This is a genomic window from Conexibacter arvalis, from assembly GCF_014199525.1.
GTDB classification, from domain to species: Bacteria; Actinomycetota; Thermoleophilia; order Solirubrobacterales; family Solirubrobacteraceae; genus Conexibacter; species Conexibacter arvalis.
In genome coordinates this window covers 440,124-807,559 of record NZ_JACHNU010000002.1, presented here as the reverse complement: position 1 = coordinate 807,559, position 367,436 = coordinate 440,124, and the positions used below count along the sequence as shown (strand labels likewise).

Annotated in this window: 332 protein-coding genes, 2 tRNA genes and 2 riboswitches (1 of these 336 only partly in view); of the genes, 209 read left to right on the top strand and 125 right to left on the bottom strand. The window is 73.5% G+C overall.

Annotated elements, in window-relative coordinates:
- Window positions 1-438: 438 nt before the first annotated feature.
- Genes BDZ31_RS12300 through BDZ31_RS12290 form a run of 3 tightly spaced genes read left to right on the top strand, consistent with a single transcriptional unit; the run spans window position 439 to window position 1,391 of the window.
- Window positions 439-849: a hypothetical protein gene (locus BDZ31_RS12300; protein ID WP_183342408.1), complete on the top strand. Its 411-nt coding sequence runs from the start codon at window positions 439-441 to the stop codon at window positions 847-849.
- 3 nt (window positions 850-852) lie between these two features.
- On the top strand, window positions 853-1,146 hold the full coding sequence (locus BDZ31_RS12295) for a helix-turn-helix domain-containing protein (RefSeq protein ID WP_183342407.1): 294 nt from the start codon (window positions 853-855) through the stop codon (window positions 1,144-1,146).
- Entirely contained in the window at window positions 1,143-1,391 is a 249-nt protein-coding gene (locus BDZ31_RS12290; RefSeq protein WP_183342406.1) for a hypothetical protein, read from the top strand. Before BDZ31_RS12295 ends, BDZ31_RS12290 begins: the two co-directional genes overlap by 4 nt.
- A 316-nt stretch (window positions 1,392-1,707) precedes the next feature.
- Here BDZ31_RS12290 and BDZ31_RS25985 read toward each other — a convergent pair whose 3' ends face one another.
- The 7 genes from BDZ31_RS25985 to BDZ31_RS12255 form a co-directional block, all read right to left on the bottom strand.
- Window positions 1,708-2,868 carry a GIY-YIG nuclease family protein gene (locus BDZ31_RS25985; RefSeq protein ID WP_183342405.1) on the bottom strand — a complete coding sequence of 387 codons (1,161 nt, stop codon included), beginning with the start codon at window positions 2,866-2,868 and terminating at the stop codon, window positions 1,708-1,710.
- A 1-nt stretch (window position 2,869) separates the two neighbouring features.
- Window positions 2,870-4,786, bottom strand: coding sequence for a DEAD/DEAH box helicase (locus tag BDZ31_RS12280; protein WP_183342404.1), 1,917 nt, complete (start codon window positions 4,784-4,786; stop codon window positions 2,870-2,872).
- A gap of 4 nt (window positions 4,787-4,790) precedes the next feature.
- Entirely contained in the window at window positions 4,791-7,466 is a 2,676-nt protein-coding gene (locus BDZ31_RS12275; RefSeq protein WP_183342403.1) for a class I SAM-dependent DNA methyltransferase, read from the bottom strand.
- A 189-nt stretch (window positions 7,467-7,655) separates the two neighbouring features.
- Entirely contained in the window at window positions 7,656-7,859 is a 204-nt protein-coding gene (locus tag BDZ31_RS12270) for a hypothetical protein (RefSeq protein ID WP_183342401.1), read from the bottom strand.
- A gap of 68 nt (window positions 7,860-7,927) precedes the next feature.
- Window positions 7,928-8,173: a helix-turn-helix domain-containing protein gene (locus BDZ31_RS12265; protein ID WP_183342400.1), complete on the bottom strand. Its 246-nt coding sequence runs from the start codon at window positions 8,171-8,173 to the stop codon at window positions 7,928-7,930.
- Window positions 8,174-8,392: 219 nt separating this feature from the next.
- A complete protein-coding gene (locus tag BDZ31_RS12260; protein WP_183342399.1) occupies window positions 8,393-8,701 on the bottom strand; it encodes a hypothetical protein in 309 nt (102 codons plus the stop codon).
- Window positions 8,698-9,270, bottom strand: coding sequence for a hypothetical protein (locus tag BDZ31_RS12255; RefSeq protein WP_183342398.1), 573 nt, complete (start codon window positions 9,268-9,270; stop codon window positions 8,698-8,700). The genes BDZ31_RS12260 and BDZ31_RS12255 overlap by 4 nt, the downstream gene beginning before the upstream one ends.
- A 524-nt stretch (window positions 9,271-9,794) precedes the next feature.
- Here BDZ31_RS12255 and BDZ31_RS12250 point away from each other — a divergent pair.
- From BDZ31_RS12250 to uppS, 5 genes are read left to right on the top strand one after another with little or no spacing between them, the layout of a single operon-like run.
- Window positions 9,795-10,301: a helix-turn-helix transcriptional regulator gene (locus BDZ31_RS12250; RefSeq protein WP_183342397.1), complete on the top strand. Its 507-nt coding sequence runs from the start codon at window positions 9,795-9,797 to the stop codon at window positions 10,299-10,301.
- A gap of 5 nt (window positions 10,302-10,306) precedes the next feature.
- Entirely contained in the window at window positions 10,307-11,035 is a 729-nt protein-coding gene (locus tag BDZ31_RS12245; protein WP_183342396.1) for an ATP-binding cassette domain-containing protein, read from the top strand.
- On the top strand, window positions 11,035-11,754 hold the full coding sequence (locus BDZ31_RS12240; RefSeq protein WP_183342395.1) for an ATP-binding cassette domain-containing protein: 720 nt from the start codon (window positions 11,035-11,037) through the stop codon (window positions 11,752-11,754). Before BDZ31_RS12245 ends, BDZ31_RS12240 begins: the two co-directional genes overlap by 1 nt.
- On the top strand, window positions 11,751-14,327 hold the full coding sequence (locus BDZ31_RS12235; RefSeq protein ID WP_183342393.1) for an FtsX-like permease family protein: 2,577 nt from the start codon (window positions 11,751-11,753) through the stop codon (window positions 14,325-14,327). Before BDZ31_RS12240 ends, BDZ31_RS12235 begins: the two co-directional genes overlap by 4 nt.
- A 6-nt stretch (window positions 14,328-14,333) precedes the next feature.
- Window positions 14,334-15,053: a polyprenyl diphosphate synthase gene (gene uppS, locus BDZ31_RS12230; RefSeq protein ID WP_183342391.1), complete on the top strand. Its 720-nt coding sequence runs from the start codon at window positions 14,334-14,336 to the stop codon at window positions 15,051-15,053.
- Here the strand turns inward: uppS and BDZ31_RS12225 are convergent.
- Window positions 14,962-16,050: a DUF2600 family protein gene (locus BDZ31_RS12225; protein WP_183342389.1), complete on the bottom strand. Its 1,089-nt coding sequence runs from the start codon at window positions 16,048-16,050 to the stop codon at window positions 14,962-14,964. The genes uppS and BDZ31_RS12225 overlap by 92 nt on opposite strands.
- A gap of 163 nt (window positions 16,051-16,213) precedes the next feature.
- Window positions 16,214-16,423, bottom strand: coding sequence for a hypothetical protein (locus tag BDZ31_RS26215; protein ID WP_425492727.1), 210 nt, complete (start codon window positions 16,421-16,423; stop codon window positions 16,214-16,216).
- Here BDZ31_RS26215 and BDZ31_RS24970 point away from each other — a divergent pair.
- The 9 genes from BDZ31_RS24970 to BDZ31_RS12180 all read left to right on the top strand — a co-directional run bounded on the left by BDZ31_RS24970 (window position 16,358) and on the right by BDZ31_RS12180 (window position 32,937).
- Window positions 16,358-16,636 carry a hypothetical protein gene (locus BDZ31_RS24970; RefSeq protein WP_246344919.1) on the top strand — a complete coding sequence of 93 codons (279 nt, stop codon included), beginning with the start codon at window positions 16,358-16,360 and terminating at the stop codon, window positions 16,634-16,636. The two genes, BDZ31_RS26215 and BDZ31_RS24970, sit on opposite strands and share 66 nt — an antisense overlap.
- 502 nt (window positions 16,637-17,138) lie before the next feature.
- Entirely contained in the window at window positions 17,139-20,108 is a 2,970-nt protein-coding gene (locus BDZ31_RS12215; RefSeq protein ID WP_183342386.1) for a COG1361 S-layer family protein, read from the top strand.
- 320 nt (window positions 20,109-20,428) lie between these two features.
- Complete coding sequence (locus BDZ31_RS12210) at window positions 20,429-24,211, top strand: SdrD B-like domain-containing protein (RefSeq protein WP_183342384.1); 3,783 nt, start codon at window positions 20,429-20,431, stop codon at window positions 24,209-24,211.
- A gap of 269 nt (window positions 24,212-24,480) precedes the next feature.
- Entirely contained in the window at window positions 24,481-25,692 is a 1,212-nt protein-coding gene (locus BDZ31_RS12205) for a substrate-binding domain-containing protein (RefSeq protein WP_183342382.1), read from the top strand.
- Window positions 25,685-27,271, top strand: a complete 1,587-nt coding sequence (locus BDZ31_RS12200) for a sugar ABC transporter ATP-binding protein (protein WP_183342380.1) — start codon at window positions 25,685-25,687, stop codon at window positions 27,269-27,271. Before BDZ31_RS12205 ends, BDZ31_RS12200 begins: the two co-directional genes overlap by 8 nt.
- Complete coding sequence (locus BDZ31_RS12195) at window positions 27,268-28,335, top strand: ABC transporter permease subunit (protein WP_183342378.1); 1,068 nt, start codon at window positions 27,268-27,270, stop codon at window positions 28,333-28,335. The genes BDZ31_RS12200 and BDZ31_RS12195 overlap by 4 nt, the downstream gene beginning before the upstream one ends.
- Window positions 28,332-29,198: an NmrA family NAD(P)-binding protein gene (locus tag BDZ31_RS12190; protein WP_183342376.1), complete on the top strand. Its 867-nt coding sequence runs from the start codon at window positions 28,332-28,334 to the stop codon at window positions 29,196-29,198. Before BDZ31_RS12195 ends, BDZ31_RS12190 begins: the two co-directional genes overlap by 4 nt.
- A gap of 54 nt (window positions 29,199-29,252) precedes the next feature.
- On the top strand, window positions 29,253-31,460 hold the full coding sequence (locus tag BDZ31_RS12185; RefSeq protein ID WP_183342374.1) for a helix-turn-helix domain-containing protein: 2,208 nt from the start codon (window positions 29,253-29,255) through the stop codon (window positions 31,458-31,460).
- A 34-nt stretch (window positions 31,461-31,494) separates the two neighbouring features.
- The gene (locus BDZ31_RS12180; protein WP_183342372.1) at window positions 31,495-32,937 is read left to right on the top strand and encodes an amidohydrolase family protein; all 1,443 of its coding nucleotides are present in this window, start codon (window positions 31,495-31,497) and stop codon (window positions 32,935-32,937) included.
- Here the strand turns inward: BDZ31_RS12180 and BDZ31_RS12175 are convergent.
- On the bottom strand, window positions 32,934-33,938 hold the full coding sequence (locus BDZ31_RS12175; protein WP_183342371.1) for a fumarylacetoacetate hydrolase family protein: 1,005 nt from the start codon (window positions 33,936-33,938) through the stop codon (window positions 32,934-32,936). The genes BDZ31_RS12180 and BDZ31_RS12175 overlap by 4 nt on opposite strands.
- A 228-nt stretch (window positions 33,939-34,166) precedes the next feature.
- Here BDZ31_RS12175 and BDZ31_RS12170 point away from each other — a divergent pair, with 228 nt between their 5' ends.
- The 6 genes from BDZ31_RS12170 to BDZ31_RS12145 all read left to right on the top strand — a co-directional run bounded on the left by BDZ31_RS12170 (window position 34,167) and on the right by BDZ31_RS12145 (window position 41,233).
- Window positions 34,167-34,961 carry a cyclase family protein gene (locus BDZ31_RS12170; protein ID WP_183342369.1) on the top strand — a complete coding sequence of 265 codons (795 nt, stop codon included), beginning with the start codon at window positions 34,167-34,169 and terminating at the stop codon, window positions 34,959-34,961.
- Window positions 34,958-36,544: an AMP-binding protein gene (locus BDZ31_RS12165; RefSeq protein WP_183342367.1), complete on the top strand. Its 1,587-nt coding sequence runs from the start codon at window positions 34,958-34,960 to the stop codon at window positions 36,542-36,544. The genes BDZ31_RS12170 and BDZ31_RS12165 overlap by 4 nt, the downstream gene beginning before the upstream one ends.
- Window positions 36,541-37,740 carry a CoA transferase gene (locus tag BDZ31_RS12160; RefSeq protein ID WP_183342365.1) on the top strand — a complete coding sequence of 400 codons (1,200 nt, stop codon included), beginning with the start codon at window positions 36,541-36,543 and terminating at the stop codon, window positions 37,738-37,740. Before BDZ31_RS12165 ends, BDZ31_RS12160 begins: the two co-directional genes overlap by 4 nt.
- A gap of 169 nt (window positions 37,741-37,909) precedes the next feature.
- The gene (locus BDZ31_RS12155) at window positions 37,910-38,563 is read left to right on the top strand and encodes a TetR family transcriptional regulator (RefSeq protein WP_221243001.1); all 654 of its coding nucleotides are present in this window, start codon (window positions 37,910-37,912) and stop codon (window positions 38,561-38,563) included.
- Window positions 38,556-40,259, top strand: a complete 1,704-nt coding sequence (locus BDZ31_RS12150; protein WP_183342363.1) for an FAD-binding dehydrogenase — start codon at window positions 38,556-38,558, stop codon at window positions 40,257-40,259. The genes BDZ31_RS12155 and BDZ31_RS12150 overlap by 8 nt, the downstream gene beginning before the upstream one ends.
- A 53-nt stretch (window positions 40,260-40,312) precedes the next feature.
- On the top strand, window positions 40,313-41,233 hold the full coding sequence (locus BDZ31_RS12145; protein WP_183342361.1) for a bile acid:sodium symporter family protein: 921 nt from the start codon (window positions 40,313-40,315) through the stop codon (window positions 41,231-41,233).
- Here BDZ31_RS12145 and BDZ31_RS25980 read toward each other — a convergent pair.
- Window positions 41,212-42,102 (bottom strand): DMT family transporter, encoded by an 891-nt coding sequence (locus BDZ31_RS25980; RefSeq protein ID WP_183342483.1) that lies wholly within the window; start codon window positions 42,100-42,102, stop codon window positions 41,212-41,214. The genes BDZ31_RS12145 and BDZ31_RS25980 overlap by 22 nt on opposite strands.
- Window positions 42,103-42,176: 74 nt before the next feature.
- Here BDZ31_RS25980 and BDZ31_RS12135 point away from each other — a divergent pair, with 74 nt between their 5' ends.
- Window positions 42,177-43,592, top strand: a complete 1,416-nt coding sequence (locus BDZ31_RS12135) for an aminotransferase-like domain-containing protein (RefSeq protein WP_183342359.1) — start codon at window positions 42,177-42,179, stop codon at window positions 43,590-43,592.
- A gap of 15 nt (window positions 43,593-43,607) precedes the next feature.
- Here the strand turns inward: BDZ31_RS12135 and BDZ31_RS12130 are convergent, their stop codons facing one another.
- Complete coding sequence (locus tag BDZ31_RS12130) at window positions 43,608-43,940, bottom strand: DUF1330 domain-containing protein (protein ID WP_183342357.1); 333 nt, start codon at window positions 43,938-43,940, stop codon at window positions 43,608-43,610.
- Window positions 43,941-44,182: 242 nt separating this feature from the next.
- On the opposite strand from BDZ31_RS12130, the gene BDZ31_RS12125 reads away from it, so the two are divergent.
- From BDZ31_RS12125 to BDZ31_RS25525, 7 genes are all read left to right on the top strand, one after another.
- A complete protein-coding gene (locus BDZ31_RS12125) occupies window positions 44,183-44,827 on the top strand; it encodes a choice-of-anchor M domain-containing protein (RefSeq protein ID WP_183342355.1) in 645 nt (214 codons plus the stop codon).
- A 28-nt stretch (window positions 44,828-44,855) separates the two neighbouring features.
- Window positions 44,856-46,517 (top strand): anchored repeat ABC transporter, substrate-binding protein, encoded by a 1,662-nt coding sequence (locus tag BDZ31_RS12120; protein ID WP_183342353.1) that lies wholly within the window; start codon window positions 44,856-44,858, stop codon window positions 46,515-46,517.
- Window positions 46,514-47,581 carry a choice-of-anchor M domain-containing protein gene (locus BDZ31_RS12115; protein ID WP_221242999.1) on the top strand — a complete coding sequence of 356 codons (1,068 nt, stop codon included), beginning with the start codon at window positions 46,514-46,516 and terminating at the stop codon, window positions 47,579-47,581. Before BDZ31_RS12120 ends, BDZ31_RS12115 begins: the two co-directional genes overlap by 4 nt.
- The gene (locus BDZ31_RS12110; protein WP_183342351.1) at window positions 47,578-48,330 is read left to right on the top strand and encodes an anchored repeat-type ABC transporter ATP-binding subunit; all 753 of its coding nucleotides are present in this window, start codon (window positions 47,578-47,580) and stop codon (window positions 48,328-48,330) included. Before BDZ31_RS12115 ends, BDZ31_RS12110 begins: the two co-directional genes overlap by 4 nt.
- Complete coding sequence (locus BDZ31_RS12105; RefSeq protein WP_183342349.1) at window positions 48,330-49,184, top strand: anchored repeat-type ABC transporter permease subunit; 855 nt, start codon at window positions 48,330-48,332, stop codon at window positions 49,182-49,184. Before BDZ31_RS12110 ends, BDZ31_RS12105 begins: the two co-directional genes overlap by 1 nt.
- A gap of 110 nt (window positions 49,185-49,294) precedes the next feature.
- Window positions 49,295-50,689 carry a choice-of-anchor M domain-containing protein gene (locus BDZ31_RS12100; RefSeq protein WP_183342347.1) on the top strand — a complete coding sequence of 465 codons (1,395 nt, stop codon included), beginning with the start codon at window positions 49,295-49,297 and terminating at the stop codon, window positions 50,687-50,689.
- 146 nt (window positions 50,690-50,835) lie between these two features.
- Window positions 50,836-52,062 (top strand): choice-of-anchor M domain-containing protein, encoded by a 1,227-nt coding sequence (locus BDZ31_RS25525; RefSeq protein WP_183342345.1) that lies wholly within the window; start codon window positions 50,836-50,838, stop codon window positions 52,060-52,062.
- A 41-nt stretch (window positions 52,063-52,103) separates the two neighbouring features.
- On the opposite strand, the gene BDZ31_RS12090 is transcribed toward BDZ31_RS25525, so the two are convergent.
- On the bottom strand, window positions 52,104-52,928 hold the full coding sequence (locus tag BDZ31_RS12090; protein WP_183342343.1) for an SDR family oxidoreductase: 825 nt from the start codon (window positions 52,926-52,928) through the stop codon (window positions 52,104-52,106).
- A gap of 89 nt (window positions 52,929-53,017) precedes the next feature.
- On the opposite strand from BDZ31_RS12090, the gene BDZ31_RS12085 reads away from it, so the two are divergent.
- Together BDZ31_RS12085 and BDZ31_RS12080 are read left to right on the top strand one after the other, a co-directional pair.
- Window positions 53,018-53,890: a sigma-70 family RNA polymerase sigma factor gene (locus BDZ31_RS12085; RefSeq protein WP_183342341.1), complete on the top strand. Its 873-nt coding sequence runs from the start codon at window positions 53,018-53,020 to the stop codon at window positions 53,888-53,890.
- A gap of 263 nt (window positions 53,891-54,153) precedes the next feature.
- Window positions 54,154-55,323 carry a serine hydrolase domain-containing protein gene (locus BDZ31_RS12080; protein ID WP_183342339.1) on the top strand — a complete coding sequence of 390 codons (1,170 nt, stop codon included), beginning with the start codon at window positions 54,154-54,156 and terminating at the stop codon, window positions 55,321-55,323.
- A gap of 127 nt (window positions 55,324-55,450) precedes the next feature.
- Here BDZ31_RS12080 and BDZ31_RS12075 read toward each other — a convergent pair whose 3' ends face one another.
- Complete coding sequence (locus tag BDZ31_RS12075; RefSeq protein ID WP_183342337.1) at window positions 55,451-56,146, bottom strand: ComEA family DNA-binding protein; 696 nt, start codon at window positions 56,144-56,146, stop codon at window positions 55,451-55,453.
- A 168-nt stretch (window positions 56,147-56,314) separates the two neighbouring features.
- On the opposite strand from BDZ31_RS12075, the gene BDZ31_RS12070 reads away from it, so the two are divergent.
- The 10 genes from BDZ31_RS12070 (at window position 56,315) to BDZ31_RS12025 (ending at window position 71,159) form a co-directional block, all read left to right on the top strand.
- Complete coding sequence (locus BDZ31_RS12070) at window positions 56,315-57,055, top strand: FCD domain-containing protein (RefSeq protein ID WP_183342336.1); 741 nt, start codon at window positions 56,315-56,317, stop codon at window positions 57,053-57,055.
- A 213-nt stretch (window positions 57,056-57,268) separates the two neighbouring features.
- Complete coding sequence (locus BDZ31_RS12065) at window positions 57,269-58,573, top strand: extracellular solute-binding protein (protein ID WP_183342334.1); 1,305 nt, start codon at window positions 57,269-57,271, stop codon at window positions 58,571-58,573.
- 12 nt (window positions 58,574-58,585) lie between these two features.
- A complete protein-coding gene (locus BDZ31_RS12060) occupies window positions 58,586-59,554 on the top strand; it encodes a carbohydrate ABC transporter permease (protein ID WP_183342332.1) in 969 nt (322 codons plus the stop codon).
- Window positions 59,554-60,471 carry a carbohydrate ABC transporter permease gene (locus BDZ31_RS12055; protein ID WP_183342330.1) on the top strand — a complete coding sequence of 306 codons (918 nt, stop codon included), beginning with the start codon at window positions 59,554-59,556 and terminating at the stop codon, window positions 60,469-60,471. The genes BDZ31_RS12060 and BDZ31_RS12055 overlap by 1 nt, the downstream gene beginning before the upstream one ends.
- Window positions 60,468-63,863 carry a hypothetical protein gene (locus tag BDZ31_RS12050; protein WP_183342328.1) on the top strand — a complete coding sequence of 1,132 codons (3,396 nt, stop codon included), beginning with the start codon at window positions 60,468-60,470 and terminating at the stop codon, window positions 63,861-63,863. Before BDZ31_RS12055 ends, BDZ31_RS12050 begins: the two co-directional genes overlap by 4 nt.
- The gene (locus BDZ31_RS12045; protein WP_183342326.1) at window positions 63,860-65,128 is read left to right on the top strand and encodes an enolase C-terminal domain-like protein; all 1,269 of its coding nucleotides are present in this window, start codon (window positions 63,860-63,862) and stop codon (window positions 65,126-65,128) included. The genes BDZ31_RS12050 and BDZ31_RS12045 overlap by 4 nt, the downstream gene beginning before the upstream one ends.
- Window positions 65,129-67,867, top strand: a complete 2,739-nt coding sequence (locus BDZ31_RS12040) for a glycoside hydrolase family 38 N-terminal domain-containing protein (RefSeq protein ID WP_183342324.1) — start codon at window positions 65,129-65,131, stop codon at window positions 67,865-67,867.
- 15 nt (window positions 67,868-67,882) lie between these two features.
- Window positions 67,883-69,085 (top strand): ABC transporter ATP-binding protein, encoded by a 1,203-nt coding sequence (locus tag BDZ31_RS12035; RefSeq protein ID WP_183342322.1) that lies wholly within the window; start codon window positions 67,883-67,885, stop codon window positions 69,083-69,085.
- Entirely contained in the window at window positions 69,082-69,924 is an 843-nt protein-coding gene (locus BDZ31_RS12030; protein ID WP_183342320.1) for an SDR family NAD(P)-dependent oxidoreductase, read from the top strand. The genes BDZ31_RS12035 and BDZ31_RS12030 overlap by 4 nt, the downstream gene beginning before the upstream one ends.
- The gene (locus tag BDZ31_RS12025; protein ID WP_183342318.1) at window positions 69,921-71,159 is read left to right on the top strand and encodes an SMP-30/gluconolactonase/LRE family protein; all 1,239 of its coding nucleotides are present in this window, start codon (window positions 69,921-69,923) and stop codon (window positions 71,157-71,159) included. The genes BDZ31_RS12030 and BDZ31_RS12025 overlap by 4 nt, the downstream gene beginning before the upstream one ends.
- Before the next feature lie 63 nt (window positions 71,160-71,222).
- Here the strand turns inward: BDZ31_RS12025 and BDZ31_RS12020 are convergent, their stop codons facing one another.
- Genes BDZ31_RS12020 through BDZ31_RS12010 form a run of 3 tightly spaced genes read right to left on the bottom strand, consistent with a single transcriptional unit; the run spans window position 71,223 to window position 74,200 of the window.
- Complete coding sequence (locus BDZ31_RS12020) at window positions 71,223-72,434, bottom strand: DUF4432 family protein (RefSeq protein ID WP_183342316.1); 1,212 nt, start codon at window positions 72,432-72,434, stop codon at window positions 71,223-71,225.
- A 3-nt stretch (window positions 72,435-72,437) separates the two neighbouring features.
- Window positions 72,438-73,247: a bifunctional 4-hydroxy-2-oxoglutarate aldolase/2-dehydro-3-deoxy-phosphogluconate aldolase gene (locus BDZ31_RS12015; protein ID WP_183342314.1), complete on the bottom strand. Its 810-nt coding sequence runs from the start codon at window positions 73,245-73,247 to the stop codon at window positions 72,438-72,440.
- Window positions 73,244-74,200 (bottom strand): sugar kinase, encoded by a 957-nt coding sequence (locus tag BDZ31_RS12010; RefSeq protein ID WP_183342312.1) that lies wholly within the window; start codon window positions 74,198-74,200, stop codon window positions 73,244-73,246. The genes BDZ31_RS12015 and BDZ31_RS12010 overlap by 4 nt, the downstream gene beginning before the upstream one ends.
- A gap of 107 nt (window positions 74,201-74,307) precedes the next feature.
- On the opposite strand from BDZ31_RS12010, the gene BDZ31_RS12005 reads away from it, so the two are divergent.
- From BDZ31_RS12005 to BDZ31_RS11990, 4 genes are all read left to right on the top strand, one after another.
- Window positions 74,308-75,108: an IclR family transcriptional regulator gene (locus BDZ31_RS12005; protein ID WP_183342310.1), complete on the top strand. Its 801-nt coding sequence runs from the start codon at window positions 74,308-74,310 to the stop codon at window positions 75,106-75,108.
- 40 nt (window positions 75,109-75,148) lie between these two features.
- Window positions 75,149-75,919 (top strand): SDR family NAD(P)-dependent oxidoreductase, encoded by a 771-nt coding sequence (locus BDZ31_RS12000; protein WP_183342308.1) that lies wholly within the window; start codon window positions 75,149-75,151, stop codon window positions 75,917-75,919.
- 139 nt (window positions 75,920-76,058) lie between these two features.
- Window positions 76,059-77,420 (top strand): hypothetical protein, encoded by a 1,362-nt coding sequence (locus BDZ31_RS11995; protein WP_183342307.1) that lies wholly within the window; start codon window positions 76,059-76,061, stop codon window positions 77,418-77,420.
- A 181-nt stretch (window positions 77,421-77,601) separates the two neighbouring features.
- A complete protein-coding gene (locus tag BDZ31_RS11990) occupies window positions 77,602-79,272 on the top strand; it encodes a vWA domain-containing protein (protein WP_183342305.1) in 1,671 nt (556 codons plus the stop codon).
- A 50-nt stretch (window positions 79,273-79,322) separates the two neighbouring features.
- On the opposite strand, the gene BDZ31_RS11985 is transcribed toward BDZ31_RS11990, so the two are convergent.
- The gene (locus tag BDZ31_RS11985) at window positions 79,323-80,090 is read right to left on the bottom strand and encodes a FadR/GntR family transcriptional regulator (RefSeq protein ID WP_183342304.1); all 768 of its coding nucleotides are present in this window, start codon (window positions 80,088-80,090) and stop codon (window positions 79,323-79,325) included.
- Between the two features lie 130 nt (window positions 80,091-80,220).
- On the opposite strand from BDZ31_RS11985, the gene BDZ31_RS11980 reads away from it, so the two are divergent.
- Genes BDZ31_RS11980 through BDZ31_RS11935 form a run of 10 tightly spaced genes read left to right on the top strand, consistent with a single transcriptional unit; the run spans window position 80,221 to window position 90,366 of the window.
- Window positions 80,221-81,258, top strand: coding sequence for a substrate-binding domain-containing protein (locus BDZ31_RS11980; protein WP_183342301.1), 1,038 nt, complete (start codon window positions 80,221-80,223; stop codon window positions 81,256-81,258).
- Window positions 81,255-82,787 carry an ATP-binding cassette domain-containing protein gene (locus BDZ31_RS25975; RefSeq protein ID WP_183342299.1) on the top strand — a complete coding sequence of 511 codons (1,533 nt, stop codon included), beginning with the start codon at window positions 81,255-81,257 and terminating at the stop codon, window positions 82,785-82,787. The genes BDZ31_RS11980 and BDZ31_RS25975 overlap by 4 nt, the downstream gene beginning before the upstream one ends.
- A gap of 9 nt (window positions 82,788-82,796) precedes the next feature.
- Window positions 82,797-83,831, top strand: coding sequence for an ABC transporter permease (locus tag BDZ31_RS11970; protein WP_183342297.1), 1,035 nt, complete (start codon window positions 82,797-82,799; stop codon window positions 83,829-83,831).
- The gene (locus BDZ31_RS11965; protein ID WP_221242998.1) at window positions 83,828-84,916 is read left to right on the top strand and encodes a zinc-dependent alcohol dehydrogenase family protein; all 1,089 of its coding nucleotides are present in this window, start codon (window positions 83,828-83,830) and stop codon (window positions 84,914-84,916) included. The genes BDZ31_RS11970 and BDZ31_RS11965 overlap by 4 nt, the downstream gene beginning before the upstream one ends.
- Window positions 84,913-85,692: an SDR family oxidoreductase gene (locus tag BDZ31_RS11960; RefSeq protein WP_221242997.1), complete on the top strand. Its 780-nt coding sequence runs from the start codon at window positions 84,913-84,915 to the stop codon at window positions 85,690-85,692. The genes BDZ31_RS11965 and BDZ31_RS11960 overlap by 4 nt, the downstream gene beginning before the upstream one ends.
- Window positions 85,673-86,887, top strand: coding sequence for a galactonate dehydratase (gene dgoD / locus BDZ31_RS11955; protein WP_221242996.1), 1,215 nt, complete (start codon window positions 85,673-85,675; stop codon window positions 86,885-86,887). Before BDZ31_RS11960 ends, dgoD begins: the two co-directional genes overlap by 20 nt.
- Complete coding sequence (locus BDZ31_RS11950) at window positions 86,884-87,912, top strand: DUF4380 domain-containing protein (RefSeq protein WP_221242995.1); 1,029 nt, start codon at window positions 86,884-86,886, stop codon at window positions 87,910-87,912. Before dgoD ends, BDZ31_RS11950 begins: the two co-directional genes overlap by 4 nt.
- Window positions 87,909-88,790: an SMP-30/gluconolactonase/LRE family protein gene (locus BDZ31_RS11945; protein ID WP_183342294.1), complete on the top strand. Its 882-nt coding sequence runs from the start codon at window positions 87,909-87,911 to the stop codon at window positions 88,788-88,790. Before BDZ31_RS11950 ends, BDZ31_RS11945 begins: the two co-directional genes overlap by 4 nt.
- A complete protein-coding gene (locus BDZ31_RS11940) occupies window positions 88,787-89,743 on the top strand; it encodes a sugar kinase (RefSeq protein ID WP_183342292.1) in 957 nt (318 codons plus the stop codon). Before BDZ31_RS11945 ends, BDZ31_RS11940 begins: the two co-directional genes overlap by 4 nt.
- Window positions 89,740-90,366, top strand: a complete 627-nt coding sequence (locus BDZ31_RS11935) for a bifunctional 4-hydroxy-2-oxoglutarate aldolase/2-dehydro-3-deoxy-phosphogluconate aldolase (protein ID WP_183342289.1) — start codon at window positions 89,740-89,742, stop codon at window positions 90,364-90,366. The genes BDZ31_RS11940 and BDZ31_RS11935 overlap by 4 nt, the downstream gene beginning before the upstream one ends.
- 25 nt (window positions 90,367-90,391) lie before the next feature.
- On the opposite strand, the gene BDZ31_RS11930 is transcribed toward BDZ31_RS11935, so the two are convergent.
- Window positions 90,392-92,182: a glycoside hydrolase family 15 protein gene (locus tag BDZ31_RS11930; RefSeq protein ID WP_183342287.1), complete on the bottom strand. Its 1,791-nt coding sequence runs from the start codon at window positions 92,180-92,182 to the stop codon at window positions 90,392-90,394.
- Window positions 92,183-92,363: 181 nt separating this feature from the next.
- On the opposite strand from BDZ31_RS11930, the gene BDZ31_RS11925 reads away from it, so the two are divergent.
- The 3 genes from BDZ31_RS11925 to BDZ31_RS11915 all read left to right on the top strand — a co-directional run bounded on the left by BDZ31_RS11925 (window position 92,364) and on the right by BDZ31_RS11915 (window position 94,992).
- The gene (locus BDZ31_RS11925) at window positions 92,364-92,951 is read left to right on the top strand and encodes a 2-hydroxychromene-2-carboxylate isomerase (protein ID WP_183342285.1); all 588 of its coding nucleotides are present in this window, start codon (window positions 92,364-92,366) and stop codon (window positions 92,949-92,951) included.
- Window positions 92,952-93,063: 112 nt separating this feature from the next.
- Window positions 93,064-94,152, top strand: a complete 1,089-nt coding sequence (locus BDZ31_RS11920; protein WP_183342283.1) for a phosphotransferase — start codon at window positions 93,064-93,066, stop codon at window positions 94,150-94,152.
- A gap of 132 nt (window positions 94,153-94,284) precedes the next feature.
- On the top strand, window positions 94,285-94,992 hold the full coding sequence (locus BDZ31_RS11915; RefSeq protein WP_183342281.1) for a sulfotransferase family protein: 708 nt from the start codon (window positions 94,285-94,287) through the stop codon (window positions 94,990-94,992).
- A 61-nt stretch (window positions 94,993-95,053) separates the two neighbouring features.
- Here the strand turns inward: BDZ31_RS11915 and BDZ31_RS11910 are convergent, their stop codons facing one another.
- A complete protein-coding gene (locus tag BDZ31_RS11910; protein WP_183342279.1) occupies window positions 95,054-95,296 on the bottom strand; it encodes a hypothetical protein in 243 nt (80 codons plus the stop codon).
- A gap of 169 nt (window positions 95,297-95,465) precedes the next feature.
- On the opposite strand from BDZ31_RS11910, the gene BDZ31_RS11905 reads away from it, so the two are divergent.
- Complete coding sequence (locus tag BDZ31_RS11905) at window positions 95,466-96,251, top strand: acylphosphatase (RefSeq protein WP_183342277.1); 786 nt, start codon at window positions 95,466-95,468, stop codon at window positions 96,249-96,251.
- Window positions 96,252-96,362: 111 nt separating this feature from the next.
- Here the strand turns inward: BDZ31_RS11905 and BDZ31_RS11900 are convergent, their stop codons facing one another.
- Both BDZ31_RS11900 and BDZ31_RS11895 read right to left on the bottom strand, forming a co-directional pair.
- Complete coding sequence (locus tag BDZ31_RS11900; RefSeq protein ID WP_183342477.1) at window positions 96,363-96,848, bottom strand: VOC family protein; 486 nt, start codon at window positions 96,846-96,848, stop codon at window positions 96,363-96,365.
- A gap of 119 nt (window positions 96,849-96,967) precedes the next feature.
- Window positions 96,968-99,433: a S8 family serine peptidase gene (locus tag BDZ31_RS11895; protein WP_183342275.1), complete on the bottom strand. Its 2,466-nt coding sequence runs from the start codon at window positions 99,431-99,433 to the stop codon at window positions 96,968-96,970.
- Between the two features lie 208 nt (window positions 99,434-99,641).
- Between BDZ31_RS11895 and BDZ31_RS11890 the strand changes: the two genes are divergently transcribed.
- Complete coding sequence (locus tag BDZ31_RS11890) at window positions 99,642-101,138, top strand: cytochrome P450 (RefSeq protein WP_183342273.1); 1,497 nt, start codon at window positions 99,642-99,644, stop codon at window positions 101,136-101,138.
- Window positions 101,139-101,237: 99 nt separating this feature from the next.
- Here BDZ31_RS11890 and BDZ31_RS11885 read toward each other — a convergent pair whose 3' ends face one another.
- The 5 genes from BDZ31_RS11885 to def form a co-directional block, all read right to left on the bottom strand.
- Window positions 101,238-102,098 (bottom strand): DUF1835 domain-containing protein, encoded by an 861-nt coding sequence (locus BDZ31_RS11885; RefSeq protein WP_183342271.1) that lies wholly within the window; start codon window positions 102,096-102,098, stop codon window positions 101,238-101,240.
- Window positions 102,099-102,158: 60 nt separating this feature from the next.
- Complete coding sequence (locus tag BDZ31_RS11880) at window positions 102,159-103,004, bottom strand: hypothetical protein (protein WP_183342269.1); 846 nt, start codon at window positions 103,002-103,004, stop codon at window positions 102,159-102,161.
- A gap of 100 nt (window positions 103,005-103,104) precedes the next feature.
- A complete protein-coding gene (locus BDZ31_RS11875; RefSeq protein WP_183342267.1) occupies window positions 103,105-104,166 on the bottom strand; it encodes a hypothetical protein in 1,062 nt (353 codons plus the stop codon).
- Window positions 104,167-104,277: 111 nt separating this feature from the next.
- The gene (locus tag BDZ31_RS11870; RefSeq protein ID WP_183342265.1) at window positions 104,278-104,997 is read right to left on the bottom strand and encodes a hypothetical protein; all 720 of its coding nucleotides are present in this window, start codon (window positions 104,995-104,997) and stop codon (window positions 104,278-104,280) included.
- A 106-nt stretch (window positions 104,998-105,103) separates the two neighbouring features.
- A complete protein-coding gene (gene def / locus BDZ31_RS11865) occupies window positions 105,104-105,691 on the bottom strand; it encodes a peptide deformylase (RefSeq protein ID WP_183342264.1) in 588 nt (195 codons plus the stop codon).
- 52 nt (window positions 105,692-105,743) lie between these two features.
- Here def and BDZ31_RS11860 point away from each other — a divergent pair, with 52 nt between their 5' ends.
- A complete protein-coding gene (locus BDZ31_RS11860; protein WP_183342262.1) occupies window positions 105,744-106,262 on the top strand; it encodes a helix-turn-helix domain-containing protein in 519 nt (172 codons plus the stop codon).
- A gap of 21 nt (window positions 106,263-106,283) precedes the next feature.
- Here BDZ31_RS11860 and BDZ31_RS24950 read toward each other — a convergent pair whose 3' ends face one another.
- Together BDZ31_RS24950 and BDZ31_RS11850 are read right to left on the bottom strand one after the other, a co-directional pair.
- Complete coding sequence (locus BDZ31_RS24950; protein WP_183342260.1) at window positions 106,284-106,934, bottom strand: FCD domain-containing protein; 651 nt, start codon at window positions 106,932-106,934, stop codon at window positions 106,284-106,286.
- An 8-nt stretch (window positions 106,935-106,942) separates the two neighbouring features.
- On the bottom strand, window positions 106,943-108,415 hold the full coding sequence (locus BDZ31_RS11850) for a glycosyltransferase (RefSeq protein ID WP_183342258.1): 1,473 nt from the start codon (window positions 108,413-108,415) through the stop codon (window positions 106,943-106,945).
- A gap of 37 nt (window positions 108,416-108,452) precedes the next feature.
- Here BDZ31_RS11850 and BDZ31_RS25970 point away from each other — a divergent pair, with 37 nt between their 5' ends.
- The 3 genes from BDZ31_RS25970 to BDZ31_RS11835 all read left to right on the top strand — a co-directional run bounded on the left by BDZ31_RS25970 (window position 108,453) and on the right by BDZ31_RS11835 (window position 113,343).
- Window positions 108,453-110,348 carry an AAA family ATPase gene (locus BDZ31_RS25970; protein ID WP_183342256.1) on the top strand — a complete coding sequence of 632 codons (1,896 nt, stop codon included), beginning with the start codon at window positions 108,453-108,455 and terminating at the stop codon, window positions 110,346-110,348.
- Between the two features lie 95 nt (window positions 110,349-110,443).
- Entirely contained in the window at window positions 110,444-111,955 is a 1,512-nt protein-coding gene (locus BDZ31_RS11840) for a flavin-containing monooxygenase (RefSeq protein WP_183342254.1), read from the top strand.
- 38 nt (window positions 111,956-111,993) lie between these two features.
- Window positions 111,994-113,343 (top strand): DUF2254 domain-containing protein, encoded by a 1,350-nt coding sequence (locus BDZ31_RS11835; RefSeq protein WP_183342252.1) that lies wholly within the window; start codon window positions 111,994-111,996, stop codon window positions 113,341-113,343.
- 74 nt (window positions 113,344-113,417) lie between these two features.
- Here BDZ31_RS11835 and BDZ31_RS11830 read toward each other — a convergent pair whose 3' ends face one another.
- The 3 genes from BDZ31_RS11830 to BDZ31_RS11820 are packed head-to-tail and all read right to left on the bottom strand — an operon-like array spanning window position 113,418 to window position 115,325.
- Window positions 113,418-113,975 (bottom strand): HhH-GPD-type base excision DNA repair protein, encoded by a 558-nt coding sequence (locus BDZ31_RS11830; RefSeq protein ID WP_183342251.1) that lies wholly within the window; start codon window positions 113,973-113,975, stop codon window positions 113,418-113,420.
- A 41-nt stretch (window positions 113,976-114,016) separates the two neighbouring features.
- Window positions 114,017-114,838, bottom strand: a complete 822-nt coding sequence (locus BDZ31_RS11825; protein WP_183342249.1) for a hypothetical protein — start codon at window positions 114,836-114,838, stop codon at window positions 114,017-114,019.
- Between the two features lie 10 nt (window positions 114,839-114,848).
- The gene (locus BDZ31_RS11820) at window positions 114,849-115,325 is read right to left on the bottom strand and encodes an autotransporter (RefSeq protein WP_183342247.1); all 477 of its coding nucleotides are present in this window, start codon (window positions 115,323-115,325) and stop codon (window positions 114,849-114,851) included.
- A 162-nt stretch (window positions 115,326-115,487) separates the two neighbouring features.
- Between BDZ31_RS11820 and BDZ31_RS11815 the strand changes: the two genes are divergently transcribed.
- Window positions 115,488-117,836, top strand: coding sequence for an Ig-like domain-containing protein (locus tag BDZ31_RS11815; RefSeq protein ID WP_183342245.1), 2,349 nt, complete (start codon window positions 115,488-115,490; stop codon window positions 117,834-117,836).
- A 122-nt stretch (window positions 117,837-117,958) separates the two neighbouring features.
- Here BDZ31_RS11815 and BDZ31_RS11810 read toward each other — a convergent pair whose 3' ends face one another.
- Complete coding sequence (locus BDZ31_RS11810) at window positions 117,959-118,903, bottom strand: AraC family transcriptional regulator (RefSeq protein ID WP_183342243.1); 945 nt, start codon at window positions 118,901-118,903, stop codon at window positions 117,959-117,961.
- An 82-nt stretch (window positions 118,904-118,985) separates the two neighbouring features.
- Here BDZ31_RS11810 and BDZ31_RS11805 point away from each other — a divergent pair, with 82 nt between their 5' ends.
- The 7 genes from BDZ31_RS11805 to BDZ31_RS11775 all read left to right on the top strand — a co-directional run bounded on the left by BDZ31_RS11805 (window position 118,986) and on the right by BDZ31_RS11775 (window position 129,473).
- The gene (locus tag BDZ31_RS11805; protein WP_183342241.1) at window positions 118,986-119,843 is read left to right on the top strand and encodes an NAD(P)H-binding protein; all 858 of its coding nucleotides are present in this window, start codon (window positions 118,986-118,988) and stop codon (window positions 119,841-119,843) included.
- Window positions 119,840-120,325, top strand: coding sequence for an anthrone oxygenase family protein (locus BDZ31_RS11800; RefSeq protein WP_183342239.1), 486 nt, complete (start codon window positions 119,840-119,842; stop codon window positions 120,323-120,325). Before BDZ31_RS11805 ends, BDZ31_RS11800 begins: the two co-directional genes overlap by 4 nt.
- 66 nt (window positions 120,326-120,391) lie before the next feature.
- Complete coding sequence (locus BDZ31_RS11795) at window positions 120,392-121,036, top strand: dihydrofolate reductase family protein (RefSeq protein WP_183342237.1); 645 nt, start codon at window positions 120,392-120,394, stop codon at window positions 121,034-121,036.
- A gap of 3 nt (window positions 121,037-121,039) precedes the next feature.
- A complete protein-coding gene (locus tag BDZ31_RS11790) occupies window positions 121,040-121,828 on the top strand; it encodes an alpha/beta fold hydrolase (RefSeq protein ID WP_183342235.1) in 789 nt (262 codons plus the stop codon).
- Window positions 121,829-122,017: 189 nt separating this feature from the next.
- On the top strand, window positions 122,018-123,442 hold the full coding sequence (locus BDZ31_RS11785; RefSeq protein ID WP_183342233.1) for a DNA glycosylase AlkZ-like family protein: 1,425 nt from the start codon (window positions 122,018-122,020) through the stop codon (window positions 123,440-123,442).
- A gap of 428 nt (window positions 123,443-123,870) precedes the next feature.
- A complete protein-coding gene (locus BDZ31_RS11780; protein WP_183342231.1) occupies window positions 123,871-127,653 on the top strand; it encodes a family 78 glycoside hydrolase catalytic domain in 3,783 nt (1,260 codons plus the stop codon).
- A gap of 140 nt (window positions 127,654-127,793) precedes the next feature.
- The gene (locus BDZ31_RS11775) at window positions 127,794-129,473 is read left to right on the top strand and encodes an NAD(P)/FAD-dependent oxidoreductase (protein WP_183342229.1); all 1,680 of its coding nucleotides are present in this window, start codon (window positions 127,794-127,796) and stop codon (window positions 129,471-129,473) included.
- A gap of 148 nt (window positions 129,474-129,621) precedes the next feature.
- On the opposite strand, the gene BDZ31_RS24935 is transcribed toward BDZ31_RS11775, so the two are convergent.
- Window positions 129,622-129,906, bottom strand: a complete 285-nt coding sequence (locus tag BDZ31_RS24935) for a hypothetical protein (RefSeq protein WP_246344915.1) — start codon at window positions 129,904-129,906, stop codon at window positions 129,622-129,624.
- Window positions 129,907-130,472: 566 nt separating this feature from the next.
- On the opposite strand from BDZ31_RS24935, the gene BDZ31_RS24930 reads away from it, so the two are divergent.
- The 9 genes from BDZ31_RS24930 to BDZ31_RS11730 all read left to right on the top strand — a co-directional run bounded on the left by BDZ31_RS24930 (window position 130,473) and on the right by BDZ31_RS11730 (window position 141,023).
- Entirely contained in the window at window positions 130,473-130,883 is a 411-nt protein-coding gene (locus tag BDZ31_RS24930) for a sensor histidine kinase (protein ID WP_246344913.1), read from the top strand.
- A 75-nt stretch (window positions 130,884-130,958) separates the two neighbouring features.
- Window positions 130,959-132,131: a hypothetical protein gene (locus BDZ31_RS11765; RefSeq protein ID WP_183342227.1), complete on the top strand. Its 1,173-nt coding sequence runs from the start codon at window positions 130,959-130,961 to the stop codon at window positions 132,129-132,131.
- 13 nt (window positions 132,132-132,144) lie between these two features.
- Window positions 132,145-133,404, top strand: coding sequence for a DNA glycosylase AlkZ-like family protein (locus BDZ31_RS11760; RefSeq protein ID WP_183342225.1), 1,260 nt, complete (start codon window positions 132,145-132,147; stop codon window positions 133,402-133,404).
- A gap of 103 nt (window positions 133,405-133,507) precedes the next feature.
- Window positions 133,508-134,257 (top strand): hypothetical protein, encoded by a 750-nt coding sequence (locus BDZ31_RS11755; RefSeq protein WP_183342223.1) that lies wholly within the window; start codon window positions 133,508-133,510, stop codon window positions 134,255-134,257.
- A gap of 140 nt (window positions 134,258-134,397) precedes the next feature.
- Window positions 134,398-135,615, top strand: a complete 1,218-nt coding sequence (locus BDZ31_RS11750) for an acetyl-CoA C-acetyltransferase (protein WP_183342221.1) — start codon at window positions 134,398-134,400, stop codon at window positions 135,613-135,615.
- Window positions 135,615-137,822 (top strand): 3-hydroxyacyl-CoA dehydrogenase NAD-binding domain-containing protein, encoded by a 2,208-nt coding sequence (locus BDZ31_RS11745; RefSeq protein WP_183342219.1) that lies wholly within the window; start codon window positions 135,615-135,617, stop codon window positions 137,820-137,822. Before BDZ31_RS11750 ends, BDZ31_RS11745 begins: the two co-directional genes overlap by 1 nt.
- A 208-nt stretch (window positions 137,823-138,030) precedes the next feature.
- A complete protein-coding gene (locus BDZ31_RS11740; protein WP_343075573.1) occupies window positions 138,031-138,843 on the top strand; it encodes a hypothetical protein in 813 nt (270 codons plus the stop codon).
- A 249-nt stretch (window positions 138,844-139,092) separates the two neighbouring features.
- Window positions 139,093-139,737 (top strand): RNA polymerase sigma factor, encoded by a 645-nt coding sequence (locus BDZ31_RS11735; protein WP_183342217.1) that lies wholly within the window; start codon window positions 139,093-139,095, stop codon window positions 139,735-139,737.
- A complete protein-coding gene (locus BDZ31_RS11730; protein ID WP_183342215.1) occupies window positions 139,734-141,023 on the top strand; it encodes a hypothetical protein in 1,290 nt (429 codons plus the stop codon). The genes BDZ31_RS11735 and BDZ31_RS11730 overlap by 4 nt, the downstream gene beginning before the upstream one ends.
- Before the next feature lie 66 nt (window positions 141,024-141,089).
- Here the strand turns inward: BDZ31_RS11730 and BDZ31_RS11725 are convergent, their stop codons facing one another.
- Window positions 141,090-141,671, bottom strand: a complete 582-nt coding sequence (locus BDZ31_RS11725; RefSeq protein WP_183342213.1) for a helix-turn-helix domain-containing protein — start codon at window positions 141,669-141,671, stop codon at window positions 141,090-141,092.
- An 81-nt stretch (window positions 141,672-141,752) separates the two neighbouring features.
- Complete coding sequence (locus BDZ31_RS11720) at window positions 141,753-142,319, bottom strand: c-type cytochrome (RefSeq protein ID WP_183342211.1); 567 nt, start codon at window positions 142,317-142,319, stop codon at window positions 141,753-141,755.
- A gap of 124 nt (window positions 142,320-142,443) precedes the next feature.
- Here BDZ31_RS11720 and BDZ31_RS11715 point away from each other — a divergent pair, with 124 nt between their 5' ends.
- Both BDZ31_RS11715 and BDZ31_RS11710 read left to right on the top strand, forming a co-directional pair.
- Window positions 142,444-144,228, top strand: coding sequence for an FAD-dependent oxidoreductase (locus BDZ31_RS11715; protein ID WP_183342209.1), 1,785 nt, complete (start codon window positions 142,444-142,446; stop codon window positions 144,226-144,228).
- Between the two features lie 4 nt (window positions 144,229-144,232).
- The gene (locus BDZ31_RS11710) at window positions 144,233-144,904 is read left to right on the top strand and encodes an alpha/beta hydrolase (RefSeq protein ID WP_183342206.1); all 672 of its coding nucleotides are present in this window, start codon (window positions 144,233-144,235) and stop codon (window positions 144,902-144,904) included.
- A 65-nt stretch (window positions 144,905-144,969) separates the two neighbouring features.
- Here BDZ31_RS11710 and nhaA read toward each other — a convergent pair whose 3' ends face one another.
- Together nhaA and BDZ31_RS11700 are read right to left on the bottom strand one after the other, a co-directional pair.
- The gene (nhaA, locus tag BDZ31_RS11705) at window positions 144,970-146,856 is read right to left on the bottom strand and encodes a Na+/H+ antiporter NhaA (protein ID WP_183342204.1); all 1,887 of its coding nucleotides are present in this window, start codon (window positions 146,854-146,856) and stop codon (window positions 144,970-144,972) included.
- 102 nt (window positions 146,857-146,958) lie between these two features.
- Complete coding sequence (locus BDZ31_RS11700; RefSeq protein ID WP_183342202.1) at window positions 146,959-147,444, bottom strand: Lrp/AsnC family transcriptional regulator; 486 nt, start codon at window positions 147,442-147,444, stop codon at window positions 146,959-146,961.
- A 106-nt stretch (window positions 147,445-147,550) separates the two neighbouring features.
- Here BDZ31_RS11700 and BDZ31_RS11695 point away from each other — a divergent pair, with 106 nt between their 5' ends.
- Together BDZ31_RS11695 and BDZ31_RS11690 are read left to right on the top strand one after the other, a co-directional pair.
- Window positions 147,551-149,032 carry an aminobutyraldehyde dehydrogenase gene (locus tag BDZ31_RS11695; RefSeq protein ID WP_183342200.1) on the top strand — a complete coding sequence of 494 codons (1,482 nt, stop codon included), beginning with the start codon at window positions 147,551-147,553 and terminating at the stop codon, window positions 149,030-149,032.
- Window positions 149,033-149,035: 3 nt separating this feature from the next.
- Entirely contained in the window at window positions 149,036-150,427 is a 1,392-nt protein-coding gene (locus BDZ31_RS11690) for an aspartate aminotransferase family protein (protein ID WP_183342198.1), read from the top strand.
- 59 nt (window positions 150,428-150,486) lie between these two features.
- Here the strand turns inward: BDZ31_RS11690 and BDZ31_RS11685 are convergent, their stop codons facing one another.
- Window positions 150,487-150,921: a DUF7144 family membrane protein gene (locus BDZ31_RS11685; protein ID WP_183342196.1), complete on the bottom strand. Its 435-nt coding sequence runs from the start codon at window positions 150,919-150,921 to the stop codon at window positions 150,487-150,489.
- Between the two features lie 126 nt (window positions 150,922-151,047).
- Here BDZ31_RS11685 and BDZ31_RS11680 point away from each other — a divergent pair, with 126 nt between their 5' ends.
- Complete coding sequence (locus tag BDZ31_RS11680; protein WP_183342194.1) at window positions 151,048-152,451, top strand: DUF2252 domain-containing protein; 1,404 nt, start codon at window positions 151,048-151,050, stop codon at window positions 152,449-152,451.
- A 16-nt stretch (window positions 152,452-152,467) separates the two neighbouring features.
- On the opposite strand, the gene BDZ31_RS11675 is transcribed toward BDZ31_RS11680, so the two are convergent.
- Window positions 152,468-153,988 carry an SDR family NAD(P)-dependent oxidoreductase gene (locus BDZ31_RS11675; protein WP_183342192.1) on the bottom strand — a complete coding sequence of 507 codons (1,521 nt, stop codon included), beginning with the start codon at window positions 153,986-153,988 and terminating at the stop codon, window positions 152,468-152,470.
- Window positions 153,989-154,438: 450 nt separating this feature from the next.
- On the bottom strand, window positions 154,439-155,260 hold the full coding sequence (locus BDZ31_RS11670) for a hypothetical protein (RefSeq protein WP_183342190.1): 822 nt from the start codon (window positions 155,258-155,260) through the stop codon (window positions 154,439-154,441).
- A 50-nt stretch (window positions 155,261-155,310) separates the two neighbouring features.
- Here BDZ31_RS11670 and BDZ31_RS11665 point away from each other — a divergent pair, with 50 nt between their 5' ends.
- Together BDZ31_RS11665 and BDZ31_RS11660 are read left to right on the top strand one after the other, a co-directional pair.
- Complete coding sequence (locus tag BDZ31_RS11665; protein ID WP_183342188.1) at window positions 155,311-156,699, top strand: YibE/F family protein; 1,389 nt, start codon at window positions 155,311-155,313, stop codon at window positions 156,697-156,699.
- Between the two features lie 62 nt (window positions 156,700-156,761).
- Window positions 156,762-157,562, top strand: a complete 801-nt coding sequence (locus tag BDZ31_RS11660; RefSeq protein ID WP_183342186.1) for a tyrosine-protein phosphatase — start codon at window positions 156,762-156,764, stop codon at window positions 157,560-157,562.
- A gap of 32 nt (window positions 157,563-157,594) precedes the next feature.
- Here the strand turns inward: BDZ31_RS11660 and BDZ31_RS11655 are convergent, their stop codons facing one another.
- Together BDZ31_RS11655 and BDZ31_RS11650 are read right to left on the bottom strand one after the other, a co-directional pair.
- Window positions 157,595-157,795 carry a hypothetical protein gene (locus BDZ31_RS11655; protein WP_183342184.1) on the bottom strand — a complete coding sequence of 67 codons (201 nt, stop codon included), beginning with the start codon at window positions 157,793-157,795 and terminating at the stop codon, window positions 157,595-157,597.
- Window positions 157,796-157,818: 23 nt separating this feature from the next.
- Window positions 157,819-159,009 (bottom strand): metal ABC transporter substrate-binding protein, encoded by a 1,191-nt coding sequence (locus tag BDZ31_RS11650; protein WP_183342182.1) that lies wholly within the window; start codon window positions 159,007-159,009, stop codon window positions 157,819-157,821.
- 63 nt (window positions 159,010-159,072) lie between these two features.
- On the opposite strand from BDZ31_RS11650, the gene zigA reads away from it, so the two are divergent.
- Window positions 159,073-160,356, top strand: coding sequence for a zinc metallochaperone GTPase ZigA (gene zigA, locus BDZ31_RS11645; protein WP_183342180.1), 1,284 nt, complete (start codon window positions 159,073-159,075; stop codon window positions 160,354-160,356).
- Between the two features lie 72 nt (window positions 160,357-160,428).
- On the opposite strand, the gene BDZ31_RS11640 is transcribed toward zigA, so the two are convergent.
- Genes BDZ31_RS11640 through BDZ31_RS11630 form a run of 3 tightly spaced genes read right to left on the bottom strand, consistent with a single transcriptional unit; the run spans window position 160,429 to window position 163,078 of the window.
- A complete protein-coding gene (locus tag BDZ31_RS11640) occupies window positions 160,429-161,070 on the bottom strand; it encodes an HAD-IA family hydrolase (protein ID WP_183342178.1) in 642 nt (213 codons plus the stop codon).
- On the bottom strand, window positions 161,067-161,990 hold the full coding sequence (locus BDZ31_RS11635) for a dihydrodipicolinate synthase family protein (RefSeq protein ID WP_183342176.1): 924 nt from the start codon (window positions 161,988-161,990) through the stop codon (window positions 161,067-161,069). The genes BDZ31_RS11640 and BDZ31_RS11635 overlap by 4 nt, the downstream gene beginning before the upstream one ends.
- Entirely contained in the window at window positions 161,987-163,078 is a 1,092-nt protein-coding gene (locus BDZ31_RS11630; RefSeq protein WP_183342175.1) for an alcohol dehydrogenase catalytic domain-containing protein, read from the bottom strand. Before BDZ31_RS11630 ends, BDZ31_RS11635 begins: the two co-directional genes overlap by 4 nt.
- A gap of 249 nt (window positions 163,079-163,327) precedes the next feature.
- On the opposite strand from BDZ31_RS11630, the gene BDZ31_RS11625 reads away from it, so the two are divergent.
- Both BDZ31_RS11625 and BDZ31_RS11620 read left to right on the top strand, forming a co-directional pair.
- A tRNA-Leu gene (locus tag BDZ31_RS11625) sits at window positions 163,328-163,544 on the top strand.
- A gap of 201 nt (window positions 163,545-163,745) precedes the next feature.
- Window positions 163,746-165,929, top strand: a complete 2,184-nt coding sequence (locus tag BDZ31_RS11620; protein ID WP_183342173.1) for a class I tRNA ligase family protein — start codon at window positions 163,746-163,748, stop codon at window positions 165,927-165,929.
- A 196-nt stretch (window positions 165,930-166,125) separates the two neighbouring features.
- Here the strand turns inward: BDZ31_RS11620 and BDZ31_RS11615 are convergent, their stop codons facing one another.
- Window positions 166,126-167,475: a globin-coupled sensor protein gene (locus tag BDZ31_RS11615; RefSeq protein ID WP_183342171.1), complete on the bottom strand. Its 1,350-nt coding sequence runs from the start codon at window positions 167,473-167,475 to the stop codon at window positions 166,126-166,128.
- 87 nt (window positions 167,476-167,562) lie between these two features.
- On the opposite strand from BDZ31_RS11615, the gene BDZ31_RS11610 reads away from it, so the two are divergent.
- The 3 genes from BDZ31_RS11610 to BDZ31_RS11600 all read left to right on the top strand — a co-directional run bounded on the left by BDZ31_RS11610 (window position 167,563) and on the right by BDZ31_RS11600 (window position 170,529).
- A complete protein-coding gene (locus tag BDZ31_RS11610) occupies window positions 167,563-168,816 on the top strand; it encodes a PQQ-dependent sugar dehydrogenase (RefSeq protein ID WP_183342169.1) in 1,254 nt (417 codons plus the stop codon).
- 11 nt (window positions 168,817-168,827) lie between these two features.
- Window positions 168,828-169,619, top strand: coding sequence for an MBL fold metallo-hydrolase (locus BDZ31_RS11605; protein ID WP_183342167.1), 792 nt, complete (start codon window positions 168,828-168,830; stop codon window positions 169,617-169,619).
- Between the two features lie 130 nt (window positions 169,620-169,749).
- Entirely contained in the window at window positions 169,750-170,529 is a 780-nt protein-coding gene (locus BDZ31_RS11600) for an SGNH/GDSL hydrolase family protein (protein WP_183342165.1), read from the top strand.
- Here the strand turns inward: BDZ31_RS11600 and BDZ31_RS11595 are convergent.
- The 6 genes from BDZ31_RS11595 to BDZ31_RS11570 all read right to left on the bottom strand — a co-directional run bounded on the left by BDZ31_RS11595 (window position 170,526) and on the right by BDZ31_RS11570 (window position 177,243).
- Window positions 170,526-171,770, bottom strand: coding sequence for a PucR-like N-terminal domain-containing protein (locus tag BDZ31_RS11595; RefSeq protein WP_183342163.1), 1,245 nt, complete (start codon window positions 171,768-171,770; stop codon window positions 170,526-170,528). The two genes, BDZ31_RS11600 and BDZ31_RS11595, sit on opposite strands and share 4 nt — an antisense overlap.
- Before the next feature lie 110 nt (window positions 171,771-171,880).
- The gene (locus BDZ31_RS11590; RefSeq protein ID WP_183342161.1) at window positions 171,881-172,378 is read right to left on the bottom strand and encodes an SRPBCC family protein; all 498 of its coding nucleotides are present in this window, start codon (window positions 172,376-172,378) and stop codon (window positions 171,881-171,883) included.
- On the bottom strand, window positions 172,371-172,688 hold the full coding sequence (locus BDZ31_RS11585; protein WP_183342159.1) for an ArsR/SmtB family transcription factor: 318 nt from the start codon (window positions 172,686-172,688) through the stop codon (window positions 172,371-172,373). The genes BDZ31_RS11590 and BDZ31_RS11585 overlap by 8 nt, the downstream gene beginning before the upstream one ends.
- Window positions 172,689-172,723: 35 nt before the next feature.
- Window positions 172,724-173,803 carry a Glu/Leu/Phe/Val dehydrogenase dimerization domain-containing protein gene (locus tag BDZ31_RS11580; RefSeq protein ID WP_183342158.1) on the bottom strand — a complete coding sequence of 360 codons (1,080 nt, stop codon included), beginning with the start codon at window positions 173,801-173,803 and terminating at the stop codon, window positions 172,724-172,726.
- 157 nt (window positions 173,804-173,960) lie between these two features.
- A complete protein-coding gene (locus BDZ31_RS11575; protein WP_183342156.1) occupies window positions 173,961-175,451 on the bottom strand; it encodes a sigma-70 family RNA polymerase sigma factor in 1,491 nt (496 codons plus the stop codon).
- 352 nt (window positions 175,452-175,803) lie between these two features.
- Window positions 175,804-177,243, bottom strand: coding sequence for a gamma-aminobutyraldehyde dehydrogenase (locus BDZ31_RS11570; protein ID WP_183342154.1), 1,440 nt, complete (start codon window positions 177,241-177,243; stop codon window positions 175,804-175,806).
- Window positions 177,244-177,392: 149 nt separating this feature from the next.
- Here BDZ31_RS11570 and BDZ31_RS11565 point away from each other — a divergent pair, with 149 nt between their 5' ends.
- Both BDZ31_RS11565 and BDZ31_RS11560 read left to right on the top strand, forming a co-directional pair.
- Window positions 177,393-178,136, top strand: coding sequence for a cytochrome c biogenesis CcdA family protein (locus BDZ31_RS11565; protein ID WP_183342152.1), 744 nt, complete (start codon window positions 177,393-177,395; stop codon window positions 178,134-178,136).
- Between the two features lie 73 nt (window positions 178,137-178,209).
- Window positions 178,210-180,150, top strand: coding sequence for a glycoside hydrolase family 15 protein (locus BDZ31_RS11560; protein WP_183342150.1), 1,941 nt, complete (start codon window positions 178,210-178,212; stop codon window positions 180,148-180,150).
- Between the two features lie 58 nt (window positions 180,151-180,208).
- On the opposite strand, the gene BDZ31_RS11555 is transcribed toward BDZ31_RS11560, so the two are convergent.
- From BDZ31_RS11555 to BDZ31_RS11540, 4 genes are read right to left on the bottom strand one after another with little or no spacing between them, the layout of a single operon-like run.
- A complete protein-coding gene (locus tag BDZ31_RS11555) occupies window positions 180,209-181,237 on the bottom strand; it encodes a hypothetical protein (protein WP_183342148.1) in 1,029 nt (342 codons plus the stop codon).
- A gap of 40 nt (window positions 181,238-181,277) precedes the next feature.
- A complete protein-coding gene (locus BDZ31_RS11550) occupies window positions 181,278-182,426 on the bottom strand; it encodes an aldo/keto reductase (RefSeq protein ID WP_183342146.1) in 1,149 nt (382 codons plus the stop codon).
- Between the two features lie 10 nt (window positions 182,427-182,436).
- Window positions 182,437-183,459, bottom strand: coding sequence for an NAD-dependent epimerase/dehydratase family protein (locus tag BDZ31_RS11545; protein WP_183342145.1), 1,023 nt, complete (start codon window positions 183,457-183,459; stop codon window positions 182,437-182,439).
- A gap of 4 nt (window positions 183,460-183,463) precedes the next feature.
- Window positions 183,464-184,129, bottom strand: a complete 666-nt coding sequence (locus BDZ31_RS11540) for an NUDIX hydrolase (RefSeq protein WP_183342144.1) — start codon at window positions 184,127-184,129, stop codon at window positions 183,464-183,466.
- A gap of 53 nt (window positions 184,130-184,182) precedes the next feature.
- Between BDZ31_RS11540 and BDZ31_RS11535 the strand changes: the two genes are divergently transcribed.
- Window positions 184,183-184,365 (top strand): rubredoxin, encoded by a 183-nt coding sequence (locus tag BDZ31_RS11535; RefSeq protein ID WP_183342143.1) that lies wholly within the window; start codon window positions 184,183-184,185, stop codon window positions 184,363-184,365.
- Window position 184,366: 1 nt separating this feature from the next.
- Here BDZ31_RS11535 and bioA read toward each other — a convergent pair whose 3' ends face one another.
- Window positions 184,367-185,746: an adenosylmethionine--8-amino-7-oxononanoate transaminase gene (gene bioA, locus BDZ31_RS11530; RefSeq protein WP_183342142.1), complete on the bottom strand. Its 1,380-nt coding sequence runs from the start codon at window positions 185,744-185,746 to the stop codon at window positions 184,367-184,369.
- A 17-nt stretch (window positions 185,747-185,763) separates the two neighbouring features.
- Between bioA and BDZ31_RS11525 the strand changes: the two genes are divergently transcribed.
- Window positions 185,764-187,275, top strand: coding sequence for a fused MFS/spermidine synthase (locus BDZ31_RS11525; RefSeq protein ID WP_183342141.1), 1,512 nt, complete (start codon window positions 185,764-185,766; stop codon window positions 187,273-187,275).
- Window positions 187,276-187,357: 82 nt separating this feature from the next.
- On the opposite strand, the gene BDZ31_RS11520 is transcribed toward BDZ31_RS11525, so the two are convergent.
- From BDZ31_RS11520 to bioB, 7 genes are all read right to left on the bottom strand, one after another.
- A complete protein-coding gene (locus tag BDZ31_RS11520) occupies window positions 187,358-187,783 on the bottom strand; it encodes a helix-turn-helix transcriptional regulator (protein ID WP_183342140.1) in 426 nt (141 codons plus the stop codon).
- A gap of 246 nt (window positions 187,784-188,029) precedes the next feature.
- The gene (locus BDZ31_RS11515; protein WP_183342139.1) at window positions 188,030-188,794 is read right to left on the bottom strand and encodes a hypothetical protein; all 765 of its coding nucleotides are present in this window, start codon (window positions 188,792-188,794) and stop codon (window positions 188,030-188,032) included.
- A 294-nt stretch (window positions 188,795-189,088) separates the two neighbouring features.
- A complete protein-coding gene (locus BDZ31_RS11510; RefSeq protein ID WP_183342138.1) occupies window positions 189,089-189,685 on the bottom strand; it encodes a TetR-type transcription factor C-terminal domain-containing protein in 597 nt (198 codons plus the stop codon).
- Window positions 189,682-190,491 carry an ABC transporter ATP-binding protein gene (locus tag BDZ31_RS11505; RefSeq protein WP_183342136.1) on the bottom strand — a complete coding sequence of 270 codons (810 nt, stop codon included), beginning with the start codon at window positions 190,489-190,491 and terminating at the stop codon, window positions 189,682-189,684. The genes BDZ31_RS11510 and BDZ31_RS11505 overlap by 4 nt, the downstream gene beginning before the upstream one ends.
- Window positions 190,492-190,799: 308 nt before the next feature.
- Entirely contained in the window at window positions 190,800-191,480 is a 681-nt protein-coding gene (gene bioD / locus BDZ31_RS11500) for a dethiobiotin synthase (RefSeq protein ID WP_183342134.1), read from the bottom strand.
- Between the two features lie 73 nt (window positions 191,481-191,553).
- Window positions 191,554-193,146 carry an 8-amino-7-oxononanoate synthase gene (bioF, locus tag BDZ31_RS11495; protein WP_183342132.1) on the bottom strand — a complete coding sequence of 531 codons (1,593 nt, stop codon included), beginning with the start codon at window positions 193,144-193,146 and terminating at the stop codon, window positions 191,554-191,556.
- Complete coding sequence (gene bioB, locus BDZ31_RS11490; protein WP_183342130.1) at window positions 193,143-194,378, bottom strand: biotin synthase BioB; 1,236 nt, start codon at window positions 194,376-194,378, stop codon at window positions 193,143-193,145. Before bioB ends, bioF begins: the two co-directional genes overlap by 4 nt.
- A gap of 303 nt (window positions 194,379-194,681) precedes the next feature.
- On the opposite strand from bioB, the gene BDZ31_RS11485 reads away from it, so the two are divergent.
- A complete protein-coding gene (locus BDZ31_RS11485; protein WP_183342128.1) occupies window positions 194,682-195,140 on the top strand; it encodes a hypothetical protein in 459 nt (152 codons plus the stop codon).
- A 63-nt stretch (window positions 195,141-195,203) separates the two neighbouring features.
- Here the strand turns inward: BDZ31_RS11485 and BDZ31_RS11480 are convergent, their stop codons facing one another.
- Both BDZ31_RS11480 and BDZ31_RS11475 read right to left on the bottom strand, forming a co-directional pair.
- On the bottom strand, window positions 195,204-196,001 hold the full coding sequence (locus BDZ31_RS11480) for an enoyl-CoA hydratase-related protein (RefSeq protein WP_183342126.1): 798 nt from the start codon (window positions 195,999-196,001) through the stop codon (window positions 195,204-195,206).
- On the bottom strand, window positions 196,001-196,213 hold the full coding sequence (locus BDZ31_RS11475) for a biotin/lipoyl-binding carrier protein (RefSeq protein ID WP_183342124.1): 213 nt from the start codon (window positions 196,211-196,213) through the stop codon (window positions 196,001-196,003). Before BDZ31_RS11475 ends, BDZ31_RS11480 begins: the two co-directional genes overlap by 1 nt.
- A 79-nt stretch (window positions 196,214-196,292) precedes the next feature.
- Between BDZ31_RS11475 and BDZ31_RS11470 the strand changes: the two genes are divergently transcribed.
- Both BDZ31_RS11470 and BDZ31_RS11465 read left to right on the top strand, forming a co-directional pair.
- Window positions 196,293-197,024 carry a glycosyltransferase family 2 protein gene (locus BDZ31_RS11470; protein WP_183342122.1) on the top strand — a complete coding sequence of 244 codons (732 nt, stop codon included), beginning with the start codon at window positions 196,293-196,295 and terminating at the stop codon, window positions 197,022-197,024.
- 73 nt (window positions 197,025-197,097) lie between these two features.
- Entirely contained in the window at window positions 197,098-197,910 is an 813-nt protein-coding gene (locus BDZ31_RS11465) for a lysophospholipid acyltransferase family protein (protein ID WP_183342120.1), read from the top strand.
- Window positions 197,911-197,917: 7 nt separating this feature from the next.
- On the opposite strand, the gene BDZ31_RS11460 is transcribed toward BDZ31_RS11465, so the two are convergent.
- On the bottom strand, window positions 197,918-198,823 hold the full coding sequence (locus BDZ31_RS11460) for an N-acyl homoserine lactonase family protein (RefSeq protein WP_183342118.1): 906 nt from the start codon (window positions 198,821-198,823) through the stop codon (window positions 197,918-197,920).
- A gap of 57 nt (window positions 198,824-198,880) precedes the next feature.
- On the opposite strand from BDZ31_RS11460, the gene BDZ31_RS11455 reads away from it, so the two are divergent.
- The 3 genes from BDZ31_RS11455 (at window position 198,881) to BDZ31_RS11445 (ending at window position 201,246) form a co-directional block, all read left to right on the top strand.
- Entirely contained in the window at window positions 198,881-199,462 is a 582-nt protein-coding gene (locus tag BDZ31_RS11455) for a hypothetical protein (RefSeq protein ID WP_183342116.1), read from the top strand.
- Window positions 199,463-199,604: 142 nt separating this feature from the next.
- The gene (locus BDZ31_RS11450; protein ID WP_183342114.1) at window positions 199,605-200,126 is read left to right on the top strand and encodes an inorganic diphosphatase; all 522 of its coding nucleotides are present in this window, start codon (window positions 199,605-199,607) and stop codon (window positions 200,124-200,126) included.
- A gap of 19 nt (window positions 200,127-200,145) precedes the next feature.
- Window positions 200,146-201,246 carry an aminotransferase class V-fold PLP-dependent enzyme gene (locus BDZ31_RS11445; protein ID WP_183342111.1) on the top strand — a complete coding sequence of 367 codons (1,101 nt, stop codon included), beginning with the start codon at window positions 200,146-200,148 and terminating at the stop codon, window positions 201,244-201,246.
- Between the two features lie 42 nt (window positions 201,247-201,288).
- On the opposite strand, the gene BDZ31_RS11440 is transcribed toward BDZ31_RS11445, so the two are convergent.
- Window positions 201,289-202,116, bottom strand: a complete 828-nt coding sequence (locus tag BDZ31_RS11440) for an SDR family NAD(P)-dependent oxidoreductase (RefSeq protein ID WP_183342109.1) — start codon at window positions 202,114-202,116, stop codon at window positions 201,289-201,291.
- A gap of 202 nt (window positions 202,117-202,318) precedes the next feature.
- Here BDZ31_RS11440 and BDZ31_RS11435 point away from each other — a divergent pair, with 202 nt between their 5' ends.
- Window positions 202,319-203,032 (top strand): c-type cytochrome, encoded by a 714-nt coding sequence (locus tag BDZ31_RS11435; protein ID WP_183342107.1) that lies wholly within the window; start codon window positions 202,319-202,321, stop codon window positions 203,030-203,032.
- Here BDZ31_RS11435 and BDZ31_RS11430 read toward each other — a convergent pair.
- The 4 genes from BDZ31_RS11430 to BDZ31_RS11415 all read right to left on the bottom strand — a co-directional run bounded on the left by BDZ31_RS11430 (window position 203,029) and on the right by BDZ31_RS11415 (window position 206,451).
- On the bottom strand, window positions 203,029-204,231 hold the full coding sequence (locus BDZ31_RS11430) for an acyl-CoA dehydrogenase family protein (RefSeq protein ID WP_183342105.1): 1,203 nt from the start codon (window positions 204,229-204,231) through the stop codon (window positions 203,029-203,031). The two genes, BDZ31_RS11435 and BDZ31_RS11430, sit on opposite strands and share 4 nt — an antisense overlap.
- Window positions 204,228-204,626, bottom strand: coding sequence for a cupin domain-containing protein (locus BDZ31_RS11425; RefSeq protein WP_183342103.1), 399 nt, complete (start codon window positions 204,624-204,626; stop codon window positions 204,228-204,230). The genes BDZ31_RS11430 and BDZ31_RS11425 overlap by 4 nt, the downstream gene beginning before the upstream one ends.
- 10 nt (window positions 204,627-204,636) lie before the next feature.
- A complete protein-coding gene (locus BDZ31_RS11420) occupies window positions 204,637-205,827 on the bottom strand; it encodes an acyl-CoA dehydrogenase family protein (RefSeq protein ID WP_183342101.1) in 1,191 nt (396 codons plus the stop codon).
- A 165-nt stretch (window positions 205,828-205,992) separates the two neighbouring features.
- Window positions 205,993-206,451 (bottom strand): hypothetical protein, encoded by a 459-nt coding sequence (locus BDZ31_RS11415; protein ID WP_183342099.1) that lies wholly within the window; start codon window positions 206,449-206,451, stop codon window positions 205,993-205,995.
- A gap of 286 nt (window positions 206,452-206,737) precedes the next feature.
- On the opposite strand from BDZ31_RS11415, the gene BDZ31_RS11410 reads away from it, so the two are divergent.
- From BDZ31_RS11410 to BDZ31_RS11390, 5 genes are all read left to right on the top strand, one after another.
- Window positions 206,738-207,520 (top strand): enoyl-CoA hydratase-related protein, encoded by a 783-nt coding sequence (locus BDZ31_RS11410; protein WP_183342097.1) that lies wholly within the window; start codon window positions 206,738-206,740, stop codon window positions 207,518-207,520.
- Window positions 207,505-209,082, top strand: a complete 1,578-nt coding sequence (locus BDZ31_RS11405) for a carboxyl transferase domain-containing protein (RefSeq protein ID WP_183342095.1) — start codon at window positions 207,505-207,507, stop codon at window positions 209,080-209,082. Before BDZ31_RS11410 ends, BDZ31_RS11405 begins: the two co-directional genes overlap by 16 nt.
- Complete coding sequence (locus BDZ31_RS11400) at window positions 209,082-210,020, top strand: beta-keto acid cleavage family enzyme (protein ID WP_183342093.1); 939 nt, start codon at window positions 209,082-209,084, stop codon at window positions 210,018-210,020. Before BDZ31_RS11405 ends, BDZ31_RS11400 begins: the two co-directional genes overlap by 1 nt.
- Window positions 210,017-211,270, top strand: coding sequence for a CaiB/BaiF CoA transferase family protein (locus BDZ31_RS11395; protein ID WP_183342091.1), 1,254 nt, complete (start codon window positions 210,017-210,019; stop codon window positions 211,268-211,270). The genes BDZ31_RS11400 and BDZ31_RS11395 overlap by 4 nt, the downstream gene beginning before the upstream one ends.
- 64 nt (window positions 211,271-211,334) lie before the next feature.
- Window positions 211,335-212,027, top strand: coding sequence for a MerR family transcriptional regulator (locus tag BDZ31_RS11390; RefSeq protein ID WP_183342089.1), 693 nt, complete (start codon window positions 211,335-211,337; stop codon window positions 212,025-212,027).
- An 83-nt stretch (window positions 212,028-212,110) separates the two neighbouring features.
- On the opposite strand, the gene BDZ31_RS11385 is transcribed toward BDZ31_RS11390, so the two are convergent.
- Entirely contained in the window at window positions 212,111-213,046 is a 936-nt protein-coding gene (locus BDZ31_RS11385) for a DUF2804 family protein (RefSeq protein WP_183342088.1), read from the bottom strand.
- 73 nt (window positions 213,047-213,119) lie between these two features.
- On the opposite strand from BDZ31_RS11385, the gene BDZ31_RS11380 reads away from it, so the two are divergent.
- From BDZ31_RS11380 to BDZ31_RS11355, 6 genes are read left to right on the top strand one after another with little or no spacing between them, the layout of a single operon-like run.
- Window positions 213,120-213,956 (top strand): nitrilase-related carbon-nitrogen hydrolase, encoded by an 837-nt coding sequence (locus tag BDZ31_RS11380; RefSeq protein WP_183342086.1) that lies wholly within the window; start codon window positions 213,120-213,122, stop codon window positions 213,954-213,956.
- Complete coding sequence (locus BDZ31_RS11375; protein ID WP_183342084.1) at window positions 213,956-214,564, top strand: TetR/AcrR family transcriptional regulator; 609 nt, start codon at window positions 213,956-213,958, stop codon at window positions 214,562-214,564. Before BDZ31_RS11380 ends, BDZ31_RS11375 begins: the two co-directional genes overlap by 1 nt.
- 27 nt (window positions 214,565-214,591) lie before the next feature.
- Window positions 214,592-214,741, top strand: a complete 150-nt coding sequence (locus BDZ31_RS11370; RefSeq protein WP_183342082.1) for a hypothetical protein — start codon at window positions 214,592-214,594, stop codon at window positions 214,739-214,741.
- Window positions 214,738-215,004 (top strand): hypothetical protein, encoded by a 267-nt coding sequence (locus BDZ31_RS11365; protein WP_183342080.1) that lies wholly within the window; start codon window positions 214,738-214,740, stop codon window positions 215,002-215,004. Before BDZ31_RS11370 ends, BDZ31_RS11365 begins: the two co-directional genes overlap by 4 nt.
- Window positions 214,994-215,455, top strand: a complete 462-nt coding sequence (locus BDZ31_RS11360; protein WP_183342078.1) for a phage holin family protein — start codon at window positions 214,994-214,996, stop codon at window positions 215,453-215,455. The genes BDZ31_RS11365 and BDZ31_RS11360 overlap by 11 nt, the downstream gene beginning before the upstream one ends.
- Window positions 215,455-215,700, top strand: coding sequence for a DUF3618 domain-containing protein (locus BDZ31_RS11355; RefSeq protein WP_246344911.1), 246 nt, complete (start codon window positions 215,455-215,457; stop codon window positions 215,698-215,700). Before BDZ31_RS11360 ends, BDZ31_RS11355 begins: the two co-directional genes overlap by 1 nt.
- 16 nt (window positions 215,701-215,716) lie before the next feature.
- On the opposite strand, the gene BDZ31_RS11350 is transcribed toward BDZ31_RS11355, so the two are convergent.
- Entirely contained in the window at window positions 215,717-215,920 is a 204-nt protein-coding gene (locus BDZ31_RS11350; RefSeq protein WP_183342076.1) for a hypothetical protein, read from the bottom strand.
- A 167-nt stretch (window positions 215,921-216,087) separates the two neighbouring features.
- Complete coding sequence (locus tag BDZ31_RS11345; RefSeq protein ID WP_183342074.1) at window positions 216,088-216,945, bottom strand: DegV family protein; 858 nt, start codon at window positions 216,943-216,945, stop codon at window positions 216,088-216,090.
- Between the two features lie 34 nt (window positions 216,946-216,979).
- Here BDZ31_RS11345 and BDZ31_RS11340 point away from each other — a divergent pair, with 34 nt between their 5' ends.
- Window positions 216,980-217,270 carry a glutathione S-transferase N-terminal domain-containing protein gene (locus BDZ31_RS11340; RefSeq protein ID WP_183342072.1) on the top strand — a complete coding sequence of 97 codons (291 nt, stop codon included), beginning with the start codon at window positions 216,980-216,982 and terminating at the stop codon, window positions 217,268-217,270.
- A 38-nt stretch (window positions 217,271-217,308) separates the two neighbouring features.
- Window positions 217,309-219,006, top strand: a complete 1,698-nt coding sequence (locus BDZ31_RS11335) for a hypothetical protein (protein ID WP_183342070.1) — start codon at window positions 217,309-217,311, stop codon at window positions 219,004-219,006.
- Between the two features lie 9 nt (window positions 219,007-219,015).
- Here the strand turns inward: BDZ31_RS11335 and grxD are convergent, their stop codons facing one another.
- Both grxD and BDZ31_RS11325 read right to left on the bottom strand, forming a co-directional pair.
- Window positions 219,016-219,414 carry a Grx4 family monothiol glutaredoxin gene (gene grxD, locus BDZ31_RS11330; RefSeq protein WP_183342068.1) on the bottom strand — a complete coding sequence of 133 codons (399 nt, stop codon included), beginning with the start codon at window positions 219,412-219,414 and terminating at the stop codon, window positions 219,016-219,018.
- Window positions 219,411-219,647, bottom strand: a complete 237-nt coding sequence (locus tag BDZ31_RS11325; RefSeq protein ID WP_183342067.1) for a BolA family protein — start codon at window positions 219,645-219,647, stop codon at window positions 219,411-219,413. The genes grxD and BDZ31_RS11325 overlap by 4 nt, the downstream gene beginning before the upstream one ends.
- Window positions 219,648-219,760: 113 nt before the next feature.
- On the opposite strand from BDZ31_RS11325, the gene BDZ31_RS11320 reads away from it, so the two are divergent.
- Window positions 219,761-220,114 carry a HesB/IscA family protein gene (locus BDZ31_RS11320; protein ID WP_183342065.1) on the top strand — a complete coding sequence of 118 codons (354 nt, stop codon included), beginning with the start codon at window positions 219,761-219,763 and terminating at the stop codon, window positions 220,112-220,114.
- Between the two features lie 165 nt (window positions 220,115-220,279).
- Window positions 220,280-222,673 carry a flippase-like domain-containing protein gene (locus BDZ31_RS11315; RefSeq protein WP_183342062.1) on the top strand — a complete coding sequence of 798 codons (2,394 nt, stop codon included), beginning with the start codon at window positions 220,280-220,282 and terminating at the stop codon, window positions 222,671-222,673.
- A 15-nt stretch (window positions 222,674-222,688) separates the two neighbouring features.
- On the opposite strand, the gene BDZ31_RS11310 is transcribed toward BDZ31_RS11315, so the two are convergent.
- The 6 genes from BDZ31_RS11310 to BDZ31_RS11285 all read right to left on the bottom strand — a co-directional run bounded on the left by BDZ31_RS11310 (window position 222,689) and on the right by BDZ31_RS11285 (window position 232,046).
- Entirely contained in the window at window positions 222,689-226,258 is a 3,570-nt protein-coding gene (locus BDZ31_RS11310) for a methionine synthase (protein ID WP_183342060.1), read from the bottom strand.
- An 82-nt stretch (window positions 226,259-226,340) separates the two neighbouring features.
- Window positions 226,341-227,387: a substrate-binding domain-containing protein gene (locus BDZ31_RS11305; RefSeq protein WP_183342058.1), complete on the bottom strand. Its 1,047-nt coding sequence runs from the start codon at window positions 227,385-227,387 to the stop codon at window positions 226,341-226,343.
- A 30-nt stretch (window positions 227,388-227,417) separates the two neighbouring features.
- Window positions 227,418-228,452, bottom strand: coding sequence for an ABC transporter permease (locus tag BDZ31_RS11300; RefSeq protein ID WP_183342056.1), 1,035 nt, complete (start codon window positions 228,450-228,452; stop codon window positions 227,418-227,420).
- Entirely contained in the window at window positions 228,449-229,963 is a 1,515-nt protein-coding gene (locus BDZ31_RS11295; protein ID WP_183342054.1) for a sugar ABC transporter ATP-binding protein, read from the bottom strand. Before BDZ31_RS11295 ends, BDZ31_RS11300 begins: the two co-directional genes overlap by 4 nt.
- Window positions 229,963-230,886 carry a TIM barrel protein gene (locus tag BDZ31_RS11290; protein WP_183342052.1) on the bottom strand — a complete coding sequence of 308 codons (924 nt, stop codon included), beginning with the start codon at window positions 230,884-230,886 and terminating at the stop codon, window positions 229,963-229,965. Before BDZ31_RS11290 ends, BDZ31_RS11295 begins: the two co-directional genes overlap by 1 nt.
- Window positions 230,883-232,046, bottom strand: a complete 1,164-nt coding sequence (locus tag BDZ31_RS11285; RefSeq protein WP_183342051.1) for a Gfo/Idh/MocA family oxidoreductase — start codon at window positions 232,044-232,046, stop codon at window positions 230,883-230,885. Before BDZ31_RS11285 ends, BDZ31_RS11290 begins: the two co-directional genes overlap by 4 nt.
- Before the next feature lie 128 nt (window positions 232,047-232,174).
- Between BDZ31_RS11285 and BDZ31_RS11280 the strand changes: the two genes are divergently transcribed.
- The gene (locus tag BDZ31_RS11280; RefSeq protein WP_183342049.1) at window positions 232,175-233,389 is read left to right on the top strand and encodes an ROK family protein; all 1,215 of its coding nucleotides are present in this window, start codon (window positions 232,175-232,177) and stop codon (window positions 233,387-233,389) included.
- A gap of 32 nt (window positions 233,390-233,421) precedes the next feature.
- Here BDZ31_RS11280 and BDZ31_RS11275 read toward each other — a convergent pair whose 3' ends face one another.
- Together BDZ31_RS11275 and BDZ31_RS11270 are read right to left on the bottom strand one after the other, a co-directional pair.
- Window positions 233,422-235,575: a glutamine synthetase III family protein gene (locus tag BDZ31_RS11275; protein ID WP_183342047.1), complete on the bottom strand. Its 2,154-nt coding sequence runs from the start codon at window positions 235,573-235,575 to the stop codon at window positions 233,422-233,424.
- A gap of 564 nt (window positions 235,576-236,139) precedes the next feature.
- Entirely contained in the window at window positions 236,140-236,772 is a 633-nt protein-coding gene (locus BDZ31_RS11270; RefSeq protein ID WP_183342045.1) for a hypothetical protein, read from the bottom strand.
- Between the two features lie 279 nt (window positions 236,773-237,051).
- Here BDZ31_RS11270 and BDZ31_RS11265 point away from each other — a divergent pair, with 279 nt between their 5' ends.
- The 14 genes from BDZ31_RS11265 (at window position 237,052) to BDZ31_RS11200 (ending at window position 253,854) form a co-directional block, all read left to right on the top strand.
- Window positions 237,052-237,792, top strand: a complete 741-nt coding sequence (locus tag BDZ31_RS11265) for an MlaE family ABC transporter permease (RefSeq protein WP_183342043.1) — start codon at window positions 237,052-237,054, stop codon at window positions 237,790-237,792.
- Between the two features lie 31 nt (window positions 237,793-237,823).
- A complete protein-coding gene (locus BDZ31_RS24925) occupies window positions 237,824-238,846 on the top strand; it encodes an ATP-binding cassette domain-containing protein (protein WP_183342041.1) in 1,023 nt (340 codons plus the stop codon).
- 118 nt (window positions 238,847-238,964) lie between these two features.
- Window positions 238,965-240,305 (top strand): MlaD family protein, encoded by a 1,341-nt coding sequence (locus BDZ31_RS11255; protein ID WP_183342039.1) that lies wholly within the window; start codon window positions 238,965-238,967, stop codon window positions 240,303-240,305.
- On the top strand, window positions 240,302-241,795 hold the full coding sequence (locus BDZ31_RS11250; RefSeq protein ID WP_183342037.1) for an MlaD family protein: 1,494 nt from the start codon (window positions 240,302-240,304) through the stop codon (window positions 241,793-241,795). The genes BDZ31_RS11255 and BDZ31_RS11250 overlap by 4 nt, the downstream gene beginning before the upstream one ends.
- Entirely contained in the window at window positions 241,792-243,252 is a 1,461-nt protein-coding gene (locus BDZ31_RS11245) for an MlaD family protein (protein WP_183342035.1), read from the top strand. Before BDZ31_RS11250 ends, BDZ31_RS11245 begins: the two co-directional genes overlap by 4 nt.
- Window positions 243,249-244,946 carry an MlaD family protein gene (locus BDZ31_RS11240; RefSeq protein ID WP_183342033.1) on the top strand — a complete coding sequence of 566 codons (1,698 nt, stop codon included), beginning with the start codon at window positions 243,249-243,251 and terminating at the stop codon, window positions 244,944-244,946. Before BDZ31_RS11245 ends, BDZ31_RS11240 begins: the two co-directional genes overlap by 4 nt.
- Complete coding sequence (locus tag BDZ31_RS11235; protein WP_183342031.1) at window positions 244,943-246,292, top strand: MlaD family protein; 1,350 nt, start codon at window positions 244,943-244,945, stop codon at window positions 246,290-246,292. Before BDZ31_RS11240 ends, BDZ31_RS11235 begins: the two co-directional genes overlap by 4 nt.
- A gap of 1 nt (window position 246,293) precedes the next feature.
- Complete coding sequence (locus tag BDZ31_RS11230) at window positions 246,294-247,847, top strand: MlaD family protein (protein WP_183342029.1); 1,554 nt, start codon at window positions 246,294-246,296, stop codon at window positions 247,845-247,847.
- Window positions 247,848-247,929: 82 nt separating this feature from the next.
- On the top strand, window positions 247,930-250,638 hold the full coding sequence (locus BDZ31_RS11225) for an MMPL family transporter (RefSeq protein ID WP_183342027.1): 2,709 nt from the start codon (window positions 247,930-247,932) through the stop codon (window positions 250,636-250,638).
- Window positions 250,635-251,300 (top strand): peroxiredoxin family protein, encoded by a 666-nt coding sequence (locus tag BDZ31_RS11220; RefSeq protein WP_183342026.1) that lies wholly within the window; start codon window positions 250,635-250,637, stop codon window positions 251,298-251,300. Before BDZ31_RS11225 ends, BDZ31_RS11220 begins: the two co-directional genes overlap by 4 nt.
- Window positions 251,297-251,947 carry a hypothetical protein gene (locus tag BDZ31_RS11215; RefSeq protein WP_183342024.1) on the top strand — a complete coding sequence of 217 codons (651 nt, stop codon included), beginning with the start codon at window positions 251,297-251,299 and terminating at the stop codon, window positions 251,945-251,947. Before BDZ31_RS11220 ends, BDZ31_RS11215 begins: the two co-directional genes overlap by 4 nt.
- 342 nt (window positions 251,948-252,289) lie before the next feature.
- Window positions 252,290-252,658 (top strand): hypothetical protein, encoded by a 369-nt coding sequence (locus BDZ31_RS11210; RefSeq protein ID WP_183342022.1) that lies wholly within the window; start codon window positions 252,290-252,292, stop codon window positions 252,656-252,658.
- A 50-nt stretch (window positions 252,659-252,708) separates the two neighbouring features.
- Window positions 252,709-253,221, top strand: a complete 513-nt coding sequence (locus BDZ31_RS11205; protein ID WP_183342020.1) for a hypothetical protein — start codon at window positions 252,709-252,711, stop codon at window positions 253,219-253,221.
- A 180-nt stretch (window positions 253,222-253,401) separates the two neighbouring features.
- Window positions 253,402-253,854: a VOC family protein gene (locus BDZ31_RS11200; RefSeq protein ID WP_221242988.1), complete on the top strand. Its 453-nt coding sequence runs from the start codon at window positions 253,402-253,404 to the stop codon at window positions 253,852-253,854.
- Window positions 253,855-253,963: 109 nt separating this feature from the next.
- Here BDZ31_RS11200 and BDZ31_RS11195 read toward each other — a convergent pair whose 3' ends face one another.
- Entirely contained in the window at window positions 253,964-254,338 is a 375-nt protein-coding gene (locus tag BDZ31_RS11195) for a hypothetical protein (RefSeq protein WP_183342018.1), read from the bottom strand.
- A gap of 411 nt (window positions 254,339-254,749) precedes the next feature.
- A complete protein-coding gene (locus BDZ31_RS11190) occupies window positions 254,750-256,018 on the bottom strand; it encodes an aminotransferase class I/II-fold pyridoxal phosphate-dependent enzyme (RefSeq protein WP_183342016.1) in 1,269 nt (422 codons plus the stop codon).
- A gap of 14 nt (window positions 256,019-256,032) precedes the next feature.
- Here BDZ31_RS11190 and BDZ31_RS11185 point away from each other — a divergent pair, with 14 nt between their 5' ends.
- The 5 genes from BDZ31_RS11185 to BDZ31_RS11165 all read left to right on the top strand — a co-directional run bounded on the left by BDZ31_RS11185 (window position 256,033) and on the right by BDZ31_RS11165 (window position 260,585).
- Window positions 256,033-257,265: a GNAT family N-acetyltransferase gene (locus BDZ31_RS11185; RefSeq protein WP_183342014.1), complete on the top strand. Its 1,233-nt coding sequence runs from the start codon at window positions 256,033-256,035 to the stop codon at window positions 257,263-257,265.
- Between the two features lie 76 nt (window positions 257,266-257,341).
- Window positions 257,342-257,656, top strand: a complete 315-nt coding sequence (locus tag BDZ31_RS11180) for a hypothetical protein (protein WP_183342012.1) — start codon at window positions 257,342-257,344, stop codon at window positions 257,654-257,656.
- Window positions 257,653-258,654, top strand: a complete 1,002-nt coding sequence (locus tag BDZ31_RS11175; protein ID WP_183342010.1) for a DNA-3-methyladenine glycosylase family protein — start codon at window positions 257,653-257,655, stop codon at window positions 258,652-258,654. The genes BDZ31_RS11180 and BDZ31_RS11175 overlap by 4 nt, the downstream gene beginning before the upstream one ends.
- Window positions 258,655-258,783: 129 nt before the next feature.
- A complete protein-coding gene (locus BDZ31_RS11170) occupies window positions 258,784-260,217 on the top strand; it encodes an ammonium transporter (RefSeq protein WP_343075570.1) in 1,434 nt (477 codons plus the stop codon).
- Complete coding sequence (locus BDZ31_RS11165; protein WP_183342008.1) at window positions 260,214-260,585, top strand: P-II family nitrogen regulator; 372 nt, start codon at window positions 260,214-260,216, stop codon at window positions 260,583-260,585. Before BDZ31_RS11170 ends, BDZ31_RS11165 begins: the two co-directional genes overlap by 4 nt.
- Window positions 260,586-260,633: 48 nt before the next feature.
- On the opposite strand, the gene BDZ31_RS11160 is transcribed toward BDZ31_RS11165, so the two are convergent.
- From BDZ31_RS11160 to BDZ31_RS11140, 5 genes are all read right to left on the bottom strand, one after another.
- Window positions 260,634-261,644, bottom strand: coding sequence for an ABC transporter substrate-binding protein (locus tag BDZ31_RS11160; protein WP_183342006.1), 1,011 nt, complete (start codon window positions 261,642-261,644; stop codon window positions 260,634-260,636).
- Complete coding sequence (locus tag BDZ31_RS11155; protein WP_343075569.1) at window positions 261,641-262,423, bottom strand: ABC transporter permease; 783 nt, start codon at window positions 262,421-262,423, stop codon at window positions 261,641-261,643. Before BDZ31_RS11155 ends, BDZ31_RS11160 begins: the two co-directional genes overlap by 4 nt.
- 82 nt (window positions 262,424-262,505) lie before the next feature.
- On the bottom strand, window positions 262,506-263,219 hold the full coding sequence (locus BDZ31_RS11150; protein WP_425492726.1) for an ABC transporter ATP-binding protein: 714 nt from the start codon (window positions 263,217-263,219) through the stop codon (window positions 262,506-262,508).
- 174 nt (window positions 263,220-263,393) lie between these two features.
- Window positions 263,394-264,797, bottom strand: a complete 1,404-nt coding sequence (locus tag BDZ31_RS11145) for a VWA domain-containing protein (RefSeq protein WP_183341999.1) — start codon at window positions 264,795-264,797, stop codon at window positions 263,394-263,396.
- Window positions 264,766-265,677: an AAA family ATPase gene (locus BDZ31_RS11140; RefSeq protein WP_183341997.1), complete on the bottom strand. Its 912-nt coding sequence runs from the start codon at window positions 265,675-265,677 to the stop codon at window positions 264,766-264,768. Before BDZ31_RS11140 ends, BDZ31_RS11145 begins: the two co-directional genes overlap by 32 nt.
- A 62-nt stretch (window positions 265,678-265,739) precedes the next feature.
- On the opposite strand from BDZ31_RS11140, the gene BDZ31_RS11135 reads away from it, so the two are divergent.
- From BDZ31_RS11135 to BDZ31_RS11115, 5 genes are all read left to right on the top strand, one after another.
- A complete protein-coding gene (locus BDZ31_RS11135; RefSeq protein ID WP_183341995.1) occupies window positions 265,740-265,898 on the top strand; it encodes a hypothetical protein in 159 nt (52 codons plus the stop codon).
- A gap of 110 nt (window positions 265,899-266,008) precedes the next feature.
- Entirely contained in the window at window positions 266,009-267,211 is a 1,203-nt protein-coding gene (locus BDZ31_RS11130; protein WP_183341993.1) for a PspC domain-containing protein, read from the top strand.
- Complete coding sequence (locus BDZ31_RS11125) at window positions 267,208-267,396, top strand: hypothetical protein (protein WP_183341991.1); 189 nt, start codon at window positions 267,208-267,210, stop codon at window positions 267,394-267,396. The genes BDZ31_RS11130 and BDZ31_RS11125 overlap by 4 nt, the downstream gene beginning before the upstream one ends.
- A gap of 38 nt (window positions 267,397-267,434) precedes the next feature.
- Window positions 267,435-268,748 (top strand): ATP-binding protein, encoded by a 1,314-nt coding sequence (locus BDZ31_RS11120; RefSeq protein ID WP_221242987.1) that lies wholly within the window; start codon window positions 267,435-267,437, stop codon window positions 268,746-268,748.
- On the top strand, window positions 268,745-269,446 hold the full coding sequence (locus BDZ31_RS11115) for a response regulator (protein ID WP_183341988.1): 702 nt from the start codon (window positions 268,745-268,747) through the stop codon (window positions 269,444-269,446). Before BDZ31_RS11120 ends, BDZ31_RS11115 begins: the two co-directional genes overlap by 4 nt.
- A gap of 24 nt (window positions 269,447-269,470) precedes the next feature.
- On the opposite strand, the gene BDZ31_RS11110 is transcribed toward BDZ31_RS11115, so the two are convergent.
- Together BDZ31_RS11110 and BDZ31_RS11105 are read right to left on the bottom strand one after the other, a co-directional pair.
- Window positions 269,471-270,451 carry a hypothetical protein gene (locus BDZ31_RS11110; RefSeq protein ID WP_183341987.1) on the bottom strand — a complete coding sequence of 327 codons (981 nt, stop codon included), beginning with the start codon at window positions 270,449-270,451 and terminating at the stop codon, window positions 269,471-269,473.
- Window positions 270,452-270,490: 39 nt separating this feature from the next.
- Window positions 270,491-271,906, bottom strand: a complete 1,416-nt coding sequence (locus BDZ31_RS11105; RefSeq protein WP_183341986.1) for a D-glucuronyl C5-epimerase family protein — start codon at window positions 271,904-271,906, stop codon at window positions 270,491-270,493.
- Between the two features lie 147 nt (window positions 271,907-272,053).
- On the opposite strand from BDZ31_RS11105, the gene BDZ31_RS11100 reads away from it, so the two are divergent.
- Window positions 272,054-273,097 carry a LolA-like protein gene (locus tag BDZ31_RS11100; RefSeq protein WP_183341985.1) on the top strand — a complete coding sequence of 348 codons (1,044 nt, stop codon included), beginning with the start codon at window positions 272,054-272,056 and terminating at the stop codon, window positions 273,095-273,097.
- Window positions 273,098-273,229: 132 nt separating this feature from the next.
- The gene (gene cax, locus BDZ31_RS11095; RefSeq protein WP_343075568.1) at window positions 273,230-274,369 is read left to right on the top strand and encodes a calcium/proton exchanger; all 1,140 of its coding nucleotides are present in this window, start codon (window positions 273,230-273,232) and stop codon (window positions 274,367-274,369) included.
- 51 nt (window positions 274,370-274,420) lie between these two features.
- On the opposite strand, the gene BDZ31_RS11090 is transcribed toward cax, so the two are convergent.
- On the bottom strand, window positions 274,421-274,738 hold the full coding sequence (locus tag BDZ31_RS11090) for a hypothetical protein (RefSeq protein WP_183341984.1): 318 nt from the start codon (window positions 274,736-274,738) through the stop codon (window positions 274,421-274,423).
- 277 nt (window positions 274,739-275,015) lie between these two features.
- On the opposite strand from BDZ31_RS11090, the gene BDZ31_RS11085 reads away from it, so the two are divergent.
- A complete protein-coding gene (locus BDZ31_RS11085) occupies window positions 275,016-276,182 on the top strand; it encodes an acyl-CoA dehydrogenase family protein (RefSeq protein WP_183341983.1) in 1,167 nt (388 codons plus the stop codon).
- Window positions 276,183-276,251: 69 nt separating this feature from the next.
- On the opposite strand, the gene BDZ31_RS11080 is transcribed toward BDZ31_RS11085, so the two are convergent.
- Entirely contained in the window at window positions 276,252-277,253 is a 1,002-nt protein-coding gene (locus tag BDZ31_RS11080; RefSeq protein ID WP_183341982.1) for a hypothetical protein, read from the bottom strand.
- 144 nt (window positions 277,254-277,397) lie between these two features.
- Between BDZ31_RS11080 and BDZ31_RS11075 the strand changes: the two genes are divergently transcribed.
- The 3 genes from BDZ31_RS11075 (at window position 277,398) to BDZ31_RS11065 (ending at window position 280,725) form a co-directional block, all read left to right on the top strand.
- Window positions 277,398-277,853: an SRPBCC family protein gene (locus BDZ31_RS11075; protein WP_183341980.1), complete on the top strand. Its 456-nt coding sequence runs from the start codon at window positions 277,398-277,400 to the stop codon at window positions 277,851-277,853.
- Window positions 277,854-277,934: 81 nt separating this feature from the next.
- Window positions 277,935-279,908, top strand: coding sequence for a 3-hydroxyacyl-CoA dehydrogenase/enoyl-CoA hydratase family protein (locus tag BDZ31_RS11070; protein WP_183341978.1), 1,974 nt, complete (start codon window positions 277,935-277,937; stop codon window positions 279,906-279,908).
- A gap of 1 nt (window position 279,909) precedes the next feature.
- Window positions 279,910-280,725, top strand: coding sequence for an SIR2 family NAD-dependent protein deacylase (locus BDZ31_RS11065; protein WP_183341975.1), 816 nt, complete (start codon window positions 279,910-279,912; stop codon window positions 280,723-280,725).
- Here BDZ31_RS11065 and BDZ31_RS11060 read toward each other — a convergent pair.
- A complete protein-coding gene (locus BDZ31_RS11060) occupies window positions 280,722-281,558 on the bottom strand; it encodes a serine/threonine-protein kinase (RefSeq protein WP_183341973.1) in 837 nt (278 codons plus the stop codon). The two genes, BDZ31_RS11065 and BDZ31_RS11060, sit on opposite strands and share 4 nt — an antisense overlap.
- A gap of 73 nt (window positions 281,559-281,631) precedes the next feature.
- The gene (locus BDZ31_RS11055) at window positions 281,632-284,124 is read right to left on the bottom strand and encodes a lytic murein transglycosylase (protein ID WP_221242986.1); all 2,493 of its coding nucleotides are present in this window, start codon (window positions 284,122-284,124) and stop codon (window positions 281,632-281,634) included.
- A 1-nt stretch (window position 284,125) separates the two neighbouring features.
- Between BDZ31_RS11055 and BDZ31_RS24540 the strand changes: the two genes are divergently transcribed.
- Both BDZ31_RS24540 and BDZ31_RS11050 read left to right on the top strand, forming a co-directional pair.
- A complete protein-coding gene (locus BDZ31_RS24540; RefSeq protein ID WP_221242985.1) occupies window positions 284,126-284,413 on the top strand; it encodes a hypothetical protein in 288 nt (95 codons plus the stop codon).
- A gap of 189 nt (window positions 284,414-284,602) precedes the next feature.
- Window positions 284,603-285,109, top strand: coding sequence for a hypothetical protein (locus tag BDZ31_RS11050; protein ID WP_183341969.1), 507 nt, complete (start codon window positions 284,603-284,605; stop codon window positions 285,107-285,109).
- Between the two features lie 3 nt (window positions 285,110-285,112).
- Here the strand turns inward: BDZ31_RS11050 and BDZ31_RS11045 are convergent, their stop codons facing one another.
- Entirely contained in the window at window positions 285,113-285,817 is a 705-nt protein-coding gene (locus BDZ31_RS11045; protein WP_183341967.1) for a phosphorylase family protein, read from the bottom strand.
- Window positions 285,818-285,888: 71 nt separating this feature from the next.
- Here BDZ31_RS11045 and BDZ31_RS11040 point away from each other — a divergent pair, with 71 nt between their 5' ends.
- The 7 genes from BDZ31_RS11040 (at window position 285,889) to folK (ending at window position 292,549) form a co-directional block, all read left to right on the top strand.
- Window positions 285,889-286,317: an SCP2 sterol-binding domain-containing protein gene (locus tag BDZ31_RS11040; RefSeq protein ID WP_183341965.1), complete on the top strand. Its 429-nt coding sequence runs from the start codon at window positions 285,889-285,891 to the stop codon at window positions 286,315-286,317.
- 391 nt (window positions 286,318-286,708) lie between these two features.
- Window positions 286,709-288,028, top strand: a complete 1,320-nt coding sequence (gene tilS, locus BDZ31_RS11035; protein WP_183341963.1) for a tRNA lysidine(34) synthetase TilS — start codon at window positions 286,709-286,711, stop codon at window positions 288,026-288,028.
- Between the two features lie 58 nt (window positions 288,029-288,086).
- Window positions 288,087-288,617: a hypoxanthine phosphoribosyltransferase gene (gene hpt, locus BDZ31_RS11030; RefSeq protein WP_183342468.1), complete on the top strand. Its 531-nt coding sequence runs from the start codon at window positions 288,087-288,089 to the stop codon at window positions 288,615-288,617.
- A 173-nt stretch (window positions 288,618-288,790) separates the two neighbouring features.
- Window positions 288,791-290,764, top strand: a complete 1,974-nt coding sequence (gene ftsH, locus BDZ31_RS11025; RefSeq protein WP_183341961.1) for an ATP-dependent zinc metalloprotease FtsH — start codon at window positions 288,791-288,793, stop codon at window positions 290,762-290,764.
- Window positions 290,765-290,797: 33 nt separating this feature from the next.
- Window positions 290,798-291,604 (top strand): dihydropteroate synthase, encoded by an 807-nt coding sequence (gene folP, locus BDZ31_RS11020; protein ID WP_183341959.1) that lies wholly within the window; start codon window positions 290,798-290,800, stop codon window positions 291,602-291,604.
- The gene (gene folB / locus BDZ31_RS11015; RefSeq protein ID WP_183341957.1) at window positions 291,601-292,023 is read left to right on the top strand and encodes a dihydroneopterin aldolase; all 423 of its coding nucleotides are present in this window, start codon (window positions 291,601-291,603) and stop codon (window positions 292,021-292,023) included. Before folP ends, folB begins: the two co-directional genes overlap by 4 nt.
- Window positions 292,024-292,027: 4 nt before the next feature.
- A complete protein-coding gene (folK, locus tag BDZ31_RS11010; protein WP_183341955.1) occupies window positions 292,028-292,549 on the top strand; it encodes a 2-amino-4-hydroxy-6-hydroxymethyldihydropteridine diphosphokinase in 522 nt (173 codons plus the stop codon).
- A 69-nt stretch (window positions 292,550-292,618) separates the two neighbouring features.
- On the opposite strand, the gene BDZ31_RS11005 is transcribed toward folK, so the two are convergent.
- Window positions 292,619-293,371, bottom strand: coding sequence for a glutathione S-transferase N-terminal domain-containing protein (locus BDZ31_RS11005; RefSeq protein ID WP_183341954.1), 753 nt, complete (start codon window positions 293,369-293,371; stop codon window positions 292,619-292,621).
- Between the two features lie 422 nt (window positions 293,372-293,793).
- Here BDZ31_RS11005 and BDZ31_RS11000 point away from each other — a divergent pair, with 422 nt between their 5' ends.
- Complete coding sequence (locus tag BDZ31_RS11000) at window positions 293,794-294,333, top strand: hypothetical protein (protein WP_183341952.1); 540 nt, start codon at window positions 293,794-293,796, stop codon at window positions 294,331-294,333.
- Between the two features lie 248 nt (window positions 294,334-294,581).
- Window positions 294,582-296,801 (top strand): TolB family protein, encoded by a 2,220-nt coding sequence (locus BDZ31_RS10995; RefSeq protein WP_183341950.1) that lies wholly within the window; start codon window positions 294,582-294,584, stop codon window positions 296,799-296,801.
- A 211-nt stretch (window positions 296,802-297,012) separates the two neighbouring features.
- Here the strand turns inward: BDZ31_RS10995 and BDZ31_RS10990 are convergent, their stop codons facing one another.
- Window positions 297,013-297,198 carry a hypothetical protein gene (locus BDZ31_RS10990; RefSeq protein WP_183341948.1) on the bottom strand — a complete coding sequence of 62 codons (186 nt, stop codon included), beginning with the start codon at window positions 297,196-297,198 and terminating at the stop codon, window positions 297,013-297,015.
- A 544-nt stretch (window positions 297,199-297,742) separates the two neighbouring features.
- Between BDZ31_RS10990 and BDZ31_RS10985 the strand changes: the two genes are divergently transcribed.
- From BDZ31_RS10985 to BDZ31_RS10900, 18 genes are all read left to right on the top strand, one after another.
- Complete coding sequence (locus tag BDZ31_RS10985; protein WP_183341946.1) at window positions 297,743-299,701, top strand: hypothetical protein; 1,959 nt, start codon at window positions 297,743-297,745, stop codon at window positions 299,699-299,701.
- Between the two features lie 151 nt (window positions 299,702-299,852).
- Window positions 299,853-300,617, top strand: a complete 765-nt coding sequence (locus tag BDZ31_RS10980; protein WP_183341944.1) for a type III pantothenate kinase — start codon at window positions 299,853-299,855, stop codon at window positions 300,615-300,617.
- A gap of 25 nt (window positions 300,618-300,642) precedes the next feature.
- On the top strand, window positions 300,643-301,632 hold the full coding sequence (locus BDZ31_RS10975; RefSeq protein ID WP_183341942.1) for a tRNA-dihydrouridine synthase: 990 nt from the start codon (window positions 300,643-300,645) through the stop codon (window positions 301,630-301,632).
- Window positions 301,633-301,779: 147 nt separating this feature from the next.
- The gene (gene greA / locus BDZ31_RS10970) at window positions 301,780-302,259 is read left to right on the top strand and encodes a transcription elongation factor GreA (RefSeq protein ID WP_183341940.1); all 480 of its coding nucleotides are present in this window, start codon (window positions 301,780-301,782) and stop codon (window positions 302,257-302,259) included.
- A 16-nt stretch (window positions 302,260-302,275) separates the two neighbouring features.
- Window positions 302,276-303,763 (top strand): lysine--tRNA ligase, encoded by a 1,488-nt coding sequence (gene lysS, locus BDZ31_RS10965; protein WP_183341938.1) that lies wholly within the window; start codon window positions 302,276-302,278, stop codon window positions 303,761-303,763.
- Between the two features lie 233 nt (window positions 303,764-303,996).
- Complete coding sequence (locus BDZ31_RS10960; protein ID WP_246344904.1) at window positions 303,997-306,594, top strand: ATP-dependent Clp protease ATP-binding subunit; 2,598 nt, start codon at window positions 303,997-303,999, stop codon at window positions 306,592-306,594.
- Window positions 306,595-306,783: 189 nt separating this feature from the next.
- Window positions 306,784-307,014, top strand: coding sequence for a CDGSH iron-sulfur domain-containing protein (locus BDZ31_RS10955; RefSeq protein WP_183341937.1), 231 nt, complete (start codon window positions 306,784-306,786; stop codon window positions 307,012-307,014).
- A complete protein-coding gene (locus BDZ31_RS10950; protein ID WP_183341935.1) occupies window positions 307,007-308,155 on the top strand; it encodes a cystathionine gamma-lyase in 1,149 nt (382 codons plus the stop codon). Before BDZ31_RS10955 ends, BDZ31_RS10950 begins: the two co-directional genes overlap by 8 nt.
- 132 nt (window positions 308,156-308,287) lie before the next feature.
- Entirely contained in the window at window positions 308,288-309,793 is a 1,506-nt protein-coding gene (radA, locus tag BDZ31_RS10945) for a DNA repair protein RadA (RefSeq protein ID WP_183341933.1), read from the top strand.
- 89 nt (window positions 309,794-309,882) lie between these two features.
- Window positions 309,883-311,028, top strand: coding sequence for a DNA integrity scanning diadenylate cyclase DisA (disA, locus tag BDZ31_RS10940; RefSeq protein ID WP_343075567.1), 1,146 nt, complete (start codon window positions 309,883-309,885; stop codon window positions 311,026-311,028).
- Between the two features lie 50 nt (window positions 311,029-311,078).
- Window positions 311,079-311,645, top strand: a complete 567-nt coding sequence (locus tag BDZ31_RS10935; RefSeq protein WP_221242984.1) for a CarD family transcriptional regulator — start codon at window positions 311,079-311,081, stop codon at window positions 311,643-311,645.
- Window positions 311,646-311,666: 21 nt separating this feature from the next.
- Complete coding sequence (gene ispD, locus BDZ31_RS10930; RefSeq protein ID WP_183341929.1) at window positions 311,667-312,332, top strand: 2-C-methyl-D-erythritol 4-phosphate cytidylyltransferase; 666 nt, start codon at window positions 311,667-311,669, stop codon at window positions 312,330-312,332.
- Window positions 312,326-313,165, top strand: a complete 840-nt coding sequence (locus tag BDZ31_RS10925) for a histidinol-phosphatase (protein ID WP_183341927.1) — start codon at window positions 312,326-312,328, stop codon at window positions 313,163-313,165. Before ispD ends, BDZ31_RS10925 begins: the two co-directional genes overlap by 7 nt.
- Complete coding sequence (gene ispF / locus BDZ31_RS10920) at window positions 313,165-313,659, top strand: 2-C-methyl-D-erythritol 2,4-cyclodiphosphate synthase (protein WP_183341925.1); 495 nt, start codon at window positions 313,165-313,167, stop codon at window positions 313,657-313,659. Before BDZ31_RS10925 ends, ispF begins: the two co-directional genes overlap by 1 nt.
- 28 nt (window positions 313,660-313,687) lie before the next feature.
- The gene (gene cysS / locus BDZ31_RS10915; protein WP_246344901.1) at window positions 313,688-315,052 is read left to right on the top strand and encodes a cysteine--tRNA ligase; all 1,365 of its coding nucleotides are present in this window, start codon (window positions 313,688-313,690) and stop codon (window positions 315,050-315,052) included.
- Between the two features lie 305 nt (window positions 315,053-315,357).
- Complete coding sequence (gene rlmB / locus BDZ31_RS10910; protein WP_183341921.1) at window positions 315,358-316,086, top strand: 23S rRNA (guanosine(2251)-2'-O)-methyltransferase RlmB; 729 nt, start codon at window positions 315,358-315,360, stop codon at window positions 316,084-316,086.
- 396 nt (window positions 316,087-316,482) lie between these two features.
- Window positions 316,483-317,133 (top strand): RNA polymerase sporulation sigma factor SigH, encoded by a 651-nt coding sequence (gene sigH / locus BDZ31_RS10905; protein WP_183341919.1) that lies wholly within the window; start codon window positions 316,483-316,485, stop codon window positions 317,131-317,133.
- A gap of 113 nt (window positions 317,134-317,246) precedes the next feature.
- The gene (locus tag BDZ31_RS10900) at window positions 317,247-317,639 is read left to right on the top strand and encodes a hypothetical protein (RefSeq protein WP_183341918.1); all 393 of its coding nucleotides are present in this window, start codon (window positions 317,247-317,249) and stop codon (window positions 317,637-317,639) included.
- A gap of 3 nt (window positions 317,640-317,642) precedes the next feature.
- Here BDZ31_RS10900 and BDZ31_RS10895 read toward each other — a convergent pair whose 3' ends face one another.
- Window positions 317,643-318,545 carry a hypothetical protein gene (locus BDZ31_RS10895; RefSeq protein ID WP_183341916.1) on the bottom strand — a complete coding sequence of 301 codons (903 nt, stop codon included), beginning with the start codon at window positions 318,543-318,545 and terminating at the stop codon, window positions 317,643-317,645.
- Window positions 318,542-319,111, bottom strand: coding sequence for an RNA polymerase sigma factor (locus BDZ31_RS10890; RefSeq protein WP_183341914.1), 570 nt, complete (start codon window positions 319,109-319,111; stop codon window positions 318,542-318,544). The genes BDZ31_RS10895 and BDZ31_RS10890 overlap by 4 nt, the downstream gene beginning before the upstream one ends.
- Before the next feature lie 70 nt (window positions 319,112-319,181).
- Between BDZ31_RS10890 and purU the strand changes: the two genes are divergently transcribed.
- Window positions 319,182-320,075, top strand: a complete 894-nt coding sequence (gene purU, locus BDZ31_RS10885) for a formyltetrahydrofolate deformylase (RefSeq protein WP_183341912.1) — start codon at window positions 319,182-319,184, stop codon at window positions 320,073-320,075.
- Here purU and BDZ31_RS10880 read toward each other — a convergent pair.
- Entirely contained in the window at window positions 320,072-320,881 is an 810-nt protein-coding gene (locus BDZ31_RS10880; protein ID WP_183341910.1) for an MBL fold metallo-hydrolase, read from the bottom strand. The two genes, purU and BDZ31_RS10880, sit on opposite strands and share 4 nt — an antisense overlap.
- A 129-nt stretch (window positions 320,882-321,010) precedes the next feature.
- Between BDZ31_RS10880 and BDZ31_RS10875 the strand changes: the two genes are divergently transcribed.
- Complete coding sequence (locus BDZ31_RS10875; RefSeq protein WP_183341908.1) at window positions 321,011-321,616, top strand: TetR/AcrR family transcriptional regulator; 606 nt, start codon at window positions 321,011-321,013, stop codon at window positions 321,614-321,616.
- A gap of 15 nt (window positions 321,617-321,631) precedes the next feature.
- On the opposite strand, the gene BDZ31_RS10870 is transcribed toward BDZ31_RS10875, so the two are convergent.
- Window positions 321,632-322,027: a YidH family protein gene (locus tag BDZ31_RS10870; protein ID WP_183341906.1), complete on the bottom strand. Its 396-nt coding sequence runs from the start codon at window positions 322,025-322,027 to the stop codon at window positions 321,632-321,634.
- Between the two features lie 114 nt (window positions 322,028-322,141).
- Between BDZ31_RS10870 and BDZ31_RS10865 the strand changes: the two genes are divergently transcribed.
- From BDZ31_RS10865 to BDZ31_RS10835, 7 genes are all read left to right on the top strand, one after another.
- Window positions 322,142-323,077 (top strand): CHAD domain-containing protein, encoded by a 936-nt coding sequence (locus tag BDZ31_RS10865; RefSeq protein WP_183341904.1) that lies wholly within the window; start codon window positions 322,142-322,144, stop codon window positions 323,075-323,077.
- 1 nt (window position 323,078) lies between these two features.
- Window positions 323,079-323,546 (top strand): CYTH domain-containing protein, encoded by a 468-nt coding sequence (locus BDZ31_RS10860; RefSeq protein WP_183341902.1) that lies wholly within the window; start codon window positions 323,079-323,081, stop codon window positions 323,544-323,546.
- Window positions 323,547-323,624: 78 nt separating this feature from the next.
- Window positions 323,625-325,202, top strand: a complete 1,578-nt coding sequence (locus BDZ31_RS10855; RefSeq protein WP_183341900.1) for a VTT domain-containing protein — start codon at window positions 323,625-323,627, stop codon at window positions 325,200-325,202.
- A gap of 31 nt (window positions 325,203-325,233) precedes the next feature.
- Window positions 325,234-325,455 (top strand): hypothetical protein, encoded by a 222-nt coding sequence (locus BDZ31_RS10850; RefSeq protein ID WP_183341898.1) that lies wholly within the window; start codon window positions 325,234-325,236, stop codon window positions 325,453-325,455.
- 100 nt (window positions 325,456-325,555) lie between these two features.
- The gene (locus tag BDZ31_RS10845) at window positions 325,556-325,927 is read left to right on the top strand and encodes a hypothetical protein (protein ID WP_183341896.1); all 372 of its coding nucleotides are present in this window, start codon (window positions 325,556-325,558) and stop codon (window positions 325,925-325,927) included.
- 111 nt (window positions 325,928-326,038) lie between these two features.
- Window positions 326,039-328,786: a helix-turn-helix transcriptional regulator gene (locus BDZ31_RS10840; protein WP_183341894.1), complete on the top strand. Its 2,748-nt coding sequence runs from the start codon at window positions 326,039-326,041 to the stop codon at window positions 328,784-328,786.
- A gap of 170 nt (window positions 328,787-328,956) precedes the next feature.
- A complete protein-coding gene (locus BDZ31_RS10835; protein ID WP_183341892.1) occupies window positions 328,957-329,751 on the top strand; it encodes an ABC transporter permease in 795 nt (264 codons plus the stop codon).
- 141 nt (window positions 329,752-329,892) lie between these two features.
- Here the strand turns inward: BDZ31_RS10835 and BDZ31_RS10830 are convergent, their stop codons facing one another.
- Both BDZ31_RS10830 and BDZ31_RS10825 read right to left on the bottom strand, forming a co-directional pair.
- A complete protein-coding gene (locus BDZ31_RS10830; RefSeq protein WP_246344899.1) occupies window positions 329,893-330,906 on the bottom strand; it encodes a type IV toxin-antitoxin system AbiEi family antitoxin domain-containing protein in 1,014 nt (337 codons plus the stop codon).
- Window positions 330,907-331,224: 318 nt separating this feature from the next.
- Window positions 331,225-332,868 carry a DHA2 family efflux MFS transporter permease subunit gene (locus tag BDZ31_RS10825; protein WP_183341888.1) on the bottom strand — a complete coding sequence of 548 codons (1,644 nt, stop codon included), beginning with the start codon at window positions 332,866-332,868 and terminating at the stop codon, window positions 331,225-331,227.
- 101 nt (window positions 332,869-332,969) lie between these two features.
- Between BDZ31_RS10825 and BDZ31_RS10820 the strand changes: the two genes are divergently transcribed.
- From BDZ31_RS10820 to BDZ31_RS10795, 6 genes are all read left to right on the top strand, one after another.
- Window positions 332,970-333,479 (top strand): MarR family winged helix-turn-helix transcriptional regulator, encoded by a 510-nt coding sequence (locus tag BDZ31_RS10820; RefSeq protein ID WP_183341886.1) that lies wholly within the window; start codon window positions 332,970-332,972, stop codon window positions 333,477-333,479.
- A 64-nt stretch (window positions 333,480-333,543) separates the two neighbouring features.
- Window positions 333,544-336,006: an HAD-IC family P-type ATPase gene (locus tag BDZ31_RS10815; RefSeq protein ID WP_183341884.1), complete on the top strand. Its 2,463-nt coding sequence runs from the start codon at window positions 333,544-333,546 to the stop codon at window positions 336,004-336,006.
- Window positions 336,007-336,057: 51 nt separating this feature from the next.
- Window positions 336,058-337,170 carry an AI-2E family transporter gene (locus tag BDZ31_RS10810; protein ID WP_183341882.1) on the top strand — a complete coding sequence of 371 codons (1,113 nt, stop codon included), beginning with the start codon at window positions 336,058-336,060 and terminating at the stop codon, window positions 337,168-337,170.
- 9 nt (window positions 337,171-337,179) lie between these two features.
- Window positions 337,180-337,410, top strand: coding sequence for a DUF6458 family protein (locus tag BDZ31_RS10805; RefSeq protein ID WP_183341880.1), 231 nt, complete (start codon window positions 337,180-337,182; stop codon window positions 337,408-337,410).
- Window positions 337,411-337,481: 71 nt separating this feature from the next.
- Window positions 337,482-337,709 carry a hypothetical protein gene (locus BDZ31_RS10800; RefSeq protein ID WP_183341878.1) on the top strand — a complete coding sequence of 76 codons (228 nt, stop codon included), beginning with the start codon at window positions 337,482-337,484 and terminating at the stop codon, window positions 337,707-337,709.
- A 50-nt stretch (window positions 337,710-337,759) separates the two neighbouring features.
- Window positions 337,760-337,832 (top strand) — tRNA-Thr (locus BDZ31_RS10795).
- Window positions 337,833-337,907: 75 nt separating this feature from the next.
- On the opposite strand, the gene BDZ31_RS10790 is transcribed toward BDZ31_RS10795, so the two are convergent.
- The gene (locus tag BDZ31_RS10790; protein ID WP_183341876.1) at window positions 337,908-338,468 is read right to left on the bottom strand and encodes a hypothetical protein; all 561 of its coding nucleotides are present in this window, start codon (window positions 338,466-338,468) and stop codon (window positions 337,908-337,910) included.
- A gap of 66 nt (window positions 338,469-338,534) precedes the next feature.
- Here BDZ31_RS10790 and BDZ31_RS10785 point away from each other — a divergent pair, with 66 nt between their 5' ends.
- The 4 genes from BDZ31_RS10785 to BDZ31_RS10770 all read left to right on the top strand — a co-directional run bounded on the left by BDZ31_RS10785 (window position 338,535) and on the right by BDZ31_RS10770 (window position 342,064).
- Window positions 338,535-340,199 carry a 1-acyl-sn-glycerol-3-phosphate acyltransferase gene (locus BDZ31_RS10785; RefSeq protein ID WP_183341874.1) on the top strand — a complete coding sequence of 555 codons (1,665 nt, stop codon included), beginning with the start codon at window positions 338,535-338,537 and terminating at the stop codon, window positions 340,197-340,199.
- 34 nt (window positions 340,200-340,233) lie between these two features.
- Window positions 340,234-340,788 carry a sigma-70 family RNA polymerase sigma factor gene (locus BDZ31_RS10780; protein WP_183341872.1) on the top strand — a complete coding sequence of 185 codons (555 nt, stop codon included), beginning with the start codon at window positions 340,234-340,236 and terminating at the stop codon, window positions 340,786-340,788.
- On the top strand, window positions 340,785-341,132 hold the full coding sequence (locus BDZ31_RS10775; RefSeq protein ID WP_183341870.1) for a hypothetical protein: 348 nt from the start codon (window positions 340,785-340,787) through the stop codon (window positions 341,130-341,132). The genes BDZ31_RS10780 and BDZ31_RS10775 overlap by 4 nt, the downstream gene beginning before the upstream one ends.
- A 107-nt stretch (window positions 341,133-341,239) precedes the next feature.
- Entirely contained in the window at window positions 341,240-342,064 is an 825-nt protein-coding gene (locus BDZ31_RS10770; protein ID WP_183341868.1) for a rhomboid family intramembrane serine protease, read from the top strand.
- Window positions 342,065-342,162: 98 nt separating this feature from the next.
- On the opposite strand, the gene BDZ31_RS10765 is transcribed toward BDZ31_RS10770, so the two are convergent.
- From BDZ31_RS10765 to BDZ31_RS10755, 3 genes are all read right to left on the bottom strand, one after another.
- Window positions 342,163-342,906 (bottom strand): hypothetical protein, encoded by a 744-nt coding sequence (locus BDZ31_RS10765; protein WP_183341866.1) that lies wholly within the window; start codon window positions 342,904-342,906, stop codon window positions 342,163-342,165.
- A 155-nt stretch (window positions 342,907-343,061) separates the two neighbouring features.
- Window positions 343,062-343,814 carry a hypothetical protein gene (locus BDZ31_RS10760; protein ID WP_183341864.1) on the bottom strand — a complete coding sequence of 251 codons (753 nt, stop codon included), beginning with the start codon at window positions 343,812-343,814 and terminating at the stop codon, window positions 343,062-343,064.
- Window positions 343,815-343,937: 123 nt separating this feature from the next.
- Window positions 343,938-344,828 carry a cobalamin-binding protein gene (locus BDZ31_RS10755; RefSeq protein WP_183341862.1) on the bottom strand — a complete coding sequence of 297 codons (891 nt, stop codon included), beginning with the start codon at window positions 344,826-344,828 and terminating at the stop codon, window positions 343,938-343,940.
- A 12-nt stretch (window positions 344,829-344,840) separates the two neighbouring features.
- Between BDZ31_RS10755 and BDZ31_RS10750 the strand changes: the two genes are divergently transcribed.
- On the top strand, window positions 344,841-345,122 hold the full coding sequence (locus BDZ31_RS10750; protein WP_183341861.1) for a 4a-hydroxytetrahydrobiopterin dehydratase: 282 nt from the start codon (window positions 344,841-344,843) through the stop codon (window positions 345,120-345,122).
- A gap of 320 nt (window positions 345,123-345,442) precedes the next feature.
- Here the strand turns inward: BDZ31_RS10750 and BDZ31_RS10745 are convergent, their stop codons facing one another.
- The gene (locus BDZ31_RS10745) at window positions 345,443-346,243 is read right to left on the bottom strand and encodes a 3-hydroxyacyl-CoA dehydrogenase NAD-binding domain-containing protein (protein WP_183341859.1); all 801 of its coding nucleotides are present in this window, start codon (window positions 346,241-346,243) and stop codon (window positions 345,443-345,445) included.
- Between the two features lie 178 nt (window positions 346,244-346,421).
- Here BDZ31_RS10745 and BDZ31_RS10740 point away from each other — a divergent pair, with 178 nt between their 5' ends.
- Window positions 346,422-348,818 (top strand): putative bifunctional diguanylate cyclase/phosphodiesterase, encoded by a 2,397-nt coding sequence (locus BDZ31_RS10740; protein ID WP_183341857.1) that lies wholly within the window; start codon window positions 346,422-346,424, stop codon window positions 348,816-348,818.
- Here BDZ31_RS10740 and BDZ31_RS10735 read toward each other — a convergent pair.
- From BDZ31_RS10735 to BDZ31_RS10705, 7 genes are all read right to left on the bottom strand, one after another.
- Window positions 348,793-349,152 carry a DUF192 domain-containing protein gene (locus BDZ31_RS10735; protein WP_183341855.1) on the bottom strand — a complete coding sequence of 120 codons (360 nt, stop codon included), beginning with the start codon at window positions 349,150-349,152 and terminating at the stop codon, window positions 348,793-348,795. The two genes, BDZ31_RS10740 and BDZ31_RS10735, sit on opposite strands and share 26 nt — an antisense overlap.
- A gap of 105 nt (window positions 349,153-349,257) precedes the next feature.
- On the bottom strand, window positions 349,258-350,316 hold the full coding sequence (locus BDZ31_RS10730; protein ID WP_183341853.1) for an enolase-like domain-containing protein: 1,059 nt from the start codon (window positions 350,314-350,316) through the stop codon (window positions 349,258-349,260).
- Window positions 350,313-350,654: an exodeoxyribonuclease VII small subunit gene (xseB, locus tag BDZ31_RS10725; protein WP_183341851.1), complete on the bottom strand. Its 342-nt coding sequence runs from the start codon at window positions 350,652-350,654 to the stop codon at window positions 350,313-350,315. The genes BDZ31_RS10730 and xseB overlap by 4 nt, the downstream gene beginning before the upstream one ends.
- The gene (xseA, locus tag BDZ31_RS10720) at window positions 350,651-352,024 is read right to left on the bottom strand and encodes an exodeoxyribonuclease VII large subunit (RefSeq protein WP_183341850.1); all 1,374 of its coding nucleotides are present in this window, start codon (window positions 352,022-352,024) and stop codon (window positions 350,651-350,653) included. Before xseA ends, xseB begins: the two co-directional genes overlap by 4 nt.
- On the bottom strand, window positions 352,021-353,073 hold the full coding sequence (locus tag BDZ31_RS10715) for an LLM class F420-dependent oxidoreductase (RefSeq protein ID WP_183341848.1): 1,053 nt from the start codon (window positions 353,071-353,073) through the stop codon (window positions 352,021-352,023). The genes xseA and BDZ31_RS10715 overlap by 4 nt, the downstream gene beginning before the upstream one ends.
- Before the next feature lie 41 nt (window positions 353,074-353,114).
- On the bottom strand, window positions 353,115-353,393 hold the full coding sequence (locus BDZ31_RS10710) for a hypothetical protein (protein ID WP_183341846.1): 279 nt from the start codon (window positions 353,391-353,393) through the stop codon (window positions 353,115-353,117).
- The gene (locus BDZ31_RS10705; protein WP_183341844.1) at window positions 353,390-354,586 is read right to left on the bottom strand and encodes a cell wall-binding repeat-containing protein; all 1,197 of its coding nucleotides are present in this window, start codon (window positions 354,584-354,586) and stop codon (window positions 353,390-353,392) included. Before BDZ31_RS10705 ends, BDZ31_RS10710 begins: the two co-directional genes overlap by 4 nt.
- A gap of 154 nt (window positions 354,587-354,740) precedes the next feature.
- Window positions 354,741-354,887: riboswitch (cyclic di-AMP (ydaO/yuaA leader) on the top strand.
- Between the two features lie 2 nt (window positions 354,888-354,889).
- Here BDZ31_RS10705 and BDZ31_RS10700 point away from each other — a divergent pair.
- The 3 genes from BDZ31_RS10700 to pspAA all read left to right on the top strand — a co-directional run bounded on the left by BDZ31_RS10700 (window position 354,890) and on the right by pspAA (window position 356,829).
- Window positions 354,890-355,597: an NlpC/P60 family protein gene (locus BDZ31_RS10700; protein ID WP_183341842.1), complete on the top strand. Its 708-nt coding sequence runs from the start codon at window positions 354,890-354,892 to the stop codon at window positions 355,595-355,597.
- Window positions 355,598-355,762: 165 nt separating this feature from the next.
- Complete coding sequence (locus BDZ31_RS10695; protein WP_183341840.1) at window positions 355,763-356,554, top strand: PspA/IM30 family protein; 792 nt, start codon at window positions 355,763-355,765, stop codon at window positions 356,552-356,554.
- Window positions 356,551-356,829 (top strand): PspA-associated protein PspAA, encoded by a 279-nt coding sequence (pspAA, locus tag BDZ31_RS10690; RefSeq protein ID WP_183341838.1) that lies wholly within the window; start codon window positions 356,551-356,553, stop codon window positions 356,827-356,829. The genes BDZ31_RS10695 and pspAA overlap by 4 nt, the downstream gene beginning before the upstream one ends.
- A 115-nt stretch (window positions 356,830-356,944) precedes the next feature.
- On the opposite strand, the gene pspAB is transcribed toward pspAA, so the two are convergent.
- From pspAB to BDZ31_RS10675, 3 genes are all read right to left on the bottom strand, one after another.
- Window positions 356,945-357,517, bottom strand: a complete 573-nt coding sequence (pspAB, locus tag BDZ31_RS10685) for a PspA-associated protein PspAB (protein WP_183341836.1) — start codon at window positions 357,515-357,517, stop codon at window positions 356,945-356,947.
- Between the two features lie 3 nt (window positions 357,518-357,520).
- Entirely contained in the window at window positions 357,521-358,414 is an 894-nt protein-coding gene (gene htpX / locus BDZ31_RS10680; protein ID WP_183341834.1) for a zinc metalloprotease HtpX, read from the bottom strand.
- 151 nt (window positions 358,415-358,565) lie between these two features.
- Window positions 358,566-359,318 carry a hypothetical protein gene (locus BDZ31_RS10675; RefSeq protein WP_183341832.1) on the bottom strand — a complete coding sequence of 251 codons (753 nt, stop codon included), beginning with the start codon at window positions 359,316-359,318 and terminating at the stop codon, window positions 358,566-358,568.
- Between the two features lie 115 nt (window positions 359,319-359,433).
- Window positions 359,434-359,553: riboswitch (cyclic di-AMP (ydaO/yuaA leader) on the top strand.
- Between the two features lie 133 nt (window positions 359,554-359,686).
- On the opposite strand from BDZ31_RS10675, the gene BDZ31_RS10670 reads away from it, so the two are divergent.
- Window positions 359,687-360,898: a murein hydrolase activator EnvC family protein gene (locus BDZ31_RS10670; protein ID WP_183341830.1), complete on the top strand. Its 1,212-nt coding sequence runs from the start codon at window positions 359,687-359,689 to the stop codon at window positions 360,896-360,898.
- Window positions 360,899-360,934: 36 nt separating this feature from the next.
- Here the strand turns inward: BDZ31_RS10670 and BDZ31_RS10665 are convergent, their stop codons facing one another.
- Both BDZ31_RS10665 and BDZ31_RS10660 read right to left on the bottom strand, forming a co-directional pair.
- Window positions 360,935-362,287, bottom strand: a complete 1,353-nt coding sequence (locus tag BDZ31_RS10665; RefSeq protein WP_183341828.1) for an FAD-binding oxidoreductase — start codon at window positions 362,285-362,287, stop codon at window positions 360,935-360,937.
- Between the two features lie 107 nt (window positions 362,288-362,394).
- Window positions 362,395-365,190, bottom strand: a complete 2,796-nt coding sequence (locus BDZ31_RS10660) for an AAA family ATPase (RefSeq protein ID WP_183341826.1) — start codon at window positions 365,188-365,190, stop codon at window positions 362,395-362,397.
- A 106-nt stretch (window positions 365,191-365,296) separates the two neighbouring features.
- Between BDZ31_RS10660 and BDZ31_RS10655 the strand changes: the two genes are divergently transcribed.
- Both BDZ31_RS10655 and lysA read left to right on the top strand, forming a co-directional pair.
- On the top strand, window positions 365,297-366,115 hold the full coding sequence (locus tag BDZ31_RS10655; RefSeq protein WP_183341824.1) for a prolipoprotein diacylglyceryl transferase family protein: 819 nt from the start codon (window positions 365,297-365,299) through the stop codon (window positions 366,113-366,115).
- Between the two features lie 84 nt (window positions 366,116-366,199).
- Window positions 366,200-367,436: the 5' portion of a diaminopimelate decarboxylase gene (gene lysA, locus BDZ31_RS10650; RefSeq protein WP_183341822.1), read on the top strand. 35 nt of this gene lie beyond the right edge of the window; the window shows 1,237 of its 1,272 coding nt (coding positions 1-1,237); its start codon is at window positions 366,200-366,202; its stop codon lies beyond the right edge, outside the window.

Below are 367,436 nucleotides of genomic sequence, written 5' to 3'. Positions count from 1 at the left end.
ACTTGTCCTGGCCCGCTGGCCCCGCCGCCGACCACGAGAACCTCACAAATAGAAAGCCCCGCCCGAGGCCGCCGCGCACTTTGCGCGACAGCCTCTAACGCGGGGGTTTTGTCGTTCTGGGAGGCCCCGAAGGATCTAACGAAGGATCTAAGACCTGCATCGGGCATGCAGGAACCGGGCCTCTGGGAGCCGCTCTGGGGTCTTCGCGGAGACGTGCAGGTGCGCACGCTGGCACCGGCATCTTGCACCCGCGCTGCGGTCCACCTAGCTTGCGCGTGCTGCGTTGTGCAGCGTTCTCGTAAAGCGGCCCGGCGGTGCGCCAACACCCCGGGCCCGGCACCGAAGGAGGGACCTTCGATGCAGGACCATTGTTCCCGATCGCCGGAAGGCGGCGGGGAATCTCGTATCCGTGTCGTGCGCGCGCCTGAGCGGCCGCGGATGGATGTGACGATCGGACGGCGCGAGCGTGACGCGCTGTGGGAGCTGACCTTCACGTTGCTGGCGTCGGTCGGCGACATCTTCTCGGCCGTCGACGCTGGGAGGGTGATCGAGGCGCGGGAGCTGCGGCTGCGCTTCTGGGATCTGATGGGGCTGCTGGACGACATCGGCTGGGCGGTCGAGGACCCGGGCGAGGAGTACGCGCTGACGATGGAGCCAGAGGCGCTGATGCGCGCGCTGCTGCACCTGCAGGAGCGCGCGAGCGTGCTGCTGCGCGAGCACGCCGAGGGACGCGGGATCGAACCGGAGTTGTTGCGTACGGCGGCAGCGGGCTGTTCGGCGTGCGGGACGCTGCTCGTGCTGCTCGCCGGCGAGGGCGACCCGGGGGCACCTTGCGAGCGGGTGGGCTGAGGGATGGTCAGCCACACCCCACCGGCGCAGTCGGTCGAGCACGACGTGCTCGGTCGCACGGTCCGTGAGCTGCGTGCCCGGCGGGCGCTTTCCCAGGAGGAGCTGGGCAGCGCGTCGGGGCTGCACCGCAACTACGTCGGCGCGATCGAGCGTGGCGAGATCAACCCGACCTTCAAGGTCCTGCTCAAGCTCAGTGCCGGCCTCTGCGTGCAGCTCTCTGAGCTGTTCGCTCTCTACGAGGAGCGGCGCGCGGAGCCACGACCGGCGCGGAGCCCGCGCCGGCGGGCGTCGTCGTGAGGACCACGACGGTCCGCTTCGATGAGGAGACCTGGGCGGACATCCAGCGCGAATCGCAGCGGCTCGGGATCGCGCACGCGGAGTTCATCCGCGGCGCGGTCCACCGCCGCCTCGGCCGCCTCGCCGAAGCCGACCGCATCACCGAGCTCGAGCAGCGGCTCGACGCCGTCGTTGACCGCCTCGCGCGCGTTGCGCGACTGGTTTCGCGGCTCTCGACCGCGATACGCGCTCGCCGACGCGCATGAGCGGGGGCACCGCCGCTGGCATGCGACTCGCCCGACGAACGACCTCCTGGGTGAGAACCAGCAGCTCACATGCCGCAGAAAGGCCGCATCTGCAGGAAATTCGCGCCGCGCCGGATCGGCTGGTGGGCGCGCGGATTACCGCGGATTCGCGGGGATTGCCGTGGTTTCGGACACTCTTGGGCGCGGGTGCCCGAAACGCTCGAACATTGGCCGTCGATGCTATCCCGGGCGTTACGCTGGCCGTAGGCGCCCGTCGTGACCCCTCACCGAGCACGACCGGCGAGCCAAGGGCGCGAAGCCACACGCTTAGCTCCGGTCAGGCCTTAAGCGCGAGCTTTGCGTTGGCCGGGTCGTACTCGTAGTTCACGATCTGGTTGTTCTCCAGCAGGCCGACGGCCTGGTCGATCACTGCGAAGGGGACGACAAACCACTCGTTGGCGTCGGCCACCGCGCGGCCGTCGCGCTCAAACCAGATGTCGAGGCGCGCCGGGGCGAAGAGGCGGTGGAGGAGACGTTCGATCCTGCCCTCGGCTCCGCGCGGGACGAGGTACTCCTCGACGACTTCGACGGAAGCGCCGAGGAACGTCGTGGTCGTCTCAGCTCCCGTGACACGCTGCCGCGCGGTCCGAGACGTCGAGCCGATCTTGTAGACCCCGGGCAATGCGGTCACCTGCGGATCCTCGCTGAGCGAGCGCAGCACGTAGACGCTGGCCATCTCGGTCTCGGCGGCGAGCGTCAGCCGCTCCTCGACGGCGTCGAGCGCGTCGTCGTCGAGGTCGGTGACCCGCTTGCCGCCCTTGTAGAGGTTGCTGGCCAGTGACTGCAGCAGCAGGCCCGACTCCGTGCCGTTCTCGAAGATGCAGCGGGTTCGTGCGTTCGCCTTCTGGATCTTGTCGTAGCGGCGCTCGCCGACCTCGACCACGTACAGCAGCACTCCGCCCTGAACGAAGAACCGCCCAGGTCTGATCTCGCTCGGGTTCTTGAACGGCAGCAGCTTGCGTCGTCCCGCGCGCAGATCGGCTTGGCAGTCGACGAACAGCCGGCGGAACTGCTCGAAATCCGGTGCGGGCCGGCGCCGTGCGACCTCCGCGGGCATCGTCTGCGACTTGGGCACGTGGCGCAGGGTGAAAATCTCCTCGGCGTTGCCGAGGAGGCCGAGCGGGTCGTCGTCGAAGACCTCCTCGAGGCTGGCAGGCGGCTCGGGCTCAGCGAGCAGGCCCAGCTCATCGACATCCGCCAGCAGCGTGCGCTTCTCCTCGTCCTCCGAGAACGCCTTGAGTCGCATCGCGAGCTTGGATTCGCCGATATCGGCCGCGTTCCTCTGGGGGTTGCGTCCGTGGGTGCGGACGAAGTGGGCGATCTCCTCGTAGGCGGCGATGACCCGGTCCTCCGGGGTGACCGGCGGCGCCTTGACGGGAAGCTCCAGCAGGCCGAACTCGTCCTCGGCCAGCATCCTCAACAACACGTCGCGCTCCACGTCAGACGCTCAGCTCGCGGCGCTGCTTCTGCAGGAACAACAAGGCTTCCGCCATCCGCCGCTCCTGGGGGTCTTCGGAGCGGATGCTCGGGGCTTCGCCACTTGCGCGCACGAAGGCATTGACCTTGGGCCAGAGGATCAGCGCCTCCTCCTCGCTGATGTCGATGCGGGTGCTGTCGATGACGTCCTGAATCACGCGCAGCACCTGCTTGGTGATCGACTTCGACAGGATCTCGAACGCCTTCTGGAACGGATTGACCGTGTCGATCAGGTCGATCGTGATGTCGTTGATATTGACGAACTTGTTCGCCATCAAGACAAAGCGCTTGTCGCCAACGTCCTTGATCTCGCCGTTCTTTATCACCGAGTCGGTGACGACGTACTGGCGGACCTGCTCGACCTCTTCCTCGCTGATGTCGGGATAGCGGGTGCGGATGATCTTGGGGATCAGGACCTTGTTCATGACCTCGGGGTCGATGTTGCCCGGCATCGCCTTGAGCATGGTCTGGTCCTGCAGGATTTGCGCCTTGAGGTCGTTGAGGTCCTCCTCCACGATCGAGCGCACGCGGTCGGTCGAGGGCTCCTTGAAGCCCGCGATCTTCAGCTCGCCCACGTCGGGCAGGTCGTCCTCGTCTCGCTTCGTCTTGAACTTGAAGTTCGGCGCGATCACCTGCTCCATGAGCAGCGAGGCCGTGATCGCCTTGAGCATGTTGTTGACGGCGATCTTCACGTCGTCGTCGCCCGCGTCGGGCTGAGCGATGAGGTTGGTGAACTGGGTGTGCGTCTTGTTGGAGCTGTCGCGAGTGGCGCGGCCGATGATCTGGACGATCTCGGTCAGGGAGCCGCGGTATCCGACGGTCAGTGCGTGCTCGCACCACGGCCAGTCGAAGCCCTCCTTCGCCATGCCCAAGGCGATGATCAGGTCGATGTCGTCGACGCCGGTCATCGTCCGCAGGTACTCGACGATCCTCGCGCGCTCCGCGGGGACGTCGTTAACGAGGTCAGCGACCTTGATCACCTTGCCGTCGCTCGTGCGACGCACGTGGACCACGCCGTACTCGTCCTGGCGGTCGATGGTCCCGATCGCGTCGATGATCTCGTCGACCTCGCGGTGCTTGTCCTTCGTCGACTCGCCGGACTGCACGCTGGGGATGTGCAGGATCGTCTTGCGATCGGTGTCGAGCACCTCGTCGATCGCCTCGGTGTACCGGCCGCGGTAGAAGTGGTAGCCGATCCCCAGCGTCTTCAGGTGCGTGTACCCGTCAAGCTGGTCGTAGTAGTTGTAGGTGACCTTCTTGAACTTCGCCTCATCCTCGGGCAACAGCACCGGAACGGCATCACCGCGGAAGTAGGAACCGGTCATCGCGACGACATGCGCGCTTGTGTGCGCCATGACCGACCGAAGCAGCTCGCCGAGGCGGCTGTTCTCCGACGCCGAGACGTGGTGGAACTCGTCGATCGCGAGCACGACGTCGTCGAACAGCCGCTCATCGACGGCGTCATGGGCGAAGCGCAGCGTCGCATGAGTACAGACGAGCACGGGATCGGAGCCTTCGAGAAACCCCTTGAGCGCCTCGACCTTCGACCGCTCCGACCCAGGAGTGCAGAGGTTGTTGGATGCCGTGACCTCCCAGTCGGCGAAGAAGCCCGACTGCGTCAGCCTCGTGCTGGCGAACGACGCGCCGATCGAGCGCTCCGGCACGGCGACGATCACCTTCTTGAGGCCCTGGTTATAGAGCTTGTCGAGCGCGATGAACATGAGCGCGCGCGACTTGCCCGACGCCGGCGGCGCCTTGATCAGCAGGTACCGGCTGGCACGCGCTGCGAACGCCTTGGCCTGCATCTCACGCATGCCGAGCGCGTCCGTCTTCGTGCTCGCGCCAGTGCGGCGGTAGGTGACGTCAACGAGGTTTGGCATGCGGCTACGCCACCGCCACGGTCTCGGCGGCGATCGCCCCCTCGTACATGTCGAAGAGCACTACGAGGCGCTCCTCGTCGGTCGGTCCGCTGAGGCCGTAGAGCGCGTCGATGGTCTCGTCGAGCGCCTCATGCGCGCGCCGCAGATCGGCGGGCATCTTCTCGGGAAGGTACATGTCACCGAGCGTCATCTCCGCGTGGCGTTCGCGCGCCCCAAGAACCGCAAACGTGTGCTCCGTGAGCCGCGCCTTGTCCGCGTCACCAAGCGGCGGGACCGGGAAGGTGTTGTAACAGAGCGTTGCCGAGTAGCGATAGTCGGTCTTCATCTTGCCTCCGACCGTCCGCACCCACGCTGTGTGGAGTCGGGATTGCAGCAGCGCAAAGAGCCAAGGATCGGCGCCATAGACGGCGCACCCCTGGTCCGAGATGACGGTGCCGGAGTCGGTGAACGCAACAGGGATGACTTCGCGTCGTTCGGAGGATACGCGCGGAATCATGATCGCAGGGTCATCTTTGTGGGCAACCTGGACGAACCGATGCGGAGACGCTGCCGCTTTTCGAGTGCTTTCCGCGCTGCTCGCCGCACGGTATGAGCGTACCCTGGCGAATCGCTCTCGGAGAGGCTCGATCGCACTGGCTTCGTCCGCATCGGCATCCGAGACCCAGATGCAGTACCGGCGTCTGCCTCTAAGAAGCTCTTCCGATCCCATGTAGACCTTTATGAAGGTTCTTGCTTCCGGGTGGCTGGCGATAAGCGCTCGGTGCTCCTCCGGCCCGAGCACGAGGTGTCCGCCGTCGCGCGGCATGCTTCCGAAAGCCATCTTCGGGAATCCATGGACCCGGTCGTCGCGTGCGGTGACGATCGCATCGGCGCCGTCTGGCACGAGGTAGCTGTTGATCGATGCGGCCCTGCGTCGAGTTCCGTCCACGTGGAACCATTTGTCTACCACGGATCCGGACGGAGCAAGTCCGATGACGACGCAGGTCACACCGGCGTTGCCCTTCGCGCTGTTGGACCACCGAAATGGCGCGTGAGCAAAGATGACTTCCACGCCGGTCTCGTGGATGTGGGGCCACAGGAGGCCAACGTGGTTGCCCTGCGAGACGGAGTTCGTCGCCACGAATCCGGCCTTGGCGCCATGCGCAGACACGAACCTCGCACCCTTGATCAGCCAGGCAGACACGTAATCGAGATAGCGATTGATCTGACGGTTCTCGAAGGCATAGACGAGATCCGCCTTCTGCTCGGCCGTCTGCTTTGTGCCGCCCTGGTAGGGAGGGTTGCCCAAGAGGTACGTCTCGCGTCCTTCGTCCGGTGGGCACACCGCCTCCCACGCCATCCGCGTCGCATTCCCGCACTCGACGTGGCCGGACTCCCTGAGCGGGATGAGCGGGATCTCGGCGCCGAAGAGCTCCTTGAACTCAACGTTCATCTGGTGCTTGGCGATCCACAGCGCGAGCATCGCGACCTCGGTGGCGAAGCCGTCGATCTCGATGCCGTAGAAGCTGTCGAGCGAGATCGCCGAGAACGTGAAGAGCTGGGCCGACGAAGGGTCGAGTTCGGTGATCCGCTGCAGCGCCTGATGTTCCAGCCGCCGCAGCTCCTTGTAGGAGATGACGAGGAAGTTGCCTGAGCCGCAGGCGGGGTCGAAGACGCGGATCCGCGACAGTCGTCTGATGAAGGCTCGCAGCTTTGCGGTGGTGTCCGCCGCCGTGAGCGCCGCTTCGAGGTCGTCGAGGAAGAGCGGCCGGATCACCTTCAAGATGTTCTCGACGCTCGTGTAGTGCATTCCAAACGCCTGGCGGTCGCCGGGGTGGACGACCGCCTGCATCATCGAGCCGAAGATGTCGGGGTTGATTCGCGACCAGTCCAGCGTGCCTGAGTCGATGACAATCGAGCGCGCTCTGGCGGAGAAACGCGGGGCGGGCGCGGTGACGTCGAAGAGGCTGCCGTTGACGTAGCCGAACTGGAGGAAGTGTGCTGGCATGCCGGCGCGCTCTTCAACCGGCGTGTTCAGCACGGTAAACAGCGCGTCCAAGAAGGAAGCTGTGTCCTCGCCGGACGGGTTGGTCAACGACGCCACGGCGCCGGTAAAGGAGCCCTTCGGGAAAACCCCCGTGTCCTCGGCAAAAAAGCAGAACAGCAGCCGTGCGAAGAACACGTTGAGGAGATTGATGGCGTCGATGCCGGCGATCGCGTTGGTCTTGACGATCTCGTCGTAGAGCCGCGCCATCCGCTCGGCCGCCTTGACGTCGGCATAGTGGAGGTTCTCGAGCTGCTGCTTCTCTATTCCGGCCCACGGCAGAAAGAACGCCGTGTTGGCCGGCAGCTCGGTGAGAGCGATGTCAAGCGTGTCACGGTTCGCGGTGTCGAGCGCGAGCAGGCGGATCGCGTCGCGGACGATCAGGAAACGTGGACGCTGCTTCGCGATCCGCTCGTCGGCCGCGGCGTCGTCGATCAGAGCGTGCAGGTCGCCACCGCTCGCGTCGACGAAGCGGTCGAAGACTTTCCCCCTCCACAGGGTCTCGCCCGGTCGGTCGGACTTGTTGTAGGAGCCGGCCTGCAGCCGCTTGATCGAAGCTCTCGGCAGCCCATACGCCAGCAGCAGCGAGTGGATAAGCCCAGGCCCCTCGGCCAGGTCCAGCCTGGTGACGGCCTCTTCGATCTCCTGCAGGTTCACGGCGGCAAACTTACCGACACCGGCGGTTGCGGACTTCGTGGCCGGTCTGGGTCTTTCCAAGCCGGACCTTCCGTTGATCCCGGCCAGCGACGGTCGCGTCAAGTTGCGACCTGCGCCAGGGGCCGCGTGACCGTGTCGGCATCGGCTCGCGCACGGAAGACCAGGTTCGTCGACTGCTGCCGGAATAGCTCACGAATCGTCGCCGGCGCCACCAGCCGACTCCCCGGCTCGGGCTGGAGCCGAGCCTCGAACGATCCAAAGCGTGACCGCCGTCACGATGAGCAGCGCGAAAACTCCGAGCAGGACATAGATGGCAATCGAGCGCTCGAAGACCGCAAGTCCGACTGCGAGGACGCAGAGGCCGATCAACACGATACGCAGGCGTTCGTACATATCACCGGACTCTATGTAAGTGCGGTGTGGTGCGACGCAGCACCGTGGACGGTGCCGGTGCATTGCGCTCAACCATCCTCGTGGCCGCTCCGCGCCTTGGCGATGAGTCTCTCGATCGGTATCCGGAGGCCGGTGGAGACGCGCAGTAGCGTGCCGTAGGTGGGGTTGATCTCACCGCGCTCGAGGGCGCCGATGTAGTTGCGGTGCATGCCGGCGTGCCGGGCGGCCTGGTCTTGGGAGAGCCGCAGGGTGTGGCGCCGGACTCGGATTGCGTGGCCGAGCCGGTCGAGTTCGATTGGGTCGACTTCAGGCATGGCGGTCGTGCTCCGGGGTTGCTTGGGTTGGGGGAAATGGGCGCCGGCCGACCTTTGGGGGAGTCGGTCGGCCGGCGCGGTGTGCCGGTGCGGTCGTCGTGCCGACGAGGGGGTGTCGGCCAGGACGATTCGCGTGGCACCTCGGGTCGGCGCGAGGCGTGCCGACGGGCTGTGGAACCGCAGGGCGGGGACGCGGGGCGGGACGATCCGGAGGAGAGGTCATGGTGTGTGGCGGACGTCGTAGCGGGCGCTGCGGCCCAGGCCGATGCGGCAAGTGGCGACCAGCTCTTCGCCGGTGTCGATCCGGACGATCGCGTGCCAGCGCGCGCCGCGGGCGACGACAGGCGTTCCGACGACCGAGACATCGGTGACCGTGTGTCCGAGCCGCTCGAGGTCGTCGTGCAGCGAGGCGATGGTTTGGAGGCGCGCAGCGCCTGCGCGCTCCATCTCGGTCAAGGCGCGTGGGAAGCGGATCCGGCCGGTGGCGACGGTTCGGCGTCGTGTTCGGCGGAAGGCGGTGAGGGTCATCGGCGGTCGCGGTCGGCGGTCGCTTCGATGGCTTCCGCGAGGGCGCTCGTCTGCGCGTCGCTGCAGCGGGACAGCTCGGTCGTGGGATCGAGGCCGGCGAGGGCGGCAACGATGCGGCCCAACTCCACGGTTGCGCCCGCGGGGTTGCTGAGTAGGTCGGTCACGGTGAGGTCGTCCCAGCTGCGGCGTGCGTCGCTGGTCCTCAATGCGTGGGCGATGGCCCGGTAGGCGTCCCGGTAGGGCAAAAGGCGGGCGGCGAACAGCGCCTGCTCGGGAACCGCGATCCCTTGGCGCAGCGCCAGGTCGGCTGCGGAGCAGAGCCGAGCGCGGTCGATCATGAGACGCCTGCCGGGCAAGGCCGAGGCGGTCATCTCGATCTGGCCGGTGAGGTCGACGAGCCGGTCGGCGAGGTCATGCAGCCGCGCGGGATCCACCTCGACCGGTTCGTCGAGCGTGTCGGCGTCGATCTCGCGGACCCCGGCCGGAAGGCCGTCGAGCACCGTGATCGTCTGGCGCGCGAGGAAGGCGATCGTGGCGACCTTCCAGACGGTCTGATCCGTAGCGGGCATCGGGGACAGACCTACCGGAGGAGAGGACGCGTTGGAGCGACGAGCACCGCCGGTCCCGCCTGCGCGGCAGGCGGGACCGGTCGGTTGCCCGTGGGCGTGACGCTCGCGCATGGGCGGCCGTGTTCGCCAGTGGCCGCGATGCGCTGCGGCGCCGCGCTGGCATGCTGAGGGGAGGCAGCAGCTGGCGCGGCAGTGGTCACGCGTGCGTTCCTGCGCAGCGCTTCGGCCCCGGGCGCAGGCTCGCGGTGGGGGTGATCCGCGAGCGGTGCATCGTGTCTGCCGGTGGCTGTGAGCGAATCGCTTCGGAACATCGCGACGCTCATCCTGAGGATCCTGCACGACCGGCGAAAGGGCGCAGCGTAGGCGTTCCGTAGGCGATTCGCCTATCCGCGGTGCATCGGATGCGGCAGACTCCGTTGTCGGTTGCGCGCGTGCGAGCGGCTCGCATACGCTGCGACCGCTGTTGACTGGGGACGGTGGGGTTGCTTGCCGGGAGGAACCGCAAACGGGGGTGCGCTACAGCTGTGGAGTCGAACGTGAAGCTTGCGACGCTGGCGCTGGTGATCGAGCAGCCGGGCCAGGGAATGGACGTCGCCAAGCGCTTCACCGCGCGGTTCGGGAAGGTGATGCGCTCGGGGCCGTCGCACATCTATGCCGCGCTCAAGAGCCTTGAGGAGGACGGCGCGGTCGAGCGACCGACGCTCGGTGCCGGCGAGGAGCAGCAGCGTGCGGCCTACCGGGCGACACGGCGCGGCGTGGAGCGCTGGCGCACCTGGTTGAGCACGCCGACCAGCGGCTACCTCAGTGACGTCGTCGTGAGAATGGCGAGCACCACGGATCCAGCTCTGCTGCTCGGGCTCCTTGACGACTACGAGCGGATCGCTCTCCAGGAGGCGCGCCTGCTGCCGGCCCACTCGCCGCACCTGGGCGAGCAGCTTCTGCTCGATGAGGCGAAGGCGTTCGCCGAGGCGCACGTCGAGTTCGTCAGCCGGGCCCGCGTGCACCTGACCGCCCTGATGAACAGACGTTGATCGCGATGCTGGTGCTCGAGGACGTCACCGTCGGGTTCGCGAACGCGCGCCGCGCTCGTGCTGATCGGCTGGCACTCGATGAGGTCAGCTTGCGGGTGCGCGAGCGCGAGTTGGTCGCGGTACGTGGCGGCCGGCGCTCGGGACGCACCACGCTGCTGCACGTCTGCGCGGGGATGGTTCGCCCAACTGAAGGCCGGGTGCTGTTCGACGGCAGGGAGGTGGCGCGCAGCCAGTTGCTGGGTGCCGCGGGCGGGATCGCCTACGCCGACCGGGACTTCTCGCCGGTGCTCGGCGAGACGGTCGTGCAGCAGGTGGCGGCACCGTTGCTCAACGGGGCGGTGCGGCTGGCGGACGCGGAGGCGAGAGCGGTGCGGCTGCTGCGGGCGGTCGGGGCGAGCGACTGTGCGTACGCGTCGCCGGGCGATCTGAGCCATGACGAGACGATCCGGGTCGCGATCGCACGAGCTCTCGTGACCGGGCCGCGGCTGGTGCTGATCGATGAGCCGACGAACGGGATCGGCGTCAAGGGCGAGGGGCCGCTGCTGGAGCTGGTTCGGAGGCTGGTCGATGAGCGTGAGGTCGCGGTGCTGATGACGGTCGACCACGTCGGCGGGCTGGCCGGCGCCGATCGCGCGATGTCGATCAGCGACGGGCAGGTGCGCGGCGAGCTGGAGCCGCCGCCTCCAGCCGAGGTGGTTCCGCTCGCCCGCCGTCGAGCCGAGCCCTCGGCCTAGTGCTGCGCTTCGAGGACGTGAGCAAGACCTATCGCGCCGGCGACGGCGAGCTGATCTGCGCGGCCGATCGCGTGTCATTGACCGTGGAGGCGGGCGAGATGGTCGCGCTCTACGGGCCGAGCGGTTCGGGAAAGACGACGCTGCTGGAGCTGGCGGCGGCTTTGCTGCGTCCCGACAGCGGCGCCGTGACGGTCGGCGGCTTGGACATCGGGCGGCTCTCGCCGCGCGAAGCGGATGCCTACCGGCTGGCCACGGTCGGCTACGTCTTTCAGGACTCCCACCTGATCCCGGGTGTCTCGGCGGCGGACAACGCGGCGGTCAAGCTGCTCGCGGGCCCGATGCCGCTCGCTCAGGCCCGCAGAACGGCAGCGCCGTGGTTGGAGCGGGTCGGTCTCGGTCACCGCCAGAGCGCGACTCCGCAGCAGCTGTCGGGCGGCGAGCGCCAGCGCGTCGCGATCGCTGCTGCGCTCGCGAACGAGCCGGCGCTGATCTTGGCCGACGAGCCGACCGGGAGCCTCGACTCCAGAACGGCGCGCGGGATCCTTGACCTGCTGGCGTCGATTGCCCACGAGCGCCGTGCGGCGGTGCTGCTCGTCACGCATGACCCGCAGGGCGCCGAGGTTGCCGACCGCGCGCTGCGGCTGCGTGACGGACGGCTGATCGAGGACGACCCGGCACCATCGCCGGGCACGAGCCGCTCTGCGGAGGCGCGGGCGTGATTACCCGAGCGCGCAACCTGCTGGTCTTCTACCGGTGGCGTTTGCGTCGGCAGTGGGCGCAGGAGCTGCTCGCCGGACTCGGGATCGCGGTCGGCGTCGCGCTGGTGTTCGCCGTCCAGGTCGCCAACACCAGCATCTCCGGGTCGCAGCGCGAGGTGATCGAGGGCATAGCCGGCACCGCGACGCTGCAGCTCGTCTCCCGCGACGCGCGCGGGTTCGACCAGGAGCTGCTCGCGCAGACGCGGGCGCTGCCGAGCGTGGCCGAAGCCTCGGCGGTGCTCGAGCAGCGCGCGACGCTCATCAGCGAGGGCGCAGACGGCCGCCGGCACAGGGCAGCCGTCGACCTCGTCGGGATCGACTCGGCGCTTCCCTCGCTCGGCGGCGTCGCGACGCGCAACCTGCGGCTCGGCGGCGAGCTGCTGAGCCCCGGCCTCATCCTGCCGCGGGCGGTCGGCGACGCGCTCGCGCTCCCGAAGCCGACGGTGGGCAGCGAGGAGCCGCCGATCACCGTCAGCACGCGCGGACGTGCGGTCCCGAGCCGCGCCAACGCGGTCGTCGACGCGAGCTTGGTCGGGCCGTTGGAGCACAGCATCCTCGCGATCGGCTCGATCGACTATGTCCAGAGACTCACCGGGTTGAGAGAACGCGCGAACCGAGTGGTCGTGAGCGCGCGGCCCGGAAGACAAGAGGATGCCCGGCGCGAGTTGGAGACGCTCGCCGGCGGTCGCGTCTCGGTCGCCTCCGTCGACAGCGAGTCCGAGATGCTCGACGCCGCGACCGTCCCGATCGATCAGGCGACCGGGTTGTTCGCTGCGATCGCGGGCTTCGTCGGGCTGCTGTTCGCGTTCAACGCGATGCTGCTGACGGTGCCCGAGCGGCGTCGGATGATCGCGATGATGCGCAAGATCGGCTTCAGCCGCGGCAAGGTCGCGGTCCTGCTGATCTCGCAGGCCGTCATCCTCGGCACGGTCGCGTCGCTGGTCGGGCTCGCGCTCGGCTATCTGCTCTCGCAGACCGCCGCGCACAGCTCGCCGAGCTACCTGTCGTTCGCCTTCCCGCTCGGCGTGCATCCGGTGATCGCGGTGTCGAGCGTCGTGATCTCGTTCGCAGGCGGGGTGCTGGTCGCCTGCCTCGCGGCCGCCCAGCCGTTGCTGGACCTGCGCCCGAGCCGGCCCGTCAACGCCGCGCTCACCGAGCGCGGTGAACCCGGGCATTCGCTCAGCCGCGGTGTGCGGCGCTCGCTCGCGACCGCCGCGATCGCCGTCGTCGCCGTGACGACGGTGCTGGTGCTGTGGCGACCATCGTTGACCGTTGCCGGCGTCGCACTGCTCGCGGTCGCGACCGTTCTGATCACCCCGTGGGCCTTCTCGGTGGCGCTGCTGGCCGGCGACCGGGTCTCGCACGGTGGACGGCTCAACGCGCTGCTGCTCGCCGTCTGGTCGCTGCGTGCGACGACCATCCGCTCGCTGGCGCTCGCGGCCACCGGCGCCGTCGCCGTCTTCGGCTCGGTCGCGATCGAGGGCGCCCACCGGAACCTGCTCGACGGGCTCGATCGCAACTTCGCCGAGTACCTGGCCCCGGCGGACGTGTGGGTCACCGCGGGCGGCGACGAGAACAGCCTGACGACGCAGAGCTTCGCCGCCGGCATCCTGCCCCAGCAGCTCGAACGAGTCGAAGGCGTCGATCAGGTTCGCCGCTACTACGGCGGGATGCTCGACCTCGACGACCGTCGCGTGTGGGTCATCGGACGGCCCGCCGCCGACGACCGGCTCGTTCCGCCCAGCCAGATCCGCGACGGAGCGAGCGCGACCGTCCAGCAGCGGCTGCGCGAGGGCGGATGGGTCGCGTTGTCGGACTCGCTCGCCGACAAGTTCGACGCCGAGATCGGCGATCCGGTCGCCATTCCCACGCCCTCCGGGCCGATGCGGCTGCGCCTCGCCGCGCGTCTGACGAACATGGGCTGGAGCCCGGGAGCCGTCGTGATGAACGACCGCGACTACCAAGCCGGCTGGCCGGACGCCGACCCCAGCGCACTCGAGATCGTCACGGCGCCCGGCGCCTCGGCCGACGACGTCGCCGCCGCGATGCGGGAGGTCGTCGACGCAGACGCGCTCAACGTGCAGACGACGCCCGAGCGGCTGATCCAGTTCGAGGCGCTGGCGCGGCAGGGTCTGGACCGGCTGAGCCAGATTTCCTTCCTGCTGCTGATCGCCGCGGCTGGGGCGATGGCGTCGGCGATGGCGGCGGGCATGTGGCAGCGCCGCGTCGAGTTCGCGCAGCAGCGCGCTCGTGGCTTCAGCGTCGGCAACCTCTGGCGCCGGCTCTGCTTCGAGACCGTCCTCGTGCTCCTCACCGGCTGCGCGACCGGCGCGCTCCTCGGGCTCTACGGACATGCCCTCGGCAACCGCTGGCTGCAGCTCTCGACCGGCTACCCGGCCCCGTTCGACGCCACGCCGCTCGCGACACTCGCGACCTGCGGGCTGATCGCGGCCGTCGCCTTCACGATCACGGCGATCGCCGGCTCATGGGTCGCCCGCACGCCGGCCCGCGTCGGATTGAGCACGAGCGGATGAGCCACGATGGCCGAACGGCTCCCGCCCGCTGCCGGACACGTCGCGATCATCACCGACGGCAACGGGCGCTGGGCGAAGCGACGCGGATTACCGCCCGCCGCCGGCCACGATGCCGGCGCGCGCAACGTCCGAGACCGGCTCCTCGACGCTGCCGAGCTCGGAATCCAGCAGCTGACCGTCTACGCCTTCTCGACCGAGAACTGGAGCCGGCCCGACAGCGAAGTCGACGCGCTCATGGAGATCATCGCCCGCTACGTCCAGCGCGAGACGCCGCCGCTGCACGACCGCGGCGTGCGCATCCGCTTCATCGGCCGGCGCACGGCACCGCTCCCGGGGCGCCTGCTCGACCTCATGAGCTGGGCGGAGCGGCTGACCGCCGGCAACGACCGCATCGAGCTCTTCATCCCGCTCAACTACGGCGGCCGCGCGGAGATCATCGACGCCGCCCGCGACTTCACCGGGACGACCGAGGAGGAGTTCCGCGCGCGGCTCTACGCACCCGACATGCTCGATCCCGACGTCGTGATCCGCACCGGCGGCGAGCACCGGCTCTCCAACTACCTGCTCTGGCAGAGCGCGGGCGCCCGGTTTCTCGTGCGCGACGAGCTGTGGCCGGACTTCGACCGCACGGCGCTCATCTCCGCGCTGACGCCGCCGAAGGGCCGACCGGATCTGCACGTCGCGCGCGGTCGCGCAGGTGACGCCGCGCCCGCATCACCGCCATGATCGGCCGCACGACGCCGCCAAGCATCGGCGCTACCCGCTCACGTACGAGCGCGACCCCCTCGACCCGGTCGGAGGCGCCGAGGTAGAAGCCGGCGACCCCGGCGACGATCGCCTCGTTCCGGCGCCGGCGCCGCAGCGGCCGCACGGCAGCCTGCGCCTGCCGCGTGATCGCGGCGAGGCGCTCGGCGACGACCTCGTCGCTCTCGTAGTACGCCATGTAGTTGTGGTTGCCGGTCATGCGGTCCTCATCTCGGTCGATCAAGCTGTCGAAGAGCACCGTCAGCGCTCCGATCGGCGGGTAGTAGGCCGCGTCGACCAGACGCGCGTCACGGTCGGTCGTCGACCGGTCCGCCGCGGCAGCGATCAGCGCATGCACTGCCACCGACGAGCTCGCGCCCGCGGCCACCTCCCACCACGCGAGACCGTCGCCGCGATCGAGCGTTCGCGCCCACGCCGCGAACGGGGCGCGATCGCCCGATCTCGCCGCGTGCGTATAGCTCTGCCCCGCGGCGCAGCGCGCAGCGGCGAGCTGGGCGACGGGGCGGACTCGAGCGAACGACGGGAGCCGCCGCAGCTCGCGCGCGCACGCGCGCATCAGCTCTGCGAGATACCCGCCGTCGTCGCCGACGCCGAAGCCCGCGTAGTAGGCCGTGCCGTCGCTGGGCGGCTGATCGGCGAGCGCATCGCAGATCGCGGCGTGGAGGGTGAGACTCGCCTGCAGCGGATGCTCGGCCAGCTGCTCGCTGAGCGTGTCGACGTAGTCGACCAGCACCTGCATCGCGCACAACGCGCGCACGGCCGCGAAGCGCTGTCGCCAAGGCGCGAGCGTTGCGAAGACCGTCGCGGCCTCCGCGTTCATCCGCTCGGCCGCCAACGTGTCGAGCGCCATCCTGCGCAACGCGGTGTCGGGGACCGACGCGGCTGCTCGTCTCCAACGCTTCAGCTCGCGGCGCGCGACGGGCACGACCGAGAGCCCGTAGGCCGCCAGGGCGGACATGGCCACGCCGACGTCTCGCATCGTCCAGCCGACTCGTAGCAGCGCGCTCATCGCTGCCACGCTCCCACACGGCCGGCGTACGACCGGCTGCTGCGGTCAGTTCGTTCGAGCGGACGCTCACGCTGACGCCATAGATGGCGTCGCTCGGCTGCCGTGCAGTTCGTCACGCACCGTCTGCACCGGCAGCGCGACCCGATCTCCGTCTCGCCTCCCAGATCCCCTCGGCTCGGGCGAACACGAGCGTCGGCGAGACACCAAGTCCTTCGCAGACCTCAAGGAACGTCCCCACTCGGAGGTCGTGCTCGCCATGCTCGATCCCGTGCAGACGGCGCTTGCTGCGGCCCGTGACCTCCTTCCAACCCTCCTGAGTCAGGCCCCGGCGCTCGCGCTCCTCGCGCAGCGCCTCCCCCAGTGCGCGAAGAAAGTCGTCCCGTTCAGATGGCAGCACGAGCGGAACATGACCGCTCCGCCGCACGGGCGCGACGCCATATGTGGCGTCGTGCTCCTGGGTGTGATCTCGCTCGTCCACGCCCTGCGCATAGTCGGCATGGACTGCGCTGTGACCGCGGCTGGTCTCCGCATCTGAGCGGATTTCACGTCACACCCTAACCGGCAGGTCGGCTGGCTTACTGCGCGCGGCCTGTAGCAATGGTCATTTCACCATGTTGAGGTGCACATACTCTCGTGTCGAACGCTTAAGTTTCGATCGCCGAAGCTCCACAGTCCCGTCGCTGATAACGCTCTCTGGTGTGAGCGTGGTTGACTGCCGAGCGCAATGCTCGAAGGAATCGGAGTATTGCCGCGGAGCGCGGCAGCCACTGGGAGAACTGGTCGCGCGCGCGTGACAGCAGGCAGGGCTGTGAAGCACGGGGCGGGTTCTCCTCGCGACTCGTGACGACCCTCCTCCATTCAGTTTGCGGCCGCCGGTCGGTCGCGTGAGTTGGCACGCCCACAAGGAGGCAATTGCCATGAGTGACGGTGCACAGTTGATCGACGATCCGGCTGGTGAGCAGCCGGTGGGCGCTGCACATGCACGCCGAGGTGTCCGCAGGCTCGCGGCGTTGGTGGTCGCAGCGAGCGCGTTGGGGTTGCCGGCCGCGAACGCGGTAGCGGCGCCCGGGACGCCCGGCGTTCCGCAGGCGCCGATCGTCGCCTATGACGAGCCGTTCGAGAACGGGGTCGGGACGACGCCGGTGCTGCTGACGAGCTACACGAGCGCGTCGGGGATCGGCTACACGGCCGACCCGACGTGGCTCAGAGACTGCAACGGCGTCGTGCTCTCGGCGGCCGCTCCGAACGGGCAGCAGCCTGCGAGCGGCTGCGCGACGGCGCTCGACTACGGGAACGTGCGGCAGATGGCGTATGCGCTCGGCGCGCACGGCAGAGCGGCCAATCCGAGCCTCAACCACGCCGTCTCGGCCATGACCGAGGGCAATCCGGGTCTCGACAGAGTGCAGTTCGAGACGACCACGCCGGTGCCGCTCGCGGCGACCGGGCGCTTCCTGACGTTCTCGGTCGACGCGACCGAGACCAACTGCCACGCGAATCACGCGCTGTACAAGTTCTATCTCGTCGACGGCGCGACGGCGATCCCGACGTTCACGAGACCGATCGAGCCGTGCGCCGATCCGAGAGCGGTCCCGGTCGCGGTGCCGGCGATCGACGTCTCGCCCGGGAGAAGCTATCTCACGGGCACGTTCGCGGCCGACAGAGCAGTGCTGTTCAGCGGCTCGGAGCTGGGCATCCGGATGCTCAACGGGCAGCAGAGCGGCACCGGCAACGACGCGGCGTTCGACAACATCCGCGTGCTCGACGTCACGCCGCAGCTCGACAAGTCGTTCTCCCCGACCGTGCTCGACTTCGGCCAGACCTCGACGCTGACGTTCACGATCACCAACACGAGCGAGCTGTCTTCCAAGGAGGGTTGGTCGTTCACCGACAACCTGCCGGCCGGACTGGTCGTCGCCAACCCGGCCGGTGCCAGCACGACGTGCACGAACGGCAGCGTCACCGCGGCGGCCGGGAGCGGGTCGATCGAGGTCAGAGGCGATCTCGAGGCCGGCCAGGCGTCGTGCATCGTCAGAGTGAACGTCACCTCGCAGGCCCCGGGGAGATTCACCAACGGGCCGGGCAACGTGACGGGCACGGGCGTCAACCCGCCGGCGGAGTCGACGGTGCACTTCCGCGGTGCAGACCTGTCGGTCGTCAAGTCTGCGACGTCGAGCCCGGCGATCCCCGGCACGAACATCAGCTACCAGCTGGTGGTGAGAAACGACGGCCCGGACACGGCCGTGAACGCGAGAGTGACCGACGCGCTGCCGGCCGGGCTGACGTTCGTCTCTGCCACCCCCGGCTGCTCGGCGAACGGCCAGGACGTGACTTGCGCGATCGGCGACCTTCCCGCCGGGAACTCGCGGACGTTCACGGTGACGGCCAGCGTCGGCAGCGCTCTTGACGCTGGGATGCTTGAGAACACCGCGACGACCACGAGCGACACGTCTGATCCCAACAGAGACAACAACAGAGACACCGAGAGAGTGCCGGTCGAGCCGCGGGCCGATCTGGAGATCGTGAAGCGCGCGCTGTCGGACAGAGTGGTGCCCGGCCGCCAGATCGCCTACGAGCTGATCGTCGTCAACCACGGGCCGAGCCCGGCGAGAGCAGTGACGGTCTCGGATCCGCTGCCGAGAGGGCTGACGTTTGTCTCCGCCGACAGCGCGTGCAGATTCGCCGAGGGCACGGTCACGTGCGCGGTCGGCGAGGTGGCCTCGGGCAGCTCCGTCACCTACAGAGTCGTGACGAAAGTTGCCACGTCGGTTACCGCCGACAGCATCACCAACACCGCGACTGTCGACAGCACGACGAGAGATCCTGACCCGGGCAACAACAGAGACACCGAGAGAGTGCCGTCGGGTCCTGAGGCCGATCTGTCGATCACGAAGATTCCGTCGGTGGAGACGGTGAAGGTCGGCGGGCAGCTGTTCTACACGCTGCTGGTCAGAAATGACGGGCCGAGCGATGCGCAGCGGGTCGTCGTGACCGACGCCGCGGGTGCGGGTCTGACGTTGTTGTCGGCGCAGAGCAGTCAGGGCGGTTCGTGCACGGTGGCGGCGAGCAGCGTGACGTGCAGCCTCGGCACGCTCGCGGTTGGTGGGAGTGCGCAGGTGCTGGTTTCGGCGCGTGCGGATCTGGTTGGTGAGCTGGTGAACACGGCGCGGGTTGAGAGCCCGACGAAGGATCCGGATCCGAGAAACAACAGAGACGAGAGAAGAGTTCCGAGCGAGCCCGGTCCGCTGCCGGAGCCGGCTGATCTGGAGATCGTCAAGTCGGCGAACAGAAGATCGATCGTCGGCAGTGGCCTGATCACCTACACGCTGAGAGTCCGCAACCTTGGTCCGGGGGCGGCGACCGATGTGCGGGTGATCGATACGCCGAGCCTGCGGCTGCAGGTGCGGTCGGTGAGAAGCAGTGTCGGGAGCTGCACCAAGCGTGCGCCGGTGAGATGCTCGCTGGGCACGCTGAGAAGCGGTGAGAGCGCGACGATTCGGATCGTCGGCCGGCCGCTGGCGGCGGGTGTGCTGCGCAACAGCGCGAGCGTGACCGGCAACGAGCCGGATCCGAATCCGAGAAACAACATCGACGGGACGCGCACGCGCGTGCAGGGGCTGCTGAAGCTCACGAAGACCGCCAGCGCCAAGACGGTGCGTGCGGGTGGGACGGTGACGTACAAGCTCCGGGTGACGAACGCGTCCGGGTTCGCGCTGAGATCGGTGCGGGTCTGCGATCGTCTGCCGTCGGGGCTGGTGTTCGTCTCCTCGACGCCCAAGGCGAAGCTGACGAAGGGTCAGCGTTGCTGGACGTTCAGAGCGCTCGGCGCGAAGAAGTCCAAGACGATCACGCTCAAGGCCCGCGTGCTGAGAGGCGCCGGCGGGCGGAAGGTCAACGTCGCGAAGGCGACCGCTCCGAATGCGCGTGGTGCGCGCAGCAGAGCGGCGACCGGCACGGCCGCGATCCGGGTCCTGCCCGTCGCGGCGCGCGGCGGCGGCGTCACCGGCTGACGCCCACCCTCCACCACGCTGTGACCACATGACGGCCCCGCCCTTGGCGGGGCCGTCGTGCTTCGCGCTCCCCCCGGAGGCGGGTTGCTGCAGAGTCGTCGGCGGAACGCGCCGAGAACCTGTGCAACCTGCTTTCGGCTCCGACCTTCGAGGGACGACCTTTGAGCGTTTGCGAGCCCGACAGGTTGGCGTGAGGGCGTCGATGGCCGATACCTGCCTCCGCATCAACAGTTCCTCACCAAAGGGAGTCCAGGTGCAGTCAGGCACGATGACAGCGCGGCGGGTCGGCTTCGGCGCCCGTCCGGAACGGGAGGGGGCCCATGCGGCCATCGGAGAATAGGCGGCGAGCACGCCGCGCACGCCTGCTCGACGGCGCGGGAGCGCTGCTCGGCGCCCGGCGGCGGGGCATCGTCCCGCTGGCCGCCGCGGCGGCCGTGCTGGCGCTGCCGGGCGCCGCGGCGGCGGCGACGGTCAGCGGCACGGCGTTCGAGGATTTCAACGACAACGGCGTGCGCGACACCGGCGCGCAGGTCGACACCGGGGTCGGCGGGATCACCGTCACCGCCTACGGTCCCGGCGGCGCCGTGCTGGCGAGAGGCACGACGGCCGCCGACGGCAGCTACAGCCTGAACGTCCCCGATCCGGCCGCGCGGGTGCGGTTGGAGTTCACCGATCTTCCGGCCGGCTACCAGCCGGCGCGCCATGGCGCGAGATCGGGCACGACCGTCCAGTTCGTCGACCTCTCGGGCGGCAACGCGACCGGGATCGACGTCGGCGTGCTGCAGCCGGCGAACTACTGCCAGGACAACCCGCTGATCGCTATCGCGTGCGCGCAGTACGGCGCGTTCGACGGCGACTGGGCCGACATGGCCGCGATTCGCCTGGTGCCGGACGACGTCCCGAACGGGACGCTCCCGGACAGAAGAGGCCCGGACAGCACGGTCCCGGGCCAGATCACGGGCGCGACCTTCGAGCAGATCGGCACGGTCTTCGGCGTCGCGCGGCCGAACGGCTCCGACTACCTCTACTCGGCCGCGTACACGAAGCGCCACGCCGGCTACGGCCCGAACGGACCGGGTGCGATCTACCGCACCGACGTCGCGCAGGCGACCGCGGGCACGCCCAACGGCGAGCTGTTCTTCGACGTCAACACCCTGCCGGGCAGACCGGCCGGCGACCCGACCCGCGGCACCGACGATTGGATCCGCGACAGAGACGCCTTCACCGAGGTCGGCAGAAGCGGCCTGGGCAACCTCACCTACGACGGCGACGGCTCGACGCTGTTCACGGTCGGGATGGCGACCGGCGAGCTGATCGCGGTGCCGGTCCCGGCTGACGGCTCCAGACCGACGACCGCGCAGACCTTCCCGATCCCGAGCCCGTGCGCGGAGCCCGGCGACGCGCGCCCGATGGGCACGGGCTTCAACATCAGAGACGGGCTGGTGTACGTCGGCGGCGTCTGCTCGGAGGAGAGCAGAGGGGACCCGCCGCCGAGAGCGGCGAGCGCCGACCTGAGAGTGTTCGTCTACACGTTCGACCCGGCGACGGGCGCGTTCGGCTCCGCGCCGGTGCTGCACGAGTCGCTCGACCCCGATCGGCTCTGCGTCTACCGCGGCAACATTCCGTTCCCGGCGACGCCGTGCACGGCCGCCGACTACTCCGCGGACTGGCATCCGTGGACGACCCGACATCCGAGAGACGTCGCCGACCTCGGCGACTATCCCCAGCCGCTGCTGAGCGACATCGAGTTCGTCGGCGACGACCTCGTGCTCGGGATCCGCGACCGCTGGGCCGACCAGGTGACGAGCGCCTCGGAGTCGCTCGACGGCAGAATCGAGGGCGGTCTCTCGTCCGGCTACACGCTGCGCGCGTGCGTTTCGGGCGCGGGGAGCTACGCGCTGGAGAGCGGCGCGACCTGCGGCGGGCTGACGAACGCGGCCGGGCAGATCACCGACTACGGCCCCGGCGACGGTCTCTTCTACTGGGACCAGGACCACGGGATGCACGACTACACCTCCAACGGCGGCATCCTCTCGATCCCCGGCTCGCGCGACCTGCGGCAGACCGGCTACGACACGATCCACATGGGCCCGCCCAGCTCCGGCGGTCTGCTCTACATGGACAAGGACGCCGGCACGCGCACGAAGGGCTACCACCTCTACGAGGCCGAGCCCGCGCCGCCGCCCGGGACCCCGATGAGCACCTTCGCCAAGTCCAACGGCCTCGGCGACCTGGAGGCGCTCTGCGATGCCGCCCCAATCGAGATCGGCAACTACGTCTGGCTCGACCTCAACAAGGACGGCGTGCAGGATCCCGACGAGACGCCGATCGGCGGCGTCGAGGTGGAGCTGCTGGACGCCGGCGGCAACGTGATCGCGACGACGACCACGGACGCCGACGGCCAGTACTACTTCAACGAGTCCAACGTGCCGGGCGCGATCCAGCCGCACACCGACTACACGGTGCGGATCAGACTGGACCAGGCGCCGCTGCTGCCGTACATCCCGACGAATGACCACACCAGCGACGAGCTGCGCGACTCCAACGGCGTCGTCGACGGCGCGTACGTCGTCGACCCGCTGAGAACGGGTGCGGCCGGTCACAACGACCACACGCACGACTTCGGGTTCCACCCGAGATTCAACGTCTCGATCAGAAAGGCGGTCTCGGCGCCGGTTGTGCCGCTCGGCGAGACGGTGACGTTCACGCTCACGGCGAGAAACCACGGCGCCGGCATCGCCGACGACGTCGTCGTGACCGACGACATGCCCGACACGCTGGAGCTGATCGACGCGAGAACGTCGCTGGGCAGCTGCGCGATCGTCGGCAACGACGTCAGCTGCGAGCTGGGCCGGATGCTGGCCGGTCAGACTGAGACGATCACCGTCACCGCCAGACCGCTGAGCACCGGCAGACACGTCAACAACGCCGAGATCAGATCGCCCGGCGACGAGGACCCCGACGACAACAGAGACAGAAGAGAGATCGAGACGCCGAGACCGAACGTCTCGATCGTCAAGTCCGTCTCCTCGCCGACCGCCAAGCTCGGCGAGAGCGTCACGTTCACGCTGCTGGCGAGAAACCACGGCCCGGGCATCGCCCGTCAGGTCGTGGTGACCGATCGGATGCCCGAGCAGCTCGCGACGACGGGCGTCAGCACCCCGGTCGGCTCCTGCGCGGTCGCCGGCGCGACGATCCGCTGCGAGCTCGGCACGCTGGCCGAGGGCCAGCAGGTGCCGATCACGGTCACCGCGAGAGCGGTCAGATCGGGCAGAGCCGTCAACGACGCAGAGGTCAGATCGCCCGACGACGGCGACGAGAGAGACAACAGAGACAGAAGAGAGGTCGAGATCCCGACCCCGGACGTCTCGATCACCAAGACCGTCTCGGCCAGACGGGTCCGGCTCGGCGGCAACGTGACCTACACGCTGCTGGCGAGAAACAACGGCCCCGGCATCGCCGAGGAGGTCGTCGTCACCGACCGGCTGCCGTCGCGGCTGAAGCTGGGCGCGGTCAGAAGCGAGGTCGGCAGCTGCACCACCGCCGGCAACACGCTGCGGTGCGAGCTGGGCACCCTGGCCGAGGGCCAGCAGGTGAGAATCACCGTCGGCGCCCGTGCGGTCAAGACCGGCAGATCGGTCAACCGCGCGGTGATCGGCGCCCGCGAGGACTCCAACCCCGACAACAACAGAGACGACGTCCCGGTCGTCGTGACGAAGGTCAACCTCGGCCTGACCAAGACGGTCAACCGCAGCGTGCTGCGGGCCGGTCAGCGGGCGACCTTCACGATCAAGGTCCGCAACCCCAGCAGAGCGACGCTGCGCAACGTGCGCACGTGCGACACGCTGCCGGCCGGGCTGGCGTTCGTGAAGGCGACGCCGAAGGCGAAGCTGACGAAGGGCCGCTTCTGCTGGACGGCCAAGACGCTCAAGCCGGGCCAGAGCAAGACCTACAAGATCACCGTGCGGGCGCACCGCTCGACCGGTGGCAAGAAGACCAACGTCGCCACCGCGACGGCGCCTGACGCCAACACCAGACGCGCCAAGCGCGCCGTCCGCGTGATCGGCGGCGGGGTCAGCCCCGCTGGAGGCGTCACCGGGTAGCGCCGCCACCCAGAGGACGATCGCAGCACCGGCCGGCCGGGCTCCCACGAGCCCGGCCGGTCGCGTTCTCGGTCGCCGCGATCTCGCGCTGCCGCCGCCGCTGCCGCGTCGCGCCGGGCCGCCGTGCTCGTCCGGGCCGGCCCAAACACCGCCGCGAGATTCGTCTCGCCCGATGGAGGTCGAGCGTGGGGCGCGCCCCATACGGTTCGGCCCAGGCCGCGTCGTCCTCGGCGCACGGCCGCACACAGAGGTCGCAGAGGAGGAGAGAGATGACCAGCGTCCTGGGTACTGGTGCCCGGACTCGCCGCGCGCTCGGCGTCGGCGTGACTGTTGCGGCGCTCGCGTTCGCCGGTTGCGGCTCGGGCGAGTCGAGCGACAGCGGCGACTCGAGCGGCGCCTCCGGCGCCTCGGGTGAGACGTCGGCGATCGTGAGAGAGGCGATCGCCAACACCGAGCGCAACATGGCCGGCACCGACCGCGAGCTGCCCAGAGAGGGGCCGAGAGCGGTCAGAGGCAAGACCGTGTGGGCGATCGCCTGCAGCGCCCAGGGCGCCGGCTGCGCGCTGCCGGCCAGAGCCGAGGTGGAGGCCGGGAGGCTGCTCGGCTGGAACATGAAGTTCGTCGACGGCAAGCAGGACCCGACCGTCTACAACGCGCAGATCCGCGCGGCCGCCGCTGCGGGAGCCGACGCGGTGATCCTCAACGGGATCGACTGCGCCCAGACCAAGGGCGCGATCGTCGCCGCGCAGAGAGCCGGAACGAGGGTGTACGGCGCCGGCGCGCACGACTGCGACGACCAGTTCGCCGGCGAGGAGCCGCTGTTCGACGGCCGCATCCGCTGGGCCCCGGAGGGCGAGCCCGACGACTACGGGACCTTCCAGCGCGAGATCGTCGGCAAGGCGATCGCCGACTGGGTGATCGCGAGAACCGACGGCAAGGCGAAGGTGATCGAGCTGCGCGAGGACGACTCGGCGGTCACGCGCCACGTCGGCCTCTCCTTCCGCGAGCGGCTCGCCGAGTGCGACAGCTGCGAGCACTGGGAGACCGAGTACACCGGGATGGACCTCGTCACCGGCAAGCTGCAGGGCAAGGCGAGCGCCGCGCTGCAGCAGCGCCCCCAGGCGAACGTGCTGATGTCGCCGCTGGACGCCGCGATCGCGCTCGGCGTCGGCGCGGCCGCCGAGCAGGCGCGCCTCGGCGGACGCGAGCTGCTGCTGACCGGCAACGAGGGCAACCCCTCCAACATCCCGCTCATCAGAAGAGGCACGCAGTCGTTCGCCGTCGGCCGGGCGATGACGTGGACCGGCTGGGCCGCGATCGACGGCCTCAACCGCCTCTTCGCCGGCGAGGAGCAGGTCGACCCGGGCATCGGCATCCAGCCGATGGACGAGGACCACCTCCCGCCCGGCGACATGTACGACGGCAACGCGAGATCGGCCGGCTACCAGGACAACTACAAGCGGATCTGGGGCATTGGCTGAGCGCACCCCCGATACGACGGCCGGCGCGGCGACGCGCCGGCCCGCCGGGGACGCCCCCGGCCTCGCGGTCCGCAACCTGTCGAAGACGTTCCCCGGCATGCGCGCGCTGCGCGACGTCTCCTTCGACGTCGGCCGCGGCGAGATCCACGCGCTGCTCGGCGGCAACGGCTCCGGCAAGTCGACGCTGATCAAGGTGCTCGCCGGCGTCCACCAGGGCGACCCGGGCGGCACCGTCGCGGTCGGCGGGCAGCGCGTCGAGAGCGACGCGATCACGCCGACGTGGGCGCAGGCGGCCGGGATCGCCTTCGTCCACCAGGACCTCGGCCTGTTCGCGCCGCAGACCGTCGCCGAGAACCTCTTCTGCGGCCAGCCGTACCCGCGCCGCCTCGGCCGCATCGACTGGCGCGCGCTGCGCGCCGACGCGCGTGCGACGCTCGAGCGCCTGCACGTCGCGGTCGACCCCGACACGCTCGTCGGCGACCTGCGGCCGGCCGACGCGACGCTCGTCGCGATCGCCCGCGCGCTGCGCGGACGCGACGACGTCCACGGCGGCCTGCTCGTGCTCGACGAGCCGACGGCCCGGCTGCCGCAGGCGCAGGTCGACGAGCTGCTCGCCGCGCTGACGCGCTACGCCGCCGCCGGCCAGAGCATCCTCTACGTCTCTCACCGCCTCGACGAGGTGCTGAGCTTCGCGCACCGCGTCACCGTCCTGCGCGACGGCGAGCTGGTCGAGTCGCGCGCCGTCGCCGGGCTCGAGCAGGCGGCGCTGGCGCGCACGATCGTCGGCCGCGCGATCGCGCAGGCGCCGTCGCGCCCGACGCGCGCGACGGAGGGCGAGGCGCCGGTGCTTGAGCTGCGCGGCGTCGCCGGCGGCCCGCTGGCCGGCGTCGACCTGGCGCTGGCGCCGCGCGAGGTCGTCGGCGTCGCGGGCCTCGTCGGCAGCGGCCGCACGAGCCTGCTGGAGAACGTCTTCGGCGTGCGGCGCCCGACCGCGGGCGAGGTCCTGCTGGAGGGCCGGCCGCTGCCGCCCGGCGACATCGCCGGCGCAATCGCGCGCGGGCTCGCGTACGTGCCCGAGGACCGCGCGCGGGCGAGCGCCTTCGGCAACCTCGGCCTGCCCGAGAACCTGTCGGCCGCCGACCCGGCCGCGTACCAGGTCGGCGGCTGGTTCCGGCAGGCGCGCGAGCGCTCCGACGCCGTCCGCGCGATCGCCGACTACGCGATCCGCACCCCGGCCGTCGACGCGCGCCTCGCGCAGCTCTCCGGCGGCAACCAGCAGAAGGTGATCGTCGCGCGCTGGCTGCGCCGCGAGCCGAAGGCGCTGCTGCTCGACGAGCCGACCCAGGGCGTCGACGTCGGCGCCCGCGCCGAGATCTACGCCCAGATCGACGCGGCCGTCGCCCAGGGCGCCGCGGTGCTGCTCGTCAGCTCCGACCTGGAGGAGCTGCTGCACCTCGCCGACCGCGTCGTCGTGCTGGCGCGCGGGCGCGTCGCGGCGACCGGCACGCGCGAGCAGGTCGACCGCGAATGGCTGATCGACCACGTCTACGAGACATCACAGGAGGAGACCCGATCGTGAACACCACCGACGTCATCGAGCCCGCCGACGCGGGGCGGGCGTCGGCCGGCTCCTTGCCGCCGTCGTCCCAGGCAGGCGACCGCGGCGCGGAGGCCTCGACGGGCAGACGCGTGATCGCCACGCTCGAGCGCTACGCGCTCGTGCTGCTGCTGATCTTGCTGGTGATCGTGTTCTCGGTCCTGCCGGCGACCTCCGACACCTTCCCGACGCTCGCCAACCTGCGCAACATCGCCGCCAACGAGTCGGTCGTCGCGATCGCCGCGCTCGGCGCGCTGGTCCCGCTCGTCGCGCACCAGTTCGACGTCTCGGTCGGCGCGACGCTCGGCCTCGCCGCGATCGCCGCCGCCGAGCTGACGACCAGAGGCGGCTTCGCGCTCGCCCCGGCGCTGCTGGTCGGCGCGCTCGTCGGCCTCGCGATCGGCACCGTCAACGGCACCCTGATCGCCCGCTTCGGAGCGAACTCGCTCGTGATCACGCTCGGCATGGCGACGCTCGTCGGCGGCATCGGCGCGTGGTGGTCGAGAAACGACACGATCCTCGGCGTCCCCGAGTGGCTGACGACCTTCGGCAACACCAACTGGCTCGGCGTGCCGAAGCCGGTCTGGCTGCTGATCGCCGTCGCGCTGCTCGTCACCTACCTGCTGCGCTTCACCGTCTTCGGACGCCAGCTGCTGTCGATCGGCTCCAACCCGGAGGCCGCGAGACTGGTCGGCATGCCGGTCACGCGCTGCGTGCTGATCGCGTTCGCGATCTCGGGCGCGATCGCGGCGGTCGCGGGCCTGCTGCTGCTGGCGCGCACCGGCGGCGCGACCGCCGGCGTCGGCGACGGCTACACGCTGCCGGCGCTGGCGGCCGTCTTCCTCGGCTCGACGACGATCCGGCCCGGCCGCTTCACCGTCGCCGGCACGCTCGTCGGCGTCTTCTTCGTCGCCGTCAGCGTCAACGGGCTGACGCTCGCGGGCGCGGCCGACTGGGTCGAGCCCGTCTTCAACGGCGCCGCCGTCGTGATCGCCGTGACCGCCTCGGCGATCCTCGTGCGCCGGCGCGGCGGGACGCAGTCGTGAGCGCGCCGGCGATCGCCGTCGTCGGCGCCGGCGGCGCGACCGGCGCCGCCGTCGTGCGCGCGCTGGCGCGCCGCGGCGACGTCGCGGTGCGCGGCGTCGTGCGCCGCGCGGAGGCCGAGCAGGCCGCGCGCGAGGCCGGCGCGGCGACGGTCGCGCGCGCCGACCTCGCCGACGCCGACGCGCTGGAGGCCGCGCTCGACGGCGCCGACGCCGTCTACGTCGTGCCGCCGGTCTTCCACCCGCAGGAGGACGCGCTGGTGGCGGGCGCGGTCGCGGCGGCGCGGCGGGCGGGGGTCGGGCGATTCGTCGCCCACTCGGTGCTGCACCCGTTCACGCCGGCGATGCGCCACCACGGGCGCAAGGCGCGCTGGGAGCTGGCCGTGCGCGAGGCGCCGCTGCGCTGGACGATCCTGCAGCCGGCGATGTACGCGCAGACGGTGCTGCGCAGCTTCCGGCGCTCGCCGTCGGCCGACGCGTTCCTCGCGCCCTACTCGCTCGACGCGCGCTTCGACGTCGTCGACCTCGACGACGTCGCCGAGGTCGCCGCGCGCGTCCTCGTCGAGCCCGGGCACGACGCGGCGACCTACGAGCTGGCCGGCCCGCAGCGGCACGCGCTCCGCGAGCTGGTCGACGCGATCGGGCGAGCGCTCGGGCGCCCGCTTGGCGCGCGCGTCGCGGCGCCCGGCGAGGTCCCGGTCCCGGCCGGCTTCTCGCGCTCGCAGACGGCCGATCTGCACGCGATGTACGCCCATTACGACGCCCACGGCCTGACGGGCAACGCGAACGTGCTGCGCTGGCTGCTGGGGCGCGAGCCGACGAGCTTCGAGGAGGTCGCACGCCGTGAGCTGGCCGCCGCTGGATAGCATCGGGCCACGGAGGACGCAGGGCACAACTGGGCACGTGAGGACGCGCTCGCGATGCTGCGAGCGGCACTCGAGCTGACGTCGGCGCTCGGCGGCGGATCGCCGTGCGCGCTCGTCTGGCAGGAGCCGGGCGGCGCGCTCCACCACGTCGGCACCGGCGAGGAGCAGCCGCACGACGACGTGCTGCGCGGCTGGCTGGCGGCGGCGGAGAGGGTCGCGGCGGGCACGGTCGCCGTCGGTGCGGGCGCGGGCGCCGGCGCGGAGGCGGGCGTCGAGGCGGGCGCGGGCGCCGAGGCGGCGGACGCGGAGGCGGGCGCGGGCGCCGAGGCGGGCACGGGGGCGCGGGTCGCGCCGGTGCGCGACGCCGACGGCGCGCTGCTCGGCGCGCTCGTGCTCGGCGACGGCGGGCCCGACGGCGGCGCCGCCGACGCGGCGCTGGAGCGCGTCGCAGGCCCGGTGCAGCGCTTCCTGCGCGTCGCGCTGGAGCGGACGCAGCAGGCCGCCGAGCGCGGCAGCGCCTACGAGGCGCTCGTCGAGATCGGCACCCAGATCCAGGCCGAGGAGGTCCACGCCGACGCCGTCTTCGAGCTGATCGTCGAGCGCGCCCGCGAGCTGTGCGACACCGACGTCGCCTGGCTGGCGCTGGTCGACGAGCACGCCGAGGAGGTGCGCGTCGTCGTCACCGCCGGCGGCACGACCGAGGCGTTCGGCCAGATGGCGGTCCGCCTCGGCACCGGCATCGGCGGCGCCGCCGTCCTGCAGGGGCGCACGATCCAGGTGCGCGACCAGGAGCTGTACGGCAACGAGATGCCGGCCGCCGTCCACAACGCGCTCGCGGGCGAGGGCGTCGTCTCGGTGCTCTGCTCGCCGATGCTGCGGGCGGGCCGGATGGTCGGCGCGCTCTACGTCGGCATGCGCCGCGCCTCCGACTTCGGGCCGGGCGCTCCGGGCCTGCTGTCGGCGCTCGCCTCGCAGGCCGCGATCGCGATCGAGAACGGCCGCCTCTACCGCGCGCTGGCGGAGAAGAACGAGACGCTGGAGCGCTCGTTCGCGATCCACCGCGAGCTGACCGACGCGTCGCTGGCCGGCGAGGGGCTCGACCAGCTCGGGCGCAAGCTCGCGCAGCTCGTCGGCCGCGACGTCGTCGTCGCGCGCGCCGACGGCGCGACCCTGCCGCGCCGCTACCCGTGCGACCCCGACGCCGAGGCGGTCGTCGTCGCGCTCGACGACGACGGCCCGGCGCCGGCCCAGGAGGCGGTCGGCGTGATCGCCGACGAGGCGCGGCTGGGCACGATCCACGCCGCCGGCGACGAGCCGCTGTCGGCGCTGCAGCGCTCGGCGCTGGAGCACGGCGCGACGGTGATCGCGCTGGAGCTGGTCAAGCAGCGCGCCGCGCTCGAGGTCGAGTGGCGGCTGCAGGGCGAGCTGCTGGAGGAGATCCTGCGCAGCGGCGCGACGCCGGGGGAGAGCCTCGTCGCGCGCGCCGCGCACTTCGGCATCGAGCTGGAGCGGCCGCGGCGGGTCGCCGTGCTGGAGCCGGTCGGCGACGTCGAGGAGGGGCGGCTGCTGCAGCTGACGCGGCTGGCGCTCGCGGCCGGCGGCGGCGAGCCGGCGCTCGTCTGCAAGCGCGGCGCGCGCGTCGTCGTCGCGATCCCGGAGGCCGAGCACGACGCGGCGCTGGCGCGCGTCGCCGCGCTCCAGCGCAAGGCCGCACGCGCCGGCGTCGAGCTGCTCGGCGGGCTGAGCGACGGCCGGCTCGACCTCGGCACCTCGCTGCGAGAGGCCGAGGCGGCGCTCGGCCTGGCGCGCTCGGGCGCGCGCGACGGCGGCCGCTCGCTCGTCAGCTGCGAGGCGCTCGGACCGCTGCGGTTCCTGCTCGACGCGCCCGACATGACCGAGATGCGCGCGCTCGTGCGGCGGGTGCTGGGGCCGCTGGCCGAGCACGACGCGCAGAGACCGCGCACCCAGCTGCTGCCGACGCTCGCCGCCTACCTGGAGGCCGACTGCCACCAGCCGACGACGGCGGCCGCCTGCCACATCCACGTCAGCACGCTGAAGTACCGGCTCGCGCGCATATCCGCGGTGCTCGGCTGCAACCCGCGCGAGCCGGCTGCGCGCTTCGAGCTGCAGCTCGCGCTGTCGGTGCTCGACGTGCTGCGCGCGCTCGGCTCCGACCCGCTCGCCGACTCGTCCGGACGCGACGAGACCGCCGCCGGAGAAGCGTCCGGGCGGGACGGGGACCGGCCGCGAGCGCGCCGATAGCGTGGCCGCAAATCCTGACTTCGGAGGTGGAGAGATGTCATCGGAGCGAACGCTGATCCGCGGCGGGCTCGTGCTCGTCGGCGATCCGCGCGACAAGCGCATGGAGCGCGCCGACGTGCTGGTCGAGGAGGGCAGGATCGCCGCGCTGCAGCCGGATCTCCAGGTCGCCGACGCGCGCGTGATCGACGCCGCCGGCAAGTGGGTGCTGCCGGGCTTCGTCGACGCCCACCACCACCTGTGGCAGGCGACGATGCGCGCCGTCTGCGCCGACTGGAACCTGAACGACTACTTCTGGTGCATCCGCCGCAACCACGCGACGGTCCACACGCCCGAGGACGTCTACGCCGGCGTGCTGTCGGCCGGCTACGGGCTGCTGACCTCGGGCGTCACCTGCACGATCGACTTCTGCCACTGCATCGTCACCCCCGAGCACGCCGACGAGGGTCTGCGCGCCTTCCGCGAGCTGGGGATCCGCGGCGTCTGGTGCTACGGCATGTACTCGCCGCCGGTCGAGGAGGGGCCGCTGCTCGACTTCGAGGCGCGCGTCGCCGACCTCCACCGCGTGCGCGAGCGCGAGTTCTCGGCGCAGGACGACCTCGTCCGCCTCGGCATCGCGCCCGCCGAGATGGGCGTCGTCCCGTTCGCCCAGACGAAGGCCGAGTTCGCGCTGGCGCGCGAGCTCGACGTGCTGCTGCACCCGCACACCAACTGCCGCTGGCGCCCCGCCGGCGAGGAGCTGCGCGAGGTCGAGATCTGGCACGAGCACGGGATGCTCCACGCCAACCAGCTCCATTCGCACGCGAACACGTGCAGCGACCACGAGCTGCAGCTGCTGGCCAGATCGGGCGGCGCCGTCTCCGGCACGCCCGACACCGAGCTCGGCATGGGCCTCGGCTTCACGATCTGCGGCCGCGCCGACGCGGCCGGCGTGACGACCGGCATCGGCGCCGACACGCAGTGCAACAACGGCCCCGACCCGTTCGTCGGCATGCGGCTGGTGCTGCAGAGCGAGCGCATCCGCGAGCAGTGGCCGATCCTCACGACCGAGGGCCTGAAGGGCGTCGACAAGCTCAACGTGACGGTCGCCGACGTGCTGCACATGGCGACGCTCGGCAGCGCTCGCGGGATGGGCCTCGGCGACGTCTGCGGCTCGCTCGAGGTCGGCAAGGCCGCCGACGTGCTCGTCTTCGACGCCGACCAGCCCCACCTGCGCCCGGTGATCGACCCGGTCTCGACGATCGTCCTGCACGGCGGCGTCGCCGACCTCACGACGATCATGGTCGGCGGCAGAGTCGTCAAGCAGGACGGCAGACTGGTCGGCTACGACCTGCAGCGCGCCAACCGCCTGATCGACGAGGCCGGCGGCCGGGTCGCCGACGCGGTCGAGGCGCGCGGCGGCTGGTACCCGCCGGTGCAGCCCGACCTCGCCGAGGCGACCGACCGCATGCGCGCGGCGAACCTCGCGGGCGTCTACTAGAGGCCCGCCGCCGGCTCGGGGCCTGCGCCTCTGCGTCCGACGCGGTTGCGCAGGACCCCGATGCCGTCGACCTCCAGCTCGACGACCGAGCCCTCGGCGATCCAGCGGTCGAGCTCCAGGCCGCAGCCGCCGCCGACCGTGCCGCTGCCGAGGTGGTCGCCGGGCAGGAGCGTCTGCTCCTGGGAGACCCACTCGATGATCTCCTCGAAGCTGAAGCGCATCGTGCCCAGCCCGCCGCTCGACCACGTCTCGCCGTCGACCCGCGCCGTCATCCGCGCGGCGTCGCGGTCGAAGGCGTCGGCGGTGACGAGGCACGGCCCGAGCGAGGTCGCGAAGTCCTTGCCCATCGCCGGCCCGAGGCCGACCGTCATCTCGCGCCGCTGGATGTCGCGGGCGCTCCAGTCGTTGTAGATCGTGTACCCGACGATGTGGGTCGGCGCGTCGGCGGCCGCGATCCGCCGGCCGGCCTTCCCGACGACGGCGCAGACCTCCAGCTCGTAGTCGAGCCTGTCGGTGTAGGCCGGCCACGGCACGAGGTCCTCGGGGCCGTAGACGGCGTCGACGTTGCCCTTGTAGTGGACGGGCATCTCGAACCACTCGGGCGGGATCTCACGGCCTCTGCGGGCTCTGCGCACGTGCTCCTCGACGACGAGGAAGTCGCGCAGGCTGTTGGGCCGCGGGACCGGCGCCAGCAGGCGCACGCTGCCGGGCGCGTGGCGCACGACCGCGCCGTCGCCGAGCTGCTCGACGCCCTCGGCGACCGCCGCCTCGACCGCCTCGCGCGCGGCCTCGATCCCGTGCTCGCCGGTGCCCAGCAGCGCGAGCATGTCGACCGGCGTCTCGACGGCGGCGAGCGCGGCGGCGTGCGGCAGGCCGCGGCGCGCGAGCAGCGCGGTGCGCGCCAGCGCCAGGTCGATCACGGCGTCGTCGGCGTCGGACAGCGCGCCGCTGCGGCGGACCCGTCCAAGCGGGGTCGGCAGCTCGTAGGTCACGAGTCGCACAGGTGTCTCCTCCTTGCTGTGCCTGGTCTGGAGCGCCCGACCCTAGCGGCGGCTCGGCGCCGTGACCCGGTCCGCGGAAGCCGAGCGTCGCGGCCGCTATTCGGCTCGCCGAGACGAGGAAGGCCGTCGGCGGCGGGAATAGCGTGAGCGCATCGTGTGAGCTCGCGGGCCGGAGGAGACGTGGCCGCGCGTCGGCGACCGCGAGACAGTGCGACAGACGAGGAGAGCATGAGCAAGCTGCAGTTCGTCGACCTGAGCGTCCCGATCCAGCCGCCCGTCGAGGGCGAGATGGCCGGCGACCTCGCGGTCGCGCTGGCCGCGCGCGTGACCTACCAGGACCACGAGCAGTCGGTCGAGCGGGTCACGAGGACGTTCGGCTGCGACGTCGCCGACCTGCCCGACGGGAAGGGGTGGGCGACCGAGCGGGTCGAGCTGTCGACCCACGCCGGCACGCACGTCGACGCGCCCTGGCACTACTTCCCGACGACCGCCGGCAGACGCGCGCGCACGATCGACGAGCTGCCGCTCGACGCCTTCTTCGGCGACGGCGTCGTGCTCGACCTGACGCGCTTCGGGCCGGGCGAGCGCGTCGGCGTCGACGCCATCCGGGAGGCGGTCGAGGCGACCGGCGCGCCGCTGGCGGAGGGCGAGATCGTGCTGCTGCGCTACGACGGCGACAAGAGCTTCGGCACGGCCGACTACTGGAACCGCTACCCGGGGCTGAGCGCGGAGGCGACGCGCTGGATCGTCGACCAGGGCGTGCGCACGATCGGCACCGACGCGGTCGGCTTCGACCGCGACTTCCCCAGCATCAAGGAGGCGTTCGCCGCGGAGCGCGACCCGGCGCTGCTGTGGGAGGCCCATCGCGTCGGGAAGGACCGCGAGTACTTCCAGATCGAGAAGCTGGCCAACCTGGCGCGGCTGCCGGCCCGCGGGTTCACGGTCGCCTGCTTCCCCGTGAAGGTGGCCGGCGCCAGCGCCGGCTGGGCGCGGGCGGTGGCGATCCTGGGGCTGCCGCGGTGAGCGCGCCGGCCGAGCGGCGGCTGTCGGCGGTCGCCGACCGCACCGTGCTCGACGTGCTCGCCGCCGGCGCGGCGCAGCATCCGCGGCGCGAGCTGCTCGTCTTCGACGAGATCGGCGCCGGCGTGCGCGCGTTCACCTGGGAGGAGGTGCTCGAGCGCTCGCTCGGCGTCGCGCAGTTGCTGGCGGCGCGCGGCGTCGGCCGCGGCGACCGCGTCCACCTGCACATGGGCAACCGGCCCGAGTTCCTCTTCACCTGGTTCGGCTGCGCGGCGCTCGGCGCGGCGATCGTGCCGACCAACACGCTCGCCAGCCCCGCCGAGCTGAGCTTCGCGCTGGAGCACAGCGGCGCGGTCGCGTCGGTCACCGAGGCCGACGGCGAGGCGGCCGTGCGCGAGGCCGCGGCGGCGCTCGCGCGCGCGCCGGAGATCGTGGTGCGCGAGCGCGACGGGCTGCTCGACCCGCCCCCGCTCGACGCCGGCTCGCCGCTGCGCGCGGGCGCGGCCGCCGCGCCAGACCGCGACCTCGGCCTGCTCTACACGTCGGGCACGACGTCGCGGCCGAAGGGCGTGCGGATCACGCACGCCAACTACGTCTACGCGGGCGAGGTCGTCGCGCGCAACCTGCGGCTGTCGCCGGCCGACCGGATCCTCACGGTCCTGCCGCTCTTCCACGCGAACGCGCAGTTCTACACGACGATGGGCGCGCTGGTCTCGCGTGCGACGCTCGTGCTCGTCTCGCGCTTCAGCGCCAGCCGCGTGCTCGGCCAGGCGGTCGCCCACCGCGCCACGGTCGCGAGCCTGTTCGCGGCGCCGATCCGGATGATCCTCGCCCAGCCGCGCGACCCGCGGTGGCGCGAGCACCGCCTGCGCGCGGTCCTGTTCGCGCAGAACCTGACGAGCGCGGAGCTGGCGGCGTGGGAGGAGGCGGTCGGGGCGCCGCTGCTGCAGCTGTACGGCATGACCGAGACGATCGGACCGCCGCTGATGAACCCGCTCGACGACGTGCGGCGGCCGGACGCGATCGGCCGCGTGACGCTCGGCTACACCTGCCGCGTCGTGCGCGAGGACGGCGCGCCGGCGGCGGTCGGCGAGGTCGGCGACCTGCACGTGCACGGCATCCCCGGCCTCTCGCTGATGCGCGGCTACCTCGACGACGAGCAGGCGACGGCGGAGGCGCTCCAGGACGGCTGGCTGCGCACCGGCGACGTCGTGCGCGTCGAGCCGGACGGCTTCCTCGCCTTCGTCGACCGCAGCAAGGACATGATCAAGCGGGCCGGCGAGAACGTCGCCGCCAGCGAGGTCGAGCACGTGCTGCGGGCCCACCCGGGCGTCGCCGACGCCGCCGTCTTCGGGCTCCCGGACCCGCTGCGAGACGAGCAGATCGTCGCCGTCGTCGTCCCGCGCGAGGAGGGCGCGCAGCCCGCGGCGCAGGAGCTGATCGACTGGTGCGCGCAGCGGCTCGCCCGCTTCCGCGTCCCGTCGAGGATCGCGCTCGCGGAGGCGCTGCCGCGCACGTCGGTCGGCAAGATCCAGAAGCACCTGCTGCGCGACGAGTGGCTCGCGGCGGACGGGGGCGAGCGGTGAGCGGACTCGCGCTCGACGGCGTGCGGGTGCTCGCCGTCGAGCAGTTCGGCGCGGGGCCGTGGGCGACGCTGCAGCTCGCCGACCTCGGCGCCGACGTGATCAAGATCGAGGATCCCGGCAGCGGCGGCGACGTCGGCCGCTACGTCCCGCCGGCGCAGGTCGGCGAGGACTCGCTCTACTTCGAGGCGTTCAACCGCGGCAAGCGCAGCGTCTCGCTCGACCTCCGCTCGGAGCGGGGGAGAGCGGCCTTCGCGCGCCTGGTCGCGCAGTCCGACGCCGTCTTCAGCAACCTGCGCGGCGACGTCGCCGAGACGCTCGGGCTGACCTACGACGCGCTGAAGGCGCACAACCCGCGGATCGTCTGCTGCTCGCTGTCGGGCTTCGGGATGACCGGGCCGCGCCGCGCGCAGGGCGCCTACGACCACACGATCCAGGGGCTCGCCGGCTGGCAGGCGATCACCGGGGCGCCCGACGACGAGCCGACCAAGAGCGGCCTCTCGCTCGTCGACTTCTGCGGCGGCCTGACGGCCGCGATCGCGATGCTCGCCGGCATCCTGCACGCGCGCGAGCACGGCGTCGGCTGCGACGCCGACCTGTCGCTGTTCGAGGTCGCGCTCGCGCAGCTCAACTACCTCGGCACCTGGTCGGCGTCGCGCGAGATCGCGACGGCGCGGCGAGCGCGCGGCGCGCACGCCTCGATCGTGCCGTTCCAGAACTTCCGCACCAGGGACGGCTGGATCGTGATCGCCTGCCCCAAGGAGCACTTCTTCCGGCGCCTCTGCGGCGCGCTCGACCTGCCGCAGCTGCTCGACGACCCGCGCTACGCCGACTTCGCCGCCCGCGGCGAGCACCGCGAACCGCTCGTGGCGGCGATCGAGCGGCGGCTGCTGGAGCGGCCGACCGCGGCGTGGATCGAGCTGCTGGAGGCGGCCGGCGTCCCGTGCGGGCCGGTCAACGACGTCGCCGCCGCGCTGCGCGACGAGCAGGCGAGGGCGCGCGGCGTCGTCGGCGCGATCGAGCATCCGACGCTCGGCACGGTCGGCCACGTCAAGAGCCCGCTGCGACTCAGCAGCGGCACCGCCCCGCTGCGGCCGGCGCCGCGGCGCGGCGAGCACACCGACGCCGTGCTGGCCGAGCTCGGCGGCCTGCGCGACGACGAGCTCGCCGCGCTGCGGGCGAGCGGCGTGCGCGGCTGAGCGCGGGCCGTCGCCGCCTGCGGCTGACCCGCGGCGCGGCGCGTCGACGCGAAGCCCGCACTCGCCCCACGAGACCCCCGCCGACGCGGGGGTCTCGTCGTTCTGGCGCACCTCGCGGCGGCGGTTCACGCTCCACGATTCAGTTCTGTATCTGATACGTTTCTGTATCGTGACCGAAGCGCGTCAGCCGCAGTCGTCGATCGCCCGCCCGCCGCGTGTCACGAAGCGGCGCGCGGAGACACGGCAGCGGCTGCTCGACGCGGCGCTGGAGGTGTTCGCCGAGGAGGGGTTCGGGCGCGCGAGCGTCGAGGACGTCTGCACGCGGGCCGGCTACACCCGCGGCGCCTTCTACTCGAACTTCGCCTCGCTCGACGAGCTGTTCCTGGCGATGTGGGAGCAGCGGACCGAGGCGCTGCTGAGGGCCGCGGGGGAGGCGCTCAACGAGGCGGCGCACCGCCCGATCCGCTCGCTGGAGGACGGCATCGACCGCTTCCTGGAGGTCGTCGCCGTCGACGACCGCTGGTATCGGATCGAGGCGGAGTTCACCGCGCACGCGCTGCGCACGCCCGGGCTGCGGGGGGTGATGGCCGAGCGGGAGGCGAGGATCGCTGGGCTGGTCCTGCCCTATCTCGAGCGGGCGCTCGGTCACGTCGGGCGGCGGGTCGTCGACCGCGAGGCGTTCGCGGCCGCGCTCGTCGCCGTGCACGACGGCACGGCCGTGCAGTGTCTCGTCGAACCCGACGCTCCGCTCGCGCACCAGCGGCGTCGGACCCTGTTCCTCGCCGTCGTCGAGTGCTACACGGAGGCAGATCCCGATGCATGACCCTGATGTGATCGTCGTCGGCGCAGGTCTGGCCGGGCTGGTGGCCGCGCATGAGCTGGTGAAGGGCGGGCGCAGCGTCCTCGTCCTCGACCAGGAGAACCGCAACAACCTTGGCGGGCAGGCGTTCTGGTCGCTCGCCGGGCTGTTCTTCGTCGACAGCCCGGAGCAGCGCCGCGCCGGGATCGAGGACTCCTACGAGCTGGCGCTGGCCGACTGGCTCGGCTCGGCGCAGTTCGACCGCGAGCGCGAGGATCGGTGGCCGCGCAGGTGGGCCGAGGCGTACGTGAGATTCGCCGCGACGGAGAAGCGACGGTACCTGCGCGACCTCGGCCTGCGCGTCCTGCCGATGCCGGGCTGGGCCGAGCGCGGCGCCGGCGTCGCGGGCGGCCACGGCAACTCGGTGCCGCGCTTCCACCTGACGTGGGGGACCGGGCCGGAGCTGGTGCGGGTCTTCCAGGAGCCGCTCGAGGAGGCCGAGAAGCGCGGGCTCGTGCGGTTCGCCTTCCGCCACCGGGTCGACCGGCTGATCGTCGAAGAGGGCGCCGTCGTCGGCGTGAGCGGGAGCGTGCTGGAGCCGTGCGACGCGCTCGAGCGCGGCGTCGCCTCGCCGCGCACGGCCGTCGGCGAGTTCGAGCTGCGCGCGAAGGCGGTCGTCGTCTGCTCCGGCGGGCTCGGCCACGACTTCGACCTGATCCGCCGCAACTGGCCGCGGGAGCGGATGGGCGAGCCGCCGCGCGAGATGATCGCCGGCGTCCCCGCCCACGTCGACGGCCGCATGCTCGGGATCAGCGAGGAGGCCGGGGCGAGCATCGTCAACCGCGACCGGATGTGGCACTACCCCGAGGGCCTGCGCAACTGGAACCCGGTCTGGCCCCACCACGCGATCCGCATCATCGCGGGGCCGTCGTCGATGTGGTTCGACGCGCTCGGGCAGCGGCTGGAGGCGCCGTTCTTCCCGGGCTGCGACGCGCTCGGCACGCTGAGACGGATCCTCTCGACCGGCCACGACCACTCGTGGTTCATCCTCAACGAGTCGATCATCGCGCGCGAGTTCGCGCTCTCGGGCTCCGAGCAGAACCCCGACATCACCGGCAAGGACCTGCGCAAGACGGCCCGCAGCCGGCTGAGCTCCTCGACCCCCTCGCCGGTCGCGGCGTTCAGACGCCACGGCGTCGACTTCCTCGTGCGCGACGCGCTGCCGGAGCTGGTCGCGGCGATGAACGAGCTGGTGCCCGAGCCGGCGCTCGACGCCGCCGCGATCGAGCGGCAGATCCGCGCCCGCGACCTCGAGATCGCCAACGCCTACGGCAAGGACGCGCAGGTGATGGCGATCCGCAACGCGCGCAAGTACCGGCCGGAGCGGACGCGGATCGCGAAGCCGCACAGACTGCTCGACCCCGAGCACGGCCCCCTGATCGCGGTGCGCCTCAACGTCTGCACCCGCAAGACGCTCGGCGGGCTGGAGACGAACCTCGACTCGCAGGTGCTGCGCCCCGACGGCGAGCCGTTCCCGGGGCTGTACGCGGCCGGCGAGGTGGCCGGCTTCGGCGGCGGCGGGGTCCACGGCTACAACGCGCTGGAGGGCACGTTCGTCGGCGGCTGCGTCTTCTCCGGCCGCGCCGCCGGGCTCGCGCTCGTGCGCGAGCTGCGGTCGGCAGCCGCCGCGAGGCCGGTCGCCGTCGAGGGGGCGGCGTGAGCCCGCGGCGGGCGGCCTCGGGCGCCGGCGCGATCTCCTGAGGAGGGGGCGACATGGACTCGCCGCTGCTGGCGGAGATCCTGCTGCCGCTCGCGATCGCCGCGATCATGTGCAGCCTCGGCCTGGCGCTGACGCCGGCCGACTTCCGCCGCGTGCTGGTCGCGCCGCGGGGCGTCGCGATCGGGATGGTCAACCTGTCGCTGCTGTCGCCGCTGCTGGCGTTCGCGATGGCCGAGCTGTTCGCGCTCGACCCCGTGCAGGCGGTCGGGCTCGTGCTGCTGGGCGCCTCGCCCGGCGGGATGATGGCGAACATGCTGACGCACCTGTCGCGCGGCGACACGGCGCTGTCGGTGACGATGACGGCGATCAGCAGCGTCGCCTCGGTCGTGACGGTGCCGCTGTTCCTCGGGCTCTCGACCGACCACTTCGGCGCCGGCGACCTCGGCGACGTGAGCATGCCGGGCGTCGTCGCGCTCGTCTTCGCGATCACGATCGTCCCCGTCGCGATCGGCATGACGCTGCGCCAGCTGCGCCCGGCGTGGGTGGCGCGCGTCTACCCGCGCGTGCGGGTCGGCTCGCTGGCGGTCTTCGCGCTCGTCGTCGCCGGCGCGATCGCCAGCGAGCACGACCGCGTGCTGGAGAGTGCGACCGCGGTCTTCGCCGCCGCGCTCTGCCTCAACGTCGCGGCGATGGCGATCAGCTTCACCGTCGCCAAGCTGGCCCGCCTCGACGACCGTCAGTCGACCGCGATCGCGCTCGAGCTCGGCGTCCACAACTCGACGCTCGCGATCGCCGTCGGCGCGTCGCTGGCCGCCGAGACGACGATCCCCGCCGCCGTCTACAGCTGCTTCATGCTGTTCACCGGCGGCGCCTTCGCCTGGGCGATGAACCGCCGCAACGCGCGCGGAGGCGGCGCGGCGGCCGCGGAGCAGACAGCCGCGGCGGAGCCGCTTCAGAGCGGGGCGCGGCGGTAGCGGGGGCGCGGGCGGGCAGCGGCGGCGGGCGCGCCTCGCCGCGCCCGCACCGCGCCGCCCGCGCAGGCGACGACGGCGAGGCCGCCGAGGACGGTCGCCCAGGTCAGCGGCTCGCGCAGCACCAGCGCCGCCCACACGATGCTCAGCACGGGCTGGACGAGCTGCACCTGGCCGACCTGCGCGATCGGGCCGATCGCGAGGCCGCGGTACCAGGCGAAGAAGCCAAGGTACGCACTCACGACGGCGAGGTAGGCGAAGGCCGCCCACTCGACCGGCGCGGCGGCGGGCGGCTGCGCGGCCGCGGAGACGGCGGCCAGCCCCAGCGTCAGCGGCGCGCAGACCACGAGCGCCCACGACACGGTCTGCCAGGCGCCGAGCTCGCGGGCGAGCAGCCCGCCTTCCGCGTAGCCGATCGCGGCGGCGACGACGGCGCCGAACAGGAGCGCGTCGGACCAGTGGAGCCGCCCCAGACCGCCGCCCTCGACGGAGGCGAACGCGACCGCCGCCAGCGCGCCGACCGCGGCGGCGGCCCAGAACGGCGCGGGCGGGCGCTCACGGCAGCGGACGACGGCCATGACGGCGGTCGCGGCCGGCAGCAGCGCGATCACGACGGCGCTGTGGCCGGCCGGCGCCGTCTCGAGCGCGAACGAGGTCAGCAGCGGGAAGCCGAGCACGACGCCGGCGCCGACGACCGCCAGGCGGATCCACTGGCTGCCGCGGGGCAGCCGCTGGCGCGTCAGCGCGAGCGCCGCGACGGCGAGCGCCGCCGCGACGACCGCGCGGGCGGAGCCGATGAACAGCGGCGACAGCCCGCCGACGGCGACGCGCGTGAGCGGGACGGTGAAGGAGAAGGCGACGACGCCGAGCAGCCCCCACCAGAGTCCCTGGCCGGTGGTGGTGGATCGCTGGCCGCGCTGGCTGAGTAGCGCTACTGTTGCCTGACATGAGTATTGATAGCAGTTCGCGGATCGCGGAGCGGCTGGCCGAGTGGATCGCGCAGGCCGCTCCCGGCGCCCGGCTGCCGTCGACCCGCGCGCTGGTCGCCGAGCACGGCGCGAGCCCGGTGACGGTGCAGAAGGCGCTGCGCGCCCTCGCCGCGCAGGGGCTGATCGAGAGCCGGCCCGGCGTCGGGACCTTCGTGCGCGCCGTCCGCACCGCGCGACCGGTCGACTACGGCTGGCAGACCGCGGCCCTGGGCTCGCCGCAGAGCCGCATCCCCGCGCTGTCGACCGCGCTGCGCGACGCGCCCAACGACGTGATCGCGCTCCATTCGGGCTACCCCGACCGCGAGCTGCTGCCGGAGCGCCTCGTGCGCGCGGCGCTGGCGCGCGCCGCGCGCCGGGAGGCAGCGCTGACGCGCGCGCCGGCCGCCGGCCTATCCGAGCTGCAGTCGTGGTTCGCGACCGAGCTGGGCGCCTCGATGCCGCCGGCCGGCGCCGTCCCGCCGACCGCCGGGGACGTGATCGTGCTGCCCGGCAGCCAGAGCGGGCTGAGCTCGATCTTCCGCGCGCTGGTCGCCGACGGTCGGCCGCTGCTGCTGGAGTCGCCGACCTACTGGGGCGCGATCCTCGCCGCGGCGCAGACCGGCGTGCGGGTCGTCCCCGTCCCGAGCGGCCCCGACGGTCCCGATCCGGACGAGCTGGCGCGCGCCTTCGACGAGACCGGCGCGCGCGTCTTCTACGCGCAGCCGAACTACGCCAATCCGACCGGCGCCCAGTGGTCGAGCGCGCTGGCCGGCCAGGTCGTGGAGGTCGTGCGGTCGCGCGGGGCGTTCCTCGTCGAGGACGACTGGGCCCGCGACTTCGGCATCGACACCGTCGCGCAGCCGGTCGCCGCGCGCGACGACGCCGGCCACGTCGTCTACATCCGCTCGCTGACCAAGAGCGTCTCGCCGGCGCTCCGGATCGCCGCCGTCGTCGCACGCGGCCCCGCGCGGGACCGCATCCTCGCCGACCGCGGAGCCGAGTCGATGTACGTCAGCCCGGTCCTCCAGGCCGCGGCGCTCGACGTCGTCACCCAGCCCGCCTGGCGCACCCACCTCCGCGGCCTCCGCGAGCAGCTGCGCGCCCGCCGCGACCTGCTCGTCGCGAGCGTGCGCGAGCAGATCCCGGAGGCGCACGTCGAGCGCGTCCCGCGCGGCGGCCTGAACCTGTGGATCCGCCTGCCCGACGTGACCGACCTCGAGCGGCTCGTGCGCGACTGCGAGGCCGCCGGCGTGCTGATCGCCGCCGGCACCGAATGGTTCCCCGCCGAATCGGCCGGCGCGTACATCCGGCTCAGCTACGCCGGGCCCGATCCCGGCGCCTACCCGCGCGGCGCCGCCGCGATCGGCGAGGCGCTCGCGCGGCAGTCGACCTGACGGCGGCGGCGCCGGCTACGCCTTCGATCTGGCGACGAACGACGCCGCGCGATAGCCGGGCGCGACGCCGTCGACGATGAACGCCCCGCCGGTCGCGTTGCGCGTGCGCAGCGGCAGGATCTGCTGGTAGGCGTCGGACTCGTACCAGGCGGTCGCGCGCTCGCGGTCGGGGAACTCGATCGCGACCAGCATCCCCTCGAACGATCCGTCGACGACGGTCGGCGCCTCGCCGTGGATCAGGAAGCGCCCCTCGAAGGGCTCGAGCGTCGCGTCGATCCGCTCGATGTACTCGACGATCTCGGCGTTGAAGTCGACGGTCTGCAGATGGGCGAAGGCGTAGGTCGGCATCTCCGGCTCCTGTCGTGGTGGGCTGCGATGACAGGCGACACGCTAGGAAACGGGGCGCAGGGCGTCGATTACCTCGGAGGTCGGCGTCGCGGCGCGCCTCGGTGCTTCTTTGGGGAGGTGGGGCGGCCTGCGGCGTGTGCGCTGCGCATGACGGCGAGGCCGGCCTGCGAGGAAGAAATTGATAACGAGTCTCGTTACTATGAGCGCGCGATGCCGACGACCCTCTTCTCCAAGGAGCAGCGATGACCCCGATGACGCCGACCAGCCGCCGGATCCGACGCGCCGCGTCGCTCTGCGCCGGGGCGCTGCTGCTCACGGCTCCCGTCGCCGAGGCCCGCACGACGATCTCCAGCGGACATGTCGACGCCGTCTCCGCGCGCCTCTCCGGCGGCAGGCTGCACAGCGTCGTGAAGGACGGCACGCGCGCCGGCCGCGTCGTCTGGCGCGATCCGGCGAGCGTCGTGATCCGCGTCGTGCCGAAGGCGGCCGTGCGGCTGCCGGCGGGCCTCGGGTTCGTCGGGCCGCGCGGCGCGCGCGTCTGGATGATCCCGCAGGTCCAGCGCGCCGGCGTCGTCTGGGCCGGCTGGAACACCGAGGCGATCGGGCGCGGGCAGCTGCGCGGCGGCGTGCGCTGGACGCTGCGCCGCGTCTCCGGCCCCGGGAAGGTCGTGATCTTCCAGACCGGGTCGTTCGGCAGCTCGTCGGTGCTGTTCAACAGCGGCAGTCGGCTGCCGCAGGCGACGACGATCCCCGTCGGCACGCACGCGCACGGCAACTGGGCCTTCACGCGGCGGGGCACCTACCGGCTGACCTACCGGCTCTCGGCGCGCGCGGCGAACGGTCGGCCGCTGCACGACGACGCGACGCTCACCTTCCGCGTCGGCTGAGCGCGCGCGAGCGGCGGCAACCGGCGGCATGCCCCGTCCCTGTCCGCGCCGGAACGGTGCCGGCCGAGCGCGTGCCGTCGGCCCCGCCGGCGCCGCCCGCGCGGGCGCGGGCGGCGGCCGGACGCGCGACGGCCTCCGTCGCGCGCTCGCGGCCGCCGCGGCGGTGGCGGCGGCCGCCGCGCTCGCCGGCTGCGGCTCCGCGGCCGGGCTGTCGGCCTCCGGCGATCGGCTGCAGGTCGTGACGAGCACGGGCCTGCTGCGCGACCTGGTCGAGAACGTCGGCGGCGAGCGCGTCAACGCGGTCAGCCTCGTGCCCGACGGCGCCGACCCGCACTCGTTCGAGCCGACGCTGCGCGACGTGCGCGACGTCGTCTACGCCGACGTCGCCTTCACCAACTACATGCTGCTGGAGCAGCACAGCATCATCAAGACGCTCGACGCCAATCTCCGCGACGGCGTGCCGAGCGTCTCGCTGGCCGAGGAGTCGGTCAAGTACGCGGCCGAGCTGATCCCGCTCGTCGAGAACGTCAACCTCGACACGATCTGGCTCGGCCTGCGGGCGCGCGGCGACGGCGCCCGGCACGGGGCCGACCGCACCAGCGACGTGCAGCTGTCGGCGACCGCCGCGACCGGGCCGGGCGAGGTCTACGGCTACCTGACCGGGACGTTCGGCGAGACCGAGCTCTACTTCGACTCCAGCGACGGCTTCGACGCCGGCAGCGGCTTCAAGCACGACACCGCGACGCTGCCGGTCGACGCGCACACGCACATGTCGTGGGCGTTCACCGAGCCGGGCGTCTACCGCGTCACCTTCCAGGCGAGCCTGCGGGTCGACGCCACCTCGCGCCCGGTCCCGCTCGGGCGGGCGACCTTCGCCTTCGCCGTCGGCGTCGAGCCGACGCGCGCCGGGCCGCCCGGCGCGACCGTCCTGCGCGAAGGCCATGCCGACCTGACGGTCGACCTCGATCGCGGCGCGATCGTCGCGCTCCACGACCCGGAGGGCGGCGGCGAGCACGCCCAGCGCGAGCACCGCGCCGAGGAGGTCGTGATCGAGGTGCCGGCGAAGGCGCTCACCGAGGTGCCGGGCGACCCGCAGTTCCGCTTCCTCGGCAAGGCCGGCGAGCCGATCCACCAGCTTCCGCAGGCGGTGCTCGGCAAGCACGTCCACGGCGAGATCGACCCGCACCTGTGGCAGGACGTCGGCAACGCGATGGCCTACGTCGAGCTGATCCGCGACACGCTGATCGCGCGCGACCCCAAGGGCGCGGCCGCGTATCGCGCCAACGCCGACCGCTACCTCGCAGAGCTGGAGCGGCTCGACCGCCACGTGCGGCGCGCGATCGCCGCGATCCCCGCGGCGCGGCGCTACCTCGTCACCACGCACGACGCGTTCGCCTACCTCGCCCACGCCTACGGGATCGAGATCGCGGGCTTCGTGACGCCCAACCCGGCGACCGAGCCGTCGCTGGCGGAGCGTCGCAAGCTGGGGGAGACGATCCGCAACCTGCGGGTGCCGGCCGTCTTCCTCGAGCCCAACCTCGCCGCCCGCTCCTCGACGCTGACCGAGGTCGCCTCCGAGCAGGGTGCGCGCGTCTGCCCGATCTACGGCGACGCCTTCGACGGGCGGGTGCGCACCTACGTCCAGATGATGCGGTTCAACGCCGATTCCCTGAAAGGTTGCCTGTCGTGACCCGACGACCGTCTCCCGCGCGTGCGCTGCTGCCCGCGCTGCTCGCCCTGACGCTGATCGGAGGGGCGGCGCCGACGGCGGCCGCCGCGGCGCCGCGCGAGGAGCGCGCGCTCGAGCAGCGGATCGATCGCGCGCAGGGCGTCGCGAGCGGTCGCGCCGTCCTCTCCGAGGGGCACGTCGACATGGGGCCGCGGTTCGTCGACGGCCGCTGGACGCTGATGGTCCACGACGACGCGGCGAGGTCCGGGGAGGGGAGGAGCGTCTGGCGGCCGGTCGAGCGCACGGTGCTGCGGGTCGGCGACACGGCGCTGCGGCGGGCGCCCGACGACCCGGCGTACGCCTTCCTGCGCGCGCGGCCGGGCGACGGCCTGCACGTGATCCCGCAGACGCAGGATCCCGATGTCGTCTGGCTCGGCTGGAACACGCAGGATCCCGAGGCGATGGAGCGGATCGACCGCGGCGTCACGATGACGCTGCTCGGCGTGGAGGGGCCGGGCTCGCTGATCGTCTACCTGCAGTCGGGCGACTTCGGCGCGCCGCAGGTGCTGTGGGACTCGGCCGCGAGACCGAGACCGATCTGGGTCGACGTCAACACGCACACGCACGCCAACTGGGTCTTCTCCGCGCCCGGCGTCTACCTGGCGCGCGTGCGGATCGAGGCCGACCTGGTCGACGGCTCGACCGTGACCGACACGCGCGAGCTGCGCTTCGCGGTCGGCGCGCGCACCAGCGTCGCGCGGGCGTTCGCGGCGAGCTGGAGGGGCGCGGGCGGGGAGGCGGCGGCCGATGTCGGCGCCGGCGCCGCGGCGGGCGACGACGATGCCGGCGCCCCCGGTGCCGCGGCGAGCGCGGGGGAGGCGGGCGGCGGCGCCGGCGCGTTCGTCGCCGTGATCGCGGTCGTCGCCCTCGCCCTCGCCGTCGCGCTCGGCTCCGGCCTCGCGCGCGGCGCGCGTGCGAAGCGGCGCGCTCGCGCCGAGGGCCCGGACGGCGCGGGCGGCGTGCGCGACGCGGCGGGTGCGGCCGGCCCGGGCGGCGACGTGCGCGGCTCCGGGGACCCCCGATGAGCGCGGTCGTGTCGGTCGAGGGGGTCGCCGTGCGGCTCGGCGGCCGGCTCGTGCTGCGCGACGTCGACCTCGACGTCGCGCGCGGCGAGCTGGTCGGGCTGATCGGGCCCAACGGCGCGGGCAAGACGACGCTGCTGCGGACGCTGCTCGGGCTGCTGTCGCCGATGCGCGGCACGGTCACGATCGCTGGGCGCAGAGCCCGCGCCGGGGCGATCCCGATCGGGTACGTCCCCCAGCGCCACGAATTCGCGTGGGAGTTCCCGATCTCGGTCGAGCAGGTCGTGATGACCGGCCTGACCGGCAAGCTCGGCCTCCTGCGGCGGCCCGGCGTCGCCGAGTGGCGCGCGGTCGACGAGGCGCTCGAGCGGGTGCGGATCGCCGACCTGCGCACGCGCCCGGTCGGCGAGCTCTCCGGCGGGCAGCGCCAGCGCGTCGCCGTCGCCCGCGCGCTCGCGCCGCAGCCGGCGGCGCTGCTGCTCGACGAGCCGTTCACCGGCCTCGACATGCCGACCCAGGACCTCCTCTCCGAGCTGTTCGCCTCGCTCGCGCGCGAGGGTCGCGCGGTGCTGATGACCACGCACGACATCGCCGGCGCGATCCACGGCTGCGATCGGCTCGCGCTGCTCGACCGCACGATCGTCGCCGCGGGCAGCCCGCAGCGGCTCGCGCGCGACGCCGGGCTGTGGATGCGGACCTTCGGCGTCGGCGAGCGCAGCCCGCTGCTGCGGATCCTGAAGGCGGCCGCCTGATGTCGCCGGCGGAGTTCGTCGGCGACCTGCTCAACCCCGACCTCGCCTTCCTCCCGAAGGCGCTGCTCGTCGCGGTGATGTCGTCGATCGTCTGCGGCGTCGTCGGCTGCTACGTCGTGCTGCGCGGGATGGCCTTCATCGGCGACGCCGTCGCGCACGCCGTCTTTCCCGGCCTCGCGGTCGCGTTCGTGCTCGGCGGCAGCCTCGTGCTCGGCGGCGTCGTCGCCGGGGTCGCGACGGCCGTGCTGGTCGCCGTCTTCTCGCAGAATCGGCGGCTGCGCGAGGACTCGGTGATCGGCGTCTTCTTCGTCGCCGCCTTCGCGCTCGGGATCGTGGTGATCTCGCGCGCGCCCGGCTACGCCGGCTCGCTGCAGCAGTTCCTGTTCGGCTCGATCACGGGGATCCCGGACGAGGACGTCGCGATCGTCGCCGGGACCGGCGTGGTCGTCCTCGGCGTCGCACTGCTGCTCCACAAGGAGCTGGTGACGGTCTCGCTCGACCGCGAGACGGCGCGGGCGATGGGGCTGCGGGTCTTCGCGTTGGACCTCGTGCTCTACGTGCTCGTCACGCTCGCCGTCGTCATCAGCGTCCAGACGATCGGCAACATCCTCGTGCTCGCGCTGCTGATCACCCCCGCGGCGACCGCGCGCCTGCTGACCGACCGGCTCGGCGCGATGATGGCGCTCGCGCCGGCGATCGGCGGACTCGCCGCGCTCGTCGGCCTGTACGTCTCGTGGTCGTGGGACTACCCGACCGGGGGCACGATCGTGCTCGTCCTGACCGCCTTCTTCCTCGCGGCGTGGTTCCTCGCGCCGCGGCAGGGATTGATCGCCAAGCGATCAAAATGGGATTGATTCTCATTCTTGATAGTGTCGCGACGAATCACGACACGGAAGGGGAGCTGGTGACGATCACCATGCGCCATCGGCCGTCGCGTCCCCGCGGGCGACGCACGGTCACATCGATGCTCGGGCTGTCTGCAGCGCTCGTCGCCGCGCTGGCGCCGGCGAGCGCCTCGGCCGAGCTGCCGACCCAGGACCGGCACGTGCTGTCGGCCGGCCACGTCGACGCGGTCGGCGTCCACCTCGACGACGGCGCGTTGAGGGTGCGCCTCCACGACGACACCGGTGCGGCGCCGGTCGAGCGGGACCCGGGCGACGTGCTGCTGCACGTGAAGCCGCAGGCCGCCTTCACGATCCCGGCCGGGATCCCGCAGATCTACTACGACACGCTGGGGCCGGCCGGCTCGACCGTCTGGATGCTGCCGCAGACGCAGGACCCCGACCTGCTGTGGCCGGGCTGGTCGAGCGAGCAGATCCCGAACGGCGCCGTCGCGGGCGACAGATTCGCGTGGAGACTGCTGTCGGTCGACGGGCCGGCCGCCTTCCAGCTGTACGAGGAGGGGGCGTTCGGGCTCCAGCCGAGCGGGATCCGCTTCAACAGCGCCGACGGCCTGCCGGACACGACCTCGATGCACGCCGGGACGCATGCGCACTTCGCGTGGGCGTTCGGCGCGAGAGGGCTCTACAGACTGCGCTTCGAGGTCAGCGCGACGCCGCTCGGCGGCGCGGAGGTCAGCAGCGGGCCGGTCGAGTACCGCATCTTCGTCGGCGACCTCGCCGACCTGCCGGACGACCCCGACCCCGTCGTGCCCGTGCTCTCGATCGGCGGGCTGAAGGGCCACTACCACCCGGGCGACACGATCACGCTGCACGCCGTCCAGACGCCGGACAGCGGCGAGCACCACTACCACTGGTTCGCGCGCTGCGGCGACGCGACCGAGTTCGCCGAGGTCGGCGGCGGCGCGACCCACGAGCTGGTCGCCGAGCTGCGCCACGACGGCTGCCAGTACCGCGTCACGCTCTACGGCCACGGTCACGACGAGATCGCGACCTCGCCGGCCGTGACGATCCACGTCGAAGACCACCACGGCCACGGGCCGGGGCCGGATCCGGATCCGGCCCCGGTCGATCCGACGCCGCCGACCGAGCCCGGACCGCCGATCCTGCCCGCGCCGCCCGTCCCGCCGGCTCCGGAGCCGCCCGCGCAGCCGCGGCCGGGCGCGCCGGGCGGGAGAGCGGCGGCCCCGCGCCTGACGCTCGGCGCCGCGCGCCTCGACGGCCGCCGCCTGACGTTGCGCCTGCGCGTCGACCGCAGCGCGCGGCTGACCGTCCGCGTCCGCAAGGGCAGACGGCTCGTCGCCGGGGCGAAGCCGCGCGCGGTGCGCGCGAGCGACGGCCGCGTGCGCGTGCGGCTCGGCCGCAAGCTCGCTCCCGGCCGCTACCGCGTCGTCGTCAAGGCGCGCGCGAGGGGCAGAGTCGTGACCAGAACGATCGCGCTGCGCGTGGCGGCGCGATGAGCGCGCGCGTCGCACCGGCGCGCCGGCGCACGGCGCGTGGCGAGATCGATCGCGCCGCGCGTGACGGCGCGATGAGCGTGCGGGTCGCACCGGCGCGTCGGCGGACGGGGCGTGGCGAGATCGGTGGCGCTGCGCGTGTCGGCGCGATGAGCGCGCGCGCCGTGTCGGCGGCGATGGGGGCGGCGCTGGCCGTCTCGATCGCCGTGCCGGCCGCGTCCGGCGCGGCGGTCGTGCTCGACGACGGTCACGTCGACGTCGCCGCGCGCCTCGTCGGCGGCGCGCTGCGCCTGCAGGTCAAGGACGGCACCGCCGGCGCGGGCTCGGTCATCTGGCGCGACCCCGCCGACGTCGTCCTCCACGCCCGGCCCGCGTCGGCGACGACGGTCCCGTCCGCGGCGGCGATGGGCTTCCTGGGGGCGCCCGGCGCGCCGCTGTGGCTGCTGCCGCAGGTCCAGCGCGCCGGCGTGCTGTGGCCCGGCTGGAACACCGAGCAGCTGACCTCCGCGGAGGTCGCCGGCGCGGTGCGGTGGACGCTGACCGGCGTCGAGGGGCCCGGCGCGTTCGCGCTGTTCACGACCGGCGCGTTCGGCACCGTCGACAAGCTGTTCGACACCAGCGACGGACTGCCCGACGCGCGTGCGATCCCGCTCGGGACGCACGCTCACGGCAACTGGGCGTTCGGCGCCGAGGGCCGCTACGTGCTCTCGTTCGAGATCCGTGCGAGACGGCCGTCGGGCGAGACGATCGCCGACGCGCGGACGATCGCGGTCACCGTCGGCGCCGTCGACCCCGCCACCGGCACGCCGCTCGGAGGGGGCGGCGGCTCGGGCGGCGGCGGGAGCGGCGGCGGCGCGGGCGGCGGCGGAGGGAGCGGCGGTGGCGCGGGTGGCGGCACGGGTGGCGGCGGTGCGGGTGGCGGCCCGGGCGGGGGCGGATCGAGCGGGCCGGGCCGGAACGGCTCCGGCGGCGGTGGCGGCGGGTCGAGCCGGACCGGCCAGAACGGCTCGGGCGCCGGACGCGGGACGACAGGTGGCAGAGCGGGCTCCGATGGCCGCGCCGGCGGCCGCCCCGGCGCGCGCACGAGAAGAGCGGCCCGCCTGCGGCTCGCGACGACCGGACGCCCGCGGCTGCGCGGCCGGGTGCTGCGCGTCGGCCTCCGCGTCGGCGCGCGCAGCCGCGTGCGCCTGTCGGTCCGCAGAGGCGGGCGCGTCGTCGCGCGCGGGCCGGTCCGCGTCGTCGGGCCGCGCGCACGCGCCGTGCGCACGCGGCTCGACCGCAGGCTCGGGCCCGGCTCCTACCGCGTGCGCGTCGTCGCCCGCGCCGGCTCCCGCAGCGCGAGCACGACGCTCGCGCTGCGCGTCGGGCGGCGCTGAGCGGGCGGCGGCGCCGCGCGCCGGGCGCGCGCGGCGCCGGGTCAGCCGACCCGCTCGGCGAGGAACTCCTCCCACGTGCGGCGGCCGACCGCGCGATCGAGGGTGAGGTTGGCGCCGGCGCGCATCGCGCGGGCGGCCCCGCCGGGGGGACGGATCGGCACGGTCAGCCGGTGTCTGCCGGTCGCTCGGAGGTAGTCGCGGACGAGCGCGCGCAGCTCGTGGACCCGCGGGCCGCCGACGTCGGGCACGAGACCGGCCGGCTCGCCGAGCGCCAGCTCCGCCAGCCGCTCGGCGACCTCGCCGGCGTCGATCGGCTGGACCTGGAAGCCGGACGGGATCGGCAGCAGCGGCAGCTTCGCCAGCTGCCGCGCGGTCGTGAGGGCGAGGTCGTGGAACTGCGTCGCGCGCAGCGTCGTCCACGGGATCCCGGAGTCGGCGACGAGCCGCTCGGCGGCGAGCTTGGCGGCGTAGTAGCCGAACATCGCGCGGTCGACGCCGCTGCGGACGGGGACGCGGTCGGCGCCGACCACCGAGATGTAGACCAGATGCCGCACGCCGGCGCGCGACGCCGCCTCCACCAGCGTGCGCGCCTTCTCTTCGTCGCCTCTCGCGCTGCCGGCGCAGTGGACGACGACCTCCGCGCCGGCGACCGCCGCCGCGACGCCCTCGCCCGTCGCCAGGTCGCCGCGCGCGAAGCGGATGCCGCCGGCGGCCGGGTGTTCGGCGCGGCTCAGCACCCGCACCTCGCGCCCGGCCGCGCGCAGGCGCGGGACGAGCAGGCGGCCGAGCGTGCCGGTGCCGCCGGTGACGAGGATCGGGCCGCGCGCACGGTCGCGGACGCGCTCGCTCTCCGTCGTGGTGGTCATGCTGCCATCCTCCTTCGGGTGCTCGGTCACATCGGCGTCGTCTCGCCGGTCTCTCTCGGTAGACCGATCACGAGACGGAGATGTGACCGATGCACGACACCGACTGGCTGGCGGAGCGATTCGAGGAGCAGCGGCCGCGGCTGACCGGCGTCGCCCGCCGGATGCTCGGCTCGGCGAGCGAGGCCGACGACGCCGTCCAGGAGGCGTGGCTGCGGCTCAGCCGCACCGACGCGGAGGCGATCGACAACCTCGGCAGCTGGCTGACGACCGTCCTCGCGCGGGTCTGCCTCAACGTCCTGCAGTCGCGGCGGGTGCGCTCGGAGGTGCCGCTCGACGGCGACCTGTCCGAGCCGGCGGCCGATCCCGCCGAGGCGGCCGATCCCGAGCAGGAGGCGCTGCTCGCCGAGTCGGTCGGGCTGGCGCTGCTCGTCGTGCTCGACGCGCTCTCGCCGGCCGAGCGGGTCGCGTTCGTCCTCCACGACATGTTCGGCGTGCCGTTCGAGGAGATCGCGCCGATCGTCGGGCGCAACCAGGCCGCCGCCCGCCAGCTCGCGAGCCGCGCGCGCCGACGCGTCCGCCGCGAGGACGCGAGCGGGGAGGCCGACCGCGTCCGGCAGGCGAAGCTGGTCGAGGCGTTCCTCGCGGCCGCCCGCGACGGCGAGTTCGAGCGGCTGCTCGGCCTGCTCGCGCCCGACGTCGTGCTGACGGCCGACGCGAGCGCCGCCAGGATCGGCGTCGCGCGCGAGCTGCGCGGCGCGGAGGAGGTCGGCGGCTTCTGCCGCTACGCGCGCGGCGCGACGCCGGCGCTGCTCGACGGCGACGCCGCGGTCGTGTGGCTGCGGGCGGGGAGACCGCGGGTCGTCTACCGCTTCACGGCCCGCGATGGGCGGATCGCCGCGATCGAGCTGATCGCCGACCCCGAGCGGCTCGCCGCGCTCGACCTCGTCGTGCTCGGCGGCTGAGGGGCGCGGCTGCCGCAGGCGGCGCGGCCGCCGCGGGCCGCACCGCGTGACGGGCCGCCGGTGGCGCGGCCGCCACAGGCCGCACCGCGTGACGGGCCGCCGGTGGCGCGGCGGCCGCGGGCCGCGCCGCGTGGCGGACACGCCGGCCGGCCGGTGGCGCGGCGGCGCCACGTGGACGTCGGGCGTTGCCGCCGCCGGCGTCATGCGCGAAAGTGGTCGGTCGCGCGACCGAGGCGCGTCCGACCCGCCCCAAGGAGGCCGTCATGAGCCGTTCGCACCGCCGCAGCCGCCGGACATGCACCGCCCCGCGCGTCGCCTGCGCCGCCGCGGCGACGGTCGCGCTGGCGCTGCCGCTCGCGACCTCCGGCACCGCCTCCGGCGCGACGACGAACGCCGAGCTGCGGCGCGGGCTCGAGCGGCTGGTCTCCGCGAGCGGCGGCCCGCCCGGGGCGATCATGACGCTCCACCGCAACGGCCGCACAACGGTGCTGCGCGCCGGCCGCGCGAACGTGCGGCGGCCCGGCGCGCCGCGCGCCGGCGACCACATGCGGATCGCGAGCGTCGCGAAGGCCTACAGCGGCGCGATCGCGCTGCGGCTCGCGCAGGAGGGCCGACTCGGTCTCGACGACGCGATCGGCGAGCGGCTGCCCGGCCTGCCGGCGGCGTGGCACGCGGTGACCGTGCGGCAGCTGCTCGCCCACACGAGCGGCCTGCCCGACTACACGAGATCCGAGGGCTTCGCCGAGCAGGCGGAGAGCGACCCGCGCGGCCACGTCGCGCCGCAGACGATCGTCGACTGGGTGCGGTCGGACGGCCTCGCCTTCCCGCCCGGCACCCGCTACGCCTACTCGAACACCGACAACATCGTCGTCGGCCTGCTCGCGGAGGCGGTGACCGGCAGACCGTACGGCCGGCTGCTCGACGAGCTCGTGCTGCGCCCCGGCAGACTGCGCCAGACGAGCTTCCCCGCGACCGTCACGCTGCCGTCGCCCTTCATCCACGGCTACTTCGTCGGCGCCGGGCCCAGACCGGTCGACGTCAGCACCATCCTGAGCCCGAGCGGCGCCTGGGCCTCCGGCGCGATCGTCTCGACCCCGCGCGAGCTGGCCCGCTTCATCCGCCTCGACCTCGGCCGCGCCTTCTTCGGCGCCGCCCAGCAGCGCGAGCAGCTGAGATTCGTCCGCGGCGCCTCCAGCCCGCCCGGCCCGGGCGCCAACGCCGCCGGCCTGGCGATCTTCCGCTACACGACCCGCTGCGGCGTCGTCTACGGCCACACCGGCAACTTCCCCGGCTACACCCAGTGGGCCGCCGCCACCGCCGACGGCCGCCGCTCCGTCACCACCTCGCTCAACATCCCGGCGCCCGACGGCCCGCTGCTCAGGCGGCTGCGCGCGCTGCAGACGGCCGCGGTCTGCGCGCTGCTGGGCCGCTGACGCCCGACGCCGCGGGGCGCCTTGCGGCCGGCCGCTCAGGCGATCGACGAAGCCGATCCGCGCCGCGTCGCCGCCATACGGGGCGCGCGCGGCCGGCGGGCAGCGGCCCGCGACCCGCGCCGGCGGCTCACGGGTCGATCGCGATCGCGGCGCGCTCGAGGCGGTCGACGACGTCGGGGTCGAGCTCGAGCAGGAAGCCGAGGTCGGCGACGGAGCTGAAGCGGCCGACGTGCTCGCGCGTCGCGACGATGCGGCGCGCCAGCTCGTCGTCGATGCCGGGCAGCGTCGTCAGCAGCTCGTGCGGCGCGTGGTTGACGTCGACGAGGTGGCCGTGGTCGGAGCCGGGCAGGTCGGGCCGGCCGACGCCGCGCTCGAGCGCGGCGAGCGGGTCCTCGCGGGCGAGCTTGCGCGCCCGCTCGCGCAGCTGCTCGCGCTCGGCGTAGACGCGCTCGCGGGCGCGGCGTCTCAGCAGGCTGCGGCGCTGCTCGGACTCCGCGTGCGACTCCAGCGCCTCGACCTCCGCGAGCATCAGCCGCCGGCGGCGGTAGGAGGCCTGGATCGAGGCGGTCGCGGCGACCGCGCCGACCCAGCCGATGATGATCAGCATGCCCGACAGCGAGTTGTCCTCGTCGTCGGGGGTGATCGAGGCGCCGATCAGGCCGGCGAGCGTCACCGCGCAGAGCGCGAGCCCGAGCGCGACCCACGGCCAGCGCCGCGCGCGCACGCCGGCCGCGATCGGCACCCAGGCGCCGAGCCCGAACGGCAGCAGGCAGAGCCACAGCCACAGATGTCGTTCCTTCGCGGGGCGATCTCCGTTCGCCATCGGCCGATCATATGAAGCGGTGTCACATCTGGTGCTCCCGCGCGCTCGAGCCCGATGAGGTGCGAGTTTCGGTCGCTCAGCGACCACAGATCGCACGTCATCGGCAAACGAGGGACGGGACCGAGCCCGCGCTTGACATGTCAGTTCACCAAGTGATTAGATGACCTTGTGAGTGAGGCAACGCCAAGAGCCGGCCGCGCCCCCGCGCGGGCGGTGCAGCCGCGGCCGAGCGGCTCGGACCTGCTGACCGAGCAGGTCGTCGAGCTGATCGACCGCGATCGACTGCAGCCGGGCGACCGGCTGCCGACGGTGCAGGCGCTCGCAGACCGCTTCGCGGTCGCGGCGCCGACGATGCGCGAGGTGCTCCGCCGCCTGCAGGCGATCGGAGTCGTCGAGATGCGCCACGGCTCGGGCGTCTACGTCCGTGACGGCGGTCGCCGCGTCGTGCTGCCGAACCCCTATCCGGGGCGCCTCAAGCACGAGACGATCCTCGACCTGCTGGACGCCCGCATCCTGATCGAGCCCCACCTGGCCCACCTCGCAGCACGGGCCGGCGCGGAGGAGGTCGAGGAGCTGGCGGGTCTGCTCGCGAGAGCGGGCGAGCTGGTCGAGGTCGGCGAGGACGCGGAGCTGAGCGCCACCAACCTCGACTTCCACCGCGGCGTCGCGCGCTGCGGCGGGAACGTGGTGCTGGCGCAGGTGATCGACTCGCTGCTCGACCTCTACGTGGCCGAGCAGATGGAGGTGATGCGGCTGTTCGCCGACCGCCTCCACGACCACGAGGAGCACGTCGCGATCCTGGAGGCGATCCAGGCGGGGGACGGCTCGCTCGCGGCCGAGCGGATGCAGCACCACCTCGCAGGTGTCAGGTCGGTCGTCGCCGAGCGCGTCGACGCCGACGAGTCGTAGAGCAGGTCCCAAATCGCGCACGACCGCGGGGTCGCCGCGGAGAGCCGGGCAAGCCGGTCAGCAGAGCCAACAGGAGAGAGGGCGACGACGTCCCATCGTGCATCCGCCGCCGCGGCGGGTGACGGTCGTGCGTGCGCGGATGGACGGTGCCTCGCTCCCTGAGTTGTCACTCAAAAAGGAGTGACAGCCACACATAAGTGAGGAGAGTGAACGGTGACGAGTGAGATCTCGCGCAAGAAGTTCCTGCAGGTCGGCGGCGGAGCGATCGCCGCCGGCTCGCTGGCGAGCTTCCTGGCCGCCTGCGGCGGTGGATCGAGCAGCTCCGACGGCGGCGGCATGCTCAGATTCAGCAACGACAAGATCAACTGGGAGGAGTGGTTCGTCGAGACCGGCAGACTGGCCCGCGAGGCCGGCGCGGTCGGCTGGAGACCGACCCAGTACTCCGACACGACCACCTACCAGGCGGCGATCAAGACCACCGGCAACACGCCGAAGGTCCCCGACATGTTCTCGTGGTGGTCGGGCTGGCTGATGAAGGAGCTGGTCGACACCTCGATGCTCGCCGACGTCTCCTCGATCTGGGAGAGAGAGGGCAGCGCCTACAGCGACGGCCTCAAGGACGCCTTCACCTTCGACGGCAAGCAGTACGGCGTGCCGCTCAACGTCGCCTACTGGCCGACCTTCTACAACAAGAGAGTCTTCAGAGAGCAGGGGCTCGAGGTTCCCACGACGTGGGACGACTTCATCGCCGTCTGCGAGAGACTCAAGGGCGCGGGCATCACGCCGCTGGGCGCGACGATCGAGGGGCGCTTCCCGTCGTTCGTCTACTTCCAGGAGTTCATCGTCCGCACCTCTCCGCAGCTCTATAGAGACCTGATGGAGGGGAGAGCGAAGTACACCGACCCCGAGATCGTCGACGTCCTGAGACTGTGGGGCGACCTGATCAGAAGAGGGTATTTCAGCGACCCCGCCTCGGTCTCGATCGGCACCGGCGCCAACAACTTCCCGCAGTACTTCAAGCCGGGCAGAATCGCGATGGTGACGTTCGGCGGCTGGCTGGAGCCGACGTTGATGGAGGCCGGCATGAGACCGGGCGAGGACTTCGGCGCCTTCGTCATGCCCAACATCGAGGCTGACGCCGGCAACAACCTGATCTACGAGACCGGCCCGCTGTGCGTCGCCCAGAACGGCCAGCGCCGCGACGACGCGCTGGAGGCGGCCGGCTGGTGGGCCTCCAGAGAGGGCCAGAGCGCGTGGATCGACGCTTCCGGCTTCGCCTCCGCCCGCGCCGACGTCCCGTCGGCCAACCCGGTCGACCAGGAGATAGACAGAACGATCGCCGACGGCAGATTCCAGCTGCTGAACCGCTACTGGGAGGCGACGCCGCACGAGATCGTCGAGGTCGGCGTCGACCAGCTGGCGAAGTTCATGCTCGAGCCCGGCGACCCGAAGCCGATCCTCGACGCGATCCAGAAGCAGGCCGACACCTCCTGGGCCGCGGTCGAAGCCGGCTCCTGACGGAGCGCTGCGATGGCCTCTCCGCTCGCCCGTCCCGCTCCGGCAGGCGCACCGTCGACCGCGACCGCGCGGGAGGCCGGCCTCGTGCCGCCTCCCGCCGGGGCGCGGCGGCGCGCGCTGCGCCGCTGGACGCCGTACCTCTACCTGCTGCCGATGGTGCTGCTGGTCGGGGTCTTCCTGATCTACCCGGCCGTCAAGACCGTCTGGGTCGCCTTCACCGACGCGACCGGCACGAGCGCCGGCAGCTTCGTCGGCCTCGACAACTTCACGCGGCTGGTCGAGGACCCGGCCTTCCGCACCTCGGTCCGCAACACGATCTACTGGGTGATCGGGGCGCTCGTGCTGCAGGTCGGGCTCGGCCTGCTGCTCGCGCTGATCCTGAGCAACATGCGCGCGGGGGACTGGCTCAAGCGGCTGTTCTACCTGCCGGCGACGCTGTCGGGCGCCGCCGTCGGCGTGATCTGGTTCTACGTCTTCAACCCCGACCAGGGGCTGCTGACGAGCTTCATGGGGACGATCGGCCTGGAGTCGCTGACGACCCGCTGGCTCGCCGACCCGCCGGTCAACACCTTCGCGATGATCTTCGCCGCCACCTGGCAGGGGCTGGGCCCGGCGATGATCCTCTTCCTCGTCGGCCTGCAGAACCTGCCGCGCGAGCCGATCGAGGCCGCGCGCGTCGACGGCGCCCGCGGGCTGCGGCTGTTCTGGCACGTGACGCTGCCGCTGCTGCGGCCGATGAGCGCGGTCGTCGTCGCGATCACGCTGATCAACAACTTCAAGGTCTTCGACCTCATCTGGGTGATGACGCAGGGCGGTCCCTACCGCTCCTCCGAGACGCTCGCGGTCTCGATGTACCGCGAGTCGTTCGTGACCTTCTCGGTCGGCTACGGCGCCTCGATCGCCGTCGTGCTGACGCTGATCGTCACGATCCTCAGCGTCTTCTACCTGCGCTCGATGTTCCGCAAGGTGGAGGTGTACTGATGGAGGCCGCCTCCGTCCCGACCCCGCGGCGCGCGCCGGGCTCGGCCGGCGCGCCCGCGCCGCGCCGCTCGCGCAGCGCCGGAGCGATCGCCTTCTCGGCGACGAAGGTCGGCGTGCTCGTGATGGCCGTCGCCTGGATCGTGCCGCTGGCGCTGCTGGCGGTGACGCCGATGAAGTCGTTCGAGGAGTACTCGTCGACCTCGCAGTGGGCGCTGCCGAGCGACCCGCTCCAGCTCTTCGACAACATGAAGCAGGCGTGGGACAGCGCCGGCCTCGGCTCGGCCTTCTTCGCCTCGCTCTCCTACGGGCTGGTCGGCGCGCTCGTCGCGATCCTCTGCGGCGCGCTCGGCGCCTACGCGATCACGCGGCTGCCGCTGAAGGGGCGCTTCTTCTGGTTCCTGCTCGTCTTCAGCGGGACGCTCTTCCCGTTCCAGATGTACCTGATCCCGCTGTTCCAGCTGTACACGGACACGAACCTGTACGACACCTGGATCGGGATGGCGATGTTCTACTCGGCGATCGCCGTGCCGTTCTGCCTGTTCGTGATGCGCGGCTTCTTCTCGACGATCCCGCCGGAGATCGAGGACGCCGCCAAGCTCGACGGCGCCTCCAGCTGGGGGATCCTCTGGCGGGTGCTGATGCCGCTCGCGCGCGGCCCGATCGCGGTGCTGATCCTGTTCCAGTTCACCTGGATCTGGAACGACTTCATGTTCGGCCTGGTCCTGAGCACCTCCGACGGCGTGCGGCCGATCATGCCGGCGCTCGTCGGCCTGCAGGGCGCATCGTCGACCGCCGGCCCGCCGGTCGTGCTGGCCGGCGCGCTGATCGGCTCGCTGCCGACGATCGCGCTGTTCCTGCTGCTCGGCCGCTACCTGCTGAGCGGGCTGACGCTGACCGCGACGGGGAAGGACGAATGAGCGATCCCAGACGGATGACCGCCGCGGAGACCAGCCATGAGCGGCTGCCGCGGGAGGACCTCCTGCGCGGGGTCGACGCGACGCGCCTCGAGCTGCGCGGCGCGCGCGTCGCCGTCGGCGGCCTGCCGCTGCTGCGCGAGCGCGACGGGCGGCTGGAGCAGGCGGTGCGCGTCGCCGCCTGGGCCGAGCCCGAGCACGGCGCGATCGTCGCGACCCTGCGCGACGGCGAGACGGTCGTCGACCGGGTGGAGGTTGTCGACGGCGCGCGTGCGCTGCTGTTCGCGCCCGAGCCGGATGCGCCGCGGACGTACCAGCTGGAGCTGACCAGTCGCGGCGGCCTGCACGAGCGGGTCGAGCTGACGATCGCGCCGCAGCGGCGGTGGGAGATCTCGCTGATCCACCAGTCGCACCTCGACATCGGCTACACCGACCCGCAGCCGCTGGTCCTCCAGCACCAGCTCGACTACCTCGACCTCGCGCTCGACCACGTCGAGGCGACCGACGGCTGGGACGAGCCGGCCCGCTTCCGCTGGAACGTCGAGGCGAACCTGCCGCTGGAGCGGTGGCTGGCGAGCCGGCCGCGGCGCGACCGCGATGCGCTGCTGCGGCGAGTCGCCCAGCGGCGGATCGAGGTCTGTGCGCTGCCGTTCACGATGCACACGGAGGCCTGCTCGCTCGACGAGCTGGCCCGCGTCGTCGCGTCGGTCCAGCGGCTGCGCGACCGCCACGGCATCGAGATCGTCACGGCGATGCAGACCGACGTGCCGGGCGCAACCGTCGGGCTGCTGGAGCTGCTCGCCAGCGCCGAGGTCCGCTACCTGTCGGTCGCCCACAACTACGCCGGCCGCTCGGTCCCGCACCTGCACGGAGGCCAGGAGCTGGCGCGGCCGTTCTGGTGGAAGGCGCCGAGCGGCAAGCGGCTGCTCGTCTGGCATGCCGACTCGCCGCACGGGATCGCCTACATGGAGGGCAACCTGCTCGGCCTCGCCGACGGCTACGAGACGGCGCTGTCGCTGCTGCCCGAGTACCTGCTCGCGCTCGCGACGCGCGGCTACCCGTACGACCCGGCGCTCGGCACGTGGATCACCGGCATCGCGCCCGGCACCGAGCTGACGCGCGCGCCGCAGTCGCACGAGCTGCTGCACCTGCGCGTGCAGTCGGCCTTCGCCGACAACGCCTCGCCCGGCCTCGCGCCCGCGACGGTCGCGCGCGAGTGGAACGAGACGTGGGCGTGGCCGAGGCTGCGCTCGGCCGTCAACCGCGACTTCTTCGAGGTCGCCGAGGAGCGGCTGGGCGACGCGATCCCGACCTTCGAGGGCGACTGGACCGACTGGTGGGCCGACGGCATCGGCTCCGCCGCCCGCGAGCTCGGCCGCGGCCGGCGCGCGCAGGCCGGCGCGCGGACCGCGCAGACCCTGCACGCATGGGCCGACCTGCTCGACGCGGGGGAGAGAGACCCCGGCCCCGATCCCGCCCTCGCCGGCTGGCGCGGCGAGCTGTCGGCCGCCTACGAGGAGATGGCGCTGTTCGACGAGCACACGTGGGGCGCGTCGAACCCGTGGAACGACGCGCTCGAGCACGTCGACGCCGGCGCGCTGCAGTGGCAGTGGAAGGCGTCGAGAGCGCACGGGGCCGACGAGCGCGTCGGGGCGCTGCTCGCCGGGGCCCGCGCCCGGCTCGCCGCGCGCGTCGGGACGCCGCGGGGCGCGCATGCCGGGATCCTCGTCGTCAATCCGAGCGGCGCCGAGCGCACCGACGTCGTCGAGCTGCTGCTGCTCGAGAGCCGCGTGCCCGTCACGCGCGACCTCGCGGTGGTCGACGTCGCCAGCGGCGAGCGGGTCCCGTGCGAGCTGGAGCCCCAGCGCCATCCCGACTTCCGTCCGCGCGGCCAGCGGCTGCGCTTCCTCGCCCGCGACGTCCCGGCCCACGGCTTCGCGCGCTACGCGGTCGTGCCCGACGGCGCCGGCGTGCCGAAGGCCGCCGACGGCGACCCGGCCGCGCTCGACAACGGCCGCGTCCGCGCGGCGCTGAACGTCGTCGAGGGGACGCTCGACTCGCTCCGCTTCGACAGCGCGGGCGAGCTGGTCGACGGCGGCAGCGCCTTCGGCTTCAACCAGTGGGTCCACGACCGCTACGGCACCGCTGACCGCCTCAACCACCTCTCGAGCAGAGTCGTCGAAGGGCGCCCGTGGATGCTCGGCTCGCGCGAGGTCGCGCGCGACGGCGTGCTGCTCGCGCGTACCTCGAGCGCGCTGCAGGAGCGCGCGACGATCCGTCTGCGGGCGCCCGGCGCGGCATCGCTGGAGGTGACCTACCGGCTGCTCCACGGCGGCGACCGGCTCGACATCCTCAACGTCGTCGACAAGACGCCGCTGCACGCGAAGGAGAGCGTCTTCTTCGCCTTCCCGTTCGCCGCCGCCGCGCCCCGCTTCAGCTGGGACGTGACCGGCGGCGTGCAGGCGGAGGACGGCCCGTTCGTCCCCGGCTCGGCCCGTCACATGCGCGCGATCCGCGAGTGGGTCGGGATCGAGGACGCGGGGCGGGACGGCGCCGCCGGCGCGGCCAGCGGGCGCGGCGCGGCCAGCGGGCGCGGCGCAGCCGGCGGGCGCGGCGCGGCCAGCGGGCGCGGCGCGGCCAGCGGGCGCGGCGCGGCCAGCGGGCGCGGCGCGGCCAGCGGGCGCGGCGCAGCCGGCGGGACTCGCCCACGCGCGATCGCGTGGGCGACGCGCGAGGCGCCGCTCGTCCAGCTCGGGACGATCCACCTGCCCTACGCGCCGTTCCCGCCGACCGTCGCCCCGCGCGACGCCGGCCAGGCGGCCCTCTTCTCGTGGGCGATGAACAACGGCTGGGACACGAACTTCCCGGCCGCGCAGGGCGGCGAGGCGACCTTCGCCTACGCGGTCGCCGCCGCGGCCGGCCGGGGAAGCGCCGGCGCGACCGGCGGCCCCGCGGCCGGCGGGCCGGGCGCGGTCGGCGGAGCGCATGACGCCAGCGCCGCCCCCGACCTCCGCGCCCTCGGCGCCGCGACCGCCGCCGGGCTGTCGCGGCCGCTCGTCGGCGTGCTCGGCTCGCCGCGGGCGCAGGACGCCCTGCCGGCGCGCGGACGCCTCGCCGCGATCGACCACCCGCACGTCGAGCTGGTCGCGATCGGGCCAGACCCGCTCGGCGGCGACCGGCTCGTCGCCCACCTGCACTCGCACGCGACCGCGCCCGTCGAGGCGACGGTCGCCTTCCCCGACCTGCCCGCCGCGGCGGTCGGGATCGGCGACTTCCTCGGCCGCGATCGCCCGCTCGACGCCGCCGCCCGCGCCGGCGACGGCGCGCGTGTCGCGATCGCGCCTGGGGAGCTGCTGACCGTCACGTTGGATCTCGATGCTGGAAGGACCGCATGAAAAGCCTGGAAATCGCAGACCTGCGGGCGACGACGGTGACGATGCCGCTCGAAGCCCCGCTGCGGCACAGCAACGGCGCGCACTGGGGGCGGTTCGTCCGCACGATCGTCGAGGTCGAGACGAGCGACGGCCTGATCGGGCTCGGCGAGCTCGGCGGCGGCGGCGAGAGCGCGAGGCTCGCCGTCGAGGGGCTGAGAGCGCAGCTCGTCGGCCACCGCGCCTACGACCTCAGCGCGCTCTGGTTCAAGCTCTGCAACCCGACCGCCTCGCTCTACAACAACCGCGTCCAGATCCACGCGGCGATCGAGTTCGCCTGCCTCGACATCGTCGGCCAGGCGCTTGGCGTCCCGGTCCACGACCTGCTCGGCGGCCGGCTGCGCGACGACGTGCCGTTCGCCAGCTACCTCTTCTTCCGCTACGCGAACGAGCAGACCGGTGCCGGCGAGGTGCGCACGCCCGAGCAGCTCGTCGCCCACGCCCGCGAGCTCAAGCAGCAGCACGGCTTCACCGTCCACAAGCTGAAGGGCGGCGTCTTCCACCCCGACTACGAGCTGGAGTGCTACCAGGCGCTGGCGGAGGCCTTCCCCGACGACGACCTGCGCTTCGATCCCAACGGCGCGCTCGACGTCAAGCAGGCGATCCGCTTCGGCCAGGCGATCGAGCCGCTGCGCAACGACTACTACGAGGACCCGACCTGGGGCGTCAGCGGGCTGGAGGAGGTGCGCGCCGCCGTCGACATGCGGATCGCGACCAACACCGTCGTCACGTCGATGGAGCAGCTCGCCTCCAACGTCCTGCACCGGGCGGTCGACGTCGTCCTGCTCGACACGACCTTCTGGGGCGGGATCCGCCAGACGCTGCGCGCCGCGACCGTCTGCGAGACCTTCCAGCTCGGCGTCGGCGTCCACTCCTCCGGCGAGCTGGGCGTGCAGCTGGCGACGATGCTCCACCTCGGCACGCTGCTGCCCGGCGGCGCCTACGCCGCCGACGCCCACTACCACCACCTCGCCGACGACGTCATCGTCGGCGGCAAGATGACCTACCGCGACGGAGCGATCCCGGTGCCGGACGGACCCGGCCTCGGCGTCAGACTCGACCGCGACAAGCTCGCCGAGTACGCGGAGCTGTACGAGCGGCTCGGCAACTATCCCTACGACCGCGATCCCGGCCGGCCGGGCTGGTTCGCGCTGGTCCCGAACGAGCGCTGGGCCGACCCGAGCGCCGATGGGGCCGTCTCCGTCCAGGCACGAGGAGGAGCCCGCTAGATGCCCGAGATCACGACGCTCTACGTCGCCAACCACACCCACACCGACATCGGCTTCACCGACCATCAGGACGTCTGCTTCCGCCAGCTCGGCGAGTACGTGACGCAGGCGCTCGACGTGATCGAGGCGACCCAGTCGTATCCCAAGGAGGCCCGCTTCCGCTGGACGCTGGAGGTGACCGGCCCGGTCGAGCGCTGGCTGAAGCAGGCCGACCCGGCCGACGTCGAGCGGCTGAAGAAGTGGAACGCCGCCGGCGCGATGGACGTCGCGGCGATGCAGTACAACCTCACGCCGCTGCTGGGAGTCGAGCAGATGATCCGCTCGCTGCTGCCGGTGCGGCGGCTGCGCGACGGCCTCGGCCTCGAGATCCGCAGCGCGATGCAGGACGACGTCAACGGCATCTCGTGGCTGTTCGCCGACCTGCTCCCGGCCGTCGGCGTCGAGACGCTGACGCTGGCGATCAACCAGATGCGCGGCCGAGCGCCCAAGCCGCTGCCGGGCGCCTTCTGGTGGGAGGGGCCGGCCGGCGGCAGGGTGCTCGCCTGGAACGGCCTCCACTACCTGTTCGGCCGCTCGGTCGTCAAGCTGGTCGACGAGCGCTACGTCCAGCGCGACCTCGGCGCACTGCTGAAGCGGGTGGAGGCCGACCCCGACTACCCGTTCGACTTCCTCTACATCGAGTCGACCCATCCGATGCGGGTCGACAACGGCCCGCCGGAGCAGCGCATGTCCGACTTCGTGCGCGACTGGAACGCGGCCGGCCGCACGCCGCGGATCGAGCTGACGACGCCGAGCGCCTTCGGCCGCCTCGTGCGCGAGCGCCACGGCGACCAGCTGCCGACGTGGCGCGGCGACTGGAGCGACTGGTGGTCGGACGGCGCCGCCTCCAGCGCCTACGAGACCGGCCTCAACCGCACCACCCACGAGCTGCTGCTGGCCGCCGAGTCGATCGCCTCCTGGCTCGCCTCCGACGGCGCCGCCGTTGCCGGCGTCGACCCGGCGCGGATCGACGCGCTCTACGAGCAGATGTCGCTCTACGACGAGCACACCTGGGGCGCCTTCGCCTCCGTCGCGCGGCCCGACTCGCTGTTCACCAAGGCGCAGTGGAACAAGAAGTCCGGCTACGCCTACGGCGCCGCGATGGAGACCCACGACGTGCTCGCCCGCGCCGCCTCGACGCTCGCCGCCCGCGAGGCGCGGCCGGGCGCCGAGTCGCGCTTCAATCTCGGCGACCTCGACTACGACGAGGCCTTCCCGGACAGCGGCGCGCGCGAGTGGCTGGTGATCAACACGCTGCCCGAGCCGCGCACCGTGCTCGTCGAGGAGCCCGAGGTGCGCGCCGGCGGCGCGCCGCGCGGCATGCTCGACATGTTCTTCCCGCGCGACGTGCCGTGGGGCGGCGCCAGATCGCTGGAGACGGTGCGCGTCGCGCGCGCCGAGCTGCCCGCCAACGGCTGGGCGTGGGTCGCCTTCGAGGAGGCGGCCGTCGACCGGGCCAAGGATCTGAAGGCGGACGGCGCGACGATCGAGAACGAGCACTACCTCGTCGAGGTCGACCCGGCGACCGGCGGCCTGCTGCGCTGGGTCGACAAGGCGCTGCAGCACGACTTCGCCGGCGAGCAGAACGGCCACCGCGCCGGTCAGTACGTCTACGAGCGGACCGAGGGCGACCGCACGGCGCTGTTCGACGACAACTTCTCCGACTGGGACTTCGGCGTCTGGCCGCGGGACGTGCCGCTGCGCTACGCGACCCCGTCGAAGGTGACGGTCGGAACGCCGCGGATCGGCGGCGGGCGCGTCGCGATCGACGTGACGATCGAGGCCGAAGGCGTCCACGGCGCGACCTGCACCTACGCGCTGACGAGCGGCGAGAAGGCGCTGCACGTCGACTGGGCGCTCGACAAGCAGCCGGTCCACGATCCCGAGTCGGTCTACGTGGCCTTCCCGTTCGCGCTGGGACAGAGCGGTTCCGGCGGGAACGCGGCCGCTGCGGGCGGGACGGTCGCGGACGGCGTGGAACAGATCCGTTCCAGCGGCAACAGCGGTGTCGCAGATGGAACGCTCCAGTTCCGCGTCGACCTCAACGGCGTCGCGTGCACCCCGAACGTCGACCAGCTCAACGGTTCCGTCCGCGACTGGTACCCGCTGCGCCGCTGGGTCGACGTCTCCGACGGCGAGCGCGGCGTCACCGTCGTGCCGCTCGACGCGCCGCTGGCGCAGCTCGGCGGCATCACGACCGGCAAGGCGGCCTACGAGCTGGAGCCGGAGGGCCCGGCGATCTACTCGTGGGCGCTCAACAACCACTGGAGCGTCAACTTCCGCGCCTTCCAGGAGGGCGAGATCCCGCTCCGCTACCGGCTCACCACCCACGCCGGCGGCTGCGACGACGCGGCCGCGACCCGCTTCGCCGCCGCCGTCGCGACGCCGCCGCTGGTGCTGCGCGACTGGATCCGCCGCGACGGCGCGCCCGCGTCGGGGCAGTTCCTCGCGGTCGACGACGACGGCGTCGAGGTCGCGAGCAAGCTGGCCGAGGACGGCGACGGCATCGTCGTGCGTCTCCACGACCAGCGCGGCGCGGCCCGCGACGTGACCGTCCGCTTCACGGCAGCCGTGCCGAGATCGGTCCACCCGACGTCCGTGCTGGAGGAGGACGCCGCCACGCCGCTCGAGCTGCGCGACGGCGCCGTCACCGTCCCGCTCGGCGCCCGCGCGATCCAGTCGCTGCGGGTCCGCTTCTAGAGAAGGAGGCTGACGATGGCATCCGTCACGATCGCCGACGTCGAGAAGGTCTACGCCGACGGCACCCACGCCGTCAAGGACCTCTCGATCGACGTCGCCGACGGCGAGCTGCTCGTGCTCGTCGGCCCTTCCGGCTGCGGCAAGACGACCGCGCTGCGGATGGTCGCCGGGCTGGAGGAGATCAGCGGCGGCACGATCTCGATCGGCGACCAGGTGATCAACCACCTCGACCCGGGCGAGCGCGACATCGCGATGGTCTTCCAGAGCTACGCGCTCTACCCGCACATGTCGATCTACGACAACATCGCCTTCCCGCTGAAGCTGGCGAAGGTGCCGAAGGCCGAGCGCGACGAGAAGGTCCGCCGCATCTCGAAGGTCGTCGGGCTCGACGAGCACCTGGGGCGCAAGCCGCGCCAGCTGTCGGGCGGCCAGCGGCAGCGCGTCGCGATGGCGCGCGCGATCGTGCGCGAGCCGCAGGCCTTCCTGATGGACGAGCCGCTGTCGAACCTCGACGCGAAGCTGCGCGTGCAGATGCGCGCGGGGATCGCCGAGCTGCAGCGCGAGCTCGGCGTCACGACCCTGTACGTCACGCACGACCAGGTCGAGGCGATGACGCTCGGCGACAGGGTCGCGGTGATGCGCAAGGGCTACCTCCAGCAGCTCGCGCCGCCGGAGGAGATCTACCGCCGCCCGGCCAACATGTTCGTCGCCTCCTTCACCGGATCGCCGCCGATGAACCTGATGGCCGGCCGCCTCGGCGACGACGGCGCGACGCTCGCGGTCGGCGACTGCGAGCTGCGGCTCGCCGAGAGCGAGCGGCGGCCGCAGCATGCCCGCTTCGCCGGGCGCGACGTCGTCGTCGGCATACGCCCCGAGCGGACCGCCGACGCCGCGCTCGGCGACGGCGGCGGCGCGGCCGCGGCCGGGCGGACGCTGCGCGGCGTCGTCGCGGTGCGCGAGGCGCTCGGCTCCGACGTGCTCGTCTACTTCCACCTCGACGGCCTCAGAGCGCTGCCGAAGGCGACGTGGGCGCACGCCAACGACGTCGCCCCCGACGAGGTCGAGCGCGAGGTCGGCGAGGAGGAGCTCGACCGCGTCGCCGTCGTCGCGCGTCTCGGCGCCGACAGCCGCGTGCGCGTCGAGGACCGCGTCGAGGTCGTCGTCGAGCCCGGCGCCGTGCAGCTGTTCGACCCCGAGACGGGAGACGCGATCGCATGAGCGCGCCTGCTGCGGACGGGGGCGGGAAGGTCGCCCCGCGCTTCGACGGGCGCGTCGCGCTCGTCGTCGGCGGCTCGCTCGGGATCGGGCTGGCGGCGGCCGAGCGGCTCGCGGCCGAGGGCGCGCGGGTCGTGCTCGGCGGGCACGACGCGGCGTCGGTGGAGGCGGCGGTGGAGACGGTCGCCGCCGCCGCGCCGGGCGGGTCCGGCGCGGTCGCCGGGGTCGCCGGCGACGTGCGCGACGACGGGTTCGCGGAGGCGCTGCTGGCCGCCGCGCGCGAGCGCTTCGGCGGTCTCGACGTCTTCGTCTACTCGGCCGGCGTGCAGCGCTACGGCACGCTCGAGGCGACCGACCGCGAGACGTGGGAGGAGGTCTTCGACGTCAACGTCGGCGGCATCCACCGCGTCGGGCGGCTGGCGCTGCCGGCGCTGCGCGAGCGCGGCGGCGGCGCCGTCGTGCTCGTCTCCTCGGTGCAGGCGACCGCCTCCCAGCAGGGCGTCGCCGCCTACGCCGCCTCCAAGGGCGCGATCAGCACGCTGACGCGGGCGATGGCGCTCGACCACGCCGCCGAGGGGATCCGCGTCAACGCGGTCGCGCCCGGCTCCGTCGACACGCCGATGCTGCGCTGGGCCGCCGACCTCTTCAAGGGCGGCGAGACGGCCGACGCGATGGTCGCCCAGTGGGGCTCGACCCATCCGCTCGGCCGCGTCGCGACGACCGCCGAGGTCGCCGCGGCGATCGCCTACCTCGCCAGCGACGACGCCGCCTTCGTGACCGGCGCCGAGCTGCGCGTCGACGGCGGCCTGCTGGCGAAGGCGGCCGTGGAGCTGCCGCGATGAGCGGGGCGAGCGAGATGAGCGCGGGCGCGGGCGGCGCGGCGCGGGACGTGGGCGCCGCGGGCGCGTCGGCGGGCGTCGGTGGGCCGAGCGCGGCCGCCGGCGGCGTGGGCGGGTCGGCGGGCGTCGGTGGGCCGAGCGCGGCCGCCGGCGCCGCGGGCGCGTCGGCGGGCGTCGGCGCCCCGCTGTTCGACGCCGAGGTCTTCTTCGACGCGACGACCGGGCCGGTGCGGCTCAGCCATCCCGAGTGCGTCGCCTTCGACGCCGACGGGAACGCGTGGTGCGGTGGCGATCGCGGGGAGATCTACCGGATCGCGGCCGACGGCTCGGCGATCGAGCAGGTCGCCTCGACCGGCGGCTTCGTGCTCGGCGTCGCGCTCGACGGGCAGGGCTTCCTCTACGCCTGCGACCTCGCCGAGCGGGCGCTGTTCCGGGTCGAGCTGGCGAGCGGCGCGATCGAGCGGTTCGCCGACGCCGGCGGCGCGATGGCGACGCCGAACTTCGCCGTCGTCGACCCGGGGCGCGGCTGCCTCTACCTCTCCGACAGCCGGGCGATCGCCGAGCCGGGGGTCGCGATCTGGCGGGTCGCGCTCGACGGCGGCGACGCCGAGCCGTGGCATCCCGGGCCGCTCGACTTCGCCAACGGGATGGCGCTGTCGGCCGACGGCGACGCGCTCTACGTCGCCGAGACGTGGGCGCGGCGGATCGTGCGCGTGCCGATCGCCGCCGACGGCTCCGCCGGCGCCGCCGAGCCGGTCGTCGAGACGCCCGGCGCGCTCCCCGACGGCATCGCGCTCGACGCAGACGGGCGGCTGTACATCGCCTGCTACGAGCCGTCGCGCGTCTACCGCCACGACCCGCGCGGCGGTGTCGCCGGCGAGGTGGGCGGCGGCGTGGCGCGGAGCGTGGCCGGCGGCGGCGCGGGCGGCGTGGCGCGGAGCGAGCCCGGCGGCGGCGCGCGCGGTGTGGCGCCGAGCAAGCCCGGCGGCGGCGCGCGCGGCGAGGCGCGGAGCGCGGCCGGCGGCGGCACGGGGCGCGGTGTAGCGCCGAGCGAGCCCGGCGGCGGCGCGGGGCTCGAGCTGCTGCTCGACGACCCGACGGCGCACGTGCTCTGCCACCCGACCAACTGCGCCTTCCGCGGCGAGGAGCTGTTCGTCGCCAACCTCGGCCGCTGGCACCTCTCCCGCGCCGCCGTCGGCGCCGCCGGGCTGGAGCTGCCGGGCCAGCGCAGCGGCTGACGGCGCCCGCGCATTGGCTTTCCGCACGTGCTGATGACGTGCGGAGAGCCAATGCGGCGCCGGTCAGGCGGAGAGCCCGTCCGGCAGGACGGTCGCGCTCCAGGCGAGCGTGCGCTCGGCGCGCGGCGGGAGGCGCAGCGCGGTCTCGTTCGCGACCGCCTCGGCGAGGCCGTTGGTCGGCTGGCTGGAGCAGGGCTCGAGGCCGACGACCCAGGCGTCGCCGAACCACGGCCAGCCGTCGGTCGCACCGAGCTCCTGCCACAGCCACAGCCACGGCAGCGTCGCGCGGTCCCAGTCGAGCCGGAACGCCGGCTTGCCGGGGCGGCCGAGCTCGTACCAGCCCTCCGGCACGTCGAGGTAGAGCATCTCGCTCGGCTCGCCGCGCGGCGGGATGACGGAGAGGTCGAGCGGCTCGCCGGCGGCGGCCGCGCGTGACGCGCCGGGGCCCGGCGGCGCCGCCGGGCGGTCGAGCGGCTCGCCGGCGGCGGCCGCGCGTGACGCGCCGGGGCCCGGCGGCGCCGCCGGGCGGTCGAGCGGCTCACCCGCGCCGTGCGACGCGCCGGCGGCCGGTCGCAGGCGGGCGGCGGCGCGTGCGAGCGGCCAGGCGAAGGGGGCGCCGTCGCCGGGGTCGATGCGGCGGCCGCCGAGGGCGACGTCGTCGGGGTGGGGGAGGACGCGGGTGCCGTCGGGGAGGCGGATCCGCATCCCCGGCTCCAGGAACGGCGCGCCGAAGACGACGTGCCAGCCCCACATCGCGCGCTGCTCGACGGCGCCCTCGTTGACGAGCCGCTCCCGCACCCGCACGACCGGCTCGCCGGCGCGCAGCGTCATCGTCCGCTCCAGCAGCAGCGGGAGCCGGCGCAGGCGGACGCGGAAGCGGACCGCGACCTCGGCCGGCGTGTCGGTCACGATCTCGTGGTCCCATGGCGCGAGGTGGGCCTCGCCGTGCTGGCCGAAGGCGGCGCCGGCATGCGCGGAGGGAGCGCCGGCGCTCGGCAGCACCTCCTGCCAGCCGCCGGGATACCAGTCGAGGTAGGTGGCGACGTCGTCGTGGCCGCTCGGCGGCCGGCGCGCCGGGTTGGCGAGCGGCTGCTCGCGCGCCCAGCAGAGGTCGAGGTCGAGCGGCTTGTAGAGCAGCTCGATCACGTCGGCGCCCTTGCCGGCAAGGACGGTCAGGCGCAGCGGCTCGTTCTCGAGCGTCACGAGCGCCATCCCGTCGACCTCGGCCTCGCTCACGCGCGCGCCGTGGTTGCGGCGAAGGCGGTGGAGCGCCATCGCTCAGGCTCCGTCGGCCGGCTCGGCGCCGTGGGCGCCAGGCAGCGGGTCGGCGGTCGCGGCGCCGTCGCCGCGCCCGCCGCTCGCGGCGGTGGCCGGATCCGTGCTCGCCCCGCCGCCCGCGCCCGCGCTCGCGGTGGTGGCCGAGCCCGTGCCCGCGCCCGACCGCTCCCGCGCCGCCGCCAGCGCGTCGCTCCAGCGGCGGGCGCGGCGCGTCAGCTCGTCGGCGTCGCCGCGCATGATCGCGTCGGCCGGGGCGAGGTCGCCGCCGGCGCCGACGCAGGTCGCGCCGGCCGCCAGCCAGTCGCCGAGGTTGTCGGCGGTGACGCCGCCGGAGGGCATGAAGGCGATCCGCGGGAACGGCGCGCACAGGACCTTCAGCAGGTCGACGCCGCCGATCGTCGCCGGGAACAGCTTCAGCAGCCGGCAGCGCTCGGCCGCGACCGCGACCTCGGTCGGGGTCCAGACACCGGGGATCGCCGGCAGCCCGGCCTCGGCGGCGACGTCGATCGCGGCGTCGCAGCGGTGGGGGCTGACGAGGTAGCGGGCGCCGGCGGCGAGCGCCTCGCGTGCCTGCTCTGCGGTCTCGATCGTGCCGGCGCCGACGAGCAGGCGCGGGTCCTCCGCGAGCGCGGCGATCGCCTCGGCCGCGCGCGGGACGGTGTAGGTGACCTCGATCGCGGTCACGCCGCCGTCGGCGAGCGCCCGGCCGGCGGTGACGACCAGCTCAGGATCGGGGGCGCGCATCACGGCGACGACGCCGCGCTGCTGGAGCGAGGCGATCGTCGCGGTCTCGGTGTCGACGTGGCTCATCGCACGACCTCCTCAGGTCGGCCGAGCCGTGCCAGCTCGGCGCGGGTGGGAAAGGCCTCCCAGTCGCCCCGCCCGGTGCAGGCGAAGGCGCCGCAGGCGGCGGCGGTCGCGAGCCGCTCGGGCAGCGGGCGGCCGGCGAGCAGCTCGGCGAGGTAGCCGGCCGCGAAGGCGTCGCCGGCGCCGACCGGGTCGACCGCCTCGACCGGCACCGGCGGGACCGGCAGCTCGCCGTCGGCGGTCACCGCCAGCGCGCCGTCGGCGCCGAGCTTGACGACGACGATACGCGGCCCGCGCGCCAGCAGCCAGGCGCCGAGCGCGCTCGGGTCGCCGGGCCAGCCGAGCGCAGCCGCCTCGTCGGCGCCGACGAAGAGATGGTCGGCGCGGGCGGCCAGCTCGAGCAGGACCGGCGCCGCGTCGGCCGGGCTCCACAGCTTCGTGCGCAGGTTGACGTCGAAGGAGACGGCGACGCCGGCGTCGCGCGCCAGCTCGATCGCCGCCTCGACGGTCGCGCGCGCCGACGGCGACAGCGCCGGCGTGATGCCGGTGAGGTGGAGGACGCCGGCCTCCGCGATCGCCGCCGCGTCGAGGTCGTCCGGCCGCAGCCGCGCGCCGGGGCCGGTCGCGCGGTAGTAGGAGACCTGCGCCCCGGCGGCGCTCGCGCGCTCCTTCAGCATCAGGCTGGTCGGCGCCTGCGGATCGGCGGTCGCGGCGACGGCGACCTGCTCGGCCCGCAGCGTGCGGGCGATCAGCTCGCCCAGCTCGTCGTCGCCGAGGCGCCCGATCCAGGTCGCCGGCGCACCGAGGCGGCGGACGCCGATCGCGGTGTTCGACTCGGCGCCGCCGACGCTCAGCAGCAGCTCGTGGGCATGGCGCAGGCGGCCGGGCTCGCGCGTCGTCAGCAGCGCGAGGCTCTCGCCGACGGTGACGAGCCCCGGGGTGGTGTCGGCGGTCATGGTCCGGTACTTTAGAACACCGTTCCAAACTGTGCTCGGCGCGCTGCTGCGCCGAGGAATGGCGTTTTGGGGGTGATATGCACCCCCAAAACGCCGCTGCTCCCCCGATGGCGACCACCGACACCACCGACACCCGGCGCACCGGCGAGGCGAAGGCGCTCGTGAAGGGGATCGCGCTGCTCGACGAGCTGCTCGCGCGGCCGGGCGGCGCGACGCTCGCCGACCTCGCCCGTGCGACCGGCCTCTCGAAGCCGACCGCCCACCGGCTGCTCGCGAGCCTGCTCGACGCGCGGCTCGCCCGCCTGCACGACGACGGGAGCTATGCGCTCGGTCCGCACTGCCTCGCGCTCGGCGGCGGCTTCCTCGACGGCGTCGACCTGCGCCGCGAGGCGCTGCCGGTGATGCGCGAGCTGGCGCAGACGACCGGCGAGACCTGCCATCTCGGCGTGCTCGCCGGGATCGGCGGGCGGGCCGGCGCCGAGGTCGTCTACATCGAGAAGGTCGACAGCCGCCACGCGGTGCGGATGCAGTCGCGCGTCGGCGCGACGCAGCCCGCGCTCACCACCGCGCTCGGCCGCGCGATCCTGTCGCGCTCCGACGCCGCCACCGTCGAGGCGGTGCTCGCCGCCGGCGTCGAGCCGCGCACCGTCCGCACGACGACCGACCCGGAGGCGCTGCGGGCGCTCCTCGCACGGACGCGCGAGCGCGGCGTCGCCGTCGACGACGTCGAGAACGAGCCGGGCGTCCGCTGCGTCGGCGCGGCGATCGTCGACCACGCCGGCAGACCGGTCGCCGCGCTGTCGGTCTCCGGCCCCGAGACCCGCATCACCGAGCAGGAGGCCGAGCGGGTCGCGCCGCTCGTGCGCGAGGCCGCCGCGGCGGTGTCGCGCGCGATCGGGGGCGCCTGAGCGCCGGCCCGCCGGCAGATCGACCGAGAGAGGACGAGAGATGACCGCAGCATCCGCACCAGCCGCCGCACCGGCGGCGCCCCGCTTCGCCGACCGCGTCGTGCTCGTGACCGGCGCCGGCTCGGGGATCGGCCGCGAGATGGCGCGGCGGTTCGTCGCGGAGGGGGCGCGCGTCGTCGGCGCCGACCTCGACCCGTCCGGGGTGCCGGAGGGCGCGGAGGGCGTCGCGCTCGACGTGACCGACGGGGCGGCGGTCGAGGCCGCCGTCGCCGGCGCGGTCGCGCGCCACGGCCGCCTCGACGTGCTCTGCAACAACGCCGGTCTCGGCTCGACCACGGACGTGCTCGGCTGCACGTTCGAGGAGTGGGAGCGGGTCTTCGCCGTCAACGTCACCGGCGTCTTCCACGGCGTCAAGGCGGCGCTGCCGCACATGCTCGCGGCGAGACGGGGCGCGATCGTCAACACCGCCTCGGTCGCCGGCATGGTCGGCCTGCGCGACCGCGCCGCGTACTGCGCGAGCAAGGGCGCGGTGATCGCGCTGACCAAGCAGATCGCGGTGCAATACGCCGACACCGGCGTCCGCTGCAACTGCATCTGTCCGGGGACGGTCGACTCCCCGTGGGTCGGGCGGCTGCTCGACGCCGCCGACGACCCGGCCGGCGCGCGCGCCGCGCTCGTCGCGCGCCAGCCGGCCGGCCGGCTCGGCCGCCCCGACGAGATCGCCGAGGCGGCGCTCTACCTCGCCTCCGACGCGGCCGCCTTCGTCACCGGCTCCGAGCTCGTGATCGACGGCGGGCTCACGGCCGGCTGACGGCGCGCCTCACCGCGGCAGAAGCCCGCCGCCGCGCCAGCGCGCGGGCGCCGCCGCGGCGCCCGCGTCCGACGTTCGGCAGAGCCGGCCGCGCCGAACGCACGATGTGGCGCGCGCCGGCCTCCTCCACGCTGGGGCGATGCGACGCACACTGATGGCGGGAGCGGCCGCGCTCGCCGGCGGGCTGGCGCTGAGCGCGCCCGCCGCGGCCGACTCGATCGCCTACCTCAAGAGCAACGACGTCTGGATCGCCAACCCCGACGGCTCGGGCGAGTACCAGGTGACCCGCGACGGCAACGCCGGCCTGCCGTACATCGCGGTCTCGCAGGCCGACGACGGCACGATCGCCGCCTCGCGCGGCAACAGCATCCTGCTGCTGCGCCAGAACGGCTCGGTGATCCGCGAGATCGACCCGCCGACGCTGCGCAACAGCTACTCGCACGCGATCGACGGCAAGCCGATCCAGGTCGCGATCTCGCCGGACGGGAGCCGCATCGCCTACACCTTCGTCTCGTTCGAGGCCGAGGGCGGCGGCGCCGACATGACGCGCCCCGCGACCGGCTTCGTCGACGCCGCGGGCAACAGACTGCCCGGCAACCTCTACAACGCCTTCCCCTCGTGGGTGACGAACACGCGGCTGCTGACCTCCGGCGGCTACCTGTGGCACGTCAACATCCACGACCAGGGCCAGGAGGTCGAGAGAAACTGGCTGACCGACCTCGAGACCGACCTCAGCGATCCGGAGGTCAACCGGCAGGGGACGCGGGTCGTGGCGGTCCGCGGCCACGGCGCCAACAGAACGATCGTCACGTACGACACCGTCGGCGACGTGCTCGCCGGCTGGCCGTCGAGAATCGGCACGACCGCGATCTGCTCGATCGGCGAGCTCGACGGGCTGTCGGGGCCGAGCTGGGGGACGGACGGCAACGCGCTCGCGTGGGGCGCGCCCGACGGCATCTGGACGATGGGGCAGGCGGGCACGTGCGAGGGCGCCCAGCCGCGGCTGACGATCGCCGGCGGCAGCCAGCCCGACTGGGGTCCGGCCGACGTCAACCCCGGGCCGCGCGAGGAGCCGCCGCCGCCCGACCGGCCCGGCCCGCCCGACCAGCCCGGCCCGCCCGACCAGCCGGGACCGCCGCAGAGAAGAGGAGGGCCGAGCGCGGTCAAGCCGCGCCTCGCCGCGAAGGCGAAGGCCGCGGCGCTCGCCAAGCGCGGCCTGACGGTCCGCTACCGCTGCGCCGCGCGCTGCACGGTCAAGGTGACGGTGACGACCGACAAGGCGACCGCCCGCACGCTGAAGCTCGGCCGCGGCGCGCGGCTCGGCAGCGCCTCCAAGAAGGCGCGCAAGGCCGGCGACGTCGCCGTGACGGTGCGCGCCGGCGCGAAGCTCCGCGCGCGGCTCGCGAAGCTGCGCAGAGCGACGCTGACGGTCCGCACCGTCGTGACGCCCCAGGGCGCCAGAGCGCGCAGCTTCACGCAGCGCGTGCGCGTGGTGCGCTGAGGCGGGGGGCGACGATCCGAGCCCGCGCCGCACGGCGCGGGCTCGCGCCGCCGCCCTCGCCGCGCGCTCCCCGGCGCGCGTTGCGCGCTGTCCGCACGGTCGCGCCGTCGGCGCGGGCGCATCGATCCCCGGCGAGGTGCGTCGAAAGACCGGTTCTCTGCGGTAAGGTGCCCGCTTCGCGATGGACCGCGTGCCGGGACATAGCGTCAGGGGACGGCGCCTCCGCGGCGCGCTCGTCGGCATCCTGCTGGCGGCGGCGCTGCCGCTCGCCGGCGGCGGGGCGGCGAGCGCGGCCGCGGTCCCGGTCGGCTGCGTCGCGGCCGGCGACGTCGCGGTGATCGTCGACGACTCCGGCTCGATGGCGCGCAGCGACCCGCTCGGCCTGCGCCGCCGCGCGACCGAGCTGCTGCTGACCAAGCCGACCGGCCAGCAGCGGACGGTCGGGGCGGTCGAGTTCGGCGAGGACGCCGGCTCGCTGTTCGCGCCGGCGCAGGTCGGCGGCGCGCGCGGCTCGATGCTGGCGGCGCTCGGCGCGCTCGACGACGACGGCTGGCTGGGGAGCGGCGGATCGACCGACTACGACGCCGCGTTCGCGGCCGCCGCCGAGCAGCAGCCGGCCGCCGACGCGCGGATCTTCCTCACCGACGGCGGCCACAACGACGGGGCCTACCTCGACGGTCATGTCGGCGGGCCGCGCACCTACGTCGTCGGGCTGGGGATCGGCCCGGCACGCACCGGCTCCGACGCCGCGACGCTCGAGCGGATCGCGCGCGAGACCGGCGGCGCCTACTTCCCGCTCGACCGCACCGGCCGCGACGGCGCGGCGCTGCAGGCGAGCCGCCTGCAGTCGGTCTTCAACGAGATCGACGCGCTGCTCGACTGCACCACCGTCGCCACGCGCCGGACGGTCGCGCTGAGACGGCAGGGCCGCAGCAGCCGGCCGCTGACCTTCTCGTTCGGCGGCCGGGCGGCGATCGAGCTCGTCACCAGCTGGGTCAGCGACCGCGCCACGATCGACGTCGCCTCGATCGTCGTCTGCGACCGGCGCGGGCGCGTGATCGCCGACCTGCGCGGCCGCAAGGCGCGGCGTGGGAGACCGCGCCGGATCAAGCTGACGGTGCGCAAGGTCCGCGGCGGCACCTACGTGACGGTCGTCGTCAGACGGCCGCGGCGCGGCGTCACGGTCAAGGTCCGCGTCAAGGGCACGAGGCTCCCGCGCCGCGAGCGGCCGACGGTGCAGGCGCGGCCGCTCGACGACTTCCCCGCCGCGCCGCCGCCCGCCGCGACGCCCGCGCCCGCCCCCGCCCCGCCGGCCGACCCCGCCCCACCGGCCGCGCCCGAGCCGCCGGCTCCCGAGCCACCGCCCGTGACGCCGCCGAGACCGCCGCGGCGGGTCGACCCGTACGACAACTACGGGCCGGCCAACGCCGGCCGCGCGATCTGCCGCGGCAACCCCGGGCGGCCCGAGTCGATGCCGGGCGGCACCGTCTCGCAGACGTTCGCCGTGCCGGCCGGCGTCGCCTCGATCGACCGGGCCCTGGTCCAGATCGACCCCGACGATCGTGTCACCGCCCACGCCACGCTGCACGTCAACGGCCACCAGCGCGCCGCCGCGACCGCGGCCGCCGCCGGCGACACGACCTTCGCGTTCGCCGCGATCCCGGTGCGCGCGGGCGACACGGCGATGCTGCGGATCGCGTTCACCGCGACCTTCGGCAAGATCGTCACCGTCTACACCGCTGGCGCGCCGGGCGGCACGTTCGTGGCGTCGAACTCCTGCCCCGACGGCGCCCCGAACGTCACCACCGGCGCGACCGGCCTGCGCGCGGTCGTCTCCGGCTGGGATCGCTGAGCGTGACCGTCGGCTCGGTCGGCCGCGCCCGCTGACGCGCGCCGGGCCGCTCAGTCGGCCGCGCGCTCGCTGTCGCGCACGGCGATCGCGAGCAGCGCGCGCATCTCGGCCTCGGCGCGGTCGGCGTCCTGCGCCCGCACCGCGTCGATCACGGCGGCGTGGAGGCGCAGGCCGCGGCTCGTCGGCGAGCGGCTCGCGTGGACGACGACGTCGCGGGCGCGCAGGCCGACGAGCACGACCTCCTGGATCGGCAGCAGCAGCTCGTTGTGGCTGGCGTGCGCGAGCGAGCGGTGGAATGCGATGTCGGCCTCGACGACCGCGCGGGCGTCGCCGGCGTCGTCGGCGCTCGCCATCGTCTCGAAGGCGGCGTCGAGCGCCCGCAGGTCGGCGTCGGTGCGGCGGTCGGCGGCAAGCCGGGCGGTCGCCGGCTCGACGATCCCGCGCACCTCGGCGAGCGCGGCGAACAGCCTCGACGGCCCGGCCGCGAACTCCCATCGCAGCACGTCGGGGTCGAAGAGGTTCCAGTCGGCGCGCGGCCGCACGAAGGTGCCGCGCTTGGGGCGCGCGTCGACGAGCCCTTTGGCCGCCAGCACCTTGAGCGCCTCGCGCAGCACGGTGCGGCTGACGTCGAGGTCGCGCTCGAGCGCGACGAGGTCGAAGGTCTGACCGGCGCTCAGCTCCCCCGCGACGATGCGGTGGCCGAGCGCGTCGACGACCTGGCCGTGGAGTCCGCGCAGCGCGTAGGCGGTCGTCGCGCGCGTCGCGGCGGCGCCGCCGTTCCCTCTCGCTGATTCCCCCGGAGGGGCGCTCGCTCCCATGGCCCGGCACTGTACCACTTGAGATGTAATATGAAAATATCTTGACATCGGGGTCGCCACTCGCCAGAGTGCGCGCCGTTCAACGTCATGCCCGGCCCCCGCCGGGCTTTCGAAGAGGAGGAGCAGGAGGATGAGAATCGGAACCCCCGGCATCCGGCGCACGGCAGCCGCGATCGCCTCGGTTGCGCTGCTGGCCGGCGTCGCCGGCTGCGGGTCCAGCGACGACGGCGGCAGCGCCGGCACGACGTCGGGCGGAGCCCCCGACGAGCTGCGCGTCGGCGCGATGTTCCTCGATTCGCAGGGCTTCTACGGCGGCGTCAAGTACGGCTTCGAGCAGGCGGCCGAGCGCGACGGCGTCAAGCTGAGACTGACGCAGTCCAACGCCGGCGGCGACGCCTCCGCCGAGAGCTCGTTCATCTCGACGCTGGCGTCGTCGAAGCCCGACGCGATCGTCGTGTCGGCCGTCTCGGAGACCGCGTCGGTGCCCGCGATCCGCCTCGCCGCAAGATCCGGGATTCCGGTCATCTGTTACAACACCTGCATCAGAAGAGACGCGCTCGAGGAGCACGTCTTCGCCTACGCCGTCGGCGATCCGGTCGAGTTCGGCGCGATGCTCGGAGAGGCCGCCGCCGACTACTTCGAGCAGGAGAGAAACGACGCGCCGAAGATCGGCGTCGTCAACTGCGAGCAGTTCGAGGTCTGCAAGCTGCGCCGCCAGGGCTTCGAGGAGGCGCTCGGCAGACGGATCCCCGGCGCCGAGATCGTCGCCAACCAGTCCGGCACGACCGAGGACAAGGCGATCTCCGTCGCCCAGAACATGCTCAACGCCAACCGCGACATCGACGCCTTCTTCGGCGAGTCGGGCGGCGCCACCGCCGGCGCCGTCAAGGCCGTCGAGGCGGCCAAGCGCGTCGGCGACGTCGTCGTCTTCGGCAGCGACATGACGACCGAGCTGGCGAGAGAGCTGCTCGACGGCAGAATCCTCAAGGCCGACGTCGACATCTCCGGTCGCACGATGGGCGAGACCGCCTACAGACTGGTGCTCGACGCCGCCTCCGGCAGAGAGCCGGCCGACAAGATCGTCCCCGTGCCGATCCGCGTCTTCCGCGCCGACAGACCGGCGGAGGTCGAGGAGTGGCTGAAGGTCCACGCGAACGGGCTGCCGTGAGCGCGCTCCCGAGCACCACCGACGCGGCGCCGGTCGCGTCGACCCGCGACGTCACCAAGCGCTACGGCGGCGTCACCGCGCTCGAGCGCGTCAGCTTCTCGGTCCGGCCGGGCGAGGTGCGGGCGGTGCTCGGGAAGAACGGCGCCGGCAAGTCGACCCTGATCCGCCTCCTCTCCGGCGTCGAGACGCCGGACGAGGGGACGGTCGAGATCGGCGGCCGGCCGCTCGCCGGCGGCGGCATCCGCGAGAGCGCCGCGCGCGGCGTCGCGACCGTCTACCAGGAGCTGAGCCTCGTGCCGGAGATGTCGGTCGCCGACAACTTCGGCCTCGGCGCCTGGCCGCGCACCCGCCTGCAGGCCGTCGACCACCGGCGCATGCGCCGCGACGCCGCCGAGGCGCTGCGGGCGCTCGGGGTCGAGATCGACCCCGGTGCGGAGGTCGGGGCGCTCACGCTCGCCGAGCAGCAGATGGTCGAGATCGCGCGCGCGATGCGCAGCGATCCGCGGCTGCTGATCCTCGACGAGCCGACGAGCGCGCTCGCCTCGCGCGAGGTCGCGATCGTGCTGGAGGCGGTCAGACGGATCGCCGAGCGCGGCGTCGCGGTGATGTACGTCAGCCATCGCATGGACGAGATCCGGCGGATCGCCGACTCGGCGACCGTCATGCGCGACGGGCGCCTGATCGAGACCGTCGACCTCGGCGCCGCCACGACGCAGGAGATCGTCCGGCTGATGCTCGGCGACGCCGCCGCCGAGGCCTCCGCCGTCGCCGCCGACGTCCGCTCCGGCCACGAGCCGGGCGACGTCGTGCTGTCGCTCCGCAACCTCGCCCTGGCGCCGAAGCTCGAGGACGTCAGCCTCGAGCTGCGGCGCGGCGAGGTGCTCGGGATCGCGGGGCTGCAGGGCGCAGGCCGCACCGAGCTGGTCCGCTGCATCGCCGGCTTCGAGCAGGCCGAGCGCGGCGAGATCGCGATCGACGGCGAGCCGATCGCCCGCCCGACGCCGGCGCGGATGCTCGCGCTCGGCGTCGGCATGACGCCCGAGAACCGCAAGGCCGACGGGATCGTGCCCGAGCTCGGCGTCGACGAGAACATCGTGCTGGCGCGCTTCCCGCGCGCCGGCCGCGGCCCGCTGATCTCGCTCGACGCCGTCCGGCGCGCCGCCGAGGAGCTGCGCGCGCGGCTCGACATCAAGACCGCGCGGATCGACCTCCCGATCGGCAGCCTCTCCGGCGGCAACCAGCAGAAGGCGGTGATCGGCCGCTGGCTCCACGCCGGCAGCCGCATCCTGCTGCTCGACGAGCCGACGCGCGGCGTCGACGTCGAGAGCAAGGCGCAGATCTACCGCCTCGCGCGCGACCTCGCCGCCGAGGGCGCGGCGATCGTCTTCGTCTCCAGCGAGCTGGAGGAGCTTCCGCTCGTCTGCGACCGCGTCCTCGTGCTGCGCGGCGGCCGCGTCGCCGCCGAGCACCGGGCGCCCGACCTCAGTCTCGACGCCATCGTCGCGGACACCATCACCGAACACACGTAGGTGCATCGAATGTCGACCCCTGACACCGTGACCACCGGTCCCGCGCTGTCCCGTCCCGGCGGCGGCAAGACGCGCGGACGCGGTGGGATCGCGACCGGCCAGCGCCTCAACGAGCTGGGGCTGCTCGGCGCGATCGCGATCCTCTTCGCCGTCCTCGGCATGACCGCCGACGGCTTCCTGACCTCCGACAACCAGCTCGGGATCCTGCGCGACGCCGCGACCGTCGGCATCGCCGCGACCGGCGTGACGCTCGTGATCATCGCCGGCGAGATCGACATCAGCATCGGCCCGGCGGTCGCGTTCGCGTCGGTGATCCTCGCGAAGGCGACCTCCGAGTGGGGGCTGTCGGTGCCGCTCGCGGTCGCGCTGACGCTCGCGCTCGGCACGACGCTCGGCGCGCTCGCCGGCGGCCTGCGCGCCTACCTCGCCGTGCCGTCGTTCATCGCGACGCTCGGCCTCTGGAGCGTGCTGCGCGGCCTCGGCCAGCAGATCACCGAGGCGCTGCCGGTCCCGCTGCCGGAGAACGGCTTCTTCGAGACGCTCGGCGGCGACATCGCCGGCATCCCGACGCCGGCGATCATCATGGTCGTCCTGTTCGTCCTCTTCGCCGTGATCGCGAAGCGGACGGCCTACGGCCGCTCGGTCTTCGCGATCGGCGGCAACGCGAACGCGGCCCGCCTCAGCGGCATCGACCTCAAGCGCGTGCGGATCGCGCTGTTCGCGACGACCGGCTTCCTGTCGGCGCTGACCGGCCTGCTGCTCGCCGCGCGGCTGGGCTCCGGCAACGGCGGCGCCGCCGGCGGCCTCGAGTTCGACGTGATCGCCGCCGTCGTCATCGGCGGCACGGCGCTCGCCGGCGGCCGCGGCTCGCTGCTGGGCACCTTCCTCGGCGTCATCTTCATCACGCTGATCGGCAACGGGCTCGTGCTGCTCGGCGTCGACCCGTTCTTCCAGGACGTCGTGCGCGGCGTGATCATCGTCGGCGCGGTCGTGATCAACCTGCTGGTCGCGCGCCGCTCCCCGACGGCGGGGAGGGAGGCATGACCGCCCCCGCGACCGCCCCCGCGACGATGCGCGGCGCCTACCTGCCGGGCGACTCGACCGCGGTCCTCAGAGAGCTGCCGGTGCCGGCGCCGGGCCACGGCCAGCTGCTGCTGCGCGTCGAGGCCTCCGGCATCTGCGGCAGCGACATCGGCTACATCTACCGCGAGCACAAGACCCACAAGGGCGTCGACGGCCCCGCCTACCGCGGCGTCGTCGCCGGCCACGAGCCGGCCGGGACGGTGCTCGCGGCCGGGCCCGGCTGCCGCCGCTTCGGCCCCGGCGACCGCGTGCTCGTCTACCACATCGCCGGGTGCGGGCAGTGCGCGAACTGCCGCGCCGGGCAGATGATCAGCTGCGCCGACGAGCGCCACCGCGAGGCGTACGGCTGGCAGCGCGACGGCGGCCACGCCGGCTTCCTGCTGGCCGAGGAGTCGACGCTGATCCCGCTCCCGGAGGAGCTGTCGTTCGTCGACGGCGCGCTGATCGCCTGCGGCGTCGGCACCGCCTACGAGGGCCTGCTGCGGCTCGCCGTCAGCGGCGCCGACGACCTGCTCGCCGTCGGCCTCGGGCCGGTCGGCCTCGCGGCCGGGATGCTCGGCCGCGGCCTCGGCGCGCGACGGATCGTCGGCGTCGAGCGCAGCCCGCTGCGGCGCGAGTGGGCGCGCTCGCTCGGGCTCTTCGACGCGGTCGTCGACGCCGACGAGGCGCTCGACGCCGTCGCGCGGGAGACCGGCGGCCGCGGCGTCTCGACCGCGATCGACTGCTCCGGCTCGGCGCCCGGCCGCAGGCTCGCGATCGACGCGATCGCCGAGTGGGGCCGGATCTCGCTCGTCGGCGAGGGCGGCACGCTCGAGACCGAGGTCTCCGACGCGCTGCTGCACAAGCAGGTGACGATCCACGCCTCGTGGGTCACGTCGCTGCAGAGAATGGAGCAGCTGACGCGCGACCTCGTGCGCTGGGGCATGCGGCCCGAGCGGATCGTCAGCGACACCTTCTCGCTGGAGGAGATCGACGCGGCCTACCGGCTCGCCGCCGGCGAGAGCCGCGGCAAGGTCGTCGTCGTGCCGGCCGGGGAGGCGCCGTGAGCCTGCCCGGCCTGCGCGACCGCGTCGTCGTCGTGACCGGTGCGGCCGACGGCATCGGCGCCGCGACCGCGCGCCTGCTCGCCGAGCGCGGCGCGCGCGTCGCCGGCCTCGACGTCGACGCCGCGCGGCTGGAGGCGACCGTCGCGCAGCTGCGCGACGCCGGCGCGACCGCGCTCGGCGTCCGCGCCGACGTCGCCGACGAGGGCTCGGTCCGAGACGCGCTCGCGCGCGTCCGCGCCGACCTGGGCCCGATCGGCGCGCTCGTCAACAACGCCGGCGTCAACACCTACTTCGACGCGGGCAGGATGACCGTCGAGGAGTGGGACGGCGCCTTCGCCGTCGACCTGCGCGGCGCATGGCTGTGCCTCAAGCACGCGCTCGCCGACCTGCGCGCGGCCGACGGCGCGAGCGTCGTCAACGTCGCGTCGCTGCACGCGCGCCTGACGACCGCCGGCATGTTCCCGTACGCGGCGGCGAAGTCGGGCCTCGTCGGGCTGACCCGCAGCCTCGCGCTCGACCTCGCGTCCGACGGGATCCGCGTCAACGCGGTCAGCCCCGGCTGGACGCGCACGCGCCTGGTGGAGGAGTGGCTCGCCCGCCAGGACGACGCCGCCGCGGCGGAGGCCGAGGTGCTCTCGGTCCACCCGCTCGGCCGCATCGCCGAGCCCGCCGAGGTGGGAGGGGCGATCGCCTTCCTGCTCTCGGATCTTGCAAGCGCGATCACCGGCGCCGAGCTGCCGGTGGATGGAGGTCTCGGTGCACGATTCGCCGGCTGAACTGCTCGACGGCGAGCTCGCCACCACGAACGTCCGGATCGTCGACGTCGACGCCGTCGTCGTGGGCGCGGAGCTGCGCAACTGGGTGTTCGTGAAGATCACGACGAGCGAGCCCGGCCTCGTCGGCTGGGGCGAGGCGACGCTCGAATGGAAGACGCAGGCGGTCGTCGGCGCCCTGCGCGACCTCGCGCCGCTGCTGCGCGGGAGAGACCCGACGCGGATCGAGCACCTGTGGCAGTCGCAGTACCGCCACCCGTTCTTCAAGGGCGGCGCGGTCACGATGTCGGCGATCAGCGGCATCGACCAGGCGCTGTGGGACATCAAGGGCAAGCTGCTCGGCGTTCCCGTCTGGCAGCTGCTCGGCGGCGCCGTGCGTGACCGCGTGCGGATGTACGACCACCTCGGCGCCGGCGACGCCTCGGTCGTCTACGGCGCCGCGACCGGCGAGGGCTTCGCCGCCGCCGCGCGCAGGAGCGTCGCCGACGGCTTCGACGCGGTCAAGATCCTCGCGGTCCCGGTCGGCGGCCCGCTGCCGACCACCACCCAGCTCGACGACGCCCGCGCGGTGATGGGCGCGGTCCGCGACGCGGTCGGCGACGCGGTCGAGATCATGGTCGACTTCCACGGGCGCACGACGCCGCGCGGCGCGCTGATGTACGCCGACGCGCTCGCCGACCTGCGGCCGTGGTTCATCGAGGAGCCCTGCCAGCCCGAGGACGTCTCCGGCATGGTCGAGGTCGCGCGCCGCTCGCCGGCGCCGGTCGCGACCGGGGAGCGGCTGATCGTGCGCGCGGAGTTCCGCGACCTGCTGGCCGCCCGTGCCGCCGCGGTGATCCAGCCCGACGTCTGCCACGTCGGCGGCATCAGCGGCCTGACGAAGATCGCCAGCCTCGCGGAGACGTGGCAGGTCCCGATCGCGCCGCACAACCCGCTCGGGCCGGTCGCGACGTGGGCCAACCTCCACCTCGACTTCGCGACGCCGAACTTCCTCGTGCAGGAGATCATGCGCGCCGACGTGCCGTGGCGGGCCGACGTCGTCAGCGCCGTGCCGGAGATCGCCGACGGCCACGTGGCGCTGCCGACCGCGCCGGGCCTCGGCGTCGAGGTCGTCGAGGAGGCGGCGCGCGAGCACCCCTACCGGCACGAGCCCCAGCTCGGCACCGTGCTGGCAGACGGATCGGTCGCGGACTGGTGAGCGCGCCCGCGATCGAGATCGACCGCGACGGCTCCGACGAGGTCGTCTGGCTCGACGGCGGCCCGCTGCGGCTCGGCCTCGTGCCGGCGCTCGGCGGGCGGCTGCTGGCGCTGCGCCACGAGGGGCGCGAGCTGCTCTACCGCAACGATCGCCTGATCGACGCGCGGCTCCACCGCCGCCCGGCCGAGGCCGAGCTGCCGCCGCTCGACGGCACGCTCGGCTCGTGGCGCAACTACGGCGGCGACAAGACCTGGCCGGCGCCGCAGGGCTGGAGCGGGCCGGCCGAGTGGGCCGGGCCGCCCGATCCCGTGCTCGACTCCGGCCCCTACGGGTGGAGCTGCGAGCGGCGCGGGGAGGAGGTCGTCGTGACGTTGCGCAGCGCGCCCGACCCGCGCACCGGGCTGCTGCTCGAGCGGCGGGTGACGCTCGCCGCCGGCGCCAGCGGCTTCGCGCTGGAGCTGGCGATGGAGAACGCGAGCGAGCGGCCGGTCCGGTGGGCGTTGTGGAACGTCACGCAGGTGCGCGGCGAGCGCGACCCGGACGGCGGCGCCTGGGTCGGGCTCGACGCCGACGCGGGCCAGGAGGCGGTCGTCGGGCTGGTCGCGGGGACGGGGACGCCGCGGTTCGAGCGCGTCGCGCCGGACCGCGCCCACGTGCCCGACCAGGACGTCGTCGGCAAGCTCGGCTTCCCCGGCGCCTGCGGCTGGCTCGCCTACGTCGCCGGCGACCGCGTGCTGCGCCAGCGGTGGGCGGTCGACCGCGGCGCGCCCCATCCCGATCGCGGCTCGCGCGCCGAGGTCTGGCTCGAGCATCCGCTCGACGCCCCGCTGGACGAGCTTGGCGGGCTGCGGCCGCCCGATCGCGTCGTCGAGTGCGAGGTGGTCGGGCCGCTGACGGAGCTGGCGCCGGGCGCGCGGGCGGAGCTGAGGATCGACTGGGACGTGCTCCCGCGCGAGGGCTGGGAGCCGGCGGCAGAGGCGGCGACGACCGCGGCCGCTCGCGACGGCGCGGAGGCGGGGCGATGAGCGCCGTCGAGCTGCTCCTCGACGCGCGCGCCGAGCTGGCCGAGGGACCGCGCTGGGACGCGCGCGACGGCCGGCTGGTGTGGGTCGACATCCTCGCCGGCCGCGTCCACCGGCTCGACCCCGCCGACGGGCGCGACACGTCGACGGAGGTCGGCGAGCCGGTCGGCGTCGCGACCCCGCGGCGCGGCGGCGGGCTCGTGCTCGCCGTCGAGCACGGCTTCGCGCTGCTCGACGACGGCGCCGCCGCGCCGGTTCCGTTCGCGCCGGCCGACGCGCCCGCCGGCTCGCCGCCGTGGCGCTTCAACGACGGCGCCTGCGACCCGGCCGGGCGCCTCTTCGCCGGGACGATGACCTACGACGTCGTGCCGGGCGCCGCGCGGCTGCACCGGCTCGACCCCGACGGCTCCGTGCGGCCGGTGCTCGACGGGCTGACGATCTCCAACGGGATCGGCTTCTCGCCCGACGGCGCCACCTGCTACCTCGTCGACACCCCGACGCGGCGGATCGACGCCTTCGACTACGACGTCGACACCGCGACGCTGTCGCGGCGGCGGCCGCTGGCCGAGATCGAGCCCGGCGCGGGCGACCCCGACGGGCTCTGCGTCGACGCCGACGGCGCGATCTGGGTCGCGCTGTGGGGCGGGTCGGCCGTCCGCCGCTACGCGCCCGACGGCCGGCTGCTGCGGATGGTCGAGCTGCCGGCGCCGCAGGTCTCCTCGTGCGGCTTCGGCGGCAACGACCTGCGGACGCTGTTCGTCACCACCGCGCGGGTCGGCATGAGCGACGAGCAGCTGGCGGCAGCGCCGCGCTCCGGCGGGCTGTTCGCGCTCGCCGACGCCGGCGTCGCCGGCCTCCCGGTCGCGGAGTTCGCCGGATGAGCGCGCCGGAGATCGTCACCTTCGGCGAGGCGATGGGCCTCTTCCTCGCCGACGCCGGCACGCCGCTCGCGCACGCCCGGCGCTTCACGCGCACGCTCGCCGGCGCGGAGCTGAACACCGCCGTCGCGCTGGCGCGGCTCGGGCACGCGGTCGCGTTCGCCGGGCGGGTCGGCGACGACCCGTTCGGCGACGACGTGCGCGCGACGTTGCGCGCCGAGGGCGTCGACGCCGGCGCGCTGCGCGTCGACCCGAGCGCCCCGACCGGGCTGCTGACGCGCGACCAGCACGGCGAGCGGCGGCTGCGGGTCGTCTACCACCGCGCCGGAGCGGCCGGCTCGCGCCTGACGGCCGGCGACCTCGCCGCGCTGCCGATCGAGCAGGCGCGGGCGCTCCACGTGACGGGCATCACGCCGGCGCTCGGCCCGACCGCGCGGGCGGCGACGCTCGCGGCGGTCGAGCGGGCGCGCGCCGCCGGCGTGCCGGTCTCGTTCGACCCCAACTTCCGCGCGCGGCTGTGGAGCGCCGAGGAGGCCGCCAAGGTGCTGCGCCCGCTCGCGCTCGCGGCCGACCTCGTGCTCGCCGGCGAGGAGGAGGCATGTTGGCTCAGCGGCTGCGACGACGCCGCAGCTGCCGCGACCTGGTTCCTGCGGCGCGGGGCGCGCGCGGTCGCGGTCAAGCGGGGCGCGCGCGGCGCCTGGGTCGCCGACGGCGAGCGGGCGCTGGCGATCGCCGCCCGGCCCGTCGCCCTGCCGGTCGACCCGGTCGGCGCGGGCGACGCCTTCGACGCCGGGTTCCTGTCGGCGTGGCTGCGTGAGCAGCCGCTGGAGCGCTGCGGCGCGGTCGCCGCGGCGGTCGGCGCCGCCTGCGTGCAGAGCGCCGGCGACCTCGCCGGGCTGCCGACGGGCGCGGAGCTGGCGGCGCTGCTTGACGACGAGACGGAGGTGGACCGATGAGCGGGACGTACCGGTGGGAGGCGACGGCGCGGATCGCGCGACGGCGCGTCGTGGCGATCGTGCGGGCGGCGACCGCCGCCGAGGCCGAGGCGGTCGCCGACGCGCTCGTCGACGGCGGGCTCGACGTCGTCGAGGTGTCGCTGACGACCCCCGGGGCGCTCGGCGCGATCGAGCGGCTCGCCGTCCGCCACCCCGACGCGCTGGTCGGCGCCGGCACGGTGCTCGACGCGACGAGCGCTCGGCTGGCGACGCTCGCCGGCGCCCGCTTCCTCGTCGCCCCGTCGCTCGACCGCGAGGTCGTCGCGACCGGCCATCGCTACGGCGCGCCGGTGCTGCCGGGGGTGCAGACTCCGAACGAGATCGTCGCGGCGCTGTCGGCCGGCGCCGACCTCGTGAAGCTGTTCCCGGCCGCGCAGTTGGGCCCGGCGCACCTGCGGGCCGTGCGGGCCGCGCTGCCGCAGGCGCCGATCGTCCCGACCGGCGGCGTCGACGCCGCCAACGCGGGGGAGTGGCTGGCCGCGGGCGCGGTCGCGCTCGGCGTCGGCGGGTCGCTCACGCGCGACGCCGACCAGGCCGCCGCGCGGGCGGGCGAGCTGCTCGCGGCGGTCGCGCGGGCCGGCTGAGCGGGCCGGCTGAGCGGGCCGCGCGTCACGCCGGTGCGGCGGCGACCGCGGCGCGCGCCTCGGCGGCGGTGATCGCCTGGGCGGCGACGATCAGCGTCAGGTGGCTGAACGCCTGCGGGAAGTTGCCGACCTGGCGTCTGCGGGCGACGTCGTACTCCTCGGCGAGCAGGCCGAGGTCGTTGGCGAGCCCGGCGACCCGCTCGAACAGCGCGCGCGCCTCCGCGACCCGGCCGTTGTGCGCGAGCGCGGCGGCGAGCCAGAAGGAGCAGGCGAGGAACTGGCCCTCGTCGCCGGGCAGGCCGTCGTCGGTCTCGGCGGTCGAGTAGCGCGAGACGAAGCCGTCGCGGCCGAGCTCTTTGGCGACCGCGTCGATCGTGCCGGTGACCCGCTCGTCGTCGCCGGGCAGGAAGCCGACGAGCGGGATGTTGAGCACGCTCGCGTCGAGCGCTCTGGAGCCGTAGTACTGGGTGAAGGTGCGGCGCTCGGGATCCCAGCCGCGCTCGCAGACCTCGCGGTGGATCTCGTCGCGCTCGGCGCGCCAGCGGTCGAGCGGCGCGTCGAGCTCGAACTGCTCGGCGATCCGCACGGCGCGGTCGAAGACGACCCACGCCATCACCTTCGAGTAGGTGTAGCGGCGCCGCGGCCCGCGCGACTCCCAGATCCCGTCGTCGGGCTCGCGCCAGATGCCGGTCACGTGGTCGACGATCGCGCGCCAGCGCGGCCACAGCCGCCGCTCGACTCTGCCGATCAGCTCCGCGCCGATGTAGACGACGGCGGCGACCTCGCCGTAGACGTCGAGCTGGAACTGCTCGGAGGCGGCGTTGCCGACGCGCACCGGGCTGGAGCCCTCGTAGCCGGGCAGGTGCGGCAGCTCGAACTCGGTCAGCCGCCGCTCGCCGCCGATCCCGTACATGATCTGGATCTGTCTCGGGTCGCCGGTCCCGACCCGCAGCAGGAAGTCGCGGAAGGCGATCGCCTCGGCGGTGTAGCCCGAGTCGAGCAGCGCCTCGAGCGCGAGCACCGAGTCGCGCAGCCAGCAGTAGCGGTAGTCCCAGTTGCGCACGCCGCCGATCTCCTCCGGCAGCGAGGTCGTCGGCGCGGCGATCAGCGCGCCGGTCGTCTCCGACGCCATCGCCTTCAGCGCGACCAGCGACGTCAGCACCTCGTCGCGGTAGGCGCCGTCGTAGGTGCAGCGGCCGCTCCACTCCCGCCACCACTCCTTCGTGCGCGCGAGCGCCGAGTCGGCGTCCTCGACCGGCGGCGTCTGCTCGTAGGAGAGGTGCCAGGTCAGCGTCAGCCGCTCCCGCGCCCCCTCGACGACGACGAAGTCGGCCGACGCCGTGCCGTCCTCGACGGTCAGCGGCAGCGGGGTGCTGAGCCGGAAGGCGTCGGGGCCGGCGGTCGCGATCGCGCCGTCGACGGCGAGCTCGACCCACGGCCGGATCGACCCGTAGTCGGGCCGCAGCGTCAGCTCCATCCGCATCGGGACGCGGCCGCGCAGCCCCTCGACGATCCGCATCAGACGCGGCGGTCCCTGCAGCCGCGGCGGCATGAAGTCGGTCACGCGCACCGCGCCGTCGGGCGTCTCGTACTCGCTCTCCAAGACGAGCGTCCCCGGCCGGTAGCGCCGCGCGGTCGCCCGTCCGCCGCCGGCGGGCGCGAGCAGCCAGCGGCCGTTGCGCGCTTCGCCGAGCAGCGCCGTGAAGCACGACGGCGCGTCGAACCGCGGCAGGCAGAGCCAGTCGACCGAGCCGTCGCGGCCGACGAGCGCCGCCGACTGCATGTCTCCGATCAGGCCGTAATCCTCGAGCAGCATCCCGGTCCCTTCCGTCGCGGCGTTGCGACGAGGATGCCCCGCCGGCGGCGCCCGCGCCGTGTCTCACCGGAAGTTGGCGCGAATCGCCCCTGCGGCGCTACCGGGGGTGCCGGCGCGGCCCGGCGGTCAGACTGGGCGGCGCCGCCGCAGCACGACCAGAGAGGCACGGTGAACCGCCGCGATGTCCGAGCCGGTCTTCTACTACGACTTCACCTCGCCGTACGCGTACTTCAGCGCCCACCGCGTCGAGCAGGTGCTGCCGGGGCGCGTGCGCTGGCAGCCGATCCTCTTCGGCGCGCTGCTCCACGAGATCGGCAAGGTGCCGTGGTCGTGGAGAGCGGGGCCGGCGCGCGACGCCGAGATGGAGCGGTGCCGCGCGCGGGCGGGCGACCTTGGCCTGCCGTTGAGATGGCCGCGCGACTGGCCGAGAGGGACCTACTCGATCGCCGCGCCGCGCGCCGCGCTGGCGGCCGCCGAGCACGGCCGGCTGCGCGAGTTCTCGCTCGCCGCCTTCCGTCAGGGGCTCGGGCTCGGGCGCGACCTCTCCGACGTCGAGGTCGTGCTCGACGCGGCCGAGGAGGCGGGGCTCGACCGCGCGGCGATCGGCCGGCGCCTCGGCGAGCAGGAGATCAAGGACCGGCTGCGGGCCGCGACCGACGACGCCGTGCGGCGCGGGATCACCGGCATCCCGACGATCGCCGTCGGCGAGCGCCTGTTCTGGGGCGACGACCGGCTGGAGGAGGCGGCGGCCGCGCTGGCGGGCGTCTGAGGGGAGCGGCAGGCGCCGCGCCTGTGCGGCACGCGGGGCGTCGGCACGAGGGGGCGGCTGACGGCGCGGGCGTCCGACCGCACGCGCGGCGCGTGCGCGCTAGCGTGGCGGCGTGCGCTCGCGGCCCGACGACCTCACCGACGCGGCGGTGGCCGAGGCGCTGCGCCGCTGGGGGATCGAGGCGCGGCGGCTCGAGTACGCCCCCGTCGGCTTCGGCGACCACCACTGGCGCGCCAAGGGCGCCGACGGGCGCCGCTGGTTCCTGTCGGTCGCGGCGCTGGACAGCAAGCCGGTCTCCGGCGACGGCGCGGAGGCGGCGCTCGACGGGCTGCGGCGGGCGATGGCGACCGCGCGGGCGCTGCGCGACGCGGGCGTCGCGGCGGTCGTCGCGCCGGAGCCGGCGCGCGACGGCGAGACGGTCGTCGCGCTCGGCGCCGGCTATGCGCTGAGCGTCTTCGAGCACGTCGAGGGGAGCGCCGGCAGCTTCGCGCAGGAGCGCACGCCGGCCGAGCGCCGGGCGACGATCGAGCTGCTGGCGTCGCTGCACCGCATGCCGGCGCCGCCGCGGACGCCGCGGATCCCGTGGGACCCGCCGGCGCGCGCGACGCTGGAGCGCGCGCTCGGCGAGCTGGACTCCGCGCCGGGCGCCGCGCGGTCGGGCGGGCCGGATGCCGCGCCAGACGCCCCGCGGTCGGGCGCCCCGGATGCCACGCCGGCGCGGAGCGCGCCGGGCGCCGCGCGGTCGGGCGGGCCGTACGCGGAGCCGGCGCGGGCCGCGCTCGCCGCCGCGGCGCCGCGCCTGCGGACGGTGCTCGCCGGCTACGACCGTCAGGTCGCGGAGCTGGTCGAGGAGCGGCCGGCCGTCGTCGTCACCCACGGCGAACCCCATCCCGGCAACCTGATCGTCGCGCCCGACGGGCAGCTGCGGCTGATCGACTGGGACACCGTCGGGCTCGCGGTGCCCGAGCGCGACCTGTGGAGCGTCGTGCGCGACGACGCCGACCTCGACCTGTACGAGCGGCTGACCGGCCACCGGCCGCGGCGGGAGCTGCTCGACCTCTTCCGCCTGCGCTGGGACCTCGGCGACGTCGGCGAGCTGCTCGGCTGGTTCCGCGCCCCGCACGGCCGCGACGAGGACGCCGACGCCGGCTGGCGCGACCTCGCGGAGCTGCTGCGCCGCGTCGGCGGCGAGCCCGGCTGACCGGCCGCCCCGCCCGCGTCGGCGCCCGTCCCGCCGGCCCGCCCGCCGTCCCGACGGCGCGTTCGCGAGAATGGCGGCGCGCCGCACGGCCCAGGCGCGAACGGTCCGTCCCCGCCACAAGGAGCTGTGCTGATGAAGCTGATCGGAGCCGGCGTCGCCCGCACCGCGACCACGACGCAGATGGTCGCGCTGGAGATGCTGGGCATCGGCCGCTGCTACCACATGCGCGACATGATGTCCGACCTCGAGAAGAGCGTCCCGCTGTGGGAGGCGGCACGCGACGGCAAGGCCGACTGGGCGGCGATCTTCGACGGCTACGTGACGACGGTCGACTGGCCGTCGGCCTTCTTCTACAGAGAGCTGATGGAGGTCTACCCGGACGCGAAGGTGCTGCTGAGCGTGCGCGACGGCAACGCGTGGGAGGCGTCGATGCGCGAGACCGTCTACGCGATGTTCTACGGCGACTCGGTGATGGCCCACGTGCTGCGCGCCCGCTACCACGTCGACCCGCTCTGGCGCCGCTACATGGACGTCGTCGCCAGCATCTCCTTCGAGCAGTACGGCCCCTACGCCGGCAACCACCACGACCGCGAGTCGCTGATCGCGGCGATGGAGCGCTGGAACGAGGAGGTGAAGGCCCACGTCCCGGCCGACCGCCTCGTGATCTGGCAGCCCTCCGACGGCTGGGAGCCGATCTGCGAGGCGCTCGGCGTGCCGGTGCCGTCCGAGCCGCTCCCGCACGTCAACGACACGCAGGGCTTCAAGGACATGCTGATCGGCGGCTCGCTGCAGGCGCTGAACGGCTGGTGGGCCGACACCCACCCCGACGCCGCCTCCTGACCAGGGGCGGGCACGGCGCCGCGCGTCGACGCGCGGCGCCGCTCCTTCCGGGCGGCGGCGCTCAGTCGACGACGTTGAGCGCCCGCGCGGTGCGGGCGCCGTCGGTGGCGGCGCAGGCGGGGCAGAGCAGGCGCCGCTCGGTCGGGCCGCGCTGGATCGTGCGGGTGACCGAGCCGATCGTCCGCAGCTCGTCACGGGAGGCGAGCTGCTCGGTGAGGTGCTGACGGCAGAGTCCGGCGCCGCAGCGGCAGACGCCGACGGCCGTCTCGGAGATGTCTATGTAGTTGCAGTAGAGGCAGTCCATGTGCGGCCGCGCAGGCTACCCGGCCGGCGCCGGCGGTTGACGGAGATCGTCACGTCGCCGCTCGCCGCGCGCGAAGCAGGCGCCCGCCCGCTGCTCGCCGGGCGATGAGCGCCGTGCCATCCGCCACTCTTACCGACATGGACAGCGCGGCGAAGGGGCGGAACTGACGATGGGCGCGACGGCGCGCAGAGCGAAGCCGGAGCGCGCGGTCCGCGCGACCGTGCGCGGGCAGGTGCAGGAGGTCGGCTTCCGCGACGCGACCGTCGCGCGGGCGCGCGAGCTGGGCGTGCTCGGCTGGGTCCGTCGCCCGGTCGCGGGCGACGACGACGGCGCGACGGTGCTCGTCCACGCCGAGGGGCCCGCCGAGGCGGTCGAGCGGCTGCTCGGCTTCCTGCGCGAAGGGCCGCCCGGCGCCCGCGTCGACGACGTCGCCGCCGACGCCGTCAGAGCCGAGGGCCACGAGCAGTTCGCGATCCGCGGCGTCGTCGCCGGCCGCTTCGTCGTGAAGGAGCACCAGGCGAGATCGCGCCACTGGGACCTGCGGCTGGAGGTCGACGGCGTGATGCGCTCGTGGGCGCTGCCGAAGGGGCCGTCGCTCGACCCGGCGGCGAAGCGGATGGCGATCGAGGTCCCCGACCACCCGCTCGACGGCGACGAGGCCGAGGGGCCGCTCGGCGACGGCCACGCGATCGTCTGGGACCGCGGCGGCTACGAGCAGGGCGGCCGCGTCCCGTGGCCGGAGGCGCTCGCGCGCGGCCACGCCGTCTTCGTGCTCCACGGCGAGAAGCTGCGCGGCGGCTTCGCGCTCCAGCGCACCCGCGCCGACAGATCGGGCCGCCAGCAGTGGCTGCTGGTCAAGCGCCGCGACGGCGACGCCCGCCCCGGCTCCGACGTCGTCGCCGAGCGCCCGGAGTCGGTCCTCAGCGGCCGGACGCTCGACGAGCTCGCCGGCTGAGGGGCGAGCGCGCCGTTGCCGCTGGAGAGCCGGCGATCGGCCGCGCGCCGGTCGCCTGCCGCTCCGCCGCGGGCGCGGGGCGCCGCGACGCCGTTCGGCGCGCGATGCCGCTCAGCTCGCCGCCACGCCGTCGGCTGCCGCTCGCAGCGCCGCGACGTCGAACTTCCGCATCGTCCGCATCGCCCGCATCGCGCGCGCGGCGCGGGCCGGGTCGGCGTCGGAGAAGAGCTCCTCGATCCCCGCCGGGGCGACCTGCCACGACAGCCCGTAGCGATCCTTCAGCCATCCGCACGGGCCCTCCTGGCCGCCGTCGGAGAGCAGCCGCTCCCAGTAGTAGTCGATCTCGTCCTGGCTCTCGCAGTTGACCAGCAGGGAGATCGCCTCGTCGAAGGTGAACTCGGGCCCGCCGTTGATCGCGGTGAAGCGCTGGCCCGACAGCTCGAACTCGACCGTCAGCACCATGCCCGCCTCGCGCGGGCCGGCGTCGGTGTAGTGGGTCGTCGCGACGATCCGCGAGTCGGGGAAGATCGACACGTAGAAGGCCGCCGCCTCCTCGGCCTGCGTGTCGAACCACAGGTTGGGCGTGATGCGCTGCAGCATGGCGTCGCTCCTCTCGGCAGTGGACACGCGTATGACGAGGCGGGGGCGTCGAACTCATCGGTTCGACGCCCCCGGACGTCAGCGCTTCGCCGTCACCGACGGAGCGGCCCCGACGTTCAACGCTTCGGCTTGGCCTTGGCCCGCGGCTTGGCCTTGCCCTGCGGCTTGGCCTTGCCCTTCGGCTTGCCGATCGCCTTCGCCTTCTTCATGCAGGCGGCGCGCTTCGCCTTCGCCTTCTTGCCGCGCTTCGGCAGCGCCTCGCAGCGGGCGACCGCGCGGATGCGCTTGGCGCAGAGCGTCTTCCGTCTGCCCTTCTTGGCGCCGCACGCCTTCATGATGCGCTGGTTCAGCTTGCACGCCGCGAGCGCTCTCCCGCGCTTGCCGGCGCAGGCCGCTCGCGCCGGCGCGCCCGGCCGCGGTCTCACGAGCGGCGGATCGGTCCGCGGAGCCGGGTCGACCGGGCCGCCGGGGTCGGTCGGGCCGCCCGGATCGGTCGGGCCGCCGCCCGGGTCGCTGCCGGGATCGCCCGGGTTGCCGGGGCCGCCCGGGTTGCCGGGGCCGCCCGGGTTGCCGGGGCCGCCCGGGTCGCCGGGGCCGCCTGGATCGCCGGGGCCGCCTGGATCGCCGGGGCCGCCTGGATCGCCGGGATCGCCCGGATCGCCGCCGGGGTCGCCCGGTCTCGCCGGCGCCGCCGCGATCGCGGCGGCCGCGTCGACGCGGCCGCCCGTGACGGTCCTGCCGGCGAGCGAGGCGGTCGGGACGGTGCCGGCCTTGATCGCCGCTGCGACCTCGTCCGGCGTCGCCCACGGCGCCGCCGCGCGCACCAGCGCCGCGACGCCGGAGACGTGCGGCGCCGCCATCGAGGTGCCGCTGTAGGTGGCGTACTCGGGTGCGGCCGCGCGGTCGTCGGTGCGGCAGTGGGACCGCATGCGCGCGACCTTGAGGCCGTCGCCCTGCTGCCCGTCATCCTCCTCGTCGACGACGGCGGCCAGCGCGTGCGCGGGCTGCCCGGGGAACGCTTCGAGCGAGAGCGCCCACGGGATCGTCGCGGCGCCGGTGCTGCCGCGGTCCACGGCGATCGCCGCGAGGAATCTCCACTCCGGGTCGGTCGCCGGCCGGTCGATCAGCCCGACGGCCGCCAGGTCTCCGGTCGCGACGTCGACGCGGAAGCCGAACGAGAACGAGCAGCCGAAGGTGCCGGTGCCCGCGAGGTCGGGGTCCGCGAACGCGAACGAGGAGGCGCCGCGCGCGTACGGGCCGCCCGGGCTGTCGGACAGGTGACGGAGCGTGCCGATCGTCTCGACGCCCCAGCCAGGCGTGCCCGCCCAGCGCGACAGGTCCGTGAAGTCCTCCGCGAACGTGACAACCGAGGGCGCGACCGAGCTGACGACGCCGGTGCCGGGCGCGCCGACGTCGACGCTCTCGGCGCCGTAGTTGGAGTAGTCGGGGTCGAGCTTGCCGGTGGCGTCGAGCGCGGCGACGCAGACGAGGTGGTCGCTCGGCACCGAGCAGGGGAGGTCGCCGACCTCGTCGACGTCGATGGCGTCGTTGCCGGCGGCGCCGACGATGACCGCCCCGCGGGCACCGGCGTCGTCGAACACCTCGGTCCACGCGACCAGCTCGCTCGGATCCTCCAGCGGCCCGCCGAGGCTGAGGTTGATGACCGTCGCGCCGTTCTCGGCGGCGTAGCGGATCCCGTCGAAGATCGCGGCCCACGTGCCCGAGCCGGTCGCGTCGAGCACGCGCACCGGCATCACCTTCGCCTCCGGCGCGACGCCGGCGACGCCGATGCCGTTGCCGGCCGCCGCCGCGACCGTGCCGGCGACGTGCGTGCCGTGGCCGTCGAAGTCGTCGGGGTCGTCGTCGGGGACGGCGGTGCCGATCGGGCCGAGCTGGGCGAAGTCCCAGCCGTGGACGTCGTCGACGAAGCCGTTGCCGTCGTCGTCGATCCCGTTGCCGGCGATCTCGCCCGGGTTGGTCCAGAGGTTGGGCGCGATGTCGGGGTGTCCCATGTCGACGCCGGTGTCGACGACGGCGACGACCTGGCCGGCGCCGCGCGTGACGTCCCACGCGTCGAGCACGTTGACGTCGGCGCCCGGCGACCCGTCGAGGTGATTGCCGTACAGGTCGGTCGCGCTCTGGCCGGTGTTGTGGAGGCCCCACAGCTCCCCGAAGCGGGGATCGTTCGGCGCCGCCGCGCGCGTGCTGGCGCGCCGGTTTGGGACGGCCCAGGCGACCCCCGGCTGGCGCTCGGCCCGCGCGACGGCGGCGTCGAGGTCGCCGTCGACCGCGACCAGCTGCGTGCGCGGCAGCTCGAGCGTGCGGACCAGCGCGGCGCCGGCGCGGTCGCGCGCGAGTCCGCGCTGGCGGGCGGTCGCGCCGCGCTCGAAGCGCACGATCAGCTCCTGCGGCGCGGCGGCGCCGGTGGCGGCGTCGACGCGGGTTGCCTGCGCGTCTGCGGCGAGCCGCTTCAGCGGGGCGGGATCGATCGGCGGCCGTTGCGCCTGCGCCTGCGCCGCCGCCGCCGGCAGCAGTGCGGCGCCGATGGCGGCGGCGAGCGCCGCGGCCGTCCTCTTCACCATTCTTCGGGGCTCCTCTCGTCGTCGGCAGGCGGTCCGCTCCGCGGGCCGCAGCGCTTGCGCGGCCGCCCGAAGGCCGTCCAACCCTGTCGTCGGCAGGAGCGCGCTCGAACCGCAAGCGTGCGCGGACTCACACTGGACGATGACATGACTTGATGTAACATCGAGAACTGTCGAGTTCGCACCGCCGTCCAGCACGCCAGGAGCCGTCATGACCGCCAGCTCTCCCGCCGCCGCGCCGCAGCCCGCCCCGTCCGTCGCGCCCGACGCCGAGCTCGACCCGGCCTCCGCGCCGCTCCCGCCCGGCCCGCGCGGCGCCGAGCTGCTGCGCTGGATGGCCCGCTTCCGCACCCAGGAGGGGCCGCTGGAGGTGCTCGCCGACGTCGGGCGCCGCTACGGCGACGTCTGTCTCTTCGACCTCCCGCGCCAGCGGCTGGTGATCGTGCGCGGGCCCGAGGCGGTCAGACGGGTCCTCGTCTCCAACCAGGACAACTACCGCAAGTCCAACCAGTACGAGCTGCTGGAGCCGGTCCTCGGCAAGGGGCTGGTGACCAGCTCCGGGCCGCTCTGGCAGCGGCAGCGCAAGCTCGTCCAGCCGATGTTCGCCAAGCGCCACCTGGCGCCGTTCGCCGACCACATGGCCGCCGCGGCCGGCGCCGCGCTCGACCAGTGGGAGGCGACGCGCCGCGACGGCGAGCAGGTCGAGGTCTCGGCCGAGATCCTCCAGATCGGGCTCGACACCGTCGGCCGCGCGCTCGTCGGCCACGACTTCACCGGCCGCGCCGCCGAGTTCGGCGAGGCGCTCGCCAACGCGCTCCACCAGGCCGGGGCGCTCGGCCGCTCGACCGGCGTCTCGGTCGGCCAGTACCTGCGCGGCGCCGACATCCAGAAGGCGGCGAGAGTCACCCATCCGCTGCGCTGGCGCAGCGGCATCCGCAGCGCCGAGGTGCTGACCGGGATCGGGCGCGAGCTGATCGACGAGCGGCTCGCGCACGGCCACGGCGAGCGCGACGACCTGCTGAAGCTGCTGATGGAGGCCGAGGACGAGGAGACCGGCGAGCGGATGGACCGCGAGCAGGTGCTCGACGAGCTGATGACCTTCCTCGCCGCCGGCCACGAGACGACCGCCCACGGGCTCTCGTGGATGTACTACCTGCTGTCACAGCACCCGGAGGCGCGCGAGCGGATGGAGGCCGAGGTCGACGAGGTGCTCGGCGGCCGCGTCCCGACCGCCGACGACGCCGAGCGGCTGCCGTGGACGCGCGCCTGCTTCGAGGAGGCGATGCGGATCTTCCCGCCGGTCTGGCACGTGCAGCGGGTCGCGAACGAGGACGACGTCGTCTGCGGCCGCCGGATCCCCGCCGGCGCGCTCGTCTTCGTCTCGATCTGGTCGACCCACCGCGACCCGGCGGTGTGGCCCAACCCGGCCGGCTACGACCCGCGCCGCTGGCTCGGCGACGAGCCGAGACGGCGGCCGCGCTTCTCCTACCTGCCGTTCGGCGGCGGGCGGCGGATCTGCGTCGGCCACGGCTTCGCGATGCTGAACGCGACGCTGCTGGCGGCGATGATCGCGCAGCGCTTCCGCTTCGACTTCGTGCCCGGCTCGAAGATCGTGCTCGACCCGACCGTGACGATCCGCCCGCTCCACGGGATCCCGATGACGATCCACCGCCGGGAGCGAATCGGGGCGGTGGGCGCGAAGGCGTGAGCGGACGGGCGTGCGGCTGGGCGGCCCGCGGGCGCGGCGGGCGTGAGCCGGCGCGCGGCGTGAGCGGTCGACGCCGGGGCCGGATCGTCGCGCGGCGCGTCAGTCGAGCCGCACGACCCTGCGCGCCTCGGCGTCCCAGGCCCATGCGGGGCGGCCGGGACCGAGCTGGACGCCGCCGATCCAGCGCTCGGGCGTCGGCCGGCGCGCGCGGCCGGCCCGCACCTCCTCGCCGGCGGCGGTGAGCGCGTAGCGGGGCGGGCGGTCGGGGGAGACGGCGCCGTCGACCAGCGGCGCCAGCTCGTCGGCGAGCGCCCACAGCGGCAGGTCGCCGATCCACGGCACCGGCTCCCGCGCCGCGACGCGCGCGAACAGCTCGTGCGCGTCGAGCGGGCCGTCGGCGAGCGCGACGAGGATCTCCGCCTCCAGACGGCCGAGGCCGGTGCGGGCCTCCGGCAGCTCTTCGCACAGGCGCGCGAAGGCCGGGACGGCCTCCCAGGCGCGCGGGTCGGGCGAGCGCAGGGCGGCGAACGGCTCGCGCGTCGGCGTGCACGGCTCGCGGTCGAGGAAGTCGGGGTGGAGGTCGGCGCGCGGCGCGTGCGACAGCAGCACGCGCGTGACCGGGCCGGGCCGCCCGGCGAGGCGGTCGCAGACCTGCGCCAGCTGGAGGGCGTCGTAGAGGTCGGGCTCGAACCACAGCACGACCTCGTCCTCGGGCGGGTGGTCGGCGAGCCGGCGGTCGCGCTCGGCCAGCTGCGCAAGCGCCGTCGCCTCGTCGATCCAGCCGCGCGCGGCGAGGTGCCCGGCGCGGACGCGCGCGAGTGCGGCGGGGTCGAGACCGGCGGGGACCGGGCCGTCGTGCAGCACGTCGCGCCACGGCACGACGTCGCCGACCGGCACCCCGGCCGCCGCCGCGACGGCCGGCACGATCACGTCCCCGTTGGTGACGTGGAGCGCGGACATCCCACGTGAGCCTACGCCGCAAGCCGCTTGCGCGAACGTCGAGCGGCCCGCGAGCGCCGCTCATGCGGCCTGCAGGCCGCGCAGGCTCAGCATCCGCTCCGCAGAGCGATGATGGCGCGGAAGCACCGTGGGGAATGCGTCGACCGTCTCGGCGAAGAGCTCGATCGCGTCGTCGCGCTGCTCCTCGACGAGCAGCAGCTCGGCGGCTCCCATGCCACGGGTCAGACGGTCGCGGGCGCTGTCGTAGCGATGCTCCAAGCTCCAGCGCAGCGCCTCGGAGGCACGGCGCTGCGACTCGAACGGGAGCAGGCCCGGCGTGGGAAACACGGACTCGCTGACGCCGATCCAATGGCGTGCGAGCGCGACGTCGTGCTCGGCGTGCTCCTCCAGCCGATCGGCGAGGTGCATCAGCTCGCGCCGCGCGAAGTCGGCTATGTGCGCGGCGCGCCTGTCGCGCGGTCCCCGCAGCGCGGCGGCGAGCAGTCGCTGGAGGGTCCGCAGCCGCTCCAACTCGAAGCTCGTCCCCGCGCTGCGCAAGTGCTTGGCGTGGTCGAGGAGCTTCCACGTGGCGAGCCGCACGTCTTCGCCCAGCGCCTCGGTCTGCAGGACGACGCGCTGGATCCGCTCGTGCGCGTGCGTTCCTTTCGTCAGTCGGCTCTCTGCGTCCTCGGCGACGCGGATCGCCGCGTCGACGCCCTCGCTGTGGACGATCGCTTCGACCAGCAGTTCGGCTGCCCAGGCGTACAACCAGCCGTTCGTCGTCGCGGCGTTCCCGGCGAGCAGCTCAACCGCCGCGGAGGCATGTCGCTCCTGATCGGCGACCTCGAGCGCGTCGCGCGCTTCACGCGCGAGCTCGAGAAGCATCAGCGCTCTCTCGGCGCGGCGGCTGTGCAGGGAGATGGCCATGTCACGCTCCACGTCGACCTCGCTGGACACGAGATCCACGTCGAGCAGAACCGGCATCGCACACCGTTGTGGTGCCATGTACCCAGCGGGGGCCGGGCGGTTACGCGGCGGTGACGGCGAGCGCCTCCGCGAAGCGCTCGACGAACTGCTCGGACTGGCGCGGCGTCGTCCAACCGCGCAGCAGCGCGCCGAAGCGCTCGACGACGGTCCGATCGTCGACGGCAGCAGGCAGCTCAGGTGGTTCGTAGTACAGGTCGCCGTCGCCGACGATCGCGATGAGGAGATCGACCACATCGGCGAACACGGCGACGTCGAAGCCGTGCTCCGAAGCCGTTCGCGCCCCGGCGAAGACGCGCGCGTCGAGTCGATCGAGCAGGCTCGTCAGGTTCGCGCGAACGAGGTGATCGCCGAGGATTCGCTCGGTCGTGTCGGGCATGTCTCCGAAGACGCGAACGCGCTCGGGACCGTACGTCACGTCGTGCGCGAAGTCCGGCCATCGCGCGCGATGCGCTGCTTCGATCGCGTCGAGGAACGGCTCGGCGACCGCGAGGACCTCGGCATGCCGAGCGCCGAGGGCGAGGTGCTCGATGCCGAGGAGCCGGCACTTGAGCGCCAGGATCTGATGCAGCCCGTTGACGACGAGCAGCTTGCGCTCTCGGAACGGCGCGATGTCGTCGACGACGAGGACGCCGCCCGACTCGAGCTGCCGCAGCACCTCCGGCTGGCTCGGCGCCTGTTCGACGACCCATTCCCAGACGGCGTGCACGAGCACTTGACGTCGACGATCCGGAAGCCGCGCTGTCTTCGGCGCGATGCAGACGCGATCGACGACTGCGTGGCAGACCGTCAACCGACCATCGTTCGCCAGGCGTTCGTAGCAGGGATGAGCTCTGTTCTCGCAGACGATCAGCACGGTCTCGCGACCGTCGCGCGCCGAGGCGATCTCGCGCACGAGAGGCTCCGCGGCGGGGGCGTCGTCTCCCAGCGCACAGGTGACGAGAAGGGGAGCGTCGTCAGCGATCCAGCCCTTGACGAGCTGCGGCAGCTGGTCGATCCGGTTCGCGTTGCTCGCCGCCTTGGCGACGATCTGCCGCTGGGGGCGACTGGGGCCGCGCTCGGAGAGGAGGAACGCGTTTCGTTCCGCGAGCACGCCCGGCTTCAACGGTCGACCGACGAGGCAGAGGTCGGCGGCCCGCACCTCGATGAGGTGCTGCGCCACGAGGCCGAGGCCCAGCTTCCCGGGGCCGATGTGGATGCAGCGCACCGCGTCCGCTCAGGCGGGGATCTTCAGCTCGGTCGCGAGGTGCGGCGCCGCGGCTGCGCACACCGGACAGCCGCCGCCGACGTGGCCGCGGATCGCGTCCCGCACGGAGACTCCAAGGGTCGTCGCCGCGTCGCTTCGATATGCGGCTTGCACGCGTGCGGGGTGGACGTGCGGCCGCAGGGAGGCGAGCGGCGCGGATGCAGCCGCCGCGCGAGCCGCGGCGGCATGCGCCGGCGCATCGGCGGGCAGGCTGAGCGCGGCGACCTCGAAGGCGCGGCGGACCTCGCCGCAGCGAAGGTAGTCCTCGGCGGGCCATGCGACGCCTTCCGTCTGCCGGAAGGCGATCTGACACGCCCGCAGGCGGTCGGCCGCGTCGCCGCCGCCGGCACCGCCGTGGAGCTCGCGCGCGCAACGGACGATGTCGCGCTGGAAGCGCGTCACCTGGGGGTCGCCCATGACGCCGGCGAGCTCGCGCAGCCACGCGAGGTAATCGGCGCTGAAGCGGAGGCGGCGGAGCGCTTCGTGGCGCGGCTGCCGGGCGATCGAGTCGGGCCGGCATCCGAGATGGACGCCGATCTCCTCGTCGTTCCAGCCGGTCCTGTCCTGCAGCAGCGTGACCGCGCGCATCACAGCACGACCCTCGCGCTCCAGGCGATGGGTGACGACGGCCTCCCAGAAGGCGGGCGTGAACAGCCCGTGCTCCTCACGCGCGGGCGCATCTCGTGTCACTCTGGGCTGATCCGGCATCCGTTCCCGTCGTCGTCGAGCGAGCGAATCGTGTTCATGAACGCTAGCGGACCTGGACCACGGACGCGGGTGGTCGATTTCAACGTCGTCAGCCGGCCGCTGCCCGCTCGCGAAGCTCGCGCATCGCGCGGCGGCGCTCGTCGCGGTCGGCGCGGTCGAGCATCAGGATCCCGTCGAGGTGGTCGAGCTCGTGCTGGAGCACGACGGCGTCCGGTCCCTCGGCGTCGATCGTCAGCTCGCCGCCGTCGAGGTCACGGCCGGTCATCGTCACGGCGGCGGCGCGCTCGACCGCGACGGCGATCCCCTGGATGCTGAGGCAGCCCTCGTAGCCGCGCTGCCGCTCCGGCGAGACCCACGTCAGCCGCGGGTTGACGATCGCTCTCGCCGGCCCGGTGTCGGTGAAGCGGTAGACGAACAGCCGCCGCAGGCTGCCGACCTGCGGCGCGGCGAGGCCGGCGCCGTCGGCGGCAACCATCACCTCGCCCATCCGCGCCGCCTGCGCGCGCAGCTCGCCGTCGAACGCGCTCACCTCGCTCGCGGTCGCGCGCAGGACGGGATCGCCCCAGTGGCGCAGCTGCGCCAGGGCGGAGCGCCGTCGCGCCGCGGCGGCTGCTTGCTGTCGCGCGTCGTTGCCCGCTCGCCCGTCGGTCTGCACCTGCTCGTCGTCATGCTCCATGCGGATCAAGATATCGCAGGAGATATCCGCTATCGCGTGTACGCTATCTGCCATGGGTGAAGAGCTGACGCCGTTGTTCGTCCGCCTCTCGGCGGAGCAGGCCGAACGGCTCGACCGTGCCGTCGCCGCGATCGACGCGCGCAAGAAGGACCTCGTCGCCGGCCTCGTCGACCAGTACGTCGACCCCGACTCGCCCGCCGGCCTCGACGCCCTCCGCGCCGTCGCGAGCGTCGGCCGCGGCGAGCTGGTCGCCGGCGCCGTCGCCGCCCCCGGCGCGGCCACGGCCCGGCGGCGCGGCGCCCGCACCGCCGACGCCGATGCCGAAGGCGGCACGGCCGGCCAGACGGGCGCGGCGTCCGCCAGCGCGGGCGCCGCTGCGGAGGCGGGCGACGACCTCGACGATCCCGCCCGCCCGATCCTCACGCCGACCGGCGCCGCCGCGCTGCTCGGCGTGCGAGCGGTCGACGTGCTGGAGCTGGCCGAGCACGGCGAGCTGCCCGGCCGCCGCGTCGCCGGCCAGTGGCGCTTCGCGCGCGCTGCCCTGATCGCCTGGGTCGCCGGCGAGTCCTGAGCGCCGCCGGCCCGCCCGCGCTCACCGCCGGGCGCGCAGGAGCGCGAGGGTGCGCTCGAGGTGGGCGGCGAGCAGCTCGCCGGCCGCCGGGTCGCCGGCGGCGACGGCGGCGGCGAGCGCGCGGTGCTCGGCGACGATCTCGGCGCCGCGCTCGTCGGCGGCCGACAGCGCCGTCATGCCCATCCGCGCCTGGCGGTCGCGGAGCGAGTCGTGGAGCGCCAGCAGGATCGCGTTGCCGGTCGCCTCGACCAGCAGACGGTGGAAGCGGCGGTCGGATTCGACGAAGCCGCGCGCGTCGCCGGCGGCGGCGAACCGCTCCTGGGCCGCGATCTCCGCCTCCAGCCGCGCGACCAGCGACGACGGCGCCCGCCCGACCCGCTCGATCGCGTGGCGCTCGACCAGCAGCCGCGTCTCGATCACGTCCTCGACCTCGGCGGCGGAGACCGGCACGACCAGCGCGCCCCGCTTCGGGTAGAGGCGCAGCAGCCCCTCGGCCTCCAGCCGCAGGAACGCCTCGCGCACGGGCGTGCGGCTGAGGCCGACGAGCGCCGCGACGTCGCCCTCGCTGATCAGCTCGCCGCCGGCGTAGCGGCCGTCGAGGATCCGCTCCTTCGTCGCGGCGTAGGCGCGCTCGGTCGCGGTCGCGCGCGGCTCTGCGGAAGCGGGCGGCACGGATGCATCTATATCGCATGCCTGGCTGCGTCTCCGACCAGCGTCGCCAGCAGCCCGGCCCACCGCTCCAGGTGGCGGTCGCCGAGGAACTGGTCGACGACGCGGGCGTACGCGGCCTCGCCGAGCCGGTCGGCCAGCTCCGGATCGGCGAGCAGCCGCTCGAGCGCGCAGCCGAAGGCCGGCAGGTCGCCCGGATCGGCGAGCAGGACGCCGTTGACGCCGTCGTCGATCTGGTCCTGGATCCCGCCGACCGCGCTCGCGACGACCGGCCGGCGCTTCCACATCGCCTCCGCGACGGTCAGGCCGAAGCCCTCCGCGATCGACTTCTGCACGACGACCGCCGCGTGGCGCTGGACGGCGTTGACCACGGCCGCCTGCTCGTCGGGGTCGTGCATCGGCATGCAGGCGAGGTGGATCCGCTCGCGCGCCGCGTGCGGGAGCGCGTGCCAGCGGCGCATGCAGTCGTCGAGCACCGTCGCCGCCTCCGGGTCGTCGGCGACGCCGGTGACGGCCGGCCCGACCAGCAGCAGGTGGGCGCCGAGCGCCCGGTCGACGTGCGCCGCGAAGCCCTCCATCACGCCGGCCATGTCCTTCATCCAATCCCAGCGCGAGACCTGTGCGACCAGCGGCGCGTCGGGCGGGGGCGGCGGACCGGTCTGGAGCACGTCGACGGCCCGGACGACCCGTCCCGGCGAGCCGTCGCGGTGGAGGAAGGCGAGCGGCGCGCTGGGCTCGGCTCCGGCCAGCAGCCCGGCGGAGCAGAGAGCGTGGAGGACCTCCTCGTCCGGGATCGCCGCGTTCTTGGCCGCGAACGGGTCGATCGACGGCGGGATCGCGTGGACCCGCTCGCGCTCCGCCCACGGCGGCGCGAACGACGGGCGCGAGACGACGATCGCGTCGACCGTTTCCAGCCGCGGCCGCAGGAACTCCCACGCCCGCGCCGTCCACTCGTTCTGCTCCTCGGCACCGATGTGGCAGCGCCAGACGACGATCGCTCCGGCCCGTCGCGCGGCCGCCGTCAGGCCGGCCGGCTGGGGATCGTGGACGATCACGACGTCGCCGGGCCGCACGACCGCCGCCAGCTCGTCGGCGTTGCGGCGGGCGACCTCGTCGTAGCGGGCCCGCTCGGCCGGCCCGAGCGGTCCGCCGTCGCCGTCGGAGCCGTACAGCCCGTTGTGGAGCCGCTTCGTGATCGCGAAGAACTCCGGGTCGCCGTCGATCACGAGCCAGCGCGCGTCGACGCCGGCGCCGCGCACGTAGGCGAGCAGCGACTGCAGCATCTCCGCGACGCCGCCGCCGGCCGCGGTCGAGTTGACGTTGAAGACGACCCGACCGCCGAGCGCATCTCGCATCGCGGCGGCGATGCGTCCGAACCGCTCGATCCGCTCCCGCCCGACGATCGACGCGAGCCGGCCGACGTCGAGCGCCTGCACCGGGACCTCCCGCAGCCGTCTCGTGCCGGTTCCGTCTGAAAGCGCCATCTCGTCTGTCTGCTCGCGAGCGGGCAGACTGAACCGCGTGACCGCCGCCTCCGACACCGGCTCGCACCTGCCCCCGCTGCTGCGCGCCCTCGCCGACCCCGCCCTCCACGGCCTCGCCGACGACGACGTGCAGGTGCGCGAGACGCACGCCTCGTGGGTCGTGCTCGCCGGCGATCGCGCCTGGAAGGTGAAGAAGCCGATCGCCTTCGCCTTCCTCGACCAGCGCACGCCGCAGCGCCGCCGCGCCGCCTGCGAGGCCGAGCTGGAGCTGAACCGCCCGCTCGCCCCCGACCTGTACCTGGCCGTGCGGGGGCTGGTGCCGGGGAGCGAGGGGAGCGGGGGGGCCGGCGCCGATCGCGCGCCGGCCATCACGCTCGCCGACGCCGACCACCCCGACGCGGCCGAGTACGCGGTCGAGATGCGCCGCTTCGACGAGCGCGAGACGCTCGCCGGCCTGATCGCCGACGACGCGCTGGAGGCGCGCCACCTGCGCGCCGTCGCCGAGCGGCTCGCCGAGTTCCACGCGCAGGCGCCGCTCGCGCCGCCGGCCGACGCCCCGCACGACGCGCCGGCCGCGGCCGCCGCCGCGCTGGAGCGCCTGAACCGCAACGGCGAGGAGCTGATCGCGCTGCTGGACGAGGGCGGCACCGCCGACCCGCCCGTCGGCGGCTCGCCCGCGGGCGCTGCGCGGGCCGCGCCAGCCCACCCGCGCGCCGGCGGCTCGCCCGCGGGCGCTGCGCGGGCCGCGCCAGCCCACTCGCCCGTCGTCGCCGCCGCCGCCGCGCGGTCCGCCGTCCTCGCCCAGTTGCGGGCGTCGGCCGCCTACGCGGTCGGCCGCGCCGAGCTGCTGGCGGAGCGGGCGCGGGCGGGCAAGGTGCGGGAGGTCCACGGCGACCTGCGCGCCGAGCACGTCCTGCCGGGCCCGCCGGTCCGGCTCGTCGACCGGCTCGAGTTCAACCGCGCCTGGCGCGAGGTCGACGTCGCCGACGAGCTCGCCTTCCTGGCGATGGACCTGACGGCGCTCGGCCGGCCCGACGCCGTCGCGGCCCTGCTGGCCGCCTACCGCGGCGCCGGCGGCGACCCCGGCGACGCCGGGCTGCTCGCCTTCCACGCCGTCTACCGCGCCCACGTGCGCGCGAAGGTCTCGCTGCTGCGCGCGGCGCAGGAGCGCGACGACGGCGAGGAGGAGGCGGCCGCCGCCGAGCGGGAGCGGTCGGCGGCGCTGCTCGCCGTCGCCGAGCGGTACGCGTGGCGGCTGCGGCTCCCGCCGGCGCTCGTCGTCTGCGGGCCGTCGGCGAGCGGCAAGAGCGTCCTCGCCGCGGAGATCGGCCGCCGCGCCGGCGTCGAGCCGATCTCCTCCGACCGCGTGCGCAAGCGGCTCGCCGGCGTCGCGCCGACGGAGCGGGCCGGGCAGGCGGTCTACGACGAGGCGATGAACGCGCGCACCTACGAGGCGCTCGGTCGCGCCGCCGCCGAGGCGGTCGCGGCCGGCGAGCCCGCGATCGTCGACGCGACCTTCCGCCGCCGCCCCGACCGCGACGCCTTCGCGCGCGGGTGGGAGGAGAGCCGCGCCGCCGGGGCCGGCACCCGCGCCGCGGTCGGCGCGTCCACCGCCGGGGCCGGCACCCCCGCCGCGGCCGGCGCGTCCACCGCCGGCGCCGGCGCCCCCGCCGCCGAGGCCGTCGCCTACGTCGAGCTGACCGCGTCGCCGGAGCTGCTGCGGGCGCGGGCGCGGCGGCGGCTCGACGACCCGGAGCGCGTCTCCGACGGGACGCCGGAGCTGGCGCTGGCGCAGCTCGCCGCGTTCGAGCCGCTGAGCGAGATCGCGCCCGCGCGCCACCACCTGCTGCGCGCCGACCGCCCGCCGGCGCAGCTCGCCGACGCCCTCGCCGCCGCGCTCGACGGCCTCCTCGCCGCCCCGCCGAGCGCCTGAGCACGGCGTCCCGGCCGGCCGGCCGGGACGCTCCGCGAGAGCGCCGCCGCGCCGAACTGGCTCGCCAGCCAGTCGAGTCGGGAAAGATGTGCTCCATGCCGACCGAACCGCTGGAGCATCTCGACGTGCTGATCATCGGCGCCGGCCTGTCGGGCATCGGCGCCGGCTGCCATCTCATGGCCGACTCGCCCGGCAAGTCGTTCGCGATCCTCGAGGCCCGCGCGAGCAGCGGCGGGACCTGGGACCTCTTCCAGTACCCGGGCATCCGCTCGGACTCCGACATGTTCACCCTTGGCTACAACTTCAAGCCGTGGACGGAGGCGAAGGCGATCGCCGACGGGCCGTCGATCCTCCGCTACATCCGCGAGACGGCGCGCGAGCACGGCGTCGAGGAGCGGATCCGCTACGAGCATCGCGTCGTGCGCGCCGAATGGTCCTCCCACGAGGCCCGCTGGACGGTGACCGCCGAGCGCGCCGACACCGGCGAGACGGTCCGGCTGACCTGCGACTTCCTCTTCGGCTGCACCGGCTACTACCGCTATGACGAGGGCTACACGCCGAGCTTCCCGGGCGCCGAGCGGTTCGCGGGCGAGATCGTCCACCCGCAGCACTGGCCGGAGGGCTTCGACTACGGCGGCAAGCGCGTCGTCGTGATCGGCAGCGGCGCGACCGCCGTCACGCTCGTCCCTTCGATGGCCGACAGGGCCGAGCACGTGACGATGCTGCAGCGCTCGCCGAGCTACGTGATGACGCTGCCGGCGCGCGACCCGATCGCCGACCTCCTGCGCAGGCTGCTGCCGGCGAAGACCGCCTATCCGATCGTGCGCTGGAAGAACGTCGCGCTCTCCTCGCTCGTCTTCCAGGTCAGCCGCCGCGCCCCGCGGCTGATGAAGCGGCTGATCCGCAAGCAGGTGCAGCGCCAGCTGCCGGAGGGCTACGACGTCGACACGCACTTCAAGCCGACCTACGACCCGTGGGACCAGCGCCTCTGCCTCGTCCCCAACGGCGACCTCTTCCGCGCGATCCGCGGCGGCGGGGCCTCCGTCGTCACCGACCGCATCGAGACGTTCACCGAGCGCGGGCTGAAGCTCGCCTCCGGCCGCGAGCTGGAGGCCGACGTGATCGTCACCGCGACCGGGCTCAACCTGCTCGTCGTCGGCGGGATGGAGATCGCGATCGACGGCAGGGAGATCGACCTCTCCGAGACGGTCGGCTACAAGGGCATGATGTTCAGCGGCGTGCCGAACCTGGCGATCACGCTCGGCTACACGAACGCCTCCTGGACGCTGAAGGGCGACCTCGTCGCCGAGTACGTCTGCCGCCTGATCAACCACATGGACGCCCACGGCTTCCGCGTCGCGACGCCGCTCGCGCCGGCGCCCGGCGCGAGAACCGAGCCGTTCATCGACCTCCAGTCCGGCTACGTGCTGCGCTCGATCGAGCAGCTGCCCAAGCAGGGGCCGCACGCCCCGTGGCGGCTCCACCAGAACTACGCGCGCGACGTCGTGATGATGCGCCGCGGCCCGCTCGAGGACGAGGGGATCGCCTTCTCCGCCGCGGTCGCGCCGGCGCCGCCGCCGCGCCCCGAGCCGCTCGCGGTCGCGTAGCCGTCGAGCCGTCCGGCCGGTCCGCCACCATCCCGGCGATGCGGACCGGCCGGGGGGAGACGATCGACGGCGCCGGCGCCGCGCCGCCGCTGCACGAGCAGCTGTCCGCGAGGGAGCGGTCGGCCAGCTGGCGGCGCCGCTTCCTGCTGCGCGAGCGGCTGTCGCGCAGCCTCCTGTTCGTGCCCTGCCTGTGGATCGTCGCGGCGCTCGCGCTGGGGGAGGCGATCCCGCGGCTGGAGGGGGAGCGCGACCTGCTCGACCTCCAGCTCGACCCCGACACGGCGCGCACGATCCTCTCCTCGATCGCGAGCGGGACGATCGCCTTCACCGGCCTCGTCGTCTCGATCGCGGTCGTCGTCGTGACGTTCGGCGCCAGCCAGTACACGCCGCGGCTGGTCGGCCGCTTCCGGCGCGACCCTGCTGTCAAGCACGCGCTCGGCGTCTTCGCGGCGCCGACCGTCTTCGCGCTCGTCTCGCTGCGCGACGTCGGCCGCGACGGCTCGACGGTCGTGCCGAGCCTCACCGTCGGCGTCAACATCCTGCTGCTGGTCGCCGCGCTGCTCGCCTTCTTCGCGCTCGTCAGCCGCCTGCTCGACCTGCTGCGGCCGCGCCGCGTGATCGCCCAGGTCGTCGAGCGCGGCGGCGAGGCGATCCGCGAGGCCTACCCGTTCCCCTACGACTCCGGGCCGCCGCGCGTCCCCGAGCCCGCGTCGCCGGTCGCCGCCGTCGTGCGCAACGAGGGGCGGCCTGGCGTGCTGTCGGCGCTCGACCGCGCCGCGATCGTGCGCGAGGCGGCGCGCGCCGGCGTCGTCGTCGAGGCGGCGACCGGGATTGGCGGCTTCGTCGGCCGCGGCGCGCCGCTGTTCCGCATCCACGGCCCCGCAGAGCGGCTCGACTCGCGGCGGCTGCGCGAGAGCGCGCTGCTCGCCGAGGAGCGGACGATCGCGCAGGATCCGGCCTTCGCGATCCGCGCGATCGTCGATCTCGCGCTGCGGGCGCTGTCGCCGGCGGTCAACGACCCGACCACCGCCGTGCAGGCGCTCGACGGGATCGAGGAGCTGCTGAACGTGGCGGCCGGGCGCGACCTCGAGCGCCGGCAGCTCGCCGACGAGCAGGGGACGGTGCGGCTGATCTGCCCCAACCCCGGCTGGGAGGAGCTGCTCGACCTGTCGCTGACCGAGATCCGCCGCTACGGCGCCGACTCGCCGCAGATCCCGCGGCGGATGCGGGCGCTGCTGCTCGGCCTGCTGGAGCGGGCCCCGCAGGAGCGCCGGCCGGCGGTCGAGGCGCAGCTGGAGCGGCTCGACGCCGCCGTCGCGTCGTCGTTCGCGGACGCGGTCGAGCGCGACCACGCGCTGACGCCCGACCGGCTCGGGATCGGCGGGTAGCGGGCGCACGGCTCGCTGCCGATCCGCGGCCGTCGCCGGTCAGACTCGCGGCGGTCGCCGGGCGCGCCGCCCCGTCAGCGTGCGGCCGGGCCGCCTGCCCGGTTCCACTCCGCCTTGTGGACCTTCTTCGCCGCCTGGTAGTCGGCGAGCGCCTGCGCGGAGTCGACGTCGCCGAGCGTCGGGTGCCACGGCACGAGGGCTTCGGCGGCGGCGACGCCGAAGCGGCGGTGGAGCACCGCGCCGAGCGACTTCACCTTCATCTCGCCGAAGCCCGGCAGCGCCTCGATGTTCGCGCGCAGCTCCTCGCCGTCGGCGGCGTCGGTCCAGATGCGCGCCGCGTCGCCGTCCCAGCGGTCGCGCACGTGGACGGCCAGCTCGCGGACCCGTCTCGCCATCGCGCCGGGGAAGCGGTGGATCGCCGGCTTCTCGCGGAAGATCGGCTCGAGGTCGGCGTCGGCGAGCGCCGCGGCGTCGAGCGTCCCGAACCGCTCCTTGAGCACGAGCGGCCCCATGAACGCCTTCTGCACCGTCACCTGCTGGTCGAGCGCGAAGCCGACCAGCAGCGCCATCGGCTCCTGCGCGATCAGCGCGTTGGCCGCGTCGGAGTCGGTGAAGCAGAGCCGTTCGACCATCGCCGGATCGTAGTGAATCGGCGCGACGGCGCCGTGCCCGCTCAGCCGGTCGCCGGCCGCGGGCAGGGGGCGACCGCGCTTGCGCGGGGGCGTCTGCCGTCGGCGAGCCGCAGCTCGAGCTCGAAGCGGAAGCCGGCGCGCGGACAGCGCCGCGGCAGGACGATCCCCTCGGGCCGGTACCAGCTCGCCCGCGCGCCGCTGCCGCGGCGGTAGCGGATGTCGCGCGCGCCGATCTCGAACGCGATCTGGGTCAGCGCGACGACCGCGTCGAACTGGTTGGGGACCGGCGGCACGCGCATCACGAGCGAGCCGCCGAACGGACGCGGGGCGGGGCCGATCTCGCCGGCGAAGGCGAGCGTGACGCCGAACGGCCGCTGGCCGTTGGCGAGGAAGAGGAGACCGAAGCGGTCGGCTCTGAACGGCGCGGCGAGCATCGTCACGTTCGCCAGCTCCGGGATCACGAGCGAGCTGGCGCGGTCGTGGCCCCCGAGCCGGACCTCGGCGCGGGCGGTGCCGCGGCCCATCACCGCGTTCGGCGAGCAGCCGGCGAGGCGGACCGCGGCGATCATCACCTTCTCGAAGTCGGCGGCCGGCCGCGAACAGGTCGCCGCGCCGAGGCCGCTCGTCGCGATCCCGAGCGTGTCGGGGAAGCGCAGCCGCAGCTCCTCGACCGGCGCGGGGAGGTGGCGCGGGGCGATCTTGAGGCCGACGGCGACCGGCGTCTCGGCGCCGAGACGGGCGTCGCGCGGGAAGGCGGCGGTCAGCCGCACGCCGGGGTCCGACGCGGCGCCGGCCGCGGCCGCGCCGACGCCCGCGGCGATCATCGCCGCGAGCGCGGCCAGGACGGTCCCGCGGAGCGTCATCGTTCGCGCGTCAGTAGGTGAGGCGCCCGCGGGCGGTCACGGTCGCTGCCCACGTGCGGCGGTTGACGACGCCCTCGAAGCGCGCGGTGCCGCGCGCCCGCGCGTAGCGGCCGGTGCCGCCGGTCACCCGCATCGTCCCGCCGAAGCGGGCCGTGGTGCCCATCGAGCGCGGCCTGCCGTTGACGCTCATCGTCAGCGTGCCGCCGCGCGTGACGATCTTCAGCGAGCCGGTCACCTTCGTCGTGACCTTGAAGCGCGTCGTGACCGTGCCGGGCAGCGTCCCCGTCGCCGTGCCGGCCTGGTAGATCGTCGAACCGGATTTCTTGACGAGGTGGAGGCTCGCGCGCTCGGTGACGTTGATCGTGCGCGACGCCTGCGCGACCGGGGCGGCCGTGGCCGACCCCGCGGCGACCGTCAGCAGCGAGACGACCGCCGCGATGCATGCCGTCCACGCCGTCGCCCGTCGAACCGCCAGATGCCCCGTCATGCCGTCCTCCTCGTTTCGACCCCCGCGCACCCCAGATGCGCACGGCAACGATCCACCCTATAGCGTGGATGAGCCATCTGCGCCGATCGGCGGTGTCGCCCGACGTGCGAACAAACCGCGACCGGCCCGCAACTTTCGCCGGCCGCGGTGTTGGAAGAGGGCGTGGGTGCATTGGACAGCGTGCGGCGGGGGCTGCTGCTGGCGGTGGCGCTGGTCGCCGCCCTCGCGATGACGACGGCGACGGCCGGAGCCGTCGAGATCGGGATCTCCGACTCCGACGAGGAGACGCTCGCGGAGCCGTATTGGAACGGCCTGAACGTCAACCGGGTGCGCGTCGTGCTGCCCTACGACGTCGCGACGGCGCCGGAGAGATCGGCCGGGGCGAGACGGCGCGCGCGGTTCGAGAGATATCTCGCCGCGGCGGCGCCGAAGGGCGTCGACGTGATGGTCGCCTTCTCCGCCAGCCAGGAGGTGCGCGCGCCCGGCTCCGGCTACCCGGTCGCGCCGACCGCCGACCAGTTCGCGGCCGGCTTCGCCGCCTTCCGCGCGAGATATCCGCAGGTGCGGACGATCGCGCCGTGGAACGAGCCCAACAACGTCGACGCCCGCCAGTACCCGCTCAGCGGCGACCCGGCGCTGGCGGCGCAGTACTGGCTGCGCGCGAAGGCGATCTGCCCGACCGACTGCCTGCTCGTCGCCGGCGACTTCGCCGGGATCCCGGGCGACGACGCCTACGTCGACGCCTACCAGGCCGCGCTCGGCGACGCCCGCCCCGACGTGTGGGCCTTCCACGCCCACAGCGACATCAACGCCTTCCAGGCCGGCGGTCCCGACAGCGCCCGCATCTCGCGCTACTACCTGTCGAAGTTCCAGGGGCCGTGGGCGAACGCGCGCATCTGGATCGACGAGATCGGCGCCCGCTTCCGCGCTCCCGACGGCGTCGTCTGGGGCGACGCTTCGCAGGCGCAGGCGACCTCGTTCCTGCTCGGGCTGGCGACGCTCGACCCCCGCATCGACGCGATCTACTACTACAACTACTCGAACAGATGCGCGATGCCGATCAGATGCGCGCAGCAGGATCGCGGGCTCGTCTCGCCGAGCCCGATCGACGGCAACCCGCCCGAGTACGACGGCTACAACCGGCCCCGCCAGGCATGGCAGGTGATCGCCGGCCGCGGCCCCGTGATCCCGCCGGCCGCGCCGGTCCCGCCGGTCGTCACGATCGACCAGCCCGCGCAGGCGGCCGCGCTCAACACGCCGGCCCCGACCTTCGCCGGCGGCGCCGCGGTCGGCGGTCGCGCCGAGGCGGCGGTCACCGTCCAGGTCTTCCCCGGCACCGGCGCCGACGAGGGTGCCGTGCCGGTCCAGGCGGCGAGCGGCCCGGTCGGCGGCGACGGCCGCTGGGCCGCGAGAACCGGCGCGCTCGCCGACGGCGTCTACACCGCGCGCGCCCAGCAGGTCGGCAACCCCAGCTCGTCGGGGATCAGCCAGGACACCGTCTTCACGATCGACACCGTCGCGCCGACCTCGACCGCGACGACCGTCCCGCCGGCGCAGACCGGCGCCCGCAGCGCGACCGTCGTCGTCGCCGCCTCGGAGGCCGGCTCGACCTTCACCTGCTCGCTCAACCGCGCGAAGGCGACGCCGTGCGGGCCGACGATCCGGCTGCGGAGACTGCCGATCGGCACGCACGTGCTGCGGATCCGCGCCGTCGACCCGGCCGGCAACGTGCAGAGCACGCCGACCGTCGTGAAGTGGCGGGTCGTCTCGCTCGCGACGGCGCTGGTGCCGCGCAGCGCCGACCTGCGCACCGCGACCGGCAGCGGGCTGCCGCTGCGCGCCTCCTGCGCCGACGCCTGCCGCGTCGTCGCGCGCCTGTACATGCCGCGCAGAGCGGCGATCGCCGCCGGCTTCGTGCGCAAGCGCGTCTCCCGCAGCGACCCCGCGCGGCCGAGAGGCGGCGACTACGTCGTCGTCGCGGGGAAGTCGCTGACGCGCAAGCGCGGCGGCAGCGCGTCGCTCGCGCTGAAGGTGCGGACCGGCTCCGGCGGCGCGCGCGTCAGCAGCGCCGAGGTCCGCGTCGGGCTGGTCCTGAGACCGCAGGGCTCGAAGGCGACGGTCGTCAGCCGGCGCGTGACGCTCGCCCGCAGCGGGCCGCTGCGTTCGGTCGCCGCGCGCGGGCTGCCGGTCACGGTCGCCTGCTCGAGCGCCTGCTCGGCGCCGGTCGCGCTGTGGGCGCCGCAGTCGCTGGCGAGATCGCTGCGGGTCCCGGGGCGCGCCGTCGCCGGCAGCAGGCGCAACGGCCTCCCGCGGGGCCGCTACGTCGCGCTCGGGCGCACGACGATCAGACGGACCCGCGGCGGCGGCAGCGACCCGTCGCTGACGGTCCCGCGCGCGGTCCGCTCGCGGCTGAGCGTCCGCGCCAGCGCCGGCCTGCGCGTCACCGCGAAGGCGAGCGGGCCGGGCACGCCGGCGCGCTGGCTCAGCTGGCCGCTGACGCTGCCGCGCTGAGCGGCGCCGCGCTCGCGGCGCCCCGTTCCGCGGGCCCGCTCCGCCGCCGCGCTCGCAGCGCCCCGTTCCGCGGGCCGGCTACGCCGCCGGCGCCCGCTCAGGGCGCCGCGCGCCGCGGCGGCTCACGCTGCGGCGGCCGCCGCCTCGCGGTGCTCGCGGGGGCTGACGCCGCGGACGCGCTTGAAGGCGGCGCTGAGCGCGAACGGGCTGCCGTAGCCGACCTGGAGCGCGACCGAGCCGATCGTCGCGCCCGGCTCGCGCAGCAGGTCGGCGGCGAGCGCGATCCGCCAGTCGGTCAGGAAGGCCATCGGCGGCTCGCCGACCAGCTCGTTGAAGCGCCGCGCGAGCGTCGCGCGCGAGACCCCGACGGCATCGGCCAGCGACGCGACCGTCCACGGCCGCGCCGGGTCGTTGTGGAGCAGGCGCAGCGCCGGGCCGACGACCGGGTCGCCGTAGGCGCGGAACCAGGCCGGCGCCTGCGACTCCGGCCGCGCCAGCCACTCGCGCAGCATCGTGATCAGCAGCAGGTCGAGGAGGCGGTCGAGCACCGCCTCCTGGCCGGGCGCGTCCTTGGCGATCTCGTCGGCGAGCAGCGGCAGCAGCAGGCAGTCGCAGTCGTCGTCGCGCATCACGACCAGCTGCGGCAGCGCCCGCAGCAGCCGCCCGCCGACCTCGCCGTCGAGCTGGTAGGTGCCGGTCAGCAGGACCGTCTCGCCGTCGGCGCTGTTGCCCCACGTGCGGACGCCGAGCGCGGTCAGCGCCTCGAGCTCCTCGCCGTCGGGGGTCATGCAGCGCTGGCCGGGGAGGATCAGCGCCTGCGGCTCCGTCGCGGGGTCGTCGGCGACGGTGTAGGGGGCGGGGCCGCGGACGATCGCGACGTTGCCGGCCTCCAGCCGCGCCGGCTCCTCGCCGTCGAACCACAGCCACGCCGAGCCGCGCACGATCGCGACGAGCGTCAGCGGCGCCTCGTCGGCGATCCGCAGCGACCACGGCGGGTCGAGCAGCGAGCGGAGCAGGAAGGCGCCGCGGGCGCGCGGCCCGTCGAGCAGTCCGGCGAGTGCGTCCATGGCAACGACCTTAGACGGTCGCGTATGAGATTGCGAGACACAACCATGGACAGTCTCACATGTGCGCACTTGAATGCGGTGCATGACCGAACGAGCGCAGGACCTCATCCTCGTCACCGGCGCGACCGGGAAGACCGGCCGCCGCGTCGCCGCCCGCCTCGAAGCGCGCGGCGTCCCCGTCCGCGCCGCCAGCCGCGGCGCCGTCCCGTCGTTCGACTGGGAGGACCGCGCGACCTGGGCGGCGGCGCTCGACGGCGTGCGCGCCGTCTACGTCGCCTACGCGCCCGACCTCGCCGTGCCCGGCGCCGCCGAGACGGTCGGCGCCTTCGCCCGCCAGGCGGTCGCGGCCGGCGTCGAGCGGATCGTGCTGCTGTCCGGCCGCGGCGAGGCCGCGGCCGAGGCGGCCGAGCGGGAGGTGAGAGCGGCCGGCGCCGACTGGACGATCGTGCGCGCCGCCTGGTTCATGCAGAACTTCAGCGAGGGCGCCTTCCGCGACCTCGTGCTGGCCGGCGAGGTCGCGCTGCCGGTCGGCGACGTGCCGGAGCCCTTCGTCGACCTCGACGACGTCGCCGACGTCGCGGTCGCGGCGCTGACCGAGTCCGGTCATGCCGGTCGGCTGTACGAGCTGACCGGGCCGCGGCTGATGACCTTCGCCGACGCGGTCGCGGAGATCGGGGCCGCCGCGGGGCGCGAGGTCGCCTACGCGCCGGTCCCGCTCGACGCATTCCTCGACGCGTTGCGCGGCGACGGGCTGCCCGACGACGCGGTGGAGCTGCTCGCCTTCCTCTTCGGCGAGCTGTTCGACGGGCGCAACGCGCGCCTCGGCGACGGCGTCGAGCGGGCGCTCGGCCGTCCGCCGCGCGACCTCGCCGCCTGGGCGCGGGCGGCGGCGGCCGACGGCGCGTGGAGCGCCGCGAGCGCGGAGGAGGCGGCGCGATGAGCGCGCCGCTGCAGGCGGCGACGGTCGCGACCGCGCTCGCCTGCGGGCTGGTCGCCGGCGTCTTCTTCGCCTTCTCGACCTTCGTGATGCGCGCGCTCGAGCGCCAGCCGGGGACGCAGGGGATGGCAGCGATGCAGGAGATCAACCGCACCGTGATCAACCCCTGGTTCATGGTCGCCTTCGCCGGCGGCGCCGTCGCCTGCGTCGCGCTCGCGGTCGTCGCGGTCATGCGCTGGGGCGAGGCCGGGTCGCCGTGGCTGCTCGCCGGCGGGGTCGTCTACGCGGTCGGCTGCTTCGGGGTGACGGTCGCCGCCAACGTGCCGCTCAACGACCGGCTCGAGCGGGTCGCGCCCGGCGCCGCCGACGCCGCCGGACGCTGGTCGGCGTACGTGACGGAGTGGACCGCCTGGAACCACCTCCGCACGGTCGCGGCGCTCGCCGCCGCGGCGCTGCTGTGCGTCGCGCTGCTCGCCGGCGACTGAGCGGCCGATGAGTTCCCGCGCCGGCGGCCGTCTCATCAAACGGACCACGCCAGCAGAGGAGCCACGATGGGAACCGTGTTCGCCGACATCTCGACCTCGCTCGACGGCTACGTCGCCGGGCCCGACCCGACCGTGGAGGAGCCGCTCGGGCGCGGCGGGGAGCAGCTGCACGAATGGGCCGTCGCGCTCGCGAGCTGGCGCCGGCCGCACGGGCGCGAGGGCGGCGAGACCGGCCTCGACGACGACGTGATGGCGGCGACGCAGGCGCGCACCGCGGCGGTCGTGATGGGCCGCAACATGTTCGGCGGCGGTCCGGGGCCGTGGGGCGAGCCGGCGTGGAACGGCTGGTGGGGCGAGGAGCCGCCCTTCCACGCGCCGGTCTTCGTCCTCACCCACCACCCGCGCGAGCCGTTGGAGATGCAGGGCGGGACGACCTTCACCTTCGTCTGCGACGGGATCGCGGCGGCGGTCGAGCAGGCCCGCGGCGCCGCCGACGACGGCGACGTGCTCGTCGCGGGCGGGGCGTCGACGGTCAACCAGGCGCTCGCCGCCGGTCTGCTCGACGAGCTGCACCTGCACGTCGCGCCGGTGCTGCTCGGCGCCGGCGAGCGGCTGTTCGAGGGGCTCGGCGAGCCGCCGCGGCTGACGTTGGAGGGGACGCTCGGCGAGAGCGGACGCGTCTCGCACCTGCGCTACCGCGTCGAGCGCTGAGCGATGGCGACCTACGCGATCGTCCACGGCGCCGGTGACGTCGGCGCCAGCTGGGACCTCGTCGCCGAGCGGCTGCGGGCGCGCGGCCACGCGGTCGTCGCCCCCGACCTCCCGTGCGAGGACGACGGCGCCGGCTTCGGCGACTACGCCGACACGGTCGCCGACGCCGTCGAGGCGGCATGGCGCGAGCGAGACGCGGCCGGCGACGGGCGCCGCGGCCGGGCCGGTGCGGCGGGCGCCGGCGGGGCGACCGGCGCGGGGCGCTCCGGGCCCGACCAGCTCGTCGTCGTCGCCCACTCGCTCGGCGGCTTCACGGCGCCGCGTCTCTGCGCGCGTCTGCCGATCGACCTGTTCGTGCTCGTCAGCGCGATGGTGCCGCTGCCGGGAGAGAGCGGAAGCGAGTGGTGGGAGGCGACCGGCCACGACGCCGCGTTCGCGGCGGCGCGCGCAGCGGGCGGCTGGGGCGCGGACGACCGCTCGGTCTTCCTCCACGACGTCCCGGAGCCGCTGGTCGCGCAGGCATCCGCCTTCGCCCGCGACCAGTCGTCGACGCCGATGGACGAGCCGTTCCCGCTGCCCGCGTGGCCGGAGGTCCCGACGCGCTTCCTGCTCTGCCGCGACGACCGCTTCTTCCCCGCCGACTGGATGCGCGCGATCGTGCGCGCGCGGCTCGGGATCGAGCCCGACGAGATCGGCGGCGGCCACGCCGTCTACCTCAGCCGCCCCGGCCAGCTCGCCGCCCGCCTCGAGGCCTACCGCGCCGAGCTCGCCGCCCCGCCGCGGTTGGTGTGAGGCGGCCCTGCGCGTTGCCATGCGGTCGTCGCGTTGCGCCCCGTCCGCGCCGCCGCCGGCCCCGCTGGCGCGCGCCGCCACGATCTGCGTAAGCAAGACCCCCGTGGAGGAGGTCTGACGTACGCAGATCCCGACCGCCCCGGCGAATTGAGGACGGGAGCTGGCCGGGAGGGCGCCTACGGTAGTCGCATGGAGACGGTCGGCTGGGAGCAGGCGACGGCGCGGCGGATGGCGCGGCATGGGTTGGAGCGGCCGGTGGCGCGGGCGGAGCTGGCGCGGCAGGCCGGGGTCGTCTGCGGGATCCACGCGCAGGTGATGGGGGCGGCCGAGCTGTCGCTGGCGCTGCGGGTCGAGGGCGCGACCCGCGCCGACGTGCGTGCGGCGCTGTGGGAGGAGCAGACGCTCGTGAAGACCTACGGGCCGCGCGGGACCGTCCACCTGCTGCCGGCCGACGAGCTGGCCGGGTGGATCGCCGCGCTCGGCGCGATCCCCGTGCCGGAGAGCCCGCTGCCCGACGGCGTCCGCTTCGACGAGCGGCAGCACAGCGAGGTGATCGCTGCGATCGGCGACGCGCTCGCCGACGCCGAGCTGACGACCGACGAGCTGACCGAGGCGCTCGTCGCGCGCTGCGGCGCCTGGGTCGGCGAGCGGTCGATGCCGGCCTTCCAGCAGCAGTGGCCGCGCTGGCGCCAGGCGACGGTCGCCGCTGCCCACGCCGGCGCGCTCTGCTTCGGCGCCCCGCGCGGCCGAGCCGTCACGTTCACCAACCCCCGCCGCCTCGTCGCCGCCTTCGACAGCGCCCTCACCGCCGCGCGCGAGGCGACAGCGGCTGAGAGATGGGCCGGCGGCGCCGGAGCGGGCGAGCCGCGCGCCGGCCGCGGCGGGGGCGTGGGCGCGGCGGGGGCCGGCGGCGCCGGGGCGGGCGAGCCGCGCGCCGGCCGCGGCGGGGGCGTGGGCGCGGAGCGGGCCGGCGGCGCCGGAGCGGGCGAGCCGCGCGCCGGCCGCGGAGCGGGCGCGGGCGCGGAGCGGGCCGGCGGCGCGCTAGGCGACCGCGACGACGCCGGCCGCGCGGTGACGCCGGCGCTCGCGGCGCTCGTGCGACGGTGGCTGGCGGCGTACGGGCCGGCGACGGCGGCGCAGTTCGCGCAGTGGGCGGCGGCGCCACGGGCATGGGCCGGCGAGCTGTTCGCCGCGCTCGACGGCGCGGGCGAGCTGACGGCAATCTCCTTCGAGGGCGAGCCGGCGTGGGTCGCGTCGGGCGACGACGCCTTTCCCGACGCCGCGCCCGACAGCGTGCGGCTGCTGCCCTACTACGACGCCTATGGGATCGGCTGTCACCCGCGCGAGCGGCTCTTCCCGGGGCGCGCGGCCGAGCGGGCGCTGGCGCGCGGGCAGGCCGGCCCCTTCCCGCTGCTGCTGCTCGACGGCGTCGTCGGCGGCGTCTGGCACCAGCGCAGATCGGGGAGGAGCGTCGTCGTGACGGTCGAGCCGCTCAGACGCCTCGGCGCCGCCCGCCGCGCCGCGCTCGCCGAGCAAGTCGAGCGGCTCGGCGCGATCGTCGCGGCGAGCCCGTCGCTGACGATCGGCGCGGTCCGCGTCGGCCCCCACGCCTGACCGCCGCCCGCTCGGCCGGCACGCCGCTCGCCTGACCGCCGCCCGCTCGGCCGGCGCGCCGCTCGCCTGACCGCCGCGCGGCCGCCGGCGGCGGCTGGCTGCCCGCACCCGCACCCGCACCCGCGCTCGCCGCCGCGCGCCGGCGCTGGGCGGCTGGCTGCCCGCACCGCCGCTCGGTCGGCCGGCGCGCCGCTCGCCCGCCGCGGGCGCCGCGCCCGGCCCCCGCCCCGCCGCCCGCCCCGCCTCAACCCGCCATCCGGACCGGGCGGCTTGCGAGCGGCGACGCGCCTGTGATAGATGTCACGTCTACGCGCGGTTAAGTGCGAATGGTGACGGTTTGGGCGGTTCAACCGCCCGAATCGAACAAAAAGCGACGCTGGGCGGTTCGGGGCGGGACAGCTTCGGCGGGCGAAGGAGGAGGACAGGACGTGGAGAGATCGACCACCCGCGACCGCGGACGGCCGCCGCATGGCCGGACGGCCCGCAGGCCCCGCCGCGCGACCGCCACCGCCACCGCCAGTGCGGCCGTCGCGGCGCTCGCGCTCGCGCTCCCGGGCGCGCTCGCAGGCGCCGCGACCGCGCATGCCGCCGACGTGGCTCCGAGCACCCTGCGCACGCAGGACATGCGCGAGCCGCTCGGGATCGACGTGACGACCCCGACGCTCAGCTGGCGGCTCGACTCCAGCGCCCGCGGCGCCGCGCAGAGCGCCTACGAGATCCGCGCCGCCTCGAGCGAGGCGCGCCTCGCCAGCCCCGACCTGTGGTCGACCGGCAAGGTCGACAGCGCCCAGGTCAGCGACATCAGATGGGAGGGCGCCCCGCTGACCTCGCGCTCGCGCGTCGTCTGGCAGGTGCGCACGTGGGACCAGCACGGCGCCGTCTCGGACTGGAGCGCTCCGGCGACCTTCGAGCTGGGCCTGCTCGACCGCGCCGAGTGGACCGGCTCGTGGATCGGCAACAGACGCTACGACGAAGGGGTCGTCAGCGAGCCGATCGAGGTGAACGTCGGCGCGCAGAACGCCCGCTACATCAGACTGGACGCCACCCGCCTCGGCATCGGCGCCAGCGACGCGCCCGACAGCCCCCACCTCCAGCTCGCCGAGCTGGAGGTTGTCGACACCGCCGCCGGCAGCGTCAACCGCGCCAGAGGCGCCGCCGTCACCGGCAACAACATCCTCAACTGCTGCGGCTGGACCCCGAGAGCGCTGGTCGACGGCGTCACCCACACCAGCGGCAACCCGAAGGGCTTCACCTCCAACGCCTTCACCACCCAGGACGCCAACGTCTGGATCAAGCTCGACCTCGGCAGCAGAAGAACGTTCGACACGATCAAGCTGTGGCCGCGCACCGACGCGCGCACCGAGGCCGGCCTCGTCCCCAACTTCCCGGAGGACTTCACGCTCCAGGTCTCCGACGACGACGCGACCTACGCGACCGTCGGCAGCCGCACCGCCCAGAGAGCGAGACTGCCGGAGGGCCCGGCCGGCCTGCCGCTGTTCGCGACCGACTTCGAGACCGAGCCCGGCAAGCAGGTCGCCCACGCGCGGATCTACCTCGCCGGCCAGGGCGTCCAGCGCACGACGCTCAACGGCCGCGAGGTGACCGACGCGGTCCTGCAGCCCGGCTACACGCTGTACGAGAGACGGGCCGAGTACGCGACCTACGACGTCACGAGGCTGATCCGCGACGGCGCCAACGCGATCGGCGTCGAGCTGGCGTCGGGCATGTACGACGCGATCAACCCGACCGACGGCCGCTACGCGAAGCTGACCCGCTCGGTCGGCGGCCCGCGCGTGATCGGCCAGGTCGAGATCACCTACACCGACGGCAGCCGCCAGGTCGTCGACACCGGCACCGACTGGAGGACGACGCTCGGCCCGACGACCGCCTCCTGGTGGTGGGGCGGCGAGTCGTTCGACGCCCGCCGCGCGATCCCCGGCTGGGACGAGCCCGGCACCGACCGCTCCTCCTGGGCCGCGCCGGTCAACCGCGACGCGGCCGCCGCCGGCGTCGAGCTGAGCGGCCTCGACGCGCCCCCGATCGAGCAGGTCGAGGAGCTGAAGCCGGTCAACGTGATCGACCTCGGCGGCGGCAGATACACCGTCGACCTCGGGATCAACTTCGCCGGCTGGCCGCAGATCTCGGTCGACCTGCCCGCGGGCACGACGATCAGACTGCGCCCGGCCGAGAAGGTCCACGCCAACGGGACGGTCAACCAGCAGTCGGTCCGCACCGGCATGTGGAGCAGCTACACCTCCGACGGCAGCGGCCGCCGGACGTGGCACCCGAAGTTCATGTACCACGGCTTCCGCTACCTGCAGATCGAGGGGATGCCGGCCGGCGCCGCGATCACGAAGGACGACGTCCGCGGCCTCGTGCTGCGGACGGCCAACGAGAGCATCGGCACCTTCTCGTCGTGCACGCAGATGCTCGACGACATCCACCGCATCATCGACCGCGCGACGCAGTCGAACATGTACTCGGTGATGACCGACTGCCCGCACCGCGAGAAGCTCGGCTGGCTCGGCGACCACCAGCTCAACCTGCGCGGCGTCGAGCTGACCTACGACGTGCTCGCGCACACCCGCTCGATCATCAGGAAGATGATCGAGAACCAGTACCCGGACGGGTTCGTGCCGAACATCATCCCGCAGTACTCGCAGTTCGGCGGGGCGAGACGGAACATGTTCGACGACGACCCCAACTGGGGCGGCGCGATGATCTTCATGCCGTACGAGCTGTACCTGACCTACGGCGACACGCAGACGATCCGCACGGCGTGGCCGGCGATGGTCAAGTACATCGACTACCTGACCTCGAAGGCGCCGACCGGGCTGCTCGACTACGACACGCTCGGCGACTGGTTCACCTTCGACGGCTCGACCCCGAAGGGCCTCGTCTCGACCGCCGGCTACGCCCGCATGGCCGAGCAGATGGCGCTGACCGCCGACGTGCTCGGCGAGACGGAGAAGGCGGCCGAGTACCGCCAGCTGCACGACAAGATCAGAGCGGCGTTCAACCTCAGATACCGCCGCGGCGACGGCGTCACCTACGGCTCCGGCAGCCAGGCATCCGACGCGCTCGCGCTCGACGCCGGCCTCGTCCCGGAGGCCGACCGTCCCGCCGTGCTGCGCCATCTGCTGGCGTCGATCCGCGTCAAGGGCAACACCGACGTCGGCATCGTCGCGCTGCCGGCCCTGTTCCGCGTGCTGGAGCAGGCCGGCCGCGACGACGTGATCTACGACGTCGCGACCGTCCCGACCTCGCCGAGCTACGCCTACCAGGTGATCAACGGCGCGACCGCGCTGACGGAGGCGTGGGACGGCCCGACGAGAGACACCGGCGAGAACTCGCAGAACCACTTCATGCTCGGCGCGATCCAGGAGTGGTTCACGAGCGGCGCGGCCGGGATCGAGCAGGCGCCCGGCACGGTCGGCTACAAGCAGCTCGTGATCGAGCCGGCGATCATCTCCCAGCTCGAGTGCGCGACGGCGACGTACCGCACCCCGCGCGGCGTCGTGTCGAGCTCGTGGAGACGGTCCAAGCGCGGCGTCATCACGCACGACGTGACGATCCCGGCCGGCACGACCGCCGAGATCCGCCTGCCGTTCGACGCCGACGCCGACGCGGTCACCGAGGGCGGCCGCCCGGCCGAGCAGGCGCCCGGCGTCGCCGGCGTGCGGGTCGAGCGCGACACCGTCGTGATCGCGGTCGCGGCCGGCAGCTACGCCTTCAAGGTCGCCGAGAAGGCGCCGGAGCTGCCGAGAGGCGGCGAGCAGCCACAGCCCCAGCCCCAGCCGCAGCCCCAGCCCCAGCCGCAGCCGAGAGGCCCGAGAGCGACCCCGGCCAGACCGCAGCTGCGGCTGCTGTCGGCGCGGGTGCGCAAGGGCCGCGTCGCGCTCGGCCTGCGGCTCGACGCGCGCAGCACCGTGCGCGTGAAGGTCGTCGAGCGCCGCGCCGGCAAGCGCGTGCGCGGCCGCTGCGTCACCGGCAGAGCGGCCGCGAAGGCGAAGCGGGCGAAGCGCTGCGTCCGGATCGTCACGCTCGGCACGGTCGTCAAGCGCAACGTCGCCGGCGGCCTGCCGACGGTGACGCTGCCCGCGAAGGTGCGCGGCAAGGCGCTGAAGGGCCGCATCGTGCGGCTGTCGGTGTGGGCCGAGCGCGACGGTCGCAGATCGACCGTCCAGCAGGTCCGCCGCAGCGTGCGCTGAGCACCGCGCCAGCGGGGGGGCGCGGTCGCCGTCGAGCGGCCGCGCCCCCGCGCCCGGCGGAAGCCCGCGCCCGGCCCCGCGCCGGGCGCCGGCGCCCCGCCCGGCGGCCCCGCTTGACGCTCTCTGTAGCTTCAAGTCACATGGCCGCCACGACTGACGCCCCACCCGCGGCCGAGCGCCGCCCCGTGATCCTCGCCGTCGACGACGAGCCCGCCGTGCTGGCGGCCGTCGCGCGCGACCTGCGCCGCGGCTTCGGCGAGCGCTACCGGATCATGCGCACCTCCTCGGGCGCCGAGGCGCTCGACGTGCTCGCGCAGGTGCGCGCCCGCGGCGAGCAGGTCGCGCTGCTGGTCGCCGACCAGCGGATGCCGGGGATGGAGGGGACCGAGTACCTCGCGAAGGCGCGCGAGCTCGTGCCCGACGCCAAGCGCGTCCTGCTGACCGCCTACGCCGACACCGACGCGGCGATCGCGGCGATCAACGAGGTCGCGCTCGACTACTACCTGATGAAGCCGTGGGACCCGCCGGAGGAGCAGCTCTACCCGGTGCTCGAGGACCTGCTGACGACGTGGGAGTCGGGGGCCGCGCTGGAGGCCGGCGGCGTGCGCGTGATCGGCCACCGCTTCTCGAAGGAGTCGCACGACCTGCGCGACTTCCTCGCCCGCAACCGCGTGCCGGCGAACTGGCTCGACGTCGAGCGCGACAGAGAGGCGCGCGAGCTGTTGACGATCGCCGACGTCGCGCCCGACCGGCTGCCGGTCGTGCTGCTGGAGGACGGCGCCGTGATCGAGCGTCCCTCGGTGCTGGAGCTGGCCGAGCGGCTCGGCGTCGTCGGCGTGCCGGCCGCCGACCACTACGACCTCGTGATCGTCGGCGGCGGCCCGGCCGGGCTGGCGGCCGCCGTCTACGGCGCATCGGAGGGGCTGAAGACGGCGCTGGTCGAGCGCGAGGCGCCGGGCGGCCAGGCCGGCCAGTCGAGCCGGATCGAGAACTACCTCGGCTTCCCGTCGGGCCTGTCGGGCTCCGACCTCGCCCGCCGCGCCGCCGACCAGGCCCGCCGCCTCGGCGCCGAGCTGCTGACGATGCAGGACGCGACGCGGCTGCGGGTCGAGGGCTCGGGCCGCTTCGTCGAGCTGACCGGCGGCGGCGAGCTGAGCGCGACCAGCGTGCTGATCGCCTCCGGCGTCTCCTACCGCCAGCTCGACGCGCCCGGCTTCGCCGAGCTGACCGGCGCCGGCGTCTACTACGGCGCGGCGCTGACGGAGGCGCGCTCCTGCCGCGACCAGCACGTCGTCGTGATCGGCGGCGCGAACTCGGCCGGGCAGGCGGCCGTCCACTTCGCCCAGTACGCCAGCCGCGTGACGATGCTCGTGCGCGGCGAGTCGCTGACGAGGTCGATGTCGCACTACTTGATCGAGCAGATCGCGGCGCTGGAGAACGTCGAGGTGCGGACCGGCACGCAGGCGGTCGCCGCCGCGGGCGACGACGGCCATCTCGCGCGCCTGACGCTGCGCTCCGGCGACGGCGCCGAGTGGATCGAGGAGGTCGACGCCTGCTTCGTCTTCATCGGTGCGGCGCCCCGCACCGACTGGCTCGACGGCGTCGTCGCGCGCGACCCGCGCGGGTTCGTGCTCGCCGGCCTCGACGTGCGCGACCACGGCTGGGGCCTGGCGCGCGACCCGTTCCTGCTGGAGACCAACGTCCCCGGCGTCTTCGTCGCCGGCGACGTGCGGGCCCGCTCGGTCAAGCGCGTCGCGAGCGCCGTCGGCGAGGGCTCGATGTCGGTCTCGCTCGTCCACGAGTACCTGGCCGAGGCATGACCGCAACGACCCCGCTCACGCTCGCCGACCTGCGCGCGATCGACCTCTTCGACGAGGCGAGCGACGAGCAGCTGGAGCCGTGGGTCGGCGCCGCCGACGTGCGCGACGTCGCGGTCGGCGAGCGGGTCGTCGAGGCCGGGCAGGAGGGCTACGGCCTCCACCTGCTGCTCGCCGGCAGGCTGCGCGTCTCCTCGGTCGCCGACGGCCGCGTCGAGCCCGAGGGAGTCCAGGTCGCGCCGACGTGGGTCGGCGCGATCCCGACGCTGACGCTCGGCTGGCACCAGGTGCGGATGGAGGCGGAGACGCCGGGGCGGATCGCGACGATCCCGCGCGACCGCTTCGTCGAGCTGGTGCTGCGGACGCGGCCGGTCTTCGAGCGCGTGATGCGCCAGATGCGGCCGGTGATCCGCCGCAGCACCGAGCGCGAGGCCAACCGCGAGCGGCTCACCTCGCTCGGCACGATGGCGGCCGGGCTCGCGCACGAGCTGAACAACCCGGCGGCGGCCGCCAAGCGCGCCTCGGCCGACCTCGCCGAGACGCTCGCGGTCTACGAGCAGATGGTCGCGAAGCTGGTCGAGGCCGGCGTCGACCGAGCCGAGGCGGGAAAGGTCGTCGCGTGCAAGGACGCGCTCCAGGAGCAGGCCCGCGAGCAGGAGCCGCTGAGCGCGCTCGAGCGCGCCGACGCAGAGGACGCGATCGGCGACCTGCTCGACGAGCTGGGCGTCGCGGAGGGATGGCGGTGGGCCGAGCCGCTGGTCGCCGCCGGCGCCGACGAGGCGTGGGTCCGCAAGGTCGCCGGGATCGCCGGCGACGCCGTCGACGCGGTCGTCAGATGGGTCGCCGCCTCGCTGCAGGCGCACACGCTCGCCGACGAGCTGGCCGAGTCGACCGACCGCATGAGCGAGCTGGTCGGCGCCGTCAAGTCGTACGCGTTCATGGACCGCGGCGAGGTCGTCGTCGCCGACGTCCACGAGGGCCTCGACACGACGCTGGAGGGTGATGAAGCACAAGCTGAAGCACACGTCGATCGAGGTCGTGCGCGACTACGACAGGTCGCTGCCGAGGGTCGAGATGCGCGGCTCGGAGCTCAACCAGGTGTGGACCAACCTGATCCACAACGCGATCCAGGCGCTCGGCGACGCCGGCACGATCACGCTCTCGACCCGCCGCGAGGGCGACTGCGTCGTCGTCGAGGTCGGCGACGACGGCCCCGGGATCCCCGACGACGTCAAGAGCCGCGTCTTCGACCCGTTCTTCACGACGAAGGAGGTCGGCTCCGGCACCGGCCTCGGCCTCGACGTCGCGCGGCGGATCGTGACCGACCGCCACGGCGGCAGCCTCTCGGTCGACTCCAGACCGGGGCGGACCGTCTTCCACGTCTGGCTGCCGATCGCGCAGAAGCGCCCGTAGGCGGGAGGTCCGCGCGCACCGGGCGAGGCAGCTCCCCCATGCGGAGGAGCGCCCCTCGCCGTACCGTCGCCGCCCATGTCAACGACTTCCCGCGCGCGCGGGCGGGCCCTGCTCGGACTGCTCGCGCTCGCCGCAACAGCGGCGGCGCTGCCGGGCGCCGCCTCCGCCGCGACCCAGCCGGTCGAGCTGAGGGTCTCGATCGCGAGACCCGACCCGCGCCTGCGCGTGCTGACGCTGAGAGCGAGCTGCACACCGGGCTGCACGCTCGCGCTCGGCAAGCTGAACGTGCTGCCGTACAGAACCCGCGGCGGCGTCGAGCAGCTGCCGCACGGCGCCGAGGGGGCGCTGAGGGGGAGGCGCAGCATCCCCGCCGGCAGGACCGTCACGTTCAGAGTCCCCGTGCCGGTCGGCGTCGAGCAGTTCGCCGCGGACGCGCTGCTGAGAAGCGAGGCGCTCGCCGGCAACGTCGTCGTCCAGGTCAGACAGGCCGGCTCGACGTTCGAGGCCGTCCGCCAGTTCACCGTCACCGGCCCCGGCACGCCGGCGCCGTTCCCGGCCTCGCCGTTCGTCGACGCGATCAGGGTCCCGGCCCAGCCGCGCGGCAAGGCGACCCGCAAGGCCCGCTACAAGGTCACCGTCGCCGGCACCCAGACGTCGACCTGGTCGTACGACCGTTCGAGGCACGAGGGCGCCTGCAAGGTGATCGCGAAGGGCAGCGGGAGACAGACGCTGACGCTCCGGTCGACCGCCGCCGCGACCGTCGACGCGCTGACGCTGCCGGGCGGCAGCCCGATCCTGCGGCGGGTCGGCACGAAGGGGATCTGGACGTTCGTGCCGGTCAGGATCGACGCCGTCCGCGACGGCGCCGAGACGAAGAGCGCCGCGGGCGACTGCGGCGCATTCGGCGGCGACGGGAGCGGCGAGCCGCCGCAGTGCACCAGAACCGGCGCGGTCGAGGCGAACGTGATCGTCGGCTACTTCGGCCGCGACCGGCTCGGCGGCTTCGTCTCGGGCGCGTCGTTCACCGAGCCCTCGCCGCTGCCCGACTGCCCGGTCGAGCTGCCGGCCGGGGTCGTCGACCCGCTCGACTTCCTCGACCCGAGACTGCAGCGGACCGCCCCGCTGACCGCGGGCGGCGCCCCCGGCAAGGTGATCGTCGTCCACCGGCTGAGCGACGTGACGAAGGTCGAGGGCGGTCGGGTGCGCACGACCGGCCGCATCACGATCACGTTCCGCAAGGTCAACTAGCATCACGGCGGCCGTGGCCGCCGACGAGACCAACGAGCGCCGCGCGCCGCGCCGGCTGACCGCCGCCGCGGCGCGCCGGATCGCGCTCGCCGCCCAGGGCTTCGCCGACCCGCGGCCGACGGGGCGGGTCGACGCCCGCCACCTGCGGCGGGTGCTCGACCGCGTCGGGGTCGTCCAGCTCGACTCGGTCAACGTCTTCCAGCGGACCCACTACATGCCGCTCTACTCGCGGCTGGGCCCGTACCCGCGCGAGGCGCTCGACCGCCTCGCCGCGCACACCGACGGGCCGATCAGGCGGGAGCTGTTCGAGTACTGGGCGCACGAGGCGTCGCTCGTCCCGCTGCGGCTCCAGCCCCACCTGCGCTGGCGGATGGCGCGCGCCGACAGGGACGCGTGGGGCGGCATCCGGCGCCTCGCGGCCGAGCATCCGCACCTCGTCGAGGAGGTGCTGGAGCTGGTGCGCGAGCAGGGGCCGATCCGCGCCAACGACACCTCCGCGGCGGAGCGGGCGAGACGGCGCCCGGGCGAGATGTGGAACTGGCACGAGGGCAAGGTCGCGCTCGAGTACCTCTTCTGGTCGGGCCAGGTGACCGCCGCCCGCCGCGTCAACTTCGAGCGCCGCTACGACCTGCCCGAGCGGGTGCTGCCGGCATCGGTGCTCGCGACCCCGACGCCGCCGGTCGAGGAGGCGCAGCGGGAGCTGGTGCGGGTCGCGGCGCGGGCGCTGGGCGTCGCGACCGAGCCCGACCTCGGCGACTACTTCCGCCTCCCGCGCAGGGAGTCGAAGGCGCGCGTGGCGGAGCTGGTCGCGGCCGGCGAGCTGCTGGAGGTCGAGGTCGAGGGCTGGAACGCGCCCGCGTACCTGTGGCCGGCGGCGCGACGGCCGCGGAGGGTCGCCGCCCGCGCGCTGCTGAGCCCGTTCGACTCGCTCATATGGTTCCGCCCGCGGACCGAGCGGCTCTTCGGCTTCCGCTACCGGATCGAGATCTATGTCCCGGCGCCGAGACGGGTCCACGGCTACTACGTGCTGCCGTTCCTCCTGGGCGACGCGCTGGTCGCGCGGGTCGACCTCAAGTCCGACCGCCAGGCGGGCGTGCTGCGCGTCCAAGCCGCCTTCGCCGAGGAGAGCGCCGGTGCCGGTCGCGACGAGATCGCCGCCGAGCTGGCCGCCGAGCTGCGTCAGGTCGCCGCCTGGCTCGACCTCGCCGCCGGCGTCGAGGTCGCGAGCAGGGGCGACCTCGCCCCGGCGCTCGCCGCCGCGCTCGTGCCCTAGCAGCGATCGTTGGCGCTCTGTACAGGACTGTCCTGTACAGAGCGCCAACGATCACGCGGGGCCGGCACGCGCCGACATCGTGGCGCGCATACGATGCGGCGGGATGACCGAGCAGCCCGACGCGACCGCCGCGCCGTCGCAGCCGCGCTGGTGGCTGGAGGTCGACGGCCACCGCATCGAGGTCGAGGCCGACGGCAGCGGCTGGAAGTCCCGCGCGCGGCTGCTCGTCGACGGCGAGCAGGTCGACGAGCGGTCGAGCGGCGCCGGCGAGGTCACGCTCAGAGGCGAGGCCGTGAACGTGAAGGTCAGCTGGGGCTGGCGCGGCGAGGTGCGCAGATGCGTCGCCCACCTCGACGGCGGCGAGACGCTGCCGCTGCGCCCGCCGCCCGGGACGCGCGCCGCGCAGCTCGACGCGCTCGCCGACGAGCGGCCGGTCCTCTACGCCGCGCGCCACGTCGCGATCGCCGGCGGCAAGCTGCTGCTCGGCCTCGTCGGCTTCGGCCTGATCGTACGCCTGCTGATCTCGCTGCTGCCCGACGTCTCGATCGATCCTCCCGACATCCCGCTCCCGAGCATCGACCTGCCGCGCATCCCGCTGCCGTCGGTCGACCTCCCCGACATCACGCTGCCGGCGTGGCTGCAGGCGATCCTGGAGGCGTCGAGATGGTGGATGCCGCTGCTGATCGCGATCGCGATCGGCTGGCAGGAGGTGAGACGCCGCCGCCGGCGCGTCGAGAGAGAGCGCGCGGCGCGGGGGGAGCACGGCGAGCGGGCGCCGGACGAGCGCGACGGCGCGCCAGCCGACTCGGCCCCCGGCGAGCGCGACGGCGCGGCCGCTGACGGCGAGCGCTGAGCCGCCCGCCTCCCGCCGCGCGCGCGATGTTCGACATCGGCCGCGCTCGACCTGCCACGATGTTGGTTGACCGGCCAATCAGGCCCGCGCGGGCGGGCCGTCGGGGCCGCCTCACACGAGCTCAGAACGAGGTAGGAGACATGTCAAGCACCGAAGCGCTCGTCTTCGACGCCCTTCGCACGCCGCGCGGCAAGGGCAAGTCCAACGGGTCCCTGCACACCACCAAGCCGGTCGACCTCGTCGTCGGGCTGATGCACGAGATGCTGTCGCGCAACGCCGGCTTCGATCCCAAGCGGATCGACGACGTCGTGCTCGGCTGCGTCACGCCGGTCGGCGACCAGGGGATGGACATCGCGAAGACCGCCGCGCTGAAGGCCGGGCTGCCGGACACGGTCGCCGGCGTCCAGCTCAACCGCTTCTGCGCCTCGGGCCTGGAGGCGGTCAACGTCGCCGCGCAGAAGGTCGCCTCCGGCTGGGAGGACCTCGTCCTCGCCGGCGGCGTCGAGTCGATGTCGCGCGTCCCGATGGGCACCGACGGCGGCGCGTGGGCGCTCGACCCCGCCACCAACCTCGAGACCGACTTCGTCCCGCAGGGGATCTCGGCCGACCTGATCGCGACCGTCGAGGGCTTCAGCCGCGACGACGTCGACGCCTACGCCGTCCGCTCGCAGGACCGCGCCGCGGCCGCGCAGGCCGAGGGCCGCTTCAAGCAGTCGGTCGTCCCGGTGCTCGACATCAACGACCACGTCGTGCTCGACCACGACGAGTTCATCCGCCCCGGCACGACCGTCGAGACGCTCGGCAACCTGAAGCCGTCGTTCGCCGCGATGGGCGAGATGGGCGGCTTCGACGCCGTCGCGCTGCAGAAGTACCACTGGGTCGAGAGAATCGACCACGTCCACACGCCGGGCAACAGCTCCGGCATCGTCGACGGCGCCTCGCTGCTGGCGATCGGCAACGCGAAGACCGGCGAGGAGCTCGGCCTGAAGCCGCGCGCCCGCATCCTCGCGACGGCCGTCTCCGGCGCCGACCCGACGATCATGCTGACCGGCCCCGCGCCGGCCTCCAAGAAGGCGCTGGCGAAGGCCGGCATCACGAAGGACCAGCTCGACCTCGTCGAGATCAACGAGGCCTTCGCCGCGGTCGTCCTGCGCTTCGTCAAGGACATGGACCTCGACATGGAGAAGGTCAACGTCAACGGCGGCGCGATCGCGATGGGCCATCCGCTCGGCGCGACCGGCGGCATGATCCTTGGCACGCTGATCGACGAGCTGCACCGCACGGGCGGCAGATACGGCCTCGCGACGCTCTGCGTCGGCGGCGGCATGGGCATCGCGACGGTCGTGGAGGCGATCTGATGAGTGAGAGCACGACGATCCGCTGGGAGAAGGGCGACGACGGGATCGTCGTCCTGACGCTGGACGACCCGAACCAGGGCGCCAACACGATGAACGAGGCCTACGCCCGTTCGATGGGCGCGACGGTCGACAGACTCGAGGCCGAGAAGGACTCGATCAAGGGCGTCATCCTCACCTCCGCGAAGTCGACCTTCTTCGCCGGCGGCGACCTCAACAACCTGAGAGCCGTCACGCCCGAGAACGCCGACGAGTTCGCGACCTACCTGAGAGAGGTCAAGAGCCAGCTGCGCCGCCTGGAGCAGCTGGGCAGACCGGTCGTCGCCGCCCTCAACGGCACCGCGCTCGGCGGCGGCCTGGAGATCGCGCTCGCCACGCACCACCGGATCGCGGTCGACTCGCCCAAGATCCAGCTCGGCTTCCCCGAGGTCTCGCTCGGCCTGCTGCCGGGCGCCGGCGGCGTCGTCCGCACGGTCCGCATGCTCGGGATCGTCGGCGCGCTGATGGGCCTGCTGCTCCAGGGCCAGAGAGTCCGCCCGGGCAAGGCGAAGGAGCTCGGCATCGTCGACGAGCTGGTCGCGACGCCCAAGGAGCTGATCCCGGCCGCGAAGCAGTGGATCGCCGAGAATCCCGAGGCGCAGCAGCCGTGGGACGCCGACAAGAAGTACAAGATCCCCGGCGGCACGCCGTCGACGCCGGCGCTGGCGATGAACCTGCCGGCCTTCCCGGCCAACCTGAAGAAGCAGCTGAAGGGCGCCAACTATCCGGCCCCGGCGGCGATCATGGCGGCGGCGATCGAGGGCGCGCAGGTCGACTTCGACTCGGCGATCGAGATCGAGGGGCGCTACTTCATCTCGCTGGCGACCGGCCGGATCTCGAAGAACATGATCCAGGCGTTCTTCTTCGACCTGCAGCAGGTCAACGGCGACCGCGGCCGTCCGGCCGACGTCGAGCCCTACCGCGCCAGAAAGGCCGTCGTCCTCGGCGCCGGCATGATGGGCGCGGCGATCGCGTACGTCTGCGCGAAGGCCGGCATCGAGGTCGTGCTGAAGGACGTCTCGCAGGAGGCGGCCGACCGCGGCAAGGGCTACTCGCTGAGACTGTGCGAGAAGGCCGTCTCGCGCGGCAAGACGACGCAGGAGAAGGCCGACGCGCTGCTGGCGCTGATCACGCCGACGACCGACCCGGCCGCGGCGGCCGGCGCCGACCTCGTGATCGAGGCCGTCTTCGAGGATCCGGCGGTGAAGGCGAAGGTCTTCGCCGAGATCGAGCCCCACCTGGCGCCGAACGCGCTGCTGGGCTCCAACACCTCGACGCTGCCGATCACGGAGCTGGCCGAGGGCGTCTCGCGGCCGGCCGACTTCATCGGCCTGCACTTCTTCAGCCCCGTCGACAAGATGCCGCTGCTGGAGATCATCAAGGGCGAGGCGACCTCCGACGAGACGGTCTGGCGCGCGCTCGACGTCGCCAAGCAGATCAAGAAGACGCCGATCGTCGTCAACGACTCGCGCGGCTTCTTCACCTCGCGCGTGATCGGCACCTTCATCAACGAGGGCATCTCGATGCTGACCGAGGGGATCCCGGCCCCGACGATCGAGCAGGCCTCCTCGCGGGCCGGCTACCCGGCTCCGGTGCTCCAGCTCAGCGACGAGCTGAACCTGAAGCTGATGCGCAAGATCCGCAAGGCGGCGCAGGACGCCGGCGCGATCGCCTCCGGCTGGGAAGGCCACCCCTCCGAGGGCGTGATCGACCGCATGCTCGACGAGTTCGACCGTCCCGGCAAGCTCGAGGGCCGCGGCTTCTACGCCTACGCCGACGGCAGACGGACCGGCATCTGGGAGGGTCTCGCGCAGGCGTTCCCGCCCGTCTCCGACCCCTCGCAGATCGACCTCCGCGACCTCGAGGAGCGGATGATGTTCGTCGAGGCGATCGAGACCGTGAAGTGCCGCGACGAGGGCGTGATCGAGTCGGTCGCCGACGCCAACATCGGCTCGATCTTCGGGATCGGCTTCCCGGCCTGGAGCGGCGGCGTGCTGCAGTACGTCAACGGCTACGAGCACCCGGCCCACGGCACCGGCCCCGCCGCCTTCGTCGCCCGCGCCCGCGAGCTGGCCGCCAAGTACGGCGAGCGCTTCGAGCCGCCGGCCTCGCTGGTCGAGCTGGCCGAGCGGGGCGACCTGTTCAGCGACACCGTCCCGGCAGCGGCGTAGCCGCTCCTCCGCAGTCCCGCTGGGATCGGCCGTAGCGCCGATCCCAGCGCCCCTGTGAAGCTGGCGGCCCATGCCGCCCGAGTCGGAACTCCGGTCGTTTGAGGGTCATATAGACCCCCAAACGACCGGTGTTCCGGACCGAACGCTCGCCGAGCTGGCGTTTCGACAGTTTGGTGTGGTTCATCGGAGGCAGCTCGTCGGGGCAGGGGTGACCGCGCAGCAGATCAAGGTGCGGCTCCGCTCCGGGCGCCTTCATCTCGTCCACCGCGGGGTGTACGCGGTCGGGCACCGACGGCTGAGCCGCGACGGCCGTCTGCTCGCAGCCGTCTTCGCGGCTGGGCGCGGAGCCGTCGTCAGCCACCGCGATGCCGCGGGGATGCACGGGATCCGCCCGGCCAACCACCGGCTGATCGACCTGACCGTCGACGCCAAGCGCCGAGCGCCCAACGGAGCTCGCCTCCACCGCGCCGCGCTTCCGCGCGAGGAGACGACCGAGATCGGCGGCATCCCCGTGACGACGCTCGCCCGCACGCTCGTCGACCTGGCGGACGTCGTGCCGCCCGACCATCTGCGCCGGGCGCTCCACGAGGCCGAGCGGCTCCGCCGCAACGACGTGCGCGAGATCGAGCGGGTGTTGGAGCGGACGCGCAACCGTCCGGGCGGCGGTCACGCCGCGATCCGCGCCGCGCTCGCCGACGCGCGGGCGCATAGGCTGACCGTGCTGCGCTCCGAGCTGGAGGGCGCGTTCCTGACGACGGTCGAGCGGGCCGGCCTCCCGCGCCCACTTACGAACGTCGTCGTCCACGGCTGCGAGGTCGACGCCTGGTGGCCGGACGCCCAGGTCGCGGTCGAGGCCGACGGCTGGCAGTCCCACGGCACCCGCAAGGCATTCCAGCGCGATCGGGAGAAGGGCAACCGCCTCGCCCTCCACGGCATCCTGCTGCTGCGCTTCACCCACCACGACGTCACCCGCCGCCCCGACCGCGAGCTGGCGGCCGCGCTTGGCCGCGGAAGCCGTTGAGCGGTCGAGCGCGGCGCGGCGGGCGCGGGGCGGGGCGGATGGCGGGGCGGCGCGGCGGCGGGACGGGCGCGGCGCGGCGGGCGCGGGGCGGGGCGGCGCGGCAGCGGGGCGGGCGAGCGCGGCGGGTCGGCGAGGGCGGCGGGGCGGGCGAGCGCGGCGGAGCGGGCGGCAGCGCGTCGCGGCGGCGCGCCTGAAACGCTCGGCGGGGTGCCGGACATCTCCCGTGCGATGCGACGACGACGAACCGACATGACGGACGCCGCCGAGCGCGAGCGCTTCGAGCTGCTGTACGACCGCCATCGGCGCGCCGTGCTCGGCTACGCGCTGCGCCGGGTCGAGCAGCCGGCCGACGCCGCCGACGTGCTCGCCGAGACCTTCCTGGTCACCTGGCGCAAGCTCGACGACGTTCCGGCCGGCTCGGCGGCGCTCCCGTGGCTGCTCGCCGTGGCGCGCCGCGTGCTCGCCAACCACCGTCGCGGCGCGCGGCGCCGCGGCGGGCTGGCCGAGCGGTTGCGCGGCGAGCTGACCGCCGCGCTGCCGCGTCACGGAGCCGTTCCGGCCGGCGACGGCGAGCAGGGCAGGCTGGCCGCGGCGCTCGCCCGCCTCCCCGAAGCCGACCGCGAGCTGGTCCTCCTCGTCGGCTGGGAGGAGCTGGAGCCGTCCCAGATCGCGGTCGTCCTCGGCATCCCGCCCGAGACCGTCCGCACCCGCCTCCACCGCGCCCGCGCCCGCCTCCGCGACGCACTGGCGGACGAGGAGGCCGAGGAGCGCGAGGAGCGCGACCCGGCCGCCGCCGCGCAGCCGCCGCCGCGGTCGCTCCGCGCGCATCCGCTCACGCCCACGCTCGACGCGGCCGTTCCGACGCCCGACCTCGCGAAGGAGAACCTGCGATGACCACCGACGAAGCGCGCCTGCGCGCACTGGCGCCGATCTCCGACGAGGAGGTCGCGGCGCTTGCGCTCGACGGCGAGCGGGAGCTGGCGAGCGCGATCGCCGCGCGCCGACGCCGTCGTGCGCTCGCGCCGCTGCGCGGCGACGGGCACGGCGGCCGTCCGCGGCTCGCCGCGCTCGTCGCCTCGACCGCGCTGATCGCGCTCGCGGGCGTCGGGCTGGCGGTCGGCATCGCAGGCAGCGGCTCGTCGCCCGCCGGCGGCCCGGCCGGAGCCGGCGGGCCCGCCGGAGCGGGCGGCCCGGTCGCGACGGACGGAGCCACCGGTCCGGCCGTGACCGGCGTCGACGGGGCATCCGACCAGCTTCCGCCAGCGACGACGCCCTCGGCGACGTCGCCGGCCGGCACGGGTCCGAACGGGGCCGTCGAGCAGGCCGGCCGAGGGGCGAAGGCCCAGCCGCCGCGCTACCTGCTGCCGCACGGCTGGCGCGTGACGCGCGCCGACGAGCACGGCCGCGACGGCGAGATGACCTTCGAGCGCGACGGCGCGAAGCTCGAGCTGCACTGGCGGGCCGGCTCGCTCGACGCGTCGCTCGACTCCCGTGCCCGCGACGCCGAGCGCCTGCCCGACGTCGCGCTCGACAGCGGGCGGCGGGCGGCCGTGCTCTCACAGGGACGCGGCTTCCACACCGCGCTGTGGCAGGCCGGCGACTTCACGTTCGAGTTCCAGGTCGGCGCCACCGCACCGCCGCCGCCGTCGAGACCGTCGCGCGCGCACCCGCCTCAGTTCCTGCCGGCGGCGCGACTGACGGCAGGCGGGTTCGCCGACCTGCTGCGCTCGCTGCGCCAGGCGACGCTCAGCGACTGGCTCGCGGCGCTGCCGGCGAGAGCCGTCGTGCTCGACCAGCGGCCCGCGACGGTCGACGAGATGCTCGCCGACGTGCCGCTGCCGCCGGGCTTCGACAGCACCGGACTGAAGGACGGCGAGCTGGTGCGGGACCGCTATCAGCTCGGCGCGACGGTGATCGGCACGGTCTCGTGCGCCTGGATCGACCGCTGGGCTGCGGCGCGTGGAGCCGGCGACAGAGCCGGCGTGGCCGCGGCCGCCGCGGCGATGGCGCGCGTGAGCGACGCCGCGGTGCTGCGCGAGATGGCGAGGGAGGGCGCCTTCCCGGCCGTCCTCGAGGACTTCGCCGCCGCGATGGCGACGAGAGACGGCAGAACGCACGACGGCAAGGGCGCCCGGGTCGACGAGGCGGCTCAGGAGGGGCTCGGCTGCAGCATGCGCTGAGCCCGGCGGTCGGACGGGCGCCCGCGCGGGCGCCCGCGCCGCACCACCCCGCGCCCGCGGCGGCGCTCAGCCCGACAGCCCCGGCACGCCGGGCACCATGTGGACCCCGCAGCCAAGGATGCGGGCTGGCTCGTCGCCCACGTTGCGGATGCGGAAGCGGCGGCCGGCGCGCAGGTAGATCGTGTCGCCGGCCGCCAGCGCCTGGTCGCCGTCGTCGGTCTCGACGACGATCGAGCCGGCGATCACGTGGCTGAAGTGGTCGGTCGGCAGGGAGGCCTGCTCCTTCATCGCCGCGCCCGGCTCGTAGACCCAGATCATCGGCACGAGCGGGCGGTCGGTGTCGGCGACGAGCAGATAGGCGTCGATCTGCTCGCCGGCCGAGGTGACGCGCACCTCCTCGCCACGGCGGACGACCGCCGAGCGCGGCTGGGAGGGCGAGACGAGCTCGACGACCGACGCGTCGTAGATCTGCAGCAGGCGCAGCAGCCGGTTCATCGCCAGGTCGCTCTGCCCGCGCTCGACCAGCGACAGGAACGACGCGGAGATGCCGGCCCTGGCGGCGGCCTCCTTGATCGAGAGGCCACGCGCTCTGCGCAGGTCGCGCAGCCGGGGTCCGAGCGGTGGGTCGGGAAGGTCGTCGTCGGTCATCGCTGCGGGCCTCCGCGACCCGCGACGCGACAATCTAGTGGGATGGGACGACCGGCGCGACGCTGGCCGTCCCGGGAGCGGTCAGGAGCCCTTGGCGGCGGCGATGTAGGCGGCGACCTCGTCGATCTGCTCCGGCTGGAGCGTGCCGCCGAACGACGGCATCCCGCCGCCGCCGCTTCTGACCATCGCGGCGATGCCGGCCTCGTCGAGTCTCGTCTCGTCGAGGTTGGGGCCGACCGAGCCGGTCGCGCCGGCGTCCGCGAGCGTGTGGCAGCCGGCGCAGCTCTGCGTGAAGATCTCCTTGCCGGCCGGGGTCGAGCCGCCGCCGCTGCCGCCGGCCGCCTCCTCGGCACCGCCGTCGGCCTCGTCGCCGCCGTCGCTCGCGGCGACGTCGCCGCCCGCCTCGCCGCCGTCGCTCGCGGCCTCGTCGCCGCCCGTGTCGGCGGCGGCTCCGCCGGAGCTGCCGGCGGCGTTGCCGAGTCTGCCGGTGTCCGGTCTGCCGGGCGAGCTGCCGTTCTGCGGGTTGGCCGGCAGCTCGGTCAGCTCGATCCCCTTGTCGTCGTCGTTCCCGCCGCAGGCGGCGAGCCCGAAGGTCAGGCCGAGGCAGGCGCAGGCGATGGCGAGAAGGCGGACAACACGAGACGGCATGGCAGGGCTCTCCAGGTCGACGGGGCACGCGGCAGAGGCGCACCGAGACCGTACACGAGTGACGCAAAATATGCGATAGTCGCCCCAGTAGAGGTAGATAAATTTGTGTAGTTGGAGGAGAAAGATGGCCGCAGACTCGACGATGCCGCAGGACTCGAAGGTCTCGCGACGCTCGCTGCTGGCGGCGGCCGGCGCGGTCGCCGGAGGCGCGGCGCTGGCCGGCGCCCCGCGCGTCGCCCGCGCCGCCGGGCGCTCCTTCGACGCCGAGGCCGACGTGATCGTGGTCGGCGGCGGCGGCGCGGCATTCGCCGCGGCGGTCGGCGCCGCGCAGGGCGGCACGAGAGTGCTCCTGCTCGAGAAGGCGGCCGCGATCGGCGGCACGACCGCCCGCTCCGGCGGCGCCTACTGGGTCCCCAACAACCACGTGATGCGGCGCGAGCACGGCGTCAGAGATCCGAAGGAATGGGCCGTCAAGCTGATGGCGCGGCTCGCCTTCCCGTCGGTCTACGACCCGCAGGCGCCCTACAGCGGCCTCGACAGATTCAGCCACGAGGCGCTCAGCAGCTTCTACGACCTCGCGCCGCAGGTGTTCGAGCGGCTCGAGAGAGGCGGCGTGATCAGATCGGAGATCGCGGCGCTGCTGCCGACGCAGAACGCGACCGACGGGATCGACTGGACCCATCCCGAGTACCACGCCCACCTGCCGGAGAACAGAGCGCCGTACGGCCGCACGCTCCACCCGGTCGGCTCCGAGGGCGGCGGTGGCGGCAGCCTCATGACCGGTCTCGCGACCTACGCGCGCAGACAGGGCGTGAGAGTCCTCACCAGCCAGCACGTCGTCCAGATCGCGACGAACTCGAAGGGCGAGGTCGTCGGCGTCCAGGCGCAGACGCCCGAGGGCGAGCGCCTCTACCGCGCCAAGCGCGCCGTCGTCTTCGGCACCGGCGGCTTCACGCAGGACCGCTCGAAGGTGATGAACTACCTGCGCGGGCCGATCTTCGGCGGCTGCGCCGTGCCGACCAACACCGGCGACTTCATCGACATGGCCAGCCAGCTCGGCGCGCGGCTCGGCAACATGCGCAACGGCTTCTTCGTCCAGCACGTGCTGGAGCAGGCGCTCGCCAACTCCTCGGTCGTCGACGACCTGTGGATCCCGCCGGGCGACGCGATGGTGATGGTCAACCGCTACGGCGTCCGCGTCGCGAGCGAGAAGACCCCGTACAACGAGCACACGCAGAGCCACTTCGTCTGGGACACGACGCGCGGCGAATACCCGAACCTCGTCCAGTTCTTCGTCTACGACGACGTCGTCGCCAACGACCCGATGCAGGCGTACGGGATGCCGATACCGGTGCCCGGCAGAAGATCGCCGTTCGTGATCTCCGGCCAGACGATCGGCGAGCTGGCCTCGAACATCCAGAAGCGGCTCGACAAGCTGCGCGGCAGAGTCGCCGTCAACGGCGCGATCGGCCCGAGCGTGCGCCTCGCCGACGGCTTCGCCGACAACCTCTCGCGCACGATCGAGAGATTCAACTCCTACGCCCGCGACGGCCGCGATCCCGAGTTCGGCCGCGGCTCGACGCCGATCCAGGTCTCGTGGGGCGGCCCCCGCCGCAGAGGCAACGACAAGAACCCGTCGATGTACCCGTTCGCCGGCTCGGGCCCGTACCACTGCATCCTCATCGGCGGCGGCACGCTCGACACCAACGGCGGCCCGGTCGTCGACACCAACGGCCGCGTCCTGCACGTCTCCGGCCAGCCGATCAAGGGCCTCTACGGCGCCGGCAACTGCGTCGCCTCGCTCGCCGGCCAGGCGTACTGGTCGGCTGGCGGCACGCTCGGCCCCGGCGTCGCGCTCGGCTTCACCGCCGGCGAGAACGCGAGCAGCGAGCCGGTCAAGGAGGTGTAGCGGGGTGGAGGCGCTCGACCGGGCCGGCCTGATCTACGGGCTCGTCGAGCCGGGCGGCGGGAGCGATCCCGCCGCTCCCGCGATCGTGCTCCAGGGCACCGGCACCGACGTCGAGCGGCTGACCGCGCTGGCGCGCGTGGCCGCGCCGGCGCGCGCGCTGGTCGTCCCGGAGCCGCTGCGGTTCCTCTACCTCAGCCGCGCGCACGTCGGCAGACGCTGGTTCGTCAGATCGATCGACGGCGAGACCGAGCCGGCGAGCTTCGGCGACGCGCTCTACGCGGTGGAGCAGCTGACGACCGGCGCGCGCGAGCAGTGGGGCGCGCCGCTGCTGATCGGCCACGGCCAGGGCGGCGAGCTGGCGCTTGCGCTGGCCGCGATCGTCCCCGAGCTGCTCGCCGGCGTCGTCGCGCTCGACGCCGCCCTGCCCGTCGTCCCCGGGTGGGAGCGTCCGGCGTGCGACGCCGGCGGGCTGCCCGTGCTGGTCCTGCCGGGCTTCCAGGAGGAGGCGGCGGTCGCGCGGACGCGCGCAGAGCTGGCCGCGATCGGCGCGCGCGTGACGGTCGTGCCGCCGCGGGCCGAGGCGGCGGCGCTCGGCAGCGTTCTCGACGAGGCGATTGCGGGCTGGTGGGCGGGGGAGGGGCCGGACGGCGCGGCCGCGCTGCCGCTCAGCGCCTGATCGCCCGCCACACCGGCACTCCCGCCGTGGCGTCTCACCCTCGACCTGAGGGTGAGAGTCCGCCGTTATGTCGCCGCGGGCTCGGCTCCGGCCCGCCGCGGCGCCGTCTCGAGCAGCTCGCGCGCGAGCGTCTCGGCGTCGTAGGGGCCGACGTGGCGTCTGCCGTTGACGAAGAAGGTCGGCGTTCCGCGGACGCCGCTCGCCTCCGCGCTCGCGACGTCGGTGCGCACGCGGGCGGCGTGGCGGCCGTCCTGCAGCGCCCGCGCCAGCTCCTCGACGTCGATCTCGAGCCTGCCGGCGTAGCCGAGCAGGTCCTCGAACTCGAGCTCGTCCTGGTGGTCGAAGAGCTTGTCGTGCATCTCCCAGAATCTGCCCTGCTCGCCGGCCTCCTCCATCGCCTGCGCGGCCAGCTCGGCATGGGGGTGGACGTCGACCAGCGGCAGATGCCGCACGACGTAGCGCAGGTCGTCGCCGAACCGTCTGCGCAGCTCCCTCACCATCCCGGTCGCGCGGCCGCAGAAGGGGCACTCGAAGTCGGCGAACTCGACCAGCGTCAGCGGCGCGTCGAGCGGCCCCCGGATGTGGTCGCGCTCGGGGTCGACCGGCGGGTCGAGCACGGTCGGCAGGCCAGCGGAGACCTCGCCGCGCAGGACCGCGGCGAGCCGGAAGGCGACCCAGCCGGTCACGACCGCGAGCGCCGCCGCGAGCAGGACGCCGATCTTCGCCTCCTCGACGAACGTCGAGTCCTCGAAGGCGAGCCCGGCGATCAGCAGCGAGACGGTGAAGCCGATCCCCGACAGCGCCGCGCCGCCGACGACCTGCCCCTCGCCGACCCCCTCCGGCAGCTTCCCCAGCCGCGCCCGCACGGCGCCGAGCGCGCCGAGCGCGATGCCGATCGTCTTGCCGCCGACGAGGCCGGCGACGATCGCCCACGTCAGCGGCGAGCCGAGCGCGTCGCCGAGCGCGCCGCCGCGCAGGTCGACGCCGGCGTTGGCGAGCGCGAACAGCGGCACGATCACGTAGCTGGTCCACGGGTGCAGCAGCTCCTGCATGCGCTCGTTGGGCGAGAGCGCCCGCTCGACGCTGCGGGTCGCGTCGCGCGCGACGCTGGCGAGCGGCGACTGGCGGAAGGCGTGCGCTCTGGAGGCGGCCTCGTCGACCTGCGCTCTGGTCGGCGCGTAGGCGGCGACGAGCAGGCCGGCGGCCATGCCGGCGATCGTCGGGTGCAGCCCGGCGATCAGCGTCGCCAGCCACAGCCCGGCACCGAGCAGCGCGTACGCCGAGCCGCGCCAGACGCGCAGCTGCGACAGCGTCGCGATCCCCGCCAGGCAGGCGATCGCGACGATCAGCGCGATCGCGTCGAGCGCGGAGGAGTAGACGATCCCGATCACGCTGATCGCGACGATGTCGTCGACGATCGACAGGGTCAGCAGGAAGACGCGCAGCTGCGTCGGGCAGGCCGGCCCGACGATCGCCATCGCGCCGAGCATGAACGCCGTGTCGGTCGCGATCACGATCCCCCAGCCGTGGTTCGCCTCCGACGGCGAGACCAGCAGGTAGAGGAGCACCGGCACGACCATGCCGCCGACGCCGGCGATCACCGGGACGACGACGCGGCTGCGGTCGCGCAGCTCGCCGAGCGACCACTCGCGCCGCACCTCGAGCCCGATCACGAAGAAGAACAGCGCCATCAGCCCCTCGTCGAGCCAGTGGCGCAGGTCGAGGTCGAGGTTCCAGTCGCCGAGCCGGATCGCCAGCTCGGTGTGCCAGAACGACTCGTAGGAGTCGGAGGCGGGCGAGTTGGCCCACAGCAGCGCGACGATCGTGGCGGCGAGCAGCAGCCCGGCGCTGCCGGCCTCGGTCGCGATGAACGAGCGCAGCGGCGCGGCGAGCTGGGCGAGCAGCTGGCGCCGCCTGGGGGTCGTCTGTCCGCCGTTGCCGTCGATCGCCACCAAAGGAGGGTATTCGTCGGCGCACGAGCTGCGTCGATCTGCCTACCGCAGCGGTAGGCAGATCGACGCAGCTCGCGTCCGCGCGCCGCGCGCCGCTCAGCCTCAGCGGCGCGGAAGCTGGCCGTGCTCGAAGCTCTGTCTGGCGAGCTTGAGGTAGACGAAGGTGTCGGTCGTGACGATCCCGTCGAGGGCGCGCAGCCGCTCGGTCATCTCCAGCAGGTGGGCGTGGTCGGTGCAGACGACCTCGACCAGCAGGTCGAACTGCCCGGCGACGATCACGACGTAGCTGACCTCCTCCATCCCGGAGAGCGCCTCGGCGACCTGCTGCGGCCGGCCGCTCGTCTTGACGCCGACCATCGCCATCGCGTCGAAGCCGAGCGCGAGCGGGTTGGTGACGCCGACGACGTCGAGCACGCCGGCGTCGGAGAGCCGCTCGTAGCGGTTGCGGATCGTCCCCTCCGCGACGTTCAGCCGCCGCGCGATGTTGCGGAACGACTCGCGGCCGTCGGCCTGCAGCGCGGCGACGAGCGCGCGGTCGAGGTCGTCGAGCGTCGCGCTGCCCGCGATCCCGCGTTTCCGGTCGGCCATTCCGGCGATGCTATCCGAACCGACGTCGGTTGATCTCATGCGCAGTGAAGTTCGCTGGCAAGTGCGTATTCCTCAGTGTATGGTGGGTGTGGGTACGCAAACCGCAATGAAGGACGAGAGGCTTCACGTGGCTTCCATCGCACCGAGCACCACGTTCCGCAACTTCGTCGGCGGCCGCCAGGTCGACGCCGTCGAGGGTGGGACGCGCGAGATCCGCAACCCCGCGACCGGCGCCGTGATCGCGACCGTGCCCGAGGGCACCGCCGCCGACGTCGAGCGCGCGGTCGAGGCCGCCAAGGCGGCCAAGCGCGAGTGGCTCGACGCGACCCCCGGCGAGCGCGCGACCGTGCTGCTGGCGATGGCCGACGTGATGGACGCCGCGACCGACGAGCTCGGCGCGCTGGAGTCGGCCAACACCGGCAAGCCGCTGCAGATGGCCAAGGACGAGGTGAGCGCCTCGGCCGACCTGCTGCGCTTCTACGCCGGCGCCGCCCGCAATCTCGAGGGCAAGTCGGCCGGCGAGTACATGAAGGGCTACACGTCGATGATCCGCCGCGAGCCGATCGGCATCGTCGCCGGCATCGCGCCGTGGAACTACCCGCTCAACATGGCAGCGTGGAAGATGGGCCCGGCGCTGTCGGCCGGCAACGTGCAGATCCTCAAGCCGGCCGAGGGCACGCCGCTGTCGCTGCTGCGCTTCGCCGAGCTGGCCGCCGACGTGATCCCGGCCGGCGTGCTGAACGTCGTCACCGGCGACGGCCCGGGCGTCGGCGCGCCGCTGTCGACGCACCGGGCGATCGGCCTCGTCTCGCTGACAGGCGACGTCCGCACCGGCAAGACGATCGCGCGCGCCGCCGCCGACAACCTCACGCGCGTCCACCTCGAGCTGGGCGGCAAGGCGCCGGTCGTCGTGCTCGACGACGCCGACCTCGACCTGACCGCCGCGGCGATCCGCGTCGCCGGCTACGCCAACTCCGGCCAGGACTGCACCGCCGGCACGCGCGTGATCGCGACGAAGAAGGTCTACGACGCGCTGCTGGAGAAGCTCGTCCCCGCCGTCGAGTCGCTGAAGGTCGGCGACCCCGCCGACGGCGACGAGATCGAGATGGGCCCGGTCATCTCGGCCAAGCAGCAGGAGCGCGTGCTCGGCTTCCTCGACCGCGCGACCTCCGCCGGGGCCGAGATCGCGACTGGCGGCGGCAGCGACGTCGGCCCGGCCGGCGGCTCGTTCGTCGTCCCGACGATCGTCACCGGCGCCGCGCAGGACTCCGAGATCATCCAGAACGAGGTCTTCGGCCCGGTCGTCACCGTCCAGCGCGCCGACGACTACGAGCAGGCGCTGGAGTGGGCCAACGACTCGCGCTACGGCCTCGCCGCCTCCGTCTTCACCGAGAGCGTCGGCCGCGCGATGGACGCGTCGCGGCGCCTCGAGTTCGGCTGCGTCTGGGTCAACGACCACCTCGTCCCGATCACCTCGGAGATGCCGCACGGCGGCTTCAAGGAGTCGGGCTACGGCAAGGACATGTCGATCTACTCCATGGAGGAGTACACGCAGATCAAGCATGTCGCGATCCGGATCGGACACTGAGCGATGACTGCCACGAATCCCACCACCGTCCCCGGCCTCGACCTGCAGCAGGCCGCCAGAGACCACCTTTGGATGCACTTCACGCGCATGAGCGCGTACGCCGACGCGCCGGTGCCGATCATCGCGCGCGGCGAGGGCTCCTACCTCTACGACGCCGACGGCAAGCGCTACCTCGACGGCCTGGCCGGCCTCTTCGCCGTCCAGATCGGCTACTCCCACGGCGAGGAGATCGGCGAGGCGGCCGCCGCGCAGATGCGCGAGCTGCCCTACTACACCAACTGGTCCTACGCCCACCCGCGCTCGATCGAGCTGGCGGCGAAGGTCGCCGAGCTGGCGCCCGGCGACCTCAACCGCGTCTTCTTCACCTCCGGCGGCTCGGAGGCGGTCGAGTCGGCGTGGAAGCTCGCGCGCCAGTGGCACACCGCCAACGGCGAGCGCCGCTGGAAGGCGATCTCGCGCGACGTCGCCTACCACGGCTCGACGCTCGGCGCCCTCTCGATCACCGGCGTCAGCCCGATCCGCAACCCGTTCGAGCCGCTCGTCCCGCAGGTCGCGCGGCTGCGCAACACCAACCGCTTCCGCCGCCCGGCGGAGGAGACCGAGGCGCAGTTCACGCAGTTCCTGCTCGACGAGCTGGAGCAGACGATCCTCGCCGAGGGGCCGGAGACGGTCGCGATGGTGATCATGGAGCCGGTGCAGAACTCCGGCGGCGCCTTCACCCCGCCGGAGGGCTACTTCAAGGGCGTGCGCGAGCTCTGCGACGAGCACGGCGTCCTGCTCGTCGCCGACGAGGTGATCACCGGCTTCGGCCGCATCGGCGACTGGTTCGCCTCCAACCGCTACGACATCCGGCCCGACCTGATCACCAGCGCCAAGGGCCTCTCCTCGGCGTACGCGTCGATCGGCGCCGTGATCGCATCCGACAAGGTCGCCGCGCCGTTCCTGGAGGGCGACGCCACCTACCTGCACGGCATCACCTTCGGCGGCCACCCGGTCCAGTCGGCGATCGCGCTGAAGAACATCGAGATCATGGAGCGCGAGCAGCTGCCGCAGAAGGTCCGCGCCAGCGAGGAGCGGTTCCGCGAGACGCTCGCGCCGCTGCTCGACCTGCCGATCGTCGGCGACCTGCGCGGCACCGGCTACTTCTTCGCCGTCGAGCTGGTGAAGGACAAGGAGACCAACGCCTTCTTCAGCGACGCGGAGTCCGAGGACCTGCTGCGCGGCTTCCTCTCCGAGCGCCTCTTCGACGCCGGCCTGATCTGCCGCGCCGACGACCGCGGCGAGCCGGTCGTGCAGATCTCGCCGCCGCTGGTCGCCGAGCAGCAGCAGTTCGACGAGATCGCCGCGATCCTCGGCGAGGTGCTGACCGAGGCCGGCAAGCGGGTCGGGCACTGAGGCCCCGGCGGCCGCGCTTCCGCGCGGCCGCCTGACCCTCAGCGAACGGGCGATCCAGCTCAGGCCAGCTGCTGCTGCCGCGTGCCGTGGACGGCCAGCCCGTAGATCACGAGCATGTCGACGCCGAACAGCGCCAGCGACAGGAACGGGTACGCGGGCAGCATCAGCAGCTGCGCGATCGCGTTCAGCCCCGCGAAGGCGATGCCGGCCCACACGGCCGCCGTGTTCTGCGCCCACACGCCGAAGGCGCACAGCATCTGCACGCAGCCGATGATCAGCGCCACCCAGCCCCACGTGTTGAGACCGCTGATCACGTACTGGGCATCGTTGACGAAGAAGCTGGAATCGCTGATCGCCGCAATGCCGTAGATGATGTTCAGCGTCGCGACGATCGCCAGCATCGTCCCGGCGAAGACGACCCAGCCGCTGGGATGCGCGCGGGACGTGACGTCGGAGCTGGCGGATACGCCGCCGCCGGAAGCATGGACACCCATCGGTCCTCCAGTCGCTCGGGTCCGACCACGGTCCCAGACAGGGCCGCGCTTGCCAACCGCGGCCGGTCTCAATCCGGTATGGAAGGCGCTGACGGGAGCGGCGCGACGTGAGAAGGTGGGGGCACGATGAGCCGGCACGGCGGAGACGGGACGGTGCAGGGCGCACGCGACGGCGCCGGTCCCGACGCGGACGGACGGGCGCTGCGCAAGGCGCTGCCGCGCAGCGCGCACGGCGACTGGGAGCCGGCCGCCGACCGGCCGGACCCGCTGCGGCTGCTGGAGCGGCAGGAGGCGACGCGGCTCGCCGAGCTGGTGCCGCTGCGGCGGGAGCGGATGGCGGCCTCGCCGTTCGCCTTCTTTCGCGGCGCCGCGAACGTGATGGCGGCCGACCTCGCCGCGACGCCGGTCACCGGCCCGCGCGTCCAGCTGTGCGGCGACGCCCACCTCGCCAACTTCGGGGGCTTCGCCGCGCCCGACCGCACGCTCGTCTTCGACGTCAACGACTTCGACGAGACGGCGCCCGGCCCGTGGGAGTGGGACGTCAAGCGGCTGGTCGCGAGCGTCGCGATCGCCGGCCGCGACCGCGGCTTCGACGACGGGCAGCGCGAGCGCGCCACGACGGCGACCGCGCGCGCGTACCGCGAGGCGCTGCGCCGCTTCTCCGGCATGCGGCTGCTCGACCTGTGGTCGGTGCGCGTCGACCTCGAGGGGACGGTGCAGAGATGGCGGGCGCGCGCCAGCCGCGACGAGCGCGACCGCTACGAGCGCAATCTCGCGAAGGCCCACGGCAAGACCAGCCTGCGCGCCTTCGAGAAGCTGACCGAGACGGTCGACGGCAGCGTCCGGATCGTCTCCGACCCGCCGCTGCTCGTGCCGATCGAGGAGACCGCGGCCGGCGGCGCCGCACCCGACGTCGAGGCCGGGATGCGCGGGCTGCTCGCCAGCTACCGCGACAGCGTCGCCGGCGCGACCGCCAACCTCCTGTCGCGCTACCGCTACGTCCACGCGGCGCGCAAGGTCGTCGGCGTCGGGAGCGTCGGCACGCGCTGCTGGATCGTCCTGCTGCTCGGCGAGCGCGACGACGACCCGCTGTTCCTGCAGGCGAAGGAGGCCGGCCCGTCGGTGCTGGCGCCGTACGCGGGCGCCGGCCGCTACCGCCACGGCGGCCGCCGCGTCGTCGAGGGCCAGTGGCTGATGCAGGCGGCCAGCGACGTGCTGCTCGGGTGGCTGACGGTCACCGACCCCGCGGGCGAGAAGCGCGACTTCTACGTCCGCCAGCTGTGGGACTGGAAGATGTCGGCCGACCTCGACGAGATGGCGCCGACGGCGCTGGCCGCCTACGGCCAGCTGTGCGGCGCGACGCTCGCCCGCGCCCACGCCCGCTCGGCCGACACGCGCCGGATCGCCGCCTACCTTGGCTCCGGCGACGTCTTCGACCGCGCGCTGGCGCGCTTCGCGGAGGCGTACGCCGACCAGAACGAGCGCGACCACGCCGCGCTCGTCGAGTCCGGCGCCGCCGTCGCCCGCTGAGCGCCGGCGCCGCCGCTCACCAGGGCGACGCTCTGTAGTCCTTCAGGAAGACGCCGTGGACGTCCTCGCCGGCCTCGCCGCGCACGATCGGGTCGTAGACGCGCGCGGCGCCGTCGACGAGGTCGAGCGGGGCGTGGAAGCCGGCGTCGGCGAGCCGCATCTTCTGCGGGTGGGGCCGCTCGTCGGTGATCCAGCCGGTGTCGACGGCGGTCATCAGGATCCCGTCGCGCTCCAGCAGCTCCTGCGCGCTCGTGCGCGTCAGCATGTTGAGCGCCGCCTTCGCCATGTTCGTGTGGGGATGGCCCGGGCCCTTGTAGCCGCGGCTGAACTGGCCCTCCATCGCCGAGACGTTGACGACGTGCTTGCGGCGGGCCGGCGAGGCGGCGAGCGCCGCGCGCAGGCGGCTGACGAGGATGAACGGCGCCGTCATGTTGCAGAGCTGGACCTCGAGCAGCTCGGTCGGGTCGACCTCGTCGACGACCTGGCTCCAGCTGTTGTCGGCGACGTGGACGTCGGGCAGGAGGCCGCCGGCGTCGATCGCCTCCCCGGCGGCGATCCGCTCGCGCGAGACCGACGTGCCGTCGAGCGCCAGCGCGCTCAGCGCGTGCGGCGTCGGCGCCCAGTGGTCGCCGCTCGCCAGCTCGGCCGGCGGCAGGGACGTCGGCCGCGCGGCGGCGACCTGGCCGAAGCTGACGAGCTCCGGCAGCTCGCCGCCCGGCAGCGGCGCCTGCTCTGCCGCGACCAGCGGCGCGTACGCCTCCGGCGAGCGGCGGACCGTCTGCGCGGCGTTGTTGATGAGGATGTCGAGCGGGCCCTCGGCGGCGACGGCGTCGGCGAGCGCGATCACCTGCGCCGGGTCGCGCAGGTCGATCCCGACGATTCTCAGCCGGTGGAGCCAGTCGCCGCTGTCCTCCATCGCCTTGAAGCGGCGGACGGCGTCGTTGGGGAAGCGGGTCGTGATCGTCGTGTGGGCACCGTCGCGCAGCAGCCGCAGCGCGATGTACATGCCGATCTTCGCGCGGCCGCCCGTCAGCAGCGCGCGGCGGCCGCTGAGGTCGGTGCGGGCCTCGCGGCGGGCGTGGTTGAAGGCCGCGCAGTCGGGACAGAGCTGGTGGTACCAGGCGTCGACCTGCCGGTAGCGCTGCTTGCAGACGTAGCAGGCGCGCGGCTCGATCAGGTGGCCGGCGATCGCGCCGCTCGTGGTCGTCGTGAGGGGCAGGCCGGCGGTCTCGTCATCGATGCGGCCGGGCGCGCCGGTCGCGGTCGCGGCGGTGACGGCCTCGTCGTGCTCGACGATCGCGCGCCGCTTCTCGCTCTTCCGGCGGCGTTTGACCGTCTTGTAGATTCTCGCCGTCGCGCGCTGGATCGCGAGCGCGTCGGGATGCTCGAGCGGCAGCTCGTCGGCCTCGGCCAGCACCGCCAGCGCGATCGCCAGGCGCTCGGGATCGATCCCGTCGGCGGCGGGCGTCGCCGCCGTCGCGCCGTCGTCGTGCGCGCCCGCCTGCGCGCGCTCTTCGCGGTCTTCCTGCTCGAGCATCGTCTGTGAGGGTACGACGCGGGCCCGTGCGCCCGCTGCGAGAGGCGGCGACGGCGGTGCGCGCGCCAGGTCGGGGCGGGGCTCGCGAGGGGAGCGGACGCCTCGCGGCGCGACGCGCTACTCTGCCGCAATCCAAAGAGAAACGGCCCGCCTTGGGCGAGCCGTGTCTCGGGAGGAGAGATGTGTCTATGTGGTGGTGCTGCGATCGGTGAGGAAGCTCTTGGCCGGGCCGCGTATCCCGGCTGGGGGTCGATCGCGTAGTCACATCATGCGGAGTCGCACCCCCTCCTTGTGTGACGTTGGTCATACAGGAAGCTCCGCGGCCGGTCGACTGGAGAGGCGGCCGGCCGCGGAGCGCGGTGCGTCGTCGACCGCACCTCGCGCGCTCGCGCGTCGGCGCGCCGCACCGGCGGCATGCGCCGGCACCTGTCTGAGACGGTCGGTTGGCGGTCAGGTGCGACGGCCGCCAAGGATCGTCGCGGCGGCCGCGAGCGCGAGCCCGCCGCCGATCGCGACGATCCCGATCACCCGCAGGCCGTCGGCGTAGACGTCGAAGACCTCGCCGGCCGCGGCGCGCGCGGTGGTCGGATCGACGGCCGCGCTCGCGTCGACCCGCCCCTCGACCGTCGAGCGCGTCACCGGCAGCGCGACGAGCAGGGCGACGCCGCCGAGGACGACGAGCACGCCGGCCGCGCGCAGCAGCCGGCGGCGGTCGACGGCGACGAGCAGCGCGGCCGCGAGCGCGGCGAGTGCCAGCCACGGCGCGACCCGCGCGGTCGTCTCGATCCCGTCGGCGACGCGCACGGTGCCGACGCCGAGGCTGTCGCGCCGCAGCGTCAGCAGCTGCAGCGAGGCGCCGGCCGGCACGAGCCGCGCCAGCCGCGGGTCGACGCCGGCGAGCGCGGCGGTGACCGACTCCAGCCGCAGCGAGGCGGCGTCGGCGGTCCCGTCGAAGAGGACGCGGTTGGCCTCGACGGCGCTGCGGCGGAAGGAGCGGCGGAAGGCGCGCGTCGCGACGACCTCGCCGACGGCCGTCTCGACCGTCTGGCGCGGGATCACGTCGACCGGCGCGGCGGAGAGCAGGCGGTCGGAGATCTCGTCGGTGACGAGCGCCCGGACCGGCTCGCGGTCGAGCGCCTCGAGCGCGTTGTCGGCGAAGGTGCGGCGGTCGAGCGCCTCGGCGCGCAGGTGGATCGCGACGACGCTCGCGAGGCCGAGCGCGACGGCGAGGAAGGCGAGCAGGAGCGCGAACGGCTGACGGGGTCCGGCCATCTGGGGAGGCTTGCACAGGAGGCCGGCGGCAGGCCGCGAACTCCCTCGCGATGAGCTTCGCCCCCGAGCGCCCGCGCCGCGACGGCGACGACGACCCCGCTGCCCCGCCCGCCGACCGCGGCGGGTCCGGCGAGCGTCCGCTCGGCGAGCATCGGGCCCACGGCGACCGCGCGCCCGGCGAGCACCACGCGCAGGGCGCCGTGCACGGCCACGCGCGCCACGACCGCCACGACCCCGCCGGCTGGCGCGCCCATGTGGCCTTCGCGCGGACCGGTGCCGGGCGGCTGCTGGTCGCCGCCGTCGCGCTGCTGGCGGTCGCGACGGTCGTCGGCCTCGTGCTGCTGTGGCCGGGCGAGCGGGAGGCGCCGGCCGGCGTCGCGAGCGGCAGCGGCGCGACCGTCGGCGCCGAGGTCGTGCGCGTGATCGAGGGGCGCTGTCCCGGACCGGCCGAGCAGAGCTGTCGCTCGGCGGTCGTCGCGGTCGACGAGGGGCCGCGCGTGCGACTCGACCTCGGCCCCTCCGAGCTCGTCCCGGATCTCGACGTCGGCGACGCCGTGCGCGTGCAGCCGGTCGCCGTGCCGGAGGGCCTGCCCAAGGGGGCGCAGGCGCCGGAGGGCGCGGCGCCGTACGTCTTCGCCGGCGTCGAGCGGCGCGGCACGCTGCTGTGGCTCGCGGTCGCCTTCGGCGCGATGGTGATCGCGATGGCGCGCTGGCGCGGTCTGCTCGCGATCGCCGGCTTCGTCCTCAGCCTCGCGCTGGTCGTCCGCTTCGTCGTGCCGGCGATCCTCGACGGCAGACCGGCGCTGCTGGTCGCGCTCGTCGGCGCGCTGGCGGTGATGTTCGTGACGGTCGCGCTCACCTACGGCCTCACCGCCCAGAGCGCGGCGGCGGCTGTCGGGATCGCGATCACGCTGTCGCTGGCGACCGCCGTCGGCGCGCTCGCGATCCACACCGCCAAGCTCGACGGCCGCTCGGGCGAGCTGGCGAGCGCGCTGACGCAGTCGGCGGGGGAGGTCTCGCTGCAGGGGATCGTGCTCGCCGGGCTCGTGCTCGGCTGCCTCGGCGTGCTCGCCGACATGGCCGTGACGCAGGCCTCGGCGGTGATGGCGGTGCGGCGCGCCAACCCGCGCCTCGGCGCCCGCCGCCTCTACCGCGAGGGCTACGCGGTCGGCCGCGACCACCTCGTCGCGACGACCCACACGCTGATGCTCGCCTACGCCGGCGCGACGCTGCCGCTGCTGCTCGTGCTGCAGTCGGGCGGCGTCCCGACCGCCGACGCGCTCAACCTCCAGGACCTCTCCGAGCCGATCGTCGCGACGCTCGTCGGCTCGATGGCGCTGCTCGTCTCCGTCCCGATCACGACCGGCCTCGCGGCCGCCGTCGTCGCGCGCATCCCCGCGAGCGCGCTGCCGGAGGGCGGCCACGACCACGCCCACTGAGCGCGGCGCCGCCGGCCGTGCCGCGGCGCCGGTCGGGCACGCGCCGAGCTAATCTCCGGCGCGTGCCGACCCGTCCCGCCCCGCCGCTCGCCGCCGTGCCCAACCTGCGCGACGCCGGTGGGCTGGAGACCGTCGACGGCGGCCGCGTCCGCACCGGGCTGCTCTACCGCTCCGGCCAGCTCGACCGGCTCGACGACGGCGCGCTGGAGCGGTTCGCCGCGCTCGGCGTCGCGACGGTCGTCGACCTGCGCACGACCGCCGAGCGCACCGCCGGTCCCGACCGCCTCCCCGACGGCGTCGGGCTGCTCGTCGCGAACGTGCTCGGCGACCACGACCACGCCGTCCCGGCGCAGCTGCCGAGATTGATCCGCTCGCCGGCCGACGTCGAGCGGGCCGTTCGCGACGGGGTCGTGCAGAGATTGTTCGAGCAGACCTACCGCGAGTTCGTCACGCTCCCGAGCGCGCGCGAGGCGTACGCGCTCCTGTTCCGCTCGATCGCCGACGCCGGCGACGATGCCGGCCCGCTCCTCTACCACTGCACCGCGGGCAAGGACCGCACCGGCTGGGCGTCGGCGTCGCTGCTGATGCTGCTCGGCGTGCCCGACGAGGCGATCCTCGACGACTTCATGCTCAGCGACGAGCTTGCGCTGCGCGCCTTCAGACCGCTGATCGACGCCTTCGCCGCCGGCGGCGGCGACCCGGACGCGCTGCGCCCGATCCTCGGCGTCCAGCCCGGCTACCTGCGCGCCGGCGTCGACCACCTGCGCGCGGTGCACGGCACCATCGAGGGCTGGTTCGCCGACGGCCTCGGCCTCGGCGCCGACGTGCAGGCGCGGCTGCGCGAGCGGCTGCTGGAGCGCTGAGCGCCGCGCGGCGAGACGGGCGGCGGCTCAGCTCAGCCGGCCGGCGTCGAGCCCGAGCCCGAGCCGCCGATCAGGATCGTCGAGGCGAGCAGCGCGACGGCGACGAGGCCGATCGTGATCGCCTTCATCCGCCGCGGCGTCAGCCAGCCGAAGGCGCGCGTCGCGAGCCAGGCGCGGATGCCGGCGGCGCCGGCGGTCGCGGTCATCGCCCCGGCCATGCACTGCATGCACATGCACTCGATCCTAGCCGCCGCCGTCAGAGGCCGGCGATCTCGCAGCCGCGCTCGCCGCCGGTGAAGCCGCGCACCATCGCGTCGGCGTTGGCCGCCTCCATCCCAAGGTAGGTGTCGGCGCCGGAGCCCTCAGGGCCGAGCGCGTCGCCGTAGAGGTGGTAGGCGGCGGTGACGCCGGTCTCCTTCGCGAGCGCCTCCGGCAGCTTGCGGCTCGAGCCCGACTCGGGGAAGACCGCTCTGACGCCCTCGCGTCTGATCACGCGCGCCAGCTCGGCGACGTCGCCGGCCGAGGGCTGCGCCTGCGTCGACAGCGACGGGATCACGGCGCCGACGACCTCGACGTCGTAGCGGTCGGCGAAGTAGCCGAGCGCGTCGTGGTCGGTGACGAGCTTGCGCTGTCTCTCCGGGACGGCGGCGAGGCATCTTCTGATGCCGGCGTCGAGCGCGCGGACCTTGCTGACGTAGGCGGCGGCGTTGGCGGCGTAGACCGCTCTGCCGCCCGGGTTGGCCGCGGTCAGCGCGTCGCGGACGGCGTTCGCCGCGGCCTCGACGTTGGTCGGGTCGTGCCACCAGTGCGGGTCGGTCGGGCCGTGGTCGTGGCCGTCGTCATCGGCATGGCTCTCCTCGTCGGCATGCGCCTCGCCGGCGTGCCCGTGCTCGTCCTCGGCGTGCGCCTCCTCGCCGGCGTGGTCGTGTCCATGGTCGTCCTCGCCGGCGTGCGCGTCGTCGGCATGGTCGTGGCCGTGCCCGTCCTCGGCGTGCGCCTCCTCGCCGGCGTGGTCGTCGTCTGCGTGGTCGTGGTCGTCGTCGTCGCTGTCGCGCCGCACCGGCAGCTCGCTCGCGAGGTCGAGCACCGTCGGGTCGCCGGCCGACTGCGCGACGACCTCCTCGATCCAGTCGTCGAGGCCGTCGCCGCTGGCCAGCACCAGGGCCGCCTTCGAGGTCGCGACGACGTCGCCGGGGCGCGGCTCGTAGTCGTGCGGATCGCTGTTGGGCTGCAGCAGCTGGTCGACCCGGACGGCGTCGCCGCCGACCGCGCGCGCGATGTCGCCGAGCACCGTCGTCGTCGCGACGACGTCGACCGAGCCGGCGTCGGAGCCGCCCGTGCCGGTCGTGACGCCGCCGCCGTCGTCGGAGCCGCAGCCGGCGAGGGCGATGACGGCGGTCGACAGTCCGGCGGCGAGCAGGGCGCGGGGGCGGCTGGAGATCGGCATGACCGCAACGATAGCGAATGATAAGAATGAGATTCAGTCCCATTTGGTTTAGGATCCTCAACCATGACCGATTCCCGCGCCTCCGACCCATCCGCCGCCGCGCCGCCCGGCGCCGCGCCGGCCGCGGCCTCCGCCGACGGCCGCCTGCCCGTCACCGTCCTCTCCGGCTTCCTCGGCGCCGGCAAGACGACGCTGCTCAACCACCTGCTCGCCAACCGCGACGGCCTGCGGATCGCGGTGATCGTCAACGACATGAGCGAGATCAACGTCGACGCGCAGCTCGTGCGCGGCGGCGCCGGCGCGCTGACCCGCGTCGAGGAGCGGCTCGTCGAGCTGACCAACGGCTGCATCTGCTGCACGCTGCGCGAGGACCTGCTGGTCGAGGTCGCGCGGCTGGCGCGCGAGGGGGCGTTCGACCAGCTCGTGATCGAGTCGACCGGCATCTCGGAGCCGCTCAACGTCGCCGAGACCTTCACCTTCGCCGACGAGGAGGGGCGCAGCCTCGGCGACCTCGCGCGCCTCGACACGATGGCGACGGTCGTCGACGCCGGGGCGTTCCTGCGCGACCTCGGCTCGGTCGACGCGATCGCCGAGCGGGGCGAGTCGCTGGGGGAGGGGGACGAGCGCACCGTCGCCGACCTGCTCGTCGACCAGGTCGAGTTCGCCGACGTGATCGTCGTCAACAAGACCGACCTGCTCGCGCCCGAGCAGCTGCCGGAGCTGGAGGCGCTGCTGCGGCGGCTCAACCCGGTCGCCAGGCTGATCCGCGCCGAGCGCGGCCGCGTCGACCCGCGCGCGCTGCTGGACACCGGCGCCTTCGACTTCGAACGGGCCGCGGAGGCGCCGGGCTGGCTGGCCGTGCTGCGCGGCGAGGAGGCCTCGGAGGCCGACGAGTACGGCTTCGCGTCGTTCGCCTATCGCCGCGAGCGGCCGTTCCATCCGCAACGGCTGTGGGCGCTCCTCGACGAGGGCCTGCCCGAGGTCGTCCGCTCGAAGGGCTTCCTGTGGCTGGCGTCGCGGCCGGCGGTGGCGGCCGAATGGTCGATCGCCGGCGGCATCGCCCACGTCGGCCCGGCCGGCGCGTGGTGGGCCGCGGTCCCGCGCGAGGCATGGCCGCAGGAGCCCGAGGCGTTCGCGCAGATCGACGCGCAGGTCGCGCGGGGGAGATGGGGCGATCGCCGCCAGGAGCTGGTCTTCATCGGCACGGGCCTCGACGAGCGCGCGCTGACCGAGCGGCTCGACGCCTGCCTGCTGACCGACGCCGAGCTGTCGCAGGGCGCCGACGCCTGGCGCCGCCTGCCCGACCCCTGGCCCGACTGGTACCGCGAGGAGGTTGCGACGGCCTGACCACCGCGATGACATGCGAGTTCTGGTCGCTCAGCGACCAAGACTCGCACCTCATGCCGCGGCGGGCCCCCGTCAGGCGGCGTCGCGCAGCGGCATCCGCACGAGCTCGCCGATCTCGGCGGTCGAGCGCAGCTGGGCGCAGCCGTCGGGCCTGCGGCCGTAGCCCCAGGCCGCGTGCATGAAGCGCATCCCGGCATGCCGCGCGGCGGCGCAGTCGACGTCCATGTCGCCTATGAAGACGGCGTCGGCGACGTCGGTGCGCGCCTCGCTGGCGGCGATCAGCAGCGGCCACGGCGACGGCTTGCCGGGATGGCGGTCCTCCGGCGTCTGGACGGTCTCGAACGGCACGTCGAACTGCGACAGCGCCCAGTAGGTCTGCGGCCGCGCCTTCGAGGTGACGACGCCGAGCTTGACGCCGGCGACCGCCAGCCGCGCGAGCGCCGCCCCGACGCCGGGGAATGCCGGCACGCGCGGCGCGGTGCGCAGCGCGGTGGCGAAGTAGACCCGCTCGATCTCCTCGCGCTGCCGCTCCAGCCCCAGCCGCTCCATGATGTCGGCGAACGGCCGGCCGATCTCGCGGAAGTAGGCGGCGAACGGCACCGTCACGCCGAGGTCCCGCTGGACCGCCTCCCACGCCTCTTCCATTGCGGCCCGCGAGTCGACCAGGACGCCGTCGAGGTCGAATAGAGCCAGTCTGCAGCGGCCGTCCCTCACAGCAGCTTCAGCTCCTGCATCGCGGCCAGCACCTCTTCTCTGCGGACGGGGTCCAGCGGGGTCAGCGGCAGCCGCGTCGCGGGCGAGGCGATCACGCCCTTTGCGGCGAGGATCTCCTTGTAGCTGCGGATCCAGCCGTTCTTGGCGGTGATGCACGGCGAGACCGCCGGGACGACCTCGCGCAGCAGGACGGTGCGGGCGGCGTCGAGCTCGCCGTCCTCGAAGCTGCGGTGGACGCGCGCGATCGCGCTCGGGTCGACGTTGCTCCAGCCGACGGTGCTGCCGATCGCGCCGTGGCGCAGCCCCATCAGCAGCATGTTCTCGTCGCCGACGAGCACCTCGACCGCCGGCGCCCCCTCGCGCATCGCGAGCACCTTCGCGGGGTCGACGATCGACATCTTCACGTAGCGCACGTTCGGCGCCTGCTCGCTGATGCGGCGGACCCGCTCGACGCTCAGCTCGATCCCGGCGCCGCCGTCGTAGGCCATCACCGGCAGCTCGACCGCGGCCGCGACGGCGGTGAAGTGGGCCTCGGTCGAGGCGGCGGTGTGGTCGAAGTAGTACGGCGGCTGGAGCATCACGCACTCGGCGCCGAGCGCCTGCGCGTGCCTGGCGAGCGCGATCGAGACGCTGGTGGCGCTGTTGCCGACGCCGTAGGTGATCGGCACGCGCCCGGCGACGACCTTCGCCAGCGTCGTCATCAGCTGCGCCTGCTCGTCGACCGACAGCGTGAAGAACTCGCCGGTCGTGCCGAGGCCGACGATGCCGTCTATGCCGCCGTCGATCACGTAGTCGACCAGCGAGGCGAGCGAGCGCTCGTCGACCTCGCCGTCGTCGGTGAACGGCGTCAGCAGCAGGACCTGCGCGCCTTCCGGCCGCGTGGGCCCGTCGCCGTTGCCGAACGCGGTGCTGGGGCTCATGTGAAGGAGACCATCGCCTTTCCGGCCGCGCGAGCGGTGAACAGCTCGCTGGGATCCTCGAGTGCGTCGAAGCGGTGGACGTCGGTGATCGCGTGCTCGATCTCGACCGGCGTCTCGACGACCAGGCGGATCGCCGCCGGGAAGTCGTCGTAGAAGGTCTCGCCGCTGCCGACGATTCGCAGATCGCGCAGGCAGATGTCGCTCGGCTTGATCGCGACCTCGCCGAGGTCGGCGAAGTTGCCGAGCTCGACCAGGGTCCCGCCCCAGCCGAGCAGCCGCAGCGCGCCGGCGAAGGCGGCCGGCGTGCCGGCGGCGTCGACGACGAGGTCGAAGCCGTCGCGCGAGGAGGCGACGGCCGCCGCCTCCTCGGAGGTGGCGAGCGTGGCGAAGCCGAGCGCGGCGGCGAGCGCGCGCCGTCTGGCGTCGAACTCGACCACGGTCGGGATCGCGCCGGCGGCGGCGAGCGCGACGGCCGAGCAGAGGCCGATCACGCCGAAGCCGAGCACGAGCCCGCCGGCGCCCTTGGGCGCGAACCGCTCGCCGAAGGCCTTTCTCAGCGCGCTCAGCACGCAGGCCATCGGCTCGGCGAAGACGAGCCGCTCGGCCGGCGCCCGCTCGGGGATGTGGAAGAGGCGGGTGCCCGGCAGCAGCTCCATGTACGGCGAGAAGCCGCCGGTCAGCCCGTCGCCGGTCATCGTCAGGCCGTAGCAGGGGCGGTCGAGGCAGCGGTCGCCGCCGGTGCAGCCCGCGCACGCGCCGCACGGGACCCCGGGCGCGATCAGCACGCGATCGCCCGCGGCCAGCTGTGCCGCGGCGACCAGCCCGTGGTCGGCGGGGAGGCGCTCGACGCGGCCGATCACCTCGTGCCCGAGCAGCAGCGGGACGGGGACCTCGATCGCGCCGGCCCAGATGTGATGGTCGGTGCCGCAGACGCCGGTCGTCTCGACCCGCAGCAGCGTCCCGGCGTGCGGCAGCGCGCGGCGGGTGGCCAGCACCGAGCCGGGCCCGTGCAGCTCGAAGACGCGAACGGTGGCGCGTGGGCGCTGGGGAGCGTCGGCCCCGGCACCGGCGGAAATGAATGATGACATGGTTAATTGCACCTCGACAGCGCCGAAGGCGTGCGTGCACCACGGATGGGAGAGCCGCCCGGAACCCCCTCCTCGACAGCGGCTTCGGCCAGCCTACAGACCGCTCAGGAACGTTGCAAGACGGATCGAAAACGGTGGCGTTTTCGCCGTGTCTGCGCAGAAACAACGCTCTAATTGACTTCGGCGGAACGGCCTGCATATACTCGCTTCGAGCTGCCCGGGGGACGCGGTGCGGCTCAGTCGTTGCGAGCGTCCGTAGCTCAACTGGTCAACGGTAAATCGAATAGGTTCGTGCGTGCCTTGGAGCGCCAGCCCTCAAGCCGAAGGGATCGAGACCAAATCTTCCCCGTTTCGGTGGCTGATGCCGCGTTCGCGGCCCTCCTGGGACCGCACACCGCCAAAAGATGAGCTCAAGAGCTCCAGGTTTAGGGCCTGGAAGATGCGGGTTCGAATCCCGTCGGGCGCATTGGAGATGTGGTGCAGCAGCGGATTGACGTAATTCGTGAATCCGAACAACGATCGTAATGAAGCCGAAGATCGTGCATCGGTCGTTGATGCGCGCAGACCTCTTCGTCGACTCGAGAGCTCACGGTCGAGCGCGAACGCGCATGGGGCGCGTCGCGACGCCGCGTTGAACAGTTCCACGCCAGGCCGAACTGGGGGGATGATGGCCTCACAAAGCGTCACGCCGGACTACGCCCCGGCAGCGATCGAAGCCCGCTGGCAGGAGGCATGGCGCGAGGCCGGCGCCTTCGCCACGCCCGCCCCGCGCGAGGGCGAGCGGCCCGCCTACATCTTCGCGGCCTGCCCCTTCACCTCGGGCAGCGCCCACATGGGCCACATCCGCAGCTACTCGATAAGCGACGCGTACGCCCGCTTCCTGCGCACGCGCGGGCGGTCGGTGCTGTTCTCGATCGGCTTCGACGCCTTCGGGCTGCCGACCGAGATCGGCGCGATCCGCAACGAGCTGACGCCGAACGAATGGGTTCAGCAGTGCCGCGCGCGGATGCGCGAGCAGTTCGACCGGCTCGGCTACTCGTTCGACTGGGAGCGCGAGTGGGTCACGAGCGAGCCCGAGCTGTACAAGTGGACCCAGTGGCTGTTCCTGCTGCTGCAGAGAGAGGGCCTCGTCTACCACGCCGAGGGCCAGGTCGACTGGTGCGACAACTGCAAGACGGTGCTCGCCAGCCTCCAGGTCGAGGAGGGCGCCTGCTGGCGCTGCCACGAGCCGACCCGCCTCGTCGAGCGCTCCCAGTGGTACCTCGGCGTCAGCCGGTACCTGGAGGAGAACGAGAGAGGGATGGAGCGGCTCGGCGGCTGGAACCCGGCGGCCGTCGGCGCGCAGCGGACGATGCTCGGCCGCGTCGACGGCGTCGAGCTCGACGGCGCGACGCTCGACGGCACCCAGCTGACCGTCTTCACCCCGCACGCCGACGCCGTCGAGCAGGCCGAGTTCGTCGCGATCTCGCCGAGCCACCCGGAGATCGACGCGTGGATCCTCGACGACGACGTCCGCGCCCAGGTCGCGCGCATCCGCAGCGGCGGGATCGCCCGCGACGAGCGCGGCGCCGACAACGTCCCGATCGTCGACAGCGGCCGCACGCTCGGCATCGCCGGCTACAGAGACCCGCTGCCGGTCGTCGTCACGCCGGCGGTCGACGCCCGCTTCGGCCGCACCGCGGTGCTCGGCGTCCCGGCGGTCGACCGCACCGACGCGGCGATCGCGAGACGGCTGCCGTCGAAGGGCGCGGCGCTGTTCGCGTGGAAGCTGCCGCCCGGGCCGCCGCGGGTGCGCGAGGCGGCCCGCTACAAGGCGCGCGACTTCCCGATCTCGCGCCAGCGGGCCTGGGGCGCGCCGATCCCGCTCGTCCACTGCGACGCCTGCGGCACGGTGCCGGTCCCCGAGGAGCAGCTGCCGGTGCGGCTGCCCGACGACCTGCGCCCGACCGGCGAGGGCAACGTCCTCGCCCAGCGCGACGACTTCGTCCAGACGACCTGTCCGAGCTGCGGCGGCGCCGCGCGGCGCGAGACCGACACGCTCGACTGCCACGTCGACGGGCTGTGGCAGTGGTTCCCCTTCTCCGCGCCGGCCGGCGAGCGCGCGAGCGAGATGTTCTCCCACAGCGAGATGGAGCGCTGGCTGCCGGTCCACCAGGTGATCTGGGGCGCCGACGGCGGCGGCTCGATGTTCGACCAGCGGATGACGGCGAAGGTCCTGCGCGACGTCGGCGTGCTGCCGCACCTCGAGCACGGCGAGCCGCACGAGCGCGTGCTGATGCACGAGATGGTCCACCTCGACGGCCGCAAGATGAGCAAGCACCTCGGCAACGTCGTCGACCCCGACGAGCTGCTCCAGCGCGTCGGCGCCGACACTGTCCGGCTCGCCGTCCTCTACGCCGCCGCGCCGACCAACGTGCTGACGTGGACTGACCAGGCGCTGCAGTACTGCCGCCGCTGGCTGGTCGGCTTCTGGGGCTACGCGCTGCCGCGGATCGAGGGCGTCGGCGTCGTCCCCGAGCCCGATCCCGCCGAAGGGGCGGTGAAGCTGCGCGGGCGGCTGGAGAACTGGCGCTCGGTCGCGCTGCGGCGGATCACCGAGAACATGGAGGGACTGGAGACCCATCGCGCCGCCCGCAACGTGATGACGCTCGTCGAGCGGATCAGAGACTTCGAGCAGCGCGTGATCAGACAGCAGGGCGAGCTGGCGCCGAGCGACACGGCGGCGCTCCAGGGCGCGCTGCTGACCGCGGTCCAGTGCCTGGCGCCGCTGGCGCCGCACGTCGCCGAGGAGCTGTGGGCGGCCGCCGGCCAGGAGGGGCTGGTCGCGCTCGCGCCGTGGCCTGAGTCGTAGGGCCTCCACCAGGGAGGCGGCGCGCGCGGCGGGTCGGGGGACCTCGCCGCGCGCGGATCTTCAGCGCTCCCGCGCGCGGCCCGTCGGGATCAGGCCCACCCGCCCCGCCTGGCGCGCTATCGATCTCCCGCGCGCGGCCCGTCAGACCAGGCCCGCCCGCCGCGCCTGGCGGGCCGCTTTTCCTGCACGTGCGGCGCTACCGCCGCGCGTCCTCGATCAGCGCGCGGGCGTCGTCGAGCGAGGCGGCGAGCGACTCGCCGAGCGTGCCGAGGCGCTCGGCCATCGAGGCGACCTGCTGGGAGACGCCGGTCAGCTCGTCGGCCGAGCGGGAGACGTCGCCGACGCCCTCGACGATCTCGCCGAGCGAGCCGGCGGTCGTGCCGATCGCGTCGTTGATCGCGTTGAAGCTCTCGCGCGCGTCGCCGGCGTGGCGCTCGACCGAGGAGACCTGGTCGCCGGTCGTCTCGACGGCGCCGCCGACCGCCTCGATCGCCGCCAGCGAGTTGGCGTTGAGCTGCGTGATGTCCTGCAGCGCCTCGCGCGTGCGGTCGGCGAGGCGGCGGACCTCCTCGGCGACGACGGCGAAGCCGCGGCCGTGCTCGCCGGCGCGGGCCGCCTCGATCGCCGCGTTGAGCGCGAGCAGGTTGGTCTGGTCGGCGATCTCGCGGATGCCGGTGACGATCGTCGAGATCTCGCGCGTCTGGTCGCTCAGCGCGGCGAGCTGCTCGGAGATCTGCTCGACGCCGTCGCGCATGTCGGCGACGGCGCGGTCGGTCCCCGTCGTCACGTCGGCGCCGCCGCGCGCCAGCTCGACGCTCTGGGACATCAGCTCGTTGGCGCCGGTCGCGCGCTCGGCGATCCCCGTCGAGGTGCGGCTCAGCTCGGTCGCCGAGGCGTACGACTGCTGCGCGGCCGCGGCGAGCGACTGCGAGACCGTCGTCACCTCGCGCTGCTCCTCGGCGACGCGGCGGGTCTGCGCCTCCAGCTGCTCGACCAGCTCGACGGTGCGGTCGCGCGCGTCGATGAAGGTCTGGGTCACGATCGCGACGTCGGCGGTCGAGACCTTGCGGTAGGCGAGCAGCGCCTGCGTCATACGCACCGGGTCGTCGGCGTAGCGCTCGACGATCGCCGGGATCGCGACGCGGTCGAGCTGCAGTATCGCCCCGATGAAGGCGCCGATCGGCAGGTCGATGTGGTCGTGGACGGCGCCGATGCGCACGACGTCGCCGAGCCGCTGCGCCCCGAACTCGCCGCTGAAGACCGAGCGGAAGTAGCGCTTCATCGTCTGCGCGAGGCGCTCGACGGTCGAGTGGCGCTCGATGATCCCGCGCAGCTCCGGCTTGGCCAGCACGTGCGAGTAGAAGAGGTCGGGCAGCCCCTCGACCAGCTCGCTCCCCGGCGCCGCGTCGGCCAGCAGCGCGAGATCCGCGTCGTTGAGCCCGCAGAAGGCGAGCAGGTCGTTCCAGCGGTCGTCGCCGACCTCCAGCGGCGCGCCGGTCGTGGTCGACGCGGTCCCGAGGGCGGACGTGGGCGGGGCGATGGCCATTGAGGGAATCCTTCTTCGACGGGGACGGAGGCGCCGCCGCGACGCGGCACCTCATCCCTGTGGTCGGCGGGAGCCGGCCGATCTGCAATGCTCGGGTACGTGCACCGCCGCGCGCCAACCACGTTCCTGGCGAGCCTCCTGGCGCTCGGCGTCGCGCTCGCCGCCTGCGGCGACACGCCCGCGGTGCAGACGAGAACCGGCCCGGCGACGCTCGAGGGCGACGGCGCGGGAGGCCGCACGGCGAGCGGCCCGCAGGCGGCGCCGGCGCAGCGCCGCGGCCACAAGCTGACGCGCATCGGCCGCTTCGACGCGCCGGTGCACGTGACGCAGGCGCCCGGCGACCGCAGCCGACTGTTCGTCGTCGAGCAGGAGGGACGGATCCGCGTCGTGCGCAACGGCAGGACGGTCCGCACGCCCTTCCTCGACATCTCCGACCGCGTGCGGTCGGGCGGCGAGCAGGGGCTGCTGTCGGTCGCCTTCGCGCCCGACTACGCCAGCAGCGGCCGCTTCTACGTCGACTACACCGACCGCGACGGCGACACGCGGATCGTCGAGTTCAGACGCGGCTCGAGCCCCGATCGAGCCGACCGCGGCAGCGCCCGCCAGCTGCTGTTCCAAGCCCAGCCGGAGTCCAACCACAACGGCGGCCTGGTGACGTTCGGCCCGGACGGACATCTCTACATCGGTTTCGGCGACGGCGGCGGCGCCTTCGACCAGCACGGCCGCATCGGCAACGCCCAGAACCTTGGGACCTGGCTCGGCAAGGTCCTGCGGATCGACCCGCTGCCGAGCGGCGGCAGACCGTACGGCATCCCCGCCGACAATCCGTTCGTCGGACGGGCCGGCGCGAAGCCGGAGATCTACTGGTGGGGCCTGCGCAACCCGTGGCGCTTCTCGTTCGACCGCCGCACGGGCGACGTCGCGATCGCCGACGTCGGCCAGGAGGCGCGCGAGGAGGTCGACTTCCTGCGCCGCGGGACCGGCGCCGGCGCCAACTTCGGCTGGCGCGCGTGGGAGGGGACCGTGCGCTCCGACGACGGCCTGACCGTCCGCGACCACGTCCGGCCGGTGCTCGAGTACTCGCATGCCGGCGGCAACTGCTCGATCACCGGCGGCTACGTCGTGCGCGATCGGCGGCTCCCGGCGCTGCGGGGCCGCTATATCTACGCCGACTTCTGCGCCGGCCGGCTGCTGAGCGCGAGACTGCGGCTGCCGAGAGCGCGCGACCGACGGGCGCTCGGGCTGCGGGTGCCGTCGGTCACCTCGTTTGGCGAGGACCTCGCCGGTCGCGTCTACGTGGTCTCGCAGCAGGGCCCGGTCTACCGGCTCGACCCCCGCTGAGGGAGCTGGCGGTGGAACTGCTCACGGCCCACGACGTCGCCGTGATCCGCGCCGACAACCCCGGGCCGTTCACGCTGGAGGGGACCAACTCGTGGATCGTCGGGCGCGATCCGGCGTGGGTCGTCGATCCCGGCCCGGCGCTGGCCGCCCATCTCGACGCGCTCGCGGCCGAGCTCGAGGCGCGCGGCGGGCTCGGCGGCATCGCCCTGACGCACGACCATCCCGACCACGCCGAGGGGGTCGGCGGGCTGCTGGAGCGGACCGGCCCGGCCGCGGTCGCCGCCGCGCACGCCGCCGACCTGCTGCTCGGCGACGGCGACGCCGCCGGGCCGCTGACGGCGATCGCGACGCCCGGCCATGCCCCAGACCACCTCGCCTTCGCGCTCGGGCCGATCGTCTTCAGCGGCGACATCGTGCTCGGCCGCGGCAGCTCGCTGCTGATCCCCGCGCCGGGCGCGCTCGCCGCCTACCTGACGAGCCTGGAGCGGCTGCGCGCGCGCCGGCCGGCGGCGATCGCCCCCGGCCACGGGCCGCTCGTGACCGACCCCAAGGCGAAGCTGGCCGAGTACGTCAGCCACCGCCTCGAGCGGGAGCGGCTCGTGCTCGAGGCGCTCGACGACGGCGCCCGGACCGTCGACGAGCTGCTCGCGCGGGCATGGGCCGACGCGCCCCCGCAGCTGCGCGCGGCGGCGACGGTCACGCTCGCCGCCCACCTCGACAAGCTCGACGACGAGGGGCGGCTGCCCGACGGCGTCGAGCGCCCCGCGTGGCCGCTTCCGCTCGGCCGCGTCGGCCGCCCTTGAGCAGAACGCACACCGCCTGACCTCCCTTTTGTGGAGTATTGAGCAGACGGGAGCGACGGCCGCCCGTTACGGTCTTGCGCGAGGGGCGCACCGCGCGGGCGGCCGACACCACAGCAGGAGGGGAGAATCGATGCGCAAGGTCATGCGCGGGATCGCACCGGTCGCGTGCGCGCTCGCCGTCTTCGGAGGCGCCGGCACGGCCGCCGCCGCCGACCGCTACGTCGCCCTCGGCGACTCGTACTCGTCGGGCACCGGCACCGGCTCGTACACGCTCAACTCGGGCTGCCAGCGCGGCACGTCCGCCTATCCGTACCTGGCCTCCAGACAGCGGCCGAACACCGACCTCGTCTTCGTCGCCTGCTCGGGCGCGACGACCGACGACGTGATGGCCAACCAGATCTCGTCGGTGACGTCGTCGACGGCGCTCGTCTCGATCACGATCGGCGGCAACGACGCCGGCTTCGCGGACGTCGTCACCGCCTGCGTGACCATAGGCTGCTCGGGCGCGATCGACGACGCCGAGGCGTACATCAGAGGCACGCTGCCGGGCAAGCTCAACACCGTCTACGCGGCGATCCAGAGACAGGCGCCGAGCGCGACGGTCGCGGTGCTCGGCTACCCGCGCCTGTTCAGCTCCTCCAGCTGCGCCGGCACGACCGGGATCAGCGCGAGCGAGCGGACCGAGCTGAACGCCGTCGCCGACCTGCTCGACGCGACGATCTCCGCGCGCGCCGCGGCGTACGGGTTCAGATACGTCAGCGCGATCTCGTCGTTCAGCGGCCACGCGATCTGCTCCGGCAGCGCCTGGATCAACGGCCTGAACATCTTCTCGATCGGGGAGAGCTTCCACCCGAACAGAAACGGCCACAGCAGCGGCTACACGCCGCTGGTGCGGAGCGTGATCGGCTAGATCGGCTCCGCGGCGCGCCGCCGCCCGGCGGCGGCGCCGAGGCTGCGGGCGCGGAGGGCCAGCTCGAGCTCGAGCCGGCCCTCCGCCGCATCGAACCGCTCGCCGAGCAGCGCCCGCAGCTGGCCGACGCGGTAGCGGACCGTCTGCGCGTGGACGTGCAGGTCGGCGGCCGTCGCGACGACCGAGCCGTGATTGGCGAGCCAGCTGCGCAGGGTCGCCAGCAGCCGCTCGCGCGTCGCCGACGGCAGCGCCGCCAGCGGCGCCAGCGCCTCCTCGGCGAGGCCGGCGGACAGCAGCGGGGCTGCCGCCAGCAGCAGGTCGACACGGCGCTCGTCGGCGACGACGAGCGCCGTGCCGTCGGCGAGCGCCAGCGCCAGCCGCGCCCAGCGCGCCGACTCGGCCGCGTCTGCGAGCGCCACGGCCGGGCCGAGGCCGGCGGCGACGTCGCGCAGGTGGGCGCGCAGCTGCGCCCGGCGCGCCGGCCCGTCGGCGTCGGGGACGATCGCGTAGCCGACGCCGTCGACGCGCGCGCATGGCGCGTCGGCGGGCAGGCGCGCCGCGGCGCGCTCGATCTCCTCGGCGCGGAAGGCGAGCGCCGCGACGCGCGGCCCGGGGCGCCAGCCGGCGGCCGCGGCGAGCGCGCGCAGCTCCGCGGCCGGCGGCGCCGGCGCGCGCACCAGCGCGGCGACGAGCGCCCGCCGCCGCTCGCCCTCGCCGTCGCCCTCGCCGCGCGCGGCCTGCTCGAACGCGAAGCCCTCGGCCGACGCGGCCGAGATCTCGGCGAGGTAGGCGAGGATCGCGTCGGCGAGCGCGCCGAGCGTCTCGCTCGGCAGCCCGGCGCCGCTGCCGGTCCGCGCCAGCGCGCGCCATGCGGCGCGTGCGGCGTGGTGATACGCGGCCAGCAGCGCGCCGAGCGAGCGGCCGGCGCGGACCTGGCCGCGGCCGAAGCCGACGTAGAGGCCGCGGTCGGGCAGCGGCCCCTGCGGCCCGGCCGCGACCAGCTGCAGCAGGCCGCGGAGGCCGTGCTCGATCCCGTGGCGGGCGTTCGGGCGGCCGACGACCCACTCGCGCGGGACGTCGCGCTCGACGACGGTCGCGAGCACGTCCTCGACGACCGTCTCGACGGCCGGCAGCAGCTTCGCCGCGACCTCCGGCCCGAGCGCCTGCCAGGGCAGCGCGTCGCCACCGGCCGCCTCGGCGCCGGCGTCCCAGCTCCCCTCCGCACCACGCAGCTCGTCCACGTCCGCTCCCCGCCCGACCGTATCCGATCGCGGCCGGCCCGCGGCGGGGAGGCGTCAGCGTGGCGGCGCGCTCGCCGCCGGGATGCCGGCGAGCGCGCGCATGGGGAGCGTCAGCTCGCTGTCTGCGCCGCGTCGGCCACCGTCGCCGAGAAGCGCGCGAGCAGGTCGGCCCAGGCGTCGGCGCCGCCGAACATGTCGCGCATCTCCTGCGCCCGCTCGCCGTAGACCTCGAGGCCGCGATGCTCGAGCGCGACGCGCGTGCGCCCGTCGCCGGCCGGCTCGAAGCTGACCTCGATCGTGCTCGCCGTCTCGGGGTCGGGCTGCCAGTCGGCCGAGACCTCCCACGACAGCACGACGCGGGCGGGCGGCTCCCAGGCGAGCACTCTGCCCCACGGGCATTCGCTGCCGTCGGCGGCGCGCTCGAACCAGCGGCCGCCGACATGCCCTTCGATCACGGCGGTGACCGGCTGCTCGGAGCCGATGTAGCGCTCGGCGATCGGCCACCAGGTCTCGATCCGCTGCGTGAAGACGGCGAACGCCCGCTCCTGCGGCGCCGCGACGACGATGCTCTGTCGCACGACGAGATCTGCGCTCTGCTGGTCAGCCATCGGTCTGCTCCTTGGATTCCGCAGCGGCGCGGAAGGCGGCGAGCGACTGGTCCCAGAAGGCGTCGAAGTACGCCCGCAGGTCGGCGAGCGCCTGCGGGTCGACCTGGTAGAGGCGCCGGGTGCCCTCGCGGCGGTCGACGACGAGGCCGGCCTGCTTGAGGACTCTCAGGTGCTGGGAGACGGCGGGACGGCTGACCGGCAGGTCACCGGCCAGCTCGCCGACCGCCAGCGGCCCGTCGACGAGCCGCTCGAAGATCGTCTTGCGCGTCGGGTCGCCGAGCGCCGCGAGCGCTGCTGCTGTGTTCGTCATTGCTTACCGTAAGCCTATACTTACGAAGCTTCCTGTCAACCCCTCGCCACCGCGGCGCGCCCGGCCTGGGCGGCGGCGAGCCGCAGCTCGCCGCGCTCGACGGCGGCGGCCAGCGGCGTGATCCGCCGCTCCCGCGCGGCGGCGAAGATCTCCGCGAGCGTGCCGCCGATCGCGCGCACCCGTCTGCGCGCGATCGCGGCGTCGTAGCCGCCCGGCTCGAACTCGACCGCGATGTTCACGATCCCCCCGGCGTTGATGACGAAGTCGGGCGCCCACAGGATCCCGCGCGCCGCCAGCAGCGCCGCGACGGCGTCGTTGGCGAGCTGGTTGTTGGCCGCGCCCGCGATCCCGCGGCAGCGCAGCCGCGGGACGGTCGTCTCGTCGAGGATCCCGCCGAGGGCGCAGGGGGCGAGCAGGTCGACGCGGGCCGTCAGCGCCCGGCCCGGCGTCGTCCAGCTCGCGCCGAGCCGCTCGGCGAGCGCTCGCTTCGACGGCTCGACGTCGGCGAGCAGCAGCCTCGCGCCGGCTCTCGCAAGCCGTCTCGCCAGCCGCGAGCCGACGTTGCCGAGTCCGATCACGGCGATCGTGCGGCCCTCCAGGGAGCCGGTGCCGAACAGCTCGGCGCAGGTCGTGCGGATCGCCGCCTCGATCCCGAGCGCCGTGAACGGGCTCGGGTCGCCCGAGCCGCCGCGGCTGGTCGCCAGGCCCGTGACCGACCGCGTCGTCTCCGCGATCACCGGCATGTCGCGGCTGCCGACGCCGACGTCCTCGGCGGTCACGTAGCGGCCGCCGAGCTGCTCGACCGTCTCGCCGAAGTCGAGCAGCGCGTCGCGGCGCAGCCTGCCGGTCGGCCGCACGCCGGGCGGCAGCGCGATCACGCCCTTGCCGCCGCCGAGCGGCTGGTCGGCGCAGGCCGCCTTGTAGGTCATCGCACGCGAGAGGCGCAGCGCGTCGCGCGCGGCGAGCGTCGGGTCGTCGTAGGACCACATGCGACAGCCGCCGAGCGCCGGCCCGAGCACCGTCGAATGGACCGCGACGATCGTCGGCAGGCCCGAGCGCGGGCCGCGTCGGACGTACAGCTCCTCGTGGTCGAGCGGAGGCAGCAGCGGGTCCATCGGCCCGCACGCTATCGCAGCGGCCGGGCGGCGCTCGCAGGCGCGCCGGCGCTCACCGCGGCGTCAGCGGCGAACTCGCCAGATCGCCGCGGCGCGACCGATCGCGCACCCATCCGTTCGCGCCCTCGCCACCACGGAGGCGACGCGCTCGCGCGCGTCAGCGCGGAGGCGGGGTGGTGTTGCTGGGAGCGGTGCCGGCGCCGCCGGTCGTCGCCGGCGAGGCGGGCGGAGCGGGGGAGCCGGTCGGAGGCGCGGTCGTCCCGCTCGGTGGCGTCGCCGGGCCGCTGGCGGTGCCGGTCGTCGGGCCGGGAGCCGCGGTCGACGGGGCGGTGCCGCTGCCGGTGCCGCCGGTCGTCGGGGTGGTCGTCGTGCCGCCGGTCGTCGGCTCGGTCGTCGTCGGCTCGGTCACGGGGGCGGTGACCGGATCGTCGAGCGAGGCGTCGACCGGCGCGGCCGCGCCGCCGTTACCGGCGGCCGGCCGCTCCATCGGCACGGTCGTCGGCGGCCCCTGCGTAGGCGGTGCGACGGCGACGGGGACGGCGCGCCCGGCGCGGCCTCTCGCCGCTCTCTGCACGGCGGCCTCGCGGCGCGGTCTCGCCGCCGCTCTCGCGGCGGCCGGCGCCGGCGCGGCCGGGGCGAGGGGGAGCGCCTTCGGGGCGGCGATCGTCGCCGCGAGCACGGGCTGCGGTCTGGGGGCTCTCTCGACGCGCACGACGGCCGCCTCGCGCGGCGGCTGCTGCGGGCTCAGGCTGCGCTTGACCTCGACGGCGCCGCCGCCGGCGACGACCGCCGCCGCGACGACCGCCGCGACGTGCCCGGCCGTCACGCCGCTGCCGACCGCGGCCGCGCCGCCGACCGCCGCGGCGCCGCCCGCGGCCGCTCCGGCGCCGCCGCCGGCCGCGGCGGTGCCGCCCGCGGCGACGCCGCCGCCGCCGATCCCGAGCAGCTTCGCGATCAGCGCCAGCGGCCCGATCGTCGCGGGGGTCAGCGCGGCGAAGCGCTCGCGCATCGACTTCAGCTCTCTGCGGTAGGCGCGGCAGCCGGCGCAGTCGTGCAGATGGCGCCGGACCAGCCCGCTGGCGCGGACGCCGCGGTCGTGGGCGTCGGCGATCTGCTCGCGGATCTGGACGCAGGCGGTGTCGCGCGCCTCGGCGGCCTGTGCCAGCCCCATCCGCGCCCGCACCAGCAGCGACTTGACGGCCGGGACGGTCACGTCGAGCGCGGCGGCGAGGTCGACGTACGACATGCCGACGATCTCGCGCATCAGCAGCGCCGAGCGCTGCTGCTCGGGGAGGCGCCTTACGTCCTCGACCAGCCGCCGCAGCGACTCCTTCTGCTCGGTCTCGGCGATCGGGTCGTTCGCCGGCGGGCGGATCTGCTCGAAGACCTCCGGCGGCGGGGGCGCCGGCCGGCGCAGCTCGTCGATGCAGCGGTTGTGCGCGACGCGGTAGAGCCAGGCGCGCAGCGAGACCTCGCGATCGTTGGCGCGCAGCGCCCCGTAGGCGCGCACGAAGACGTCCTGGAGCGCGTCCTCGGCGTCCTGCCTGGAGCCGGCCAGCATCTGGCGCGTGTACGCGAAGAGGCGGGCGCGGTAGCGATCGTGGATCGCGCGGAAGGCCTCCTCGTTGCCCTGGCGGAACAGCTTCACGAGCTGCTCGTCGGAGCGCAGGCGCAAGAGGGGGCCGACGGCGGCTCGCGGCTTCTGTCGCGTGAGGCCTGCCGTGGCTGGAATCGAAGAGGCTTCCACCGGGTCGCTCCTACCCGTTCAACGGGGCTTGCGTCGCAAAGTTGCTCGCAAGCCCCGTCGACCGGGTTGGTAGGTGGGGACCGTACTGGATTTCACGGACGGTCCCCGGCGCTTCTCATCAATCGTTAACTAGCCGCAGCAGCGTTCTTGTGACAGCTCGGTGAGCGCCGACGCGCCCGAATTGCGTGCGCCCCGTGAGCGCGATCCCCCGGCGGCCGGCCGGGGGATCGTCCTGGTGGCGGGGCGTCCGCGCCTATTGGATGTTCGCCATCACGTGCTTGACGCGCGTGTAGTCGTCGAAGCCGTACTGGCTCAGGTCCTTGCCGTAGCCCGACTGCTTGAAGCCGCCGTGCGGCATCTCCGAGACCAGCGGAATGTGGTCGTTGATCCAGACGCAGCCGAAGTCGAGCGCCTTCGACATCCGCAGCGCGCGGCCGACGTCGCGCGTCCAGACCGAGGAGGCGAGGCCGTACGGGGTGCCGTTGGCCCACGCGATCGCCTCCTCCTCGTCGCTGAAGCGCTGGATCGTGACGACCGGGCCGAAGATCTCCCGCTGGATCATCTCGTCCTGCTGCTGGAGGTTGGCGACGACCGTCGGCTCGTAGAAGAAGCCGGGCAGGTCGGGTGCCCTGCCGCCGGTGACGACCTCGGCGTGGCTGGGCTTGCGCTCGAGGAAGCCCGCGACCCGCTCGCGCTGGCGCTGGGAGTTGACCGGGCCGAGCGTCGTGTCGGCCGAGAGCGTGTCGCCGAGCACGAGCCCGCGCGCCTGCTCGGCGATGCCGGCGACGACGTCGTCGTAGTGCTTGGCCCCGACCAGCACCCGCGTCGCGGCCGTGCAGTCCTGGCCGGCGTTGTAGTAGCCGGCGCCGGCGATCGCCTCCGCGACGGCGCCCATGTCGGCGTCGTCGAAGACGACGACCGGCGCCTTCCCGCCGAGCTCGAGGTGGACGCGCTTGAGCGAGTCGGCGGCCGCCTTCGCGATCCACTTGCCGGTCGCGACCGAGCCGGTCAGCGAGACCATGTCGACGTCGGCGTGGGTGACGAGCGCCTGCCCGGCCGGGTCGCCGTGACCGCAGATCACGTTGAAGACGCCGGGCGGCAGGAACTCGGCGGCGACCTCCGCGAGCAGCACGGAGGTGACCGGCGTCGTCTCCGCGGGCTTGAGCACGAGCGTGTTGCCGGCCGCCAGCGCCGGGCCGATCTTCCAGCCGGCCATCATCAGCGGGTAGTTCCACGGCGCTATCTGGCCGATCACGCCGACCGGCTCGCGCCGGATCATCGACGTGTACCCCTCCATGTACTCGCCGGCCGACTTGCCCTCGAGGATCCGCGCGGCGCCCGCGAAGAAGCGGATGTTGTCGCAGAAGACGGGGATCTCGTCGCTCTTGACCGCCTCGATCGGCTTGCCGGCGTTGACCGCCTCCAGCTCGGCGAACTCGTCGGCGCGCGCCTCGACGGCGTCGGCGAGCCGCAGCAGCGCCAGCGAGCGCTCGCCGGGGATCGTGTCGCGCCAACCGGGGAAGGCGCGGCGCGCGGCCGCGACGGCGCGGTCGACGTCCGCGGCGCTCGACAGCGGCGCGTCGGCGATCTGCTGACCGGTGGCGGGGTTGAGGACCGGCTCCGTGCGGCCGTCGGCCGCGTCGGCGGGCTGGCCGTCGATGAAGTTGCGAAGCGTGCGAACCGCGGTCGCCATCGTCTGCTCCCTCTCCGTGTCTGTTCTCCGGTCGGAACGTACCACCGCCTCGGCGGGGCGCGGCGGACAGTCGCGGAGGCCTCGGTGCGCCGCCGCGGTGCACGGTCCGCACGTCCGCAGCGATACCCCGTCGGTACCCTCTGGACACCATGGACCCCGCCTCCGGAGTCGGCATCCCGCTCGCGCTCGCCGCCGGCCTCGTCTCGTTCCTCTCGCCGTGCGTGCTGCCGCTCGTGCCGGGCTACATCTCGGCGGTCGCCGGCGTCGCCCCGGGCGAGGTGAGGGGGCGGGAGGGGATCCGCCAGGTGCTGGGCCCGAGCCTGCTGTTCGTGCTCAGCTTCTCGACGATCTTCATCGTGCTCGGCCTCGGGGCGACGGCGGTCGGGTCGACGCTGCAGAGAAATCGCGACACGCTCGAGAAGGTCTCGGCCGCCGTCATCGTCGCGATGGGGATCTTCTTCGTCGCCGCGCCGTTCGTCACGAAGCTCAACCGCGAGTTCCACGTCGGCGGGCTGATCGCGCGCGCGGGCAGGGGCGGCCCGCTGATCGCCGGCGCCGCCTTCGCGATCGCGTGGACGCCGTGCATCGGGCCGACGCTCGGCGCGATCCTCAGCGCCGCGGCGCTGTCGGACTCGGCCGGCCGCGGGGCGCTGCTGCTCGCCTTCTACTCGGCCGGGCTGGCGATCCCGTTCCTGCTGACCTCGATCGCGTTCGGGCGGATGACGACCGCCTTCGCGCTCGTGAAGCGCCACTACGGGCTCGTCATCGGGACCGGCGGGGTCGTGCTGATCGCGATGGGGATCCTGATCTGGACCGGCGAGTTCTTCCGCCTCAACGCCGAGGCGCAGAACCTGCTCGACAGCCTCGGCCTCGACTTCTGGAACAGCGTCTGAGTCCCTCGCCGGCTCCCGCGCGTGCAAGCATGCAGGTGACGGCAGGCGGAGAGCGGCGGAGAGGAGCGACCGGATGAGCGAGACGGCACCCGCGAGGAGAGCGCGCACCGGCCAGCGCACGCCGCCGAGAAGGCGCCCGCGCGCGAACGCCCGGCGGCGCCGCGAGCCGGCCAGCTCGCCGTTCCCGCCGATCGGCGACTACGCCTTCATCTCCGACTGCCACACCGGCGCGCTGATCGCGCCCGACGGGACGATCGAGTGGCTGTGCGCGCCGCGCTTCGACGCCCCGAGCGTCTTCGGCTGCCTGCTCGACCGCGGCGCCGGCGGCTTCCGGCTCGGGCCCTACGGGACGACCGTCCCCGGCGCCCGGCGGTACGAGCCCGGGACGATGATCGTCGAGACGACGTGGATGACGCAGTCGGGCTGGGTCGTCGTGCGCGACGCGCTCGCGATCGGCCCGTGGGGCGAGCACAACGGCATCGACGGCACCCGTACGCGGCCGCCGACCGACGAGGACGCCGAGCACGTGCTCGTGCGGACGATCGAGTGCATCCAGGGCAGCGTGCAGATCGAGATGATCTGCGAGCCGATGTTCGACTACGCGCGCGAGCCGGCCGAGTGGACGGTCGTCGGCGACGGCTACGACGCCGTCGACGCCCACCACCACACCGGCTCGCTGCGGCTGATGAGCGACCTGCGGATCGGCATCGAGGGCAACCGCGCCCGCGCCCGTCACACGCTGCAGGAGGGCGAGACGCGGTACGTCGCGCTGTCGTGGGCGCACGACCTGCACGGCCCGAGCACGGCGGAGCAGGCGAGCGCGATGCTCGCGCGCACCTCGCACTTCTGGCGCGACTGGCTCGACGACGGCCACTTCCCCGACCACCCGTGGCGGGTCCACCTGCAGCGCTCGGCGCTGGTGCTGAAGGGTCTGACCTACGCGCCGACCGGCGCGCTGGTCGCGGCGCTGACGACCTCGCTGCCGGAATCGCCCGGCGGCGAGCGCAACTGGGACTACCGCTACACGTGGATGCGCGACGCGACCTTCACGCTGTGGGGCCTGCACGCGCTCGGCCTCGACTGGGAGGCCGACGACTTCATGCAGTTCGTCGCCGACGTGCCGCGCAACGAGGACGGCTCGCTGCAGATCATGTACGGCATCGGCGGCGAGAAGGAGCTGACCGAGTCGACGCTCGACCACCTCACCGGCTACGAGGGCGCGCGGCCGGTGCGGATCGGCAACGGCGCCTTCGACCAGAGGCAGAACGACGTCTTCGGCGCGGTGCTCGACTCGGTCTACCTGCACACGAAGGCGCGCGGCCACCTGCCGCAGCGGCTGTGGCCGGTGCTGGAGGCGCAGGTCCGCTGCGCGATCGACGTCTGGGACCGGCCCGACCAGGGGATCTGGGAGGCGCGCGGCGCCCCGCGCCACTACGTCTCCTCGAAGCTGATGTGCTGGGTCGCGCTCGACCGCGGCGCGCGGCTGGCCGAGATCCACGGCGAGCCGGGCCTGGCGGCCGAGTGGCAGGCGATCGCCGACCAGATCAAGGCCGACATCCTCGAGCACGGCGTCCGCGACGGCATCTTCCGCCAGCACTACGAGACCGACGCGCTCGACGCCTCGGTCCTGCTGATCCCGCTCGTGCGCTTCCTGCCGCCCGACGACGAGCGCGTCCGCGCGACCGTGCGCGCGATCGCGAAGGAGCTGACCGTCCACGGCTTCGTGCTGCGCTACAGAACCGAGGAGACCGACGACGGGCTCCACGGCGAGGAGGGCTCGTTCCTGATCTGCTCCTTCTGGCTGGTCGCGGCGCTGGAGGAGATCGGCGAGCACCGTCGCGCGAAGGCGCTGCTGGAGAGACTGCTCGCCAACGCCTCGCCGCTGAAGCTCTACGCCGAGGAGCTCGACCCCCACAGCGGCCGCCAGCTCGGCAACTACCCCCAGGCGTTCACCCACCTCGCCCTCATCAACGCGATCATGCACGTGATCGAGGGCGAGGGCGGGGCGCTGTAGGATCGCACGCCGCGCCGGCGCTTGGAGCGGGGCGCCTGCTCGGCACCGCGCTGCGCGCTCAGCGCAGGCGCAGACGCACGATCCGCGGCGTCGTCCCGGCGCCGGTCACGACCGCCTCCAGCGCCGCTGGGCGCGCAGCGAGGGCGCGGCGCGCGCGGGTGCGGAGCCGAAGCGCGACCGTCCGCTCGACACCGGGCGCGAGCCGCGCGACGGCGCGTCTGCCGAGCATGCGCGGCCGCGTCGCGCCGCGCGGCCGCCAGCGCAGCGCGAGCGCGCCGGCGCAGGCGGAGCCGGCCGTGCGGGGGCAGGCGATCCGCACGCGCACGGTCGCGCCGGTGCGGATCGCGCGCCGGCCCACGACGGCGACGGGCGGGGCCGTCGGGCTCGTCGCCGCGCCCGTCGGCGCCAGGACCGTCGCGGGCGCCGGGCGCGGGCTGCCGCCGGCCCTGCGCACGATCGCGACATGCTCGCCGAACGGCGCGACCAGCGCGCGGATCGCCGCCTCGTCGGCCGCGCTGCTCTCGTCCCACAGCCACACGAGCACGCGGATCGCGCCGTCGTGCTCGTCGCAGCCGACGCCGAACCCGCCCGCGTGCGGCGCGCCGGGCGCCGTCAGCAGCGCGGCGACCTGGTCGCGCGTCGCCTCCAGCGCGGCGTGGGAGAAGGGCTGCGGGACGACGCGCAGCGCCGCCGCCGCGGCCGCGGCCAGCGGCGCCGGCGCCTGCGACAGCAGCTGCGCGGCGATCGCGGCTCTCGCCGCGTCGGGGTCGAGCGGGCCGGGCGCGAGGCCGACGCGCCAGCCGTCATGCCAGGGCGCCACCCAGACGCCGGCGAACTGGTCGCCGAGCAGCGCCGCGAGGCGTCTCTCGGAGGCGACGCCCTCGCGGATGCCGTCGCGGGAGCCGATCACGCTGACGACCTGCAGGCCTGCGTCGTAGCCGGGGCCGAGCGAGGGCACGCCGCTCGGCGCGCCGGCCCAGCAGCCGACCTCGGGGAGAGGCTCGCTCGCGGGGGCGGCGGGCGCGGCGGCGAGCGACGTCGCGACGGCCGCGGTGAGCGCGACGGCGAAGGCAGGAATCTGGCGCATGCACGTCAGTGTGGTCGTTGCGGCGGCGTGCCGCAACCGTTCACGCGCTCTTGGCGAGGTCGCGCGCGGGGTCGATCGACCAGCGCGCGGCGAGCTGGGAGAGGGGGGCGTCGATCTCCCAGCGGTCGGGGAGGGCCGGGCCGGCGTGGTCGACGGCCGCGCCCTTCAGCGCCATCGAGCCGGCGTTGTCGCCGATCGCCCGGATCTCCTCGACCTCGCCATCGGTGAGGCGGTTCTCGGGCGGCAGCGCCGCCAGCTCGGCGCGCTTGGCCTCGACCGGCTTGGCGTCGGAGCCGGCCTCCTGCACGAGCGTCGGCACGACCGACTCGACCGGGCCGTGGGCGAGGTTCCACTGGCAGGCGAGCTGGAGCGGCGTCAGGTCGTGGCGGGCGGCGATCGCCTCCATCCGCGCGATCCGCTCCAGGCCCCGCTCGACCCAGCCGGCCGGGCGGAACTTGCGGTGGTCGCGCTCGCCGAGCGTGCCGGGGTCGGTCAGGTCGCCGCCGAAGAGGCCGCCGTAGTCGACGACGCGCGTGAGCACTCTGACGCCGTGTCTCTCCGCCGCCGGCAGGACCAGCTCGCCGGGCCACGGCTCAAGCGGGTTGAGGATCACCATCGCCCAGTCGATGCGGTCGCCGTAGCGCTCGAAGCAGTCGATCAGGTCGAGCGTGAAGCCGTTGGCAGGGCCGGGGGCGACGCCGATCAGGTCGGTCAGGCCGGCGTCGCGCAGCGCGGCCATCCCGTCCCAGACCGCCTCGCTTCGATATCCGGTCTGGTCGGGGTTGTGCAGCAGCAGCAGGTCGAAGCGGTCGACGCCGCAGCGCTCCAGCGACGCCTCGGTCGCGCGCCGCAGGTAGCCGGCGTAGTCGTCCTCGCGCCGCAGGCGCGGGTCGGTGAAGCGGGGGAAGCCCTTCGCGCCCTCGCGCTCGCCGTCGTAGAAGTCGTGGCCGACGGCGCCGACGAGCACGTAGTCGTCGCGTCTGAGCCCAGTCAGCGCCCGGCCGAGCAGGCGGTCGGCGTCGCCGGCGCCGTAGGCGTCCGCGGTCAGCACGGTGTGGATCCCGGCGCCGGACGAGATCGGGTCGGGCCGCAGTAGCGCCAGCAGGCGCTCGTCGTCGAGCGGCTCGCCGAAGTGCATGAAGCGGCCGCCGCTCCAGGTGCCGATCGCGGTCCGGGTGGGGTGGGGCATGGGGAAGACGCTAGCGCAGCAGCTGCGCGGCGCGCGCCTCGGCGATCGTCGCCCGCAAGGTCTCGCGCACACCGTGTCTCGGCCGCCATCTCAGCTCGCGCTCGGCCTTCGAGACGTCCATCAGCATCGGCACGCGCAGCGCGTTGAGCCACTGCGCGTCCTCGGGCACGAACGGCAGCCGCGTCGCCATCTCGGCGGCGACGTCGACGGCCAGCTCCGGCACCGGGATCGAGTACCAGCCGAGGTCGTCGGCGAGGTCGCGCATCGTCAGCGTGCCGTGCGCGGCGAGGTTGTAGACGCCGCCTCCGCCCCTGCCGAGCACCGCGGCGCGCAGCGCGCTCGCGACGTCGTCGTGGTGGACCAGCTGGAACGAGATGCCGTTGTCGGGGATCACCGGCTTGAGCACCGGCACGGCGTCGAGCAGCCGCCAGACCGCCGACGGCATGCGGTCGCCGAGCTGGACGTAGGGGATGTTGCCGATCAGCATCAGCGCGTCGGGCCCGGCGACGATGCACGGCCGGAAGACGTAGACCTCGGTCGCGCTGCCGACGGTCGTCTCGGCCAGCAGCCGCTCGACCTCGGCCTTCGCCTTCGAGTAGGCGTGCGCGTCGGTCCCGCGCGGGCGCAAATCCTCTCTCAGCAGCGGCGGGTTGTCGTCGTGGAAGCCGTATGCGGCGACCGACGAGGTGTAGACGAGCCGTCTGGCACCGGCGCGCACCGCGGCCGAGAAGACGTTGCGCGAGCCGGTCAGGTTGACCTCGCGCCCGCGCTCGCCCGGCGCGCCCATGATCGCGAAGGCGAGGTGGACGACGACGTCGGCGCCGTCGACCAGCTCGGCGACCGCGTCGCGGTCGAGCACGTCGCCGCGCAGGTAGTCGGTCTTGCGCCAGCCTTCGGCGGCCGGATCGATCTGGCGGCGGCCGAGCGCCTTCACGCGCCTCACGTCGCGGCTGCGCTCGAGCGCCCGCATGAGGGCGCGCCCGACGTCTCCCGTGGGGCCGGTGACGGCGACCGTGAGCCCCGCGCCGGCCATCGGATCAGGCCGTGCGCCCCGCGCTCTCGTAGCCGGGATCGCCCGGCAGCAGCACGTGCGGCTCGTCTCTCACCATCACGATCCGCGGCTCGATCGGGTGGACCTCGCTCTCGAGGCTGTGCGCGACCAGCGCGTCGACCGAGCCGAAGGCGCGCAGCTGCTCGAGGTGCTTGATCGTCGGGAAGACGAGCGGCAGCCCGCCGGCGGCGTGCTCGGCGAGCGCGGCGGCCGGCGTCGTCCAGCGGAAGTCGACGCACTCCTCGCCGTCGACTCTCGCCTCGGCGCGCCACGGCGCCGGCGCGACGAAGAACCACGTGTCGAAGCGGGTCATCAGGTGGGCCGGCGTGATCCAGCGCGAGAACGGGACGAGCTGGTCGGCGCCGTCGAGGCGGATCCCGGCCTCCTCGGCGACCTCGCGCACGGCGGCGGCGCGCAGCGCGAAGTGGAGCCCCTCGGGATCGTCGCTGGCGTAGTCGGCCGGGTCGACCGAGCCGCCGGGGAAGACCCAGACGCCGGCCATGAAGCGGGCGCTCTGCGTGCGCTGGACGAGCAGCACCTCCAGCCCGCCGTCGCCGTCGCGGACGACGATCGCCGACGCCGCGACGCGCGGCGCGACCGTCGGGCCGGGGTTGACCTCCTCGCCGGGGCCGAGTCCGGGGTGGCGTTCCATGCGGCGCACCCTACCTAGATGTCCGCCCCCAACGTGCGCGGTACCGTGTCGGCATGAGCACAACTCAGACCTCCCAGAAGTGGATCTGCGAGTCCTGCGGCTTCATCTACGACCCGGAGGACGGCGACCCGGACGGCGGGATCCCGGCAGGCACCGCCTTCGAGGACATCCCGGAGACCTGGTTCTGTCCCGTCTGCGGCGCTCGCAAGCGCGACTTCGTCCCGTACGAGGACTGATCTAGGCGACGGGCGCCGGACGACCGGCGCTCCCGCCCCGGCTTCCCGCGCCGCCGTCCGCGGTCGCGCCCGCGGTCGCCTGCGCGATCGCGCCCGCCGTGATCTCGACGAGCCGTCGCAGCTGCTCCGGCGCGATCGACAGCGGCGGCATCAGCACGACGACGTCGCCGAGCGGGCGGACGATCGCGCCGCGTCGGCGGGCGGCCAGCGTCACCCGGTGGCCGGTCCGCAGCGCGGGGTCGAAGCCGGCCAGCTCGATCCCGACCATGAAGCCGCGCTGGCGGATCTCGGCGACCGCCTCCAGCGGCGCCACGCGCGCCGCCAGCTCCCGCTCCAGCAGAACGATCTTCGGCTGCAGCATCTCGAGCGTGCGCTCGGAGTCGAACAGCTCGAGCGTCGCCAGCGCGGCGGCGCACGCGAGCGGGTTGCCGGTGTAGGTGTGGCCGTGGAAGAAGGTGCGGTAGTCGGCGTGGGCACCGAGGAAGCCGTCGTGGATCGCCTCGGTCGCGAGCGTCGCTGCAAGCGGCAGGTAGCCGCCGGTCAGCCCCTTCGCGACGCACATCAGGTCGGGCGAGACCTGCTCGTGCTCGCACGCGAACATGCGGCCGGTGCGCCCGAAGCCGGTCGCGACCTCGTCGCAGATCAGCAGCACGCCGTGGCGGTCGCACAGCTCCCGCACGGCGCGCAGGTAGCCCGGCGGCTGCAGCAGCATCCCGGCCGCGCCCTGCACGAGCGGCTCGACGATCACGGCGGCGACCTCGGCGCCGTGCCGCGCCAGCGTCCGCTCGAGCGCCTCGGCGTCGCCGGCCGCGACCCGGAGCGCGTCGAACAGCAGCGGCCGGTAGCGGGAGTGGAAGAGGTCGATCCCGCCGACCGAGACCGAGCCGAGCGTGTCGCCGTGGTACGCGTTCTCGAGGCAGACGAAGCGCGTGCGCGCCGGCTCGCCCCGCTGCGCCCACCACTGGAACGCCATCTTCACCGCGATCTCGACGGCCGTCGAGCCGCTGTCGGAGTAGAAGACGCGCGTCAGCCCCGCCGGCGCCAGGTCGCGCAGCCGCCGCGCCAGCTCGATCGCCGGCGGGTGGGAGAGGCCGAGCATCGTCGTGTGCGCGACGCGGTCGAGCTGCGCCCGGATCGCGGCGTCGATCGCGGGATGGCGGTGGCCGTGGACGTTGCACCACAGCGACGAGACGCCGTCGATGTAGGCGTTGCCGTCGGTGTCGAAGAGCGTCGCGCCCTCGGCGCGGGCGATGATCGGCGCCGCCTCCTCGCTCCAGCCGAGCTGCTGCGTGAAGGGATGCCACAGCACCTCGCGGTCGAGCGCGGCCAGCTCTGCGGTCTCCATGGCGCGGACGCTACGGACGTCCGCGGACGGGACCATCTACGCTTCCGGCCAGCGTGCCCCTTCGCCGCATCTACGCGCTCACCTTCGTCGCCGGCTCCGCCTCCCTCGGCGGGGAGATCGCCGCCGCGCGGCTGATGGCGCCGTGGTTCGGCGACTCGACGCTGATCTGGGCCAACACGATCGGCGTCGTGCTGGTCGCGCTGTCGGTCGGCTACTGGCTCGGCGGCAGATTGGCCGACCGCGACCCGTCGCTGAGACGGCTGGGCCAGATCCTGCTCGTCGCGGCGGCGATGTTCGCGGTGCTGCCGTTCTTCGCCGGCCCGTTCCTGCACGTCTCCGTCGACGCGCTCGACACCGTCTCGGCCGGCGCCTTCGTCGGCTCGCTGCTGGCCGTGCTGGTGCTGCTGGCGGTGCCGATGATCGTGCTCGGGACGGTGTCGCCGTACACGGTCAAGCTGACCGTCTCCAGCGTCGAGGAGGCCGGCAGCGTCGTCGGCCGCCTGTACGCGATCTCGACGCTCGGCTCGCTCGCCGGCACCTTCCTCAGCTCGCTGCTGCTGATCCCCTTCCTCGGCACGCGCCGCACCTTCCTGCTCTACGCGATCGCGCTCGCGATCGTCGGCGTCGCGGCGCTGCGCAGCCGCCGCTGGGCGCTCGCGCCGGTCGCGATCGCCTTGCTGATGGCGCTGCCGGTCGGGACCGTCAAGGCGGTCGAGAACGGCAAGGTGATCTGGGAGAAGGAGACGCTCTACCAGTACGCCCGCGTGATCGAGGAGCCCGACGGCGACCGCCGCCTGGAGCTGAACGAGGGCCAGGCCGTCCACTCGGTCTACTCGCCGCACAGGATGCTGACTGGCAACTACTGGGACGAGTTCCTGACGCTGCCGATCGCCGCGCGGCCGGACGGGACGCCGCCGAGATCGGTGCTGATCCTCGGCAACGCCGCCGGCACGACCGCGCGCCAGTACGGCCACTACTTCCCGCAGACGCGCGTCGACGGAGTCGAGCTCGACGGCGCGCTGAACGAGATCGCCGGGACGCTGTTCGACCTCAACAGGGAGAACGCGCCGAACGTCCACCTGCACACCGCCGACGCGCGGCCGTTCCTGCGCGCCTCCGACCGCAGATGGGACGCGATCTTCGTCGACGCCTACCGCCAGCCGTACGTGCCGTTCTACCTCGCCACGCGCGAGTTCTTCGAGCTCGCGCAGGAGCGGCTCAACCCGGGCGGGGTCGTGCTCGTCAACATCGGCCACCCGGAGTCCTCCGACGCGCTGGAGGAGGTGCTGACGGCGACGATGCGCGACGTCTTCACGACCGTCGTGCGCGACCCGAGCCAGGCGGTCAACACGGTCGCGATGGCGAGCGACGCGCCGATCTCGGCCGAGACGCTGCGCCGCGCGATCCCCGACCTGCCCGCCGAGCTGCGCCCGGTCGCGGCCGCGACCGCCGGGCGGATCGAACCGGGGCTGAGCGGCGGGCGCGTCTACACCGACGACGTCGCGCCGGTCGAGTGGCTGATCGACGCCTCGATCGTCGAGGTCGCCGCCTCCGGCGAGCGCTGAGCGGCCGGGCGGGCGGGCGACGCGTCGCGCGGCGTGCTGCGTGTCAGGCGGGCGGCCGGAGCGGTCGCCGCGCCGTCGCCGCTCAACGGCCGTTCACGACCGGCCCGAACCGCTCCCACGCGCGCTCGTAGGAGGCGACGAGCGCCGCGATCGCGCCGGCAGCTTCCTCGTCGCGGCCGCCGCCCAGCTCCGCGACGGCGCCGAGCAGCCGCGCGCGGCGGGCATGCTCGCCGAGCTCCTCGACGACCCACGCGGCGAAGGCGCGCTCGCCGGCGGCGGTCGCGCGGTAGTGGACCTTCGGCTGGCGCACCGGCTCGGCGGCCGGGGGCGCCGGCAGCGGCTCGATCAGCCCGCCGCGCTGGAGCGCGTCGAGCGCTCCGTAGACGTGCGAGCGGCTGACGGCGAGCAGGTCGCCGAAGCGCGTCTGGAGCCGCCTGCTCAGCTCGTATCCGTAGCTCGGACGCTCGATCACGAGACCGAGCACCGCCAAGTTGACCGTCGTCCTCACACGACCCCCGCCCCTGGGCCCGCCGCTCCCGGCGGCTGTTCACATCGCGACGTGCCGAACGCTAGAGGACGGTCCAGACAGAGCGTCGACGCGCCCGCTCAGCGAGCGCGGCCGCTCGACGACTGCGCCGGCCCAGCGAATGCGCCGGCCCAGCGAACGCGCGGGCCCAGCGAATGCGCCGGCCCAGCGAATGCGCCGGCCCAGCGAGTGCGCCGGCCCAGCGAGCGACGCTCAGCGAACGCCCGCTCAGCGAGCGCGGCCGCGCAGCGCGAAGGCCGCCGTGGCGCCCCTGCCGCCCTCGTCGACCGGCGTCGCCGTCAGGCGGTAGCTGCCGGCGGCGAGCGCGCGACCGCCCCAGCGGCGACGCAGCTCGACGGCGTTGGCGCCTTCGACGCCGTCGACCGCGACGACCCCGCGCAGCGCGACCGTGCGGGTGCAGCGTCTGCCGGCGCGCTTGGCGGCGCGTCTGCGCGCGTGCTTGGAGCGCTTGCCGGCCGCGCGGGCGGGAGCGGCGACGCAGCGTCTTCGGCGCGTGACGCCGCTCTCGACGCGCGCGAGCGTCAGCTCGACCGCGCCCGGCAGGTCGAGCGAGAAGGCGACGCGCAGGCGCGTCGCTGCGCCTCTGCCGGCGACCGCCACGGCGAGGCCGCCGACGGTCGGCGCGAGCGGCTCGCAGTCGTCGAGCCACGTCTCGTCGTCGACCCACGCCTCGTCGTCCTCGCTCCACTCCTCGCTGTCCTTGGCGCCCGATGCGCGCAGGGGCTCCACCTCGAGCGCGACGTCGCACAGCTCGGCGTCGTCGCCGGAGCCGTCGTCCCAGCTCTCCTCGCACGGCGGCAGGTCGACCTCGGGATCGTCGCTGCAGGCGTCGTCGTCGACCCACGTCTCGTCGTCGACCGCGGCGGCGGCGAGCGGGGCGGAGGGCGGCGCGGCCGCGGCGAGCGCCGCGGGGCCCGCGGCGAGCAGGAGCGCCAGCGCGCTCAGCAGGGGGACCAGCAGGCGTCGGGACATGGCCAGCGGATCGGCGCGGGGCGCGCGCCGCTTGAGCCTCCTGGACAAGCCTCCGAGACGCCGACGCGCCCGCTCGCGCCGCGGGCCCAGCCCGTTCCCGCCGCACCGGCCGCTCGCAGCGCGCCGCCGGCTGCCGCCGTGCCGGCCGCTCCCGCCGCCGCCGGGCCGCTCGCGCCGCGCCGGCCGCTCTCGCCGCGGCGTCCGCTCGCGCCGCGCCAGCCGCTCCCACCGCTGAGTCCGCTCGCGCCGCGGCGTCCGACCCGGCGGAGAGGGCCAGGGCTCGGCGGCGCGTGGCTATGCCGCGACGCTTCGCAGCGCCCGCCGCGTCACCGCCGCCGTCGCCTGCTCGGGCGGCCAGCGGTGCGAGAGGCGCAGGTGGCGGTAGGTCCACGCCAGCAGGTTGAAGAGGACGGTCGCGGTCTCCTCGACGTCTTCGGGCGCGAGCGTGCCGTCGGCGGCGCCGTCGCGCAGCAGCGCCTGCAGCGGCGCCGTGAAGACCTCCTGGGTCAGCGCGCGCTCGCCCGGCTCGTGGAAGATCGCGTCGCGCTCGGCGCTGTCGAGCGCGGCCAGCAGCGCGAGGTTCTCCTCGGTCACCTCGCAGAGGGCGCGCAACGCCAGCTCCAGCCGCTCGGCGCCGCTGCCGGCGGCGGTCAGCGCGGGCCACAGCGCGCGTCGGTAGTCGTCCTCCAGCAGCGCGCCGAGCGCCCGCAGCACGTCCTCGCGGCGGATGCCGCGGCGGTGGAGGGTCATCCGCGAGACGCCGAGCGCGGCGGCGAGCCGCTCCATCGTCGCGGCCTCCCAGCCGTCGCGCTCGATCGCCTCGCGCGCGCGGCGCAGCGCGTCGGCGTCGGCGAGGCCCGGCGCCGTCACGTCGCGCGGTCGCGCGCTCACCACGCGGCCTCCGCGCGCGCCAGCCAGCGTCCGCCGAGGCGGTCGACGACGACCGGCGTGCCGAAGCACTCCGACAGCGGCCCGGAGGCGATCGTCTCGTGCGCCGGCCCGGCCGCGACGACCGCGCCGTCGCGCAGCAGCAGCGCGTGCGTCGTCGAGCTCGGCAGCTCCTCGACGTGGTGGGTGACGGTGACGGTTGCGGTCGCCGGCTCCTCGGCGGCGATCGTCGCGACGGCCGCCAGCAGCGCCTCGCGACCGGGGAGGTCGAGGCCGGTCGCCGGCTCGTCGAGCAGGAGCAGCGCCGGTCGCCGCATCAGCGCTCGGGCGAGCAGGATCCGCTGGCGCTCGCCCTGGGAGCACTCGTCGTAGGGGCGGTCGGTCTTGTCGCCGCACCCGAACCGCGCCAGCAGCCCGCGCGCCCGCTCGCGCTCCGCGGCGCCGATGCGGTCGCGACGCAGCGCGATCGACGCGGTGGCGCCGGTCAGCACGACCTGCTCGGCGGTCATCCGCTGGCGGAAGGCGCGGGCCGCTCTCGCCTCGACGAGGCCGATCCGCGTGCGCAGCTCGCGCAGGTCGACGCGGCCGAGCCGGCTGCCGAGCACGTCGGCGGTGCCGGCGCTCGGATGGTGGACGGCGCCGGCGACGTTCATCAACGTCGTCTTGCCGGCGCCGTTGGCGCCGAGCAGCGCCCAGTGCTCGCCGGGCCGGACGGTCCAGTCGACGTCGCGCAGCAGATGACGCTCGCGCTGGTGCTCGGGATCCCAGCGCCAGAGCGAGACGGACGAGAGGTCGAGCGCGGGGGTCATCGGCGACGATGGTACATGGGCGTAACAGCATGTGATGCATGCGTCACATGCCGCTGCCGCCGCGCGCTTACGTTCCTCTTAGGAACGGCTGAGCTTCGGCTGAGGACCACGGGATTGGATGGTCGCCACGGGGTGGGCTGAAGCCACTGGCCGAACCCGCTCCGTCCACTTCCCCCGCAGGACCTCTCCTCACAGGCTCCGTGCGCCCGGCTCCCGCCGGGCGCACGTGCTTCCGGACGCCCTCGGCGCGGGTCCGCGCAGCCGAGCCGCCACGCGACGAAGACGCTGGTCGGCCGCCGGCAGCGCGCTCAGCCGAGCCAGCGCGCGAGCGGGAGCGCAGCGCCGGCGGCGGCGAGCAGCGCGGGGTCGCCGCGGCGGAGGCGCGGAAGCGTCGCCGTCTCGACCGCGCCGAGCCGCTCGATCGTCGCGCGGTTGTCGGCCTCGATCGTGCTCGGCGCCTCCGGCCACGGCCCGAGCACGACGCCGGCGACCGTCAGCCCGGCGGCGCGGGCCGCGGCGAGCGTCAGCAGCGTGTGGTTGATCGTGCCGAGCCCCGGTCGGGCCGCGATCACGAGCGGGAGTCCGGTGTCGCGGGCGAAGTCGCGGACCAGCCAATCGCGCGCCAGCGGGACGAGCAGTCCGCCGACGCCCTCGGCGACGACGACGTCGGCGTCCGCCGCGACGGCGGCGAAGGCGGCGCGCAGGCGGGCCGGGTCGAGCGGTTCGCCGGCAAGCTCGGCGGCGAGGTGGGGCGAGACGGGCGGGCCGAAGCGGACCGGCGCGACCGCCGCCGGATCGGACCCGGCCGCGGCCGCCAGCAGGACGTGGTCGGGCGGCCAGTCGCGGTCGGCCGGCTCGTCGAGGCCGGTCACGACCGGCTTGAAGGCGGCGACGCGCTCGCCGCCGGCCCGCAGCGCCGCGGCGATCGACGCGGCGAGCACCGTCTTGCCGACCCCGGTGTCGGTGCCGGTGACGAAGCAGCCGCGCACGCTCACACCGCGCCGTGCCGCCGGGCCGCGCCGTGTCGGCCGCCGAAACCCGCCTGCTGCACGCGGCCTGCTCCTACGCGGCGTGCTCGACGAGCGCGCCGGGCGCCTCGGCGTCGAAGATCGCGGGCGCGGGCGGCCGCTGCGCGTCGCGGCGGGCAGGGCGGTCGTCGCGCTCGCCGTCGAACGGGCGTGCGCCGCCGGCGGCCGGCTTGCGCCGCTCGACCCACAGCTCGCCGTCGCCGTCGTCCCACAGCGTCGCGGGGCGTGCTCTCCCGCGCCGTGCGCCGTCGCCGGGCGGCGCGGCGGACGGGTCGGCCGCGCCCAAGGCGTCGCGCGAGCCGCCGACCACCGCCGCGGGGCGCGACCGGGGCGGTGCGGCGACCGCGTCGGCGAAGTCGCGGAAACGGCCGTCGGCGTCGTCGACGTCGCGGAAGCGCCCGTCGCCGGCCGGAAGCGGCTCGAGCTCCTGCGCCGCCGCGTGCTGTCGGCGCAGCTCCTCCGGGCGGATGCCGGCGGCGGTGGCCGCCTGCGCCAGCGCCCGCGCGGCGTCGCGCAGCTCGCTCTTGCTGTGGGAGGCCATCACCGCCAGCCGCAGCCGCGAGCTGCCGAGGGGCACGGTCGGCGGCCGGATCGCCTGCGCGAAGACGCCGCGCTCGAGCGCCTTCTCGCAGGTCCGGACCGCCAGCTCGGCCTCGCCGAAGACGAGCGGAACGATCGGCGTGCGGGCGTCGGCGTCGACCTCGAAGCCGGCGGTCGCCAGCTCGGAGCGCAGCAGCGCCGCGTTGGCCTGCAGCTTCTCGACGCGGCGCGGCTGCTCCTCCAGGAGCGACAGCGCGGCGAGCGCTCCGGCGACGGCCGGCGGGCCCGGCGCGGTCGAGTAGATCAGCGCGCGCGAGGCGTTGACCAGGTACTTGGCCATCTGCAGGTCGCAGGCGACGTATGCGCCGTAGGAGCCGAGCGCCTTGCCAAGGGTGCCGACGATCACGTCGACGCCGTCCTCGCAGCCGGCCTCGGCGACCGCGCCGCGGCCGCCCGGCCCCAGCGTGCCGGTCCCGTGGGCCTCGTCGACGACCAGCCGCACGTCGTAGCGCTGCGCGAGCTCGACCAGCTCGGGCAGCGGCGCGACGTCGCCGTCCATCGAGAAGACGCCGTCCGTGACGATCAGCGCACCGCGGCCGTCCGCCTCGCGCAGACCCCATTCGAGGTGCTCGACGTCGCCGTGCTCGTAGATGAAGACGTCGGCGCGCGAGAGACGGCAGCCGTCGACGATCGAGGCGTGGTTGAGCTCGTCGGAGAAGACGACGTCGCCGGCGCGCGCGAGCGCCGAGACGACGCCGACGTTGGCCAGGTAGCCGGAGCCGAACAGCAGCGCCGCCTGGCGGCGCTCGAAGGCGGCGAGCCGCTCCTCGAGCCGGCGGTGGATCGTCATCGTCCCGGAGACGAGACGCGACGCCCCGGCGCCGACGCCCCACCGCATCGCCGCGTCCGCTGCCGCCTCGCGCACGGCAGGGTGGTCGGCCAGGCCGAGGTAGTTGTTGGAGCACAGCAGCAGGACCGGCTTGCCGTCGAGCACCACCCGCGGTCCCTGCGGCCCGCTGACCAGCCGCGTCCGCCGCGCGAGACCGAGCTGCTCCAGCTCGTCCAGCCGTGCCTCGATCTCGATCATCGCTGCGGCCCTCCGTGGCCGTCGTCGGCGCCTGCGGGGATCGCTTCGCCGTGTTCTCGTGTGGGGCGGCCGCGGCCGCGGTTGGGGGCGCCGTCCGGGCGCGGGGGGACGTTCGCCTTGCGGCGGAAGCGCAGCTGGGTCGCCGGGTCCCAGAGGCGCACGTCGAGCGCGCGTATCGCCTCGGCGGGGTCGGCGGTCGCGACGGCGAGGTGGTCGCCGACGACGTCGGGCGTCTCGCCCGCGAGCCACCCCGAGCGGTTGTCGGGCCGCGGGTTGCTGCCGTTGTCGGGCTGGCGGGCGACGTTCAGGCCGTGCCGCTCGAACAGCGCGCGGTCCTCGTCCGGCGTCGAGCCGAGCGTCGTCAGGAAGTTGCCCATCATGACGCCGTTGAGGCCGGCCTTGACGGCGATCTCCTGCAGCTCGCCGAGGTTCTCGACGCGGCCGCCGCAGAGGCGGAAGAGCGCGTCGGGGAGGATCAGCCGGAAGATCGCGATCCACTTGACCGCCTCCCACGGGTCCATGACGTCACGGTCGCCGAACTTCGTGCCGGGGCGGGGGTTGAGGAGGTTGATCGGGACGCTGGTCGGGTCGATCGCGGCCAGCTCGAAGGCCATCTCGACGCGCTGGGCGCGCGTCTCGCCGAGGTTGAGGATGCCGCCGACGCAGGTCTCCAGCCCGGCGTCGCGGAGCGCGTCGATCGTCCGCAGCCGCCCTTCGTAGCGGACGGTCGTCGAGACCTCCGGGTAGTACGACGCGGCCGTCTCGACGTTGTGGTGGACGCGCTGGACGCCGGCCTCCTTCAGCGCTCTGGCGCGCGCGGGGGAGAGGTGGCCGACCGAGGCGCAGCGCTTCAGGCCGGTCTCGCGCGCGACGAGGCGGACGCCCTCGAGCAGCTTGTCGAAGTCGCGTCTCGACAGGCCCTGGCCCTGCGTGACCATGCAGAAGCGGTGGGCGCCGGCGGCCTCGGCGGCGCGCGCGTGCTCGAGCACCTGCTCGGGCTCCATCATCGCGTGCAGCGGCGTGTCGGCCTCCGCGTAGCGCGACTGGGCGCAGAAGCCGCAGTCCTCGGCGCAGCCGCCCGACTTCGCGTTGACGAGCGAGCACATGTCGGTCGCGTCGCCGAAGCGCTCGACGCGTGCCCGCCACGCACGTTCGACCAGCGCCTCGATCTCGGCGCGATCTTCGATCTCGCCGAGGCGGTGCGCTTCCTCGCGTGTGATCAGCGGCGGCATGGCGGCGGTACCTCCGGGCTGGACGGGTGAGACGAGGTTATGGACACCGTCGGACGGCACTTTTCCCGCACGTTGCGGGAATTCCGGCCTCTCGCGCGCAGCCGGCCCGCTGCGACGGGGCCGGGTCATCTCTCACCGTCTACCTGAGGGTGAGATTTCGCCGTTGCGACGGCCTTTCGGCCGTTCGGGAGAGGGGTGGACGAATGTCCGGTCTGCCGACGCGCCGAGCGCGAGCCGCTGCCGTTGCCAGCACCACATCTCGCTTGCAAGCATCGACGCACCGGGATCTGGCAGAGGGTGATCGTGATCGGGATCGAGATCGAGGTTCGGACGGCGCCGACGCTGGCGCAGCGCTACGACCACGCGGCGCGGGAGCTTCTCGGCGAGGAGGTGCTCGCGGCGGCGCAGTTCCTGCGCCCGCGCGGCTGGCGGGCCTTCGGCCACGCGCTCGCGCGCCCGCCGGTCGGGCTGCTGCAGCGCGCACGCGGCCGGCGCGGTCAGGTGCGCCTTCCCGAGGCATGCCTGCTCGCCGTCACGCCGCGTGCCGTCCATCTGCTGCAGACGCGCGCGAAGCCGGGCGGCGGTCCCGTGCCGCGCGCGACCCGGCGGCTGGCGTCGTGGGATCGCGACGCGATCGACGTCGACGCCGCTGGCGAGGTGCGCGGGACGAAGGTGACGATCGCGCCGCGCGGCGACGCGCCGGTCGAGCTGTACGCCCCGCCGAGCGAGCTGACCGCGCGGGTGCTGCGCGAGCTGCTCTGAGCGGGCACGCGCCGCGCAGCAGCCGCAGCCGCGCCGCGCGGCCGCGCCGCCGCGCCGCGCCTCCTACCGCCCGCGCCAGGCCGGCGGCCGTTTCTCCGCGAAGGCGACGAGGCCCTCGCGCAGGTCCTCCGACAGGAACGCCGCCCTGCGCTCGGCGTCGAGCGCGGCCGCGACGTCCGGCGCCAACGCTCCTCCGGCGGCGGCGACGGCGCCGATCGCGGCCTTGTTGCCGCGCAGCGACAGCGGCGCGTTGGCGGCGATCTCGCGTGCCAGCTCCAGCGCCGCGGCGGGCAGCTCCTCGGCCGCGACGACCGCGTTGACCAGGCCCCACCGCTCGGCGGTCTCGGCGTCGATCCGGCGGCCGGTGAGGAACAGCTCGCTGGTGCGCGCCGTGCCGATCGCGCCGACGAAGCAGTTGATCCCCGCGTGGTTGTAGACGACGCCGAGCTTCGCCGGCGGCATCCCGAGCTGGACGCCGGCGGCCGCGATCCGCAGGTCGCAGGTGATCGCCAGCTCCAGCCCGCCGCCGATCGCGTAGCCGTTGAGCGCGGCGACGACGGGGTACGGATAGGCGGCGACGGCGGCGAGCGCGTCCTGGAAGGGATGGCCGTCGCTGTCGTCGTAGCCCTCGGTGGTGAGCGCGCCGATGTCGTAGCCGGCGCAGAAGGCGCGCCCTTCGCCGGTCAGCAGCACGCAGCGCGCGTCGAGCTCGGCGAGCGTCGTCGTGAGCGAGCGCAGCAGCGGCGCGTCGAGCGCGCCCCGCTTGGCGGGGTTGGAGATCGTCAGCCGCGCGACGCCGGGAGCCGGCTCGGCGACGAGCAGGCGACCGCCGTCGGGCGCGGCCTCGTCGGCAGCGGCCACTACTCGAGCACGACGAGCGTGTCGCCCTCGGAGACGGCCTGGCCCTCGGCGCAGCGGATCTCCTTGACGACGCCGGGGTCCTCGGCCTCGACCGGCATCTCCATCTTCATCGACTCGAGGATCACGACCGTGTCGCCCTCGTCGATCGTGTCGCCGACCTCGACTTCGACTCTCCAGACCGTGCCGGTGATGTGGGCCTCGACGTCAGCCACAGTGACCTCCTAAGAAGATGCGCTCGGGGTGCGGCGCCGCAGACCGGACCGCCGGGCGGCAGAATAGCCGCCGCATCCGATGTCGCACGACGCTTCCCCCCAGACGCCCGAGCCGACCCCGCCGCCCGTCGGGCGGCCGCCGGTCGTGCTGATCGCCGCCCACGACGAGGCCGACCGCCTGCCGGCGACGCTGGCGGCGCTGCGGGCCGCCTTCCCCGGCGCGCGCGTCGTCGTCGCCGACGACGGCTCGACCGACGGCACCGCCGCCGTCGCCGCCGCGCACGGTGCCGAGGTCGCGCGCTCGGAGCGCAACGTCGGCAAGGGCGGCGCCGCGACGCTCGGCGCCCAGCGGCTGCTCGCGCTGGCGCGCGAGCCCGACCCGCCGGTCGTGCTGCTCTGCGACGGCGACCTCGCGACCAGCGCCGACGCGCTCGGCGAGCTGGTCGAGACGGTCCGCCGCGGCGACGCCGACCTCGCCGTCGCCGCCTTCGCGAGGCGGGTCGGCGGCGGCTTCGGCCTCGCCGTCGGCTTCGCGCGCTGGGCGATCAGGCGGCGCTGCGGCCTGGAGACGATCGCGCCGATCTCGGGCCAGCGGGCGCTGCGCGCCGACCTGCTGCCGGCGGTCGTCCCGTTCGCGCCGCGCTTCGGGATGGAGATCGGGATGACGATCGACGCCGTCCGCGCCGGCTACCGCGTGAAGGAGGTCGAGCTGCCGCTGACCCATCGCGCGACCGGCAAGACGCTGCAGGGCTTCCTCCACCGCGGCCGTCAGCTGAAGGACTTCGTCGCCGTCTACCTCGCGCGGCGGTAGCGGCCGCGCACGGCGCCCGCGCCCGCCGGCCCGGGCGCGTCACCGTGTCCAGGGCGGCGGTATCGTCCCGCCCATGGCCGAGGACGTGAAGCCGCCCGAGGGCGAGAAGCTGTCGAGCATGAAGGCGCAGGTCTACAAGGACTCGCGCGAGAAGGACTACTTCGACAAGTTCCACGAGCGGGCCCGCACGACCGAGCCGAACTTCGTCTACGAGGCGACCCGCGTCGTGACGGTCACGTGGGGGCTGCTCGCCTTCCGCATGCGCGGCTGGCACTCCGAGCGGGTGCCCAAGCGCGGCGCGGTGATCCTGGCTCCCAACCACGCCTCGTTCATGGACCATTTCTTCGCCGGCGCCTTCATCCGCCGTCGCGTCCGCTTCATGGCGAAGTCGCAGCTGTTCAAGAAGCCGATGGAGTGGATCTTCTCGCCCGGCGGCGTCTTCCCGGTCCGCCGCGGGGCGTTCGACGAGGACGCCTTCACGACCTCGCACTCGATCCTCGACCGCGAGGGCGCGCTCGTCATGTACTGCGAGGGTGGACGCTCGCGCACCGGCAGGGTCAGCGACAAGGCCCGTCCGGGGATCGGCCGCATCGCGCTGCAGTCGGGCGCGCCGGTCGTGCCGATCGCGATCCACGGCTCGGTCAAGGTCCGCAACTGGAAGAGACTCCAGTTCCCGAAGGTGACCGTCCTCTACGGGGAGCCGATCCGCTGGGAGCGGGTCGAGAGACCGACGCGCGAGCAGCAGCAGGAGGTCGCCGACGCGATCCTCACCGAGATCAAGGCGCTCTACGCGCAGCTGGAGCAGCTCGGGCCGAAGGGGATCGCGCAGCGGACGCGGGCCGAGCGGGCCGCCGCGGGCAAGCCGGCCGGCGGCGCCGCCGCCTGAGCGCGCCTCAGTCGTAGACCCGTTCGAGCCGGGGCCACGCCTCGGCGTCGTGGCCGGGGATCGCGAGCGCGCTGGGCGTCTGCTCGAGGTAGCGGGTGATCTCGCGCAGCGAGCGGCGGAAGCGGTGCTCGTCGTCGGTCAGCGCCGGCAGCGCGCCGTCGCGCAGCGTCCGCCACGTGTAGGCGGCGTCGCCGCACAGCAGCGCCTCGCGCCCGCCCAGGCGCAGCAGCACCGACTGGTGGCCGGCGGTGTGGCCGGGCGTCGACAGCAGCCGCACCGAGCCGTCGCCGAACAGGTCGAAGCTGCGCCCGAAGGTCGCGAACGAGTCGATCGCCGGCCCGTCGTAGTCGAGCGCGCGCCAGTCGAAGGCGTGGTCGAACTGACGCGGGTGGTAGCCGGCTCTCCAGCCGCGCGACGCGCCGGCCTCCCACTCGCGCCGGTCGACGACGAAGGTCGCCGCCGGAAACTCCGAGACGGCGCTCGCGTGGTCTATGTGCAGATGGGTCATGACGACCGTGCGGACGTCGGTCGGCGCGATCCCGCGCTGCTCCAGCTGGGCGGCGACGAGCTGCTCGCGGCTGGTGCGGACCGTGTAGAGGATCGCCCCGGCGCGGCCCATGTTCGCGCGCTGGCCGTCGACGACGCTCGGGTGGAAGCCGGTGTCGACGAGCAGCGCGCCGGCCGTCGGGTGCTCGACGAGGAAGGCGGGGACCGGGAGCGCCGCCCAGCGAGAGCGCGGGCCGAGCGCGCCGAGCGCCTCGCGCAGCCGCGCCGGCCCGGCGTCGCCGCGCTCGACGTAGCCGTGGGGCGCGAGCATCTCGCCGCAGAGCAGCGGGTGGAGGCGCACGGTCGCGCCCTCCTGCCCGCCGGGCAGCGGATGGGTCAGCGGCTTGGGCACGGTCGCGACGTCCATCGTCGGCAGCGAGCCTACCCGCGACACCGGAAAGGCGAGCAGGGTAGGGTCGCGACGATGGATCCCCGCACGCTGCTGCGCCCCGGCCTGCTCGACGGTCTCACGGTCGCGCTTGGAGGCGGCGGCGCCTTCGGGCCGGAGCTGGCCGCGCTCGGCGCGACGCCCGCGACGCTGCCGGTCACGCTCGACGACGAGTCCGCGGCCGAGCACGCGCGCGCCGCCCGCGTCGCGCACGGAGCGCTCGACGTGCTCGTCCACGACCTGCGGCCGCGCTTCGGCGCGGGCGGCGGCGAGGGGCTGCGCGCGGCGCTCGACAGCGCATGGGTGACCGTCCGCGCCGTCGCCGACGCCGCCTGGATCGGCGACGGTGCCGGCGACCCCGGCAAGGTGGTGCTCGTCGCGCCGCCGCCGCGCGCCGAGGACCCGGCCGCCGCCGGCGTGCGCGGCGCCGCCGAGAACATCGCCCGGACGCTGTCGATCGAATGGTCGCGCTACGGCATTCGCACGGTCGCGCTGACGCCGGGCGAGGCGACCGGCGACGGCGAGCTGGCCGCGCTCGTCGCCTACCTCGCCTCGCCGGCCGGCGACTACTTCTCCGGTACGCGGCTGGCGCTCGGCGAGCTGCCGGCGCCGGCCTGACCGCGCGACGCCGGACCGCCCGCCGGGGCCCCGCGCCGAGGCTCGAAGGCGGCGCGGTGAAGGTCCCTCACGCGCGCGCACGCGCGCGAACGGTGTCCGTCCTGACAGCGTTCCGGCGCGTGGCCCCGTATCGTAGGGGTGAATGAACGAGAATCTGCTCCACTGCCTGGTCGAGATTCCCAAGGGCAGCCGAAACAAGTACGAGTGGGACGAAGAGCTCGGCGCGATCAAGTTCGATCGCTTCCTCTTCTCCTCCGTGGTCTATCCGACCGACTACGGCTTCATCCCCGAGACGCTCGGCGAGGACGGCGATCCGCTCGACGCGATGGTCTGCGTCTCGGAGCCGACGTTCCCCGGCTGCGTGATCCCCGTCAAGCCGATCGCGCTGTTCAAGATGCGCGACGACAAGGGCGTCGACGACAAGGTGCTGTGCGTGCCGCTCGACGATCCGAACTGGAACTGGATGAACGGGCTCGATGACCTGTCGCTGCCGCTGCGCGACGAGATCTCCCACTTCTTCTCGATCTACAAGACGCCCGAGGGCAAGGTCGTGAAGGTCGACGGCTGGTTCCCGAAGGAGGCCGCGGTCGAGGTGATCGAGGAGTCGCACGCGCGCTGGAAGGAGCAGCAGGACGCGCGCGCGAAGGCCCTTCAGAAGGGCTGAGAGCGTCGCTCCCGATCTGATGGGAACCTCCGCGCTCGGACCGCTCGAGGAGCTGCGGGCGCAGTTTCCCGTCTGCGAGCGCGTCGCCTATCTCAACGCGGGCACCAACGGCCCGGTCGCGACGCGCGCCACGGAGGCTGCTCGCGCTCAGCTGGAGCGCGAGCAGGAGGACGGACGCGGCGGGATGCCGTTCTTCGTCGCGATGGGGGAGCAGGGCGAACGGCTGCGCGCGCTCTACGCCGCGCGCCTCGGCGCCGCCCCGGCCGACGTCGCGCTGACGACGTCGACGACCGACGGGATCGCGCGGGCGCTGCTCGCGCTCGACCTGAGGCCGGGCGAGGAGATCCTCACCAGCGACGAGGAGCACCCCGGCGTCTACGGCCCGCTGACCGCCCAGCGCCGGCGCGGGGTGGAGGTGCGCACGGCGCCCTTCGCAGACCTGGCGGACGCCGTCGGCCCGCGGACGAGGCTGGTCGTCTGCTCGCACGTCTCGTGGCGCAGCGGGCAGCTGGCGCCGTCCGCGCTGCGCGAGATCGATCCCCCGCTGCTGCTCGACGGCGCCCAGGGCGTCGGAGCGGTGCCGATCGACGTCGCCGCGCTCGGCGCCGACATGTACGCCGGCTCGGGCCAGAAGTGGCTGTGCGGCCCGTGCGGGCTGGGGATGCTCTACCTGTCGCCGGCGATCCGCGAGCGGCTCGCGCCGCCGAGCCCCGGCTACGTCAACCTCGCCGACGCCGGCGCCGGCCTCGACGCGATCCCCGCCGACGGCGGGTGCGCCTACGACACCCCGGCGCTGCCGCCGGCCTCGCTCGTCCACGCCGCGGCGACGCTCGAGCTGCTGGAGGAGACCGGCTGGGAGCGGGTCCACGCGCAGGCCCACGACCTCGCCGACCTCGCCGCCGCGCTGCTGCGCGAGCGCGGGCGCGAGGTGCTGGCGCGCGACCGCACGACGCTCGTGACCTGGCGCGAGCGCGACGCCGAGCGGCGCGTCGAGCGGCTGCTGGAGGCCGGGGTCGTCGTCCGCTCGCTGCCCGGCGAGGAGCTGCTGCGCGCGTCGTTCGGCGGCTGGAGCAGCGTGCAGGACCTCGAGCGGCTGCTCGAGGCCCTGCCGAAGCACTGAGCGCCGCGCCGCGCCGCCCGGAGCGGCCGCGGCGCGCCGGCGTCAGCCGGTCATCCCGCCGAACAGCCCGCCGGTCACGTGCAGCGTCTGGCCGTGGACGTAGTTCGACCACGGCGAGCAGAGGAAGAAGATGCCGCCGGCGGCCTCCTCGACCTTCGCCGGGCGCCCGAGCGGGATCAGCATCTGCGACATGCCGCGCAGCTGGTCGGGGATCCCGAGCTGGACCTCCTCGCCGTCGATCGTCATCTTGTTGGCGTCGTCCTTGGACTGCGTCAGGCGCGTGTCGATGAAGCCGAACGCGACCGCGTTGCAGTTGATCTTGAACTGGCCCCACTCCTTCGCCAGCGTCTTCGTGAGGCCGACGACGCCCGACTTGGCGGCGGCGTAGTTGGCCTGGCCCGCGTTGCCGAACGTCCCCGAGGTGGAGGAGACGTTGACGATCTTGCGGAAGACCTCGACGCCCTCCTCGCGCTCCTTCTTGGCCGGCTCGCGCAGGTGCGGCGCCGCCGCGCGGACGACTCTGAAGGGGACGGTGACGTGGATGTCGATCATCCGCTGCCACCAGTCGTCGCTCAGCTTGTGCGCCGGCGCGTCGAGCGTGTAGCCGGCGTTGTTGACGATGATGTCGATTCTGCCCCAGGCGTCGATCGCCGCCTGGACCAGCCTGTCGGGGGCGTCGCCCTTGGTCAGGTCCCCGGCGAAGACGGTCGTCTCGCCCGCGATCTCCGACGCGGTCTGCTGCGCGACGTCGCCGTCGAGGTCGTTGATCAGGACCTTCGCGCCCTGCTCGGACAGCAGCTCGGCGGTCGCGCGGCCGATCCCGCGCGCGCTGCCGGTGACGATCGCGACCTTGCCGTCGAGAACTCCCATGCACATCTCCTTGATGACCGTGGTCGGTGGGGCGGCGGACTCTATGGGCGGTCCGCCGCGACGGGCGCCGGTGGGACGCGGTGCGCCGGAAAGTCGCACGCACGCACCGGAAGACTGTTAGATTCGTCCGACCGCCCGCCCGCCGGTCGCCGGCCGGAAGGCGGAGACAACGGGGAACAGGGGGAACGAGGTGGACGATCGGATGCCGGCTCGGGGCGCGCTGCGCCGCGGGCTCCTGACGGCGGCCGCGTGCGCCGCGGCGGGGCTGGCCGCGGTGGCGGCCGGCTGCGGGTCGTCGGGCGACACGACGACGGTGACGGTGACGAGAACGGTCGCAGTGGAGCCGGCGACGCTCAGAAGCGCGAGCCTCGGCGCCCGCGTCTTCGCCGAGCACTGCGCCAGCTGCCACGGGATGAACGGCCGCACGCCGACCGGCACGACCGGCGAATACGGTCCCAACTTCGACGACGTCGAGCTGACCAGCCGCGCCTACGTCGACCATCGGATCGAGTACGGCGGCTACGGGATGCAGTCGTTCGCGACCGAGCTGACGCCGGACGAGCGGGAGGCCGTCGCCAGATACGTCCTGACCGGCGCCGGCAGCCGCGTCAGAGAGGTCGCGGTGCCGCGCGACCAGCTCGCGCAGGGGCGTCGCGTCTTCGAGCAGCACTGCAGAACCTGCCACTCGATCGAGGGCAGAGCGGCGACCGGCAGACCGACCTGGATAGGGACCGACTTCGGCGAGGTCAGGCCGAGCTACGACCTGGTCTACGAGAAGACGATCAACGGCTACTACTGGTGGATGCCGTCGTTCCGCGATCAGATGAGAACCGAGGAGATGGTGAAGGCGCTCGCCAGATACGTCGAGAAGGTCTCCGGCGGGCGCCCGTTCAGAGATCCCTTCGGGAATCCCTAGAGGCCCATCGTCTTGCCAAGGATCTCCTTCATCACCTCGTCGGTGCCGCCGCCGATCGGGCCGAGGCGCAGATCGCGGACGGCGCACTCGACGAGCGGGTCGGCGTGCTCGCCGGCGTCGAAGTGGAGCTGGAGGCAGCGGTCGGCGGCCTCGTAGGCGGCGCGCTGGGTGGCGAGCTTCGCCATCGTCACCTCGCGCACGCAGTCGGCGCCGGCGAGGTGGAGCCGCAGCGCGTGGTAGGTCAGCGCCCGGCCGGTCGCGAGCGTGGTCGCGACCTCGGCGACCTGGTGGCGGGCGCGCTGGCCCGGCCGGCGCCCGGCGACGGCCCGCGCGCGCAGCATCGCGACCGTCCGCTCCAGCACCAGCTCGACGGCGCCGAGCGCGCCGAGCGACATCATCAGCCGCTCCCAGGCGAAGTTGACCATGATCAGCTTGAAGCCGCCGTGCAGCTCGCCGAGCAGGTTCTCCTCGGGCACGAACAGGTCGTCGAAGGAGATCAACGCGGTGTCGGAGGCATGCCAGCCGAGCTTCTCGATCGGCCGCGCCTCGACGCCGGCGGCGCGCTCGCCGTCGGGCCCGCGCGTGTCGACGAGCAGGAACGAGATGCCGCGGTGGCCGCCCTCCGCGGTCGTCTTGACGGCCGTCACGACGAAGTCCGCCCGGACCCCGTTGGTGATGAACATCTTCGCGCCGTTGACGACGAAGCCGCCCTCGACGCGCTCGGCGCGGGTGCGGATCGCCGCGACGTCGGAGCCGGTGTCGGGCTCGGTGATGCCCAGCGCCGCGATCCGCTCGCCACGGATCCCGGGGCGCAGGTAGCGCTCGTGCTGGTCGGGCGTGCCGAACTTCCACACCGGCGGCAGCGCGATCCCGGCATGGGCGCCGATGCCGGCGCCGAGGCCGCCGGAGCCGCTGCGCGCCAGCTCCTCGGCGAAGACGGCGGCGCCGACCGCGTCGCCGGCGCCGCCGTGCTCGACCGGGAACTTCAACCCGACGTAGCCGCGTGCCGCGCAGTCGCGCAGCGCCGCGTCGGGGAAGGAGCGGGCCTCCTCCCACGCGGCGGCGTGCGGCGCCAGCTCGGACGCGACCCAGGCGCGGATCTCCGCCCGCAGCGCCTCGTGCGCGGGCGTCAGCGGCGGCAGCGGGCGCGGGCCGGCGGCGGTGCCGGCGCCGGCGCGCTCCAGCAGGTCCCCGCTCACCGCGTCTCGCTGCCGTCGTCCGCGACCTTCACGCCGTCGCGCTCGACGTAGCCGTCCTTGCCGCCGACGCAGACGTAGATCGCGTCGCCGTCGCCGACGTTGCGCAGCCGCCGCACCGTCGACGGCGCGACCCGCGCGAGGCCGCCGGGGCCGAGCTCGTGGGTCGTGCCGTCGCCGAAGGTGATCGCGATCCGCCCCTGGTGGACGAAGTACGTCTCCTCCTGGTGCTCGTGGTAGTGGTTGTTCGTGTCGTAGCCGGGCGGCAGCACGATCGCGTTGATGCCGAAGGCGGTGACGCCGAGCGGCTTGCGGATCTTGCGGAAGCCCCAGCCCTCGCCCAGCGCGTCGAGGCTGGCGACGGAGTAGCCCTCGGTGGAGACGATCTGGTCGCTCATCGCGCGCTCCTCACAGTCCGTAGGAGCGGCCGATGACGTCGAGCATGATCTCGTCGGTGCCGGCGCCGATGCGGTTGAGCCGCATGTCGCGCCAGACGCGCTCGATCCCGTACTCCTTCATGTAGCCGGCGCCGCCGTGGATCTGGATGCACTCGTCGGCGACCTCGACCGCGATCCGCGCTGCGTGAAGCTTCGCCATCGAGATCTCGCGCACCGGGTACTCGCCGTTCTGGAACCGCCAGGCGGTCGTGTAGACCATCTGCCGCGCCGACTCGATCTTCGTCGCCATCTCGGCGAACTTGTGGCGCGTCACCTGGAACTTGCCGATCTGGCGGCCGAAGGCGGTCCGCTCCTTCGCGTACTGGAGCGTGCGGTCGAAGGCGAACTGGGCACCCGCGACGCAGCCGGCGGCGCCGATCAGCCGCTCGCCCTGCAGCTCCCACATGATGTGGTAGAAGCCCTTGCCGACCTCGCCGAGGACGGCGCTGTCGGGCACGCGCACGTCCTGGAAGGCGAGCAGCGCGGTGTCGGAGGCGTGCATGCCGAGCTTCTCGAGCTTCTTCTCGCGGATCACGCCCGCGAGGTCCATGTCGACGATGAAGACCGTGTAGCCGTCGTAGCCCGCGTCGGCATCGCCGGTCTTCGTCAGCAGCACGATGTAGTCGGCGCGGTGCCCGTTGGTGATGTAGGTCTTGGAGCCGTTGATGACCCACTCGTCGCCGTCCTTGACGGCGCGCGTCTTGATGCCGGCGACGTCGGAGCCGGCGTCGGGCTCGGTTATGCCGATGCAGGCGATCTTCTCGCCTCTCATCGCGGGCGTGAGGTACCGCTGCTTCTGCTCCTCGGTGCCGAACGCGAGGATCGGCGGGGTCGCCATGTCGGTGTGGACGGCGACGCCCATCGCGAGGCCGCCGCTCTGCGCGCCCGCCATCTCCTCGGCGAGCACGAGGTTGGCGTAGTAGTCGCCGCCCTGGCCGCCGTACTGCTCCGGCACCGAGAGGCCGAGGAAGCCGAGCTCGCCCATCCGCCGGATGACCGAGTCGGGGAAGGTCGTCTCCTCCCACTCCTCGGCATGGGGCGCGAGCTCCTTGGCGACGAAGCGGCGGATCGACTCGCGGAGGCGCTCGTGCTCCTCCGTGAAGATGAAGTGCTTGCGCTGGGCGCCGAAGTCCGGCTTCAGCACGTCGGCGGCGGTGGCCATGCGGGCGTCTCTCCTCAGCTAGCTCGGCAGGGAAAGTGAACAGTAGGACTTCCTACTTCCGACTGCGCCGATCCTCGCCGACCGGGCCCCGAAACGCAAGCGGCCCGGTCGCGCCAGCATGGCGCGACCGGGCCGCGAGCCTTCAGTGCGACCGAGCTGGGGGTCTCAGCGCACGGTGAAGGAGCGAATCGGGCTCTGGACGTGGCAGCCCTTCACACGGCAGTCGATGTGGAAGACCTGCCAGTAGTACTTGCCCGGCGCCTGCATGAACCAGGTCGGGAAGCTGTACGCCTCGGGCTTGTAGACGAAGCCGAACTTGCCCTTCCGTCTCATGCTCGCGAAGGTGCCCACTCTCGTGCGCTTGAGATCGCCGCGCTTGTCGCGCTTCTTCGATCTCGAGATCGTGATGTAGACGCTGTACTTGCGCGAGTTCGGGTCGGTGTCGCGGGCCTTGAAGACCGGCTGGGAGCCTCTGGCGAGGACCTTTCCGTTGCCGGGAGCGAGCAGCTTGGGACGCGCGGCGTCGGCGGCCTGGGCGCCGGCGAGCAGCGCGCTGCTCGTGAGCACGGCGGCGAGCAGCGCGAGGACGATCGCGCGGCCGCGCGTGCTGATTCCTGCCTCCAAAGGAGGTACCTCCTGGGATTTTGTTGGGACGAACGACGGCCGCCCCACACCGCGACGGTGCCGCGCCGCGACCGGCGCGTAGCCCCCTGGCAGGGGAGGACGACCACGCCCTGCCATGCCCGCGCGCCATACCTCTTCAAACCTCCCAGGTCCGAACAAGCGCGATCGCGCCAGCCCGGCTCTGGCGTGACGGCCGCCGCGGGCCCTGCCGGCTTGCGGCTTGACCGCTCGCGCGCCGACCGGCAGAGTTGGAAGTGAAACGTCCTACTTCTCACAGGAAGGCCGCGTGCCCTACGCCACTCTCCGCTACGACGTCGCCGACGGCGTGGCGACGATCGCGCTCGACCAGCCCGACACCCGCAACGCGCTCTCCGACGAGCTGCTCGACGACCTGCTCGCGGCCTTCGCCGCCGCGCGCGACGACGACGCCGTGCGCGTCGTCGTGCTGACCTCGACGCACGAGAGAGTGTTCTCGGCCGGCGGCAACCTCGGCGGCTTCGCCGCGGACCTCCCGCTCGTCCACAAGCATGCCGCGATCGACCGCTTCCCGCGGCTGTTTCAGCTGATCGGCCAGCTCGGCAAGCCGACGCTCTGCGCCGCCAACGGGCACGTGCTGGCCGGCGCGCTGGGACTCGCGCTGGCGTGCGACCTGATCGTCGCCAGGGAGGGGGTCCGCTTCGGCACGCCCGAGATCAACGTCGGCGTCTTCCCCTTCATGATCATGGCGCTGATCTACCGCAACGTCGGCCGCAAGAAGACCAACGAGCTGCTGCTGCTGGGCGAGCAGATCGACGCCCGCGAGGCCGAGCGGATCGGGATCGTCAACCGCGTCGTGCCGGCCGGCGAGTTCGACGGCTTCGTCGCCGACTGGGCCGCGAAGCTGGCGAAGAAGACGCCGGTGCTGATGCGGATGGGCAAGGACGCGATGTACCGCCAGCAGGACATGGCCTTCGAGGAGGCGCTCGACTTCCTGCGCGCGCAGCTGGCGCTCGCCTTCGCGACCGACGACATCCAGGAGGGCGTCAGGGCCTTCTTCGAGAGACGGGAGCCGCAGTGGACCGGTCGGTGACCAACCCGCCGAGCATCCTCCGCCCGCTGGTCGAGGAGCTGCACGCGCGCCGCGCGAGGGCGGCGCTCGGCGGCGGCGAGGCGAAGATCGCCAAGCAGCACGAGCAGGGCAAGCTGACCGCGCGCGAGCGGCTGGAGCTGCTGATCGACGAGGGGACCTTCACCGAGCTGGGGATCCACGCCGGCATCCACTTCTCGGTCCGCGGGCTGGAGGGCAAGGAGGCGCCGGCCGACGGCGTCATCACCGGCTACGGCAAGGTCGACGGCCGCATGGTCGCCGTCTGCGCCTACGACTTCACCGTGATGGCCGGCTCGATGGGGATGACCGGCGAGATCAAGGTGACGCGCCTGCGCGAGCTGGCGCTCTCCAAGCGGATCCCGTTCATCTGGCTGCTCGACTCGGCCGGCGCGCGGATCCAGGAGGCGGTCGGCTCGCTGTTCGCCGGCTCGGGCTACCTCTTCCGCGAGGAGGTCGTGATGAGCGGCGTGATCCCGCAGATCGCCGCGCTGATGGGCCCCTGCGCCGCCGGGACCGCCTACATCCCCGGCCTCGCCGACTTCGTCCCGATGGTGAAGGGGCGCGGCTCGATGGCGCTCGCCGGCCCGCACCTCGTGCGCGCGGCGGTCGGCGAGGAGGTGACGCAGGAGGAGCTGGGCGGCTCGCGCGTCCACTGCCGCAAGTCGGGCGTCGGCGACCTCGAGGTCAAGGACGACGAGGAGTGCATCGCGCGCATCAAGCAGTACCTCTCCTACATGCCGCAGCACTGCGAGGCGCCGCTGCCGCGCACGGCGACCGACGACCCGGTCGACCGGATGGACGACGAGCTGCTCGACGTGCTGCCGGACTCCAACCGCAAGCCGTACGACATGTACGAGGTGATCCGGCGGATCGTCGACCACGGCGAGTGGTTCGACATGAAGCCGCAGTGGGCGAAGACGATCATCACCTGCTTCGCGCGCTTCGGCGGGCGGCCGGTCGGGATCGTCGCCAACCAGCCCAAGCAGCTCGGCGGCATCCTCGACAACGACTCGGCCGACAAGGCGGCGCGGTTCGTCAACCTCTGCAACGCCTACGGGATCCCGCTCGTCTTCCTGCAGGACGTGCCGGGCTTCATGGTCGGCACGAGAGTCGAGGCGGCCGGCATCATCCGCCACGGCGCGAAGATGCTCTACGCGGTCGCCAACGCGACCGTGCCGAAGATCACCGTGATCGTGCGCAAGGCCTACGGCGCCGGCTACTACGTGATGAACGGCAAGGCGTACGAGCCCGACCTGATCGTCGCCTGGCCGAGCGCCGAGATCAGCGTGATGGGCGCCGAGGGCGCAGTCGAGATCGTGATGCGCAGAGCGGTCGAGGCGGCCGAGGACCCGGCCGCCAAGAGAGCCGAGCTGGTCGAGGCCTACCGCAGAATCATCGACGTCTACATCGCCGCCAAGAACGGCATGATCGACGACGTGATCGACCCGCGCGAGACCCGCCCGGTGATCGTCAGAGCGCTGGAGATGGCGGAGGGCAAGAAGGTCGAACGTCCGTGGAAGCGACATGGGGTGGTGCCTGTCTGATGAGCCTCGAAGATCCCGTCATCGTCACCTGCTCGATCTCGGGCGCGATCGCCAACCGGGACCAGTGCCCGGCGATCCCGTACACGCCCGAGGAGTACGCGGCGGAGGCGCGCCGCGCCGTCGACGAGGGCGCGTCGATGATCCACATCCACGCGCGCACGCCCGACGGCGTCCCCTCCTACGAGGTCGAGGACTTCCGCGCGATCACCGAGGCGATCCTCGCCGAGGTCGGCGACGTCGTCGTCAACTTCTCGACCGGCGCCGTCGGCGTCCCGCTCGAGAAGCGGATCGCCTACCTGCGCGCGCTCAAGCCCGACGTCGCCGCGCTCAACATGGGCTCGATGAACTACGCGAAGTACTCGAGAAGACGCAGGGACTTCGTCTTCCACACCGTCTTCGAGAACAGCTTCGAGACGATCATCACCCTGCTGAAGGCGATGAACGAGGAGGGGATCAAGCCCGAGCACGAGTGCTTCGACACCGGCCACATCGCCAACCTCGACCCGCTGCTCGACATGGGGATCCTCGAAGAGCCACTGCAGATCTCGTGCGTGATGGGCGTGACCGGCGGCATCCGCCCGACGGCGCGCAACCTCGCCCACATGGCCGAGAACGTGCCCGGCGGCCCCGACGGGCCGAACGAGTGGGGCGTGATCGGGATCTCGCGCGACCAGTGGACGCTGATCGCCACGGCGCTGACGCTCGGCGGCAACGTGCGCGCCGGGCTGGAGGACAACTTCTACCTGCCCGACGGCACGATGGCCCGCTCCAACGGCGACCTGATCGCGCAGGCGGCGCGGATGGCACGGGACGTCGGCCGCCGCGTCGCGACCGTCGCGGAGGCGCGGGAGATGCTGCGGATTCCTCGCCGAGAGGCTCGGGATGCGCCGGAAGAGCTCGCCCAGGGGGCTCGCTCTTCCGCGGAGGCCGCTCGATGACCGGGGCTGCGCAGGGCGCCGGGCCGCTCGCCGGCCTCAGGGTCCTCGACCTGTCGCGTCTGCTCCCCGGCCCGTTCTGCTCGCTGCTGCTCGCCGACCTCGGCGCCGAGGTGCTGAAGGTCGAGGACACCGGCATGGGCGACTACGTGCGCTGGTCGCCGCCGTACGTCGAGGGGGTGGAGGAGAGCGCGAGATCGGCGCTCTTCCTCGCGCTCAACCGCAACAAGCGCTCGATCCGCGTCGATCTCAAGTCGGAGGCGGGGCGCGAGGTGCTGCTGCGGCTGGTGCGCGACAGCGACGTGCTGCTGGAGTCGTTCCGCCCCGGCGTGCTCGACCGGCTCGGGGTCGGATACGACCGGCTCAGGCAGGAGAATCCCGCACTCGTGTACTGCGCGATCAGCGGATATGGGCAGGACGGCCCGTATCGGGACCGTGCCGGCCACGACATGAACTACCTCGGCCTGAACGGCCTGCTCGCGCTGACCGGCGAGGCCGGCGGCCCGCCGGTGCAGGCCTCGGCGCAGATCGCCGACGTCGGCGGCGGGGCGCTGATGGCGGCGGTCGGCATCCTCGCCGCGCTGCGCGAGCGCGAGCGCTCGGGGGAGGGGCAGGCGGTCGACATCTCGATGACCGACGGGGCGCTGTCGTGGCTGGCGATGGTCGCCGCCCAGCAGCTCAACGACCCGGCCGGCGCGCCGCTGCGGCGCGGCCGGCTGCCGCTGTCGGGCGGGCTGCTCTGCTACCGCCCGTACGCCTGCGCCGACGGCTGGGTGACGCTCGGCGCGCTGGAACCGAAGTTCTGGCAGGCGTGGTGCCGCGGCGTCGGGCGCGAGGACCTGATCGAGCGGCAGTTCGAGGGGCCGGGCTCCGACGCCCATGCGGAGGTCGAGCGGATCTTCGCCGCCCGCACGCGCGCCGAGTGGGAGGCGTTCGCGGCCGCGCACGACTGCTGCCTGGAGCCGCTGCTGGAGCTGGAGGAGGCGCTCGACTCCGAGCTGGTGCGCGCGCGCGAGATGGTCGTCGCGCTCGACCAGCCGGGGGCCGCCGAGCCGGTCCGCCTGCTCGGCCTGCCGATCAAGCTCAGCCGCACCCCGGGCGACCCGGCGCGGGCGCCCGGCCCGGCGCTCGGCGGCGACACCGACGCGGTGCTCGCCACGGCCGGCTACTCGGAGTCCGAGATCGCGGCGCTGAAGGAGTCGGGCGCGGTCGCCGGACCGGCCGCCGGCCGTCAGGGGTCGTTCCTTGGCTGACGCCGCGCCCGCACCCGATCGCGCCGCCGCGGGCCCGACGCCGCGCGCGAGCGGCATGCTGAAGATGAGCCAGCTGGCCGAACGCTCCGGCGTCTCTGCCGGCACGATCAAGCACTACCTGCGCGAGGGGCTGCTCGGCGACCAGGCCGACGTCGTGCGCACCAGTCGCAACATGGCCTACTACCCGCCCGACTTCGTCGACCGGATCAGGCTGATCAAGCGGCTGCAGGAGGAGCGCTTCATGCCGCTGCGGGTGATTCGCGACGCGCTCCGCGACGATCCCGAGCGGCTCGAGGCGCTGATCGAGCTGGAGGACCGCATCATCGAGCGCGCGACCGCCCAGGGCGAGCAGACGCGCACCTCGCGCGCGGAGGTCGACGAGCGCTACGGCGTCCCCGCCAACGTGCTCGAGCGGATGGAGGAGATCGGCGTGCTGACGCCGACCGCACGCGGCTACGACGCCGACGACGTCGCGATCGTCGAGGCGATCTCGCGCTTCCGCGCCGGCGGCTTCGAGGAGGCGATCGGCTTCACCGTCTACGACACGATCCGCTACCGCGAGGCGCTCCAGCCGCTGGTCGAGGAGGAGGTCGGCGTCCTGCTCCACCGCCTCGCCAACCGCGTCGACCCCGATCGCGCCGTCGAGATCGTCGCCTCCGGCGCCGAGCCGCTGCGCGAGCTGATCGGCGCCCTCCACTCCAAGCTCCTGCTCGCCGAGCTCCGCCGCCAGCGCGACGAGCGCCGCGAGCAGCGCTGATCCCACACCCCTGCTGCCACCACTCGTATGAGGGCAGGTCTGTGGGTCTCAGGGACCTGCAAACCTGCGCTCTTCACGTGCGCTCACCACACAGCGCTGTGCTGCTCCATCACGCCGAAGCCCTCGGCGAGCTGGATGCCGCCGGGGAGCGCGCCGCCGAAGGTGCCGAACGGCTGGCGATAGGAGCTGCGCACGAGCAGCATGTTCTCGCGCCGCTCGCGCACCGCCTCGGTGGCGAAGCGCAGGTCGCCGCCGTCGGCCGGCGTCGAGACGGCCGAGAGGTCGGCGGCGAAGACGGCCGGGGCCGCCTCGACCGGCGCGCCGTCGAGCCAGACGGTCCGCTCGCTGCCGCCGGCGGCGGCGTCGTGGACGCCGTCGACGAGGTTCCATGCGGCGGTGCGGCCGTCGGCGGTGCGGCCGACGCCCGCGCTCCAGCGCCAGTCGGTGCGGCGGGCGTGCCAGCCGGCGCTGTCGTCGACGACCGCGAGCGCGTCGAGCGCGTGGACGGCGTCGCCGATCCGCACCGTCCCGTGCGCCGGGACGCCGCCCTGCTTGCGCGTCCAGATCAGCGAGCGGCCGTGCGGCGAGATCGTCTCCACGCCGTCGACCTCCTCGACCAGGAGGTCGATCTCGATCTCCAGCCGGCCGGCGCGGTCGGAGACGCGGACGCGGCCCGGCCGCTCCATGCTCAGCTCGACGCCGCCGCGCGACAGGCGCGTGCGCTCGTGCAGCCGCCGCGCCTCGCGCTCCCACACGGCCCAGAACGCCTGGTGCGCGACGCCGACGCGCGCGAGCCCGACGCACAGCATCAGCTCGGGCCCGTAGACGCCGACGTAGCGCCAGCGCTTGAGCGGCCGTGCGCCACGCCGCAGCGGCATCCGCGCCGGCGGCAGCGGGAGGGCGGCGAGCGCGGCGGGGCGCGCGGCGCCGAAGCGGCCGCGGTAGGGGCCGACGGGAGCGGCGCCGGGACCGGCCGAAGCGGGCGCGGATGCTGCTCGTTCGTCGGTCGAAGACGCCATCTCGCTGCGGTATCCTTCGGCTTCCGGGATTGACTGACCAGTCAATCTGTACTGCCTTGGAGGATCACCACCCGTGCGCGTCGCGGCGATCCAGATGAACTCTACTGACGACCGCGACCGAAACCTCGCAGTCGCCGACCGCCTCGTCCGCGCCGCCGCGGCCGACGGCGCCGCGCTGGTCGTCCTGCCCGAGAAGTGGAGCGTGCTCGGCACGCCCGAGCAGCTCGCCGACGGGGCCGAGCCGCTCGACGGCCCCGCGATCTCGTGGGCGTGCGCGACCGCCCGCGAGCTGGGGATCGACCTCGTCGCCGGCTCGATCGTCGAGCGGGTCGAAGGTCGCGAGAAGCGCTCGAACACGAGCGTCCACGTCGGCCCCGACGGCGAGATCCGCGCGACCTACCGCAAGGTCCACCTGTTCGACGTCGAGGTCGGCGGGCGGGTCTACCGCGAGTCCGACGGCGAGGAGCCGGGGGAGCAGCTCGTCTGCAGCGAGCTGACCGCCGGCGGCGAGCCCGTGAGCCTTGGGATGGGCATCTGCTACGACCTGCGCTTCCCGGAGCTGTTCCGGATCCTCGCGCTGCGCGGCGCGCAGGTCGTCACGCTGCCGTCGGCCTTCACGCTCGCGACGACCCGCGACCACTGGGAGGTGCTGCTGCGGGCGCGCGCGATCGAGAACCAGTGCTTCATGGTCGCGCCCAACCAGATCGGCGTCTCGCCGCCCGGCAACCGCTCCGGCGGCCGCTCGCTGATCGTCGACCCGTGGGGCCTCGTGCTCGCGACGGCGCCCGACGCCGAGACGCACGTCGCCGCCGAGCTCGACCTCGCGCGGCTGGCCGAGATCCGCGCGAGACTGCCGTCGCTCGCGAACCGCCGGCCGGGGGCGTACGCGTGGCCGAAGGCGGCTCTCTGATGGCGCGCACGCAGCCGGCCGTCGACAAGCGGCGCCTGATCCTCGACGCGGCCGTCCGCGTCTTCGCCCGCCAGGGCTTCCACACCTGCCGCGTCTCCGACATCGCCGACGAGGCGAGAGTCGCCTACGGCCTCGTCTACCACTACTTCAAGAGCAAGGACGAGATCCTCGACACGCTCTTCCTCGAGCGCTGGGACATCCTCCTGCGCGCGATCGCCGAGGTCGACGCGCAGGAGCTGCCGCCGAGGGAGAAGCTGCACGCGATCGCGTCGTTCATCGTCGACTCCTACCGCCACGACCCCGACCTGATGAAGGTGATCATCGTCGAGGTGACGCGCGCGGCCAACACCTTCGGCCGCACGCACCTGCCGCAGATCCGCCAGGCGTACGTCCAGATCGGCGCGATCGTGGAGAGGGCGCAGCGGGCCGGGACCTTCCGCGACGACGTCACGCCGGACTTCGCCGCGTTGGCCTTCTATGGCGCCGTCGAGCAGGTTCTGACAGGCTGGATCTTCTCGTTGCTCCCGGTCGGCGATCGGGAATACGAGGATGCCAAGACCCTCATCGTCGAGACGATCTGCGGTGGCTTGGAGCGCGTCGAGGGTTAGCGCGAAGCCGCCGGGAGCTCTGATTGAATGCCCGAGATCATGAGAGAAAGCGAACTCGTCAAGCGGCTGATCTGGTCCGGCCTGCTCGCCGGCATCGGCGCGCTCGCCAGCATCGCCACGCAGCGCCTGGCGACGTTCGTGTGGGTGCGCGCCTTCGGTGAGGAGCCGCCCGAGTGAGCCGGGATCCCGGCGTTCCGCTCGGCTCCGGCCCCGAGGAGGGGGCCGCCGACGCCGAGCCGACGACCGTGACCCCGCCGCCGGCGCCGCCGGCAGGCGAGGCGGCCCCGCCGCCGATCGCCCCGCCGGCGCCGCCGGCCTCCGCCGCGGCCCCGCCGCTGGCGATCCCCGGACTGCCCCTCGACAGACCGGAGCTGCACGTCGGCGCCGCCTTCCTCGGCGGCGTGGTGCTGGCTCAGGTCCTCAAGCGTTTTGCCCGCTGACGATCAGACACCCAAGAACATCGCCCAGGCGATCACCGAGGTCTCCGAGAAGGCCTCCCTCCTCGTGCGCGAGGAGATCGAGCTGGCGAAGGCGGAGATCAGCGCCAGAGTCACGAAGCTCATCCGCGGCGCGGTCGTCGGCATCGCCGCCGGCATCTTCGTCGTCGTCGGCCTGCTGTTCCTGCTCCACGGCGCAGCCTGGTTCGCCTGGCAGCTGACCGACACGAAGACCTCGTACTGGCTCGGCTTCCTGATCGTCGCCGTGATCCTCTTCCTGCTCGGCGCGCTCGCCGGCGCGCTCGCCTACAAGGCGATGAAGGCCGGCTCGCCGCCGATGCCGGAGATGGCGATCGACGAGGCGAAGAAGATCCGCGAGACGGTCTCCGGCCCCGACGGCGCTCCGTCGCCCGCCGGCCCGTCCGTCGCCCAGGCCGTCAGAGGGGTCTCCTGATGTCGACTCGCACGCCCGAGCAGATCCGCGCCTCGATCGAGCAGAACCGCAAGGAGCTCGGCGCCTCGCTGGAGGTCCTGCGAGACCACGTCGAGGAGCTGACCGACTGGCGCAGACAGCTGGCGGCGAGGCAGAGAGAGGCGATCATCGCCGCCGCGGTCGCCGGCTTCGTGCTCGGCGGCGGGATCGCGGCCGTCGGCGGGATCGTCTTCGGCGGCCGCCGCAAGAAGAAGCGCCGCCGCTGACGCGGCAGCGCCGGCGCTAACGCGGCAAGGTCGCCGCGAACCGCTTCGGAGCGGCGCCCCGGGTGGGCGCCGTTTCGCGTTTCGGGGACCCCAGCGGAGCGCGGGCCCGGCGTCGGTGCTCGGCGCGATCGGAGCGGCCGGCGGCCGCGGCGATCGCGACCGCGAAGGTCGCAATGGCGAGCCACACGGTCAGCCCGATGGCGATGGCGATCAGCTCCATACCCCGTTCTCCCTCCGTCTCCCGTTCCCCGACACGGCCGCTGCGCCCCCGCTGCGGACCGGACTGCTTCGTGCACGATCGCTGCCCGTGACCGACAGCCCGGAAACGTGAACCTTCCAGACCGGTTCGGTGCGGGCGGCGGCGGACCTGCGCGGCAACGCGCCGCCTCACCCGAGATGGCGCAGCGGAATCGCTCCGACGCCGAGCAGGCCCGGGCCGACGTGCGTGCCGATCACCGGTCCGACCTCGGAGACGAAGACCGGGTCGGTCCCGAATATCTCGCGCCCCCGCTCGACCAGCCTCGCGCACTCGTCGGGCGCCTGGATGTGCTGGATCACCCAGCCGTCGGCGCCGTCGTCGCGGCGGCTGCGCAGGTAGTCGACCATCCGCTCGAAGGCCCGCCCCGACGTGCGCACGCGCTCGACCGGCGTGATCTCCGACTCGACCGTCAGGATCGGCTTGATCCGCAGCGCCGAGCCGAGCCACGCCTGCGCGGCCGCGATCCGGCCGCCGCGGCGGAGGTACTCGAGCGTGTCGATCGCGAACCACATCTTCAGCGCCGCGCGCGCCTCGCGGGCGTGCGCGACGACCTCCTTGGCGCCGGTGCCGCGCGCCGCGGCCGCGTGCGCGGCGAGCACCATCAGGCCCTCGCCGCCGCAGGCGCTGCCCGAGTCGAGCACGTGCACGCGCTCCTTGCGCTCGCCGAGCTGCTCGCGCGCCTGCTGCGCCGCCGCGACCGTCCCCGACATCCCGCCGGAGAGATGGATCGAGACGACGTCGCGCCCGCTGTCCAGCAGCGGCTCGTAGACGGCCATGAAGTCCCCGATCGACGGCTGCGAGGTCGTCGGCAGGACCGATGCCCTGCCGAGGTGCTCGTAGTAGGCGTCGAAGTCGGGCAGGTCTGCCTCCCGGTCCTCCCGCCCATCCCAGTGGACGTAGAGGCTGACTTCGTGGATCCCGCGGGCGGCGACCAGCTGCCGCGGCAGGTAGTGGCAGGTGTCGGTGACGATTGCGACCGGTGCCATGGCGCGGCACCCTAGTCGATTCACCCCGAGAAGCGTGCAATTCGTCACACTTCGAGCGGGGCACACCCTGTATCGCTGTCCCACGCCGACCGACCTGCTCTGCCCATGCGGCCGCGTCGCGCGGGCGCTGCGCCGCGCCGGCGTCGCCTACGAGGAGGTGCGCGTGCCGTACCGCCGGGCGAACCGCGAGATGATCGAGCAGCTGACCGGCCAGCGCCGCGTCCCCGTGCTCGCGCTCGACGGCGGCGAGGCGGTCTGCGACTCGCGCCGGATCGTCGAGCTGATCGACGCCGGCGGCGCGGACGTCGCGCGGCCCACCGGATGATGGAAAGCGGGCGCGCGCCAGGCAGTACAGTCCCGCGCGTGTTCGCTCGCATCCTTGGCCTGACGGTGACGGCGGCCGCCGTCACCGCGCCGGCCGCCGTCGCCGCTGACCCGATCGTGCCGCTCGCGCAGATCCATCGCGGCATGGAGTGCACCGCGCGCACGGTCGTGCAGGGGACGGAGATCACGACCTTCGGCGTCGAGGTGATCGACGTCCTCGACGACGTCAACGGCTCCGGGCCGCGGATCCTCGTGCGCGTCTCCGGCGACGCGGTCGCCGGCAGCGGGATCGCGTCGGGCTTCTCCGGCTCGCCGGTCTATTGCGCCGGCGCCGACGGTGCGGTCGGCAACGCCGGTGCCGTGTCGGCGACGATCGGCCAGTACGGCAACGACGTCGGGCTGGTGACGCCGATCGAGCAGATGCTCGGACTGCCGGCCAAGCCGCCGTCGGGCGCCAAGCGGGCCCCGCGGGCCGTGCGCGCGAGCGTGCGCCCGCTCACCGCGCCGCTGACGGTCGCCGGGCTGTCGCCAGCGCTCGGGCGGCTGCTGGAGCGCTCGGGCCGTGCGCGCGGGCGGGCGCTCGTCGCCGCGCCGGTCGGGCCGCTCGGCAGCTTCGCGCCGCAGGAGCTGGTGCCGGGCGCCGCGATGGGCGCCGCGTACTCGACCGGCGCCGTCGCGGCGAGCGCGATCGGCACCGTCACCTACCGCGACGGGAACGTCGTCTACGGCTTCGGCCACCAGTTCGACGCGGCCGGCCGGCGCTCGCTCGTGCTGCAGGACGCCTACGTCTTCACCGTCGTCGGCCATCCCTTCGACCTCCCGTCGATGACGTCGTACAAGCTGGCGGCGCCCGGCCACGCGCTCGGCACCGTCACCAACGACGCCGCCGCGGCGGTCGTCGGCGCGGTGGGGGAGAGGGCGCCGACGATCCCGGTCGTCGTGAACGTGCGCGACGAGGACCGCGGCAGAACGGTGCGGCAGCGGACCGAGGTCGCCGACGAGGTCGACGTCGGCGACCCGCTCGGCCACGGGCTGCTGCCGGCGATCGCGCCGATCGCCGTCGCCCAGGCGGTCACGACCGCCTTCGAGGGCGCGCCGGCGCGCGAGAGCGGCCGGCTCTGCCTGCGCGTGACGCTGCGCGAGAGCAGAGCGCCGCTGCGCTTCTGCAACCGCTACGTGGTCAACGCCTCCGACACCGAGGGCGTCCCCGGCCTGGCGCTGGCGATGGCGAACGACGTGACGAGCGCGCTCGCCGCGGTCGACGCGACCGACTTCAAGGCCCTCCACGTCACGGGCGTGCAGGCCGACGTGCGGATCGCGCGCGGGCTGCGGCTGGCGACGATCCGCTCGGTGAAGGGCCCGCGCACGGTCCGCCGCGGCGGGAAGGCGCGGCTCACGCTGCGCGTGCGCGAGGTCCGCGGCCCGCTGCGGACCGTCCGGCTGACGGTGCGGATCCCGCGCGACGCGCCGCTTGGGCGCCAGACGCTCAACCTCGCCGGCCGCACGCTCGACGCGGTCGACGGCGGCGAGACGATCACGATCATGATCGGCGGCGAGGACGACACCGCCTCCAGCGGCGGCGCGCAGTCGCTGAGGGAGGTGCGCGCCCGCTTCCTCGCGACGGCCCGCTACGACGGGCTGCGGGCGCGGATCGGGAAGGCGCGCTGGCGCGCCGGGGCCGTCGCCGAGCTGCGGATCGACGGCCGCGGCGCGCTGCCGGTGCGGGTGACGCGCTAGCGCCGGCCGCTAGCCGAGCCGGTTCTCGATCGAGAGCGGCGGCGCCTGGCCGCCCTCGGCGGCCGGCGGCTCGGGCGCCGACGGCTGCTCGACGCCGAGCACCTGGGCCAGCTCGCCGGTCTCGTACATCTCGGCGACGATGTCGGCGCCGCCGATCAGCTCGCCTCTGACGAACAGCTGCGGGATCGTCGGCCAGTTCGACAGCGCCGACAGCTCCTGGCGGATGCGCGGGTCGGGGAGGATGTCGACCGCGGCGAACGGCGCGCCCAGCGTCTGCAGCGCGGCGGCGGTGCGCGCCGAGTAGCCGCACATCGGCTGGTCCGGCGTGCCCTTCATGAACAGGATCACCGGGTTCTCGTCGATCGCCTCTCTGATCGCGTCCCGGAGGGGGTTGGTTTCGTCACTCACGATGAAGTCCTCGCTGGAGCCTTGGTCTGCAGGGAGAGCGCGTGGATGCGGCCGCCGAGCTCGCCCTCGAACACGTCGTAGACGAGCCGGTGCTGCGCGATCCGGCTCATGCCCTCGAACTGAGGGGCGACGACGACGGCCTCGAAGTGGTGCCCGTCGTCGCCCGTGACCTGCGCGGAGGAGCCGGGGATGGCCGTCTCGATACGTTGCTTCAGTTCTTCGCTCGTCGCCATCGCTCAAGGGTAGCGCCGCTCGCGGCCCGTCCGGGGGTCGCTACACTGAATGAAGCGTGGGGGCGATCCCGCCCCTGCGGGCCAGAGCTTTCGGGAACGGCACGGAGAAGCACATGATCACGCTCACCGACAAGGGCGCCGAGAAGGTCCACGAGTTCCTCGCCTCGCAGGGCACGGCCGTCGAGACCGCCGGACTGCGCGTCGGCGTCCGCGGCGGCGGCTGCTCGGGCTTCCAGTACGCGCTCGCGTTCGACCAGGAGCGCGACGGCGACGTCGTCTTCGAGGACAGGGGCATCCGCCTGCTCGTCGACAAGCCGAGCCTGCCGTACGTGCAGGGCTCCGTGATCGACTACGTCGACGAGATGCAGGGAGCCGGCTTCAAGGTCGACAACCCCAACGTCGTCGCGGCCTGCGGCTGCGGCTCCTCCTTCCGCGTCGCGGAGGAGGAAGAGGTCTCCGCCGTCTGAGACGGCGCTCCGGGCGCCGCCTCGCGCGGCGCGCCGGGCGGACGCGGTCGTTTCGCGCGCGCGAACGGGGGAAGACCCGAACGCGTGCCCTCCAGATGAGAGCCACATGAAAGTGGGGGCAACCCCAGCGTGTGGCGCCTGCGGGCGCGATAGCATCCGGGCCCGATGCGCGTAGCCCTGGTCTCACCGTATTCGTGGACCTATCCGGGCGGCGTCACTCGGCACATCGAGGCCCTCGCCGAGACCTTCCTCTCCGAGGGCCACGACGTGCGCGTCCTGGCCCCCTTCGACCCGGACGACCGTCGTGCCCGGATCCTCCACAGAGGCGCTGCCCCCCAGCAGCGCCAGGTCCCCGAGTACCTGATCCCGCTCGGCGGCACGATCGGCTTCAACGCCAACGGCGCGGTCTCCAACCTGATGGCGACGCCGGGCGGGCTGCTGAAGATGCGCCAGGAGCTGCGCGCCGGCGACTTCGACGTCGTCCACCTGCACGAGCCGGTCGCGCCGAGACTGTGCTGGGACGCCTGCGTCAGCACGAACGCGCCGCTGGTCGGCACCTTCCACGCCTACTCGACCAACCGCTTCTCCAACAACGTCGCCAACGCGCTCGGCGCGCGGCGGATGCTCAACCACCTCCACGTCCGCATCGCCGTCTCGGAGGCGGCCGCGTGGACGGCGCGGCGCTTCTTCGGCGGCCGCTACCGGATCATCCCCAACGGCGTGGCGATCCCGGAGTCCGCCGCGCTGCCCGGCGAACCGGCGCTGCAGGCCGCCGCGGCGCTCGGCGTCCCTGACCTCGGCGCGCCGAAGGGGACCGGCGGCAGCCTGCGGATCGCCTTCGTCGGCCAGGCGGTCGAGCGCAAGGGGCTGCCGGTGCTGCTGCGCGCCTTCGAGGCGCTGCGCGAGCACATCCCGGTCGAGCTGACGATCGTCGGCGCCAACCGCGAGGAGGTCGCGCCGCTGCTGCTCGACGACCGCGGGATCACCGTCCTCGGCCGCGTCGACGACGACGAGAAGCGGCGCGTGCTCGAGCGCGCCGACGTGCTGTGCGCGCCGTCGCTCGGCGGCGAGAGCTTCGGGATGGTGCTGACGGAGGCGTTCGCCGCCGGCACGCCGGTCGTCGCCTCCGACATCGCCGGCTACGGCGACGTCGTGCGCGACGGCGTCGACGGCGTGCTCGTGCCGCGCGGCGACGCGACCGCGCTGGCCGAGACGCTGCGCGACCTCTGGCACGAGCCGCAGCGGCTGGCCGCGATGGGCGTCGCCGCCGCCGCCCACGCGCAGCGCTACGCCTGGCCGCGCGTCGCCTCCGAGGTGATCGGCGCCTACGAGGACGCGATCGCCACGCCCGCTCCGCGCACGGTGACGGAGCGGATCGGCGTCCGCGTCGGCCTCCTGCCCGCCGACATGCAGCCGAAGGTCCCCGCGCAGCGGCTGCCGAGCCTCGAGCCGCCGCCACCGGCCGGCACGCGCCGGCCGGCGGTCGCGCTGCTGCGGCGGGCCGTGATGGCGCTGCTCGTGCTGGCGATCGTCGCCGGCTCGGTGCTCGCGATCAGGAGAATCGGCGTCGACCGGGTGATCACCGCGCTGGTCGACTCCAGTCCCGCCTGGGTGCTGGTCGGCCTCGGGATCATGTGCACGTCGATGGCGGCCCGCGCCGTCGCGTGGAGATCGATCCTGACCGCGGCGCTGCCCGACAGCCGCGTGCGCCTGCGCGACTCGATGCAGGGCACCTTCATCGGCGTGCTGATGTCGGCGACGCTGCCGGCCCGCCTCGGCGAGCCGTCGCGCGCGCTGATCGTCGCCCGCCGCACCGGCCGCCCGCGCGAGCATTTCCCGATCGTGCTCGGCACGATCGTCTCCCAGACGCTGCTCAACATCCTCGCGCTCGTGCTGCTCGGGATCGTGACGCTGTCGTCGGTGCGGATCTTCAGGGGGCACCAGGACGCGCTGCTGGTCGCGACGATCGCGCCGCTCGTGCTGCTCGCCGTCGTGCTGATCGCGCCGCCGCTGCTGAGCGCCGGCAAGCATTCGCGCTTCGCGAGGCTGCGCGAGCTGACCGGCCAGGCCCGTCGAGCGCTCGGCCGCGTCCGCGACGGCCTCGCCGTCTTCCGCCAGCCGCGCCTCGGCGCGGTCGCGCTGGTCGCGCAGCTCGGCGCGTGGGTGCTCCAGTGGATCTCCTGCTACGTGCTCCTCGTCGCCTTCGGGCTCGACGACCAGGCCGGGATCGGCGCCGCCGCGGCAGTCCTGTTCGCCGTCAACGTGACGGCGGTGCTGCCGGCGACGCCGTCGAACCTCGGCATCTTCCAGGCCGCCTGCGTCGTCGTGCTCAGCAGCGGCTACGGCGTCTCGCACGCCGACGCGCTCGGCTACGGCATCGTCCTGCAGGCGGTCGAGGTCGCGACCGCCGTGCTGATGGGCATGCCCGCGCTGCTGAAGGAGGGGCTGTCGTGGAAGGACGTCCGCCTGCGCACGATGCAGACCTCGCCGGTCACGCTCCGCGCCCATCCGCGCGAGCGCCGCGGCGGCGCTGGCCAGCGCAGCGCCGCCGAGGCGTAGGCCCGAAAGCGCCGCCTACTCGACGCCGGCCGCGTCCGGCGCGACCTCGGCCTCGACCGCGCCCTCGCGCGGGTCGTCGTCGAGCGCGCCGAGGTCGATCATCGACGGGTCCTTGTCGGTGCCGATGATGATCTCGTCGGGGGCCTTCTCCTTCGGCAGGAAGCCGCTTCTCATGCCGAAGTAGACCGCCTGCGGATGGTGGGCGACGATCGCGACGGTCGACTGCTCCGGCTCGACGGCGTAGCCGCCGGAGAGACGCATGCCGATCGACGGCGCGTCGAGCAGGTCGAAGACCTTCTCGTGCTCGGACTGGTCCGGGCAGGCCGGGTAGCCCCACGAGTAGCGGCGGCCGTCGGTCGGCTCCAGCCCGAGGTCGCTGCGCGCTCTCGCGTGGACCCACTCGGCCATGCCCTCGGCGGTCTGGACGCCGAGGCCGTGGACGAACAGCTGCTCGGCGAACTCGCCGTCGGCCTCCAGTCTCGCCATCAGCTCGGTGACCTCGTCGCCGGCGGTGACGACCTGCAGCGCGCAGACGTCGCGTTCGCCCGAGGAGAGCGGCCGGTACAGGTCGGCGAGGCAGATGCGGTCGTGCTTGGGCTGGCGCGGGAAGACGAGCCGGTGCAGCTCTCTGTCGTGGTCCTTGGGGTCGAAGACGATCAGCTCGTTGCCCTCGCTGTTGCAGGGGAAGTAGCCGAGCTTGGCGCGCGGGTGCAGGTAGGTCTGCTCGCGCCACATCCGCTCCAGCCGGGGCACGAAGTCGTCGCGCAGCAGCTTCTGCCACGCCTCGCCCTTGACGCCGCGGCCGCCCCAGTGGAGCTTGAAGAGGACGTGGGTGTCGAGGTGGTGCCAGACCTCGTCGAGCGGCACCTCGATCTCGCGCACGCCCCACCACGGCGGGGTCGGGACCGGATTGTCGGTGCGGGCGGCCGAGCGGACCGAGTCGTCGGTGACCGGCGGCGCGTCGTCGGGGACGACGACCTTCTCGCGCAGTCTCTTCGCCGAGGCGCGCGTCTTCTCGATCAGCGCGGCGCGGGCCTCGTCGTCGATGATCTGGTCCATCTTCGCGAGGCCCTCGAAGGCGTCCTTGCAGTAGAAGACGCCGGGCTCGTAGACGTCGTCGGACTCTCTGCCGTGCGGGTAGAGGATCCGCAGGCCGAAGTCGCGGTTGATCGCCGCGCCGCCGATCAGCACCGGGAAGTCGAGTCTCTTCTCGTGCAGCTCCTGGACGGCGAGCGGCATCTGCTTGGAGGTCGAGACGAGCAGCGCCGAGAGGCCGATCGCGGTCGCTCTGTGCTCCTGGGCCGCCTCCAGGATCGTCGAGACCGGGACCTGCTTGCCGAGGTCGACGACCGTGTAGCCGTTGTTCGTGAGGATCGTGTTGACGAGCGACTTGCCGATGTCGTGGACGTCGCCGAAGACGGTCGCGACGACGACCGTGCCCTTGGTGTAGCCCTCGATCCGGTCGAGGTATCTCTCCAGCTGCGCGACGGCCTTCTTCATCACCTCGGCGCTCTGCAGCACGAAGGGGAGGATCAGCTCGCCGGCGCCGAACTTGTCGCCGACCTCCTTCATCGCCGGCAGCAGCACGTCGTTGAGCGTCGGGACGGCGCCGATCTTCTCGACCGACTTGTCGATCCACTCCTCGACGCCCTCCTTCTTGCGGCGCAGGATGTGGAAGTGCAGCGCCTCCTCGGGCTCCATCCCGGAGGTCGGGTCGGCCGCCTCGTCGTCGCCCGACTCGCCCTTCTCCTCGAAGTGCTCGATGAAGCGCTGGGTCGCGTCGTCGCGGCGGTTGAAGACGAGGTCGTCGGCCAGCTCGCGCTCGTTCTCCGGGATCTCGGCATACGGCGTGACGTCCTTCGGGTGGACCATCGCGAGGTCGAGCCCGGCCTCCACGCAGTGGTGGAGGAAGACGGAGTTCAGCACCTCGCGGGCCGCTCTGCCGAAGCCGAAGGAGACGTTGGAGACGCCGAGCGAGGTCAGCACGCCGGGCAGCTCGCGCTTGATCGCGCGGATGCCCTCGATCGTCTCGATCGCAGAGGTCTTGAACTCGTCGGCGCCGGTCGCGAGCGTGAAGGTCAGCGCGTCGAAGATCAGCAGGTCGGCGGGGAGGCCGTGCTCCTCGACGACGTAGCCGTGGATCCGCTTGGCGATCTCGAGCTTGCGCTCGGCCGTCTTGCCCATCGACTCCTCGTCGATCGTCAGCGCGATCAGCGCGGCGCCGTGCTCGATGCAGAGCGGCGTGACGAGGTCGAGCTTGTCGCGGCCGGCCTCGAGGTTGACGGAGTTGACGATCGCGCGGCCGGGGATCTGCTCCAGCGCCGCCTGCATCACCTCGGGCTCGGTCGAGTCGACCTGGATCGGCGCCGGCAGCGACAGCGAGACCTTCTTCGCGAGGATCCGCATCTGCTCGGCCTCGTCCTGGCGCTCGGTCAGCGCGACGCAGAGGTCGAGCACGTGGGCGCCGAGCTCGACCTGGTTCTCGGCGATCTGCAGCAGGCCGTCGTAGTCGTCGGCGAGCAGCATCTCCTTGGCGCGGCGCGAGCCCTGCGAGTTGACGCGCTCGCCGACGATCGTCGGGCGCGGCTCCTGCGCCAGCGGCGTGGCGGCGATCATCGAGGAGACATGCTGCGGGCGCGGCGCCGGACGGGGCTCGACGGGGCGGCCCTTGACCGCGTCGGCGATCGCTCTGATGTGGGCGGCGGTCGTGCCGCAGCAGCCGCCGACGATCGAGATGCCGTAGCGCTCGACGAAGTCGGTCAGCGTCGCGGCGAGCGGCTCCGGCTTCTCGGGGAAGATCGTCTCCCCGTCGGGACCCTGGAGCGGCAGGCCGGCGTTCGGGATGCAGTGGACCGGCACGGGCGAGAACTCGCCGAGGAAGCGGATCGCGTCGCGCATGTCCTCGGGGCCGGTCGAGCAGTTGAGGCCGAGCGCGTCGACGCGCAGCGCGGTCAGCGTCGCCAGCACCGAGGAGATGTCGGTGCCGAGCAGCATCTTGCCGCCGTTGGGCAGCAGCGAGACCGAGACCTGGATCGGGATCTGCTTCCCCGTCGTCTTGAACGCCTCGCGCGCGCCGAAGATCGCCGCCTTGACCTCGAGGATGTCCTGCGCGGTCTCGATCATCAGCAGATCGGCGCCGCCCTCGACCAGGCCCTGCGACTGCTCGGCGAAGACCTCGACCAGTCTGCGGAAGGAGATGTTCCCGAGCGTCGGGTCGTCGGAGGCGGGGAGGAAGCCGGTCGGGCCGATCGAGCCGGCGACGTAGCGGTGCTCGCCGGCCGCCTTGCGCGCGATCTCGGCGCCTCTGCGGTTGATCTCCAGCGTGTGGTCGGCGAGGCCCCACTCGTCGAGCTTGAGGCGGGATGCCTGGAAGGTGTCGGTCTCGACGACCTCCGCGCCGGCGTCGAGCATCGTCGCGTGGACGCCCTCGATGACGTCGGGGCGGTGGAGGATCAGCGCCTCGTGGCACTTGCCCTTCAGTCCGCCGTAGTCCTGCTCGGTCAGCTCGAACTGCTCGAGCGTGGCGCCCATGCCCCCATCGAAGACGACGACGCGGGAGCGGATGGCATCGAGGTAGTCGCGCATCGTCCGATCGTACCAGCGACGCGCCCAACCTTGACACAGGCGTGCCAAGGTTGGGCGGCCGCCGGCGCGACCGGGACGCGCGTCAGTTGAACGCGTACTGCTCGTACTGCTCGACGTTCTCGCTCGTCACCGTCGCAGCCGGGACGATGATCTGGCGCGGGACCTCCGGCGGGACCAGCTCCGGGAAGCCCTCGCCGAGCGCGATCAGGCGCGCCATGTTGACGGCCGACGCGGCCATGTTGGGGTTGTAGAGGAAGGTCGCCTCGTAGAGGCCGCCCTCCTTGATCTGCTCCATCGCGTCCTGGGAGCCGCCGACGCCGGTCAGGAACATCTCGTCGTCGCGGCCGGCGTTGCGGATCGCCTGCACGACGCCCTGGGCCATGTCGTCGTCGTGCGTGTAGACGGCGTCGATTCTGTCCTGCGCCTGGAGGATCGTCTCCATCACTCTCAGCCCTGTGTCGGGGTTGAAGTCGCCCGGCTGTCTGGCGACGATGTCGATCCCGCCGTCCGGGCAGGCCTTTCTCAGCTCGTCGACGAACCCTCTCGTGCGCTCCTCCGTGACCGAGATCCCCGCCAGGCCCTGGATCTCCACGACGTTGCCTCTGCAGTCGAGTCTTCTGGCGATGTAGTCGGCCGCGAGCACGCCGATCTGGTAGTTGTCGCCGAGGATCGTCGCGGTCGCCGCGTCGGGCGCCGTGAACAGCCGGTCGACGTTGACGACCGGGATCCCGGCCGCCTCGGCTCTCTGCGCGACCGGCGTCAGCGCCGCGCCGTCCTGCGGCAACACGACGAGCGCGTCCGGTCTGTCGGAGATCACCTGCTCGATCTGCTGTGCCTGCGAGTCGGCGTCGGCGGCCTCCAGCAGGCGGAAGTCGACGTCGTCGAACTCGTCCGCGGCGGCCTGCGCGTTCTTCGAGATCGCGCCGAGCCAGCCGTGGTCGGTCGGCGGCACGCTGGCGACGATGCTGACCGGGCCGCCGGCGCCGCCGCCCTCGCCGCCCGTCGTCGCGCCGGCGGCCGCCTGCGTCGCGGTCGCGCCGTCGTCGTCGCTGTCACCGCCGCAGGCCGCGGCGCCGACCGCCAGCAGCGCCGCGACGGCCAGCGCCGCCGGCAGTCGCATCATTGACATCTGGACCCCTCCTCCTTCGGTGTGGACGTTTCACAGCCGCGCCTCCGGCCGCTGGATGAGGACCGCCCCGAGGACGATCGCCCCCTTGACGACCTGCTGGACCTCGGTCGACAGGTCGAGCTGCGTCATCAAGCTGAAGATCAACGCGAAGGTCAGCACGCCGAGGAACGTGCCGACGATCGTCGCGCGGCCGCCGGCGAGGCTGGTGCCGCCGATCACGACGGCGCCGATCGCGTCGAGCTCGTAGAGGTTGCCGCTGACCGGCGAGGCGCTGCCGAGGCGTGCGCACAGCAGCACCGCCGCGACGCCTGCGAGCAGGCCGGACAGGACGTAGACGCTGAGGATCGTCCGCCGGACCGGGACGCCGGCGATCCGCGCCGCCTCGCGGTTGCCGCCGACGGCGACGACGTAGCGGCCGTAGCGGGTGCGGTTGAGGACCAGCCACCCGGCGACCACGACGCCGAGGAAGACGTAGACCGAGACGGGGATCCCAAGGATCCGCCCCGTCCCGAACCACATCAGCGAGAACGGCGCGGGGTCGCCGAACGAGCCGCCGTTGAGCTCCAGCAGCCCGACCGGCAGCTTGTCGTTGAGCAGCAGCGCGATCCCGCGCGCGATCGAGAACATCGCCAGCGTCGCGATGAACGGGACGACGCGCCCGTAGGCGACCGCGATCGCGTTGATCGACCCGAGCGCCGTCGCGAACGCGAGCGCGCCGAAGACGAACAGCAGCGTCGACCCCTCCGGATCGACGAGCACCCCGCCGAACATCCCGGCCGCGGCGACCATCGAGCCGACCGACAGGTCGATGCCGGCGGTCGCGATCACGAACGTCATCCCGATCGCGAGCACGCCGACGACGCTCGCCTGCGTGAGCATGTTGCGGACGTTGTCCCAGGTCGGGAAGCTGTCGGGCTTGAGGATCGAGCCGGCGACGAACAGCGCGATCACGACGAGCACGAGCGCGTACTCCTGCAGCCGGACGCCGGACAGGCGCCGCGCCCTGCCGCCCCCGGACGGCGGCGCGGCCGCCGTGCCCGGACCGCTTGCGGGCGACGTCGTCATGTGACCTCCTCGATCAGGTCGGCGGTTTCGGTCGGCGCGACGGCGTGGCGCAGCAGCTCCCGCTCGCTGGCGCGCTCGCCGTCGACCTCGAAGACGGTCTCGCCCTCGCGCATCACGAGGATGCGGCTGCAGATGCCGACCAGCTCGCCGAGCTCGGAGGAGACGACGAGCACCGCGACGCCGGCGGCGGCGAGGTCGCCGATCACGCGGTAGAGCTCGGCCTTCGTGGCGACGTCGACGCCGCGCGTCGGCTCGTCGAGCAGCAGCACGCGGCAGCTGCGCAGCAGCCAGCGCGCGAGCACGACCTTCTGCTGGTTGCCGCCCGACAGCTCGCGCACGGCCCGCTCGGCGTCGGCCGGGACGGTCCGCAGCCGCTGCAGCTGCTCGCGCGCCGCGGCGCGCTCGGCGCGGACGCTCAGCAGCCCGCGCTCGAAGCGGCCGAGGTCGGCGAGGCTGACGTTCTTGGTCAGGCTCCAGTCGAGCAGCAGGCCCTGCGACTTGCGGTCCTCGGGCGCCAGCCCGAGCCCGGCGGCGATCGCGCGGTCGGGGCGACCCGGCGGCAGCCGTCTGCCGCCGACGCGGACCTCGCCGGCCTGCGGTGCGTCGAGGCCGTAGATCAGCCGCAGCAGCTCGGTCCGCCCGGAGCCGACGAGGCCCCCGAGGCCGACGACCTCGCCGGCGCGCACCTGCAGCGAGACCGCTCGGACCGACGGCAGGCGCCGCACGCCGCGGACGTCGAGCACGACCTCGCCGGAGGCATGCGGCCGCTCCGGGTAGAGCTGCTCGACGGCGCGCCCGACCATCAGCTCGACCAGCTCGTCGGTCGGCGTCGCGGCCGGCAGGTCGGTCGCCGCGGTGCGCCCGTCGGTCAGCACCGTCACGCGGTCGCCGATGCGGCGGATCTCGTCGAGCCGGTGGGAGATGTAGACGACCGAGACGCCGTCGGCGGTCAGCCGCCGCACGACCCCGAACAGCGTCTCGATCTCGCCGTCGTCGAGGATCGCGGAGGGCTCGTCCATGATCAGCAGCCGCACGTCGTGGGAGAGCGCGCGGGCGATCGAGACGACCTGCTGCGCCGCCGGCCGCAGCTCGCGCACCTTCGTGCGCGGATCGATCGCCTCGTGGCCGAGCCGGGCGAGCAGCGCGGCCGCGTCGCGGCGCATCCGCTCGAGATCGAGGAAGGGGCCGCGGCGCGGCTCGTGGGCGAGGAAGACGCTCTGCGCGACGGTCAGCTCGTCGACGAGGTCGAGCTCCTGGTAGATCGTCGCGACCCCGCGCCGCAGCGACGCGGACGGGTCGCCGACGGGGAGCGGATCGCCGTCGAGCAGGATCTCGCCCGCGGTCGGCGCGACGGCGCCGGAGACGCACTTGATCAGCGTCGACTTGCCGGCGCCGTTGGGCCCGAGCAGGCAGTGGACCTCGCCGCGCTCGACGGCGAAGTCGACCCCCTTCAGCGCCTTCACGCCCGGGTACTCCTTGACCAGCCCGCGGACCTCGAGCACCGGCGCCATCACGCCACCAGCAGCGGTCGCAGGTTGCGGTGGGCGAGCACGAGGCCCTGCTCGACCTTCCCGGGCGTGCCGCCCCAGACGGGATCCTCGTGCTCGACCGACAGCACGCCGTCGAAGCCGCCGGCGTAGAGCGTGTCGACGTAGCGGCGGAAGTCGACCTCGCCGAGCCCGGGGATGCGGTAGCGCCACCAGCCCATCTCCCACGGGTCGGTCGCGCGCGTCGAGAGACGGCCGAAGAAGCCGTAGCGGTTGCGTCTGGCGGCGAAGGTCTCGGCGTCCTTGGCGTGCGCGTGGGCGACCCGGTCGACGTACGGCTCCAGCGCCTCGACGGGGTCGATGCCCAGCCACAGCAGGTGGGAGGGGTCGAAGTTGAGGTAGAGCCCCAGGTCGAACATCCACTCCCACAGCTCCGGCGAGTAGGCGAGGTTGCCGGGATAGCCGTCCGGGTGCCAGCCCTCCATCACGCAGTTCTCGATCATCAGCCGCACGCCGCGCTCGCCGGCGTAGTCGACCAGCGGCGGCAGCACGCGCTCGGCCTCGCGCAGGTTGTCGGCGACGCTGCGGCCTGGGTCGCGGCCGACGAAGGTGCCGACCGGCACGCCGCCGAGCGCGGCGGCCGCATCGACGCACGCGCGCACGTGCGCGTGGATCGCCGCCCGCTCGACGGGGTCGGGGTGGAGGTTGTTGTCGTAGTAGGCGAGCGCCGAGAGCGTCAGCCCGTTCCCCTCCAGCGCCTCGGCGACCCGCTCGCGCTCGCGGCCGTCGAAGGCGTCGGCGGCGAGATGGGAGGCGGTGAACGGCCGGTCGCCGATCGTCGGCCATGCCGCCAGCTCGAGCGCCTCGTAGCCGTTCGCGCCGGCCCAGCGTGCGACCTCCTCCAGCGGCCGCTCCGGCATGCAGGCGGTCAGCAGGCCGAGCTTCACGGCCGCGCCTCCGCAAGCGCCGGCGCCGGGACCGCCGTCCACGCCCCGTCGGCGGCGGCCGAGCCGAGCACCGCCTCGGTGATCTGGACGGCGCGGCGCCCGTCGGCGAAGCGCGGCAGACCGTCGGCCGCCTCGCCGTCGGCGATCGCCGCGTAGACGTCGGCGACGAAGGCGTCGAAGCAGTCGCCGTAGCCCTGCGGGTGGCCGGCGGGCAGCGTCGCGAAGCGGGCGGCCGGGGCGCTCAGGGCGGCATCGTCGCGGAGCGCGAGCGCGACGCCGTCGCGCCGGCCGCACCACAGCAGCTCGGGCTGCTCCTGGTCGAAGGCGAGCGCCGCGTCGGCCGCGTCCCACTCGATCCAGAGGCGGTTCTTGCGGCCGGGGGAGACCTGGCTGACGACGACGGAGCCGAGCGCGCCGCCGTCGGTCTCGAACTGCACCAGCGCGACGTCCTCGGTGTCGACCGGCTGCCGCGGCCCGTCGTCGTCGCGGCGCGCGAACGCGGCCGTCCCGCTCGCGCTGCGCTCCGGCACGACGGTCGCCGTGCGCGCGCTGAGGCGGACGATGCGGTGGCCGGAGGCGAACTCGGCCAGGTCGCACCAGTGCGAGCCGATGTCGGCGAAGGCGCGCGAGGCGCCGCCGAGCCGCCGCTCGACGCGCCAGTTGGCGTCGGCCGGCAGCGACAGCCAGTCCTGCAGGTAGGTCCCGTGCAGCAGGCGCAGCGGGCCGCTGCGCCCGCCGCGCAGCCGCTCGCGCGCCTCGCGCACCATCGGGTAGTAGCGGTAGACGAAGGGAACCGCCGCCTGCAGCCCGCCGGCGGAGGCGGCGGCGACCAGCTCGGCCGCGCCGTCGTCGTCGAGCGCCAGCGGCTTCTCGCAGATCACGTGCTTGCCGGCCTCCAGCGCGGCGCGCGCGAGCGGCAGGTGGAGGTGGTTGGGGGCGCAGACGTGGACGACATCGACGTCGTCCGCGGCGACCAGCTCCTCGCCCGACTTGCACGCCCGCTCGGCGCCGAGCCGTCCCGCCGCTGCGCGCGAGGACTCCGGCGTCGACGCCGCGACGGCGACCAGCCGGGCGCCGGCGAGCCGCGCAGAGCGCGCGTGAACCGCGCCGATGAAGCCGGCGCCGACGACGCCGGCTCGCAGCCGAGCTCCTCCACTCACGCTGCCGACCTTCCCACAGGCTTTTACCGTATGTCAAGCAAAAGTCTGTCGGTTAGCGAACTATCTATCCGAACTCTTGCATTGATCTCGGCTGAAGTCGGCGGTCTGCCGTGCTTTACTTCCGGGTCGTGGCAGCCCGCGAGGATCAGGAAGGCCCGTCGCGACCCCTCGCCGGAGAGGCGATAAGCGCCGGCACCGTCCTGCGGGTGATCCGCGACGCGGGCACGCTCACGCGAGCCGAGCTGGCGCGGCGAACCGGCCTCGCGCGCTCGACGGTCGCCCAGCGCGTCGACACGCTGCTCAGGCACGAGCTGGTCTACGAGGCCGCCGGCGCCGACTCGACCGGCGGGCGGCCGCCGACGTCGCTCGTCTTCAACGACGGCTCGGGCGTCGTGCTCTGCGGCGACCTCGGCGTCACGCACGGCCGCCTCGCCGTCTGCGACCTCGGCGGCGCCTCGCTCGCCGAGGAGATAGAGGAGCTGGACATCGCCGCTGGCCCCGAGACGGTGCTCGCGATCGTCGACGAGCGCTTCGGCGCGCTGCTCGAGCAGGCCGGACGGGCCAGCTCGCACGTCCGCGGCATCGGGCTCGGCGTCCCCGGCCCGGTCGCCTTCGACCGCGGCGAGCCGGCCAACCCGCCGATCATGCCGGGCTGGGACGGCTTCTCCATCCCCGGCTGGTTCGCCGCCCGCCACGACGCGCCGGTGCTGGTCGACAACGACGTCAACATCATGGCGCTCGGCGAGCACTGGGCCAACTGGCGCGGCCGCGACCACCTGCTGTTCATCAAGGTCGGGACGGGGATCGGCTGCGGGATCGTCGCGAGGGGCAGGATCCACCACGGCGCGAAGGGCGCCGCCGGCGACATCGGCCACATCCGGCTCGCCGGCGAGGAGGCGACCTGCCGCTGCGGCAACGTCGGCTGCCTCGAGGCCGTCTCAGGCGGCGCGGCGCTCGCGCGCAGGCTCGCCGAGCAGGGCGTCGAGGCGCGCACGAGCCGCGACGTCGTGCGGCTGGTGAAGGAGGGGAGCGCGCCGGCGACGCGGCTGGTGCGCGAGGCCGGCCGCAACCTCGGCGAGGTGCTGGCCGGCTGCGTCAACTTCTTCAACCCCGAGGTGATCGTGATCGGGGGCGACGTCGGCCAGTCCTCCCAGCAGCTGCTCGCGGGCGTGCGCGAGGTGATCTTCCAGCGCTCGCTGCCGCTCGCGACCGAGGAGCTGCGGGTCGTCCCGAGCGGCCTCGGCGACCGCGCCGGCGTCGTCGGTGCGGCGATCATGGTGATCGAGCACGTCCTCTCGCCGCAGGCGATCGACCAGGCGATCCGCCGCGGCGTCGGCGCCTGAGGCGCGCCGCGGGGATCGCGTGTCGCGGGGTCCTACTTGATGAAGAGGACCTCGCTGTACTTGGGCAGCGGCCAGAGGTCGTCGGCGACGATCTTCTCGAGCTTGTCGGCGACCTCGCGGACCTTGTTCATCGCGGGGATGACGTTGTCGCGCAGGAAGCTCGCCCACGTCGCCGGCGGCTCGTCCTGCTGGTTCTCCTTGAGGTTGGCCGACTCGAGCGCCTGGATCGCGGCCACGAACTGCTCGACGAGGGCCTGCGTCTCGGTGACGAGCGCGTCGACGCCCGCCTCCTTCACGAGCGCGAGCTGCCTTAGGGCGGCCGGCAGCAGCAGCGTGCGGGCGATCGTCGCGGCGGTCTCGGCCTCGATGTTGATCTTGGCCGCGTACTGCTCGGTGAAGACCTCGTAGCGGGACTCCAGCTCGCGCTCGGAGAGCACTCTGTAGCGCTCGAAGGCCGCGACGGTGCTCTCCTTGACGAAGTACGGCAGCGCGTCCGGCGTCGTGCGGAGGTTGAGCAGGCCGCGCCGCGCGGCCTCCTCGTGCCAATCCTGCGAGTAGCCGTCGCCGTCGAAGACGACCCGCTTGTGCGCGGCATAGCTCTTCTGCAGCACCGGGCGCAGCGCCTCCTCCAGCGAGGCGCCGCCCTTCAGCGCCGCCTCGAGCTGGTCGGCGAGGTCGTCGATCGCCTCGGCGACGATCGTGTTGAGGACCGTGTTCGGCAGCGCGACCGACTGCGTCGAGCCGATCGCGCGGAACTCGAACTTGTTGCCGGTGAAGGCGAACGGGCTGGTGCGGTTGCGGTCGCCGCCGTGGAGCGGCAGGCGCGGCAGCACCGGCGTGCCGAGGCCGAGCAGCGAGCCGGCGCTCGACTCGCTCGCCGCGCCGCTCTCGATCGCGGCGTAGACGCCCTCGAGCTCCTCGCCGAGGAAGATCGAGATGATCGCCGGCGGCGCCTCGTTGGCCCCCAGGCGGTGGTCCTGGCCGGGGCCGGCGGCGGTCGCACGCAGGAGGCCCTGGTGCTTGTCGACCGCCTGGATCACCGCGGTGCAGAAGAACAGGAAGTTGAGGTTCTCGTGCGGCGTGTCGCCCGGATCGAGCAGGTTCTCGCCGTGGTCGGCGCTCATCGACCAGTTGTTGTGCTTGCCGGAGCCGTTGACGCCGGCGAACGGCTTCTCGTGCAGGAGGCAGACGAGGCCGTAGCGGCGGGCGACGTTCTGCAGCACCTGCATCGTCAGCTGCTGGTGGTCGGAGCCGACGTTGGAGTTCTCGAAGATCGGGGCGATCTCGTACTGTGCCGGGGCGACCTCGTTGTGGCGGGTCTTGATCGGCACGCCGAGCTTCGCCAGCTCGTCCTCGACCTCCAGCATGTACGCGAGCACGCGCTCCGGGATCGAGCCGAAGTAGTGGTCGTCGAGCTCGTGGCCCTTCGGCGGCTGGGCGCCGAACAGCGTGCGGCCGGTCGTCAGCAGGTCGGGGCGCTCGAAGAAGTACTGCTCGTCGATCAGGAAGTACTCCTGCTCGGCGCCGACGGTCGTGAAGACGCGCTGGGCCTCCTCGTCGCCGAGCAGCCGCAGGGCGCGGACGGCGGAGTCGGAGAGCGCGCCCATCGAGCGCAGCAGCGGGATCTTGTTGTCGAGCGCCTCGCCGGTCCACGACGCGAACGCGGTCGGGATGCACAGCAGCGCGCCGTTGGGGTTCTCGAGGATGAACGCCGGGCTGGTCGGATCCCAGGCGGTGTAGCCGCGCGCCTCGAAGGTGGCGCGGATGCCGCCGGTGGGGAAGGAGGAGGCGTCCGGCTCGCCCTGGATCAGCTCCTTGCCGGAGAACTCGGCGATCGCCGTGCCGTCGCCGGCTGGGCTGTAGAAGGAGTCGTGCTTCTCCGCGGTGGAGCCCGTCAGCGGCTGGAACCAGTGCGCGTAGTGGGTCGCGCCGCGCTCCAGCGCCCACTCCTTCATCGCGAGCGCGACGGCGTCGGCGAGCGAGCTGTCGAGCGCCTCGCCGCGCTCCAGCGTCGACTGGAGCTGCTTGTAGACGGCCTTCGGCAGGCGCTTGCGCTGCTCCGCGGGGCTGAACACGTTCGCGCCGAACACCTGGTTGTCAGGATGCGTCAGGTCCTGCGCCCCGAGCGTGGCGCCGTTGGGGGACCACTGGGCCGCGGTGACGTTCTCTTGACGGAGTCTGGGCATAGACGGGTTGTTCCTTTCCATCGTCCCGCAGCCGGGCTTCCGGAGCGGCGCCGCGGCTGTCTTGCGGCGGTGGGACGGTGGCTCGTGATTTCCGTGCGCAGCGAGCCTACGAAGGTTCTGCAGAGACGACACTATCCGCATGTCCAAAGGAACGCGCGCCCGGTTCGCCCCGCTGACATGCGCTCATTCGACGTCGTGCGGGCGCATCGGCGTCGCGCTTCAGTAACACGCGCGCGCGGGCCGCGAGCGGTGGCGAAGCTGGCGCCCCGATCTTTCGCCAGATGGCCAAAGAAGGGGCGTGCCGGCTGGCGCAGACTGCTCGTCACCGTCAACGCATGAGCCGTCCGGGTCGCTCAGGACCCGGTCCGGGAGGGGTCCAAGGACCTCACGAGAGAGAGCGGAGCCGAGCCGCCGGCCACGCGTCAGGCGATCGCTCCGGAGGTGTCCGATCTCGGCTCCGGCATCGTAATGACGGGCGGTGCCGGTCCGTGCAGCAGGGGCCCGCGGCGTGGGAACGTCGCGGGCCTTTGCGTCGACGGAGGGGGCGGCCGGCCGCCGGCGTGATCAGCGCGACGACTCGTCGAAGTCGCGGCCGGAGACGCGCACGACGTCCCCGTTCTCGTCGACCCGCGCCTGGCCGGGCTTGCGCGAGATGTCGACGGTGAGCGAGCCGCTCGCCGCGCGGCCGTCCGCCTGCACGACTCTGGCCTTGTTGCCGAGCGCGCCGGCGAGCCGCCAGTCGACGCTCCATCTGCCGGCTCTGATCGCCGACAGGCGCCAGCTGAAGGTCTGCGTCGCGCCGGGCGCGACGGGGCCGAGCGCCCAGGTGTTGGCGAACGCGGTCATGCCCGTCGTGTCCTCGAGGATCCAGACCGGGCGCGAGCGCGACTTGATCCCGGGCTGCTCGCTGAGCGCGCCGAAGGCCGCCGCGCGCGTGCCCTCTCTGTCGGCCTCGATCGTGACCGCCAGGTTGGGGATCTCGTCTCTGCCGACGTTTCTGACGGCGATGCGCAGCTCCGACTCCTCGGCGAGCTCCTGCTTCGCCGGGAAGGTCACGACCGGCTCGGCGACCGTGTAGGTCGCGGCGGTCACGCCCGCGTCCTGTCGCTCGCCGCCGCCGCAGCCCGCGGCGAACGCCAACGCGACAGCCGCGGCGGCCGCCGTCCCTCCTCGCAGGATCGCTCCTCTCCCGTTCACAGCGGCGCGAACATAGCACGGCCGCAGGTCGCCGTTCGCTGGTTGCCGAAGCGGCGCAAACGCCGATGCCAGATGTATATAGATCGGCGTGTCTCTTGGCCGGAGGGACGCGACGGTTCCCGTTTGGCATGCGTCCCGGCCGTGTCATACGCTGTGCCCAGAAGCTGCCAGCTAGGGCAACTTCTGTCGCTTTTCCAGGGAGGACGGAGAGAGATGGTCCGAACGGTCGCCGACCGAGCGCTGCTTCCCACGAGGAACGCCCTCGAGGAAGTCGGTGACATGATGATCTTGACGGGCAAGACGATCGTCTCCACGGTCCGTCCGCCGTACCCGTACGGCGGTGAGTTCGTCTCGCAGTTCCTCTTCGCGCTGAAGCTCTGCTGGTTCCCGCTGCTCGTCTCGACGGTGGCGTTCGGCTACGGCGCGCCGGGCCTGCAGGCGGCGAACTTCCTCGTCCTGTTCGGAGCGCTCGACCGCCTCGGCGGCTTCTTCGTGCTCGCGTCGATCCGCGAGTTCGCGCCGTTCGTGAGCGCGATCGTGCTCGCCGGCGTCGCCGGGACCGCGATCACCGCCGACCTCGGCGCGCGCAAGATCCGCGAGGAGCTCGACGCGCTGCAGGTGCTCGGCGTCGACCCGGTCAAGAACCTGGTCGTGCCGCGCTTCCTCGCGCTGATGCTCGTGACCGGGCTGTTCGACATCTACGCGCTCCTGTTCGGCATCTTCGGCGGCGTCATCGCGACGCTCGTCAACGGCGCGCCGCTCGGACCGTTCTTCGCGACCTTCCTGACCAACGCCTCGACGACCGACCTGTGGGGCTCGTTGCTGAAGACGACCTTGTTCGGGGCGATCATCGCGATCGTCTGCTGTTACAAGGGGATGACCGCGTCCGGCGGGGCGGAGGGAGTGGGCCGCGCCGTCAACCAGGCGGTCGTCATAGCGTTCATGGGCATCTTCGCGTTCAACTACGTCTTCACCCAGACGCTGCTCGCGACCCACCCGGAGATCAACCTGATCCGCTGATGACGCCCTGTCTCGACATTGGAGGGATGACGTGAGCCGCTCGGACTCCGACAAGGACCGGCTCGACGAGGAGCGGCTCGCGGACGAGCGCGATCCCCTCGGCGGTGAGATCCTCGACCACGACGAGCCCGACGTGCTCGACGAGTTCGACGACCAGCCGGGGGAGCTCGAGCTCTACGAGCGCGAGGAGCGCGCGGAGCCGCGCGTCTCCGTCGTCTCGGAGGGCGCTCCGGCGCCCGCCGCCGACGACGAGGACGAGTTCCGCTGGCACACCGAGGCCCGCCATGCGGTCGAGGGCGTCGAGGACGCCGTCGAGTTCGTCGACGTGCACAAGGCGTTCGGCCGCAACAGAGTGCTGCGCGGCCTCAACCTCGGCATCCCCGAGGGCAGAATCTCGATGATCCTTGGGCCCTCGGGCACCGGCAAGTCGGTCTGCATCAAGCACATGGTCGGGCTCCTCTACCCCGACCAGGGCGACATCCTCGTCCACGGCGAGTCGGTCCCGAATATGGTCGACGACGACCTCTTCGAGATGCGCAAGAAGTTCGGCGTCCTCTTCCAGGACGGCGCGCTGTTCGGGTCGATGAACCTCTACGACAACGTCGCCTTCCCGCTGCGCCAGCACACCGACAAGGGCGAGGACGAGATCTACGAGATCGTCAACCGGCGCCTGAAGGAAGTCGGCCTGGCAGGCTCCCACGACAAGATGCCGAACGAGCTCTCGGGCGGGATGCGCAAGCGCGCCGGGTTCGCCCGGGCGCTCGTGCTCGATCCCGAGATCGTCCTCTTCGACGAGCCGGACTCCGGCCTCGATCCGGTCCGCACCGCGCTGCTGTGCGAGCTGATCAAGGAGGTCCACGCGGAGAACGGCGGCGCCTACGTGGTGATCACGCACGACATCGCCAGCGCCCGCCGCGTCGCGGAGTTCATCGCGGTCCTGTGGCGCGGCCGGATCGTCGAGTCCGGGCCCGCGAGAGACCTGTTCGAGTCCGAGAACCCGTTCGTCCGCCAGTTCCTCAGCGGGGAGTCCCAGGGCCCCCTTGGCATGGAGTAGGGCTGAGCGCCCGCAACCCCCGACCCTGACTCTCTATCAGAGCTCGAGACTTGTCTGACCTGACCCGTCAAACGCCGCGCCTGAGCCGTGCCGGCCGCGACCCGCGGACGGTGGCCGCATGACCGTCGCGCGCGCTGCCGCGCTCGGCGCCCTGCTGCTCGTCGTCGCCGTCGTGGCGATCGTGCTGCTCGGCGGCGGCGGGGGCCAGCAGTACAGACTGATCTTCCAGACAGCCGGCCAGCTCGTGAGAGGCAACGACGTCCAGATCGGCGGCCGCCGCATCGGCAACGTCGACGAGATCGAGCTCACCGACGACAACCTCGCCGCGGTCACGATCACCGTCGATGAGCCGTACGCGCCGCTGCACGAGGGCACGACGGCGGAGATCCGGCTCGCGTCGCTCTCCAGCGTCGCAAACCGCTACATCTCGCTGTCGCCGGGCCCCAACAACGCGCCCGAGCTGTCCGACGGCGCGACGCTCGGCGTCGAGGACACGACGACGGTCGTCGACCTCGACCAGCTCTTCAACACGCTCGACGAGAGAACGCGCAGAGGGCTCCAGGAGGTCTTCAAGGGCGGCGCCACGCAGTACGCCGGCAAGGAGAGAGAGGTCTCCGAGGCGGCGAAGTACTTCAGCCCGGCGCTGTCGGCGACGACCCGGCTCGTGCGCGAGATGTCGCGCGACGACAGAATCCTCGAGGACGCGATCGTCAGCACCGCGCGCGTGCTCGCGTCGGTCTCCGAGCGGCGCACCGAGCTGACGCAGATGGTCGGCAGCCTCAACGCGATGTTCGGCGCGATCGCCGACCAGAACGAGAACTTCTCGCAGGCGCTCGCCGAGGCGCCGGGGACGCTGAAGGAGGCCAACACGACCTTCCGCGACGTGCGCGCCGCGCTCGACGACCTCGATCCGCTCGTCGCAGCCTCCAAGCCGGCGACGGTCGACCTCGACAGATTCTTCCGCGAGTTCCGCCCGCTGGTCGACGCCGCGGTGCCGACCTTCGAGGATCTCAGCGCCTTCGTCAACACGCCCGGACCGGGCAACGACGCGACCGACCTCGTCCGCATGCAGCCGCGGCTGCAGCAGGTCGGCTCGCCCTCGTTCAGGAATTCGGTCCGTGCGATGAGAATGGGCCAGCCGGTCGTCGACTTCCTGCGCCCGTACACGCCCGAGCTCGTCGGCTGGCTGCAGTCGACCGGCCAGGCGGCGGCCAACTACGACGCCAACGGGCACTACGTCCGCGCGCTGCCGATCTTCGGCGCCTTCAGATACGTGCAGGGCGCCGACGGCAGCCAGACGCTGCAGCCCGTCTCGCCCGACCAGCGCTTCGCCGGCCAGAGAGGCGACGCGCTGCGGCGCTGCCCCGGCTCCGGCAGCCAGGCCCGCCCCGACGGCTCCAACCCGTGGGACGCACCCGGCGGCGACTGCGATCCCTCCGACCTCCCGCCCGGCCCATGAGACGCCTGCTCGCCATCGGAGCGCTCGTGCTCGTCGTGCTGGTCGCGCTCGTGATCGGCACCGGCGCCGTCAGCGACGACGACAGCTACAAGATCCGCGCGGTCTTCGACAACGCCGGCTTCCTCGTCCCGGGAGAGGACGTGAAGGTCTCGGGCGTCGTCGTCGGCACGATCGACTCGCTCGACGTCACGCCCGACAAGAAGGCCGTCGTCGTGCTCGAGATCACCGATCCCGCCTTCAGAAACTTCAAGCGCGACGCGAGATGCTCCGTCCGGCTGCAGTCGCTGCTCGGCGAGAAGTACGTCGCCTGCGAGCCGACGCAGCCGAAGCCCGACGGTGCGCCGCAGGCGCCGCCGTTGAGAGAGATCGAGGACGGCCCGGGCGAGGGACAGCTGCTGCTGCCGGTCACCAACACCCACTCGGCGGTCGACCTCGACACGGTCGGCAACATCATGCGCCTGCCCGAGCAGCAGCGGTTCGCGTTGATCCTCAACGAGTTCGGCACCGGCCTCGCGGGCAACGGCGAGGAGCTGAGAGCGGTCGTCCGCCGCGCCTTCCCGGCGCTCGACGAGCTCGACGAGCTGATCAAGATCCTCGCCGACCAGAACAGAGTGCTCGCGAAGCTGGCCGAGGACTCCGACGCGGCGCTGCAGCCGGTGGCGCGCGAGGCCGACCGGATCTCGAACTTCATCGACAAGGCCGGCATCACGGCCGAGGCGACCGCGGAGGAGGGCGACGCGCTCGAGCGCAACTTCGAGCTGTTCCCACGACTGCTGCGCGAGCTGCAGCCGACGATGGCGAGATTCGAGGAGTTCTCCAGAGCGGCGACGCCGGTCTTCGCCGACCTGAGAGTCGCTGCGCCGTCGGTCAACCAGATCTTCGAGCAGCTCGGCCCGTTCTCCGAGGCGGCGCTGCCGACCTTCCGCACGCTCGGCGACGCCTCCGAGATCACGCGCAGAGCGCTGATCGCGGCGAGACCGGTGATCCAGGACATCCGCGGCCTCGCACGCTCGACCGGCCCGCTGGCGAGAAACCTCGCCGTCGGCCTCGCCGACCTCGAGCAGCAGAGAGGCATCGACCGGTTCATGGGCACGGTGCTCGGCTTCGCCGGCGCGATGAACGGCTACGACGACGTCAGCCACTACCTGCGGACGTTCCTGGCGATCGACGGCACCTGCATGGCGTACAGAGTCAGAACGACCGGGTGCGACATCAGCCTCAACCGCCTCGAGAGATTGGGGCTCACCTCCGCGGCGACGGCGAGCGCCGCGTCCGACGACTCGCCCTCGGCCGCCGACGATGCGAACGGGAAGCGCGCGCTGACGATCCCGTCGATCGGCCTCGCCGGTCCGTCCGAGCCCGAAGCGGACCAGCACGACGCGGCCGCGGGGAGCGACACCGCCGCTGCCGACGACGGCGCGGGCGACGCGACGGAGGACCCGCGCGCCGGCGTGCTCGGCTACCTGCTCGGAAGCGAGGCGACGCGATGAGGCGCAGCACCTCCGTGGCGGCCAACCCGGTCCTGATCGGCGCCGCGACCGTGCTGGTCGTGATCGTCGCCGTCTTCCTCGCCTACAACGCCAACAACGGCCTGCCGTTCGTGCCGACCTACCGGCTGTACGCGAACGTCCCCGACGCCGCGAACCTCGTGACCGGCAACGAGGTGCGGATCGGCGGCGACCGCGTCGGGATCATCTCGTCGATCGACCCGGTCACGCACGACGACGGCAAGGTGACCGCGAGACTGACGCTGAAGCTCGACACCAAGGTCGATCCGCTGCCGCAGGACTCGACCGTGATCGTCCGCCCGCGCTCCGCGGTCGGCCTCAAGTACCTCGAGATCACGCGCGGCGCCTCGAGCGAGGGGCTGCCCGACGGCGCCGAGATCGACCTCGGCCAGGCGACGCCGGAGCCGGTCGAGATCGACCAGTTCCTCAACATGTTCGACGAGAGAACGCGGATCGCGAACAGAGAGAACCTGAAGATCTTCAGCGAGGCGCTCGCCGGCCGCGGTCTCGACCTCAACGCCGCGATCGTCGAGCTCGATCCGCTCACGAGAGGGGCGATCCCGGTCCTCCAGAACCTGACCGACCCGCGCACCGGCTTCGCCGAGTTCTGGCAGGCGCTCGGCCGCACCGCCGGCGCGGTCGCGCCGGTCGCCGAGCAGCAGGGCCAGCTGTTCCGCAACCTCTCGACGACGTTCGAGGCGTTCGCGGCGATCGCGCGACCGTACATGCAGGATTCGATCACCGGCGGCCCGCCGGCGATGGAGGCGGCGATCGAGGCCTTCCCGTTCCAGCGGACCTTCCTCGCCAACTCGGCCGGCTTCTTCCGCGAGCTGCAGCCGGGCGCGAGAGCGCTGCGCGCCTCGGCGCCGGCGCTGGCGGAGGCGTTCACCGTCGGCACGAGAACGATCAAGCGCGCCTCGGCGCTGAACGAGCGGCTCGCCCGCTCGATGAGATCGCTGCAGGCGTTCGCCGAGGACCCGCAGGTCCCGATCGGCATCGCCGGCCTGCACAGAACGGTCAACGTCCTCTCGCCGACGATCGCCAACCTCTCGTCGGTCCAGACGACCTGCAACTACGTCGGCCTGCTGCTCAACAACGCCAACCGCGCGCTGCTCGATCGCGACGCCGGCGGCAGACCGCAGGGCTCGTGGATCACGCTCCAGCCGTTCGGCGGCCCGATCGGGCCCAACAGCGAGGGCGGGCCGGCCGGCGCGCCGGCCGACGGACCGCCGACCTTCGGCACGGACCCGACCAACCACCTCCACGCGAACCCCTACCCATACGTCGGCGCGCCGGGCCAGAACGGGATCTGCATGGCCGGCACGGAGCGCTACGACATCGGCAGAACGGTGATCGGCAACCCGCCCGGCCAGACGCCGACGACCCGCTTCAACGTGCCCGGCAACATCCTCGACTTCCCGGCGGCGGCGAGAAGATGAGCGGCAGAAGAGACAGCCGCGCCGTCCCGCCGACGCGCCGCAAGCAGTGGAGCCGCTTCCGGCTCGGCCTCGTCGCGATCGTCGCGTTGATCGTGCCGATCTACCTCGCCTTCACGAAGGACATCCCCTTCACGCACGGCTACCAGGTGACGGCGGTCTTCGAGACGGCCAACAACCTGCGCCCGGGCTCGCCGGTCCGCATCGCCGGCGTGAACGTCGGCGAGGTCAAGGAGGTCGGGCGCTACAAGGACACCGACTACTCCTACGTCAAGATGGAGATCGACGACGAGGGACTGCCGATCCACGAGGACGCGACGCTGAAGATCCGGCCGCGCATCTTCCTCGAGGGCAACTTCTTCGTCGACGTCAAGCCCGGCACGCCCGGCTCCGGCGAGGTCGAGAGCGGGGGGACGATCGGCGTCGCGCAGACCTCGACGCCGGTCCAGCTCGACGAGCTGCTGACGGCGCTGCAGTCCGACTCGCGCGAGGACCTGCAGATCCTGCTGAAGGAGTACGGCGCCGCGCTCAGCTCGAAGCCGACGGCCGAGCAGGACGAGCAGCTGCCGCCCGAGGTCCGCGGGCTGACCGGCGCGGAGGCGATAAACCGCTCCTACGATGCGGCGGGCCCGGCGCTGAAGGGCGCCGCCGTCGTCGGCGACGCGCTGCTCGGCGAGGACCCGCGCGACATCGCGCGCACGATCGCCGCGATCGGAAGGTTGTCGAGAGGGCTCGAGGGCAGCGAGCGCCAGCTCCAGGACCTGATCGTCAACCTCAACCTCACCGCCGCCGCATTCGCCAACCAGAGCGGCGCGCTCTCCGACACGCTGCGGCTGCTGCCGGCGACGCTGTCGACGGCGAGAGCGTCGCTGCGCAGAATCGATGACGCGCTGCCGACGGTGCGGGCCTTCGCGAAGGAGATCCTCCCGGGCGTCCGGCAGACGGCCGCGACGGTCGACGCCTCCTTCCCCTGGATCGCGCAGACGCGGGCGCTGCTCGGCCCCGACGAGCTGCAGGGCCTGATGCGCGAGCTGACGCCGACGACCAGCGACCTCGCGAGACTGACCTCGGCGTCGCTGAGACTGCTGCCGGAGATCAACCGCTTCTCGCAGTGCTTCTCGAAGGTGATCCTGCCGACCGGCAACGTCGGCCTGCAGGACGGCGCGCTGACGACCCGCCGCGCCGACGGCAGCATCGTCGAGAGCTACAAGGAGTTCTGGTACGGCCTCGTCGGCATGACGAGCGCGGGGCAGGGCTTCGACGGCAACGGCGCCTACCTGCGCGCGTCGGCCGGCGGCGGCGAGTGGCAGGTGCTCGGCGGCGTCTCGAGATACCTGAAACCCGCCGGCGGCTCCGACGACGTCCGCACGCTGATCGGCAACCACACCGAGCAGCCGCGCGGCACCCGCCCGCTCTATCCGGCGACGACGCCGACGGTGCGGACCGACGTGCCCTGCCACCAGAGCCGCAAGCCCGACCTCAACGGCCCGCAGGCCGGCCCCGGCGCCCCGCCGCAGAACATGCAGATTCCGACGCCGCCGCCGTACAGACGGCCGCTGCCGCCCGGTGCGACGACACCGCCGGCCGCGCCGGTGCCGGCCGCCGCGGGCGCGGGCGAGAACGCCGGCGCGAACACGTCGCTCGGGGCGCGGCTGCTGTCGCGGCTCAACCCGCTCGCGGGGGGTGAGACCAGATGAAGCTGGCGATCCGGAAGCACCTGCGCGACTTCATCGCGATCCTGGCGCTCGTCGTCGTCGCGGCGATAGTCGGCGGCTACATCCTCGCCCACCAGCGGATCTACTTCCCTGGCTGGGTGCCGATCGTCGGCAGAGACGACTTCGTCATCAAGGGCGAGTTCGAGACCGCGCAGGCGATCACGCCGGGCCAGGGGCAGACCGTCGACATCGCCGGCGTCCAGGTCGGCGAGATCTCCAACGTCGAGCTGGCGAACGGCCGCGCGCTCGTCACGATGCGGATCAGCGACAGATACAAGGAGATCTACCCGAACGCGACGATGCTCCTGCGGCCGAAGACCGGCCTCAAGGACATGGTCGTCGAGCTCGACCCCGGCTCGAGGGAGGACGGCCGCGGACCGGTCGAGGAGGGCTACACGATCCCGGTCTCGCAGACGCTGCCCGACGTCAACCTCGACGAGCTGCTCGCCGTCCTCGACCGCGACACGCGCGCCTACCTGCAGCTGCTGCTGAACGGCGCCGCGATCGGCCTCGAGGGCAACGGCGAGGAGCTGGCGCAGGCGTTCCGCATGTTCGACCCGCTCGCCCGAGACGGGAAGCGGGCGTCGGAGCTGCTGATCGAGCGCCGCAGACACATCAGACGCGCGATCACGAACTTCGGCAAGTTCACGCAGGCGCTCGGCAGAAACAACCGCGAGCTGACGCGGTTCGTCGACGCATCGCAGGCGGCGCTGCGCCGCTTCGCCGACCAGGGCGCGAACATCGAGCAGACGCTCGCCGCGCTGCCCGGCACGCTCCAGCAGACGAAGAGCGCGCTGGAGGCGGCCGGCGAGTTCGCCGGCGAGGCGGGCCCGGCACTCGAGGCGCTGCGGCCGTTCGCCCGCAACCTCGGCCCCGCGCTGAGAGCGACCCGCCCGTTCCTGACGGAGACGACGCCGATCGTCCGCGACCAGATCCGCCCGTTCACGCGGGAGGCGACGCCGGTCATCACGACGCTCCGCCCGGCGGCGCGGCAGCTCGCGGCCGCGACGCCGCAGCTGACGACCGGCTTCGCGATCTTCAACAGATTCTTCAACGCGCTCGCCTACCGGCCGAACAGCGGGACGACCGAGAGCTATCTCTTCTACCTGACGTGGCTCGGCCACCTCGCGAACTCCGCGACTTCGACCCAGGACGCGATGGGCGCGATGCTGCGCGCGAACCTCTACGTCACGTGCAGCGCCGGCGTCGCCGTCGCGGGCGTCAAGGGCGGCGACATCCCCGAGGCCGCCGCGCTGACGCTGGCCGCGCAGCTGTCGAACTTCCCGGACAACTCGACGATGTGCCCCAAGCCGCCGGAGATACCCTGAGATGCAGAAGCAAGCTCCGACACTCGGCCGCATCCTCGTCATGGCGGGCTTCGCCCTGTCGTGCTTCGGGCTGCTTCTCTATCTGTGGATCTCGTTCGGCGGCGCGGTGCCGCTGAAGCCGAAGGGCTACCAGTTCCACGCGTACTTCCCCGAGGCGACCCAGCTCGCGCAGCAGGCCGACGTGCGCATCTCCGGCGTGCCGGTCGGCAAGGTCGTCAAGCTCGAGCTCGGCCCCGGCGAGACGACCGACGCGACGATCGAGCTCAACGAGCGCTACGCGCCGATCCCGAAGGACACGCGCGCGATCCTGCGCCAGAAGACGCTGCTCGGCGAGACCTACGTCGAGCTGACCCCCGGCGACAAGCGCGGCGGGCTGCTGCCGGAGGGCGGGAAACTGCCGACCGGCCAGGTGCAGAGAACGGTCGAACTCGACGAGATCTTCCGCTCGCTCGACGAGCCCACCCGCCACGCCTTCCAGGTCTGGATGCAGGCGCAGGCGGCCGGCCTGAGAGGACGGGGGCAGGCGTTCAACGACGCGCTCGGCAACCTCGCGCCGTTCGCGAGCGAGACGAACGACCTCGTCGAGATCGCCAACCGCCAGGCTCCGGCGGTCCGGGCGCTGTTCAGAAACACCGGCGACGTCTTCGGCGCGCTGAGCGAGCGCCAGGACCAGCTGACCGGGCTGATCCGCAACTCGAACGCCGTCTTCGGCACGCTCGCGGAGCGCAACGAGTCGCTCCAGGAGATCTTCCGCGTGCTGCCGACCTTCGAGATGGAGTCGAAGGCGACGGTCGAGCGGCTCGACAGATTCGCCCGCGACACCGATCCGCTCGTCACGCAGATGCGGCCGGTCGCGCGCGAGCTGAGCCCGACGCTGCAGTCGCTGTCGCGGCTGGCCCCGCCCTTCCGCGACTTCTTCGTCGACCTCGGTCCGCTGATCACCGCCTCCTACAGAGGTCTGCCGGCCTTCTCGAGATTCCTCGACGACCTGCGGCCGGCGCTCGCCCAGCTCGGCCCGTTCACCCGCACCTTCAACCCGGTGCTGGCGTTCATCGGCGACTACCTGCCGGAGATCGACGCCTTCTTCGGCAACTTCGCCGCCGCGACCAATGGTGCGCCGGGCATCGGCGGTCCAATCGGCGGGGTCGGCTGGATGCGCGGCCTCGCGGGCGCGACGCCGGAGTCGCTGGCGACCTATCCGAACCGGCTCGCGTACAACCGGCCGAACGCCTACCGCGCACCGGGAACGAGCGGCCCGACGGCCCGCCGCCAGGGCCAGACGACCTTCGAGCAGCGCCAGTGCGCAACCGGGCTGCGGCCGATCCCGAACCTGCCCGAGGACCTCCCGAACATCATCGGCGGCATCAGCTCCAGCGCGATCGAGTTCATCAGAATGATCGCGTTCCGCTTCGACAGAGACGCGAGCGGCAGATTCACCGTCGGCGACTACCGAAACGTCCCGGCCACCGCCTGCCGCGCGCAGGGCAGCTTCCCGGGCTTCAGAAGCGGCGACTTCCCGCACGTGATCGCGGAGCCGCCCGCGTCGGGCAGATGAGCCGGCGGGCGGCCTGCCGGCCGGAAGCGGCGCACGTCCCGGCGGCGCGCGCCGCCCGTCCGCGCGCTACCGTCGCCTGATCGTGCCGTTGCGAGGAGGCTTCGAGCGCATCGCACGGGCCGCCGCCGGCCGGCCCGTCGTCACCCTGATCGCCGTGGTCGCACTCGCGCTCGGCGGCGGTGCGCTCGCGCTCGGACTGCAGGCGAGCACGAGCGCCGACTCGTTCGCCAGCCGCTCCTCCGACGCCGGCCGCGCGACCGCCGACTTCCACCGCGACTTCGGCGACGACGCGATCATGGTCCTCGTCAGAGAGCGGGTCGCTGACCTCGTGCTGACCGAGGACCTGCGCACCGTCATCCGGCTCGAGGGCTGCCTCGGCGGCAACGTGCCCTCGGGCGCAAGACCGTACGGCGGCGCGAGCAGCCCCTGCGCCGAGCTGGCCGAGCTGAAGCCCGTACGGGTCGTCTACGGCCCCGGAACCTTCCTCAACGAGGCGGCCACCGCGCTCCAGCAGGTGATCCTCGACGAGCTCGACGCGGCCGCCGCGCGCTCCGAGAAGGCACGCGCCGAAGCGGTGAGAGCGGCGCGGCGGCAGGGGCTCGACCGAGCGGCGCAGCGCGCGGCCGGCGAGCGCGCGGCGAGAGCCTCCGAAAGCCAGTCGTGGAGCTACCTCCAGAGACTGGCGGCGATGAACGGCCTGCGCGCCGCGCCGCAGCTCGACGACCCCGGCTTCGTCTCGCAGATCGTCTTCGACGCCGCCCGCGGCGCCGACGTGCCGAAATCGCGCTTCGCCTTCCTCTTCCCGAGCCGCGACGCCGCGCTGATCCAGGTCAGACTGCGCCCCGACCTCTCGGCCTCCGAGCGGCGGCGCGCGATCGAGCTGGTGCGCGAGGCCGTCGCGATGCCGATGTTCAGACTCGGCCACGGCGGCACCTACACCGTCTCCGGCGTGCCGGTCGTCGTCGAGGCGCTGGCCGGGACGCTGACCGGCGAGATCGCGCTGCTGCTCGGCGGCGCGGTCGTCGCGATGGCGCTCGTGCTGCTGCTCGTCTTCCGCGGTCGCCTGCGGCTGCTGCCGCTCGCGATCGCGCTGGCGGCGGCCGGCCTGACCTTCGGCCTGATGCGGCTCGCCGGCGTCGAGCTGACGATGGCGTCGATCGCCGTGCTGCCGGTGCTGATCGGCCTCGCCGTCGACTACGCGATCCAGTTCCAGTCGCGGATCGAGGAGGAGGCGGCCGCCGGCGCGGACGGAGCTGAGGCGGTCGTGCGCGCCGCGCGGGTCGGCGCGCCGACGATCGCGACGGCTGCGCTCGCGACCGCGACCGGCTTCCTCGTGCTGCTGCTGTCGCCGGTGCCGATGGTGCGCGGCTTCGGACTGCTGCTCGTGATCGGCGTCGCGCTCGCCTTCGCCGTCACGCTGACCGCCGGCTCGGCTGCGCGCGCGCTCGCCGGGCGGCGAGGCGGTCATCGCAGCTTCCGCGCCCTCGCGGCCCTCGCCGGCGCGCTGCGCGCCTCCGCGGCCGGGGCGCGCGAGCTGCTCGCCGGCGCGGGACGCGCGCTCGCCGCAGTGCCCCCGCTGCGCGCGGTCGGCCGGGCGGTCGGCCGGATCGCCTCGCCGCGGGCGATCCTCGGCGCGTCGCTGCGCCGGCCCGGCCGCGTGCTGGCGGCGGCGCTCGCGCTGGCGGCGCTCGGCTGGGCGGCGGAGACGCAGAAGGAGGTCGTCTCCGACCTGACGAAGCTCGTGCCCGCCGAGCTGCCGGCGCTCGCCGACCTGACCGCGCTGCAGGAGGCGACCAACTCCTCGGGCGAGATCGACGTCGTCGTGCGCGGCGACGACGTCGCGACGCCGCAGGTCGTCGCGTGGATGGGCGACTACCAGCAGCGGGTGCTGAGACGGCTCGGCTACGACGAGCGCAAGGGCTGCGCGCAGGCGAGAATCTGCCCGGCGCTGTCGCTGCCGGATCTGTTCGCCGGCGGCAGAACCGGGACGCAGGAGCAGATCGACACGCTGCTCGACGCCGTCCCCGCGTATTTCGCCTCGGCCGTCCTGCGGCCCGACCGCGAGGCGGCGACGCTCGCCTTCGGCATCAGACTGATGCCGCTCGACGAGCAGCAGCGCGTCGTCGAGGCGATGCGCGCGGAGCTCGACCCGCCGAAGGGCGTCGAGGCGCAGCTCGCCGGGCTGCCGGTCGTGACCGCGCAGGCGAACGCCGAGCTCTCCTCGCCGGAGCGCCGGCTGCTGACCGTCGTGCTCGGCCTGCTCGCCGTCGCCGCGGTGCTGCTGGCCGTCTTCCGGCGCGCCGAGCGGGCGCTCGTGCCGCTGCTGCCGATCGCGCTCGCGACCGGCTGGTCGGCGCTCGTGCTGTTCCTGACCGGCGTGCCGCTCAACCCGATGTCGGCGACGCTCGGCGCGCTCGTGATCGCGATCTCGACCGAGTTCAGCGTGCTGCTGTCGGAGCGCTTCCGCCAGGAGCGCGCCGCCGGCCACGCGACGCCGGAGGCGCTCGCCCGCACCTACCGCTCGACCGGCCGCGCCGTCGTCGCCTCGGGCGTGACCGCGATCGCCGGCTTCGGCGTGCTCGCCCTCTCAGACATCCGCATGCTGCGCGACTTCGGGATCGTCACCGTCGTCGACCTCGCCGTCTCGCTGATCGGCGTGCTGATCGTGCTGCCGTCGGTGCTCGTGCTGGCCGAGCGGGGCGTCTTCGCCCGCCTCGCCACGCGGCTCCCGCGCCCGCGCGGCCGCGGCGGTCGCGCGGCGCCGGACGGGGCCGACGCCCCGGTCGCATGACGGGAGCCGAGCAGCGCCCGGGCCCGCCGCCGTCCGCGCGGCCGTCGTCGGGCAGGTACGGCTGGATGGTCGGCGTCGTCGCGCTGATCGTCGTCGCCTACATCTCGCTCAACACGCTGCGGACGGAGGGACCCGGCTCGACCGGGCTGCAGGCCGGCGAGCAGCTGCTGCCGTTCGCCGCGCCGCTGGTCGCGAGCGACCTCGAGGGCGACGCCAACGTCGCCCGCAGAGCGAACCAGGGCGAGGCCGGCAACACGCCGGCGTGCGAGGTGACCGATCCGCGGGCGCTGAACATCTGCACGCTGCAGGAGCGAGGGCCGGTCGTGCTCGCCTTCCTGACCGCCGGCGCCGGCAAGTGCGTCCGCGAGCTCGACGCGATGGAGGAGGTCGCCGCCCGCTTCCCGCAGGTCGGCTTCGCCGCGGTCGGGATCAAGGGCGACCGCGACGAGTTCCGCAAGCTCGCGCGCGAGCATGGCTGGAGCTTCCCGCTGGCGCAGGACCGCGACGGCGCCGTCGCCAACCTCTACGCGGTCGCGATCTGCCCGACGGTCGTGCTCGCCCACAGAGGCGGAGAGGTGTTGGAGACAGCGCTCGGCGACCAGGTGGCGACGCCGGCGAGGCTGGCGGCCAAGGTCCGGGAGCTGGTGAGAAGCCGGACGTGAGCGAGCCGGCGTCACGTCCCGGATGGGTCTCCGAGCGTCTGCGGGAGGAGTTCCCGCAGCTGGGGCTGACGCTGCTCGAGGTCGCGGCCGAGAAGCCGCTGGCGCGCAGCCCGCGCGGGACGAGAGAGCGGCTGGCGCTGCTGGCCGACCGCTTCCGCGGCGGAGATGGGCTGGTGCTGCGCCAGTGGCCGATCCCGCACGCGTACCGGGTCTTCTTCCGCCACATCGGCCTCGACCCGGACGTGACGCGGACGCCGATCGAGGCGGTCGCGGTCGAGCGGCTGCTGCGCGGCGGCCTGCCGTCGCGGGGCAAGCTGGAGGATGCGCTGACGATCGCGGTGCTGGAGACCGGCGTCCCGGTCGTGGCGGTCGACGCCGACGCGGTCGTGGGGACGCTCGGCCTGCGGCTGAGCGGTGAGGCGGAGCGGCTGGGCAGCGACGACGGCGCGCCGTCGCTGCCGCCCGGTCGGATCGTCGTCGGCGACGAGCGCGGACCGGTCGCGCTGCTGTTCGGCGACGTGGCGCCGGAGCGGGCGGTGAGGAAGGCGTCGCGACGGCTGCTCTTGTACGCGGTCGACGTCGACGGCGTCCCGGCCGTCCACGTCGACGAGGCGCTGTGGATCTGTCAAGAGATGCTCGAGGCGTGATGCCGCTCACGCCGGTTCCACACTCGAAACCGGCGCACTGTGGGTAGACTCGTCGAAAGCGAGGAGGTGGACGCGATGTCGGTGACGGACGCGAGCACGAGTCGGGGCAGCATCGCAAGCGCGCCCGAGCCCGCCTGCGACCGGCGTGCCGGTGCCGCCGAGCACGCACGCGCCGCAGGTTCGCGGCACGCGCTCGATTCGCCTGGTGCCGCCGTTCACGCACCGCCCGCTCTCACGCCGCATGCGCCGGATGCCGCCGGCGCGCCGCTGCTCGCGCCTGCGGACCGCGAAGCCGCCGCCCGCCGCACGCTCCGCAGCCAGGTCGCGAAGCTGGAGCGCGAGTTGGCCGCGCTCGCCGCGCGCGCGAGAGCGCGCGACGCGATCGACTGGACCGTCGCCGACCTGCCGCCCTCCGGCCCGCGCCTGCTCGACCTCGGCGAGCTGGAGCGCCTCCGCGACGACCTCGCCGCTCGGCTCCACGACATCCGCGAGATCCTCGCCGCCCGCGCCGCGCGCGAGGCCGAGCGCCGTGCGTTGCTGGAGCGGATGCTGCGCGACCCCGCCGAGCACCGCTTCCTGCGCATCACCCGCGCCGACGTCGGCGAGCCCGGCTGCGGCGCGTGGGAGTCGCGCCCCCGCCTCGGCCTGATCGGCATGCTCGCCGGCTGGTGGCACGTGAAGATCTCCAGCGGCTGCCCGCTACGGAGCTGAGCGGCCGTCGAGCGGCACGTTTCGAGCGCGCGACCACTACTCTCGCCTCCATGGGCCAGCGCAGCCGCAAGCGGATGGCGTCGTCGGGGGCCGGGAGAGCGACTTCCGGTCCCGGGCGCGCGGGGGAGGCGTCGGGGGTCGTGCGCGACGACGCGGCCCGGCGGGCGGCCCGCAGCCGGACCAGCCGGCGCGAGCAGGCTCCGGAGGCGCCGTGGGGGAGATTCCCGCTCGTGGAGCTGTGCGTGCTGTCGGCGATCGCGCTCGGGATCGCGGGCTTCGTCGTCGGCGGGCGGTCGGGCAACGTGCTGCTGACCGGCGCGGTGCTGATGGGCTCGGTCGCCGGCCTGGAGGTCGCGCTGCGCGAGCACCTTGGCGGCTACCGCTCGCACACGCTCGTGCTGTCGGCGACGCTCGCGGTCGCCACGATGGCGGTGATGTTCTTCGCGAGAGTCGGCAGATCGACGATGGTGCCGATAGCGCTCGCGGTCTTCGTGCTCGCCTTCATGGGCTTCCGCGCGCTGTTCAAGAAGCGCTCGGGCGGCTTCGGCGTGAAGGTGCGCTGAGCGGGGCGCGACCGCGCGGCGAGCGCGGTCGCCGAGAGGCGCGGGTGCGCGCCGCCCAGCCGCATCGGTGGGCGCGCTACCGCCGGCGCGGCCGCATCGGCAAGGGCCGGCTGCCGCCACGCGCCCGGTGCCGTCAGCGGCGCGCTGCCGCCGCCTCCCGCCCGTATATGCTCCGGCTCGATGTCCGTCGAATCACCGAACGAGCCGCGGCGGATGAGGCTGACCGGCCTCCATCACGTCACCGCGATCTGCCGCGACCTCGACCGCACGACCGGGTTCTACCGTGACGTGCTCGGGCTCGCGCTCGTCGAGCAGGGCGTCAACGACGACGATCCCAGCACGCGGCATTTCTGGTTCGGCGACGCGAACGGTGCGCCCGGAACGCTGATCACGTTCATGGAGTACCCGCAGCTGCCCGACGGGGTGATCGGCGCGGGCTCGGTCCACCACGTCGCCTTCGCGGTGGAGAGCGCCGACGAGCAGCTCGCCTGGCGCGACTACCTGCGCGACCAGGGCGTCGAGTGCACCGACGTCTTCGACCGCGGCGCCTTCCGCTCGATCTACGTCCGCGACCCCGACGGCAACATCGTCGAGATCGCGACGCGCGGACCGGGCTTCTCGACCGACGGCTGACGGTCAGCCGGCCGGACCCGGGGCCGGTGGGGGAGGAGCGGTCGGGCGGCGCGCCTCGTGCCTGCCGTCCCCAGCAGGCACGAGGCGCGTCGCGGAGGGGCTCAGCGCCTCAGGCGCTGACCAGTTCGCGCGTCGCCTCGAGTCGAACGCTGCCGCGTTCGATCTTGGCGTGCGCGTCCAGCTGAGCGGCCAGCGCGAGGCGCTGACGCTCGGTGAGCGAGCCGACGCTCTTGGTCTCCGAGATTCGGAACATCGCGAGGAACTTCCGGCAGCGGGTGCTGCCCCAGCGACGCTGACTCATCAGCACGTCCCCGATCGCCATGCTGCTGGCTTCCCACGGGGCGGAGAGGAGGACCTCCGCTGCGGATACCTCTCCGTCGGCGATGCGCCGCTTCAGCTCGGCGCGCGCAAGCCGCACGCGGTTGGCACGCTCCAGGGCCCGCAGATGCTGCGGCCCAGGGGTCATCGTCGGCAACCCGTCCATCTGCACTCTTTCTCCCTGCCTCCGATACGAGTAGGCCCGCGACGGCAGTCCGAGCTTGAGGGGATCGGACCGCTGTCGACTCCGTCGGCCGAGCGGGCTCGAGCACGATCCTTGGCACTCGCTCCCTCCCTCGTAAGGGCGCGGCGGCCGTTGTGCGGACCCCACCGGACGACGCCTCAGACCGTATGCGGTTCGCCCCGGGCCGGTCAATGGAGAACTGGCCCAACGTGCGCTAGGAGCGGGGTTTTTGTGAACGACCTGAAAAGCGGGAACCGTGGGCGTGCCAGCCCATACCAGAGCGTCGTCGCGCCGTGCGCCGATCCACTCCCGATTCGAGACCATCGGCGCGTCGGCGCGCTGCCGAACGGGGGAGAGCGGGCGGTCGCGACGGGCGGGCGGCCGCCCGCCCGCTCAGCCGTCGACCGGGCTCGGCAGCGGGCCGTGCTCGGCTTCGAAGTCGCGCTTGACGGCGGCGAAGGCGGCGATCGCCTCGTCGAGCGTCGCCGTGTCGTGCGTCGCCATCACGCTCGTGCGCAGCAGCGCACCGCCGGGCGGGACCGCGGGATGGAGCGCGACGTTGACGTAGACGCCGTGCTCGTAGAGCGCCTTCCACAGCAGCGCCGCCTTCCAGTCGTCGGCGACCAGCACCGGGACGATCGGCGTCGCCACTCTCGACCCGTCCGGCAGCGCGACCGGATCGACGACGTGCAGCCCGAGCGAGCGCAGGCCCGCGTTGAGGTAGGCGGCGTTCTCCTGCATCCGCGCGAGCAGCGCTCTGCCCTCCTCCGAGCGGCAGATCCGCACCGCCGCCAGCGCCGAGCCGACCGCGGCCGGGACGCCCGAGGCGGTGAAGAGGAACGGGCGCGACTGGATCCGCAGGAAGTCGATCACGTCGGCGGGGCCGGCGATCACGCCGCCGCACGACGCGAGCGACTTCGAGAAGGTCGCCATCCGCAGGTCGACCCGCTCCTCGACGTCGAGCAGCTCGGAGGCGCCGGCGCCGCGGGCGCCGAGCACGCCGAGGCCGTGCGCCTCGTCGACCATCAGCCGTGCGCCGTAGCGCTCGGCGAGGTCGGCGATCTGCGGCAGCGGCGCGACGTCGCCCTCCATCGAGAAGACGCCGTCGACGACGACGAGGATCCCGCCGCCGTCCTGCTCGGCCTGCTGCAGGCGCTTCTCCAGCAGGTCGAGCCGGTTGTGGCGGAAGGCCCGCATCTTCGCCCTCGACAGCAGCACGCCGTCGAGGATCGAGGCGTGGTCGCCCGAGTCGACGATGACCGTGTCGCCGGGGCCAAGGATCGTGCCGATCGCGCCGAGATTGGCCTGGTGGCCGGTCGTGTAGACGAGCGCGTCCTCGGTCCCGAACCACTCGGCCAGCTCGCGTTCCAGCTCGAGGTGGAGGTCGAGCGTCCCGTTCAGCAGCCGCGAGCCGGTGACGCCGGTCCCGTAGCGGTCGATCGCCTCGTGCGCGGCGTCGATCACCCGCTGGTCGCCGGTCAGCCCGAGGTAGTTGTTGGAGCCGAGCATGATGCGGCGCCCGCCCTCCATCTCGACGACGGGGGCGGCGGGCGACTCGAGCCGGCGGAAATACGGAACCGCGTCGATCTCGCGGGCCGCTCTCAGCTGCAGGACGCGCTCATGCGTGCGGGCCTTGTCGAATACGTCTGTGGTGGTCGGCATATAGGGTGGCCGGCATGGGTCTCGAAGTCCGGCCGGTCGCTTCCAGGCGCGACCTCACAACCTTCATCAAGCTGCCGTGGCGGCTCTATCGTAACGAGCCGAACTGGGTCCCGCCGCTCATCTCCGACCGGCGCAGATTCCTCGACCGCGACAAGAACCCGTGGTTCGAGCACGGCGAGGCCGAGTACTTCCTCGCGTGGCGCGACGGGCGCGCCGTCGGGCGCATCACCGCGCAGATCGACCGGCTCCTCAACGAGTTCCAGGACAACAGATGGGGCCTGTTCGGCTTCTTCGAGTGCGAGGACGACCAGGAGGCCGCCGACGCCCTCTTCGCCGCCGCGGAGCAGTGGCTGCGCGAGCGCGGCCGCGACCGCATGGTCGGGCCGATGAGCTTCACGATGAACGACGAGAACGGCGTGCTCGTCGAGGGCCACGAGCTGGCCCCGATCATCCTCACCGACTGGACCCATCGCTACTACCCGGGGCTGTTCGAGGGCGCGGGGATGATCAGAGCGATGGACACGCTGATGTGGCACCTGGAGATCCAGGGGCGCGACAGGGTCCACCCGTCGATCTGGAGAGTCGCCGAGCGCGTCGAGAGCAAGTACGGGATCACCGTGCGGCCGATGCGCAAGAAGGACATCAACGCCGAGATCGACCGCTTCCTCGAGGTCTACAACGAGGCGTGGGAGAGAAACTGGGGTTTCTCGCCGCTGACCGAGACCGAGGTCCGCCACTACGCCCAGACGCTCAAGCCGATCCTCGACGAGCACTGGGCGTTCGTCGCCGAGAAGGACGGCGAGACGGTCGGCGCGGCGCTCAGCGTCCCCGACTACAACCAGGTCTTCAAGACGATGAACGGGCGCATCCTGCCGTTCGGCTGGCTGAAGTTCCTGCGCAACCGCGGGAAGATCGACCGCGTCCGCGTCTTCGCGCTCGGCGTCAAGCGCGAGTGGCAGCACACCGGCGTCGCCGCCCGCTTCTACCAGCTCCACTTCGACTCGGCCGAGGTCACGCCGCAGACATACGGCGAGATGGGCTGGATCCTCGAGACGAACAAGTCGATGAACCGCGCGATGGAGGGGATGGGCGGCAGAGTCGTGCGCCGCTACCGCCTCTACGAGCGCCTGCTCGACCCGGCCGCGAGACCGTCGTACCCGGGCGCCGCCGATGCGAGCGCGTCGGAGCCGGCGCCGCAGGAGCCCGGCGCGCCGGCCTCCGGACCGGGGTCTTCCGAGGCGACATAAGACTGCGCTAGCCTGCGCATCAGACAGGCCGCCGACGGCTACGACCGGTGGTGCTGTCACGATCCGCCGGCGCGACATGAGCGACACGACCGCAGACCACCACCCGCTGCCCCTCGAGCCCGAGGAGACCGTCGACGCGGTCCCCGTCGTCGACGAGGTCCGGGCGCTCGAGCCGGCGCAGCCGCGGCTCCCGGCCGTGAAGGCCGCGGCCGTCGCGGCGACCGGCTTCGTCGCCGGGGCGGCGACCGTCGTGGCGATCTCGCATCGCGCGGCCAAGCGCAGGGGCGGGCGCGTCGGCTCCCGCCGCCGCAAGGGGTCGAACGGCGAGAGCTTCTCGATCGTCGGCACGCGCTCGGTCCTGCTCGACATCCACCTGCTCGGCCGCGAGTGAGCGCACCGGCCGGCGCGGGGCGCCCGCCGCGTGGGACGATCGCGGCGCCGGGGCGCGGGCGCGCCGTTCGCGCGCTGCCGCGGAGCGGCGGCGGCGAGCGCGAACCGACCGTCGACCTGCGCGTCGAGGTCGAGCCGCCATGGCCGTTCCGCCTCTCGCGCGCGAGCGGCATGGACGGCGTCACGCGCTGTCGCAACGGGATCGTCCACCGGCTGCTCCACCACGGCGAGGAGCCGGTCGTCGTGCGCGTCGCGCAGCTGGCGCCCGGCCGCGTGCTGTTCGGCGCTCAGGCCGACAGCGAGGCGGCGGCGGCGTGGGCGATCGAGCGGATGCGCTTCGCGCTCGGCGTCGACGACGACCTGCGCGCCTTCCACGAGCGCTTCCGTGACGACCCGCTGATCGGCGCGGCCGTGCGCGCGCAGCCGGCGCTGCGGATCCGGCGGCGGCCCGAGCCGTTCGAGGCGCTCGCGTGGGCGATCACCGAGCAGCTGATCGAGTACGTGCGGGCGGCGGCGATCCAGCGCCGGATCGTCGCGCGGCTCGGCCGTCGCTGCGCGCGCAGCGGGCTGCGCGACCTGCCGACGCCGGCGACGCTGGCGGCGCAGGCGCCGGCGCTGCTGTGCTCCTTCGACCTCGCCGACAAGCGCGCGATCGCGCTGCGGCGGGCCGCGCGCGAGGTCGCGACCGGCCGCGTCGACCTGCACGACCCCGACCACGAGCGCGGCTGGCGGCGGCTGCTGGCGATCCCCGAGATCGGGTCGTGGACGATCGAGGTGCTGGCGCTGCTGGGGCAGGGGCGGATGGACCAGCTCCCGGCCGGCGACCTCGCCTATCGCAAGCTGGTCGGCCGGCTGCTGACCGGCGACCCCCGCGCCCGGGTCGACGAGCAGGACGTGCGCGACTTCTTCGCTCCGTACGGCGAATGGAGCGGGCTCGCCGGGGCCTACGCGCTGCGCGCGGCGGCGCCGGAGCTGCGCGCCGTCGCCGCCGCCGCGTAGGCCGCGCGGCCCGCGCCTCTACCGCGTGGACAACGGCGCGGCGGCGAATCTTCGACACCGGTCCAATGTCTCGCCCCCCTCCCGAGCGCAGGATTTGCGAGGCTCGCAATCAATTCAGGAGGGTCTGCAGTGCCTACATCCCGTCTGGGGCGTGCCGCGGCGCTCGGCGTGCTCGTGTCGCTTCTCCTGCCAGCGTCCGCGCTCGCACAAGAGGGACCGACCGTCGAGAGCCTCGCCGGTGAGCTCAACACCACTTGGATCATGGTCGCGGCTTGCCTGGTCTTCTTCATGCAGGCTGGCTTCGCCTTCCTCGAGATCGGCCTCTCCCGCGGCAAGAACGCCGGCATGGGCATCGCCAAGATCCTCGTCAACTTCTCGATCGCGTCGCTGATCTGGTGGGCTGTCGGTTATGGCCTCGCCTTCGGCGGCACCGCGACGTTCTTCGGCGACTCCGGCTTCTTCATCGGCCACGGGACGAACCTGGCCGGCAGCGAAGTCGACTCGGCGACGCTCGGCCACTTCGCCTTCCAGCTGATGTTCCTCGGCGTCTCGCTCGCGATCGTCTGGGGCTCGACGCTCGAGCGGATCAAGTTCGGCGCGTACATCGTCTTCGCCGTCGTCTTCTCGGCCGTCATCTACCCGCTGATCGCCCACATGGCGTGGAGCGGCGGCCTCCTCTCGAGAGTCGGCTCCGGCGTCCAGGACTTCGCCGGCTCGTCGGTCGTCCACCTCACCGGCGCGACGGCGGCGCTGGCGGCGGTCGTCTTCCTCGGCCCGCGCAAGGGCAAGTACGGCCCCGACGGCAAGCCGCGCCCGATCCCGGGCCACAGCATGCCGCTGCTCGGGCTCGGCGTCCTGATCCTGTGGCTCGGCTGGTTCGGCTTCAACGGCGGCTCGACGCTCGGCACCGGCGGCAACGCCTTCGCCGAGGTGATCGCGGTCACCAACATGGGCGCGATCGGCGGCGTCCTCGGTGCGACGCTGCTGATCTGGCTGGTGTCGAGAAAGCTCGACGTCGGCATGATCGGCAACGGCGCGATCGCCGGCCTCGTCGCGATCACCGCCCCGGCCGGCTTCGTCGAGCTGTGGGCGGCGCCGATCATCGGCTTCGTCGGCGGCCTGATCGTCGTCGCGGGCGTGCTGGCGATCGAGCGCAAGCTCGACGACCCGGTCGGCGCGCTCTCCGCCCACGGCCTCGCCGGGATCTGGGGCACGCTCGCCTGCGGCCTCTTCACCTCCGAGCGGCTCGCCGCCGTCGGCGAGCCCGGCCTCTTCTACGGCGGCGGGCTGGAGCAGCTCGGCGTCCAGGCCGTCGCGGTCGTCGTCACCTTCGCGGTCGTGTTCGGCCTCTCCGCGATCACCTTCGCGGTCATCAAGGCGACGATCGGCCTCCGCGTCAGCGAGGAGGAGGAGGATGCCGGCCTCGACATCACCGAGCACGGCATGTACGGCTACCCGGAGCAGTTCATCCCCGCCCCTGAGCTGATCGGCGTCGGCTCGTCGCGCCCGCAGGCCGCGACCGCCGCCGCCCCGGTCGGCAGCACCTCGGAGGTCCCCGCATGAAGCTCGTCGTCGCCTACATCCGGCACGAGGCGTTCGAGCCGATCCGCCTGGAGCTGCTCGAGCTCGGCTTCCCGTCGCTGACGATCATCGAGGTGAAGGGGTCGGGCCGCCAGAAGGGGATCACCGAGCACTACCGCGGATCGTCGGTCACCAACTACCTGCGGCCGAAGGTCAAGCTCGAGTGCGTGGTCGCCGACGGCGACGCGCAGACGATCGTCGACACGATCCTGAAGCACGCGCGGACGGGCTCGATCGGCGACGGGAAGGTCTTCGTCATCCCGGTCGAGCAGGCGTACCGCATCCGCACCGGCGAGTCCGGTGAGGAGACCCTCCAGATCCACCCGGACGCGGCGGCCGCCGCGAGCTGAGCTCGCGGCGGCTGGGGCGCCGCGGTGCGGATGCGGCGGTGGGGGCCGTCAGCCGCTCTGTCCGGCGAGGAACTCGTTCGTGATCGCCGCGGCGCCCGCGTTCGGTCTCTCCGACAGGAGCCTCTGCTCATACATCCAGGCGCCGTATCTGTCCCAGTCGCGCGGCTCCTGCCAGCCGAACGGCTTGCTCGTGTCGCTGGGGAAGAAGACCGGCAGCGACGCTCTCACGCTCGCGAGCGCGAAGCCGGCGTCGAGGTCGGGGTTGGCCTGCACGAGCGCGTCGGTCGCCGCCTGCGGGTCGGCTCTGGCGGCGGCGTAGCCGCGGCCGAGCGCCTGCACGAAGGCGCGCACGAGGTCGCCCTGCTCGCCGACGAACTCCTTCTCGCCGGCGAGGATCAGCTCGTTGTAGGTGGGAACGCCGAGCTCGTCCATTCTGAGGATCGTCGGGTTTCTTCTCTCGCGCTGGAGCTGGACGCCCTCGACGTTCCAGAAGGCGCCGAGCGTCGCGTCGACTCTTCTCGACAGCATCGCCGGCACGAGGTTGAAGCCGACGCTGGTCTCCTTGACGGAGTCGGCCGGCAGCCCGGCGGCATCGACGATCGTTCTCAGGTACGCGCTCTGGTACGGGATCCCGGCGGTGCCGACGCGGCCGCCTCTGAGGTCTCTCGGGCCTCTGAACCCTCTCTTCAGCGACACGAGCGAGGTCAGCGGGCGCTGCGCGATCGCCGCGACGGAGACGAGCGGGGCGCCCTTGTCGCGTGCGATCAGCAGCTCGGGCTCGTAGGAGATCGCGAGGTCGACCTTGCCGGCCTGCAGCAGCTTCAGCGGCGCGGCGGGGTCGGAGGGGGTCACGACTCTCACGTCGATGCCCGCCTCGGCGAAGTCGCCGTTCTCGAGCGCCGCGTACAGCCCGACGTGGTCGGGGTTGGGGAGGTAGTCGAGCATCAGCGTGATCGAGCGCGTCGCGGCGCCGGCCGTCGTCGTCTCCTCCTTCTCGCCGCAGGCGGTCAGGCCGACCAGCGCGGCGACCGCGGCGGCGAGGGCAAGGGCGCGTTTCATCGAGAACGTCCTCCTCTTGATTCGAAGGCCCACGGCAGCGCGATCCGCTCGGCCAGCGAGAGCAGGCCGAACAGCGCGATGGCGAAGGCGGACAGGATCAGCACGGCGGCGTAGGCGCGCGCCGTGAGCATTTGCGGAACGGCCTGCTGCACGAGGTGGCCGAGCCCCTTGTCGGAGCCCGACTGCTCGGCGAAGACGGCGCCGATGACGGCGACCGCGACGGCGATCTTCGCGCCGCTGAACAGCCCCGGCAGCGCTGCCGGCGCCTCGACGAAGCGGAAGGTCCGCAGCCGTGAGGCGTCGAGCGTGCGCATCAGCCGGCGCTGCTCGGGGTCGACCGCGGCGAGCGCGTCGAGCGTCGTGACGGCGATCGGGAAGAAGGCGATCAGCGCGATGATGACGAGCTTCGGCGCGATCCCGAAGCCGAGCCAGACGACCAGCAGCGAGGCGAAGATCGGGATCGGGACGGTCTGCGAGGCGACCAGCAGCGGGTAGACGGCCCGTCGCAGCGTGGGGGAGAGGTGGATCGCGACCGCGCAGGCGAGCCCCGCGACGGCCGCGACGACGATCCCCAGCAGCACCTCGCCCGCGGTCACGGTGAAGTTGTCCCACAGCAGCGCGCGGTCCTCCCACAGCGCCTGCGCGATCTCGTGCGGCGCCGGCAGCAGCAGCGAGTCGACCTCGCCGCTGGCGGCGTACAGCTCCCACGCGGCGACCAGGACGATCACGATCGCCAGCGCGGGCAGCGCCCCGCCGACCCGGCGCAGTCCGGAGCTCACAGGACGACCTCCCCTGGAAGCGCGAGCCCCTGGGCGAGCGCTTCCGACGCGACCCGAGGCCGCAGGCCGAGCGGTCGCGCGCTCACGTCGCCGCCCCCAGCGCCTGCAGCGCCCGCTCGCGCAGCGCGACGACGGCCGCGTCGGTGCGGCGTCGCGGCCGCGCCAGGCCGACTGGCAGCGTCGCGACGGCGCGGCCCGGGCGGGGCGACATCACGACGACCTCGTCGGCGAGCAGCACCGCCTCCTCGACGTCGTGGGTGACGAGCACGACGGTGCGCGGCTCGGCCGCGAGCGTCTGCGCCAGCCACGCCTGCACCTCCTGCCGCGTCAGCGCGTCGAGGGCGGCGAACGGCTCGTCGAGCGCGAGCACCGGCTTGCCGGCCAGCAGCGTGCGCACGAACGCGACCCGCTGGCGCATCCCGCCCGACAGCGCCGCCGGCCGCGCCGACTCGAAGCCGGCGAGGCCGAAGCGCTCGAACCACGGCCGCGCCGCGGCGCGGGCCCGCTCGCGGCCGACGCCGCGCGCCCGCAGCGCGAGCGCGGCGTTGTCGAGCGCGCTCGCCCATGGGAGCAGCAGGTCGCGCTGGGGCATCAGCACGGCCGGATCGGCCGCGACGGTGCCGGCGTCGGGCTGCTGGAGGCCGCAGATCAGCTCCAGCAGCGTCGACTTCCCGCAGCCGCTGGCGCCGACGACCGCGACGACCTCGCCCGGCCGCGCCCGCAGGCTCATCCCGCGCAGCGCCTCGACGGCGCCGCGCCGCCCGGCGAACGAGCGGCTGACGTTCTCCACACGCACGCCGATGTGCGCTGAAACAGGTCGAGGCTCCTCAACGGGAGCCTCGGTGACTTCTGGCATTGCTCCCTCCGCGGGCATTACCCCACAGGTTCGAAGGGTCAGCGCCGGGCTCGCTCTGGGCGCTATCTCAGCCGGCCTTCCCGCCAGCCCCCCTGTATGTGGACAGCGCGCAGCTTAGCGCGCGAGGTCGGCGGCAGGCCCCGTGAGGGCCTTCACGAACTCCTCGAGCTGGGCGGTCGTCCAGCACTCGAAGGCGGTGCAGTGCTGCTCGTAGGTGGCGATCACGGAGTCGCCGTAGTTCCAGTAGAGCTTCGGCTCGGGGTTGAGCCAGAAGGTGCGGCCGGCCTTCGCGGCGATCGCGGCGAAGAGGTCGTCGCGCGGCGGGCGGCCGTTGGTGCGGGCGTCGCCGAGCACGATCACCGTCGCGCGCGGGTGGAGCTGGTCCTCGACCTCGGCGAGGAACTCGCTCCAGACGCGGCCGTAGTCGGTGTAGCCCGACACGTCGGCGACGCCGGCGTCGCGCGATATCGCCTCCGAGGCGGCGTGGAAGTCGCGCTCGCGCTCGAACACCTCGGTCACCTCCGAGATCCGCTCGATGAAGACGAACGAGCGCAGCTTGCGGAAGGAGTCGTGCAGCGCGTGCAGCACCGAGAGGAAGAAGACGCTGGCGGAGGCGACGCTGGTCGAGACGTCGCAGAGCACGAAGATCTCGGGCCGCCGCGGGCGCTTCGGCCGGTATCTGAGCACGACCGGCACGCCGCCGGTCTCCAGCGACGCGCGCATCGTGCGGCGCACGTCGACGTGGGCGTGGCGGTTGCGGCCCTTTCTCTCGTGGCCCTGCGTCGCGAGTCGGCGCTTCAGCTGCGCGACGACCTTGTGGACCGCGGCGAGGTCTTGGATCGGCCCGCCCGGCAACGTGCGGTCGAGGTCGCTCAGCGGCCGTGCCGGCGGCAGTCTCCTCGTCCGCTCGACCAGCGCCCGCTCGAGCTCCCGCCGCAGCTGCTGCTCGAAGCGGCGCAGCTGCTCGCGCGGGATCCCGTCGCGGCGCGGGTCGCCCTCCGGCAGCTCCGGCTGCGGCTCGGCTCTCAAGCCCAGCTGGCGGCGGATCCGCTGCACGTCGACGCCGATCACGCCGGAGCCGTCGCCGCGGTCGCCGAAGGCGGCGATCGCCAGCCGCGCGAGGTCCTGCAGGCCGCCCTCGCCGCCCTCCTGCAGCGCCTGCGCGATCTGCTGGCGCAGCTGCTCGAGGTCGAGCTGCTCGGCGCCGTCGAAGCCGGCGCCCTCGACGACCTCGCGCCGCGCCGCCTGCTCCTCGGCGGCGCGGAAGAAGAAGCGGTCGAAGACGAGGTCGAAGACGCGCCGGTCCTCGGGCGACTTCGCCAGCGTCGTCGCGAGCGCCTCGCGGAAGTCGACGCGGTCGGTCCAGGCGACCTCTCTCAGCGCCGCGAAGGCGTCGAGCAGCTCCGAGGTGCCGACCGAGACCTGCTCGGCCCGCAGCTGCTCGGCGAAGCCGATCAGCTCCGCGTCGAGGCCGCCCGGGCCCCGCTCAGCGGGTCGGGATCGTTCCGGCGGCGCCATCGGGCGCAGCTCCGCCGAGCCTGACGCCGACGCGCGCGGCGACCAGCTCGAGGTCGGTGCGGTGCTTGACGATCACGCTCATCGTCTGGCGGAAGATCTCGCCGTCGAGGTCGTCGGCGCCGAGCAGCAGCAGCGCCCGCGCCCAGTCGATCGACTCGGCGATCGACGGCGGCTTCTTGAGGTCGAGCTCGCGCACCTCGTGGACGATCTCGACCAGCTTGCGCGCGACGGTCTCGCTCAGCTCGGGGGTGTGCAGCCGCACGATCTCCAGCTCGTGGCCGGCGTCGGGGTAGTCGACCCACAGGTAGAGGCAGCGGCGCTTGAGCGCCTCGGTCAGCTCGCGCGAGTTGTTGGAGGTCAGCAGCACGACCGGCTGCGTGCGCGCGTCGAAGCGGCCCAGCTCGGGGATCGAGATCTGGAAGTCGCTCAGCAGCTCGAGCAGCATCGCCTCGAACTCCTGGTCGGTCTTGTCGATCTCGTCGATCAGCAGGACGACCGGTCTCTCGGAGGCGATCGCGGTCAGCAGCGGACGGCGCAGCAGGAACTCCTCGCCGAAGATGTCGTCCTGCACGGCCTCCCAGCCGGTGCCGGAGGCCTCGGCCTGGATTCGCAGCAGCTGCTTGCGGTAGTTCCACTCATACAGCGCCTTCGCCTCGTCGAGGCCCTCGTAGCACTGCAGGCGGATCAGCTCGCGGTCGAGGTACTTCGACAGCGCCTTCGCCAGCTCGGTCTTGCCGACGCCGGCGGGACCCTCGACGAGCACCGGCTTGCCGAGCTTCGTCGCGAGGTAGGAGACGAGCGCGGTCGCCTCCCCGGGGAGATAGCCGACCGAGCGAAGCCCCTCTGAGACCTGCTCGACGGATGTGGGCTCGATCGTCATGCGACGGCGAATGATAGGCGTCCGCGACCGCGCCGCCTCCGGCATGGGATGATCCGCCGCCGATGGACCCCGAGTTCGCCCCCTACCTGATCGGCATCGTCGTCGGCTTCGCCGTCGGCGGCTTCGGGCATCTGATCAAGTCCAACGCCCTGATCGCGACGGGGATCGGGATCATCTTCCTCGTCGCGGTGCTGATGCCGCTGCTGCGCGTCGGCGAGTAGCCCCGGGGCCTCCGAGGGTCGCCCCTTAGGGGCGATTCCCAATAGGCGGCGGGCGTCGCGGGCGGCAGCATCGAGAGCGTCCAGAACCGACGCCGAAGGGGTTGACCGACGTGACGACCGAGACGACAGGGAGCCAGCCGCAGGGCGCGTCGCAGCCGCTGCCCCGCCGGCGGCTCGAGCGCAGCAGGGGAGACCGCGTGATCGCCGGCGTCTGCGGCGGCCTCGCGCGCCATCTCGGCGTCGACCCGGTGCTGGTGCGGATCGTCGTGCTGGCGACCGTCGTCTTCGGCGGCTTCGGCGTCGTCGCCTACCTCGCCGCGTGGCTGATGGTGCCTGAGGAGGGAGCCGAGAAGCCGCTGCTCGGCGGTGCACGGCCGAGACAGACCGCGCAGGTCGCGATCGTGATCGGCATCGCGCTCGCCGCGGTCGGGCTGCTCGGGGTCTGGGCCGACGCCGGCCTCGTCTTCGGCGGCTGGCCGCTCGTGCTGGTGCTGTTCGGCGCGGCCGTCGTCTGGTTCGTGATGGAGCGCGACCGCGACGACGCCGGCGCGCCGGCCGGCACGGGCGCCGCCGCGGCAGCCGCGGGAGGCGAGGGCGCCGCCGGCGACCTCCCGGGCGGCCTCGCCGACGGCGCGACGCCGGCGCCGGAGCGGCGGCGCGGCTCGTTCGCGGTGACGGCGATCACCGCGGGCGCGGTCTGCGTCGTCGTCGGCATCGTCGGCGCGCTCGACGCGACCGGCGCGGTCGACCTTGGCTGGGGCGGCGTCGCCGCGCTCGCGATCGTCGCGACCGGCGTCGCGCTCGTCGTCAGCTCCTTCTTCGGCGGCGCGCGGGCGCTGGTCCCGCTCGGGATCGTGCTGGCGCTGCTGCTCGGCGGCACCGCCGCGGCCGGCGTCAGCTTCAACAGCGGCATCGGCGAGCGCGACCATCGCGTGCTGCACGGCGACGACCTGCGCGGCCGCTACGAGCTTGGCGTCGGCCACCTGCAGCTCGACCTGCGCGGCATCGAGCTGGCGCGCGGGACGACCCGCGTCGAGGCCGACCTCGACGTCGGCATGATCGAGATCGTCGCCGACGACGGCCGCTTCCTCGACGCCGGCGGCACGCGGACGCGTCGGGACGGGCAGGCATCCGGCGGCGTCGACGTGAAGCGCACGATCGTCGTCGGCGACGGCGACCGCCGGCTGGAGATCGACGCCCACGTCGGCGTCGGCGTCATCGCCGTCGGCGACCGGCCCGGCCAGGACGACGACTGGGAGTGGTCGCAGCGGACGCTGCCCGGCTCCGGCCCGTTCGCGGGGGTGCTGCGATGAGCGGGCGCGAGCCGCATCTGCCGTCGCTGGTTACCGGCCTCGGCCTGGTCCTGTTCGGGGTCGCGCTGCTGCTCGACGCGCTCGACGAGGTCGATCTGTCGGCCGGCGCCGTCGCTCCGGCGCTGCTGGCGCTGATCGGCGCGGCGCTGCTCGCCAGCGGCCTGCGCGACCGCCGCCGGCGGTGAGCCCGGCGGTCACGCGGACGCGTGGGATCATGAGCGCGATGTCGGAGCACCGAGCCCGACCGCCGCTGCGCCGCCTGCCGGACGAGGGCGCGATCGCGGGCGTCTGCACCGGGATCGCCCGCCACCTTGGGGTGCCGGCGCCGTACGTGCAGGTGGCGATGGTCGTGCTCGCCGCATTCGGCGGCGTCGGCATCGCGATCTACGCGCTCGGCTGGGCGCTGCTGCCGGTCGAGGCGGGCGCGGCGGCAGGCGGCGGCTGGCGCCTGCGCGACCTGCGCGGGAGCGGCCTCTCGCGCGAGATCGCAGGCGTCGCGCTGCTTACGCTCGCCGGCCTGCTGGCGCTGCGCGAGCTCGGCCTGTGGCTTGGCGACGAGCTCGTGTGGCCGCTGCTGCTCGGCTCGACCGGCGTCGCGCTGATCGTGCGCCAGGCCGACGAATCCGCCGCCTGGACGCCGGCGGAGCTGCGCCACCCGCTGCGCGGACTGCGCGACCGGCTGCGCGGCGATCGCGGCGCCGACGGCCGGCGCACGGTGCTCGGCGCGGCGCTCGTCGCGGCGGCCGCCTACGTGCTGCTGCGCTCGACCGGCACCGCCCAGGCGGTCGGCAACGCGATCGGCGGCATCGTCGTCCTGGCCGCCGCCGCGGCGCTCGTCTTCGGCCCGTGGCTCGGCCGCATGGCGCGCTCGCTCGCGGACGAGCGGACCGAGCGGATCCGCTCGCAGGAGCGGGCCGAGGTCGCCGCCCACCTGCACGACTCGGTCCTGCAGACGCTCGCGCTGATCCAGAAGCGGGCGTCGGACCCGCGCGAGGTCGCGAGCCTCGCGCGCCGCCAGGAGCGCGAGCTGCGCAGCTGGCTGAACGACCGCCCGGCGAAGCCGGCGGGGGAGAGCGTCGTCGCGGCGCTGGAGGAGGCGGCGGCCGAGCTCGAGCGGCTCCACGGCGTCCCGGTCGAGGTCGTCGCGGTCGGCGACTGCCCGCTCGACGAGCGCACCGCGGCGCTCGTCGGCGCGGCCCGCGAGGCGATCGCGAACGCGGCCAAGTTCGCCGGCAGCGAGCAGATCGACCTCTACGTCGAGGTCGGCGGGCGGAGCGTCGAGGCGTTCGTGCGCGACCGCGGGGTCGGCTTCGACCCGTCCGCCGTCCCGGCCGACCGCCGCGGCGTGCGCGAGTCGATCGTCGGGCGGATGGAGCGCCACGGCGGCCGCGCCGTCGTCCACAGCGCGCCGGGGGCCGGCACCGAGGTCGAGCTGACGGTCGAGCGGGCGGCCTCCCCGGAGACGGCCGGCGGCGGGGCGCCGCCGACGCAGGCGGCGCGGCCCGGCGGCGCCGGAGCGGCGGGAGCGCCGTCGTGACCCGCGTGCTGATCGTCGACGACCACGCGCTCTTCCGCGCTGGCGTGCGCGCCGAGCTCGGCGCGCGGGTCGAGGTCGTCGGCGAGGCCGACGGCGTCGAGGAGGCGGTCGCGGCGATCGCCGCGCTGGCGCCCGACGTCGTCCTGCTCGACGTCCACATGCCCGACGGCGGCGGCGTCGAGGTGATCCGCCGTGCCGCGCCCGGGCGCCCGCAGGTCCGCTTCCTCGCGCTGTCGGTCTCCGACGCGCCCGACGACGTGATCGCCGTGATCCGCGCCGGCGCGCGCGGCTACGTGACGAAGACGATCGCCGCCGACGAGCTGGTCGAGGCGGTCGAGCGGGTCGCCGACGGCGACGCCGTCTTCTCGCCGCGCCTGGCCGGCTTCGTGCTCGACGCCTTCGCGGCCGGCGGCGACGGCGGCGGGGTCCCCGCGTCCGGCGCGGCGTCGACGGCCGGCGGCACGGGCGCCGCGGCAGCGGCCGATCCCGAGCTCGACCAGCTGACCCAGCGCGAGCGCGAGGTGCTGCGCCACATCGCGCGCGGCTACCTCTACAAGGAGGTCGCGCTGAGGCTGGGGATCTCGGTCAAGACGGTCGAGGCGCACGTCTCGGCCGTGCTGCGCAAGCTGCAGCTCTCCAACCGCCACGAGCTGAGCCGCTGGGCGGTCGAGCGGCGGCTGCTCGACGGCGAGGAGTAGGACCGCGCGACGTCGGCCGGCCGCTCAGCGGTCGTCGAACAGCCGCTCGGCCTGCGGGTTCTCGCCGCGCCGCGCGCGCCGCTCGTCGTAGCGCTCGGTCGGCGGGTCGAGCCGTTCCGTCGGCGGGTCGGGCAGCCGTTCCGTCGGCGGGTCGGGCAGGCGCTCGGTCGGCGGCTCGGGCAGGCGCTCGGTCGGCCGGTCGCGCAGTCGCTCGGTCGCGGGCGGAGGCGGGAGCGGGGTGGAGGAGGTGCGTCGGCGCGGCCGCTCGCCGCGGTCGCTCGGCGCGGGCGGCGCGGGCGCCGCGGCTGGCGCGGGACGGGCGCGGCGGCGCGCCGGACGGCTGCGGTCGGCATCGGCCGGCGCCGGCTCGGCCGGCAGCGGGCGCGTCAGCTCGGTCCCGGGCGCGGCGCTCGCGGCGCGGCGCCGGCGGGCGCGCTGCTCGGCGTCGACGAAGTCGGGGCCGTCCTCGGCGTCGCCGGATGCCGAGCCCGGCTCGGGCCGGTGGGCGGCGCGCATCCGCGTGCCGGCGAGCGTCAGCAGGCCGGCGGCGCCGAGCGCGAAGAAGATCCCCCACTGGATCCCGACGTTGCCGACGCCCGAGCCGCTCACGTCGGGCTTGTCGAACAGCCGCCAGACGAGCAGCAGCACCACCCAGCCGCCCGCGATCGTGACGATCGTGCCGTCGCCGCCGGGCAGGTGGAAGGCCCGTCCCTCGGCGCGCGCGAACAGCAGCGCGAGCACGGCGATCGCGACGAGCAGGACGGCCGCCTCGACGAACGAGAAGACCCCGAAGGCCGTCAGGTCGTTGCCGAGCAGCCTCCCGCCGGTTCTGTCGTTGACGACGGCGTTCAGCTGGTACCACGGCAGGAACATCGTCACGAACAGCAGCAGCGAGGCGAACGCGGCGAGGCGCTCCTCGGGCACGAGCGTCCGCCACGCGCGCGTGACGCGGGTCAGCACGGCGACGTCCCGATCGAGGTCTGCGGCGCGGCGTCGGACACCCACCCGATTCTACGCGGGGGCGGGCGCCGGCGGACGGCGCCGCTACGTTCTCGCCCTGCCGAGGACGGTCAGCGTGAAGGTCTCGCGCCCGTCGTTGCCCGCGAGGTCGGTGCCGGTCAGCACGACGTCGTAGGTACCGGGCGTCGAGGGGACCTTCCAGGCGTAGCCGTGCGGCCCGCGCGAGACGGTCGCGCTGGTGCTGAGCGACGTGGCGCCGGAGGGGGTGCGGATCGTCAGGCCGACCTTCGAGATCTTCGAGACGCGGAAGCGCACGAGCGTCTGGGCGCCGGCGCGGACCCGTCTGGTGATCAGCTGCAGCGTCGGCGGCTCCTTCAGGTAGCGCGAGAACCGTCTGTCGGCCTCGCACCAGAAGGCGATTCTGCTGCGGTCGCAGAGGTTGCCGATGAACTCGGTGACCAGCTCCTGGTAGCCGAGGTCGGCCTCGCTGCCGCCGACCTGGTAGAGCGACCAGGCGCCGGTGTCGCTCGCGGCGAGGTCGAGCCGCGCCTGCCGCTCGCCGGCGCGGAACAGCCGGCGGGCGCGGGCGTCTCTGGAGATCGCCCAGTAGTCGTTGAGACCGACGAGCGTCTGCACGAAGCCGTTGAGCACCTGCTGGCTCGGCGCGTAGGAGTACAGCAGGAAGCGCCGCCCCGCGTTCGTCTTGACGCCGACGCCGGCCGGCGCGCCGACCCCGAACAGCCGCACGCCCTTCTTCGCGGTCTCCAGGTAGGCCGGCTTGCGCAGCAGCTGGGAGGCGCGCGCGTAGACCTGCAGGCCGGTCGCCTGCGCCATCGCGCTCGCCCACGGCGGCTTGCCGCCGCCGAAGTAGAAGTAGTACTCCCAGGCGAGCGCGCCGCCGCGCGTCGAGGCGAGCGCCCTCATCTCGTCGAGCAGGTTGCCGAGCTTGTCGCGATCCTTCGACATCCACAGGCCGTTGGCCTTGCCGAAGGTGCCGAGCACCTGCAGCTGGATCCCCTCGCCCGGGTAGTACTGCCAGACCAGCTCGCTGTCGTTGAACTCGACCCGCTGGCCGTAGCTGAGCAGCCGCCCGCTGGTCCACCATTCGCGGTTGCGTCTGAGCGTGAGGAAGGCGGCCGGCAGGCGGCTGGCGGTGAGGTTGCCGCTGCTCGCCATGTGGCTGGTGTTGTTGAGCACGCTCTGGATCGCGGCGCCGCGGGTGCCGCCGAGCCGCGCCGCGGTCGCGACGGCGTCGTCGAGCGTCCTCTTGTGGCCGTTGTAGACGGCGCGGGTCACCTGTCTGCGCTTCAGCAGGCCCCTGAGCGCTCTCGTGACGTTGCGCTGGGCCGTCCGCCGCAGCCTCGGCGTGGTCGTCGTCGCCGCGGCTCGCGCCTGCGGGCCGCCGTACGCCTTGCGCAGCGCGGGCAGCTCGCCGAGCGGGCTGTTCAGCGGCGGCAGCGCCGGGTCGTTCACGCGGCGCACCGTCCCGTCGCGGTCCATCGACAGCACCGGCGCGGCGACGGCGGAAGCGGAACTCGAAAGCAGTGCACCTGCGACGATGCATGCAGACAGCAAGCGCAGGGGAGGCACGCGGACGAGTGTTACGCCCCGGCCGACCCGCCGCCACCAGTGAGAAGGAGATTGCACGTGACCCATCGTGCCCCGCAACACCGAGCACGCGCGATTGTCGCGCTGCTGCTCGCCGCGATCGCAGCGCTCACGCTCGCCGCGTGCGGCGGCGACGACGACGGCGGCAGCGGCGGCGGGGGCGATTCGGCCGACGCGCGGACGCTGCTGAACGACACCTTCACCGGCACCAAGGACGTCAGAAGCGGCAGAATCTCGCTCTCGCTCGCGGTCGACGCCGGCGGCCAGGCGTTCTCGCTCGGCCTCGCGGGCCCGTTCGAGAACGTCGGCGACGACGCCTACCCGAAGTTCGACCTCTCGATCGACGCGAGACTCGGCGCCCAGGGCAGCTTCACGGCCGGCGCCGTCTCGACGAGCGACAGACTGTTCCTCGAGGTCGAGGGCAACGCCTACGAGCTGCCGGCCGAGCTGCTCGAGAGCGCGCAGAGAAGCAGAGATCCCGCCGGCAGACTGTCGATCCCCGACCTCGACCCGCAGAGCTGGATCGACGATCCCGAGGTCGCCGGGGAGGAGAGCGTCGGCGGCGCCGAGACCTACCACATCACCGGCGAGGTCAACGTCGCCGCGCTGCTCGACAGCATCGACAGAGTGCTGGCGGAGGCCGACAGACAGGGCCTCTCCGGCGTGACCGGGGGTGAGGTGCCGAGATCGCTGCCGGCCGACACGCGCGCCGACATCGAGGAGGCCGTCAGATCGGCCGAGGTCGACGTCTGGACCGGCAAGGACGACAAGACGCTGCGCAAGCTGCAGGTCGATCTCGTCGTCGAGCCGAGAGACGACAGAAGAGGCACGGTCTCGTTCGTGCTGGAGCTCGCCGACCTCAACGAGCCGCAGTCGATAGCCGCGCCCGACAGAACGCGGCCGTTCGACGAGCTGCTCGCCGGTCTCGGCGCGCTGCTCGGCAGCTCCGGCCTCGACGGCCTCGGCGGCGCCGACAGCGGGAGCGCGACGCCGGAGGGCGCCGGCGACTACGCCAGATGCATCGCCGACGCGGGCGCGGACGTCGAGAAGGCGCAGGAGTGCTCCAGACTCCTCGGCGGCTGACGACCCCCGCCTGAATCCGCGTGGGGCGGCTCCGCTGCGGAGCCGCCCCGTCGTGCGCACCACCGCTTACGGCCGCTCTCCGGCCGTTCGCCGCGGGGTCTGACCGGCGCCGCGCCGGGGTAGCTTCGCCCTGTGACGGGCGCAACCTCCGGTCGACGTGCCGGCCCGCGGGCGTTCCTGCTGTCGAGCGACGGCTGGCCCTACCTGCTGGTCCCGTTCATCCCGCTGGCGATCGTGCTCGACCTCGCCGGCGTCTCGGCGGTCGCGATCTTCTTCGCCTCCGCGCTCGGGGTGATCCCGACCGCGGCGCTGATGGGCCGCGCGACCGAGGAGCTCGCGGCCCGCTCCGGCCCGGGGGTCGGCGGCCTGCTGAACGTCACATTCGGCAACGCGCCGGAGCTGATCATCGCCCTCTTCGCGCTGGAGAAGGGCCTGCACGAGGTCGTCAAGGCGTCGTTGACCGGCTCGGTGATCGGCAACATCCTGCTCGTGCTCGGGATGTCGATGTTCGTCGGCGGCCTTGGGCGCGAGAAGCAGGAGTTCAACCGCGTCGCCGCGGGCGCCCAGTCGTCGATGCTGCTGCTGGCCGCGGTCGCGCTCGTGATGCCGGCGATCTTCGAGGGGATCAACGGCTCCGGGCTGCCGAGCCCGGGGGCCGAGCGGGTCGCCTACGACGGTGACGTCGAGCATCTCTCGCTCGTCGTCGCGCTGGTCCTGATCGCCTCCTACGGCGCCGGGCTGGTCTTCTCGCTGAAGACCCATCGCAGCCTCTTCAACCCGCCGCACGAGCCGGACGAGGAGGAGGCGCAGCCGTGGAGCGTGCGCAGATCGGTCGGGGCGCTCGCGCTCGCCGGCGTCGCCGTCGCGGTGATGTCGGAGATCCTCGTCGGCTCGATCTCCGAGGCGGCGACCTCGATCGGCCTGACCGAGTTCTTCGTCGGCGCGATCGTCGTCGCGACCGTCGGCAACGCCGCCGAGCACTGGGTCGCGGTGCTCGTCGCCCACAAGAACAAGATGGACCTGTCGGTCAACATCGCGATCGGCTCGAGCGCCCAGATCGCGCTGTTCGTCGCGCCGGTGCTGGTCCTCGTCTCGTTCGTGCTCGGGCCGGGGCCGATGCCGCTCGTCTTCAACGGCTTCGAGCTCGGCGCCTTCCTGCTCGCGGTGCTGATCGCCAACCACGTCACCGCCGAGGGCGAGTCGACCTGGTTCGAGGGGGTCCAGTTGCTGTGCGTCTACGCGGTCGTCGCGCTCGCCTTCGCGTTCGCGTGACGACGACGCCGATCGGCGCGGGCCGCGCCCGTGCGCGGCCGCCCGCGGGCGCTACTCGCGCCCGACCTCCTGGTCGTCGTCCTCGAGCTCGTCGACGACCTCGTCGCCGTCGTCGGTGATCGCGTTGGCGGCGCCGGCGTGGTAGGTGACCTGGAAGCGCTCGAGCAGCTCGTCGCGTTCGGCCTCGTCGATCGGCGACTCGTCGGAGACGAGCACCCAGTCGGCGCCCTCCGCCTCCTCCATGTTGAAGACGGCCTGGTCGATCTCCGGTGAGTCGTCGACGACGACGAGCACCTCGGTCTGCGGGTTGAAGTAGGTGCCCGGGCGGACGAGCAGCTCGTCGAGCTCGAAGCGGCGAAGTTCAGCCATGTCGGCAGCGTACCCCGCCGGTCGGGCGGTCAGCCGCCGGCTCGCGCTGCCGACCGCGGTCGCGCCGCCGCTCGCGGTCGCGGCGGTCGTCACCGTGCTGACCCGCGCCCGATCGCCGCCGCCACGGCGGATCCGGCCCGCCGGCCTCGGCTCTCTGTTGTTCCGTCGCAGGGCGTCCGCTACCCTTGCGCCAGTCGTTGACTGACCAGTCAATCTGCTGTCCGCAAGCGTCGGAGTCACGCACGCGGAACACCGCACCGCTTCAAGGAGCAATCACGTGGTCGATTTCACGCTCACCGACGAGCAGAAGAACCTGCGCGAGATGGCGCACGACTTCGCCAAGAACGAGATGCGTCCGGTCGCCTGGGAGTACGACAGGGACGGCACCTGGCCCGAGGAGATCATCAAGAAGGCCTGGGAGCTCCAGCTGATGAACAACCACATCCCGGCCGAGTACGGTGGTGTGGGGCTCGGCTACCTCGACGGCTGCATCATCGAGGAGGAGCTCGCCTGGGGCTGCTCCGGCATCCAGACCTCGGTCGGCTGCAACGGCCTCGCGACCGCGCCGCTGATCCTTGGCGGCTCGCACGAGCTGAAGAAGGAGTACCTCGGCCGCCTGACCGAGGAGCCGCTGCTCGCCTCCTTCTGCCTCACCGAGCCCGACGCCGGCTCCGACGTCTCCGGGATGAAGACCACTGCCGTCAAGAAGGGCGACAAGTGGGTCATCAACGGCTCCAAGTGCTTCATCACCAACGGCACCTACGCCAACTTCTACACCGTCTACGCGAAGACCGACAAGGACGCCGGCCACCGCGGCATCTCGGCCTTCATCGTCCCGCGTGACGCGGGCGTCGTGGTCGACAAGAAGGAAGACAAGATGGGCCAGCGGGCCTCCAACACCGCGACCATCACCTTCCCCGAGGTCGAGATCCCCGCCGACCACCTGATCGGCGAGGAGAACAAGGGCTTCAAGCTCGCGATGATGACGCTCGACCGCACGCGCCCGGGCGTCGCCGCGATGGCGACCGGCATCGCGCGCGCCGCGATGGAGTTCGCGATCGACTACTCCAAGGAGCGCGTCCAGTTCGGCGTGCCGATCGCGATGCACCAGGCGATCCAGTTCATGATCGCCGACATGGCGACCGAGGTCGAGGCGAGCCGCCTCCTCACCTGGAAGGCCGCCACGCAGCTCGACAACGGCGAGCGCAACACGCTCGTCTCCTCGCATGCGAAGCGCTTCGCCGCCGACACCGCGATGAGAGTGGCGACCGACGCCGTCCAGATCTACGGCGGCTACGGCTTCATCAAGGAGTACCCGGTCGAGAAGCTGATGCGCGACGCGAAGATCATGCAGCTGTACGAGGGCACCGCCCAGATCCAGCGCCTCGTGATCGCCCGCGAGACGCTGCTGCCGCGCCGCGCCGAGGCACCCGCCGCCGCGTAGCGCCGCCTTTCCCACGCTTGTGTGGTGAACAAGGCCCCGGGGCGCCGCCCCGGGGCCGTGCTTCGCCGGTCAGCGGAATCGGACGAGGTAGGTGCGCGCGTCTGCCGGCGTGAGGATCGCGTTGCCGTAGAAGCGCACGTGGACCCGCAGCTTGCTCTTGCCGCGCGGCGGCACCGCGCGCATGCGGAGGCGGTAGCTGCAGTGCCCGCTGGCCAGTCTCATGCGGCGGTGGGCGACGGTCCGTCTGCCGTTGGTGAAGCGGACGCCGACGATCCCGTTGCAGCCGTCGGCGACCGAGACGCCCTCGGCCAGCCGCAGCACGCCGCGGGTGATGAAGTACGGGTGCGAGCGGCGCTGGCGCGTCGGCTGGGTGCGGGCGCCCAGCCGCGCAGGCGGGAAGGGGCCGGTCGTGAAGGTCGTGTCGGGCCCGACGACGGTGCCCCTGCGGTTGGAGGCGATCGTGCGGAAGTGATAGGTCGTCCGCGCCTGCAGCCCGCTCAGCGGCACTCTGACCGAGACCGGCTGGACGCCGGCCGGCACGGTTGCCGCGAAGGTCTCGGCGCCGTACGCGTTCGTGGTGCCGAACTGGAACTTGTAGGTCGTCTGCGCGCCGCCGGGGTTGAGCAGCGCCGTCAGCGTCACGCTGTTGGCGTACGGCGCGAACGGCGCGGTGCCGAGGATCGCCGGCGGGGTCGCCGGCGGCAGCGCCGTTCTGAACGTGCGGTCTCTGCCGACGGTCGTCCCGTCGGCGTTGGTCGCGACGATCCGGTAGTGGTAGACCGTCCCCGGCGCCAGCCCGCCGACGCGGACGCTCACGTCTCTGCCGCCCGTCCCTCTGCCCGCCGAGCGGTTCGGCGTCTGCTGGCCGTACGTCGCCGACGTGCCCCACTGGAACGAGTAGGTCGTCGGCGTGCCGTGGGGGTTGACGGTGCCGCGCAGGGTCGCCGCCGTCTGTCTGACCGTGCCGGCCGTCCGCGTCGTGACGGTCGGGCTCGCCGCCTGCGCCGCGGTCGCGAACGCCGCGGTCGCCGCGACCGCCGCGACGGCGACGTGCGCCACTCGTCGTTGCATCTGTGTCGGTCCTCCAAGCTCCGGGTTCCGGTCCCGCGCTGCTCGAACACCCGCGGAAGGGACGAGTTGCGGCTGCCGGCTCTGCGAACATCCCTGCCCCGTGCGCCGATTCCGCATGCAGAGCAGCGTCGAGGGCAGCGTCTGATGGGGAAGGCGCGCGCCGCGCTCGAGCTGGGCTCGACGGCCGCCGCGGTCGAGGGGCTGTGGGCCGACCCGGCCGGCTGGGGAGCGTTCCTCGACGGCTTCGAGCGCGTCGTCGAGCTCGACCCCGACTGGCCCGAGCCGGGCGCGCGGCTCGTATGGGAGTCGCATCCCGGCGGCCGCGGCCGCGTGACCGAGAAGGTCCTGCGCCGCGAGCCCGGCGCGGAGCTGGTCGTCGAGCAGCAGGACAGCCAGCTCAGCGGCGTCCAGCGGCTCGCCTTCGCGCCCGTCGACGCGGCGGCGGACGGCCGCGCGCGCGTCGGCGTCGCGCTCGAGCTCGACTACGCGCTGCTGCGCAGGAGCCCGTTCATGGTCGTCGCCGACCCGCTGTTCGTACGGCGCGCGCTGCGCGACTCGCTGCGGCGGACGCTCGAGCGGCTCGCGCGCGAGCTGGGCTGATCCGGCCGGCCCGCTCCTGGGGTTCCGAGCGCGCGGCCGTCCATACAATCGCCTGCGATCCAAATCCGAGGAAGGGCAAGCATGTTCGTGTTCAAGGCCGCGGTCGTCGGGGCCGGCACGATGGGAGGGGAGATCGCGTACACGATCGCCTCGGCAGGCATACCCGTCGTGTTGAAGGACGTCGACCAGAGATTCGTCGACCAGGGGCTGGCCAAGGCCCGCTCGATCTGGCAGGGCCAGGTCGACGCCGGCAAGCTGGCGCCGGAGGCGGTCGAGGAGCGCCTCGCGCTGATCTCCGGCACGACCGACTACGACCTGTTCGGCGACGTCGACTTCGTGATCGAGGCCGTCCCGGAGCAGATCGAGCTGAAGCAGACGGTCTTCGCCGAGTTCGACGACGTCACGCCCGGCCATGCGATCCTCGCCTCCAACACCTCGGCGCTGCCGATCAGCGAGATCGCCGAGGCGACCAGCCGCCCCGACCGCGTCGTCGGCTTTCACTACTTCTACCCGGCGTCGGTCATGCGGCTGATCGAGGTCGTCGAGGGGATCGAGACCTCCCCGGAGACGACGCAGGCGGCGATGACGTTCGCACAGGCGATCCGCAAGAGCGCGATCCGCTGCGACGAGGCGCCCGGCTTCGTCGTCAACCGCATCCTCAACAGCTCCTTCGGCGAGGTCTTCCGCTTCCAGCAGGAGAGCGGCGCCTCGATCGCGGCGATCGACAGGGCGATGACCGACGCGAGAGCGACCCCGATGGGCCCGTTCTTCCTCGTCGACCTGCTCGGCCTCGACACCGTCGGGCACGTCGGCCGCTACCTCAACGACAGCTTCGGCGACCGCTTCCCGCTCCACGAGGGCATGCTGGAGCGGATCGAGCGCGGCGAGCTCGGCGCCAAGACCGGCACGGGCTTCTACGAGCACGGCGGCGGCGCGCCGACCCCCACCGCGCCGGCGGGCGACGCCGAGATCGACGTCGCCGAGGTCGTCGACCGCTTCCAGCTGAAGGCGCTGGTCGAGGCCTGCCTCGTGCTGGAGGAGGGGATCGCCTCCACGAAGGACATCGACACCGGCATGATGGCCGGCGCCGGCGTGATCCCGCCGCCGTTCGCGCGCGCCGACCAGGAGGGGCTCGACGCCGTCCTCGCGCGCCTGGAGCAGGCGCAGGAGCGGTGGGGCGAGCACTACGCGCCGCCGGCGATCCTGCGCCGCCTCGTCGCCCAGGGGCGGCTCGGGGCCAAGAGCGGCCAGGGCTTCTTCGCCTACCCGCGGCCGGACGCCGGCTGGGAGGAGGGGCCGATCAAGCTCGAGACGCGCGGCGCGGTCGCGATCGCGTGGCTCGCCAGCCCGCCGGCCAACTCGCTCTCGCCGACGGTGATCGGCGAGCTGCGCAGAGCGTGGGAGCAGGTCGACGGCGACCCGTCGCTGCGCGTCTTCGTGCTCGCCTCGGCCAACCCGATGCTGTTCTGCGCCGGTGCCGACCTGAAGGCGTTCGCGAAGATGGACGAGGCGGCCGGCCGGGCGCTGCTCGACGACGCGCACGAGCTGCTGCGCTCGTGGGAGCGCAGCTCGACCGTCACGATCGCGGCTGTCAACGCGCTCGCGTTCGGCGGCGGCTGCGAGATCGTGATGGCCTGCGACGTGCGGATCGCCGCCGCCTCGGCCAGCTTCGGCCAGCCCGAGGTCAACCTCGGCATCATCCCCGGCTTCGGCGGCACCCAGCGGCTGCCGCGGCTCGTCGGCGAGGCGAAGGCGAAGGAGATGAACCTCGTCGGCGACCCGATGTCGGCCGAGGAGGCATACGAGTTCGGCCTCGTCAACCGGCTCGTGCCCGACCACGAGCTGCTCGACACCGCGCTCGCGTGGGCGCGGAAGCTCGCCGGCCAGGCGCCGCTCGCGGTCGAGCAGATCAAGCGCGTCTCCGCCGTCCCCGACATCGACGACGGGGTCGCGGAGGAGAAGAAGGGCTTCGCGATCGTCTTCGCCTCCGCGGACGCGAAGGAGGGCATCGGCGCCTTCCTGCAGAAGCGCGCCCCGAGATTCCAGGGGAAGTGAGATGAGCGGCGCGGCGGGCGGCTTCGAGGCGGCGGGAGCCGAGCCGGCCGCCGCCGTCGCGCTGCTCGCCGAGCGGGTGCGCGCCGCCCGCTCGGTCGTCGCGCTGACCGGCGCGGGGATCTCGGTGCCGTCCGGGATCCCCGACTTCCGCACGCCGCGGACCGGCCTGTGGGAGAACGTCGATCCGATGGAGGTCGCGCACATCGACGCCTGGCGGCGCGACGCGGCGCGCTTCTGGATGTTCTACGGCGACCGCTTCCAGTCGCTGCGCGACAAGCGGCCCAACCGCGCCCACGAGGCGCTCGTCGAGCTGGAGCGCCGCGGGCTGCTCGACGCGGTCGTGACGCAGAACATCGACCGCCTCCACGAACGCGCCGGCAGCGGCGCGGGACGCGAGGTCGGCGGGGCCGAGCTGATCGAGCTGCACGGCACGATCGCCCACTCCTCGTGTCTCTCGTGCGGTCGCCGCTATCCGCTGGACGACGTCCAGCGGCGGCTGGATGAGGACGTGCAGGGGGTGCCGCGCTGCGACTGCGGCCGCCCGCTCAAGCCCGACGTGGTCCTGTTCGGCGAGCTGCTGCCGCCGGAGGCGTTGGAGCGGGCGCAGACGCTCGCGCTGCGGGCCGACCTGCTGCTCTGCATCGGCACCTCGCTGGAGGTCTATCCGGTCGCCGAGCTGCCGTCGCTGACGCTCCGCGCCGGCGGCGAGGTCGCGCTGCTCACCCAGGGCCCGACCCGCTTCGACCGCGACGCGGTCGTCAAGCTCGACGGCGACGTCGTCGCCGAGCTCGACGCCCTGCTCACGGCGCTCGGCTAACCCTCCGTCTCGATCAGGGTGCGGGCGCGCAGCGCCGCCTCCAGGCGGCCGAGCGCGCGCTCGAGCGTCTCGCCGGCGTCGGGGCCGAGCACGCCGGCGATCGCCGCGTCGCCGAGGCCGTCGACCTCGCCGGCGAGCTCGCGCAGCTGCTCGAGGCGCTCGGACAGCCGCGCGCCCTGCGGCGTCGCCGGCAGCTCGTGGAGCGCCGCGTCGAAGGCCGAGCGCAGCTCCAGCGCCGCCTCGCGCAGCTGCCCGTGGTCGAGGTCGTGGCGGGCGCGCAGCGCGAGCTCCTCGCAGGCGAGCGGACGCGAGCGGCCGCCGAGCAGCGCGGCGAGCCGCTCCTGCGGGCGCAGCGCGACGCTCCGTCTGGGGCGGCGCTCGGAGCCCGGCAGCGGCAGCTCGCGCGCCTCGCTCCAGCGGCCGTCGGCGACCTGCTCGCCGGCCCCGACGCCGACGCGGGCGACGAGCGCCTGGCCGAGATGGGGGAGCGGCACCCCGGGGTCGGCGGCGGCGATCCGGTGGGCGCGGACGAGCCGTCCCAGGTCACCGAGGCCGTCGCGCGCCGTCTCCTGGTCGGCGGCGGCCAGCCAGCGCTCGGCTTCGGCGGCGTCGGCCGGCCGCGCGTCGATGATCGTGACGCGGCTGGTCGCGACGGGCGTCGGGTCGGGCTCGGGCGCGACCTCGCCGCGTCCGCGGCGGCCGCGCAGCCAGCGACGCTCCGGCGCGCCGAGCGTCGCGACGACGATCACGTGGCTGGCGTCGGACGCGCCGGGCGCGCGCACGACGTAGCGGCCGTCGGCGGGACCGAGCGCCCACGGGAACTCGAACTGCACGAAGCGGAACAGCTGCTGCGCCCGCTCCGTGCCGCCGGCCGCGCGCGACGGCGCGCGGCCTCCGGATCCTGCCTTACTCGCCGTCTCTGTCCCTGATCGCGTATCTCGACGGTCTCAGCGGCACGACCGGGTTCTGGATGCCGCTCAGCTGGCGCATCAGCTTCGGCCACTGATCCGGTCTCATCAGGTTCCGGATCCGCGGCAGCTCGCCGTCCTCGCCGGCGGCGTGGAAGCCGACGTGGATGTGGTCGCCGTGGTCGGGCAGCGCGAGCGTGTTGTCGGCGTCCGGGTAGGTCATCAGGCTGATGATCTGGTGGGGCTTCATCGTCCCCTGCAGCGTCAGCAGCCGCCGGATCGTCATGTCGGTGATCGAGCCCTCGCCCTGGGTCGAGGGGGTGATCGTGATGCCGTTGATCGCGGCGATGTCCATCGCGCTGCCGCTGGAGTGCTCGGAGACGTTGCCGGAGCTCGTGAAGTAGCCGTGACCGCACTGGAGCGAGCTGATCGTCGGCTTCAGGCCGCTGGCGGCGAGGAACTCGATCGTCGCGAGGACGCGGCGGTCGACGATCCCGGCTCTGATGTCGTCGCGGCCGCACTGGTAGATCTCGACGTTCGGGTTGGCGAGCACCCGCGCCATCAGCTGCTCCTTGCTCATGAGCAGGATCTGGCCGATCGACGGGCTGCCTCTGCCGTCGCTGCCGAACAGCGCGTTCTCGTTGCCGGCCTTGTAGATCGCCGTCGACTCCAGCAGCTTCCACCCGTCGAGGATCGGCTTCGGGTCGATCCGCGGCGCGCCGCGGCCGGCCGGGCGGATCTGGAACTCGACGTGCGGCGCAAGTCTCTCGTCGGTCTTGTCGATGCGGCCGAGCACGGTTCCGGCGATCACGGTCGAGCCCTTCGCGAGCGGCTTCAGCACGTAGTCGTCGGGGTCGAGCTCGAGCGGGCCGGTGAAGTAGCCGTCGAAGGTCGTCAGCCGCTCGCCCATCTGCTGGATCTGGTGCTGGCCGCCGGCGGCGAACGCCTGCGGGCGCGACGGGTTCGCGAACAGCCGCTCCTTCTCGACCGCCGGCGCCGCGGGCGCGTCGGTCCCGGCTCTCGACTGGCGCTGCTCGGCGTGGCCGGCGCTGCCGCCTCTGGCGGCGGACCGACGGGCTCTGCCGCGCGCCTCGCCGGTCGCGGCCTGTCTCGTGCCGTCGCTGGCCGGCTGCGTCGGCGCCGCGTCTCTTCTCGGCTGCTCGATGTCGCTGCCGGCCGGCTGCTGGTCGCGCTCCTTCAGCACCGGGTGCTTGGCGGCGACCGAGCCGAGGTGGCTGTACGTGTAGCGGTTGCCGTAGACGTCCTGCAGCACGACGAAGCGGCCGAGCTGCTCGTTCTCGCCGAGCTTGACGATCGTGCCGTCGTTGACGGCGACGACCGGCGCGCCGCGTCTGGCGTAGATGTTGATCGAGCGCCGCTCGGCGTCGCCCTCGACGGTCACGGCGGCGTTGGAGCCGGCGACTCTTCTCGTCGCGCTTCTCGTGTCGATCGAGTTGGCGTACGTGGCGCGCGCGGCGACCGGGAAGCGGCCCTGCGTGAGGCCGGTGAGCGAGCCGACGAGATCGGCCGGCATGCCGCCGATCACTCTCGCGCGCAGCAGCACCGACTCGACGTACCAGTCGGCATGGTTGTACGCGAAGATCGCCTTCGGCAGGTCGGTCTCGGCGCCCGCGGCCTTGAGATAGCGCCCGGCGGCGAAGATCGCGTCGACCGGGTTGTACGGGTCCTTGATGCCGTCGCCGTTGGCGTCGACGCCGTACGCCTCCCAGCTGGAGGGCATGAACTGCATCCAGCCGAGCGCGCCGGCGGAGGAGACCGAGAGGTTGCGGCCGTAGTCGGTCTCGATCTCGTTGATCGCCGCGAGGATCTGCCACGGGACGCCGTACTGCATGCCGGCGGCCTGGTAGATCGGGAGCAGGAACGGCGGGATCCGGAACTGCTCGATGAAGAAGTTCGGCACGCCGCTCGGCGCGTCGAGCGTCGGCGCGACGGTGAAGCCGGGCGTGTCGGGCGTCGGCTGCGCGCCGTCGGTCTGCGGCGGCGTGTCGGGCGTCTCGCCTCTCGTGGCCGTGCCGTCGCGGTTGGCGTCGGTCAGCGCCGGGTCGTCGTTCGCGGCGCCGCGGCGGCCGCGGACGGCCTGGGCCGAACCCTCACCCTTCGCTTTACCCTTGCCCTTGCCTCTGGGCTTGACGACGCCGCCGACCGCGGAGGGCTGGGTCGTCGTCGGCGTGGTGCCGGTCGTGCCGGTGCCGGTCGGCGGGGTCGGGCCGGTCGTGGTGCCGGTCGACGGCGGGGTCGTCGTGGTCGACGGCGCCGTCGGGACCGTCGGGGTGGTCGTGATCGTCGACGGCGGGGCCGTCTGCGTCTGCGCCTGCGTCTGGGGCGCCGTCACGGCCGGCGGCTCGACGCTGCCGAGGTCGACGATCGAGACGACCGGGAGTCCGAGGTCGGGCAGGATGCTCTTGTCGATCGTCGTGCCGGGCGGGACGTCGACGGTCAGCGTCACCTGCTTGCCGCCGAGCAGGTTCACGATGACGCTCCGCTTCTCCGCCGCGGCGTCGGACGCGAGCCCACCGATGATGAGTGCCGTGCCCGCGGCGAGCGAGGCGATGCGCAGCTTCGTTGCCTTCATCGAACCGACAATCTCCTCCCGCACGGCCGTCCGAACGGCCACATCACACGGCCGCCGTCGCGACGACCGCATCGGAAGCTACCTGCTGTTCTGGACGTTTGCAAAGAAGAACCCGCGTGTTTGCTATTGGCGTTCCGGTCGGTCCGCGACGGCGCGGAACCATCGGCGCCGCATCGCCCCGACTTGAGTACCACACGCCCGGTGGCGCGAGGGTAACCAACCCGTCTAACAACGTCATAAGGCCGACGTTGCGGTCTCGCGTCCACAGGGTGGCGATCGGGCCGCCGTGGCGCGGCGGCCCGGACCGGCGAGCCGCCGGATGGGCTGCGCTACAGTCGGCCGCGTCCGCGCCAGACCGACCGCAGAGGACGACCAGATGACGAACGACACCTCCGCCGACGGCCTCCGAGCCCGCATCTCGCGGCAGGGGGAGGATGCCCTCGGCAAGCTGGCCCAGGAGCTGCTCGAGAGCCCCTTCGTCAGCGGAGCGCTGACGCGGGCCTTCGACGCGCGCGAGAAGGCGGCCGCGGCGCAGGAGGTCGCGATGGGCGCGCTCAACCTGCCGTCGGCCGCGGACCTCGAGAAGCTGACCCGCCGCGTCCGCTCGGTCTCGCAGCGGCTGGAGGGGATCGAGGACGCGCTCGACCGCGTCGAGCAGCGGGTCGACACGCTCGGCGGCGCAAGCGCGGTCGAGCGGCGCCTCGACGCGCTCGAGGCGCAGGTCGCCGCGCTCGCGACGCAGCTGTCGCGCCTCGCCGACCAGCTGACGCCGTCGGCGCCGCAGCCGGTCGTCACCTCGGCCGCCGCGTCGAGAAGGCCGTCGCGCACGCGCGCGGCCGCCGCCAGAAGACGCGCGGCGGCGAGAAGAGCCAGAAGAGCCTGACGCTCAGCCGAGCGCGGTGACGGCGATCCGCCCGAGGCGGATCGCCGCCGCCTCCATCGCGTCGGCGTCGATCCGGCCCCGCCGGGCGCCGAGCAGGTCGCTGACGACCAGCGCGCAGGCCGTCTGCACTCCGCGCAGCGCACCCAGCTGGAACAGCGTCGCGGTCTCCATCTCGATCGCGAGCGCGGCCTCGGCCGTCTCCGCCGACGGGTCGGCGTGGGCGCCGGCCGGGTCGTAGAAGAGGTCGGTCGTCAGCACCGCTCCCCGCCGGGCGCCCCCCTTGGCGTCCGCGGCCGCCGCGAGCGCCGCCGTCAGCGCTCCGTCGGCGGCGACCCGCGCGCCGGCGCCCAGTGCGCGGCTGGCGCCGTCGCCGGCGATCGCCTCGGTCGCCACGATCGCGTCGCCGAGCTCGAAGCCGTCGCGCAGCGCGCCGCAGCTGCCGACGCGCACGATCCGGCGCGCGCCGAGCCGTACCAGCTCCTCGACCACGATCGCGGCGCTCGGGCCGCCCATGCCGGTGCTCTGGATCGTCAGCGGCGCGCCGTCGGCGGCGGCGCCGGTGTAGCCCCACAGGCCGCGGTTGTGGTTGAACATCTTCGGTCTCTCCAGCAGCGACTGCGCGAGCAGCAGCGCGCGGCCGGGGTCGCCGGGCAGCAGGACCCGCTCGGCCAGGTCGGCGGTCGGGTGGATGTGGAGCGTCGTCTCCATGCCGGCCGCGAGCATAGACTGCCGCGGACACTGGAGCCCGGCGGCGGGCGTGGTCGAACGGGAGGTCCCGGATGGGCAGCAGCAGCTTCAGGTCTCCGAGCGAGTTCCGCGAGGTGATCGACCAGATCTTCGGTCTGATGGACGGTCCCGAGATGGGGCCGCAGCTGCGCGACGCGGACGTGCCGCAGCGGTTCGAGTTCGAGGACCTCGACCTCGTCGTCAACGTCCGCGCCGCGCGCTCGGGCGAGGACGGCCGCTACATCGTGTGGGAGTGGAGCGACGACGTCGACTGGGAGCCGAAGGTCCGCATGGAGATGTCCTCCGAGACGGCCAACAAGTACTTCCAGGGCAAGGAGAACATCGCGATGGCGATCGCCCGTCGGCGGATCAAGACCGGCGGCGACATCAAGGCGGCGCTCGCGCTGATCCCGGTCGTCAAGCCGGTCTTCGCGCGCTACGTCGAGCTGGTCGAGCGCGACTACCCGCACCTGAAGGTCTAGGAACGCCGCTCGGCGGCCCTCTGACCGCCGCGGCGCGGGCCTGCCGGGGTCGGCGGACCGCGGCGGTTGACACCCCCGCGGGCGGGGAGTAGGCCTAATGGCACAGCACAAGGCCGGAACAGTGAGCCCGCCACCCGAACGTCGGTCCAGCGGACCGGCGATGGGAGTGCAGCTTGCAAGGTGCCGCCGCTGCTGAGGCGACGAGCGCCGTCGGCCGACGCGGCGGGCCGACTCGCCCGCGGGCGGCGGGGCCTCCGAGCGCGGCCCCGCCGCCGATTTCATCTGACGCGGTCGGTGCGCGCAATGCGGCGCCCGAGCGCGCTGTCAGCCCGAGCCGCGCTGACAGTCTCCTCGCGCGCGCGGAGGCGGCGCGGCGGCTACATTCGCCCCCATGGAGCGCGACGAGCTACTGGAGCGTGTGCGCGCGAGCGGCCTCCTGCCGGCCGGCTCGCCGGTCGTCGTGCTGCTGTCGGGCGGCCGCGACTCGGTCTGCCTGCTCGACCTCGCCGTCCTGCTCGCCGGCGCCGGGCAGGTGACGGCGCTGCACGTCAACTACGGCCTGCGCGAGGAGGCCGACGACGACGAGCGCCACTGCGCGGAGCTGTGCGCCCGGCTCGGCGTGCCGCTCGCGGTCGAGCGACCGCGCCACGGCGCCGGCGACGGCAACGTGCAGGCGTGGGCGCGCGAGCGCCGCTACGCCGCCGCCGAGCGGCTCGCGCGCGCCGTCGATCCGCCGGCCGCGATCGCCGCCGGCCACACCGCCGACGACCAGGTCGAGACGATCCTCTACCGGCTCGCCTCCTCGCCGAGCCGGCGCGCGCTGCTCGGCATGCCGCCGCGCGACGGCCTGCTCGTGCGGCCGCTGCTGGAGCTGACGCGCGCCGACACGACGGCGTGGTGCGAGGCGCGCGGCCTGCCGTGGCGCGACGACGCGACCAACGCCGGCACGAGATACGCCCGCAACCGCGTCCGCCACGGTCTCGTCCCGGCGCTGCGCGACCTCCATCCGGCGGCCGAGGCGAACGTGCTGCGGCTCGCCGCGCTGCTGCGCGACGAGGCCGAGCTGCTCGACGCGCTCGTCGCCGAGCAGATCGCCGACGACGGCACGATCCCGCTCGACCGCCTCGCCGCGCTGGCGCCGGCGCTGCGGCGGCTGGTCGTGCAGCGGCTCGCCGACGACGCCGCCGGCCGGCCGGTCCCCGGCGCCGCCCGTCGCGCCGACGCCGTCGCCGCGCTCAGACGGCGCGGCAGCGCGTCGCTCGACCTCGGCGGCGGCGTGCGCGCGGTCGCCGAGTACGGGCTGCTGCGTGCCGAGCGCCCGCCGCGCGACGATGCGCCGCCGCCCGCGCCGGAGCCGGTCGCGCTGCCGGTGCCCGGCGCCGTCGCCTTCGGCGGGTGGGAGGTCCGCTGCGAGGAGAGCGAGGTCGCCGCCGCCGACGGGGTGCTCGACCGCGCGGCGCTCGGCGGCGAGCTGCTCGTGCGCGCGTGGCGTCACGGCGACCGGATGGCGCCGGTCGGGCTCGGCGGCACGAAGTCGCTGCAGGACCTCTTCACCGCCCGCCGCGTCCCGCGCGCCCGCCGCGGCGCCGTCCCCGTCGTCGTCAGCGACGGCGAGATCGCGTGGGTGCCGGGGGTGGCGACCTCCGCCCGCCTCGGCGTGACGGCGGCGACCACGGCCGCGGTGCGGCTGTCGGCGCGCGCGGCGGGCTGAGCGTCCGCCGCAGCGTCCCGCGGGCGCGCTGCTTACACTGCGCGGCGACATGGCTTCGATGCGAGACACGGCGATCGGCGAGATCCTCGTCCAGCCCGACGACCTGCACCACCGCGTGCGCGAGCTCGGACGCGAGATCTCTCGCGACTATGCCGGGAAAGAGCCCCTGCTGGTGTGCGTCCTGAAGGGGGCGGTCTTCTTCCTCGCCGACCTCATGCGGGAGATCGAGGTGCCGTGCGAGGTCGACTTCATGGCGGTCGCCTCCTACGGCTCGGCGACTCAGTCCTCGGGCGTGGTGCGGATCCTCAAGGATCTCGACGCGGCGATCGAGGGGCGCGACGTGATCATCGTCGAGGACATCGTCGACTCCGGCCTGACGCTCCAGTACCTGCTGCGCAACCTGACCGCCCGCGGCCCGGCGTCGCTGTCGGTCTGCGCGCTGCTGACGAAGCCCGACCGCCTGCAGGTCGACCTGTCGCCGCGCTACGTCGGCTTCGAGATCCCGGACCGGTTCGCGATCGGCTACGGGCTCGACCACGGCGAGCGCTACCGCAACCTGCCGTACGTCGCCGCGTTGAAGCCGGAGTAGGCGCCTCGGCGCCTGCCGCGGCCGGTCGCTCAGGTCCGGCCGCACCCATGCCGATGCAGGGAGAAAACCGCCTCGAAGGTACAGCGACCCCTGCGGGGGCGGGAAAACCCAAGTGCTAGGCTAACCACTCCGTCCACCGTCAGATCGGCGCCGAGGGCGCCCGGAACGAGTTCATGAGCAGGTTCTTCAAGAGCGCCGCCTTCCCGATCCTCATCGTGGTCGTGCTCGCCTTTTTCGCAAATCGGCTCATCAACACCGGTGAGTCGGGGCCGAAGTACGACTACTCGACGTTCCAGGAAGACCTCGCCGAGGGCAACGTCAAGTCGGCGCTCGTGAAGACGAAGGACAACACCATCGAGGTGACGCTCAGAGCGCCGGCCAACCAGAAGCACGAGGTCGGCTACGTCCCCGACAACGGCAACACCCTGATCGGCGAGCTCAACAGAGCGAGAGTCGACTACAACGTCGAGGGGAGAAAGAGCAACGGCTGGCTCTCCCTGCTGACCTACGTGCTCCCGTTCCTGATCTTCATCGGCTTCTGGATCTTCCTCATGAACCAGGTCCAGGGCGGCGGCTCGAAGGTGATGTCGTTCGGGAAGAGCAGGGCCAGAAGGCTGTCGGTCGACTCGCCCAAGATCACCTTCCGCGACGTCGCCGGCGCCGACGAGGCGGTCGAGGAGCTGCACGAGATCAAGGAGTTCCTCGAGAACCCGAAGAAGTTCCAGGCGCTCGGCGCGCGGATCCCGAAGGGCGTCCTGCTCTACGGCCCGCCCGGCACCGGCAAGACGCTGCTCGCCCGCGCGGTCGCCGGCGAGGCCGGCGTCCCGTTCTTCTCGATCTCCGGCTCGGACTTCGTCGAGATGTTCGTCGGCGTCGGCGCCTCGCGCGTCCGCGACCTGTTCGAGCAGGCGAAGCAGAACTCGCCCTGCATCATCTTCATGGACGAGATCGACGCCGTCGGCCGTCACCGCGGCGCCGGCATGGGCGGCGGCCACGACGAGCGCGAGCAGACGCTCAACCAGCTGCTCGTCGAGATGGACGGCTTCGAGGCGAAGGACAACATCATCATGATCGCGGCCACCAACCGGCCCGACATCCTCGATCCGGCCCTCCTGCGCCCCGGCCGCTTCGACCGCCAGATCACCGTCGACCGCCCCGACCGCAAGGGCCGCGCGAAGATCCTCGAGGTCCACACCCGCGGCAAGCCGCTGGCGCGCGAGATCGACGTCGACGCGCTGGCCGGCCAGACGCCCGGCTTCACCGGCGCCGACCTCGCCAACCTCGTCAACGAGGCGGCGCTGCTCGCCGCCCGCACCGGCAAGCGCGAGATCACCCAGGTCGAGCTGGAAGAGGGGATCATGCGCGTGATCGCCGGCCCGGAGAAGAAGACGCGGGTGATGAGCGACGAGGAGCGTCGGATCACCGCGTACCACGAGATGGGCCACGCGATCGTCGGCCACTACCTGCCGCACGCCGACCCGGTCCACAAGATCTCGGTGATCGGCCGCGGCCAGGCGCTCGGCTACACGATCTCGATGCCACAGGAGGACAAGTTCCTCACCACGCGCGCCGCGCTCGCCGACACGATGGCGATGACGCTGGGCGGCCGCGCGGCCGAGGAGATCATCTTCGGCGAGATCACCACCGGCGCCTCCAACGACCTCGAGAAGGTCACCGGCACGGCGAAGCAGATGGTGATGCGCTTCGGCATGAGCGAGAAGCTCGGCCCGCGCGTCTTCGGCCACGACCACGGCCAGCCGTTCCTCGGCCGCGAGTTCAGCTCCGAGCCCGACTACTCCGACGAGATCGCGCGCGAGATCGACGACGAGATCCGCCGCATCGTCGAGTCCGCCCACCAGTCGGCGAAGGACATCCTCACCGAGCACAGAGAGTCGCTGGTCCTCATCTCCGAGATCCTGATCAAGCGCGAGACGATCGAGAAGGACCAGTTCGAGGCGCTGCTGGAGGGCCGCTCCGAGGAGGAGGTCTTCGGCGCCGAGGCGACGCCGCCGCCGGAGGTCCCGTCGGCGACCGCGCCCGAGCGTGGCCGCGACACCCCGCGCCCGCTGCCCCGTCCCGGCCTCGCCGGCGGCGCGGCCGAGCTGCGCGGCAGACTCGAGTTCCCGGAGAGACCCGAGCTCGCCTGACCCCGCTGGCGCCTCGGCGCCGCTGACGCCGCCATGCCAGAGCCGTTCCGCATCATGGGGATCGTCAACGTGACCCCCGACTCCTTCTCGGACGGCGGCGAGTGGTTCGACGAGGCGGCGGCGGCCGCGCACGGGCGCGAGCTGGAGGCCGAGGGGGCGGCGATCCTGGACGTCGGCGGCGAGTCGACGCGACCGGGCGCCGAGCCGGTGCCCAAGGACGAGGAGCTGCGCCGCGTCGTCCCGGTGATCGAGGCGCTCGCGGCCGGCGGGACGGAGGCGCAGATCTCGATCGACACCGTCAAGCTGGCGGTCGCCCGCGCCGCCTGCGAGGCCGGCGCCAGCTACGTCAACGACGTCACCGCCTTCCGCCACGATCCCGAGCTGGCCGGCTTCGTCGCTGACGCCGACCTCGACTGCTGCCTGATGCACATGCGCGGGGAGCCGCGCACGATGCAGCGCGACCCCAGGTACGACGACGTCGTCTCGGAGGTGAAGGCGTTCCTGGAGGAGCGGATGGCCTTCGCCGTCGCTGAGGGCGTCGACGAGACGCGGATCCAGCTCGACCCCGGGATCGGCTTCGGCAAGACGACCGCGCACAACCTCGAGCTGCTGCGCCGGATCGACGAGCTGGTCGCGCTCGGCCGGCCCGTCCTGGTCGGGGTGTCGCGCAAGAGCTTCCTCGGGACGCTCACCGGCCGCCCGGTCGGCTCGCGGGTGGCCGCGACGGTCGCCGCCAACCTGCTCGCGTTCGAGCGCGGGGCGACGATCTTCCGCGTCCACGACGTCGCGCCGCTGAGAGACGCGTTGACGGTCGCTGCTGCTACCTTGCGCGCACCATGAGCGCCGACGACGACGACTTCGAGGACGACCTCGACGACGACGAGGCCTCCGAGCCGGTCGTCACGATCGAGGTCAACGGCCTCTCGCTCTTCACCCACCACGGGGTGAGCGAGGCCGAGCGCGAGGTCGGGCAGCGGCTCGTCCTCGACCTCAGGCTCGAGGTCGGCGAATGCGACGCGACGATCACCGACCGTGTCGAGGACACGATCGACTACGGCGAGGTCTGCCAGGTCGTCGCGCTGGTGGCGCAGCAGCGCTCCTACAGAACGCTCGAGCGTCTCTGCAGCGCGATCGCCGACCGCCTGCTCGACCAGTACGACGCGGAGACCGTGTGGGTGAAGGCCTCCAAGCCCGAGCCGCCGATCCCGCTGCCGGTCGAGGACGTCTCGGTCGAGGTCTTCCGCGAGGCCGACGGCTAGCCGCGTGCCCGAGCGGATCGGCTACCTCGGCCTCGGCTCCAACGTCGGCGTGCCGCGCGACAACCTCGCGGCCGCCGTCGCCGCGCTGCCGGCCCACGGGGTGCGCGTGCTCGCCTCCTCCTCGACGTATGAGACCGAGCCGGTCGGCGACGTGCTCGACCAGCCCGACTTCCTCAACGCCTGCCTGCGGATCGCGACCGAGCTCGAGCCCGAGCAGCTGCTCGCCGCCTGCAAGGCGGTCGAGCGGGAGCTGGGCCGGGCCGCCGAGAGCAGCCCCGGCTACGTCAGACACGGCCCGCGGCCGATCGACGTCGACCTGCTGCTGCTCGGCGACGAGCCCTACGAGTCGCCGCGGCTGCGGCTGCCGCACCGCGAGGTGACGAGCCGCCGCTTCGTGCTCGTCCCGCTGCTGGAGCTGGAGCCCGGACTGACGCTGCCCGACGGCACCGTCCTCGCCGACGCGCTGGCGGCGCTGCCGGTGGGGCAGAGAGACGCCGTCCGTCGCGCCGGCGAGCCGCTCACCTGAGAGCGCGCCGGCGCTTCCTGCGTCCGCTCGCGCCGTCCGGATCGCGGCGATCCGGACGGGCGGCAGCGTTCATGCGCTCGCCGCGAGGGGTGCCGATCGCGTGGTGAGCGCGTAGGTCCCGGCCGGCATCTCCCCGTCGTAGTCGGGGAAGAGCCGCCGGCGCAGCTCGCCGGCAGGCCGCGCGTCGAGCAGCGGGCGGAGGTCGGCGAAGGTCGACAGCATCCCGAGGCTGGAGCCGATCTGGAGGTCGGCGGCGTTCGGCTGCTCTCCGCCGATCACGCCGTCGTCGATCCAGCCGTCGATCCGGTCGATCCAGCCGGGCAGCGCGTCGAGGTCCGCCCGCGCGCGGTCGTCGCCGGCGCCGTGGCGCCAGCGCGCCGCGCGGCCGATGAACGGCAGCGACATGCGCGCCGCGAAGTCCGGGATCGGCAGCGCCGAGCCGGCGGCGTAGGAGGCGAACGCCCCGGGCCGCCGGCCGACGCCGACCCAGAACAGCCGGCGGACGGCCGGTTGCAGCACCTCGTCGCCCCACCGCTCGGCGGCGAGGACCCGCTCGCGCGCGGCGGGATCGGCCGGCACGAGGGGCGGCGCGGGGACGAGCTGGTCGAGCCGGCGCAAGATCGCGCGCGAGCCGACGATCCGCTCGCCGTTGCCGAGCTCGAGCGCCGGCACCGTGATCTGCCGGAAGCGCAGCCACTGCTGCGGGACGTGGACGGCCGGGATCCGCTCGACGACGCGATATGGCTGGCGCTTGAGCTCCAGCGCCCGCTCGACCGCGACGCACGGATGCGAGCCGTGTATCGCAAAGAGAATGTGGCCCATCGCGCGAGAGTACGCCTCCTCAGCTGCCTGCGCGCCGTATGACTCCACTTTCGCCATCTAATGAAGTGAAGGTGAGACGCCTCAGCGCCGCCGCGACAGAACGTCTGAATGAGGCAACTTGCAGTTGACTTTTGGGAAGGCGAGGGTTTATGGTCGTCCCGACGCCGGCCGCAGAGGGTCATCCACCCAGAGATCTGCGCCGCGTCACGGTCGCGAAGGGGAAAGGGGGTCGGACAGCTCCGGGGGTGGAGCTGCACCAGACTTGGTCGTGAAGGGGGCGCGCGCCCGTTGCGCGCGTCGATGATTCACACGTTATGCGCTGGGTCGCAAGCGCGGCGTGCATGTTGCCGTGCGCTCGGCTCCAAGCGAATCCATCGAATAGTCGCTCGTTCAATTGAACGAGCCGATCAGGAGTGTAATTCATGCGTAAGTTCCTCGGCGCCGCCCTCGCGGCGGCCACCGCTGGCGTCATGCTGTTCTCCGCCAACGCTGCAGCGCTGGACGGCATCAGCGTCGGCGATCCGGTCATAGGCACGCTCGTCTCGCCGCAGATCCAGCTCGGCTCGATCTCTCACTGCACCGGCAGCACCGTGAGCGGCGTGGTCGGCTACGACAACGGCGTCGGCAACGGCGGCGGCGGTCCCGTCACCGCGGCCAGCTTCAGCGGCTGCAGAACGCTTGGCAGCAGCTCGACCGTGACGGCGAACGGCCTGCCGTGGGCGCTCGACATCGACGGTGCCGGCAACATGACGCTCTCGGACATCAACGTCACGCTCCGGTGGGGTCTCCTGAGCTGCACCTTCGAGGGGGCGGTCAGCGGGCTGTACGATCCGATGTCGGGTGACGTCGTCCTCAGCGGCTCGCTCACGCGTACCGCGGGCAGCTCGCTCTGCGGCAGCAGCCAGCCCGTCGTGGGCACCTACAACGTCGTCGACCAGTTCGGTGTGCCGGTCCAGCTCTGACCCCGGCCGCTTCGGCGACTGATTCACTCAGCATCCGCAGTACGTACGGGGCGGCCGACGGCCGCCCCGTGCGCGTGTCTGGCGGGATCGAGACCAACGGGGCTCGGGGGATGCGACGAATCTCGTCGTGGCCTGACGGACCCCTGTTGGACTTTGGAGCCGTGTGTGTTTACGCTTGGCGCGAGGGGCACCAGGGGAAGGTCGCACGACCCTGTGGCGCCATTCGGTCGCACGAGGAAAGAGGAGAGATGGACGAACGATGGTCGTCAGTTCGGCCAGTGCCCGCTGCGCCGGGCGCACGGGCGGCTGCCGTCAGGGCGGCGCGCTCGGCGCTGCTCGCCACAGGCGTCGCCTCGGCGCTCGCTACGGGAGCCGTCGCCGCGGAGCCCGGATCGGACGGACGAGTCTACGAGCGTGTCTCGCCGGCACAGAAGGGCACCTCGGCAGCGCAGGACATCTTCGCGGTCGCCGACGACGGCGGCAGCATCAACTACACGCTCTACGGCGCCGTAGAAGGCCAGCACAGCTTCGGCGTGCGGACGCCGCTCCGCGCGTCGCGTACGGCGACGCATTGGTGGAACGACGCTGTCACGCCCAAGACCCGCATCGTGTCGGGGCTCGATTCCAACAAGGAGGCTGTCGTCCTCGCTACGTCGTCCGACGGGGCGACTGCGCTCGTGAAGACGCCGTACGCGCTCGAGGAGCGCGACGAGGACGAGGAGCAGGATCTCTACCTGCTCGACATCTCCTCCGGTGAGGCGCGGCTCGTGAGCGCAGCGGAGTCAGGACACGACGCTGCCGGCAGCAAGCCATACATGGCGGGCGTTACGAACGATCTCAGCGTCATCACGTTCCGACAGGCTGATCCGCTCACGCCAGACGCTCCGACCAACGGTGGGGTCTATCAGTGGCGTGACGGCGCCATCACGCTCGTCTCGCGCAACTCGGATGACGATCCGGTCGCCCCCGCCGCGACGCAGCAGAGTGACCAGCGCACGTCGATGTCATCCGTCCAGACCTTCGAGGTCCGCCTTCCCCACGGCGGGATGCACAACGTCTCCGACGACGGCTCGGTCGTCTTCTGGCAGGCGACGGCGCTTCCGACCCAGCTCGGCAGACTGTTCGCGCGCATCGACGGGAACACGACCATCGCCTACACGACGTCGCAGCGGTCCGCGTCCGGCGGCACGCCGGCCGGCACGCACCCGACCGCCACGCGGTTCCTCGGCGCCAAACCGGATGGGAGCGCCGTCTACTTCAGCAGCACCGAGATGCTCGCCGACGACGCGACACAAGGTGGCGGCATCTATCGCTACACCTTCGCCGACGGAAGACTCAGCCAGGTCACCTCGGCGTCGATCGGCGGCACCAACGTCGCAATCTCCAGCGCGATGATCTCGGGCGACGGCACCCATGTGTACTTCGTCTCCAACCAGAGATTGACCGCCGACGCTGGCACCTTCAACGGCTACGTCTGGAGCGAGACGGGTGGCACCAGACTGGTCGCAGCCTTCGGCGGCGGCGCGCCGAGAATCGAGCGCGTTGGGCGCGACGGGCGCTTCGCGCTGTTCGAGACGGCTGCATCCGTCAACGGAGCGCTGACGGGAGGCAATCGCGTCGTCTACCGGTACGACGCCCAGGAGGGCGAGCTGCTCTGCGCCTCTTGCCGCCCCGACGGATCGGCGGCGGAGACCGACACGCTGCTCAACATCGGCATCGTCGGCCGGAACCTCAGCGATGACGGCGAGGTCTACTTCACGACCGCGGACCGGCTCGTGGAGGCGGATGTCAACGGCGTGCGCGACGTGTACGCCTTCGACGGTCACGAGCCGCTCCTGATCTCGTCCGGCCGCGGATCCGTCAACAGCCATTACGGCGACAGCTCCGACGACGGCATCGACGTCTTCTTCGTCACGCGCGAGCAGCTCGCCGATGACGACATTGACGATCTGAACGACGTCTACACTGCGCGCCGCGGTGGCGGCTTTCCGCCGCTGCCAGAAGATCCGGTGATCCCGTGCAGAGGCACTGCGTGCGTGCTGCCCGCGCCGGTGCCGGACTTCGCCACACCGGCCAGCGAGTTGCTGGACGGAGTTGGCAATGTCGACGAGCCCGCGATCGCGCTCCCGTCGCTGCGGCTGCAGCCGATCGGCACCGCGGCGCGCAAGCGGTTCGCGCGCACCGGCGCGACGGTGGTCCGCGTCCGCACGACGACGAAGGCCAAGGTCAACGTCACGTTGCGTGTCCGCATGGGCGGTCGCTGGGTCAGGAGTGCGCGCGCCGCTAAGGCGTTGAACAAGGCTGGTACCGCGAAGGTCCGGGTTGCGCTCACGCGGCGGGCGCGGAGAGCATTGGCTTCGGCCGGCGCGCTGCGAGTCCGCATCGAGGCGAGATCGTCGCGCACCACTGGCACGGTGTCCCGAGGCTTCGTTCTGCGTCTGTCATCCAGAGCGAAGGGGGCACGATGATGACGTTCGCCGGACAGTCGATGCGGACATCGCCGCGGATCACGGCACGAGACGAGGAGACGAGGGGCATGGCGGCGAGCGGGACATCGGCCCGCGAAGGACGTGGGCGAGCGGTGCGGTGGCTCGTCGCAGCGTTTGCGGCACTCGCTGCGCTGGTCGCGGCCCAGCCGGCGCAGGCCGAGTTCGGCGTGGAGTCGTTCTCGACCACGCTTCACGCACCGGCGCCGTATCTGGAGGACTGGTTCAACGCGATGATGAACGGCGATCCACTGCCGCCTCCGCCGGCGCTGACGCCTGCGACGCAGGCCGGGGCCCATCCCGACTTGACCACCTTCTTCTCGTTCGACCGCACGGTGACACGCGAGGGGAGAGAGATCGTCGCGTCGATGAAAGACATGACGCTCGATCTCCCGGTCGGCTTCTATGGCAACCCGCAGGTCTTGCCTCAGTGCCCGCGAGGCACGCTGTACGACGAGGTGCCCTATGGGTACGGCTGCCCACCCGACACGCAGGTTGGCATCGCTTGGGTTCTCAGCAGCGGTACCGCGAACGGCCCTTACGACGGGTGGACGCCGATCCCCGTGTTCAGCATCGTGCCGGACAGAAACCATGCCGCGGCGTTCGCGTTCAAGGTCTTCAATGCGATCACGGAGATCCGCGTCGGTGTGCGTGGTGAAAGCGACTATGGCATCCGGGCGGTGGTCAGAAACGCGACAGGCTTCGCCGACATCGGCGGCGTTATGCTCACCCTTTGGGGCGTGCCCGCCGATCCGGTGCATGACTACGAACGCCTCGACGCGAACGGCGCGCCCGGAGCGACGAACCCTCACCCGCGCCGCCCATTCCTGACGGCGCCGTCGGCCTGTAACGGGTCGCTCCGCTCCGAGTTGAGAGCTCGTTCTTGGTATGACCAGGACAGATGGGTCACGGCTTCGGCTCCGGTGCCGCAGCCGACCGGCTGCGAGGCGCTGAGATTCGAGGCCGGGCTGCAGCTCAAGCCGCAGCATGGGCGGCCTGACGAGCCTGCCGGGTTCGACATCGACCTGAAGGTCAAGCAGAACGACGATCCGGACGGGCTGTCGTCGCCGACGGTCAGAAAGGTCCAGGTCAGACTGCCGGAGGGCGTCGCGATCTCGCCGCCGTCGGCGTGGGGTCTGGACGGCTGCTCGGACGCGGCGACGAAGCTCGGCACGGCTGAGGCCGCGGTCTGCCCCGAGACGTCGAAGATCGGCTCGGTCGCGATCGACACGCCGCTGCTCCCCAATCCGCTCGTCGGCGACGTCTTCCTGCGCTCGCCGCAGCCGGGGAACCTCTTCCGGCTGCTGATCGAGGCGCGCGGCTCCGGCATCGTCATCAAGCTGCCGGGCACCGTGCTGCGCGATCCGCAGACGGGGCAGATCACGGCGATCTTCGACAACAACCCGCAGCTGCCGTTCAGCAACCTTCGGATGTCTCTGCGCGGCGGCGACCGCGCGCCGCTCGTCAACCCGGCCACGTGCGGGCCGAAGACGACCACGACCGAGATCACGGCCCACACCGGTGCCGTCGTGAGCTCGAGCTCGACGTTCAACATCGAGGGCTGCGGTCCTGACGTCTTCGCGCCGTCGTTCAGCGCCGGCGTGCAGAACGCGGTCGCGGGCAAGTCGGGCGCCTTCTCGCTGACGCTGCGGCGGGCCGGCGGGCCGCAGGTGCTGCGCACGCTGCGCGTCGAGATGCCCAAGGGCTTGCTCGCGCGCGTCGGCGACGTGCCGCTGTGCGACGACTCCGCCGCCGCCAACGGCGCCTGCGGCGAGCAGTCGCGGGTCGGGTCGGTAACGGTCGGCGCGGGCGCCGGCGCCTCGCCGTACCACCTCGGCGGCCGCGTCTACATGGGCGGCCCGTACAAGGGCGCGCCGTACAGCCTCTCGATCGTCGTGCCGGCGATCGCCGGGCCGTTCGACCTCGGCACCGTCGTGGTGCGCGCGGCGGTGGCGATCGACCGCAACGACACGTCGCTGACGATCGCCTCCGACCCGATGCCGACGATCCTCGAGGGCGTGCCGCTGAACCTGCGGACGCTCAACGTGACGATGGATCGCGACCAGTTCATGGTCAACCCGACCAACTGCTCGCGCGCCTCGGTCGACGGCGTGATCGGCTCGCAGACCGGCACCGAGGTCGCGCGCTCGGCGCGCTTCCAGGTGGCCGACTGCGCCGCGCTGCCGTTCAAGCCGAAGCTGACGCTGACGGCGGGCAACGCCAGACGGTCACCGCGCAACGGGTTGACGATGCCGCTGACCGCGACGCTGAAGATGACCCCCGGCCAGGCCAACAACCGGCTCGTTCGGGTCGACCTGCCGCGGACGGTCAACGCGCGCCTCGAAGTCATCAACAACGACAAGGCGTGCACGATGGAGCAGTTCATCGCCGACAGATGCCCGCAGAGCATCGGCTCGGCGACCGCCGTCACGCCGCTCCTGCAGGAGCCGCTGACCGGCCCGATCTACCTCGTCCGCAACCCGGCCCGCAGACTGCCGGACATGGTCGTCCGGCTGAGAGGTCAGGGGACGGCGTCGCTGGTCGCGGTCGACGTGACCGGGAAGATCACGATCAACCGCAACCTGACGCTGCGGACCGCCTTCGACACGATCCCGGACGTCCCGATCACGAGCTTCAAGCTGTCGCTCGTGGCCGGCAAGCGGGGCGCGGTCGGCGCGATCGGCAACTTCTGCACCGCGAGAGTGCGCAAGGCCTCCGTCGCGAGATTGGCCTTCCGCGCGCAGAGCGGCAAGCGGGTCAACGTCAACCAGCGGATGAAGGTCGCCGGCTGCAAGAGCGCCAGACAGTCGGCGAAGGCGAAGAGAGGCAGAGGCGCCAAGCGCGCCGCCAAGAAGCGCGGCGCGGCGCGCAGCGCGCGCTGAGCTGACCGGCCACGCGGGCTCGGAGCGACGCCGAGCCCGCCGCGGCTGCGCAGAACCAGATGGACGACGCGGCCGGGCGACTCGCCCGGCCGCGTCCGTTCTGGCGCGTGACGCGTCATCGCCGCGACCGAGCCGTGATAATGCCCCGGTCATGCTCCTCGTGCTCGACGTCGGCAACACGCAGACCCACTTCGGAACCTTCGACGGCGAGGAGCTGACGCAGCACTGGCGCTTCGCGACGGTGCGCGAGTCGACCGCAGACGAGCTCGGCGCCAAGCTCGCCAACCTGCTCGGCCTGCGCGGCCTCGGATTCGGCGACGTGCAGGCGTCGATCGTCTCCAGCACCGTGCCGCAGCTCGGCGCCGAATGGCGCGTCGTCGGCGAGCGCTACCTCGGCCACCAGACCCTCGTCGTCGGTCCCGGCATCAAGACCGGGATGCCGATCCGCTACGAGAACCCGCGCGAGATCGGCGCCGACCGGCTCGTCAACGCCGTCGCCGCCTACGAGCGCATCGGCGAGGCCTGCGTCGTCGTCGACTTCGGCACCGCGATCACGTTCGACCCCGTCTCGGCCGACGGCGAGTACCTTGGCGGCATCATCGCCCCCGGCGTCGAGATCTCGATGGAGGCGTTGACCGAGCGCGCCGCGGCGCTGCCGAAGATCGACCTCGTCGAACCGCGGACGCTGATCGGCAAGACGACCGTCGACGCGATCCGCTCCGGGATCGTCTACGGCTTCGCCGGCCAGGTCGACGGCATCGTCCGCCGTCTGCGCGACGAGCTGGGGGAGGAGACCGCGACGATCGCGACCGGCGGCCTCGCCCAGGCGATCGTCCCCTTCACCGAGGAGATCGACGAGACCGACGACCTCCTCACCCTCACCGGCCTGCGCCTGCTGCACGAGCGCAACCGGTAGTCGCGCGCGGCTACCATCGTCTCCCGTGACCCGTTCCCTCCACGACTCCTGGACGCTCGGCGGCGTCGAGATCCCGAATCGCGTCGTGCTGGCGCCGCTGGCCGGCATCGGCAACTGGTTCGTGCGCCTGCAGGCGAAGCGCTACGGCGCGGGGCTGGCCGTCTCCGAGATGGTCTCCAGCCACGCGATCCACTACGGCAACGAGAAGACCTGCACCGAGCTGCTGCGGGTCCATCCGGAGGAGCGGGTCCGCGGGCCGGTGTCGCTGCAGCTGTTCGGCAACGACCCGGAGATCATGCGCTCGGCGGCGGCCAGAGCGGCTGAGACCGGCGCCGACCTGATCGACCTCAACATGGGCTGCCCGGTCCCCAAGGTCTGCAAGACCGGCGCCGGCGCCGCGCTCGTGAAGGACCCGGAGCTGGCGGTCGCGCTCGCCGTCGCCGCGCGCGAGGGCAGCGGCCTGCCGGTCACCGTCAAGCTGCGCCCGGGCATGCGCCCCGGCGATCGGCACGGGATCGAGCTCGCCTACCGGCTCGTCGAGGACGCCGGGATCGCGGGGCTCTGCATCCACCCGCGCCACGCCTCCCAGCAGCACAGAGGCAGACCGGACTACGACCTCGCCCGGCGACTGGTCGAGGAGCTGCCGGTACCGGTGCTGATCTCCGGCGGGCTCAGAAGCGCCGCGCGCGTAAGAGAGGTGTTCGAGTACACCGGCGCCGAGGCCGTCCTGCTGGCGCGCGGCTCGCTCGGCAACCCGTGGCTGTTCGAGCAGGTGCTCGGCCTGCGCGACGGCGAGCCGAGCCGCGAGGAGATCCTGACCGAGGTCGCGTGGGTGCTCGACCGCGCCGTCGAGCATCTCGGCGAGGGGCGCGCGGCGCGCTACCTGCGCAAGTTCTACCCCTGGTACGTCGAGCGGCTCGGCGAGGGCGCCGAGCTGCAGGACCGCCTGCAGCGGACCGAGACGATCGCCCAGGCGCGCGAGGCGTTCGGCCTCCCGGCGCTCGCCGCCGCCTGACGACGAGGACCCTTACCGAATCATTAGAAACGCGGCGCTATACTGTCGCGCCCCGCTGTCCAGATCGGACCGAAATCCCGCCATGTGCGGGTTTTTCGTTGTCTGGCGGCGGGCAACGCACACCATCGCACTGCCAAGGTCACGCCTATGCCCAAGGACGTCATCCTCACGCCGGACGGTCTCTCGAAGCTCAAGAGCGAGCTCGAGTACCTCTCGACCGAGAAGCGTCGCGAGGTCGCCGCCCGGATCAAGGAGGCGCGCGAGTTCGGCGACATCTCCGAGAACGCCGAGTACGACGACGCCAAGAACGAGCAGGCGATGCTCGAGTCGAAGATCGCGCAGCTGGAGGAGAAGCTGCGCGCGGCGACGGTGATCGACTCCGCCGACCTCGGCACCGACGTCGTCGGCATCGGCTCCTCCGTCGAGGTCGACGACGCGGGCAAGAGCGCGACGTACACGATCGTCGGCTCCTCGGAGGCCAACCCGGCCGAGCGCAAGCTCTCCAACGAGTCGCCGGTCGGCAAGGCGCTCGTCGGCGCCAAGGTCGGCGACACCGTCACCGTGCACCTGCCCAACGGCAGGCAGCGCGAGCTGAAGATCAAGAAGATCGACGTCGGCCTCGCGTAGCGCCGTCCGCCGCGCCATGGCCGCCACCGAAGACGACAGACCCGCCGCCCCGTCCGGCGAGGAGACCTCCGTGCTGCTCGCGGCGCGCCGGCAGAAGCTGGAGCGCCTGCGCGCGGACGGGATCGAGCCGTTCCCGCACGAGTACGACGGCGTCGTCGCGATCGCCGACGTCAAGTCCGCCCATGAGGCGCTTCAAGACGGCGAGGAGACCGAGGACGTCTACCGCGTCGCCGGCCGTCTGGCCGCCCGTCGCGGCCAGGGCAAGGCTGCCTTCCTCGATCTCGTAGACCGCTCCGGCCGCATCCAGCTCCACGCGCGCGTGGACGTGCTCGGCCGCGAGGCGTTCGACCGCCTGATCTCGCTCGATCTCGGCGATCTGATCGGCGTCGACGGCGCGATCTTCCGCACCCGCCGCGGCGAGCTGTCGCTGCGGGTCGACGGCTGGACGCTGCTGGCGAAGTCGCTGCGCCCGCCGCCGGAGAAGCATCACGGCGTGCAGGACGTCGAGCTGCGCTACCGCCACCGCGAGCTCGACCTGATGTCCTCGCCGGAGGCGCGCGACCTGTTCCTCACGCGCGCGAGAATCGTCTCGGCGGTCCGCCGCTTCCTCGACGACGCCGGCTTCGTCGAGGTCGAGACGCCCGTCCTGCAGCCGCTCTACGGCGGCGCCAACGCGCGTCCCTTCACGACCCATCACAACGCGCTCGACCGCGAGCTGTACCTGCGGATCGCGACCGAGCTGTACCTCAAGCGCCTGATCGTCGGCGGCCTGGAGAAGGTCTACGAGATCGGCAAGGACTTCCGCAACGAGGGGATCTCGCACAAGCACAACCCCGAGTTCACGATGGTCGAGTTCTACGAGGCCTACGCCGACTACGAGGACATGGCCGAGCGGACCGAGCGGCTCGTCGCCGCCGCGGCCGACGCGGCCGGCTACGCCGGCGAGATCGACCTGGCGCCGCCGTGGAGACGCGAGACGCTCGCCGGCTCGATCCTCTCCCGCACCGGGATCGACATCATGGCCGCGACCGAGCGCGACCAGCTCGCCGCCGCGATGGCCGAGAAGGGCCTGAGAGTCCCGCCCGACGACACCTGGGCCCAGCTCGTCGACGAGCTGGTCTCCAAGCACGTCGAGCCGACGCTGATCGAGCCGACCTTCCTGCTCGACTACCCGGTCGAGCTGTCGCCGTTCGCCAAGCGCCACCGCGACGACCCGCGACTGGTCGAGCGGTTCGAGGCGTACGTCAACGGGATGGAGATCGCGAACGCGTTCTCGGAGCTGAACGACCCCGACGAGCAGCGCCGCCGCTTCGAGCAGCAGCGCCGCGACGCCGAGGCCGGCGACGAGGAGGCCCAGCCCTACGACGAGAGCTTCCTGCAGGCGCTCGAGCAGGGCATGCCTCCGACCGGCGGCGTCGGCGTCGGGATCGACCGGCTCGTGATGCTGCTGACCGGCCGCAGATCGATCCGCGAGGTGGTCCTGTTCCCCGCGATGCGCGACTGACGGACGGCGATCCGGGGCAGAGGAGTCGCAGGCCAACGCGCCTCTGTGCAGAGGCGCGCGCAGCTGACCCCAAGGAACCATCGACCCTGTTGGTAGACTGGCGTATGCCCGGCGAACGAACCCGACCGCTCATCATCGTGCGAGGTGCTGCCGATGAAGGGAGTGTTCGGGTGCTTTCGCATACCTCCGCAAGATCCCGCCTCACCCGCCCGTAGGGAAGGAACGTCGCACCCATGTTCGAGCGATTCACAGAGCGAGCCCGCCAGGTGGTCGTCCTCGCCCAAGAGGAGGCCCGGACGCTCAAGCACAACTACATCGGCACGGAGCACATCCTCCTCGGCCTCCTGCGTGAGGAAGAGGGCCTGGCCGCTCGCGTGCTGGAGAGCCTCGACATCACCGTCGAGCGCGTGCGCGCGCAGGTCGTGCGCATCGTCGGCTCCGGTGAAGAGGTGACGTCCGGTCAGATCCCGTTCACCCCCCGTGCCAAGAAGGTGCTGGAGCTCGCGCTCCGTGAGGCGCTGAGCCTCGGCCACAACTACATCGGCACCGAGCACATCCTGCTCGGCCTGGTGCGCGAGAACGAGGGCGTCGCCGCCCGCATCCTGCTCGACTTCGACGCCGACTCGGAGAAGATCCGGAACGAGGTCATCCGCATGCTGTCCGGCCCGGGCGGTCGCCGCCAGGGCGCCGGCAGCGGCAGCGGCTCGGGCGCCGCGGCCGGCCAGCAGGGCGAGGGCAAGAAGTCCTCGAAGCTGCTCGACCAGTTCGGCCGCAACCTGACCAAGCTCGCCTCCGACGGCAAGCTCGACCCCGTCGTCGGCCGCGAGACCGAGATCGAGCGGATCATGCAGATCCTCTCGCGCCGCACGAAGAACAACCCGGTCCTGATCGGCGAGCCGGGCGTCGGCAAGACGGCCGTCGTCGAGGGCTTGGCGCAGCGCATCACGAACGCGGACGTGCCGGAGCTGCTGAAGGGCAAGCAGATCTACACGCTCGACCTCGCGGCGCTCGTCGCCGGGTCGAAGTACCGCGGCGAGTTCGAGGAGCGCCTCAAGAAGGTGATGAAGGAGATCACCCAGCGCGGCGACATCATTCTGTTCATCGACGAGCTCCACAACCTCGTCGGCGCGGGCGCGGCCGAGGGCGCGATCGACGCGGCCTCGATCCTGAAGCCGGCGCTGGCGCGCGGCGAGCTGCAGACGATCGGCGCGACGACGCTCGACGAGTACCGCAAGTACCTCGAGAGGGACTCAGCGCTGGAGCGGCGCTTCCAGCAGATCCGCGTCGACCAGCCGTCGACCGACGAGACGTTCCAGATCCTGCAGGGCCTGCGCGACCGCTACGAGCAGCACCACAAGGTGAACATCACCGACGAGGCGCTGACGGCGGCGGCCGACCTGGCCGACAGGTACATCTCGGACCGCTTCCTGCCGGACAAGGCGATCGACCTGATCGACGAGGCCGCCTCGCGCATGCGCATCAAGTCGATGACCTCCCCGCCGGTCTACCGTGACCTCGAGGAGGAGATCGAGACGACGCGGCGCGCCAAGGAGGCCGCGATCGAGGCGCAGGAGTTCGAGAGAGCCGCCAACCTCCGCGACCAGGAGCGCCGCCTCACGCAGAGAAAGCGCGACCTGGAGGAGCAGTGGGAGTCCGGCGAGTCCGGTGAGCGCCCGTCGATCGGCGAGGAGGAGATCGCCGACATCGTCTCGATGTGGACGGGGATCCCGGTCTTCAAGCTCACCGAGGCCGAGACGGCGAAGCTGATGCGCATGGAGGAGGAGCTCCACAAGCGCGTCATCGGCCAGCACGCCGCGGTCGAGGTGATCTCGAAGGCGATCCGCCGCTCGCGCGCGGGCCTGAAGGACCCGAAGCGGCCGACCGGCTCGTTCATCTTCCTCGGCCCCTCGGGCGTGGGCAAGACGGAGCTGGCGCGCACGCTCGCCGAGTTCCTCTTCGGCGACGAGGACGCGATGGTGCGCATCGACATGTCCGAGTACATGGAGAAGCACGCCGTCTCCCGTCTCGTCGGCTCGCCCCCCGGCTACATCGGCTATGACGAGGGCGGCCAGCTGACCGAGGCCGTGCGGCGCAAGCCGTACTCGGTCCTGCTGCTCGACGAGATCGAGAAGGCCCACCCGGACGTCTTCAACATCCTGCTCCAGATCCTCGAGGACGGGCGGCTGACGGACGCGCAGGGGCGCACCGTCGACTTCCGCCACGCGATCGTGATCATGACGTCGAACATCGGCGCCTCCGAGATCGCTCGGAACACGCCGCTCGGGTTCGCGGTCTCCGACGACGAGACCGGGATCACGTACGACGACATGAAGAACCGGATCATGGGCGAGCTGAAGAAGGTCTTCCGGCCCGAGTTCCTCAACCGCATCGACGACGTGATCGTCTTCCACAAGCTGGCGAAGGACGAGATCAAGGAGATCGTCGAGCTGCTGCTGCGGCGGATCCGCGAGTCGCTGGCGGAGCGGGAGCTGCAGCTGGAGCTCTCCGAGGAGGCGAAGGACCTGCTCGTCGACAAGGGCTGGGACCCGGCGATGGGCGCCCGTCCGCTGCGTCGCGCGATCCAGCGCTACATCGAGGATCCGCTCGCCGACTTCGTGCTCCGCTCGGAGCTGACGCCGGGGGCGACCGTGATGGTCGACAAGGCGCCGGAGGGCAACGACCCGGAGGTCTCGATCGAGATCGTCCAGCCGAAGCCCGCCCCGACGCCGGTCGGCGTCGGCGCCGAGGGCGGCCCGTCCGAGGACGAGGGCGAGCACGCCGCGCCGGAGGCCGAGGCGGCCGCCGACGGCGGCGAGTCGGCCGACAAGTAGCACCGGTCGCAGACTGGATTCCGCACGAGGGCGGCCCGACGGGCCGCCCTCGTCGCGTTTGAGCGGCAGATCGGCGCATGGGCGGCCCGTCGGGGGCCGCCCTCGTCGCGTTTCGGGGGCGGATCGGCTCGTGGGCGGGCGGTCGGGGGCCGCCCTCATCGCGTTTGAGGGGGCGCTACCGTTCGCCGCATGGATGCGCGCGTCGAGATCAGAGTCCGCGACGACGGGCCGTACAAGGTGACCGGCCCGGTCGTCATCGTCGATCCGGAGGGGCACGAGCTGGTCCCGCCCGACCCCGGCCGGCCGATCGTGCTCTGCCGCTGCGGGCAGTCGCACACCAAGCCGTTCTGCGACGCCGCCCACAAGACGAGCGGCTTCACCTCGTGCGTGCGGGCCGCGCGGAAGGCCGACAATGGCTGACCGGCGGCTGGAGCGCTTCGGCGACGGCACGCGCGCGGTCCACGCCGGCCTGCCGCCGGCCGAGCAGGAGCAGCCGTTCCTGCCGGGGCCGGCGTTCGCGGCGCCGTACCACCTGCGCGGCGACGACGCCTTCGGCGCCGCCTATCCCTACGGCCGCTACGGCAACCCGACGTGGACCGCGCTCGAGCAGGCGGTCGCGCAGCTGGAGGGCGACGACGTCGAGGCGCTCGTCTTCCCGTCGGGATCGGCGGCGATCGCGGCGGTCCTGTTCCCGCTCCTGCGCGCCGGGGACACGGTCGTCGTGCAGGAGGACGCCTACCCGACCGGGCGGATGCTCGCGAGCGACGAGCTGGGCGAGCTCGGCGTGACGGTGCGCCAGATCCCGTCGACGACCGAGGCGTTCGTCGCCGCCGCGCCCGGCGCCGCGGTCGTCCTGCTGGAGACGCCGTCGAACCCCGGCCTCGACCTCGTCGACGTCGCGGCGGTCGCCGAGGCCGTCCACGCGGCCGGCGGGCGGCTGGTCGTCGACAACACGCTCGCCTCGCCGCTCGGCCAGCGGCCGCTGGAGCTGGGCGCCGACGCCTCGCTGCTGAGCGGCTCCAAGCACCTGACCGGCCACGGCGACCTGCTGCTCGGCACGGTCGCGACGCGCGACGAGGAGCTGCTGGCGGCCGCCCGCCGCTGGCGCGAGCGCGCCGGGGCGATCCTTGGGCCGTTCGAGGCGTGGCTCGCCCACCGCTCGCTGGCGACGCTCGAGCTCCGCCTGCGGCGGCAGTGCGACAGCGCGCTGGCGATCGCCACGGCGCTCGCGGCCCGCGTCGGCGACGACCTGCTCGCCGTCCGCTACCCGGGGCTGCCGGGCGACCCGGCGCACGCGCTGGCGAGCCGCCAGATGCGCGCGTTCGGGACCGTCCTCACCTTCGACCTCGGCGACGACGCCGAGCGCGCCCGCCGCATGCTCGCCGCGTGCGAGCTGGTGATCGAGGCGACCAGCTTCGGCAGCGTGCACACGATGGCCGAGCGGCGCGCCCGCTGGGGGACCGACGCGGTGACCGAGGGCCTGATCCGGCTGAGCGTCGGGATCGAGGACGCCGACGACCTGATCGCCGACCTGACGCAGGCGCTCGACGCGACCCGCTGAGCCCTTGGGGTCGCGATGAGGTGCGCCTTTCGGTCGCACAGCGACCGGAAAGCGCACCTCATCGGGCGGCTCGGTCGTCGGGCGATCGCGAACGGGTGTTCGTCCGGTGCGGCGCGTAGGGTGCGTCGTCCGATGGCCCGCTCGACGACTGTCCACGTCTGCTCCGCCTGCGCGCACGAGACGCCGCGCTGGGCCGGCCAGTGCCCCGGCTGCGGCGAGTGGAACACGCTCGTCGAGGAGGCTCGCAGCGCCGGCCGCAGAGGCGGGCGGGGCGGCGGGGCGCTCGGCGGGACCGCGCGCGGCGGCGCCGCAGTCGCGCCGGTGCGGCTCGGTGCCGTCGAGGCGACCGAGGTCGCCCGCCTGCCGACCGCGATCGGCGAGCTCGACCGCGTCCTCGGCGGCGGCATCGTCCCCGGCTCGCTCGTGCTGATCGGCGGCTCGCCCGGCATCGGCAAGTCGACGCTGACCACGATGGCGGTCGCGAACCTGACCGGCGCCGGGCGCCGCACGCTGTACGTCTCGGCCGAGGAGTCGCCGGCGCAGATCAAGCTGCGCGCCGAGCGGCTGAGGGGCGCGGCGCTCGACATCCCCGTGATCGCCGAGACCGACCTCGGCGCCGTGCTCGCGACGCTCGAGCGCGAGCGCCCCGACGTCTGCGTGATCGACTCGGTCCAGACGCTGCACGCCGCCGAGCTGACCGGCGCGCCGGGCTCGGTCGGCCAGGTGCGCGAGGTCGCCGGCGAGATCATGCGCGTCGCCAAGCAGCACCGCATCGCCGTCCTGCTCGTCGGCCACGTGACGAAGGAGGGGGCGCTCGCCGGGCCGCGCGTGCTCGAGCACCTCGTCGACTGCGTGCTGCAGTTCGAGGGCGAGCGCGAGCGCACCTACCGGACGCTGCGCGCGCTGAAGAACCGCTTCGGCTCGACCAACGAGGCCGGCGTCTTCGAGATGCGCGGCGACGGCCTCGTCGAGGTGCTCGACGCCTCCGCTCGCTTCGTCGGGGAGGCGACCCACGCGCCGGGCTCGGTCGTTCTCTGCGCGATGGAGGGGTCGCGGCCGCTGCTGGTGGAGGTGCAGGCGCTCGTCTCGCCCGCGCAGGAGCTGGTGCCGCCGCGCCGGGTGGTCAGCGGGATCGACCGCAACCGCCTCGCGCTCGTGCTCGCGGTGCTGGCGCGCCACGGCGGCGTCGCGACCGGCAGCGCCGACGTCTTCGTCAACGTCGTCGGCGGCGTGCGCGTCGACGAGCCGGGCGCCGACCTCGCCGTCGCGCTCGCGGTCGCCAGCGCGGCGCGCGGTGTCGCGCTGCGCGGGGGCGCGGCCACGGTGGGGGACGGGCGCGACGGCGGCGCGCTGCGCGGGCGCGGGGCCGGGATGGGGGACGGGCGCGACGGCGGCGCGCCGGACCTGTTCGCCGCCGGCGAGGGCGACGGCGCGGACGGTCCCGCACCGGGTCCGCCGCTCGCCTGCTTTGGTGAGCTCGGCCTGACCGGTGAGCTGCGGACGGTCGCCCATCCCGAGCGGCGGATCGCCGAAGCGGCGAAGTTCGGTTTGTCGACGATCGTCGGGCCGGACGCGCGCACGCTGCGCGCGGCGCTGCGCGCCGCCCTGCCGGGCAGACGCCGCCAGCAGGCCGCCTGACGTTCGCGGCACGGCGGCGCCGTTCCAGAACGGCGCCGTTTCTCCGCTGCGTCGCGGCGTGGCCAGAAAACCCTCCGCGCCGCCGAAAAATGCGGAAAAACCCGGTAGAATGGATCGTCATGGCGCCGCGATCCGGGGAAGAGCTCAGAGAAGAGCTCGAGTCTCGCCAAGAGCCCCGGCTCGTCAAGGCACTCGAGATGGTCGCTCCGGGCACCTCGCTGCGCGAGGGAATCGACAACATCGTCCACGCCCGCACTGGCGGTCTGATCGTGATGGGCGACGCCGACGACCTGGCGTTCCTCTTCTCCGGCGGGATCAAGCTCGACATCGACTACACACCGGCGTTTCTGTACCAGCTCGCGAAGATGGACGGGGCGCTCGTCGTCAACGCGAACGCGACGAAGATCATCTGGGCCAACGTCCAGCTGACGCCCGACCCGACGATCCTGACGCTGGAGACCGGCACCCGCCATCGCACCGCGGAGCGGATCTCGAAGCAGACCGAGGCGCTCGTGATCGCGGTCTCGCAACGCAGGGATGTCGTGTCGCTCTACGTCGACGGCGCCAAGTACATCCTCGAGGACATCCCGGTCGTGCTCGCGAAGGCCAACCAGGCGCTCGCGACGCTCGACAAGTACCGCAGCCGCCTCGACCAGGTCTCGACGCGCCTCACCGCGCTCGAGTTCGAGGGCGGCGCGACGCTCCACGACGTGCTGACGGTCCTGCAGCGCGCCGAGCTGGTGACGCGGATGGGCGTCGAGATCGAGCGCTACATCGTCGAGCTCGGCACCGAGGGGCGTCTGATCGAGATGCAGCTCGACGAGACGATGGTCGGCGTCGCCGGCGACAAGTCGGCGCTCGTGCACGACTACCTCGCCGAGGACAGCGACGAGAACTTCGCGGTCGCCTTCGACCAGCTCGTGCGGCTGCCGCATCAGGACCTGCTCGACTTCGGCCGCCTGGCCGAGCTGCTCGGGTACGACCGCAAGGTCAACACGCTTGACTATCCCGTCTCCCCGCGGGGCTACCGGATCCTCGGTCGCATCCCGCGTCTGCCGCGCCTCGTCGTTCAGCGCATCGTGCAGGAGTTCGGGGGACTCGAGGAGATGCTCGCCGCCACCGACGGCGAGCTCGAAACCGTCGACGGCGTCGGCGAGATCCGGGCGAAGGACATCCGAGAGGGCCTTCGCCGACAGCAGGAGATCAACCTCGTGGACCGGTACCTGCAGACCTGAGGGCCTGTGGATCCGTACTGCTTGGAACAAGGAGGACGACCATCACTGAATTGAGCGAAGAGCAGCTCGAGGACCTCGAGATCACCGTTGAGGTCGAGCACATCGAGTTCGAGATCGGCGACAACGTCGTCTATCCCCACCATGGTGCAGGCAAGGTCCTGAAGAAGGAAGACAAGGAGATCCTTGGGGAGACCCGGGAATACCTCACGATCAAGATCCTCCACAACGACATGACCGTCATGGTCCCGACCGCCAACGCCGCGGTCGCCGGCCTGCGGCGCGTGATCGACGAGGAGACCGTCAGAAGAGTCCTGGCCGTGCTCCAGGAAGAGTGCTCGGACATGCCGAAGAACTGGAATCGGCGCTTCAAGCACAACCGCGACAAGATCAAGACCGGCGACATCTACGAGCTGGCCGAGGTCGTGCGCAATCTCGCCATCCGAGAGGCGGAGAAGGGTCTGTCGACTGGTGAGAAGCAGATGTTCACGCGGGCGAAGAAGATCCTCGCGTCCGAGCTGATGTACGCGCTCGAGATGGAGGAGCAGCAGGCCGAGGAGCACCTCGACGAGCTGCTCGCCGCCTCCGCCAGCGGCAAGGTGGCCGTCGGCGCGGAGTAGCGGCCGGGAGACGGATTTCGAATGGCGGTCGCGCTGCTCGTGGCCGCCGGTCGTGGTGAACGCCTTGGTGCCGACGGCCCCAAGGCGTTCGTCATGCTGGCGGGCCGCCCGATGCTGGAGTGGTCGCTCGACGCGCTGCGCGCCGTCGAGCAGGTGCGGCGCATCGTCGTCGCCCTGCCGGCCGGCGCGCAGGCGCCGGCGGGGACGATCGGCGTCGCCGGCGGCGCCGAGCGCTCCCACTCGGTCCGCGCCGCGCTGGCGGCGGCCGGCGAGAGCGGGCCCGACGAGCCGGTGCTCGTGCACGACGCCGCGCGCCCGCTGCTGACGCCGGCGATCGTGCGGGCGTCGCTGGAGGCGCTGGAGACGACCGGCGCCGACGCCGTCGTCGCCGCCGCCCCGGTCGTCGACACGATCAAGCGGGTCGCCGACGCCGAGCTGCGCGTCGCCGAGACCGTCCCCCGCAGCGCGCTGTGGGCCGTCCAGACGCCCCAGGCATTCCGGCGCGCCGCGCTCGAGCGCGTGCTCGCTCAGCCCGACGAGGTGCTCGCCGCGGCGACCGACGACGCGAGCCTCGTCGAGCAGGCCGGCGGCCGCGTCCACCTCGTAGAGTCCCCGCGCGAGAACCTCAAGGTCACCACGCCGGTCGACCTTCGCCTCGCCGCCCTCCTCCTGGAAGAACGATGCTGACCGACTACCACGTCCACCTGCGTCCCGACGAGCCCGGGACGACCGCCGACAAGTACTTCGTGCCCGCCAACGCCGAGCGTTACCGCGAGGCGGCGAGCGAGCGCGGGATCGCCGAGCTGGGCGTCTCCGAGCACATCTACCGCTTCAAGCAGGCGCTCGAGGTGTGGCAGCACCCGTTCTGGCAGAGCCAGGCGCGCGAGGACATCGACGCCTACTGCCAGTTCGTGCGCGAGCAGACCGACCTGAAGCTGGGGATCGAGGCCGACTTCATCCCCGGCCGCGAGGACCAGATGGGCAACCTGCTGGAGGCGCGCGAGTGGGACTACGTCGTCGGCTCGGTCCACTTCGTGCGCGACCACGCGGTCGACATGCCCGGCGACTGGGACGTCTGGAGAACGACGTTCGAGTCGCCGGAGAAGGTCTGGCGCCGCTACTTCGAGACGCTCGGCGAGTGCGCCCGCAGCGGCCTCTACGACATCCTCGCCCACCCCGACCTCGTGAAGGTGTGGGGGAAGGACCGGCCGCGGCCCGACGGCGACCTGCGCCGCTACTACGAACTGGCGCTGGAGGGGATCGTCGAGTCGGGGATCGCGGTGGAGGTCTCGACCGCCGGGCTGCGCAAGCCGGTCGGCGAGCGCTACCCGGCCGCGGCGTTCCTGGAGATGCTGCTGGAGGCCGGCTGCCCGGTCGCGCTCTCCAGCGACGCCCACCTGCCCGAGCACGTCGGCTGGGACTACGAGCAGACGGTCGAGTGGCTCGCCGGCTTCGGCGTCACCGAGCTGGCCGTCTTCGAGAAGCGGCAGCGCCGCATGGAACCGATCGGGCCGAGCTGATGGTCGCGACCGGCATCGGCTGGGACGTCCACAGGTTCGCCGCGGACCGGCCGCTGGTGATCGGCGGCGTGACGATCCCGTTCGAGCTGGGCCTGCACGGCCACTCCGACGCCGACGTGCTCGTCCACGCCGTGATCGACGCGCTGCTCGGCGCGGCCGGCCTCGGCGACATCGGCGAGCACTTCCCCGACACCGACGAGCGCTGGAGAGGCGCCGACTCGATCGCGCTGCTGCGCTCGACCCGCGAGCTGGTCGCCGTCGGCGGCGTCGAGATCGCCAACGTCGACGCGACCGTCCTGCTCGAGCGGCCGAAGCTGCTGGAGCACAAGCCGGCGATGCGGGAGAACCTCGCCGGCGCGCTGGAGATCCCGCTCGCGCGCGTCAACGTGAAGGCGACGCGCGGCGAGGGGATGGGCTTCGTCGGACGGGTCGAGGGCGCCGCCGCGCTCGCGATCGCGACGCTGGAGCGCCCGGCGACAGAGCGTCGCGGGTAGGGTACGTCGCTGGCAGGGCGAGATGCGCATGATCCGGATCCATGACACGTTGAGCGGCGAGCTGAAGCCGCTGGAGCCCCGCGACCCGGGGAAGGTCGGGATCTACGCCTGCGGGCCGACCGTCTACGGCCGCATCCACGTCGGCAACGCCCGGCCGTTCGTGGTCTTCTCGCTGTTCAAGCGCTTCCTCGAGCACGAGGGCTACGCGGTGACGTTCGTCGCCAACGTCACCGACGTCAACGACAAGATCTACGACGCGGCGGCGAAGGCCGGCGTCGCCAGCGAGCAGCTCGCGACCGAGATGACGGCCCACTACAAGGCCGACACCGACGCGCTCGGACTCGGCCGCCCCGACCACGAGCCGCTGGCGAGAGAGACGATCGCGGAGATGGTCGCCCTGATCGAGAAGCTGATCGAGCGCGGCCACGCCTATGCCGTCGAGGGCGACGTCTACTTCGACGTGCGCTCCTACCCGCGCTACGGCGAGCTGTCGCATCGCCAGGTCGACCAGATGGACCAGGGCGAGGGCGTCGCCGGCGCCGAGCTGAAGCGCGACCCGCTCGACTTCGCGCTGTGGAAGGCGTGGAAGGAGGGCGAGGACACCTCGTGGGAGACGCCGTGGGGGAGAGGCCGCCCCGGCTGGCACATCGAGTGCTCGGCGATGGCGGAGATGCTGCTCGGCGTCGGCTTCGACATTCACGGCGGCGGCTCCGACCTCGTCTTCCCGCACCACGAGAACGAAGCCGCCCAGACCTGCGCCGCCCATGGCGAGCCGCTCAGCCGCCTGTGGATGCACAACGGGATGGTGCGGCTCGAGGGCGAGAAGATGGCGAAGTCGGTCGGCAACATCTTCCTGCTGCACGAGGCGATCGCCGCACACGGTCGCGACGCGCTCGTCGCCTACTTCGCCGGCGGACACTACCGCCAGCCGATCGCCTACTCCGACGAGCGGCTCGCCGAGGCGGCGCGCTCGGTCGGGCGCATCCGCGAGGCCGGGCGGAGGCTGACCGCCGGGGTGGCGAGCCCGCCGCAGCTGGCCGAGCTGCGCGAGAGCTTCTTCGCCGCGCTCGCCGACGACTTCAACACGCCGAGAGCGCTCGCGTCGGTCTTCGAGTGGGTGCGCGCCGCCAACCGCCTGACGGAGGCGGGCGAGGAGGTCGGGGACGCCGACCTGCGCGAGATGCTGCAGGTGCTGGCGCTCGACAACCTGCTCGACGCCGCCGGCAACGGCGACGCCCCCGACGAGGCGGCGCGCGAGCTGCTGGCGCGGCGCGAGGCGGCGCGCGCGGCGAAGGACTTCGCCGCCGCCGACGCGCTCCGCGACGAGCTGGCCGCGCTCGGCTGGACCGTCCGCGACGGCGCCGCCGGCCCCGAGCTGATCCCGCGCGGCTGATGGCGGCCGGGCGAGGAGGACGCGGCGGCGGGCGCGGCGAGCGCGGGCCGAGACGCGGCGGCAGGCCGGGCGGGCCGGGGCGCGGCTCCGGCGGGCCGGGCGGTGCTGGCGGTCCCGGGAAGCGCGGGCCTGGCGGGCGCGGGTCTGGCGCGCCGGGCAGACGCGGCGACGGCGAGCGCGGGCCTGGCGGGCGCGGGCCGGGGCGGCCCGGGCGGCGCGACGAGCGGGCGGCGCGACGGCCGGAGGCCGCGAGACCGCAGGAGCCGGCGCGCGAGCGCGAGGCGTGGACGCCGCCGCCGGACACGATGGTGCTCTACGGGCGCAACGCCGTCCACGAGGCGCTGCGCGGTCCGCGGCAGGTCCAGCACGTCTGGGCGACGCCGGGCGCCGCGGCCGAGCCGTGGCTGGAGGCGGCCGTGGCCGGCGGGCAGGTCGACGTCAACGTCGTGCCGGACGCCGAGTGGGTGCAGCGGCGCAGCGGCTCGCCCGATCATCAGGGCGTCTGCGCACAGGTCGGCGCCTACCGCTACGCCGACGCGGCCGAGCTGCTGCTGCGGCCGCGGCCGCTGATCGTCGCGCTCGACGAGATCCAGGACCCGCAGAACCTCGGCGCGATCGTCCGCACCGCCGAGTGCGCCGGCGCGACCGGCGTCGTGATCCCGGAACGGCGCTCGGCCGAGGTGACGCCGGCGGTCTGCAAGGCGTCGGCCGGCGCGGTCGAGCACCTGCCGATCGCGCGCGTGCGCAACCTCGCCGACTTCCTGCTCGACGCCAGAGACGCCGGCGCCTGGTGCTACGGCGCCGAGGGAGACGGCGGGCGGCCGTACACCGCCGTCGACTACGCCGGCGGCGGGGTCGTGCTCGTGCTCGGCTCCGAGGGGCGCGGCCTGCGCCCACGCGTCGCCGCCTCCTGCGACGGACTGATCGCGCTGCCGCTGCGCGGCCAGATCGAGTCGCTCAACGTCAGCGCCGCCGCGTCGGCGCTGATCTACGAGATCGTCCGCCAGCGCGACGTCGCCGCGAAGGCGCGCTGAGCGCCCGCGCGCTCCCCGAGCGGCCGTCCACGGCGCGTGCCGCGCGGCCGCGTTGCGCACCTCGATGGCACTGCGTCCGTCGCGCGGGCGGGGTGGGGGAGAGGGGGTCGCGAGCGGCCCGCGGGCAGTCCTGCCCGTGTACGCCGCACGGCGCCGACGCGCCAGTTCCTGCACGCGTTCGCCGACGCTGCAACGGATCGTGCAATGACGGCTTGACAGGCGTTCCATAACTGTGGCAAGCTGCCCGCCTCATAAGGGTGGACCTGAGCTTGAGGCTCGACCAAGGTCCCGGGTCTCGTTCTCAGCCACCCGCTCATATCGGTAGCAGCGCCTGGGGAGGTAATGCGCTACGAAGCGACGCCCACACTGAGCAGGGGGCGTCAGAAGGGTGTGCTCGTGGCTCGAATCTCCCATAACCCTCAAGGTCAGGTCCAGCTTGATGACGGATTCCTGATCGCCCTTGCCAAGCAGGGGAACCCGGACGCCTACGACAGGCTCGTCCGCCGCTACTACGGCTTCGTCCGGCTCAAGGCCTCCTCGTACTTCCTCGCCGGCGGCGACGCCGACGACCTGATCCAGGAGGGGCTGGTCGGCCTCTACAAGGCGATCCGCGACTACCGCACCGACCGCGAGTCGAGCTTCCGCAACTTCGCGGAGCTGTGCATCACGCGCCAGATCATCACCGCGGTCAAGACCGCGACACGCAACAAGCACACGCCGCTCAACCAGTACGTCTCCTTCTCCGCCTCGCCGGCCTCCGCGCAGGGCGACGGCGACCCGACGCTCGACGAGGTGATCCCCGGCCCGACGGTCCACGATCCCGTCAACCAGGTGATCTCCAGCGAGGAGCTGCGCGCCCTCGTCGCCTGCCTCTCGACGGTCCTCTCCGACCTCGAGTCGCGCGTCCTCTCGCTCTACCTCGACGGCCACTCCTACGAGGCCGTCGGCGCCAAGCTCGGCTGCGACACGAAGACGGTCGACAACGCGCTGCAGCGCGTGAAGCGCAAGGTCGGCACGCACCTCGCCGCCCGCAACGTCCTGCTGTAGCCCAGCAGGCGGTCCCTCGAACGGCAGGCCGCGGCGCGCCCACACCCCGCGCCGCGGCCACGCCGTCCCGCCCCTGGCCGCCTCCGTGCCCGCCGCCCTCTAGGATCCCGCGCGTGGACACCATCCTGCTCGTCGTGCTCATCGTCATCGGCCTGCTGATCGTGCTGGCCGTGCTCGGATCGATCGCCGCGACCCGCCGCAACCGCGCCGGGGCCGCCCGCTTCTCCGAGAGCCTCACCGCCGTCGACCGCCACCTCGCGGAGGCGATCGCCACCGATCACGGCTGGAGACGCGAGACGCTCGACGCGGCGGCGCACGCCGCCTTCGCGCAGCACCGCCCCGGTGCCGCGCCCGACAGGCTCGAGCTGCTCCAGATCGTCGACGAACCCGGCACCGACTCCGACCTCGCGATCTACCGCGCGACGGCGAGCGGCGGGGCCACCCGCATCACGCTCGGCCGGCGCGACGGCGCCTGGTACGCCAAGGCGTTCGACGACGAGCGCTGACCGTCAGCGGGGGCGGGCGCCGCGGGACTCGTTCGAGGCCGGCGGCTCAATCACCCGCAGGATCGACGTATCGCGCCGGGTGACGATCGTCTCGCCGTCGGCGTCGAGCAGGCGGTAGCGGACGACGCTCGCCGCGCGCTCGCCCGGTCTCTCGCGCAGCTGGACCGTCGCGACGTTGTCGCGTACCTCGAGGCGGCGGGTGCTGCCGTCGTCGAGCTCCAGCTCGACCGCCGCGATCCCGTCGGTGAAGAGGCCGACCACCCGTGCGACGCCATCGGCGAAGCTGGAGCCGACGAACCGGCCGCGGCCGACGTGCGACGACGTCGCGCAGCCGCCGCCGCCGGTGCTCGGGCCGACGATGACGACGCACAGCAGCGGCTGCCGCGCGCTGGCCGGCAGCTCGTGCTGCGGGCCTCTGTCACCGCCGCGCCGTGCGTCGAGGTCGGGGACCGCGCCGACGGGGGCGACGAAGACCCGCCCACCGGTCGCATCACGGCCGGCGAGGCGGACCGCCGAGGGGTTGAGCGGCCGCTCCGGCACCCCGACGCCGCAGTCGGCGCGATCGGCGTCGGTCTGCGGGCGGCGCAGGACGGCGAACGCCGCGAGCAGGCGGGGCGGCGGGGGCTCCGCCGTCAGCACGAGCTCGCCGGCGGCGGCGCGCCGCTCACACTCGGTCGGGCCCGTCGCGGGGGCGGGGACCGGCGCCTCGGCGCCCGGGAGCGCGAGCACGGCGACCGCGAGCGCGGCGATCGTCAGCAGCGCGACGGCGGCGACCGGCAGCGGGCGCAGGCGGCCCGGGCGCCGCACGCGGCGGGGGCGGGCCGCGGCGGCGGTCGCGACCTCGGCCTCGCGGCGGGCCGCGGCGACCAGCTCCCGCTCCAGGCGGTCCTCGAAATCGCTGCTCATCGCTCGCCTCCTTCGGGTCGCAGCCGTGCGCGCAGGGCCGTCAGGCCCCGGCTCACGCGCTGCCGCACCGCTGCCGGCGACAGCGCCAGCTCGGCGGCGATCTCGTCGTAGCCGCGCTCGTGGACGACGCGCGCCTCGACCGCCCGCCGCTGATCGTCGGGCAGCGCGGCGAGCAGCGCCGCCGCGTCACCGGCCCCGGCGAGCGAGGCGAGCTCGTCGATCCGCTCGACGTCCTCCTCGGTCAGCGCGATCGGCGGGATCCCGAGACGGTCGCGAGCGCGCCGCTCGGCCGCGCCGCGGCGGTGGGCGTCGGCGAGCTTGTTGAGCGCGATCTGGAACAGCCAGTTGCCGGCCGAGCCGCGGTCGGGATCGAAGCGGTCGCGCTGCGCGAGCACCGTCGCGAAGGTCTCGGCCGTCACGTCGGCGGCGAGCTCGGCGTCGCCGCAGCGGCGCGCGCAGAGCGCCAGCACCCAGCGGACGTGCCGGCGGTAGAAGCGGCCGAACGCCTCCGGGTCGGTCGCGGCCATGCGCAGCAGGTCGGCGTCGGTGCGGTCCTCTGCTGGCATCTGATCGATCTTCGCGCGGGAGCGGTTCGGTGTGACGCACTCGCGCCGAGCGCGTAGGATCGCGGCGGGGATGGCGAGCACCGGCGACACCGCGACGCGCGGGCGGCCGAACACCGCCCGGCTGCTGATCTCCTGCGCCGACCGGCGCGGGATCGTCGCCGCGGTCTCGCGCTTCCTGTTCGACCACGGCGCCAACATCCTCGACGCCGACCAGCACACGACCGACCCCGAGGGCGGCACCTTCTTCATGCGGATGGAGTTCCACCTGGAGGGGCTCGACGTCGGCGGGCCGGAGCTGGAGCGGTCGTTCGCCGAGCGCGTCGGCGAGCCGTTCGGGATGGAGTGGCGGATCGCGTACGCCTGCAGGCCGAAGCGGGTCGCGCTGCTGGTCTCGCGCGAGGAGCACTGCCTGCTCGACCTGCTGTGGCGGTGGCGGCGCGGCGACCTCGACGCCGAGATCGCGCTGGTCCTCTCCAACCACCGCGACGCGGAGCGCGACGTGCGCGGCTTCGAGGTCCCGTTCGCACACGTCCCCGTCGAGCGCGGGCGCAAGCCGGAGGCCGAGGCCGCGATGCTCGCGCTGCTGCGCGAGCACGGGCCGTTCGACCTCGTCGTGCTCGCCCGCTACATGCAGATCCTCTCCGGCGACTTCCTCGCCGCGGCCGGCGCGCCGCTGATCAACATCCACCATTCGTTCCTGCCGGCCTTCGCCGGCGCCGACCCCTACCAGCGGGCGAGCGAGCGGGGCGTGAAGATCATCGGCGCGACCGCCCACTACGTCACCGAGGAGCTCGACGCCGGGCCGATCATCGAGCAGGACGTCGCGCACGTCAGCCACCGCGACGACGTCCCCGACCTCGTGCGGATCGGCCGCGACATCGAACGCACCGTGCTGGCGCGCGCCGTCGCCCGCCACCTCGCCGACCGCGTCCTCGTGCACGAGAACAAGACGGTCGTGTTCTAGCGCGCAGCCGGCTCCAGCTCGATCGTGGCGCCGGTCTCGACGACCCGCGCCTCGACGCCCTCCTCGCGCGCGGCGGCGAGGAAGCGCCCCGCCGGATCGTCGACCTGCTCGTAGGCGGGCGGCCGCTCGATCGTGTCGTAGTGGATCGGGACCGCGAGGCGGGCGCCGAGGACGCGCGCGGCGAACGCCGCCTGCTCGGGCTCCATCGCGGCCGCGAACGGACTCGGCGGCTGACGGTGGGGAAGGCTGACGCGCGCGCCGTTGCACGGCAGGAAGACCGCGTCGAAGGGGCCGAGCCGCAACGCGATCCGCCACCACGAGCCGTGGAAGATCGTGTCGCCCGCATGCAGGATCCGCAGGCCGCCGGCCTCGATCGCCCACGACAGCTGCGGGTCGCCGAAGCCGTCGACCGCCGGCAGCGCGGTGAAGGTGAACGGGCCGCGCGTCAGCGACTCCCACGGGGCGAGCGCGCGGGTCGCGATCCCGCGCTCGGCGATCCGCTGCTCGGCGACGACCAGCGCGCCGTTCTCCATCAGGTCGCCGGGCGGAGCCGGCGCCGGGCGCAGCAGCAGGCCGTCTTCGGGCCGCAGCGCGGCGGCGACGGCGCCGGGGTCGGCGTGGTCGGAGTGGAGGTGGGTGACGAGCGCGGTCGCGACACGGCCGGCGGTCTGCGGCGGCGGCAGCGGCCCGCGCGGCGCGCCGACGTGCGGCTCCAGCGGCGCGCCGTCCTGGAACAGGTCGACGACGGCGCTCTCGCCGTCGGCCTCCAGCTCCAGCCCGGCCCAGCCCAGTCGGCGGATCAGCATCGTGCCCTCCTTGGGTCGCGGCCGGCGCCTGCGGCCCGCGGCCGCGCGCCGCCGCGGGGCGGCAGCGCGGGCGCGGCGGAGCATCCGGCCATTTAGCAAACGATCGTTCGTAATCTATACTGCGGCGGCATGAGCCCGCGCAAGTCGGCCGCCGCAGCGCTCGAGACCCGCGACGCGATCGTCGCGCGCGCCGTCGCGGTCGCCTCGACCGACGGCCTGGAGGGGCTGACGATCGGCCGCCTCGCCGGCGACCTGTCGATGAGCAAGGCCGGCGTGATCGGCCACTTCGGCTCCAAGGAGCGGCTGCAGCTCGCGGCGCTGGAGGAGGCGGTCGGGATCTTCACGCGGACCGTCTGGGAGCCGGTCGCCAGTCGGCCGGCGGGGCGCGAGCGGCTGCTTGCGATCTGCGACGCCTGGGTCGCGCACCTCGAGAGCGGCGTCTTCCCCGGCGGCTGCTTCCTGGCCGCCGCCGCGGCCGAGTTCGACGGCCGCGAGGGACCCGTCCGCGACGGGGTGGTGGCGGCGCTGGGGCGGTGGCGGGCGGTGATCGAGCGCGACGTGCGCGCCGCCGTCGCCGCCGGCGAGCTGCCCGCCGACAGCGACCCGGCGCAGGTCTGGTTCGAGTGGAACGCGTTCGCGATGGGGCTCAACCAGGCGCTGCAGCTGCACGGCGACGCGAGCGCGCCCGACCGGGCCCGCCGCGCGATGCGGCGGGCGATCGGCGTGCCGGGGTGAGCTCGCGCGCGGCGCTCAGGCGTCGATCACGACGATCGCGATGATGAGGCCGGTCAGCGCGATGCCGACGACGGCGAGCGTCGTCACGAAGCGGTCGTCGGGACCAAGGTACTCGCCGCGACGGACCGCCTCCTCGACCTGGCGGTAGCGGACCACCCCGTAGAGGAAGCAGGCGACGCCGAGCAGCCCGAATGCGACGCCGGCGATCGCCGCGAGCAGCTCGCTGCCGGTCGTCAGCGCCGGCACGATCCTGCCGACGCCGAGGCTCCCGGCCATGCACGCCAGGCCGGTGCGCCACCACGCCAGGTAGGTGCGCTCGTTGGCGAGGTGGGTGCGCCGGGTCGCGTCGCCGTCGGCGTCGAATCTGCCGCCGCGCGGCGGGACGGTGTCGGGCGTGCGTCCGGGGGCCATGGCCCGACCGTACCCGACGGGCCGGGCCCGCCGCCGCGCGTAGGGCGCCACGGCGTGGCGCTGGCGCGTTCGGAGCGCTTGACGTGGAGGCGACCGGGTTAGGCTGGCAATGCGATGTCCTATCGGCTCGGCATCTCCGATCCGCTCGCCGACTCGGTCCGCGCCAGCGCTCGCGAGCAGCTGACCGGCGCCGTCGCCCGCCTCGAGGATGCCGGCGACGACCCGGCCGCGGCCGTCCACGAGGCGCGCAAGCACCTGAAGAAGACGCGCGCGCTGCTGCGGCTCGTGCGCGCCCGGCTCGGCGACGACGCCTACCGGCGCGAGAACGCCGCGCTGCGCGACGCGCAGGCGCGCCTCTCCTCGACGCGCGACGCCGACGTGCTCGTCGCGACCGTGGAGCGGCTCGCCGAGCGCGCCGCGGGCCGCCTGCCGGCGAGCGAGTTCGCCGCGCTGCGGGCGCTGATGGCCGCCGAGGCCGCCGCCGCCCGCGATGGCGCGCGGGCGCCCGACGTCGCCGCCGTCGCGCAGGAGCTGCGCGCCGCGCAGGAGCGCGTCGCGGCGTGGCCGCTCGACGGCGCCGGCTGGGAGACGGCCGTCGCCGGGATCTCGCGTGCCTACGCGCGCGGGACGCGCGAGCGCGCGAGAGCTGAGGAGGAGCCGACGGTTGAGCGGCTGCACGAGTGGCGCAAGCGCGTGAAGGACCTCTGGTACCACCACCGGCTGCTGAAGCCGGTCTGGCCGCCGGTCGTCGACGCGGTCGGGGAGGAGGCCCACCTGCTCTCCGAGCTGCTCGGCGACGACCACGACCTCGCCGTGCTGCGGGCGCGGCTGGAGCGCGGCGACGGCCTGCCGACGGCGATCGCCGCCGACCCGGAGCCGCTGCTGGAGCTGGTCGACCGGCGTCGCGGCGAGCTGCAGGACGAGGCGAGGCGGATCGCGGCGCGCCTCTACGCCGAGCGGCCGAAGGCGTTCGAGCGGCGCGTGCGCGCTTGGGTCGACGCGGCGGCCGCCGAGGCCGGCGCCGCCGCGCGGTCCGCCGACGGGGCGTGACGTGGCGGCCGAGATCGAGCGCAAGTTCCTGCTCGACGCCCCGCCCCAGGGCGTCGAGGAGCATCCGAGCGAGGCGATCGCACAGGGCTACCTCGCGCTCGACGGCGACGTCGAGGTGCGGGTCCGGCGGGCCGGCGAGCGCGCCCTGCTGACGGTCAAGGCCGGCGGCGGACGGCGGCGGGTCGAGGAGGAGGTCGAGATCGGGCGCGAGCGGTTCGAGGCGCTGTGGCCGCTCACCGCGGGGCGCCGGATCGTCAAGCGCCGCTACCGCGTGCCGGCGGCCGACGGGCTCGTCTTCGAGGTCGACCTCTACGAGGAGGAGCTGGCGGGGCTGGTCGTCGCCGAGGTCGAGTTCCCCGACGACGCCGCCGCGAACGCCTTCACGACGCCGGACTGGCTCGGTCGCGAGGTGACCGACGACCCGCGCTGGAAGAACCAGGCGCTGGCATTGCACGGCCGCCCCGACTGACGACGTGCGGCCAACCGCACCCCCTGCGGGTGTCGCGTGCGTCAGGATGTCGCCCATGCACGGCGGACGGGGCAGCGCGTGAAGCCGATCTGGTTCGCCGTCGCCGCGGCGCTGGCGGCGTTCGTCTGGTGGAGACGGCGCAGACTCGAGCCGCCGCTGATGATCGGGCTCGGCCTCGTCGCGATCGGCGCCGCCGTCTACGGCACCGGGCTGATCGAGATGCCCGACTTCGAGCAGGTCCTGACCGACGTCGGCGAGGCGCTCGGCACGTGGACCTACCTGCTCGTCGCGCTGCTCTGCTTCCTGGAGAGCGGCGCCGGGATCGGCCTGCTCGTCCCCGGCGAGACCGCGATCGTCGTCGGCGGCGTCGTCGCCGGCCAGGGGCAGATCGACATCGTCCTGCTGATAGCGATCGCGTGGGTGACCGCGGTCGCCGGCGACCTCACGAGCTTCTTCATAGGACGCAAGCTGGGACGCGCCTTCCTCGTCAAGCACGGCCCGCGCGTGAAGATCGACGAGCACAGAATCGAGCAGGTCGAGGCCTTCTACGCCAAGCACGGCGGCAAGGCCGTCTTCCTCGGCCGCTTCGTCGGCCTCGTGCGCGCCGTCTCGCCGTTCGTCGCCGGCTCCTCGGGCATGAGAACCCGCCGCTTCCTCCCGTACGACGTGCTCGCCGCCGGGATCATGGTCACCTTCTTCTGCCTGCTCGGCTACCTCTTCTGGAGATCGATCGACAGAGTCCTGGAGATCGCCAGACAGGGGACGTTCGCGCTCGGCGTCGTGATCACCGTCGTCGTCGCGATCGTCGTCGCGGTCCGCTGGCTGCGGGTCGAGCGCAACCGCGAGCAGCTCGACGCCTTCCTCGACGCCCAGGAGGGCAAGCCGGCGATCGGCCCGGTCGTGCGCTTCGTGCGCGCGTTCGGCCGTCGGCTGGTCGGGCCGGCCCGCTTCCTCTGGAACCGCCTCACGCCCGGGCAGCTGGGGCTGGAGCTGACCTCTCTGCTGGCGATCGCCGCGGTCGGCTCGTTCGTCTTCTTCGGCTACCTGATCGTGCTCGACCCGATCACCGAGCTGACCCCGGGCGACGAGCGCGGCGTCCGCTGGTCGGCCGACCTCCATGCCGCGTGGCTGACCGAGGCCGCCAAGGTCGTCACCCATCTCGGCGCGCTGCCGGTCGCGGGTGGCGCGCTCGTGCTCGTCGCCGCGGTGCTGTTGTGGCGGCGCGAGTGGCTGGAGGGGCTGGCGCTGCTCGCCGGTCTCGTCATCACCTACGCCGGCGTCCACATCACGAAGGCGGCGACCGACCGGCCGCGGCCGCTGCAGCCGCTGGTCGAGACGGCCGGCTCCGCCTATCCCTCCGGCCACGCCGCCTACGCCGTCTTCTGGGTCGCGATCGCGATCGCGCTGCGGCGGGCCTTCCCGGGCCTGGCGTCGCGCGCGATCGTGCTGACGGCCGGGATCGCGATCGCCGTCGCCGTCGGGCTGTCGCGGATCTACCTGCGCGTCCACTGGTTCTCCGACGTCGCCGGCGGCTGGGGCCTGGCTTCGACGACGCTCGCGCTGACCGGGATGGTCGCGCTCGTCGTCGGCTTCTTCACGAGCGGCCGCGCGAGGCTGGAGCCCGAGCCCGAGCCGCCGGTGCTCGGCCCGCGCTGAGCGCGCTTCCGGCGCGTGCGAAGATGGACCGATGAGCGACATCCAACGCCGTTCCTCCAACCGCCCCACCCGTCGCCAGAGAGAGCAGCGGGCCTACCAGCTCGTGATGGCCTCGGGCGCCTTCGGCCTGGTCGCCGTCGTCGGGCTGGTGCTCGCGCTCGCGACCTCGTTCCCGTCGGCGGTGTGGGTGATCTCCGCGATCGTCGCGGTCGTCTGCTTCCTGATGTTCCGCCGCACCGTCGGCGGCGGCTGACGCGGCCCGCGCGGCAGCCCCGCCGCGCCGTCGCCGCCCCGCGTCGGCATGTCAGGCGAGCGCCGCTTTCGCGCGCGCCCTGCTGGGTACCCCTGACGACATGCCGACCGAACCACAGCCCGTCACGCTCGCCGAGGTCGTCAACCGCGCCGTCGACGTGACAGATCCCGACGGCCAGGACGCCGCGATCGCCGCGATCCAGGAGCGCTTCGAGGACGCCGACGAGCCGGTCACCGGCGTGCTCGACGGCTTGGAGGAGCGGCTCGCCGACGCGATCGAGGGCGCCGACGTCGAGCTCGACGACCCCGCCGTCGCCGTCACCGGCGCCGTGATCCAGTACCTCGCCCGCCGCCGCGACGAGCTCGACGCCGACTCCGACGCGATCATGCGCCTCGCCGCGCGCGCCGAATGGCGCGGCGACCCGCCGACCTCGGTCTCCGACTGGCTCGCCGACCACGGCGTGCAGGTCTGAGCGGGCGCGCGCGGCCTGCGACGAACGTCGCGCGCGCCTGCGACGTTCGCACCGTGCGCTTTCCACCTTTCTCCCTCCCGCGCCGCGAGGGCGGCTGGCACACTCGCGCCGATGCTCGACGGTCGCACGAGGGAGATCGCCCAGCTGACGGGGACGCTGCGCGCGCTGCACGAGGGATCGTCCTTCGCGCTGGTCGTCCGCGGCGAGGCTGGCGTGGGGAAGAGCGCGCTCGTCGAGGCGGCGATCGCGACCGGCGGCGAGGGTCTTCAGGTGCTGCGCGCCCGCGGCTACGAGTCCGACACCGAGATCCCGTACGCCGGCCTGCTCGAGCTGGCCACGCCGCTGCTCCCGCTGCGCGCCGGGCTGCCCGACGCCCAGCGCCACGCGATCGACAGCGCCTTCGCGCTCGAGCCGCCGACGCCGCATGACCGGCTCGCGGTGCCGGCTGCCCTGCTCGGCCTGCTCGCCCGCGCCGCCGAGCGCCGGCCGCTGCTCGCCGTCGTCGACGACCTCCACTGGTTCGACGACGCCTCCCGCGACGCCGTCCTCTTCGCCGCCCGCCGGCTCGCCGCCGCCGGCGTCGGGGTGCTGCTCGCCGCCCGCGACGGCGTCGCGCCGGCGCTCGACCTCAGCGGCGTCGAGGAGCTGCCGCTCGACGGGCTCGACGAACCGGCGGCGCTGACGCTGCTGCGCCGCGGAGCGCCGCGGCTGCCCGACGGCGTCGCCCGCGCGATCGTCGCGGCGACCGCCGGCAACCCGCTCGCGCTGATCGAGCTGCCGGCGGCGCTGACGCCGGCGCAGCGGGCCGGCGAGGCGCCGCTCGCCGACCCGCTGCCGGCGAGCGCGGCGGTCGAGCGCGCCTACGTGCGCCAGGTCGCCGAGCTGCCCGAGACGACGCGGGCCGCGCTGCTCGTCGCGGCGGCGCTCCACCGCGGCCAGGTCGACCTGCTGACGGCCGCGCTGCGCCGCCTCGGCCTGGCCGACGAGGTGCTCGTCCCCGCCGAGCAGGCGCGGATCGTGACCGAGCGCGGCGGCGAGCTGACCTTCCGCCATCCGCTGCTGCGCTCGGCCGTCTACCACGCCGCCGCGAGCAGCGAGCGGCGGACGGCGCATGCCGCGCTCGGCGCCGTCGCCGACGACCCGCGCGTGCGCGCGTGGCACCTCGCGCACGCCGCCGCCGGGGCCGACGAGGCGGTCGCGGCGGCGCTGGAGGAGGCCGCCTTCGACGCGCGTGCCCGCCACGGCCACGCGGAGGCCGCCCGCGCCTTCGCCCGCGCCGCGGAGCTGTCGACCGACCCGGCCGCCCGCGCCCGCCGCGCGCTCGACGCCGCGCAGGAGCACGCCGTCGCCGGCCACGTGACGACGGCGCTGACGCTGCTCGACGGCGCCGAGCCGCAGCTCGCGCCCGAGCTGGCGCCGGCGGTCGCGAGGCTGCGCGGCAAGCTCGCGATGCGGCGCGGCGAGCCGCTCGCGGCCCAGCGGATCCTCGAGGGGGAGGCGGCGCGCGCCGCCGCCGACGGCGACCACGAGAGCGCGGCCGCGCTGCTGCTCGAGTCGTCGTTCAGCTACACGATGACGGGCGATCCCGCGGGGATGACGTCGGTGCTGGAGCGCGCGCGAGCCTCGGCGGCGCGCGTCGGCGGCGTCGCCGAGCTGGTGACGTGGATCATGAGCTGCGTCCAGCGGGTCGTCCACGGGCAGGGGCCGGCGGTCGCGCCCGAGCTGGCGGAGATCGAGCCGCGGCTGGCGGGGATCGACCTGACCGGTCTCGGCGAGCAGGTCGGGCTGTTCGCGCACGCGTCGCTGTGGCTCGACGACACGGCGCGCGCCGAGCGCGTCGTCGAGCTGCTGATCGACCGCTATCGCGCCGCCAGCGCCTTCGGCGCGCTGCCATACCCGCTGACGGTGCGCGCGATGCTGCGCGAGCGCCAGGGCCGCTGGGTCGAGGCCGAAGCCGACGCCGAGGAGGCGGTGCGGCTGGCGCGCGAGATCGACCAGGAGACGATCCACGGCTTCTGCCTCTCGACGCTCGCACGCCTGGAGGCGGCGCGCGGGCGCAGCGAGCAGGCGCGCGCGCACGCGCGCGAGGGGCTGCGGCTGACCGACGCCGCGCACGCCCGCAACCTCGGCACCCACCTGCTCGCCGCGGAGGGCCTCGCGGAGCTGGCGGCCGATCGGCCGGAGGCGGCCGCCGCCGCGCTGCGGCAGGCGCGGGAACGGGCGCGGCTGCTGCAGTGGCGCGAGCCGAACGTCGTCCGCTTCGCGGGCGACCTCGTCGAGGCGCTCGTGCGGATCGGGGCGACGGCCGAGGCAGAGCAGGAGCTCTCCGAGCTCGCCGCCGACGCCGAGCGGACCGGCGGCGCCTGGGCGCACGCGGCGCTGGAGCGGGGGCGGATGCTGCTGGCGCCGGTCGAGGCGGTCGACGACCACGCGCGCGCCGCGCTCGCCTGGCACGCGCGCGACGGGGCGCCGTTCGAGCGGGCGCGGACCGAGCTGGCGTGGGGCGAGCGGCTGCGCCGGCGGCGGCGCCGGATGGACGCGCGCGAGCCGCTCGAGCGGGCGCTGCAGACGTTCAGGGCGCTGGGGGCCGAGCCGTGGGCGCGGCGCGCCGCCGACGAGCTGGCGGCGGCCGGCGGCGCGCACCGCGATCGCGAGGCGCCGCCCGGCCGCGACGAGCTGAGCCCGCACGAGCTGAAGGTCGCGCTGATGGTCGCGCACGGGATGACCAACCGCGAGGTCGCCGCCGCCCTCTTCCTCTCGCCGAAGACGATCGAGCGCCACCTGTCGCGGATCTACCGCAAGCTCGACGTCCGCTCCCGCACCGAGCTGACGCGCCTGCTCGCCGCCGAGGGTGCGTAGGCGCGCCACCGGTCGCGCGCCGCTCGGCCGTCCGTCGCTCCACGTCCGCCCGCGCCGCTTCGCGCTCGCCCGCAGCGCCCGCGACGGTTCCCACTTGGTGGTCTGCGCGCCCCTCCCTTAGACTCGCGCCCCAGCATGGCGTGGAGGAGAGCGAACGGCGGAGGCGCCGCATGAGCTGGTGGGCGGTTCCGCGCAGTTGGATCGAGAGCTTCGGCGACATCGTTCGCTTCGCTTTGCGGATCTTCGGCGAGGTCTACGGCGGCCGCGTCTTCCGCTTCTTCGGCGAGGCGCTGCGTCAGGCCGGCCTGCTGATCCTCTCCTCGACGCTGGTGATCTGGGGCCTCGTCTTCATCATCGGCCTCCAGTGCGGCATCGAGGGCGCGTACTTCACGCGCGGCACCGGCACGCCGAACTACGCCGGCGTCTTCACCGCGTGGTGCGACCTGCGCGAGCTGGTCCCGTACGCCTTCGGCTACATGATGGCCGCCAAGGTCGGCACCGGCATCGTCGCCGAGATCGGCTCGATGCGGATCACCGAGGAGATCGACGCGCTCGAGGTGATGGGCATCAGCTCGATGACCTTCCTCTGCGGGACGCGCCTGCTCGCCTCCTGGATGGTGCTGCCGTTCGTCTACATCGGCGGCGTCGGCGCGGCCTTCATCGCCTCCTACCTCGCGGTGGTGGTGCAGATCCACGAGGTGTCGGCAGGCGGCTACGAGCTGATCTTCTGGGCCTTCCAGAACCCGACCGACCTCTTGTACTCGTTGATCAAGGGCGCCTTCATGGCGACCGGTGTGGTGATCGTCGGCTGCTACTACGGCTACAACGCCAGCGGCGGGCCGGTCGGCGTCGGCACCGCGACGGCGAAGTCGATGGTGCTCAACCTCGTCTACGTCCATCTGATCGGCATGATGGGCACGCAGCTGTTCTGGGGAGCGAACCCCCGAGCACCGATCGGCGGCTGAGCCCCGCCGCCCGCAGCCGCCGAGCCGGCGTCCGAGGCCCCAACGCGCTGGCCCTTGAGCTGGCGGCCGAGCCCCATCGCGCGCGGCCGCCGAGCCACGCCGCCCTGGTCCCGTCTCGGACCTCTGTCATGCAGCCGTCGCTCAGCGACGGCTCGACGACACAGGTCCGCGCCGCAGCGCGGCGTCGAGCAGCGCGACCGTCTCGTCCGCGCGGCGCGTGAGGTCGGCGTCGGCGAAGCGCAGGACGGTCCAGCCGGCGAGCAGCAGCGCGTTCGCCTTGCGACGGTCCCGCTCGAAGGCGTCGCGGCCGCGATGGTGGCGCCAGCTGTCGAGCTCGACCGCGACCCGCTCGTCGCGCCACACCGCATCGACCTCGACCCCGCCGCCGTCCGGCGACGGGAACCAGACGTTGGTGCGCGGCCGCGGCAGCCCGGCGCGCGCGACGAGCGACAGGAACAGCTCCTCGAGGTCCGAGCGTGTGCGGTCGCCGCCGCGCTCGCGCATCTCGGCGAGCGCGTCGAGCAGTGCGGCGTGGCCTCTGCCCGGCCGCCCGCGCAGCCGTCCCAGCGCCCGCTCGATCTCGCGCACATCGGCGCTGCGCGCCTCCTCGGCGCGGACGAGCGCGCTGCGCAGCTGCTCTGGCCGCAGGACGTCGGCGAGGTCGACGAGCGTCCGCTCGACGGTCGTCACCGGCACGCCGCGCACGACGGCGCCGTCCGCGGGCGCGAGCCGCCGCCGCGCGTGGACGCAGACGCCGGCGCTCGCGGCGCGATGCCATCCGGTCGTCACCTCGATCGCTCCGCGCCATGCCGGCCGCAGCCCGTGCAGCACGGCCGCCGAGCGGTGACTCAACAGCGCCCCCGGCCCGCACGCCATCACGGCCGCCAGCCACCGCCCCTCCTCGCGCAGCCGGTCGTGCCCGACCGCATAGACCCCGCGATGCAGCCGCACGAGCCGGCCGTCGCCCATCCGTGTACGGACCTGTTGCGCCGACAGCCCTGCCTGCTCGAGCTGCTGCCGGCTGACCACCCCGTGCTGCCTCCCAGCTAACTGTGTGACGACCGCGTCCGCCGAGCGACCTTTGTCATCGAGCTGTTGCTCACCAACAGTTGGATGACAAAGGTCCGTGCGGGGTGGGGTGGTGTGGGTGGGCATGCGGGCAAGCGTGCCGGGGCGCGGCGCGCGTGTGGGGCGCGGATCGCGCCGGGGCTCAGCGGGAGCGGCTGAGGCGGTGCCGTCGGCGCGGACGACGCGACTCCCGCCGGCGGCGATGCCCGCCCGGCGTGCCGCGGCCGGCTCGGCCCCGCCCGGCGTGCCGCGGCCGGCTCGGCCCCGCCCGGCGTGCCGCGGCCTGCTAGGCCCCGCCCGCGTGCCGCGGTCGGCTCGGCCCCGCCCGGCGTGCCGCGGCCTGCTAGGCCCCGCCCGCGTGCCGCGGTCGGCTCGGCCCCGCCCGGCGCGCCGCGGCCGGCTCGCTCAGCGCCGACCCGCGCCGGCCGTCGAGCCGCCGGGGGCGGGGACGCCGGGGCCGCTCGCCGGCGGACGTGCGCCGTCCCCGCCGGCCGGAACGCCTGCCGCGCCGACCGGCTCGCCGGGACCGGCGCCACTGGGCACCGGGGCCGCCGGGCGGCGGCGGGGGAGCAGGAGCGCCGGGATCAGGGCGACGAGCAGGAAGGCGACCGGCCACCAGAAGGTGTGGGCGAAGGCGTCGGAAAGCGCCGGGGTGAGCCGGTCGCGCACGGCGTCGGGGATCGCGCTGAGCGCGCCGAGGCCCGACTCGCCGCCCGCCGCGCCCGTTCCGGCCGCCGGCAGCGCTCCTCTGATCTGGTGCTGGAGGACGACCGCGAACAGCGCCGTGCCGATCGAGCCGCCGACGCGGACGATGATGTTCAGCGTCGTCGTCGCGCGCGGGACGGCCGCGTGCGAGAGCGTCTGGTAGGCCGCCGCCATCGCCGGCATCATCGTGGCGCCGACGCCGAGGCCGGCGACCCACAGCGACAGCGCGAGCAGGACGTAGGAGGTGTCGGCGCCGAGCTGCGTGTAGGAGAAGTAGCCGAGCGCGACGAGCGGCAGGCCGCAGAGGACGACCCTGCCGGCGGCGCCTCTGTCGACGATCCGTCCGGAGATCGGCATCATCATCGCCGCGCCGAGCCCCTGCGGCGCCATCAGCAGTCCGGCGTCGAGCGCCGACTCGCCGCGCACCACCTGGTAGTAGAGCGGGAACAGCAGCATCGCGCCGAACATCGCCGTGCCGAACAGGAAGGTGACGCCGGCGGCCGCGGCGAAGGCGCGCTGCTTGAACAGCCGCAGGTCGAGCAGCGGGTGGTCGCTGCGCAGCGCGTGGAGGACGAACAGGACGACGAGCGCGATCCCCGCCGTCATCGGCAGCCACGCTCTCAAGGCGCCGAGCCCGCCGCTGGCGGAGGTCTCGGCGAGGCCGTAGACGAACAGCGCGAGGCCGGGGGAGAGCAGCAGCACGCCGAGCACGTCGAGCCGCATGTGCGGTCTCGGCACGTCGGCCTCGAGGATCCGCCATGCGAGCGGCAGCGCGACCATCCCGATCGGGACGTTGACGTAGAAGATCCACCGCCACGAGACGTCGTCGACCAGCCAGCCGCCGAGCACCGGGCCGAGGATCGGCCCGAGCAGCATCGGCACGCCGACCACCGACATGACGCGGCCGACGCGGGCCGGTCCGGCCGTCTGGGCGAGCACGGTCATGCCGGCCGGCATCACCATCCCGCCGCCGATCCCCTGCAGCACGCGGAAGGCAATCAGCGAGTGGGCGTCCCACGCCAGCCCGCAGAGCGCCGAGCCGAGCACGAACAGCGCGACCGACGACATCCACAGCCGCTTCGTGCCGAAGCGGTCGGCCGCCCAGCCGGTGAGCGGGATCACGGTCGCGAGCGCCAGCAGGTAGGCGGTCGAGACCCATTGGATCGTCGAGAGCGAGACGTCGAAATCGCGTCCGAGGTCGTTGATCGCGACGTTGACGATCGTCGTGTCGAGGATGGTCATGAAGGCGCCGAGCACGACGACGCCGGCCACCACCAAGACGTGGCGGGGCAGCGGTTCGGCATCGGGCGGCGGGGCGGTTGGAGCTGCGTCGGGGCCTGACATCGAGTCTCCTCAGATCGGTCTGGCGGAGAATCGTTCCACTCGGGAATGATTCTTGCAAGTAACGATTCTGACCGTGAACAGATTGATACCCTGGCCTTCTCATGTGCCCGCCAGCCCCCGACGCGATGCACGGCGTGACGTTCCTGATGTCGAAGCTCGGCTTCCACGTCTCGCACCGCTTCGCCGAGGCGGTCGCGCCGCTCGGCCTGGTCCCGCCGCATGCCGGGATCCTGCGGCTGGTCGGCGAGGAGCCGGGCCAGAGCCAGCAGGCGCTGGCGCGCAAGATCGGGATCGCGCCCAACCGCCTCGTCGCGCTGATCGACGAGCTGGAGAGACGCGAGCTGATCCGCCGCGACCGCTCGCCGACCGACCGCCGCGTCTTCGCCCTCCGCCTGACCGCGGCCGGGGAGGAGATGGACCAGCGGGTCCGCGCGATCGGCGCCGAGCACGAGCGCACGGTCACGGCGGCGCTCGACGACGACGAGCGCCGGACGCTCGCCGAGCTGCTGCGCCGCGTCGCCGAGGAGCAGGGCGTGCCGGCCGGCGTCCATCCCGGCATGCGCACGCTGCGCGCCGGCGCCCCGACGCCGCGCGGCAGGAGCGGCGGTTGAGCGCCCGCGAGAGGTGTGGGCGCCCGCACGGTCGGCGGGCGGAGGCCGCGGTAGCCTGCCTGCTGTGACGGGCACCGACGTCGAGCGCGCAACGCGGCCGACCGGCCTCACCGAGGCCGAGGCGCAGCGGCGGCTGCGCGAGCGCGGGCCGCTGCCCGACCAGGCGTCGAGCCGCTCCTACCGCTCGATCTTCGTCGCCAACACCTTCACGGTCTTCAACCTGATCCTCGCGGTCTTCGGCGCGGCGACGATCGCGTTCGGGAATCCCAAGGACGCGCTCTTCCTCGGCATCCTGGTCGCCAACACGGCGATCGGCACCTTCCAGGAGATCCGCGCCAAGCGGGCGCTCGACGCGCTGGCGGCGCTCGTCGCCCCGCACGCGACGGTGGTCCGCGACGGCAGCGCCCGCGAGCTGCCGATCGCCGACGTCGTCGTCGGCGACCTCGTCCAGGTGAGAACCGGCGACCAGGTCGTCGCCGACGGCCGGCTCGTGCGCGCCGACGGGCTCGCGCTCGACGAGTCGAACCTGACCGGCGAGTCCGAGCCGGTCCGCGGCGAGGTCGACCGCGAGGTCTTCTCCGGCTCGTTCGTCGTCGAGGGCGACGGCGCCTTCGAGGCGACCGCGGTCGGCCCCGACAGCCGCGCGGCGAGATTGGCCGCGACCGCGCGCGCCTTCCGCCATCCGCGCTCGCCGCTGGAGAAGGCGATGGACCGGCTGCTGATCATCCTCGTCGGCGTGATGGCGCCGCTCGGGCTCGCGCTCGGGATCTCGCTCGCGATCCGCGACGTCGGCCAGGCGCAGGCGGTCGAGACGCTGACCGCGGCGGTCGTCAACATCGTCCCGGAGGGGCTGATCCTGCTCGTCAGCCTGACGGCGGCGGTGTCGGCGGCGAAGATGGCCCGCCGCGGCGTGCTCGCGCAGCAGCTGAACGCGATCGAGTCGCTCGCGTCGGTCTCGGTGATGTGCACCGACAAGACCGGCACGTTGACGGAGGCGTCGCTGCGCGTCGTCGAGACGACCCCGGCCGACGGCGTCACCGAGTCCCAGCTGCGCGCGGCGCTCGGCCGCTTCGCCGCCAGCGCCCCGTCGCGCAACTCGACGCTCGAGGCCGTCCACGCCGCCCGCCTCGACGGCGACGACGCGGCGGTCGAGCCGACCGCGCAGGTGCCGTTCTCGTCCCGGCGCCGCTGGAGCGCGCTGGAGCTGGACGGGCAGCGGTACGTGCTCGGCGCGCCGGAGGCGCTGCTCGACGGCGCCGGGCCGACCTCCGCGCCCGGCCGCGACGGCGCTGGGGAGGAGCGCGACGGCGCGAGCGCCCGCTCCGCCGCCGAGCTGCGGGCGCGGGCGGCCGAGCGCGCTGCCGGCGGCCGCCGCGTGCTCGCGCTCGTCGGCGCCCAGGGCCCGCTGCCTGAGGCCGCGCCCGACGCGCCGCTGCCGGAGGGGACACGCCCGCTCGGGATCGTCGTGCTGGCCGAGCGGCTGCGCAGCAGCGCCGACGAGACGGTCGCGTTCTTCGGCAGAGAGGAGGTGGCGCTGAAGGTCCTCTCCGGCGACAACCCCTCGACGGTCAACGCGATTGCCCGCGACGCAGGCGTCCCGGCGCGCACCGACGCGCTCGACGGCGGCGCGCTCCCCGACGGCGACGAGGAGCTGCTGGAGGCGGTCCGCGCCGCGCCGGCGATCGGCCGCATCTCGCCGGAGGACAAGGCGCGCGTCGTGCGCGTGCTGGCCGACGCCGGCGAGTACGTCGGCATGCTCGGCGACGGCGTCAACGACGTGCCGGCGCTGAAGCAGGCGCGGCTGGCGATCGCGCAGGGGAGCGGGACGCAGATGGCGCGCTCGGTCTCCGACCTCGTGCTCGTCTCCGGCGAGTTCGACGAGGTTCCGCGGATGGTCCACGAGGGCCGCCAGATCCTGCGCAACATCCAGCGCGTCGCGCGCCTGTTCGTGACGAAGGCGCTGTTCACCGCCTTCCTGCTGCTGACGATCGCGATCCCCAGCGGCGTCTTCCCGCTGCTGCCGCGCCAGTTCACGCTCACCTCGTCGCTGACGATCGGCATCCCGGCCTTCTTCCTCGCGCTCGCGCCGAGCACCGGGCCGTGGCGGCCGGAGGGCTTCCTGAAGGCGATCGCGCGCTTCTCGCTGCCGGCCGGGCTGGCGACCGGCGCCGGCATCCTGTCGGCGTATCTGCTGTCGCGCCACGCCTTCGACGGCTCGCTGGTCGAGGCGCGCACGGTCACGGCGGCGACGGTCGTCACGGCCGGCCTGGCGATCGTGATGGTGCTGGAGGACGAGCCCGGCAAGCGGCGGTTCGCGGTCGGCGGCCTCTGCCTGCTGATGGCGCTCGGCTTCGTGCTCGTCGCCGCGGTCCCGGCCGGCCGCGACTTCTTCGATCTCGCGACGCCGACCGGCGGGATGACCGCCGCGTGGGCGATCGGCACCGCGGTCACGCTCGTGCTGCTCGCGCTCGCGCTGCGGGTCGTGAGAGTGCTGGAGCGGCGGGCGGCGGCCGGCTCATCCGGCTGATCGCGGCGCGACGGGGCAGGTGCTCGGCGGCAGGCGGCGAACTGATCGCCGATGAACGCGGAGCCCCGCTCGACCTCGCTCGCCCGCACGGTCTTCACGACGACGATCACCGTCGTCGCCGTCGTCGCGGGCCTCTACCTGCTGTTCCTGCTGCGCAGACCGATCGGCTGGCTGCTGATCGCCAGCTTCATCGCGGTCGCGCTGTCCGGTCCCGTCGCCTTCCTCAGCCGCTGGATGAGACGCGGCTGGGCGATCACGCTGACGCTGATCTCGGTGCTGCTGATCCCGGTCGCGGTGATCGCGATCGTGGTCCCGCCGCTCGTGCGCGAGGGCTCCAACCTGGTCGAGAAGGTTCCCGACTACGCGCGCGAGTTCAACGACTACGTCAACAACAACGAGCGGCTCCAGAGAATCAACGAGGAGTACGACATCACCGGCAAGGTCCAGGACTGGGCCAACGACCTGCCGTCGAGAATCGGCGACGCGGCGGAGCTGCTCGGCAACCTCGGTGTCGGGATCGTCAACTCGGTCTTCGCCGCCGTGACGATCTTCATCATGGTCGCGTTCATCCTCGGCAGCGGGCCGCGCTGGGTGCGGGGGCTGCTGGCGCTGCAGCCGGCGGAGCGGGGGAGGCGGCTCGGCGCGACGCTGGAGCGGATGGGCCAGGCGGTCGGCGCCTACGTCGCCGGCGCGCTGCTGCAGGCGTTCGTCGCCGGCATAACGACCTTCATCGTGCTGACGATCCTTGGGATCCCGTTCGCGGCGCCGCTGGCGGTGATGACCGCGCTGTTCGACCTGATCCCGATGGTCGGCGCGACGATCGGAGCGGTCATCGTCGGCATCGTGACCGTCTTCGCCGACTTCCCGCTCGACACGATCATCTGGGTGATCTGGGCGATCGTCTACCAGCAGATCGAGAACAACCTGATCCAGCCGCGAATCCAGAACCGCGCGGTCGGCGTCCACCCGTTCGGCGTGATCTTCGCGGTGCTGTGCGGCGGCACGCTGCTCGGCGTGCCGGGAGCGCTGCTGGCCGTCCCGGTCGCCGCCTCGATCCAGATCGCGGTCAAGGACTGGTGGCATTGGCGCGCGGAGAAGGCGGCGGGGCTCGAGCTGCCGCCGGGCGCCGCGCCTGCCGTGGAGCCGTCCGCCGGGTCGGGGTAGGATCGTCCCGTGTCGATAGGCGGCTCCATCTTCCTGATCGCGGTCGGCGCGATCCTCAAGTACGCGGTGACCGCGCAGGTGGCGGGCGTCGACATCCAGACGGTCGGCCTGATCCTGATGATCGCGGGAGCGCTCGCCCTCGTGATCTCGCTGGCGATGATCGTGATGGCCAACCGCGACCGCGGCGCCGGCCCCGGCGGCCCGACCGCGCCGCCGCCCCCGCCGACCGCCGGCTACTGAGCGCGTCGCCGGTCGCGCGGCCGCTCCGGTTCGGTCCGGCCGGACGGCCCGCCGCTGCTACGGTGAGCCGCATGAGCAGAGCCGCCTCCTCGGTCGTGTGGGCGACGCCGCTGTCGCTCGGCTACGAGCTGACCCCGGCGACGATGGCCGCCCAGCTCGTCCGCACCGAGCTGGAGCTCTTCCCGGCCGTCGTCGACGTGCTGCCCTCGACGACGCCCGGCACCGTGATCGTCGTCCACGAGGGCCCGGCCCGCCCGGCCGCCTGGCTGGCGGAGCTGAGAGAGGCCGGGATCGTCTAGCGGCGCCCGTCGCGGCCGATGCCCCGGCTGCGCGTACAATGCACCGTCGCGCCGGAGTAGCTCAGTTGGTAGAGCACCTGTCTTGTAAACAGGGGGTCACGGGTTCGAGTCCCGTCTCCGGCTTTCGGGTTCTGCCCCGCTCGGGCGGCACGCAGCATTCGCCGCCCAACCGGTGAGTGCCGGTCAACCTCCGGCCCCTCACCCCTCGCCGCCCCCGACCGCGGCGTGCTCGAGGTTGCCGTGGCCGTTGGTGGTGACGTAGTCGGAGAGGTCGTGATCGGTCGGCGGCGGCGCGGCGGTCTCGGCCGGCGGGCCGTTGAGGCGGTGCTCCAGCTCGCCGAGCACGACGCCGAAGAGGGCGTGGCGCCACGCCGCCTGCCAGAAGGCCCGGCGGCTGCCGGTCAGGGTCGGCAGCTCTGCTCGGCCGGGGTGGAATCGGTCGCTGAGCCGCCCGAGCGGCCACAGCGCGAGGTGCTCGCCGAGCGCGACGAGCGCGCCGCGCGCCGCAGGCGGGCCGGGCAGCGCGGGGGAGAGGGCGGCGAAGAGCGCGCCGAACAGGGCGCCGTTCTGCACGTGCAGCGCGGCGCCGGGCGCGGCCCAGCCGTCGCCCTCGCGCACGACGAAGCGGCCGAGCAGCTCGACGTCGTCGTAGCGGCTGCCGAACAGGCGCTTGTCGAGCGGCTGCTGGAGCGCCCAGATCGCGGCGGCGATCCCGCCCGCTGCGGCGCCTCGCAGCATGCGTCTGGTGTCGAGAGCCATCGGTCTTGACATACCTCCGCGCCGCGCGGCTGTAACGCGCCGTCTGGCCGTGGGTACGTAACACCGATGAGCGAGAGACACGATGCCCTCCACCGACGCGCTCGCGAACGCGGCGTCAACCCGGTCGTGTACTGGGTCGTCCGCGCGTTCTTCCAGCCGTTCTTCCACCTGTACTTCCGGCTGTCGCGGGTCGGGCGCGAGCACATCCCGGACGGGCCCGTCATCTTCGCGGCCAACCATCGCAGCTTCCTCGACCCGTTCATCGTCGGGACGATGTCGCGCCGGCCGCTCTACTACGTGGCGAAGAAGCAGCTGTTCGAGAACAGGCTGCAGGCGTGGTTCCTCAACTCGCTCGGCGCCTTCCCGGTCGACCGCGGCAACGGCGACCAGCAGACGATCGAGACCGCGAAGGCGATCCTCGCCCGCGGCGACTCGGTCCTGATCTTCCCCGAGGGCACGCGCGTCCGGCCCGGCCCGCCCGGGAGGGCGAAGCGCGGTGTCGGCCGCCTCGTGCTCGAGACCGGCGTCCCGGTCGTCCCGCTCGCCCTGATCGGCACGACCGACGTGCGCAGAGGCTGGCGGATACGTCCCAGAAAGATCCGCGTCCGCGCCGGCAAGCCGCTCACCTTCCCGCACGTCGAGAGCGCCTCACGCGAGCTTGCGGCAGCCGTCACCGACCGCATCTGGCCGAACGTGATGCTGCAGTGGGAGTGGCTCGGCGGCCAGACGCCGCTGCGCCGCGCCGCGGTCATCGGCGCCGGCTCGTGGGGGACCAGCCTCGCCGCGATGCTCGCGCGCGCCGGCCTCGACGTCGACCTCGGCACGCGCACGCGCGAGCAGGCGGAGCTGCTCGGCCGCGAGCGCGTCAACGAGCGCTACCTGCCCGGCGTCAGGCTGCCGGACAACGTTCGCGTCGCACCGGCCGCCGAGCTGGAGCTGAGCGCCCACGACCTCGTCTGCCTCGCGGTCCCGGCGCGCGCGCTGCCCGCGGCGCTCGCCGCCCACGGCGCCCGCATCCCGGCCCGCGCCGGCGTCCTCGTCGTCTCCAAGGGGCTCGTCCCGCCGCTGGCGACGCTGCCCTCCGCCTACGCGGCGGAGCGCGTCCAGGCGCGCTCGGTCGCCGCCCTCGGCGGTCCGTCGCATGCCGCCGACGCCTTCCGCAACGGCGCGTCGATCGTGCTCGCCTCCGCCGACGACGCCTTCGCGCAGGAGCTCGCGAGGGTGCTCGCCAGAGCGGGCTTCGACGTTCACGCGACGCGCGACGTCGCCGGCGTCGAGCTGGCCGGCTGCGCCAAGAACGCCGCCGTGCTGGCCGCCTCGGCCGCGGCGGCGACCGCGGGCCCGAACGTCGCCGGCGCCGCCGCCGGCAAGGTCTTCTCCGAGATCGCCGAGCTCGCCGGCCGCCGCGGCGCCGGTCCCGACACCTTCGCCGGCCTCGCCGGCGCCGGCGACCTCGTCGCCACGGTCGTCGCCGACGGCAGCCGCAACCGCCGCGCCGGCGAGCTGCTCGCGAGGGGCCTCGGCGCTGAGGAGATCGCACGCGCGCTCGGGCAGGCGGCGGAGTCGGTCGACAGCGTGCCGCTGCTGGCGGAGATGTTGGAGCAGGCGCGCGTCGACGCGCCCGCCACCGCCGCGCTGGCCGCCTTCGTCGAGGGGAGGATCGACGCGGCGCAGTGGAGCGAGGCGATCGTCAACCCGGCCGCGCGTCCGGCGCCGGCCAAGGCCGCCTAGCGTCCGCGCCCCCGCCCGGGGATACTTCGATGCGGTGCCCGATCCCCCAGGCAGATCCAAGGTCGAGCTCGACCGCCAGTTCTCCGAGCTGTACCGGACTCATCTGCGCGACGTCTACTCGTACGCGTACTACCGCGTCGGCAACCACCACGACGCCGAGGACCTCACCGAGCAGACGTTCCTGCAGGCCTACCGCCACTACGAGCGCGCGCTGCGCGAGTCCGACGGCCGCCCGCTGCGGCCGTGGCTCATCCGCATCGCGCACAACCTCGCGGCCAACTTCTACCGCGACCGCGCGCGCAAGCCGCAGGCGGCGATCGAGGACGCGGCGGTGATCTCGGCTCCGCACACGACCGAGACGCTGGTCGAGGGCCGCGAGGAGCTCGAGGAGATCCTCGCGGGCGTCCAGCGGCTGCCCGACGACCGTCGCGAGGCGCTGATCATGCGCTTCGCGCTCGGCATGGACAACCGCGAGATCGCGCGTGCGCTCGGCCGCACCGACGGCGCGACGAAGGTGCTGCTGCACCGCGCGATCAAGCAGCTGGAGGGGCTCGTCAACGCCCCCGCCGAGGAGAGGTCGGACAGGTGAGCACGAGCGAGTTCGAGGAGCGCCTGAAGGCGGCCCTGAGGCCGGTCGACCCGCCGCAGGACCTCGCGCGCCGGCTGGAGGGGACGCTCGTCAGCCTGACCGAGCTGGCCGCGGACGAGCTGGAGGCGTGGGAGCTGTCGGCGATGCGCGACCCGCGCAACTGGGTCCGGCCGGCGGTCGCCGCGGTCGTCGGCGCCGGAGCCGGCACGGCGCTCGTCGCGATGCGCGTCCGCAGCCGTCACAAGCGCCGCAGGTCGCAGTCGGTCGACCTGCTCGACCTCGCCGAGCGGACCGTGCGCGACGTCGCCGACGAGGCGCGCAAGCTGCTCCCGCAGCGGGACTGAACGCGCCGTCGCCGCACGCGGCCGGCGCCTCGGCCGCCGGCCCGTCCGCATGTCCGCCGTCACTGCTGATCTGCCGTGAAGGTCCGGCTGCTAGTTTCCGCCCGGAAATGGCCACCTGTTACCGCCACCCGAGCCGCGAGACAGGCGTCGCCTGCTCCAACTGCGGCCGCCCGATCTGCACCGACTGCATGACGCCGACGCCGGTCGGCATGCGCTGCCCCGACTGCTCGCGCGAGCGCACCCGCGTCGTGCGCGGGCCGTCGCGCCCGGCGAGCGAGCCGACGGCGACGATCGTCCTGATCGTGCTCAACGTGATCGCGTTCATCGCCGAGCTCGGCACCGGCAGCACGATGGGCAGCGGCGGCAACGGCACGGTGGTCGTCGACGGCGGGCTGTTCGGGCCCTTCGTCGCCGACGGCGAGTGGTACCGGCTCGTGACCTCGGGCTTCCTGCACTCGGGGATCATGCACATCGCGTTCAACATGTTCTTCATCTGGATCCTGGGCTCGATGCTGGAGCCCGCGATCGGCCGCGCCCGCTTCGTCGCGCTCTACTTCACCGCGCTGCTGTGCGGCTCGCTCGGCGTGATGCTGCTCGACCCGACCTCGCTGACGGTCGGCGCCTCCGGCGCCGCGTTCGGCCTCCTTGGCGCGGCGATCGTCGAGGCGCGCGCCCGCGGCATCGACATCTGGGCCTCGGGGCTCGGGATCACGGCGGTGCTGAACTTCGCGATCACCTTCGCGATCCCGGGGATCTCGATCGGCGGCCACCTTGGCGGCTTCGTCGGCGGCATCGTCGTCGCGCTCCTGTTCCAGCAGCTCGACCGCATGCGCCTGCCGCGCGCCGCCTCGCTCGCTGCGTGCGTCGCGCTGGCGGTCGCGGTCGCGATCGGCGCCGTCGTCGCCGCGGAGTCGGCGACGACGATCCTCTGAGCGGCGCGCCCGAAACGACGACGCGCCCGCGCTCCGCGGGCGCGTCGGTGTCGCTTCGGAGGACCGCGCCGCCGCGGCGGCGCGACCCGTTCACGGTGCTACGGCCGGCAGGTGATCCAGCCCAGCGCCGAGGTGGAGGAGCCCTGGCGGAAGGCGAAGGAGCCGGCGATCGGGACTCTGCGCGCCTTCGGGCATCTCTTCGCCTCTATGTAGCCGCGCGTCTTGCCTCTCACCTTGATCCGCGCGTTGAAGGTGCTGGTGAATCTTCTCACCTGCGCGAACCAGCCCGGCGAGATCTCCTGCAGCGAGTCCGGGATGTTCGCGATCAGCTTGTAGCCGTATCTGCCGCGGGTTCTCAGCAGGGTGGCGTCGAACGCCTCGTAGATCGGCACGGGGCGCAGGGCGTTCACGTGGATCGTGATTCTGTTGCCCTTTCTGCTGCCGTTGAAGAAGGTGACGGTGCCCGGGACGTTGTACACGTCGGTCATCGGGACGTCCGCCCGCAGCGAACCCCTGCCGATCTGGGAGTTCTTCGGGCAGTTGCGGAAGCTCTTCGCGGCGTTGATCGTGACCGCTCTGCAGACGGGGAAGAACTTCGCGTTCTGGACGGCGTTGGGCGGCAGCTGGACGATCACCTGTCTCAGCGTGCTCGACTCGACACCCTCGTCACCTTCGGTGGTGAAGTTCACCGTCAGTCTGAGGGGAGTGCCCGGCTTACCCTTGTTCGGGTTGATCTTGCCGGAGATGCTCGATTCAGCCGCCAGCGCCGTGGGGGCGGTGGCGAGCAGCAGGGCCGTAGCCGCTGCCGCCGCGAGCGTGCGACCTGCTCGTTGTGGGGACATCGGCCGATGGTAAACGAGTGCGTACCACCTCGTCCACGGGCAACCAGACCGTCGGTCGGCTTCGCGACACGGTCCGTTTGAAGACCGAAACTTGGGTGATCCTGAGGCGTTGCGCGGGCGCTGGGGCGCCCGCGCTGCCGGTCAGCGGGTGATGCTCAGCGGCGGCATCTGATCGTCGTCTGCGACGAGCTCGACGTGCCGTCGAGGAACTTGAACGAGCCGGCGAGCGGGACCGAGAGGCTTCTCGGGCAGAGCGTCGAGGACTCGATGAAGCCGCGCGTCTTGCCTCTGATCTTGCGTCTCGCTCTGATCGTGCTGTTGAAGTCGCGCACCTGCGCGAACCAGCCGGGCGAGATCTCCTGGAGCGAGTAGGGCAGCTTCGCGACGAAGCGGTAGCCGTATCTGCCGCGCGTTCTCGTCAGCGTCGCCTCGAAGGCCTCGTAGATCGGCACCGGCCGTATCGCGTAGACGTGGACGGTGATCTTCTTGCCCGATCTGCTGCCGTTGAACAGCGTCACGTCGAAGTCCGCGTTGTAGACCGGCACGGCGGTAACGTCCGCGTGTCCTCTGCCTCCGCCGATCTGGGAGCCCTTGGGGCAGTTGCGGAAGCTCTTGGCCGCGTTGATCGTCGCGGCGCTGCAGACCGGGAAGAGGTTCGCGTTGACCTTCGCGTTCGGCGGGAACTGCAGGGTGAGCTCGCTGAGCGTGCCGGGCACCGTGCCCGCCGGCGGGTCGATCGTGAAGGCGATCTTGAGGTCCATCGGCGTGCCGATCTTGCCCTTGTTGGGGTTGATCGCGCCTCTGAGCGAGGTTCTGTTCTGCGCCTGGGCGGCAGGGGCGGCGGCGAGCAGCGCGGCCGCGAGCGCGGCGGCTGCGAGGACGCGGCCTGAACGTTTGTTGGGGAGCATCGAGCTACCATAAACAGGCGCGTTCCAAGAGTCCAGTTTGAACCGTCGGCGCGCCGGGATCGGGCGGTTCGGGCCGGGCGATGCGGTGGGAGGGGGCGCCGGCGCGGCGGCCCGTCCGGCACCCTACAACTCGACCGTCAACGGCTCCGACGGCGCGTCCGGGACGGCCTCGGGGTGGAGGATGCTGGCCATCAGCTCGAGCCCGTCGACCAGGCGCGGGCCGGGGCGCGAGAAGTAGGCCGCGGCGTCGACGGCGACGACCTGGCCGGCGCCGATCGCGGACAGCTGCTCGCCGAACGCGAGCGCCTCCGCGCGTGCGCGCTGCGCGTCGTAGCCGCACGGCATCACGACGACGACGTCGGGCTCGGCGGCGGCGACCTCCTCCCAGCTGCGGCGCTCCGAGTGCTCGCCGGCGAGGCCGAGCACGTCGACGCCGCCGGCGTACTCGATCAGCTGCGGCGTCCAGTGGCCGGCGACGTAGACGGGGTCGAGCCACTCGAGCGCGGCGACCTTCAGCGGCGGACGGTCGCGGACCGCCAGCCGGACGCGGTCGATCCGCGCGGCGGCGTCGGCGATCAGGTCGACGCCGGCATCTCTTCTGCCGGTCGCCTCGGCGAGCGTGCGCACGTCGCCGAGCACCTCCCCGAGCGTGCGCGGGTCGAGCGCGATCACCTTCGGTCTGCTGTCGAGCCGCTCGGCGATCGCGCGGACGTCCTCGTAGGAGACGGCGCAGACGGCGCAGAGCGCCTGCGTCACGATCAGATCGGGCTGCAGCCGTCTCAGCGCCTCGACGTCGAGCTCGTAGATCGCCTCCCCCTGCTCGGCGCGGGCGCGGACGGCCGCGTCGACCTGCCCGGCCGTGAGGTCGTCGGGCAGCGCGTCGCGCGTCACCTTCGGCAGGGCGCGCGCCTCCTCGGGATGGTCGCATTCGTGGGTCACGGCGATAACCTCGGGACCGAGGCCGAGCGCGAACAGCATCTCGGTGGAGGACGGGACGAGGCTCACGATCCGCATGGGAGACACCATATGGCACGCCTGACCGACGACGAGGTCGCGACCCGGCTCGAGGGCAGCGAATGGCGGCAAGAGGGGGAGGCGATCGAGCGCGACCTCCGCTTCCCCGACTTCGCGCTCGCGATCGCATTCGTCGACCGCGTCGCGGAGGTCGCCGAGGCGGCCAACCACCACCCGGACATCCTCGTCCACGGGTGGAACAAGGTCCGCCTGACGCTCTCCACGCACAGCGAGGGCGGGCTCACCGAGGCCGACTTCGCGCTGGCGAGGCGGCTCGACGAGCTTGCCGCCTGAGCCCGCAAAAGCTGACGAGCCTGCACGAAAGCTCCAAAACCGCTAAGTTCCATATGACACAACCGCATCACGGCCTGAGAGGAGCCGGCGGTTGGGTGGAGGAGGAGCGTGGTGGGCTCGGTGGGTCCGCTTCACGCAAAAGCGAAGCCGGCCCGCTGAGCGGGCCGGCTTCGTGCTTCTGGGAGGAGGTGCTGCTGTGAGGTACGTCGCACCCGGGAGTATGTGGCGGGCACCTGAAGCGGCCTTAAGCTGGGACTGAGAAGAATCTCATCCGACCGGAGGTTTCGGGAACCCGTCGCGACGGCACTTCGAGGTGTCGCTCAGCCGCTGTAGTCGTAGAAGCCGCGGCCGCTCTTCTTGCCGAGGTGCCCGTCGGCGACGAGCTGCTCCACGCGTGCTGGAACCGGCGTTCCGATCGCCTCGCCGATCGCCTTCGAGACGTCGAGGCCGACGTAGTCCAGCAGCGCCAGCGGTCCCATCGGGTGGCCGGCGCCGAGCTTCATGCAGGTGTCGACGGCCTCCGGCTCCAGGCCCGTCTCCTCGATCAGGTCGACGGCGCTGAAGAGGTACGGGAAGAGCAGCCGGTTGACGACGAAGCCGGCGATGTCGGGCACCTCCACCGCCGTCTTGCCGAGCTTCGCGCAGAGTGCGCGCGAGCGCTCGCGCACGTCGCCGTTCGCCTCGGGGGCGTAGACCAGCTCGATCAGGTCCATCTTCGGCACCGGGTTGAAGACATGCAGGCCGACGAAGCGGTCGGGCTTCCCCGTCTCCTGCGCCAGTCTCGTGACCGACAGCGACGAGGTGGTCGTCGCCAGCACCGCCTCGCCGTTGGAATGGCGGCCGAGCTCGCCGAGGACGCTCGCCTTCGTCGCGTGGTCCTCGGCGACCGCCTCGACGAGGTAGGTCGCGCCGCCCAGCTCGTCGAGCGAGCGGACGATCGTCACGCGGTCGGCGATCGGCTCCTCGCTCAGCTTCCCGCACCACTTCGAGACCATGCCGCGAGCGCGATCGGCGGAGCTGTCGGAGCGCGCCCACAGGAGTACCTCGCCGTGCTGCGCCGCTGTCGCCGCCAACCCGCACGCGATCGCACCGGATCCTGCGATGCCCAGCCGTTCCTCCACGCGTTTGCTCCTTCGATCGACTCGTACGAACCGCGCGTACAGTAGGGGTCTCGCACGCTTCGGAGCGCCGGTTCCGCGATGCGGACATCTCAGCGAACGGTCACGTTCGGGCGCGCAGACGCTCATGTCGGACGCGGGAAGCGGTCAAAAGCTGACGATCGCGGCCGATGTTCGGGGAATGAGGTCCCAGTCAGGGCACGCGCGCGCCGGCGCGCTCGCACGCGAAGCCGCGCCGTTCCTGGTCGGCGCGGTGCTGGCGCTCGCGCTCGTGCCGCTGTCGCTGCTGCGCGACAGCTCGGCGGCGTGGGCGTGGGCGATCGCGCTCGTCGCCCTGGCGGCGGTGATCGGCTTCGCCGTGCGCGGGCTGGTGCGCCACCTCCGCGCCGGTCAGTACGCCCTCGCCGAGGCCCAGGAGCAGTTCCGCACCGCCTTCGAGGGCGCCCCGATCGGGATCGCGCTGTTCAACGTCGACGGCCGCTACACGGAGGTCAACCGGGCGCTCTGCGAGATGGTCGGCGTCGAGCGGTCGCAGCTGATCGGGACCGGCGTGCTCGAGCACGTCTCGCCGGCCGACCGGCCCGAGTCGCTCGCCGCCTTCCGCGCGCTGATGGCCGGGACGAAGGAGACCCACCACGCCGAGCCGCGACTGCGCCGCGCCGACGGACGCGAGATCTGGTGCCAGCTGCGCGCCTCGCTCGTGCGCGACGGCAACGGCGAGCCGCTCCACTTCATCGCCCAGGTCGAGGACGTCAGCTCCAGACGACGCGCCGCCGAGGCGCTCGCGGAGGCCGAGGAGCGCTTCCGGCTCGCCTTCGAGGGCGCGCCGATCGGGATCGCGCTCGCCGACCTCGACGGCCGCTTCCTGCGCGTCAACGACGCGCTCTGCGAGATCACCGGCTACACGGCGGCCGAGCTGCTCGCCGCCAACGTCGACCTGCTCGGCCACTCCGACGCCGCGGACGCCGAGCAGGAGCACGTCGACCGCCTGATGCGGGGCGAGATCCGCTCCTACCGGCTGGAGCGCCGGATCGTCCACGCGACCGGCCGCAGCGCCTGGGTCAGCCTCAGCGTCTCGCTCGTGCGCGACGCCGAGGGCACGCCGCGGTACTGCATCAAGCAGCTGGAGGACATCTCCGACCGCAAGCGCTTCGAGGGCCAGCTCGCCTACCTCGCCGACCACGACGCGCTGACCGGCCTCTACAACCGCCGCGCCTTCCAGCGCGAGCTCGACGAGCGGGTCGGCGGCGCCGACGGGGGCGGCGCCGTCTGCGTGCTCGACCTCGACCACTTCAAGGACATCAACGACACGATGGGCCATGCCGCCGGCGACGAGGTGATCGTGCGCGTCGCGCGGCTGCTCGCCAAGCGCCTGCGCAAGACCGACGTGCTCGGCCGCCTCGGCGGCGACGAGTTCGCGATGCTGCTGACCGGCGTCTCGCGCGAGGAGGCCGAGCGCGTGATCGCCGAGCTGCTGCTGGTCGTGCGCGACCAGTCGGTCGTCGTCGAGGGCGGCCACCCGATCGGCCTGACCGCGAGCGCCGGGATCGCGCTGTTCGACGCCGGCACGCCGCTGAGCGGGGAGGAGCTGCTCGTCAGCGCCGACATCGCGATGTACGACGCGAAGGAGGCCGGCCGCGACCGCCACGCGATCTCCGTCAAGACCGAGCTGCGCCAGGCGCAGATGACGGAGCGGATGGCGTGGTCGCAGCGGATGCGCGACGCGCTCGAGCGCGACAGCTTCGTGCTCTTCCAGCAGCCGGTCGTCGACCTCGTCACCGGCCAGCCGAAGTCGCACGAGCTGCTGCTGCGGATGCGCGGCGACGACGGCGAGCTGATCCCGCCCGCGACCTTCCTGCCGATCGCCGAGCGCTCCGGCCTGATCGCCGAGATCGACCGCTGGGTGACGCGCCGCGCGATCAAGACGATCACCGAGCAGAAGGCGGCCGGCCGCACGCTGCGGCTGGCGGTCAACCTGTCGGGCGCGTCCGTCTCCGACCCCGCGCTGCTGGAGCTGATCGAGCACGACCTGGCGGCGATGGCGCCGCCGCCCGGCAGCCTCGTCTTCGAGGTGACCGAGACGGCCGCGATCGTCAACCTCGACTGTGCGCGCGCCTTCGCGGCGACGCTCGCCGAGCTCGGCTACGAGCTGGCGCTCGACGACTTCGGCGCCGGCTTCGGCTCCTTCTACTACCTCAAGCGGCTGCCGTTCGACTACCTCAAGATCGACGGCGACTTCATCCGCCACCTGACGACCAGCCACCAGGACCAGCTGGTGGTGCGGGCGATCGTCGAGATCGCGAGAGGGCTGGGGAAGAGGACTGTCGCGGAGTTCGTCGGCGACGAGGAGACGATGGACCTGCTGCGCCAGCTCGGCGTCGACGACGGCCAGGGCTTCCACATCGGCAGACCGGCGCCGCTGGAGGATCTGCTGGCGGCCGGCGCCGGCATGGCCGCCGCCGCTCCCGTCTCCGCGGCGGCGATCCCCGACTCGGAGCTGGAGGCGATGGAGGCGGCGGTCGCGGCGCTTCAGCCGCCGCCCGACGACGACCTCAGCGCACCGGCGCTCCCGGCCTGAGGCGCGCGACGAGCGCCGTCCCGGCCGGCAGCTCCAGCACCTCGGCGGCGCGCGCGCAGGCGCGCAGGCGCCGCGGCGGGACGGCGGCGTCGATTCGCACCGCGCGACCGTCGTGCCCGATCCAGACGAGGTCGAGCGGGAAGCGCATCGCGAAGGTGTGGATCGAGCGGGTCCGCGGCAGCAGCAGCGCCGTCGTCGCGGCGACCTCGTCGGGCGCGATCCCGGCGAGGCCGCGCAGCCGCGCGAGCGGCGTCGCGGCACGGCGGGCGTCGAGGCGGTCCAGCGGCGGCAGCAGCGGCTGGCGGGCGAGCGGGAGCAGGCGGTTCGGGCACATGCTCCGACGGAGTCGCGAGGGGCGCGCGCCTCGCCCCGCCGACCGGGTCCGTCGATGACCGCGCCGCGTCGGCACGCGCCCCGCCGCGGAGCGCGCCGGCCGCCGTCAGCCCTCCCAGCGGAAGCCGGTCGCCGACGGGCGCGGCGCCAGCGGGCTCGACGGCAGACCGTCGGCCGGCACGGCGTGGTTGTAGCCGCCGGGCGCGAGGTCGTTGGGCGTGTCGGGATGGAACAGCGCGGCGAGGTACTGCGCCTGTCCGCGCCCGACGCCCAGCTCGAACTGGCCGCCGCCGTAGGCGCCGATGCCGCGCTCCGCGCAGTGGTCGTAGGCGGCGCAGAGCCGCTTCAGGCCGCCGAGCCGCGACGGCTTGATGTTGACCATCCGCGGCGCGAACGGGAGCGCTTCGATGTCGGCGATCGAGTGGATCGGCGCGTCCCAGGTGATGCGGCCGTGGTCGGCGGCGAGCACGTCGGCGATCCCCGGCGCGTCGAGGTCGGGGTCTTCCAGCCACGCCTCCGGGAAGCCCTCGGCGATGCGGCGGTACCAGTCGGGTGCCGCCGGCGTGTCGACGACCGTCCCCCGGTACTGGCCCTTGTAGTCGATCGAGTCGACGGCGCCGGTCTCCCTCAGCGCGGCGATCAGCTCGTCGTCCCAGCTCGCTTTGCCGTCGAGCTTGAAGCGCAGCGTCGGGTAGCGGGCGAGCAGGCCGGCGATCGGCGCGATCGACGCCGGCTCCGGCAGCGCCAGCGAGACGACGAAGGTCAGCGGCCGCAGCGTCCGCCCGAGCACCTCGTGCAGCGGCCGGCCGGCCTGGCGCAGCGCGAGGTCGAGCGCGGCGGAGTGGAAGGCCCAGCGGCGGTAGAGCCGCGACACCTCGCCGTCGACCGGCTCCTCCGGGAAGAGGTCGAGCGCGTCGACGTGGTCGCAGAAGGCGCCGAGCGTCCACTCGCCGGCGAGCGGCTGGACCGGTCCGGCCGCCTGCAGCTTCTCCTGGTCCTCGGCGTCGTAGACGACGTCCTCGCCGAGACCCTCGTGGCCGCCGCCGACGAGGTGGATCACCGTCGACTTGCGCGTGAAGCCGGAGGAGACGTCGAGCTGGAGACCCTCCAGCTCGTAGGAGTCGACGGTCAGCGGGAGGCCCTCGAGGAGTGCGTAGGTGCTCATCCGCCGAACCCTCCGCCCGGACCGCCGGCGCCGCCGGGACCTCCAGGCGACCCACCGCCGCCCGGGCCTTCCTCGCCGCCGCGCTCCAACCGCGCGACCAGCTCGTCGAGCCGCAGCTCCTCCAGCCCTCTGCCGACCGCCTCCAGCTCGCCGGCGCAGAACTCGACCAGCCGCCGCCCCTCGGCGACCAGCTCGAGCGTCTCGCGCAGGCCGGCCTCACCGGAGTCGAGACGGCGGATGATCTCCTCGATCCGCGCGCTGGCGCGCTCGTAGCTCAGCTGCTCGCCGCCGCCGGGATCGCTCGTGTCGCCGCCGATGTCCATCTGCACGCTGCTCATCTTGTCGCATCCTCCACGTCGGCCCGGACGCGACCGTCGTGGAAGCGCAGCTCGACCGCTCCGGCGGCGCGCGCCTGCTCGGCGGAGGTGACGACCTCGCCGGCGCGGTCCTCGACGAGCGCGTACCCGCGCTCCAGCGTCCGCTCGGGATCGTGGGCGGCGAGCGCCAGCGCGAGCCGCTCGAGGTCGCGCCGCCGCCGCACGGTGGCGGCGTCGGCGCCGTGGCGCAGCCGTGCGCCGCCGGCTCTCACCAGCGCCTCGGCCCGGGTCCGCTCGGCTGCGGCGAGGTCGCGCTTGCGCCGCAGCGCGAGCAGTCGCGTCTGCGCCACCTCGCGCTCGCGGCCGGTGCGGCGGCGGGCGCTGGCGCGCAGCTCGCGCAGCTGCTGGTGGAGGCGACGGCGGTGGCGCGCGACGTGCTCGGCGGGAGCGCGCGCGAGGCCGGCGAGCGTCCGCGCCCGCTCCAGCACGGCGCGGCGGCCGTGGGCGTCGAGCCGGCGCGTCTCGCGCAGCAGCGTCGCGCGCGCCTCGCCGACGTCGATCCGCACCGCCTCGGCGGCGGCGTGGGTCGGAGTCGAGCAGCAGACGGCGGCGACGTCGTCGATCAGCGTGCGGTCGGTGTGGTGGCCGACCGAGGCGATCACCGGCACCCGCAGCAGCGCGACGGTGCGGCAGAGCGTCTCGTCGCAGAAGGCGAACAGGTCGGCGAGCGAGCCGCCGCCGCGCGCGACGATCACGACCTCGACCTGCTCGAGCGCGGCGAGGTCGCGCAGCGCCTGGGCGATCCGCGGCGCCGCGTGGCGGTCCTGGACCGGCGCGAAGCCCCACACGATCGTTCCCTCCCAGCCGCGCCGCCGCAGCCCGGCGAGCACGTCGTCGCGCGCCTTGCCGGTCTCGCCGCAGACGACGCCGATCGTGCGCGGCAGCAGCGGGCGGGGGAGGTGCTTCTGCGGCTCCAGCAGCCCCTCGGCGGCGAGCAGCTTGCGCAGACGGTCGACCTGGGCGAGCAGATCGCCCTCGCCCGCTATGCGCATGTCGGTGGCGCGGAAGGAGAAGGCGGGGGAGGAGGTGGCGCTCCCGGGGTAGTAGTCGCAGCCGCCGGCGAGCACGACCTGGGCGCCGTCGCTCGGGTCGACGCCGAGTCGGTCGAAGTCGGTCCGCCACATCGCGCACGGCAGCGCGCCGCGCGCGTCGCGCAGCTCGAAGTAGACGGTGGTGCGGCTGGTGCGGAAGTTCCACAGCTCGCCGAAGACCTGCACCCGCGCGAACGACCGCAGCTGCTGGCGCAGCCGCTCGGCGTAGACGCCGACGGCGAACGGGCCGGGCAGCGAGCTGCCGGGAATCCCCGACGGCGTCGGCGCCGGCTCGCTCACGGCGCCGCGACCGAGGCGACGGCTTCCGCGGCGGCGCGCACGACCGCCGGCTTGTCGCCGCAGGGGACGATCACGAGCGTGTCGGAGCCGATCGCGGCGTAGCGCGCGACGCGCTCGGGCAGCCGGTCCGGCGTCGTCGCGATCGTGCCGGAGTCGATCAGCTCGTCGGTCAGCGCGAGCGCGGCGCCGAGGCGGTCGCCGTCGAGGAACAGCTCCTGGCAGGTGCGGGCGGCCTCGCCGTGGCCGTACATCGCGGCCAGCTCGACGTAGAAGTTCTTGTCCTTCGCGCCCATCGCGCCGAGGTAGAAGGCGAGCCACGGGCGGACGAGGTCGCGCGCCTCCTCGACCGTGTCGGCGAGCGCCACCGGCACGACCGGCGCGACGTCGATCTCCGACAGCCCGCGGCCGGCCTTCTCGGCGCCGGCGCGCAGCGGATCGAGCAGCAGCTCCGGCTGCTCGGGGTTGAGCAGGAACGGCAGCCAGCCGTCGGCGATCGCGGCCGTCTGCTCGACCGATCTCGGCCCGATCGCGCCGAGGTAGATCGGGATTCGCCGCTGGACCGGCTTCGCGAGCAGCTTCAGCGGCCGCCCGAGCCCGGTCGCCCCGGGCGCGTCGGCCGGCAGCGGCAGCGTGAACGCGCTGCCCTCGTAGGTGAGGGTTCTGCGCGCGAGGATCGTGCGGACGATCTCGACGTACTCGCGCGTCCGCGTCAGCGGCCGCTTGAAGGGGACGCCGTACCAGCCCTCGGAGACCTGCGGCCCGGAGGTCCCGAGCCCGAGCCGGAAGCGCCCGCCGCTGATCACGTCGAGCGACGCGGCCGCCATCGCCGTCGCGGCCGGCTGGCGGGCGGGGATCTGCATCAGGCCGGAGCCGAGTCCGATCCGCTCGGTCTTGCCGGCGAGCAGGCCGAGCAGCGAGACGGCGTCCTGGCCCCACGCCTCGGAGATCCAGAGCGAGTCCAGACCCAGCTCGTCGCCGAGCACGGCGAGCTCGACCTGCTCCTCCGGCGTGAACCACGGCCAATAGGCGAGAAAGAGTCCGAGGCGCATGCCTGGCGAGCCTAGCTCACCGGCCGGCCGCTGCTCGCCGCTCAGGCGGCGTCGTCGACGCTGGCGAGCGTCTTCATGCCCGGCTGCTCGGGTGTCCCGCGCACCTCGCCGTGGAAGGCGATCGCCTCGAGGCGGGCGATCTCGCGCTCGCCCTCGACGCGGGCGGGGTGATCGGCGGGGAGGCCTCTGATCAGGCGGCCGATCCGCTCGCGCAGCTGGAGGGCGAAGTGGGGGGTGGACGCGCCCATCAGCTGACGGACGTCGTCGACGGTGACCTCGCGCCCGGGGCGCAGGCGGTCGGGATGCTCGAATCTGCTCACGGCGCGCTCGTTCTGACGGGGACGATCTCCAGGAAGCTGTCGATGCGCGACTGCACCGGAAGCGATATCGCGTCCTCGTCGCCGATCAGCCAGCCGTGATTGTAGACGCCGCGGACGGGATCGCGCTCGTAGCCGGGCTGGATGTCGAGCAGGTACTCGCCGAGCGTCAGCGGCAGCTCGTCGGGATCGTCGACCAGCAGCAGCGGGCCGTACGTGCCGCTCGCCGACAGCGGCGCGGCGGCGGCGGCGTCGGCCGGCCGCCGGTCGTTGGCGAAGACGAGCCCGTGCCCGGGGTCGACGACGCCCCAGCCGAACGTCCCGTCGGTGTAGCGGGCGAAGGCGATCGCGTTTCTGACCGCGTCCTCGCCGGCGATCCGCGTCACGTTCCCGAGGCCTCTCAGTGCCTGCTCGACTCTTCTGCTGACGACCGCCTCGGGGCCGAGCACGTAGATCCGCGGTCTGCGATGGGTCCGCAGCGCGGCGAAGGTCGCGCCGGGGATCGTGTCCCTTCTGACGAACAGGACCGGGACGCCGCTCTTGGCGGCGTAGGCGGCGGCCGGCATCGAGAAGGCGGCGTCGTCGAGGGAGGCGATCATCACCGACCGCGTCTCGCGGCCGGTCGCGGCCGCCTGGTATCTGTCGATCGCCGCGGCGAGTGCGACCGGGTCCGAGCCCTCGATCGTCGTCGAGCGGTAGCCCTCGGGCGCCGGGGTCTCGGCGCCGATGCGCACGACCTGGACTCCGCCGAGCGCTCTGACGCCGGTCGGCGCGAGCGCTCTCAGCGCCTCGGCGCTCGCCTCCGGCAGCGTTCTGCCCTCGGTCAGCAGGATCGGCGCCCGCAGCGGCTGGCTCATCAGGACCGAGGCGGCGATGGCGGCCTGCCAGTCGTCCTGGTCGGCGAGCACGACCGCCGGCGGGTTGGCGCCGGGGGCGCTGCCGGGATAGACGGCGCGCGCCACGGCGGCCGCGTTGGCGATCGCGTCGGCGCCGCCGACGCGGGTCGTGTTCTTCGTCGCGAAGCCGGGGAAGCCGAGCTGCGCGGAGGCCTGCGGCTCGTCGCCGGCCGAGCCGATCTGCGGCGTCGTGACGACCAGCCCGCGCTGATCGTCGTCGTCGCCGCCGCCGCAGGCGGCGAGGCCGGTCAGCAGGAGCAGCAGCAGCCCGACGAGGGCGAGGCGGGAGCGGCGCGGCATGGCCCGGCACGATAGCCCGCTGCCGGTCGGACCGAGCCGGTCGGCGGCGACGAGCTGCGGAGGCCCGCGGCGCGTCGCCGGCGTCGTGTCCCCGCAACGCGCGGGAATTCCCACGTCCTGAGGGTTGACGTAACGCCCGAGCGTTCGGTTAGGATGCCGCGCAACGCCGAACCCGGGGCCCGGAGCCCCGGGACGGGGGACCCAAGTTATTGGGGCGAGTCCCGCGGTCGATCCGCGGGAGGCGCCGGCTCTTTCCGCGCTAGCCCGACAGCTAACCCCGCAGGCCGACGAAAGAGAGTGCAGTTGCGCGCACCGACCCTGGTCGTGCTGGGTCTGCTGATGTTCGCCGTAGCCTTGACGCCCGCGACCGCCGCGGCGGTCACGGGCGGCGCCGGCCTCGCCAGCGACGTCACGACGAGCACGCCGAAGGGCAAGCCGGCGAAGAAGGCCAAGAAGAAGAAGGCCAAGAAGAAGCGGTCGCAGGCCAAGAAGCCCGCCGGCGCCCCCGAGGGTCACGAGGCGCAGCGGCGGCAGCCGGGCGCGGCCGCGGGCGGCGCCGCCTACGGCTACGTCCCGCCGGCCGATCCCCGCCCGACGGTGCCCGGCAGCCGCGCCGTCTTCAGAGGCGGCATCGCGTACGCCCCGGCCGCCGCGCCGCTCGAGGTGCAGGAGGCGGTCTGGGCCGCCAACGAGCTGCTCGACAAGCCGTACCTCTACGGCGGCGGGCACAAGAGCTTCCGCTCGGCCGGCTACGACTGCTCCGGGACGGTCTCCTACGCGCTCAACGGCGCCGGCCTGCTCGACACGCCGCTCGACTCGACCGGCTTCATGTCGTGGGGCGCGTCCGGCAAGGGCAGATGGATCACCGTCTACACCAACCCCGGCCACGCCTTCGTCGTGATCGCGGGCCTGCGCCTCGACACCAGCGGCCCCGGCGAGAAGGGCCCGCGCTGGCGCCCCGGCAGGTACTCGACGGCCGGCTTCAAGGTCCGTCACCCCGAGAACTACTGAACCGGCGAGCCGCAGCGGTCGCCGGCGACCGGCGACCGCGCTGCCGTCGCGACTCCCGATCGGCCGGAAGTGACGGCCGTTCCGGGGGTTTCCCACCCTGCCGTCGCGCACGTCGGGCGGTAGGCTTGAAACTCTGACCCTCGAACCTGCCAGAGGAGGATCCTGATGGCCGGCCTGTCCGGGCGCTTCTCCACCGTCGTCAAGGCGAAGATCTCAAAGCTGCTCGACAAAGCAGAGGATCCTTCCGAGACGCTGGAGTACAGCTACCAGAAGCAGATGGAGCTGCTGCAGAACGTGAAGAAGGGCCTCGCGGACGTGGTGACGTCCAAGAAGCGCCTTCAGCTCCAGTCGCAGAAGATGGAGCAGCAGGTCGTGAAGCTCGACACGCAGGCGCGTCAGGCGCTCGCGGCGGGCAACGAGACGCTCGCGCGGACCGCGCTGGAGCGCAAGTCGGCGATCCAGAGCGAGCTCCAGGGTCTCGACACGCAGATCGCCGAGCTCGAGCAGCAGCAGCAGGCGATGGTCGACAACCAGGCCAAGCTGCAGTCGAAGATCGAGAACTTCCGCACCAAGAAGGAGGTCGTCAAGGCGCAGTACTCGGCGGCCGAGGCGCAGGTGCGGATCTCCGAGGCGGCGACCGGCGTCGGCGAGGAGATGGCCGACGTCGGCCTCGCGATGCAGCGCGCGCTCGACAAGACCGAGAACATGCGCGCCCGCGCGCAGGCCGTCGACGAGCTCGAGAGAGCCGGTGCATTCGACGACCTGACCCAGCTCGGCGACGGCCAGGACGACATCGACCGCCAGCTCGCGCAGCTCAGCGCCGGGACCGGCGTCGACAGCGAGCTGGAGAAGATGAAGGCCGAGCTGGCCGCCGGCAGCGGCGGCGGCTCCGCGGGCCAGCTGGGCGCCGGCGAGGGCGAGGGCGGCGAGTCCGGCGGCAAGGAGCAGTCGGCATGATCGTGCGGATCGCGACCGAAGGCCAGTACAAGCTCGCCGACGAGATCGCCGACCGCCTCAACGAGCTCGACAACGCGGCCGTCGCCGCCGCCGAGGCCGAGGACGAGGCGCGCTTCACGGAGCTGTTCGGGCAGATCATCGCCCTGATCCGCTCCGAGGGCACGCCGCTCGACGCCGACGAGCTGCACGGCTCCGACGTGATCGTGCCGCCGCCGGACACCTCCTACGAGGACGCCCGCCACGAGTTCACCGGCGAGGGTCTGATCCCGGGCTGACCCGGCCGCCCCGCCGCGAGCGCGCCGCCGTCACGTGCGGCGCGCCTGCAGGCTCACCACCCAGCAGTGCTTCCAGAGCGCCGGCCGCAAGGCCGGCGCTCTCGCGTCCGTCGGCTCAGATCGGGATGCCCCAGAGCGGGAACCAGCGCTCCAGCTCGGGCTCGATCGGCAGCTCGGCGCCGATCTGGGCCTTCAGACGCAGCTCCGACTCGCTGTCGCGCTGCTGGGCGCCGCCGGAGGGGACGAACGGGTAGAACGACCCGCGCTTGTAGTTGTAGATGAAGTAGAGCGGTCTGCCGGCGCTGTTCTCGAACGCGAAGACGGCGCACAGGAGGCGGTCGCCGTAGCCGCCGGCCTCGATCGCGCCCGAGACGGCGTTGATGCCGACGACGAGGTCGTCGAAGTCCTTGTCTCCCAGCACGATCCAGCGGTAGCCGTAGTCGTCGTCCTGAGAGGTGACCTCGGTGTCGGAGTCCTCCGAGATGCCCTGGACGACCTCGACCATGTCCCTCACGAGCTGGTCGAAGTCGGCGGTCGCCAGCGCCTGGAAGACGATCCCGGCGCGCCCGGCCGTTCTGAGGCCGAGCTCGGTCTCGAAGGTGATGTTCGCGGTCGACATCGCGAACAGGCGGTCGGGGGCCGGTCTGGCGAGCTTGCGCTTGCCGGTGAGGATGTCGAAGAGGCCCATCGGCTACGACGCGCCCTGCAGCTGCGACTCGAGCCGGCTCAGCGCCGCGATCCGCTTCTCCATCGGCGGATGCGTCGAGAACAGGCTCATCAGCGAGTTCTTCGCGTTCGGCGGGAAGATGTAGAAGGCGGCCATGTCCTCGGAGGCGCGCAGGTCACGCTGGGGGATCCGCTCCATCCCGCTGCTGATTCTCATCAGCGCCGAGGCGAGCGCGCTCGGCCGCCCCGTGATCACCGCGGCGCCGCGGTCGGCCGCGAACTCGCGGTAGCGCGACAGCGCCTGCAGCAGCAGGAACGAGACGATGTAGACGCCGATCGAGACCAGGATCACGACCGCCGCGCCCGGCCCGTCGTCGTCGTCGCCGTGACCGCCGCCGCCGAAGAAGAAGCCGAACTGGACGATGTAGGAGGCGACCGCGGCGAAGAAGCTCGCGATCGTCATCACCATCACGTCGCGGTTCTGCACATGCGCCAGCTCGTGCGCCATCACGCCCTCGAGCTCGGCGGGGGAGAGCAGGTCCATGATCCCGGTCGTCGCGCAGACGGTCGCGTTCTTCGGCGAGCGGCCGATCGCGAAGGCGTTCGGCATCGGCGTGTTCGCCACCGCGACCTTCGGCTTGGGCAGGTTGGCCTGCACGCAGAGGCGCTCGACCATCGCGTGCAGCTGCGGCGCCTCCTGCGGCGAGACCTCCCGCGCGCCCATCGCATGCAGCGCGAGCTTGTCGGAGGCGAAGATCTGGACGAGGAACATCACGCCGACGATGATCAGCAGCGGCGTGTAGCCGGAGGCGAAGATCACGCCGATCAGGGCCGCGTAGACGAGGCCGAGCAGGAACATGGTCAGGGTCATCCGGAGCTGGAGCCCGGTGTCCTTGCCGAATGTCGATGGGCGGGGCATGGCGGCGCGATCCTCCTGGGTGCAGAGTCTGCACGCAATGATCGCAGACGCTCCTCACGCGCTCCTAAGCATGCGGGCGCGAGGGCGCTCGGCGGGCGCTGGGACCGGCGTGCGGGAGGAGGTCGCAGGCGGACGGGGCGGCCGCGAACGGCTACGGCTCGCCCCAGGCGAGCCGGCTGCTCGCGTGCGACTCGGCGCCGAAGACGTCGTCGAGCAGCGCCGCCGGGTCGGCGACGCCGACGTCGTCGCGCAGATGGCGCTCGACCTCGGCGCGCGAGGCGCCGCCGACCGCCATCTCGATCGCGACCAGCCGCGCGGCGTTCGAGCTCTCCACCGCCGGCGGGTCGGGCACGGCGACGACGTGCGGCATCGCCGTGACGACCGCGTCGGAAGCGCCGTCGGGCGCGCCCTGCGGCGGAGGCGGGGTCGAGCGGGCCCACGTCGGTTGCGGCGGCGCGGCGGCGGAAGCCGGTGAGCGCTCGGGCCGGCGCGGCGCCGCAGGGGCCGGCGCGCCGTCCGCGGCGGCGTGACCGGCGGACTGCTGCGCGGCGTGGGGCCACGGCGCGCGCGGCACCGCCGCGTGCAGCTCCTGCTCGCCGCGGCGGAGCTCGGCGTTGAGCGCGGCGGTCGCGTCGGTCAGCTCGTCGGTGAGCCGCCTGACGGCGCTGCCGAGCGCCTCGAGCTTCGCGGCGCGGGCCGCCGCCTCGGCGTCGACGTGCAGGCGCGCGGCGGCGAGGTAGCGGCGGACCTCGTCCTCGGCGCTGCGGCGGCGCTCCTCGATCGCGCGCTCGGCAGCTCGCGCCTCGCGCTCGGCGGCGTGGACGATCGCCTCGACGTGCGCGGCGACGTCGCGCCCGAGCGCGGAGGCGGGGCGGTCGTGGCTGTCGTCGCGCTGCGAACCCATGGCGGTCAGGCGCGAGGTTACACGCGCCACCCGCGGACCGGTCAAGGGCGGGGCAGATTCCTGCAAGTTCTGGACCAATGTCGCAGCGCGGACGGCCCGCTGCTACCCTCGGCGTTGCCGAATCCCCTGCCGAGCGCGGGGGAGCGGGGGACCCACACGACGTTTCCCCGGGGCGAATCGCGGTCTGCTGACCGCGTAGCGCATCGCGCGAGCCCGACAGCTAACCCCGCAGGCGCCGCAGCACCAGAAGCAATGACCAGGACCGCTCCCGCCAACGCCCGTGCCGTGCCCTGCCCGGACGCGCGCTCCATAACAGTGAACCTGAGGTTGACCCTCAGGGATCGCGCTCTCTAGACTCGCCCGTCGCCATGCGGCTTCGCCTCCTCCTCGCCTGCCTCCTGCTCCCGCTCGTCGTCTGGGTCTCGCTGCCGCTCGTCTCGAGCGCCGACCCGCAGTCCGACCTCGATCGCGTCGAGGGGAAGATCGACTCCAAGCGCAACGAGCTCAACCGCGTCCGCGGCAGAGCGCAGGTGCTGACGAGCGACATCACCGCCTTCACGCGCAGAATCGACACGCTGCAGGGGACGGTCGACAGGCTGCAGAAGAGACAGGACGCGATCCAGTCCGACCTCGACGAGAAGCGCGGCGAGCTGCTGAGAACCCAGGAGGAGCTGCGCACCGTGCGGGCCCGCCTGGCGAGACTGAGAGTGCGGCTGAGAGACGCGCGCGACACGCTCGCCGCCCGCCTGGTCGAGCTGTACAAGTCCGACGAGCCCGACATCGTCAGCGTCGTGCTCGACTCCGACGGCTTCGCCGAGCTGCTCGAGAACGGCGCCTACCTGCAGCGGATCGGCGAGCAGGACCGCCGCATCATCACGGCCGTCAGATCGGCCAAGGAGGAGGCCGCGACGGCGACGCGCAGGCTGTCCGCCCTGGAGAGAAGACAGCAGGCGATCACCGACACGATCTACCAGCGCCGCAACGAGGTCGCCCGCGCGCGGATCGCCGTCGAGAAGAAGCGCGACGACGTCGGCCGCGCCCGCGCCGGCAAGCGCGAGCTGCTGCGCAGAGTGCGCCAGAGCGCGAGCCACATCCACGAGGACATCGAGGCGCTCCAGGCCGAGCAGGCGAAGATAGAGCGCAAGATCCGCGCTGCGCAGGCCCCGACCACGACGGCCACCGACCCCGGCCCGGTCAGAGGCGGCGGCCGCTTCATCTGGCCGGTCAACGGCCCGATCACCAGCTCGTTCGGCTGGCGCACCTCGCCGGTGACGAGATTCCACCAGGGCCTCGACATCGGCGCCGCGAGCGGGACCCCGATCCGCGCCGGCGGCGGCGGCACGGTGATCATGGCCGGCTACAACGGCGGCTACGGCAACTTCACCTGCATCGACCACGGCGGCGGCATCTCGACCTGCTACGCCCACCAGTCGTCGATCGGCGTCAGCGCCGGCCAGAGCGTCTCGCAGGGCCAGGTGATCGGCGCGGTCGGCAACACCGGCTTCTCCTTCGGCGCCCACCTCCACTTCGAGGTGCGCGTCAACGGCAGCGCCGTCCAGCCGCTCAACTACCTCGGCTGAGCCGGGCCCGCCCGCGGACGGGCGGCCGCCCCGGCCTCACGGTCGCTCGGCGGGCGGCACGTGGTGGTTGCCCTTGAAGACGTCGCGCGGGTCGTAGAGCGACTTCACGCGCCGCAGGCGCGCCCACGTCGCGGGGTCGAAGAAGGCGCTCGCGTCGGCCGGCTCCTCGACGAAGCTCGGGTAGTCGCCGACGCGGTGGGGCGCGACCGCGGCCGACAGCGCGTCGAGGTCGGCGACGACGGCCGCCTTCGCGTCGGGCTCCGCGACGAGGCCGAGGCCGAAGAGGCAGATCTCGCCCGGGAGCGTCGCGCGGGCGCCGGCGCCCGGCGCGGGGCGCGCGAGCGCGCCGCCGAGGTGGCGGAGCTGCACGAGCGTCAGCGTCTCCCGCTCGGCGGCGATCCGCGCGAGTGCGTCGACGGCGGTCGGCGGCAGCGCGTCGACGAGCGCGTGCGCGGTCGTGTACGGCAGCGGGTCGGGCGGGTCCATCGCCAGCTCCGCGAGCGCCTCGGGCGGCTGCGGCGCGAAGGTGTCGAGCTGCGGGCCGAGCCGGCGCAGCGGCGCCAGCAGCTCACGGCCGTCGGCCTCCCGGCCGAGGAAGGCCGCCATCACGATCGCGAACGCCCGTCCGCGGACTTCGGCCGGGATCTCCGGGAACGGCGGGAAGCGGATCACGTTGGCCCACGAGGTCATCTCCTCGGGCAGCGCCGGCAGCAGCTCGCTCCACGCATGGAGCACCTCGGCCGTCCGCTCGAGCGGGAAGAACAGCGCCCCCGCGTACAGCTCGCGCACCGGGACGACCGAGAACTCGATCGCGGTCACGACGCCGAAGTTGCCGCCGCCGCCGCGCAGCGCCCAGAACAGCTCCGGCTCGTGGTCGGCGTCGGCGCGCACGAGATGGCCCTCGGCCGTGACGAGCTCGATCGCGGTCACCGTGCCGGCCTGCAGTCCGTGCTTGCGCGCAAGCCAGCCGAGGCCGCCGCCGAGCGAGTAGCCGACGATCCCGACGTCGGGGGAGGAGCCGTGCAGCGCCGCGAGCCCGAGCGCGGACAGCCGCGGGGTCACGCGCTCCCACTTCGTCGCGGCGCCGACGCGCACGCTCCGCGCGTCGGCGTCGATCGCGACGCCGGCGAGCGCGGAGGTGTTGACGATCATCGTCCCTTCGAGCGAGCCGAGCGGGCCGGGGTTGTGGCCGGTCGCCTGGGCGGCGACGCGCAGGCCGAGCGCCTGCGCGTGCGCGATCGCGGCGGCGACGGCGCGCTCGTCGGCCGGGAAGGCGATCAGCTCCGGACGCTGGTCGACGAGGAGGTTGAACGTCCCGCGGGCGTCGTCCCAGTCGGCGTCCGCGGGGCGGACGACGCGGCCGATGGCGCGGCTGTCGCTGGTGAGCATGGTCGGCTCCTTTCGCTCGCAGTCCGACGAGCATCCGACCGCCGGTCCGTGCGCGCATCGAGGCGGCCGCCAAGCCGGGACCCCGAAGATTGCGGCGCGGAGGTCCCTTAGGGGACGTCCGGCGCGGCGAGCGCGTCGGCGAGCTCCCGGCGCGAGCCGATTCCCAGCTTGCGGTAGGCGTTGGAGAGGTGGACCTCGATCGTCTTCGGCGTCACGAACAGCTCCTGCGCGATCGCGCGGTTGGTCCGTCCGGCCGCCGCGAGTCCGGCGACGCGGCGCTCGCTCGGCGTCAGCGCCGCGACCCCGCTGAGCATGGCGCGTCGAGGGCGGGCGCCGGCGGCCCGCAGCTCGGAGCGGATCCGCTCCACCAGCCGCTCCGCGCCGCAGGTCGCGGCGAGCTCGAGCGCGCGCCGCAGCGGCTCGCGCGCCTCGGTCGGGCGCCGCGCGCGGCGCAGCGCGCCGCCGAGGGCGGCATGGGCCTTCGCGCGCTCGAGGCGCGCCGTCGAGTCGTCGAGCACGGCGACGGCCTCGCGCAACGTGTCGACGCCCGCGGCGCGCTCGAGCGCGCCGAGCACGCGCAGCGTCCGCCCGAGCGACGACGGCGCGCCGAACGCGCGCGCGACGCCGAGCTCCTCGCGCGCGAGCGCGATCGCCTCCGCGCGGCGGTCGAGGCGGTCGAGCGCCGCGGCCTTCAGCGACCGCCACCACAGCCGCGCGGGATCCGGCACCGCCGCGCAGTGCGCCGCCAGCGCGTCGGCGGCGGCGACGGCCTCGGCCGGCCGCCCGGCGTCGACGAGCAGCCGGGCGCGCGTCGCCAGCCACCAGGCGGTCGTGCTGGCCCCCGGGTCGGTCGTCCCCAGCCCGTCCAGCAGCCGGTCGGCTCCCGGTCCTCCGCCGCGCTCCCGCGCGACCTCCGCGAGCAGGCAGCGGCTGAGGACGATCGCGGCGCCGGCGTGTCCCCACAGCGTGAGCTGCTGCTCGGCGGCGCGCAGCGATTCCGCGGCGACTGCGAGATCGCCGCAGCGCAGCTGCCAGAAGCCGTGCCACAGATGGGTCGAGGCCGCCGACAGGAGCGACCCGCTGCCGTGCGCCTCCGCGAGGCCGCGGCGGAAGACCTCGCCGACCTCCGGCCGGTCGGCGACGACGAGCGAGAGGATCGCCGGGAACGCCAGCAGGGCGGGGTCGGCGGCAAGCAGGCGATCGTCGGCGAGCGCCGCCAGCGCGAGCGCGGCGCAGTCGGCCGCGGTGCCGTCGCTGCCGACGGCCTCCCACGCCGCCACCGCCGCGAGCATCCGCGCCCCCGGGCCGCCGGGCGGATCGCGGCGGCGAGCGCGCAGGCACGACAGCCGCCGCGGGTCGCCGGCGCCGAACCAGGCGGTGACGAGCTCGAGCGCCTCCAGCTGCATGCGCAGGTCATCGAGCCCGTCGGGCAGCTCCCGCGCGGCGTCCCGCGCGATTGCCGCCGCGTCCTCCGGCGCGCCGGTGAACAGCAGCGTCCGGCCGAGCAGCGCGGCGGCGGCCGCGCGCCCGGCCGGCTCCGGCAGCTCCTCGCGGGCGCGCGCGAGGTGCCGCGCGGCGGCCGGGCCGCTCGTGAGCGCCTCAGCGGTGCCCAGCTCGAGCAGCAGCGCGCCGCGGTCGCGGCCGGCGGGGAGGTCGTCGAGGGCGCGCCGCAGATACGCGGCGGCGCTGTCGGGCGCGCCCGAGCGGATCGCGGCGCGGCCGGCCTCCCACAGCAGCTCGGCGACCCAGCGCTCGCCGCTCGGCGGCGTGTGGAGCAGTTGCGCGGCGACCTGCTCCGCCGGGGCGCCGCCGGCGCGCAGGAGCGCGGCGGCGCGACCGTGCTCGAGCGCGCGCTCGGCGGGGGAGGCGTCGTGGTAGACCGCGTCGCGCACGAGCGGGTGGACGAAGCCGAGCGGAAGCTCGGGGCGCAGGAGCTCGGCGAGCGCCAGGGCGCGGGTCGCGTCGGCGGCGCGCGCCACGTCGACGCCGGCCAGCGCCGCGACCGCGGTCAGGCCGGCGCCGTCGCCCAGCACCGCGATCGCGCGGGCGACGGCGCCTGCCGCCGGCGGCAGGCGCCCGAGCCGCAGCAGCACCGTGCGCGACACGGCCCGCGGGCCGATCTCCCCGACGTGCGCGGCGTGCGCGGCGTCGGGGGCGACGCCCTTGGCGCGGAGCGCCGTGAGCAGTTGGCTGAGCAGCAGCGGATTGCCGCCCGTCGCGGCGTGGCAGACGGCGGTGAACGGCGGCTCGGGCGTCGCTCCCAGCCGCTCCTCGGCGAGCGCGGCGACGGCCGCCTCGCTCAACGGTCGCGGGCGGATGCTGAGGGCGGCCGGGGAGCCGGCGATCTCCCCGAGCAGTGCGCCGTCGCCGCCGGCGGCGGTCTCGCGCAGGCCCGCGAGCAGGACGATCTGCTGGCGCTCGAGCCGCCGCGCGAGGTAGGCGAGGAACATGAGCGACGGACGATCGCTCCAGTCGAGGTCGTCGACGGCGAGCAGCAGCGGGCGCTCCTGGGCGATGTCGAGCATCAGCCAGAAGAGGCCGTGCAGGACCGCGAACGACGCGCTCGCTCCGTGCCGCCCGTCGGCATGCGGCGCGCCGAAGACGACCGCCGCCGGCGCGGCGGCGCCCGACAGCAGCGCCTGCCGGCGCTCGGGCGGCGCCAACTCGGCCTCGAACAGCTGACGGACGACGCCGAAGGCAAACTCGCTCTCCAGCTCGCTCCCGCGGGCGGTGAGCACCCGCATCGACCGCTCCGCGCGCTGCCTCGCCACCGCGAGGAGCTGGCTCTTGCCGATCCCGGCCGGGCCCTCGACCAGGACGACCCGTCCCTCCCCGGCGGCGGCCCGTGCGAGCTGCGCGTCGAGCGCGTCGACCAGTTCGGCGCGTTCCAAGAGACCGGTCACCGGTCCATCGTACGGCCGGCCGCAGCGCGCCCGTGCGCCGCGCGCGGGGCGGCGGCCGCCGCTCGCGGGCGAACGGCCGCAGCCGGGCGCGCGATAGGCTCCAGGCGTGCTCAGATCGATCGACCTCGGCGGCATCGAGCTGCAGACCTTCGGGCTCTTCTTCGCGCTGAACTTCCTCTGCTGGGCCGCGGTCGTGGCGCGTCGCCTGAAGGAGATCGGCAAGCCGGTCGACTGGGCCTACGAGATCCTCTTCGTCGCGCTGATCGGCGGCCTCGTCGGCGCGCGCGGCTACTTCCTGCTGCAGAACTGGGACGACGTCAAGGACGACGTCTTCGGCAACATCTTCAGCGGCGCGGGGCTGATCTGGTACGGCGGCCTGGTCGGCGGCGTCGTCGCGGTGCTGATCTGGGCGAAGTGGCGGAGATTCCTCTCGCTGCAGCTGACCGACATGGCCGCGATAGGCCTGCCGCTCGGCTACGCGATCGGCCGCATCGGCTGCCAGATCTCCGGCGACGGCGACTACGGGAAGGAGTCGAGTCTGCCGTGGGCGATGGGCTATCCCGACGGCGCCGTGCCGACCGACCCCGGCGTCACCGTCCAGCCGACGCCGCTCTACGAGACGCTCTCGATGGGGTTGCTCGCGTTCGTGCTGTGGAACCTGCGCGACCGCTTCCGTCCCGGCGTGCTGTTCGGCTTCTACCTGATCGGCGCCGGGATCGAGCGGTTCCTCGTCGAGTTCGCGCGCCTCAACGACGAGGTCGTCGGCTTCATGACGGCCGCGCAGGTCGAGAGCCTCGTGATGCTCCTGATCGGGATCGTCTGGCTGCTGGTGATGCGCGCGCGCAACGGCGGCCAGCTGCGCAAGCCCGACGAGCCGGAGCGCAAGGGCAGAGCGCGCGGCGGTCGCCGGCCCGCGACCGCCTGACGATGGCGCCGGCAGGGCCCGACGGCGCCGCGGCGACGGTCGCGCGCGGCGGCGGCTCGGCGAAGACGGCATAATCACGCCGCCATGGCCGCGACTCAACAGCTCTCCCACGTGCTGCCGCTCGGCAGCCGCGTCAACGACCTCGGACACCTCGAGATCGGCGGCTGCGACGCCGTCGAGCTGGCGCGCGAGTTCGGCACGCCGGCCTTCGTCGTCGCCGAGGACGACATCCGCACGCGGGCGCGCGCCTTCGTCGAGGCGCTGAGAGCCCGCCACGACGACTTCGACGTCCTCTTCGCCTCCAAGGCCTTCCCGTGCACCGCGGTCTACCGCGTGCTGGCGGAGGAGGGGCTGGTCTGCGACGTCGCCTCCGGCGGCGAGCTGCACCTCGCGCTGCGCGGCGGCTTCGACGCGAGCCGGATCTACCTCCACGGCAACGCGAAGTCGCTCGGCGAGCTGGAGCAGGCGATCGACGCCGGCGTCGGCCACATCGTGCTCGACTCGTTCATGGACATCGACCGCGCGGAGCGTGTCGCCGCGCAGCGCGGCGTCGTCCAGCGCGTCCTGATCCGCGTCACCCCCGGCGTCGCCGGCAGAACGCACGCGAAGATCTCGACCGGCCAGGCCGACTCGAAGTTCGGCTTCGGCCTCGACGACGCGCGGCTCGCGATCGAGCGGCTGCGCGGCTCCGACAGCCTCGAGCTCGTCGGTCTGCACATGCACATCGGGTCGCAGCTGCTGTCGCTGGAGGCGTACCGCCCGGCGGTCGAGGCGCTCGCCTCGCTCGGCGACTTCTCGACCTACAACTTCGGCGGCGGACTCGGCGTCGCCTACACCGCCGCCCAGCAGCCGCCGGCGATCGAGGCGTACGTCGAGGAGAAGGTGAGCGCGCTGCACGAGCTGCTCGGCAGGGACAAGCGCCTGCTGATCGAGCCCGGCCGCTCGCTGGTCGCCAACTCGACCGTCACGCTCTACACCGTCGAGACGATCAAGCGCAACGTCTCGACCTGGGTCGGGGTCGACGGCGGCATGTCCGACAACCTCCGCCCGATGCTCTACGGCTCCGTCTACGAGGCCTTCTTCGCCGACCGCCCGGGCGTCGCCGGCACGGGGGAGAGCTGCCACGTCGCCGGCAAGCACTGCGAGTCCGGCGACGTGATCGTCCGCGACGTGCCGCTCGCCGATCCGCAGCCGGGCGACATCCTCGTCACGCCCGCGACCGGCGCCTACGGCCACGCGATGGCGAACAACTACAACGGGATCCCCCGGCCGCCGGTGATCTTCTGCAGGGAGGGCGACGCGCGCGTCGTCGTCCGCCGCG

Excerpts from the sequence above, each read along its gene's own strand:
- BDZ31_RS12300 (WP_183342408.1), top strand. The coding sequence starts at position 439 with ATGGATGTGACGATCGGACGGCGCGAGCGTGACGCGCTGTGGGAGCTG.
- BDZ31_RS12295 (WP_183342407.1), top strand. The coding sequence starts at position 853 with ATGGTCAGCCACACCCCACCGGCGCAGTCGGTCGAGCACGACGTGCTC.
- BDZ31_RS12280 (WP_183342404.1), bottom strand. The coding sequence starts at position 4,786 with ATGCCAAACCTCGTTGACGTCACCTACCGCCGCACTGGCGCGAGCACG.
- BDZ31_RS12270 (WP_183342401.1), bottom strand. The coding sequence starts at position 7,859 with ATGTACGAACGCCTGCGTATCGTGTTGATCGGCCTCTGCGTCCTCGCA.
- BDZ31_RS12265 (WP_183342400.1), bottom strand. The coding sequence starts at position 8,173 with ATGCCTGAAGTCGACCCAATCGAACTCGACCGGCTCGGCCACGCAATC.
- BDZ31_RS12260 (WP_183342399.1), bottom strand. The coding sequence starts at position 8,701 with ATGACCCTCACCGCCTTCCGCCGAACACGACGCCGAACCGTCGCCACC.
- BDZ31_RS12255 (WP_183342398.1), bottom strand. The coding sequence starts at position 9,270 with ATGCCCGCTACGGATCAGACCGTCTGGAAGGTCGCCACGATCGCCTTC.
- BDZ31_RS12245 (WP_183342396.1), top strand. The coding sequence starts at position 10,307 with ATGCTGGTGCTCGAGGACGTCACCGTCGGGTTCGCGAACGCGCGCCGC.
- uppS (WP_183342391.1), top strand. The coding sequence starts at position 14,334 with ATGGCCGAACGGCTCCCGCCCGCTGCCGGACACGTCGCGATCATCACC.
- BDZ31_RS12225 (WP_183342389.1), bottom strand. The coding sequence starts at position 16,050 with ATGTCCGCCCTGGCGGCCTACGGGCTCTCGGTCGTGCCCGTCGCGCGC.
- BDZ31_RS24970 (WP_246344919.1), top strand. The coding sequence starts at position 16,358 with ATGCTCGATCCCGTGCAGACGGCGCTTGCTGCGGCCCGTGACCTCCTT.
- BDZ31_RS12210 (WP_183342384.1), top strand. The coding sequence starts at position 20,429 with ATGCGGCCATCGGAGAATAGGCGGCGAGCACGCCGCGCACGCCTGCTC.
- BDZ31_RS12205 (WP_183342382.1), top strand. The coding sequence starts at position 24,481 with ATGACCAGCGTCCTGGGTACTGGTGCCCGGACTCGCCGCGCGCTCGGC.
- BDZ31_RS12185 (WP_183342374.1), top strand. The coding sequence starts at position 29,253 with ATGCTGCGAGCGGCACTCGAGCTGACGTCGGCGCTCGGCGGCGGATCG.
- BDZ31_RS12180 (WP_183342372.1), top strand. The coding sequence starts at position 31,495 with ATGTCATCGGAGCGAACGCTGATCCGCGGCGGGCTCGTGCTCGTCGGC.
- BDZ31_RS12170 (WP_183342369.1), top strand. The coding sequence starts at position 34,167 with ATGAGCAAGCTGCAGTTCGTCGACCTGAGCGTCCCGATCCAGCCGCCC.
- BDZ31_RS12150 (WP_183342363.1), top strand. The coding sequence starts at position 38,556 with ATGCATGACCCTGATGTGATCGTCGTCGGCGCAGGTCTGGCCGGGCTG.
- BDZ31_RS12145 (WP_183342361.1), top strand. The coding sequence starts at position 40,313 with ATGGACTCGCCGCTGCTGGCGGAGATCCTGCTGCCGCTCGCGATCGCC.
- BDZ31_RS12135 (WP_183342359.1), top strand. The coding sequence starts at position 42,177 with ATGAGTATTGATAGCAGTTCGCGGATCGCGGAGCGGCTGGCCGAGTGG.
- BDZ31_RS12130 (WP_183342357.1), bottom strand. The coding sequence starts at position 43,940 with ATGCCGACCTACGCCTTCGCCCATCTGCAGACCGTCGACTTCAACGCC.
- BDZ31_RS12125 (WP_183342355.1), top strand. The coding sequence starts at position 44,183 with ATGACCCCGATGACGCCGACCAGCCGCCGGATCCGACGCGCCGCGTCG.
- BDZ31_RS12120 (WP_183342353.1), top strand. The coding sequence starts at position 44,856 with ATGCCCCGTCCCTGTCCGCGCCGGAACGGTGCCGGCCGAGCGCGTGCC.
- BDZ31_RS12110 (WP_183342351.1), top strand. The coding sequence starts at position 47,578 with ATGAGCGCGGTCGTGTCGGTCGAGGGGGTCGCCGTGCGGCTCGGCGGC.
- BDZ31_RS12105 (WP_183342349.1), top strand. The coding sequence starts at position 48,330 with ATGTCGCCGGCGGAGTTCGTCGGCGACCTGCTCAACCCCGACCTCGCC.
- BDZ31_RS12100 (WP_183342347.1), top strand. The coding sequence starts at position 49,295 with ATGCTCGGGCTGTCTGCAGCGCTCGTCGCCGCGCTGGCGCCGGCGAGC.
- BDZ31_RS25525 (WP_183342345.1), top strand. The coding sequence starts at position 50,836 with ATGAGCGCGCGCGCCGTGTCGGCGGCGATGGGGGCGGCGCTGGCCGTC.
- BDZ31_RS12090 (WP_183342343.1), bottom strand. The coding sequence starts at position 52,928 with ATGACCACCACGACGGAGAGCGAGCGCGTCCGCGACCGTGCGCGCGGC.
- BDZ31_RS12085 (WP_183342341.1), top strand. The coding sequence starts at position 53,018 with ATGCACGACACCGACTGGCTGGCGGAGCGATTCGAGGAGCAGCGGCCG.
- BDZ31_RS12080 (WP_183342339.1), top strand. The coding sequence starts at position 54,154 with ATGAGCCGTTCGCACCGCCGCAGCCGCCGGACATGCACCGCCCCGCGC.
- BDZ31_RS12075 (WP_183342337.1), bottom strand. The coding sequence starts at position 56,146 with ATGGCGAACGGAGATCGCCCCGCGAAGGAACGACATCTGTGGCTGTGG.
- BDZ31_RS12060 (WP_183342332.1), top strand. The coding sequence starts at position 58,586 with ATGGCCTCTCCGCTCGCCCGTCCCGCTCCGGCAGGCGCACCGTCGACC.
- BDZ31_RS12055 (WP_183342330.1), top strand. The coding sequence starts at position 59,554 with ATGGAGGCCGCCTCCGTCCCGACCCCGCGGCGCGCGCCGGGCTCGGCC.
- BDZ31_RS12050 (WP_183342328.1), top strand. The coding sequence starts at position 60,468 with ATGAGCGATCCCAGACGGATGACCGCCGCGGAGACCAGCCATGAGCGG.
- BDZ31_RS12045 (WP_183342326.1), top strand. The coding sequence starts at position 63,860 with ATGAAAAGCCTGGAAATCGCAGACCTGCGGGCGACGACGGTGACGATG.
- BDZ31_RS12040 (WP_183342324.1), top strand. The coding sequence starts at position 65,129 with ATGCCCGAGATCACGACGCTCTACGTCGCCAACCACACCCACACCGAC.
- BDZ31_RS12035 (WP_183342322.1), top strand. The coding sequence starts at position 67,883 with ATGGCATCCGTCACGATCGCCGACGTCGAGAAGGTCTACGCCGACGGC.
- BDZ31_RS12030 (WP_183342320.1), top strand. The coding sequence starts at position 69,082 with ATGAGCGCGCCTGCTGCGGACGGGGGCGGGAAGGTCGCCCCGCGCTTC.
- BDZ31_RS12025 (WP_183342318.1), top strand. The coding sequence starts at position 69,921 with ATGAGCGGGGCGAGCGAGATGAGCGCGGGCGCGGGCGGCGCGGCGCGG.
- BDZ31_RS12020 (WP_183342316.1), bottom strand. The coding sequence starts at position 72,434 with ATGGCGCTCCACCGCCTTCGCCGCAACCACGGCGCGCGCGTGAGCGAG.
- BDZ31_RS12015 (WP_183342314.1), bottom strand. The coding sequence starts at position 73,247 with ATGAGCCACGTCGACACCGAGACCGCGACGATCGCCTCGCTCCAGCAG.
- BDZ31_RS12010 (WP_183342312.1), bottom strand. The coding sequence starts at position 74,200 with ATGACCGCCGACACCACCCCGGGGCTCGTCACCGTCGGCGAGAGCCTC.
- BDZ31_RS12005 (WP_183342310.1), top strand. The coding sequence starts at position 74,308 with ATGGCGACCACCGACACCACCGACACCCGGCGCACCGGCGAGGCGAAG.
- BDZ31_RS12000 (WP_183342308.1), top strand. The coding sequence starts at position 75,149 with ATGACCGCAGCATCCGCACCAGCCGCCGCACCGGCGGCGCCCCGCTTC.
- BDZ31_RS11995 (WP_183342307.1), top strand. The coding sequence starts at position 76,059 with ATGCGACGCACACTGATGGCGGGAGCGGCCGCGCTCGCCGGCGGGCTG.
- BDZ31_RS11990 (WP_183342305.1), top strand. The coding sequence starts at position 77,602 with ATGGACCGCGTGCCGGGACATAGCGTCAGGGGACGGCGCCTCCGCGGC.
- BDZ31_RS11985 (WP_183342304.1), bottom strand. The coding sequence starts at position 80,090 with ATGGGAGCGAGCGCCCCTCCGGGGGAATCAGCGAGAGGGAACGGCGGC.
- BDZ31_RS11980 (WP_183342301.1), top strand. The coding sequence starts at position 80,221 with ATGAGAATCGGAACCCCCGGCATCCGGCGCACGGCAGCCGCGATCGCC.
- BDZ31_RS11970 (WP_183342297.1), top strand. The coding sequence starts at position 82,797 with ATGTCGACCCCTGACACCGTGACCACCGGTCCCGCGCTGTCCCGTCCC.
- BDZ31_RS11965 (WP_221242998.1), top strand. The coding sequence starts at position 83,828 with ATGACCGCCCCCGCGACCGCCCCCGCGACGATGCGCGGCGCCTACCTG.
- BDZ31_RS11945 (WP_183342294.1), top strand. The coding sequence starts at position 87,909 with ATGAGCGCCGTCGAGCTGCTCCTCGACGCGCGCGCCGAGCTGGCCGAG.
- BDZ31_RS11940 (WP_183342292.1), top strand. The coding sequence starts at position 88,787 with ATGAGCGCGCCGGAGATCGTCACCTTCGGCGAGGCGATGGGCCTCTTC.
- BDZ31_RS11935 (WP_183342289.1), top strand. The coding sequence starts at position 89,740 with ATGAGCGGGACGTACCGGTGGGAGGCGACGGCGCGGATCGCGCGACGG.
- BDZ31_RS11930 (WP_183342287.1), bottom strand. The coding sequence starts at position 92,182 with ATGCTGCTCGAGGATTACGGCCTGATCGGAGACATGCAGTCGGCGGCG.
- BDZ31_RS11925 (WP_183342285.1), top strand. The coding sequence starts at position 92,364 with ATGTCCGAGCCGGTCTTCTACTACGACTTCACCTCGCCGTACGCGTAC.
- BDZ31_RS11915 (WP_183342281.1), top strand. The coding sequence starts at position 94,285 with ATGAAGCTGATCGGAGCCGGCGTCGCCCGCACCGCGACCACGACGCAG.
- BDZ31_RS11910 (WP_183342279.1), bottom strand. The coding sequence starts at position 95,296 with ATGGACTGCCTCTACTGCAACTACATAGACATCTCCGAGACGGCCGTC.
- BDZ31_RS11905 (WP_183342277.1), top strand. The coding sequence starts at position 95,466 with ATGGGCGCGACGGCGCGCAGAGCGAAGCCGGAGCGCGCGGTCCGCGCG.
- BDZ31_RS11895 (WP_183342275.1), bottom strand. The coding sequence starts at position 99,433 with ATGGTGAAGAGGACGGCCGCGGCGCTCGCCGCCGCCATCGGCGCCGCA.
- BDZ31_RS11890 (WP_183342273.1), top strand. The coding sequence starts at position 99,642 with ATGACCGCCAGCTCTCCCGCCGCCGCGCCGCAGCCCGCCCCGTCCGTC.
- BDZ31_RS11885 (WP_183342271.1), bottom strand. The coding sequence starts at position 102,098 with ATGTCCGCGCTCCACGTCACCAACGGGGACGTGATCGTGCCGGCCGTC.
- BDZ31_RS11880 (WP_183342269.1), bottom strand. The coding sequence starts at position 103,004 with ATGGCCATCTCCCTGCACAGCCGCCGCGCCGAGAGAGCGCTGATGCTT.
- def (WP_183342264.1), bottom strand. The coding sequence starts at position 105,691 with ATGGAGCATGACGACGAGCAGGTGCAGACCGACGGGCGAGCGGGCAAC.
- BDZ31_RS11860 (WP_183342262.1), top strand. The coding sequence starts at position 105,744 with ATGGGTGAAGAGCTGACGCCGTTGTTCGTCCGCCTCTCGGCGGAGCAG.
- BDZ31_RS11850 (WP_183342258.1), bottom strand. The coding sequence starts at position 108,415 with ATGGCGCTTTCAGACGGAACCGGCACGAGACGGCTGCGGGAGGTCCCG.
- BDZ31_RS11840 (WP_183342254.1), top strand. The coding sequence starts at position 110,444 with ATGCCGACCGAACCGCTGGAGCATCTCGACGTGCTGATCATCGGCGCC.
- BDZ31_RS11835 (WP_183342252.1), top strand. The coding sequence starts at position 111,994 with ATGCGGACCGGCCGGGGGGAGACGATCGACGGCGCCGGCGCCGCGCCG.
- BDZ31_RS11830 (WP_183342251.1), bottom strand. The coding sequence starts at position 113,975 with ATGGTCGAACGGCTCTGCTTCACCGACTCCGACGCGGCCAACGCGCTG.
- BDZ31_RS11825 (WP_183342249.1), bottom strand. The coding sequence starts at position 114,838 with ATGACGCTCCGCGGGACCGTCCTGGCCGCGCTCGCGGCGATGATCGCC.
- BDZ31_RS11820 (WP_183342247.1), bottom strand. The coding sequence starts at position 115,325 with ATGACGGGGCATCTGGCGGTTCGACGGGCGACGGCGTGGACGGCATGC.
- BDZ31_RS11810 (WP_183342243.1), bottom strand. The coding sequence starts at position 118,903 with ATGGACGCACTCGCCGGACTGCTCGACGGGCCGCGCGCCCGCGGCGCC.
- BDZ31_RS11805 (WP_183342241.1), top strand. The coding sequence starts at position 118,986 with ATGACCGAACGAGCGCAGGACCTCATCCTCGTCACCGGCGCGACCGGG.
- BDZ31_RS11800 (WP_183342239.1), top strand. The coding sequence starts at position 119,840 with ATGAGCGCGCCGCTGCAGGCGGCGACGGTCGCGACCGCGCTCGCCTGC.
- BDZ31_RS11795 (WP_183342237.1), top strand. The coding sequence starts at position 120,392 with ATGGGAACCGTGTTCGCCGACATCTCGACCTCGCTCGACGGCTACGTC.
- BDZ31_RS11790 (WP_183342235.1), top strand. The coding sequence starts at position 121,040 with ATGGCGACCTACGCGATCGTCCACGGCGCCGGTGACGTCGGCGCCAGC.
- BDZ31_RS11785 (WP_183342233.1), top strand. The coding sequence starts at position 122,018 with ATGGAGACGGTCGGCTGGGAGCAGGCGACGGCGCGGCGGATGGCGCGG.
- BDZ31_RS11775 (WP_183342229.1), top strand. The coding sequence starts at position 127,794 with ATGGCCGCCACGACTGACGCCCCACCCGCGGCCGAGCGCCGCCCCGTG.
- BDZ31_RS24930 (WP_246344913.1), top strand. The coding sequence starts at position 130,473 with ATGAAGCACAAGCTGAAGCACACGTCGATCGAGGTCGTGCGCGACTAC.
- BDZ31_RS11765 (WP_183342227.1), top strand. The coding sequence starts at position 130,959 with ATGTCAACGACTTCCCGCGCGCGCGGGCGGGCCCTGCTCGGACTGCTC.
- BDZ31_RS11755 (WP_183342223.1), top strand. The coding sequence starts at position 133,508 with ATGACCGAGCAGCCCGACGCGACCGCCGCGCCGTCGCAGCCGCGCTGG.
- BDZ31_RS11750 (WP_183342221.1), top strand. The coding sequence starts at position 134,398 with ATGTCAAGCACCGAAGCGCTCGTCTTCGACGCCCTTCGCACGCCGCGC.
- BDZ31_RS11745 (WP_183342219.1), top strand. The coding sequence starts at position 135,615 with ATGAGTGAGAGCACGACGATCCGCTGGGAGAAGGGCGACGACGGGATC.
- BDZ31_RS11735 (WP_183342217.1), top strand. The coding sequence starts at position 139,093 with ATGACGGACGCCGCCGAGCGCGAGCGCTTCGAGCTGCTGTACGACCGC.
- BDZ31_RS11730 (WP_183342215.1), top strand. The coding sequence starts at position 139,734 with ATGACCACCGACGAAGCGCGCCTGCGCGCACTGGCGCCGATCTCCGAC.
- BDZ31_RS11725 (WP_183342213.1), bottom strand. The coding sequence starts at position 141,671 with ATGACCGACGACGACCTTCCCGACCCACCGCTCGGACCCCGGCTGCGC.
- BDZ31_RS11720 (WP_183342211.1), bottom strand. The coding sequence starts at position 142,319 with ATGCCGTCTCGTGTTGTCCGCCTTCTCGCCATCGCCTGCGCCTGCCTC.
- BDZ31_RS11715 (WP_183342209.1), top strand. The coding sequence starts at position 142,444 with ATGGCCGCAGACTCGACGATGCCGCAGGACTCGAAGGTCTCGCGACGC.
- BDZ31_RS11700 (WP_183342202.1), bottom strand. The coding sequence starts at position 147,444 with ATGGCCGACCGGAAACGCGGGATCGCGGGCAGCGCGACGCTCGACGAC.
- BDZ31_RS11695 (WP_183342200.1), top strand. The coding sequence starts at position 147,551 with ATGAAGGACGAGAGGCTTCACGTGGCTTCCATCGCACCGAGCACCACG.
- BDZ31_RS11690 (WP_183342198.1), top strand. The coding sequence starts at position 149,036 with ATGACTGCCACGAATCCCACCACCGTCCCCGGCCTCGACCTGCAGCAG.
- BDZ31_RS11685 (WP_183342196.1), bottom strand. The coding sequence starts at position 150,921 with ATGGGTGTCCATGCTTCCGGCGGCGGCGTATCCGCCAGCTCCGACGTC.
- BDZ31_RS11680 (WP_183342194.1), top strand. The coding sequence starts at position 151,048 with ATGAGCCGGCACGGCGGAGACGGGACGGTGCAGGGCGCACGCGACGGC.
- BDZ31_RS11675 (WP_183342192.1), bottom strand. The coding sequence starts at position 153,988 with ATGCTCGAGCAGGAAGACCGCGAAGAGCGCGCGCAGGCGGGCGCGCAC.
- BDZ31_RS11670 (WP_183342190.1), bottom strand. The coding sequence starts at position 155,260 with ATGGCCGGACCCCGTCAGCCGTTCGCGCTCCTGCTCGCCTTCCTCGCC.
- BDZ31_RS11665 (WP_183342188.1), top strand. The coding sequence starts at position 155,311 with ATGAGCTTCGCCCCCGAGCGCCCGCGCCGCGACGGCGACGACGACCCC.
- BDZ31_RS11655 (WP_183342184.1), bottom strand. The coding sequence starts at position 157,795 with ATGTGCATGCAGTGCATGGCCGGGGCGATGACCGCGACCGCCGGCGCC.
- BDZ31_RS11650 (WP_183342182.1), bottom strand. The coding sequence starts at position 159,009 with ATGCCGATCTCCAGCCGCCCCCGCGCCCTGCTCGCCGCCGGACTGTCG.
- zigA (WP_183342180.1), top strand. The coding sequence starts at position 159,073 with ATGACCGATTCCCGCGCCTCCGACCCATCCGCCGCCGCGCCGCCCGGC.
- BDZ31_RS11635 (WP_183342176.1), bottom strand. The coding sequence starts at position 161,990 with ATGAGCCCCAGCACCGCGTTCGGCAACGGCGACGGGCCCACGCGGCCG.
- BDZ31_RS11630 (WP_183342175.1), bottom strand. The coding sequence starts at position 163,078 with ATGTCATCATTCATTTCCGCCGGTGCCGGGGCCGACGCTCCCCAGCGC.
- BDZ31_RS11620 (WP_183342173.1), top strand. The coding sequence starts at position 163,746 with ATGGCCTCACAAAGCGTCACGCCGGACTACGCCCCGGCAGCGATCGAA.
- BDZ31_RS11615 (WP_183342171.1), bottom strand. The coding sequence starts at position 167,475 with ATGGCCATCGCCCCGCCCACGTCCGCCCTCGGGACCGCGTCGACCACG.
- BDZ31_RS11610 (WP_183342169.1), top strand. The coding sequence starts at position 167,563 with ATGCTCGGGTACGTGCACCGCCGCGCGCCAACCACGTTCCTGGCGAGC.
- BDZ31_RS11600 (WP_183342165.1), top strand. The coding sequence starts at position 169,750 with ATGCGCAAGGTCATGCGCGGGATCGCACCGGTCGCGTGCGCGCTCGCC.
- BDZ31_RS11590 (WP_183342161.1), bottom strand. The coding sequence starts at position 172,378 with ATGGCTGACCAGCAGAGCGCAGATCTCGTCGTGCGACAGAGCATCGTC.
- BDZ31_RS11585 (WP_183342159.1), bottom strand. The coding sequence starts at position 172,688 with ATGACGAACACAGCAGCAGCGCTCGCGGCGCTCGGCGACCCGACGCGC.
- BDZ31_RS11580 (WP_183342158.1), bottom strand. The coding sequence starts at position 173,803 with ATGGACCCGCTGCTGCCTCCGCTCGACCACGAGGAGCTGTACGTCCGA.
- BDZ31_RS11570 (WP_183342154.1), bottom strand. The coding sequence starts at position 177,243 with ATGGCGACCGCGGTTCGCACGCTTCGCAACTTCATCGACGGCCAGCCC.
- BDZ31_RS11565 (WP_183342152.1), top strand. The coding sequence starts at position 177,393 with ATGGACCCCGCCTCCGGAGTCGGCATCCCGCTCGCGCTCGCCGCCGGC.
- BDZ31_RS11560 (WP_183342150.1), top strand. The coding sequence starts at position 178,210 with ATGAGCGAGACGGCACCCGCGAGGAGAGCGCGCACCGGCCAGCGCACG.
- BDZ31_RS11555 (WP_183342148.1), bottom strand. The coding sequence starts at position 181,237 with ATGCGCCAGATTCCTGCCTTCGCCGTCGCGCTCACCGCGGCCGTCGCG.
- BDZ31_RS11550 (WP_183342146.1), bottom strand. The coding sequence starts at position 182,426 with ATGCCCCACCCCACCCGGACCGCGATCGGCACCTGGAGCGGCGGCCGC.
- BDZ31_RS11545 (WP_183342145.1), bottom strand. The coding sequence starts at position 183,459 with ATGGCCGGCGCGGGGCTCACGGTCGCCGTCACCGGCCCCACGGGAGAC.
- BDZ31_RS11540 (WP_183342144.1), bottom strand. The coding sequence starts at position 184,129 with ATGGAACGCCACCCCGGACTCGGCCCCGGCGAGGAGGTCAACCCCGGC.
- BDZ31_RS11535 (WP_183342143.1), top strand. The coding sequence starts at position 184,183 with ATGAGCACAACTCAGACCTCCCAGAAGTGGATCTGCGAGTCCTGCGGC.
- bioA (WP_183342142.1), bottom strand. The coding sequence starts at position 185,746 with ATGGTCCCGTCCGCGGACGTCCGTAGCGTCCGCGCCATGGAGACCGCA.
- BDZ31_RS11515 (WP_183342139.1), bottom strand. The coding sequence starts at position 188,794 with ATGTCCCGACGCCTGCTGGTCCCCCTGCTGAGCGCGCTGGCGCTCCTG.
- BDZ31_RS11505 (WP_183342136.1), bottom strand. The coding sequence starts at position 190,491 with ATGACCCCCGCGCTCGACCTCTCGTCCGTCTCGCTCTGGCGCTGGGAT.
- bioF (WP_183342132.1), bottom strand. The coding sequence starts at position 193,146 with ATGATCGAGATCGAGGCACGGCTGGACGAGCTGGAGCAGCTCGGTCTC.
- bioB (WP_183342130.1), bottom strand. The coding sequence starts at position 194,378 with ATGCCGCCGCTGATCACACGCGAGGAAGCGCACCGCCTCGGCGAGATC.
- BDZ31_RS11470 (WP_183342122.1), top strand. The coding sequence starts at position 196,293 with ATGTCGCACGACGCTTCCCCCCAGACGCCCGAGCCGACCCCGCCGCCC.
- BDZ31_RS11465 (WP_183342120.1), top strand. The coding sequence starts at position 197,098 with ATGGCCGAGGACGTGAAGCCGCCCGAGGGCGAGAAGCTGTCGAGCATG.
- BDZ31_RS11460 (WP_183342118.1), bottom strand. The coding sequence starts at position 198,823 with ATGGACGTCGCGACCGTGCCCAAGCCGCTGACCCATCCGCTGCCCGGC.
- BDZ31_RS11455 (WP_183342116.1), top strand. The coding sequence starts at position 198,881 with ATGGATCCCCGCACGCTGCTGCGCCCCGGCCTGCTCGACGGTCTCACG.
- BDZ31_RS11450 (WP_183342114.1), top strand. The coding sequence starts at position 199,605 with ATGAACGAGAATCTGCTCCACTGCCTGGTCGAGATTCCCAAGGGCAGC.
- BDZ31_RS11445 (WP_183342111.1), top strand. The coding sequence starts at position 200,146 with ATGGGAACCTCCGCGCTCGGACCGCTCGAGGAGCTGCGGGCGCAGTTT.
- BDZ31_RS11440 (WP_183342109.1), bottom strand. The coding sequence starts at position 202,116 with ATGGGAGTTCTCGACGGCAAGGTCGCGATCGTCACCGGCAGCGCGCGC.
- BDZ31_RS11435 (WP_183342107.1), top strand. The coding sequence starts at position 202,319 with ATGCCGGCTCGGGGCGCGCTGCGCCGCGGGCTCCTGACGGCGGCCGCG.
- BDZ31_RS11425 (WP_183342103.1), bottom strand. The coding sequence starts at position 204,626 with ATGAGCGACCAGATCGTCTCCACCGAGGGCTACTCCGTCGCCAGCCTC.
- BDZ31_RS11420 (WP_183342101.1), bottom strand. The coding sequence starts at position 205,827 with ATGGCCACCGCCGCCGACGTGCTGAAGCCGGACTTCGGCGCCCAGCGC.
- BDZ31_RS11400 (WP_183342093.1), top strand. The coding sequence starts at position 209,082 with ATGAGCCTCGAAGATCCCGTCATCGTCACCTGCTCGATCTCGGGCGCG.
- BDZ31_RS11395 (WP_183342091.1), top strand. The coding sequence starts at position 210,017 with ATGACCGGGGCTGCGCAGGGCGCCGGGCCGCTCGCCGGCCTCAGGGTC.
- BDZ31_RS11390 (WP_183342089.1), top strand. The coding sequence starts at position 211,335 with ATGAGCCAGCTGGCCGAACGCTCCGGCGTCTCTGCCGGCACGATCAAG.
- BDZ31_RS11385 (WP_183342088.1), bottom strand. The coding sequence starts at position 213,046 with ATGGCGTCTTCGACCGACGAACGAGCAGCATCCGCGCCCGCTTCGGCC.
- BDZ31_RS11375 (WP_183342084.1), top strand. The coding sequence starts at position 213,956 with ATGGCGCGCACGCAGCCGGCCGTCGACAAGCGGCGCCTGATCCTCGAC.
- BDZ31_RS11370 (WP_183342082.1), top strand. The coding sequence starts at position 214,592 with ATGCCCGAGATCATGAGAGAAAGCGAACTCGTCAAGCGGCTGATCTGG.
- BDZ31_RS11355 (WP_246344911.1), top strand. The coding sequence starts at position 215,455 with ATGTCGACTCGCACGCCCGAGCAGATCCGCGCCTCGATCGAGCAGAAC.
- BDZ31_RS11350 (WP_183342076.1), bottom strand. The coding sequence starts at position 215,920 with ATGGAGCTGATCGCCATCGCCATCGGGCTGACCGTGTGGCTCGCCATT.
- BDZ31_RS11345 (WP_183342074.1), bottom strand. The coding sequence starts at position 216,945 with ATGGCACCGGTCGCAATCGTCACCGACACCTGCCACTACCTGCCGCGG.
- BDZ31_RS11325 (WP_183342067.1), bottom strand. The coding sequence starts at position 219,647 with ATGGCGACGAGCGAAGAACTGAAGCAACGTATCGAGACGGCCATCCCC.
- BDZ31_RS11320 (WP_183342065.1), top strand. The coding sequence starts at position 219,761 with ATGATCACGCTCACCGACAAGGGCGCCGAGAAGGTCCACGAGTTCCTC.
- BDZ31_RS11315 (WP_183342062.1), top strand. The coding sequence starts at position 220,280 with ATGCGCGTAGCCCTGGTCTCACCGTATTCGTGGACCTATCCGGGCGGC.
- BDZ31_RS11310 (WP_183342060.1), bottom strand. The coding sequence starts at position 226,258 with ATGCGCGACTACCTCGATGCCATCCGCTCCCGCGTCGTCGTCTTCGAT.
- BDZ31_RS11305 (WP_183342058.1), bottom strand. The coding sequence starts at position 227,387 with ATGTCAATGATGCGACTGCCGGCGGCGCTGGCCGTCGCGGCGCTGCTG.
- BDZ31_RS11300 (WP_183342056.1), bottom strand. The coding sequence starts at position 228,452 with ATGACGACGTCGCCCGCAAGCGGTCCGGGCACGGCGGCCGCGCCGCCG.
- BDZ31_RS11295 (WP_183342054.1), bottom strand. The coding sequence starts at position 229,963 with ATGGCGCCGGTGCTCGAGGTCCGCGGGCTGGTCAAGGAGTACCCGGGC.
- BDZ31_RS11275 (WP_183342047.1), bottom strand. The coding sequence starts at position 235,575 with ATGCCCAGACTCCGTCAAGAGAACGTCACCGCGGCCCAGTGGTCCCCC.
- BDZ31_RS11265 (WP_183342043.1), top strand. The coding sequence starts at position 237,052 with ATGATGATCTTGACGGGCAAGACGATCGTCTCCACGGTCCGTCCGCCG.
- BDZ31_RS11255 (WP_183342039.1), top strand. The coding sequence starts at position 238,965 with ATGACCGTCGCGCGCGCTGCCGCGCTCGGCGCCCTGCTGCTCGTCGTC.
- BDZ31_RS11250 (WP_183342037.1), top strand. The coding sequence starts at position 240,302 with ATGAGACGCCTGCTCGCCATCGGAGCGCTCGTGCTCGTCGTGCTGGTC.
- BDZ31_RS11245 (WP_183342035.1), top strand. The coding sequence starts at position 241,792 with ATGAGGCGCAGCACCTCCGTGGCGGCCAACCCGGTCCTGATCGGCGCC.
- BDZ31_RS11240 (WP_183342033.1), top strand. The coding sequence starts at position 243,249 with ATGAGCGGCAGAAGAGACAGCCGCGCCGTCCCGCCGACGCGCCGCAAG.
- BDZ31_RS11235 (WP_183342031.1), top strand. The coding sequence starts at position 244,943 with ATGAAGCTGGCGATCCGGAAGCACCTGCGCGACTTCATCGCGATCCTG.
- BDZ31_RS11230 (WP_183342029.1), top strand. The coding sequence starts at position 246,294 with ATGCAGAAGCAAGCTCCGACACTCGGCCGCATCCTCGTCATGGCGGGC.
- BDZ31_RS11220 (WP_183342026.1), top strand. The coding sequence starts at position 250,635 with ATGACGGGAGCCGAGCAGCGCCCGGGCCCGCCGCCGTCCGCGCGGCCG.
- BDZ31_RS11205 (WP_183342020.1), top strand. The coding sequence starts at position 252,709 with ATGGGCCAGCGCAGCCGCAAGCGGATGGCGTCGTCGGGGGCCGGGAGA.
- BDZ31_RS11200 (WP_221242988.1), top strand. The coding sequence starts at position 253,402 with ATGTCCGTCGAATCACCGAACGAGCCGCGGCGGATGAGGCTGACCGGC.
- BDZ31_RS11195 (WP_183342018.1), bottom strand. The coding sequence starts at position 254,338 with ATGGACGGGTTGCCGACGATGACCCCTGGGCCGCAGCATCTGCGGGCC.
- BDZ31_RS11190 (WP_183342016.1), bottom strand. The coding sequence starts at position 256,018 with ATGCCGACCACCACAGACGTATTCGACAAGGCCCGCACGCATGAGCGC.
- BDZ31_RS11185 (WP_183342014.1), top strand. The coding sequence starts at position 256,033 with ATGGGTCTCGAAGTCCGGCCGGTCGCTTCCAGGCGCGACCTCACAACC.
- BDZ31_RS11180 (WP_183342012.1), top strand. The coding sequence starts at position 257,342 with ATGAGCGACACGACCGCAGACCACCACCCGCTGCCCCTCGAGCCCGAG.
- BDZ31_RS11165 (WP_183342008.1), top strand. The coding sequence starts at position 260,214 with ATGAAGCTCGTCGTCGCCTACATCCGGCACGAGGCGTTCGAGCCGATC.
- BDZ31_RS11160 (WP_183342006.1), bottom strand. The coding sequence starts at position 261,644 with ATGAAACGCGCCCTTGCCCTCGCCGCCGCGGTCGCCGCGCTGGTCGGC.
- BDZ31_RS11145 (WP_183341999.1), bottom strand. The coding sequence starts at position 264,797 with ATGGCGCCGCCGGAACGATCCCGACCCGCTGAGCGGGGCCCGGGCGGC.
- BDZ31_RS11140 (WP_183341997.1), bottom strand. The coding sequence starts at position 265,677 with ATGACGATCGAGCCCACATCCGTCGAGCAGGTCTCAGAGGGGCTTCGC.
- BDZ31_RS11135 (WP_183341995.1), top strand. The coding sequence starts at position 265,740 with ATGGACCCCGAGTTCGCCCCCTACCTGATCGGCATCGTCGTCGGCTTC.
- BDZ31_RS11125 (WP_183341991.1), top strand. The coding sequence starts at position 267,208 with ATGAGCGGGCGCGAGCCGCATCTGCCGTCGCTGGTTACCGGCCTCGGC.
- BDZ31_RS11120 (WP_221242987.1), top strand. The coding sequence starts at position 267,435 with ATGTCGGAGCACCGAGCCCGACCGCCGCTGCGCCGCCTGCCGGACGAG.
- BDZ31_RS11105 (WP_183341986.1), bottom strand. The coding sequence starts at position 271,906 with ATGGACCGCGACGGGACGGTGCGCCGCGTGAACGACCCGGCGCTGCCG.
- BDZ31_RS11090 (WP_183341984.1), bottom strand. The coding sequence starts at position 274,738 with ATGGCTGAACTTCGCCGCTTCGAGCTCGACGAGCTGCTCGTCCGCCCG.
- BDZ31_RS11080 (WP_183341982.1), bottom strand. The coding sequence starts at position 277,253 with ATGCAACGACGAGTGGCGCACGTCGCCGTCGCGGCGGTCGCGGCGACC.
- BDZ31_RS11075 (WP_183341980.1), top strand. The coding sequence starts at position 277,398 with ATGGGGAAGGCGCGCGCCGCGCTCGAGCTGGGCTCGACGGCCGCCGCG.
- BDZ31_RS11070 (WP_183341978.1), top strand. The coding sequence starts at position 277,935 with ATGTTCGTGTTCAAGGCCGCGGTCGTCGGGGCCGGCACGATGGGAGGG.
- BDZ31_RS11065 (WP_183341975.1), top strand. The coding sequence starts at position 279,910 with ATGAGCGGCGCGGCGGGCGGCTTCGAGGCGGCGGGAGCCGAGCCGGCC.
- BDZ31_RS24540 (WP_221242985.1), top strand. The coding sequence starts at position 284,126 with ATGACGCTCCGCTTCTCCGCCGCGGCGTCGGACGCGAGCCCACCGATG.
- BDZ31_RS11050 (WP_183341969.1), top strand. The coding sequence starts at position 284,603 with ATGACGAACGACACCTCCGCCGACGGCCTCCGAGCCCGCATCTCGCGG.
- BDZ31_RS11045 (WP_183341967.1), bottom strand. The coding sequence starts at position 285,817 with ATGGAGACGACGCTCCACATCCACCCGACCGCCGACCTGGCCGAGCGG.
- BDZ31_RS11040 (WP_183341965.1), top strand. The coding sequence starts at position 285,889 with ATGGGCAGCAGCAGCTTCAGGTCTCCGAGCGAGTTCCGCGAGGTGATC.
- tilS (WP_183341963.1), top strand. The coding sequence starts at position 286,709 with ATGGAGCGCGACGAGCTACTGGAGCGTGTGCGCGCGAGCGGCCTCCTG.
- hpt (WP_183342468.1), top strand. The coding sequence starts at position 288,087 with ATGCGAGACACGGCGATCGGCGAGATCCTCGTCCAGCCCGACGACCTG.
- ftsH (WP_183341961.1), top strand. The coding sequence starts at position 288,791 with ATGAGCAGGTTCTTCAAGAGCGCCGCCTTCCCGATCCTCATCGTGGTC.
- folP (WP_183341959.1), top strand. The coding sequence starts at position 290,798 with ATGCCAGAGCCGTTCCGCATCATGGGGATCGTCAACGTGACCCCCGAC.
- folB (WP_183341957.1), top strand. The coding sequence starts at position 291,601 with ATGAGCGCCGACGACGACGACTTCGAGGACGACCTCGACGACGACGAG.
- BDZ31_RS11005 (WP_183341954.1), bottom strand. The coding sequence starts at position 293,371 with ATGGGCCACATTCTCTTTGCGATACACGGCTCGCATCCGTGCGTCGCG.
- BDZ31_RS11000 (WP_183341952.1), top strand. The coding sequence starts at position 293,794 with ATGCGTAAGTTCCTCGGCGCCGCCCTCGCGGCGGCCACCGCTGGCGTC.
- BDZ31_RS10995 (WP_183341950.1), top strand. The coding sequence starts at position 294,582 with ATGGACGAACGATGGTCGTCAGTTCGGCCAGTGCCCGCTGCGCCGGGC.
- BDZ31_RS10990 (WP_183341948.1), bottom strand. The coding sequence starts at position 297,198 with ATGTCTTTCATCGACGCGACGATCTCTCTCCCCTCGCGTGTCACCGTG.
- BDZ31_RS10980 (WP_183341944.1), top strand. The coding sequence starts at position 299,853 with ATGCTCCTCGTGCTCGACGTCGGCAACACGCAGACCCACTTCGGAACC.
- greA (WP_183341940.1), top strand. The coding sequence starts at position 301,780 with ATGCCCAAGGACGTCATCCTCACGCCGGACGGTCTCTCGAAGCTCAAG.
- lysS (WP_183341938.1), top strand. The coding sequence starts at position 302,276 with ATGGCCGCCACCGAAGACGACAGACCCGCCGCCCCGTCCGGCGAGGAG.
- BDZ31_RS10960 (WP_246344904.1), top strand. The coding sequence starts at position 303,997 with ATGTTCGAGCGATTCACAGAGCGAGCCCGCCAGGTGGTCGTCCTCGCC.
- BDZ31_RS10955 (WP_183341937.1), top strand. The coding sequence starts at position 306,784 with ATGGATGCGCGCGTCGAGATCAGAGTCCGCGACGACGGGCCGTACAAG.
- BDZ31_RS10950 (WP_183341935.1), top strand. The coding sequence starts at position 307,007 with ATGGCTGACCGGCGGCTGGAGCGCTTCGGCGACGGCACGCGCGCGGTC.
- radA (WP_183341933.1), top strand. The coding sequence starts at position 308,288 with ATGGCCCGCTCGACGACTGTCCACGTCTGCTCCGCCTGCGCGCACGAG.
- disA (WP_343075567.1), top strand. The coding sequence starts at position 309,883 with ATGCGGAAAAACCCGGTAGAATGGATCGTCATGGCGCCGCGATCCGGG.
- ispD (WP_183341929.1), top strand. The coding sequence starts at position 311,667 with ATGGCGGTCGCGCTGCTCGTGGCCGCCGGTCGTGGTGAACGCCTTGGT.
- BDZ31_RS10925 (WP_183341927.1), top strand. The coding sequence starts at position 312,326 with ATGCTGACCGACTACCACGTCCACCTGCGTCCCGACGAGCCCGGGACG.
- ispF (WP_183341925.1), top strand. The coding sequence starts at position 313,165 with ATGGTCGCGACCGGCATCGGCTGGGACGTCCACAGGTTCGCCGCGGAC.
- cysS (WP_246344901.1), top strand. The coding sequence starts at position 313,688 with ATGATCCGGATCCATGACACGTTGAGCGGCGAGCTGAAGCCGCTGGAG.
- rlmB (WP_183341921.1), top strand. The coding sequence starts at position 315,358 with ATGGTGCTCTACGGGCGCAACGCCGTCCACGAGGCGCTGCGCGGTCCG.
- BDZ31_RS10895 (WP_183341916.1), bottom strand. The coding sequence starts at position 318,545 with ATGAGCAGCGATTTCGAGGACCGCCTGGAGCGGGAGCTGGTCGCCGCG.
- BDZ31_RS10890 (WP_183341914.1), bottom strand. The coding sequence starts at position 319,111 with ATGCCAGCAGAGGACCGCACCGACGCCGACCTGCTGCGCATGGCCGCG.
- purU (WP_183341912.1), top strand. The coding sequence starts at position 319,182 with ATGGCGAGCACCGGCGACACCGCGACGCGCGGGCGGCCGAACACCGCC.
- BDZ31_RS10880 (WP_183341910.1), bottom strand. The coding sequence starts at position 320,881 with ATGCTGATCCGCCGACTGGGCTGGGCCGGGCTGGAGCTGGAGGCCGAC.
- BDZ31_RS10875 (WP_183341908.1), top strand. The coding sequence starts at position 321,011 with ATGAGCCCGCGCAAGTCGGCCGCCGCAGCGCTCGAGACCCGCGACGCG.
- BDZ31_RS10870 (WP_183341906.1), bottom strand. The coding sequence starts at position 322,027 with ATGGCCCCCGGACGCACGCCCGACACCGTCCCGCCGCGCGGCGGCAGA.
- BDZ31_RS10865 (WP_183341904.1), top strand. The coding sequence starts at position 322,142 with ATGTCCTATCGGCTCGGCATCTCCGATCCGCTCGCCGACTCGGTCCGC.
- BDZ31_RS10850 (WP_183341898.1), top strand. The coding sequence starts at position 325,234 with ATGAGCGACATCCAACGCCGTTCCTCCAACCGCCCCACCCGTCGCCAG.
- BDZ31_RS10845 (WP_183341896.1), top strand. The coding sequence starts at position 325,556 with ATGCCGACCGAACCACAGCCCGTCACGCTCGCCGAGGTCGTCAACCGC.
- BDZ31_RS10840 (WP_183341894.1), top strand. The coding sequence starts at position 326,039 with ATGCTCGACGGTCGCACGAGGGAGATCGCCCAGCTGACGGGGACGCTG.
- BDZ31_RS10835 (WP_183341892.1), top strand. The coding sequence starts at position 328,957 with ATGAGCTGGTGGGCGGTTCCGCGCAGTTGGATCGAGAGCTTCGGCGAC.
- BDZ31_RS10830 (WP_246344899.1), bottom strand. The coding sequence starts at position 330,906 with ATGCCCACCCACACCACCCCACCCCGCACGGACCTTTGTCATCCAACT.
- BDZ31_RS10825 (WP_183341888.1), bottom strand. The coding sequence starts at position 332,868 with ATGTCAGGCCCCGACGCAGCTCCAACCGCCCCGCCGCCCGATGCCGAA.
- BDZ31_RS10820 (WP_183341886.1), top strand. The coding sequence starts at position 332,970 with ATGTGCCCGCCAGCCCCCGACGCGATGCACGGCGTGACGTTCCTGATG.
- BDZ31_RS10810 (WP_183341882.1), top strand. The coding sequence starts at position 336,058 with ATGAACGCGGAGCCCCGCTCGACCTCGCTCGCCCGCACGGTCTTCACG.
- BDZ31_RS10800 (WP_183341878.1), top strand. The coding sequence starts at position 337,482 with ATGAGCAGAGCCGCCTCCTCGGTCGTGTGGGCGACGCCGCTGTCGCTC.
- BDZ31_RS10790 (WP_183341876.1), bottom strand. The coding sequence starts at position 338,468 with ATGGCTCTCGACACCAGACGCATGCTGCGAGGCGCCGCAGCGGGCGGG.
- BDZ31_RS10785 (WP_183341874.1), top strand. The coding sequence starts at position 338,535 with ATGAGCGAGAGACACGATGCCCTCCACCGACGCGCTCGCGAACGCGGC.
- BDZ31_RS10770 (WP_183341868.1), top strand. The coding sequence starts at position 341,240 with ATGGCCACCTGTTACCGCCACCCGAGCCGCGAGACAGGCGTCGCCTGC.
- BDZ31_RS10765 (WP_183341866.1), bottom strand. The coding sequence starts at position 342,906 with ATGTCCCCACAACGAGCAGGTCGCACGCTCGCGGCGGCAGCGGCTACG.
- BDZ31_RS10760 (WP_183341864.1), bottom strand. The coding sequence starts at position 343,814 with ATGCTCCCCAACAAACGTTCAGGCCGCGTCCTCGCAGCCGCCGCGCTC.
- BDZ31_RS10755 (WP_183341862.1), bottom strand. The coding sequence starts at position 344,828 with ATGCGGATCGTGAGCCTCGTCCCGTCCTCCACCGAGATGCTGTTCGCG.
- BDZ31_RS10750 (WP_183341861.1), top strand. The coding sequence starts at position 344,841 with ATGGCACGCCTGACCGACGACGAGGTCGCGACCCGGCTCGAGGGCAGC.
- BDZ31_RS10740 (WP_183341857.1), top strand. The coding sequence starts at position 346,422 with ATGAGGTCCCAGTCAGGGCACGCGCGCGCCGGCGCGCTCGCACGCGAA.
- BDZ31_RS10735 (WP_183341855.1), bottom strand. The coding sequence starts at position 349,152 with ATGTGCCCGAACCGCCTGCTCCCGCTCGCCCGCCAGCCGCTGCTGCCG.
- BDZ31_RS10730 (WP_183341853.1), bottom strand. The coding sequence starts at position 350,316 with ATGAGCACCTACGCACTCCTCGAGGGCCTCCCGCTGACCGTCGACTCC.
- xseB (WP_183341851.1), bottom strand. The coding sequence starts at position 350,654 with ATGAGCAGCGTGCAGATGGACATCGGCGGCGACACGAGCGATCCCGGC.
- BDZ31_RS10715 (WP_183341848.1), bottom strand. The coding sequence starts at position 353,073 with ATGCGCCTCGGACTCTTTCTCGCCTATTGGCCGTGGTTCACGCCGGAG.
- BDZ31_RS10705 (WP_183341844.1), bottom strand. The coding sequence starts at position 354,586 with ATGCCGCGCCGCTCCCGCCTCGCCCTCGTCGGGCTGCTGCTGCTCCTG.
- BDZ31_RS10695 (WP_183341840.1), top strand. The coding sequence starts at position 355,763 with ATGGCCGGCCTGTCCGGGCGCTTCTCCACCGTCGTCAAGGCGAAGATC.
- pspAA (WP_183341838.1), top strand. The coding sequence starts at position 356,551 with ATGATCGTGCGGATCGCGACCGAAGGCCAGTACAAGCTCGCCGACGAG.
- pspAB (WP_183341836.1), bottom strand. The coding sequence starts at position 357,517 with ATGGGCCTCTTCGACATCCTCACCGGCAAGCGCAAGCTCGCCAGACCG.
- htpX (WP_183341834.1), bottom strand. The coding sequence starts at position 358,414 with ATGCCCCGCCCATCGACATTCGGCAAGGACACCGGGCTCCAGCTCCGG.
- BDZ31_RS10675 (WP_183341832.1), bottom strand. The coding sequence starts at position 359,318 with ATGGGTTCGCAGCGCGACGACAGCCACGACCGCCCCGCCTCCGCGCTC.
- BDZ31_RS10670 (WP_183341830.1), top strand. The coding sequence starts at position 359,687 with ATGCGGCTTCGCCTCCTCCTCGCCTGCCTCCTGCTCCCGCTCGTCGTC.
- BDZ31_RS10665 (WP_183341828.1), bottom strand. The coding sequence starts at position 362,287 with ATGCTCACCAGCGACAGCCGCGCCATCGGCCGCGTCGTCCGCCCCGCG.